The sequence below is a fragment of the Anaerotruncus rubiinfantis genome (assembly GCF_900078395.1).
GTDB classification, from domain to species: Bacteria; Bacillota; Clostridia; order Oscillospirales; family Ruminococcaceae; genus Anaerotruncus; species Anaerotruncus rubiinfantis.
In genome coordinates this window covers 222,911-684,283 of the sequence record NZ_FKLA01000009.1, presented here as the reverse complement: position 1 = coordinate 684,283, position 461,373 = coordinate 222,911, and the positions used below count along the sequence as shown (strand labels likewise).

The following is a 461,373-nucleotide window of genomic DNA, read 5'->3' as shown; positions in this document are numbered from 1 at the left end:
AGCCTTTCCGCAGCGGCAAACGCCGCGGTATAGTCCTCTCCGGCGGGAATGGCATAAATCTGTGAAGCGCCCGCTTCCAATAAGGCCTTAATCATTTCATAAAGCGCGCTGTCCGTTCCGAAAACAGCGGCCTGCGCGGGATCGCGCACCAGGGTCGCTTCCCCGGGTTCGCCGGACACGGTCCGCGCTACAGCGGCAATCCCGCGATACATGCCGCAGGCGGCAGCCGCATGCACCCGCAAGTCGGTAAAAACACCCGGCCGCATGGTGGTAGGAATATGGATCATATCGAAACTCCTTTCGTTTTGACCAGGATCGATTCAAGCGGCACGCCTTGCGCATCCTCCGGCGGGGTGAACAGTCCGCTCAACATTGCGTTCGCCGTAAGGGCAAAGGCGGGCAGGCCGCGTTCATAGGTAATCTCTCCACAGGAAATTCCTCCCACGCCAAACTGCCCGCGCACGCAAATCAACGCGCCACAAAGCTTTTCAAACACCTTGTGGCAGTCATTCGGAGCAGAAACCGGGCATAGGATATCAAACCGGAGGGTGAGTTTTGCCTGATTGATCCCATCCGGGGAACCCGGAAAGGCAACACCCGCAAATCCCACCGCGACACAGGCGCTTTCCGGAGGAACCTGCCGCCAGTTGGCCGGGTACTGCTCCATCACGCGGATATTATCTCCGGCGAGCCGCTCTGCGAGATATTCCGCAAGCGTCTTTCTGATCCGGCCCAATTCATCCATCCACACCACCTCCATACACCCGCCGCGCATCCGCCCGGCGGAAAATCTTTTCACCCTGAAAGATAAAATCATGACAGACTGAAAGCAGATAGCGTTCCCCGCCCCATAAAATGACGTCGCCATCTCCAGCCTGTTCCCCGCCATCGGCAACCGGTCCGTAATAGACAAACCGCCTGGGGTCCTCCCGGCCAAAATATGTTTCCTTCCGATGGATATGCGTTTCATTCGTATAGACCCGCGGCATCACGCAGGCTGTAAAACGATAGGTTTTTCCTTCCTTTTTCAGCACTGTCTCAGCCCCGCATTTTTGAATTGCGACGCGCACCGCTTTTGCCGCGTTCATCCATCCACCTTCCAAAGCCCGGCGAAGCTGCAGTCGAGAAGCCCTGCCGCATTCGCATAGAGTTCATCGCGCATGGCGCGCAGTTCATCCGCAAAGCTTACGCCGTTGCTCTCCGAAACTGAGATATCGCCCACTTTGAAGCTTTGCGCACCGTCCCCCGCACGCATAAGATGGTACTGGCAATACGCCTCTCCCGCTGCCGCAAGCACCAAACGCGGATCGTTCGGGTCCGCATCCGTGCGCATCGCGGCGGAAATCCTGGCCGTGGCCGCGTCACAAAGCGGTTTCCAGTTCTCCCCACTTTCCGGGCTCAACCCGGAAAAGAGCAGGAACTGGCAAAAAACCTGATCGGGATTCATCTGTTGACCTCCTTTTCACCGGCGCGGAAAACCAGTTCCCCGCGCCGGGATCTGGCGGGAGCCGTCCCGCGCAAAGCGCGGGCAACGCGGCCATGCCGCGTTGGGCCGCTATGCGGCCACGGCTCCCGCCGTGCCTTTGCCTTACGCGGATGCTTTCAATGTGAGTACCTTGGCGGCGTCCGGGAAGATCTTCGCAAAACCCGCGATTGAAGTAACTGCTGCCCGTTCCAGTTGGGAATTGATCAGCTTGTCATAATCGACGGTGATGTCCCCCGCGGTAACCATCTCCAGCGCAAAGTTCTTGTCAAGACCGACAATGGTTCCTTCCGGAACCGATTTGGACTTGATGACATTCGCGCCGAACGGGGTTCCGATCGTGCCGCTGCCCGAGAAGTTGAGCCCGGCGACCGGATCGCGCAGTTCCTCGATGGCAAGCATTTTCTGCATCATATCAGGTGAAACAAGCAGAGTATTCATCGTGAAGTCCTCGAACTGGCTCCACAGATTCACAAGGTCGCTGTACGCAAGGGTTCCGGCACCCGCGGTTTGGATCGCGGACGCGGCGTTTCCGTTGTCCGCTCCGTCACCATTGATGAGCACATCCACCGCGTCTGCGAATTGAGCGCGGGTAATGTACGCACCGATCTGTTTGAGGGTGATGGTGAACAGGTCGATCCGCTGGAACTTGACCGCTTCATATGAAGCGACCAGCATCCGGCCCCGCTTTTTGAGCTTGACAAGGTTGTCCTTCAGCTTGATCACCGTCTCTGGAATCTCCGCGCCTTCCGCGACGACCTTTGCGGCGATGTCGTGTCCTGTGGTGGTTGTGATGGTGCGGTAATCGAGCGAATTGATGACGGTTTTGGATGCGATAACCGCATTGATCAGTTCGGTCTCGTCCGCGCCCTGCATAACCGCGCGCATGACATACTCCGGGAAAAGCGCCGCCGAATCAGAGGTGGAAAAGAATTTGGAGAGGGGATCGCTTGCGCTTCCGCTCACCTTGATGTCAAAGCGCTTGAGCTGGCGCTGGAAAGCGTCGAGCCCGGCAAGCGCGCCGCCCGTATAGTTTACGGACGGATCGAGCCGTTCGAGCTGTGCCGAAAATGGCAGCTCCCCCTTGTACATCGCTTTGTCGAGTTTCAGATTCTGATAGTTCCCCATAAAATCATCCTTTCTATTTTTCCGGATACATCACCCGGATGGTCAAATCCGAAAGGCTCCGTTGTCCGGCTTTTCGGATTCCCCGACGCCCCCCAGTTGCAAAGCGGGCGGCGCATCCTTTGCAAAACCCTTACAAAAGGCGGTGAGCTGCCGCTCATCCATGTTTTTTGCAACTTCTTCGAGCACCCGCGCGTCGAGCTCGGGCATCGAGAACGCCGCGAGCTTCACCATCCGGCGGCGCAGCTCATTCAGCCGGGTACGGCCGCTTTCGGCAAGCTGCTCAAGTTCTCTGAGATGGTTGGTCAACGCCGCGGCCTGCGCTTTGTTCAGGGTCACGCTCCCGCCGCTCGCGAGCGATTTCAGCAGTTCCCCATCCACACCTGGAATACGGCCTTTTGTGACGCCCGCTTTCTTCTGGGCCGGGACTGCCACAAACGACCATTCGTATGCGTCGGTGGGGTTTATCAGGTCGCGCCAGCAAAGCACGCCGTTATATTCCTGTCCCGGTTCATGCGAGCAAGGCGCTTCCCGTACATTGGCGCCGCAGATCGAACATTCCACGCGTTCCACCGCGCAGCTGACGCTGACTTCCTTTTTAATGCCCGCGTCGATCTCCAGGATGAGGTCAGCATTCTTGTCACAGCGCACCATATAAGCCCAGGCGCGCAGTACGCAGTAGCCCTCCCCAGCCTGGGTCAGACGTTCCGGATCATGTTCGACCACGGTTTCAAAGATCCGGGAATTTTGATTTTCCCCTTTCGGGTTGTGGTCGAAGATCCCTGTCTTTCCGACGAAAAGTCCGGCCAGCACCTGCAGGCTCTCAACCGGGAACCGCTCGTAATCGCGGTCGATCTCGTTGTCGCAGAGGACGAGCGAAAAGACGTAAACCTCCTCAGCCGAAAGTTCCCGGCGGGAAAACGCGTTAATCTTGGCGAGCTGTTCGGGCGTAATCGGGACACTCTGCGCGGTTTTGAGAATCATCGCATGTTTCATTTTTTTCCCTCCAGTGTTTTGAGTTCAAACGCGAGCTTATCGGCTTCCAGACCGGTCAGACGCGCGTTCGCCAGTTCCAGTTCATCCTGCAGGTTGATATTGTCCCACACAATATCCGTATCGCAGCTGTACCCGCGCACCCGCAGGAAAATCCGGCAGATCTTCACGAGCACAGGCGTGAGCAGCCGACGGTAACTTTCCAGTTCGCTGGTGAGGATGTCAGCCTGCTGCGTACTCATGCGTTCGGTTGTCGACCAGCTGAGCCCCAGAAGGAACGGTGGGATGCCAAGCTTTGCAACGATCTGTTCAAGCATCTGCCGTACCGGGACTTCGGTGCCGATCATCTGGTTGTCCGCGCCGATCACCTTGATATCGACGTCGCCCACTGCGACAAAATCTTTGATTCGGCCCCGCTTGCTCTCATTCATCGCGTCGGCCCATTCAGTTGCGATGTTTTCCGCGATCTCCCGGGCATACGCCCGGTCAACACTGGAAGCGCCCGGCTTGTAGGTCACCGCATAACGCAGGTTGGCGATTCGTTCGAAATTCTGCCCCATTGAAGCATAGATCTTCATCAGAATGTCCGATACAAACGGCAGCCCATCCAGGATGGAAGTCCCAAGCACTTGCCCCGCGCGCGGCGAAAGCGCTGTGTGGACGATCAGTTCCGGATACGGGACCGGGACTGGCGTCAGGCTGTTTTTCATGGCGCAAAGCTTCAGATCAAACGGCGAGGCGGCATTCTGAAAACAGACATTCTCGATCGGAGCATTATAGAGTCCTGCGACGGATTCTCCATCGGCGGAAAGCACCACTTCTCCCACCGCATTCCCATAGGTGAGCAGGCTGTCGAGATAACAGCGCAGAAAGCTTTCCATCCCACGGGAGGAAGCGCCCACCTGTACCTCCCGGAAAAAGGTTTCGAGTTCCGCCTGTGCCTTTCGGTTTTCGCAGACAGGCGCGCAGCCGCCCACCAGCCGGCAAATTTTGTCGATGGCCGCGTCAATGATGGGAATCGAGCGGCGCAGTCCGTCGTAAACCGCACAGTCGCGGCCATAGAGCAAAAGTGTATCGTTCCACACGTTCACCCCTTCCCGTGCGGTCTGCACGCTCACCGCCGGTTCTCTGTGCCGCAATAGGTTCCAAATTTTCATAGGTTTCCTCCTTTATCACAACACGCGCCATTTGCCCCGCTGCGCGGCGGCCCACTTCCGCGGGCGGCCGCGTCCCTCCTGGACCACTTCCGCGGGCGGCCGCGTCCCTCCTGGACGCGGCCCAAATGGCGCGGCGGCTCCGCGCCGGGCGCCTCATCCAAAGAACCCATCGGAATGTCCGCGTAGCCCATCCGCCCGGCTGACCGAAGCGGCGAAAAACGGGCATGTGTCCTTTACGAGCGCGGTCATCACAAAATACCGGATATCATCCATCGCATGGTCGTGTTCTTTGAACGGCTGATCCTTTCCCGCCCTGTTGTCCCAGCGGTAGAGGGAAAATTCCCGGATTGTGTCCCGACACCCCGCGCAGAAAAGGAGCTTCTGTTCCTTCAGCAGGCTACTCACCATACGGATGCCGTCCGCCACCTCATTTTTCGCCGGGATTGCCCGAAAGACACCGTGCCGCCTGATACACGCGAGAAAACTCGCCGCCGACGGGTCAACGATCACCGCTTCGATCTTCCGGCCCCCCGCAAGTTCCATAAGCGCTTGATGGTATTCCTCATCGGTACGCAGTTCACCTGTCACGCGGGAGTCGTGGTAATATTCCGCGAGCCGGTACCAAACCCCCGCATGCTCCCCCCACAGTCCAAACGAAGCCGGATTGACCGTCCCGTAGTCGCAGGAGATGAAAAAACGTCCGCAGACGGGTGCTTTTTTTACCACATGCGCACTTTTGTCAAACATCGGGTAAACAGCGCCTTGGGCTGCCACCCATTTCCCCAATACGAACCGTTCGTAGAAGGCGCCCGCGTAAAGATTTTCGTACCGCTGCAGGACGGCAGGGGAAAGCGACGGATTGTCACGCATAGTGAAATGCAGGTAAAGGGCGTTCTTCTCCGCCGCCTTTTGAATCCACTCGCGATAGAACCAGTGCTGCGGATACTCCGGGTTGCAGGAAAACCAGAACCGCGCGCCTTCCGTCGAACAGCGGGCCAGCGCCTGCTCGACAAACGAGCGCGGCATGAGCGCCACCTCATCGAGCAGCACGCCCGCGAGGGTCACCCCCTGGATGAGCGCCGCGCTGCTTTCGTCGCGCCCGCCAAACAGGTAAAAGCGGTTCATGCGCCTGCCGTATGAGATTTCGAGATATCCGCGCGAACGCCGGTCGCTGCAGGCATAGCCAAGCGCAGGCAGGCAGGAAAGCAACGGCGTGATCAGATTTCTGCGCAGCCCGCCGGCCGTCTTGCCGCAGAGTGCGAAATCCTGTCCGGAAAAGCAGGACATCGCCCACACGGTAAACCCAATGGAAAGGCAGAGCGTCTTGCCCGAACGCACGGCGCCGTCGCAGATAATTGCGCCGCGGCCATGATGCGGGCTTTGGGGATGCCACCAGGTCATCGCGGCGAGCTGTTTTTTTGAGAAACGGGAAAACTCAGGCATCCTCTGCACTTCCCACGGCACGGGCTGATTTTTCCAAGGCGGAAAGGAGCGACCCAGCCGCGCCGTCCCCACCTGCCCCCATTTCTGCCAGCAGCGAAAGCGCCCGCAGCCGATCGTAAAATTTAAGCTCGATCCCACCGCCCTTGGGCCGCCTCAACTCTGCCACATGGAACAGATCCGCGTCCCGGATAAAGGTCTCCTCGTCTCCCAAAAGCGCGAGTACGCCTCCCACGTCCCCCAGCGCCAGCCGTTCGAGCCCGGCGCGCGCGGTCTGCTCAGGCGCGCGGCAACAGAGGTCCTTCATCAGCCTGGAGATCCGCCTGCGCACCTTTGCATCTCCCAGAAGCGCCGCTGACTGCCTGCCGCAGTCCCCGGCGCCATAACCCGCCCGGCGAACCGATTCCTCCGGAGAAAATCCCCGCGCCATAAAAATGCAGAACAGCTCGCGGCGTTTCGCTTCATCCGATTGTTTCATAAGTCACATCCTTTCACCCATACGGCAAAAACAGCGGAAAGTTGCGCGCAGGTGCAACTTTCCGCTGTTTTTGGAAAAAATCAAATCTGAAAGGCGCTTTCAACATCCGCATCAGCAAAATGTAACAATTGCTACTTGACGAACCGTGTAAAAGGATGGTAAATTATATGGTGTGGCGGACATGTCCTGCCCGCAAAAATTCATATTGGAGATGCCGCCCGGATGCCAACTTTAAACATTGTCCTCATTGAGCCCCAAATCCCGCAGAACACAGGGAATATCTCCCGCACCTGTGCCGCGACCGGCGCACGGCTGCATCTGGTGGGGCCGATGGGCTTTGCGATCACCGATGCGAAACTAAAACGCGCGGGGCTTGATTACTGGCATCTGCTGGACATCACCACCTATGCTTCAACCTCGGAATTTTTTGAAAAGAACCAGGGTGAATTCTTTTATTTCACCACCAAAGCGCCGCATATCTACACCGAAATCGCTTATCCGGACAATGCCTATATCGTTTTCGGCCGGGAGGACGCGGGTCTGCCGGAAGATCTGCTCTATCAAAACCCACAGCGCTGCGTGCGCCTGCCGATGATTGCCGGTGCGCGCAGCCTGAACCTTTCCAATACAGTGGCGGTCGCAACTTATGAAGCGCTGCGTCAATGGGGGTTCCCGGCGCTCAAAAATCACGGACAACTCACCCAATATCAGTGGTAGGAGATCATGTATGGCAAAAAAGAAACAGCACGACCAGAAAATCCTTTTAATGACCGATTCCGCCTGTGACATCCCGGACGCGGACCTGCTCACGGGCGGGATCGTCATGCTGCCGATCCCAATTGCAATCGACGGCAAGGGCTATCTCGAACGGGTGGATTTTACCATTCCGGAATTTTATGAGCGGCTGACAGCGGCCAGGGAGCTGCCAGTCACCAGCCACATCCTGTCGGTGACCTACGCCCAAGCGTACCAGGACGCTTATGAGCAGGGCTACACGGATGTGATCAACACGACCATCACCTCAAAGGGGTCCAATATGTTCCAGGCGGCGGTCTTTGCCAAGAAGCAGTTTTATGAGGACACCCCGGAGGCTGTGGACAAAATGAACATCACGGTGCTTGATTCAGGCTCCTATTCCATCGGTTACGGCTATCCGATCGTGGAAGCTGCCAAGCTCATCAAGGCGGGCAAAACCGCCGATGAGGTCACCGTATTCCTGGATGACTGGTTCTCCTGCGTGGAGATTTATTTCGCCCCCTATTCGCTCGAATATGTCCGCCGCTCGGGACGCGTCCCTGCCGCCGCTGCCTTTGTGGGCGACGTGCTCGGCCTGCGGCCGGTCATCTCGATCATCGACGGCGTGACCGCGGTGGTGGAAAAGGTGCGCGGTGACAAAAATGTGGTGGTCCGCGTCTGCGAACAGGGACTTGCGCATGCCAGCGACAAAAAAGCCCCCACGGTGGTGGCGTACGGCAGCATTGAACAGTACGGAGAAGATCTCTGGAAGGAGATTTCCAAGCGGTTCGGGCACGCGCCAAAGGCAAAATTCCAGCTTGGCGCCGCCATCACAATCAACGCGGGTCCCAAGGCGGTCGCCATGATCGTGCGCGGGGAGAAGCGGCTGAATACCCGCGCGCGCGAACAGGATTATCTGGCCTGAAAAATAAAAATCCCCCGGTGTCTGCCGGGGGATTTTTCTCAGACCGGTATCCTATGGAAAATAATCCCCAAAGAATTGCGCAAACTAACTTTGGAAGCTGTTGAAACCATGGAAAATCGCGCAAAACGCTTGCAAAAAAAAAGCCGATGCCGTAGAATAATCCATGGATTGTTGATTAATTAACAGAGTTGTTGAAAATCGGGGAAAACCCAAAAACAGAAAATCGAGAAAGGGTGGCAAACATGACTTCCTACAACAAAAAGTCGGTGGAAGACATCGACGTATCCGGCAAAAAAGTGCTGGTCCGCTGCGACTTCAACGTCCCGCTGAAGGATGGCGTGATCACATCGGACAAACGCATTGTGGCTGCGCTTCCGACCATCAAATACCTGCTTGAAAAGAATGCGGCGGTCATCCTCTGTTCGCACCTCGGCCGTCCGAAGGGCGAAGTGAAACCGGAGTTCTCGCTTGCTCCAGTCGCCAAACGCCTCGGTGAGCTGCTGGGCAAACCGGTCGAAATGGCCAAAGACGTTGTCGGCGAGGACGCCAAGGCGAAAGCCGCGGCCTTAAAACCCGGCGAGCTGCTGATGCTTGAGAACGTCCGCTTTGAAAAGGGCGAGACCAAGAACGATCCGGCGCTTTCGAAGGCGTTTGCTTCCCTCGCGGAAATCTATGTCAACGACGCGTTCGGCTCGGCCCATCGCGCCCACGCTTCCACCGCCGGCGTCGCGGAGTACCTCCCGGCGGTCTGCGGTTACCTCATCCAGAAGGAAATCACCATCATGGGCAAAGCCCTTTCCGACCCCAAACGCCCGTTCGTCGCGATCCTGGGCGGCGCGAAGGTTTCGGATAAGATCGGCGTCATCAATAACCTGCTTGAGAAGGTCGACACCCTGATCGTCGGCGGCGGTATGGCCTACACCTTCATCAAGGCAATGGGACACTCGATCGGCAATTCGCTCTGCGAAGAGGATAAGCTCGAACTGGCCAAGGAAATGCTCGCCAAGGCGAAAGCCAAGGGCGTGAGCCTGCTTTTGCCGGTCGATAACCTCGTCGGTGACAAATTCGATCCGAACTGCCAGAGCAGGCTGGTTGACAGCGACAAGATCCCGGACGGCTGGATGGGTATGGATATCGGCCCCAAAACTGAAAAACTCTTCTGCGACGCCATCAAAGGCGCGGGCACGGTTGTGTGGAACGGACCGATGGGCGTATTTGAATTCGAGGCCTTTGCGAAAGGCACCCTCGCGGTCGCGACCGCGGTGGCGGACAGCGGCGCAATCTCGATCATCGGCGGCGGGGACAGCGCGGCGGCGGTCACCAAGCTGGGCTTCGGCGACAGGATGACCCATATCTCCACCGGCGGCGGCGCTTCGCTCGAATTCCTCGAGGGACTGGAGCTGCCCGGCATCGCGGCCCTCAACGACAAGTAATCCGAAAGGGAGCGGGCAAATCCGCTCCCTTTTTTCGCTGTTCCAATGACAAGAATAAAGGAGAATGCAGTTATGAATAAAGCGGTTCGGAAAGCAGTTATCGCAGGCAACTGGAAAATGAACAAAACCCGCCCGGAAGCACAGGCGCTCATCAATGAGCTGAAACCCCTCGTCAAGGACGCGGATTGCGGCGTGATCATCTGCGTGCCCTACACCAACCTGGAAACCGCGCTTGAAGCCACCAAAGGCACCAACATCGAAGTCGGCGCGGAAAACTGCCATTGGGCGGCGTCCGGCGCCTTCACCGGCGAGATTTCCGCCGGCATGCTCACCGAGATGGGAGTCAAATACGTCATCATCGGCCACAGCGAACGCCGCCAATATTTCGGAGAGACCGACGCGACGGTAAACCTGCGGGTGCGTGCGGCGCTCGATGCGGGCCTCGATGTAATCCTCTGTGTGGGCGAGCTGCTTGAACAGCGGGAAGCGGACATCACCGAAGAGATCGTCGGCATGCAGACCAAGGTCGCGCTCGGCGGCGTTTCGGCGGAGGAACTCAGTCGCATTATCATCGCCTACGAGCCGGTCTGGGCAATTGGCACCGGCAAGACCGCAACCGCCGAACAGGCCAACGAGGTCAATCATTATATCCGCACCGTGGTCGCTAAGCTCTACGGCGACGCTGCTGCTGAAGCCATGACCATCCAGTACGGCGGCTCGATGAACGCGAAGAACGCGGCGGAGCTGCTCGCACAGCCGGATGTGGACGGCGGGCTCATCGGCGGCGCCGCGCTCAAGGCGGCCGATTTCAACACGATCATCGAGGCGGCCTCGAAATAAAAGCCGTGCACAGGAGGATAAACGAACTTATGAAAAAACCTTTGGCACTCATCATTCTGGATGGATTTGGATATAACCAGGCGGATTACGGCAACGCGATCGCCGCCGCAAAAAAGCCCAACATCGAAAAACTTTTCGCCACCTGCCCGCATACCCTGATCGGCGCTTCCGGCATGGATGTCGGCCTGCCGGACGGGCAGATGGGAAACAGCGAGGTCGGCCACACCAATATCGGCGCCGGACGGGTGGTTTATCAGGAGCTTACACGCATCACCAAATCGATCAAGGACGGCGATTTTTTCGATAACCCGGCGCTCACCGGTGCAATGGAAAACTGCAAAAAGTATGATTCCGCCCTGCACCTGATGGGCCTTGTTTCCGATGGCGGCGTGCACAGCCACAACACCCATCTGTACGGCCTGCTTGAGATGGCAAAACGGTTTGGCCTTCGCAAGGTCTATGTCCACTGCTTCATGGATGGACGCGATGTCCCGCCCACCAGCGGCCGGGATTTCATCGCGGAGCTGGAAGCCGAAATGAACCGGCTCGGCATCGGACGGATCGCCTCGGTCATGGGCCGTTATTACGCAATGGACCGTGACAACCGCTGGGAGCGGGTGGTGCGCGCTTACGATGCCATCGTCAACTCTGAGGGGAATGTAAACCCGTCCGCAGTCGATGCGATGGAAAAGTCCTATGGCGCGGAGATCACCGACGAATTCGTTGAACCGACTGTCTGCCTGAAAGACGCGGGCGTCCACGACAACGATTCGGTCATCTTTTTCAACTTCCGCCCCGACCGGGCGCGCGAACTGACCCGCACGCTGGTGGACCCGGACTTCTCCGGCTTCGAACGCAAAGGCGGCAGAAAACAGCTCTATTTCGTGACCATGACCCAGTACGACGCAACCATGCCGAACGTACATGTGGCGTTTGCACCGGAGGGGCTTTCCAATACCTTCGGAAAATACATCTCGGATAAAGGCCTCACCCAACTTCGTATCGCGGAAACCGAAAAGTACGCGCATGTCACCTTCTTCTTCAATGGAGGGGTGGAGGCGCCGTACCCCGGCGAAGACCGCGCTTTGATCCCCTCCCCAAAGGTGGCGACCTACGACCTGCAGCCGGAGATGAGCGCCTATCTCGTCACCGACGAAGTGGTAAAACGGATCGAAAGCGGCAAATACGACGTCATCATCTTAAATTACGCCAACTGCGATATGGTCGGCCACACCGGTGTGTTCGATGCCGCAAAGAAGGCGGTGGAGGCGGTTGACATCTGCCTTGGGCGTACCATTGACGCTATCCTGGGAATGGGCGGCGCGGCGCTGATCACCGCCGACCATGGCAATGCGGACCAGATGTTTGAACCGGACGGTTCGCCCTTCACCGCACATACCACCAATCCGGTCCCGCTAATCGCGGTCGGGCTTGGCGGCTGTAAGCTGCGCGAAGGTGGCCGGCTCGCAGATCTCGCACCCACCCTGCTTAAAATTCTGGGCCTGCCTCAGCCCAAAGAGATGACCGGTACTCCGATTATCGAATAAGTGCCCCCTTCAACAGCCCGCTGAGAGAATTCCCAGCGGGCTGTTTTATTTTGCATGAATGGATAAAAAACGTATAAAATAAAGATATATGGCTTGTCAACAACTTCCGAAAGGTTTATAATAAATGCAACTCGTTTGAAGCAACTTACTTTGATACAGGAGGAAAGATATATTATGGGAAAAGGAACATTTCTGGCAACGGTAGCGCTTTTGATTGCGATTGCCGGAGCGATCGTCGCATTTGCCGCATATTTTAAACGCCGTAGCTGCACGCTGTGTGATGATTTCGATGACGATATGATGGATGACGACATGTCCGACCTCGATTATTACGCGACCCAGGTTTCTGAGGATTCCGATGAACCACTCGAATCCGAGCCGGAAGCCGCCGCTCAGACTGCCGAAGTATCAGAGCCCGCCGTCGAAGAAGATCCGCAAGAAGAAAAACCAGAAGCATTCTAATGAAGTTTGCGTACCGGTGGACACTTCGTCCGCCGGTTTTTCTTCGAATACATTCTTTTCATCGATATTTTAGAAAAAAGATAAAAAAAGACTTGCGTTCCTTTATAGGATATGCTATAATAATCAAGCATTCAAAATTTGAATATCGCGGAGTGGAGCAGTCCGGTAGCTCGTCGGGCTCATAACCCGAAGGTCGTAGGTTCAAATCCTGCCTCCGCAACCACTGGAAAGTGGCTTGAACAGTTGGTTCAAGCCACTTTCTTTTTTTGTCCATGACTGTCAAATCAGGTTTGACAGTCATCTTTGACAGTCATTTCTGCCCCAAACCTCGAAAACGAGGGGCCAAATGGTCTTTTTTTGAGTTGTAAGCCAGAAACGCAGACTCGAAATAAAAATATTTTGACAGCCAAAACGACAGCTGTTTTTAATTTTGCCCAAGCAGTTTTCTTTTCTCAGGTATGAACTTCATTCTTATTAATTGCTCATGGACAAGGAGAGCGTTTCCATTTCGTCAATTTCGTTTCTGGTTTGTTGAGACTCCTTCTGTTTCGCTGGCAGCTCGACAAATGTGGAATAAATCGTTCCCACCCGCAGCATACTGTTCCGCTTGTGTTCGGAAAGAATGTGCCCATAGAGTTTCAGCGTCGTCTCTGGATTTGAGTGCCCCATGATCTTGGACAGCACCAGGATATCTATGCCGTTTTCGATACAGCGCGTGGCAAAGGTATGGCGCAGGGTATGGAATGTAGCACCTTTGATCTCCGCGGCTACTGAAATTTTATAAAAAAAGTCCTCATAGGTGCGTGGTTCGACCGGCTGTCCGTCCGGGGTCACGAAAACGAATCCCATTGGATTATAACCGGGCATCTTTCTGGCGATGTCATCCTGGGCCTTTTTATGGGCAAGGAGCAGGTCGTACATCGCGTCGAACATATCCAATGTCCGTTTTGAATTTCTGGATTTTAGCGTGCGCAGCTCCAAGGTGGTCTTTGAAGGGATATGGGGGTTCAAATTCTTCAGACGGCTAAGCGTATGTGTCAGCTTGAACTGCCGCTTTTCAAAGGATACATTTTTCCACTGCATGCCAAGCACCTCTCCAAGCCTGGGACCGAAAAAGAGAGCGACCATACTGGCCAGTGCGTTGGGTTCTTCCTGATGGAACCTCAGACAGGCGGCCACAAATCTTTTTTGCTCGTCAATGGACAGGACGCGCATTTCTTCACGTTCTACTTTGGGCGGTTTGACGCTTCTTGCCAGGTTTTCAGGAAGCAGGTTTTCGATCCGGGCTTGTTCCAGAGCGGGCAGGAGCATTTTATGAATGTTGCTTACGGTTTTAGGAGAAAGTCCACCCTTCCGTCCATCTGCCCGCCCTCCTGTCAATTTCTTTGTCAGAAAGTCCTGCAGGATGCCCACAGTCAGGTCTTTCATGAGGATCTGTCCCAAACTGGGTTTCAAGTGTCGGCGGATATAGGTTTCATAACTTACATAGGTCGCCAGCTTGACCGAAGGCTGCGCGTAGATTTCCAACCAGCGGTCGAGCCATTCACCAAGGGTTATTTCCTGAGAAGGTTTTACAGGTTCAAGGGCCTCTTTCTGTTTTTCTTTCTTTTCCGGTTTTTGGTAGATTCCAAGCGCAACTTCCGCCTTAATTTTGCTCAACCATATCTCGGCCTTTTCTTCTGTCGAAGTGAAAGTGCGTTTGTCACCGTCGATATAGATCTGGGCGGTGTACCGGCCATCCTTCCTTGGGTAGATCCCACCCTCGCTCATCTGATATTGCGGTTTGGTTTTCTTTGCCTGCCTTTTTGTCATTGCGGCCTACCTCCTGTCATCCTTTTGAGAAATACACGACCACCCATTCAAGAAACCTGTCCTTATGGATCACGACGCGCCGGCCAATCCGGGCGCTTGGGAACGTGTCCGACTCCGCCAATCTGTATGCGGTATCCTTGCTGATCCCCATCACCTTGGCAAGCTGCCGCGGGCCGAAAAAGGTAGGCAGGTCGTCAATGGTTAGCGTTTTTGGATTGTCTCGGATCATCTTATTACCTCCCTCTTGGCAATTTTTCATAGCTGGTCTTGATCAGCTTCACAAAGATGGGCGCCTCTCAATAGAGAGGCGCCCACGATTTCTAAAGCCAATACTGGCTCCAAACTCAAATTTCATTACCCATATTCGGACACTACCATCCCTGGGCCAGGGCAGCGATACAGGCCGTCCGCTGGTAGGGCGAACCGCATGGGAATTGCACCCCGGTCTGGATCTCAGACCGCTGCCCTCCTTGCTTTTTGGCTGGGACGGGACAGAAGTATCTCACCTGCTCCTGATCATCGCGCTCCAGTCCACCACAGACTGGTTATGGACGGATTGATCGCTCATGGCCTTTGATGCCATCGTTTTTACGGTATCTGTTAACCGCAGGCCGTCTTCGCGGATCCATCCTGGCGCTTGCCGACTTTTGGGCCGACAGAGCAGGGAATGTGCCTGTATTGCTGGATATCGGATTTTCAAAGAACGGGAGGGACGATCCGTTTCAGCCCCCCAAATGCCAGACAGGGAAAAGGGGCGAGGAATCCCTCACCCCTTATGACACATTACCCAGGGTTTTTTATAACCCTTTTAAAAAAATTTTTTAAGTTTTTTTGATACGGGAGTACCGCTTGTTAATAGCTGCTTGTGAAATCCCCATGAGATGGGAGAGTTCCTGCTGTGTATAGCCAAAAACGAATAATAGGAACAGCAGTTCCAGATCCTTTTTCTGGAGGGACGAGAGGGCTTTGTGCAGATCCGGGCATTCAATAAAGAGCAGCCAGTCCTCCGGGCTCTTGCAGGAAAGCAATTCTTCGAACTCATCGCAGGGATTGACCGGCGTTGCCCGCTCAGCGATCCGCAGGCCGACTGGGGTGATATGTTTCGCGGCGTTATCATTTTGCCTGTATTCGTTTTTTAAGCTGTTTCGCACGCACTGCCTGCAGTATGTATTCAGATTTTGTATTTTTGTCACTTATATTAACCTCCAAGCTTGAATTTTTTAGAAATTCAAGCTTGGAGGGGATCTGCAGCGTATGATAAAAAAAGAGCAAAGGCCCGGTTTGCCTAAACAGACAAACCGGGCCTTTACCTTGGGCAGAGCAAATCGGTAACGCAAATACCGAGCCCTTTTAATTGGCAAATCGGTTTGATTTGCAATAGATATAAACTTTATTGCTGCACACGCAGAACCTCCATCTTATACTTTTGTGGTTAAAAATAAATATATAGTTACAAATATTTTTTCACTCTTTATACTTTTATATCCAAATTTATATCTAGCCTATTTTGAAATAAAATTCGGCTGGGAGTATCATGGTTAAAAAGATTTGGGGTGAGCGTCCCTTTGCCAAATATTAAAGAAGAAGTCGGAAGCAGAATCCGTGACATTCGGACCCATAAAGGCATGAGCCTCGAGGAGCTCTCCGCACGAAGCGGGATATCCCCCACGCCCCTGAGCAAACTGGAACGTGGAAAATCGAACGCGACGATTATGACGCTTTTCAGAGTCGCGTGCGCCCTGGAAGTCCCTCTGGCGACCATCGTGGATGTAAATATGTCCTATATGAAAGACGCGACAGACGCGTTGCTCTCAAATGAACTCATGCGTTACATAAAAAGGCTCAATCCTCAACAGAAAATAGACGTTATTGCATTTTTAAGATCCATATCTGAGTGGGATCAAGGTGAGAAGCCATCCTGACAGTCGCTTCATATTTTTTTGTTTTCCAGGTTTACAGTTGGATATCAAAAAACCTCTATAGAGAACAGACCGCTTGGCAGCGGAATATTTCTGTGGAGGTTTATCATGGGGAAAATTTTAGAAAATGCGATCCTGTTTCAGCAAAGGGATTATCCAGGCCTGTCGAGGGATTTTGCGGACTGCGGATGCGCCGCCTGCTGCGCCGCTACTATTGCGTCCATCCTGGAAGAAACCGAGGTGACGCCAAAAGAGTTGCGGGATCGCGGCGTTTTTACAGAAAAGACCTGCTTTGTCTACTGGAGCAAGATCTCCAGCCGCTACGTCTTCCATCCAAGGGAACACCGCGGTAATGGGCTTTTGTCAAGGGCGCTGGAAACGATCAAAAAAGAAATTGATGCGGGTAGGCCGGTTCTACTCAACATAAGCGGCCATAACTGGCCGCATTATGCCGTTGCCTACGGCTATGAGAACCGGTGCGCAGTCGATTGGGATGTGCTGATCCGCGAGCCCTGGGATGGCCGCTCCCATCTGAACGAGGTTTGGAAGACGTGGCCCTATTTCGAGGGGATCAATCGGGTAATATGGGTGAAAAAGTGATTTACGGTTCAGCCAGTTTCTTTCTCAGCTTGTCCAGCGCCCGCAGCTTTGCCTGATTTACCGCCTGCCGCGAAATGCCTGTGTTTGCGGCGACTTCGCTTACAGAGAAGCCTTCTAAAAAAATTTTTTGCAATACGAAGGTTTCTTTATCAGTGAGTCCTGCATCCATTGCTGGAAATATATCTGTAAAATAGTTATCTTCCGCGGACAGCAGGGTTTCTGTTGTCCGCAAATCTTTTTCTGAAAGTGCGGTAAAAGCGAAATGTCTGTTTAAGTAAAACTGTGCGGATTTCTTCAGGCGGACGTACTCATGATATAAACTGCACTGTATATATCGAATGAGAACTGGATCTTCCAAGTCCTTCATCCGCACCAGTGAAATTTTGTGCAACGTATCCAGGAAGAAGACCCGCATTTGACTAGCTCCATCCTCATCCTTCAGCAGACGGTTATATTTCTGCAGCATGGGTGAAAACAGGATGAAAATTTCTTCGATGGCTTTTCCATCACATTTCTGTACTCTTGCAATCAGGGATGCAATTACCGTTTCACCGTTAATTCGCCTCATTCTTAGAAAGGAATAGTGGAAATCCGTTTCTAAAAATAAGACAATCAAGGGACAGCTTTGCAACAAAATCAGATTAATTTCGACAAATTCAGACTGGACGTAAGGCGGGGATCAACATATTACCGATATTTCTGTTGGCAATTGAAAATGACGAGGACCGAAATTTCCTCACGGAGCATTACATAAACCTGTATGCATTATTGTATAAACTGGTTTGGGAAATTACGCATGATCATGATTTCACGGAGGATATCATCCATGACGCTATGATCAGGCTTATAGATAAGCTGGATTTTCTGAAGCGCAAGGAAGCACCTGTTCAGGTTTCCTATATTGTCCGAACGGTAATCAACACGGCGAAGAACTACGTCACTTCCGATATCCGAAAAAGGAAGCATCACTGTGTTGGAACTCTGGATGACCTATCCGATACGATTCCCGATTTATCAGATCCTCCGGAAGAAAAGCTCTTTACATCGTGCGACTATGAAACCTTGGGTAATGCGATGAAGCGATTGCCGCAGCGTGACCAGGATCTTCTGTATCTTAAATATGTTATGGAGATGAGAGATGAAAAAATCGCAAATGAACTAGATATTGATGCGAAAAATATTCGATCATATTTATCCAGGGCAAGGAAACGTGCGCTTAAATTCGTCAGGGAGGAGGAAGCTAAATATGCCCAATGATAGAGATAAACTATCGCTGGAATACGAAGAAAGCCTTCTCCGTCTCGCCATGATCAGTTATGCCGAGCAGGAAGGCTTAAATTGGATGGAGGAAGCCCGTGAACTGCGGGAATCCCCAGATGCGCCCCGCCCGAACCCAGAAAAAATCGACACATTCCATAAACTGGTGTTAAAACAAGAGCGCAAGTCGTACAGACCGGCCCGCAAAGTTTTGTATAAAATCGCGCTGACCGCGGCTGTTCTGGCATTGCTTCTATCGGTTCCACTGGCGGTTTCATCGGACTTCCGCGGAGCTTTCTTTGATTGGTTATTTGTTCGACAAGATAAATATGCGTTAGTCACCCAAGATACCCCTTATGCACTCGTACCGGCACCACACAGCACTCTTGCATCCGGCGCAAAATTTGCTCCAACGCTATTGCCGAGCGGCTTTACAGAAACCAACGCAAGTGGAACCAGTTTAGAGTGGCTTAATTATTACAGCAATAAAAACGGAGACTATATCGAGTTTTACCAATCAAAATCCGCAAAATTAGCCTCCTATAAGGGCAACAGCGAAGATGCCGAGTTTTATGAAGAATTCTATCTGGAGAGCGGAGCGCGAGCTGTTTTATATATTAACGGCGGTATTGTGACCATGGCATGGGAGCGGGAAGGCTGCTTGCTCCGCTTAAAATCAAATCTGGATGAACAGGTTGTAAAACAAATAGCGCTCGGTATACAAAAATAATTTCTAAATTGGTGTTACAATTCGACACGGTGTTTGTCCTATTAATGTGGGAATTTGTGCATTAGCATTAATAGGAGGAAACCATGTCGAAAAAGAAATTTATAACTGCTCTCATATCCTGCTTTTTAGTAGTCTGCATATTGGCTATTCCAGCAGCTGCCCGTTATGTGGCAATCAACTCATTTACTGCCGCATATGGAAAAGATGGCACCACCGCCTATTGCGGCTCTACTGTAGATGTTGCGACCGGGTATGATTATGAACTGGTTTTGGTTCTTCAACGCTCTAGCAATGGTGGAATCAGCTACAGCAACTACTACACCTTCCCAACAATCTACGGAGTTGGCAACGACAGATCTAAAGCCTACGAGAAGAGTAGGACTGGTGTAAGCAATAACTATATCTATCGGACAAAGGCCATCTTAACAGTTTTAGATTCCAATGGTGACGAAGTGGAGTCTGACGACTGCTATTCCAACTATTAATTAATCCCTGAAAAATTTATACGTCTCCCCAAATTAAAACATTTTAGCAAATTCCCACACTGAAAACGCAGATCTCGCAAAACGAGATCTGCGTTTTTTTATTTTTTCTCCATTTTATGTTTACAAAACGCACCTCTTTTCCCTCTTTCTCTATCAAGGCAGGTGACCTTGATGGAGAAAATTCTCGATATGGTAATAAGGATACAGCGTGGCGAAAAACAGGCCATGGAGGAATTGCTGGTACAGTTCAGGCCCCTGATCCGGCGGCTCGCCTCCTGTCTGGATACGGAGGACACGTCGCAGGATCTTGGCCTTTTCCTGCTCTATACCGCAATGTGCCTGCGCACGGAAACTTTGCGCTCCGCACAGGACCCGGTATTGGTGGCATATTTCAAGCGCGCCCTTTTCCGGTGCTACATAAGGCTCGCCCAGCAGGAAAGGGACTATCAAAACCGGACCGTCCTTGTGCTGGACATGCCGGAACCCGTCCGGCCAAGGATAGAGGCGATCTCGGCCACGGTGGACCAATATTTCGAGGACGATCCGCTCCTTGTCAAAGGGTTTCTCACCGAACGGGAATATCTGGTGCTGCGGCGCGTCATCCTGCTGGGCGAAACCGTGGCGCGCGTGGCCGCCGACCTGAGGGTGTCCAGGCAGACAATCAACAAGACCAAGTTGCGGGCCTTGCAAAAAATAAAAGACGCAACAGATTGGAGGGGGTAACACAGATGGATATGGAATTCCTGAAGCTGTTTTCAGTCGACGGTGTATGGGCCCTGCTCAGCGTCGCACTGATTTTTTACATCCTGAAAGCGCAGGAAAAACGGGACGAACGCCAGGAGCAGCGGGAGCAGAATTATCAGCAGGTCATTCTGGAACTTACGGAATCGACTAAGGATATCCAGGAAATCAAGCTGATGATCCAGAAGCATCTTTCGAATGAGCAATTGTTAAAAAAATAAAATCATGGGTTTACATTTCGGAGGCTTCATCGCTCTTTAGAGTAATGAAGGAATTGATTAGCCCTCAAAACCTAAATTTATAAAAAGGAGAATGTCTCATGAGTGATCGCCTATATGCAAACAGCAATCCCACCGGGTTTGAACCCTTTCCCATGAATGGAACCCCGAATATTTACGAAGCCGCGGTTCCCGGCTCCCAGCTTCTGATGGAAAATGCTCCAGCCGGACATACTGCCGAATTCCCGCTGTTGGGGAGTGATCCCCAGCTTGCCTCACAGCAGGTGACGATGGCCCTGCCCGCTTCTATGGCCCGCGCAGTCGTGAATGCCACTGGCGGCATCGCACCTGAGAGCGGCGTGAACTACTGTCTGCGCAACGCCAAAAGCGGCCTGTACCTGACCGCCGCAAGTGCGGAGGAAGGCGCCAACTGTGTCCAGAATGCATTCACCGGCGAGGAGAGCCAGGTCTGGTTCCTGTACAAGGCGGCTGGTAGCAACTACTTTCAGCTGATCCCAAGGGTCGCCTCGGGTAAACGCTTGACCGTTATTCCGGGGGGAACCGCCTCCGGTGCCAATGTTGGTATTTCTGCAGGCAGCTCAACTCCGCCTACTTCCCAGGAGTGGACCGTAACACTAACCTCCCGCGGAAGCTATAAACTGCTTTCTCGATGCAGTAACAATGCTCAGGCACTCTGCGTAGATCCAAACAATATGGATCTTGATGGCGGAAATGTGGCGCAGTATGCTTACACCGACAACGCCACCACAAATGATGAATGGGTTTTTGAACCTTTCCTCTCTCCCTTTATGGAGTATGACCAGGGGTACTTTATGTATCATTCCGGTTATTCCAGCCTTGCAATCCAGCAGAGACTTAAGGTTTTCGCGGACGATATCGAGGACGTCCTCTATTCTGAATTTGGGCTGCGCTGCCGCCCGTTCAGGAATATCATGATCCCGTCCTTGGCGGATGACTGCACTTCTATCCTTTATACCTGTTCGCATGGAAGCCGCGAAGAATGTACCAATACATACGACTCAGAGGAGGATCACATCCATCACCTGAACTGGAGCAAACAGATTCATTGGTATGTGAACCGCGGCAGGCAGCCAAACGGCCTTCATATCCTCTGGCAAGGTCATCCGAAATGTATTCAACTCACGACCAGCAGCGGGCTCCAGCACACCTATTTCCAGCTGGCTGAGCGGTATTATTACGCAAGTTCAACAGAAAGCCCGTTCATGCTCATGAATCTGCCGTTGAATGTGAACGCCAAGCAGATGGTTGCTCTGCTTCTGTCCGGTATTTCCAATATTTTTGGCGCAAATACCAATTCACATAATGCAAACTGTATTGCCGATCCGAACTGTAATACACAGACCATCTATGACAGGGTGCTTGGTCCAAGTCCCACACTGTCCAGCTTCTGGTGTAATTCCTGTAGGCAGCATATCCTTGACAATATTGACCGGTTTTCGAAGTCTGCCCCATAATACGGGGCGCTTGGCTGAGCCGGCGGGCTTTCTCCACACAGCGCCAGAACGCGCGGGGAATACCTGTATGGGTAGCCGGGAAACACGCAGGGGGGGATCCCCCTGCGTGTTTCTGAAAAATATTTGGATTTCAGGTTTACAAAACTGTTAGAAATTCCTCTTTAAATATCACAGGGCTAAACAATTCCGAAATGAAAACTGACCAAGACAAACTGAAAAGGAGATTGCAGTATGAGTAAAATAATTGAAAAAGACGGCTGGGTCCTTTACCATCGCAGCAGCAAAGAGATGAAGCAGCTGCAAACTGCTTCAAATGAGCCTGCAACTTTCTCAGCAAGGGCATCCAACGCCACCAAACCGGATGCTCCGACCCCGCCGCCCGAGCCGGCTTGGAACGACCCCAAAAACTACAACGACGCACCGTTCAGCATTGAAACCGGTAATGAGGACGTCATCCTCAACAGCGGTGCCGTCCAGCTTACCTACGACGATCTGGTCCTGCCGGGCCGCAACGGGTTCGATCTGAAACTCACCCGGCAGTACGATTCTGCCAAAGCCAACACAGAGGATGTCAACCTCTATTATGACGACGAGGACGGGGACCGCTGGAACAGTATCGTTTATAGGGCCAGATGGCAGAGTTATCGCGCAGAGTTTTATGCCTGTATCGAGGACAGCTTCTATCGTTGGAAAAACAAGGGCAACATGCTTAGCGATATTGAAAAAAGCTATGGTCACGATCCCGATATTGTTGAGAACGATCCAGATATGTTCCCTGATCATCAGCCGTATTACGAAGGCTATATCTGGACTGTTCCCGCAAAGAGCACGGTCTTCCTGCGCACCTCCAAGCGTCCCAACGACCATTTCAAAAAGCTCTATGGCCTGGGCTACGGCTGGCGGTTCATGCTTCCTTCCATTGAGAAGGTACTGACCCAAGACTATCGCAGCCGTTATAAAACCTTCGTCCACTTTGAGAACGGGCTTTCCCTCGCGATCAACGAGGATGACAATGGTTTTGAAGAATATCCGCTCAAAGATTACACCATCTCCAAAGCCAACAACGCCTACACGGTCAGCTATAAGGATGGGCGCAAGGCATTCTTCAACTCCAGCAATCAGCTAACGCACATGACCGACCGCTTCGGTAACCAGATTTCTTTTGCCTATGATTCCACAGGTCGCATGAACCAGATCACCGATTCTTTTGGACGCATGATCCGGTTGGAACTGAGCGGAAGCACCCTCATGATCAAACGGCAGGATACCAGTGAAATCCTCTTCACTTACACCGTCTCCAGCACTGGCGAGCTGCTGTCTACAACCGATGCGGAAAACCGCACCACCGGCTATGTCTATAACCAGCAGGTTCTGCAGACCCAGATGAGCCGCGACGAAACCGGCGACCTGCCAGTGAATGTGACCTTTGTCAATCTGACAGCGGTCAACCATCCCACCGGTGCCCGTACCGAGTATACCTACAGCTCCCGTAATGACGTCTACCCCACCCCATATGAGGGCAAACATGGTATCTTTGTCCTGACAGGGCGCAAAGATCTGCCGGCTCCTACCGATACCACCAACATTGTAAACGAACGCACCTATAGCTATGAGGTATCGGAAGCGTCCAAGACCGAAAAGGATGAAGACGGCGAATATCTCTACGGCGCTCAGGACTGGGGAGCCCCGTATACCAGCAAAGCCACGATTCTGTCCCATAAGAATGCTTCCGGGACCTTCGAGGTCAAAGAGGTCACCACCTTCAAGGAGGATGGCTTCAAGGACGACGAAATGATTTATCATATCGTTGACGGCGTGGAAAAACGGGTGGAGCAGCACGAGTACGCTTTCACGGACCGGCTTCTGACCGTCCAACTTGATTCCTACCTCAACTACGATTATGCCGATATTTATGACAAGACAAATATCTGGCAGCGCATCACCCGGTATACCTATTCCACCGACAAGAAGGGCAACCCGACGCAGATCACCGAGGAGTACCCCGCGCGCACATCCTGCAATCAGGAGAAGAACTTTATCTACGATACAAACTTCAGTATCCCGGTGGAGCAGTCTGTCCTGACCGCGGAGGGCAAATACACCATTACGCGCGATACTCTGCGCACCGAGACGGATGGCAAGGGTAAGGTTCCTGAATTGCGCAGGATTCTGGAAAAGGTGGACGGCGTGGAATCCCTGAAGGAAAAAACACAGTTCACCTATGATTCCAATTTCCGCGTGGCCAGTGAAAAGCGTTTCTATGGGGATAATCTCGAGAATGCAGCAGCCTTCGTGGAAACCGTTTATACTTACGGCAGCTACACCGATGAACCTGCCACACAGCAGATCTCCGGTGTCACAGACATTCATGGCGACTTGATTTCCTCTACGAATGGAAATGGCATCGTGAAAACCTCTGTAGTTCACGACTGGTTTGGTCGGGCCACCAGCCAGACTGATCCCAATGGCAACACAACTGCAACTTCATACGACGGAATCGGGCGTGTAACGCTAGTGACTAATCCGGACGAAACCACAAAGGCGACCGTTTACGACGACGCGGCGAATAAGATTACCGTGACCGACGAGAACGGCGTGTCCCGCAGGTATGAATATACCCCGCTGGGCAAGATTTCCAAGGATTACATGCTGTCCCCGGAAACGCTGATGGTGGAATACCAGTACGACCATCTGGAGCGCCTTGTCTCCCAGATCAACTATGGTCCCAACAGCCAGGCGCTTGCAACTACTTCCTATACCTATGATCTGTTCGACCAGGTGCTCACCAAGCATACGGTCGGTACCGACGTGGATATGGAGGAAACACATACCTACAATCCGTCTGCGGGAAGGGCAACCAAGCTGGAGCGTATTCTTACGATCGGTGATACGAACGCTCCGACTGTCACCAAGTTTATTTTGAAAGACCCAATGGATCGGGTTGTAACCGAACAGCTGGGCGATCTGGTCACCTCCTATGAGTATGACCGGGCGGGCAATCAGATTCTGAAACTAGACCCGAGGGGCTACTATACCCAGTGGGAATACGACTATGCGGGCCGTGTGGTGCGGGAGCGCAATGCTGTGGGAAACAGCATCTACACCACCTACGACGCCCTGGGCCGCAAGGTGAAGGCGCGCGATTATATCGGCAGCGACAGTTTCTTTACCTATGACGCGGCCGGCCGCCTGATTCAGCAGGAAACCCCTTTCAACGATGAGGCCAACGCCATAACCCGGTATTTTTACGATGCCGCGGGCAATGTCGTAAAGCAAGCAGTGTTGATCAGCGAACCCTGGTATGAGATGGGCTACAACGACGAATGGCGGGAAACCCAATACATCTATGACAGCCGCGGCCGCGTCATCGATACCATCCAGTATGATGACCGGGCAGATCAGGAAATCCGGACCCGATTTGCCTATGACGGAGTGGGGAACAAAGTAAGCCAGTACACCGGCATGCTGGGCGACAGCATCACCGGTGCGGCGCTGACCTCCTACACCTATAACCGGTTCGGCGCGGTCCTCACCATGACCGACCCGATGAATCAGACCGAAACCTGCGCCTACGACAGCATCGGGCGGCTCACCAGCAAGACCGACCGAAACGGGAACGTCACCGTCTACACCTACGACGCGGCGGGCCGGCTCCTGACCGAAACGGTCACTGTCAACAATGTGGCCTCCACCATCACCCATGCCTACACCAAGACCGGGCAGAAACGCAGCGAGCAGAACGGCACGTTGACGATCACCTACCAGTATGACGCGATGGGGCGGATGGTGCAGCAGACCGAATCGGACGGGACGATCAAGGCGTACCAGTACGATGAAAACGGCAACCGCACCCAGTTCTTCCTGGTGCGGGGCGGCGTTGAAGAGCTCAACCAGACCTACATCTACGACCAACTCAACCGCCTGGTGGAGATGGGCAGCGACAACGTCACCGTCGTGAAGTATTCCTACGACGCCAACGGCAACCGCACCATGATGCAGTACCCGCAGACCAACATCTACACCGGCTACCGGTACAACAGGGCAAACCTGGTGGAAGAGGTGGATAACTATGTGGGGACGGAAAACACCAACAACACCAGCGATATGGTTTACTCCTACACCCTGGACGGAAACATCTCCGATATGCAGGATCTGGACGGGTCTGCGAATGTCCACCGGTATGACACAATGGGCAGGCTGTTCGAAGACGAGGACTATCGGCTGGGCGGCTATACCAAGGAATACACCTTCGACCGGTTCGGAAACCGCGCGACCATGATGGTGTACAACGAGGACTACGACGACCAGTACGAAATCACCTACACCTACGATCTGAACAACCATTTGGTGAGCGAGTCGAAGGAAAGCTTCGTGGCGCCGGTCGGCGTCACCGTCACCACCTACACCTACGACGCCAACGGGAACCAGCTTACGCAAACAACCGTTGACGGTACCGAAACCAGAAGTTATAATGGGTTTGGGCAGCTGGTATCGGTGAGTTCCACCGTGCCCGGCAGCGCCCCGGCCAGCTACGCATACCGTCCGGACGGCCTGCGCTACAGCAAGACGACCGGCGCCGGCAGCAGCGCGGTAACCCACAAGCACCTCTGGGACGGGCAGAACATTGTTGCGGAGATGGGCGCGACCAATACCATCAACACCCGGTATATCCGCGGGCTGAACCTGGTGGCGCGCAAGATCGATACCAACCTGCAGTACTACCAGTTCAACTACCATGGTGATGTGCAGCACCTGCTGAGCAGCACCGGGACCGTGCTGATCAACTACCGGTACGACGGCTTTGGGAACCAGCTGGACGCTGTGGCGACCGACACGAACCCCTTCCGCTACTGCGGGGAGTACTTTGACCGCGAGACCGGCACCTACTACCTCCGGGCCAGAAACTACGATCCTTTCATCGGACGGTTCATCACCGAAGACCCAGTGCGCAGTGGTCTAAACTGGTTTATATACTGTGACAATAATCCAATTTTGCTGACAGATCCTTCAGGGCTGTTACCGCTATTGGGGGCACCTAACAAAGGTAATCGAACCGCCGGCGACACGAAAAAGAATGGTATGCAATTTCTCTATGATGAAGGGATTGATAAATTATATCCCTCCAATCGTAGGGGGAAGAAAAACACAGAACCCCAATGGGGAATCTTTGGCGGCAATCGTAAAAACTTTTTTGATGCATTTGCTGATTATGAAGCATATCTAGAATCTGGTGCAACAATTCCTCCGTGGATGGCAGAAATCATCCAACAGAAAGCATTGATCAGCGCACATGGCCAGTTCCCTGGTCCTAATGAAAAGGTACGCATGTTTTATGGGGATCTGGATGTACTGAGCGCAAAAAACGGTTCCTTGGATTTTATAGACGCTGCTGCTGGCGTCGGAGAAGCACAAGTTCTTGGAGGTGATAAAGGTTTTTATCTCAAAGTGGGCGCAACCCAAGGCAATGCAAACGCAGGGGTCTCGATGAGAGGCTTTAAAGTTGGCGCTCAAGTGTCTCTTCAGAGGTTCACATTAGGATATAAAGGAGATGGGTTCGATTTGCATGGAAATCTAAATCTCGGTGCTATAGGAGCAAATATCAATGCGCAAAACAAAAATATCGGAGCCGAGTTCAGCTACGGGGTTGGTGTCGGAATTGAAATTTCATGGGATTAATTCACTAGAAAAGCTATAATTATAACGAGTCAGGCCAAGTATATACTTGGTCTGACTCGTTATAATTATAAATTCTTTGTTAGGAGGGCAACATGAAATTAGAGCCATTGGTAAAAGCATCAAAAAATATCGAAGCTTTAAAAAAGTTAGGGCAAATCGCAAAGATTCTTGTAATAGCTAGCATGGTTATGTTGTTTGGTTTTTTAGTGTATGTCGGATATTCATTCGTTAAGACTAATACTCTTGGCTTCAACTTAGAATGGGGGCCGGTCTTATTCATTTTTCTAATAGGACTTTTTGTATATGGTTTTTTGAGTTTTACTTTTAACCATAAATTGTACCCTGAGTCACAAATGATACTTTGGGCGGCTGGAATTGGGGATATGGTTTTTTTATTTGGTGCCTTTAATTCATATCAAGTACCCATTGTTTTTCTCGGAATGTTAATCTTTATTCTTGCATTAAGTGCATTTATTTTTAAGAACGTAAAGAAAGCGATAAATAGAATTCAAACGACCGAATGAGCGATGCTACAGCAAGACGACCGGCGCCGGCAGCAGCGCGGTAACCCACAAGCACCTCTGGGACGGGCAGAATGTGGTGGCGGAGATGGGCGCGACCAATACCATCAACACCCGGTACATCCGCGGGCTGAACCTGATGGCACGCAAACTCACATTGGGACTTCGCTACCGATATTCTCGTTTTGCAATATCGTCAAATATGCGATAAATATATCATACAAGGAAGCCACTGTGATAAACCGCAACTCGAATTCAATTTTAGCCGTCCCTTTCATTTTTTCAAAAATTTCTTCAGTCGACTGGTTCTCTCTGCTGCATCCGCTTCCACAAGGTGCCGCGGCTGATTCCAAGCCGTCTGGCTGCTTTGGACTGGTTCATCCCCTCTTGCTCGAGGACGGTGCGGAGCACCGAATTCATGATTTCATCAAGCGTACCACACAGGCTAATTTGGGATCCGTTCTGCACGCCGCTGGCAGGGGGAATCTCCCGCCGCAGCACTTCACAGACGGCTTCAGCGTTAATATAGGAGGAATCGGTGCGGATCATAAGCTCCTGAATCACCCGCTTGAACTGTGATAAATCACCGGTCCAGTGAAAATTCCGCAGCATATCCATGGCTTCGGGCCGCAGGCCAATCACCTGTTTTGCCATCTGTGTATTCAGTTCGTTGAGATACAACATTGCAATATTGGGAATATCTTCGGCATGCTCGTGCAACTCCGGAATCGAAAGCGTCAGTGCATTCAGATCATTGCGGATATAAAAATACAGCCCGCCCTGGTCGAAATCCGCAGAATAACCCGGCACACAGGAAAAAAGCAGACGGTTTCGTTTTTCCATGCGGGTATTCTGCAAAAATTGTTCCAATTCCTTTTGCTGCCGCGGGCCAAGCAGATGCAGGTTTTTAAAATAGATTGTACGTCCGGAGTCTCCAAGCGGGGTGTTCTCATTTTTCAGCAGCCAGTTCCACTGTTTGGCGGTTGCCCGCCCACAGTCAATGGTTATCAAAGGATTCCTTCCAAAGCTGCTGTCCCGATAAAGCAGAAAGGCATAGGACCCCTTTCCACTGCCGCGTGGCCCGCAAATCGCCACTGGGAAGCTCGTCCGGCTGTATTTTCCAACGACCTCCAGCAGGGATTGTATTGCGGGGCTGTCCGATGCCAGCGTTTCCGGATTGATTGCCGGCACGTCGTCCGGATTGCGGTAGGAGACGATTCCTTCGTCAGCTTTGGGCATTTCCGTAAGATGCGTACAATAAAACGCCGCAGCCTGCTCCGCTGTGTTCGCAATCCGTTTGCCCTGGATGAGACAGGTTTCATTGCCGATCCGTTTGACGAAGGTTTGATTCCCTTCCTGCAGCACCTTTTCCACATACTTCTTCAGATTCTGCTCCGCCCCTTCCTTTGCAGCGCGGGATTGTGAGCCGATAGAGCAGAGCGGCCGCTGTTTTTCGTCGTAAACCAGGACGTCCATGCCGCTGTTTTCAATGACGGCGCGATAAAAATCACACCGCGCCTGCAGCTGCGAATAGTTTCGATGCCAGCGGACACACTGATCGAATGCATTCTGAACGTTCTCCTTGCCGGACGTCACAAGGATGGTGTTGAACCCCATGCGCTTTGCATGGGTCGTGGTGACTACATCGCCCACAACCAGACGGTACCCCAGCCCTTTGACGCAGATGAGACAATCCGGAATATCCGCCGGGTCATTGACTGTGAAAACGTCGGCCTGGTACTGGAGCAGGTCGTTGATCATGACCGCGAAACCGGTGATCATCGGATAGCCGATCACTGCGAATTTTCCCTCATAATTCTGCGCGAGCCGGATGGCGCGCAGCATATCGTAGACGGAGATCCCAACGTCGACGACCGGTATCGGTGAGATCTGTTCGAGCAGTTCCGCCGTGCCCGCGCGGGAGATGACAGCGCTGTATTCCATAAGCGGCAGCGACGCGGCGATTTCAACGCCGCGCGTCATATCTCCCTCATATGCCGTAAGTTCAATGTCGTCCCGTTCCTTTGCTGTTTCCAGGAAAAGTTCCCGGAGCCCTTCGTACGGCGCAATTGCCAGCAGCCTGATCTTATCTATTTTTCTCGCCTCCGATTGTATATTTTTAAAACATATTATATCATATTTCTTCAAAATTCTTCTTTAAATAATAATATTTTTTAAAATTGTTTACATTTTGGACAGTTTTGGCGGTGAAATCCCTTGCCCCATGATCTGAGGACAGTTAAAATGGGGTTGATCCAAACAGGACGACTCAAACTGAGAGGTGTGATTGCAATGAACCTGAAAACAGGCGGTATTTCCCTCGGCTGTGTGGCCGATGACTTTACCGGGGCCAGCGACGCAGCATCCTTCCTTGCGCAGCAGGGAATCAAAACGGTGCTTTTCAACGGGATCCCGCATGATGAAACAGCAGCCGCGGACTGTACCGCAGCGGTCATCGCCCTGAAGACCCGCAGTATCGATCCGAAGGATGCGGTCGCCGATACGCGCGCCGCCTTCCGCTGGCTTGACACACACGGGGCCAGACAGCTTTACCTCAAATACTGCTCGACCTTTGATTCCACTCCAAAAGGGAATATCGGCCCCGCCATTGACAGCACACTGGAAGATTATCACATAAAGTATACCCTCCTCTGCCCATCGCTTCCCGTCAATAAACGCACGGTCCGGGACGGGTGCCTATATGTGGACGGCGTGCCGTTGAATCAAAGCCCGATGAAGGACCATCCGCTCAATCCGATGTGGGATTCGGACATCGGTCGGCTGATGCAGCCCCAGGGGAAATATCCCACCCTTGTGCTTGACGCGCGGACGCTTGCAAAAACCCCCGCCGAAATACGCGCATTTGTGGACGAATATGGTAGGGACAAAGAACATTTCTACCTCGTGCCCGATTATGAAACCGAGGAACAGGGCCGCAGGATCGCGGAGGTTTTCGGCGGTCTCAGACTGCTGACCGGCGGCTCGGGGCTGACGGCACACTTGGCCGCACTGTGCCGGGAGGGCTCCACCGCCGCATGTGACATCGTCTCATCCAAAACGCCCGGCCGCGGGATCGTCCTCTCGGGCAGCTGTTCAAAAGCCACTAGGGGACAGATCCTGACCTTTCAGCAGAGCGGCGGAAAATCGCTTGCAGTATCTCCCGCAAAACTGCTTTCCGGCGAACAGACCGTCGATGGGATCTGGCATTTCGTGCAGGAGCATCCGCAGGACGATGTGCTTCTTTACAGCGCCGGCGCGGTGCAAACCGAGGAGCGCCGGTTGGAAACGGAAGAGGCCCGGAAGCGGGCCTCCCGGATGCTGGAACAGACGATGGCTGAAGCAGGGAAGCGGGCTGTTGAAAACGGCTTCACCCGGATCATCGCCGCGGGCGGCGAAACCTCCGGAGCGATCACCCTCGCGCTGGGCTTCGACGCCTTCCTGATTGGGGAGAGCATCGCCCCCGGCGTCCCGGTCATGGTTCCGCTTCAAAAGCAGGAAATCCGTCTCGTGCTCAAATCCGGCAACTTTGGCCAGCCGGATTTCTTTGCACGCGCGCTTCATAGGACAAGGGGGTGAGGGAATGGACCGGCAATTGCAGCAAAAAATGGAGACCGCGATCTGGATCGGCAGAAGCCTTTTCGAACGGGGTAAGACGGCGGGCTCTTCGGCCAATATGAGCTTTCTGCACGAAGGAACCCTCTATATCACCGGCAGCGGCACCTGTTTCGGCACCCTTACGCCGGAGGATTTTTCCCGCGTCGGGCTTGCCGACGGCGAACACACCGGCGGGATCAAACCCAGCAAGGAGCTGCCGCTGCACCAGCATCTCTATCAAAAAAGCGATGCCGTCCAGGCGGTGATCCACACCCACAGCTTCTATGCGGCGCTGTGGTCCTGCCTGCCGCATCCGAATCCGCTGGACGTGATCCCAAGCCATACCCCTTACCTCAAGATGAAGCTTGGCACCGTCGGGCTGATCCCATATGCAAAACCTGGCTCGCAGGAGCTTTTCAGCCTGTTTGCCGAACGGGTGGGCCTCAGCGACGGGTACCTGCTCGCAAACCACGGGCCGGTCGTCGCAGGCAAAAACCTGATGGACGCCTTTTTTGCACTGGAGGAGCTTGAGGAAAGCGCGCATATCGCATGGGAACTGCGCGGCGAATCGCTCCCAACCATCTGAATCGGAACACCTTCACACAGGCAAAAAAGAGAGACTGCAACGAAGTCTCTCTTTTTTTCTGCCGGATCTTTTGCTGATGAGGGCCATTTCAACATAAATCAACAGTCATAAGTGTGGATTTTGTCCGAAAAACGGCCGATTATGTAAAACGTAAAATTTCACGGACAAAATTCAGTCAGAATTACATCAAAAATAAGGTTGATTTATGTTGAAAGTGGATTTATAATACAGTTAAACGGTCATCATTAAACATTAAAATAAAAAGATACAACATTAATTCGACTTTTAATTTCAGGAAATCCACAACATTAAAATCAAAGTTCAACACTATTTTTTGAAAAGCGGAGGTTTACTGTGGGAAAAATAGCAATTCTACATACCACGTCGGCGACGATCGCACCGCTGACCGCCATGCTGAAAGAGGCCTGCCCGGGCGCGCAGATCGAAAACTTTGCGGACGATTCGATCCTCCCGATGCTCATCCAGGACGAAAACACCCTGCCCTATGCGCTTGAGAAGCTGCTCTGTTATGCTCGGTTCGCCGAACGCCAGCAGGCGCAGGTCATCCTGAGCGCCTGTTCTTCGGTCGGAGAATTCAAGCAGTTCGCCGCCGGGAAAATCTCCGTCCCGATCGTGCGCATCGACGATCCGGTCAGCGACCTGGCGGCCACGCGGGGCGGCCGGATCCTTGTGCTCGCAACGCTGCCGTCTACGCTACGCCCATCCTGCGGGCTTTTGCGCGGCAAGGCGAAACCGGGCGCTTCGGTGGAGCCGCTCCTGGTGGAAGACGCTTATCAGGCGCTCATCTCCGGCGACAAACCCCTGCACGACCAGCTGATCGCAAAGGCCGCCGCCGACGCCTGCGAAAAAGGCGACGTGGTCTTTCTGGCACAGGCTTCCATGGCGGACGCCGCGCGGCAGCTTCCGAAAGCCGCGCAGGAAAAGATCCTGTTTTCCACCGGGCCGGCTGTGGAGGCGGTCGCCGCGCTTTACCAGCGGCTGAATGCAGAGATATGAGCAAAGCCTGTTATCTGGGCATCGATCTTGGGACAACGAACAGCAAGGTCGGCGTTCTGGATGAAAACTGGGAGCTTGTCCATCTGGCGCATGTGCCGACGCCCCAAAAGAAAGACCGCACCGGCGCGCAGGTCTATGACGGCGAGGGCATCTGGCTGGCGCTGCGGCCCCTGATCCAAAAGGCCGCGCAGGCATTCCCGCTGCGTGCGATCGGCATCACCAGCATGGCCGAACCCGGCGTGCTGGTCGAGCGGCACACCGGCAGGGTTTGCGGAGATATGCAGTCCTGGTCGGACCAGCGCTCCGCGGTATTTTCTCAAAGGGTTTCGGAAAATGAGACGGACGAAGCACTCTTTTACCGCGCCGGGATGCACAACAGCCACAAATATTCCGCATATAAAGCGCTCGCACAGCTGGCGGAACAGGGCCGCTCCCCCGAGGGCATGGTCTTTCTGCAGGCCGCGCCATATCTCGCCTGGCGGCTCACCGGCTGTTTTGGGATCGATCCGACGCTTGCGCTACGCACCTACGCCTATTCGATCACACAACAGTGCTACGATACAGATTTTCTTCATTCGCTTGGCCTGCCTGCCAGCCTGTTCCCGCCGGTTCTTCCCAGCGGAAAAGCCGTCGGCGTCCTGAATCCGGCGCTTCAAAAAGCCTTTGGCTGCGGGGCGATCCCAGTGGCGGTCTGCGGGCACGACCACATGTGCGCGGCCGCCTCGGTTGGCGCGGTGGACGACGGAAGCCTGTTCCTTTCGCTTGGGACCACCGGGGTGCTGCTGGGAAGTTTCCCGGCGCGCCCGCTGCAAAAGCCCGATTTTGAAAACGGCTATTCCTACGGTCTGCACGCTGTTCCCGGCCAGATGACCTGGCTGGGCGCCATCCAGGCAGCGGGCAGCGCGATCGACTGGGGGAAGCGGATCCTCGGCCTTCCCGAGGATGACTACCGCACGTTCGACGAGCTGCTCGCGCCGAAAATCGGGACGGTGGGCGAAATCCTCTTTTTCCCGTACCTTGCCGGAAGCGGAGCGCCGATGCTCGACAAGGACGTGCGCGGTGGATTCCTGGGGCTCGGCTTGCAGCACAACCGACAGGATCTCGCCTATGCGATCGTCGAAGGGCTGGGCTACGAAATCCGATTGATCCGGGAGCATTCACCGGCCGCCCGGCAGGTGCGGACCGTGCATGCGGTCGGCGGCGGGACCCGCAACCGGGCGCTCATGCAGGTGCTGGCAGATATGCTCGGCTGCGAAGTGATCCCGGCGGAATGCGGCGAAGCGGCGCTCGCCGGCGCGGCGATGCTTGCCTCCGGGATCCCGCTGGAAAAAATCCACAGCGAAAACCCTCCCAGCCTGCGCGGACGGGAATCGTTCCTGCCGGACGCAGAACGGCACAGCCGCTATCGAAAGACCTATGAGTCCCTTTACCTGCCGATGCAGCAGATAATCCGGCGATACCGGTGAAAACAGATCACTGAAATTGGATAAGAGAGATGATGAAATGAAACTGAATGAGATTTTGGAAAACACCATCCCGCAGGGCTATGCGGTCGGGTCCTTTTCCCCGCGCTACGTAGGAATGATCCGGCCGGTGCTCGAAGCGGCGCAGGAATGCGCTTCCCCCGCGATTGTACAAATCTCGCAAAAGGAACTTAATCTTTACGGAATAACGCCCAAACAATTCGCGGCGGAGTTTTTTCAGCAGAAAAAGGAGCTTAGGATCACCGTGCCCACCACGCTGCACCTCGATCATACAAAGGATTTTTCGGTGATTGAAGACGCCATTGCGGCGGGATTTGAATCGGTGATGATCGACGCCTCCGAAAAGCCGTTTGACGAGAACGCGGAGCTCAGCCGCAAGGTCGTGGAGTATGCGCATGCGCGCGGCGTCAGCGTCGAGGCGGAGCTTGGGCGGATCGGCGCGAACGACCGGGTGGAGACCGACACCGACAGCGAAAGCTACACCGATCCGGACGAAGCGCAGAGATTTACCGCATACACCGGCTGCGACGCGCTTGCCGTTTCGGTCGGCACCGCCCATGGGGTGTATACGGTCAAACAGCCCACCGTCGATCACAGGATCATCCAGGCCATTCGGAAGCGCACGCCGGTCTATCTCGTGTTGCACGGCGGTTCGGGGGTTCCCGCTGAAATGGTGATCGGGTCTTTCACCCTGCCGGGCGGCGGCATCAGCAAAGTGAATATCGCAACCGACCTGGAACTGTCCCTGCTCGCGGCGCTCGGAGTATCCGCGCGCCAAACCGACGCATGGTGCGGGTCTCTCAGCGAAGAGGCACTGCGCACGGGCCGCGAAGCGGTAAAGAATACCGTTCTGGACAAGATGGTCCATTATCTGCACAGCAACGGAAAAGCGTGGTAGGTTTTCCGCTCAGCATCGTTGGAATTGCAGTGTCCCTGCAAATAAAATATCCAATAGAGAAAAATGGAAAGAAGGTTCTGTTATGAAAAAAAGCATCACCGTTCTGTTGGCGTTTATCATGATCCTTTCCGTCTGCCTTTCCGGCTGCGGCGGAAACTCCCCCGCCAGTTCCGCAGCCCCGGCTTCCTCGGCCGCTGCGCAGCCGGCTGAAAGCCAGCCCGCTGCTGAACCCGCTGCTGATGCCGTCGTGATTTCTGTCGGTTACGACAACAACCCCGGCGAACCGCTCGACCTCGCCTGCCAAGAATGGAAACGTCTGGTCGAAGAAAAATCCAACGGTTCCATCGTTTTCGAACTCTATCCCTCCTCGCAGCTCGGCAGCATGACCGACCTGGTTGACCAGGCGCTTTCGGGCGACGCAGTCATCATGAACGTCAACGCGGGCCATTTCGCGGATCTCGGCGTTGTCGGATTCGACGTGGTGATGGCACCTTACCTGATCACCAGCTTTGAAGATTATGACAAGGTCCATGAGAGCGACTGGTGGAATGAAAAAGCCGCCGAACTCGAAGAGATCGGTCTTAAAATTGTCAGCGGCCGCTGGCATTACGGTGTGCGCCACCTGCTGAGCAAGCGCCCGATCGAGACGGTTGCGGATATGAAGGGTCTCAAGGTCCGCACTCCAACCAAAACCTGCCTCATCCGCGGTATGGAAGCGCTCGGCGCGACTGCAGTTCCGATGTCGCTCAACGAAGTTTATGTAGCGCTTCAGCAGGGAACCATTGACGCGGTTGAGAATCCGCTCGACGTGCTTTATAACGGCTCTTTCCAGGAGGTCGCAAAAGACCTGACCCTGACCGCGCATTCCTTCGACGTCTCCGAGTGGAGCATCGGAACCGACTTCTTCAATTCCCTCACCCCGGAACAGCAGCAGGCGATCCTGGAGTCCGGTGAGGAAGCCGCCCTGTACTTCAACGCAAACATCGGCTCGGTGGCCGACGAAGCGCTGGAAAAGCTCAAGGCGGACGGCGTGACCGTGCATGAACTTGCTGATCTACAGGAATTCCGCGACGCAAGTGAAAAATACTTTGAAGCGCCGGAATTCGCGGCCTGGCCGGACGACCTGCGCCAGACCATCCTCGACATTCTGGAAGCGTAAACGGCTTTTCAGTCCGAACCCGCGCGGTTTCCCGCGCGGGTTCGATGAAAGGAGAAAAGGAAATGGCTACGAATCCCTGGAAACGGACGCTGTGCAATCTGGATCTGCTGCTTGCAGTGGCCTGCCTCGCCTGTTTAATCACGCTCACTTTTGTGGGAGTATTTATGCGTTATCTTTTCAACAATCCCATTGCCTGGCAGGATGAGATCCAGATGACCCTGATTATTTGGGTGACCTGCTTTGCAGGAAGCGCGGCATTTCGCACAGGTGGACATATTGCGATTGATCTGGTGGTGGATCTTTTCCCCAAGGCTGTCCAGAGATGGACGGGCATCGTAATTTTCCTGATTTCCGCCTTTGTGTTAGGATTTCTGGCCTGGAATAGCATGGGCTTTGTGATGCAACAGATTGGGAATCACCGCGTTACCGACGTGCTCAAGTTTCCTCGCGCGCTTGTATATGCACCGGTGCCGCTGTGTTCGGTGCTGATGATCTTGTCCTTTGCCAAGACGACCTGGCGGGAGTTCCAGGAAAAGGAGGTGATTAAGGATGCAGGTTAGTACGGTTGGCCTAGCAGCAATCATTCTATTGATCCTGTTGTTCATGAAAATCCCGGTTTTTGTTTCCCTGCTTTCGGCATCCGTGACCTATTTTATGCTCACCCCCAATATTCCCCAGCTCATCATTGCGCAGCGGGTGTGCTCGGGCATCCAGAGCAACCCACTGCTTGCTATCCCATTTTTTGTCTGTTCCGGCGTCTTCATGAACTACACCGGCGTTACACAGCGGATCATGGATTTTTGCAGCGTCGTCACCCGGAGGATGGCAGGCGGGTTGGCGCAGGTGAACGTCCTGCTCTCAACGATTATGGGCGGACTCTCTGGGTCAAGTATGGCCGACGCAGCAATGCAGTCAAAAATCCTTGTTCCGCAGATGGAGAAAAAAGGCTACTCGAAGGAATTTTCCACTGTGGTAACTGCCACCTCATCTATGATTACACCGCTCATTCCTCCTGGGATCGGAATGATTGTCTACGGTTCGATTGCGGGCGTATCAATCGGCAAGCTTTTTGTCGCCGGAATTGGTCCAGGGTTGCTGCTCTGTGTGACACTGATGCTGCTCGTATCTTATATCTCTAAAAAACGCGGGTATGAGGTGCATCGAACAAAAGATGAAATTTCGATCACTTTCTGGCAAGCACTGAAAAACGCCTTTTTCCCCCTCTGTCTGCCGATCATCATCATCGGAGGCATTCGAATCGGCGTTTTTACACCGACTGAAGCGGGTTCAGTGGCAGTTTTCTATGCGCTGCTACTCGGCCTCTTCTATCACGAACTTCGTTGGGAGCACATCATAGAAGGGCTCAAGGAAACCGCGCTCACAACGGCGTCGATCATGCTAATTGTCGGTTCTGCGTCGGCATTTGCATGGGTACTCACTAAGGAAAAAATTCCACAGACAATCACCGCGTTTATTCTGCAGGTGATCTCGAACAAGTACGTCTTCCTCATTATTATCAATCTCATGCTGCTTTTTGTTGGCATGTTTATCGAGGGCAATGCGGCGACCATCATCCTTGTCCCAATTCTCGCACCGATCGCCGCAAGCTATGGTATCAATGAGATACAGTTCGCAATGGTTGTGATCTTCAATATGGCGCTGGGCGCACTGTCTCCGCCGGTCGGCGTTCTGATGTTCATCACCTGCGGCATCACCAAATGCAAAATTCAGAAGTTCATGCGGGAAGCGGTTCCGTTTTACATTCTCGGCGTGGTTTGCCTCTTCCTGCTGACTTTCATCCAGCCGTTCACTACCTTCTTCGTGGATTTGATCTATTAATTTTGGGGGAATTGTTATGTTGGAACGTTTTCAAAAGCGCTATCATATCCGCCTCGGACTGGCACCAACCCGCCGGGCAAATTTCAGCGAAACCGCATTCCGGCTCGACCGCGCGCAGCAGCATAAACAGGCGATCGAAGAAAAACTGCGCAGGATGGGCGTGGATTTTGTAAATCTCGATTTTCTCAATGAGGAAGGGCTGATCTACGCCGGCAGGGACGCCGAAGCGGCAGCGCGTTATTTCAAAGAGCAGCAGATCGACGCGCTGTTTATCCCGCACGTCAATTTTGGCTGCGAAGAGGCGGTCTGCCGTCTGGCCGACCTGGTCGACAAGCCGGTTCTGCTTTGGGCGCCGCGCGACGAAGCGCCGCAGCCGGATGGATACCGGTTCCGGGACGCGCAGTGCGGCCTTTTTGCCACCAGCAAGGTGCTCAGCCGCTTCGGGGTGAAGTTCACCTATATCACCAACTGCTGGATTGACGATCCCGCCTTCGAAAAAGGGATGCGCACCTTCCTGTCCGCCGCCGGCGTGGTCAAGGCCATGAACCGTCCGCGCATCGGCCAGATCAGCGTGCGTCCCAACGCTTTCTGGTCGGTAAAATGCAATGAAGGCGAACTGCTCGAGCGGTTCGGCGTGCAGGTGGTTCCCATCACCCTGGTCGAGCTGCAGGAGCGCTTCCAGAACCTGTTCTCCGCAAAAGGCCCGGAATTTGAAGAGGAGCTTGCGCGTATCCGCGGAAAGATCAACCGGATCGATGTGGAGAAGGAATATCTCGACAAGATGTGCTCGATGAAGCTTGCCATCTGGCAGTGGGCCGAAGAGGAGGGGCTTTCCGCCGCCGCAACCCAGTGCTGGGCCCCGTTTACCGCCATCTCGGACATCGCCCCCTGCTATATGATGGGCGACAGCACCGACGACGGCTTTCCCGTCATCTGTGAATGCGACCTGCACGGTGCGCTCACCGCTACCATGGCGCTCGGCGCAAACGGCGGCAGCGAACCGCCTTTCTTTGCGGATCTCACCATCCGGCATCCGGAAAACGACAATGCGGAACTGCTCTGGCACTGCGGCGTCTTCCCGCCCAGCCTGGTCGGCGAAAAGGGAGTCACGCTGGGCTGTCACCAGGGCAAGGGCTACAAGTGCGCCGGCCAGTTCGAACTCAAAAGCGGAGATCTCACCATCACCCGTTTTGATGCTGTGAACGGTGAATATAAGCTCCTGATGGGCGAAGGCAGAACGACCATCGGTCCATACAGCCGCGGGTCGTACGTCTGGGCGGAATTCGACGACTGGAAAAAGTGGGAGCACAAATTCATCTATGGACCGTACATCCACCATTGCACCGGACTTTACGGCAGTTATGCCGCCGCGCTTTATGAAGCCTGTAAATACTTCCCCGGCGGGATTACACCGGACCCGGTCACCCCTGATGAAGACACGATTCATCGGATCCTGCGGGGCTAAGGAGGAAAAAGGATGAAAAAGATCTCAGTGACCCCCCTCACGCGGGAAACCTTCCGCCCTTACGGCGACTTTCGGAGCTTGGACGACCTCACGGGGCATCTCAAGGGCGAACCGGGCGATTCGGAATTTTATCCCGATCTGCTTACACTAAACCTTTCCGGAACCACCCTTCCCTCGGTATGTTTGGCAAAAGTAAAAAAACGCAGAATGCTGATCCCCGCGCTTGAATACCACAAATATACCGCGGAGGGCCTGTTGCCGCTCGACGGGGACTGCATCATTTTTGTCGGTCCCTCCTGGAAGGGGTTCGATCACAACCGCCTGAAGGCCTTCCGGATTCCCCAAGGCACCTTTGTGCGGCTGAATCCCGGGACCATCCATGGCACGCAGTTCCCCGCCGGCGATTCCCAAGAGGTAAATGTGCTGATCCTGCTCCCAGAGCGCACCTTTGACAATGATATCTATAAAGAATTCCTGACCAGCCCGGAGGATGCCATTGAGATCGCCGAATGATTCTCCGGAAATCCTTGAAATTTCCATCAGGAACCGATATAATAAAACAATAGGTCATACCGGGGTGAACAGCATGGGAAAAGTCACGGGAAACAGCAGGAGATCAAGCATGATAGCAGCGCAGCGCAGAAATATAATTCGGGAGCAGATTCTCGAGAATGGCAGTGCAAAAGCGGAGGATCTCGCAAAACAGTTCGGGGTTTCGGAAGAAACCATCCGCCGGGATTTTGCCAAGCTTGAAAAAGAGGGCTTTATCGAAAAAAATTACGGCGGCGCCATTGCGACCCAGGAGCTGCAGCGGATGATGAAAAATATTTCGCCGGTGCAGCAACGCAAATTTTCAAATCTCAAGGAGAAAACCTGCATCGGCGCCGCGGCTGCAAAGCTCGTCACTGCGGGTATGCGCATTTTCCTTGATGCGGGATCGACCACCTGGTCGATCATCCGCTTCCTTGAGAAGGTGGAAGGCCTGACGATTATCACAAACTCCCTGGACATTGCGCGGGAGTGCGCCGAACGGGACAATTGGACCGTCATTGTGCTCGGTGGGCAGATCCTTCCAAAGTCCATGAGCATGATCGGCCCCACGGTGGAAGCGCAGCTGGATGACCTTAATGTGGATATTGCGTTTCTCGGCACCACTGGCCTTTCTGTGCGCGGGAACTGCACCAGCGCCAATCAGTTTGAAGCAAATATCAAAAAGAAGATCATCGCGATCTCCAATCACGCGGTGCTGGTCGCTGACTCTTCAAAGCTCTGTGTGAACGAGCTTTTCACTTTTGCGCGTTTCTCCCAGTTTAACGTCGTAATTATGGACGACGGCGCAACCCCGGAAATCCGCAGGGCTCTGGGTGAAGCGGGCGCCGATCTGATCATTGCTGAAAAACCGTATGATTAAGAATTCTGGTAGTATGTTAGCCGTTTAACGGGGAGCTGACCGCCTAAGGAATCATATATACTCGTTCGGTATACACGGATAATCCCTTGTTTATGCCGTTCCAGACCCGCAATAGCCTTTAAAGCTTTGTAATTCAGCCCTTTCCAGCTTTACGCTGGAAAGGGCTTCCTTTATTGTCAAAATTGGATTCGGACAAGTCGACTCCCCTATCCCAAATAACACAAGGAAAGCGATTAGCGATATTTCTCAATTTTTGCAAAATGACTTACAATATGGAGAAACGGCATCGTCAGCGAGTTACGCCGTTTCCTGGAAATAATTATGCAATCTGAGCCGCTCCTATATCTATCCGTTTTCCCAGTTCCAATCTCATATCTCTTCCAAGATGCTTACCGTCATCCACTTCTATTTGGACTCCTTTCATCTTACTATAGCCATGGTCAAATATAATCATATCCCACCGCGTCCAGAATCCCTTTGAGATAGCCGATGGCGAAAAGCCTTCCGGATAATTCGTAACCGGGCTTCTGATTTTCCTCTCCAGCCATCGTTGGGACATGGTCCACCCGAATTGGTCCACGATATCCCATCTGCTGGTACAGACGAATGATTGCAGACATATCGGTAGGGCCGTTATCATGGAACGTTTCATGGAAATGTTCCTTCTGACCCGCAACGTCCCGGAAGTGTACAAAAAAGATTTTCTGCTGTTTGCCGAAAGTACGAATCACCGATTCGAGATCTTCGCCCATTGCGCAATAGCAACCTTGACACAGGGCGATTCCCACATTCTCGCTCGGCACGAGGTTTACCGCACGCTGCAGAGCATCTTTGCTGGTTAGGATATGGGATACGTTGCGCAGCTTGGGGATCGGCGGGTCGTCCGGATGCAGCGCCAGCCGGATCCCATATTTTTCTGCAGCCGGAACTGCAGCCTGCAAAAAGCAGGTTAGGTTCTCCCACAGCTTTTCTTCGTTGATCTTAAGCGCGGGATCGATATTCATTTGATCGATATCAAATCCGGTCACACGGGCTCCTCCGCGCTCTTCAATTACGCTGCTGGTCCGATACCAGCCCACTTTCGCCATAAAATTGGCACAGATGGTCCTCACATCCAACCGATCCATGATCGGCAGCATTTTAAGGAATCGCTCGATGCAGATATCTCGCTGTTCGTCGCCGCTTTTGATATGGTCATGGATGCAGTTCGGTATCGGTTCGAGAACGACCGGCTTGATGCCGTATGCCTGGAACTGCGCATAGATCGCCTGCCAAGCGGAAAAATCGGTTACATCAAAATCCGGATCATCCGGCAGCCGCCACACGGCGTGGTTTACCCCCATCTGCTTGGCCAACCGCCATTGCAGGCTGGGTGTACTTTCAAAGTAATCTGTAAGGATCATTTCGCAGCCTCCTTTTGGGCCGATTCGTCTGGCCGGTTAATTTGGGGATTGTTCGCGGGCCAGCGCGGAGGCTTTCCGCGCAGCACATCGTCAATACAGAGTGCCGCGTGCATTCCCATCCGATACATCGCCTCATCTGTGACGGCCGCCATGTGGGGCGTCAGGATCAGGTTATCAAGTTTCAGCAGCGGATTATCAGGGATCGGCGGCTCGGTCTGTGATACATCCAGCCCAGCCGCACGCAGATGCCCCGAAACCAGAGCCTCATAGAGCGCCTGCTCATCCACCAATGCTCCGCGCGAGGAGTTCACCAGAATTGCGCCCGGTTTCATCTGAGCGATCGCTGTACGGTCGATCAACCCTTCGGTCTCCGCAGTCGCGGGACAGTGCAGAGAAACGAAATCCGACTGCTCCAGAAGCGCTTTTAGCGTGGGTAGCAACACGACGCCGTCTGGCGCCTCCGATGCGGGCAGGTAGACGTCGTATGCCACCACCCGCATGTCGAAGCCCCGCACCATTTTTGCCACCAGCCGTCCGATCTTCCCAAGCCCCACGAGGCCAATCGTCTTACCTTCGAGGTCGCAGCCCATCACCGTGTTGCGGTAAAGCCAGTTGTCCTGTTTTACCTGGTTTGCGGTTGGAACAATCAACTTGGCACAGGCAAGCAACAGTGCCATTGTATGTTCCGCAACACTTCTGGGGCTTGCGAGCGGTGTAACACCAACCCATACACCTCTTTCAGTGGCATAGGACATATCGATCATGTCGGTGCCGACCCCGAACCGCGCGATGATCTTGAGCTTTGGCGCGGCGTCGAGGATCCTGCGGGTCGTTTTCAGCTCGCGGGAGAGGATCGCGTCCACATCACTCACAATCGAACAGATGTGTTCCTCCGAAATATCGTTTGTATGGATCACCTCATATCCCTGCTCGCTTAAAAAATCCATGCAGGAACTGAGCACATGCCGGGTCACCAGGACCTTATACGGTTTCTTTCCCCGTTCCATCTTAAGCCACCCCGTAAATCAGATTCGGCAGCCAGACGATCATGTCCGGCATAAAGATAAAAATCAGAAAATCGACTGCAAATCCTAGATAAAAGGGAATGACATCCTTCATAAACTGACGACTTTTGACACCGGTGATATTGCAAACAGTGTACATGACTGTCCCAACCGGCGGAGTAATTGTTCCAAATACTATGGCTACAACATAGATGATGCCAAAATAGATCATATCGATGCCGAGTGCCTCAATGATCGGCACTAGTAGTGGAACCAGCATAATGGTTATCGCGCCGCCCTCCATGAACATTCCGATTATAATGAGCAAAAATACAATGATCATCATGAATTGCCACGGTTCACTCACAATCCCCAGCACAAATTGCGACATTGACGCCGCAACCCGTTCATTTGCAATCATCCAGGCGAATCCCTGTGCAGCACTGAAGATAAGCAGTACCGAAAGTGACAGCACCGCGGTTTCCTTGAGTGCCATCAGCAAGTGCTCCCAATGAAATTCCTTATAAGCAATCGCGCCGATCAGCACCGCGTATAGTACGCAGATCGCCCCTGTTTCCGCAGCAGTGAATATGCCGGAACGGATTCCTGCGATGATGATTACTGGCATAAGCAGCGCTAGGATCGCAGTCTTACCTGAGGCTGCGATTTCCCGCACAGTGGCCCGCTTTTCTAAAAAAGGCTTATAGCCTCGCTTTTTCGATACGAAATGTACTATCAACATTTGTGTCACACACATGATCGCGCCCGGAATGATCCCCGCCACAAACATACGACCAACTGAAACGTTCGCTACCAGGCTGAAAGTAATCAGCGAAAGACCGGGTGGGATAATCGGAGTGATCAGTGCTGACGCCGCAGTCACCGCGGCCGAAAAGCCCTCACCGTAATTGCGTTTGATCATCTCTGGATAAAGGATCTTTGACTGCATTGCCGCATCTGCGACGCATGAACCGGAAAGTCCACCCATCAGAGTGCTGAGGACGATGTTCACCTGCCCGAGTCCACCCGGCAGATGCCCTGTCAGTTTTTCCGCAAAGATCATCATCCTTCTGGTGATTCCAGTATAGTTCATGCAGACACCCGCCATGATGAAAAAGGGAATTGCCAAAAGGGAGGTGCGCTGTACCCCACTGAGCATCTTCTGCACCATGATAAGCATGTTGGCATCATTGATTGAAAAATAAAGGATGCTTGCACAAAGCATTGAGATATAAATGGGGACATTCAGAATAAAAAGCGCCACCATCAGCAGGATTACAACTGTCACCAGCATGCGCATTCCCTCCAATTCTGTGATTCTATTCGCATCAGTGTTACGTTCCTTTCCCAGCCGGTTTGTCCTCCACGACATCCCGGCCTGTCAATACGTCCATCAGGTTAGCCAGTAGCGCGAGGATTGAGAAAACCCCTCCAATTGGAATCGAAAGATAGATATAGAAATAGGAGACTTTCAAATATGGTGTAGTTGAGAGCATCCCTTTCAAGGACATTTGAAAACCGAGCCAGATTACCATTAGGTAAGCAGCAATACAGATGACTGTTGTGATAAGTTTGACGGTTTTTTTCAGCGGACGGTTGAACATGTCATAGAAAAAATCTAGGCTGACTACCGTTTTTTTACGGATTGCTGAGCCCGCACCCAAAAAAGTGAACCATGCAAAGCCAGCCAGGCTTAGTTCCTCCGACCAACCGATCGGTTGTTGGATCACATACCTAAAGAATACTGTCGCGATTGTCACCAGGATGATGGCGGCAACCAGCGCGGCTATGATGACATCAATGATCTCCATCATTACGTCAACGATCCTATAAAAGATACGCAATTTGATTCTCCTTCCACTAATGCCGGGCCCGGCCCAAAAGCCGGGGCTCGGTGGGATGTCAGACCATCGGCTCTGCTATTTCAAAGCTTCCAACTGGCTCTGGATCGTATCGTAAGCGCCCCAGGTATCAATTTGTTCATATACCTTGCGGGTTGCTTCCTGAAATGCGGCAATATCCACATCGTCCACGATGGTCACGCCCTCCGACGCAAACTGACTGAGAGCCTCTTCGGTATACCGGGGATTGATCTCGTTGTTGAAGGCATCCGCAGCCTGGTTGCCACAGTCAATGATCGCCTTCTGCTGCGCTTCGGTGAGCGAGTTGAAGAGATCATTATTCATCAGGAACATCGAAAGGGTAGACATATGGCCTGTCAACGAGACCACTTTTGCTGTCTCATGATGCTTATTGGTATAGATGGTGGCGAGCGGGTTTTCCTCACCATCGATCACACCGGATGCGAGCGCCTCATAGATTTCAGCGAACGGTAACGGGACCGCAGTTGCCCCCATTGCCTCCACAACCGCAATACTCACATCGCTGGGCTGGCTGCGAATCTTGACACCAGCAAGATCCTCCGGAGTACGTACCGGTTTGCGCGCGAGCATGTGCCGCTGCCCAAACAGAAATCGGGAATTGACACATTTGATCCCCTTGTCCTCAAGTTCTTTCAGCTGTTGCTGGAACCATTCGGTCTCGTTAACCAGTAGAAAGTCCTCCAGCTGTGCAACAAAATATGGGCCGTTGAGCAGTGCAAGCTGCGGTGCATAATTGGAAGCCAGCGTCGGGTCGGTATAGAGGATCAACGGTTCGCCCATGAGGATCTGTTCCACCATCTCCTGCTCTGTACCGAGCTGGGAATCCGGGAAGAATTGCATCTCGATATTGACGCCGGCTTCGTTCACAAGGTCGCACCAGATTTGGATCGCTTCGCCGTTCGCGCTTTTTGCGCTGCTCTTCTGCGCCATCTTGATGAGGACATACGGATTTTCTTCCCCGGCGGGAGCGGACTCTGACGCATCCGCCGCGCTTGCAAGGGATGCTGGAGCGGCGCTCTGTGCGGATTGGGATGCGGAACAGCCTGCCGCTGAGATCAGCAGTGCCCCGGAAAGGATACACGCGAACAATTTCTTTGTAAAGTTTGCTTTCATTACATAATTCCTCCTATCGTTTCATGTGATTTCCAGTATAAAGTTCCTCACCTCGTACAACTGGCGGCTTTCCCGCAGGCTCTTTGAAAGGTTGGAAGCATCTCATATTCGCAGTGGCCGAGAATCTCTGCCTTGACAGGTGCCCCAGCACAGATCTTCTGTAAATACAGATAGAGTTCTTGTGTAAGTCCCGTTTTGCTTTTTTCACCGCCTAGCAATCCGGAGGCGTCGAAATCCAGATCGTCCTCCATCCGGGCATAGGTTTCCTGATTCCCGGTCAGCTTAATGGTTGGTGCGACGGGCGTTCCTATCACATGTCCCCGGCCGGTGCTCAAAAAGCACACCTGACAGCCGAGCGTTGCAAGCTCCATGAGCGCTCCAGCATCCGCCGCAACCGTCGCGCCAAACGACATGTTCCAGTCCTGCAGACGGTCAAGGATCCAAAGCCCAGGATGTGGCGGGCGTTGTGCGATCTTCAGCACACCCTGGATGGGGGCTGTCCCGCTCTTGGCCACCGAACCGATGCTCTTCTCTTCGATGGTCGAAAGCCCACCCTGGAAATTTCCGGGGGAGATGTGATACATCCCGCTTGCCTTCCCGTATGCGAGGATCTTTTCATACAGCGCACCGATTTCTTGGGCTGCTGCCGGGGTCGCCGCACGGCCCACTAGGCAATCCCGCAGGCCGAGCATCTCCCCGGGCTCCTCAAAGACTGCCGTTCCACCCGCGGAGACGATCCTGTCCGCTAAATTTCCCAACACAGTATTTGCCGTGAGGCCGGAGGTGAAGTCCGACCCTCCACATTCGAGCCCCACCGTGAGGTCGGAAAGGTAAAAATCCACCCGTTCCTCATTGCTCCTCATCTCATCGATCAGCCGTGCGGCTGCCGCGATCCCATAACGGATTCCTTTACGGGTCCCTCCCTGCTCCTGCACAAGAAAATACGCGGCGGGCCTGCCGGTATCCAACGCAAAAGCATAGATGCGTTTTGCCTGGGTGAATTCACAGCCCATGCCCACAACCAGCACCGCCCCCACATTTGGGTGTGCTGTAAATGCAAGCAGGCGGTCAATCATTGTCTGGTTATCATAACAGATACGCGCTCCAACAAGGTCCACTTGCTCTCCAAGGGAACGAAAATGCTCCGCGACCCGCTGCGCCACAAAGGAGGCACAGTCCACCGTATATAGGACGAGCAGCCGATTACGGATTCCTTTGCTGTCGTCCGGGCGCAGATAGCCCTGACAAACGAAATTATCCATTCAACATATCCCCCGATCCGGCAGCGAGTAGTGCCGGTCGTGCGGCTCCGCGGTCTGCCGGTCATAGTTTTGCGCGCGCAGGTCGTTCATGCTTTTCACATTGTGCAGGTGTACGCACTCCCCGGCACGAATCGGTTTTACTGCGACTGCAATTTGGATGCCATGTTTGATGACTTTCCCCCCTGCAGGGATCTTCTGAAGTGCCAGTTTGAATCCACGTCCGACCGGTTCACGCGCGATGAGCGCTGTCCCCGCTGGAGCCTCCCCGCGCAAAGTGACCAGCCCCGCCTCTATTTCCTCCAGCGCGACCGCGACATTGTCAGAAGCGTCTACAACGAATGCCGTTTGCTTTGGAATGTATTTGCCTACATCCGAATTTTCCGTCATTAGAAATATCCTCCGCGTTCGACAATTTCGGTTGGGGTTACGCCGTCATCGATCCAGAGACTGATATCCTCCTCGTTGCGCTGGATTGCTTCGGCGCGCAGCAGCACATCATACGCCCGGTCGCGTGGAATGATGATGCAGCCGTCAATGTCCCCGAAAGCAAAATCTCCTGGGAAAATCTCCACGCCGTCGATCGTGACCGGAACCTGATAGGCGTTGATACGGGTACGGCCAAGCATACCGTTCGAGTTGCGGTAGCGGCAAAAAAGCGGGAAGTCCTGCTGCAATACCCGGTCGGTATCACGCACGCCGCCATCCACAATCGCGCCGCGGCAGCCATGCTTTTTTGTGGTCTTGGTCATCATCTCACCCCAATGAGCCGCAAAGTTTTCCTTTGCGGTGTCCCAGACGACCACCGACCCCGGAGTGATCGCTTCGAGCATCTCTGCGCGTGACTCCATTTCCATCGAAACTTCCATCGAAGGTGCGCTGCGGATCGTGAAAACCGGACCGCATACCTTCATATGCTCCCGCAGAGGCAAAATTTCATTTGAAAGGGTCTGCCGGAGCAATCCGTCCTCCCGCAGCACATCATTCACTGCCGATGTGAAGAGTTGTTCATACCGTTCGCACATTTCATCTTCACTGATGGGCAGCGGTTTGAGATCCCCGCGTGCTTCAAGCGAAGAAACATAGTTTTCCAGGTTCATCATGGGTGTAGGCATGTATTTGATCTCCTTTTTGTTATTTATTTGCTCAATTCAAGGCTGCCTGCCAATATAGGCAAGGATTCCGCCGTCCACATAAAGGATCTGCCCATTGACAAAATTTGAAGCCTCCGACGCGAGGAACACCGCCGGCCCGGTCAGGTCATCCACCGTGCCCCAGCGTTCGGCCGGCGTCTTCGCAATGATGAACGCGTCGAACGGATGGCGGCTGCCGTCCGGCTGCCGCTCGCGCAGCGGCGCGGTCTGGGTGGTTGCAATATATCCGGGGCCCAGGCCGTTGCACTGGATGTTCCGGTTCCCGTATTCCGCGCAGATGTTGCGGGTCAGCATTTTAAGGCCGCCCTTCGCCGCCGCATAGGCCGAANGGCTGCCTGCCAATATAGGCAAGGATTCCGCCGTCCACATAAAGGATCTGCCCATTGACAAAATTTGAAGCCTCCGACGCGAGGAACACCGCCGGCCCGGTCAGGTCATCCACCGTGCCCCAGCGTTCGGCCGGCGTCTTCGCAATGATGAACGCGTCGAACGGATGGCGGCTGCCGTCCGGCTGCCGCTCGCGCAGCGGCGCGGTCTGGGTGGTTGCAATATATCCGGGGCCCAGGCCGTTGCACTGGATGTTCCGGTTCCCGTATTCCGCGCAGATGTTGCGGGTCAGCATTTTAAGGCCGCCCTTCGCCGCCGCATAGGCCGAAACCGTTTCGCGTCCAAGCTCGCTCATCATCGAGCAGATGTTGATGATTTTTCCGTGCCCCTTTTTGATCATGCCGGGGATCACCGCCTTCGAGACGATAAACGGCGCGTTCAGGTCGAGGTCGACCACCTTGCGGAATTCCGACGCGTCCATTTCGCACATTGGCACCCGCCGGATCATCCCGGCGTTGTTCACGAGGATATCGACCGGCCCGAGATCCGTCCCGATCCGCGTGACCATCTCCCGCACTGCCGCTTCATCGGTCACATCACAGAGATAGCCCTTCGCGTCAATCCCGCGCGCATGCAGCTTACCGAGCGATTCTTCCATGTGCGCCGCGTTGTGCCCATTGAGTGCGACCCGCGCGCCCGCTTCGGAAAACGCCTGCGCAATCGCAAAGCCGATTCCGGTCGCGCCGCCAGTGACCAGCGCGACTTTTCCAGACAAAGAAAACGCTTTATTCCAGTCCATAATTTCTCCCTCTAAAATGTAATAATTGTTTTTACACAAGTTTCAGGATGCGCAAGCGTCGCTTCAAAGGCTTGCTCAATTTCTTCCAACGGATAGATGCCTGTGATCATTGCATGCGGGTCGATTTTTCCCTCGTCAAGCCAGCGAATGACTTTTGGGAATTGTCCGTTGTTCATTCGTGAACCCACGATGGTAAGCTCCCGTTTGGTGATCGATACCGGCGAAACCTGCATTGTTTTTTCGTCAAATCCAATCACTGCTACACGTGCCGCAGGGGCGGCCAGCGCCAAAGTAAGTTCCGTAAGCGGCGTGATTCCCACCGCGTCAACCAGGATATCTGCGCCGCCCGGTGTGAATAATTCCACAGCGGCGGCAAGATCCTCTTTTTTGCTGTTGACTGTCTGACAGGCACCAAAAGCTTTGGCCATTTGCAATTTTTCCTCCGCAATGTCAGAAACCAGCACTTTGGCGCCCATCCCCACAAGCGCCTGTGTCACGGCAAGGCCAATTGTTCCAGCCCCGATAACCACAGCGGTTTCTCCTGCGTCGGCAGCCATACGGGTTACGATGTTTGCTGCGACCGAAAACGGCTCGGCCAACGCGGCGTCCACCATGGAAATCTGATCCGGAATTTTGTAAAGTCTGTGGGCTGGGACGCTGATATAATCCTGAAATCCACCCTCCATCTGGACACCGAAGCAGCAAACCTTCGCACAGACATTCGGATGTCCTTTCCTGCACGCGCGACACTCCCCGCAGGCAAAAACCGGATCGAGCACCACCCGGTCGCCTTCCGAAAAATCGGTTACATCTTTTCCGACACAGGTTACAATCCCAGAAAGTTCATGACCCATTACACGCGGCAATTCTACATCCTTTCTCTCACCCTGAAAAACATGCAGATCCGTGCCGCATATGCCGACCGCCTTCACCTGAACGACAACCTCTCTGGGACTCGGATTGGGTTCAAACGGGATTTCCACCACTTCAATTTTTTTAGGCGCAACCAATTTGGCCGCTCTCATTCTCATACGATTTCCTCCTGTCATTGATCACCTGTTACAATTGCATCTTTTTTCACTGGTGAAGCACCTTGCAAACCCATTGTACGAATTCATTCTTTGGCTGTAAACGCAAAAAACTTGGCAAATCTTTTCAATTATTGTGAAAACCCCGAAGGCGTATAAAAAAACTGTGGATGCTTGTAGTAAATTAACAAACATCCACAGGCCTCTCAAATTTTTCGTGGGTACTGTCACCGGCTGGAAAACTCACGGGCTGAAATTCCGCTGAATTCTTTAAACGCTTTGCTAAAATAGCTGACGTCGGAATAGCCGACCATCTGCGCCACTTCCTTGATATTCCGGTTTCCTGCCGACAATAGCCGCTTTGCTTTCTCCATCCGGGTCTGAATCACATAGTTTTTAAAATTCACGCCGGTTATTTTTCGGAACAGCTTGCTCAGATAAAAGCTGGAGATCCCCACTGCTTGCGCCACCTGTTCCAACGATAAGTCTCCCTCCAGATTGGTATCAATATATTCCCGAACCCGTTCAATCACTTTCACTGGCACCGTTTCCTCGTCGAAACCCAGCGCGTCGATATATCTGCGCAGAAAGTCCATCACAGCATTCACCAGACCCTCCAGGTCAAAAGCATTGTTCAGTTCGGTATCGATGGATAATTTGACGTCGGTCGATTTTCGCCGTCCAGTCATCTGAAAGGCATACCGGTCCATCTGCCGCCAGATATATGAAAAATAAGCCCGGTTCTTTGCGAGGTCACCGTCATTCAGTTGATCCACCTTATCAGCCAATTCCCACAGCACCAACCGTACGGATTCCCATTTGCGGTGCAGTGCAAGCCGGAAAAGCTTTTCCTCCAGCTCATACATGATCAGCACCTGCTTACTGCGAAATTTCCGTTCTTGCGAATTCTTGGCTAAGCCCTCGCACAAGCGTGAGAAAACATCCGGAAGTTCTCTGAAATTTGATGTTTCGCCTTGCTGCAGATCCCATTCCACCTGCAGTTCAGCCTCCGCAAAAAACAGCCGTACCAGTTCCGAGAACTGCAGCAGGAAACGTTGTCTGTTCGGCTCGGGGAGCGGGAGAACACACAGCAAGCCCAAATGCGGGATCTGACAGGCAAAAAGACGAAAGGCTTTCTGCAGTTCCCGTTCAAGCCTATCCCATGTTTTAGGACCAACCGTGTCCTTTGTATGGATCAAAGCACAAAAAAGCGGTAGCCGGTCCAAGTGAAAGTATTCTCCAAAAAAATCAATTGACCATGAATCCTTTGTGCGGTTGGATGAAATGATAAAGTCGAATAGGGAACTTTTTAAATACTGTTCCACTTTGGCGTACATCTTGTCATTTTCAACATCCTGCCGGTGCTTTTCTTGAAGCGTGCGTATTTTTCTTTCCGCCAGCTTGATTGCATCCAAAAGCGCATTGTCGTCTTCGTCTATCGGCAAGTAATCAAAGATGCGTGCTCGCAGCCCTTGCAGCAGCCAGCCAAAATCCGCAGGCGCGTTGAATAAAATCACTTCCGCCTCCGTGTCGATCCGTTGGATGCACTGGATAGTTTCAAATACTTCCATCTGTCCAAGCTGTGCGTCGACCAGGAAAAGAGACGGCCGAAACAATCTGAACTGGCGGACCGCCTCTGCGCCGCCAAACGCCGAAAATACCAATTCCAAATGCAGAGGAGCCTGTAAAAGCATCTTTTTTAATGCTTGAAATTCCTGCTGATCATGCATTGCAATCCCAAACTTCATCGCTCCACTATGCCCCCGTCACCTAAATTGATAAAGCAAAATTTCCCCATAACAGGATGTTCCAACGGTCGTTCAATTTAGCTTCATTATAACTTCCAGCTCTGATATCGTCAATGATCCTTTTCGTATGCCGACTTTTGTTATCCCCATAGGCGCATGTAATAAAAGGCAACGAAAAGCGGTGGATCCTTGTGAAAATTCTTCCTGATAACGGTTTTGACATCTACGTCTTGAACCCTCTGTGCGCTAATCTTTCCCTCAAGTGATTCCTGTTGCGCCAATTAAAAATCTTTATGTTAAAAGAATCGATTTCATGGGAAGGCGCAGTGAGAAAAGCTTAGTTGCCAGAAGCAATGAACTTTAGTATACTGATTTTACAGAGGAGTCTATCAATCGTTCGGGAGGGACGGGAATGGCCACGATCTATGACATCGCAAAAGCCGCCGGCGTTTCCAGTGCGGCAGTTTCCATGGCACTAAATAATAAGAAAGGCGTTAGTGAGGAGACCCGAAGAAGAATTTTAACCATTGCGGAAAATATGAAATATGTCGCGAACGATACCGCAAAGCAGCTGAGTACCCAGCGTTCTAAGACAGTGGTTCTATTTGTCTCCGCCATGAGTTATGAGTATTTTAACAGCTCTTTTTATTTCGACATCATTAAATATATCTCTATGGGACTCGGCCAGAAACTGAACATTAACATTCAAATGAGCACGCTGGATCAAGATGCGGAGATGATTGAACAGTTGGCGACTGCAAATAAAGTGCTGGCATATGTTTTTATCGGCACTAGGCTTTCTCCTGCATTTATTGGTAAGCTTATTGGGGACACCCCGGCCATCTTTTTCAATAAACCCTACGCCTTGGGAAGAAACAGCTATTCGGTCAGCTTTGATAACCAGCGGGCAGCCTATCTGCTTACAAAGTATCTGATCAACCTTGGACATCGGGACATCGCTTACCTCGGCTATGTGCCAGGGGCAATTCCGGCAGAAAACCGCATGATTGGCTACAAAAGCGCTCTGGAGGAAGCTGGAATCCCGCTGAATACCGATCGTGTTTTTCAAACTGAATACCTTTCGGTTTTTGGTTATTCCACGATTAAAGATATGATTTTGCTGGACACCCCTCTGCCTTCTGCCATTATATGCGGAAACGATTTGATTGCTGTGGGCGCTATGAAAGCCCTGCTAGAATTCGGCTTCCAGGTGCCGGGGGACGTATCAGTGGTGGGTATTGACAACCTGCAATTCACCGATATGCTGCAGGTGCCGCTCACCACCATCAATGTCAATTGTGAGAAAATTGGGCTTGCAATCGCCACTTTGCTGCTGGGAATCTCAGAAAATAAGGAAATCGGACGCCATGTGATGGTGAATGTCTCCCTGACCGAGCGAAAAAGCGCAGGAAGATACAATCCCAACAGAAGAAGTTGTCGGAAGGAGCTTTCAAAAAGTTAAGTTATTAAGCATATTTTTAACTTAACCGAGTAAATATCAATACGTTTTTATAGGATTGTTTGGGTATTATACCAAATAATCCTTAATTTTTGTAACTCAATTGACTATATACAATATGCTTTCTATAATTTGATTAACCGGTTAATTCTTTCGAATGGGTGAAGCAAATGAAGATTCAGCAAATCAATGTATATCCTTTAAATGCGACTTGGGTAAAATACTACGGAGGAGAAGACAAGGTCCCCGAATTTTTGTTTCGTCCTTCATCGAATTTTGCCTACAATCCCAGAAAAGGTCAGCATACCACCCTGGTGGAAATCATCTCTGAAGATGGCGTCAAAGGATACGGCGAATGTTTTGGGATTCCTGACGCGGTATATTCCGCTAACTATGTAAAGGATATTATGGCTCCTATTCTGCTGGGGAGGGAGGCATCCAACATTGTTCAACTCTGGAACATCATGATGCATGTGGCGGCTGGTATTGGTAACTCTTCCGGCCCTATGATGGAGGCAATCAGCGGTATTGATACAGCATTGTGGGATTTGAAGGGGAAGTCTCTCGGTGTGCCGGTATATGACCTGTTGGGAGGGAAACTCCAAGAGAAAATCTACTGCTATTCCACACCTATCAGCCATTTCAAAACTGTTGAAGAGACTCGCGCCAAGACCAAAGAATTATTAGATATGGGCTTCACTGCGGTAAAATTGAAGGTGGGCAGAGGGATTGACACCGATCTTCGCCATGTTGCCGCAGTTCGGGATGAAGCAGGTCCCGATGTGAAGCTTCTGCTCGACAACAATTGTGGGTACGAGGGAAAAGTATGGCAGGCCATTGACTTTGCCAAACAGGCGGAAGCATATGGCATCTACTGGTTTGAGGAACCGGTATCCCCGGAGAATCTGGATGCCTACAAACTGATCAAAAGCCATATCAACCTACCGATGGCCACAGGGGAAAATAATTTCACATTTTCCTCTTTCAAACGGTTGATCGACAGCGGCACCATCGATATTATCATGCCCAATTTGGGACGCGCGGGAGGTATTTCCGGCGTGCATCAGATTAATAATTACGCACAGGCCCGCGGTGTCCAGCTCTCCCCGCACGGAGTGGGTTCCGGAGTCAGTATCCTGGCGGCGTTGCATCTTATGACACCGTTCCAGAACGCTCTGCTTTTTGAATATAATCAACTGCTCAATCCCCTGCGTCATGGGATTATGCACAACAAAATTCCTTACAGCCAGAGCTATATTCAACTGAACAGCGATCCTGGGCTTGGCGTCCAGATCAATTGGGAAACGGTGGACAAATATCTGGACGATCAGTGGAAGGCGGCTAATTGTTAAATGAAAGGAAGGATGATATGAAGAACAAAAAGCAACTGTTAACAGGGATCATTATGTTGGTGGTGCCGGCATTCTTCCTTGTGTCCACCAGCCTTAAAAAAGATGACCTGTTTTTGGTGCCCTACATTGCTATAACGATAATGGCTATATGCGGGCTGATTACGATTGTCAAATCCTTGGTCGCCACAAATATAGACAGTGCTGCGGCCACGGGTCAGAACACGAACACGATTCCGGTGAAAGAACTGCTTTTGGCAACGGCTTTCCTTGGGCTGTGTGTAGCAGGTATGCGCTATATCGGTTTCTATGTAACAATCCTGGTGATGCTCTTCCTCATCCATGCTTATATCCGAAAACGGAACAGTACCCCTTCCTATCTCCGCTCCCTGCTTTTTGCCTTAGGAGCATGGGTGGTGGTGTATCTGGTTTTTGGTTTGGCTCTACAGCTAAGAGTTCCCAGCGACGTGTTGTTGTTCTGAGAAACAAAATTCAATGGTTTTTTTGCGCAGTATATACCTGATAAATGGAAGAATGAAAAAACAATTACTTAAGGAGGAAATAGAATATGAATAAGTCATTCAAACAGATCCTAAGCGTGATAGTTATACTGGCCATGGTCGTTGCATTGTCTGCTTGCAACAATAGCCAGCCGCCTTCCAATAGCAATGCATCCCAAACACAAGAACCCGTGCCCGCCAAAAAGGCCGACTTCCCCAAGGGACAAATCGAGATGATCGTACCTTATAAGGCAGGTGGCGGCACCGATAACGCCGCCCGGATTATTGCCGACGCCCTCACCGAAAAACTGGGACAAAAAGTGGTTATTGTAAATAAAGCTGGCGCAGGCGGAGAGATTGGATTTGAAGCCATCGCCAACGCTGAGCCGGACGGCTACACGATCGGCGTCCTAGGATCTCCCGACCATATGTATCTGTCCGCAGTAAAGGAAACTGAATACACTCTGGATAATTTCGATAATCTGGCCGTCTACAACCTAAGCCTGCCGGTACTTGTCGCCCGTAAAGACAGCTTCAAGAGCATGGACGAGCTAATTGAGTACGGCAAGGCCAATCCCGGCAAAGTAACTTTCGGCGTATCCGGCGGCGGGCCAAAGACAGAGGCTGCCGTCGCCATGCATTACGGTGGCTTTGAGGGGACAATCGTGGACTTCCCTGGATCTGCTGACGTAACTACCGCACTATTGGGCGGACACGTGGATCTTGCGTGCCTAACCCCTTCCTACTTCCCAACATTGATACCCGAGGGCTGTGTGCCGCTGGCATATTTTTCTGAAGAGAAGATCGAAGAATATTCTGACATCCCCTCTTTTGTAGATATGGGACATCAGGTCAATATCGCCCATAATCCGATATTCGTCCTCCCTGCTGGTGTTCCGGAGGATATCAGAGCAGTTATTATGGACGCCATGGAAGAGATAGGCGCTGATCCCACCACCAAAGAAAAATTTGAGGCCCTTAATGTTGTGTACAGCTACATGAGCGGTGAGGAACTGGATCAGTATCTGGACGGATGCGAAGAGTTGATAACCACCATGGTGGGGCAGTACAGTGAGATATTCTCTGCCCAATAAGCCTCTTAAACCATGAAGAAAGGCGGTTGCAATCTTGTCAATCGAAATTATCAAAAGCCTATTGGCTCCAGATATGATCCTCATCACCGTCTTAGGCACAGTGATCGGAACCGTTTTCGGCGCGATCCCGGGACTGACAGGAACCATCGGTGTAAGCCTTTTGCTTCCGCTCTCCTTTGCGCTTGAACCGCAGGCAGGGTTGCTGTTGCTGGGTGGGATTTATATGGGCTCTATGTATGGAGGTTCTATCACAGCGGTACTCATCAATGTTCCAGGCGCGCCGGAAGCCACTTTCACCGCGGTAGAGGGTTTCAGGATGACGCTGAATGGGGAATCCCAAAGGGGTTTATACCATTCCATCTATGCCTGTGTTTTCGGCGGGTTGATCGGTGTAGTCACCCTGATTTTTTTCACCCCTGTCTTAGTGGATATCGCAGTAAAATTTGGCCCACCAGAAATGTTCCTTATGGGACTGGCCGGTCTCACTGTCATTGGTGCGCTGGCGGGTGGAAACGATCTTCCGAAATCCTTCTTTGCAACGGGATTGGGTGTGCTGATCAGCTGTATTGGCGCTGATTTCACCACTAATATTAACCGATTTACCTTTGGAATCTCTCCGTTAAAGGGCGGCGTTTCATTGATTGCGGTAGTTCTGGGTATGTTTGCCGTTTCGGAGATGCTGCTCAACATTGGCAATAAAACGGGTAGAATCACGCTTCAGGAACAGAAAAAGATTTCTCGCATCCAGGTACTCAAAGAATTTCTCAAATATAAATTCACCTTAATTCGATCAACTCTTTTGGGTGTACTGATTGGCGTCCTGCCGGGTGTAGGCGGTACGACTGCCTGCTTTGTAGCCTATGGAAATGCCAAGACAATGTCAAAAAGGCCCCAAGAATTTGGGAAAGGCAGCGCGGAGGGGATCATCGCCAACGAGAGCGCCAACAATGCCGTGGTGGGCAGCTGCCTGGTTCCCCTTCTTTCCTTGGGCATACCGGGTTCTGGGACAGCTGCTATTATGCTGGGCGCTCTGACCGTCCATGGGATCATTCCTGGACCGGAACTATTCACAAAGCATGCCGATGTGGCCTATACCTTTATGTACGGCATGGTTGGTACCGTCATTGTCATGGGGATTCTGGGACTCTTTGGCGTTAAGCTGTTTGCCAAGGTGGTCAGCATCAGTCTGGAGTATATTATTCCCATCACCATCGTCTTCTCCATGTTGGGCGCCTACGCGGATAAAAATAGTATTTTTGACATTTGTATGGTAGTGGTTCTGTCTGTTGTCGCAGTGCTGATGAAAAAGAACGGCTTCCCAGTGGCTCCTTTGGTGCTGGGTGTCGTATTGGGCCAGCTAATTGAAGCGCATCTAAGAACTTCTTTGGTCTTGGCCAAAGCGGCAGGTATCCACATTGTACCCTTCCTGCTTATGCGCCCCACTTGTGCAATCCTCATTGTTTTGGTAATTATCCTGCTAATCTTTATGTTCCGAATTAACCGAAAAGCGGCGGAAAAAACAGGATCCCAAGACTAGATCTTCTTAAACAGAGGGACATGTTATCAGCAATTTGCCGATAACACGTCCCTCTTTCTCTTAAGGATGGTATGCAATTTCTTTATGATGAAACGATTTGATATAATACATCCCTTCAATTGTATAAGAAAAAATACAAAGTCAAAATTGGGAATTTTCAAAAATTGTCTTCCACTTTTTCGAGGAGGTAGAGAAGTGAAATTTAAAACTGGAGAAGTACCAATTAGTAGTATTATCTCCTGAAATTTGACGGGGAATAGCCCTAGGAATGGATATTTGGAGCACGAAAAACAAGATGGGTTTAAAAGTATGGGCCGGAGGACAGGCGTCTTCCGGCCCATGTTTATTCTCAGCGGATCACAATTCTTTTTCTGAAACTGGCGTATTCCTTCAAGTGGGTACTTCACTGCATGGCTCACCATGAACCATGACATGGTCCAGCGACATAACGCTACGGTCCCCTGGTGGGCTGGTCGCGAATCAAAAACAACAGACTGCTGCGGGCTCCGTTTTGCCGCCATCGCTGTTCGGTCGTAATGAAGCCGGAACGAGTTAAGTCAGAGATCGCGCGTTTTACAGTGCTTCTCGACAGCCCCAGTTCTCTCGCTATCGTTCCAATGGCTGGCCAGCACTGTCCTTTTACATCCGCATGATCGTGAAGATACATATAGACCGTTACAGCCCGATGCGGCAAATCCGTTGAATAAATGGATCTAAAATACCCCAAGGACCAACCTCTCAATCTCAATCTATACGAACTGGGTTAGGTCTGCGTCTGGATGGAACAGCCGGTTCAGGAGCTTCCGGGGTTGGCACAGGAGATCCAAACTTTTCCCGGATGGATTGTTCCACCTCCTCCTTATCCGCATATTGGACCTTACGAGCCGCACGATCTGGGAGTACATAGTTTTTCTCGAATCGAATACCCCAGTCGAGGAAAAGCCGGAAGGTCGTTTTCATCGGATGCATCCCGGTACGCATGGTTATAAAACTGCCCTTTGGCATGGACTTCAGCTCGTCCGGGGTCATCAATCGTCTACCCATCATCTGCAGGCTGCGGGAACTGCTGTCTTTCCCGGTGCTCACCGATCCGGACAGAACGGTTTGCTCCCCCAGGTCACTCGAGAGGGATTCCGCCGCGGTACTGCCCGGCGCGAAACCGCCGAAGATGGTCAGCTGGCAGTTGTCCCGGATTACCTGCGCCCCTTCTTTTCCGTAGTTTTTATCGAGCTGTACCAGCCCTTGAATGAGCGCGACGATACTGAGCCTGCGTGATCTCGCGGCTGAAAAAATCATCTCCGCGCTTTCCAACTTGGGAAGCGTCCCGAATTCATCCGCGTAAAAAACCACCCGCTTGGGCAACGCGCCGCCGAATTCATCCGCAAGGGTCATAATCTCCCGGTAGAGCTGCTGGATCAGCAGGCTGATGAGAAAGTATGCGGTCGGATCTTCTTCCGGCATGACAAGAAATATGGCGGATTTCTCCTTGACAAAGGTTTCGGCATCCACCGCTGTTTCAAAACATAGGATTTGTTCGAGCTCAGAATCCAGAAACGCATTCAGCCTGCTCATGGCAGTTGAGATCACGCTGAGCATTGCCTGCTCTCCGGTATTCAGCGCAGCGCCGGCCATCCATTTCGCTTTGTGCTCCGAAGGAAGTAATTCCATGAGTGACTGGAATTGGTTTTTGCCCTTCGTTTTTCCTGGAGCGAGCAGATCCTGCATCAGCTTGAACACGGAAATAATGTGCCGCTTCTCCGGTGGGCAGAACTCCGCCACCAGCATGATGGTGGATGCGAGAAGTCCCTCGGCTGCATCGTAAAAATAGGCATTTTGTCCGTAGCTGCTGTCGCCGCCCGCCTGGATGATCGTTTTGGCCGTGATCTTGGCATGTTTCTCCGCTTTGGCCCGCGCCCGCAGATCGTCTTGGTTTGCCAGCGCCTGGTCCATATAACGGCTTACCAGGTGGAGCATGTTGGCGCCATCTGATCGGGTTGGATTGCGCAGATCGACAACCGCGACCCGATACCCATAAAACTCCCGCGCAACGGCGCCATAGTTTCGGTAGACGTCCCCCTTGGTATCTGTGCAGAGAAAGCTCATGCCGGTGGCACAGGTATATTCCAGCGCCGGATATAAAAAGTGCGCCGTTTTTCCAACTCCCGACGCGCCGATCATGAGGGAGTGAACATCGCTGTCGTCAATGAGAGCGGTTGTCTTTCTGCCATGTATCTGGGAGCCCACTAGTAGCCCCTGCTGATTGGGAAGGTTTTTCCCCTGTCTCCATAATGCGGGAGTGAAGGGGATTCTTTTGTAGGCACGGGCAATTTCCTGCGGCGTTGCGAAACGGGCTGTGCCGTGCTGCCCATCACCAGTGGGCCTGCTTTTAATTCCCTTGAGGTTCCCGTTATTGGAAAGCAGCTGGACGGTACCCAGGATTCCAAAGCACAGAATACCAAATAAGAGCATCATGACGGCAGGAGAAAACTCGGTCAATAAAACACCTCCATGCTTATTCCATTATCCTGTTCCGCTTTGGACTCCTCGTCCACGGCTTGCTGGACATCTTGAAATTTGACATATGCCCGGACACATTCGAACGCCAATTTTCCATACTGCTTCGCGCGGGCTTTCACCTGATCCGGCGTATGGCAGTCCGGAGAACTTTCGGCCCAGCAAACGCTGTAAACCGCCGCACGCAGCTCCTTCGAACGGCTTTCCAGACTCACCCGATTGTTGTGGGATACAAACCTGTCCTGAATCGCATCCGCAAGCTCCTGCTTTGAAACGGGACGGCCCGAATTTCGATGTTCCCGGATGGAAGCGGAAAAAGAAAGCGCGGCCATAGAACTAATGGCTTCCCGCGCCTGTTCCATTCGGCCTTGTTTCAGGGAAGTATCGTATTGCTCCAAGAGGGCCGGAAGGTTCTGCCGGAGCTGCATTCCCGGCAGGCTGGAAGGCACAAGCTGCTCGCAGATTCTTTTGCATTGCATCGCTTCCGGGTGTTCTTCAGCGGGAACCGCAGGCAGCCCATAACTTGCTTTGAGATCTTCGTTCCAGTCCTTCTGTTCTGGCTGCTCAACTTCGAACCTAATGCCGCGGAGCTTCAGACGTTCAGCCAGTCTTCCAGTAGCCTCTATGCCCGCCTGATCGTGGTCCAGGCACAGAGAGACCGTGTCTATCATCGGTTGTAGGTCAAGCTGCTTCAGGAGCGCCTTTTCCGATATGCCGCAGAGAGCAACATAGCCTTGTTTCTGCCAGTTTTCAGGATGAAGCGTGATATAGGAGAGAAGGTCGACCGGCGCCTCAAAGACAAACAAACGGGTGTCGCTTCCGTTCCAATGGAAACTGTAAGCGGGATCGCTTCCCCTAGCATTTCCCTTGAAGGTCTTTCCGAAGCAGCTCCGTTTGCTTGCATGTTTGGGGGTACTGTTCTCATCCAATCCCACAAATACGGCCTCATGGTAATCCGCGCTTTCATAGATTAAGCCTGCATGTACAAACTCAGTTAGTACTTCCTGATTGATTTTGCGTTCCCCGCAGAGATATCCGAACAGACTGCGCATATTTTGATTGGCTGGCGGCAGGGAGAAGGGCTGCTTTTCTTCCTGCGGTTTTATCTTCGTTTGTGGAAACAATACGACGCCATCCTCACCGATCAGGCTGCGGATGGCGTCGTCTTTTGAAAGGTTATAATATAGCTGCATGAAACGAACCGGATAACCGCCCGTTTCCGCCGCATGATCGTACCATTGATTTCCATGGACAGTAATACTGTGGTCGCTCTCCAGTCGTTTCTCACGCCCCGAACGGATCAGCTTCTCGCCGCGCATCCGCAGCAGTTCTTCCAGGTCGGTCTGATTTGCCCGAGCGATCTGTTCTTTCGTATATTTCATATCGTGGAAAAAGCCACCCATTCGCTGCCTCCTTTTTTCGTAGATTAAATCTTTAATCCCAGGGATTGTTTTTTGCGCGCCAGTTCCTGCCGCCGTTTTCGGTCGATAGAAATGTCCCATTGTGTTGCCGGCGGCAGCTGTGTTTCAAAAATGCGGGAGAGGTGATGCATCAGGCGGGTAACAGACAATAAAAAAGACGGGCCGCGAAAATCGTCCCAATGGTCAAGAAAAAATTGTGCATAGAGATTGCCCTGTTCTGCTGATGCGGACAAAAGCCGGAAGGCTCGTTCCCGATCACGCGGGATATCTTTCCCCAGCAGATAAAGTTTTCCGAGCAGGTATTGGGCATATTGGTTTCCTTGTTGTTCCGACAAGTTCAGCCAATGCATTGCCCGCTCGATGTCTTTTGTAACGACTTCCCCTGAAATCCAGGCTTTGCCCAATTGATATGCCGCAAACGCGCTCCCTTGGTTAGCGGAGCGTTCCAACAGGTCGAAGGCGACCGGGATATCTTCAGGCAGTTCATCCCCTTTGAGGTATAGCATCCCAAGGGTGTACTGCGCATATTGGTTTCCAAGATCCGCAGACTGTGCCAGCCATTTTGCCGCAGTTACAATGTCCTTGGGTATGACTTCGCCCTTTAAATAAACTTTGCCCAGCTGATATGCCGCATAAGAATGGCTTTGTTCTGCCGCCGACATGAACAGCCGGATTGCTTCCTCGGTATTCTGTTCTACCGCTTTGCTCTCCAAATATAGGTTTGCCAGTGCATACTGTGCCTGCGGATTCTTGGTTTCCGCTGCTTTTTTAAGAAGCTGAACAGCACGCACAAGGTCTTCCGATGACGCATCACGCTCTTTGAGGATCATCTTTGCCAGCTGATAGCCCGAGTGGATATTACCCAGCCGCAAGGACTTTTCAAAAAACTGACGCGCGGATGCTTCATCCTGTTTTGTTCCGATCCCATTGAGCAGCATCCAGCCAATACGGTACTGCAGCTTATCGTCATGACTCTTCCGCTCGAGAGAACAAAAACCATGGAATGCATTGCTGGACCATTGTTTTGCTTGGGTCCGATCCTGTTGCGTACCAACCCCATCCCGGTACATCTTGGCAACTTCAAAGGATGCATAAGGAAAGTCCTGCAGCGCGGCTTTGTGGTAAAGAGCGAACGCCTCAGTAAAGTTCTGTTCGACTCCTTCACCGCGGGCATAGAGCCCGGCCAACGAATACTGTGCGTACTTATAATTTTCAGCGGCAGCCTGCTTGAACCACGCGGCCGCTTCTGTCGGATTCTTTTCTGTCCCGCACCCCGCGGCATATAGCTTCCCGATCCGGTATTGAATATACGTTTGCGGGTTTGCCTGTACTATGGTAAGAAAAGCGGATAACGCACGCCTGTACCAAAGCTGCGCGGCGTTCGCATCGGGTTCCCGGCCAAGGCCATCCGCAAACATTCTTGCGAGATCGTGCATTGCTAGGGAATTCCCTTGTTCGGCTTCCGTCATCAAAATTTGAGATGCTTGATCAAAGTTCGGCGGATCGCTGAACAGATATCCTTTTGCGGTTTTATACTCCTTTGACCAAGCGGCAAAAACTTCGTGATCCTCTAAGCCATCGGCATCGTTTGTGCCAATATCGGTATCTGTCGAATTGTCGATATCATCTTCAGGCAAAAAGATTGCACTCGCCAGATCCGGTTCTTCCGCGGTTACTGTTTCACTGCCCAGCTGCAGGGCTTCCTGAATCACCATGTTGAGCACCTGCCGCAGCTCTTTTTGTTGGGAGAGAGGAACCGCTTCTGGAGGTCTATCGGAATATGTACGCAGTTTTTCTGTCTGCAGATTCAGCCAAATATCATACAGCTCTTTGATACGGGCATCTTTTGTCAGATCGTTCACGATGGCGTCCACCTGCGCTTTGATCGGAGCGGGGAGGTATTGATACATCTTTTTTCCCGGCGTGGAAAGCAGGGACTTTGAAAGGCTTCCTATCTTTTCCGCAAGTTCGGGGTCGCTGATGGTTTTGATCCGCAGATCCTTACAAAGCGCCTGCATTGTATTCCGGCTCTCCTGGACCAACTCATCCCGCGTTTCACTCTGCTGTTCATAGAGGGAAAGCAAATCCTGCCGAAAGATTCGGTTTGCAACCTGCGATTTGATTTTCCGGATCCCCTGCTTGGTCAGGAAGCCCTCTTTTGCGTCAATGGAGTAACAGAGCATATGCACATGTGGATGGTGCGACGCGTTATGGAAAGCCGCGTACCAACGGAAGTTTTCCGGGTTGATCTTCATCGCCTCCGCAATCTGCGGCGCCAGGGAACTGAGCAGGTTCTTCCATTCGCCGCCGCTGTCATACCCAAGGCGTTCGGCATCCTCCCGGCGCAGAGAGAAGATGGGTTTCCAAACATTGCCCTTATGGGAGGCGATTTCCCGTACAATCTGGTTCAGCACAAGATGGTTTTCCCCGGACGTAAAGAGGCCATGCGCCCCGCGTTTTTCAACATGCGGCCGCATGGCGATATAGCCGACGTAGTTTTCCAGTTTGGCGATTTGATCCAGGTTTTCTTCCAGTGCGCAGCTGATGAATTCAGAGGCGTTTTCCCTTGTGGGTGCGGCGAGGTAATCGTCATATTCATGCATTTCCTTGCTTTCCGGAAAGACAGCAAGGATTTCTGATACCACCTTCTGCTGGCTCTTTGTTGATGGCGGCAGGCCCCGGCCAGGATCAATTTTGTCCACTCCCTCCCTGGTGGAGATATAGGAGGCGTAGTTTGTCAGGTGCGCCGCATTTTTTTGCGTGCCGCCTTTGGTGTAGGGGCATTTGAGAATCAGACGTGGCATGGCTGCCTCCAAAAGAAAAAGGCGCAAAGGCGGCAGCCGGCCGTCTTTGCGTCCTGATATTGATCATAGTGGTTCCAAACAGAGACGGATGACTTCGATCAGTGAATCTGTATCATAGACTGAATCAATCATTGCGTGCAACAATCGCTCGGGGGAAACCATTCCCCAATCGACGAGATATCCTGCTTGTAAAAACAGCTGACGCACAAACTCCCGAATCGCCCGTCCATTTCCTTCCCGAAAGGGATGAATATAGTTGAGTTCCGCGAAGTACCATGCCCCGCGCTTAATGAAATCCTGCGCTTCCAATCCCTTTAAGCATTGCTCGTCGTGCAGTTGTTCAAGCAACCGGGAAAGTTTTTGCGCAATCTCCTCATGATGCAAGAAGCGAGTCGTCCCCTTGGCGATATCCTCACGTCGATAGTTCCCGGCGAAGGGATAGACATCCCCCAGAAGATAACGATGAATCCGTTTGAGATGATTCGGGGTGAAGCGTCCGAATATCGGGTTCAACAGCAAGTCGTTTTGCCGGATCACTGAGATGTCCGTTTCCACCTGCTTAAGTTCTTGAGCATCCCTGATTCCAAAGCGATTGCGGAGCACATTGGTATTGGGGTAGCAGTAGAACGAACCCGCAACCGCATAGACGTCATATTTTCCAAAAGTATCAGCCATTGTGTGCTCCTCTTGACAGGCCATACTTTTCCCGAATTGCGCGCACCGCGTCGTCCGCCGTCATTTTCCCGGACTCCGCCCGCTCGCAGAGACGGATCGCCTCCTTGCTGGGCGTCATCCTTTCCGCCGCATGGGTAGAAAGGGTGTATTTCAAATTGGTAGAATATTTTCTTTTGGCGCCGCGCCCCATGTCCATTCCTCCGCCCGTTTTTTTTATTATACCTTTTCCCAGTGTGAAAATCAATTAGCCTCCCTCTGATACTGCGCCGCCTTCCTCACAAACTCGCTTTGGATTCTCTCCTTTAAAAAAGACACAAAGACAGCGTCTGGCCGTCTTTGCGTCTTACTGGTTAGATTCCTTTACGATAGGGATTGTTCCACCACTGTGCTTGCCTATTTATGAGACGCACGGCAGAAAGTCCACCTCACGCGCCTCTGGCTGTTCATATACTGTAAGAGGGTCTATATCAATACAGTCGGCGGGATCATGCCTCCCTGTTAAATCCCAGGCAACTGTATCATTTAAAACCGTCAACGTGTTTTTGAATACCCCAATATCCCGAAGCGGAAGAAAGATTTCCTTGTCCAACCGCTCGGACATGTCAAGACACTTGATAGAACCGTCATCAAAATAGGCATAAACCTTATAGTCATCGGAGGCTACTGCTTGTATGACTACAGGTATATAATCAACTCTCGTCATTTAGAATCCCTCCTTATACCAGTGGGTTGATCCGGTTGAGCGGTTTCCCATCTTTGGATAATTCCCAGTTTTGCATAAGCTCATCCCGATGGATCTCACACCATGCCAGAATGAGACGTAACTGTTTTGATGAAAGAAAGCCGCGCATGACTTTTCCTTCTAAAATATCGACGATAGCTTTATTTTCAGCGTACTCCGCATGAAAATGCGGTGGATTGTGATCCTCGTAAAACATAGTGATACGGATACCATAAAACAGAGAAATTTCAGGCACGCTCTCATCACCTCGCTATAGACTTTTTTTATTATTATACCTTTTCCAAGTGTAAAAATCAATTGCCCCCTTTCTGGTACTGCGTCGCTTTATCCAAAGAGATCGAACCGTTGGAATGCTTGACCTCATCGACGCAACGGCCGCGCAGTGCCCGCAGGGTTGTCTCGTCGATCCCGTATTCCGCTGCCAGTACATGCATCATCATATCCGTTTCAACCGCCAGCTTGAAAAGCATCCGGGCCATCCGGTTTTCGCTGTCATCCAGCATCCCGCGAAGGACGTCGGTCAACACTTGAGACAAATATTGCGTGCTGGAATGAGAGCATATGTAACCAGCATAGAAAATTGCAGCGTTTTCTAAAAATTCACTTTGGGATCGGCAGTTTGCCATCTTCAGCGTTTGATCGATTTTTCGGATGGTGCTCGGGTAAAGCCATACCGGAATTCGTTCCTTGATTTCACTTTGTTTTTCCAAGGCTTTCATCCTTTCGGATTTGAAGTTTCATTGCGGTTTCTTGCTCAACGGTTCTGTGAGCTCGCTGTCTGAAGCAAACCTTTCTGGGATTGTTCCTGTGGCCCTGTTATCGCATCCACAAACGGTCTTCTAATCGGCTTTTACAGGATCGACAGCCACCCAGCTTTTGAAAATGTGAACATTCACAGCCACCTATGCAAGCGTACCTCAGCCCGCACTGCGGGCTGAGGTATCCCGGCGGGTGCGCCCATAGGTGCACCTGCCTTTATCCTGCACCAAAATCCATCGCGCGAAAGCGGGTTCCATTGCACGTCCGGCGGGAATGCGAAGGATCCCAGGACATGACGGACGAGGGGGAACGCCGGGGCTGCGCATTGAATTTGCGGATGGACATCCCACAAACAGCGATCGGCGGCGCCCCGGTGGGGCAGCTATCCCAATGCTACCGCTCCTTTTTCAAAATGCGGCGGGGCTTCCGGAAAAGGTGACCTTCAGGGGGCGCGCTTTGCCTGGTATCCGCTTTTCTTTGCGCGTTCCCTCCGGATCTGCCGTTCCTGCTCGCTCATCGGTTCCCGCAGGGAGATGGATACCAGTGATTTTGGGAAACGGCCTGTGACGGCCCCCGTCGAATCCGGCTTCACCTCGTACAGTTCCGGCCGTTTGCGGGACAGCTGCAGGAGCCGCTTCATTATTTTTCCGTTGTTCGTATAGAGTTCCGCGATGGAGGATTCTTCATCAAAGCGCAGGATCGTTTCCCGTTCAGCATTGCTCAATTTCATTCTATCCCGCCTTCATTTTCCGACATGGCCGTTTGCTTCCGTCTAACCCGGTCGCTGCGGGCGGGACGTTGATCATCCTCCTCAGCCCGTCCTTCTATATACTCCCGGACAGCCGCAGGCACATATTTTTCATAAAGCCTGTCCAGCGTTTCCTCCAGTTCAGCCATTAGATCCGCGTCTTTTTTTAACATGTACCGCTGTATGGCTGACAATTTTTCCGTGTCGAATTGGATCTGAAAGGTGGTTTTCTTCACAGGTATTCCTCCTTTTCTGATTCTCCAGGCAGCTAAAACTGCATTTTAGGAGGGCGGCCATCCTCCTGTTCTGGGGAAAGCGCCCCGGTATTGTGTAGATATTCGCCCGCTGTGTAAATATCCATGGCCTCCATCCCTCCGGTTTCGTAAACCTCCCGCGCCGCCGCCATCCCAAAATCAGTGCGTACATCTCCGATATTCCGGAGAATATCCGTTAAGTACAGCTTGATGGAATCTTTTTCAGCCCCATAAGTGAGGCAGGCGTTTGCCGCGAACCTGATCCATTGCGCGTTTTTTTCCATCGAAGGAAGTTCCACCAACATCTCCAGCTGTCGAGGGAATTTGAGCGCTGTTGCGATGGAAAAAGCTGCCTGCATTTGCTTTGCACGGTATTCGTTCAGTCCTACCCGCAAACGATCTGCCGCTGTATTCAGGATATTCCTGTCGAACCCGGCGCTTTTATAACCTTGCGCAATGATGTGATAATATCCAGACGCTGGTTCCTCAAATAAATACCCTGGGTTCATAATATAAGCCATTGCGCCCACAGCCTTTCCATCGATTACAGCCTTCAGTTCTTTTTTTCCGTACAATGTTGGATAACCTTCGTAATGATCCAGCGCCTTTTCGTCCGCCAACTGGATATCCCAAAGGAGTGCGGGCACTTGGTGATTGGCTTTTGGCTCGATGGTAGTGGCAGCGCTATGGGGCCTTCCGCGAAACAGAAGTTCGTATCCCTGCACCATACATGTTCCAACAACCGTTGCGTTGCCCTGGGGACCCTTTCAGCCGCATATCCCACTGTGGGCTTCACTTTTATGGTCGCAACTCTGGATTCACATCGCGCGTTCCGCTTTCTTCACATTGTGTTTCCGGGCCAGCGATTCGTTCCTCCTCAAAGCGGTGAATGAGATTAAAACCCAGCGACTCAATCTCCGCGTTGGTCAGGCCCAGTTTCCCATGGAGCATTTGATACAACTCCTCGCTGCCGTCATGTTCTGCCAGAAATGCGAGGCACTTGGCGCCGACCTGCTCTCGCGTCCAGGGCGGGCGCTTCGAACCGGTCTCTTGGCATGCGTCTTCCAGCGTTTCATGTTCTTTCAAAGATATCCTCTCCAATTTGTTACAGATAATTTCTTGGGTTTTGCGGCGTCCCGTCCTGGATTACCTCATAAAGTAAGTTCACCGCGCCTTTCCGGTTTAAGCCGGAAGGTTTCGGTTCCCTCCCTCCCGAACCGGACGTACACGTCTCCGCGTATCCGGCTCTCCATTCAACCAACTTAGAGGATTCCTTTAGACACTTGTTCAAAGCAGGAATCGCATAACGCCAGTGTTTTCCGGCGTTTCTGCATCATCAGCATTTCAGAAGGGGTATTGCCCTTCAGCGATTTCAGGCTTTTGACATGGTGCATTGTAATGCTGTCCGTGTTACAGCCGCAAAGCTCACAATTCTCCCTACGCAACCGGGCGGCAAGACTGTTTTGCATGTCATACCGGCGATATTGAGGAAGGATGTCTGAAAAATCCGGGGCCGGTTCGTTCATTTTAATCAACCTATCATGATGAAACTCGCATTGTTTTACGCCGGATTTCGTAGTGTATTCTACGGTAAATACGTTGTTTTTCACGCGTCCCATCTTGATTTTGTTAATGCTGGAATTGTATTTGGCCGCGAACGTTTTCAGCATGCTGGTCTCCATCCACCATCGGAATACACCTAGCACGGAGACATTGGAAGCGAGGCGATAATAATTATAGATGCCCCTGATTTCGCTGTTGTATTTGCTGACAATTTCAACTTCTGCTTTGTTCATCAGGAAGCCCCGATGTAGGGCTTTCCATGATTCTTCGCCATTGATATCCTTTTTGATTTTGATTGCCTTGTATTCCCTTAGCTTTCTGATCCATTTGTCTCTCGGAAGATAGAGCCGCACGCTACCGTAATGCATCCGGGCCAGATCACCGTTTTCTTTACGGGAAAAGGATTTGTCCCGCGATACGGTAAAATCGTAGCCAAGATAGCGGATAAGCTCCGCAGAATGTGTAACGGTGGTCTTTTCCTCTGATAAAACGAGATGGAGTTTCTCCTGCAAAAACCTGCCCAAATCCACCTTGACCTGCTCCGCGTCCTCCTTGGAACCGATAATGCCTACGACAAAATCATCGGCGTACCGATTGTACTTGAGCCGCTTGAAGTCCGGTTCGATGGCGGGGTAGTAGGGTATGTTCAGCTTTTGCAGCTGGATTTGCCGCAGCTTCTTTTTCAGCGCATCGCGTTCTTCCGGGGACATTTCCGCCCCTCGGGTTTTTAGCTTGCCGGAATTGTACATATACCGACTGTGCAGACGGGAGTATTCGCGATTGAGCGGCCTCCATTTGGAGTTGCCCTTGTCAAAATTCCGTTTGTATTCCGCCATAAAAGCATCCAATTCCGACAGATAGATATTCGCCAGAATCGGACTCATGCCGGAACCTTGGGGCGTGCCGGAATAGGTTTTGTTGAATTTCCATTGTTCCATGTATCCGGCTTTCAGGAATTTCCACATCAGGGAAATAAAATACTCATCGTGGATACGCCGCCGCAAAAGAGCAATCAGCACATGATGGTCAAAGCTGTCGAAGCAGGCGTGAATATCGCCCTCCACAATCCATTTTGCGCTGGTGAAGGTGTGTTGCACCTCCAGCAGTGCAGTATGGCAGCTGCGCTTTGGGCGAAATCCGTGGGAATTGCGAGAGAATACGGGTTCGTAGATAGATTCCAAAATCAATCGGACAATTTCCTGTACCAGCTTGTCATCGGTGGACGGTATTCCCAGCGGACGCTTTTTCTTGCTGTTTTTCTTGGAGATGTATACGCGCCGGGCAGGGTTTGGCTGGTAGGAATGGTCTCTGAGCATGGTGATGAGGGTATTGATACGCTCCATGCTCATGGCATCAAGTGTCTTTCCATCTGACCCGGCCGTCATGCTCCCCGGTGAGGAAGCAATGTTTTTGTATGCCAGCAGATAGAATTCAGGATTGTACAAATTGCGATATAACCGCTCATATTTGTACATTGGGTCTTTTGCGTGCTCCTCTAAGCTTTTCAATACATGAATTGGATTTCTCACAGTGCATCACGCACCTTTCTTTTTCTGTATTGAGAGTCGAACTGCCCCCCTTCGCCATGTGAACGGCGCTACCGTCTCGGACTACTATGGGGGCTGTGTTACCTTGGCAGATATTCAGAGCCGCGTTTCTCATGGCGCTCATAGCCGCAGATGAGCGGCGTTCCGCTGTAGGCAATCTCCGTTTAGGCTAAAAGTAACGTGAGTATATTGTGTTGTCGGATGCGACTTTCGTCATTTACCACTATCCTGTGGTTGGTCTGTTTTGGGTATCTCATGAAAACACCACATCGAAATGCTTTCACCAAAACAACGGCGGGTACAACTTCAATCTACGCCGTGGAGCACCTTATCCCCAACCTCTGACTATCGTGCAGGCAATCCAGCTTTCATCCTCATACACAAAATTTCATCTCTCCTCGCCTGTGATACCCGTGAAGCTCGGATACCACGCGACCTCCGGCATGCTACACTCCCCATCCGGTTTCCCTTTTGGATAAGCCGGGAGATGATAGGTTGCGGATTTTCTCCGCTTGGTACCTTGACCTACTGCTTACTCAAGACAGAATTAACTATTAGCCCGCGAGCGGCAAATGAGCCGCCCTTACGGACGCACTATGTGCAGGTGTGGGCCGGTGGAACGTCCGGTGTTACCGCTTTTGGCAACAACATCTCCAGCACGCACAGTCTGTCCTTCTGTCACCAGGATTTCAGAGCAGTGCGCGTAGAGTGTTACCAGACCACCGCCGTGATCTACTACGACATGGTAGCCGTAGCCGGTGAGCTTGTAGCGCACAAACAGTACCCGTCCATCTTTCACCGCCCATACATCTGTTCCAACCGGAACAGCCAAGTCGAGGCCGGTGTGACCTTCGCTCCCGGCGCCGGTGGGGTTATCCCTATATCCAAATTCAGAGGAGACTTTATCCCGCCATCCATCTTGCAGCGGGCTTACAAATCCTCCGGGGGAGGGGATGACATCAGAATCCTTTATCATTTCTCCGATCAGATCATGTGTCCCGTTCTCTCCTTCCAATGACATGTCAGCACCGATATCGAAGTTGTGGTAGACCACCCGCAGGTAGATCTCGGTGATGTTGGCGGAGTCCTCCGGCGTTACTGCGTGGCCTGTAAAAGAGGCAACGTTGCCGTAGACGGCAGGCAGGCTGTCGATGGGGTAGGCGCGGGTGTGGGTATAACTGTGTTCCTCGCCGTCCTCGTCGGTCCAGGTATGGGTGCAATCTGCATAATAAACCCAGCAATCTACGAATTCGCGTGCTTTGACTTTTCGCAGAGATAAGTTCTCCATTCCAAAATTCAGGGCATAAAAAACAGCCTTGCTCCGGATCGGATCGAGGCTGTCGCCGTCCTCCATCATGCTTTCCACCGAGGAAATTGCGCCATCCAAGGCGGAAAAACAGGCGCGCATCTCGGTGATATAATCCCGATAATCTGCGGGCATGGTAATTGGGATTGCTCCGCCGTTAAACGTCAGGTCGACCGCAGCGTTGTTGTGGCTGGCGGTCCCGTAGAGCATGGAGCAGACCGCAATCACGATCAAGATGAAGGGCGTCAGGATTGCGGCTGCCACAGCCGCCGCCGCTTTCCAGGCGCGCTTATCGGTCGCCAGCAGCGCGGCTTTCAATAAAAGCTGGTGCGCTATTTTTATCCACCTCCAAGAGAGGCCGTCCATTCACAGCCTTTGTTCATTTTGCTCATTGAAACCGATCCTTTCCTCGCTTTCGTATATCTCCTTTTCCCGTAGGGCATGCTTGAATATCTCTATCTGTTCAAAGACGGACATACGGTCGTCCAACGAAGGCTGGTATGCCGCGGCGGAAATATCGCGCAAAGAGTAGGTGTGCCAACCGCTGCCCCTATGCTGGAACACCTTGACGGTTTTCCCATCTAAGTCAAAATCAATGAGCGATGTAATCCGGCTGTCTTGCAAAATGGATCGCAAAACTCCTGATATTTGTCTTCTGAGATATTGGTTCGGTTGGCAATAAAGTATCCCGGCAAAGAATCTCCGCCCACATCGGGATCGTTGAGATTCCTGAAATAGACCCGGTATTGGTGCGCCGTGCTTAATAAATTTGTAAACATCCCACTGATAAAGTGCGTATCCAACCCGTATTGCCGGATATGGAAAACGGAGAAGCGCGGAGCCGCCAAGCTTCGGTCATCCGCTTTTTGCGCGGCCTTTATCATGGACGCTTCTGTCCGGGCGCGCTCATCTTCAGGCACAATCTGCATGTACATATCGTGGAGCACCTGTTGCGACTCGATTTCTACGGAACTTCCACATTCGGCAAGAATTTGATCCATTGCGCCATAACGCCGGGCGTTGTATAAAATGGTCATCCGATATCCTGCCATTCCTGGTGACGCCTCCTTTTATGACGAATGGGTACGGCGCGGCAAGCCGGAAGGATATGAAAAAGTACACCAGGAAAAATGCCATACAAACTTGGGCTAATCCCTTGACAAAACCCTACTCAGTAGGGTAGAATGATAATAGAAAATCAATCCATCCTATGAAGTGAGGAAGTGATACAATGCCTGAGATAAGCCGATTTTACGGTATCATCATCAAGATGTTTTTCAAGCCGAAAGAACACGAACCGAGCCACCTTCACGCGCTCTATGGAGAACATATCGGTATCTTCGATTTAAGAACAATGGAAATGACCGAAGGCGACCTTCCGAGGAAAGCCCAAGAGTTGGTGAAAGAGTGGATGGGAAAAAACCAGAGCGAGCTTTTGAAAATGTGGAACACTCAAAATCTCAAGAAGCTGCCCCCGTTGCAATAAGGAGGTGAACTGCATGATACCGCGCATCAGAGAGGTTAAGCCGTTACCGGACTACAACTTGAGCGTCGTGTTCGATGATGGAAAGGCGGTCATTTATGACATGATGGATGACATCAGACAAATCGAGAGTTACCGTGATTTGGTAGCTATTCACGGCTTGTTTAATCATGTGCAGCTCGACGCGAGCCGTACATGCGTTTTCTGGAACGACAGGATAGACCTTCCCAGCGATACAATCTATGAGTACGGGAGGCCGCAGGGAGGTTCGACCCGTGCGTAGCGAATGGGAATATAGAATTGTACCGATCAGGGAATACAATGGCGAAGAAGTAAAGGCCATCCGGAAAACGGCCAACATGACACAGACGACGCTTGCTGAGTTCTTGGGAGTATCTAAAAAGGCAGTCGAGGCGTGGGAGGGCGGTAGGAATATGCCAAGCGGTCCTGCCTGCCGCTTGCTTTCTATGATAGCGATTGACCCGACGCTTCCCGAACGCCTCCAGCCATCCGAATAGAAAGCCTCCCGCATGGAGGCTTTCATTTTACTCTTACACATAACGTCACAAGGCTCCGCCAAACCGATGTAAGACCATCAAATTGTGTTGTTTCTGGTGTTTGTTTTATGATCCATCGTACACCTGCCTTAAATAACAAGGAGCAGCCGGATTTGCGGCTGCTCCTTTACCAATCTCTTGGGGCGCGTTTATATCGTTTGGTTCCCATGACACGGCTTGCGGCAATCACGCCGCAGTTCCGGCAGATCAGATGGTGGATCTTGTTTCCGCAAAATCCCATTGTGACTGTCGCGGATTTCATCATGCCGTCGCCTTGTTGGTAGCCGACCACAAAGTCCTGCCCGCCACAGCAGGGGCAATGCAGGTTCCCCGGATCAAAACTCGGATGGTACATTTCTACGCCTCCTTAACCGCGTATTCTTTTCAAGGACACAATACCATATTGCTTTTCAGATATCCACTGTAAAAACGAAGAAACACGCGTCTTGCAGCCGTTTTACCGCAGACGCGTGTTTGTTCTTTTTTGCTGATTTTCAGCATATTCTTCCTGTTCCCGCGGCGTTGCTTCCCGGACGCAATGGCTGCCGCAGTCGGGGCACTCATCAACCGGGCCGCTCCTGGAAAACAAAAAACCGCAGTCCCGCCCCATACACTTATAGATCATCGAGGTCACCTCTGAAAATTATTTTCAGTATTAGAGAGATATTCCCTGTTCGGGCGCCGGCTGTAAAATCCCTTGCCCCAGCCGGAGATAGCGATCCCCCACCATCGCGGCCACATAGCCCCTGTCGACCTTTTCATCCGGAAGCGTCGCCGTCGTCAGCCTGTTAAGCAATTCCCCATCCAAGCGAGGCAGGGAATATGAGATCCGCTTTTCCCGCAGCAGGTCGAGGAACAGGTCGATCAGCAGTCCGCTGGTTGTAATGCGGAAAAGTTGCTTGTATCGGTGATGTTGTGCCGCTGATAGAGTTTGGCCAGCATGAGTTCAATCGTATCGATTTCTTCTCCCTCAAACTTTTTGTAACTACAAAAGAAATCACGGAGGAAGGAGATATGCTGAGATAATTGTGTCTTGCTTCGGAAAGCCATGGGTTCGTAATCGTTGCTTTCATCCTCCTGCCCGTTTACATTCCAGATGGACGGCTGGAGGACATTGATCAGATACTCTCCGGTTGACAGGTCGATATAATACCCGCCGAGTTTTTCTGTCAAGGACCGGTACTCTCCTTCGACATCCAGGCAAATCACATTTTTTCCACTCTCCAGAATGTTACATACAAGCTGTTTCAGAAAATAGGATTTCCCTTGTCCGCTGTTTCCAAGGATCAACGTATTGGCATTTGTCTTGTCCTCGTCGCGCTGCTCCAAATCGACAATGATGGAACTGCCATATTTATCGTATCCGACATAAAACCCATGCTCATCTGTTTTGCCGCTGTAAGAAAAGGGGAACAGGTTCGCGACACTGGACGCGGGCAGCATTCGTTCAAACTGCTCGCCCAGAATGTTGAAGCCGGAGGGCATGACGCAGAGGAACCCTTCACGTTGATGCAGGTTGAGGTAATCCACATTGATCTTTGAACGAGCGAGTTCCGCTTTTACGCTGTCACGCAACTCCAGAAATTTGTCTTCATCATCTGTGAGCAGTTCGATATAGACTGCGGTGTGATAAAATGGCTCCCGGTTCCGGTGCGATGACCGAAGTATTTCGACCGCATCTTCCCGGTCGCTCTCGGCCGCGACCGCCGCGTTGATATCGGTGGAGGCGCTTGTAAACCGCGTCGCCTTATCCGCATCCTGAAAAATCCGCTGCACTTCACCTTCCGGGACACGGCGGGTATAGATGTGCAGAGTGACTCCAGCCTGCTCGCCAAGATGTTGGAGCAGAGCATGATCTTCGGTTGCGGCGGCATAATTGCGAACCGCCCAAACGCAGCGCCAGGTGTTGCCGCAGATATAATGATCGGTTTCAAACTTGACGACACTCGGGGCAATCAGGTCGAGGAAGGTTTTCAGCACCTCCGCCTCCTCGATTTTGGACGGAGCCTTGTAATCGCTTTGATTCCCTACAAATAAAAACCGCTCCCCATCAAAGTTGTCATAATGTTCGCTTGTGACGTCCTGGGCGAAATAAACAGCCAGGATCCGTTTGATATCCTCCATATTGGCCCGCTTCACCTTGAACCCCTGTTCCCGGATGAGCCGTTCCATCCGCCCAAGATAGGGATAGATCTCTTTCTGCTTAATGTTCCGCAATCGGATGAGAATGAGGAATTCCCGCGCACTGGCCGTTTGGATCTGGATCTGGTTGAGGTGGTCCAGGTCTTTTGAAAGCAGTTCCCGGATTTGCACAACTTCCTCCTCATCAATCCGTTCCAGCAGGTATCGCTTGTTGGTTTCAAAGCTTTCGCGGGAGTTGAGACAGAGCAGTTCGATGGCCGGAAAGCCTTTCAGCACGTTCATGAGCGCATTGACCCTTGCCCGCATACCATCCCGCGAGAGCACCGACAGGTTGGAAGGGCGGATCAGGAACATGGCGATCTCATCACCGCGGCGGGTCTGCAGGCTGTATTCGGTAATACCCTGTATGTTTATCAGGCCACGGGTGGTCTTATCGAGCCGTTTTCCCCTTGGCTTTTTTACGCTTTTGCTTATGGCGTTGATCTATATTCACTCCTTTGCCTATATGAACCGGTTCCGGTATCGCCCATTCGTACTTTTGTTGCACCAGCAAAAAATAGCGAAAGGCGCTTTTCAGAAAATCAAGAATGTTTCGATCTTCAAATCGGATACTGAGAAATATGTACAGCACAGCGATGGCAAGCATGGGGTAAAAATCGAGTTTTATCAGCATCATGATTCCGATCAGCGACAGCGTACCGCCCATCGCAACGTCTTTGAGCTGCCAAAGCCAAAGCGTCGGTTTTTTCCTGAGATTTTCCGGGTAGATATAAATTGATGGTCATCCCTTCTGTTCATTTTGTAGACACGCAGCGATTCCGCGCATGATAAATTCCACGCAGGGGATCGCAACACTGTTCCCCAGCGCCTTGTAGCGGGCGCTGTCTGTGTTGCGCCGGGTATGTTTGTCCAGCCATCCGGGAACCCCTGCAAGCGCTCACACTCCAGCGGCGTCAGGCGCCGGATCAGTAGGCGGCGTCGAGGCAGGACGTTCTGGTTATCGGAATCGCAGACAAGATCCGTTGCGTCCTTATGCTGTCGGGCCGCCTGTGCCGCTGTCACAGAGTTCTGCAGAAATTCGTCGCTCCTTTGGCGGCTGAACACCGCATGCCGGTCGGTTGCTGTCAATGTGAAGCAGACATCCTCATTAAAACCGATCCCATTTCCGCCGTTTTGCACCTGGCGGTCAATGATATTTCCAGAGATGCATATGTCCCCAGTCGACAGCGGTTGGTTTACAAGCGGTAAATTGTTTCCACCTGTACCCGCACGGGCAGATAGGGTGGGGGCGCTGTTCAACGGTCCCTTTATCCGGGAATCTATCCCATAATTTTCATATAGCTGCGCGTCCCTTGGCAACACCAACGGCGGGTGTCCATCCATCTGAGCGCGGAGTGTTCCGCAGGTATCGGCGCTTACATCCATTCTTTGACCGCCTTGGTCGTTGAGGCATAAAATGGACGGCATCATACTCCCACCAGCTGAGCCTTTGAGCGTTGGTGCGGTTTCTTCTGAATAGCCTATGCTTCCTGCGGTAGAAGCCGCTCCAGCACTAAATCCTGCCGTTAAAATACAGGGATATCCCTGTCCGGCTTGACCACCACCTCTGGCCCACGAGGTATGCGTCTCAGAGGTTAGGAAGCAGTCACCATTGCCCTTGGTTACCACGCCCGCGGTGAAAAGCAGGTTACTGGAATTCAGGTGTCCTCCGTACTCTGCGTCTGCGAGTGTCGGAGATTTATCCCCCGTGGTGGAAGAATGGCATTGCCGTGTATCCCAGGAGGGCTGGAAACTCTCTGCAATGGAGGTCTGCCGTTTTATTCCTGTCTGTGTGCATAAAGCGCCGGCACAGTCCCGCACCTCATCCCGTTGGTTGGCAGCAAATGCCGTTATCGGTAGAGCTATATCATCTTCCGCCAATCCCGCCTGGATCAACAGCGCCTTGTGGAGCTGCGGCGGAAGCGGTTTTTCACGGCATTGTGCCCGCCGCAAAATCCCCATACAAGCGGTTTTGCTCAAATAATATTTGATGGGCGGATTGCCCTCCAAAATCAGCGATAAGGAAGATCCGACGGCGGCGTTGGGGGACTCCCCAGTATCGAGCGTCCAAGACGCGCCAAGCGACATCGAATTCATTTCCCATAACGGCCCCAGCAGTGAACCAAATCCCGCCCGCAGGTCGAGGTATTGATATGGTGCCGTCGACAATCCGGCAGATTTCTTCCAAGACGATTCGAAAGTCCTCGCCTTTCGGCTGCCCGGAACTGAATGCCCCTGGGACGTTCTCCCATATGAAGTATCTGGGGCTAAGAGGCTCAGTTGTTCTTCCTCGCCGTTCATCCGCTTCTCTCATCTCCTTTGCTATCCGTATTTGTTCCATGAAAAGGCCGGAGCGGGCGCCGTCCAAACCCGCGCGCCGTCCGGCCACGGATAAATCCTGGCAGGGAGATCCTCCGCATAGAATATCTACAGAGGGCAGGGCTGCGCCATGCAATTTTGTGATATCCCCCACATGCTGCATACAAGGAAAATGCTCTTTTGTAACCGCGATGGGGAACGGTTCGATTTCACTCGCCCAAAGGGTTTCGATGCCGGCACGCTGCGCTGCCAGCACAAATCCGCCAATCCCATCAAATAAGCTGCCAAGGGTCATAGGGCTAGGGTGATATCCTGTTCTGGCGCAACTGCTATGTGGTGCACCGGAATATCCAGCCCTTTTGCAATAGGAGTCACACCAGACTCTAAAGCAACCAGACAGTATACTCTGGATTTTTGAACATTTTCTTCCGCATCGCCTGCAAAGGGCGATGCAATATATACCAACTTCAATAAGACCCTCCTTACGAATAAATCATTATCCTGCAACAGTTCTGCCAACATTACGCGCAAGGTTGATGATTGTCTGGGTGGAATAGACCGCGGACATGATATTTGCGCGCGTTGTGGTATCCAGCCCAAACTGCTGTGCGATTCTTGGAATCTCGGATGACGCCAGCATGAGGCCACAGCCCAACAGTGCATGATCATTCCATACCATCAGACCGGCTATCAGGATACTTGATTGTAAAAAAGCCGTGAGGCATAACCCCACGACTTGTTTGCACCAGCTATAAAAACTATCGTTGTAACCACGGGGCACGCTGAACATGTAAAGCGATCCTACGGCTATTTGAATCAGTAAAATGCCTCCGCGTTTGATATTTGCAAAAAACACCTTTATAACCGCATAGCCCATTAAAATCAAGAGAAACAGTGCAAGAAAAGCTCCGTAACCGTTTATTGAGCCCATCGCTGCCCGTGTCATATTACCGATTCCGTCTGTGCCTGATATCCCGGCAATCCCATGGGAGAGGCTGCCCTGCAGATCGACGCAAAGCTTGTACAGTTCCACTGGGACCGAGGTAAAAAGGCTCACCGCGAGAAACCCCTTCAACGTCCCCATAGCAACATCCTTGATGCAACCGCCCCGTCCGGATTGATATTCGATTGCCGCTTCGAAGATAGCCACTACAAATCCCACGGCATAAAGCGCCCATCCGAAATAGGAAAAAAAGGTCACAATTGCTTCTACCCAAGGCATTTCAAAAAGTTCGGCGCCCATGCCGTTCATCATCGTCAAAAACTCTCCTAAAAATTCGACGATCTTGGAATAGATCCAATCGAACACTTGTCCTAAAACTGTGTCCGCGACAAAATCCCAAATAAATATTTTGTTCTCCTTCTTTCTTGCAACTGCATGAGCGGGAATTTCCTATACAAAATTACGAAATCTTCTGTCCTGCCTCGCTTCCTGATTCCGGGTTTAACCCAAGTCCACGAAGGATTTCTAAATCTTGAAAATAGATGGTAACGCCGGTGTTATGAATATCCGTATGATCTACGGCAGAATGTATATCAACAAATCCCAGCAAGATTTCGAGTGATAAATCTACTCCTGAAGGATCGGGAAGATCGTCATAGCTTATTTCGGTGTAGATCTTCTCGCCATCCAGATCAGCCCTTGGCGCCGCGTCTGAAACGATTTTGCTTACTTTGCAATAAATTGCTTGTTCTTGATCAGCAAGAAATGCTCTAATTGCTTCGATTAAAGGATCACTCCGCTCCAGCGCTGGTATGGATTGTGCATTTTCTGCGTTCTTCATTTGGTTCAAAGTTGAATCCCTCCAAATAAAATTTCCTCCTTTTCCTTCAACCGCTCAGAAAGAACCCCTGCGAGTAATTCGGGAATTGAAATAACACCGCAATAAACGATATATCCATTCGCGGTGAACCCGCCCATTTCATTTTGCGCCTTCCATTCCCCAAATCTCTTATAATCAAAAAAATCATCCAGTCCTGTAGCAGAATCGAAACTCCTTGATTCTGCGATTACGTGCCTCCCGTATTCCTCCGGTGTGGTGATATCCGGATAGAAGTCAAACAGATCAATTTGCAATGCCAGATTTTCAAGCTGGTTGGCGCCGTTTGGGGTTACAAATTCCGTGGCGGCTTTAAATTTTTCACGTTCTTTCGTATTAAGTTCACTGATCGCATATGCCATGCCATTGATGCCGTCCAGGGATTCCCTGGACGGATCGACATAATCCTCAATGTGGGGCAGAAGGCTATCGCTTAAAGAAGCAATGCGGATTTTTTCCGGATTGATGAATCCGGAGCGCTCTAGCATTCTTTCCATTCCAGTTTTCGACATGGGAAAATATAACCATGTCCGGTCTTCAGAACGTTCTGTCATGCCGGTATCATACACCCCAACCTCGACTGCAAAATCATCGTACTGGTAGGCGGGAAAATCTCGGCCCTTATAGACTTCATCTAACTCCATGCCATTCTGATAAACCACTCCGTATGGAGTAACTTTTCCGTCGCAATTAAGGATAAGTGCAAGGGCTTCCTTTCGGAAATCATAAGTTGCCAGCTTTTCATGGATAGAACAACCACCACTTATGGTTAGAACATGACGTTTCCCAATCTGTTCCAAATTTCGGAAGTCCTGTATAACCGTTACTTTTTGACAGCAGTATGTCAGATTGATCAGGTCAGTCATATCGCTGAGCCCATTTGAAACCGCGGAAGCCTGGTATTGGAGAAGTTCATATTGATCGAAACTCTCCAGCCGTTTTATCAGATAATCCATCTCGTCAACATTGATTTCAGTTGCTTCCAAACGCTTGAGTATCGGATAATCCCCACTGATTTCCTCCATCCAGCAATCCCGGTTCAGCGCATCACCGATCTCCAGGGCCTGCAGCATTTCGATGATCTGATCATACTGCTCTCGGGGAATGGGAAACGGTACGGTTACAACGCCATATTCAGAATGATTTCTCTTGCCCAAAACAACATTGACCATCCTTATACTTCACCTCTATTTCAGTTCTGCTCTGGTCAAGAGATATTGATAATCTGCCAAATGAAATTCGGCGCGACCAGTGAAAAAACCAGGCAGACAAACAAGATCGCCGGCCCCGGCCATTCCATCATACCGTGTTTACGGTAATCAAAATATGCCGCTCCGAGTTTGACAAAAAAGGCAATTGCAAGGATCAGCGACAAGGCGGGGAAGACCACATCGTTAACCACCGTTTTGATTTGTCCCGCGGCGTCGGTCCAGGTGTCTTTGATCACGCCGCTCACATCACCTGAACCCGCGGCATAGGCAGCCGGAGAAACCCGGAGCATCATCAGGCCGGTCAGCACGAAAGCAAAAAAGCGCTTTTTTCTCAATCGCATACCTCCAAATAAAAAATACCGCCTTATTTCAGGCGGCAGACTGGTTCCTTTTATTCCGAATAAAAATGGACGGGAACAAATTCGTCAGGATCCACGTAGTAGATTTCGGAACAGCCGGTATCGTACCGTTCTATCAGATCGGAAACTGATAGCGGATGTCCAGCAAACCCTTTGGGTGGACGGCCGTTAAAAAGATCATAGACTTCCGACAGATCGTCCGTGGAACACATGCCGTCGAAAGCCACCAGATAATCTTCCCGCAGAACACCTCCGAATTGTTGGTAAACCGCTTCATAACTTTGGAATTTCCGGACAGGATCAATTTCCGGACGCAGCTGATAGATACGAATTCGTTTCAGTTCTTTTCCGTGCTCCTTCTCCTGTTTGAGAAGTCTTTGCGTCACTCCATCCGACCAATGAATACGCAGTCCGGTCCGGATAAGTTTCCTCCCTGTTTCGGTTCCGAAGAACTCGTTATCGACCACCACGCTTTCCGGTGATTCAAAGTAGCCAATAGGAACTCCGCCCCGGCTGATCAACTGCTTTCTGTCAAACAAGGTCAATACCTCCCTTATATTCATAGTTTCCGGTCGCGGGATTATAGATGAGTCCGAACTCCGACGCTTTCGCACCCAAAATGTCCAACGATTTTTCTACTGCGGCTCTTGTCCCCGGTGCGGGTATAAATTCGATGAGAGGTTCGCCATCCCGATACTGTACGGCGCCCACATTGCTGCCGATATCCTCGCTTGCCCAAAGATAATCGATAAAGTTGTTCTTAAAAATGAGCGAGAGTTTTTCAATCAAATCCCGGACATCACGGTCTGCGGATTCAAATCGTATTGCCGAGCCACCATCATAGGATCCTGCGGATTGCTTGGGATTTAGTATATTTTGATCCACACCCCAGTTGCGCAGGCACCAGCCGCGGGAACAGTTTTCCTCACCATACCGCTCCAGCAGTGCGAGGTTCGTTGGCTTACGGTAAACCCACGGCGGCATAGGGGTGATTTTGTTCAGATCAATGCTCCCCCGGCCATACCGCCGATCTGATATGTAATCAAGAAGGGCGGCAGCTTGCGCGCTGCCGCCCTGGATGTTGAGTATGTTATGAACAATCGGCAAATAAACGCCTCCTTGAGCCTGTCTCATATTTGAAGAGATAGCGGGTTCTTCGTTTCTCTCTGCACGCAGTTCATGTGAGAACCAATCCAATCGATGAAGATATATGTCTGAAAAAATGGCGGTTCTTATTGCAGCGCCATGCAACCTGATTCAGGCTCCTCAATTTCCGGTTCGTCGCGGGAAGCGATCTTCTGATTAAGCGCCTGATTGTAGGCGTCTACTACGGCGTCGGTTATTCGTTGACGCAGCTGCGCGCTGGTAGGGGAGCAGATATCTTTATAGTCTCCGTTTCCCGTTCTGTAGCTTGGAAAATTCAAAAAAGGTCCGTTTTTCCCATTCATCAATCGGACGCCTCGTATAGCAAACGCGCCGCCAAGATTGATCGATGCATCGACCAAACGCGCGCCTGCATTATGTATCGAGTGGATGCGCACATCTAGTTCCAACGGGGCAACGGATTCGGCGGATAGGGGTTTCTGTTCATTCTTCGACAATTCAAATCCTCCTCATAGGTTGTATCTATCCTATATTCTGTCTACAATAAAATTGAGTTAAAAGCTATGATGATTAACTCCAAATCTTTGGTTGCAATGACTGAAGCAACCGGAATTTTTCCAAGGCCGCTCGGTTCGTGGATGAACAGGGTGCGGCTGTGATTTTGAAAAACAATAAGCCGCGGTATGCGGTAGTGGATTTTTTGGAATATGAAAGCTTCCATGAGTACAGGCGCGCTATGATCAACAAAACTACAGACAAATTGATGGAAGAGAATCTTGAAGTGTTCCGGGAGTTGGCCAAATAATATTTGCAAGAGGCCGTGTTTGAGCTATAATAAATAGTGAAAGAAGGTGTTTGCATGTGCAGTCCATCTCAACTCAATCAGCTGTTATCAGAGGTTTTTCTGTATGCACAGGAGTGCTTTGGCAGCAGCCTTGATGCGGTAATCCTTTATGGATCCTACGCCAGAGGTGACGCCGATGAGGAATCCGACATAGATATTATGTTACTGGTCAAACAGTCGAACGAACAGTTGGCTGAACAGCGAAAAACTTGGGATCGTTTCGGTACCGATTTGGATCTCAAATACAATGTTTTTACCTCCTTTAAACTTCAAGACGCAGAAACATTCTATTCATGGCTGGATGTCCTACCTTTCTTCCGTAACGTAGCTGACGAGGGGGTACGGATCAGTGCCTGATAACACCAAAAAATCATTATCCCAATACCGATTGGGCAAGGCGGAGGAGTGTTATCTTTCCGCCAAAGAACTATTGGCTGGCGGTCATTTTTCGGATAGCGCCAATCGTTCTTATTATGCTATTTTCCATGCGATCCGGGCAATCTTGGCACTGGAAGGCGCAGATTTTAAGAAGCACTCCGGCGTCATTTCCTATTTTCAGCAGCGATATATCAAAACAGGCGTTTTTGATAAGGAACTTTCTGTTATTGTGAAGCGGGCCTTTAGAATCCGTCAAGACAGTGACTATGAGGATTTTTTCTTGGTATCTAAAGAGGACGTGTCGGAACAGCTGGAAAATGCGCGGCTATTCCTTGATGTGATGAAAACGTACCTCCAAAAACAGTAGAGGTGGGAATAGCCCAACCTCTACTGTTTTCTTTGGTTCAGATTCCGGTTTTGGGAAGTCCGCCTCTGGGCTTTGCCCAGACTACCGTAATCCAAGTATCCTTGGCAACAACCCACTCGCCCTCGATTCTGCCGCCGACGTCTGTGCGGTTGATGATTCGATAGCCATCCGCGAGATCGGCCAACGTGGTGACATAGATGGACGGTCCCGTTTCCTCACAGAAATCCTGTCCCACAGCCCCAAACTCGAATCGGATCTCGGTGACATATTCGTTGGCTGCGAGGTTCAGCGTCTCCCGTGAGCAATCCAGCGTATGGCTGGTACGGGTGGAGAGATCGTCCTCCAACGTCCTCCAGCGGTTCTTTCTGTTGGTCTTGTACTCCACCGAATAATCCAGCCGTTCCGACCATGTGCCGGTGACAATTTTGTTCAGTCGAACTGATTCCACGGGTAATTTATCATGCCAATAAAATTCCTCCAACCCCACATTCGAGCAATTGTGGATCTCAGAAAAATCGTAGCGCATGACGTCGCCTGCCAGCACTTCCACATTGCCGCGTTTCTCGACCGTTACGTCAACATCCACGCTTTCATTGAGCACTTCGAAGCGGACAAGGTCATCCGCGATCTTTAACGTCGCGTAGAACACCTTGCCATCCGTCAGGTAATAATCCGGGCTGGAGGTTTCTTTGATTCCATAGGTTGCCAGAGGCAGGGGTTTACTGGTAGCGATTCCGTCCGGGCCAGTGGTGATGACGTCCACAACTTCCAGCTTATCGTTGTAAATGGTGAATTCCGCACCCTTCAACAGACCGCCTGCTTTGTCTTTGGTGACCGGATTATCGTCTGCCGCCTTTTTGACAATCTGGATGCGTCCCCGTTCCGGCTGATTTTTCAGGGTAAGTTCTGTGGTTTCGCCAGGTTTTAGTTCGACTACATGCTCGGTTTCATCCACGACGTAGCCCTCGGCGCGGATTTCGCGCAGCCTGTATTTGCCTGCGGGTAATTCCTGCCGGATTTCGATTAGGCCCCGCTCGTCTGTGTCAAATTCGTCAATCAGGTTTCTTCCCCAGTCGTAGAGGTTAAATCGCACATTATCAATCGGTTTTTCTGTTTCCGCGTCCAGCTTCAGCAGGCGCAGGGATGCTTTTGGCCTGTTAACAATCCGGATTGGTGTTTTCTGCCCCCACGCCATTGCTGCCTCATATTCGGCCTGATCGAGCTCATACCCTGGCAATGTTTCAACCTCCTGCACATATAGGATCTGATCACCATCCATACCGCTCAGAACAATTTTTCCCGCCGCCGAGGTAGTGAAAATTCCAATTTCTCTATGCAGGTAATCAGATACGCGGATTTTGACGCCGGGCATCGGCTGCCCCTTTTCATTGACCTTGGTGATTTCCAAAGTAGGATAGGGCTGGTTGCGGTACTCCTCGATGTGCAGCTTCCCACTCTCCAGTTGGACGAGCCGAGGCGCCGGATCGGGTTTGTACCCCTGTTTTGGAGCGACCTCCACGATCTGCACCCATTTTTCGTCCTGGCCGGGAAGGTTTATGAGCCCGGATTCGTCCGAGTAAAAAATGCCCAGGGACTCTCCATTGACCTCCAGAATTTCAAAGCCGACATTTTCAATCGGCTGCAAGGTTACGCCGTCCTTTTTCTGAATCTGCAGTCCGGTCCTGGGCTTGTTGTGGAAAAGCACGACGGCAGGTTCCCCATACTTTAATTCCACCAGCTTGGTTTCTTCTGCGGGGATGTAAGAGGGATTGCTCTTGACCTCCCGGATCTGATACCACCCTGGAACCACCCCTTCGCCGGCCACAGTTGCGAAACCGTTGCTGCCTGTGGTATATTCTCCCACGAGCTCACCCGTTGACCGAGTTACGAGAAACGTGGTATCCGGAATAGGTTCGCCGGTGACGGAATCCCTCTTTTCGATCAAGATCGGTTGCTCTGGAGTATTGCTCAAAGGAAGGGGAATGCTCTCGTTGGAATTCAGCTTTACCTCATGTACGGTTTCGTCCAAGAGGTACCCAGGCAAAGTTCGTATTTCTTTTACCAGATAAATGAGGCCTGGTTCAACATCCTCCAAGACAATTTTTCCTCCTGAAGTAGTGAATTGTCCGAGAGACTTCCCGTTTTTGATGCTCACCTCGAAGATCACCCCATCCATTGGCTGGAGTGTCATGCTGTCGATTTTTTCAATGGTCAAGGTAGGTTTTTTGTGATTTTTTACAACCAATTCCGAAGTTTTACCCGCTTCAAGCAAAATGTCATAATGCTCGGTATCAAGCGTGAATCCTGTCGGGCTTCGCAATTCAAAGATCGTATACCACGTTGCTTCGAGATTTTCGAGCAGTACGGTTCCGTCTGCTCCCGTCTCCACATCGATATATTCCTGAGAGCCTTTTTTGGCCACTCGGAACACAGCGCCGGGAAGCCGTTCTGTTTCGTCGGCTTCGTTGATCTTAATGATCTTGAGTTTTGGTTTGGGCATATTCCTGAAAATGACGGTAATATTTTCGTTGATCGCTTCGGGCTTGATCAGGATGGTCTGAACATTGTGTTCCTCATCCAAAAAGTAGCCATAGGGCGGTTGGGATTCCACAATGGTATAATATTTACTGCTTTCCAGGTCAGTGATCGTCACAATTCCATTTTCATTGCTTTGGAAATCACCCAGGAATTTGGTATTTTCCGCCGCGGCACCCTCATAGAGTTTAAAGATCGCACCTTCCAGCCCCTTGCCGTTGGTAGCGTCCACCTTTTTGATGGTAAGCCCTGTCCAGGGGTCGTTGCGAAATTCCAGTTCTACCGGCTCGTGGGAACCGTCGTATACATTGACCGTATGTACGATTTCAGTAGGCAGATAAAACTGGGGAGGGGAGGTTTCCTCGATCCGATACTCACCAGGGATCATGTTGTCAAATACCGCACGTCCATCTGGACCAGTGGTACGGGTATAAACCATACCGCTTTCGAAAGGTTCGGTGTGAGAACGCAGAAGCGTCGCCTTGATTACCGCCCCCTGTAAAAGCTGGCCGGTTTGGTTGTCTTTTTTATAGACGATGATATCTGCTTTCTTATCGTTTGGGACTTCAAGCAGCTTATCTTCGCCCTTGCTTACTGTGATGGTGTAAGATTCCTGCTGGCCGATCACATAACCCGCCGGAGCGGACAGTTCCGTACAAACAAGAGTTCCAGCCGAGGGGAGATCAACGTGGATACGGCCGTCGGTACCTGTTGTCAATGTCCAGACTTCAGCGCTAACATCCGGATCAGCATAGCGGATTTCAAACTGCGCGCCCTGCAGGGGTTTCCCTTTATTACCCTTTTCATATTTATAAATTGTCAGCGAGCATTCCAATGGATAGTTTGTAAAGCCGACCTCCGCTACATTGCTGATGTTGTTCGCGGTTACCGTAACGGTTTTCGTTTCGCTGGATTTTTGGTAGCCGTCCGGAGCGGTGACCTCCGTTACCTTCACATCGACTGAAGTTTTTCCTTTGGGAAGAGGAATTACAGCAGTCGCCCCACCGTAGGGAACTGGGAATGCATCATCCCGGAACCCCTCGCACTCCAGTTTGAAAACAGCGCCGCCAAGGGGAAGGTTTGTTTCGCCATCATATTTATAGATCGTGAGGTATCCGACCTGCTGCGGTTCATCCCCTTCATCCGGTACCTCCGGGGATACGGCCTCCGAACTAAAGGACATGTAGCCGTTTACAGGCGGATTTGTGGGTTCGGTGGCACTGGCTTTAGCCTGTTCCGAACTGTTCCAGAAGATAAGGCCGCTTTGTCCTGGTTGACTTTCCCATGTAACGAATGAATCGCTGCCCGGTTGATCGGCGGAGGTTACGGTAAGAGTACTTCCCGAAACAGCGAAATCCAATTGTGCTTGGGATTTGAACGCATTTTTTTGCAGAGTTACCTTGCTGTTTGCATTTTTAAGATCAATGGAATATCCGCCGCCATCCTCTGTCATCGTATGAACCGTGGGGTTGCTCTTGTCTTTACTCATAAAACTGGGGATCTCGCCAACATTCTGATATTTGCTGAGCAGGGAATCGTACTTGGGGGCCAGTGCGGAAGCGTGGGGGGCAATGACTCCCTGATAGACGCTTCCCGCCTTGTGCTTCTGTCCAATCGCGATCTCCCAGATCAATACCTGGGCGGCGGCATAGGAAGCGTAGTCTGAGTGCCCCGCGGTATTGGCAGCCATTACGCGGGCGATTGCCTGCTGCTTTTCCATCGACAGCCCGGACCAGGTCATAGACCCGGTAATAGGGGTTCCGTGGTTGCTGTCGAAGCGGGCGGGTTCGATACAGTAAGCCGTTTGTCCCTCCGATGTCCAATACACATAAAAGGCAAAGGTCGAAGTTCCTGATCCAAATGGATATCTAAAGGAGAACTCCGGAACCGTCTTCATATTGATGAAAAGCGCTTCCCTTGATGTTGCTGCGCGGGATCTCCGCATCAATCCTGATGTTATAAACGCCTCGAAAGACGCGCTGTCCGGCGGGTCAAGGCCAGAGTTCTCAACGGTTTCTTCTTCTGCCGGGAGTTGTTCATCCGGAAGAACGGCCTCCTCGCTGCTTGATATGGGAGAATCCTCCTCCGGATATTCCGGCAACGACGAAGCCGGATCTTCACTTTCAGACGAGGAGTTTTGCCCCTCATCCTGTTCCGGTGCCTGCTCATCTTCAGAGGATGAGGGCGGCTCATCGGAATTTTCAGAAGATGAGGAATCGGGAATAACGTTTTCCTCCTCGCCCGATACCACCGGCTGCAAATTGACCAGCGGTTCCAATGCCAAGGAGCTGGAGTCTGTGGTAACAAGCATCATTACTGCCAGCAGTGTTGCCAGAAAGCGCCGGGGCGCCATTTTACCGTGTTGTTTCATCATATCTTCCTTTCTGCGATCAAACTGCGGCGGCAGGATGACGTAAGCAGGCCCGAATGATGAAACCGGCAAAACCGAGCCTAATGCGTCAATTTTGCCGCCTTGGGAATCTCCGGGATGGAAAAGAGTAAAAGCCGCTGATTTCAACAACTTTTATCAGTAGTCTAACTTCAGATTGTTGTCATCCAATTCCGGCTCATCCTCAGAAACGATATTAACATATTCGCCAATGATATTAAGCGCCTCATTATAATTATGGCATTTCATAATAAGCCCACACATCTCTTTTGCCTGCGCTGATAAACCGTTTTCTTTCAAAGTTCGAGAAGCAATTCCCATTAAACCAAATATGTTCCCATTATTACCAATTAGTGCGCAATCTGGTTTTTGCACGATTGTCGTTTTTTCCTCCTCATGATCGTCGATAAAGCCGCCCAGTTTGTTAGCGACATAATCGCTCAACCAGGTCCCGCCAAACAGGTCATATGTTCGCAAACGCCACATTGCAAGACTCCCGCCATCAACCTCGACATCATCCATTAAAAACAGGAGATTTGTTAAACCATCATGTTTAAATACGTAAATATCCTTAAACCTGCTTTCGTTTTTGAGGATTCCTTCTTCAGCTAGGAGTTTATTGATCCCATCTACCCATTCTTGCAAATCACCTCCGCAGCCTTGAAAGATCATGCCTTCGCTGTTTTTCATACTTCGGAGCTCATCCTCGGTAACCCATTTCAGTTTATATCCCCCCTTTGCAAAGCAAAAGCCGCTGATCTCAGCGGCTTTTCATGATGTATTATGTTTTACTCTTTGCCGAAGACCTGTACCCAATAAAGGAGTCCTCTGCTATCCTGCCAGACTCCAATTCCTAGATACTCCGCTTTTTTTCTCAAGAGATTTTTCTGATGGCTTTGAGAATTCATCCATGCGGAAATCACCCGCTCGGGCGTTGGCTGTCCATATGCGATATTTTCCCCATACCAATTTAAGCTGGTTTCGTATTCATTGAATACTGTTGAACATTTACTTCCATCCGGACGGTCATGGGTAAAGGTTGCTTCAAGCTCCTTTGCGCGTTGCATTGCCATTTCGGAGAGCTGCCCATCCACCAGCAGGGCGGGCAGGCCAGCTTTTTCACGTTCAGCGTTGGTTAACTTGAATACTTCTTCCGCCAGCGCGTCCAGATCCACTTCCTCCTGTTCGGCCAGCGCCGATTCATCCCCAGGCAGTATGGATTCGGTGTCCTGGTATTTTGATGGTGAAGTTGGAGGCGTATGTCCTCCGGAAGTTCCACCGTCTACGAGGAACGCTTCGAATTGATATACTTCCGTATCCTCAGCATGTATCGTAGCTGGCATCCCTGCCAAGAGGAGCGCGGTGCAGAGCCATGCGGCAGCCTGCTTTTTCTTCATTGGTTGATACCTCCTTTACCATCAGAATAGCATCAATTGCGGAGAAAAGCCATCTGCTATATATTACTGATTTATGGCTTGTCCTTTGGTTGATATGTCGGTTTCGATATCAATGGGCGCTGATCAAAAAAGCGTCCGTCTTCTTTTTATGTCATCCATTATGGCAAAGACCTGCCAGCTTCCAGCGAGGAGCCGCCCCCCTCCATTGAAATTTTTGCTACACCAGACCCTTACTTCGTTCAGGTTATACAACCATTTGGTTTTGATTTGCTTGCGGCCTGGTGTAGCATACCTGATAAAATATGTAGGAATGTCTTCACCCCTAGCCGCGGCGATATTCCGCTGTAACGCCTGTTGGATGCTCACTTTATCAACTCCCAATTCACAATGCCAATTGGCTTATACAAAAGCGATTCATCAATTGCAGTAAAGCATCGGTCTTACACTTCAGTTGCTTGTACCATCAGCCGTTTATTGGGCTTTCCGGTAATGCAGGTGATCATCGTCACCCTGTTAATCCCGTCCTCGCAGCGCATCAGGTAAGACCAATCATCTTCCGAAATTTCCTTTATCTCGGTGACTTTGTACCGCCGTTCTCCTTGTGCCGTTTTATAGGTTAGTTCGTCACCAGGGCGGAGCAGATGGATATCCCGAAAAAATGCGGCCGCACCTTCCGGCGCTTCGTTGTGGCTGCACAATCCGATATTGCCGTCCCAGGCAGACGTGATTGCAAAGTGTGCGATTCCCTTGGTCATGGATTCCATTTCTTCACCATGCCGCACGGTTTCATATACACTTGCCGACAGATTGATCTTCGGAATTATAAGCGTACCAATTGAGCCGTCCACTAACCTGATCTCGTCCGGCAACGTATAATTTTCGGTAGACAGAGGAATGGACTGGTCCCATATCTGTTGTGTATCGGCAAAGACAGCGACTGTTTTTTGGCGCTCCGGCTTTTTTTCTGTTTCCCCGGCGCTGTCATTTCGTTCGTGGCTTTCCGGTGCGATAACTACAACGCCATCATCTGCGGTATAAGCACGATTGTTATCCAAATCGAATGTCACTTCTGTTTCGTGAAGAGAATCGGCTACTGTTCTGGGAGAGGTCACCAGTGCTGTGTTTACACGCCAGACCACACAACCAAGGATTAGAACAGCCAACGGAAGCCCGATCAAGAACCATTTGCCGGCTCCTTGCCACGTTCCTTTTAATCTGTTCATTTCTCATCGCCTCCATCAATTCCTCGGTCCATATCATCCAGCATCTGCGGCAAGTCCATCGCGGGCCGTCCAGCAAAGGGGTCCTGGCAGGCAGGATCGGTTACGCCAGACTCAACAGCCAGTTTTCCTCGGCGGATAAAATATAGGATTAATACTGCAACTATGGCAATCAGAAAAAGCGTACCGATACCAAAAAACAGCGGTGCGAAGTCAAAATTGCTTTTAACCTTAATTTTTGTGTTTGGAGCTGCTTCGTAGACAATGCTGAATAGAACGCTGCCCTCCGACATTGAGGTTACTTTGCCACTATACGTCGCGGTTGCGATGTATCCGCTTGCCTTGCTGCCGGCCGCACGTCCAGTATAGGTAACGACAGCTCTATAGAGGCCCGGATCGTCGCTGTTCTCTCCGCCTGTACCCATTGGAGTCCATTGAATATCGGCCAGGGACAGAGTAACGCCATTCTTTTCTGCCGTTTTGGGCACATAGTAAGGATCGTTTCGTTCAAGACTGTTATATTCCCGGATGTCTTTTAAAGTGTAAGTGTAGTTTTCGCTTCCGGACTCCCGGATGGAAATCGTGCTGCTGTCCAACAACAGTGTTCCTGTATAGCCATCCTTGTTAAAAGCAACTGAAGGGGTCAAGGCAGCGAGTGCCTCGGATTCATTGTTTTTTTCTACGGGTGCGGAAAGTGTTTGGGATATCGTTTTGCTTTCAGTGATTCCAGCGACCTCCCGGCGCAGGACATCCGACACTTCGTATTCCACACCGCGCCGTACCAGATTATCTTCTATGAGTGCCGAGGCCGGAACATCAGGCGGGACGAGGAATGTCTTGATGACGAGTTGGGCATTCCCGTCCATAGCGGTTCTTACCTCAATGGGGTAATAGTCGCCGACCATATAGTTTTTGTTTTTCGACGGCTCGGCTCCATCAGCGGGCGTGACATCTGTAATCGCTATCGTTTGATCCGATCCTTCCCCGGACACTACCAGGCGTGGTTCCTCAGCCAAAGCGGTTGTAGTCATCAGCGAAACCAAAAGGATCGTCATGGCCGGGATCATTCGTTTTAGCATGATTGTTTTCCACCTTTTATAAGTTGAGTCGGAAGCACTGTTCAGAGTCAGCACTCTCCAGTATTGCATCGATGTCTTCACTTTGGGATTTCGCCAGCGAAATGAAAGCGCCGATTGTTTCTACGGGACCGCGCACCAAATAAGTCCCGCGCCGGTTGAGCAATCCGGTTTCATCCGGAGGTAGCGCCAGTTCACGCGCCCACGCCAAGTGCGCTTGGAAGCCTTGCGCGTGATTAAAGTACAGGACAGTGTTTGCCAGCACATGGAATACGCGATCCTTACCATACCGCGACAGGATTTTAACGACAGAAATAGGCTCTGGAAGTATCCCGTTACTCCGGTCAGTTATTTTGTCGATGGCTTTTTACAGGCAACGTTCTCCCGCTTGCTCGTCCGGTACTCGTCCACTTCGCCCCGCTGATATGCCTCCCAAAAGGAGCGGGTATAAACAGGAATCATTGGAATCTCCTTTACAGTTTGATCTCCGGTTCGAATCCTTTTGCCTGCTTTTCCAGCTTTTCTTTCGCCCACTGGGGCAGGCTTTCCTCACGAATGACGCCAAAAAAGTCCGTGCGATTCCAGCGTGCCATTTCTCCATCGGACAGGCAAACGCATAAAATTGAGCGTCCTATTACATCGGGACGACATCCGAAGCCATTCAGCGCAAGCCAAAGCTGGCCTTCCTCTTGTCTGTAGTGCTCGTCCAATACTTGCGGAAGAAGCACCAATACTTTTCCGGTGTAATCCATATCACTGGAATCCGGTTAGCAATGGGCCTTGTCTAATAAGCTCATACCATTTCCCCGCTTTCCCGGCCAATCATCAGCGATGCCATTTCCAGCCGCTTGTTAAAAGGCATTTGATTGATTGCGGCTTTTACAAAGGCTTCCACAGCTTCCGGAGATTGATCCCCCACCTCAATCAGTGCAACCTTTCGAATCTGCAAACCTCCTTCAGCGGGTATCAGCCGGACGAAACCGCCGCACTCCAACTCCAGAGTGTCCCGGAAGGGCTTTGGAATATAGATCCGGCCTTTACAATCGATGAGACGATAAATCCCATTTTCACACGGCATCTTCGTCGGCTCCTTCCCTCAGAATTCTTCGGATCAAGCCCAAGGGCATTCCAAGTGTCCGGAGTAATGAAACACCCTGCAGCAGAGCGTCTTCTGGAAAAATCTCACTTTCCGGATTTTGAGCGGGGGAAATGATGAGGGAGCCGTCGTCGATGACGACATCCAGACTTTTGTTGGGGTCGATACCTGCTTCCCGCAGCAGATAGGAAGGAATGTGAAAGCCATCATCCGGATCATCTTCACAGGAATCTCCAGACTTAATCCTAAGAGAAAAGGCTGTTTTACGAAGCGCGATCATAACCTCACGCCGCTCCTCATCATCCTGGATGGGATTCATCAGGATAATCACGCCGGGAGCAATGGTCATCATTGTGCCGCCCGCAGAGGCGGAAAGCCCCGCCACATCAAGAAACTGGGCAGGAATGCAAAAATCCTTCTTCATCGTGTGGTTCTTCATGTGAGTTCCTCCTGTTCGTTGGCAATGACGTAATCATATTCATCCTCATCCTCCTGATCAGACTGAAAGAGGGTCATTTGGATGGGGTTTTCTTTTGCGTACTCTTTGGGGTCGTAGTTTAGAATAATGACCTCGGGGTATTCTTTCCCACTTTCGTATCGCTGCGCCATATTGTTCAGACGGCGGACAGGATAGATACGATATCCTGCGTAGAGATTTCGAATAAACGGGCAGTCGTTGTAGGAAAGTACCCACATCCCTTCGCACTTACTCAGCACCTGCATGAGACGGTAGTGATCGTTCAGAGAAAATTCCACTTCATAGCACTCCGCTTCAAAATAAGGCGGATCAATATAAAACAGCGTTTCGGAGCTGTCGTAGGTTTCAATCAACGCTTCAAAATCCTTATGTTCTATAACCACTTCAGCAAGGCGCCGGGAGCACTCCCAGATCAAATGGAATCCACGACGAATATCCAGCGGGCGCGCTCCATAGGAATTTCCACCGCCTCCATAGCTGTAACGGATCAGCTTGTAGTACGCTGCGGCGCGCCGGACGTCCCGCAGTGCAGCCTGCCCGGCTAGCAATATCCGGATCTCCTCAAAGTCAGGAGGGGGCAGAAAGTGTTCGGCCAGTTCCAGTTCTTCTTTGAGGTCGTCATCTGTGAATTCTTCCTTTTTCAGGAATTTCTTCAGAATTTTAAATTCATCCCTCGCATGGAGTGGCAAAAAGCCAAGTTCTGCGAGCAGGGCCAGCGGTTTATTTTTGACACAATAGAAAAGATTTACAAGATCACCGTTGGCGTCATTGTAAATCTCCATACATTTTTGAGGATGCTTGCGGCCAAAGAGTACCGATCCACCGCCGCCGAATACCTCGACATATTTCTTATAGCCGCTTGGAAATAGACGGTAGATGAGTTTTCTCAGCGCTCCTTTTCCGCCAACCCAGGGAATGAAACTTTTGAGGAGTTTTTCGAGGATATTGAAACCTCCTTCTGGACATCAGCAGAGAGATATTTTAAATGAATTTTGTCGCCTCCTGCATGATAAGCTCACGCAGTTCCGCCACGTCTTTATCTCGTTGCTGAACGGCTAAATTTGCGGCGTGTTTTCTCAACCTGGCGAGACAGATATGGATCGCTTTCACGTAAGGCTTGTAGTGAGTGGCAAGAAACTTTCCGAGTCGCTCCAAAGTGATTGGATATTCGTGTGCCGGGATTGACTCCCATGGGCTTTTCCATTTCAGCATATTATAGACCTCCCATCTGCACTTCCTGATCGGGCAATTCACTTTGATTCTGCTTCTTTTCCTGTACCCGCAGGTCGAAACAGACGAGATATGCTTGGTAATCTCCGGACACAGGGTTGCACCGCAGGCAATATTGATAGTTGCCGGTTTCTAAAATATAACCATAGTTCTGCGCCCAGCCGCCGCTGATCTCCCCGCCGTGTTCCTTACAGTAGCGATCCATGTCCGAAAGGCTTTTCAGGACATGTTTGCGCAGATCGTCCACCACCTCGGTGAGCTCCGTCTTGAATTCGGAAGAGTTTAGCGCCTCCGAACCTCTCGGCCACCAGGTGTGCCAGAACTCATCCCCTCTGTGGCCGAAATCAATACGGACGTGTCCGATGGCGCCCAGCGCCTCATCCTGCTCGGGCGGCAGGGCGTAAAAAAGCCCCGACTCCTCGGGAAGAGCGGGACGCAAAGTGAATATTCGCTCAAATTGCTTTTTATGGGCTTTGATACCCAATCATTGCAGCTCCTTTTTTCGTCCATAGATACTATGCATTTCCAACCGGAGGCATTTTCCGTTTTCGTCCCAGCAGATCATCCCATGCTGCGGATGAGGGCATCCCGCACATTTGGTATATCGATCACAAGCAACAGGCTGCGGAACGGGATTGTTAATGGGTTTAACCGAGGAGCGAATGATTCCATGTTTAACGCCTTTTTTCTGCATGGTATTTTTTGACGGCAGACAAGCCAGCTAGCACTGCGAATTGGATGTCTGTCGATGTCCTTTCACAATTTGTCAAAGAGGCGCCGGTCCCTTTTCCCTGCAAAGCTGCTGCAATTCCTTACACCACTCTTCCAGTTCATATTCACATACAGGCGCCTTTGCATTGAGTCGGGATTGAAGGATGCTGATTGTTTCTTCATCCATTTTGCTGATCAGCTTTGCGGATTCGTTCAGTGATTCGATGTCGTTTGCGATCATATCTCCGATTTTGAAAGGATACCGGAAAGCACGGATAGATCGATAGCTGGTGTGGTGTTTATCATGGAATTTCTTCACTTCCTGAAGCAGGCTATCTGCTGCTGGAAGATCAATTTCAAGGCAGATGGGCAGATTGCCTGCGCCCATTTTGGGCTGCAATTTGCCGCCGTAGGACTTTTGGGCGGTAAAGCACACGCGGAAGATGGGATTTTTTTCTTCCTGGGCATGCATGAGGGTCTGATAGGAGGCGAGAACCACATCTTCAATTTGCGCTCTGGCAGCACCAGTAATGGGGTGACAGATATCGTGCCATTGACCATTTCGTTCGCGTCTGGACGGCATAGCAACAAATAGCTTATCAGAACCCTGGACAACCTTGAGGTCATGAAGCACCAGATCAGAATCGACTGTTATGGATACCACTGCTCTAAGCCGTCCTTCTTTTTCGATCTTTCTAATTTTGACATCGGTAATATTCATTGCTGCATCCCTTTCTGTGTTTAAATAAAAAAGGTGACGCTTTGCATATGCATAGCGTCACCACATTGTTCCAGTCGCTCTTTATTTATGAGAGGGGCCGGGATTTATAGGCCCTTGTAATGCTGTTATATTCAGGTCGATCAAGAGCGTTATTTTCTCTATGATATCTCTCATCAGATTGTCGCCGTCGCTGCCTTCACCGCTTCCATGGCAGCATGAACGGCTTCGGTATCTCCTAAAATTGCCAGACAGGTAATATGCTGCGGGCAATTTCCATTTACTTCTCCCGCTGTGACTCCGGCTGCCTTCTCTGCTACGTCGCTGGCAACCAATACTTCCAAAACCGATCCCTGGCAAAGTCCGACCGCTTCTACCATACGACCGCCCAATTCTGCCTTAATACCTGCATCTGCAGTTTTTCTTTTCAGCATACTGATTGTTGCTGGCGACGGCCTTTGTATTAGGGCATACTTCATTTCTATTCTCCCGCCTTATAAATTTACCAGCGCGTTGAAAAACATTTTCGAAACCCATATATAACAGCATCGACGGTTTTACACAATACCACTTCAAAAAGAATGGAATATATAAAACCAACCATATCCCGCATCACAATTGTCCCTGCTGCAATAATCACGCCATCCATCATAATCAGCAGATTCCCAAGTTTCATTTTGGGAAACCGCAGTAGTAGCAGTCTCCCTAAGATCGTAGTCCCTCCCGTGGTTGCTCCGGCATAGAACATCATCCCGCAGCCTACCCCCATCATCAAAGCCCCCATTATAGTCGGAAGCAGCGAACCACCGGCAGAGCTATATGAAAGGATTGGAACCCACCAATCGATCAGCGCGGACGTTCCTAGGATGGCGACGACTGTATAGGCCAGCATCTTCTTCCCAATCACCAACGTTCCTATAACTATGGTCGGAATGCTGAGGATGAGATTCACCAGACCTGTCGGCCAATCGAATAATGTGTTGCAAACAACAGCAATCCCCATCAAGTTGCCTGGGATGATAGACGCCTGATCGATCACAGCCATTGACAAAGCGTATAGCGAACAGCCGACCAGAATCATCAAAGCTTCTTCTCGATACTTCGCCCAAGAAGCATGCTTTTCTTTTTTAATCATCATTTCTCAAAACGCTCCCACATATCACTAGAGCAGTTGCGTCAAAAGCGCAGAATCCGGACGGGGAATCACACAAGTATCCACCAACAATTCCGTCTCTGCCGCCGCAGCTTCTACCGCCGCGTTTACCGCGGACACATCGCCGCACAGCGTCACAAAGCCCTTACCGCCCACCGCATAGCCGACGCGGACTTCAATCAGTGTGATCTCCGCCGCTTTGACGGCAATATCCGCCGCCTGGATTGCCGAGGCAAGGGAATAGAACTCAATGACGCCCACCGCCCCCCGCGGATCCACATCCACTGCTCCATGTACCGCAGTCAGAACCTGTTCGTGTACATTGGGAATCAAGAGGCTGTCCACCAGATACCCGCCGCTGATCTCTTTGCCGATCTCCATTGCGGCGGACACCTCTGAAGTCTCACCGCCGACCAATACGATATATTTTCCGGGACAAACGGTGGTGGACCGAAGAAGTTCCACGCGAGCGGCCTTTATCATAAAATCACAGGCTTCGATCCCTCTGGCAATGCTGTTTGTCTCGATCATTCCAATTGCTTTTCCCATATGCTCACTCCTCCCTGCCCCGGATCAAGGCCCCATTTTCATTGATTTCATGGATCACGCCAGAAATGCTGCAATGGATATTGGCTGAGGGCCCGCCATCCGTCGCCATCGCCAGCAGTTCACCCTTTGTCACCACGTCTCCCCGCTGTTTTACAGGCACCGCGGATTTTCCGATATGCTGCAAAAAGGGGATGTACACACTCTGTGGAGCGATAGCACGGCATTCTGGGTTTATATGAAGGTCATATTTTGACAGCCCCAGTCTGGCAACCAGACGGTTTGTGGGAATCCGTCTGGAGTCTTTTTCCGTCTTTGCTGCCGGAGCACTGCCGCGTTCCGGCCTTAGCTGTTTTTCCCGGAGCTGTTGCTTCAGATAGGCGTTTACCTGTCTCGGAGAAAGACCCATGGGGCAGGAAAACATTTCACAGGCACCGCAGGACGAACAGTTCACTGCTTCTCCAAAGGCCTTCAAATAGGCCTCGTCCGTTTCCATCAGGCCTTCCTTCGCAAAATTCCGCATCAGGAAATGTGGACGGATTCGATGTCCCAGCAGATTGCGGGGGCATAGGTCCGTACAGGCACGGCACTGCATACAGGTGCTTTTCGCCCTTGTTCGGATTCGTTCGATAGGCAGGTCGGCTTTTTTCATCAGTTCATGATCCGCCGGCAGCACGATGATATTGCCGGTGGTCTTGGTCACCACCGCTTTTTCGACGGTCTCTTCAGATCGCAGCGCTTTACCCATCATCGGGCCGCCTAAAATGACGCTATACGATGAAACAGACGGTTTGGCTGCCTGGATACACTCCAGCACTGACGTACCGACAGGGACATGCAATATAACTGGTTTTTCCACCGCGCCCACGACTGAGAGATATTTGTCCGTGACCGGCTGCCCCTTCAATGCATGAAAAATGCTCATGATCGTTCCTACGTTATCGACCACGGCCCCGACCTGCAGCGGCAGCCCTCCCTCCGGGACAACGCGTTTGGTGACTTCCTCCACCAGAACGAATTCATCACCCGCAGGAAAATAGGGCCGCATACTGTGGAGACGCACAGCCGATTGCCGGTTGTTGATCGCGTTTTGCAGCGCGGAAATCTCCTCTTTGTATTTCTCTTTCAGTGCGATAACCACATGACTGGCTCCCAGCGCTTTTCCCACCGTTTCAGCCGTTTCGACGATCTCATGCGGATATGTACGGCAGAGGAATTTATCCGTCTCGATCAACGGCTCACATTCCGCCGCGTTGACGATAAACCACTCTGCGCAGGCGGCCAGCTTGATATGTGTGGGAAACCCAGCCCCGCCCGCGCCAACAACGCCCGCCGCTTTGGTCTGCTCTATCAAATCCATCTCTTTGTCACCTGCTCCTGCTTGTCACTGACTTCCATATCGTCCACAATGGCAACGACCGTGGCGTCCACCGGTACGCTCATGTCTGCGGCCGCGCTCCGGGCGGAGCTGCCGCCAACCCAAAGCACCGTTTCCCCCACACCCGCTCCGATTGTATCCGCCGCCACAAAGGGCTCCTGCTGCTTTTCCTGCCGCCGGATATCCACCGGTTCCAAGATCAGCAGCTTATAGCCTGTCAGTTTATCATCTTTCCTGGTGGCCCAAATACTTCCGATCACTCTTGCGATTTTCACAGTGCTCAACCCTTTCGCGGACTCATTGCCTGTATACCAGCTCCATACCGTGTTTATACGCGTACTCTTTTGCCAGATCTGTAACGATCGTGTTCCGGCCGATGACGATTTGGATCTGCCCGTGCTGCTCCGCCTCTTTGATCCTGCATTCTGTCAGCAACCGTTTCCTTTTATTTTTACCGGTTCTGTCCCCGGAAGGATCCGCAGGTTGTCCCTCTTCCTTCTTCCCATCTGCATTCAGACAAGCAAGGACTTCTTCCTCTGGGAGAAAACGGACTCCACACGCTTCCAAAAAGCTTCGTTTCTCCTCAAGCATCGCCCGGTATCGCTTGGCCGATGCCGATGCGCAGGAAGAAAACTCCGCATATTCCAACGGTACAAATATCGGAATCCCCTGCAGCAACCCGCTTACCAATATCTCCGTATAGGCGTCGCTTGCCACTCCCGCGGCGATTTTCAGCAAGTCCAGTTCTGTCAGGTGAAGCGCCACGATCGCTTTCGTATCCGCGTCGGGCAGTTTTTCAAAGCCGCTTTGCATACAAACGATCCGGGAACCCCACATGGCCCCTTTAGTCCTACAGCAAGCGCCGCAAGCCCCACAGCCCTTCCGATTTGCCACCAAAACCTGTTTTTCCGTCCGATGGCCGCACTCTGCCGGCGGTGCCTGTTCCACAAATTCGCAGTCCATCCGCTCTTTCACCCGGGCTGCGATCTCTTCCACCAGTTGCTGCATATCCATGACTGTCTTCCTCCATCAACCGCCGTTCGGCGCAAACGCGGCGGCAAACGCCTTTTCCCCCGAACCGGGATCAAATCTATAGAAGTATCGTTCCAATAGCCGTCCCGGAAATGTCGGCTGCATTGGCTTCGTCAGAGTCAATGTGCATCCGGTTTGCGAACTGCCCGCTGACGCGAATGATCACATCCTGAAACACCAGCGGCCGGCCGGAGTTTACTTTTACCTGAACGTGAGCCTTGTCTTTGAGCTGCAGGGCTTTTGCGGTTTCCGGCGTCAAATGGATATGGTTATGGGCAATGATTGCGCCCTGATCTATCCGTACAGTGCCGCGGGGGCCAACCAATTCAATACTGCCGGAACCCTGCACGTCACCGGACTCCCGAACGGGAGCGTCCACGCCCAACGCCAGGCAGTCGCCCTTGGACAATTCCACCTGTGTGTGGGGACGGACAGGACCTAAAACCGCAACGTTCTCTTTTTTTGACTTTTTTCCTGCCAAGGTGATCCGCTCTTCCGCCAGATACTGCCCCGGTTGGGAAAGGGGGCGTTTTTCCGTCAGTTTTGCTCCCTTTCCAAATAGGGTTTCCAAATCTTCCTGGCTCAGGTGCACATGCCTCGCAGAAACCTCGATCTGCACAATGCCATGCTTGGGAAGCTCCTCAATCACCAGATCGGCGATCCGCTTGATATCATTTTCCGTCATTGTAATCTCCCGCCAAATACTTGCACATCATGATGTGCACTGCGCTGGAAAGCCGGTTCAAGGCCTCCAAAATGTCTGTGTGTTCATATGTCCTGCCGGTCCAGAAGGCCTTTGTGCCTACCGTCTCCGCCTGACGCACCTTTGTTCGGATCAGATTCAACCGCGCATACGCTTCGCCCATGGAATAATCTGGCAGCAGCATCTGCTTGATGCGATAATACTTCTGTGGGTGATGGGAATGTTCGCGCAAGCCGTCGGCGTCCAAGCCAAGCAGCGTATAAGACGTCATCGGCTCTTCCATCACCTCGCACCGAACGATCTGCCGCACAACGTTCAAAAGCTCATCCAGGTCTTTCACCAGCGTCTTCGGATGATCCTTGCAGACCACCGTCTGCGCCAGGATAATCTCCGCCTGCAGATTGTCGATCCACCCCCGGAAGGCAATCCTGGGATGGGACTTTTCCACCAGATAATTGTCATGGAGCTGCGTCATATGCTCCGGTTTCTTCTCATAGGCGGCGCCCGTGCGGTAATCGATGTAACGCTGCGCGCTGCGCGCCGATGGGGTATCTGCCTTTTCCGGAAGCTTCAATTCTTTTGACTTCCGCTCAACCGTAAAAGCTGCTTCAGCTACGGTAATTTTCCTTTGCTGCAAGTATTCCCGCGCGGCCGGAGAAAGTATTTTTCCTTTTTCAACGCAATAGGTCTTGGGTTGTTCATGGCGCAGCTCTTCCCGGAGGAGCGCTTCTGTGATCACTTTCAAGGTTTACACGCCCTTAGCTTCGAATTGCGGCCCGACGCCGCATATGCTTCATTTTGCACTCTTCGAAAAAGCGTACCGGGCTGGCCGCTCGGTACGCTTTCCGCTCAAGCGATCAAACCGTCGCTACTGTTCCATTCAAATTATTCCTTGACCTGGGGCAGGATGCTTTCCACTTCACTGTGGGGCCTGGGGATCACGTGGACGGAAACCAACTCGCCAACGCGCTCGGCAGCGGCCGAGCCGGCGTCCACCGCGGCCTTGACAGCGCCCACATCACCGCGCACCATTACGGTCACCAGACCGCCTCCCACGTGCTCCTTGCCAATCAGCGTGACGTTTGCCGCCTTGACCATTGCATCGGCGGCCTCGATAGAACCGACCAGCCCCTTTGTTTCGATCATTCCCAGTGCCTGCATGTTTGCCATAATCATATTCCTCCTGATATATTATTTATTGGTATGTTTCAGCTGTTCAATGACTTTTATCACAATCTCCTCCAGCTGCTGCTGGCTGATGTTGCTTCCTTGAGATATCTGCGGCGGTTCACTTACGCCGCCCCGCAGATCACTGAGCTCTTTCAATCCATAGGCCACCCGGCGGATGTTGATGAGATTCAAGGGCCCCACATTATCGGAAGTGGCGCTTCCCCCCACAGATCCGCAGCCAAGGGTCAGCGCGGGCTGCAGGCCCGTGGTGGCGCCGACGCCGCCCAGTGCGCCGGGCGTGTTTACCAGAAGGCGGGAAACTGGCTTTTTCAATGCAAATTCCCGAATGATACCGTCGTCCTGTGTATGGATCGTCATGGTATGCCCCGCGCCCTCATTGTGGAGGATCTCCATACAGAGCTCACAGGCGCTTTCCCACCCGTCCGTTACATAGAATGCCAGAATCGGGCAGAGCTTTTCTCTGGAGTATGGATTATCCTTTCCCACCGTCGACTGGGGGGAAATCAGAACCCTTGTCCCGGCCGGAATCTGGACGCCCGCCATCTCGGCAATGGCCTGCGCGGACTTGCCCACAACTTTTGGGTTCATGGTCCCGTTGGCCCGCATAATGAATCGGCCAACCTTTTTACTCTCCTCCGGCGAGAGGAAGTAACCTCCCTGCCTCTTCGCTTCATCAATGACCTGATCCTGGATGCACGCTTCCGTCACAATGCTCTGTTCAGAAGCGCAAATTGTGCCGTTGTCAAACGTCTTACTGTCAAAGATCCGGCGGACTGCCAGCGGGATATCCGCAGACTTTTCAATGTAGGCGGGTCCGTTTCCCGGCCCCACCCCCAACGCAGGGTTGCCAGAACTGTAGGCCGCGCGAACCATAGCCTCACCGCCGGTGGCCAGGATCATGCCAATATCACGGTGCTTGAGCAGCGCGGCCGTACCATCCATCGTCGGCAGTGTTATACACTGTACGATGCCATCCGGAGCTCCGGCCCCCCTTGCCGCCTCTGCCACAACCTTATACGTTTCGGCAATGCAGTTCTTCGCATTTGGATGAGGGCTGATGATAATGGCATTGCCGGACTTCAAGCAAATCAGGCTTTTATACATTACCGTGGAAGTCGGATTCGTGGAGGGGATCAAGGCTGCCACGACACCCATGGGCACCCCCACTTCCATGATCCCCTTTTCCTTGTCATCCCGCAGGATTCCGACGGTCTTCATGTCCTTGATGCTCTCATAAGTCATGGCGCTGCCTAATTGGTTTTTCAGCACCTTGTCCTGCCAGATGCCAAAACCCGTCTCCTCCACGGCCATCTTGGCCAGACGTTCCGACTGTGCCGCGCAGGCCTTTGCCACCGCGCAAGCGACGGCATCCACCCGTTCCTGATCATATGCGGCATATTCTGCCTGTGCAGCCTTCGCTTTCGCCACCATGTCACGGACTTCCTGAACGGACAGCAAGTCCTTATCATATATTTTCATTGAAATCACCCCTTCATGAGCTGTTCGATCAATTCACTCTTTTTTCCATCCCGGATTCGCCTTCCCGTCATGCCTGCGTTTTTTTGCTTTCGGGCCAGTTTTCTCAGTTCGACAACCTTCAGGCTCTCCAGATAAGCCCTATCCCATCTGCGGGCGGTTTCATCCTGGGGCCGAGCCGGTCCCTTCACTGGTTTCGGCGGCTGGGCAGCCACACCTATGGCAGTTTTTTCTTCCGGAGACCCGGCACCTGCCGTCACCACCGGCTTCAGGACCTCGGCGGGCCGGGCGATCACATGGGAAGATACCAGGCAATGGAATGGCGCGATGGCGGTTTCGGCGGCTTCCACAGCCGCCTTTGCCGCTGCCACATCACCGGACACGATAATTGTCACCAGACCGCCTCCAGTTTTCTGCTTGACCGCAAAAGAAACCTGCGCGCTTTTCAGCATCGCATCCGCCGCCACGATACCCGCCAGCAGCCCAACTGTCTCAATCATGCCCAACGCCTGCATACCGTCCCGTCCTTTCGCATCTTTTAAATCTCCCTGGGCGCTTCGGCAACCGCCTCAACCGCGCTCGCAAACGCCTCGCACGCAGCCTTGCAGGCGGACTGGCTTCCCGTCAGCAGCGCGCCGCCAAAGTTGGTCTCAGTCGGGGGCTCATACAATACGCACAGCCTGACATCCGCCGCTTTCAAAGCGGCGTCCACGCCAAACATCGCTTCCAGCGGCGGCGCGATCAGATAGGCCAGCGAATCGCCTTCGGGGATATCCGCCAGCTTGGAAAGGTATTTTCCGGTTCTGGAGATACAGTGCGCCAGATAGATAATACTGTCCTCGTCGTTGGCGGAAATGAAGTGCACATCATTCTCAATCGCATCGATACAGCTTTTCAATCCGCTCCGCACCGTCTCCGGATCCGGCCCTGCCAAAATACCCAAAATTTCACCCGCCAGTTCGGTATTGGCATTATCGGCGCCGCCATAAAAGCTCTTTGCAAACGCCACTTCCGACGGCACCCGTTTTGTCGCCTCATCCAACGCCACATACGTCACATCATCACATGTAGTCGTCAAAAGCGCCGCGGAATGGAACTCCGGGGAAACGCCCAGCGCTTTGGCCATGGAAGGCTCCAGATTCGCGATCATTCTGGTTGCCAGAATAGTCGTTTTGATGACGTCCCCTTTCAACCGCTCCACCTCTCTTTGCCAAGGCTCAGGAATTCATGATCAGCGTTTTAATGATCACTGGAATCACTCTGCCGTTTGCCACTGGAACACCAATGTCGATATAATCGCCGCTCTTTGCCGCGATACTGTCCAGACAGATGATTTCCTTTTCGTTCCCAAGCCGGTATCGCAATGCATTTCCAAGGACTTTTCCAATATCTTGTTCTAATATGACGATCAACGGAAACTCGCTCTCCAACACCGCTTTTCCGCCCGCGCAGATACTCTCCGCCAGTTTTTGTATCTCCCGGAAAGAGGTCCAGCCATTCCCAGACAGTGCCAGAGCCAGTTGTTCCGGCTTCCCCTCCGCAAAATACATGGGGATCTGCCGCTGCAGTGACTCTATTACCCCTTCCGCTGTGGTTTCATTTTCGATTTCCACCCGTACAATGGGGATGTTTTTTATAGGAAACCGGGCTATATTATAAGAGATCGTGCTCCCGCTTACCTCGGTTGTATGGTTTCCCGCACCGATCACCGTCGCCCGGATCGTTTCTTTTGCTCGGAAAGTCCGGATGTTCCGGAAAGCCGGATGCATGGCGACAGCCCTTCCCAGCAAGATACCGATGTCGTTGAACCGAAACACATCTTCTGTCCCCGGCTCATAGACAAAATCCGCTACCCCGCCGCTGAAAGTGACGGCTTGCACTTCTGGCTCAGTCCCCAACGGTTTCCCTTTATTTGTATAATACTGTTGATGATCCGGCTCCATCCGCTTCAAATGCAGCGCCTGGGCCAACTGGTCCGCCATGAGCCCGCAAATCTTTTCCAGCGTCCCAATGTCCGCGCGATCGCCGGTTTTGACAGATATCCCATGCTCGTCCGCCAAAGCCGCAATTTTTTGATAGATGTATGTAATTTTGCCATCCTGCAGCTTGATAAGCCGTCCCCCGATATCCAGGCAGGAAACACCCGCAAGGGTTCCTTTATGAAAAAGCGCGATATTGGTGGTTCCTCCGCCGATGTCCAGATTGGCTACTGTACACCGCTCCTTGGCAGAGAGTGTGTCCGTCCCGGCGCCGCGGGCCGAAAGAACGGATTCCAGATCCGGTCCCGCCGTTGCCACCACAAACTCTCCGGCCATAGCGCTCAGCGCTTCCAGCATGGCGGAGGCATTTTTCTTCCGGGCCGTTTCGCCGGTGATGATCACCGCTCCCGTTTGGATGTCCTCCGGCCGCTTGCCGGCATGTTGGTATTCTGTGCGCACGATTTCAGAAACCCGTTTCGCGTCGATCTCCGTTTCGGAGCGCAGAGGGGTCGTATAGATGCTGCTTCGATAGGTAATTTCTTTATCAACAATTGTAATTTTCGGGACGGAATATCCACTGGTTAAATTTTCCATGACCAGCCTGCTGAAAATCAGCTGCGTAGTGGAGGTCCCGATGTCGATTCCGACACTTTCAATGATTTCCTGCATATGCTGCCTGCCTTATGTTATTCATCGTATCCCAAGTACGCCTTCAAGGGTTCAAACCCTTCCCCGCAGTAACTGCTGGTTACGAATATTTTTGAGACGCCTGCCATGCGCAGATAGCTTTCCGCCTGTACAATGGACGCGGTATCCGCCAGATCCGTCTTAGTGATGATCCCGATCACCGGCAGAGCAAACATACTGCTGAACGATGGTGGAAACATCGTCCCCTTTTCCGCTGCGTCCTGAACCAGGCCAATCACATCCGCCTGGGTGGACGTTACGGAAAGCGCTCCCCGGAAATGTCTTTGTTCCAAGTATTCGCCAGGCGTATCAATCATTCTCTTATCTACAATCTGGATCGTCTGCGTCTTGTGGTAACGTATGGCCTCATGGTTTAGAAATTGACACAGGGTAGTTTTTCCAGAGAAGGTGCGCCCAATCAGCATCAATCGTTTCATAAGCTTAAGTCTTTGTAATGCTTGTCGGCGTAAATCCCATCTTTGCGCACAGGATGTCCATGATGCCCTCCGCGGCCGAATGGATCGCGGCCACATCGCCAGTGATCACTAGGGACCCGTTGAACCGGTCAACAAATCCCACCTGCACCTCCGCGGACTTGGCAGCTACGTCTGCGGCAATGATCGCGCCTTCGCTGGGTGTGATGGTGAAAATCCCCAGAGCCCCCTTGCCGTCCACCAGCCCCATCTTCTGATACAGGCTCTCGTCCGGATTTGCGATGATGTGCGCCAGCGTGATCTGTTTGCCAGGGACAAATTCCTGGATAATCCGTTCTTTTCCTTTCAGTTCCATGGCTATGCTCCTTTTTGCGGAAATACGGTCAGATGACTAGATCCAGCCCGGAAACCTTCTCTTTCAGCATGCGCAGGCACAGCTCCGCAATATACGCCCCTGCTTCCGGAGCATTGGTGCCTGCCTTATGAATGTTGGACAGAACGGTTCTTCCAGCTTCCGGCATACCTACATAGCCGCCGTAAGTCATATATGCGCTCATCGAACCCCTTGTCGCCAGTCCCGGCCTTTCGCCCACCAATATGACCGTCACTTTTGCCCCCAGCAGTTCCGTGATGGGATCCATGGCCGGGACTCTGCCGTACTTCACAAAAAACGGGGTGCCCACGGTTATATTCTGATGCGCCAAGCCCTGCATGATGGCGGGCAGAATATCCTCCGCATTGTCTGCGATGGCTGTAGAAGACAGACCGTCCGCCAATATGATCTGCACATCAGGATTGGGGGTGCAATTTTTCTTTATGCGTTCCAGTGTCTCTTGGGAGAACATCCGTCCCTTGTCCGGGCGGGTCAAATAATCATCCTTATTCTCACAGAGCGTCTTTACCTGCAGCAGTCCCATCCGATCCAGCAGAGCCTGCGGAACATCCTGGAACACCGCGTCCATGGCAGCCGCATGGTCCGCCCGGAAGCGCAAATAGCTTTCCGTCCGGTACCGGGGGCCCGCCCGCCAGATACCGATGCGGCCGGCGGACTTCTCCCGCAGCTCCTGAAACTGTTCCGGATGCGCAGGATCTGGAACGGAGATCACCTTTCGAAAATCAACAGCCGAAAGATCTGCAACCTCTTCGTCACAGATCACGCAGGCTGGATTCATTTCTTCCGCTGCTCTGGGCGATGCAGTCTGCGGCTTCTGGATCTTTGTGATTTCTTCCGCACCACCATCCGTCACCACTTCCCGGATCGTATCCAGGATCAATTCGCGCAATGTTTTCTCGTTCAAAACGCCACCCCTTTCAATCCAGGAAAATGGAGGCGTCGCCTGCGCGCGGCAGCAGCCTGCCCTTTTCGTCGACGATCCCATATTTCATAAGCCACTTATGGAATTCCGGGGCCGGAAGCCTTCCGGTCATCTCCCGCAGTGTGGCATTGTCATGATAGCTGGTGTCCTGATAGGAGAGCATAATGTCATCCGCTCCGGAAATACCAATATAATAATTGGCACCCGCCAGATTCAGCAGCATTGTGGCAATTTCCTGGTCGTCCTGCGTGATGGATGTGTGGTTCGTATAGCAGGGTGCCACCCCCATGGGCAAGCCCATCAGCTTGCCCATGAAGTGATCCTCCAGGCTGGCGCGGATCATTTCCTTGCCGTCAAACAGCGTTTCCGGACCGATAAAGCCTGACACATTATTCACCATAAAGGGGCGGAAATACCGTCCGAATCCATATGTACGGGCTTCCAGCGTCATCTCGTCGACGCCGCAGTCCGCGCCGATAGACGCCTCGGAGCCCTGTCCCGTCTCAAAATACAACTGGTTGGGACCGCTGCTGACCGCGAATTCCCTCGCCAGTTCCCTGGCCTCCTCACACAGCGCCTTATCCACGCCAAAAGCCTGATTGCCCTCTTCGGTACCCGCGATAGACTGGAACACCATCGACAGAGGCACCCCCTTCCGCAGCGCCTCCATCTGCGTACGCATATGGGAGAGCACTACCAATTGGGTGGGAACCTCCTTTTTGCATAGGAAATCATATACAGCCTCCGCAATACGGCGGGTGCTTTCCACATTGTTTTCCACCGGATTGATTCCGATGCAGGCGTCGCCGCTGCCGTAGGACAACCCCTCCAGCATCTGGATCAGGACTTCCTGCGGATCGTCCGTTGGGCTGTTCGGCTGGTTGCGGAAAGTCAAAACCCCGGGCTGGCCAATGGCGGTGTTGCATCTCGTCACATGATGGATCTTTGCCGCTCCATAGACCAGATCCATCGTGGACATCAGCTTTGCAACGCCCGCTGCCACCTCTCCGGTAAAAGCGCGGGAGCTGCGTACCAAGTCGTCGCAGGTTGTCTTATGATCCAGGACCCATTCCCGCAGCTGTCCGATGGTCATATTCTTTTTCGCCTCATAGGCGCTGCGGTTCAGCCCGTCTATATTGACGCGGGTCACCTCGTCTTTTTCATAGGGGACTGTGGGGTTCTCCGTGAGATCCTGCACAGTCATCTCCGACAGCACGATTTTAGCCGCAACGCGTTCCGACATGGTCTCTGCCGCGATTTTTTGATAGCGGTCGCAGGACTTGGGCTCGTTCGCCTTTGCCAGAACGTCTTTGATATCTTTAAACTGATAGGTTTTCCCATTCAGTGTTGTTTTCAGTTTCATCTTTTTGCTGTCCTTTCCCATGAAATCATTGCTGTTTTGTTTTCACGGAAATTTTATCTTTTGTATTCCACAGGTGGGGGTTATCGAATCAAACACCTGTAAAGGCCCCCGCCGGCTGCCGCCTTGCCGCGGCAGCCGTTAGGGATACGCCTGATTCCATTAACGATAGGACTCCTCCAGCATATCCATAAAGTCCTGCTTGGTAAGCTGGTACCGATCCAACGCGATACCTACCTGATCCACCGTCATGTCGACGATCTTCTGGAAATCCTCTTTCTTTACGCCATACTCCGACATTTTCATAGATCGAGCGCCAGTCTCGTCCAGCAGGCGGATCAACGCCTTCACATAAGCATAACCGGGGTTGGCAGGATCGCGGGTTTCACCCATCAGCTCGCCCAACTCGTCAAACTCATCCGGCAGCAGGGAACAAACCCTCTTATAGTAAGCTTCGGCCACCACGATCAGGGTCGCGCCGTGGGGGAACCCTGGATAATAACCTCCCAGGGTCTGGGCTAAGATATGATGGGAGGTCACGCTGTCCAGCGCCATGCTGTAGCCGCCCAGGATGTCGGCCGCATAGGCCAGGTTGGTACGGGCTTGCGCATCGGTCGGATCGTTGACCACCTTGGTCAGGTTTTCAGCCACCACCTTCACCCCGTCGGCGGAATACAGATCCAGCAGGCGGTTGCGGTGGCCATTGGTCACATAGCATTCCGCATTGTGGAAAAGCGCGTCGAAGCCCTGCATGATAGTCAGGGACCGAGGGAGCGTCATCATCAGTTCCGGATCGATAATCGAGATGGTGGGGAAAATGGCCTCCGAAGTGAAGTCAAGCTTCTCACGGGTCTCGTCATGGGTGATCACACAATACTGGTCAGTTTCCGTCCCGGTACCGCAAGTCGTGGAAATCGTAACGATGGGCAGCGCTTTTTGCAGTTCCCTGCGTCCGCCGGTTCCGGTATAGCCATAATCCCACAGGTCGCCATCATTTACCATCATCGCCGCTGCCGCTTTAGCCACATCGATGCTGGCGCCGCCGCCAAGACCCAACATGAAGTCGCAGCCATTCTCCCGAGCGACCGCCACGGCAGCCTCCACGACAGACTTGGGGGGATTGACGCAGACCCTGTCAAACAAAACATACTCCGTGCCGTTTTCCCGGAGCAGCGATTCCACCCTCTGTTGGACGCCCAGCTGGGCCATCAGGCCATCTTCTGTCACGCAGATCAAGGCTTTCTTTCCGGGCAGCTCCATAGAAGCAAGCTCCTTCAGACGGCCATATCCGAACACGATTCGCGTGGGTAGGTAAGAATCAATTGTAAACATCGTCGTTTATCCTTTCCATTCAGGTTGTTGTAACTTTGAATCACAGCATGCCGAGTTTTTCCATCTCAACCTTCAGTTCCTCCTCCAGTTCGTTGGAAGCCGGCAGCAAAGGCAGTCTGGGCGCTCCGCATGGAATCCCCAGGATATTAAATGCCGCCTTGATCGGAGCAGGTACAGGTTCTCTCTCCATCAGCGTATACAGGGCACGCATTTTGTCATTCACTTCCATTGCGGTCTTGATATCATTTTCCTGAACCGCATTATAAATCGCCATCATCTGCTCAGGACATAGGCCATGGATAATGCCAACAGTGCCGGCCGCGCCGGTTACCATCGTACCGATCGCAAGATGCTCATAGCCGTTGACAATGCCGAACTCTTTACCCGCCATTGCCCCAATCAGCTTACTTGTGTGGTCAAGCGTGTCAGAATCCTTAATCCCAGCCACATGGGGAATCTCCGCCAGCTTCTGGATGAACTCCACAGACAGCTTTACCGTCGTCACCTCGGGATAGTTATAGAGCAGCAAACCCATATCGCCCTTTATCACATCACTGATGGCCTTGTAGTAGCGATAGATCCCTTCCTCCGTCGTGGTCAGATAGTAGGGCGTAACAACCAGCGCGAAATCAATGCCGATGGATTCCGCATATTTGACCATTTCAAGAGTCTCCTCCTGATTATGCCCGGCGCAGCTGGCCATGGTATTACAGCGTCCGCCAACAATATCCACCACCATCTTCATGGCCGTCTTTCTTTCTTCAGTCGTCAGGGCAGAATACTCTCCTGTGCTGCCACAAACAAGAATACCCTGCATACCTGCGGCAATGATCCGTTCGCAGATTTTTTCAAAAGATTCCCGGATGATGCTCCCATCTGCCGCAAAGGGGGTCGGAATCGCAGCATACATTCCACTGAACTTTTTCATATGGTTCTCTCCTTAATTATAATCCGTCTTATTGATAGACAATCAATTCTTCCTTATCTGCAAAGATTTCAATTTCTTTTGCTCTTTCCAGTTTCTTGAAATTTTCCTCGCTGAGATTGATGACTGGAAGAATCTGATTGTAAAAATGTTTACAAATCAGAGGACCTGTTAAAATAACAGGATCGGTATACACATTGATAATGGCCGCTGGAGCCGTCCCGATGCGCAGCATTTCCATCAGCACCAGCCCCGCGCCGCTACTGCCTCTTCCAAAGGGAAAGGCAAACGCTTTGCCCGCGATGTTCTGCTGATAGTTGGCGTGGCGATAATCCGCGATCTCACCGGTCTGTATGTTGACACCACCCACAAAACTAAAGGAATCGTTGGAGTGTACCAGTGAAATCCTCTTAGAAGCAGCAATTACGTTTTTGCATTTTAAGGTTATCTGTCCCATGCTGCACCTCCCCGGACAACCTTTCCCTGGACCGCGGTCTCTACGCAATCCTGCAGGTTGCCAAATACCGGATGAATCCCTACTTTGTTAAAGCAATAAGTGCCAAACTTACCTGAGTTGGTCATGATAGATCTTGTTCCCCATCTCTTTGTGGGATACTCCATCAGGCAGCCATCGACAAAAACCTGTACGCCCAGCCGCTGAATACGCGCCAGTAAACCACTTGATTCCACATTTGCGTAATTGGCACGGCTGGTAAAAATCCACATTGCAGTATCGGGATGGATGCGTCTGCCAGCCAGTTTGTCTTCCAAGTCTTGGAACTCTGCGCAGGAAAAATGAGGACAACCCAAAGATACCAGATCGATCGTCCCCGTCTCGTCATAGTTGCATAATTGAGATTCCGCCTCTTTCAGCTCCTTCAGGCCGATGATGACAACCTCTTTCGGTTCTTTTCCACCAAAAGCCATTTCCAAAGTCTGCGCTTCAGGAGTAATCCCAATCAGATGGAACAATGCAATTCCTCCGGAAGAAGCCACCGTCGCACTGAATTGTTTTAAATTATCCATCGTCAGATTCCGCTTGGGCATCCCCTGAAGCGCCCAGACACGGTTCCCGACGATTTTACCGTATGCATAAGCCACATAGTTGAACATACTGGGGTCATCAAACATCTCTTCTTTGATGTCGTCCCCCAGAATGACTAGTCCCTGTGCATATCGGTTTTCCGTTTTATGTAATCCAAAATTGGGCGCGCGGCCAGCTATACCACACAGCAACTCCAACGGCCCTGCATAGCGGTTTGTGCGGGCGCCAACGATCGAATTCATAAAGCTGATCACATTCGACTCCGCAAACGCCACCTGCGAACCAAAGACAGGAGAAAATCCCGTCTGGTAAGGCGCACAAGTCCAGGATGGTACTGCCCCCATTTTCAGGTGAGAAGCTTCAATGCGGCGGGTAGCTGCCATCCAACTTGCCTCATGCTTTTGAATGTCCCATCTCTCCATGTCCAATGCACAGGCGTTGGTGGAAGTCGGTACTGCAAATTTGGCACCCATGGCAGCAAGATATTCCGCAAAAGCGACCTGCGCTTCCCCGAAATAGACCGTGCTGTCATCATGGCATGCAGTAATCTCGACAAAGTCATCCGCGCCATAATATTCACCCAGATCATAAAGGACACGCATTGCCATCTGGACTGCTTCGCCGTGGTCGCCGTTTAAAAGTTCTTTCTCATAATCAGTCAGTTTCACTGAACAAATTCCTTTCGATTACAAGTTTAATGGATTTTATCGGGATCCCACCGGGCATATAATTTTTATGCCCGGTGGGATCCCCATTTCTGCAGCGCTGTTTTATACCTGATCCAATTGTGCCAGCGTATTTTTTTCCGCCTTGAAGGATTTGATCAGAGAGGCGATCAGCGCCCAGGCGGCAATGGTGATGGGAATCGCAATGATCAAGCTCAGCTGGCGGCAGACCTGAACGCCACCGATTGGCCAAAAGATAATCGCAATCACGGCAATCATGATACCCCAGTATAATTTGACCCAGACCTTGGGTTCACTGTCTGTACCACGGCTGCAGTATACGCTGGCAATGAACGTGGAGGAGTCTGCTGTGGTAATAAAGAAAGTGACAATCAGCACAATGGTTACAATCGACATGATGCTACCGCCAGGCATATAATCCAGCAGAAGGAACAGAGCCATCTGCGCACTCTTCAGAATGCTGGGAGACAGTTCAATGCCGCCGAACAGTTCCAGATAAATGGCGTTGCCGCCGAGTGCGACGAACCACAGATATGAAACCAATCCGGGGATAATCAGAACGCCCCAGACAACTTCACGGATCGTTCTGCCTCTGGAAACCTTAGCAACGAAAGCTCCGACAAAGCAGGTCCAGGCCAGGAACCATGCAACATACATCACAGGATATTCGCCAACCAGATCGTAGCCTGCATTGGCTTCAATCAGGCCAAAAGCGTCCAGATTGAAGGACATAGGAATGAACTCAAAGATATGCTCGCCCAGAGACTGCATGAAGAACTCCATCAGCCAGGCGGTGGGACCGACAAGCAGCAGGTAGAACATCAGTATGGTTGCCAGCACCACATTGGCATTGCTTAGGAACTTAATGCCTTTGTCTACGCCGGAAATCGCGGAGCAGAGGTACATCGCGCAAATCACTGCAATGGTGACATTGATCACCATGTTCGTTGCAGGTAAACCGAAGTTCATCTCAAAGCCTGCGCTCAGCTGCTGCGCACAGATCGACAGTGCCGCCGCAATACCGAAAACTGTGGATATGATGGCAGCGGAATCAACGACCTGGCCCAAGCGGCCTTCCACGCGCTTTCTGCCAATTAGAGGTTCCAGCATATAGCTCAACAGGGCGGGTCGGCCTTTTCTGAAATTGAAATATGCAAGCCCCAAACCGAACAGGCAATAACAGGACCACATGGACATACCGTTGTTAAAAAATGTCTGCTTCATGCCTTCCAATGCACCCAGAGCGGTTAATCCCTCGGTGGAGGGAGGATTCGCCCACATGGTAACCGGTTCGGAAACGCCATAGAAAATCAGCCCGACGCCCATTGCTGCGCTGAACATCATGGCCAGCCAGGAGACCGTACCGTATTTGGGCTTTTCATCATCCTTGCCCAGACGGATCTTGCCCCATTTGCTAAAACACAGGAACAGGCAAAATCCGAACATCAGCAACATCGTCAGCATATAAACCCAGCTGATATTAGCCATCGCATAATTCAGCATGACACTCAGCGCCGTCCCAGCGCTCTCAGTGAACCCGGCAATCCATATTACGAAAATCAGAACAACAATACTGCTGATCCCAAATACGAATTTATCAATGCCATCAAACATCTTTTTCACAATTACACCCCCACAAACCCTTCTCTATATTTGTCGTTCTTCGTGACAACCAGTTTTCCGAAACCAATGATCTCGGTATTCATGCTGCTGACACGGGGTAACACTGCATCGTAATCGCCCACCTTTGTGGTACCATAAAGAACGCCTTCAAACGTTTTTACTGTGGGATTGATGTTGTTATCGTGCAGGAAAGGCTCGTTGAGACCAAGCCTGCCTCTTGCGTACATTCTGGCCATCTTGGTGCATGTTCCGGTGCCGCAGGGAGAATCATCCAGTTTGCACGCAGAATAAACACACTGCCCGATAAAGTGCCCGCCTTCCTCCTTAGGCTCCTGGCACCACATCAGCTGATCCAGATAGTTAATGGCAGGATTCTCAGGATGCTGAACTTTGATCGTCCGATTGATCTCTGCAATAATTTTCATTGCAAGAGAGCCAAGAATCTCACGACTTTCTGGTTTAATCTCGATATTCAGCGGTTCTACATCCACCAGGGCGAAGAAGTTGCCGCCAAAGCCGATATCCAGTGTCACTTCTCCAACACCCTCAACCGGCACTTTTACATCTTTGGCATATAAGAAAGACGGTACGTTTTCAAGGGTTACCTTCTTTACCTCGGCGTTCTCAACAGTTGCATAGGTCTTGATGAGACCGGCAGGGGTATCAAATACGATTGAAGTCACAGGTTCCACAACAGGGACCATCCCCAACTGAACGACGGCATTGGTCACAGCCAGAGAGCCGGCGCCGCACATGGGTTGATAGGTCAGATCATCCATGTAGAAAACGCCGAAATCCGCCTCCTTGTGCACAGGCTCGGTCAGAACTGCTCCCACCATTGCACGCTTGCCGCCAGGTTCACCCATGATACGCTTGCGCATCCAATCGTAATGGTCAGCCATGTACTGCATTTTTTCAGCCATGGTTTCACCATACAAAGTTGGGATACCCGAAGTAATGATACGGAAAGGCGCAGATTCCAGATGGGTATCTACATAGTCAAAGGCGTTGATGATATTCAAGACATACTCCTCCTCTTTTCCTTTACCCTGTTGTTCAGAGTTCGATTTCTGATTGACACATACTTCATACAAAGCAGGATGATCAGTCAACTCGCGGAAGTTTCATTTTCAGCCTTGCGCAATATCTGATCGTCCCAAATAACCGCACTCTGGGTCCTGCTTTGGATGACGGCATCAACTACTTCTTTCTTTTTATATAAAATAATTCCTTTTGAAGCAAGAGGAATAATGACTACATTTCTCATCCGTTTTACCACATTTAAACAAAGATTCCTTGATAAGCAAACCAATATTAGAAATGGTCCCTTTTTATAAGGTACAAATTCGACTCGTCATTTTCTACAAATTTTCTTTAAAATTTTGACGAAACGCGAAAAGGTATCCTATTCCAGCAACCTTCTGCGCTTAAACAGCCTGTTTAAAACTTGACTTTCATCATCATTTCTTTTATGCTTTTCTTATCTAAGTTCACTCACCTCGAACCGAAACTATTGTATTTTTTAACGATACTGAGTTGGCAATCATTACAATAGGAAGGACGATTTACATGAAGTATGAGCAGTTGGAAGCCGAATTGATCTCTTTGATTAATTCTGGCGCCGAAACCGCCCAGGATGGACGGTTCATCACTGAACGGGAAATCTCCGAACGCTACAATATCAGCCGTAACACCGTTCGAAGGGCCATTGACGATCTCTGTAAGCAGGGCTATCTCCTGCGACTTCATGGTAAGGGTACTTATGTAAAGGGAACGTGGCGAACACACCCCATTTACTCCGTCACCCGCTGTGACCGAAATTACAGTGCAATGGGGTTTTCTTCCTCACGTTCCGTTTTACATCAAGAAAAAATCGTCGCTTCTAAGCCGATTGCTTCCCGCTTAAAAATCGATGAAGGAGATCCGGTCCTGTTTTTAAAAATGCTGTATCGGGGGAATCGAACGGTTTTTAACGTAACCAGTTCTTATATCCCCATCGCTCGTTTTCCTGGCATTGAGTTTATGGACTTTTCTGCCCTTTCTTTAGCGGATCTGATGCAGTCCAAATATGGTGCATATCGCAAAAAAACAGAAAACACAGTTGATGCCGTGTTGCCCTCTGTTGAAACAGCAGCATTGTTGGATATCTCGTCCGATACTCCAGTTATTCTATTTGAATCTGTTACTTCTGGTACCGTCAACAATACTGATTGCCCATTTGAATACTTCAAATGCTACTATCGCACCGATATCATGCGTTTTCATTTTACTCAGGAACATGACATTTATTAAAGTGAGCGCACTGTTCAGCGAATCTCCAACTATAGAATTCAGCAACAAAAATAGGGAATATTCAAGAAGTAACGTTCAAGTGTTCCCTACTTTTACTGAATTGCGAAAACAACAATATCTAGAAACGCATTCATCCGGATTCAATTTGTAGCCTCGAAGCTCAATAAGCGGCACATTCGACACATGTCATTTATTTCCCGTCACTGCTTAGCGGTAATAAATATCCCTCGGCATAGCCGGGGGTATTTCACATGCAGGCAAAGCCCTCAATTCCTCGCTTACACGTCAAACGCGTAATACGGTCTGCCAGCTGCGCAGAGATTGTTACTTGCCGTCCGTAAACGGGCCAACTTCACTCATCGTTAACTGCTCACCCAGCTGATCTTCTTTTAACTGGTTTTTGATATATTCCGCTATTCGGCTTGTGTTTTTCCCTGCCGTGTCTACATAGTATCCCTGACACCAAAATTCCCGACTTCTATACTTGTACTTCAACTCGCCGAATTGCTCATACAGCATTGTGCTGCTTTTCCCTTTGAGGTATCCCATGAAACTTGAAATTGCTATCTTGGGCGGTATTTCTAAAAGCATATGCACATGATCCGGGCATACTTCCGCTTCTATTATTTTTACCCCTTTCCATTCGCAGAGCTGCCTGAGTATTTTGCCTACGGCTGCACGTTTTTCTTCGTAAAATTCTTTCCTCCGATATTTGGGCGCAAATACTATGTGATATTTGCAATTCCACCTTGTATGCGATAAACTATTGATGTCGTTCAGTCCCATCTGAATGTCCTCCCTTTGTTATTTTTGGTGCAGTTGGCGACCGCACTTTTATTATAACAAAGGGCGTTTTTTTGCTTCCATTATCGGCAGTAGCCTTTTGGGGAACCACTGGCCTAGCCAGTGGTTTTACATGACAAAAGAGAGACTGCGTTTGCAGCCTCTCTTTACCAGAGCGTTGTCTGCGCCGAAACAGCCTCCCGCGCGAGCATGGGCGGCACTGTGTGCAGGATTTCCTCCGCGACCCTCCTGTTGCACAGCCATTCGTTAATTTCGCTCTTTGGGAGCACCACCGGCATCCGTGAATGGACGTCGGCAATCGATTCGTTTGCCTCCGTCGTGATGATGCAGAAGCGGCGCTCCCCGGCAAACTCGTTCCAGATGCCCGCCATGTAGAGCGCGTCCTCGCCCGGAAGCCTGAACAGGTACTTTTGCTTGGACAGCTTTTGCCATTCATAAAAACCGCTGGAGGGGATCACGCAGCGCCGCTCGTCCAGGCTCTTGCGGAACATCGGGCGCTCACCCGCCGTCTCCGCCCGGGCGTTGATAATCGTCCGGGCGCCGCTTTTGAAGCCGGGAAAACCCCAACCAAGCAAATCCGGCGAAGTCTGTTCCTGTTCCCAGAACAACACCGGGGCAGTGTTGGTGGGGAAAATCTCCCCGACATGCCACTCCGCCTGAGCGTTCTTAGCCTCGATCTGCCGCACGATCTCCTGCAGTTCGGCGCTCTCCTCCGCCGTAAAATTGTATCGCCCACACATGGGACATTCCCCCTCTCCAGCAATAGTATACCACATTTCCTGCCAACCATTACTTGTGGATTTGGACCGCGCCGCGGCGGTAAAATAGAGGTATGAAACCCTCTAATAGAACCATTCTGCACGTCGACTGCGATGCCTTTTACGCCTCGGTCGAGTGCCTGTTAAATCCAACCCTGCGCGGAAAACCCGTGGCTGTCATTGGCGACCCGGAACTGCGGCACGGCATCGTGTTAGCAAAATCCCAGGAGGCCAAACGCTTTGGCGTCCAGACCGGCGACGCGCTGTGGCAGGCGCGGCAGAAATGCAAAGACATCACCTTTGTGCCGGCGCAGTTCGATCAATATCTGAAATTTTCCCATAGGACCAAAGAGATCTTTGCGGATTATTCCGACCGCTGCGAGAGCTTTGGCTTGGATGAAAGCTGGATCGACCTCACTGGCTGTACCAGTCTGTTCGGAGACGGGCCGAAGGTGGCCAATGAAATCCGCGGCCGGGTGAAGGAGGAGCTGGGGATTACCGCCTCGGTGGGCGTAAGTTTCAACAAGGTCTTTGCCAAGCTGGGCAGCGACATGAACAAGCCGGACGGCACTACAATTATCCCCTATGACAGCTTTCGGGAGAAGGTTTGGCCGCTGCCGGTGAAGGATCTACTGTATGTGGGCCGCGCCACCACCCGCAAACTGCAATCCTACGGCATCCGAACCATCGGCGACCTTGCCAGGACACAAATCGAATTTTTGGAACGGCGGTTCGGCAAGGTGGGCCGGATGCTTTGGATGTTTGCCAACGGCCTGGACACCTCGCCGGTCAGCAACATCGGCGCGAAGTCGCTCATCAAGTCGGTGGGCAACTCCACCACCGTCCCCCGCGACCTGGTGACCAGCGAGGATATCCGCATCACTTTGTATGCCCTTTGCGAGAGCGTTGCCCAGCGCCTGCGGGAACATGGGTTCCGCTGCCGGACGGTGGTTATCACCATCCGGGACAACGAGCTTTTCTCCTATGAGCGGCAGATGAAGCTGGAACGTCCGAGCTGCACTGCCAGAGAGATTTTTGACGCGGCTTATGCGCTCTGCCAGAAGCACCACGCAGACGGCAAACCAGTGCGCAGCCTAGGGGTGCGGGCGTCAACCCTTTTGCTGATCGATTCAGTGCAGCTCTCCCTTTATCCTGACGTGGCGAAAGCCCAGGCGCGGGAGCGGCTGGAGGAGGCCATCGACGGCCTGCGGGGACGGTTCGGGCACTTCTGTGTCCAGTGGGGCATCATGCTCACCGATCCGCAACTCTCGGCGCTCAATCCGGTGGAGGATCACATCATCCATCCAATAGGCTTTCTGACTTAGAAAACGCCTCCCTGCGCATACTAACCGCACAGGGAGGTGTTTTTTTGGCAAGGAAGGTTTATGTGGAGGTCACCTCCCACTTTGATTTAGAGGGCAACATCTCGCCGCTCTCGATCATTTGGGAAGATGGATGGGTTTTTAAGATTGACCGGGTGCTCGAAACCCGTCGTGCGGCCAGCACGAAAGCCGGCGGGATCGGGATGCGTTACCGTTGCCGAATCTTGGGAAAAGAGACCTATCTGTTTTATGAAGGCCCTCGATGGTTTGTGGAAGGGAAATAAACAATAGGAGAATCCTACACAGCCATTGTTCCCTCACAACCTCCAAAGGATTTCAAACTTCATCACTATACCGTACTTACATCAGCCTGACAAACGGATTTTTGTATTAATCAATTCCAAATTCTTTCGCATATTTGACAGTCCCATGAATGCGTGGTCCATCTTCTTTTAATCTGCAAGCCATAAAATTTTCACTTGGTACGTTGAAAGGCGGTTTTATGCCAAACTCATCTGCCGGCAAATATCCTGTTTTGGGATAATATTTTTCACTTCCCAATACAATCGAATATCCATATCCCAATTCATGCGCTATTCTATGTCCTTCCCTTATCAAAGCTGTTCCTATTCCTTTTCTTTGATACTCAGGCAAAACAGCCAACGGAGCCAATGCCAATTCAACACGATTCCCAATCTCAACTTTAGTGAACATAATGTATCCCACAATTTTTCCGTTTATTTCGGCAACTAAAGATAGCTCGGGAACATAACCATCGCCTTTTCTCAATGCTTTTACTAAATTATGCTCATTGCCATCGCTGTGTTCAGCATCAGCAAATGCAGACTTTACTACCGAATATATAATTTCGATATCTTTCTCTTCCTCGCTTCTTATCACCATACAAAACACCTCATTTTTAAAGTCATTACCATAGCCACGCCCCAAATCGAGGACAGTTTTCCCTTTAAGCGAAGTAAAATGGGTTTTAGTTGGTGCAATTCTCCGGCGGCGTTCAGACCACCCTGCTGCGGGACATTTTTGCGTATTCTGCGAAAAATCGTACATTATCATATTCGTTATTCACGGCCAACTCTCCTTTTGCTCCAAATATCTATTGCTATTATAGCACAAATCCGTGCGCACAGAAATGATGGGTTATCTGTGTAGTCCCTTAAAAGCCGTATTTATAAAGAGACTCAATAACGTCCTCTGCTTATTCGTCACCTTCCGTAAAATGGATTTCTGCAATATCCAGCAGATCTTCAATCAGTTCAACTGCGAACTCTGAGAGATGATGCGATTCGACAATTGGGGGGAAATCGCTTGGGAGGTCAGCATCCAGAGACTCATAGAGGGTGGATAGGATTACCTTCAGCACAGCTTCGTTTTCGATGCCGCTCAATTCATCCACCATTCGGAGCAACCACATAAGGTGGAAAGGGTATGGTTCCTGGTCGTCGTTAACCATTGCGTTGTAGATCCGTTCCGATTCAATCCCCGCAAGGCAGTTGAGGTACCGTTCAGGGGTTTGATTTGCCAGTTCATTCATCTTTCTGATCCTTCTTTCCTTTTGATTTTAGAGGGTACCGCAAGCATATAAAAAAGAGGTTGCTAAATCTAGCACCTCTTTGAACGGAAATTTTTCTTTCTGTTTGACAGCACTCGTCGAATGAGCTATATTGTATCACAGTCAATACTCTTCGGGTTTGAAACCCGAAGAATTGCAAAGTTTCTGTGTACTGGCGTTATTTAAGGTTGGTTTTTCGACTTTTGAACGACAGTCATTTTTGACAGCTATTTGGGCTGTTTCTTTTGGACTGTTGGGTTTGCCGTCATTTTTGCCGTTCCTTTGAACCTTCGAAATTTGCTCATCCCCGACGAAAAATGTCTGTAGAGTCGCTAAAAATGCGACAGAATTGGGCTGGATAGACAGCCACGGACAACTTTCTACGAGCTCATAACCCGAAGGTCGTAGGTTCAAATCCTGCCTCCGCAACCACTGGAAAGTGGCTTGAACAGTTGGTTCAAGCCACTTTCTTCTTTTTCTATGACTGCCAAAATAAGTTTGACAGTCATTTTCGCCCGAAACCGCTAAAGGCAGTCCCAAACGGAAATTTCACGTTTGGGTATGCGGACACCTCTGCAAAGAGCTGACCAGATGTGATTTCGAGGTTCACGGATGAAAAAAACCTCATCAATGACCGGTTGCTGGAAGCGGCCATGCTTGATATCGATTTGTATATCGCAGTACATACCAACGGGCGTAATGGCTCCGCTCGCGGCATCCTCGTTCTGACGGAATTAACCGGAGCGAAATCATGGAAGGCAGCTGGGACCCTTTACAATAAGTTGGCGCGGATCTATCCGGATCAGAAGAACTTCTATAGCCCAGGCGTGGTCAGCGGTGGGGCGAAAGGCTGTATTTTCACAACGCCGCGCGAAGGAATTCACCCTCAAGAAGCCCATCGCGGCGGGAATAGGAATCACACCCGAAGTTGAAACGGCGGTCGAAGCTGCTATCATCAACGCGGTTGCCTTCCTTCCCCAAACGCACGACGGCCAAAGCGATATTATCCGGGATTAAAAGGAAGAATTTCCGTATTTCTAAGAAAAAATAAAACTCAGAGGTTGCCTTTGTCGGCCTCCTCTTTTTGCTTTATGTGTCCAAACGTTTCTAATCCTTCTTACTAACTCACAGCTTGTACCCGTATATAAAAAGCCTTGCGGCAGTAACGGGAAGCGGCGATCGCAATGCGATGCCGCTTCCCGTTTTAAGGAGATAGAAATAGGCAAAATGTTTAAGAGGTTCTTAAAAATTCAGTCACGGGCCACGATTTTTCCGCCGCGCAGGTAAAAGCGCGGAACCCGGGTGCCGATCACCGCACTCAGTTCAGGCGCGGAACCGGGATAGCTCGCGGTAATCTCGTACGGGGAGAGAAAGACGCCGCTGTCCTCACCGAAAATTGTGACCACATCGCCTATTTTTGCCTCGGGCACATCGGTGATGTCCAGAAAGCACAGGTCCATGCAGATCTTCCCGACGAGGGTGACCCGTTTGCCATGCAGCAGCATCTGCGCACGGTTCGAGGCGCTGCGATGAATCCCGTCGACAAATCCAAACGGGATGATTGCAACGATGGTTGGCCGCTCACAGGTGAATAGGCGGTTGTACCCGATCGTGTCGCCCGGATCGAGCTGCTTGATCGAAAGGATGCGGGCGCGCACCTGCATGACCGGTTTCAGCTCCACGCCGCAGCCGAACGGATTGAAGCCGCAGAGCAGGGTACCCACCCGGACCATGTCGTAGCGCGCCTCGGGGAAGCGTAAACTGACCGGGCTGTTTGCGCAGTGGCGCAGCAGCTTCAGCCCGCGGGCTTCGAGCGCTTCGGCATAGGCGCGATAGTTTGCGAGCTGCCCCATGGTGAAGGCGTCTTCCGCCGGATCGCCGCCGGATGCGAAGTGGGTGAATACGCCGGTCAGTTCGATACCGGGCAGGGCCGCGATCTGCATCGTCTCGTCGACGCATTGGGCAAGATTTTTCGAGACCATCATACCGTAACGGCACATCCCGGTGTCAACCTTCATATGTGCCCGTACCGTCTTCCCGACGCTGCGGGCCGCTTTGGAGATCTCCCGCGCGTAGGCGTAGTCGAGCATCGGGATGGTCAGATTGTTGTCGATTGCAATTTTGGTGTGTTCCGGGCAGATTGGCCCGAGCAACAGCATTTCCGCTGTTATACCCTTTTCCCGCAGTTCCATGGCCTCCTCGATGGTGGCAAGCCCCATCCAGCGGCATCCGGCTTCCTCCAGGGAACGGGCCGCGGTGATTGCGCCGTTCCCGTAGAAGTTGCCCTTGATCACCGCCATGACCGTACAGCCCGGACCCACCAGATCGCTCAGAGTCCGGTAGTTATAGTCGAGGTTATCGAGAGAGATTTCAGCCCAGGTACGGTCGTGCTCATATTTCATAGGCGTTACGCTCCTTACTGTATCCGCCCGCGGAACAAGCGCTTGTTCCGCGGGCGGTTTGGGGTCCGGATCAGACCAGCTTGAGGGCGCGCAGGATCTCTTTGAGTTCATCCCGCTCCTTGTCGTTGAGGCCGGTGAGCGGCAGTCGCATATGTCCGCCCGGCAGGCCCATCAGGCGCATGGCCTCCTTGAGCACGCCGAAACGCACATTACCTTCGCCGTAGATCGAGCCGCCCGGCTTGGTGGCAACGCCAGTGTCGCCGCGCGCGGCGGCGCAGCGGCCCACGAAGGAATAATACGGGTCCATCATATTAAGCAGCGAACGGATCTCGTCGAAATCGTAACGCTGTGCCGCTTCGTACATTTTGATCGGATATTCCGGGAAAAAGTTGCCGAACGGGGTGACCAGGCCGTCCGCGCCGTACGGGAACTGATAGGCGTACCACTGCTCGCCGAAGCCGCTGTGGATCGAAACGTCGGTGCCTTTGAGCGCCTTGACCATCGAGTTGAAGAGCATCAGGTGCGGGGTGTTCTCCTTGACGCCGCAGATCTTGCCGCCGAAATCATCAATCATCTTGCGCATCAGCTTGCCGTTGATCCAGGACTGGGAGAAGGCAGGATTGTTATAGACGATGATACCAATATCGACTGCCTCTGCAATATGTTTATAATGCTCGTACATGCCCTCCGGGGTCGGGACGAAATAATACGGATGAATGATCTGTACGCCGTCGGCGCCGACCTCCTGCGCAAATTTGCACATTTTAACCGTTTCATAGGTACTTGCACGGCCGGCGCCCGCGATGACCGGATGCGCGCCCGCAACCTCTTCGACACAGGTCTTGAGGACCGTCTTGTGCTCCTCTTCGCTCATCGAAGCGAATTCACCGTTGCTTCCGCACGGGGTGATCGTGCATTCGACATTCTTGACCTTATCGAGGGTGAACCGCAGGTTCTCGCGGTAGGAATCAATCCGGAGAGTACCGTCCTCATCGAATGGGGTCACATTTACAAAGCAAACGCCCTTCATATGTTTTTTCAGTTCAGCAGGTGTCATCATGACAAATTTTCCTCCTTGTTATTTTATTAAGCGTGTAAGCATATCTTCCAACCGGGCGATGAATTCCCGCAGGTTTTCCATGCTGCTTGCGTAAGAAATCCGGATATTCGTATCATAGAAGGAATCGAAAGCGGTTCCGGGGACGACCGCAACCCCGGCGTCGGCGAGCAGCCGTTCGGCAAATTCCCTGCCTCCCAACCCGCCGCGAACGACGTTGGGATAGATATAGAAGGTTCCCTTCGGCGCCGCACAGGGGATACCGAGTCGTTCGAAAGCGTCCAGCAGAAGCCTGCGGCGCTGGCTGTACTGCGCAAGCATCCGCGCGCAGGCTTCTGCGCCGTTTTTAAGCGCCTCGACGCCGGCATATTCCGCGATGATGTTCGAGCTGGACATCGAATACTGATGGATCTTCACCATGGGAAGGATGAACTCCTTTGGCGCGGCGATGTAAGCCAGCCGCCAGCCGGTCATCGCATAAGCCTTGGAGAAGCCGTTGATCGTGAGGGTGCGTTCGCGCATCCCATTGATCGAACCGATCGAGACATGCTCTGCGCCGTCATAAAGCAGCTTCTCATAAACTTCGTCCGAAAGGACTAGGAAATCCTTTTCGATTGCAAGCTGTGCGATCTGCTCAATCAGTTCGCGCGGATAAACCGCGCCGGTCGGGTTGCAGGGGCTGTTGAGGATGAGCAGCTTTGTCTTGTCGGTAACTGCCTTGCGCAGGTCGTCGATGTCCGGCAGCCAGCCGCCCGATTCCCCGGCATGCACCAGCACGCTTTTCGCGCCGACGATGCGGGCAAGCTGCAGATAGGCGATGTAAGCTGGCTCGACGATGATCACCTCGTCGCCCGGATCGAGCAGGGCACTGAAAACGAGGTAGAGTCCTTCGGCGCAGCCGGAGGTAACCAGCACCTCGGTTTCGGGATCGTAGGCGATCCCGTTTTCTGTTTGCAGCTTCTCAGCAATGGCGTTTCGCAGCGCGGGAATGCCGCGGTTCGGAGCGTAATGGGTTTGGCCGCGGTCGAGCGCGGCCTTTGCGCTGGCGATGATATTTTCAGGCGTGGTGAAATCGGGTTCTCCCAAATGCAGGCGGATCACATCGCGTCCCTGATCCTCCAGGACCTTGATCTTCTCACCGATCCCACGGATCCGTGAAAGCTCGACGTGGTCCAAATGACCGCTTACACGCATAAATTCCCTCCTCTGTAGTTGAATTGCACCAGACATGACACATGACATGTTTTGCCTTGATTATAGCATTGATAATCGAATTGTCAAGGTCAAATGGAAAAAAGATTTTGTCGACGATCCCCAAAATAAAATTTCAACACAAAATTTTGCAGGTAGACTTGCAAAATACAAAATCATCATGTATGATAAACATTGATATGACATGTCTAACGGCGAGCTGCGAGCTCCTGAAAAGACGAAAAATCAGTTATAAAGGAAGTATCTGGAGCTATGGCCAGACCGTTATTATCAGAAAAAGTAGCAGATAAAATCAAGCAGATGATCATTCATGGGGAACTTCCGACCGGGGAGCAGATCCCAAGCGAACAGGAGCTTTCCCAGCGGCTCAATGTTAGCGTGCGCACCGTTCGCGAGGCGGTGAAGGCGCTGGTGTCCTGTAATATCCTTGAGATCCAGCGCGGGATCGGCACCTTCACCTGTGCGGATCCCGGGCTCGGGGACGACCCGTTCGGTTTTGAATTCATGGATACGAACGCGCTGTATCCCGACCTGGTTGAAATCCGGCTGATCCTTGAGCCGGAAATCTTTGTGCTGGCCGCCCACCGCGGCACGCAGGCGGAATTCGAGGCTGCCGCCGCTGTCCTCGAACAGGTGCGCATCGCCAACGAAAAGCTCGGACAGGGCGACAATGCCGACGAACTGATCGAACGGTTCTGGACCTACGATATGCAGTTCCATCAGTTGATCTATCAGGCAAGCCACAACGCCGTTGCCAATCGGATGCTTCCGCTGATCACAAAAACGCTCTATCAGCTTTACCGCAGTGAGCTTTTCCGGAAATGGCGCAAATCGAAGAATTTTTACAGCCGTCACCAGATGATCTTTGAGGCGGTCCTGCGCAAAAACGACGAGGAGATCCGCAAGCTCTGTCGGGCGCATATCTCCTCCGGTACGACCGAAGGCGGCCTGCTTTAAGCGGCTTGATCCAGCCATCCCCCTGGCTAAGCCGGAGGTTTGCGTAAGCCCTAGAAGGGCTTACGACGGACAATCCCACTAAATTGTTGGTATACTTATGAGTATGTGGATGTGATCCGGACATGCAGTCGCCTCTATGATTCTCCCCTTTTCTGCCCACATAGTTTCCCGAGAATTTCTCCTATATTCGCTTTGATTTCTCGAAATATCACTTGACTGCGATATTTCAGAGCAAATACTATGTGGTCGTGACAGTTCTACTTCGTATGCTTTAAACTGTCTATGTCTTTCTCTGTTATAAAAAAGACCTCCCCGATGTTTTGTTAGGTTGGCAAACCTTAACTTTAATCCATCGGGGAGGTTTTTTTGTCCATAAATAAAGCCCTTCCTTTCCACTGGCGGAGCCGGTGGTTGCCGTATGAACAGGAAAACTGCGTGGATCTCTTTGCAGCCATGCGGTTTTTTGTTTTTTTATTTCTACGGAAATTTTCTGCAATTTGTCACAATATTTCGTGTTCCCTTTTAGGTATTAGTCATAATAAATAAAATTATCATTATAATTATAAAAAATTTATTGACTTCTTCAAATTCCGCGCTTATAATCTAGACATGACATATGACATGAGACGCAATAACCAACCCACACGCGCAATCCCATTGGCAAAGATGCCTTTTCGCACCGACCGGTGTCCTGCAAAAACCCGAACAAAAATAATCGGAGATGACGATGCAGAAAGGATCAAAATTTATGAAGATTACCAAGGTTGAAGTACTCCGCGTCAAAACCAATCGACCCAGCTGGCGGCCGATATTCTGCCGCATCCACACCGACGAGGGCATCTATGGCGACGGCGAGGCCGCAATGGCTTATGACACCGGCGCGCCGGCGGCCTACGCAATGATCAAGGATCTGGCCCCGATGATCATCGGCATGGACCCGATGCAGACCGAATGGATCTGGGAGCGGTTCTTCCGCACCACCTTCTGGGGCCTCAACGCCGGCCCGGTCATGTATTCGGCAATCGCCGCGATCGACATCGCCCTCTGGGACATCAAAGGCAAGGCCTACAACCGCCCGATCCATGAGCTTCTGGGCGGCAAACGCCGCGATTCGGTCCGCTGCTACGCCAGCCAGCTTCAGTTCGGCTGGAAATGGGGACAGATGCTCCATGAACGCCAGCTCAAACCGGAACAGTACGCCGACGTCGCCAAAGAGGCGGTCGCGGAAGGTTATGACGCGCTGAAATATGACTTCTTCTCGTTCGACGAAGAAGGCAACACCATCACGGTGGAGGAATACACCCGCCTGCTCCAGCCCAAATACCTTGCGATGATCGAGCGCCGCGTCGCGGCCGTGCGTGAAGCGGTCGGCCCGATGGTGGACCTCATCGCCGAATGCCACTGCCGGCTCGACGCACAGAGCGCTGTGCAGGTTGCAAACCTCATTGAAAAATACAACATCCTCTATTTCGAAGAGTGCACGATCCCTTCCCCCGAACTGACCAAATATGTGTCCGACCGCATCAATATCCCGCTGGCCGGCGGCGAGCGCATCTACACCCGCTGGCAGTTTCGGCCCTACTTCGAGAACGCTTCGCTGCAGGTTATCCAACCGGATATTGGAAACTGCGCGGGACTCACCGAAGTGCGCAAGATCTGCGACATGGCGCATGCCTACGACATTAGCGTCCAGCCGCATACCTGTGCCAGCCCGCTTTCCACCTCGCTGGCGCTGCACCTTGAGGCGGTCATCCCGAACTTCATCATCCATGAGCATCACTGCAACAACCGCATGAAGTTTAACCACGGACTGACCAAATATAACCCGCAGCCTGTCAACGGCCGTTTCGAGATCCCGAACGAACCGGGCATCGGCAACGAGATCTCCGAAGAGGCGTTCAGCCGTGCGGAGGAGTACGCGGTAATCGAATAAGCGTTTAGGACAAGGAGATAAAGTACACCCGAAACCCACATTTAAGGAGGATAAAAATGAAACGTATTATCGCGATTGCCCTGACTATCTGCATGATGCTGGCCATCTTCGCCGGTTGTTCCTCCGGGTCCGGAAACAATGCCACAGCGCCCGCGGGATCCACCGCAGCATCCGCGCAGAACGCGGCCGCGGACAACGCTGAAACCATCGTCATACGCGTCAACAGCGCCATCAAATCCTCAACCGTCGAAGAGACTGCGAACGGACTCGGAATCCTCCAGTTCGTCGATAAGGTTCGCGAGCGCACCGACGGCAAATATGAGATCAAACTCTTCATGGACAGCCAGCTCGGCGGTTCCTCCGAACAGGTCGTCGGCGGCCTGCAGAGCGGCGCGTTCGAGATGTGCACCCTGGCACTTGGAAGCTTCGGCGAATATACCAACGCCTTCATGCCGATGAACTTCCCCTACATGTTTTCCTCCGAAGAGGTCATCCACAAGGTGGTTGACGGCGAAGTCGGCCAGCGTATGCGCGACGACTGTATCGCCGACACAGGCATCCGCCCGCTCGCATTCACCGAGCTCGGCTTCCGCCATATGACCAACTCAAAACGCGTCATCAAATCCCCTGCGGACGTAAAGGGCCTGAAGATCCGCACAATGAACGACCCCTACCAGATTTCGGCGATGGAATCGCTGGGCGCAGCCGTCACCCCGACCGCCTATTCCGAACTGTTCACCGCGCTGCAGCAGGGCGTGGTCGACGGACAGGAAAACCCCTGCCAGAATATCTGGACCGAGAAATTCTATGAGGTTCAGGATTACATGACCCTGACAAAACATACATACACCCTGCAGATGCTCGGCATCGCGGAATCCTACTTCCAGTCGCTGCCCGTGGACGTGCAGGAAATCCTGCTCGAAGAGGGCCGCAACTGTGAAATCCGCAACCGTGAAGAGCTCGAAGCGATCGACAATGCACAACTCGAAGAGCTGCGGAAGGTGATGGAGGTCACCGAACTGACACAGGAGGAGTTTGACGCTTTCCGTGAGGCCGCTTCCACCTCCTGGGGGCCCGCGAAGGAGGCCATGGGCGAAGAATATTTTAACCTCCTGATGTCCGAAGTGGAAAAGTACGAGAAGGAATAATCCAGATTCAAAACGTACAGGCGGGAACAGGCCGCCCGACAGCGCGGCCTGTTCCCCAAAAGACAATCGAAAGGAGGTAGTCGTCCAACATGGAATCCAAAAAGAAAATCTTTTGGAATGAGTTCATCAACCGGTTTGAGCTTTATATCGGGGCGGTGCTGTTTCTGGCCATGATGGTGCTGCTCACATGGCAGGTCGTCACGCGCTATCTCGCCCGTGCCATTACCTGGACTGAAGAACTCTCCTGCATCATGCTGGTGTGGATGAGCTATCTGGGTTTTGCAGGCGCCATCACCACCAGAAAGCACCTGCGTATCGATGCCTTTGTAAACGCACTGCCTTTTAAGGTAAAAAAGATCGTCCTGATCCTCTCGAACCTCATCAACGCCGCGTTTGCGGCGATGCTGATCTCCCCGATGTACAATGTCATGATGAGCTTCCAGAAGATCGATGCGACCTCTCCCATCCTCAAGATTCCAAAAGTGTTCACTTTCAGCATTCTGCCGGTCAGTATGATCCTCATCCTGATCCGTACTCTTCAGGAATGTGCGCGGTTGGCCGGCGAGGAGGAAAAGACTCTGGGCGTTGGGAAACCGGCGCTTGATCTGGACGCCATCGCGCGGGAAGGTGAAATGGAACGAGAAGGGAGGGAGGCATAGCTTATGGCAATACTCTTTGGAACCATGGCTGTCTGTCTCCTGTTAGGCGTGCCGATCGGCGCGGCCATTGGAGCAGCCATCCTGATGCTCAATCTTCTGCAGCCGTTCACGACGATGGAATATATCACTCAGTACATGTATTCCGGCGTCAGTTCGTTCACGTTGCTTGCGCTGCCGTTTTTCATCATCTCGGGTAACCTGATGGATACCGGCGGCATCTCCAAACGGCTGATTAAAATTGCCAACAGCCTGATCGGAAACGTTGTCGGTGGACTGGGTACGGTCACCGTTCTGGCCTGTATGTTCTTCGGAGCGATCTCCGGTTCGGCAAACGCCACCGTCGCGGCGATCGGCATCATCATGATCCCGCAGATGGTCCGTGCGGGCTACAACAAATACTATGCGGTCGCCCTGGTCACCGTGGCCGGCGGTCTCGGCTGCGTCGTGCCGCCCAGCTATCCGCTGGTTATCTACGGCGTCACGAACAACCAGTCGATCAGCGACCTGTTCCTGGCCGGTATCGGTCCGGCGCTTCTGGTCGGCGGCATGCTGATACTCGTCAACTACTGCATCAGCCGCAAATACGGCTGGAAGGGTTCCGGCGAACCGGTCAGCATCAAACGGTTCTTTATTGCGCTCAAGGATGGTATCTGGGCAATCTTCATGCCGATCATCATCCTGGGCGGCATCTACGGCGGTATCTTCACTGCCACCGAAGCCGCGGTTGTCGCCACCGTCTACAGCATCCTGGTGGGCATCTTTATCTACCGCGAGCTGACTCTTAAAAAGATCTGGAAGATGTTCTTCGACACCACTGCGGCGATGGGCGGCATGAACTACACGATGGCCACCGCCGGAGCGCTCAGTTCGGTGTTCGTATATCTCGGATTTGGTGAAAAGGTGCAGAATTTCTTTTTCGGCATCTCGGACAGCACCTTTGTCATCATGCTGATTATCTTTGCGATCCTGTTTATTGTCGGTATGTTTGTCCAGACAACCCCAACTATCATCATTGTTTCCCCAATCCTTCTGCAGATTGTCACTCCGCTGGGGATCCACCCGATTCAGTTTGGTCTGGTCATGACCCTTTCGCTCTGCATCGCATTCGTCACGCCTCCGGTTGCGTCCAACCTCTTCGTTGCACAGTCGATGACCGGCCTTGACGTTGGAGGCATTACCAAATGGGCCCTCCCGTTCATCCTGGTGCTCTTTGTTGCAATGGCGCTGGTCGCATTCTTCCCAATGTTCAGCATGGGAATCCTGGCGCTCTTCCGATAATTTTATTTGATATCTCCCAAAACCATTTACCCTTGAATTACCCCCAAAAGGAAAAGAGTTGCTTTGGCTCTTTTCCTTTTGGAGCGGTTTTCTGCGGCTGTTTTGCCGCGGTGATACATCATTAATAGTAGTGAGGCGATAACAATGTCTGAAATAAAAACCCTGCGGCCCTACATCAACGGTCAGTATGTCCAGTCTAAAACGGAGAAATATACCGACGCGTTTAACCCAAGCACCGGAGAGGTGATCGCGAAGGTGCCCTGCTGTACCCCGGATGAGGTGGAATCGGCGGTGGCAAGCGCGAAGGCAGCCTTCCCGGGCTGGTCGGCGACGCCGGTCGCAAAGCGGGTACAGATCCTGTATAAACTGCGGGAGCTGATCGTGGAGCATATGGATGAGCTGACCTATCTGGTCGCGCTCGAGAACGGCAAGAACTGGTCGGAGGCGCAGGGGGACGTGCTGAAGGCCAAAGAGGGAACCGAACAGGCGATCGCGGCACCCAGCCTGATGATGGGTGAAAGCCTGATGGATGCCTCAAAGGGATACGACACGGTGCTCTATCGGGAACCGCTGGGTGTCTTTGCGGGAATCGTGCCGTTCAACTTCCCAGCGATGATCCCAATGGGCTGGATGACGCCGATCTGCATCGCCTGCGGCAACACGATCGTGCTGAAAGCGGCGACCTTTACGCCGCAGTCGGCGCTGCGGTTCGCGGAGCTTTATCAGGAAGCCGGGCTTCCGGACGGAGTCATCAACATCATAACCTGCTCGCGGCATGAGGCGGAGATCCTTCTGCGGCATCCGGACGTCAAGGGCATCACCTTCGTCGGATCGACATCGGTTGGCATGCACATCTATTCGACTGCGGCCGCGACCGGCAAGCGGGTACAGGCGCTCTGCGAGGCCAAAAACCACGCGCTGGTGCTGGACGACGCGCCGGTGGCGCGTGTGGCGGCGGGAATCATCAACTCGGCGTTCGGCTGCGCGGGCGAGCGATGCATGGCGCTGCCGGTCGTGGTGGTGCAGGAAAGGATTGCCGATAAGCTGGTGGCGGCGCTCGTGGAACAGGCAAAGAAGCTGAAGCTCGGCCCGGCATATGACAAGGAGACAAACCTGGGGCCCGTGATCAACGCGGAGCATAAGAAATCGGTGATCGAGTGGATCAATAAGGGGCTCGAAGAGGGCGCGCAGATGGTTCTGGACGGCCGGGAAGCGATCGTACCGGGTTTTGAGAACGGCTTCTACCTCGGACCAACCATCCTGGATCATGTGAAACCGGGCATGACGGTGGGCGACCGCGAGATCTTCGGACCGGTGCTCTGCATCAAGCGGGTCAAGACCTTCGAAGAAGGCCTGGAACTAATGAATGCGAACCCGTTTGCGAATGGATCGGTGATCTTCACACAGAACGGTCATTATGCACGGGAATTCGTGCGGCATACCGACGGCGGCATGGTCGGGGTAAACGTGGGGATCCCGGTGCCGATCGGGATGTTCCCGTTCACCGGGCACAAAAACTCGTTTATCGGGGACCTGCACTGCCTGGGCAAGGACGGCTATCGGTTCTACACCGAGACGAAGGCGGTCACGACCCGATGGTTCGACGAGGAAGAGAGCAAGAACACGGTGGTCTCCACCTGGGACGGTACCATCTGATTTTTACAGATAAGCAGTACAAAAATAAGTACCCCCGGCGTAGCTGGGGGTATTTTACATGCGGGCAAAGCCCTCGATTTCTCGCTTACACCTCAAACGTGTAATACGGTCTGCCAGCTTCGCAGAGATTGTTACTTTCCGCCTGTAAACGGGCTAACCTCACTCACCGTTAACTGCTCACCCAGATGATCTTCTTTTAACTGGTTTTTGATATATTCCGCTATTCGGCTTGTGTTTTTCCCGCCGTGTCTACATCGTATCCACGACACCAAAATCCCCGACTTCTATACTTGTATTTCAACTCGCCGAATTGCTCATATAGCATCGTGCTGCTTTTCCCTTTGTGGTATCCCATGAAACGATGTCCTTCAGACCCACCTGAATATCCTTCCTTTGTCATTTTCGCCTCCATTATTGGCAGTAGCCTCCTTTTGAACCACTCGCCTAGCGAGTGGTTTTCTTTATACAATAAAGAGAGGCTGCTTTGCAGCCTCTCTTTTACCAAAGTAAAGTTTGAGCCGATGCCGTCTGCCGCACAAGCATCGGTGGTACTGTATGCATCCGTATCGCGCCAGAGCACCAGAACGAACAGATTGCAGCTCTTAAGGAATTATGAGCGTATATATCTAGCCTTTTACCGAACCAAGGCGATGCGGCTTCCCGTTTTGTAGCGGGCTCAGCCGCCGCTGGCTGGGATGGAATCCCAGTGATAAAGGTGCAGATAGATATTCAGCACCATCAGGGTAAAATAATCGCTGTCGCGGTTGACCGGGTCAAGGCGCAGCGTTTTGCGGATTTGGCGAAGACGGAAAGCAAGGGTATTGCGGTGGATATACAGCGTGCAGGCGACCTTATCAAGCGCCATCTGATGGCGCACCAGGGCGTCGATTGTCTCAGCCATCCAAGAGGAACGTTCAATGACTTTGACCTGGCTGGCAAAAAAATGATCGAGCACCTTGGGCGGCAGCTGGGAAATCTCGGTTTCGAGCAGGTAATCGTCGTAAAAGTGAACCATCTGGTCACGGCCGAATCTTTTGGCAAACATCAGCGTCTTTTGGGCGATGGTCAAACAGGCGACGTAGCGCCGGATTTCCTGCACCGGGGGGCTGACGCTGACCTTTGCACAAATATGGTATTGGGTCTGTAACAGGGTGCACAGTTCCCCCAGAGATGGCGCGAAACGCTCACGCAGGGTGCCGTCCTGCGGGCGGCCGAGAGCCTTGCAGATTGCAATCTGGTGGTCGTTGCCCCAGCCGATGATATCCTGCTCCGAAAAGAACGGCAGTTGGCGGATTTCGGCGGGAAGGCCAAGCATCGCGCTGTCAAGCAGCCGGTCGCTGGCTTCGGCGGCACTCAGTTCGATTAGAAGGATCACCCGCGGCAATTCAAGATCATAGCCCTGTGCCTTGGCGCTGCGGGTAACATAGGAAACGTCCTCGTCGCTCGAGATACTGAACAGCGATTTGAGCAGTACCGAGCAGGGTGCGTTTTCGATGCCGAGTTTCCAGCGGATACTCTCCTGTTCCTGAAGGATTTTTATATAATTTTTGGCGAAGGCGTAGAGGGTATCCGGGTCCTGAATATCGGAAATTTTACCGTCAAAGGCTACCGCGCCGTGGCTGGGCACCGGGATGGCGGCGGTGAAATGGCTGCCGCGGAGAATTTTGGGCGGATGCGGGCTGGCCGAAAGCCGCCTGCTGGGCGACCCGGGATAGCTGCAAATGCGTTTGCCTGTGGTATCAAAGACAGCCACCTCCAGCTGCGGATAGGTTTCCAGCAGCTTTTGGGTGATCTCATACATCAAATGATCCATCCAGCAATTCCCCTCCTTCCTCGGTTTTCTGCAAAAAGTCCAGATAGAGCTGGCGATAGCTGGAGGACAGAATAAATTCTTTTGCCGCGCGCCGCCAGGGGAGGCTTTCCTTCTGGGAGGGGATGTGGATACCCACCCCTTTTTCCAGGATGGCCGGCTTGGCCGCCGCGGTGATATGATAAAACGAACTGCTGTTCCACGTAACCGTCTGCTGGATCGAGCGGGAAAGGGTCTGCTGCTCACTGACCGAAAAGCGGTTCCAAAAACGCGAGGAGGTCAGCAGGACGTTGCTGTCAAACAGCATATTTAACTCAAGCAGATTGCGATGGGATTCATACAGCCGCATATCATAAAAATTCTGGTAGGGATTTTCCTGCACATCGACCAGCGCGCTGTCAATTGCGTCGGTCAGCTTGTCGTAGCTGATGTAGCAGGGTTCCGCCCCCAGATAACGGATGAACGCATCCAGCAGCGGTTTTCGCATAATCCGCACGCTGCGCCCGTTGAGGTCTTGCGGCTGGCGGATGGGCAGCTCTGAGCGGGAGGTAAAATAACGCCAGCCCATGCTCCAGAAGGCCAGCCCATAAAAGCCGCTGTCCTGCAGCGGCGCTAGCAGCTGCTGCCCCACAGGGCCATTGAGGATTTGGATGGCCTGATGGGGCGAGGGAAACAGGAACGGCACGTCCACAATCGAAATGGCATCACCCAGCAGCGGCAGCAGCATCCCCGCCTGGCCAACGCAGAAGTCAATCTTGTCCTGCCGGAGCATCTCCAACAGCAGGGCGTTATTGCCGGAAAGCCCCACCGTCTGCACCTCGAGCTGGATGGCGCCGTCACTGTTGCGGGAGATACACTCGGCTAGCCAGTCATAAAGCTGCGTGAGGATGCTCTTGCCCCGGATGATTGAGCCGGCGCGGATGATCGTCCTGCGGCGGTGAAAGAGCGCATACTGCCGCGCCGTGACCCGGTCCTGCCGGTTTTTGGCCGGGTCCAATTTGGTTAAAGTATCCATCTTGCTGTACCGCTGCAACAGGGTGTTGCGGTGCAGGCACATCGCCCGGGCGGTCTCCTGAAAATTCATGTTGTAGCGCGAAAGGGCGCACAGCGTCTGCGGCAGGTTGGAACGGCTGCCTGTCAGTGGGGCGAGCGGGGCAAATTTTTCAGCAAAATAACTGTCTGGCAGCAGGCTGAACAGGTAATCGGCAATATGGTCGGTTACAAAAAGGATCCCGCGGTCCTCGATATCAAAAAAATCGAAGTGGTTTGCGATAAAACAGGCTTCCTCATAGCTGTTGCGGATCTCGGCAAGTTCGTTGTAGCAGCTGCCAATGCTGACCCGGAACTGCCCGCCGTCCATTCGCTGCATCATGGCGAGCACCGCCTGCGCAAAGGTGTACAGGTATTCCTCCGGGAAATCGCTCATTTCGGGCGGGATCATCTTGAGCAGCACGATCCGTTTGAGGTTGAGCAGGTCGAAGATGTCATCAAAATGGTAGCCGGGCGCCATCGCGATGGTTTTGGAAAAAAGGTCCTTGCGGCTGACAAGCGGCGTCTCGCGGCGCTCTCCCAGCTCCTGCAGGGAGTCGTCCAGCGGGTCGAAGAGCATGACCACCCGGTTGGCCGAGACGGGATACTGCCGGCGGATGGCCTGCTCGCGCAGCGCCACATTCTGATAAGCGTTCGAAAACAGGATCTCCCGCACAAACGAAAGGTGCTCATCCGACTCGAAAAACAGCTGGGCATGCAGGTTATGTTCCTGCAGCAGCAACAGCAGCAGGGTACGCACCGGCGCAAGCAGACCGTCTTGCCCGGCAGCCTCCATAAACAGCAGGATGCACAGCGGCTGCTGGTCCTCACCCTTGAGCACCGCGTATTGCGCGCCATACGAACCGGCAATCTGCCCGCTGCGCGCGGGGTCGTCCAAACATTGCCGCACCACCATCTGCGCGAAAGGAGCGCGAATCGGATGGGTGCAGGCCAGCGGCTGCCCTTGCGGGCTGAAGAGCGCCACCGGGCAGGGCATACATTCGGATAGATATTTTGCACAATTCAGATAAATCTGAGAATCCAGCTGCATAGAATCCCCTCCCCGTTTGCGCCATCTCCCGCCCTGGCAAATGTGTGCAATCTACATCAAATTTTTATTATTTACAAAAAAAATTTCTGCAATACTACTAAAATAGTGGGCATCTGTTTCTATTATACGGGCAATCCAGCCAAAAAACAAGCGGGGGAATGACTTTTATGGGCACTCAGCACAGGAATCAGACGAAAAAATAATGATTATTGACATTTTTACGAGAAATCGCTTGGAAATGGCCCGAAATACACAAAGAATCAGTGGGGGTTTTGTGAAAAATTCGCCGAATTTACAGGCTTATGGATGTTCAGCACAATTTTATGATGTGGTTAATTGACCCACTTGACCGTTTACTTTTACTTCCGGATCACGCTAGAATAAATTTGTTAAGGGGCGCAGAACCTCTGCGGCTCCAAAAAAGAAGGAGGAAATGAAAATGAAAAGAGGACTCTCTCTGATCCTTGCACTGATGGTTAGCTGTTCGATGCTCCTGTCGGGTTGCGGGGCCCCGGCCAGCAGCACGGCGGTTTCCGCCCCGGCGGACGCGGCCAGCGGCGAGGCCGACCACACCCAGGGTGATCCGGTCACCATCAAAATCGCGCATGTTTCGGCCGATGGAGTGCCCATCGACGAGTTTTGCGACAAACTGGTGGAGGACTTTGACAACCTGACCGGCGGACGGATCACCGTGCAGGTGTTCCCGGCATCCCAGATGGGCAACAACAGTGAACTGCTCGAACAGCTGCAGTTTGGCACGCTGGAGATGTGTATCTCCTCGGTCGCTTTCCTGGGCGCGTTCACCGACACCACCACCCTGCTCGACCTGCCCTACCTCTTTAAAAACGAGGCCGCAGCCGAGGAGGTTCTGGACGGCGAGGTCGGCCAGTCGATGTTCGCCGATCTGGAGAACTCCGGTTTCCACGGACTGGCGTGGCTCTCGACCGGCTGGCGCCACCTGACCGCCAACAAGGAGATCCACAAACCGGCTGATCTCGCGGGTCTGAAAATCCGTGTGATGGAAAACCAGATGCACATCGCCCATTTCAACGCGCTGGGCGCGTCGGCTGTCCCGATGGCCTTCTCTGAGCTGTACACCGCGCTGCAGAACGGCACGATGGACTGCCAGGAGAACCCGTGGGCCAATATTGACGGCAACCGCCTGTATGAGGTACAGAAGTATATCATTGAGACCGGACACATCTATGACACCTCCCCGCTGCTTGCCTCCAAGTCCTGGTGGGATACCCTGTCCGCAAGCGATCAGGAGCTGATCACCCAGGTGATCACCGAGGGGCTAGCCTGGGAGCGTGAGCTGAGCGCAAGCAACCAGGACGAACTGCGCGAGAAGATCGGCAGCAACGGCACCAACCAGGTCATCCAACTGACCGATGAGGAACGCCAGGCGTTCCGCGATGCGGCGCAGCCGGTCTACGACGAGTACGGCGCACCCATCCAGGATCTGATCGACACCGTTGAGGCGGTCAACGCGAAATACTAAGTTTTTTCGGTAACTCGCGGGTGGCTTTTCTCAAAAAAGCCACCCGATTTCTTCTCTATCATCTTTATCGCCACATGCGTCCCACGATCCGCGCCGCATGTGGCCCTTTTTCAAAAGAGGTGCATACGTTTGGATAAAAAAGAGCCGTTTTATAATCAGATCGAAAAATGGGTCATCATCATCCTGATGATTGTTATGCTGGTGCTTCTGACCATCACCATCGTCACCCGTTTCCTGTTCTCCTACACCACCTCCTGGACCGAGCAGATGACCCGCCTGATGCTGGTGTGGATTTCGTTTGCAGGCATCAGCTGGGCGGGGATGCTGGATGTACATATGAAGGTCACCGCCGTCTCGCTGCTGACCAAAAAGAACCCGCAGGTATTCGAGTACATCCTGATAATCGGCGACTTGGTCGCCACCATCTACTGTTTCTATCTTGCCTACCGCATCGGAATCACCATGCAGATGACCATCGAGCAGTACCAGGTATTCACCGCAATGCCCTGGTGCCCCAAATGGGTGATGTACCTAGCGGGCGTGCTGGGGATGGCGGGCTGCGGTCTGCGGATTGTCCAGCGGCGGGTTGGCTACTTTAAAAAGAGGAAAGGAGCGGCAAACGCATGATTATCCTGATTATGCTCGGCATCCTGTTCCTCTGTCTGATCTTCACCGTGCCGATTGCAGCGGCGCTTGGCATCAGCTGTATTTCGGTGTTCCAGATCTTCTACCCCGGGCGTGATATGGTTTCGATGCTTGCGCAGGCCACCGTCACCAGCATCGACTCCTTCTCACTGCTGGCCATCCCGTTTTTCATGCTGGTGGGCAGCCTGATGGAGGGCGGCGGGATCGCCCAGAAACTGGTGGACGTGTCCAACGTCGTCACCGGCAAACGCGCCGGCGGCCTGGCCAACGCGGCGGTGGTGGCCAGCTGTTTCTTTGCGGCGATTTCCGGCTCCGGCCCCGCGACCGCCGCTGCCATCGGCGGGGTTATGTGCGGCGCGATGCAGGCGCAGGGCTACTCGAAAGGCTACAGCGGCGCGATCATCGCGGCCGGCTCGACCATCGGCCCAGTCATCCCGCCTTCCATCCCGATGATTATGTACGGCATCACCGTGGGCGTGTCGGTCTCCTATATGTTTATGGGCGGTATCATCCCCGGCCTGCTGATGGGCGTAGTACTCATCATCTGGAACAAACATGTCTCTAAAAAGCGCGGTTATTACAATACCGATGCCAGCGAATCGACCACTATCCAGGAAAAATTGGGAGTGCTCTGGCGGGCCATCCCTGCGATCCTGATGCCGATCATCGTGCTGGGGGGGATCTACTCGGGCGTATTTACCCCAACCGAAAGCGCGATCATCGGCTGTGTCTACTCGCTGATCGTCAGCACATTTGTCTACCGTTCGCTGACCTGGAAGGCATTCAAAAAGGCGCTGGTGGACGCGGGCATCACCTCGGCAACCATCATGATCCTATTCGGCGCGGCCAACACCTTCGGCCGTCTGCTGACCATGTTCAATGTCCCCACCATGATGACCGATTTCATGTTCTCGGTTTCGCAGAATAAATATGTCATCATGCTGCTCATCAACCTCATGTTGCTGCTGATTGGCATGTTCCTGGATACCATCTCTTCCATTCTGCTCTTTTCCCCCATCTTTGCACCGATTGCCGCGGCCATTGGGTTTGACCCGCTGCACTTTGGTATCATCATGGTCATCAACCTGTGTATCGGTATGATTACCCCACCGATGGGTGGCAACCTGTTTGTAGCACAGCGGGTGTCGGGGTCCACCTTTGAGGAGATCTTTAAAGACACCCTGCCGATGATTATCGTGCTTTATCTATTGCTGCTCGTGCTCATCTTTGTGCCGGACATCACCATGTTCCTGCCGCGCGCGCTGGGTTATATTGGATAAAGAAAGGGAGTTTTCCGTTATGTTTACAAATGTTGAGGTGGTGGTTGCGGGCAGGACCATCCGCGGCACCGTGATGACCCCTGACGGGAATGGCCCGTTCCCAACCGTCTGTTTTTATCACGGCTTTTCAGTTGACCGGGTAGGGATGGACCGGCTACATTTCCTCTTCTCCAAACGCTGCGTGGAAGAAGGGTTTGCCTGCGTGCGGTTCGACTTTTACGGCTGCGGCGAGAGCGACGGGGATTTTCGGGAGAAACGGGTCAGCTTTGAGCTGGAGCAGACGCTTGCCATCTATGACTGGACAGCGGCTCAGCCGTTTGCCGACCCTGAACAGATGTTTATGGTCGGACACAGCCTGGGCGGCATCCTGTGCAGCATGGCGGCACCGCTGCGCCAGCCGAAGGCAATCTCTCTCTGGTCGCCCGGCCTGACCGCCTACTATGACATCAGCGCCCGCATCCATGCGGTGCCTACCCGCTATAAGCAGGCCTATTCGGTGGGTGGACTGCTGCTTTCGGCCGAGTTCCTCACCGAGCTGCGGGGGATGGACATCATTGGAAGATCTAAAGGCTACCGAAACAAGGTGCTGCTGGTACATGGCGAACTGGACGAGAAGGTTCCCGTCTATGTTGTGGGCCCTTACGCCGACCTGTACGGTGAACAGATGCAGGTGAAGATTGTGGAGGGAGCGAATCATCAGTTCAGCAATTGGAACTGGAAACAGCAGGTCTACGACACATCCATCGCCTTCTTAAAATCACAGCTTTAACCCACCCTTTGGAAACCGAAACGCCCATCGCTGGAAATTCCAGCGATGGGCGTTTCGGCCTGTCGAAAAAAGCACACAAGCGGGACCAATCCCCCAGATGTGAGGAATATCCCGAGCATCCCAGCAGTTCGCAAAAATCATCTGACTCCAAGAAAAATTTTTCTTGGAGTCAGATGATCGTTTGTTACAAGTGTTTTGTTTCCTGGTTCTTGAGGGACGCTAAAGATCGATCTCCTCCGATTTGGTCAGCTTAAAGAAAAGCAGAAGCGAGGTGATCATGGTGAGGGTAAGGATCGTGGAAAGCGCCGCGGCCGTACCGTAGCCGCCGCGGCTGATTTCCTGGAAGATCGTGACCGTCATCGTCTGGGTTTTGCCGGTATACAGCATTAACGTGGACGACAGTTCGTTGATAATCGTAATCCAGGAAAGGATTGCGCCGGAGACGATACCCGGCACCATCACCGGCATCGTCACATTGAAGAAGGTCTGCATCGATCCGTAGCCCAAGCTGGTGGAGGCTTCGTCGATGCTCGGACTGATCTGCCGCAGGATGGCAGCGCTCGAACGCACCGTGTAAGGCATCCTGCGCACCACATAGGAGATGATGATGATGGCAGCGGTGCCGGAGAGCACCAGCGGGCCCTGGTTATAGCTCATCAGCAGGATCAGGCCGAAGATGGTGCCCGGGATGACATATGGGAACATGATAAAGACGTCCAGCAGTTTGGAGAGCAGGTTCTTCCTACGCACGGTCAGGTAGGCGAAGAGCGTGCCCAGTATGATGACGATTACGATTGCCGTGACTGCAAATTTAAAGGTGTTGGCAATCGAGGTGGCGGATTTGCTGAACACGGTCAGATAGTTGCCGAGGCCGTACCCCTCTGTCCACATCATGCCGTTGGAATTCTTGAAGGAGATCCCGATGATATAGATCTGCGGCAGGGTGGCCAGAAAAACGATGAGATAGACGAATCCGTGGGCCAGAATGTTGGAAATTCCCTTGAGCTGCTTGGGCTGCGGAGGATTGAGCATGCTCATCGTATAGTTTTTGCGGTTGGAAATCCATTTCTGCACCAAAAAGACAATCGCGGCGACCAGCATCATGACCATGGCGACTGCCGAAGCAAAATAGGCGTTGGTGCCGGTCTCGCTGACCCACTCCTGGTAGACGATAACCGGTAGGGTGTTGAAGCCTTCGCCCAACAGCCGCGGGGTGCCGTAGTCGGCAAACGCACGCAGGAAAACGATCGTTCCGCCCGCAAGGATGGTGGGCAGGATGAGCGGGAGACTCACCTTGATCACCTTTTGCACGCCGTGGTAACCGAGGCTCTCGGCCGCTTCCCCAAGCGAGGCGTCCACCTTTTTGAGCGCGCCTTTTGTGTACATATAGATGTAGGGGAAGAGCTTGAGGACAAAGACGAGCAGAATCCCGCCGAAGCCGTAGATGTTTGGCACCTTGAGCCCCAAAAAGCGCTCGCAGATATTGGTGAGCAAGCCGTTGCGCCCGAACATCAGAATCCAGGAATACGCGCCCAGAAACGGCGGGGACAGCATCGAGATGACGATCAGGATGTCGATCAGACGCCGTGCGCGGATATGGAACGAGGTGGTTATATAGGCCAGCGGCACCCCGATCAGGATGACCAGGACGGTCGCGCACAAAACCACGCTCACACTGTTGGTGAGCGCCACGCGGTAATAGGGGCGGGCGAAAAAGGTCTTGAAGTTCCCCAGCGTAAACCCGATTGTGTCGGTCGACTGCAGAGAGAACAGGAGCATACGCCCAATCGGGATGATGAGGAACAGACCGAAAAAGACGATCGACAACAGCCCCACAAAGCCCCAGAAATCGAAGCGGACGCCCTTTTTAAACATGGCTTTCCACCCCTTCCACCAGGGTCAGCTGGGAGTCCTTGGAGAAGAAGTTGATCCGTCTGACGTTGACGGTGAGGGACACCTCCTCGCCCACCGCGTAGATGCGCTGAGCACTGCTGGTGTCCGCGGTGACCTCGACCGGAGCGCCGGTGCCAAGGTCGACATGGTAGTCTATGTATTTGCCCAAAAAGCGCTTGACCGTGACGGTGCCCTTCATCCCCTGGCCCGGCTCGGTGAAGATGAACTCCTCCGGCCGCACGTAGACGAGGATCTCCTCTCCCTTTTTCAGCGGAACAAGGCCGGCCGCCTGGATTTCCAGGCCGGTCTGCAGGCGGATGGCGGTCATGCCGTCCCGCTGGGAGAGGACCGTCCCGGCAAAGTGGTTCGAATGGCCGATGAAGTCCGCGACAAAGGTGTTGTAGGGCCGCGAGTAGATCTGCTCCGGGATGTCGATCTGCTGGATATCACCCTTATTCATAACCGCGATCCGGTCTGAAATGGCAAGCGCTTCCTCCTGGTCGTGGGTGACGTAGACGGTTGTGATCCCGATCTTCTTCTGGATTTCGCGGATCGCCTCCCGCATCTCGATACGCAGTTTCGCATCGAGGTTTGAGAGGGGTTCGTCCATCAAGAGCACCTGCGGGCGCACGACGATGGCGCGCGCGAGCGCCACGCGCTGCTGCTGGCCGCCGGAGAGCTTATCGGGATAGCGGTCACGGTAAGGGGTGATCTGCACGGTCTCCATGATCTCCTCAACCCGCTGTTGGATTTTGGCCTTCTCAAGCTTTTTATTTTTGAGTCCGTATTCGATGTTGCGGAAAACAGTCATGTTCGGAAAGATCGCATAGTTCTGGAACACCATGCCGAAGTTGCGCTTATGGACCGGGATGTCGTTGATGACCTGGTCGTCGAACGCAATCGTACCGGCCTCCACCGAGTTGAACCCCGCGATCATCCGCAGAAGGGTCGTCTTGCCGCATCCGGAAGGCCCGAGCAGTGTGAACAGCTCCCCGCCCGCAATCTCGGCCGAAAGGTCGTGGATCACGATGTTCTTCTCGTATTTTTTCATCACATTCTTGATTTTGATGGATACCGCCATTACACCACACTCCAAACTCATACGGGCCGCCTGCCGCACACCTATGGACAGCAGACGGCCCGCATATTCTAGTTCTTTTTAAAAATGCCGTTCACGATCAGCCCAGGGATGTCCAGACGTCCTGGAACTTGGTCTTGATGTCGGAGGCTTTCGCATCCTTCGGATATGGGATGGAAACCAGGTCCGCCGTCGCGACGCGGCCTTCGGTGGTCATCGGCACATCCTTGCGGATCGGGCGGACGTTGATCTCGGCCTCTGCCGCGGTCTGGAACTCCTTGGAAGCGACGAAGTCGATCAGCAGCCGCGCATTGTAGGGGTTCGGGCCTCCTTTGATGATGCCCATGCAGCTTGCGCGCAGCGCAATGCCTTCTTTGGCATAGACCGGGAATACATCCGCGCCGGCTTTCATGTAGGAGATGGTCTTGTCTTCGTTGCAGAGCCCGACCGGATACTCGCCTTCCACCACGTTCTTATAAGCGGCGGAGGAGCCGGACGCCAGCTTGCCGTCCAGGTTCGCAAGGAATTTTTCCGCGAACTCCCAGCCGTCCTCGAGGTTGCCGGACGGGGACATGGCCGCGAGCATGTTGATGAGGACCTCAAGCGCGGAGGAAGAATCCGCCGGGCTCGCGAAGGAAACCTGGCCTTTGAGTTTCGGGTCGGCCAGGGATTCCCAGCCTTCCACCGTCACACCCAGCTCCTCGATCATCGTTTTGTTGACGATGATGCTGTTGACGTTGATATACTCGGGGGTGAACAGGCCCTCAGGAGAGGTGAAGTCCTCGAAGAGCATATCCTTCTCGGTCGTGACATAGGGCTCGAGCATGTCTGCGATCCCCTCGTAGGTGGTGGCGCCGCCGCCGATGAGGACGTCGCCGTAAGGCGCGCTCTTCTCAGCGTTGATCCGGCTGGTCAACTCGCCCGTTCCGGCGCTGACGACCTCGACCTTAATGTCAGGATACTTTTCGTTGAACATTTTCACGATCAGCTCATACTCGGTCGCGCTGGCCGAAGTGTAGATGACCAGGCTATCGGTGGGCTGCAGTTCCCCTTCCGCGGGAGCGGCGGATTCGGCCGGGGCTGCGGAAGCGGCCGGAGCGGCCGTGCCGGGGCTGCGGAAGCGGCCGGAGCGGCCGTGGAAGGCGCCGCGGACGCGGACGGGGCGGCGTCGTTCGAACCGCAAGCCGCGAGGCCTGCGACCATGACGATTGCGAGCAGGATTCCCATTAATCTTTTCATAATATCCTCCTATTGTGTCTCAAAATTTGGATTTCTTCTCGAATAATCCGCGGCTCGCGCGGAGGACAAACGATTCTGTCAGGAATTCACCGCTTCCAGGGCGGGACATCGGAAAGCCCGCTTTGGAAGTTCTCAATCAGCTCTGCTTCATACGCGCCGGCATAGCTGCCTTCCAAAAAGCGCTGCATCGCTTCTTCGCGGAAGATTCGCCAGGAGTCGATCTCCCGATTCGGCCGGATCGGATAGAAGAGCGACCCGTTGGCCTTTGCCGCCTCCAGATCGCCGAGCGCGTCCCCGATCATCAGTACGTTTCCGGCCGGGTAGTAGCCCTTCAATGCTCCGATGCACTCCTTTTTGGAGCCATCCTCCTGCGCGCAGAGCTGATGGACGTGAGCGAGCAGCCCATGTTCCGACCATTCCCGCTCCAACGCCTCGCGCGGGGTTGCCGATACGATTGCGATGTCCGCCTCCCCAGAAAGGCGCTGCACGCTTTCCCGTGCGTTTGGGAAAGGGGGTATGCCGTGAACCATCTCTTCGATCCGGCGGTTGGATTCGAGCGACCACGCAAGCGCGCGCGCCAGCACCGGGTCGTCCGGATGTTCCTTGAGCCCTGCGTTATTGAGCACCGGGGCAGTCTTCACCCAATTGCGAAAAGATGTAATATCGGGCAGGGTAAAGCGGTACTGCTTCACTTCGTCCCGTTCGGCCAGCAGATCGAAGATCAGGATCAATTCGTGGAAGCGGGAGCGTCCGCGATCCTTTGAATAGAGGTTGCAGAACTCCCACGCCTCGCGCACATATTTTGCGATCGGCTGAAGGCCCCAGACCTGGATAGTCGCCGGGCAGAAGCACTCCTTGTGCTTGATTTCCATCGTGTCGAACATACAGCCGTCCGAATCGATGCAGACCAGCCGCTGATGGTTAGCCCGATAGCCGGGGAAAATTTCCCGATCCATCCTCTCACCCCTTCAAAGCAGGAATTTTTCGATCGCCTGCGCCACGCCGTCTTGGTCGCTGCTGGCGGTCACGTAGTCGGCGAGCTGCTTCACCCGGTCCGAAGCGTTGCCCATGGCCACGCCGATGCCGGATTTTTCGATGGCCGGCGCGTCAAGCGTGCTGTCGCCCAACGCCATCACGTTTTCATATCCGATGCCGAGGCGTCCGAAAAGGGTCTCCAGCGCCTCGACGCGGTTGAGCCGCTTCGGGAAGAACTGGATGTCCACGCCGGCTCCCTCGAACACGTCCACGACGCCGGTTTTCTCCAATGCGTCAAGGATCGGCTGCTGTTTTTCCTCCGGGACGCCGTAGATATTCACCTTTTCAATGCCGATCCTGTGTTCCAGGAAGTACTCCGACATGCAGTCCAGCTCGATCTGCCTGCCCAGTTCCAAAAACCAGACGTGGTGCGGGGGCACCGGATAGTTTTCCAGGTGCGCGCAGACCGCTTTCTCCATATAGATTTTGCCCGCGGCCGCGATTTCGGAATAGATCCCCTGGCCCTCAAAAATGCGCAGGATCTCGGCGGACTCCTCGGGAGTGAACAGCGATTGGTAAATTATCTCGCCTGTCTTTCGGTCCACGACCCGCGCGCCGTTGGAGGTCACCCAGTAGCGGACCCGTTCATCCGCAGCGATCTGCGGGGGGAACATGTCTTCGTTGCGACCGGTGGATGGGATCACCTCGATCCCCTTTTTCATTGCCGCATCCAGCGCGTGCTTGTTCCGGAACGATATGTAGGTCTGGTCCTTCTGCAGCGCCGTACCGTCAAAATCGAGCAGGATTGCCCGAATGTCCATAGCCACCACTCCTCTTATCTGCGAACGTTTTCCTGACTGTGTTTGACGCCCAGGGCACGCGTTTTCCCCAAAGCGCAGGCTCGTTTCGACATATTAAACAAAATTAATCAACAACGGTCCGTTTCTATTTGCACTATACCGCAATTTCAGTTACGTGTCAAGTATTTTTTGGAACGTGTCAAAATTTTTGATTATTTTTTTCCGATTGCTTGCAAAACCTCTCCTGTTTGTAGTATCGTATAAGCGTAGTATCATAAAAAGGGGCGTGCGCCCCACTTAAGAATTGATCGCGGGGTGCGTCCATGCCAACCATCAAAGATATCGCGAAAGCCGCCGGCGTGTCCCATGGGACGGTTTCCAACGTCCTAAACCGGCGGGGCGGGGTCAGCTATGAAAAAATCCGCCTGGTCGAGCAGACCGCCAAAGCCATGGGCTACGCGATCGATGAGAAGGCCAGCCAGCTTCGCCGGGGGGACACACGCACCCTCGCGGTGATCCTGCCGTCCCTTTCCGAACGCAGGTACGCCGACCTGTATACCGGGATCCTGCGCCATGCCCAGGAGCGCGGTTATTCGGTGCGGCTTTTTTTCACCGACGACCTGCCCTATCTGGAGCGGCGCATCATTACGGAAGCGTTGGCGCTCAAGGTGTGTGGAATACTGACCGTCTCCTGCCTGGACGACCACGGGAAGGATTACCATCCGGTGCTCTCACGCAAGGTCCCGCTGATCTTTCTCGAGCGGCCTGCGCTGGAGGAATGCCTCTGCTCCTATTCCTTCGACATGGAGCAGGCATCCAGGATGGCGCTTGGGGAATTGGACGGCGGCGACATCTGCCTGGTCACCGGCGAGGCGCATTTCCGCGACCAGGCGGCGCTGCGCGGGGCGCTCTGCGCGCAATTGGACGGCCTCGCGGGGGCGCTGTACGAAAACCAGCGCGGCGGGCAGTCCCCCGCCGTGCACCTGCTGCTGCAGCGGGAGACGCCGCCGCGCTGCGTGATCTGTTCCAACGAGGAGCTTGCCGAAAAGGTACTGCGCATCTATGCCGAGGGCGGGATACACCCTCCTGTCATTGTCACGCTCTCCTCCCTGCGGCCGGCCCCCAGCGCTCTGTACCACAACGTCACTCTCAATTACCGGATGCTCGGCCACGAGGCGGTGGGCGCGCTGGCCGCGCAAATTGAGCAGGGGCAGCCCCCCATCTCCCGGATCTTCCCGGTATCCGGCTGCACCAGGCCCTTTTCGGGCCCTGCTCTGCTGCGCACCCGAACGCTGCATGTGCTCACTCACCGCACCCCGGGAGCCGAGGCGCTGGAACGCCTGCTGCCGCGCTTCACCGGGCAGTGGGGCATCCCGGTAAAGCTGCATTTTCTCAGCCTTTCTGAAGTGATCGAGCATGTCACCCGGCCCAGCGGGCAGCCATGGGATGTGGTCCGGCTCGATCCCTCCAGCCTCTGCTATTTGGCTCCCCGCTATCTCTACCCTCTTGACCAGATTGACCGGAACGCGGCCGCCCTGCTGCGGCAGTTCCTCCCCAACCTGCAAAACGACTACTCGGTTATCAGCGGCAGGCTTTACGCACTGCCCTTTGATATCAGCGTACAGATGCTCTTCTATCAGCGCACCCTCTTTGAAGACGCCGGCGAGATGCGCGCTTTCTATGAAGCGACCGGCAGGACGCTGGGCATCCCTGCGTCCTATGAAGAGCTCGACCGGATCTGCCGCTTTTTCTCACGAAAACTGCGCCCGGAGTCCCGCGTGCAGTACGGTTCCAGCCTCGCGCCCAACAACCCGACCTCGACCGCGAGCGACTATCTGCCCCGCCTGCTGGCGGGAGGCGGGCTCTCCTACCGGAGCAACGGCTGTCTCGACCTCACCACGCCGGCTGCCCTCTCCGCGCTGCGCGACTATATTTCCTACACACAATGCGCCAATCCCGAGCCGGTGAGCAGCTGGAGCGAAATCGCGGAGAACTTCGTCGCTGGACAGGCCGCTACCGCGATCCTCTATGCCCACCACGCCTCCAATTTTGTACGCGCCCAGCGCGCGAATGTCGGCGTCGAGATCGGTTTCGCGCCCATCCCCGGCGGCTGCCCCCTGTTGGGCGGCGGCTCCTTTGGAATCAACACAAAAAGCGAACAGGCCGAGGAAGCGTACGCCTTTATCCGTTGGGCGACCGGAGAGGAAATCGCACCGGAAATGGCCATGTTAGGCGGCATCTCCGCCTGCCGGAGCGTCTACGAGCAGCGGGAAATCCTTGACACCTATCCCTGGATGGGCGCGCTTCCCGCCAGTATGCGTCTGGGCATCCGCAAGCCCATCCTCTCGTCAAACGAGGTGGACTACAACCAGCGTGATTTCGAATACACGCTGGGTGAGCATATTCTCAAGGCGATCGCCGGATTTGAAACGCCCGAGGAAGCCCTGCGCAACACACAGAAAACCCTGGACGCTATCCATTGACTGTGAAAATCGTTGGCTTCAAAACAGCCTATTCCTGAAATATCCGGTATATACTTCATTATTTTCCGAACAGGATGCCCGAGCATGTTAAAACAGAAAACACAAAACGCAGGGAGGTTGTTTTTTGCAACTTCCCTGCGTTTTGTGTATATGCGGCTTTTCAGCCGCCGTTTTATCCTGTTTCCCAGTTTTAATACAATTCCGCAAAAATCTCCTTCAGCGCCGGATGGAGCTTTTTCCATATTTTATATTGTTTGTTGTAAACAGCCACCTGTTCTTTACGAGGTTCAAAGGTGCGTTCCAGCTGTACAAACCGGTCAATTTCCTCCATTTTATATACGCCCATGCCGATGCAGACGATCGCGGCCGAACCAATGGCGCCGGAATGCCTGCAATTTTTGGTGCGCGTGACCGGAACGCCCAAAACGTCCGCCATCATTTGCAGCCAGGGGTCGGACTGCGCGCCTCCACCGATGGCATTGACCTTCGTCAGGCTCCTGCCGACGTCCTGTTTATAATCATCCATTTCCATCCGAAGGCTGTAACAGATCGATTCCATGACCGCCCGCAGGAAATGCCTCCGGGTATGGACAGTCGAGGCACCGATAAAGGTGGCTTTTGCCTTCTCATCGCTGATGGGACAGCCTTCGCCCATCAGCCAGGGGGTGGCGAGCAGGCCTTCCGACCCGGCGGGAACCTGGTCCACCTCGCGGTCAACCAGCGCAAAAATGTTCTGCCGGGTAAAATAATCCATCTTTTCCGTCTCGCAGAGAATCTTTTCCATATGATAGAACTGGTCAATCGCCCAGTTGAGCGCCATGCAGGCGGACTGGATGCAGCCGCCGTAAATCTGTTTGGTCGGGTCACAGCAATGCAGCTGCCATATTCCAGGCCCGGTGTTTTCCAGACGGTCATAGCCGATGATTGCGGTCAGCCAGCTGGAGGTCCCGAGATAGACGTGCGCGTCCCCTTCCTTACAGCAGCCGGCGCCCAGCGCGGCGCAGGTTACGTCTACGACGCCCATATAAACCTCGACCCTTGTCGTAACACCGAGTTCCCTTGCCGCTTTTTCAGTCAGATTCCCAACAAAGCCGGTGCAGGGAATCAGCGGAGGGCATTTTGCGGTGTCCAGGCCAGCGGCCTCATACTGCTTTAGGCGATGCGCGGCGACCTCCGGATGGGAATGATAGGGCGCTTTACCGGAATAATCGATGCAGATTACGCCAGTCGCCATAAAGTTCAGATATCCCGTGCAGTCCAGGAAATAGGCGGTTTTTTCATAGAGTTCGGGCATATTCTGTTTTATCCACAGATACTTCGGGATAACGTCGGTAGCTCCAAACTCTTGGGAGCCCATCTTTTCATTGATCTCATCCGCTTGCTTGCGCGCGCGGCTGTCGATCCAGGAGATATTGTTGTGCAGAATATTGCCCTGCGCGTCGATGGGGATGATGCCAAGCCCCTGCGTGCTGAAAGACATCCCGACAACGTCCTCTCCAGCAATTCCCACTTTTTTGACGACCGCTTTTGTCGCCGCGCAGACAGCCTTCCAGTAATCCGCCGGATCCTGCTCGGCAAAACCGTTGGGGCCGGTGAGCAGCGGGTATCCGCGTTCCGCGTCCCCGAGAAGGTTTCCATCAAAATCGACCAACGCAGCTTTTACGCCGCTGGTTCCGAAATCATATGCCAGAATATAATCCATGCAGATGCTCCTTTCATTTCATGATTCACCGCTTTTGCGGACGGGCGGCCCGTTTTTCCGAGCGGATATCAATCCTCCGGAAGATTGTATTTTTTCCGCATGGCCGCTTCCGCCTCGGGAGGAATTTCATAAACCGTCCCGTTTGCGCGGGCGATCGAATAGATTTTTGCGACATCCTCCGTGTAAACGGCCGAAATGTGCGCCCGTTCAAGGGTTTTTCCGATCGCGACTGTGCCATGGTTGGCCATCAGACAGGCGAAACGGTTCTTCAGGGCCGCGACAACCGCGTCGCCGAGTTCGTCCGAGCCGTTGAGCGCGAAATCTGAAACCGGCACATCCCCACCGAGGAAGAGCATCATTTCCACAAGTACCAATGGGATCCGTTCATGCGTGACGGCAAAGCTGGTGGCGTAGGGGGCGTGCGTGTGCACCACCGCATTGTATTCGGGTTTATGCTTATAGACGGCGGTATGTACCCGCCATTCAGAGGACGGCTTGCGAGTGCCCTCCACAACGTTACCTTCGAGGTCGATCACCACAATATCCGCAATGGTCATGGTCTCATACGCGATGCTGCTGGGAGTGATCACCACCAGTCCGGATTCCGGGTCATACGCGCTGAGGTTGCCGCTTGTTCCGGCGAAGAGCTGCTCCCGGTAGGAGAGCTGGGAATAGTAAAGGACCTCTTTTTTCAAGGCTTCTAACATAACGAATCTCCTTTGGACGATATGATTAAAAATATTATGTGGATACGGTTAGAACCGTTAAATCGCTTATTAAAACGCACAACATCACACTATCACAATTAATTCATCTGAAAATTCTTTGCATGAAGTATTAATTCGATAATTTTGTGGCTTTTACCTCAAAATACATCAAAATATTGACACAACCGGCAATCTATGATAGCTTAATAGCATTGCCGGGAATCCCGGCGTCCCGAAATGATAACAAGGGAGAGGTTTTCATGAGTCAATACGGCGAACTCTTTACTGCGCGCAAGCGGATCATGGACGGGATGGTACGCAAATCCATCCTCTGCTGCGTTGGAATCCCAGTGTCCTTTGTCCTTTCAATGGGGCTGATGATTGCATACGGTTTTGCACGATACTGGTATTTCGCGCTTGCCTGCACAGTACTGCTGACCGTCCTGTTCATACGCGGGAACCAGCGTTTCCGGGCGCGGGGCGGCAACGCTCCGGAGCTTGCCCCGTATGTCCTCCCCACCGCGGTCGCTTCCAAGGATGAGGCGCGCGGGATCCTCGCCCGTCATGCGGTGCTTTTTGAAACCGCCAACAACTGCACATATTGTTATATAAAGCGGGAACGTCCCATACGCTTCCTGCTTCTGTCCCCCGAAACGTTCGAGGAGGACGCCTATCGGGAAACCTATCAGGAAGCGATCTGTCAGATCCTTGAAGGGCCCAATCTTCCATCGGAGGTCCGCTCCGACAAGGGACATTCCGAGCTTCGCATCCATCTGATCCTGGCCGACCAGGACTCGCCCGCACTCGCCCACTGCATGAGCCGGAACGCCTATCACACAATGGCGGTCCGTGAAGGCGCCATGACGGCGGCTCTTATCCTATCCGAACAAAAGCTGGTTGTCTCCGCCTTTTTCGGCGATCACTACGGAGACGCGAAAAAATACGATTGCGGCTGCGCGCTGCTGTCCGAGCTGTTTGCCGGATAACCGCGCCCGCCTAATAATAAGAGCACCCAGCGGGGTGCTCTTATTATTTTGAGGCGGAAGAGAAAAGGGGTTATGCGTCGTGTTTGCGTTCAGCGATCTCCTTGACGCACTGGGCATGCTTTTTATCATTCAGGCCGGTAAGGCTCTGAACAAACGCCTGTACAAGGGTCAGGATCGACGGCAGCAGGACGCCGATCAACAGCAGTCCTTTGAGGACCGATTCCGCCATGTCCGCACCGGCGCTATAGCCGATTCCGTCGAGCATGAAGCCCAGCAGGCCGCCGCCAATCGCGCCGCCGATGGTCAGGCAGAAGCCATAGCTCGCGAAGATGAAGCCCGCCTGGTTGCGGTCATATTTCCACTGGCCGTAGTCAACCGCCTGCGGCAGCATGACATCCGGGAATACCAGGTGCGCGCCCTGCATAAAGCCGCACAGCGCATACAGGATGAACAGGGGCTGTCCAAGGCCCATCATCTGTCCGGCCTGCTCGCGTCCAACGGCGCAGATAATGCCGAACCACGCCAGGTACATACCGGCTCCGGTGACCATTGTGAAGATGTATGCGCGGTTGGAATCCTTAAACAGCCGGATGAAATACTGGATACAGAACGAACCGGCGATCGCGCAGCCCGCGTTGAAGAACAGGGCGATCGAGGCCAGTTCCGGACGCTCGAAGTAATTGTTGTAAAGATAAACGGTGGTGCCGGAACGGATACCGTCCAGAATGTAAAGCAGGAAGGTGGAGACAACGGTCACCATCGCGGGACGGTTGCGGACGAGGTCGCTGACCTGCTGGCCAAAGCTGACCGTTTCGCCTTTTTCCACTCTCAGGTCACGCAGGTGCTCACGGTAGGAGCCATCCGCGTTCAGCTCGTATTTTTCACTGGCAAAGAAGGTCCAGATGACGGGAGCCACATAGATGGCGGAGAACATAATTGCCGCAATGAAGAAACCACGGCTCAGGCTTCCGCCCCCAAAGAAATTGACCAGCGGGAGGAAGCAGGCCACAACGATCAGCTTGCCGGCGTTCTTGGTGAAGCCCTTGATCGCCGCGATCGAGGCGCGCTCGGTCTGGTTGCGGGCGGTGTTGGTGACCTGGCAGTTCATCGGTATGAAGCACAGGGTCGAACCGATCGCGCCGTAGCAGCCATAACCCACGCATGCAACCACCATCTGGAGCGTAGAACTCGTGTCAGGCAATGCGGTGAACACCATAATAAAGAGGATGAATTGGATCGGAATGGAGAAGAGAACCCAGGAGCGGTATTTGCCCCACTTCAGATTGAAGTGGTCGATGCACCAACCGATGATAAGGTCGGTGATTGCGTCGAATACGCGAGCAAACATCATAAGGGAACCTGCCAGAACGCCGGACATGCCCAGCACATCCGTATAAAAGTAGGTCAGGAAGTAACCAAAGATCACCCAAGGGCCGTTTGTGGCAAGGCCGGTCAGACCGAGGCACCACTTATCTCTGAGCGGAACCTTTGCATCCGGTTCAAAGCTAACGGCATCGAATTTCGCTTGTCTTTTTGCAGATATTGCTTCCATTGTTTCTCGTTGCCTCCTTTTGATTGATAGAAACACACCTTCCGCCAACCATTCCGGGCTCCGGCCCAACACATACAAATTCATTTGGCTTTTAGTGATGTTTTTCTGAGAACGCAAAATTATACCTCATAAAACATCATGATACCATTTGATTTTCTTTTAAAACGGCTGACTGTAGTTATAATATTTCAAAATACCTCAACTGTCAATATAAATCATCTTAGTTAAGACCGATTTTGTGGTTTAATCTATTTTTGCTCTCTGTTTTTTGTGAATGACGCACAGAAAATCCACATATCAAATTGTTATTCTGGGAATATCGGTTTTATATAGGCGCATATTCCGGGGTATTCGTTCTAAATACAACACAAAGCTTCACTTTTTTGCCTCAAAAAGGCAAAACAAAACCGCCGCGGGCATCATCGGTTACCCGCGGCGGCGCCGAACACGTATTTTATTTTTCCGGATCTTCTGCGCTTTCAAGAGGGTGCTCGCAGTCGTAATGCGCAATTTTCAAATCGTCCAGGAAAGAGGCCCACGGCTTGGAAAGCGTCTTATCCGTGATAACAGCGGTAATGCGTTCAAACCCACAAGTTTTCACAAAGGTCATCTTACCAAATTTGGAATTATCCGCCAGCAGATAAACCTCGTTGGAGGACTCGACAATCCTGCGGCGCATATCCGATTCCGCCTCGGTCTTGTCGCTGATCCCGTTCTCCATGCTCAGAGCCCGGCAGGAGATGAACGCCTTATCCAAATGAAACTGCGCCAGGTTGTCCACCGCGGTCCGCCCGGTGAAGGCGCAGTTACGGGCGTCCCAGGCCCCGCCCGTCGAAAACAGGGTGATATTTTTCTTCCCGGAAAGCTTGTTCATCACCTCCAGAGAACTTGTCAGGACGGTGATTGGGATGTTGTCCAGCAGTTCGGCAATCTGCACGCAGGTTGTGGCAAAACCGATATAGATGCAGTCGCCCGGCGAGATGAAGTTCAGCGCCATCGCAGCCATCCGCTGTTTGGCTTCCACCATGATATTGGAGAGCATTTGGAAATCGGCCGTGTTGTTAACCCGCTGCTTCAAAATCGCGCCGCCATAAGATTTTTCAACAAAGCCCTCTTTCTCCAGAACCTTCAGGTCCCTGCGGATCGTTTCAAAACTGACGTCAAAGCGGGCCGTCAAATCCGCCACCGAAACGCTTTTCTGTTCAAGGAGTATATTTTTGATCTGTTCCTGTCGTTCAATCGTTAGCATAATCATCCGATCCCTTACAATTGTTTTTGCTTGTGGGGCAATCCGTTGTTTTCATTATACAAGATCGGAAGCAAAAAATCCACCTCAAAAAATTCGTCGGTTTATAACTGGTCGCATGCCTCTTTTTATGCGTTCTCACAAAAGTTCGCGAATCCCATCATGAATTTCATTTTTGAATTGACAAGCGGCTTTTTTTCTGTTATATATGTTTTAGAGCTCTAAAAACAACTTAATACCAATTAAATTTCACAAAACATCAATACAAAACCACATTTTAAAGTAAACAAGGAAATGTATCTTTGGAGGCTATGGGAATGAAGAACTTTACCTTCAGCGTGCCGCAGGAGGTCGTCTTTGGCAACGGAAGCCTTGCACAGTTGCCGGAGCTGCTGCACAGGTGCCGTTCTGACCGCGTCCTGCTCATTTCGGACCGTATGCTGGAAAAGCTGGGGCTCGTAAAGCGGATCTCCGATCTCGCGGAGGCGGCTGGCGTCCAGCTCTCCGCATTCCTCGATGTGGAAGCGAACCCCTCGGTGCAGACGGTTGAAAAGGCCGCCGCCGCCTATCGTGGATTTGGGGCCACCAGCATCATCGCGCTCGGCGGCGGAAGCCCAATGGACGTTGCCAAGGCAGTCGGAATCCTTGTAAAGCACGGCGGAGAAATCACACAATATGAGGGCGCACACCTGGTGCCCGGGCCGATTGTCCCATTGGTTGCAATCCCCACGACCGCCGGCACCGGAAGCGAAGTAACTGCTTTTTCAGTTATCACCGACCATGCGCGCAACTATAAATTGTCCATCTTCAGTTATGAGATCGTCCCGCGCTACGCGCTGCTCGACCCCAGCCTGATCACATCGCTGCCCGCCCCGGTCGCGGCATCCACCGGAATAGACGCTTTCATCCACGCGCTGGAAGCATACCTCTCCCGCAGCGCGTCGCCCTTTTCCGACGCGATGGCCCAAAAGGCGATGGAACTCATCGGCGGCAGCATCCGCCGCTTTGTGGCCAACCGGCAGGATTCCGAAGCTGCCTGCGCCATGCTGTCCGGGAGCATGTTTGCGGGCATCGCGTTCGCATGGGCCAGGCTCGGCAATGTCCATGCCATGTCCCATCCGGTGAGCGCCTATTTCAATGTGCCGCACGGGATTGCAAACGCCATCCTGCTGCCGGTGATCCTCGAATACAACGCGATGGCCGACAACGGACGCTACCGCGATATCTACAATTTTATCAGCCGTAAAAAAGCGGGCGACGATTTTGCACCATCTGTGCTGGTGGACGAAATCCGCGCTCTGCTGCGGGATTTTGACATCCCGGGATCGCTGTCCGCGGCCGGGGTAACGGCGGAAAAAATCCCGCTGATGGCGGCGGACGCCATGAAAAGCGGAAATATCCTTGCCAACCCGCGTCAAAGCACCATTCAAGATGTGGAGCGGCTCTATCTGTCCGCTCTTTGACGGTGGAAAGGAGACCCCATGTTGCGGATACCCTGCCGATGCGGGGTATTGATCATATACCTGCACAAATTTGATTGGAGGATCTGAGAAATGTCAAAGTATCTGGATTGGTCCGATTACGCCGCAATCCATGCCCAGGCCGGCGAAATCATGAAACATCGCAAAAAGCTGAAAAGAAGCGCGATCGACCGCTATGAGAAATGGTTCGACACCAACTGCGCAACGTCCAAAAAGCAATATGAGGCCGCGCAGAAGGTCATTCCGGGCGGCATACAGCATAACCTTGCCAATAACCATCCCTTTCCGATTTCGATCGATAAAGCGGAAGGCCCATACCTTTACGATGTGGATGGAAACCGCTATTATGACCTTTTGATGGCCGGCGGTCCTGTCATCCTGGGTAACAATTACCTCCACAAGGAATGCACCGAATTTATCAATGAAAAAGGGCCGCTGAGCGGACTTTACAGCGATTATGAGCGCAAGCTCGCTGAACTGATCAACCAGTATTTCCCCTCCTGTGAAATGTTCCGCATGCTCGGTTCCGGCACCGAGGCCGACATCATCGGCATCCGTCTGGCGCGTGCCTTCACGGGAAAGCGGGAACTCATCCGTATCCGCGGCGGATATCACGGCTGGAGCGACCAGCTCATTTATAATGCGAGCGAAGCACCCGACGGACTGGACTGCATGAACGGCATCCCCGTCGACTGCTTCAAGAGCACCCACTGTGTGGAGCCCAACGATGTCGAGGCGCTTGAGGCTCAGTTCATCGCAAATGAAAAGCTGGGCGGTACGGCCGCGTTCATCATGGAACCACTCGGACAGGACAGCGGCGCTGTTCCGCTCACGCCCGCCTATCACAAGGCCGCAAAAGAGCTGTGCAAAAAATATAACGCGCTGCTCATTTATGACGAAGTCGTCACCGCTTTCCGCCTCGGCATGGGCGGCGCGCAGGCCCAGTTCGGAACCAAGCCGGATCTCACTATCTTTGGAAAAATTATCGGCGGCGGCTATCCGTGCGCAGGGGGCATCGGTGGACGCCGTGAAATTATGGAGATGCTTGCGGCGGGTATCAACAAGGATCGTTCAAAGAAAGTGCGCGTGGGCGGCACCCTGTCGGCGAACCCGTTAACCGCTTATGCCGGATGCTGCACCATCAACGAGCTTGCCCGGTTAAACGCACATCCGCAGATGGCCGCGGCTGCGGACAAATTCATGAAGGAAATAGCGCTGCTGACTGAAAAATATGATATTCCCGCGCTGATCTTCAACCATCAGACAATCCTGCATATCGATGTTGCTGCCAGCCAGCATATCCCCACCTTCTACAAGCCCGGCGACCCGGAGGCGGCGCGCCAGCAGAAGGAAGCTTCGCAGTGCGTCATGGAATTTGCAATGGCGCTGGCAGCGGAAGGGATCATTATCTCCGGCGGCGGCAAGACCTATATCTGCTACGAATCCATCCCGCTGATGGACGAGGTGCTTGAGCGCTACGACCGGGTTTTCCGGGAATTCGAGTAATCAGGTCTTTAATCTGAAAGATGAATTAGGAGAAAAGAAGTCATGGCAAAAGCATATAACCCATATGAAAACATGCTGGAGGTCCTGGACGAAGCGGCAAAAATGCTGGGACTGGAGGAAAATGACTACATCGCGCTCAAACATCCGGAACGGGAACTGAAGGTGTCGATCCCGGTCAAGATGGACGACGGATCGGTGGAGGTTTTCGACGGCTACCGTGTCCAGCACAGCAGTTCCCGCGGCCCGTGCAAGGGCGGCATCCGGTACCATCAGGAAGTGGACATGGACGAAGTCAAGGCGCTGGCGGCCTGGATGAGCTTCAAGTGCGCGGTGGTGAACATCCCCTACGGCGGCGCGAAGGGCGCGGTCAAGGTCGATCCCCGCAAACTCTCGAAGGCGGAGCTTGAGCGCCTGACCCGCCGCTACACCGCGATGATCCTGCCGATCATCGGACCGGAACGCGACATTCCCGCTCCGGACGTCAACACCAACGCCGAAATCATGGGCTGGATCATGGACACCTACAGCATGTTCAACGGCCGGGCGGTACCTGGCGTTGTCACGGGCAAGCCGATCGAGATCGGCGGCGCGCTGGGCAGAAGCGAAGCGACCGGCCGGGGCGTCATGATCATTGTAAACGAGGCGATCAAATACCTGGGCATGCACGACGGAGGCGACGTACGCGTGGCAGTACAGGGCATGGGCAACGTGGGCGGCGTGGCCGCGCAGCTGCTGCATGACTGCGGACGCAAGATCGTGGCGGTCAGCGATATCTCGGGCGGCTACTACAACCCCGAGGGGCTCGACATCACCGCGATGCGCAAATACATTGCCGAAAGCGATTCCCACACCCTCGAGGGATACACCGCTCCTGGCTGCAGGAAGATTTCGAACGCCGAGCTGATCGCCTGCGACTGCGACGTGCTGGTTCCCTGCGCGCTGCAGAACCAGATCACGGGCGACAACGCGGACACGGTCAAGGCGAAGCTTGTGGTCGAAGGCGCGAACGGCCCGACGACGGTTGAGGGCGACGAGATCCTGAACAAACGCGGCATTCCGGTTGTGCCGGACATCCTGGCGAACGCGGGCGGCGTGGTTGTTTCCTACTTCGAGTGGGTCCAGAACATCCAGCGGCTGATCTGGGACGAAAGCCAGACCAACGAGATGCTCGAGGGCATCATGCTCCGGGCCTTCAAGGAAGTTGCCGAAGCCAAGGAGAGCAAGAATACCACCTTTCGCATGGGCGCGCACATGGTTGCCATCAAGCGCCTGGTCGCCGCCAAGAAGATCCGCGGCATCTTCCCCAACTGATATAACCAATCCCTACATCTCTATAATCATACAGCAGATTCCTGTATCCCCTTGTGCGGGAACAGGCGGGGTCTTCCTGCCTGTTCCCGCACTGAAATGGCGGTGCGATCTCTCCCGAGTCGCATCGCCTTTTCATATGGTTCGGCGTCTATTGTCCGGCTGTGAACGCATTCCCTCTATGGGAATTGCAACCTTCGGCTGCGCTCCGACGCAGCATATCTGCAAGAACTCAAAATACCCACGCAGCACAACGGTTACCTGATGGCCGAGTGGCATTTCTACGCGCCCGATCCCAGCAAAAGAAACGAACGCAAACTCTGGACAAGCGGGACAATGCAGGAACGCGCATTGATCGACAAAAAAATAAAGCTGGCGCTGGATTGGCAGAAGCAGACCAACGTCCCAACATGGGTAGGCGCGTGGATGCCGGGCAATTATAACGACGGGGATGACTATACGATTGAGGAGCAGATCCAATTTGCCGGCTATATGACAGAACAGTTAACCGATGCCGGAATCCCCTTTGCGGTTAATTCCGACACCAAATTTTATAGCAGGGAAAAGAATCAGTGGATCGCCAAAATGCAGCCTGTTTTTAATGCAATCTACAATTAGTTTTATATAAATTTTTCCAGAAAACAGTAGACGATCCCGCCTGTTTCTGGTATGATAGGAGCGTTGCGCGCTTAAAAAACGCCGAACAAAAATTAGGAGGAACTTATGAAAAGAGTACTTGCAATGATTCTTGCGGCAGCCCTGTCCCTCTCGGTTGGCATCACCGCCTTCGCGGCGCCGGAGGAAGGCGACTACATGACCGAGAAGGAGATCGCAGAAACCGTCAAAAAGATTACCGGAGGCAGCGGAACGCTCGACCTGAACCACGCTTATCCGTTCGATGCGGATGGAAATCCGATTGATGCCGCTTCCGATTTCCGCTCGGACGAGGATTTCTATATCACTTCCCCCTATCTGGCAAAAAACCCGGTCTTCAACGACCGCGACCTCTTCAAGGTCAAATTCGATAAGGACGACAACGCCAACCGGTTCCGTTACGTCCTGATTGTTGAGAAGAAATTCCCGGAGCTTCAATATCCGCTCTCGACATCCGGTTATACAAACGAGCGCATCGTCGCCTTCCGCTTCATCCTGAACGAAACGCCGAGCGACGAGGAATTTAAGATCAGCGGCACCGCCATCTTCACCGCGAAGAAGGACATTGTCGCTTTTGACAGCCATAAACGATTTGAAGAAGCCACCGACGCGCTGCTCGCAGAGCTCAAAGCGGACGGGACTTCAGGCTATGTCGGCGTCATCAAGAAGGGCACCAAAATCGAAATCCCGGTCGAAGGCTTTGTGCAGAACACGAAATATGACGCCGATTACACCGCCACCGCGGGCGACGGCGGCATCGTGGTAAAGCCGCTCAAAAATGAAGACAGTGAAATCACCTGGGAAGATGCCAACGACACCCTTGCAAAGCTCTCGGTTTCCGGCGACAACGACACCTCCAAAATGGCGGTGAAGCTCTCCACCAAATGGTATCCCACCGCCCCTTATACCCCACTCTTCGCAAATCAGGACGCCTTCATCCGCAACTTCTGGCACAATCCGGAAATCCCCTCCACCTCCCGCGCAACGCTGGAACTGCCGGTCCCGTATGTGGATGAGGACGGCGAACTTACCGTCGAGGAGGATGACATCATCGTCTACGACGTTTCAAGCGGGCAGCTTGCCGACATCACCAGCAAAGGCAAGTTCGTTACAAACGATGACGACGAGCTTGTTTTTTTGCTGAAAACACGCCAGCTTGGAACCTACATCTTCGCATCTGAACCGATTGCCGTCCCAGCCAAGGCGGAATAAACAGCCAAAAGCCCCGCTGTATGGAATTTCCATACGCGGGGCTTTTATGGATCTATCCAGGAAGGCGAATGCCAATAAAACGGCATTCGCCTTTTTCGCAGTATGCCCGCTCCCCAAATTGGATCAAACCATGTACTTCTCGAAGAATGCCGCCATTTTTTCAAAGGGGATTACCTCCATTTTATCATAGAGGTCGGTATGAACGGCATCTGGAATGACCATCAGCTCCTTGTTGTCCCCTTTCAGCATTGCATAAGCATCTTTGCTGAAATAGAGGGAATGCGCTTTTTCGCCATGAATCAACAATACAGCGCTGCGTATCTCATCCGCATACTGCAAAATCGGCATGTTCAGAAAGGACAAGGAAGAGGTTACATTCCATCCGCCGTTAGAATTCAGAGAGCGTTTATGATAGCCCCGGCTAGTCTTATAATAGTCGTAATAGTCCTTTATAAAGAACGGGGCATCCTCCGGCACAGGATCGACTACGCCGCCAGCCCTCGCATATTCCCCGTTTTTATAGTCTACAGTTCTCTGCGCGTTCAGAGCCCTGCGTTTTTCATGGCGGACCTCTTCGCTGTCCTCCAAATCAAAATATCCCTTTGCATTGACCCGGCTCATATCGTACATAGTGGAAGTTACCGTCGCCTTGATCCTGGTATCCACCGCCGCCGCGTTCAAAGCCATTCCGCCCCAGCCGCAGATGCCAATGGTCCCGATTTTTTCCGGATCAGCATTGTCCTGCGCAGACAGAAAATCGACTGCGGCCTGGAAATCCTCTGTGTTGATGTCCGGGGAGGCCACGTATCTGGGCAACCCGCCGCTCTCGCCTGTAAAAGAGGGATCAAAAGCAATGGCCAAAAAGCCCTTTTCTGCCATTGCCTGCGCGTAAAGACCAGAGGACTGTTCCTTTACCGCGCCAAACGGACCGCTCACCGCAATGGCCGGAAGCTTCCCCTTTGCGTTTTTGGGAACATACAAATCCGCGGCCAGCGTAATGCCATAGCGGTTGCGAAATGTTACTTTCTGATGATCGACCTTTTCGCTTTTGGGAAAGGTCTTATCCCACTGCATCGATAGTTCAAGGTTCTCTTTCATGTCTAAAATACTCCTTTTTCCCATTTTAAAACCTCCCAAAGACAGATTTGACAAACCCGCCTCCAGTTGATATGATCAGTATAAGACATAAACCTGACTTTAGGTCAATATCCAATTTTAAAATCCAGGAGGACAGATGATGTATACGATCGGCCAGGTATCCGAGATGTTTGGATTGCCCATCTCCACGCTGCGGTATTATGACAAAGAAGGCCTGTTTCCTGACATACAGCGAATCTCCGGAATCCGCAAGTTTGGTGAAAAAGAGATGGAAGCCATTCGGGTCATTGAATGTCTGAAAAAATCCGGCATGGAGATCAAGGACATCAAACGGTTTATGCAGTGGTGTGTGCAGGGAAGCGAAACTTATCCGCAGCGCAGAGAGCTGTTCATCAAACAGAAAGCAACCGTAGAAATGGAAATTGAGCGGATGAACAGGGTGCTGGATATGCTGAAATTCAAGTGCTGGTATTACGGGGAGGCCATCAAGGACGGGAACGAGAAGCGGCTCAGCTGTATGAAACCAGAGGATATGCCGGAAGAAATCCGTCAGGCATATGAAAACGCCCATAAATAGGAAAATGAGCGTTCCGACGCAGAGCCGGAGCGCTCATTTTTCCAATTCAAGGATATCTCTGCACAAATCGATTTTCTCTGACATCGTGTCCGCCGTAATTCCAGCAGATCATTCAAACAGCATATTCTGCTGGATGCGGTACTGTTTGAGCTTGCGGTACAGCGTAGCGCTGCTGATGCCAAGTTCTTTGGCCACAAGCGATTTGGAGCGGGCGTTGTTGCCAAAGTCGTTAAGCGCTTTGATGATGAGTTCTTTTTCAGCGTTTTCCAAGTTGTAAGCGTTCTTCTTGTCGTCCCGCAGGCGCTCCAGAATCAGCTGCGGCAGGTTCTCCGGAGTGAGCACCTCCGCGTCGTCGTCGCTGTTCTCCACAATGTAGGAGATGACATTCTCAACTTCACGGATGTTGCCTTTCCAGGAATAATTGAGAAACATCTCCTTGAGCTGTTTTGAAATGGTCAAATTTTTTCCCGTCAGCTTATTGTAACGCTCCAAATGCCGCTCAACAAAGAGCAGTACGTCCTGCCCGCGTGCGCGCAGCGGAGGGATCTCAACAGTGTACATCTCCAGGATATAGAGCAGATCGTATCGGAAATCTCCCATCTGGGCCATCCGCCGCAGATTCGCACTGGTCGAACAGATCACCTTGGTATTGTTCAGCTGGCTGCTGCGGATGATCAGCAGCAGAATATCCTGGTTGCGCGGGGAAAGCGTCTCAACGCCATCCACAAAAAAAGTGCAGCCGTCGATCATCTCGTTGCGAATGATCAGCCCATCCCCGCTGACATTTTCCGTATCCGGGAACATTTTCTGGAACATCTCATCCACATCCGCGTCCCGGCCAAGCCGCAGGAATCGGTTGTTGCGGCGTACGCTCTCATTGTGGATTGCATGGGCGTAGAGCTCTTTTCCGGTTCCGGGCTCGCCGCTCAGGAGGATGCAGTTGGTGTTGTAGGCGGATTCCCGGCAGGCTTCGACCGCCTGTGCCCAGGGAGCGCTCGCGCCAAGCAGATAGTCAAAGGTGTATTTGTCCTGCGCCTGCGGCTGCTGGGCGGCCTCGTCGCGCGAACGGATATCGCTGAATACGAATACCCGCACAATCTCGTCATCTTCGACCCCTTTGATCTGGCGGCATTTCCCCGAAAGGTCGTGACGTTTGTCTCGGATTTTAATCTCAAATACAGTGGCGTTTTCATCTCCGCCCGTCTTTTCCTGAACAGAAAGCTGTCGTATTTTACGCAGGTATTGCAGCTGCGCCAGCGTGTTGCCCAGGATCTTTTCACTGCGCTGGTTCATATAGAGGATCTGATTATTTTCGTCCAGAAGCAGCACGCCGTCCATAAGCAGGTTGCCGAGCTGGTCCTGCACGCGGCGGTCATACGACCGGATCTTCTGATCCTGGACTTCACGCGCCTTGAGCGCTATCAGCGACGCCATATGGTTTGCAAAAACAAACATCTGCTCATAACGGCCGATGATTTCCGTATACTGTTCCGGGGAGGAGGATGCGATCCCCAGCGTACCAATCACTTCCATATCCAATTTGATTGGCACCCGCAGTTCGCACTGGTCTTTACAAACCGAAAGGTTCAGGCAGTTCTGGCAGAGCGGCTCCATTTCGGGATCTTTGATGAAGATGGGCCGGCCCGTTTCAAGCACCCGGGCGCTGACACGCCCGCTGTGCAGGGAACTGCCAATCCTGCGCGCAAACCGCCCCGTCCCGGCAACCCGTATGAGGTTCTGATCCGCGACGTCCACATCGGCAGGAAAGATCATCGACATCATCCCGACATATTGCGTGATATCCTTCTGGATGCTCATCAAAAGGGTTTCCATATTGCCCTCCTTTTCCCTGTCTGCACCATTTCCTAACATCATAGCATAATTGAAAAAATTTGAACAGGTTTCACGTCCCTCCCGAAATGGAACGAACCCACGGTTCTGACCGCAGGCTCGTTTCCACTTCCAGGGGTGTCTCATACGGAGACTGGGTATATGTAGATGGAAAAGGGACCTCTTTAATAAAGGCTGATCGCGCCCACCGGGCAGACCTGGGCGCACAGGCCGCAGCCGTCGCATTCACCGTCCAGCACACGGCGCACGCCGTCGCCTTCCCCAATCGCGCGGTAAAAGCAGCTTTTCTGGCATTTCCCGCAGTTGGTACAACGGTCCGCATCGATGTGAGAGAACTTCGGCTCCTCGGTCGCAAGCTGTTCGACTGTGGTGAGCCGCCCGAGCGCGATGCCGCGGATTTCATCGAAGGATCGATAGCCCTTCGCATCCATCCATCCGTCCAGATCCTTCAGAATCTTTGTGATCACACCATAGCCGTTTAACATAACCTCGGTGCAAATCTGGACGGTGGAAGCGCCGATCATGATATATTCGACGATATCTTTGTAGGAGGTCACTCCGCCAACCGCCGAAATCGGGACATCGACCGCTTTTGCAACCTCAATCAGATGGCGCATTACAATCGGTTTGATTGCCGCGCCCGAATAACCGCCAAACGCCCGCAGATACGGGATTCCCGTTTCGATATCCACACCCGCGAAAGATTTGATCGTGTTGCTGATGGTGATTCCGTCCGCGCCTTCGCCGACACATGCTTTGGCAATCGGCACCATATCAGCGACGTTCGGGGTGAGCTTGACGGTGAACGGCACCTTGGAAACCGCCTTGCAGGCTTTCACCTGCGCGGCAACCAGCTCCCAGTCCTTGCCGATGTGCATACCCGCCGAGGCGGACGGCATCGGGCAGGATGCGTTGAGCTCAAACAGGTCGACCATGCCACTGTCCTGCAGGGTTTTGACGATCTCGGCGGTTTCCTCCGGCTCCGGCATTGCCATGACACTGATATGCATGGTTGCTCCGCCGCTTTTGGCGATGGCAAACTCCTCCTGCGCCCACTGTTCACGGGTTTTATCGGTGAACAGTTCCAGGTTGATCATGCCGATGGGGCGGTTGTTGTAGCGATGCAGGACCATCCTGCCGTTGCGCGGCTGCGCGCTCCAATCGTCCTTCGGGCCGATTGTCTTTGGGATTACGCCGCCGATCCCCGCCTTTGCCGCAAGCAGCATCGCCTCGCCGTCCCAGCCGGGGCTCGCGGATGCCAGGACCAACGGATTCCGATATTTCACACCGCAATAGGATACTTCAAGATTTGCCATTTGTCTGTTCCACCTTTCCTCTTTCCGCGCGCTCATTGTCTATCTAAACGCCGATAAAATCCCAGTTTTTCCGTATTTATGATATCCTGTTTGAGGGGGCCAGGCAATCGAATTGGGGGCGCCATTGAGAATTTTCCGGCAAACTTTCATCTCTTTGTCATTTTGAGAAGAATTTGTTAAAATAAAAAACTTACTTTCTCAGTTTGAGCCCATCCGTCATCTTACGATACACAAAACCGCTCCGGCAGGACATTGCAGCCCTGCCGGGGCGGCCTGTTCCAGCCTGTGACGCGCGGGAAATCAGCCCTGCGGCTTGCCGCGCACAAGAAAACGTCCCGCGCCTTCTTCCCCTAAGAATTCCCGGCCGTCCACGATCACCTTCCCGTTTGCAACTGTCTGAGCCACCGCGGCATGCATCTGCATGCCCTCGAACGGTGTATAATCGCTGCGCTCATGCAAGTCCTTTGCTGTGAGCGCATAAGAAACACCGGTGTCGAGCACCACAATGTCCGCGTCGCTGCCTTCGGCAATGACCCCCTTTTGGGGATAGATCCCATAGAGCTTCGCAGGCTCGGTCGAAAGCATCTCAACCATCCGGCCGACACTGATGCGGCCCTGCGCCACGCCCATTTCATACAGTGTTACAAGTCTTGTCTCGATGCCCGGCAATCCTCCCGGCACACCGTAGAAGGTGTCGTTCATCCGTTTTTGGCTCAGGTAAAAGCCGCAGTCATCGGTTGCCATCGTACATTTTATATCGCTTTCAACAAGCTCTCCCCAAATGGCGTCCCGGTCTGCCGCACCGCGAATCGGCGGATGCAGAATGTAGTCCCGACCGTTTTCCTGCGTATAAACTTCGCGTGTGAAGGCAAGGTACTGCGGACAGGTCTCTCCATAGACCGGATACCCTGCTTTCTGCGCGGCCGCCACGCTTTTGGCGCCAGCCGCGCTCGAGATGTGCCGGATCAGCAGCTTGCAGCCAGTCTCTTTCGCGATTTCAATACAGCGGTCTACTGCTTCCGCTTCCGCCTCATCGGGCTTATATTGCGGAAAATAGACCGCGCCGGTCTTTCCTTCCGCGAGCAGGCGGTTTTTGGCGGCTTCGATCATATCATCGTTTTCGGCGTGCACCGTCACGATTCCACCCGCCTTTGCAATTGCGGCAAAAGTCCGCCGGAGCCCGGGGGTATCGATGTAAAGCCCGCCGTCCTTATAGGTCGTATGGACCTTGAAGGAGGTGAAACCCATCTCCATCAGCTTGGGAATCGCGTCGATCGTCTCGTCGTCCACCGTCGTGATGGTCGCGTGAAAACCGTAATCGACCACAGCGTGACCCTTCGCCTCCTTGACGCGGTCCTCGCAGGCCATGATGAGCGGCACGCCCTTGATCTGCTGGGCGAAGTCGACCAGCGTGGTCACGCCGCCAAACGCGCCCGACATGGTGCCGTCGTAAAAATCGTTCATCGTCTTGGTTCCGGCGAACGGCATGTTCATATGCGCATGGGTCTCGATTGCGCCGGGGATGACTGTTTTCCCAAAGGCATCTATGACCCTGACGGCCTCGACATCAAGGCCTTTTCCCACTTTGGCGATCTTCCCATCCGTCACCGCAATATCCACAACGCCAAGGTCCCGCGGCGCATAGACATGCCCGTTTTTAATCAGCAGTTCATATTTCATCTTTCACACCCGCTTTCTACTGAATGAATCTTCCTGCTGCGCAGCGCCAGCCGGCAGGATCGGCGCGTCCGGTCACCGGGAAGCATTCAGCTTCTCATTGACCTTCTGCACCGCATTGATGATTGGGATATAGCCGGTGCAGCGGCACAGATTACCCGAAAGCGCAAGCCGGACTTCGTCGCGCGTGGGGTTGGAGTTCCTGCGCAGCAGCGCATACGCGCTCATCAGCATGCCCGGCGTACAGTATCCGCACTGCACAGCTCCTTCCTCAAGGAAACAGCGCTGCAGGGTCTTCCCGATTTCTGTTTCGCTGAGGCCTTCCACCGTGAGGATATCCTTTCCGTCCATCTGGCCGGAAATCACCATACACGAATGCATGGCCTCGCCGTTTACAAGCACGGTGCAGGCCCCGCATTCGCCGATGCCGCATCCCTCCTTGGTACCGGTGAGGTTCAAATCGTCGCGCAGGACATCCAGCATACGGATATCCGGACGGGTTGCAACGGTATAGGGCTTTCCGTTCAAAGTGAAGGAAATTGTAATTTTATCCAATTTTTTCACCTCCCAGGAGTTCTCTCAGCACCCGTTCACAGAGCTTCTGACAGACGGGCTGTTTATACTTTGTGGTGGGCCGGATACCCGCGATTTCCGGGATCTTATCCGAGACCTGTTTCGCAAATGCCGAAAGTTCCGCTTCGGAAGGGATTTTCCCCACAAGCGTGCGGTTGATCTCTTCGAATACGACCGGCTGTGGGAAAACCGAACCGACTGCCAATTTGAGATCCTCCACGCGATTCTGTGCATCGGTTTTGAGGCACGCCGCAATCGTCATGCGGGAGATCGAAAGGGAATTGCGCCGTCCAAGTTTATAAAAATACGCACGATATCCGTCATATTTCGGGACAATCACGCTGGTGATCAGCTCGCCATTTGTCAGGCTGTTGCGGTAGGGCCGTGAAATAACCTCGGTGAGCGTCATCAGCTTTTCGGTGCCGTCCACACATTTCACCAGCACTTTTGCGCCAAGCGCCGCCAGTGCCGAAAGGTCATCCGCCGCCGGAGAGGCATTTGCGATATTGCCGCCGATGGTGCCGCGGTTGCGGATCTGCGGGGAGCCGACCGTCAGCGCCGCCTGCGAAAGCAGTTCGGCATATTTCTGCACCAGCGAGGACTCATGCACGGCGGCATGGGTTGCCAGCGCGCCAATTTGAAGGGTGTCAGCTGTTTGTGAAATCCCGGTCAGCTCCCGGATGCCCGTGATGTCCACAAGGTATTTCTGCGCGAAACGGTCGTCTTCACGCGCCTGAACCATCACATCGGTACCGCCCGCGAGATAGACGGTTTCGCCTGGATACTGCGCAGCATAGGCAAGCGCCTGCGTCACAGTGACCGCGCGCAGAAACCCTTTGATCTTGATGCTCATTGTTTCTCCTCCTCGCAGAAAAATACCGCTTCCAGGTTCGCCGGAAGGCTGCGGATATGTTTCCCGTTGCCCATGGCGTGGTTGACCGCGTTGACATAGGCCGCGCCGCAGGGATCGAACGCGGGTTCACCGAGCGAACGTGCGCCATATGGGCCGCGCGGATCGGGATTTTCCACGATGATCGGCACGACTTCTCGCACATCCATTGTGGTCGGGATGATGTAATTGTCGTAGTTGAGGTTCCTGATCACACCATCCTTGCAGCCGAGGTCCTCGGTAAGCGCCCAGCCCTGTGCGCCGACCAGCCCGCCGACAATCTGGCCCTTGGCCATCTGCGGGTTGATCGCGCGGCCCACATCATGCGCCGCGACAGACTTGAGCACTTCGGTCTTACCGGTGTCCATATCCACTTCCACTTCGACCATTGCGCAGGAGAAGGTAAACATATAAAAAGCGTCTCCGTGTCCGGTCTTGCCGTCCCAGGTGAGCGGCGGGGTCTTGTAGTTGCCGACGCTTGCGGCGGTGCGGCCGCTGTCGTAACAGAGTTTCACCGCCTTATCAAACGGCATTTCGGTCTCGCCGAAGGTCACCTTATCGTCGTAGTAATGGATTTCTTCCGGAGCAATCTCATATTTTTCGCACAGCGCCTCGGAGACGATTGCGTGAATTTTCGCAGCGGCGTCGTTGATCGCGTGGCCGCCGAGATAGGTGCCGCGGGAAGCGAGCGCCGCGCCGGTGAGCGGAGCCCGGCTGGTATCGGGATCGTTGATGGTGATGCGGTTGATGTCACAGCCGAGCGCTTCTGCCGTCATGATCTTCATGGTGGTGAGAAGCCCCTGTCCGATCTCCGCAAGGCCGATCGAAACCAGCACGCTGCCGTCCTCTTCGACTTCTATGTAGACGCGACCGTTATCCTGGATCACCGTTCCGACGCTGTTTCCGCGCAGGCTGCAGGAGATCCCGACGCCGCGGCGGACGCTGCCTTTGTTTTCTCGGGAATATTTCCAGTATTTATTTTCGAAGTCGATCTCTTTCGCGGCGGCGTCGAGCACATCGAGCGCGCCGATGCGGCACCAGTCCATCTTCTGGCCGGTTCCGTTGACATCGCCGGTTTTCATGATGTTGCGGCGGCGGAATTCATAAGGCGAAAGACCGAGTTTTTCAGCGACCTCGGTCATCGCGCACTCCCGCGCGAAGATTCCCTGCGGGTTGCCGAAGCCCTGGTAGGAGCCGGTGTGGATGTTGTTGGTCATTACCGCGCGTCCATAGAAGTAGGCGCTTGGGGAATTGTACGGTCCCGCGCCGAGGGTGATCGCCTTGCCCATGATGCCCTTGGCTTTGTTCACATAAGCGCCCGCGTCCGAGATGAAATCGCCGGAAATCGCGCGCAGCATGCCGTCCTTTGTGACGCCGATTTTCATGTGCATATAAAACGGATGCCGCTTGAAAGTCTCGCGCACCGACTCCTCACGCGTCAGCAAATATTTGATCGGCCGCTTGGTACGCACCGCGAGCAAAGCCGCGCGCACCGCGATGGAAACCGTGCTCTCCTGTTTGCCGCCAAAGCTGCCGCCAATGACCGTCTGCCGGATGGTTACGCGGGACATCGGGATATTCAGGCACTGGCAGACCGATTCGCGCGCCATATAGAGGTTTTGCAGGCAGCCATAAACGGTGACCGCGCCGTCGTGGATGCTCGGGATGCCGATGACGACCTCCGGTTCGGTGTAGACATGCTCCTGCCAGCTGGTCTCGTAGTCCTGCTCAAAGATGAGGTCAGATTCCGCGAAGCCTTTTTCGATGTCTCCGTTCGACGCGACATAATCGCAGTAAACGTTGGTCGGGAACAGGTCGGTAACCACGGTGGGATTGTTGATCGCCGTGCGCGGATCATGCAGCGCGGGCAGCGGCTCGTACTCCACTTTGACCAGTTTGACTGCCTCAGCGGCAATCTCCGGGGTTTCGGCCGCCACGACGGCGACCACGTCGCCGTACATGCGCACCTTGTCGTCCGCGAGGACATACTGGTCCGAAACGACCTCGCCGATCGTTTTTGAGCCGGGCAAATCCTTTGCAACCACCACATCCGCCACGCCTTCCAGCGCCAGCGCTTTGGACTTATCAATCGAAAGGATCTTTGCGTGCGCATATTCTGAATACACGCCTTTGGCGTACAGCATATTGAGCATCCGGACGTCGGAGCCGTAGATCGCCTTGCCGGTGACTTTCTCCATGCCGTCTATGCGCTCATGCGTCTTATTGACGTTCTTGAATTCCAAAATATCACTCTCCTATCTGCCTGGGGATAACTGTTTCTGTGCCGGTGTAACCAGGAACATTTCTTGCCTTAATCATACGGGCCCGCTTTTTCAATTTCAACAAATTGGACGCCGGATGTGAAATAGAATGTCCTCAAGGGGCGATTCGCAAAAATAAGAAAAATTTTTCTCGTATTGAGAAACGCGTGAAGGATGGAAAAGGGCCGCTGAAACACGGTTCGGCGGCCCTTCTGAAACGCTGCTATTTAATCGGCTTTCTGCGGGACCTTTGGAAGCAGGCTGTTGCAGAGAACACCCGCTACAACCGCGAGGAACAGTCCGGAAACCTTGACCGTGCCGACCATAACGCCGTCCGCCGCAAGACCGAGACCGATCACCAGGATCACCGCTACGATGATGATGTTGCGGGACTGGGCGAAATCGATCTTCGCTTCCGCTACTGTGCGTACGCCGATCGAGGCGATGGAACCAAACAGCAGGATCGAAACGCCGCCGATGACCGCGTTGGGGATCGACTGGAGCAGCCCGCCGAGTTTGCCAAACAGGCTCAGGCAGATCGCCATGACAGCCGCGGTGCGCAGGATCTTCGGATTGTAGGCGCCGGTGACGGCGAGCAGGCCGGTGTTCTGGCTGAAGGTGGTGTTCGCGTTGCCGCCGAAGAAACCGGAAGCCATGGTCGAAAGGCCGTCGCCGAGCAGGGTGCGGTGGATACCGGGGTCAGACAGGAAGTCTTTTCCCACAACCGCGCCGTTGGTGGTGATATCGCCGATATGCTCCATAAAGGTCACAAACGCGATCGGCGCAATCAGGAAGATGATACTCATGTCAAATTTGGGGAAGGAGAAGAACTGACCGGAAAAATCCCAGAAAGGCTGTATCCAGGAAGCTTCCGCAAGCGGGGTGAAATCAACCAGCGGGGTCGCCGGATGTGCAACCATGTCATAAATGATCGAGCAGACATAGCCGGAAGCAATGCCGATGAGAATCGGGATAATTTTGAGCAGTCCCTTTCCGTAGACATTGAAGTAAATTACGACCGCAAGCGTGATGATCGCGATCAGCCAGTTCTGCTGCGCCATGCCGATCGCTTTCGGCGCGAGCTTGGTACCGATGACCATGATAACCGGGCCGACGACAATCGGCGGGAACCAGCGTTTGATCCGCTCATGGCCGACGAAGTAAGCGACACACGCCAGGATGCAGTAGACAAGCCCAGCCGCCATAACGCCGCCCTGCACGTAGGGGATGTTCTCGATGTGGCGGACAGCATTTCCGGACGCGTCCGTGACGAAAACGACCGAGGCGATGGTGGCAACGTAAGCGGTAGATGCACCGACAAAGATCGGAACTTTGCCTTTGGTGACCAGATGAAAAATCAGGGTTCCGAGGCCCGCGGTAAACATGCAAACCGGGGTGTTCAGTCCGGCCATCCGCGAAGTGAGAACGATGGACCCAAACATTGCGAACAGATGCTGTAAGCCGAGCAGGATGTTTTTTGAACTCAGGTAACTCATTTCTTCTGTCGATGCCGCGGTGGTGTTACTCATTTCATACCCTCCATGTTTTATTTTTTACAAATTATTCCAGTCTATCTGTAAACCACGCCTCCTGTCCCATCTGCAATCCGCAATTTTATTTGTTTGCTTTGGATAGTTTTTTCGTTTCTGTATGTTCATTTTATTGCTTTTTGCACATTTTGCAATTACTTTGCAAGGTTCGGGAGAAATTTTTCTCACGAAAAACCGCATCCTTTTGTTATGTGAAATTTTTCTCAAAATAAGAGGAATGCAATTTTTCTAAAAAAACGCCTCAAAATGGGACGCAAACAAAAAAACAGCCGGATTCATACGAATCCGGCTGTTTTTCCGATCACCAAACAGGCAGGCGAACAAAAAACGCGATGGGATCAATCCCTTATTTGGCTGATATCAGGCATCAATTTCACAGACCGCACAGCTGATAGCAATATTGCCCAGCAGGCATTTTTCCATCTTTTCAATGCTGACGCGGTCGTTCGGACGGTGCGCATAGACCTCCTCGCAGCAGGAATACCCGATGGTCGGGATTCCAAGCTTGCGGTCAAGCCAGGCGCCGTCTGTCCCGAAGTCCCATCTGCTGAATTTGGGCTCCTGACCGAGCTGCTTGAGGCTGTCAACTGTTTTGACAACATATTCATTGTCCGTAGGGACGAGATATGCGGGCTTGTCCAGCGGGCACACCTCGTGGAATCCGGTGTAACTGGTATGGTCGAGATCCCGAATACGGATATCAAAATTCGATTCCGGGTCGGCCGCTTTCAGCTTATCGGCCACGGCGCGATACTGCGCAAGGATATCCTCCGATTTCTGCTCAGGCAGGAATCGGTAATCAACATTTACCTGGCAGACATCCGGAACTGTGCAGCCCCATCCAGGCTGGCAGCTGATATGAATCATGCTCTGGGTGCCCTGGCCAAGGAATTCATCGGTTGGCAGGTCTTTCGAGAGCTTGTCAATTTCGACAATGAATGGCGCCATCTTGGAGACGGCGTTGATGCCCAGGCGCGGAGCGCTCGAATGGCTCATAAGGCCGCGACTGATGACCTCAATTTCAATCTTGCCGCGATGGCCAAGATAGACATCGAGACCCGTCGCTTCACCAAGAACCGCAAACGCGATGGGTTGTTTGAGTGTGTCGGTAAGGTGCATGGCGCCCCACATATCGCCCGGCTCCTCATACACCACAAAGGTGAGGATGATGTCGCCCTTGAGCTTGACACCGCATGCTTTGATCAGATAGGCGGCATATACCTGAGGGGCCATGGCGCCTTTGGTATCCGAAGCGGCGCGTCCGTGAATCCAGCCGTCCGCGATTTCGGCGCTGTAAGGAGGATATTCCCAGTCATCGAGATTGCCGGGAGCGACATGGTCCATATGGCAGTTATAAAGGATGTTCGGGCCGTCTCCGGTTCCTTTGATAATTCCGATAACGTTACCAATCGGATCGACATACGCTTCATCAAAATCCAGCTTTTTAAGCTCGGCAAGGATCACCTGTGCGACGTCGCCTTCTTTCCCCGATTCACTCGGCGTGCGGATCAGGCGTTGCGCGAAGTCAATCATATCTTCTTTGACTTCTTTCGCTTTGGCATTGAACTGAGACAACAGTTCCTGGTTCATTGTCATTCCTCCCTCGGTTTGAATACAGCCGCAAACAGGCCGTAAGCTTTTATCTTATCTCCATTATAATTGTACAAATTATATAATTCAAGCGATGTCATATCGCGGCAATTTTATATTTCAGCTTTTCGTAACATCTATAAAATATTGAAAATATTGTTTCATTTTGAGAAATTTGAGTATAAATGAATGATATTTTCGGATTTCAGAGGTTTTATGAAATCCAATTTCCATTGCGGGGTTGCCATATGTCTTCCGCATCTTGTGCTTTTTGAAGCAAAAATGCTATACTAAAATCAAATTCCGGGCACCCGTCAGGGCTGCCCTTTCAAACCCCATCAGCTTTCCCCCCGCAAAAGCGGTTTTACCGCTCCAAAAGCAAAATTTGCGCCTGCCGAACAGGTGATAAAGGAGAACTGAAGTTATGTTGGGTCATGAACAGCTGGAAGCGCTGCGGTACTTTGACACCCCCACCGTCTGCAATGCAATCGAATTTTTCAAACTACGGCCGCGCACCTGCGGTTTCGGTCTGCCGGGGATGGTCTGGCGCGGCGGCGACAGCTCGAAAGCGATCGTCGGCTATGCCGTGACGGCGCGCGTCGGCGCCATTTTTCCGGAGACACCGGAGCAGAAAGAGCTAAAGATGCAGCTTTATGCAAACGCGCGGGCGGTTGAAGGGCCTTCGATCATCTGCATCCAGGACACGGATCCGCATCCAATCGGTTCCTTCTGGGGCGAAGTACAAGCCAGCATCTTTCGATCGCTCGGCAGCGTCGGGACTCTCACCGCGGGCGGCGTACGCGACATTCCCGCAAGCGATACGCTTGGATTCGCATTTCTCTCCACCCATGTACTTGTTTCCCATGCCAATATCCATGTGGAAGCAATCAACTGCCCGGTTCAGATCTGCGGGCTTGAAATCCGACCTGGAGACCTTCTCCACGCGGATATGCATGGCTTCACCGTGGTTCCCGGCGAGATTGTGGACCGGCTTGCGGCGGCCTGCGAAGCTGCCGCTGCAAGTGAGGAGCCTGTGATCGGCCCCTGCCGTGAAGCGATTGAACGCGGGGAGCGCCCGACGATTGAGGATCTTCGCGCCTGGAACGCAAAGATGGGCGCGGAGCGCCAGAAACTGAACTTCTGATTCCAGTCAGGCATAAAATGCACCCGCCGCAGGTTTAAAAAACCGCGGCGGGTGCATTTTGGCGTTCCGGAAAAGGACTGGCAAGCTGTTTAAGCTTGCTCATAATGCCGTTTTACGAACTGGGCGAACTCCAGGACATAACTCTTGGGAGCGCTGTTTTTCCGCAAAGCCAGATAGAGATCCCGTTTCCGGGAGTATTCCGGTAGCTCGAACATCAGCAGCCTTTTGGCTATGAGAAAATTGTGAGCGGCCTTTTCGGAAGTGATTGAGATTCCCAGTCCGCCGGCGACAAGGTTTTTAATCGCCTCCTGGTCGTTGACCCGGGCGGTGATCTGAAGATCCTCCTCGGAAACGCCTAGGCTCTCCAAAAAATAATCGATGCTTTTTTTGCTGCCGCTCCCTTTTTCCCGCAGGATGATGGGTTCCTTGAGCAGTATTTCAACTGGGGTCTGCGCCTGTTCTTTCAGCGCCAGAAAATGCTCGTTGACCGGTGTAATCACAACCATATGGTCCTGGCAAAACGGTGTGCAGTCAAGCCGTCTGTCCTCGCTCTTCATCCCCATAAGCCCGATGTCAAAGACTCCGTCCAGCAGCCCGTCCGCAACCGTCTGACTGTCGCTTTGGTGGATGATGAAATAGACCTCCGGATGGTCCTTTCCATATACGGGAAGAACCTCCGGCAGGATGTAAGCGGAGGGAATGGTTGACGCCCCCAGATGGATGATCTTTTTTTCCACCTCAGAGCAGTGCTTTATCATCCGGTCCCGCAGTTCCATAATATTGACGGCATAGTCATACAGCTCCTGCCCGTTGCAGGTCAGTTCAATGCTTTTCGTCGTTCGCAGGATCAGCCGGGTGCGCAGCTCCTCCTCCAATGCCCGGATATGGGCGCTGATGGTGGGCTGAGAGATGTATAACCGTTCCGCCGCCTTTGTAAAGCTGTTATACTTTGCCACCGCGATAAAGGACTGCAGCTGTTTAAATTCCATTCCCCGCCTCCAGGATCTTGTGCAGCGCATGAACCGCCGCATCCACCTCATCCCCGCTGTTCCACCATCCAAAGGAAAATCGGATGGTGCCCGTCGGATAGGTGCCCAGCGTTTTGTGGGCGGCAGGCGCGCAGTGCAGCCCCACCCGGGTCATGATCCCATAAGCGTCATCCAGCTGGCAGGCCACATGGGAAATATCCTGTCCCGGCGTTTGCAGGGAGACCACACCAGTTCTGCCCGCGGTATCTTTTTTCCCCACAACGCGGAGCAGGCCGCTGTTTTCCAAAGGTTCCAACCCTGCCAGGAAACGGCCTGTGAGCTGAAGTTCATGCTCACGGACAGCCGTGATCCCTGTTTTTTGCAGCCACAGCAGTCCAGCGTGAAGCCCGATGATTCCCGGCAGATTCATGGTGCCTGGCTCAAAGCGGTCCGGCATAAAATCCGGGATCTCCTCCGTGTGGCTGAGGCTTCCAGTCCCGCCGGAAATAAGCGGCTCCAACAAGGGGATCATCTCCTCCCGCAGCAGAAACCCGCCGATCCCCTGCGGCCCCAGCAATCCTTTGTGGCCGGTGAACGCCAGCGCGTCGATACACATTTCCTCCATGTCGATCGGCCACACCCCGGCGGTCTGTGCCGCGTCCACAAAGAATCGCAGGCCGTTGGCCCTGCAAAACCGCCCGACTTCCCGAACCGGCAGAAGCGTGCCGCATACATTGCTCGCATGGGTCATCACAACCGCTTTTGTATTTTCGCGCAGATATGCCTGCAGCATTTCCGGCGAAAGCTCTCCCTTTTCGCTGCAGGGTACGCGGGAAAAGCTTACGCCGCTTTGGGAGAGCTGCGTAAGCGGACGCATTACGGCGTTATGCTCCATGGAGGACACCAACACATGGTCGCCCGGCCTCAGATATCCCTTCATCAGCAGATTCAGGCTCTCGGTCACGTTTTTTGTAAACACGGCGTTCTTACAATCCTGCCCGCCAAACAGTTCACACAGAAGCCGGCGGGTTTCGTAAACCGTCTCCTCAACCTGATAAGCCTGCTCGTAGCACCCACGGTTGATATTGCTGCCCACCTGGGTCATGTAATGGAAGATGCTTTCCGAAACCTCCCGCGGTTTGGGAAAGGATGTGCTGGCATTGTCAAAATACAGTTTCCGCAAGATGAATCGCCCCTTAAATTGATCATTTTCCAACCCCATTTTAGCAGATATTTATTTGATTTACAAATAAATCTATTCGTATAATTAATAAATACAATTGGATTCCAAAATTTTACTGTGCTATAATAAGCGCAAAGCAAACGGTAAATACCGTTTGCGCCCGCCACAGGCGGGCTGGGGCGGCCAAACCGCGCCAAGCGCTTATTTCATCATAGCCAAAACCGGAAAATCCGGTTTTGACGCCGCCTTGCGGCGTGCAGGCACTTCGTGCCTGCGGCTGTGTTATATAAGCACAAAGCAAACGGCGGCCACCGTTTGCGGCCACCACAAGCGGGCCAAATTGAGGAGGATATCGGAATATGGACTTAAAAAGTGAAAAAAGCGGCATTATCCTGGCAGGGATCTTCATCGGGATCATCGCGTCGCTGTTGGTGCTCTTCGGGAATCCGGTGAATATGGGCTTTTGCATCGCCTGCTTCCTGCGGGACACCGCTGGGGCAGTGGGGCTCCATTCCGCCGCCGCGGTCCAATATATACGCCCTGAAATCATCGGGCTGGTATTGGGAAGTTTTCTGGTGGCGCTGGGGAAAAAGGAGTTTATCCCGCGGGGCGGGAGCGCTCCATTGACCCGTTTTGTACTGGGCTTTTTTGTGATGATTGGATGCCTCATGTTTTTGGGCTGCCCCTTCCGGATGATCCTCAGGCTTGCCGGCGGGGATTGGAACGCGCTTTTGGGGCTGGGCGGTTTTATCTGCGGCATTCTGGCTGGCGTATTTTTTCTGAACCGCGGTTACTCCCTCAAGCGCACTTATCCGTACGCAAAACTGGAGGGTTCCCTTTTCCTGGGCGGACAGGTCATACTGCTCGTTTTGCTGGTTGCCGCGCCGGCCTTTATCCACTTCACCGAGCCGGGGGACGGCCCGGGCGCCAAGCACGCCGCCATTCTCCTGAGCCTTGGAGCGGGCCTGATTGTAGGGGCACTGGCACAGCGGACGCGGTTGTGTATGGTTGGCGGAATCCGGGATATGGCGCTGTTCGGTGAATGGAAGCTGCTGGCGGGTTTCGTGGCCGTTTTTGCCAGCGCGCTGGTCTGCAACCTCATTTTGACAGCGGTCACCCCCGATACATACTTCCAAGCGGGCTTCGCGGGGCAGGCGGTCGCCCATACCGACGGTCTGTGGAACTTCCTGGGGATGCTGCTGGTGGGCTTCGGCTGTGTCCTTCTGGGCGGCTGCCCGCTGCGCCAGTTGGTGCTTTCCGGCGAGGGCAATACCGACAGCGCCATCACCGTTATCGGTCTGGTGGCGGGCGCGGCATTCGCACATAATTTCGGGCTGGCTTCCAGCGGTGAAGGCCCCACCGCCAACGGTATGATTGCCGTGGTGATCGGAATTGGCGTTGTCCTGTTGATCGCCTGTCTCAACACCTTCCATAAGCAAAAGCTGTAAAGGAGCATAAAGATGAACAAATTGGATGCAAGGGGATTGTCCTGTCCGGAACCTGTCATTATGATACAAAAGGCGATGCTCTCTAAAGAACCCGCCTATCAAATTGTGGTGGACAATCCCGCCGCCAGGGAGAATGTAACGCGATATGCGGAGCATCAGGGCTATCAGGTCGCCGTAACGGAAAAAGATGGGGAATACACCCTGTCCATTACCAGATAGATGATTTACATTGCCACTTTTTATTCCCACTTTGGCGCTATCCGCTTCAAAAAGCTTTGCGACGCCAGGAACTGGAAGTCCAAAATCATGCCCGTGCCCAGAAAACTGAGCAGCAGCTGCGGCTCGTGTGTGCGGTATGAGGGGGATTTTGCCTGTCCCACGGATTCTGTTCCCGAAGAAGTGGAACAGATTTTCCAGGTGACAGAGGACGGTTACCGCATATGCGGATAACACCCATGTTGGAAATCCATAAAAATATTCTCCGTTTGCGGCGAAATAGATTCCAATAAAAAACCGCCGGCCAAATTTTGGCCGGCGGTTTTTCTCTGTTCAAATGACGCCCAAAGCTTTGGCCTTGGCAATGATTTGGGCTTCCTCTTCAGGAAGCACCGAAACAAACGGGCTGCTCACAAGGTTGGTGGAATAAAGGCCCATCTCCCGCAGAACCGTCTTGCAGGCACTCTGATAAGCGCCCGTGTCGACCATGACCATTGCGGCGAAAATATCCATAATCCGCTCCTGGAGCGCCTGCGCGCGTTTCAGATCCCCCGCCCGGTACGCATCGAAAATCTCGACAAATTCCTTTGGCGTGACGTTCGCAAGCGAAGAAACCGATCCGTCCCCACCCATCACATAGGACGGCAGCGTGGCAAAATCCTCGCCCATCAGCACGCTGAAATCGTCGTTTGCGCGCAGCATCTGGCGCAGGCGGCAGAAATAGAAGAAATCGTCCCCCGCGGCGACCTTGATGCCCACGATGTTTGGATGCTTTGCAAGTTCCAGAACGGTTTCCGGTTCGATGGTCAGCTTGGTTTCTCCAGGCTGGTGATACAGCCAAAGCGGCAGATCGCACCGATCCGCAACCAATGTGAAAAATTCAAGCAGCGCACGCTGATCGACGTGGGAATAGTATGGCGGGGTGAGCATCAGCTCAGCTGCGCCGCATTTTTTTGCCAGCTCACACAGCTTAAGCACATTTTCGGTGGAACAGTCGCTCACCAGCGAAACAACAGGAACCTTCCCCGCAGCGGCCTTGACAGCAGTCCGGGTGACAAGCTCCTTCTGTTCAAAAGTGAGGTTTGCGAATTCACCGGTGCCGCTCGGAACGAGCAGGCTGTGCACGCCCGCATCCACAAGGAAACGGATGTGCCGGTCGAGCTCCGCCTCAGCGATCTTGCCCGACTGATCAAACGGGGTCATAACAGGGACCATAATCCCCGAAAAATATTTAGCCATAATTGCCTCCTGAATTCGGTTCAATTAATTTTGTGGGACGCGGCAGGCTGGAATTGGCCTGCACGACAATTTCAAATTTGTCGCTGCGGTAAAGCGACTCTTCGACCGCCACGAGGCGGTCATTCTGGTCGTAGACCCGGCCGCGCAGGAGCAGGGCGGCCGCGCCGCGTTCCTGGTGGAGCAGCTTTGCCTGTTTGGAATGCAGCGCGACAGCCGTATAAATCTCCTCTGAACGGGTCATGAAAATGCCATACTGCTTTTCGAGGAATTCATAGAGCGAGCCCCCCTGGTACCGGTCGCTGATATCCGGGCAGATCTCCTGCGGGATATAACTGGTTTCCAGGCTGTAGGGGACCGCGTCCAGCATACGGCGGCGGGTGAGAGTGTTAAAGAGCGCGCCCTCCGGCAGCCCAAACTGGGTCGCAGTCGGAAGGTTTGCTTTCACTTTGACCGCCTCGAGCAACTCGACATGGGAAATCATCCCGCTTTCCTGGAAGAGCTGGGTGCCGCTTTGCAAGCGGGTGATATTGGAAGAAATCTTCTTCTCGGACACAAAGGTGCCTTTTCCGCGTTTTCGGGTGACAATCCCCTCAATTACGAGGTTTTCCAACGCATTTCGGACAGTGATATTGCTCACATTAAATTCCTGCACCAATTCCTTTTCAGAAGGCAGCAGCGCACCGGGATCATAGAAATTCGCGATCCGCTCCCGCAGGATTTCGGTCAGTTGGTAGGTCAGGGTCAGCGGCCCTTCTCTGTCCAGTTTTTGCATGGCGACACCTCATCATGATTTCCGCATATTTTAATCAGTCAACCTGACAGATTTTATTGGTGATCTGGAATTCCCCCGCGGTGAGCCCGCGATTTTCCGCAATCCGCACCAGCAGCAGTTCCATCACCATGGCGGACGCCATGGCAAATTGTTCGGCGGTTGCGGCATGCAGCTGGATGCAGCCCGGAAGCTCGCATGGGAGGTTGGTCACCATCACCACATGGCTTCCATATCCGGCAATCTGTCTGGCCAGCTCCAGCATTTTGGGGAAGGTCTCCGGTTCGTTCGCATAGAAAACCGCCCGGTGGCCGGGCCCGCAGATTTCAATCGGTCCGTGATGGAAGCCGCCGGAGGTAAACGCACGCGCCGCGCAGTTCGCGCCCTCCATGAATATGAGCGCGCTCTGGTTGGCAACGGTCATCGCGGCGCCGCCGCGGCCGATGAAATGGACCATGTCGGCGGGTGCAAGCGTCTTGGCGGCTGCCGCGATTTCGGCGGGTAGCTCCCGCAGAACCCGCTCCATTTCAGGAACCGCAGCGTCCAGCTCCCCGCAGAGGGTTTCGGGCAAACCTTCGGCCACGCAGCATTCCAGCAGATATAAAAGCGCCATCGTGTTCGTAAAGGTTTTGTTGGTGATGCTTTTTTCGGGGCCCGCGTGCAGAAGCAGCAGGACGCTGCTCGCGCGGGCCAGGGTGGAATCCGGCTGGTTGGTGATGCCGATAATTTTGGCGGTTCCCCGGAGCTTTTCGGTGAGCCGGTCAATTTCGACGCTCTCACCGGATTGGGAAATCAACACGACGACATCTCCAGGATGGATGATTCCGAGACAGCTCTCCAGCAGCTCCCCCGCTTCCAGAATAACCGGACGAACCCTGGCGCAAAGCTTCCCATAGACGCACAGCGGCGCATGGAAAGAGGTGCCCATACCGCTGAAGACAACGGTCCCGCTGCTGCGGATCAATGCCGCCGCGGCCTTTATGGACGCAAAATCCTCCTGCCGGTAACGGGCAAGCATCCCGCGCAGCTTCTCCGGCTGGGTTTTTACCTCGTTGTAAAAATCTGACATAGTGTTCTCCTACTATCTTACCATAATTTGAAGGCTGTTTTCAATATCTGTCCACGTTATATCCCATTTACGCCGGATATGCCGGCGCAAAAGCGGAATGTTTCCGGTCATCCGGCCAGCGACGGCACAAACAGGACAAACGGCGGGAAATAGGTGATGAGCAACAGCACCACCACGTTGATCAGGAAAAACGGCATCATCGCCTTGGCGATCTTTTCAACCGGCAGCTGGCTGATTCCGGAAGCCAGGTACAGGCAGGAGCCGACCGGCGGGGTGATGAGGCCCTGCGCCAGGTTGAAGCACATGAATACGCCGATATGTACCGGGTCCATATTCATTTCCACCAGGATCGGCAGAAGGATCGGTGCCAGAATGATGCACGACGGGGTCGAATCCATAAAGGTGCCGACAAACAACAGGAACAGATTGATAATGAGCAGCAGGACAAACTTGTTGTTTGTGATTCCAAAGAGCAGCTCGACAACCATCTGCGGGACCCGTTCCTGAGTCAGGATATAGCCGAAAATGGAAGACGTGCAGAGAATTACCATGACCGAACCGACCATTTTCGCGGATTTAAAGAAGATCCCCGGCAGGTCGCTCCAGCTGATCTCGTGGGTGACCAGGCTCAGGAAAAGCGCATAGACAACCGCCAGCACCGCGGATTCGGTAGCGGTTGCGATACCGGTCACGATGCCGCCGATGATGATAACCGGAAGCAGAAGGGTCGGCAGGCCCTGCACGATGAAACGAAGGCATTCATGCAGGCTCAGGCGTTCACCCGCCGGAATGTTGACGCTGAGCTTTTTGTTGTGCGCATAGAAGAACACGAGCGCCATCTGCGCAAGCCCCAGCAGGATGCCCGGGACCATGCCGCCCAAAAAGAGCGACCCAATCGAAACGCCGGTGACCGATCCAAAGATGATAAAGAGCATGCCGGGCGGTATGATCGAGGAGATGGTGGAGGAAGCGACGGTGACGCCGGCGCTGAAATCCTTGCGGTATCCGGCTTTCTCCATTGCCGGGATCAGCACCGATCCGATCGCCACAGTGTCCGCTGTGGCCAGCCCCTGTACGCCGCCAAACAGCATGCTGACCAGCACGTTTACATAGGCGAGCCCCCCGCGGAAGCGCCCGACAATCGCGCGGGCCACGTTGACCAGCTTTTGGGTCAGGCCGCCGGTATTCATAATTTCCCCCGCCAGGATAAAGAGCGGCAGCGCGATAAAGATGAAGTTTTCGAGCGAAATGGTCATCTTTTGTGGTACCATGGAGATGGGCATTCCGTTTGCCATCAGGTAAAACAGCGAAGCCAGCCCCAGTCCAAATGCAATTGGCACCCCGATCGCGAGAAAGAGCAGAAGCAGGAGGAACATGATCCAGATACTCATTCGGCAGGCACCTCCTTCTGATTTTTCCCAAAGAGCCCCTTGACAGTGTCTCCGATGGCAAGCAGGCAGTTATAGGACATGATCACCGCGGAAACCGAAAAGGCGGCGGAGATATAGCCCATTTTGATCTTTAAGACCGGGCTGATCCGGTTCATCGCAAACTGAATGATTTCCACGTTTCCAATCGTGCAGACGACAAAGAAGAAGATCAGCAGCAGATTCACAACGATCTTCAAAAGTTCCTGCGCAATACGCGGAAGCTGATCGGTGACAAGCGTCAGCGAAACCACCTGGTTATCCCGCATTCCCATGCTGCATCCCATAAAGACCATCCAGATCAGTAGATAGACGGTGAGTTCCTGGGCCCAGTCGATCGAAAACTGAAAAACATAGCGGGAGATCACCTGCAGAAACACCAGAACGACGATTGCCATCAGCGCAAGCTCGACAAAGTAACCGCTGATTTTATAGATGATATCACTTATTTTTCTTAGCATATCCGAGTCCTCAATCCCTTTTGAATTGGAGCTGCTGTCAAAGTGGGGACGCTGCGATAATGCAGCGTCCCTCCGGGTCAGATTTAACGGACACTGTTAATGGCGTCAATGTATTTCTGGCATTCGGGATATTCCTTGACAAGGTTGTCGTAAACCGGCTGAACCAGTTCAAGATACGGCGCGGTGTCCTCCACCTTGGTCCAATCCTTGAAGTTGTTGTCCTTGAGTTCCTGCAGCTGCGCGGCGTTCTGATCCCAGGCCGCTTTGATGACGCCTGGCAGATCCTCTTCCACGACGCGTTTGACGATCTCCTTATTTTTGTCGGAGAGCGCGTCATAGGACTTCTTGCTGATGACGCAGGTCTGGGTGGATGCGAAGAGCGGGATATCGCAGTAATAGGGGGCGACTTCATAGGTGGCAAGGTTTTTGAAGGCGACGCCGTCGTTCATCCAGGCGTCGACGACGCCCATCTTGAGCGCGTTGTAAACGTCGTTATAGGGGACGGCGATCGGGACGGCGCCCAACGCGGTCATGGTGTCCATCTGCACGGCGACTTCCATGGTGCGCCATTTGACGCCTTTGAAATCTTCCGGCGAGTTGATGGTCTTTTTGACCAGGTTCGGCTGGCGGTAGCCCAGGATGCTCCAGTACCAGACCTCAAGGCCGCTGGCTTCGAGCTTGGCGTTCATTTCCTTGGCTTCGTCGGTCTTGGCAAACCGGTCGGCATGGTCGAAATCATCAAAGATGAAGGGCAGGTCCCCCACGTTAAAGCTGGATTCAAGGCCCGCGAGCAGCGCGCATCCCATCTGGGCCGCATCGAGCGAACCGGTCTGCAGGTTCTGAAGCAGATCGGCTTCGCCCCCGAGCTGTCCGAGCGGATAAAACTCGACCTTGAGCTCCCCGCCGGTTTCCTCCTCAATGCGTTTCCACATCGCTTTGTAAGCATTCGACTGGTTGGTGTCCTCCGCGTCGAAGGTGGAAAACTTCCAGGTGGTGACCTGCGCGGGAGCGGCTGGTTCGGACGCCGCTTCACTCTGGGCGGCGGCAGACGATGCGGGCGCGGCGGGCGCGGAGGACGCCGCCGGTTTGGACGACGTGCAGCCGCTCATCACAGTGAGCGCCATGGCCGATGCGAGCAGTAGTGCAAAGATTCTTTTCATTTTGTACCTCCTAAAGTTTTGTCCGGAGACATATTGCCTTTCGTGTAAATATATAATATTATAATATTATAATAAGATCAACCCCAAAATTAAAATTTTGGAATGACTGGAGAAAAGGATGAGTAAAATATGGTGAACTGCAACAAAGATTTCCTCAGGAACAGACGGGCGCTGGTCGGTTTCGACGGCTATATTGACCGCATCCTGCGCCCCATCGTGCAAACGACCGAAGAAACTGCCGCGTATTTTGACACGATTGGGGATTTCGGCAATTTCCTCGCGGGAAAAACCGGTAAGAGCTGCGCGATTCAGCTCGATTCACTTGAGGAGCGGCGCGGCGGGAACGCGCCCATCCTGGCCGGGACGCTGGCGGGGATCGGCGCGCAGGTAACGCTCTGCGGGATGCTCGGGCGCTCCGGTCCGCTCGCGGTGTTTGACGACCTTCCGGAAAACTGCGCCCGCCGCAGCTATGCCGCGCCGTGGGAAACGCTCGCGCTCGAATTCCTTGACGGAAAGGTGATGCTGGCGCCGCGGCAGCCGGCGCCTGAAAACCCGCTCGCGGCGGTCGAACAGGCGCTCGGCGGGGAAGCCGCCGCCGGCGAAGCGTTTGGAGCGGACCTTGTCGCGATGGTCAACTGGGGCGAGATCGACTTTATGCATTCCCTCTGGCGCGCCGCCGCGCAGAAATATATCTGTACCGTGCCACAGCGGGAGAAACAGCTCTTTTTCGATCTGGCTGACCCCGCGCGCCATCCCGCCGCCCGGGTAAACGAACTGATGGAGCTTATCGGCGCTTGCGGGCGGTACCGCACCACTGTCCTGAGCGTCAATCTGAACGAGGCGCAATTGATTGCCGAAAAGCTGGGAATCAGCTGTCCAGACCCACGGGAAGCGGGCGGCGTGCTGGCGGAACAGTTTGGAATCGACCAGGTAGCGGTGCACACCCTGCATGAAAGCCTTCTGTTCGAGAATGGCAGGCAATATGCCGCGCCTACTTCGTTTGTCCCAAAACCGAAAATTTCGACCGGCGCGGGCGACAATTTCAATGCCGGATACTGCGCCGCGCTGCTCTTGGGGCTCTCCCCTGACGAACGTCTGCGGGCCGCGAACGCCTCCGCCAACTACTATGTGCGCAATGCCCGGGGAATCCCCTTCGAAACGTTTTGTGCCGCGCTGAATCAGACCTGAAAGACGGCTTTCCAGGCGCCAATCTAAAAAAGCTCCGCAAACCAAAAGTTTGCGGAGCTTTTTCGTGTTGTCTGCATTCTGTCAGAGCATGATGTTGTCGATTCCCACAAAGTTTCAAAGGCAAAGCCCGGCCGGGGCATACGGGGCTACAGAGCGCCCTTCCTACGCCGGCTCAAACCGTACCGTCCAGCAGCGCGGCCCCTTTTGTCTTCCCTTTCTGTTTTTGGAATCTCAGCCGTAGTTTTCCTCATAGAGTTTCAAAATTTCCTGCCGATAAGGGGCCGAAGCGGCCGCGCCCTGTTTTGTCACAGAAAGCGTTCCACAGACGTTTCCATAGCGCGCGGCCTCAAAGATATCCGCGCCCTGTGCAAGCGCCATAACAAAACCGCCGTTGAAGGCGTCCCCCGCACCGGTCGTATCCACCGCTTTCATCGGTATACACGGCAGATACTCCCCACGGCCGCGGTCCGCCACATAAGCGCCCTGCTTCCCCAGGGTGATCACAACGCCCTGCATCCCTTTTTCAAAGAAAACGGCGGCGGCCTTTTTCGCATCTTCCGGCCCTTTCACCGGTATACCGGTGAACAGCGCGGCTTCGCTTTCATTCGGGGTGATGATGTCGACCAGGCTGAGCAGGCTGTCCGGCAGTTCCCTTGCCGGGGCGGGATTCAAAATGACCCGGGCGCCGCTTTGCTTTGCAAGCGCGGCGGCGCGTTTTACCGCGTCAAAATTCACTTCCAGCTGCAAAAGCAGCAGATCAGCCTGTTCCAAAACCGGTGTCACCGCAGCGATGTCGGCCTCGGAGATCCTTCCGCAGGCGCCGCTTGTAATAACGATCATGTTCTGGCCGCTCTCCTCCACGACAATCAGCGCCGTTCCGGTACTGGCCGTTTCATCGACAAGAATATAACGGGTGTCCATCCCTTCCCGGCTGTAGACTTCCCGCGCCATCCGGCCGAATTCGTCCGCGCCGACCTTGGTGATAAAAGTTACATCCGCGCCCGCGCGGTGGGCGGCAATCGCCTGATTGGAACCCTTACCGCCGGAACCGATCTGAAAAGAACTGCCATGCACCGTCTCTCCTGGGACAGGAAACTTCGGCGCGCGGGCGGCAAGGTCGACAAAGAAACTTCCGAACACCACAATTTTTTTCATATCGCACCCACCTTTACTCCGCTACCAGCCCGGTGACAAAGACCATCTCCGGACTGCATCCGCCCAAGAGCGCCGCCTCCCGAAGCTTTTCCGCCTGCGCGCTGCCGATCAGCTTCACATCCGAATAGGACCATTCCCCGCCGAGCTTTTCATATTTGTTGATACAGCTGTTGTTGAAAGCGCAGAGCTCCCACCGGGTCACCGCGGGCAGCAGATGACCGGCGATGAATCTGCCGATTTCGGACAGGTTTTCCTCCGTCGCGGTCGCGCCCGGGATCAGCGGGGTCCGGATCCACATCTGCGCATTCCAAACGCCGTCCGCAATCCCCTGTGCAATCCGCTTCGCATGTTCCAGTATAACCGCATTGTCCGCGCCTGTAAACTGTTTGTGCGCCGCGCCGTCAAGGATTTTCAAATCATACAGAACATAGTCCGTATGCGGCAGCACCTTTTCAAGCGCGTCCCATCCGGCAAGGCCGCAGGTGTCCAGCGCCGTCGTGACGCCCGCTTCATGCAGCCGGACGAACAGGGCGGCCACAAAGTCCGCCTGCATCAGCGCCTCGCCGCCGGAGGCGGTCACGCCGCCTCCGGTCTGGTCGTAGTAGGTTTTGTCCTTAAGCAGTTCCCTGACAAGTTTCTCAAGCTCCCAGTCTTCCCCGATGAAGGTCATCGCCTGTGCCGGACAGGCTTTTACGCAGGCGCCGCACGCCCGGCATTTTTCCCGGTCGATCACAATGCCCTGTTCCTTCATTTCGTTCGCGCCGTATGGACAGGCCTCGTGGCAGAGCCCACACCCGATACAGGTTCTGCCGTCCCACCAGACCGCCTGCTTGAAAGGGATTCCTTCGGGATTGTGACACCAGGCGCAGGAAAGCGGGCAGCCTTTGAAGAACACCGTCGAGCGCAGGCCCGGCCCGTCGTGGGTGGTGCCGCGGTAGAGATCGAAAATCAGCCCGCGGCTGTCCGTCGGTGGGCAAAGATCACATCTCTCCATAGTTGTTTCTCCCGCAGAACTCAACCTGGAAGGGTTTCGCAAGGCAGATGAACCGCGTGGTGTAGCCGGTGACCTTGATGACGATATTCTGATATTCCGGATTTTCGGGATGGTCGATCGCATCCTTCAGTTTCTCGAGGTCGATGATGTTCAAGTTGACCTGGAAGGTATTTTTGCTGAAATACGCCTCGATGAAATTCTTGATATATTCGGAAAGATTCTCCTTGCCATCGAAAAATTTCGGCTGAAGCTCGATCTGAAGGGTGCCGCCGAGGAATTTATAATTATGTACCTTCGCAAGCGAGTTCGCAGTGGCGAGCAGGCCCTTCGTGTTCCTGCCAGCGGTCGGGTTGATGCCGTGCGCAAGCGGCTCGTTGGCAAGGCGGCCGTCCGGAGTTGCGGGAAGCACATTGGTCGCGGTGTGTCCCTGGAACTGGTAGAGAGACGCACGGTACTGCTGGCCGCGGTTGTTATAGGTGTTGTCAAGCACATCGGCGATCATATCGGTGATCCGCACAAGCAGCTCATCCACCTCGTCGAGATCGTTACCAAATTTATCCTGGCGCAGGAAACGCTGACGCATGATCTCGTTGTCCTCCCAGTTTTCACTGGTCGCTTTGCGCACGTCCGCAAGGGTATAGGCCTTCTCGTCGAACACCAGCTTCTTGATCGCGTAAAGCGAATCCGCCACGTTCGGAATCCCCAGGACATTGGCCGAGGTATACTGATAATCCACCCCGCGGTGGCCGGTGATATCGATGCCGCGCTCAACCGGACCGTGGAAGCTCAGGGAGGTCGCCATCTCCGGCCAAACCTTGTCGATCACTTCGTATTGCGCGTCCTTAAAGACCCGCAGCGCTTCGGCAGTGCGCTTGAACTCCTCGGTAAACGACGCGAACAGCTCCTCGAAGTCCTTCGGCGGATTCTCGATGCCGCGGTCGATGGCGCGCCACATCGGGTCCAGTAGGACGAGGGAGTTGACGTCCTGGTCGCAGTATTCCTTGCCTGGGACACAGAACCACTGGCAGCCGCCGACCGCGACTGTCCACGCATCCTCCCACGGCACGCCCGAACGCATCTCGCAGTCGACGAGCAGGTCGTAGTTGCAGAAGGTCGGGACGCTCGCGCCGTGGCGCGCAAGCACATCGCAGGCATAAAGCAGAAGTTTCTGGTCCATATCTTTGTGCCACATCAGGAAGAGGTTGTTGTAGTCATCCACCATGTCATAGGCTTCGAGCGTGACCCAGCTCATATCGTTCGTCGCGTCCGAACCGTCCGCCAGCCGGCCGCAGATTGTGAAATGCTGGCCGCGAATCTTCAGGAAAAGCTCTGCCAGATATTCCCGCGCCTCCTGACGGGTGATCCGTCCGCTTTCGAGGTCCTTCACCAACAGGTCGTTCAGATAGAGGTCGATACGGCCATAGCCGTTGCCGTGGCCCACGATGCGGTCGGTCATGACGCCGAACTGAATCCACTGGACACCCTGGTGGTAGGTTTCAGGCGGCTTGCGGGAGATATGCGCGCAGTCGTCGGCCACCATTTTGTAAAGCGCCTTCTGCGCCGGATCGTCGGTGGCTTGCGCCAGTTCGTAAGCCTTATCGGCATATTTCTGGATGTAATCGATGATCGCCTGGCAGACATAGCGAAGCCCCTGCAGATAGTTGACCTTGCCCGGGTGATCAAGACGGGTGTACAGCGCGAGCGACTTGTCGATCCTTTCAAGGATGCCGCCCCAGCCTTCGGTCAGCCCAATTGAAAAGTCCAGGCAGGTGTGGCCGTGGCTGGTGCCGCCGGCGCCCAGCTTGCGTACCTCACGGCCGAGCTCGTGGACCTTGTCGCCAAAATAATACTGGCGGATTTCGTTCATCTCCCAGTGAAACTCTCCGACGATCGATTCAAACGGATGGATCTCCGCCGGGGAATTGTCGAGCAGGAAGGCGTAGTCCTTGCCCCAGCTCAGCGGCGTGGCCTCATACCCTTCCACGTGGGATGGGACCTCCTTGTAACGGGGAAATCCCTCACCGATATCCACGCGGCAGGCGTGGTCGCCGAGCGAAAAGCTGCTCTCTTTGGTGGCGGCCCACTCCCCCGACTGGGGGATGCAGCCGTTCGCCTTGTCGGTCCAGTGATAAACCAGCTGGTTTTCATCGGCGGTATAAAGGTTACGGCGGCCGGAAATAGCCAGCTCCTGATTATAGGCAATCACCTTCTGCAGGCGCTCCCCGGGAAGGAATTTGGATGGATATTTGGTTCTGACACTGCTCATATGGACGCATCCTTTCTCGTTTGACTTGCGGCAGAGGCGTTTCAGCGCGGACTCCCGGCGGTCCGCCGCACACAGCCGTGGCAGGTGGCTGCGCGGAGATTTGCATGGTGCGGGCCGGGGGGAATCTTCTGGTTTCATTATCCGTTGCGTCAAGTGTAAAACGCAATATGTAAATTATATTTTTACATAAGTAAATTTATAAATTTTCATCTTGAAAAAGTTGTGCGATTTTTCAGAAAGTGCTACAATATAAAAAAGGCTATGAGGGAAGGTGAAAACAGATGGCTGCAACATTATCGGATATTGCAAAAAAGGCCGGCGTTTCAACCGCAACCGTCTCCCGCGCGTTCAGCGGCAAGGATTTCATCAATGAGCAGACACGTGAAAAGGTCCTGAAAATTGCAAAGGAAATGGACTTCACACCCAAACAGTACAAGCGGCAGCTCGCCCGCGTCACCTGCCGGGACCGGATCGGGGTGGTGATCCCCGATATCCGCAACACCTATTACGCCGAGGTCATTCAGGGCATCGAATCGGTGATGGACCCGAAGGGGATCGAGGTTATCATCTGCAATACCGATGAGGACCCCGGCAAGGAAATCCGCTACCTCAATATGCTCCGGCAGATCCAGGTCGGCGGGATTATCACCGTTCCGGTTTCGGACACGGTGGAATACAACGCGGAATTCCTGATCGATATGAACAACACCGGCACGCCGGTCGTCATCCTCGACCGCGATCTGCGCGGCGGCAACATGGACGGCGTATTCATGAACAATTACGGCGGCGCTTACGAAAGTATCCAGGCTTTTATCGACAACGGGCACCGTGATATCGCCTTTATCTGCGGCCCAACAACCTCCACCAGCGGGCTCGACCGCCTCAACGGCTATCTCGGCGCGATGAAAGCGAATGGCCTGCCGATCCATGAGGAGTATATCCTCTACGGGGATTTCAAGTTTGACCTGGCCTACGATATGACCAAAAAACTCTTGGAAAAGCAAAACCGGGTCACCGCGATCTTCTCCTCAAACCGTCGGATGTCCTCCGGATGTATGCTGGCCCTTGCTGAGAAGGATTTGGTGATCGGTGCGGATATGGCGTTTATCTCCTGCGGAAAAATTGACATAAACTTCAATCGGATCAGCCACGTCAGTTACCCAACCGTAGATATTGGCGAAGAATGCGCAAAGATCCTCCTCGGAAAGATGGAAAAGCCGAAACGTATCCGCAGCGCTTCGAAAAAAAGGATTACCTTCGATATGAAGCTGGTGCTCCGCGGCTCGGAAAAATTCCCGCCGAACCGGAAAAGGCCGGATTGAATGTTTGTGGAAAGCTTATACCGAAACTGTACAATTCTCCCTGGGCATTCGCGTGATATACGCTTTTTTCCAGGGGGATTTCTTTTTGTCCACAGTGGCTCAATGAAACTTTATATATTTTCATATGTAAATCCATAAATTACATAGTGAAAGATTGAAAGAATTTGTATACTATTGTGGTAAGAGGATCCGTGTTTCAGTGCAAATTTGCAGAAGGGATTGAGAAAATGAAAAGAATCGGCACCTTATCCAAGCTTAAACCGGGCGCCGCGGACGCCTATATCAAGCTGCACGACGAAATCTGGCAGGGCGTTGTGGATGCTGGGCATGAAGCGAATATGCGCAACTTTTCCATCTTTCGCATAGGAGATTATCTTTTCTCTTATTACGAGTATATCGGCGACGACTTTGAGGCAGACATGGCCAAAAAAAGCGCGCTTCCCATCAGTATCGAATGGCAGAAAGCCACCGGTGAATTCCGGGAGATCATGGACGGCGAAAACCGTTTCATCGAGATAGAGGAAATCTGGCACCACGATTTTTAGACACCGACCCCCAAAAGCATTTGGAAGAAAAGAAGGATGTTCCCGCAAGGCGGGAAAATGGAAAGTGAATAAACCTGTAAAGTTACATGGAGGGTTATAAAATGAAAAAAATGCTGAAAGTCGTATCGATCGTTCTTTGTGCCGCAATGCTGCTGATGACCGGATGCTCCGGAAACAGTGGTACCGCCCCTGCATCCAATGCGGCCCCAGCCGCGGATGCCGCTCCCGCAGCCAGCGGCGACGCCCCGGCAGCGGAGGCCATCACCCTGAAGGTCGGCCATATTTACAGCGCCACGCATAACGAAGCCCTCTGGCTCGAAGAGCTTGGCAAGCGGCTTGAAGAAGCCTCCGGCGGACGTCTAAAGCTCTCGATCTTTGGCGGCGGACAGCTCGGCACCGAACGTGAGATGGCCGAACAGATCCTGCTCGGCACTTTGGATATGGGCGTTTCCGGCGGCAGCACCTGGGCAAACGCACTCAACGCGCCTTCGCTTTCCGCGCTCGAACTTCCCTTCCTTTATAAGGATATCGACGGACAGAAAAAGGTCATGGACGAGGTTGTTCTGGACTTTGCCGAACCGGTCATGGTGGAGTCCGGCGTGCGCCCGCTCTTCTGCTTCTCTGCTTCGATCCGCGGCGCGCTCACCACGACCAAACCGATCAAAAGCCTGGCGGATATCTCTGGAATCAAGATGCGCGTGCCGGAAAACAACGTCTATGTCCAGACCTGGACCCTGCTCGGCGCAAACGCAACCGCCCTCTCCTGGAGTGAAGCCTATACTTCCCTTTCCCAGAGCGTAGTCGACGGCGTCGAAGCCGACCCGTCCACCCTGGTGGATGCAAACCTGCAGGAAGTCGGCAAATACTATTCGCAGACCAACCACATGGGCACCATCCATATCGTCGGCATCAACGAAGCCAAATGGCAGTCGATCCCCGCAGATCTGCAGGAAATCTTCATCAAAACCACCCAGGAAGTCTCCAGCCTGCAAGTTGAGGACCGCAAGGTGACCGACCAGGCCGCGATGGACAAGATGGCTGAAGCCGGCGTTGAGATCGTTGATGTGAGCGTCGAAGAATACAACAAGATGGCGGCCGCTGTTCAGCCGTTGTATGACGAATTTGACGCGGAATACGGCGTGGGCGACGTCATCAGCAAAATCCGCGAACTGGGAACCGCAGCGTAAGCAAACTGAATGGGGAACAGACGGGGCGGCAGCCCCGCCTGTCCCCCGGACACCGCAAATAACAGGGAAAGAGGGTATTTGATGCGGGTATTTCTGAAAATTGACAAGTTTGTGGAAAAGCTGCAGACCTACGTTTGCTTCGCGCTTTTGTGCGCGATTGTGCTGCTCGGCAGCATCGCGGTTTTCAGCAGATTTGTCTTTAACCTTTCGATTCCATGGGCAGAAGAATTCCTGCGTTACAGCTGCGTGTGGCTTGTATTTATCGGTTCCTCCCTCACGGTGCGCAACGACGGGCACGTCTCGATCGATCTGCTGCAGGAATATCTGAAAAATCACAAGGTGCGCGCCGTGCTGTATGCCGCGTCCCGTCTGGTGGGGGTGGCGTTTCTGGCGGTTTTGTTCCCGGCGTCGATCACGCTTGTGCTGCGGTCGCAGAACTCGATGGCGGCATCTCTTCCGATCTCGTTTTCCTATGTATATGCCGCGGTTCCCGTGGGAATCGTTCTGATGCTGTGGTCATATCTTACCGCGCTCCCACGCCGCACCAAAGAAATTCTGGAGGAAGGGGACGGATGATATGATTCAAATTACAATTGTCCTTCTGCTCATTTTTATCGCACTCGGCGCGCCGGTTGTATATGCCATCGGTTTTTCCGGGGTTATCGCGCTTCTGATGTCCGGCGACGTACCGCTGTTCATGGCGGTTCAGCAGATTGTGCGCGGAATCAACTCCTGGTCGCTGATGGCCTGCCCGCTTTTCATCCTGGCCGGCGAAATCATGGCGGGCGCGAAGCTGTCCGACCGGATTCTCAATTTCTGCTCCCAGCTGTTGTCCTGGATGCGCGGCGGCGTTGGCTGCGTATGCGTTGCGGGCAATATGATTTTTTCCGCGATCACCGGCTCCGGTGCGGCCGCGATCAGCGCGGTCGGTTCGCTCACCACGCCGGAACTTGACAAGCAGGGGTACAAGCCCGGCTTCGTGGCCGCGCTGATCGCCGGCGCGGGCGCGCTCGGCCCGATCATCCCGCCGAGCCTCAATATGATCGTCTATGGCTCGGTTACCGGCGATTCGGTCGGGAAGCTGTTCGTGGGCGGCATCATTCCAGGCATCATCATCGGCCTGACACTGATGATCATGTGCTATTTCTATGCCCGCAAACACAACATCGACGGCGGTTCCGGCCAGTTCAGCCTTCGTTCGCTGTGGAAATCCTTTAAAGAAGCGTTCTTCGCGCTGATCACCCCGCTCATCATCATCGGCGGCGTAATCTTCGGCATCTTCACCGCGACCGAGGCGGGCGTCGTGGCCTGCGTCTACGGGCTGATCTGCGGGTTGTTCATCTACCGTTCGGTCAAGCTGAAGGACCTTGTCCCGATTTTCCGCAAGGCGACCGAAAGCAGCTGCATGGTCATGCTTATTATGGGCGTGGCGCAGATTTACGGCTACATATTCGCCATTGAAGGCGTAGGCGAAAAGGTTGGTAATTTCCTGCTTTCAATCACCACCAACCCGACCCTTATTATGTTGATCATCCTCGGCATGATGCTCATCATCGGTATGTTCATGGACTGCCTGGCGGCAACGGTCGTCATCATGCCGGTCATCTACCCGATCATCAAGAATCTTGGCATCGACCCAATCCAGTTCGGAGTCATGTTCTCGATTTCGACGGTCATCGGTGGGCTGACCCCTCCGGTTGGCGTTTACCTTTTCCTCTCCATGGGCATCACCAAAGCACGGTTCAGCGACACTGTACGCTACATCGTTCCGGTAATCGGAATCATCATCGCCGTCATGATACTGATCATCTTTGTCCCAGGCGTCGCAACCCTGCTGCCCGATCTGTTCATGAGCTGATTTTGGGGGTAAATTGATAATTTGCAAAGCAACTTTTGGATAAGGAGGCAACTAGCATGCTGAAAACAGGCTGTATCAACCCGTTGCTGATCGAGGCGCTCGCTTTCTGTGGGCACGGCGACAAGGTGCTGCTGGTCGACGGAAACTATCCGCTCGCCGCCCGCAGCGGTGAAGCAAAAAAGATTTTTCTCGGTGTAAAGCCCGGGCTGCCCACCGTCCCGCAGGTGCTTGAAGCGCTGTGCAGTATCGCAAACTTTGAGAAGGTGGAAGCCATGGTTCCGGATGACGGAAGCACTCCCGAAGCGCTCAAGGAAGTCCGCGCGGTCATGCAGGGCATGCCGCTGGACACGCTGGACAGGTTTGCGTTTTATGACGCCGCCTGCGAGCCGGACGTCTGTGTGGCAATCTCCACCGGCGAGGACCGAACCTACGCTTGCCTGCTTCTGACTGTAGGCGTCGTATAAAACTGTAAAAAGGCCGCCAATCAAATCGATTGGCGGCCTTTTTATATCTTAAAAAACAGTTCGCGCGGGATAGATTGCGGAGGACTCCGGTCATTCCGCCAGGCAGGGCAGGGTCGACCCTGCATAAGGCATCACAAGGACGCTGGCATCCGGGCCAAGCTTCCCCAGCGCATCGTCGAGCGCCTGCTGCACGCTGCGATAGGGCTGCAGATGGATCTTCCGGACAAAATCCGCTTCCATCTCCGAAACCAGATAGATATCGGCATTCTCCAGCACCAGAGCGATCGCCGCGGCCTTATGGCCGCCCAGCTGGAAGTCGGTCTGGATGCGTTCGATCATGGCCCGCGGGCTGGCCGAACCGGTCATCCACTCCTCGAAGGTCTTTTCCCCGAGACCCTCCTGGCAGGAACCGACCAGGATGATGATTCCGCCCGGCTTAACGGCATGTTTCGCGTTGTCCAGCGCTTTTTGCGTCTGATACAGGTTCAAATCTTTCGGCGCGCCTCCCTGTGACGCAATGACAATATCCGCCCGCGATGGGATCGCAATTTTATAGAGACGGTCCAGGAACCGGCATCCCTCCCTGTGCGCAAGGATAAAGTCGCCTGCCACTGCGTGAAGGATCTGTTTATGTTCGTCCAGCACCACATTCACAATAAAATGCAGAGGACAGAGCCGGACCGCATCCTCGATATCCATGCGGACGGGGTTGTCCTCCAGTCTTCCCGCAGCAGCTTCCGGCAGCACCATCCGGCTGTGATTTGCCTGAATGGCGGCACGGGTGGATACTCCCGGCATGATCGCTTTCGCCCCGCCGCTGTAACCCGCAAAATAGTGGAATTCGATATTGCCCAAACCAATCCGGAAATCCGCTTCAGCCACCACACGCGTAATATCCACCGGAGTGCCCAGCCGCGTACTGCCAAGGCGAACGAAATCGGTTGTATCGCTGTCCATGCAGCGAACCGTTTGATACACCTCATCCCCCACCAGCCTGCGCATCTCCGCCTCGGTCTGCCTGCGGTGGCTGCCCAATGCAAATACGATGGTGATATTCGCGGCATCCACCCCCGCCGCATAAAGCTCCTCCAATACCGCGGGGATCAATTGACCGCTGGGCAGCGGCCTGGTGATATCACTGGTGATGATCACAATCCGCATCCCCGGTTTCACAAGCTCTCTCAGGCGCGGCGAGCCCACAGGACACTGGAGTGCGCTGTCAACCGCCGCCCTCCCGGTACGCTCGACGGCAACCGCATTCGGTTTCAGAATTCCGAGCAAACGATGCTCCTCCACCGCTACCATCTGCGGCTTCATTCCATATCCAATTTCGATGTTCTGTTTCACCGGTTCACTACTGTAATCCATGCTCGTTTTCCATCCCTTTCTATCGTTACCACTATGATACAGGAAGATGATCGATTTGTAAATTGGATTGTGCTCCTTTTTATTAGAAGGGAGCCATAAAGAAAAGCCGCCGTTTCCGGCGGCTTTTTCCCCTGCGGGCACAGGGAAATATGGAGGTTGTTTCTGGCGGATAAAAGCAGGCCGTTCAGAAAAGCAGTCTTTCGGTCAGGCGTTCAAGGACATCCGTCGTCTGGAACACCTGCTCGCAGTCCGCCCATTCGTCCGCCTTATGGCAGACGCCGAGCGGCCCCGGCCCAAAGGGAACACAGTTTTCATTGGCCGCCATCTTTCAGCAAAACCGTTTCAAACGGGGTGTTGCAGGGGTGCTTAGGGCAGATGTGCAGCGTCAGATTGGTCAGATCCATCACAATGGCAAATACGGTGGACATCGAAAGGCCGCCCATTTCGTCCCCTTCGTGCCGGCAGATTGCAAACGGCGCCCCCGCATGGTCCGCGAACGCTGTTTTAAGGTCCTGTACGCCGATTGGCCCCTCGACGGCGCGAACCAGCTTATCAAGCCGCCCGAGCCGGTGGAAGCTGTTCGGCATGGAACGCTTGAGCGTGTCGTGATACGGTGCGCGCGGCAGACGCAGGCTGGTAAAATGATTGGTGTGAACCAGGATTCCATCCCTGGGATAGAGCACATCGAAATCGTCGTTCGCGACTTCCACATCGAGCGCCTCTCCATCCCTGTGCGCGATCAGGAAGTTGGCGCAGCAGCCGAGCTTCTCCCGCACAGCGGCCCGGACCGCGTCGTTGAGGTTTTGGGAATCCAGGATGCCGCGCAACGCGATGTGAAGCGGCACGCCGGAGGGCGCCGCGTCGACCGACAGCGCGTTCAGGCAGACGCCAAGCCCGGCGGAGTTGCATCCAATCTTTCCGATGATGCCCGCTTCGGTCATCATGCAGATGTCCGGCTTCCCATTTTCCTGATGGATCCGCAGCAGGATCAGCGCCTGCCGAATGGACATTTTCCAGTCCCAATTCTGCCCGATTAGCGTAACCCCACCCGCGGTGCGCTCCGGTGTGACCGCAACCGAGGTGCAGCCGTCTGATACAAGCGATCCGCCCTGCAGCACCAGCTCGCTGCGCACATTAAGCGCCAGAATTTCCCAAAACTGCACCCCCGCGCCGTCCGCGATCCCCTGCATCTCCGCAAGATAATCCGGATTGTAGTTTTCAATACAGGGGACAAAGCTTTCCGCAATCTTCTGGGTCTGTTCCCAGGAGATGCCGGAATAATCCCAGAACATCTCCCGATAGGTCGCCAAGCTCACCGCGATTCGCTCCTTCGCGCCGCTTCCGTGAGCATAGCCGATCTGATAAGGTGTTCCGGCTGCGGTAATACATGGGATTTCGCCAATCGTTTTCATGTTGTTGTCTCCTTTAACCGTATAATAGATTGGGTAAGAACATGACGATCTGTGGAAATACAATAAAGACCGTCAATGTCAGAATCAACGCAAGCAGGAATGGAATGGCATCCCGCATGATGGCGCCCAGCGGCGCGCCGCTGATCGTCTGGCCCACGAAAAGGTTTACGCCGACCGGCGGGGTAAGCATGCCGATACAGAGGTTGATGGTCATGATGATGCCGAAATAAACCGCATCATAACCGAGCATCTGAACCAGCGGCCAGAACAGCGGGGCAAACAGCAGGATGTTCGAGGTCGTATCGATGAACATACCGGTGATGAGCAAAAACACATTCACAAAGAGCATGATGATGACCGGGTTTTCGGTCGCGGACATGATGAACGCCGCGATCGTCTGCGGAATCTTGCCGAGCGTCAGGATACGGCCGAAGGTGTTCGCGCCGCCCAGCAGGATGACCGCAACAGCGGTCAGCTCGGTCGCGTTGAGCAGCGCGGTGCGCAGCTTCTTCCAGTCGAGCTCTTTATAAATGAACTTTCCGACAAAGACCGAGTACATGACGCCCACAGCAGCCGCCTCGGTCGGTGTGAACACGCCGCCGTAGATGCCGCCCAGGACGATAACCGGCATAATCAGCGCCCAGACCGAGTCATCGATCCTAAAGCCCTTTTTCCCGGAAGTCTCGCCGTATTTTTCGGCAAGCGCGGCCTTGCTGAGTCCAAGATAACCGCGCTTCTTGGCAAAGAAATAGTTAAGGACCATCAATACAATTGCAATGATGATGCCCGGTATGACGCCCGCGATAAACAGTTCGCCCACCGACGCGCCGATGGTCACGCCATAGACGATCATTGGGATACTCGGCGGTATGATCGGCCCGATAACCGCGGCGGCGGAGACAAGTGCCGCGCAGTATGCCGTATCATAGCCCTGTTTTTTCATTGCGGGCATCATGATTCCGCCGATCGCCGCGACCGTCGCCGGACCGGAGCCGCAAAGCGCCGCGAAAAACGATCGCCGCGACCGTCGCCGGACCGGAGCCGCAAAGCGCCGCGAAAAACGCCGACGCCGCGACCGCCGCCATGCCCAGGCCGCCCGGCATGCTGCCGGTCACCTTTTCGGCGCCCTTGACAATCCGCTTGGCAAGGCCGCAGCCCTCCATCAGCGAACCCATCAGGATAAAGAAGGGGATCGCCATCAGGGAGAAGGAATCCATTGCCGAAATCATCGACTGCGGAAGCAGGGTCGCCATCGGGGTATTGGGATAAAATGCCGCGAAGAACACCGTGCAGGTGACACAGAGCGAAACCGCGATCGGCACGGTCAGAAACAGGCATGCAAACAGCGTTCCCATCAGGACAGGAATCATGCCCGGTCACCTCCCTCGGCAGCTTTTACGGCTTCTTTTTCAGGCCCGGCGGGCGGCAGCCCCTTTCCAAAGGCCTGTTTGCAGTGCTTGATCAGCGTACCGATCATGCGGGTTGCAAAGCCAAACATGCCCAGCGCGCCAGGCAGATACATGATCCAGACCGGTACCGACGGCATGGCCGGGAAGGTCTGGTGGGTAGCAATCAGGTTGAGGGTCGTCTCAAAGATTTTCCAAGAGATATAATAGCCGAACAGGACCGAAACCAGGTCCCCGATCACGCGCACCGCAGCGCCGCCGCGCGGAGGCAGGAATGCGGGCAGCGCCTCCACCTTGAGGTGGCTGTCCCGGCGTACACAGATGCAGACGCCCGCGTAGCCGACCCAGATAAATAGCAGGCGGGTGGTCTGCTCCGCCCAGGAAGCGGTATAATTTAGGAAGAACCGGGTAAAGACGTTCATGCAGGTGATACAGGTCATGATGAAGAACAGGATGACCGCAAGGTTATCTTCAATCGCAATGAAGAACTTGTTGATCTTTGCAAGCACTGTTTTCCCTCCTTCGAATGGCCCTTGGGCATCGAAGGGACGCCCAAGGGCAAAGTCCCCATGAGCCAGCGGTCAGCTGTTCTGCGCGCGGAATTCTTCCGTCAGCGTGATGATCTTCTTGACATTCGGGTTCGACTCGGTGTATTTGTCGATCATCGGCTGCGCGGCCGCTTTGAAGGAGTCACGTTCCGCCTCGGTCAGTTCGATCACTTTGCAGTGCCCCGCATCGATCACATTCTGCTTGTTTGTAAGCTCGTCGTCAGTCGTGATCTGGCGCATATCCGCCTTTGCGGATTCAAACGCTTCATCCACCCAGCCGCGCTGCTCGTCTGTCAGGTTGTCATAGGTGGTTTTGGACATCATGATGTTTGTCGGGTCCATGATATGGCGGGTTTCCATCAGATAACCCTGCACCTCATGCAGCGCGCTGGTCCACATCTCGAGCCAGTGGTTATCCTGGCCGTCGACGACGCCCTGCTGCAGCGCGGTGTAAAGTTCGGAAAAAGCCATCGGGGTCGCGGAGCAGCCGATCAGGTTGAAGTGTTCCACATGCATCGGGCTTTCGATCACGCGCATTTTAAGCCCCTTCATGTCGGCCGGGCTGTGCGCCTCGACCTTGGTGGTGGACATATTGCGCCAGGAAGCGCCCACCCAGCCCAGGCAGTGCAGGCCCTGGTTTTCCAGGTCGCTGAGGATCTCGGTCCCGAACGGGTCGTCCAGGACGTACCAGCCTTCATCAAGCGAATCGAACAGGTACGGAACGTCAAAGCAGGTCAGCGCATCGGTGAATCCGCTGTACGGCGCATTCGCAAGGATCGCCATATCCAGCGCGCCCGCCTGCATCGATTCCACGATTTCGCGGGCGGTTCCCATGACGCTGTTGCCATAAACCTCAACCGTCATTTTGCCGCCGGAAACTTTTTCAATCTCCTCGCCCAGACGGACGAGCGTTTTGTGGGTGGAGGATTCCTCCGAAACAACATGGGCGGCCTTCAGCGCGAGTACAGTGCCATCGGCCGGGGCCGCAGACGCGGCCGGGCCGCGGCCGCAGACGCGGCCGGCGCGGCCGGCGTGCCGCTTGAAGCCGCTGGCGCGGCTGACGGAGCGGAACCGCTGCATCCGGCGAATAAAAAGAGAACCATGGTAAAGCACAGGGCGATCGTCAGCAGTTTTTTCATTATTTTCTCTCCTTTTTATCATAGTGTTCTTTGACTTCTTTGTCAAATAACGGTTGCACCTTCGGACTGAAAGTTTTCTTGCAGAAATACGGGAATCATGCTATACTAAGCACCGAAATGGGCGCCGCAGGTCGTTTTCCTGTCACATTCCGTACAATAGGAAGGCTTGCTCTTTTAAAAATATGTTCTGCAGAACGAAACGGAGACAAAAATGAAACCTGTTCTTAAAACAACGCTTGTGGACGAGATTGTCGCCAGCATCATGGAAGCGATTGAAAGCGGCGAGATGAAACCGGGCGAACGCTTCCCCAGCGAACGCGCGCTGGCCGAGCAGTGGAGCGTCAGCCGCACTGCCGTGCGGGAAGCGATGAAGGCACTTTCCTTTTCCGGCGTCCTCGAGATCCGCCCGGGCAGCGGCACCTACCTCAAAACGCAGCCGACGAAATCCACAAGCCCCAAATCTCCGCAAAGGACGTCCCCATCCTTCGACGGGCAGGACATGGAAGAGCGGGTGCAGGCCCGTATGATCCTCGAGCAGCAGATCACCCGGCTGGCCGCGCAGCATGCCACCCCGCAGGCAATCGCCGCAATTGAAAAGGCCTGTAAGCGGATCGAAAAATGCTGCGAGCAGAAAAATGTAAACGCCCTTTTAAAAGCTGATTACGCGTTCCATCAGGCGGTGGCCGCCGCCGCGCAAAACCATTACCTGCAGGAAGCCTATGAGCGTATCCTGCTGGCCGGCCCGGAATGGTTCGGCATCACCCGCCTGCCGTTCGAACAGCGCGCGGCGGATGCGCACAACCATTACGACATCTGCGACGCGATCAAAGCGAGGGACCCTGATCTGGCCTCCCAGATAGTGCTCCTGCACGAAGAATCGGTCTGGGAACGTTACAATTCCTACTATGAAAGTCCGCTTGAGACTTCCAAAATCTAATCTTCCCGCGATGGTTCCCGGTTTTCCGGGGATCATCGTTTTTTATGTTCAGAGCAAAATGCGCTGGGTCAGATCCTTGTATACTTCGAGGGACTGGATGACCGAGTCGCATTCAACATACTCATCCGCCTGGTGTTCATGCGCACCCGCCGCGCCGTAGGACATGCCGTTTTTGCATCCCGTGCTGCCGTCGATCACACCGCTGTCGGTATAACCGGTGAATACCAGCGGCTGCGGACGGGCGCCGGTGATTTTTTCACAGGAATCCTGCAGGCTTTTCAGCAGGAAGGAATCCTCGTTGATCTGCACATACGGGCGCTGCGCAATCACGCGATAGCTCCCGCTTGTGCCCGGAACACGCGCTGTCGCGGCTTCAATCGCATCCTCCACCAGCTTGATCGACCCTTCGTTTGTGAGCGGCGGAGCCAGGCGAACATCGATCTGGATGGCGCATCTGTCCGCGACGATGTTGGTGTTGAAACCGCCGTTGATTGTGCCGAAACAAACGGTATTGCGTCCCATGACCGGGTCCTCCGGATACGCGTCCAACCGGTTTTTGATCTCCAGGATCACTTCCGCCATCGCAACGATCGCATCGGCTCCCTTATAGGGCGTGCTGCCGTGGGCCGCCTTGCCTTTGGTGCTGATCTCAAACCAGGTTTTCCCCTTGTGCGCCATGTAAATCTCTCCGCTGGTTGGCTCGGTATCGAGCACCAGCGTCTGCCGGTCGGCCAGCCCAATCTCCACCAGGCGGTCCGCACCCTTCATTACATCCTCTTCATCCCCCGACCCGACAAAGGTAAAATCATATTTCGGCGTCAGGCCCTCTGCGCGGCATTTTTTCTCGAAATCACGGAAGGCGATCATCGCGCAGGCCAGCCCCGCTTTCATATCGAAGGCGCCGCGTCCATACATCTTTCCGTCGACGATCTCGGCGGCAAAGGGGTCTTTGGTCCAATCGCTTCCCACGGGCACTGTGTCCATATGGGCCACGTAAATCAGGTTGGGGTGCGCCTGTTTTCCCTTCAGGGTTGCCATCACATTAAAGCGGCCGGGTTCAAATTCATCGCGGACCACCTGCGCCTTGGTGTTTTGGGTGAGCCAATCGGCCACAAACCGGCTGATCTCGCCTTCAAAGGTCCCCACATTGGTGCTTTCAATCTGAACAAGCCGGCGGGTCAAGGCAATGACTTCCACATTTTCGTATCTCATACGTACCTCCTCTTCCGTTTTCGGGCAAATTTTATCAATTGATCTTATGGTAAGGTGGTTAGACCAATTGTTGCGATCAGTATATGGCTTTTCGAAGCATCCGTCAATACAATTTCATATGTTTTCTATAAATATGCTGAAATTTTTAAATTGTTTTTATGGATTTAGTCCAAATATTTCTCCTTTTTTCGAGCTTATTAATTTACTTCACAGAACATCTCTCTTGCGGTCTCATGCAAATAATGCTATACTAATTTAGAATATTTGCGCGATCTATCAAAGGAATGAGGATGTAACTATGCGGCCAGTGCTCAAAAAAACCATTGTAGATGAAATCGTCAACAGCGTGATGGATGCGATCCGTTCCGGCGAGATGAAACCGGGTGACCGTTTCCCGAGCGAACGTGCGCTGGCCGAGCAGTGGAGCGTCAGCCGCGCTTCCGTGCGTGAAGCAATGAAAGCTCTTTCCTATGCGAATATCATTGTTATAAAGCCCGGCGACGGCACCTATCTGACCCTCCACGACGCGGTCGGAAAAATGGGCTCGCCGCTGCTCTCTTCCACGCCTGATCCCAAGGATCTGACCGAGCGGGTCGAAGCCCGGATTATTCTGGAGCGCCACCTGGCGCGCCTGGCGACCGAACGCATTACGCCCAAAGCGCTCTCTGAGATGGAAAAGTCGCTGGATAAAATTGAAAAAGCGCGCCAGAAAAAAGATGTGGCTACGCTCATCGACGCGGATTACGAATTTCACCGCAAGATCGCTGAGGCTGCGCAGAGCCGCTATCTGCAGCAGGCGTACGACAACATCCTGCTAAGCGGCCCCGAATGGCTCGCGATCCGTGAGGAATCCTTTCAGCTGCGCGCCTCCACGGCGGACAACCATTGGGAAATTTTTGAGGCGATTAAAAGCGGCGATCCGGATGCAGCTGAGGAGAAGGTGTGTGAACACGGAAAAACCATTCTGTGGCGTTACCGGCGTTACATCAAACAGGATTCGGAATGACCGGATTTCCCCTGCCGAATACGGCGCTGGCCTTTCGGGCCGCCGCGTTGGCGGGATACTTGCCGCCGGTATTTGAATTTGATTGCAAAGGGGTCTTTGATCTGTTCTATTCCACAACATACCAATCTCCCGTGGGACTCCTTACCCTTGCGTGTGATGGGGAAAATTTGGCGGGCCTTTGGATGGAGGGCCAGAAGTACTTCGGAAATACCGTCCCGGAGCGCATGACAAAAAAGGCTGACCTGCCGGTATTGCGCGCCGCAAAAGACTGGCTGGACCGCTATTTTGCCGGGGAGAAGCCCGGGATTTCTGAACTCCCTCTGCGCCCTATCGGGGGAACCTTTCGTCAAGAGGTATGGAATATGCTGTGCGCAATCCCCTACGGAGAGGTGACCACCTACGGCGATATTGCCAAAAAAATGGCGGCTAAAATGGGCAGAAAAACGATGTCCAGCCAAGCGGTGGGCGGCGCTGTGGGACATAACCCCATCTCCATCATCATCCCCTGCCACCGGGTGGTAGGCGCCAGTGGAAGCCTGACCGGCTATGCTGGAGGCGTTGAAAAAAAGATCATGCTCCTGGAGCTGGAGGGCGTGGATATGTCCCGACTGTTTGCGCCTGTAAAAGGGAGCGCCTTATAATCCTTTCTCCAGGCATCACATCCAGGAAATGAAAAAGCGCGGGTGCGCCCCCATGCCTATAGAAAAACCCCGGTCACATGTGACCGGGGTTTTGTTTTATGCCTGCAGGCGAGGCAGCACCTCGTTGTCAAAGAAGCGCTTCACCTGCTTGGGATCCACGCTCAGCACCTGATCCTCGTCCTCAAACTTCGCGGATACGGCTCCCGCGCAGTTTCCAAAACAGAACGCGGCTTTGATCTCAATCTGTTCAGCCAGATCATGATCCGAAACCAGCTCCTGCAAGTCACTGATCACATTGTAAGAGCCTTTCAAGTAGCAGGCGCTTCCCACACACACTTCCAATACGCGCATTTGGCTTCCTCCTATTCTTCCGATCCACCCTGATAGTGGACGTGGAGCAGTTCGTGCCGGTTTTTGCGCAGCACCCCGTTATAGAGCGCCATGATCATCGGATTTTCCTCCGAACGCTTGATCTGGGACTGCTGGTCAACACTGTAAATGCCCTTCGCGCGCTCCTCGCGCTGTTTTGTAAAGCCAAGCGGCTGCCCGGCGCCGCCGATGCATCCGCCCGGACACGCCATAACTTCCACCAGGTGATAGGAGGCTTCCCCGCTTTCGATCTTCCCGATGAGTTCCTGTGCTTTTCCAAGCCCGTTTACAACGGCGATCTTAATCTCCTGGCCATCGACTGTAATTGCGGCCTCCTTGACAGCCTCCATGCCGCGCACGCCGCAAAATTCAATTTCCCGCAGGGTATTGGAATCCTTTTGTTCGGCGCAGCGGCGGATGACCGCCTCGGCCACGCCGCCGGTGGCGCCAAAGATAACGCCCGCTCCACTGCCAAGCCCGAACGGCATATCCGGGGACTCGCTTTCAATTTCGTCAAAGACGATGCCATTTTCTTTGATCATCGTGCTGACCTCCTGGGTGGTCAGCACATAGTCGACATCCACAAGGCCCGCCCGGACAAATTCGCTGCGGGCGGCTTCGGATTTTTTGGCGGTGCAGGGCATGATCGCAATGACCACCGTTTCCTTGCCGTCGACAGCCTGCATCGATTTATAGTGCTCTTTGAGCACCGCGCCGAACATCTCCATCGGGGATTTGCAGGAGGAGATGTTTGTGAGATATTCCGGTTTGCGTTTCTCGACGTAGCGCACCCACGCCGGGCAGCAGGAGGTGAACATTGGGAACGGGCCGCCCGTTTCGATCCGCTTGAGGAATTCGCTGGCCTCCTCCATGACTGTAAGGTCCGCGCCGAGGGTGGTATCAAAGACATAGTCCACACCCATCAGCTTGAGCGCCGCGACCAGTTTGCCCATGACATTTTCACCCGGCGCGAGGCCGAATTCTTCTCCGATTGCAACGCGCACCGCGGGCGCGATCTGCACGACGACCCGCTTCTCCGGGTCCTGGATCGCCTTCCAGGCGCGGCCAATGTCGCCCTTGATCGTGATGGCGCCGGTCGGACAAACCGCCGCGCACTGGCCGCAGCCCACACAGTCGGTTTCCCCAATTTCACGCCCGAACGCAGGCATGATCCGCAGATTGGAGCCGCGGTGGGCAAAATCTATGACGCCCATCCCCTGCACCTCGCTGCACATGCGCACACAGTCGCCGCAGAGGATGCATTTATTCGGATCGCGCAGGATGGATTTGCTCGAACGGTCGAGCTCCATTTTCTCACGGGTATCTTCAAAGCGGATGCGGCGGATACCGTACTGAAGCGAAAGCTCCTGCAGTTTGCATTTACCGTTCTTTTCGCAGACGGTGCAATCCCGGCAGTGGGCCGCGAGCAGCAGCTCGAGGATCATTTTACGGTGTTTTTGAAGCTTGGCGGTGTTGGTCCGGATTTTCATGCCGTCCCGCGGCTGCATCGAACAGGATGCCTCCACGCCGCCCCATTCGTTCTCCACAACACACATCCGGCAGGCGCCGTAAACCGAAAGTTCCGAATAATAGCAGAAGGTCGGGATTTCGATCCCCGCCTTGCGGATAACTGCCAATACGTTTTTCTCCCCGTCAAAGGCGACCCGCTTGCCGTCGATATACATGATTCCTTTGCTCATGGTTAAGCCTCCTTAATCGCCCCAAACGGGCAGGTATCCACGCAGGCGCCGCATTTGATGCATTTGTTCCGATCGATGACGAACGGTTCCTTGATCTTCCCGGTAATCGCGTTCACCGGGCAGCCGCGCGCGCATTTGCTGCAGCCTTTGCACTTTTCGGGATCGATCGTATAGACCTTCAGCGCCTGACAGTCGCCCGCGGGACAGCGCTTGTCGACGACATGGGCGAGATACTCGTCTTTGAAGTATTTGAGCGTAGACTGCACCGGGAACGCCGCGGTTTTTCCGAGCCCGCACAGTGCGGTCTTGGAGATGGTTTCGGCCAGCTCGTCAAGCAGGTCGAGATCCTCCGGCGTGCCGTTGCCGTGAACGATCCGTTCGAGGATTTCCAGCATCCGCTTGGTACCCTCGCGGCAGGGGACACATTTGCCGCAGGATTCGTTCTGGGTGAAATTCATGAAGAACCGGGAAACCTCGACCATGCAGGTCTTGTCATCCATGACGACCAGGCCGCCCGAGCCGACCATCGCGCCGACCTTTTTAAGCGAGTCGAAATCCATCGGCAGGTCGAGGTGTTCTTTCGTGAGACAGCCGCCGGACGGCCCGCCGATCTGCACCGCCTTGAAGTCGCGGCCATTTTTGACCCCGCCGCCGATATCAAAGATGACCTCGCGCAGGGTGGTGCCCATCGGCACCTCAATGAGCCCTGTGTTGTTGACATTGCCGGTGAGGGCGAACGCCTTGGTGCCCGGGCTGTTTTCGGGACCGATCGATTTGAACCAGTCCGCCCCGTTGAGGATAATCATCGGGACGTTGGCGAAGGTTTCCACATTGTTAAGGACGGTTGGCTTTCCAAAAAGCCCCTGTTCGACTGTGCGCGGGGGCTTGACGCGCGGCATGCCGCGGTTGCCCTCGATCGAAGCGGTCAGCGCGCTTCCTTCGCCGCAGACGAACGCGCCCGCGCCCTGGTTGATATGCAATTCGAAGCTGAAACCGGACCCCAGGATGTTTTCCCCGAGCAGGCCGAGTTCCTTGGCTTTTCGGATCGCGGTTTTGAGGCGGTTGACCGCCAACGGATATTCGGCGCGGACGTAGATGTAGCCTTCCTGTGCGCCGGTCGCGTAACCCGCGATCATCATGCCCTCAAGCATCTTGTGCGGGTCGCCCTCCATGATCGAACGGTCCATAAAAGCGCCCGGATCGCCTTCGTCGCCGTTGCAGACGACATATTTGACAGGCTCCTTCTGGCGGCGCACCTGTTCCCATTTGCGGCCGGTCGGGAACCCGCCGCCGCCGCGGCCGCGCAGATTCGATTCGGAGATCTGCTTGCAGATCTCCTCGCCGGTCATCGAGGAAAGCGCCTTTGCGAAAGCTTCATAGCCGCCTTTGGCGATGTATTCGAGCACGTCCTCCGCGTCGTTCTGTCCGCAGTTATGCAGCACGAGGCGGGTCTGTTTTTTATAAAACGGGATCTCATGCTGACTTGGATAGGTCCTGCCTTCCAGCTTATAAAGCAGGCGGTCGATCACCTCGTCGCCGATCACCGATTTTTCGATGATCTCTTCACAGTCGTCCGGTTTCACCTTGATGTAGAGCACGTCCAGCGGCTCGATCTTCAGCAGCGGGCCCATCTCGCAGAATCCATGGCAGCCGCTCTTTTTGAGCCCGATATTTTCGCCGTGGGGCTCGTGGCGCAGTTCGACACAGACGTCAAGCCCGCGCTCCTCACAGGCTTTTTTGATCCGGTCGTAAATGACCAGCGAACCGCCCGCGACGCAGCCGGTACCGGCACAGATGAGCACCTGTTTTTTCTGCATGCCGAGCGAACGCTGCGCAAACCCGCGCAGTTCAGAAAGCTCGGCGTATGTATTGACCTTAGGCATTTCCCGCGTCCTCCTCTTTGAGTTCTTTCAGCAGCTCCCGCGCTTTGTCCGGCGTCATGGCGGGATGAACTTTGTCGTTCACCGTCAAAACCGGCGCAAGCCCGCAGGCGCCCAGGCAGGAGACGGTTTCCACCGTAAAAACCTGGTCATCGGTGGTGTGTTTCTTATCCGAGAGGCCCAGTTCCTTGCGCAGCGCTTCCAGGATCGGAATCGACTTGCGCACATGGCAGGCGGTGCCGTCGCAGATGCGGATGACGTATTTGCCCTTTGGTTCAAGCGAAAAATTCTCGTAGAAGGTGGCGACGCTGTACACCTTCGCCACACCGATGCCCAGCCCCTTTGCAATGTACTCGAGAATATCGGGCGGCAGATAGCGGTATTCCGCCTGGATATCCTGCATGATCGCAATCAGGGCGGATTCCTTTTTTCCATGCGCCTGAAGAATTTCTTCAGCCTTGTCAAAATTGGTTGTGTTTCCCATATGGACCATCCTTCTTTACGTTTTCGTCGCACACGCCACGGTGCATCGGCAGAGGGGAGATTGATAAAATTGTAACAATCCAAAACAAGTTAAGTATACCATAGGCAACAACTTTTGGAAAGGCATTTTAGTTGGACTAATTGTAGAATTTTTCCCTTCTTTTTTGGGCAAAAAAACTGTTTTATCGGTCAATGGCTAATTCCCCCCGTTTTTGCAGATTTTCCTGGCCCGCAGAGATTGACAATTAATTAACACTCGTCGTATACTTAAAGCAATATTGACCAAATTTTGAATTGTCAGCCGGGAGGTTTACATTGTGAAAGTTCTAATCTGTATTGGCAGCGCCTGTCATGTCAACGGCTCCTACCGCGTCCGCGAACGTTTTGCCGAGCTGGTCCGGCAAAATCATCTCGAGGACCGCGTCCAGCTCGGGTCAAGCATCTGCCTGGGACATTGCGACCAGGGCGTCAGCATCCAGGTGGACGGCCGGCTCATCACCGGCGTCACGCCCGAAAACGCCGAAAGCGTCTTTGAAAATCACATTCTGAAGGAAGCGGGCTGAACCAGATGGAAATCCTGAAGCTGAAAAAAGCCAACTGCAAAAATTGCTATAAATGCGTCCGCGGCTGTCCAGTGAAGGCCATCGAAGTGAAAAACCACCAGGCACAGGTCATCCTGCAGGATTGTATCTACTGCGGCAATTGTATCCTGGTATGTCCACAGCAGGCCAAGGTGGTGCGCAGCGATATCCAAGCGGTCGAAAGCGCGATCGCAGGCGGCAAAACCGTCGTTGCAAGCGTAGCGCCCGCTTTTATCGCAAGCTATCCGGTCGACGGATTTGACGCCTTTGCGCAGGCGCTGCGCGCGCTGGGCTTTGCCGGCGCGCGGGAGACAGCCGAAGGGGCATATCTGGTGAAGTCCCGCTATGAACAGCTTGTGCGCGAACGCCGCGGTCAGCTGCTCATTTCTTCCTGCTGCCCGACGGTTGTAAAGCTCATCCAAACGCGTTTTCCCAAGGCTTTGCGGCATCTCGCGCCGGTTCTCTCTCCGATGCAGGCGCACGCCAAACTCCTGAAAACGCAGGACCCGGATGCGGTGGTCGTATTCATCGGGCCCTGCATCTCCAAGAAGGACGAATGCGAGCAATTCCCGGACGGAGCGGATTACGCGCTCACTTTTGATGAGCTGAACGACTGGATGCAGGCGCGCGGGATCTCCTTTCCATCCCTTTCCGCAGAAAGCGCCCCGCGCCGTTCCCGTTTCTTCCCGGAAAGCGGCGGCATTCTGAAGAGCATGGAACAGGAAAACGGCTGCCACTATCTTGCGGTGGACGGCCTGCAAAACTGCATGGAGGTGCTCGAAGAGATCGGAAAGGGCCGTCTTTCCGATTGTTTTGTCGAGATGAGCGCCTGCAGCGGCAGCTGTATCGGAGGGCCCTGCGCGGGCGGGAAAAAGGAGGCGCTCGCCTCGCGTATCCGGGTGGAGGCGTTTGCCGGCGGCGGACGGACAGATGATTTCGACCTGCCTGATTCCCCGGCGCTTGAAAAGAGCATCCCCGATCTGGAGGTGATCTGTATCCCGCCGAGCGAGCAGGAGATCACCGCGATCCTCCAGAAGATGGGCAAGCACCGTCCGGAGGACGAACTCAACTGCGGCACCTGCGGATATGCTACCTGCCGGGAAAAGGCGGCCGCGGTTCATTTTGGCCGGGCAGAGATCAGCATGTGCCTGCCCTATATGAAGGAACGCGCGGAGTCGGTCTCCCTCCAGGTGATTGACGCGGTTCCAAGCGCAATTGTCACGGTCAATACCGATCTCACCATACAGGAGCTCAACCGTGCGGCCGGAGCGGTTTTCGGCCTGCTTCGTCCACAGGAGCTGATCGGCGCGCCGGTTTCCCGCATTCTCAACGAGTTCGACTTTGTCAAGGCGATCACTTCGGAAAGCGGGCGCTTTTCCCAGAAAGTCTTCCTGCCCGAATATCAAAAATATCTGGAGCAGGAGTTCCTGTACGATAAGGGCATCGGAATCTGCATCTGTATCATGAAGGATGTCACCGAAGCCGAACTGGAAAACGAAAAAATCATGGACGTCAAGCTGAGCGCCGCGCGCATTACTGATGAGATCATTGAAAAGCAGCTGCGCACCGTTCATGAAATTGCTTCCCTGCTGGGTGAAACGGCCGCCGAGACCCAAGTGGCGCTGACCGACCTCAAGGAGGCAATTCTGCTGGAGGGGCACAGAAAATGAAGGATCTCTTCATGGAGGGCGGCTATGTCAGCATCAATAAACACGACCAGCCGGTCTGTGGCGATTTTTATACCACTGTCAAAACAGAAAACGGTACGACCATCGTACTTTCGGATGGGCTTGGCAGCGGAGTCAAAGCCAATATTCTCGCAACGCTGACCGCGAAAATCCTCAGTACGATGATGGCGCGCAAGCTGCCAATCTCCCAGTGTATCCGCACCATGGCCGACACCCTCCCGGTTTGCAAGGTGCGTAAAATGGCTTATTCGACCTTTACCATCCTGCAGCTGGATGACAACCGTACCGAAGCCTATCTCGCGCAGTTTGACAACCCGCCCGCAATCCTGCTGCGCGCGGGGAAAAACTTCGATTACGAGCGCAGCCGCCGGATTATCGGCGGCAAGGAGATTTCCGAAAGCGTCCTGCGGCTGGCAGCCGGAGACTTTCTTATCCTTTTTTCGGATGGGGTAACCAACGCGGGGCTCGGAAAAACGATGCTCGACGGCTGGCCGCGCGAAGATATTATCAAACATCTGGAGGACTGCTACGCGCCGGACCTCTCTCCACAGCGGATGGCCGCCACATTGGCCGAAGCCTGCATGGATCTCGATCTTGGCTCGCCGGACGACGACATCACCATCATCGTCTACAAGCTGCGGAAACGGCAGGCGGTCAACGTCCTCATCGGCCCGCCCGCGCATAGAGAGGATGACGAAAGCGTGATGCGCATGTTCTTTTCAAAGGAGGGACGGCATATTGTCTGCGGCGGCACCACCGCACAGGCGGCCAGCCGGTATCTGCGCGCGCCGGTTGTTCCGCTGCCGGATACCGGCACCGAGGAGATCCCCGCGGCCGCTTCGATCAAAGGCATCGACCTTGTGACCGAAGGGGTCATCACCCTTGGCAAAGTGCTCGAAATCGCACAGGAATACACCGCCGGAACCCGGGTGGCCTTTGAAATCAAGAACCGGACCGACGGCGCGTCGCTTCTCGCGCGGATGCTCTTCGAGGAGGCCACCGACATCAATCTTTTTGTGGGGCGCGCGGAAAACAAGGCCCACGAGCGGTTGGATGCAGAAATCGGTTTCCCCGCGAAAATGGGGATCATCAAACAGATTCAGGAGTGTCTGCTCCATATGGGTAAAAATGTTAAACTCAGCATGTGCTGAGCCGCTGCGCAGTCCGTGGGTTGAAAAATCGGTTTCAGGGCAAGCATCCACCCGAAATCTGTTCAGTGAGATGCGGATGGTCGTGTTTATTCATAAAATTTTAGAAGCTACAAAGGACCGGTCAGGGATCGTTCCCTGACCGGTCCTTTATCTGATTTCTCTAAAAGTCATCCCACCCCCGCGCCGGGGTCCAATAAACTGTATATCATACCATTGGCGCAGATTCAAGCAACCAACGAGGATTCATATGTTCCAGTGAGAGATTCGGCAAATGATAAATTAATCCATCTTTCATCACCCACATAACCCTGCGCAGGTTTTCGAGATTCTCGCTGGGGTCGGCCTCCAATACGACCAGATCGGCAAGCTTTCCTTCGGTGAGACTGCCAAGATACTGCTCCTGCCCGAGAATTTGTGCGCCATTCAGGGTTGCCGACCGCAGGCATTCCATTCGGCCCATGCCAAAACGGTGCATAAAAATCAGTTCGTCCACCAAATCCCCAAGAGAATCGGTGCCTGGGGCAATCAGCACATCCGCCTGCATCGCATTTTTCAATGCCGATTCAAAGCCTGGGCGTAAAATGAGATTTTCCCTTGCCCACTGTTCCCCTCGTTCAAAAGCGGGGCTCGATGTGTTTCGGTAGGCGCTGATGGTAGATACGAACGCTATGCCTTTTTCTTTCATCTGGCGAGCCTGTTTAAGTGTCAGAAAGGCCCCATGGTGGACGGCATCCACGCCGGCATTGATCACCCGTTGGAGTTCGAGCTCACCCATCACATGAACGGCAACTTTTTTCTGCCGCGCGTGTGCCTCGGTAACTGCTACAGAAATCAGTTCCTCGCTCATTTCCGCGCAGATGGGACCATCATTGCCGTCGACAACCGGTTCATGGGAACAGAGCAGCTTGATCCAGTCGACGCCCTGTTTAATCGTTCCGCGTACCGCCTTTACCATCTCTTCCGGAGTATCCACCTCTGCGGCCAGCTCATAGGCATGTCCGCCAGTCGTGGTAAAGTGCTGTCCTGAAATAAACATTCTGGGGCCAGGGATCACCCCGTTTTCAATCGCACTGCGCATCGAATAGCTCAGTCCGCAAAGGGAGCCCATCTCACAGATGGTTGTAATCCCACATTTGAGCGAGAAAAGTGCGGTACGCACACCGCGAATTCCAAGATCGGTGCCCTTCAGATTGGTGCAGGCGCCGCTCGGGCCGTAAAGCGGGCCGATCAGCCGTTTATAGGACTGATGCTCGTGCATATTGATTAGCCCCGGCATCACCCATCTGCCGTCCAGATCATAGGTTTCCTCCGCTTCGCAGCGAAGTTCACGGCCAATTTTACAAATCCTGTTCTTATCGATGAACAGGTCGAAACCCAGGAGTGTCTGCTTGTTGCAGACATCCACAAGATTGGCATTTTTCAAGAGGATTGACATGTTTGGAGCTCCTTTTTCATGATTTCGTTTCGGATGTGGAAGATCAGGCAACCAGTGCCGGCAACGCTGTAACCGTCCATGGGAAATAAGTGATAATCAGCAGCACGATCACCAATGCGGCCAGCTGTGGGATAAGATCCCGGAACATCCCTTTGAGCGGGAGCTGTGTGATTCCGCTGGTGACGAACAGACAGACCCCGAGTGGGGGGGTGCACATACCGATACTTAGATTTACTGCAATTACAACACCAAGATGGATTGGATCAATCCCGAAACTCTGCGCCATCGGCAAAAAGAGCGGCGAGAAGATCAGCACTGCACTGGTCGTATCGATGAAAGTGCCTGCAATCAGCAAGATCACATTGACCACCAGAAGGAACAGATATTTTGAATGGATGACTGAACTCATAAGTTCGGTGAGCCGGGCGGGAAGCATCTGCATGCTGATCACCCAAGTGAAGAGAGAGGCAAAGCCGACGACCAGCAGCACCATTCCGGTGGTTTTCGAGGCATCTATCAGCGACGCGAGAATCTCACGTAAAGGCAGGGTCTTGTAGATAAAGATGCCGATGAGCAGAGCATAAACCACTGCAATAGAAGCGGATTCGGTAGCAGTAAAAATACCGGACATAATTCCGCCCAGAATAATTACCGGAATGAGCAGCGCAAAAACAGCACTTTTAGCTGCTGTGAAAATCTCTTTTGCCGTCGCACGCTTCGGTCGTCCGATATAACCTCTTTTTTTTCCGACAAAGTAGCTAACAGCCATCAAGGAAACCCCCATCAGGATACCGGGGATGATCCCTCCAATGAAAAGCTTTGCCACCGAACAGCTTGCGATCACTCCGTAGATCAGTAGGGGAATGCTCGGCGGAATAATCGGACCAATCGAACTGGCCGTTGCCAGAAGCGAGGAGGTAAATCCCTTATCATAGCCTTTTTCTAACATGACCGGAATCATGATTCCGCCGATTGCTGCGGCAGCAGCCACCGCAGCGCCGGTCAGCGCCGCGAAAAACATACAGGCCAGCACGCTCACCATTGCCATACCGCTCGGCAAATGCCCCACAAGTGCGTCAGCAAAGCTGATCAGTCGGTCGGACATACCGCCCTTCATCATCAGAGACCCTGCCAGCGTAAAGAGCAGAACTGCAGTCAATGTGGTGCTATCGATCCCGGAAAAAAGCCGCTGGGTGACCATGTTCATCGATACGCCCATCTGAACGATCTGCACGGTGGATACAATTCCGAGCGCAAAGCCGATTGGCAGTCCGAGGAAAAAGACAATAAACAGAATGAGGATCATAAACATGCGCTTTCTCCTCCTTGCTTTTTACAAAGGTAGCAGAAGTTTTTGATGATCAATTGCAGATAGTAAAAGGTCATAATACCGGTACAAAGCGGAAGCGCCGCATAATAGACTGCCATTGAAATTGGCAGAAAAGGCGCGGACTGCCGAAGCCCCGATAGAGTATAGACGTAGCCAAATTTGGTAAGGACAGCGCAGAAAACCGTGACGACCGATAGGATCACTGTTTCACAGATCATGCGTTTGCGTACAGGCAGTAGCGAAAGGAGAATATCCAGATTGATGTGTTCGTTCTTTTTCGCGCAGTATGCTGCGCCGCTGAAAACTGCATAGATAAAGGACAAGCGCAAAACATCTGCGCTCCAGCCAATCGACATCTGCGCAACAAAGCGCGAAATAATCTGTATAAACGAAACGATCAGGACACTGGCGGTGCTGGCTGCCATAACCGCTTTCAAAAGGATATCCAATGCGAAATTCAGATATTTCATATTCTTACGCTCCTAAAAACAGCCGGGAAACAGAACGTCCTTCCAGCCTTGGAAGAGTGGAAGGACGAAACGCTCCTGTAATTTATGAATTTGCCGCAAGGAATTCCTGGACTTTCCCGATCAGCGAGGTGTCAAAAAGCGCCTTGACCGCTTCGGTTTCGCCGAAGTTCGCCGTCGCAGCCTTGAAGCTGTCGAGATCCGGATTTTCGACAATCTCCATACCGTTGTCCTTACAAATCTGCAAATATTCCGCGTCCTTCTGCTCAACGAGGCCGCGCTGCTCGGCGATTGCTTCATCAATACAGCTTGTAATCAGCTCTTTATCAGCATCTGAAAGCCCATTATAGAAATTGAGATTCATCAGAATCGCACCGGCGCAGTAGGTATGGCCGTCAAGAACGAGGTGCTTCTGAACCTCATAGAATTTCTGTGCGACGATCGTGCTCAGGGGATTTTCCTGTCCGTCCACAACGCCTTGCTGCAAAGCACCATACAGCTCATTGACTGCCAGCGGGGTCGGGGTGGAGCCAAGCCGTTCCATCAGCGTCTGCCAAGCGGGGGACTCCTGCACACGGATAACAAGGCCCTTCATATCCTCCGCTTTGGAGATGGCACGCTTGTTGTTGGTGAAATGCCGGAATCCCAGTTCAAAAAAGCCGAAATTGCGTAGCCCTTCCGATTCAAAGCCAGGCTCAAGGTAATCAAGCAGGAAGTTATCGGCGGCATTACGCGCCTCTTCGATCGATGTAAACAGGTAGGGCACCGTAAATATCTGGGTGTCCGGCACCCATGCCGGAGTCGCGCCGTCTGCTGCGACAACCGCCATCTCAATGCTGCCCATGATGGTTTGTTCGATCATTTCCCGCTCCGCGCCGAGTACGCTATTGGGAAAAACCTCCACTTGGATCCGACCATTGCTTTTTTCTTCAATTTTTTTCTCAATCATGCGCACACCCTGCACAAATACATGCTCCTCAGAACCGTTGAGGCCGATACGCAGGTTGAATTCCGCGCCTTTCGGCGCGTCGGACACAGACTCCGAAGCGCTAGAAGACGGGGCTGGGGAAGCTGGAAGCGTACTGGAGGAAGCGTTGCCACCGGAGCAGCCGGTCAAAACAAGAATCGCGATCAAAAGAACCGCGCAGGACATCTGAGTAAAATTCTTCATAAAAAGCTCCTTTCACTATCCGAAAGCGATTTGTCTTTTGCGTTGTTGGAAGGCTTTCACAGTGTCCCGCCGCAGGGAGCGGCGGCGGAAATCCACGCAGGGTGGGGGGCCCCTGGGCATCCGCTCCTTTCCATAAAATAATTGTTGTTAGGAATCTGTTTTCATCAGATGATAAATGTCAATTGTGCTTTCGCCCTTTTTCAGCCGTTCTTCAATGACGGCCTCCTTTTCTATACGGGCGGTGACAAGCGGCACGATTTCTTCCAAGCGGGCGCGCGGAACCACAACCACACCATCCCGGTCGCCAAAGATAAGATCGCCCGGTTCAACCCGGACACCGCCGACGACGATAGGAACACCGTAAGCCCCGGGATAGGACTTTTCGGTACATTTGATACAGGTGCCTTGACAAAAAACCGGGAAGCCTGACGAAATGATTTCAGCGGTGTCACGAACCGCTCCATCAAAAATCAGGCCGCGTAGGCCGCGGCAGCGCGCGGCACAGGTCATCACATCCCCCCAGTAACCGGATTCTGTATAGCCGCGCACCGATGCAACAATCACTTCGCAGCTCTGTGCTCGGTAGATGGCATGATGCAAGGCGAGATTATCCGCGGGTTTTCCCTGTACCGTATAGGCAAAACCACAAGCTTTAGAGGATGGATCGATCGGTTTGATCACACTGGAGAAGGCGCCGGTCTGGCCAAGCGCTTCGTAGATGGTTGCAGAAGTGAAACTGGACAGTATGTCGAGAAGTTTCAGATCCTTTTCCGTGTATCGGGATTCATTCATTTTTCTCCTCCCAGTTTTCTTTCAAACTGTGGAACCATGCGGCGATATGGCGCTCGCTAGCGGCTGCTGCCTCATCAGGTTTTTTATCCAGAATGGCCTGATAGATGGCAGCATGTTCCTCCATGGCCTCTTCAATCCGCAGGTTGTTTTTCTTATTTGTGATAAAGCTGATACGTACAAATTGCTCATAGATACCATGCAGGATCGAGTCCAGCCGTGAATTTCCACAGAACTCATCCAGGGTTTGGTGCCATAACTGATCTGCCTCTAGAAAGGTAATCCGATCCCGGTTTTCCTGAAACTCTGCCCTCATCCGCTCAAGCATCCGCAACAGATGCGCCGAACCTTCCGGGGTGAGATTCTGCACGACCTTGCGCACCGCATAGCATTCATTAAGCACGCGCAACTCATAAATTTCTTCTATGTCCCGCCAGGTCAGCACTGAAACGATACGGCTCTTTCCGCGTTTTTCGATCCAGCCTTCGTTTTCCAGAAGGTTAAGACCGTCGCGCAACGGTGTACGGCTGATATTGAGTTCTTCACTCAGATCGCGTTCATTCAGAACCTGTCCCTGTTTCAGTTCGTTCAAAACGATCGCACGTTTCAGCGTGCTGTAAACTTTCTGGATATACGGCACATTTGTTTCAAAATTCATAAGTCTGCTCCCACTTTATATTGATTACACGCCAAGCCCAAAGGACACAGCGCTGGATTTATATGGCCGGACGCAATGCGACCGGGCTTTTTTGCACAGCGTGGAATTTATGATAACAGCTCCCAACAACGGCATTCGGTATTTGGTATACCAAACTGCTTGCTTATAGAATAGCATACCCTATGAAAAATGCAAGCCTTTTTTGGCAAAATCTGAAGTTTCGTAAAAAAGAGCGATTTTTTGCCCCTTCGGCTGTCTATTTTTACAGTCCCTCCTCCCCCAAAATATAGGAGGCGGGTACTCATATTTAGGGTTTGAAAAAGGGAACAGGGCGCCCTCAGGTGCCCTGTTCCCTTACAAAATTTTCTATGCGATACGCATCTGTGCCGATTTTCCACGAAATGCCGGCTTGCTGTTCTGATTCCGGTGGGAGACCGGAGCCTTTGCAGCCGGTTGTGTCCATTCCCCGAGCATCAATTTGCGCATCTTTGCCTGGGTCAGATCCATAAAGCTCTTCAGCTTGCCATATTCCTGCCGGGATACGAACGTGTAGGCGCTGCCGGTTTGCCCTGCCCGCCCGGTCCGTCCGATGCGATGGACATAGCTGTCTGCATCTCCGGGAATGTCATAGTTGATAACAGCGTCAATATTCTGGACATCGATGCCTCTGGCAGCCACATCGGTGGCGACCAGCACACGGATCTGCCCACTGCGATACCGCTTCATAACCATATTCCGCTGGCTTTGGCGCAGATCCCCATGCAGGGCATCCGCTTTGATCCCCTTTTCATTGAGCTGCGCGGACAGCCTGTCAGCCATAGACTTTGTAGCCACAAACACCAGGGAAAGGCCAAACTTCTTCTCCTCCAGCAGGCCGAGCAACGCGGGGGTCTTTTCTTTTGACGGCATCTGGCTGTAATACTGTTCCACCCGGTCAACCGATTTCCCCGTTTCCTGAATTTCAATTTTCCGGGCGTCCCGCTGGTGCTGGGACGCGATCTGCCGGATGTCCGCGGAAAGTGTTGCGGAAAACAGAACTGTCTGCCGCTCTTCTGGGACATTTCGCAGAATTTCCTTGATATCGTCCCGGAAGCCCATATCCAGCATCCTGTCCGCCTCATCCAGCACGATCTGGGAAACCGTCTCCAATCGGACCGTGCGGCGGCTCATATGGTCCATGAGCCTTCCGGGCGTCGCCACGAGGATTTGCGGCTTGCGGCGCAAATCTGAAATCTGCCGTCCAATGGGCTCACCGCCATAAACCGCCTGGATCCTTACGCCCGGCTTATAGGCGGCAAGGGATTTCAGGACGGTCGCGGTCTGCACCGCCAGTTCCCGCGTAGGGCACAGGATCACGGTCTGCACATAGTGTACGCCCGGCTTAGCCATCTCCACAGCTGGGATGCCGAAAGCGCAGGTCTTGCCGGTGCCGGTGGGAGCCTGAACCAGCAGATCCTGGCCATCCAGCATTGGCAGTATAGCGGCCTCCTGGACCTGGGTAGGGGTCTGGAAGCCCATTTTGTCCAAGCCCTTATTCAATTCCGGGCTCAAGCCAAATTTGATAAATTGATCGTTCATTCACAATCCCTTTCTTGTGTTGATAAGCGCGAAAAAGCCGCCGGCCCTTTACGGGGCGGGCGGCTCCGGCATGTCTTAGGCCACCTTGACATTGACAGCGCGCAGCTTGCGGCTGTTCTTAGGGTCCTGCTCGGTGTCAAAAGTCACCTTATCGCCTTCATTGAGGGATTTGTAGCCGTCGCTCAGGATGGCGGAGAAGTGAACGAAGACATCCTCGCCACCATTGTCGTTGCTGATAAAGCCGAAACCCTTGTCAGCATTGAACCATTTTACTGTACCGTTATTCATAATTGGTACCTCCAAAAATTATTATTCGTACCCGCAAACTTACAAAAAAACACATGTTTTTGTAAACCTTCAAATAATTGAATGCTTACAAAAACATGTGAGACAATGCAAATATTTAGAATACATGTTTAGTATATCACACAACAGTTGTAATGTCAACTTGTGAAATATAAACAATTTTATCCGCGCACTTCCTTCCCCGATCCCATCCGCCGCCCGGAACCAAGCCACAGGCCGGCGGCGGATGGATCGGAAGCCGGAACAACCGTCAGAAACAGCTGCGGATCTGCCGCAGGACGCCCGGGACATCCAGCCCGTATTCCGCCAGGAGATCGGCAGGCTTTCCGGACTGCCCAAAGCGGTCCTGCACACCGATCTTCCGGAATTTGTAGTCCCCGGTACCGATCAGCACATCGGCAACCGCGTCACCAAGCCCGCCAATGACACTGTGCTCCTCAATGGTGACAACCCTTTTACAGGTTCCGGCATATTTGAGTACGCATTCACGGTCAATCGGCTTGATGGTATGCATGTTTATCACCGCTGCCGAAATATTTTCCTGCGCCAGCATCCGCGCGCAGTCGAGCGCGGTCTTTACCATGATTCCGCAGGCAAACAGGACCACATCGCTTCCCTCCCGCAGAACATTCGCCTTGCCGAGGGTAAAAGGCATCTCTTCTTCAAAAACGTGGCTTGGCGTGCGGGCAAGGCGCAGATAGACCGGCCCGTTCATTTGGGCGGCGGCAAAGGTGGCGCGGCGGGCTTCGCCGGCATCGCACGGGACCACAACCGTCATGCCGGGGATCACCCGCATAAGCGCGATATCCTCGATGGCCTGATGGCTGCCGCCGTCCTCCCCGAGCGTGATGCCCGCGTGGGTCATCGCAAGCTTGACGTTGAAATGCGGATAAGCGACGCTATTGCGGACCTGTTCATAGGCTCGGCCAGCTCCGAATACCGCAAAGGTGCTGCAAAAAGGGATATACCCCATTGCGGAAAGGCCGGCGCTCATCGAAACCATGTTGGCCTCGGCGATTCCCGCATTAAAAAAACGTTCCGGATATTTTTCAGCAAAATAACAGGTATAGGTGGCGTGCGCAAGATCTGCGTCGAGCGCGACCACCCGCTCGTCCCGGCCGCCCAGCTCGGCCAGCGCTTCGCCGTACGCGGCGCGGATTGCTTTCAATTCACTCATCTTCTTATCCCTCCAGTTCCCGGAGCGCCCGTTCGAGTTCTTCCAAATCAGGCGCTTTGCCATGCCAGCCGACACCGTTTTCCATAAAGGAAACCCCCTTGCCCTTGACCGTGTGGGCAAGGATACATTTCGGCCTGCCCGGCATTGCCGGCACTTCCAGCGCAGCGGCCACCTGGCGGATATCGTTGCCGTCCGGCAGTTCAATCACATCAAACCCGAAAGCGGTAAATTTTGCGTGCAGGTCGCCCAGCGACATGACTTCCTCGTTTCTGCCGTCGATCTGCAGGCCGTTGTTGTCGATTAGTATGGTCAGATTGTCCAGGCGGTAATTGGCGGCCGCCATGCAGGCCTCCCAGACCTGGCCTTCCTGCAGTTCGCCGTCGCCAAGCAGCGTATAGACTCTAACACCGTTCTTCTGCAGTTTCGCACCGAGCGCCATCCCCACCGCGATGGAAATTCCCTGGCCAAGCGAACCGGTCGAAGCGTCGACGCCCGGGACTTTTTTGGTATCCGGATGTCCCTGCAGGATACTGTGCAACTGGCGGAAATTTTGAAATTCTGCTTTATCAAAAAAGCCGAGATCCGCAAGAACCGCATAATAACAGGGGGCTGCATGTCCCTTGCTCAGAACGAAACGATCCCGGCAGGGATCCTTTGGATTTTTCGGATCAAACCGCATCTGGGTGTAATAAACGCCCGCCATCAATTCCACGGCGGAAAGCGAACCGCCCGGATGACCGCTGGCGGCATTGCCCACCATCGTCAGGATATCCCGGCGCAGAAGCCGGCATTTTTCCTCGAGCGCTTGTATATTCATCAGGTTTTCCTCCATTTTTTCAGAAAAAAGCAGCCGCGCGGAATCCGCGGCTGCTTTTCCCGTACTATGAAAAGATCATTCAGATTTCCGGCTGCCAGCCGCAAAGATCCTGGAACGCAGCAAGCATATGTTCCGTACTTGCCTTTGCTGCATCCTCCGGATGATTTCCCGCAATGGCCTCCAGGATCTGCTCATGCGGCATGAGCGCATGCTCCGCATGGGCTTCAAAGCGGAAACTGGTCTGGCGCAGAAGCTTGAAATAGTGGTTTGTGATGCGCACAAGCGACAGCAACAGGTCATTGTGGGTCACCCGCGCGATCCGTTCGTGAAATTTGGCATCCAGCAGTTCCAGCGTTTCGTTATCCCTGCGGTGGACTGCCTCCACGAACGCTTTATGAATTGCACATAGGTCGTCAATATCCTGTTCGGTCGCATTTTCTGCCGCCAGGCGGGCCGCCAGGGGATCGAGCGCCATGCGCACAAACAGATAGTCGCTCATCTGAACCTTGTGTGAGGAAATCCAGTTGGTCGCTTCCTGGACAAAATCCCGTTCCTTGCTTTTGACAAAAGCACCCTTCCCGGTTTGTATATCCAGGTATCCCTGTGACTGCAGGACACGGTAAGCTTCCCGCACAGTTGTGCGGCTGATATTCAGTTCTTTGCAGAGCGCCACCTCGGCCGGCAGCTTTTCCCCCACCTCGATATTGCCGCCCTGCACATATTCAATCAGCTTTTCCACCGCAAGGTCAACTGTGGATTTCTTTTGAATCGGTTCCATAAACTACCACCTAAAACGAATTGCCCAACAAGAGTTTCGGTACTGTGAGAATTATCTGTGGGAAAATATTGATCAGCGCAAGAACGGCCAGCAGCCCCACATAATATGGCGTGACCGCTTTGAAAGCCCGCTGGAACGAGATCCCTCCCAGCTTTGATGTGATGAACAGGCAGATCGCCATCGGCGGGGTCAGAAGCCCGATCATCAGGGCAAATATCATTATAACACCAAACTGGATCGGATGCATGCCAATTTGTTGGACAATCGGCATTAAAATTGGCGTTAAAATGAGGATGCTCGCATTGGTTTCCATAAAAGTCCCCATGAAGAGCAGCAGCAGGTTGATCAGCAGGATAATCACCGCCGGACTGCTGGTGATGCTGAAGAGCATCTCAGTCGCGCGTTCGGCGATTTTCTCCATGCCAAGCACCCATGCGAATACCTTGCCGGAGGACATCAGCAGCATGACCAGCCCGAGGTTCTCAATGCCGATGACCAGCACGCGCAGGATGTCGTCAAATTTGAGCTCCCGGTAGATGAACACGCCGACAAACAGGGAATAGAACACGGCCACAGCCGCCGCTTCGGTCGGTGTGAAGAAACCGGAAAGGATGCCGCCCACGAGGATGATCGGGGAAAGCAGCGCCGGCAGCGCCGAAAAGAACGCCTTGGAAATCTCCCCAAACTTTGCGCGCGGATGTTTCGGATATTTGCGTTTTTTGGAAATGATATATACGGTGATCATCATGAATAGCCCCATGATGACGCCAACCGTGATGCCTCCCATGAAAAGCGAGCCGATCGAGACACCCGCCGCGATGCCGAACATGACCATCGGGCTGCTGGGCGGGATGATTGGGCCGATGATCGACGAGGCCGCTGTGACGCCGACCGAAAAATCGACGTCAAAGCCTTCCTCGGTCATCGCCTTGATTTCAATCGCGCCCAGCCCCGCGCAGTCGGCAACCGCCGCGCCGGACATCCCCGCGAAGAGCATGCTCGAAAGGATGTTGACGTGGCCGAGGCCGCCGGTGATGTGGCCGACGCAGCAGTTTGCAAAATGGAAGATACGTTTTGTGATGCCGCTGCTGTTCATCAGCTCACCCACGAGCATGAAAAACGGAATCGCCAGCATCGTATAGGAGGAAACGCCGCTGATCATTGCCTGCGGGATAAAGGTGAGCGAAACCGATCCGGTGAGGACGACATAGAAAAAAGCCGAAAGAACCATCGAGAAACCGACCGGCACACCCAGAATAATCATCAGGATAAATCCCAGTACCACAACCATCTCTTACACCCCGCTTTCCTCCGGCGGCTGCAAATCTGCAGCCGCCGGTCCGTTTTTGAGCGTCGCGACCTCCTGGATCACATTGTCCAGCAGAAACACACAGGCAAACGCCATGCCGACCGGGAAGGAGAAATACCACCAGCCCGAATGGAGCGGCAGGACGGTCAGCGGGACCATCATCTTCTTCTGTCCGAGCATCCAGCCGTATTTGACCAGCAGGACGCTTGCCACAAATATCGTTGCCTGGATCACCAGCATCAAGCTGTGTTTCAGATGGAACGGGAGCTTATCAGTGAACACCTCGATGCGGACATGTACCTTTCTGCGCACCGCATAGGCAACTGTCATGAAGGCGCACCACGAAGCCATTATGATTGAGAATTCTTCAATTTCGATAAAGGATTTTCCGGTAAGTGTCCTTCTTGCCACCTGGAAGAATACCGTGCTGACCAGGACCACCAACAGTGCAATTGCAATCACTTTGACGACCTTTTCCAGCCAGCCGGTCAGCTTGGCCATTGCCGCTGCAATTTTGCCCACCTGGGAGCTCCCCTTTCAAATCAGTCTTTCAGAGCCTGGATTTTCTCGTAGGCGCCTTCCGGATAGAGGTCTTTATTTTCTTCCAGCAGCGCCGGGATGATCTTCTCTTTAAAGGAGTCGATGTCGATCTGGTCCTTTGTTACAAGGGTCATGCCCTTTTCCTGGAAGGATTTCAGGAACTGCTCATCCTCGGCGTTGACCTGCTCGTTGTGCCATTTGAAGCCCTCATCGATCGCCTCGCTGATGATTGCCTGCTGTTCGGCGGTCAGGGTCTGATACCAGGCGTCATTGAAGTACATGAAGTAGTTGGTGTACTGATGTTCGGTCTGCATCAGATAGCTCTGCACCTGATAAAGTCCGGCCTGGTCGATATTCGCAAGCGGGTTTTCCTGCGCGTTCACGATTCCGCTCTGCAGCGCGCCGAACAGCTCGCCCCAGGCAACCGGGGTGACGTTCGCTCCGGTTGCCTGCCAGGAAGCGATAACACCCGCGTTGTTCGGGGTGCGCAGCTTGACGCCGGCCATATCGGCAACCGATTTGATTTCTTTGTTCGCGGTCAGATAACGCGGTCCGCGCAGCGCGATGGTGTCGAGATAAGCGCGCACGCCGTACTTTTCAATCAGCATCTGGCCCAGGTCTTTGCCCATATCGCTCTCCCAGAACTTCTGCAGGTGCTGCTGATCCTCAAAGATGAACGCCATGTTGAACAGCTCCATCCACTCGGGAACCGCCCAGTTGAAGAGCATTTCCGCATTGAGCAGCATCTCATAGTTTCCTTCGGAAAGGCCGGTGCAAAGGTCCTCGTCATTGTCGCCGAGCTGGCCTTCGAGGTAGAGCTCCGGTTTGAGGGAGCCGCCGGACTTTTCTTCAATAATCGCCGCAATTTTTTTTGCCGCTTCGGTCGAAAGGGCGGAGGAGTTGTTGCCTACCATTTTGAAGGAAACGACCTCCTGAGGGGCTGCGGAATCGGCTGCCGCGGAGGAAGCCGGGGCGGAGGAAGCCGCTGGGGCCGCGGAGGAGGCGGAGGTTCCGCCGCCGCAGGCGGTCATAAGGCCGGTAGCCGCCACCATGAGACCAACGAGTAATGCCGCAAATCTTTTCTTCATATCAATTCTCCTTTTCATATCTGTCCGACCGCACTTCTTCAAGCAATATTGTATGATTGAATGTTAGTACGATTGTCTGACAATATTAAAGCATATGCGTCCTTTTATGTCAATAATCTATCCACTTTTCTCTGTTATGCTATATATTATTCATTTTGTTTGTTGCATTTGCACATACCAATTGATAAATCAGAACACTTACAGACAAATAAACGGAGCCCGAATCAGCATAACACTGATCCGGGCTCCGTTTATTTGTCATGCGCGGGATGTTCCGCACATTTTCCAAAAGGAACTTACGGCCGTTTTTGCATACGTTCCTGGCGGCGGATTATCCTTTTACAGTCTCTTTAATCTGATCCAGGATATCCTTTGCACCGATTTCCGTGGCAGAGGTATCCCACATCTCAGAGAAGGTATTAAAAATCTGATCCTTGTCGGAGAATTCGGTGATATTGCATCCCTCTTCCTTCAGCGCTTCCAGATATTTATTGTCATTTTCGATCGAGGTCTTGTTGAGATCCGCCTGGCACTGCGCCCATGCGTCGAGCAGGACCTTCTGGGTATTTTCGTTGAGGCTCTGCCACACATCCTCGTTGATGATCGGCCCGATGGTGGAAAGCATGTGGTGGGACAGGCAGATGTTATCGCCGAGTTTGTAGAAACCCTGGGTATAGAATGCTTCGAGCGAGCTTTCAACACCGTCGACAATACCGGTCTGCATCGCGGAATACGCCTCGGACCAGGAGATAACCTGCGGGGCCATTCCCAAGGTTTTGAAGGTATTGAGGTAGACGTCCGCGCCGGGGCTCCTCAGCTTCATCCCTTTGCAGTCCGCCATGGAGGTCAACGGCTTGTTGGAGCAGATATTGCGGTATCCGTTCCAGGTCCAGCCAAGCGGCCTGATCCCGTTGTCCGCGACAAATTTTTCATCGACGCTCCTGCCAATGTCGCCGAGAATGACTTTTTCCGCCGCTTCGTAGCTGTCCAGCAGGAATGGATAGGAAAAAAGTGCATACTCGGGCTGGATATTGGAAATTACGCTGGTATCTCCCAGCGCCATTTCAAGCGCGCCCGCTTTTACGGCATCCAGGGCGTCCTCCTGATTATAGAGCGAAGCCGCCGGAAAAACGCTGATCTTGACCGCGCCCCCGGTCTTTTCACTCACCAGGCTGACCCATTTTTCAAAGGCTTCATGAATCGGCTGATTCTGCGCATTGTGATGGGAAAGGCGCATTTCAATCTGTGTGAATTCTTCCTCCGGGGCGGCCGGCGCTGATCCAGACTCCGCGGACGCGGCCTGTGAAGGCTGTGCGGCCGGCGCTTCCTTCGATCCGCATCCGCCCAGAAGTGTTCCCACCGTCATACAGACCGCCAATAAAATTCCCAGTGCTCTTTTTTTCATAATCTTCTCCTTCTCTAACATAGATTGCAGTTTCTGCTTCCTACTCATACGATCCGTTTTCCGTTACCGCATTTTTAGTGCAAATCATCCCCTCTTTGCTTCCAAAGCCTGCCGCAGCTTTTTTACCGCCCTACATGAGAGCCGGAAGCCAGGTGACAATGATCGGACAGAATATCACCAAAATAACCACCGCATAGTTCACAACCAGGAACGGCCAGATATGCTTTACCACCTGATCAAGCGGAGTCTCCGTACAGCTTGACGCGATATAAAGCAGCATCGCCACCGGCGGGCTCATACCGCCCATAACCAGCGTCAGGATGCAAACCATCGCAAAATGGATCTCATCGTATCCGTATACACTGATGAGCGGGGCAAAGATGGGAACCAGCATCAGCAGCGCCGCGTTCGCGTCCAGCAGCATCCCCGCGATGAGCAGGATGATGCTGATGATGATCAGGATCATATATGGATTGGTGGTGATGCCGTTCATAATTCCCATCACCAGCTCAGAGAAATGGTTATAGGTGATCAGGAAGCCAAACAGGCCCGCAAACGAGATGATCAGCATCGGGTTGACCGTTGCGCTGACCGCGTCGTCAATACACTTTTTGAGCGTTTTCAGGGTGAGGTTTTTCGATGCGAACCCATAAATAAGCCCATACACGGTGGCGATCATTCCCGACTCGGTGGCGGTGACCATCCCGCTCATAATGCCGCCGATGATGATGAGCGGCATCATGAGCGCCCAGATCGCCTTTTTAAAGGTTTTCCATACCGCTGCCAGGCCAACGAAATGCGATTTGGGAATCCCGCGTTTTCTCGCGTAGAGATAGTTCACAATCAGGTAGCCGCCGCCGATGATCAGTCCCGGCACGATGCCCGCCATGAAAAGGCTTGCGATCGATATGGCTGTCACGCCGGAATAGACCACCATCATAATGCTCGGCGGGATAACCGGGGCAAGCGCGCCGCAGCCCGCGACCAGCGAACAGCTGAACCCCTTTTCATACCCCTCTTTTTCCAGCGCCGGGACCATGATCTTGGCGAGGATCGAGGTGTCCGCGTTGGCCGAACCGGATTTGCCCGCCAGCATGACGCCCGTCACAACCGTTGCCTGCGCAAGGCCGCCCCGGAAGTGGCCGACAATCGTTTTGGCAAATGCGATAATTTTTTCGGTGATGCCGGTCTCGTTCATCAGGGACCCGGCGAACATGAAGAACGGGATCGCCAGCATCGAAAAAGAGTCCATTGCGGTGAACATTTTCTGCGCCATGGTGAGGTTTGGCAGCTCCGGCGTCAAAAAGAAGCAGAGGCCGGAAGCGGTCGCCATTGCGTAAGCGAGCGGCATGCCAAGCATCATAAGTACAAAAAACACAATAAACAGCTGTGCAATCATTCTGTCTGTCCCCCTTCCGCCCGTTTTTTGCCAATCATTTCCATAAAGTGATAATACATAATCTCCAGCGTGAACAGCAGCAGCATCCCCGACCCGACAATCTGTGCGGAATAGATATAAACCGCTTTGATATTGATGCCGATCAGAATTTTCTCCTGAAATGCGGTGCAGAATTCAATTCCGCTGGTGAGATACATGATTGCAAACACTGCGATCATGAGTTCACAGAACAAAAAGAAGATTTCCTGGATGTTTTTGGGGAGGCGCTTAAGCAGAATATCGAAGGACATATTGACCTTCTGCCGCATCAGTACCGGCATATAGAGCATGATCATCCAGATAAACAAGTACCTCGCGAGCTGTTCGGTCCAGCTCAGCGGGAAATTGAGAAAGTATCTTGTAAATACCTGCAGGAATACAAGAAACGTGAAAACCACCATCAGGCAGGATGAAATCTGTTTTAACAGCCATTCCAGCTTGTCGAACAGCTTTGTGACAGCCCTCATAGCTTTCCCTCCTTAACTTATCGTTATCTCATATACATTCCGCCGTTTACATCGACGGTCAAACCCGTGATGTAGGAAGCCTCTTCCGAAGCGAGGAATACCGCCGCATAACCCACCTCCTCGCAGGTGCCAAGCCTTCCCATCGGAATCATCGGTATCGTCTTATCCATCCGGTGCGGATCCGATTCCACCAGAATCTCATGAAGCGTCTCGGTCATGTGGACCCCCGGCGCAATCGAATTGACGGTGATGTTCTCTTTGGCCACTGTACGTGCCAGCGTCTTCGCAAAGGACATCTGCGCCCCTTTGGTGGCCGCATAGTGAACCTGCCCAAAGAGAGCTCCCTGTTCGCCCACCATTGAACTGATCATGATGATCCTGCCGAATGCATGCTCGCGCATCACCGGCAGGGCGTATTTGCTGCAGAGAAATCCTCCGGTGATATTGACGTCCTGGATCTTCTGCCACGCCTCGAGCGTCATGTTGTCAATATTAAAATTGCTGTTGATGCCCGCATTGTTCACCAGGATATCCAGCCTTCCGAACTCCCGGCGGACCGTGTCAATCATCCGCCTGACATCCGCTTCACTGGCGACATCCGCTTGGATCACCGCCGCCCGGCGGCCTTTTGAACGGATATACTCCGCCTGCCGTTCAGCTTTTTCCGCAGAGGACGGCGACACGTAGTTTACCGCCACATCCGCGCCGGCGTCCGCCATGCAGCGCGCGATCGCCGCACCAAGCCCCGCCGATGACCCCGTTACCAATGCGACTTTCCCATTCAGATCAAACATCATTTACGCTCCTTTTTGGAGCGGGTCCTCCCAGCCGGATATTCTGTATGGACTGAGAAACCCGCCGCTTTCATTTTAAGAAAATGCTTTTGTTGGCACAAGTCAAATTATCTCGTAAAAAAGGAAAGCTTTTTTATACTTTTCGCTCGTAATTTTGCGACGTCCGCAATGCGGTTTTGTGTATTTTTCGCACTGCTAGATCCCTTCAAAATAATATTCCGCCGCGTCTCTGGGACGGATATCTGTCAGTGACCCTTTGTAATGCCGCAGGTCAACCGGTTGGAAAGGATGTGCGCCGCACTCCTCCCGGTTGAGGGAAAGCCCCAACCCCGGCCGGTCCGGAATCAAAATTGTCCCGTCCGCAAAAATCACCCGTTCATCCGTGAGCCGCTTCCGCCAGCTCATATCGGTCATCATAATTTCCAGTATCCGAAAGTTTGTCAGGCATCCCGCCAGTTGCAGCGTGGCCGCGTTCGCCACCGGGCCGCTCGGATTGTGGGGGGCAACCGCAACATAGTAATTCTCCGCCATAGAGGCGATCTTTTTGATCGCGGAGATGCCGCCGCAATGGCTGACATCCGGCTGGATGAAATCCGCACAGCCCTTCTCCAGAAAATCCCGGAAGGCGACCGGCGCATAAAGCCGTTCCCCGGCCGCAATGGGAACCGGCGATTTTCTGCGCACCTCGGCAAGCGCGTCGATCGAGTCCGGAGGCGTGGGTTCCTCGAAAAACATGGGTTCGAACGGCTTGAGCGCCTGGGCAACGCGCACCGAAGTTTCGATATCGAACCGGCCGTGCCCCTCGATGAGCAGATCCACCTCGCTGCCCACGCTGGCGCGTACCGCTTCCACTGTCTCGATCGACCGCGCCAGTTCGCCGCGATCCATATAGAGATACGCTTTTCCAAATGGGTCCCATTTGAGCGCTGTCACGCCTTTTTCTTTTGCCGCCTTTGCGGCCGAGGCAAACTCCTGCGGGGTATTCGCACCGGCAAACCAGCCGTTCGCATACATGCGGACCCTGTCCCGGACCTTCCCGCCAAGCAGCTCGTACACCGGAACCCCCAGCAGCTTGCCCTTGATGTCCCAAAGTGCCATATCCACAGCCGACACCGCGCTTTGCAGCGCCGCGCAGTTCCGCCAGTAGGAATCCCGGTAAAGTTCGGACGTGATCTTTTCAATCTGCCGGGGGTCCCTGCCGATCAGGACCCGCCGGATATCTTCAACCGCTCCCAGCAGAGCGTGTTCCTTATATTCGAGGGTACCCTCCCCAACGCCGGTGGTCCCTTCGTCGGTTTCAATTTCAATGAACACATAGTTGGTACGGTACATGAACACGGTATAGGTATGTATCTCTGTTATCCTCATTTCGACTCTCCAAACCATAAACAATATTCTTTGTAATGCTCCGGAACCAGGATCTTCTTCTGTTCGTCAGCGGTAAACTGCGCGTAAAAATCCCCGACGCCGCATCCGAACTTCCGGAACATGTCAAAATGCATTGGAAGCACCAGATCCGGCTGGATCCTTCTTGTAAAGCGGGCTGCATCCACGGCGTTCATATTGTTCCCCTGCCCGTTGATGGGGAGCAGCAGGGCGTTGACGCGGCGGTCGATCTCCTCGAATATCCTCCGGTGCCAGAGGGTGTCCCCGGTATGATAAAGAACGCAGTCCGGGCTTTGGAGGAGGATCCCAATCGCCCGCTCGTCGCTGTGCGCCGCGAACACCGAACAAAACAGCACGTCCCCGATGCTCACCTCGATCCCATGGTCAAACTGGATGTAATTATGCGCGCCTCCGTACCTCGCCCGCAGGATCTGCCAGACATTGAGCGGTGCCAGAACGCTGACGGGATGATCCCGCAGCAATAGGCAGTCAAGCGTTTCAAAGTCCATATGATCAGCATGGCAATGGGTGATGACCAGTACGTCGGTCTCCGCCTGACACCAGGCAGGGTCAATCGGAACTTCCCGCAGGAAATCCTCCCCCTGGGCCCTGCGCAGCGCGTCCGACAGGTATGGGTCTATCATGATCCGCAGCCCGCCCGGGCTTACCAGGTAATAACCGGCCTGCCCCAGCCAGGTCAGATTCATTTTTCTCCCCCCGTTTATGATATTTGATATTTGATATTTTAAATAAAAAAGGATGGGGACCCTCTTTTATTTTTCCACGGCCTACAACGGCGCATCGAACATGCGGCGCTTTCCCCATGCGGAACAGTCAGTTCTCCGAATTGTACTGCACACTGAAGTTTTTCTGGGCGTTCATAACATGTGTGTCGACGGCGGCCTTCAGCTTCAGGACGTCCTTTTCCCTCAGTGCACCGATAATGCTTTCGTGTTCCGGGATCACCTGTTTGATCCGCTCAAAGGAAGGGGTGTAGCTCTTTCTGATCTCCCTGATCAGACGGTTATAGTATGTGTAAAGCTCGATAGCTTTTTCATTTGTGCCCCGCGCAATGATAAGCTGATGAAAGCTTGTATTGAGATCCACATAGGCAGCAACCTGACGATCCTGGAGCGACCTGATCTTTTCATTGGTTTTTGTCAGCTGGTCCAGCAGCTCGTCATCCACAGCCGGCAGTGCGGTTTCATAGATCAGATCCTCCAAAGCCCGCAGAACCCCATAGATGTCCTTGATAAAGCTGATGTCAATTTTTAAAACCTCCGCGCCTTTATAGGCGCTGAACTTCAGAAGATTTTCGCCCTCAAGGATTCGAAAGGCTTCCCGCACCGGCATATTGCTGGTGCCATACCGCTCGGAGATCTCCTTAATCGTGATTCTGCTGCCCGCAGCGATTTTTTTGGTGATGATATCCGAACGCAGCTTTTCAGTCACGCGCGATGCAACGGTGGAGTTGGTTTCAATGAAATCCTGCATACCTCTATTCCCATCCCAAAATCATATATTTGACATTTGATATTTTAGATGTTATATTGTTTTCACACAAAAGTCAATATGCAATATGAACAATTTTTAAAGATTGAGGATGTGACGGCAATGATTCTGCATAACAATGCTCTGACTGTGGAGATCTCGGACATTGGGAGCGACTATCGCGGTTCCCGCTACGACTGGAGCGGAATCGTCAAGCAGGTGACGCTTTATGGGAAATCCACCTTCCTTTCCCGCGAGATTGCGTCCGACGGCGGCTGTGGACTCGGCGGGATTGGGCTGTGCAGCGTCTTCGAGTGGGCCGACACATCCATTTATGACAGTACCGCTTTCGCTGATTCCTTTCCAATGATCGGGGTCGGGCTTCTGAAAAAGAGCGACACCCTCCCATTTCAGTTCACCAAGGCATACGAAGTAACGCCGTTTGAGCGGGAAGTCCTCTGCCAAAACGATACGGAAGCCGCCTTCCATACCCTTCCCCATTTCTGCAACGGAATCGCGGTCGACCAGCGCAAGACAGTTTCCCTCCAGGGTACCGTTCTGACGGTTACACACACCCTGCACAACGTGGGCGAAAAGGAGATCCGCGCCACGGAATTCAGCCATAACTTTTTCCGCTTTGGCGCGGATGGGGTGAACCGCGGCTACCGGCTGCAGTTTCCCTATTCCATTGCGCCAACGCTGCGGCGCGGGAGCCTTTTGATCGAGCGTGACGCCTACCGGGTGGCCGCATTCGACCAGGCGACCGCATCCACCGCGTTCTGGGTGCATGGGTATGAAGGGATGAAAACCCACTGGATGAAGCTCACCCGCGACGATTCGCCGCTTTCGGTGCTTGTGGAGGATCTGTTCCCCGTCGTAAACTTTTACAGCTGGAACAACAAAGACGCCTTTTGTCCGGAAACCTTCTGCGGCATTGCGCTCAAACCCGGCGAATCAACCACTTACAGCAGACGTTACACTTTTTCCGGCCCGCGATAACCAGCCGTCCATTATTTGGAGCACCTTTTGAAAAAGCACCCTGACGGGTGCTTTTTGTTTTGGGCCCGTTCAGACACTGCCCAGGAGATATTTGCGCAGCAGCTCCACCAGCTGGCGTTTTCCGTTTACGCGGCAGAGGCTGCCCATTTTTTTGACATGGTACTTGATGGTTCCTTCCATCAAAAAGCACTCTTCCGCGATCTTTTCGTAAGAAGATCCCTCCATAATTTTTCGGAGGATCAGTCGTTCGACCTCGGTGCATTCGCAGAGCAGGCGCTCCACCAGCATCATTTCCCGCAGCTCGTCGTCATTGTAAAAGGTTTCGGTGCATTGCATCTCCACCGGCAGCGCAGGCTTTTTGATCTCCGTCTTTTCTGATTGGCCCGGCTGGAGCTTCTCAATCGCTGAGCAGTCCCATTTTATCATCATGACGATATTGGAAATGCAGGGTGTTTTCTGCAGGCTGCCAAGCGTGACCACCGCCGCTTTTCCATATTCCTCAAAATTCAGGCGCACCGAGTGTATCCGATCAGCATAGTGCCCGGTCAGGCGCGCTTCGGCGCAGCCAATGATCGTGAGGCGGTCCAGCAGCTCAGGCCGCTGTTCCTTCAGGTGCCGGACCAGTGAAATCGCAGCGAAATCATTCGTGCAGATTGCCGTGTCGTATTCCTGCGCCCGCAGCAAAAAACGCGCAAAACACTGCTGCAGCGAGCCGTTATTGATAAAGATATCCCCGCGGCCCCGACCGCCCATAGCCACGAGGAAACTATCCTTGCGTCCTTCGTCTGAAACCGACTGCGGATTTACCCCATACAGTGCGATTCTCTTGCGTTTCATGGAATCCAGAATCCCCACCAGATGCTTCATCGACCCCGCGACATCCGAACAGATCGCGCTGTAATCCGCATTGAACTTGTGGTAGGTCTGGTTGCAGAGCAAAATCGGATAGGTCCCAATTTCGTTGCACGCCCGCAGGACCGCCTTCACCCAGGTGTTGTTCGAACCGATTAAAAAAATATACCGGTTTTCTCTTATTTCCTTCAGGGAACCGATGATCCTGTATGGAATCCTTTTCAGCTTTAGCACGCCCAACAGCCCGTCAAGCAGGTTTTGGCACCACATGCTGCCGGAATATGCGGGTTCTAAAAATATCAGAACTTCACTCATGATGACTCCATTCCGTACGGTATTTCCTTTTTATTCTATTATACACAAATCCATTTAAAAGGAAAACCATTCTATCTGCAAGGTACAAGAATGTTGGGATTTTTTACAGCGTTCTTTATCTTGTCTCTTATTCTGCAATTCTCTAGAATAAAACCAAAAGAAACGCTATGCGTGGTTCCATCGCCATTTTTCAAGCGGCCCGCCCCAGGTTCCGAATACCAAACAAAGGAGATCGCTATGAGCAAAAAAGTGATAACTCGAAAACAGCGGCAGATCATTCCGACCTATGTGCCAAAAAAGCCGAATGATTTGCCCATGTTCTTCGAAAAGAAGCCCTATCAAGGGGCTTCCGGAAGATTATATCCGCTGCCCTATTCGGACGGTATCACCGACGAAAAACAGGACGTATCCTACGAGGTTTACACATTGGAAAATGAATATGTCAAAACGCAGGTACTGCCTGCCATTGGCGGAAAAATCCTGCGCGGATACGACAAAACCGGGGATTACGATTTTATTTATCATAACGAGGTCATCAAGCCCGCCCTGGTGGGGCTGGCCGGCGCCTGGATTTCGGGCGGCATAGAATTCAACTTCCCGCAGCACCACCGCCCGACCACCTTTATGCCTTTAGAGGCCACTCTGGAGGAAAGCCCGGATGGCGGGGCCACCGTCTGGACAGGAGAGGTGGAACCCTTTTACAGGATGCGCGGCGCCGCCGGAATCACCCTGGACCCGGGCCGCAGCTACATCAAGGCAAAAATCCGTGTTTACAACCGGACCGACCTCCCCCAGATTTTTATGTGGTGGGCAAACCTCGCGGTCCCGGTCAATGAAAACACCAGGACCATCTTCCCGCCGGATGTCGAATGGGTGAACGACCACGACCGGCGGGCGGTCATCGAATGGCCCATCGCAAAGGGAGTTTACAAAACTGCCCGGCCCTTCGATTACGGTGCAGGCACCGATTTGTCCCGTTACGATTCGGTAAAAGTGCCCTCCTCGTTCCTGGTTTCCCAGGGACAGTCGGACATGGATTTCGTGGCAGGTTACGACAGCGGCATCCAGAAGGGGATTGTCACCACCGCGGACCATCATATCGCCCCTGGTAAAAAAATGTGGACCTGGGGTCATGGGGATTTCGGGGAAATGTGGTGCTCGAACCTGACCGATCAGAACGGGCCCTATATCGAGCTGATGACCGGTGTTTATACTGATAACCAGCCGGATTTCACCTGGCTTCAGCCCTACGAGACCCGCGAATTCGAGCAGTACTGGTATGCGATTCACGACATCGGGGACGTGAAAAACGCCACCATGGACGCCGCGATGAATATGGAGCAGCGCGGCGGAGAGCTGTTCATCGGATTCAACGTCACGGGCGTGTTCCCCGGCTGCAAAGTTCTGGTCACGGCTGGAAACGGGACTGTTTTCTCCGAAACCGTCGACATGGCTCCCGAAACCGCCTATCTCAAAACCATTCCGCTCGCGGGACGCGATTTTTATTCCCTCACCGTTTCACTCATCTCGGCGGACGGCAGAACCCTGGTTTCCTACCAACCGTATGTCCGGGGGCAGAAAAAGCCGATCGAGGTGCGCAAGCCTGTGATCAGGCCGTCGGAAATGAAGACGGTTGAGGAACTCTATCTCAACGGCTACCATCTGGAACAGTATAAGCAGCATAACTTTGACCCACGGGATTACTACCGGGAAGGGCTCCGGCGGGACCCCGGCGATATTCGCTGCAATACCGCCATGGCCCGCCTGGCGCTGAAGGACGGCAAATTTGATGAATGCGTGAACCACTGCGACGTCGCAATTGCACGCCTGACCTCCCGCAACCAACATCCCACCGATACAGAATCCTTCTATCTCAAAGGGGTGGCGCTCTGCTATCTGGGCAAAACCGCCGAGGCCTGCGATGTTCTGCATCGCGCGGGATGGAACTATTCCCATAGAAGCGCCGCATATTATAAGCTGGCCGCCTTGGACTGCGCCGCTGGGCGCTATTGTGATGCGATTGAAAAGGCCGGCGTTTCTTATGGGCTGAACGCCGGGCACCTGCGCGCCCGGAATCTGGAAGCTGCCGCCCTGCGGCGGCTCGGACGCAAAGCCGAGGCCGAAGCAATCGCGCGGAACAATATGCGGGCGGATTCCCTGGATCTCTGGAGCAGATTTGAATATCTGTTCCTCACCGGAAAGGACACGGGCATCGCGGAGATTTTTGGCCAGAAACCGGAAAATTTTCTCGACGTGGTATGTGATTATCTGGAGGCCGGCCTTTTTGAGGACGCGCTGCGTGTGCTCAATCTCGCCGGAAATGATTATCCGCTGTTCTCCTATTACCGGGCCTACTGTCTCGGACAATGCGGCAGGGAGTTCACACAGGACCTGCTGCGCGCGGCGCATCTGGAAACCGGGACCTGTTTCCCGTCCCGGCTCCAGGATATCGAGATCCTGAACTTCGCCATCCGGCATAACCCGGACGACTCCAATGCCTGTTACTATCTGGGCAGCCTCTACTATGACCGCTTCCGGTACGAGGAAGCCATCCTCTGCTGGGAGGAGGCGGTTCGGCGGGAGCCAAAACACGCCAAAGCCCTGCGGAACCTCAGCCTCGCCTATTTCGACAAGCGCGGGGATTACGCTTCGGCGCGCGTCTGCATGGAAAAGGCGATGGAATATAAGCCGGATCCCAGGCTGCTGTTTGAATATCAGCAGCTGCTCAAAAACAGCAACGTCTCCCCACGGGAACGGCTCGCGGTCTATGAAAAGCATCCGGATCTTTTGGCCGAACGCGACGACTGCTATCTCGACCAGATCGTCCTGCTCTGCCTGCAGGGAGATTACAAGGAAGCCATCCGCCGGGCCGCTGTCAAGCATTTCCACATCTACGAGGGCGGAGAGGGAAACCTCACCAAACAGCATGCGTGGATGCATGTCCTCTATGGCAATGAGCTCGCCGCAAACGGACAGGCGGACGAAGCGGAAAAAATCTATCATGCCGGCGTGAATATGCCGAAATCCTATGGCGAAGCAAAGACCTTCTTCAACCAGGAAGCCCACATCTATTATTATCTCGGGCGTCTCCTGGAGACGAAAGGCCAGCAGGACGCCGCACAGAAAGCCTACTGGGAGGCTTCGGTCTATAAAGCCGCCGTTTCAGAGCTGTCCTTGTTCCGGGCCCTGGCGCTCAGAAAGCTCTCCCGTTTCTCCGAGGCAAACGCTGTGCTGGCGGAGATGCTTTCCTCCGGCGATTCTCTGATCGCTGACAAAGATCTGCGGACTTATTATGGCGTCGGTTCACCCTGCCCCATGCCTTTTGAGTACGATGTTGAAAAGCAGAATCTTGTCAATGGCCATATCCTGCGCGGTTATGCGCTCCTTGGTCTTGGCAAGCGGGAACAGGCGGAAACCGAAATTGCCGCCGCCGCGCGGCTCGATCCCTACAATTTCCGGATCTATTCCTATCATCAGATCAAAACTCGTGTCTGACGGATGCGAAGGCCCTTTGGGTGTCCCGCCGTCCCGCCGTCCTTTTCCGGCCGGCGGGGCGGTTTTTTGGCGTTTCATCGATTCCCGCCGTCAGCAGCCATTTTATCGGGCCCGGAAATACAAAAAATGAAGGAATACCGTTGTGCGGCATCAGCAGGTATGGTATCCTTATGGGGAAAGATACCGGCAATCACTACACAGAAAGCAGGGAAATTCCATGAAACCGAAAAAACTGGCCCTTGTGGGCTGCGGATATCTGGGAAACATTATCGCGAGGGCATATACAGACGGCCTTCTCGAAGGATATGAATTGGTCGGCGTGATGAGCCGCACACGGGAATCCGCTCAAAAAACTGCCGTCCTGGCCGGCTGCAAAGCATGCGATACCATCGAGGAGCTGCTAAAGCTGCGGCCGGATTATGTGGCGGAAGCCGCGAGCGTCCAAACCGTCCGGGATTTGGCGCTAAAAGTGCTGGGCGGCGGCGCGCATCTGGTGGTGCTCTCCATTGGCGCGTTCGCGGATGCGGAATTCTATGAGCAGGTCAAGGCCGCGGCCTTGGAAAACGGTACGCAGGTGCATCTTGCAAGCGGCGCCATCGGCGGTTTTGACGTCCTGCAGACCATATCCCTGATGGCACAGGCCGAAGGATATTCTGAACAGGCGGGCATCTCCACCCGGAAGGGACCCGAATCCCTGCGCAATACCCCCGTCTTTCAGGAGGAGCTGATAAAGGCGCGGCGGGAGAGCACCGTGTTCGATGGCTGCGCGAAAGATGCCATCGCCCTGTTCCCCACAAAGGTGAACGTCGCGGTGGCCACTGCACTTGCCACTACCGGGCCGCAGATTACCGGGGTAAAAATTACAAGTGTACCGGGCTTTTTGGGCGATGACCACCAGATCACCGCCGAAATTAAAGGGGTAAAGGCGGTTGTGGATATCTACTCCAGCACCAGTGCCATCGCGGGCTGGAGCGTGGTCGCGCTGCTGCGCAACCTGATCTCCCCCATCGCATTTCAATAAGGAGGAGTCTGCTGTGTTTGATAAATTAACCGCGATTGAGCCGGTGAGCCTGCTTCCCTGGGCCCAGCAGGAGCTTTTTGGCTATGCGAGGCAGGTTTGCGTGTTTTCCGATGTGCCGGCCAATGACGACGAGATCCTGCGGCGGATCGGCGATTCCGACGCCGTGCTGGTGAGCTACACCTCCCGGATCGGCGCTTCGGTGATCCGGCGCTGTCCCAACCTGAAATATATCGGGATGTGCTGTAGCCTGTATTCCGAGGAAAGCGCCAATGTGGATATTGCCTGTGCCCGGGAACTGGGCGTGAAAGTTCTGGGGATTCGGGATTACGGCGACCGGGGCGTGGTGGAGTATGTGCTGCACGAGCTGATCGACCTGCTTCACGGGTTCGACCGGCCCCGCCTGTATGAGCAGGCTGCGGAGATCACCGGCCTGAAGGTAGGCATCGTGGGATTGGGAACCTCCGGCCGGATGATTGCGGACGCGCTTCAGCTGCTCGGGGCAAATATCTCCTATTATTGCCGCTCCCCAAAGCCGGACGCGCAGGCGCAGGGGATGCGCTTCACGCCGCTGCACGAATTGCTGCGCGACAGCCAGGTGGTTTGCACCTGCCTGAATAAAAATGTGCTCTTATTGGGCGCGCCGGAGTTTGCGCAGCTGGGCAGCGGAAAAATCCTGTTCAACACCTCCATCGGCCCGGGGTTCGATCCGGCCGCGCTGGAGCAGTGGGTGCGCGGCGACAGCAGCAACTACTTTTTCTGTGACACGCGGGCCGCCGCGGGCAGTGTCAGCGACGGCTTTTTTGCACTGCCGAACGTGACCTGCAGGGACGTGTCTGCGGGCCGCACCGCGCAGGCGGCGGAGCTGCTCAGCAAAAAAGTGCTGGACAATCTGCGCTCAGCCGCACGGCAGGCCTGATTTTCCGCCCGGAGAGACATCCAATCGAAACGAAAAAGGGCCGGACCCCGGCATATGCCGGGGTCCGGCCCTTTTTATATTCCACAAGCCCGAACCACGCGGGCTGTTTTTCCGGAGAGGGCTTCTTTATCCGCCGAACCAACGCAAGGGGACCTCGACCAGGGGCGGCATCAGTGCAAGCAAAAAGCACAGCACCGTCTGCGCGATGAAATACGGCATGGTCGGCAGAATGATTTTGTCCATTTTCACCTTCCCAGTGGCGCAGGCCACATTCAATACGGGACCGACAGGCGGCGAGGTCAGGCCCAGCACATTCATGAGCACAAACACAATTCCAAAATACACAGGATCGATCCCCGCCGCTTTGACCAGCGGAAGCATAATCGGCGTAAGGATGAGAATGCTGGGCGTCACGTCCATGGCAAGGCCCACAACAACCACAATGAGCATCAGCACGAACATCAGGAGGGTTGGCCGTTCCACCAGCCCGCCAAGGCCGGCTGTCATCATCTGTGGGATCCGCGAGATCGTCATAAAATAGGCGGCGCAGTTCGCGGTTGCGGCAAGGAACATAATCACAGCCGACATTTTTGCCGACGCTACAAACGCTTTACGCAGATCCTTGATTTTCATCTCACGGTAGACAAACAGGCCGATCAGGATCGCGTAAACACAGGCGATAACGCCCGCTTCGGTTGCGGTGAAATAACCGGAACGCAAACCGACGAGGATGATCACCGGAAGCAGCAGCGCCCACAAGCCGGCAAGGATGATCCGCACCGCTTCTTTGGCGGTTGGCCGCGGCATGGTTTCCGTGTCCGGCACAACCCCTTTTTTCCGCGAAACAAAAAACCACACCACACAGGCGATGAGCGTAAGGTAGACCGCGGGCGCGATGCCGCCCAGGAACATCGACTTGATCGATACTCCGGCCGAAATTCCGTAGACGATCATCGGCACAGACGGCGGCATGATTGGCGCGACCAGGTTGGCGCTCGCGGTAAGCGCTGCGGCCTTTTCCCGGTTGTAACCGGAATTGGCCATCATCGGGATTAAAATGGCGCCCAGCGCGGCGCAGGCCGCGACGGCGGAACCGACCAGCGAGGCGAACATCAGGCAGGCGAAGATCGTAACGTAGCCCAGCCCCCCGCGCACCCGCCCGATAAAGACGTTGCAGAACGCTATAATGCGCTTGGTGAGCCCGCCGCGGTTCATGATTTCACCCGCCAGCACAAAGAACGGCAGCGCCATCATGCTGACCGAATCCGAACCCTGCATCAACGTGCGCGCGATAATCGTGGGATTCGCGTCACCGCCGCCGAGCGACAGCGCCGTGCAAACGGCGCAGAAGAGCAGCGCCACGGCAATGGGCAATCCAATCAGAATGCCTACGAGCATGGATGTGATAAAAATAGCGATAATCATTGCATACCCGCTCCTTCCCCCAGGATACCGTCCGAAGACGGTGTGTCGTCCTCTCCGTGATCCCCAAACAGCTCCAGTACGGATTCTTTCAGGACGAACACACGGTACAGGTTTACCAATGAAATGATAATCACCGATACGCCCAGCAGGACGCCGGCAAAATGCACCAGGAACACCGGGAAATGGGTCGCTACCCAAAAGTCATTGCGGTTCTTCCACGCGTTCTGGAACGCGCCTGTTGCCAATACGCCCATCATCCAGATGATGATCCCCTGAATGATCACGTAAAGGGCTTTCTGCCCGCCGGGAGCAAGTTTATTAATTAAGGTGTCGATCATCAGGTGGCGGTTTTCGCGCGCGGCAATGATCGACCCCAGGTACACCAGATAAATGAAGCAGATGCGTGCGATCTCTTCCGTCCAGGCAAAACCCAGACCGAACTGGCGCAGCACAACGTTTAGAAAGGTGAAAAAAATCATAACACCCAAAAAGATTGCAATCACAACCTCCAGGGCCTTGAAAAGCTTATCGATAAACGCATGAAAGCCATGCGGCTTCTGGATGGTTTCAGACATAAACGATCCTCCTCTTTGATATGCAAGACCGCACCCCGGGGGAAAGGGGCACGGTCTTGTGCTGATTCAATTACTCTACAGCATTGATTTTGGTGATCAGGTCTTCTGCCCAGTCGTTCTCAGCAAGGAGCTTGTCGAGCGTGGGCTGAATTTTTTCGATAATCTTTGCTTTGTCCTCGGCGGTGCAGGCGGTAACCGTCATGCCCGCCTCTTCAAGCGTTTTGCGATCCTTGTCGACCGAGGCGATGTAATCCACCCAGGCCTGCTCCGCAGTGGCTTTTCCCGCATCGACGATAATCTGGCGCTGGTTATCGGACATTTCCGCGAGTTTATCGGAATTCGCAACGATTTCAAGCGTCGCGACGATGTGGTTGGTCTCATAGAGATATTTCTGTACTTCCTGGAAATTCTGGGCAATGACAGTCACCATGCCGTTGTCCTGCCCGTCCACGGTTCCGGTTTCAAGCGCGGTGAACAGTTCTCCAAGCGGGATGACCGTTGGAGAAGCGCCGAGATTCTCGGTGATGCCGACATGGATCGGGTTATTGGGCATCCGGAATTTCTGGCCCGCAAAATCCTCGACGCTCGTCAGCGGCTTATTGGAAGTGAAGGTGCGCGCGGAGTTGGGACCCCAGCCGAGAATTTCCACTTCCGGGAATTTCTCGTGGAATTTCGCGTTGACTTCGTCCGCGATAGAACCGGTCCAAACTTTTTTCGCGTGATCGAGGTCACGGTACAAAAACGGCCAGTCGGAGATCAGCATCATGGTAAACTCCTGGTTCATGGGGGTGCCGACGACCGCAAAATCAATGGAACCGTCGCGCACGCCCTGCCAGAGGGCCGCTTCGTCGCCCAACAGGCCGTCATGATACACCTCGACCTTGATTTTGCCGCCGGATTTTTCTTCAATCTGCGTCTTAAATACGTTGTCGAGCGCCGCCGCCATCGGGTGGGTGACGCCCCAGTTGTCGCCAACTTTAAGGCTGAATTCCTTTTCATCCGTCGCAGCATCCCCGCCTTTTTCGCTCGGTGCCGCCGCGCTTGACGCCGGGGCGGCAGTCCCGCCCGAAGGGGCGCTCTCAGAGCAGGCTGTCGTAAACGCCGTGATCGTCACAATCGCAAGAATGGCTGAAAAGATTCTTTTCATTGTCTAAATTCCTCCTGCATTCACAAATTGCGGATTTCTCCTGTTGTTTTCCCTTTCTATCTTCAGCGGCTTTTCATAATTCCCCCGCCGCTAACTGTCCAATCGCTTATTCCTGTTCATCAAACAAAATGACCATCTTCTTCATATCCTTTACCGGATGCAGGATATTTTCAAAAACCTGGCCGACCTGTTCAAACGGAATGTAATGGCTGACCATACCCTCCAGCTGAAATTTCCCCTCCAGAAAGTTTTGGATCGTGGGCTGGAATTGGCCGGACGACATCCTGGTCCCGGCGATGGTGAGCTCCCGCACATTGATCATCGCTTGGGAAATTCCTTCCGTTTCCGTACAAAAGCCCAAGGGAACCACTGTGGCGCCATTTGCGGGAATCCCCTGCTCCAAAAGCGCGGTGAGCGAGCCGGGATAGCCCGCGGAATCAAAAATTGCGTCGACCCCGCCGCCGTCTGTAAACGCCTGTACGCATTCCCTAAGATTCTGCGTCCTGGTATTCACGACCGCATCGGCCCCATAATCCTTTGCGCGCGCAAGGCAGCTTTCGTTGATATCCGCGCAGATGACCCGGCAGCCTTTTTGCTTCAGGGTTTGCAGAATCACCGCGCCGATGGTTCCGCTGCCAAGCACCAGTACCGATTCTCCGCCCTGTATCCCAGCCCGGCTGGTGCAGTGGCCCCCAATAGCGAACGGCTCAATAAGCGCCGCGTCCCGGAAAGGGATTTGCCTCGGCAAAAGGTAGACCTCATGCGCGGGAACGGTGAAATATTCCCGCCAGCCGCCATCGGTCGCCGCACCGCGCGCTTTGACCGTGCGGCAGATATTTCGGCGCCCGCGCAGGCACTGCGGGCACCGGCCGCAGGCAACCACCAGATCGACCACCACAGCGTCGCCGGGTTTCACGGCGGTCACATTTTTGCCGGTTTCCACCACCACGCCGGCATTCTCATGGCCGGGAATGCGGGGATAGACCGCGTTGGGGTTTTCTCCCAGAAACAAATGGATATCCGACCCGCAGACGCCGGCGGCCTTCATTTGGATCAGGACCTCCCCGTCGCCGGGCTTTGGGATTGGGACCTCACGCACTTCATATTGCCTGGGTCCGGTGATGACTACTTCCTTCAATATCGCACCCCCTAAAGCTTCAACATAAATAATTATTTTAAATAAAAATATTAATATGATATATCATTATGATATAACTGTTTTGACAATATTAATATACCACTCAAAAATACATTCGTCCATAAGAATAACCAACAAAATTTCTTAGGATTATCCATCAGGTTATACAAAAACTGGAAGAATAATGCTAAATAAAATTTGCGATGCATATTATTTGAAAATCCCATTGTATAAAGAATCACAATGTACTACAATATATTAAGATTATATTCCAGTTGTTGGCGGCGCAGTCTATTTATTTGCGGAGGGACATTTATGACCAGTCAAAAAAAATCCAAAGAAGCGCAGACGGCGGGTGAAAATGTATATCAGTATCTGCATACCAACATCATCCAGCTTCAGATAAAGCCCGGTCAGACCATAAACATCAATGAACTGAGCGATTTTTTAAAGGTAAGCCGTTCTCCTATCCGGGATGCTCTCGTCCAGCTCGCCAGGGATGGGCTTGTGACAACCACACCGCAAAAGAGCACGATCGTTTCCAAAATCAATATCCCACGCGCCAAAGATGAACGCTTTATGCGGGCCTGCGTGGAGGAGCGGATTCTGGAGGAATTTTTAAAATGCTACGAGCAAACGCACATCGACGCTTTGAAGGATGTTTTGGAGCAGCAGAAACAGCGGATGGAAAATAAGGATATCCGAGGATTTTTGCGCACTGACGACGCGTTTCATTCGGTTTTCTTTCAGGTAACCAACCATCCGTTTTCATTGGAAAACATTCTGAACATGTCGAGCCATTATTTCCGCATGCGTCTGCTGTCGCTTTCGGCACTGGATATCTGTGAGCAGTCCTACCGGCAGCATCAGGAGATCTTGCAGTTGGTGCTGGCCAAGGACTACGCAAGCATCCGGGAGATGATCAACCGCCATATCGTGGATAAAAAAGATGAGGAAATCCGCATGGAGCGCAAGTTCCCCGATCTGTTTACCGGGATCGAGGGCGCCGATTACCTGAAAAGCAAAATCTGGGAAGATGATTTTCTCATGACAATTTAATCAGGCCGTTTTTGCGGCTGAAAAAATAAGCAGGGACAGCAACATTTCATCACTGAAATCACTGAATATCGCTTCGATGCTTTCCTATCAAGGCGGCATCCGAGTACCCTCCTACACCGCCAGCAAAAGCGGCGTAATGGGCCTTACCCGGCTGCTGGCCAACGAATGGGCGAAGTACGGCATCAATGTAAACGCCATCGCTCCCGGCTATATCGACACCAATAACACGGAAGCCCTGAAAAAGGACCCGGTGCGTTCCGCCGAGATTCTCGGCCGTATTCCCGCCGGCCGCTGGGGCACGCCCCGGGATATGGCCGGGACAGCAGTCTTTCTTGCCAGCGAGGCCTCCAGCTACATGCAGGGATTTACTGTCGCCCTGGACGGCGGCTGGCTGGCAAGGTAACATGCCTTCACCGAAAGAACCAAACTTTCTGCACATACAGCATAAAACAAAAAAGCGCGCAGGGCCCGACGGGACCCATGCGCGCTTTTATTTATGGGGCGCTGCTGAATCGAACTGGCCATTACACGCCAGCGCGGCCGGCCTTCCGGCAGTTCTCATCTTTTCATTGCGGTTCCTACGATATAATGTTAAAATAAGAAAGTATTATGGAAATCCAAAGCGACCTCTCCTGCCGCTTTATTTGGAGTGTGAATAAAGTTATGATCCGTCCGCTGATGAAAAGCCTTCGCCGCTGCTCCGCCATCGCGCTAGCCGTGATTATGCTCCTGCCGCTGTGTCCGCGCGCACTTGCTTCAGGGGAACGCCGCGTATTGCGTGTGGCGTTTCCACAGGTGGAAGGCCTCACCCAAACCGGTGCGGATGGAAGCCGGCATGGGTTGGTCGTGGATTATCTCAACGAAATTGCCAAGTATACCGGCTGGGAATACGAGTATGTGGACACCAGCGCCGAAACGATGCTGAACGAATTTAATGAAGGCGCATATGATCTGATGGGCGGGAATTACTATTCTCCCAGTCTTGAAGAATTGTACGCCTACCCGGATTACAACACCGGGTACAGCAAATCGGTGCTCCTCGCGCGCAAGGATGACCATCGGCTCGAAAGTTATAACCTGGAAAGCCTGAATGGAAAAACCATCGGGGTTTACGGCAACGCCAAAGAAAACATCCGCCGCTTGCAGGAGTTTCTGACGATCAATAACCTCGATTGCACTCTGAAAGAATATCACTTTGAACAGCTTTCTGAAAACGGTAATCTCTATCCCTATCTGGCAAGCGGTGAGGTGGACATGCTGCTCGGCAACAATTCCGAGACAGACGGCGATTTTCGGGTGGTCACCTCCTACGATTCGCAGCCCTATTATATCGTAACCACGATTGGCAATCAGGAGGTTCTTGACGGGCTGAACATGGCGCTCGAAAAAATCCTGGATTCCAACCCCAACTTTGGCACCGAGCGTTATGAAGCCAATTTCCCGGATAAGCTGTCCGCCGATATTCAACTCAATTCGGAAGAACGAACCTATATCAAGGAAAAAGGGACGGTAACCGTGGCGGTCCCGGCGGACTGGCATCCCCTCTTTTGCATAAATAATCCGGAGGACCTTCACGACGGTCTGGTACCGGCGATTCTGAAGGAAGTCTCCGATTTTTCAGGCCTGAAATTTTCTTATCTGCAGGCGGACAGCTATTTCGACGCGGTGGATCTGGTGCTGCGGGGCGAAGCCGATGTGCTTGCCTTCTTTCTTGGAAGCGAGGCGGATGCCGCGCAGCAGGGATTGGCGCTGACCGCGCCCTACGTAAACATGAACAGTATTGTTGTGCGCAACAAATCCTCCAGTTTCCCCTCCGAAGGGCTGGTCGGAGCCGTTATCAAAGGCCGCCGGATCCCCAGTGATATCCAGGTGACTCAGCTGCGCACCTACGCCAGTATCACCGAGGCGCTGTTCGCGGTGAACCGGGGCGAAGCCGATTTTATCTACGGCCTATCCGCCCGGATGGAGCAGGAAATCCAACGAAACCACCTCACTAACCTGGTTCCGGTGACGCTTGTCAACGATTCCAACGGCATCTGTTTCGCCCTCACCCGTCCCGCCAAAGCGGATCTGCTGACCGTGCTCAACAAAGCGGTCAACAATCTTTCCGCACGGGAAAAAAATATGATCTTAAACCAGAATCTGGTCTCCATCGGCGCAAACCAGTTTTCCCTGACCGAGCTCATCTACTCCAATCCGATCCTGTTCGTGTCCATCGTGGGCTTCGTCCTTTTGATTCTTGCGGCAGCGGTACTTCTGGTCACCCGGGCGCGGATGAAAGCGGCCGTCATTCAGAGCAACCTTGAAAAAGCGCAGGCGGAAAGCCGCGCCAAGGGAGAATTCCTCTCCCGCATGAGCCACGAAATCCGCACTCCCATGAACGCGGTGGTGGGCTTGGCCGATCTGACCAGCATGCTGGAAGGAGTCCCGGAAAACGTCCGAAAAAACCTTGTCAAAATTCGTTCCTCCTCCCAGTATCTGCTCAGCCTCATCAACGACATCCTGGACATGAGCCGCATCGGCAGCGGGATGCTTTCGATCGGCAGCGAACCGTTCTCGATCGACCAGATGCTGGAAGAACTGCAGGGAATGATGCAGGCCGAGGCGGGCAGGCACGGGCTTGCTTTCACTATGGAGACGCAGACTGAGCACAGCCATCTTGTTGGCGATGTCATCCGTCTGCGGCAGGTGCTCACCAACCTGCTTTCCAATGCTTTCAAGTTCACGCCGGAGGGCGGGGATGTGACCCTGCGGGTGACCGAAACCGATTCGGACGGCGCCCAGGCGGCTTTTATGTTCCAGGTGATTGACAATGGGATCGGTATCCGTCCGGAGGATCAGCAGCGGATTTTTGATTCCTTTGAACAGCTCGGTTCCAGTTCCTCCAAAAGCCAGGGCACCGGCCTGGGGCTGTCCATCAGCCGCAGCATCGTCCAGCTGATGGGCGGCGAACTCGGTCTCAGCAGCGAACCCGGCCGGGGAAGTGAATTTTATTTTTCGATCTCTCTGCCCTTGGGAACGCCGGACGAGGAAACCTTGCCCCTTACGGCAGATGGTTCACTGGCTGGCGTAAGGCTCCTTTTGGCGGAGGATAACGATCTGAATGCTGAAATCGCAGCCCAGCTGCTGGAAATGCGCGGGGCTGACACCGAGCGGTGCAAGGATGGCGAACAATGCGTTTCACGGTTTTCGAACAGCGCGCCCGGAGAATTCCAGGCGATCCTTATGGATATCCAGATGCCCGTTATGAACGGACTGGACGCCACCCGCGCGATCCGGGCGCTGTCCCGGCCGGACGCGGCCTGCATCCCCATCATCGCAATGACCGCCAATTCCTTCCAGGAGGACGTCGATGCGGCAAGAGCCGCGGGGATGAACGGATTTGTCTCCAAACCGCTGGATGTGAACTATCTTTACCGGCTGCTTTATGACCTTCTGAAATAGCCTGCCGCAGCAGGCTCACACGCCGCTGCGCCTTGCGCTTATTTTATCCCAGTCCAAACCGGCTGGACCGTATAAACGGCCAGCCGCCGAAATTCCATACAGAATCAAAGAGGAAGTTATGAACGAGAAAGAAATTGCGGAAATCCGCCGCCGGTTTCGTCCGGACAAAAGCAATATCTCCAGCATCCGCGGCTGTTATGTCAATGAAAAACGGGAAATCGTTTCCGAATTCAGCCAGCCGCTGAGCATCACGCCGCAGGAGGAAGCCGAACAGCTTCTGTCAATCCTCAAGCGGACCCTCTCCGGTACGCTTGGCAAAAATCTGATCGATATTACATTTGACACCCGGCAGGTGGTGGACAGCGCGGAACATAAGCTGCTCATGTCGCTCAAAAATTCGGCGCTCACAGACGACGAAGCTGTCCAGGCGCTGTTTTCCCGCATCATTCAGTCGCTGTCGATCGAAGGCAACTACCTCATCCTTCTGGCATGTGACAAGTATGACGTTCCATACCGCGCAAAAGACGGGGAACAGCAGGAGGACGCCTCCTCGGAGGTGTATACCTACATCCTCTGCAGCATCTGCCCCATCAAAATGACGAAACCCGCCCTGAGCTATTACATCTATGAAAATGCTTTCCACAACTGCAAATCCGACTGGATCGTCGGCGCTCCGGAACTCGGCTTTTTGTTCCCCGCCTTTGATGACCGCAGTTCCAACATCTATAACGCCCTTTACTATTCGCGGGACATCAAGGAAAACCATAAGGAACTCGTTGACGCCGTTTTCAACACCGAAATCCCCATGCCTGCCGCCGAGCAGAAAGAGGCTTTCCAGAACCTTCTGGAAGAGACGCTCGACAGCGACTGCAGTTACGAAATCGTACAGGCGGTCAACGAACAGCTCTGCGGGATGATCGAAGAACACAAGGCCAGCAAAGAACCGGAACCGCTTGTGGTTTCGAAAAAAACGGTCAGGCATGTGCTGGAATCCTGCGGGGTTGCCGAGGAGCGCGTGACCGCGTTCGATGAGAAATACGACGATACCTTCGGCGCAGACACCGATCTCAGCCCGCGCAACATCGTTGACACCAGGCAGTTTGAAGTCCGCACCCCGGATGTGACGATCCATGTGAACCCAGAACGCAGCGACCTGGTCGAGACCCGCATCATCAACGGCGCAAAATACATCCTCATCCGTGCAAACGAGGGTGTAGAAGTGAACGGAATCAATATCAGCATCCTGGAAAAGAATCCGCAATAAGCAAAGAGCCGCTAAAAATTTAGCGGCTCTTTTTTAAAAAGGAAAAACAGCGGGCCGTGGGACGATTTGCAAAGGTTTTCGCGGATAGATACGTCCCGCAGCAGCGGGATCATTCCGCGCAGGCTTTTCCGGGCCGGTCGGGCCAGTTAGCCACACAGACATATTCGAACGGCTCGTCCGCCGTATTGCGGGCCCGATGGGTATAGTTGCGCGGTACATAGATCACCTGACCGGGCCTGACCGGATAGGCAGTTCCATTCAGCTCCACGGCGCCCTTCCCCTGGGTGACGAGATAGATCTCTTCCTCATCCGGATGGCAGGCGAGCCCGGACTGTTCCCCTTTTTGCAGGCGGACCACGTTCACCGCCAGCGTTTCGCATTCTTCTTCATGGAAGATCAGGTTTTCACTGTCTGAAAACGCATCCGCAATGTTGCGTACCAGTTCCACAATACAAGCATCCTCTCAGGCCCACCCCACGGAGTGGACCGTTTGCATTATCTTACCTCTGTTTTCACAGCGGGGTTATCCAAAGATCAGGTTGGGCAGGAACAATACCACCTGCGGGAAGAAGATCAATACCGCAAACTCCAACAGAACCGCAAGGAAAAACGGCACCGATTCTTTGATATATTCTTCCAGCGGGCAGTCCAGGATTCCGCAGACGATATAGCAGGCTGTACCGATCGGCGGGGTCATGATGCCCACAGTGATAATCGTTGCCATCATAACGCCAAAGTGCACCGGATCGATTCCGACCGAGGTGACCATCGGCAGGAAAATCGGCGTCAGCAACAGGGTGTTCACATCGCTGTCCATAAACATGCCCAGCACAAACAGGAACAGCATAATAATGAGCTGCAGCAGGTAGACGTTTGTCGTGATGCCAAGGATGAATTCCGACAGGACCGCCGGCGCCTTGACATAGGTTATGGCATAGGAGAAAATACCGGACATGCAGATGATCAGCATGATTACGCCGGTGTCGACACAGGCGTTGCGCAGGCAGACCTTAAAGTTTTTCCAGTGCAGTTCCTTATAGACGAACTTGCCGATGAAGATCGCATAAACCACCGCGAACGCGCCCGCTTCGGAAGGGGTAAACAGTCCGAGCCGTATTCCGACGATCAGGATAATCGGGAAGAAAAGCGCCCAGAGGGATTCCCGGATGGCATGCAGGATTTCTTTGCCCGTCGCGCGCTTGGCATCTGGAATCGGCGGTTCGAAATGCCGCCGCTTGCTGGTGATGGCAACCGTTGTCATCAAGGTCACTGCCATCAGGATGCCCGGTATGATGCCGCCGACCAGCAGCCGGCCAATTGAAACGCCGCCCACAAATCCAAAGATGATCAGCCCCAAACTGGGCGGGATGGTGGCGGTGATCAGCGCGGAAAGGCAGGTGACAGCGGTCGTATACCCTTTGGTGTAGCCCGCTTTAATCATATCCTGACCGATGATGCGCGCCTCCATTGAGGCATCCGCGCAGGCGGAGCCGGAAATGCCGCCCATCAGCGTACTCATCAGGATATTGACCTGCGCGAGCCCGCCGTACATCCTGCGGGTCAGCAGCTTTGCAAGCGAAAGCAGCCGCTTGGTGATGCCGCTGTCGTTCATCAGGTTGCCTGCGAAGATGAAAAAGGGGATTGCCAGGAAGGTGTATGACTGGGTTTGGGCAACCACGCGCTGCACAGTGATCGAAAACGGGATCTCCGGATGGCTCAGGAAGAACCCCACGCCGGAAAGCGCCACGACAAAAGCGATTGGTACATTGAGCAAAAGCAGTATTACAAAAGAAACACCAAGTAACGCCATGTGTCAAGCCCTCCTATTCATAAGCTGGTCTTTCTTCCCGATGAGCACCAGGAAGGCATCCCACGCATCGGCCGCTACCGAAATCAACATCAGTGACGACATCACAGGAAGGCTGATGGTCACCCAGGAATAGCTCAGATGGATTGACTGGAACAGCCGCAGGCGGTTCTCATAACTCAATTTGATTCCGAAGTAGATAAATGAGATTAACAGGGCCCCTATGAGCAGGGTCCCCAACAATTTGACCAGCGCCTGCTGGCGGGTTGGAAATCTCCGCGTCAGAATGTCAACTCCCAGAACGCTGCCTGAGCGATAGCCAAGATCCGCACCCAAAAGGGCGGTCCACGCCAGCAAAAACTGGGAAATATCGATGGACCATTGCAGCGGATGGTTGATCACCCGGCCAACCGCCGAGAGAAAGACGAGCGCAACAATGGTGCACAGGAAAAACCCACAGATAGATTCTTCAATCTTACACAGGGTTTTGTAAAACTTTTTCATAGCTCCTCCTCATCAAGGGAAATCGTTCGCTCTGGCAGACCGGGGACGCCGGTTACGAATGCACCGGCATCCCCGCGGCAGTACCAAATATTACTTCATTTCATCCATCAGGTGGGCGCGCAGTTCTTCATAACCGAACTTTGCATAGAGCGGCTCGGTCCGTTCACGGAACGCGGTCTGATCGACTTCATGCAGGGTCACGCCTTCTTTTTCCATTTCGGCTTCGACGCGGGCTTCTTCCTGCAGGCCGATTTCCTGGTAGTCATGGCCAACGCCGGTGAAGGTGTCGACCATCAGCTTCTGGTATTCGGGGGAGAGAGAATCATAGAACGGGGTACCCACGACCGGTACGCCGATCAGGGTGAAGTGATTGGTCTTGTTGATGACCTTCAGCACTTCATAGTACCGCTGCGCGTAAGTGGAGGTGGACTGGTTCTCGCAGCCGTCCAGCGCCTTCTGTTCCACCGCGGAATAGACTTCCGACTGGGACATCGGGGTTGCGACAGCGCCCATCGCGTTGATGGAATCGGTGGCGATCGCATTCTTCATTGTGCGGACCTTGACACCGGCCAGATCTTCCGGCGTATTGATCTCTTTGTTCAGGACAAAGTGACGCGCGCCGCCATACCAGTTCGCCGCGAGCACTTTGACATTGTGGTTGAGGAACTCCTGATCCCACGCTTTGTAGGTTTCGGTTTCCATGACTTTGTCAAGATAGCTCAGATCCGGGAACAGGTAGGGCATCTGCAGGATGCCGAACTCCGGGATGTAGGCCGCAAGCCTCGCCGGGTCGGTGGGGACCATGACGGACATGCCCTGGGCGGCCTGTTCAACCAGGTCGTCGGTGTCGCCAAGTTCTGAGTTTGGATACACGGTGCAGGCAATGTCGCCATTGGTTTTTTCCTCGAGGATTTCCTTGCATTTGATCATGGCCTGGGTTTCTACGTCAGCTTCCGGCTGGGTGTTGGCCATGCTCAGTTCAAAAGATGCTTTGCCCGCGGGCGCATCGGCCGCGGGTTCGGGTGCAGGCGCCGATGCCGCGGGCGCCTTGGATGCCGCCGGGGCCGCCGAGGATGCAGGGGCGCTGCTGGAACCGCATGCAGCTATGGAGAGCATCATAGCCAGCGCCAGGATTGCACATAGGATCTTTTTCATTTTTCATTTCCTCCTTGTTTATATCGTAATACAGGCCCGTTTGGCCTGTCATTACCGGTCATTGCAGAGCGTGCCGCAGAGCCGACTCGATCTCCTCCAGCACAAGGGGATAGGTCGAAAAGTTTGCCTGGCCATTTATCACAACCGCAACTTCCTGCCCCAGTGCAAGCAGCCGGATGATATCCGAATGGCCATCCCGTCCGGTGACGCTCACCGAAATACCGCCTTCAGCCGGAAGGTTTGTGTCCGCGGGCAGTTCCCGCAGGATGGGATAAGCGGTCAGCCGGGAAAAGAGTTTCGTCATCTCCATCTGGGAAAAGGTCTTCTCACCGCATTGACCGCGCAGGCCTTCCCCTTCGCCATTCAGGTCAATGCTCAGGCGCAGGCCTGACGCTGTGACGGTGATATTCTGCGTCTCGGCCGCGCTCGCATGGTAGGCGGACGCGGCGAACAGTTCGGTATAGCCTGTTTCAAGGAACTGTACGCTTTGCGCGCCGCAGGAAAGCACCCGGGTGCCGCTCAGGTCGGCGCAGTAATATCTTCCATCCCCGGCCTTTGCAAACCCCACCGAAACGACCTTCCCGTCGTAGATGAGATGCAGCGCCAGCTCCGGCCGGTCGAGCCCGTAGGCCTCCAGCGGGATGTCTTGCGAAACAAACCCGTCCGCCTCGAGCGTCTGCAGCGGCGCGAGAATTTTTTCATCCACGGCACTCCACTCCAGGGTTGCCTCAAACGGGTCGCGCAGCATAAAAAGCGGCACCTGCGCATCGGGCAGCCGGTCGAGCAGATAGGTGCTGTCGGCGCGTTCGACCGCGATTGTTTCGAGGTTCGCGAGGGTATCCCGGTCGAGCCCGGGGAACAGGGTGAAATCGCGGAAATCGTCCATCGAGGCACACAGCCGGTCCGCCAGTTTTTCATCGATCAGATAGATCCCATCCTGTCCTTCCTGCATCAGATAACTGCCGCCCCCCATGGGGCAGCGATCCCCAAGCAAAAAGCGCAGAGTCGTCCCGTCACGCAGAAGGACCGAAAGGGTTGCCGAGGGTGTGTCCAGGCCATATTCCTCCGGGTCCAGCGGCTGGGTGACCCGACGGGCGGGAAGGGAGGAAAAATCCCGCAGAAACCGCATCAGCTTCTGCGCGGAAAAATCCCTGTCGGGAGCATCAAGCAGCGCGGGGACGCCATTTTCCAATGCGATCCCCATAGAGCCATTCCCGTTTTTGAGCGCCATCCCATAAAGCTCCTGCATGGGGATTTCGGCCACATAGACGTTCTCCCGCGCGGGAGCCGTTTTTTCGTCCGCCGGGGCGGCCATGGCCAGCACTGCCGTCAAAATCAGCAGCACCACCGCTGCCGCTGCCATCCCCCAAAGGGAACGCGCCCCGCGGATCACAGGTGCCTCCTGCGCAGGTAGACCACAACGCCGATGCAGACCACGGCAAGCGGCACCACGAGGATCAGAAGCAGCCCCAAAATGCCCACCTGGTAATCAAGAATGCCGATCGCGGAGAGGTTGAGGTTCTTAGCCGGGATATGGAACAGCGGCTCATCCTCTGCAAGCCATCCCGCGGCCTGAATCAGAAGATCCCGGTTGGCCAGGCTGCGCGCGGAAAGCAGGTCGTCCCCATAGACCCCGCTGCTTCCCATACAGAAGATTCGTGCAACCGGGTCGGTTCCATTGTCCCTTTCCGCCGTAACCGCCAGCAGGAACGGGCCTTCCGCATCGCCTTCCCGCTTTTCCGGGTCGCCGGTCTCAATTTCGGATTTCGCGTAGGATTTGCTGGAGGAGGTGAGCACCGGACGGGTGGCAATACTGCCCATCTGCATGAATTCCTGCGAAAGCGCCCGTGAGGAAGGCGAAACCACGTAATACCTGTTTTTGCTGAAAAATTCTGTGATCGGATGCGCGACATAGGTCGCGGCCACATTAACCGGATCGCTGTACATAAAGAGCTGCGGTTCGCGGACCACCCCATCCGAAACGCTGATCCCCCACTCCCGCAGAAGCTGCGTAAGGTTTGGAAAGGCGGTGGACGCGGGCGGCAGGAATACCATCAGCCTGCCGCCGCCGAGCAGATAATCCCCGATCATCTGCGTCTCGCGATCCTCAAAATCGCGGGTTGGCGCGGCGATGACCAGAAGATCGGTTCGGGAATCGATCCCGGTGATCGCCACGGCGGTGCGCTGGATTTCAAAGTTGTTGCTTTCAAAAATTTCCATGAGCCCGGCGGACGGGCGTTCGTCATGCCCGTCGGTGAACTGCACCAGCCTGGTGTGTCCCGCAGCCACGGCCGAAATTGCCGACGTGAGCACCTGTTCGGCAATGCAGGCATTCACCTGTTGGGTGGAGGGATCGATGTCGTAAAGATCGGTGATGGCGAACACTTTTTTCTGTCCGCCGCCAACGACTGCCACACTGTTGAGACCGATCTCATATCCTTCATCCTTGTAGCCTTGCACCAGCCGCGGGTTGGCATAAGGGTCCGCATACTGCACGGTGACCATGTTGCCCCCGCGCTGGTAGCGGTCAAGGATCTCCCGGATCAGAATTAAAAAATCCGTTCTGTTGTTGAAAACCTGGATGGTCACCGGAGTCTCCAGGTTCCCGATGATCTCTATGGTGGTGTCCGAAAGCGCATAAAGTTTATTTTCCGTAAGATCGAATTTTGCGCCCAAGCGGTCGGTCATCAGCGCGGCGCAGAGATTCGCCAGCACCATGAGCAGGACCGCCAGGGCCATCGAGGCGGCCCAGACACGCCGCGCACCGGACTTTTCCGGAGTTTTCTTTTTCATCTTTCCTCACCCGCCATCTTTACGACCATCTCTTTTTCTCCAGCACCTGTACCGTCAGATACTGGAACAGCAAGGTGATGCTCAGATAATAAACCACGCTTGACAGGCTGAAAATTCCCATCGAAAGCTCCCGGAAATGGTTCCGGAAGGAGCAGTACGCCACCAGTGCGCGCAGCCCGTCGCCCTTCACGTAGCCCCCCAGAAAATCGACCAGCCACAGCGACAGGCAGACACAGTAGGTCAGCACCGCGGCGACAATCTGATTTTCGGTCAGGCTCGAAAGGAAAATGCCGATCGCGATAACCGCTGCGGCCGCAAGCACCATCCCAAAGTAGTTTCCAAGGACCGCCAGCGGTTCAAACCGGCCAAAGCAAGCGAGGATTCCCACGTATGAAAGCGTCACGGCAAGCCCGATGCAGAAAAATGCAAGCGACGCAAGCAGCTTTCCCCAGACCACTCCGGAGATTCCCACCGGAGAAGTGAAAAGCAGCTGGTCGGTGCGCAGTTTGCGCTCCTCCGCAAAGGCCCGCATGGTGATGAGCGGGAGCAGGAACATCACCACCATCAGGATTGAAAGAAAAAAGGTACCGATGTCCCCGTTCTGGGAAAAGAGGTTCCCAAGCACAAAATAATAGCCGCAGAAAAACAGGAAAATCGCCAGAAACACATATCCGCTCACCGCGTGAAAATACTGTCTCAGTTCCTTTTGAAATACACTGCTCATGTCTGTGCTCCATCTTCATAACGTCTGTCCTGCGTGAGGACTAAGAATGCTTCCTCCAGGCTGCTCTTTACCGGAGCCAGCTGCCGGATCGGGCAATGCAGCCCAAAAAGCGCGTAAAACAGCGGTTCGGTGATATCCGTATCCGGTTCGGCCGTGATCAGGAACGCGGGGTCCCCGTCCTGGTCTGCCTGCCGCGCACAGCTCTTTACGCCCGGGAGCGCTTCAATGGCCCGCATGACAGCATGCGGTTCCCCCCGCGCGACGCAGTAAAACCTGCCGGGCGGCGTGACCCGTCCGGTGATTTCTTCCGGAGTCCCGTCCGCCACCAGCCTGCCGTTGCTGAGCACCAGCAGGCGGTCGGACACGGCGGTGATCTCCGAAAGAATATGGGATGAGAAGAGCACCGTGTGTTCCTTCCCCAGTTCCCGCACCACTTCACGCATTTCTAGGATCTGTTTGGGGTCAAGCCCGGAGGCGGGTTCATCCAGCACCAGAAGCTGCGGCTTTCCGAGCAGTGCCTGCGCAAGTCCAATCCGCTGTTTATATCCTTTGGAAAGGTTTTTGATGAGTCTGCCGCGCACCCCGGCGACATCCGCCTGTTTGCACGCCGCTTCCACCGCCCGCGCGCGTTCACCGCGCGAAATGCCTTTTAGCCCGCAGGCATAGGAAAGCTGCTCGTCCACCGTGAGATCCTGGTAGAGGGGCGCCACTTCAGGCAAAAAGCCGATCTGCGCTTTTGCACGAGACGGGTCCTGCACGATACTGCGGCCGCCGATCTCCACCGAACCTTCGGTCGGCGCAAGGTAACCTGTGATGATGTTCATGGTGGTGGATTTTCCCGACCCATTGTGGCCGATGAGCCCGATCACCTCGCCAAAGCCCGCCTGGAAGGAAACCTCCCGGATAGCAGCCCGGTCGCCGTACAGTTTGGTGAGACCCTCCACCTTCAATGCGGGCTCGCTGGCATGCACCGTATTCATAGACGGGAGGCGGAAGCTTCGTCGAGCACGAGATAGAAGTCCGGGTGCTCCTTGAGCAGCGTGGCCGGGATCATCGGGTCGGTCTGTTTGGCGCCAAGCACCCGCGCGACCGCTTCCGCCTTCACTTCGTGCGGCACCGGGGAAACGATGCATTTACAGGACATGATCTGGTTGGGGGTCATAGTGATCGCCACCTTGGGGACCGCGCCGATATCCGCAAACCAGCCTTCACTGACCTGCTGGCGCTTGCAGCGGTCATCGAGCGAGACCACAAAATAGGCCTCCTGGCTCTCAAAGTCCGCCGGCGGGTCGTTGAACGCGATATGGGCGTTCTGCCCAATGCCGATCACACCGATATCCACCGGCTCTTTGCGGATTTCCTCAGTGAGGCGCCGGATATTCTTTTCGGTGTCGTGCGAACCGTCATCCACAAAAACCACCTCTCCGACATTCACAAACGCCAGAAAGCGTTCCTTGAGGTATTTTTTGAAGCTGGCCGGATGGGTCTCATCGAGGTCGATATATTCATCCAGATGGAACATCGTCACTTTGGACCAGTCGACATCCTCCTTGATGAGCGCCTCGAAGGTGGTAAACTGCGACGCGCCTGTGGAAAGTACGATCCGGGCATGGCCGCGCTCCGCGATGGCCGCGTTGAGACGGTCTGCAATCAGCCTCGCAGCGGTTTTTCCCAGCTGCTCAGCGCTTTTCTCAATAATCGTTTCCATAATGTACGACCTCCTTAAATATTTCCTGGGGCTTGCACTCCTTCACAGAACCCCGGATGACCAATTCCGGTTCCATCGACAGGGAAAAACTGCATCCGTCTTTGCGGCTGATGCTGTCGCTCAGCAGCCGCACCGCCATCTGGCCGATTTCGATCGACGGGAGCGAGACGGTGGTGAGCGGCGGGTTCATCACTTTTGCCATCTCAATATTGTCAATGCCGATGATGGACATATCTTTCGGCACCCGCAGGGCCGCTTCGTTGACCAGGTACTGGATCGCGCCGATCGCGGTCATATCATTCACGGCAAGCAGCGCGGTCGGCCGGTCCGGAAGCTGCAGACACATCTGCGCCAGTTTGCGCCCGCTTTCGAATTCAAAGTTTTCATAGGAATCGGTTTCATCCTCCTGCAGGACGATGACATAATCGCCGCGCCACTCCAGCTCGTTATGCAGAATCCCCATCTTATAGCCATGGTAGACCTCTTTGCGGGTAAGCTTGGTAAGCGGCGTGGAAATCAGGGCAATCTTGCGATGGCCCATGTTCACGAGGTAATCCACCGCCATGATGGCGCTTTTGGTCTGGTCCACTGTCACCCGGCTGCATTTTGACACCTTGGAGTTCTGATCCACCAGCACCACCGGAACTCCTTTTTCCGCCAACGCTTCCCAGTAGGACAGATCCTTCATGCTGGTTGAAACGATCAGGCCCCGCACCTTTTTTTGCAGCAGGACTTTCACATATTCTTTTTCCTGTTCGGCATTGCGGGAAGAATAGCAGAAACAGGCGCGCATATTGTCGTTCTGGGCGGCGAGGACGATCCCCTGGGCGATCTGGGAGTACCACGGGTTGACACAGGTTGGAAGGATTACGCCAATCTCGATGGGCGTGGAGCGGGTGATCGCCTTGCGGCTGCGGTGCACATAATTGAAGGCATGCGCACAATCCAGAATCTGAGCCTTGGTCTGCGCGTTGACCGGGTAATCGCTTCCGCTGAGCACCCGAGAAACCGTTGCAACGGAATACCCGGTTTTTTCCGAAATATCATAGATAGAAACATTTCTTTTTTGCTGCTTGCTCATGTTCGTTTTATTTCCTCTTGACGCGCAGTTTCCTCTCTTGTTTCTTAAAAGTATATAATCTTTACATTTCATTTGCAATTGACGGAATTGCAAAAACTTTCATGTGACATTCATGGATAAATGGAATTTTATTGTGCATTTTATCCTATTATTCGTCAAAAAATACCACACTTTTCAATTGTTTCTATCTTTTGTTTCTTTTTTTAAATTTTTAATTTCATAAATACATTTATTTTTGTTTTCAAGTTTCTAAATTTACTCATCCTCTCACAGAAACGTTTTAAATGTTTCTGTTAATTTCTTTGTTCGTTTATATAATATTTCTGTCTTATTTTCTAAACGCCCCCTGGCGAAGCACTATTGCTTTTCAGATTTCCATGTGTTACCGTAAAATCACAAACGAAATAGCAGGAGGAGTTAAAATGTCATTATCTCAGCATTTTGTCAAAGACGGTGTGGATGTTTATGTTTACGACACCTTTGAAAAGATGGGCAAGGCTGCCGCGGATTTTGCCGCACAGATCATCCAAAAGCTCGCCGCCCAACAGGAGGAAATCAACCTCCTTCTGCCAATCGCTTCTTCGCAGTATAGTTTTCTGCCTGCGCTCTGCTCCATGGATCTCCCATGGGAAAAAATCAACTTCTTCCATGTAGATGAATACATCGGTCTCGCCGCCGATGACAAGCGCACTCTGCGCAACGAACTTTTGAACAACTTCATTGGAAAACTGCCTTATCGCGGCGCGTATTTCATGGACGGCCTGGCGAAAGACCCAAAGGCTGAATGCCGGCGCTACGCGGCGCTCCTAAAGGCGCACAAAACCGACCTGTCCGTCCTTGGTTTCGGGGATAACGGCCATCTGGCCTTCAACGAACCCCACTGCGCCAATTTCGACGACCCGGAACCGGTCAAAATCATCGATATAGATCCCGTTTCCAAAAAGCAGCAAATCGCCAGCGGCTACTTCAAGGACGAGGAAGATATGCCTGACCACGCTTTTACCCTGACCCTGCCCACCCTGGTTTCAGCGCGGTATAAAATCTGCGTGGTGCCGTTCCCCAACAAGGCGAAGTCCTCCCATGACGCGCTCTTCGGCCCAATTGGAGAAGTGTGCCCGGCGTCGATCATACGTACGGTTCCCAATGTGACCGCTTTCTTCGATAAGGACAGCGCGGGCCTTTTCCCAGGCTGAATATGCCGGCCGGCATACAGCGGCAAAAAATCCCCGGCAGCGGTTTTGCACCGCTGCCGGGGATTTTGTTGAAAACAGGCGCTTACAGGCCGTCCACGCCGCTCACGATCCTGAGCTCCATCTGCCGGACGGTTTCCAAAAGCGCCCGGTTGCGTTCATTCATTTCACCATAGTTTTTCAGACAGTTGAGAACCACACCGCAGGCCTGCGCGAGCCGCAAAGCGTCCGCGCAGGCGGCTTCGCCGATCGGAGTGAAGCTCTTCTCCGCAACCACTTCATTTGCCAGGTCGCGCGCGAGCTGGTAATCGACGTCGTTTTCATGCAGGACGCCGGTTGCAAACGGGATGCTTTTTTTTTGCAGCGCACGGTACACGGGAATTCCCGTCCCGCCGCCCGCAATCACAAAGACCCGCGGCGCGCCCGCTGTACGCGCCATCTCGAAGCTGCCGAAAAGCGGATTGTAACTCCCGTTTGAGAGTTCGTAAAGTTCATCGATTAGCTTCCTCCTGAAAATCTCCTGCGGCGGTCCAAAGCGGACGACCGAATCCCCCTTCACGCACATCACAAGATCCGACACCTTCTGTGCCAGATCCAGTTCGTGCAGCGACAGGATGACCGTGATTTTGCGCTCCTTTGCCATTGTTCGCAGGATCTCCAGAAGTTCCAGCTTATAGCGGATATCAAGAAAGGAAGTCGGTTCATCCAGCACGATGACCTGCGGCTGCTGACAGATCGCGCGCGCAAGCAGAATACGTTGTCGCTGCCCGTCGCTGATTTCGGTGAAATCCCGGTCCCGCAAATCCCAGGCATTCACCACTTCAAGCGCGCTTCGCACCTGCGCATGATCCGCGTCCGATAAAATACCCAGCATTCCGGTGTAGGGGTACCGTCCGGCCGCCACGACATCCTGGCAGGTCATAAGCTCGGTTTTCAGCTTCTCGGTCAGCACGACCGAAACCTTGCGGGAAAAACTGCGGCCGCTCATCCCGTTGATGGAACTGCCGCCGATATAGACTGTTCCGCAGATGGTTTCCAGATATTTCGTAAGGCTTTTGAGGATGGTGGATTTGCCCGAACCGTTCGGCCCGATGAGGGTCAGGATCTGCCCTTTGCCGAGCCGGATTTCAATGTCCCGGATGAGCGGCACGCCGTGGTATCCCACCGTCAGGCCCCGCGTTTCAAAAAAGCTGTCCATGTTTAGCCGCGCACCTTCTTTCGCAGCAGAATGCCAATCACGACAGGCGCTCCGATGACAGCTGTCACCGAACTGATGCTCAGTTCCATCGGCGCGAACGCCGTACGCGCGACCAAATCGCAGCCCAGGCAGAAGATCGCGCCGCCCAGAAAGCATACTGGAATCACAACCAGCGGCCTGGCGGTTTTCAGAAATGACTTGACCAGGTGCGGCACCGCAATCCCCACAAAAGACACCGGTCCGGCGAACGCGGTTACACAGGCGCTCAGCACGCTCGAAAGCAGCACCAGTGCGATCCGAAACAGCCGGATATTCACGCCCATGTTCTGCGCGTAGCTTTCGCCCAGCTGATACGCCCCAATCGGTTTGGACATCAAAAACACGACGGCTGAGGCAAGGAGCACCACCACCGCCATGATCCGCACATCCTCCCACGACGCGCCGGAAAAGCTTCCGCGGGACCAGTTGTGCAGGTTTACGATGCTGGCGTCATCCGCAAAGGCGATGATAAAATCGGTGATTGCCGAACAGATGTAGCCGATCATCACGCCGCTGACAATCAACATTGAGGCGCGCTGCACCGCCCGTGCCATAAGGATCACGAACCCCATTGAGAGCATCGCGCCCACAAACGCCGCTACGATCATTTCCGCCGAGCCGACCGTGCGGTACCGGCTGAGCGCCGCCACCATGAAGATGGCCACCGTGAGCTTTGCACCGGACGAGATGCCCAGCACATAAGGTCCGGCGATCGGGTTGTTGAAGAAGGTCTGCAGCAAAAAGCCGGAAAGCGCAAGCGCCCCGCCCAGAAGGATGCCTGCCATCGTCCGGGGCAGCCGCACCTTCCAGATGATTCCCTGTCCCGTCTCGCTGCCGCCCTGCGAAAGCAGGATTTTGACGATGTCCGCAGCCTTCACTTCAACGCTGCCCAGACCAATATTCAGCAGCACCAGCAGGACAAACAGGACTGTGCATATCGTCAGCACCACGCTGTAACGCAGGCTGCGCCCCGCGGTTTTATCCTTCATTCCCATCCCGTCTTCTCCATCGCATATGTTCTTTCGCGCCGTCATTGCAGCCGGTACATATAGTGCAGTTCGTCCGTATCCGCAACTTGTCCGGTCAGCATCCGGCGGATGTCCGAAATCATCAGCCCGAGCTGGGTCGTCTCCTGAAAGAGGTTTTTGTCGGTGCACCAGACGTTCCCATTCCGCACAGCTTTAAAATCCCGGAGCAGCCCATTTTTGGCAACCAGCTCCTCCACGGTGGCAAGCTCGCCGTCGATGGTGCTGTTATAGATGATATAATCCGCGTCCTTTGCCGTGGCGTAGAACTGTTCCATCTCCAGCGTCACCGTGCTGGTGGCGGTTTCGGGGTCGCCCAGATCCGCAAAGATGTAGTTGCCGCCGGCAAGCTCGATCATTTTTGTCACATAGTCGCCGGATTTGCGGGCCACAGCGTAGCCGGACGAGCTGATATAGAAAAACGCCACCGTCTTTCCGGTATTTTCCGCGCCGGCCGCTTCTTCCAGATAGGCGGCCTGCTCGTCAAAAAGCCGCTGCGCAAGCGCCTCCTTTCCCAAAAGCGCCCCGTACAGCTTGATCCACTCGGTACGGCCGAGCGGATGGGACTCGTAGCTGGACTGGTCGATCAGCACCGGGATGCCGAGTTCCTCGAGTTTTTCCCGCACCTCCGGGACATGGTTCACCATCGTGGACTCAACCGCCAGCCCGCATCCGCCCGACAGGATGAGCTCATAATCCGGCGCGCTGTATTTTCCCGCATAGAGGATTTCGCCGTTTTCCATCGCCTGTCTTGCGTTTTCAATGTACCAGTCTCCCGCCTTTGTCCCGGACAGCCGGATGCTGTCGAGCGCGCCGAGCGCATCAAACAGGCACATGGCGGAGGTAGCCACAAGATAGATATCCTGCACCGGCCGGTGCAGGACGTTGATGTCCCCGCCGATCCCTTCCGGGGCCTGTTTTCCTTCCGGGACTACCAAGAACCGGCTTCCGTCCGAAATCGAAAGCAGCGTATAGCCGCCGGGATAGTAGTCCACTTCGAAATTTTCCGCATATTGCAGCTGCAGGCTGCGTTCGGCCTGCCAACCGTTTCCAAGCCCGCCTGACAAATCGGCGGGCGCGCTGGCCCTGCAGCCGGGCAGCAGCAGAACGGCCAGCAGGATACAGATCATTTTCTGAATCGTACGTTCGATATTCATGTTCACTCCAAAGGTTTCAGCGTCGCGGAATCGAAACGCAGGATGTAATCAATCTCATGCGGCTGGCTCATCGCGACCGTCCGCGCGCTGACCGCAAGGTCCTGGTCGAGCATGACCGGGATCTCAAAGACGGAAGTTTCCCCCGCGGCCACCGGATCGTACACGGCCCCGTCCACCCGCATAGATTCGTAAAAAGGGCTGCTCCAGACAAGCGTGGCCGTCACCGTCCCGTCCTTCACCGACAGCTTCGCCGGGGATTGGACACTTACCCGGCCGGTACCGCCTGTCAGCACCACCTCGGCCGTATACTGCCCGTCGGCGGGCGGCTGGGCCATCCGCGCCGCAAAAATCGCCTCCGCCGGGATCAGCGCGGACTCGAACACCAGCGTCCGGTCATACCACTTTTGCTTTTTGAGGCTGAAGGCGGCGCAGCAGGTTTCCTGATCCAGCGCCTGCACCGGCACGGTATAGGTATACTTCCCGTCCGCATCCTTTGCAAAATAGATGTAATGCTCCTCCGTGTCCACGAGCGCCTCCTCACCGGTACCCATGTAAAGTTTCTCATAACCCTTCCCGCTCAGCGTCAGGACAGCGGACATTTTCCCGTCCGCAACAGTGAGCTGCGCGTCTACAATCCGAAACATGGAAGAGCTGGACGTCACCCCGATCGGGTAAGTCCCATCCTGAATCTGGTTCCCATAGATGGGCTGTGTTGTTTCTTCTCCCGCATTGGACGAAGCCGTCCCGTTTGCGGACGGTGCGCTCTCCACTTCTTCAGAAAGCGTACCCGTTTCGTCCGCCGGCGGTATGCTGGAGCCGCCCCCATCCAAAGGCGCAGGCCCGCATCCGGCAATCAAAACGCAGGCCAGCAGCGCCGTCCATAAAAGTTTTTTTCTTTTCATTGAGTTTCTCCTTACAGCGCGCCTGCCGCCCAGTCGCATGGACTGGGCGGCGCGTCTTTTATCCCGCAATCAGTTTTCCAACATGCGCAACGAACATCCGCTGGATACCCGGATACTGCCCCAGGCCTTTCAGGACACATTCGACCTCAAAGCCTTCCTTTTCAAACACACTTTTCCAGGAGTCCTCCTCATCGCCCGCCATATCATTGTTGGCGTGGTCGCCCGCCACGATCATCAGCGGCAGCAGCACCGCTTTGGTCGCGCCGGAGCCCTTCACCAGCCCGAGGACATCCTCCAGCGTGGGGGCTGCTTCTACCGTGCCGACAAAATAGTTGCCGTAATCCGCCTTGGCCAGATGTTCCTGGAGCTTTGCATAGGTTGCGTTCGCTTCATGTTCGGTTCCATGGCCCATAAATACGATTGCGGTCCCGTCGGCATTGTAATCCTTGGTTTCCTCCGTAATGACCGAAATAAGCTCGTCATAATCCGCATCATCAATCAGAAGTGCCTGTCCCAGCTTGAAGCTGTCAAACTTGTCCGCATAGGGCGTAACCTCCGCGACAACATCGTCATATTCATAACCGCTCATAACATGCGTGGGCTGGACGACAACCTCCCTGACTCCATCCGCCACCAGCCGGTCCATTGCCTGGGTCACATTGTCGATCTCCAGCCCGTCACGCTCCTTGAGCTTGTCGATGATAATCTGGCTGGTGAAGGCGCGCCGCACCTCGTAATCCGGATAGGCGGACTGCAGTGCGTTTTCAATGCTCCCGATTGACAGGTCGCGGTTATCGTTGTAGCTGGTACCGAAGCTGACCACCAGAAGGACCTTTTCCGGCGCGGCGTCCTCAGCGGCTTCGCTTTTTGCCGCGGAGCTCTCGGGCGGGGCGGACGCCTCGCTCTGGCTTTCAGAGCTCGCCGGGGTGTTTGTGGAACAGCCGGCAAACGCCAACAGGGATAAGGTCAAAGTCAGCAGCAGTGCGATCATTTTCCGGGCAGGTTTTTTCATTTTTCATTCTCCTTTGTTGTGATTTGTTTTCGGGAAAAAACTCCCCCGGACGCCTTCGGGCCCAAAACGAATCCAATGCAAATAAAAACGCCTGCAAAAGCTTGCAGACGTTCATTTTAATGCAGGAATAAACATACGCCATCATGCGATGGGTATGGCTTGCATTCCTTCATGTCCATGACCCCGGTGTCCGCAGGGATGTACGCGCCGCGCGGTTCACGCGGCAGGAAACAGGCAAGTATTCTGACTGATCGCCCATGCCCGCACGCGGGCACAATGTCTGGCGCCTTCCCGGAATGCTCTTCCAGTGGCATCCGCCAGCCTTATCGGCGAAATACAGCAACGGCCTTGTGTGGGATTCGCACCCAGCTTCCATGACCTGTTTCCATGATTCGGTTTGGGATCAGTATAGCACCGTGGAAATCGTTTTGTCAATCGGTTTCCGGTATTCCGGAAAGCTGAGCCGAAATCTTTTTCAGGAATACCGCGCCGAAGAAGAATTGCGCATCCCGGCCCAATATCCACGCGCTTGTATCTGCGGCAGATCTTTCATTTCCCCTGTCTCATCGGCTTGTTTCTTTTGCACAAATTCTGACAATTATTTTTAGTCTTAAAAATTTTCTTATTCTTAAAAAAAGTCATTGACTTATAACAAAAAATTATATATTATGAGGTTACCGGATAAACGTCGACAAAAAAAGACCGGAATTAAGGAGGAGCATTATGAAAACCATTGAATTTGACATCCCTGAAAAAATCAAAGCTTCTGTTGTGAAATCCCTTCCGCTGGTCAACGAAATCAAAGATCAGGACCTTCGCGAAAAGGTTATCGAAGGCTGGGCGCTTTCTCTGAACCTCAATGATTTCAGCTGCATGGAAGAAATCCCAGGTTCCGGCGTCCCAGGCGGCCCGGAAATTGGAAACCAGGTCCATCATATCATGGGGGTCGCCCGTCTGGCCATCGCAATGGTCGATATTCTGGAAGACACCCTGCAGTCCCCCCTGGGCATCGACCGCGATCTGCTCATCGCCTGCGCGCTCTGTCACGATCTTGGCAAACCGTATGAATACAACCCCAAAAAACGCGCCGAATGGGAAGCCGATCCCAGGGAAAAGGGACTGCCCTGCCTGCGTCACACAATGTACGGCGTCTACATCGCCATGACCGTCGGCCTGCCCGAGGTCGTCGCACACACCTGCGGCTGCCACTCGCCGGAAGGGCGCTTCGTCCGCCGCAGCCTGCCGACCACCGTTGTCCATTTCGCGGACGAGACTTTCTGGCAGGTGCTCGAAAGCGCGCACAACTGGACCCTTCCCAAAATGTAATTTTCCTGGCAGCCTGTCAACCTACTGTGTATATGAAAGAGGAGTTGCAAAGAAATGAAAAAGGCCCTTTGTCTTTTACTGGCGACCTGCATGATCTTTACAGCGGCCGGATGCGGCAAGAGCGAAGCTCCCGCGGCTTCGGGCGGTACAGCTTCCCAGCCGGCGGCGTCCGCTCCGGCTGCCCCGGGCGGCGACAAGGCGGTCATGCGGATTGGCATCGGACTCAATGACCAGCATCCGCAGTATCTCGGCCTGCTGAAATTTAAGGAAGAGGTTGAGAAGAACACGGGAGGCCGTTTTGAAGTCCAGGTCAACCACAGCGGCACCGTCGGCGACGACCGCGCCATGCTCGAAATGCTCCAGATGGGCACCCTCGACGGAACCTGCCCATCTTCGGCGGTTGTGGCAAACTTTGCCCCGGAGTTCACCCTTTATGACTTCCCCTTCCTTTTCACCACTCTGGAAGAGGTCGACGCCATCCTGGACGGTGAAAAAGGCCGGGAAATCCTCGACCTGCTCGAACCGGCCGGTATCATTGGCATGAACTACTGGGAGCTCGGCTTCCTCAACATCACCAACTCGAAACGCCCGGTCACCAAGGTGGAAGATTTAAACGGCCTGAAGATCCGCACGATGGAAAACCAGCTGCAGCTGGACACCCTGCGCGCGCTCGGAGCAAACCCGACTCCGATGGCTTTTTCCGAGCTCTTCACCGCCATGCAGCAGGGCACGGTCGACGGGCAGCAGAATCCGGAAGCGAGCATCTACAGCATGAAATTTTACGAAGTCCAGAAATATATGACCCTGACCCGCCACGTTTACCAGCCGTTCGTCTTCTGTATCAGCAAAAAGTTCTGGGACAAACTCTCGGACGAAGATAAAGCCATCTTCCAGGCAGCGGCTGACGCCGGACGCGATGAGGAGCGCCGCATCATCCGTGAAGAGAGCGTGGAACTGCAGCAGAAACTTGCTGAACTGGGCATGCAGGTCGACGAGATGGCCGAAGGCGAGGTGGAAAGGATGAAAGAGCTGGTCCAGCCGGTCATCGATACCCACGCTGAAAAAATCGGCAAAGAACTGGTCGACGAGATGTACGCGGCGGTCGCAGCCCTGCATTAAGGTTCCAACACCGGATGCGCCGGCCCGTTTGGGTCCGGCGCATCCTCCACCCGGCGTGCCGGTATCCATTTGGCGCGGCGGTACACTTGGAGGTGCACATGAAAACACTGAAAAAAATCCTCAATAACCTGGAGGAATATGTTGCAATCGTCCTGTTTGCGGCGATGGTCATCCTGATTTTCCTGCAGATCATTTTTCGGTTCGTCTTTAACTTTTCCCTGAGCTGGACCGAAGAGCTCGCACGGTACACCTTTGTTTTTCTGGTGTACATATCCGCGTCGATCGCGGTCAAACGCGGCCGGCATCTGAAGGTGGAAGCGCTGCAGGCGCTGCTGCCCGCGAAAATATCCTTCTGCCTGTGGGTTCTTGCAAACCTGATCTGGATTGTTTTCAATGCCATTATGGTGGTTGTAGGCTTCCAGATGGCTTCTGAAATCTTTACCACCGGCCAGAGCTCCCCAGTGCTCAGCCTCCCCATGGGAATGGTCTATATGATTATCCCGGTCTGCTATCTGCTCATCGAAATCCGGGTTTTGCAGTCCGTGGCCAAAGAATTTGTGCCGCGCGCGCTTGGCAAACCGCTTACAGAAGGACCCGCGCAGGCGTAAATCCCCTCAAAGCCCAAATGAGCATGCTTTCCTATAAAACAGCCGCCATCCCAAATGGAGACATGGCGGCAAAGGTGGGTGTTACATGTCAATCGTAGTCGCATTGTTTGTTATGCTGGGGATTTGCCTGCTGATCGGCGTTCCCATTTCCTTTGCCATCGGCGCTTCGGCGCTGGTCGGCCTGTTCGTGGGCGATGTCCCGCTTTCATTTTTGACCCAGAGCTCCTTCACGGCGCTCGACAGCTTTACCACCATGTCGGTCCCGTTCTTTATCCTGGCGGGCGCGGTCATGGAGACGGGCGGGCTCTCCAAACGCCTCATCAACGTCGCGCAAAGCGTGGTCGGGGGCGTCACCGGCGGATTCGGCATCGTGACGGTGCTGGCCTGCGCCTTTTTCGCGGCAATTTCAGGTTCCTCACCGGCCACGGTGGCGGCAATCGGCGCCATCATGATCCCCGCGATGGTGGAACGCGGCTATTCGGTGCCGGTGGCGGCCTCGATCACCGCCTGCTCCGGCGGTCTGGGAATCATCATCCCGCCGTCGATCAATATGATCATCTATGCGATCTCTGCAAATGTGTCGGTTGCAGATATGTTCTTGGCAGGATTCGGCCCTGGTGCTATAATTGTATTAGCGCTTTGTATCATGATTTTTATCATTGCCAAGCGGCGGGGCTATAAAGGTACCGGCGTCAAATTCTCAATGAAGTCGTTTCTCTCGACGGTGTGGGACGCAAAATGGGCGCTGCTGGCCCCGGTCATCATCCTGGGCGGAATCTACAGCGGCTGGTTTACACCGACCGAATCGGCAGCGATCGCGGTCGTCTACGGGCTGGTGGTCGGCCTGTTCGTCTACCGTGAGCTCAAATTCAAAGATCTGGGACGGATCTTTGTGGAATCCGCCACCACCACCGGCGCGGTCGTCATCATCCTGGCAACGGCCACCGCTTTTGGGCGGCTTGTTTCGATGTACCAGATCCCGCAGATGATCTCGTCGGTGCTGTTCGGCATTTCGCAGAACTGGATCGTCATCCTTCTGCTCATCTCGGTGCTGCTGCTCATTCTGGGCATGTTTATGGAGACCCTCTCGATCATGATTATCCTGACCCCGATCCTGCTGCCGCTCGTCAAATCGATGGGCGTGGACCCGATCCATTTCGGTATGATCATGGTGCTCGGCGCGCAGATCGGCATGATCACGCCGCCGGTAGGCGTCAACCTTTTCGTTGCAAGCGGCATTTCGGGACTCTCGCTTGAGAAGATGAGCAAAGGCATCATCCCATTCGTACTGCTCATGTGCGGATTGTTTGTGCTGATCATTCTGGTCCCCGAAATTTCCACCTTTATCCCCGCACTCTTCTGATCCGCGCAGGTGTTTCCGTTTCCGTCCGCGGCGGAGGCATCTGCCGCATCCCTGACACGCGGACAGAAATTGTGAGGACATGATTATGATGAATATTTATGATAGGTTGAAAGAACTGGGCATCACCCTTCCCCCCGCACCTGCGCCGGGCGGGCTTTACGCTCCGGTGCGGGTCGTGGGCAAGCTTGCGTTTGTCTCCGGCGCGGGTCCGGCGGTCATCAATGGGCGTACCTTCGCAGGCAAGGTCGGCGCGCAGGTTGGGCTGGAAGAAGCCTGTGAGGCCGCCCGCTTGTGCGCGGTCAACCTTTTAAGCATTTTGGAGGATCAAATTGGGCTGGACAAGGTAAAATCAGCGGCGAAGATCCTCGCATTCGTGCAGAGCGCTCCCGGATTTAACGACCAGCCGCAGGTGATCAACGCGGCTTCCCAGCTTCTGAACGATGTTTTCCCCGAATCCGGCGGTCACGCGCGCGCCGCGATCGGCGCGGCGGAGCTGCCGGGCAGCCTGCCGGTTGAAATTGAAGGTATTTTTGAGTTATATTAATTGTTACTCTGACAGAAAAGGATTGGTATTTACATGGATGAGTTCGCCTCTTACAAAGACATTCTGAGTTCGGTGATCCAGGTGCTCGCCTCCCATTTTGGGGAAACCAGTGAGTTTGTCCTGCACGACCTGACAAACGGATACGAAAGCACCATCTTTGCAATCGAGAATGGGCATGTCACCGGACGCAAGGTTGGGGACTGCGGCAGCAACCTCGGTTTGGAAGTCCTGCGCGGCACCGTCACCGAGGACAGGCGGCTCAACTATATCACCAAGACCAAAACCGGCCGCACGCTGCGTTCTTCCACCCTTTACCTGCACGACGAAAACGGCCGGATCAACGCGTCGCTCTGCGTCAACACCGATATCACCGACTATCTGTCTGTTGAAAACATGATGCAGTCGCTGATCAACATTGACAAGGACAGCTCGGTCAACGAGATGTTTGTGAGCGACGTGTCCGAGCTGCTCGAATTTTTCATGGGCGAATGCCAGAAAGAAATCGGCAAAGCAGCGGCGGACATGACCCGCGAAGAAAAGATCAAAGCGATCGAATATCTGGACAGCAAGGGCGTTTTCCTGATCAGCAAATCGGGCATCAAGGTCTGCGAGCTGTTCAACATCTCGAAATTCACCCTCTACAACTACCTCGAAATGATCCGGAACAAGCACGAAAGCGCTGAACGCAACGGGACTGGCGAGGACAATAAGGAGTGACCGTATGCTGGATCTCATGGATACCCCACGGGTCGTGATCGACCTTGATATTGTGGAACAAAATTGCAGGACGATGGCGGAATCGCTCGCACGGTATCATATCGCTTGGCGGCCGCATATCAAAACCCATAAAAGCGTCCTGCTGGCTAAAAAGCAGCAGGAATGCGGCGCCAAAGGGATCACCTGCGCAAAAATCGGCGAGGCCGAAATCATGGCGAACGCCGGTTTTGACGACATTTATCTGGCCTATCCGCTTATTGGGCAGGCAAAACTCACGCGGTACCTGGCCCTTTCCAGGCAGGTAAAACGGCTGCGCACCCTGGTGAACGACCTTTCCGCAGCAGAAGCGCTCGGCGCCGCTTTTGCTGCGGAGGGGCGCGAAGCACAGGTCCTGCTTGAAGTGGACGGACGTTTCGGACGCGGCGGCGTGCCGCTCGCAAGGTTTGAAGCGTTTGCGCGGGCGGCCGCCCGGATCAAAGGAATTCAGGTGGTGGGGGCGGCGAGCTTCTGCGGGAATTCCTCCCACATGGCCAATGAGGCAGACCGCCGCGCCGATGCGAAAATTGAAGCTGGCGACCTTTTGAAGGCGCGGGAGATTCTGCTCGCCTGCGGGCTCGAGGCATCTGTCCTCTCAAGCGGTTCCTCCGTCTCCTCGCGCTATCCGGAATGTCTCGCCGGGATCACCGAATCCCGCGCGGGCACCTGTATCTTCAACGACATGACCCATGTGTCCCTGGGGACGGTGCCGGTGTCCGCCTGCGCGGCCACCGTGGCAGCGACCGTCGTGACCCTGCCCGAAAAAGGCAAGGCGATCATCGACGCAGGCAGTAAAACGCTCTCGAGCGATCTGTGCGACCGTCCGGGTTATGGCTATGTGGTCGAGTATCCCGGCATCGAAATCCCCCGGCTCAGCGAAGAACATGGCTTCCTTGATCTGCCGGACGGGCTGGAGCTTCAGGTGGGGGAAGTCCTCCACATCATCCCGAACCACATCTGTCCGGTCGTCAACCTGACCGACAGCGCAATCTGTATCCAATCGGGCAGGGAGCCGTTTGTGCTTCCCATTGACGCACGCGGCAAAAATCGCTGATAACTTTCAAAATCCCGCATACACAAAATCAGGGAGTCGTCCTCTGCATGACGCGGAGGACGACTCCCTGATTTTTATTTGCACAGCTTTGCGAAATATCCAGCGCGGCATGGACGGCTGCGGCCGTTTTTTATCGTGCTGGTTTACTCCTGCTCCGTCGTATAAAGTTGTAACGGACAACAGATTTTCGGTTTTTCTTTTTGTAAATAGTTACATATATTTATTATTTTGCATTAAAATAATTACAAAAAGTTGTTCATCCTGTGGATTGACTTTCTATCCTTAACGAATTATCATGTAATTAGTTCAATAATTTATAAAATTGTAAGAAAAAAATTACAAACCATGCTTCTGTGTCACCGGCCGGACACAGCGCAATTAACAGGAGGAACAGACAATGTACGATGTGGTAAAAACCTATGAAAAAGTCAGCCCCGCGTGGCTCGAAAAGTATGCCGTGATTGAGGAAAGCGCCTCCATCAACGAGTGCATGGAGGTCAGCGGCGCGCTCAATCATGACTTTCGGCCGGTATGGCCGGGGCTGCGCGCCGTTGGCACCGCGCTCACCGTCCGTGCCCGCGCCGGAGACAACCTCATTATCCACAAAGCTATCACCATGATCAAACCCGGTGATATCCTGGTCATCGCCTGCGACGGTTTCCAGGAGTCCGGCGGCATGTTCGGCGGCATCATGAGCACCACTGCCAAAAAATTCGGCGCACAGGCGCTCATTATCGATGGCTGCGTACGCGATACCGTCATGATGAAAGAGGTTGGTTTCCCGGTCTGGTCCCGCGGCATCAGCATCAAGAGGAGCACCAAGCTCACAGGCGGGCAGATCAACGTCCCAATCGTCATCGGCGGTGTGCAGGTCAACCCCGGCGACCTCATCTTTGCCGACAACGACGCTGTCGTCTGCGTGCCGCGCGAACAGGTCCCCCAGGTCTATGAGGCGGCCATGGCACGGGAGGCTCACGAGGACAACATGCTCAAACGGGTGCTCAGCGAGCCTGAACTGTCCACGTTCAACGACACGTTCCGCGCCGCCTACACGGCGCTGGGCCTGCGGGAAGAACCGGACCCGGTTTAAATCATCCGGTACTGAGAAGGGAGTAGCACGATGGATCAAGACAAGAAAGCTTACCGTCAAAGCCTGTGTGTAGCTGGTGTGATCATGGCCTTTGCACTCGCGGCCTTTCTGCTGAGTCTGCCCATGCCCGACCATGCGCCGATTTTTCCCCGTATGGCGTCGGCGTTCCTGTTCGCCTGCGGCGCTGGCCTGATGGTAGGCGCCGTACGCCGTCACAGAAAGGGTCTGCCGCCGGAAACACCTGCCGTCGATTTTGGAGAAATGCAGAGCCCTCTGATTCTGCTGCTCTTGGTGGTGGTTTACGCGCTCGGCTTCAAGTATGTCGGTTTTTATGTAACAACACTTGTGATCGTGGTAGCCTCCATGCTGCACATGGGCATCCGTTCGGTCAAAACCATCGCTCTAGTCACAGTCATCCTGCTTGCGTTTCTGTTCTGGCTGTTCACCATACAGCTGGGCATTCACATGCCGCAGGGCATTTTGATTTAAGGAGGGCGCGTATATGCAAACAATTCTCGCTGAATTGTTCAGCCTGCAAACGATCCTAGCCCTCGTCGTGGGCACCTTCGGCGGCCTTGTGATCGGTGCGCTGCCCGGCCTGAGCGCCACCATGGGCATGTCGCTGCTTATCCCCATTACTTACAGCATGGACACCGTCCCGTCCATGGTCATGCTGGCCGCAATCTACTGCTCGGCCGTTTACGGCGGCAGCTTCTCTGCAATCCTCATCCACACGCCGGGCACACCCGCTTCGGCGGCAACCGCCATCGACGGCTATGAGCTCACCAAACAGGGGAAGGGCCTGCAGGCCCTTGGTGTATCCACCACCGCCTCGGTGATCGGCGGCGTCCTCAGCGTGCTCGCATTGCTCCTGATTGCCCCGCAGCTGGTCAAGGTGGCGCTCATGTTCAGTTCGCCGGAATATTTCCTCATCGCGATCTTCGGCCTCACCATCGTGGGCGGCCTGTCCGGAAAAAACCTGCTCAAAGGGCTTGTGTCCGCGGGATTCGGCCTTATCGTGGGCATGGTCGGCATGAACATCTTCCCCTATGCCCGCTACAGCTTCGGTAATCTAAACCTTTCCGGCGGCATCCAGCTGGTGCCCGCCATGATCGGCTTGTTTTCTCTGTCCCAGGTGCTCACCCTGTCCGAAAGCCGTCCGCGCGGCAAGGACCGGGAAACACACAAGCAGCAGCTCGACTCTGTGAAAGCACAGATTGCGGAAGTCTCCAAAATGAAAGGCCGCTTCTGGCCGACCTGGAAGATGCTCAAGCAGCTTCTACCCGCCATCCTGCGCGCTTCTATCGTGGGCATTGGCGTCGGCATCCTGCCCGGTGCGGGCGGGGACATTGGCTCCTGGGTCGGCTACAACAGCGCCAAGAACGCCTCCAAGGAAAAGGCACTGTTTGGCAAGGGCAGCCTCGAGGGAATCGCGGGAAGTGAAGCGGGCAACAATGCTGTCTGCGGCGGCGCGCTCATCCCGGCTTTGACGCTGGGTATCCCCGGCAGCGGCGCAGCGGCGGTATTTCTCGGCGCGCTGACCGTACAAGGTTTTTCCTCCGGCACGAATCTGTTCGGCAAGTATGCGGACATGACCTACTCCATCCTGTTGGGCTTTTTGGCCGCTAACCTGCTGATGGGGATCTTCGGCTGGCTGCTTTCCCGTTACGCAGTGCGTTTCGCGGCGCTGCCAAACGGCATCCTCATCCCGGTCATCACCGCCTTGTCGGTCATCGGCTCGTATGCCATCCGCAACAATATTTTTGATGTCTATGTCATGCTATTTTTCGGCATTGTCGGCTATCTGATGAAAAAGTTCGATTTCCCCGCGGCCCCCACCGTGCTGGCCCTCATCCTGGGGCCCATGGCGGAACGTAGCATGCTCACATCGATCCAGATGTGCAAGGGGAATATCCTCGTTTACTATTTCACCCGTCCAATTTGCGTGTTCTTTGTAATTCTCATCCTGTTTACGTTCCTTTCCCCGCTGCTTCAGAAAAGAAATCGGACAAAAAAGGAACGGCAGGCTGAACAAAGCGTTTAAATAAACAATACTAGGAGGTAACATTATGAAAAAGATCCTTGCGGCCGCGCTGAGCGTGGCAGTGCTGGCCATCTCCCTGACCGCCTGTTCCGGCGGCGCATCATCCTCCGCCGCGCCCGCGGCGTCAACCCCACCGGCAGCCTCCACGGCGGACAGCGCCGCCGATCCATCCGACGCTTACCCAGCCAAAAAAGTCACCCTGATCTGCCCGTCCGATGCTGGCGGCGCAATGGATCAGAACTGCCGGATGATGGCCCCTTATCTGGAGAAGCATCTGGGGGTTCCCGTTGAAGTCATCAATATGGGCGGCAGCGCCTGCTGGGTTGGCTGGAGCTATCTTTATAACGAAGCGCCCAAGGACGGTTCGTATATCTCCTACGCGAACTTCCCCAACATGATCACCGGTTACCTTGATCCGGCTAACACCACCGGGCTCAACAATACCAACTTTGACTTTCTTGAAATGTTCACCTCCGACATCAACGCCATCGTGGCCGCGCCGGGCGAGGACCGCTTCAGTGATCTCGAGAGCCTGCTCGAATACGCCAAGAACAACACCGTGACCATAGCGGATGCCGGCGCGCGCACCGATGACGCCGTCTGTGTGGCTCAGCTTGAGAAAGCCTCCGGCGTCACCTTCCAGCATGTGCATTTTGAAAACACCGCCGGTGGCATGGCGGCCATCCAAGGCGGCCAGGTCGACGTGCTCGTCTGTAACGTCAGCGAGGTCGGCGAGCCTATTGCAAGCGGTGCTGTCACCGGGTTAGGCGTTGTCGATACCCAGCGCAGCGATTTTCTGCCCGATCTGCAGTGCACCGGCGACCTCGGATATGACCTGTCCTGCTCGTCCAGCCGCGGCTTCATCGCCGCCAAAGGCATGGATGAAAGCGCCAAGGCTCTGATGAACAAGGCGCTGGCCGCAGCAATGGCAGATCCGGAACTGCTTGAAACCGCCACCACGGCGGGCGTGAATCTGGCCCCCATGGAGGAAACGGATTTCTCCGCCTGGGTAGAGCAGCAGAACGCGGCAATCGGCGCGATTTACGACATGCTGGACTGAAGGTTTCCGGCCTGGGCCTGCCTTTGAAACGGCAGGCCCATTTTTGTGTAACTAGTTTCAAAAAAAACAAGATTGTGCTATAATAGGCGCAGATCAGACGGCACATACCGTTTGCGCATGCCGCAAACGGCCCTTCACGTCATGGAAAAAGGCGCGCCATACCGCGCGCCGCATCAAAAAGGAGAGTCTGCCCATGGACGGCTCAGCTCAAACCCCCGAATACATCGCCCGGATTCATCTGCATTATAATAAGCTGCGCGGCACCGAGCAGAAACTTGCCGACTACCTGCTGGAACGCAACGTGGACGAAGCGCTCAACGACAGCGTCAAACAGCTTGCGCAGAACGCTCAGGTCAGCGTGGCCTCGGTGGTGCGTTTCTGCCAGGAGCTTGGTTACTCGGGCTACGCGGAATTCAAGCTGATGACCCGCCAGGTGGGCTTTCTGCCCACGGTGGGCAATATTGCGCTGGATGGAGACATGTCCGCCGCACAGCTCAAAAAAAACATCTGTGATTTTGCCAGTGTCAGCATTCAGAAATGCGACCAGAGCATCGACGACGCTCAGCTGGAGGCGGCCATCAATGTCATACGCAGCGCCAAGCGTCTGATGGTCTGCGGCATCGGCACCTCGGCAGGCATCGCAGTGGCCGCGGCCAACACCTTCATGAACCTGGATATCCCGAGTTTCCCGTTGTCGGAAGAGCTGCTCATGCTGCGCACCGTTTCGATGCTGAACAGCGGCGACGTGGTACTCGCGATCACCAACTGCGGATATGTAAAAGCGATTGTGGATGCCTTAAAGCTGGCCAAAGGCGCAGGCGCCACAACCATCCTTATCACTGGAGAGGAACAGTCCCTTGCGCAGAAATATACGGATTATGTGCTGCGCGCCAGCACATACGGCAATCCCAATGTCCTGGATATGCTGACGGTCACTTCCTGTCAGCTCATCACCATCCAGATTCTACAGGCGGGCTGTCTTGCGCGCAGCGATACAGCGGTGCTGGAGCGGGTGCGCAAAAATGCAAAGCTCGCGGAGATGACCCGTTACGCCACCTCTGTGCAGACGGTGAAAAAAGCCCGTGTGAAATACTGAAAATAAAAAGCAGGGGCCTGTGTAGTCTTACGCAGGCCCCTGCTTTTTCATCAGAGAATCACGCCGTCGCGGAAAAGGGAAATATCCTTGTATTCAAAGTCCTCATTTTTAGTGGTGCGGGCCCCGGACGCAACTTCCAGAAGGAAATCAAAAAGCTGCCGCGCGGCTGTGTCGAACGAAACCCCTTCCAGAACCTGCCCGGCATTGAAATCAATCCAGTGCTGTTTACGTGCATATAGGCGGCTGTTGGACGCGATTTTAATGGTCGGCACCGGGGAGCCAAACGGATTGCCGCGTCCGGTCGTGAAGAGCAGCAACTGTGCGCCGCTTGTCACCAGATTGGTGCAGGAAACGGCGTCGTTGCCCGGCCCGGTCAGCAGGTTAAGGCCATTTTTTTGAACCGGCTGTCCGTAATCGAGCACACCCACCACCGGCGCCCGGCCGCCTTTCTGAATGCAGCCGAGGGATTTTTCTTCCAGGGTTGAGATCCCCCCTTTTTTATTTCCGGGCGACGGGTTCTCGTAGATGGTTTGATGGTGGCGGGTAAAATAACCCTTGAAGCCGTTGATCAGTCCAACAGTCTCATCAAACGCCTCCCGGCTGGCTGCGCGCTCCATGAGCAGCGTTTCCGCGCCGAACATCTCCGGCACCTCGGTCAGGATGGTGCTGCCGCCGTGGCGGACGATGAGGTCGTTCACTCTGCCGCACAGGCCGTTCGCCGTAATGCCGGAAAACGCGTCCGAACCGCCGCATTTGAAGCCGACCACCAGCTTTTCCACCGGGATCGGTTCGCGCTTTGCCTGCGCTGCGTACCGAGTAAGTTGGTCGAGCAGCTCCATGCCAGCGGCATATTCATCCTCCGCCTCCTGGGCAACCAGGAATTTGACCCGTTCGGGGTCGTAATCCCCCAGCGCAGGAATAAATTCGTCCAGATTGTTGTTTTCACATCCCAGGCTCAGGACCAGCACGGCACCCGCGTTTGGATGGCTGACAAGCCCCTTGAGAAGGCGTTGCGTGCGCAGATGGTCCTCTCCAAGCTGGCTGCACCCCATGTTGTGTGGAAAAGCGTAGATCCCCTCCACACGGTCTCCGAACGATTCCCGCGCCCGCTTTTCCAGAATCTTCGCGGTACGGTTGACGCACCCAACCGTCGGGATGATCCACACCTCGTTGCGCACGCCGGCACGGCCGTCCTTGCGCGGATACCCCTGGAAGGCCGCCTCCAGGCGGGGGCCAAATTTCGCAGGCGCCGCCCCGTCCGGACGGTAGCTGTAGTCGACAACCCCTTCCAGATTGGTTTTGAGATTGTGCGTGTGAACATGCGCACCCTCGGGAATATCCACGGCGGCATGCCCGATCACATGTCCGTATTTGAAGACGTTTTCCCCAGCCGCGATGCGGCGTACCGCAGCCTTGTGGCCAAAGGGGATGTCGTCCCGCAGCAGGAGCGTCTTTCCCGCCACCATGTGGCTTTCCCCGGCCTTCAGTTCCCCAAGCGCGACCGCCACGCTGTCCTCGTCCGAAATGAGCAAAAGCCCTTTCTGTTCGTCCATGTCCGCCTCCTCCGAGAAATCCTTTCATGATTGTTTTTACAATGCAAGCTTTGGCTGATACTGTGTATGATGCGGAAAAGGGGCCGGGGACCCGCCAGACCGGCGGGTCCCCGGCCCCCAAAGAAAACGTGGATTAGAATTCCAGAATGACCTTGAGCATCGAATCCCCATGCTTGTCGAAATCTTCAAATGCTTTCACCGCGTCCGCGAACGGATAGCAATTGGTCACGATCCGGTCAAGGTCAACCCGACCGGATTTTACGATATCGATGAGCTCCATAAAGTCCTCTTTGACCGCGTTGCGGGAACCGTAAAGGTTGAGTTCCTTTTTCTGGATAAGCGAAAATTGGAATTCCAGCGGCTTTTTGCCAATGCCGATCACCACGACCTGTCCGCCGAACGCGGCCGCGTCAATGCAGTTCTGGAAGGTCGCCGGCAGCCCGACCGCCTCGACGGTCACATCAAAGCCGTTTGCGCCGGTGATTTCCTCGACCGCTTTGGCCAGCGCGTCCGGGCCATCGTTCAGGATGACTCCGTCGACACCGAAAGTTTTTGCGAATTCCAGCTTTTTCGGCGCCACATCGCAGATATAAACCTCACCGCCGAACAGCTTCGCGGAAAGCGCGGCCAGTACGCCAATCGTACCCGCACCGACCACCAGCACCTTCTTGCCTGGGCGCACCCGGGCGCGCTTGATGCCATGATAGCTGATGCAGAAAGGCTCGATCAGGGTCAGGGTTTTCGCGGGCAGCCCCTTGCCATCATAGATGCGCTCAACGGGCATGGTAATGTATTCGGCGAAAGCGCCTTCCCGCTGCACGCCCATCGTCTGGTTGTCGGTGCAGCAGTTGACCAGCCCGCGCTGGCAGGAATAGCAATGGCCGCAGTTGAAGTAGGGGTTCGCGGTGACGGTCATGCCTTTTTTTAGCCCATAAGCATTTTCCGCGACCTCCACGATCTCGGCGGAAAACTCATGGCCCGGAACGCGTGGATAGGAGGAATATGCCATCGTTCCGCGATAAGTCCCCAGATCGCTGCCGCAGATCCCGCCGTAAAGGAGCCTCAGGAGCGCTTCGCCCTCCCCCGGAACAGGGATTTCCCCCTCCCGCATCTGGGCCTTGAACGGCTCGTCAATTTTCAGGTATTTCATGTGTTAAGACTCCCAATCAATAAAATAGATCGACCATAAAGGTGGTAACAACCGGCACGAAGGTGATCAGCAGCAGACAGACGCCCATCTGTATGAAATAGGGAACCGCTTCCCGCAGAAAGTCCCGAATCTTACATCCGGTGACGCCGCAGCTGACGAACATGATGGTGCCCATCGGCGGCGTAATCGAGCCGATCGCCATGTTGAAGATGAATACAAACGCAAACTGGATATCGTGGATTCCAAATGCCCGCGCCATCGGTACCAGCAGCGGAACCAGAACGATGGTCGCCGCGTTGCCTTCGATGAACATGCCGACGATCAGCAGGAAGATGTTGATCAGGATCAGGAACAGGTACTTGTTATTGACGGTAGCGACAATCCATTCGGTGAGCATCTGCGGGATGCGCTCCTTGGTGAGCACCCATGCGAACGCAGAGGCCGCCCCAACGATCAGCATGATCGAAGCGGTGGTTACAATCGTTTCCTGCATGCCTTCCACCATATTTCTGGTGTTGAGACGGTGGTACATAAAGCCCAGCAGGATTGAATAGAGGATCGCAATCGCACCAGCCTCGGTCGGGGTGAAGATGCCCAGACGGATGCCGCCGATGATGATAACCGGCAGGCAGAGCGGCAGAGCCGCGTGCTTGAAGGCGCTGAGCTTTTCGGTGACCGGGATTTTATCGGTACGCATCGGCTTGTAACCGCGGCGGTGCGCGATAAAGGTGGTCAGGATCATCATGGTTACACACATGAGCAGCCCGACCGCGATGCCGGTCATAAATAGCTGCCCGATCGAGATATTCGCAATTGAGCCGTAGAGGATCATCGCGATTCCAGGGGGAATGAGCGGAGTGATCGTAGAGGAAAACGCGGTGACAACGGTGGAAAACGCTTTGCTCATGCCCTTTTTCTCCATCTCCGGGACGAGCATCTTCGCCTCCATCGCGGCGTCCGCCAAGCTTGATCCGGAAAGGCCTCCCATCAGGGTGGAAAGCAGGATATTCACCTGTGCCAGCCCGCCCCACATACGGCCGGTCAGCGCGCCGCAGAAGGCCATAATCCGTTCGGTGACGCCGGAATAATTCATAAAGACGCCAGCGCAGACGAAAAACGGTACCGCAAGCAGCGGGACGCTTTCCACGCCGGAAGCAAACCGCTGTGCAAGGATTTGGGAAGAAACGTTTGCCGACATCAAAAAATAGGTGCCGGAACCGGCAAGCACGGAAATGAATACCGGCACTTTCATAAAGAGGCAGAGCAGCAGAACGATCACGGATGCGGTAATCAGGGTATTCAAATCACTCCGCCTCCTTTTTTTCGGATTTTTTTTGCAGGAACAGTTCTTTTCCTTCGGTCAGGATAAAATTGATGCCCATCAGCACACACCCGATCGGCATGGCCGAATAGATGAGCGCATAAGGGATATGCAGCATGCTGGTGACGCGAGTGGTCCGGATCAGCTGATCCATCAGGTTGATCCCTTCCCGTGTAACCGCGGCAAGCACGATAAGGACAAAGAAAAATACGATGTAGCGCAGAACCTTCTGCACAGGTTTGGGGAACAGTTCAACCACAACTTCGATCGCCACATGTCCTTTGAGCCGGAAAGCGACGCTGCCGCCCATAAAGGTGGTCCAGACGATCAGCATCATCTGAACCTCCTCCAGCCAGGTGATCGGCTCATGCAGGAAATACCGCGCGACAACACCAACGCTTGTGAGGATAATCAGCGCGGTCAATGCCAGTCCGGATAGGGCAAAATCAAAATGCCACAAGGTGGACCGCAGGCTTTTCTCTTTCAAATCCATCTCCTCCTGATGTTGCCAGGCGGGGGAAACCCCCGCCTGGCAGCTCTTACATGGTGTGTCAGGCGTTCATGATCTCCTGGATCCGGTCGTAAAGGCCAGGGGTCCAATCGGCAAATTCCGGCATGTCATAGAAACTTTTTGCGGCTTCTTTCCATTCGTTATAATCGATCTCGGTGATGGTGCAGCCTTCCGCCTCGAACGCCGCAAGCAGTTCGGCATCCTTTGCGGCGGCCAGCTCGTTTTGGTATTCGCCCGCGTCCACAGCGGTTTCAACCAGCAGCGCCTGCTGTTCTGGGGAAAGGGTATTGAAGAAATCAATGCCGCAAACCTGGATGTTGATCGTCTTCATGTGGGCGTCGAGCAGAAGGTATTTCGCAACTTCCTGATATTTGTTGCCGTAGATGGTCGGCAGCGGATTCTCCAGGCCGTCGATGGTGCCCTGCTGCAGCGCGGTGTAAACGTCGCCCAGCGCCATAGGCGTGGGGGATGCGCCAATCGCTTCAAAGCCTTTGACGAATGCGGTGGCCTGCGGGACGCGGATCTTCATGCCTTTGATATCGGCGGGATGTTCGACCTTGTTCTTGGTGATGGTGTGGCGGTCGCCGTAACGCCAGTTTGCCGCCAATACCTTAATGCCTTTCTCTTCAAGCAGCGCTTCCTGCTCTTTGAACCAGTCGCTTGCAAAGATCTTGTCCATCTGTTCCCAGGTCTCGCAGAGATACGGCGCCTGGATGATCATCAGGTCCTTGACGCCCAGGTCCGCGAAATAGGAAACGTCGGTGGAGGTGACGACCGCGTCGCCAGTGAGGCACTGGTCAATGGTGTCCTTGGTGGAGCCGAGCTGGTCAGACGGGAAAACGTTCATGGTCATGTTGCCGCCGCTGCGCTCGGAAATGGTTTTTGCCCAGTATTCATGCGCGATGCCGTAGGGCATGTCGATGGTCGGGCCGAAGCCGACGTCAATGGTGACCGCAGGCGCGTCAATCTGCGCGGCTTCGCCGGCAGGCTCGGAGCCTGACGTTTGGGAAGCGGGCGCCGTGCTTGAAGCCGGGGCGGCGCTGCTGGCGGAATTCTCACCGCCGCAGGCGGCCAATGAAGTGACAAGCATTGCGGAGGCCAAGACTGCTGTAAGGATTCTTTTCATAATTCTCCTTCTTTCTGAAAACTTTACATTTTCCCTTTTTAAACGGATATTTATTTGCACGCTTCCTTTAATGTTTCAAAGGAACGCCTTGCAGACTCTTCGGAATTGGGGAATAGGAACGATTCGACCGAAAGCGCGCGGTCGTAGCCGATGTCGCGCAGGGCCCGCACCGTTTCTTTGAAATCATAGTGGGCGTGACCCGCATACCAGCGATCGCTATCCGCGATATGACAGTGACCGATGAGCCCCCTGGCGGCGCGGATATTTTCCCCTGGATGGGTTTCTTCAATGTTCATATGATAGGTATCGATGTGCAGTTTGAGGTAATCGGTATCGTAATCCTTGATAAATTCCACGCCTTCCGCAATCGTATTGAGAAAATCACTCTCGTAACGGTTGAGAATTTCCAGCACCAGCACAACTTTATGCGCCTTGGCAAAATCCACCAGCTCATGCAGGCTCTCGGAGAGATGCCGCATGCAGGCCTCTTTGCTGGAAGCGTCCCGGATCATTCCCTTGATAAGCCCGATGATCACGACCGCGTCGTAGTCCTGCGCGGTGACGATGTGATCCTTCATCCGTTCCACCGCCCCGCGGCGGCTGTCCGGGTCGTCGCTCGAAAGGCTCAGGTGGTCCTCGGCGTAGGCCGAACCGGTCCCGATCGAGGAAAGGGTGATTCCATTTTCGTCAAAAAGTTTTTTGAGCGCCGCACGGTCGAGCTCGGCCGAATTGTGGATATGCAGTTCCATGGCATCATAGCCGATTTGGGCCGCTGCCGGGATCATCTCGTCGTAGCTTCCGCGGAATACAAGCGGCGCAAACTTCCCGGCCTGGTTCTTTCCTGTGACTGCAAGTTTCATTTTGTTCTCCTCCTTAGAATCCGTAGGCGAGCGCGCCGCCGTCAACCGCAAAGTCCTGTCCGGTCAGATAGGTGGAAGCGCCGGAAAGCAAAAACAGCATCATATTTCCGATGTCCTCCGGCGTGCCAAAACGGTCCATCGGGAACTTGCGCCATGCGGCTTCCTTTCGGTCAGGGTTCTTTTCAAACATATCGGCATTGAGCTTGGTCAGCACCCAGCCTGGCGCTACGCTGTTGACGAGGATATTGTCATGGGCCCATTCCGTGGCCAGCCCGCGGGTAAGGCCCAGCACGCCGGATTTGGTGATGCAGTAAGGCACAACGCCGTTAAATCCCATATGCGCGCCCATAGAGGAGATGCTCAGAATCCGTCCGATGTATTTGGACTGTTTGAGGTAAGGATAACACATCCGGCAAAGCTCGAACAGGGTTTCCAGGTTGATGTCCTGGATTTTTTTATAGCGGTCCATGTCAAATTCCTCTGCGCGCTGCTTATGTGTGATGCCCGCATTGTTGATGAGAAAATCTAGCTGGCCTTCCTTTGCGACAATTTCCTCGATCACTTTTTTACAAGCTGCGCGGTCGGTGAGATCGACCTTCACAAAGCGGACCTTTTCATTGAATTGTTCTTCATCCGCGGGTTCTCCGACATCGAGATCATAGACGGTCGCGCCGGCCTGGCTGATGATGCGGGCAATCCCCGCGCCGATTCCGCGGGACGCGCCGGTCACAATTCCGACATGGCCTTCCAGGTTAAACAGGCTGTTGACAAATTCTGTGCTGTTCATGGGATACTCCTCCTTCAAAACGTAAGGACAACCTTACAGGCGCCGCTGTCCCTGTCGGCCAGCGTGTCAAACGCCTTTTGATATTCTGTGATCGGGAACACATGGGTGACCAGCCGGTCAATCCGATCGATTCTGCCCGGAAGCGATGCGACAATATCCGGAAATTTCCCATTCTGGTTACGAGTGCCCGCGATGGTGATCTCATTCTTGTTGACCGGCATGAAATTTACAGGAATTGGCTGCGCGCCAAAGGTCATCGGCACAAACCGCCCGCCGGGAGAAAGCAGCCCGATCGACTGTTCGGTAAGCTTGGGGACGCCGGAGGCCTCGAAGATGACGTTTGCGCCTTCTCCGCCGGAAATCTCCATGACGCGTGCGCCCAGGTCCTCTTTCATGGGGTTGACCGTATATTTTGCACCGAAACAGGGGGCCATCCCGAGCCGCTTCTCATTGACCTCTGAAACGATGACTGTCGCGCCGCGCGTATGTGCGATGTCGCAGACAATGAGCCCGATTGGGCCGGCTCCATGCACCAGTACGAGGTCACCCGGCAAGGTGTCCGCACGGTAGTTGGCCTGCGCGCCAACGGTATAGGGCTCGGCGACCGCCGCCTGCACCGGCGTTAGGCTGGGATCGTATTTGTGCAGCTGGCTGCGGTCAACCACCATATATTCCGCAAAGGTTCCGTCCTCATGCACGCCCGCGACCACGATGTCCGGGCAGATATTATATTTTCCGTGGCGGCAGGCATAACATCTGCCGCAGCCGCGGATCGGTTCGATGACCACCCCGTCACCCACTTTGAGATCGGCAACCGCCGCGCCGGTTTTCTCAACGATGCCGCAGCCCTCATGGCCAATGATGCGGGGATAGGTGACATAGGGATGCGAACCGTGCAGGATATGTACATCCGAACCGCAGATCCCGGCCGCTGTGATCCGGACCAGCACCTGGGTGTCGTGTTTGATCGCCGGGATTTCCGTTTCGACCAAACGCATCTCATTCGGTGCGAAAACCTGTAAAGCCTTCACGGTTATTTGACCTCCTTCAGGAACTCTTCCTTAAAGGTAAAGCCCCAGCCCGCGCCTTCGCGGGGATAAGCGTAACCGTTTTCGATCCGCATGGTATTGTCGATGATGCCGTCGATCCAGTCGAACGACTCAGCGCCGTAGACTTTCGGGACGGTGCAGAGCAGCGGCACGTCGTAATCCTTGTAGTAGTGCGGCAGCGCCGGGATGCCATAAGCGTTGGCCAGCGCGACCGAGTTGCGCCATTCTTCCACGCCGCCGATGCGGATCAGATCGGGCTGCCACATATCGAGGGCGTTGCGGGCAATCAGCGCCTTGAGCGCCTCGCAGTTATATTCGCGTTCGCCCATGGCAAGCGCAATGCCGCATTTGCTGCGCAGCAGCTCGTATCCGGCGAAGTCGTTGTGCACAACCGGCTCCTCGAACCACTGGATACCGATGCCGCGGGCTTTTTCCGCCAGTTCCAGCGCGGTCGGGACATCCATGCCCTGATTTGCGTCCATCATAATCTTCACACCGTCACCCAGCGCCTCACGGCACTTTTTGAGACGGTGCAGGTCGTGAGCAACGCCGTCCTTCGAGCCGACCTTGATCTTCACAGCGGTGAATCCGCGGGATTTATAATCAAGCACCTCTTCGAGCAGCTCCTCGTCCGAATAGGAGATCCAGCCGCCGCTGCCGTAAACCGGGATCTTCTGCACGCTGGCCCCGAGGATTTTATGAACCGGCGTGCCGAGCGTTTTGCCCCAGGCGTCCCACATGGCGACGTTCAATGTTGCGATCGCCCATTTTTGGATTCCTTCATGGCCGAAATATTCCGCTTCCTTGTCGTAGTCCATTTTGACCTTTACCGTCTCATAGGCCTGATAACCGTGCTCCAGCACAAATTTTTTAAGGTCTTTGAGCGCTCCCTCGATCGCACCGGGGGAATAGTGGAACGAAAGCAGATAACCCTGTCCTGTCACGCCGCTCTCGAGCTCGACTTCCAGCACATAGAATGCGATTTTGCTGATCGTATGGGTGGAATCTGCGATCGGCTTGGTGAGGGTGGAAACCGCGCTGTAGATCTTTACGTCTTTGATGCTGTGTTTCATTGTTTGCCTCCTAAAACTTTGCACAATTTTAACATTTATTGTTAATGTTTTATCATGCTAATTTTCTTGTGATATAAATTAAATATTCAACTGATATATCTGATTATTGCAGAGAATGGGTCTCTTAAAAAGTCTCCAGAATCTCCTGAAATTTATAGTACCCAATCGAAATCTTGCGGGAACTGCGGATATGTTCCAGCACAGCGTTGCGTACCCGCTCCTGATCCTGTGAAAGCAACGCGTCGATAATGTCGATATGTTCCTGAGTTGCATTATCCTGCTCTTTATGAGTCGGCCGGGATGTTTTGATACGCAGTCTCTGGCTGTGGTCATAAACGATCGTCATGATATTGCGCAGAAAACGGTTGTTGCAGTAATCCAGCAGGCTCATATGCAGTTCGCTGTCGTATTCAATGAAATACTGGATCAGCTCCTGTTCGGTCAGCCCTTCCGGCGGATTGGCGAAAGCATTGCGCCGGATCAGCAGCCAGTCGCGCTGAATCCGCTTGCAAGCTTCGCAGGCAATGGCCGGTTCATTCAGTTCACGCATCTGGTAGATTTCATGCACCAGATCCGGGGTAACCTCGCTGACGATCGTCCCCTTGCGCGGATAGATATAGACAAACCCTTCCTTCTGCAGGCGCTGAACCGCTTCCCGTATGGGGGTGCGGCTGATCTCCAGCTCCTTTTGCAGGGCATCTTCGGAAATGTCGCTCAAGGGCGGGAGAGCTCCGCTCAGTATTTTCTTTTTGATCTCCGCATAAGCCAAGTCTGTTTTGCCGCTCGTCATACTTCACCCTCATATATTTCAAGGTATTCATCTTATATATATCTGATATATCTATCGCTGATGTCTTAAGTATAGCCCTTAAAATTGAAAAAACAATTCGCAAAAGAAACAAAAAAACGTCAAATTTTTTTACAATTCAAATTTTTAAAGCCGCAGATCCATTTTTAAATGAAAAGCTGCCCGGCTAAGCCGGACAGCTTTTTTGGCTTTGTTGCAGTACCCTGCCCCTCAGTTCATCAGCAGCGACGGCAGGAAGGTCACCAGAGGCGGGAAAAACACACAGAGCAGTACGACCGTGGCCAGAAGGATGATAAACGGCCAGATATGGCGGCAGATCTCGCTGAATTTGCATTCCGCGATCCCCGATGTCACATACAGGAGAACCCCGACCGGCGGCGTCACCTGCCCAATCAGCAGCGCGATCACCACGATCACCCCAAAGTAAATCGGGTGGAAGGAATAGGTGGAGCACACCTGGACAAGCACCGGCGCCACCAGGATCATGGCTGCGAGTACCTCCACAAAGCAGGTCAGCACCAGCAAAAACAGGATGATCAGCAGCAGGATGATGATCGGATTATCGCTCAGCGTGGTCAGCATGGCCACCGTCTTCTGCGGGAACTGGACGATTCCCATCAGCCAGCCGAACGGGCCGGCCAGCCCGGCGATCAGCAGCACCGTGGAGGAGGTGAGCGCGGCGTTTACAAAGATCCTGCCCAGATCTTTCAGCCGAATTTCCTTATAGACAAACATGCCGACAAACAGGGCGTAGACCGTTGCCGCGATCCCGGCCTCGGTGGCGGTAAAGATGCCGGAGATGATCCCTCCAATGATGATCACCGGCATAAACAGCGCCAGGATCGCATGTCTAAAGCTGGTCCACAGCTTTTTAAAACCCACAAATTTTCCGGATGCCCGCAGGTATCCAAACTTCGGGCGGGTGCTCAGAAAGATCACCAGGCACATCATCGACACACCGATCAAAACACCCGGAATCACCCCGCCCATGAACAGCGCGCCGATCGACACGCCGGTGAGCGATCCGTAGATGATCATATTCATGCTCGGCGGGATAATCGGCCCCATCGTCGCGGCGGACGCCTGCAAGGCTGCCGTCCAGCCCTTATCATAACCCTTGCTGCGCATGGCGGGGATCAGGATCGATCCGCACGCCGCCGCATCCGCGACCGAGGAACCGGAAACGCCCGCGAATATCATGCTGGAAAGGATCGAAACCTGCGCCATATTTCCACGGAAGTGCCCCACCGCGTCCGAGGCAAACTGCACCAGACGCTTGGAAATCCCGCCGGAACTCATCAGCTCCCCGCTGACAATGAAAAAGGGGATTGCCAGCAGGGAGTAGCTGTCCAGCAGGTTATAGGTGCGCTGAACCACAACCTCCAGCGGAAAACCCGCGCCGCCGAACAGAAGCGCAAAGATGGAGGCGAGCCCCATACTGTATGCAATGGGGGCTCCGAGCAGCAGCAAAACCACAAAAGATACAAAAAGGATCGGAAGCAAAGTTATCCCTCCATTGCCGTCTTTTTCACATATTTCCCATACATATCCACCAGGGTATAAAACAGCATCAGCACCGCGCCCACCAGGACGCCCAGATAAACATAGCTCAATGGGATGCGCACCGTGCTGGAGATTTCCCCCGCAGCCAGCCGCATCATTTTCGGCGTGTAGGCGATAAACACCCCGAACAGAAATACCGAGAGCAGGTCGACGGCCAATCCTACCGCCTTTTTGAGCCCCGGGTTGAACTTTGTGATCAGAACATCCGCCACGACATGTTTTTTCAGGCGGACTCCGTACGCCGCCCCGATCATGACCATCCACAGGAACAAATATTTGGACAGCTCATCCGCCCAGACGATTGGCATGCTGAAAAAATACCGGGAGATGATCTGCGCCGTACCCACCAGCAGGATCAGTGCGAAGAAGATTACCAGCAGGGCGCAGACCACTTTGTCAACCACATTTGCAACCTTATTCATAAACATTTCCCTCTTTCGGCGCGGCGGCCCGTTTGTACAGGCCGCCGCAATGGCATGTCACGTGCCGCAGCGTCACTGAGCGATGATCTTTTCGTAATATTCGGTCAGGCCGTTTTCGGCACAGTAGGACTTGTTAAACTCGTTACAGGCGGCGGCGAAGCTTTCGGTATCCACCTCGACCACATTCATACCGGTGGATTTCAGTTCTTCCAGTTTCTCCTTTTCCTTAACCGGGGCGGTTTCACGATGCACGGCCGCGGCTTCCCGTCCCGCTTCCAGGATATCCTGCCGGACCTTTTCGTCCAGCTTCTCAAAGGATTTCTCGGACATATAAAGGGCGATCGGGCCGTTCATATGGTTGGTGAGCATGAAGTTCTTCGCGACTTCGTCGAAGCCGTTGGCCAGCGTGGTATCCGCATCATGCTCGTAGCCGTCGATGACATGGGTCTGCAGGGCGGTATAGATTTCGCTGAAGCCCATCGGCGTGGGGTTCATGCCCATCGCCTGCATCGAACCAATATAGACCGGGGATTCAATGGTGCGGACTTTGAGATTCAGTTTCTTAGCCTCGTCCAGATTGGTGAACACCTTATCGCCGACTGTGACAACGCACCGGGAGCCAAAGGACGCGCTGTAGCCAAGGATACGCACACCGGATTCATCCAACAGCTTTTGGGCCAGCGTCTGACCGATTTCACCGTCCAGCACGGCGAACATCTGGTCGTAATTCTTCCAGATATATGCCAGATCCAGTACGCCGAGGTCGGAGCAGAGTTTGGAATAGTCGGCGGTGCCGGTGACGTTCAGATCGATCGTGCCCATGCGCAGGCCTTCCATCAGGTCACGGCTGTTTCCGAGCTGCGAGCCCGGGAAGATGTCAACCTGGATGTTGCGTTTGGCACAGGCTTCTTTAAACGCTTCAGAGAAGATGGTCGCCACATTTTCCTCCGCGGACTGCACGTGGCCCAAAGTCAGGGTTACCACCGGGTCGGTCCCGCTGTCCGAAGCCGCATCCCCGGAGGGGGCTTCGCTTCCAGCCGAAGCGGCGGGCTGGGAGGCCGGCGCGTTCGCGGGCGCAGTGGAGGAGGAAACGGTGGCGCCGGAGACGCATCCGCTTACGGCAACAGCAAACATTACGATGATCGCCAGCAGAGAGGTCAGCCGTTTATACGATTTGTTCATAATCATTCTCCTTCATCAATCTCAGCAAATCAGTCCTGTTTTGAAGCGATGTAATCCCGGTAAGCCCTGATCATCTCCTCATATTCCTCATCAGTCAGGTAAACCTGGTTGGGATTCATCTGCGGGATGCCGTTCCAATCGAGTTTTCCCTCTTTTTTCGGCACCACATGTACATGCAGGTGCTTCACCGTGTCCCCATACATGCCGCAGTTGATTTTATCGGCCGCAAACAGGTTTGACGCGGCTTTCGTCACGAGGCACAGATCCGCGATAAAGTCCTCCTGTTCCTGCCTTGTCAGCTCAAATAGCTCCTCCGCATGGCGCTTTAGAACCAGCACCACCCGCCCGCGGTAGCTCTGTTCCTTGAACAGATAGAGGATAGTGGTCTTCAGTTCACAGATCTTCAGAGTAAAGCTTTCAAGCTTTTCCCCCTTTTCGCAGTAAAGGCAATTCAAAATAATCCCTCCTGTCATCTTGTGAGGTATCCGCCGTCCACCGGGATGACCGCGCCATGCACATAGTCGGACGCCGGGGAGGCCAGATACACCGCGGTTCCCATCAGATCGTCCGGATCCCCCCAATCCCCGGCAGGCAGCCGGGAAATGATCGAATCGTTGCGGCCCTTGTCGGCCATGATCGGCTTGGCAAGGTTGGTGCTGATCCAGCCGGGCGCGATCGCATTGACATTGATACCGTATTCACCCGCTTCGCTTGCCATCGCTTTGGTGATCCCCACCACCGCGTGCTTGGACGCGGTGTAGGCACTGGCACGCACACCGCCCACAAATGAAAGCATCGAGGCAATGTTGATGATCTTCCCCCGCGATCCCTGCTTACGGAACTGGTTGAGCGCCGCCTGGGAAAGGAAATAGACCACCTTTTGATTGAGCTGCGCGGTGCGGTCCCAATCCTCCTGAGAAAAATCAAAGATCGTGCCCCTGGGGCAGATGCCCGCGTCGTTGACCAGGATATCCAGCCGGCCGCAATGTTCCACCGCCCGCGGGATGATCCCGCTTACCTGGGACATATCGGTCAGGTCGGCCTGTATCCCATAAAACTGCCCGCCGATTTTCCGGATTCTGTTTTCCAGCTCATCGGGCTGATGGGAATGGTAAACGCCCACGATCGACGCGCCCGCCTGGGCCAATCCCCAGGCGATCCCGCGTCCGATCCCGGTGGCGGAGCCGGTGACCACCGCCACCTTTCCTTCCAATGAAAAACGGTCCATAAACATGGTTTTTCCCCCTAATAGAGCGGTTTTATTTGACCTGTGTCATTGGCACGACGTCCATGTCGGGGAATTCCTGATTTTCACCAGCCATGGCCCAGATGAAGTCGTAGCAGCAGGTCCCGACGCCAAAGTGCATCTGCCAGGCGGCCGAGACGATCGCCTGTTCGTTCCGGATGACAATGTGGCGGCTTTCCTCCGGTTCTCCGATCACTTCGATATAGAAATCGTTCTCCGGGATTTTATAGTACATGAAACATTCCACCCGGCGTTTATGGGTGTGGGTGGGCAGGGTATTCCATACGCTGCCCGGCTGGACCGAGTTGATCCCCATCATGAGCTGACAGCTTTTGACGCCGTCCTTGTGGATGTATTTTTTGACGATCCGTTCGCTGGCCCCTTCTTTCGAGCCGCAGGGATTGTTTGAAACCATGTCCGCGGTAATTTTGACGGTTGGATACTTTTTGAACGCCAGCGCGCTGGTGATGTAAAACTTGGCGGGATTTTCCGGGTCCGCGCTTTGGAAGGAGACCTCTTTGGTTTCGCAGCCGATATACATCCCTTCCTCAAAGCCGACCGCAAAACTTTCGCCGTCCGCCGTAACCGTCCCTGCTCCGCCGATGTTGATGAGACCCAGCTCGCGTGTCCTCAGGAAATATTCCTGCCGGATTTCATCCGCGGGCTCCAGTTTGATCTCCTTATGGACAGGCATGATCCCGCCCAGGATGAACCGTTCGTCAAAGGAATAGGTGAGCGCCGCCTCATCCGGGGCAAAAACCTTCTCGATCAGGATGCGGTCCCGCATTTCGCGGGTGTTCAGGGTTTTCAGTTCGAACGGGGAAATGCTGTACTTGATTTCCATACGGGTTCCTCCTCATTTTCCGATGTCTGGTCTTATGTGGCGTACAGATGATATTTACAGGAGCCCGAGCTGGGTCAGCCGGGCCTTGATTTTCCCTTTTTCCTCCGCGGTGGCCGGGATGAACGGGCTGCGCGGATAACAGGTGAGGATACCGCGGATCTCCAGCATGGCGTAGATAGCGAGCTGGGTGGATCGGGCCAGGTACATGATATCCCGCACCTCATTGATCATAAACTGGGTTTTGCGGCATTCTTCATAGCGTCCCTCCATCCCTTCGGTCCACATCTTTTTGCAGATTTCCGGGAAAGCGTTGCCCAGCCCCGGAATGAACGCCTCGGTACCCAGCACACGTGACTGCAGCCACATGGCCTCTGTGCCGGAGGCGACGTCAAACCGTTCGTCCTTGAGGGTACGGATATAATTCGCGTGCGCCATGATATCAAAGGTGGCGTCCTTGATGCCGCTGACCCCCGCCTCTTCTTTCAGACGGCGGATGAGCGGCAGCTCCATCAGGTAGCCCTGGAAACTCACATTGTTGTAGACATATACCGGCAGTTCCGGGCCTGCGGCCGCCACAATTTCTTTATAAAACTGGCAGATGCTGTCCGCGTTGTGTTTATAATAGAATGGTCCCACCGCGGACACTGCGGCAACGCCCAGGCTTTTGGCATGGGATGCCAGATCCGCCGCCGTTTTGGAGTCGGCGGTGCCCACATGGACAATGACCGGAATCCTGCCGTCCACCGTATCCATCACCACTTCGGCGATCTTTTTGCGTTCGTCCGGCTGGAGCAGCGCTGTGGAGCCGTACGAGCCGGTGATGAACAGGCCGTCGACCTGTTCTTTCAAAAAGCGCACCAGCGTGACGAGTCCTTCGTAATCCACCTCGCCATTTTCCAAAAACGGTGTGATCATTGGGGGGATGACCCCTTTCATACGATACATGCTAATTCCCTCTTTCTTCTTTATCATTCAGGATCCTGGCTGCCGCCGCGATGGCGCCCTTGACCGTCAGTTCCGCGATTGCCTTCTGGTCGTAGATGCTCTGCACCTGCACCTGTTGGCCAAAATATGTATGGATCAGATAGGTATACAGCCTGCAGCGGGATTCGTGCCCAAACAGGATATATCTTTTTGCGTCATAGCCCTGGTTTTTGAATTCCCGGAAGGCCTTCATATCGTCCACCGCGATAGCCGCGTCCACAAAAAGCCTGCGTTCGTCGCTGTCGGTTTTGAGCAGCACCTGCATGAACCGCGGCATGAGCATCGTGCGCACAAAGCCCGCGTTCTCCACACAGTCCCGCGCGATTTCCACCAGCTCTTCAAAGGAGTATCCTCCCGGCTCCTCCCCGCCGCAGGCGACGATGCTTTTTCCCACATTTGTGGAATTTTTGAGCGCTTCAAAAATCTGGCCGCTCATGCTGGTGAGGCTGCTGGCGATCCTTCCGCCGGCATCAATGTGGATCAGTTTGGTGTGGGAGGAAAGCACCACGATATTCACTGGGAGCTCGGGATTCATCTCCGTGAGGATTCCCATGCACTGGACCTCCTCCCCGCGCATGAAATCCACCCTCCGCAGGTCGGCGGCGGTGGCGTTATCCCCATAGTCGTTGCGCACTCCCCGGATGAAGCAGACCGGCACGCCGATATCCAGCACCGCCGGATCATTGACAACCTCAACCTGTCCGGACAGCTCCGCAAGTCCGCAGGGCGCCACCAGGTGCGGGATCTCCATGAGCCCAATCTCCGAGGTGATCATGCCGGAAGCAATGGCGAAACGCACCTGCTTCCCATCGATCCCATGCTCCTGCAAAACGGAGCGGTAAAGTTCCTCCACGCCGGTTTTCAGCGTTTCGCGGGAACCGGTGATGGAGGTGTCCCGCACCCCCACCTTTTTGGCCCCCTGGGCGATCATCTTCTGTCGGTCATCCAGCAGAAAGATCCGGGTATTCGTGGTTCCGCAGTCGATCACGGCAAACATACGCTAACCCTCTCCTTTTCATCTTTCCAAAAGTGTCTTGTTGACAAGGTTCTTTGGCGGGTTGCCGGAAAGCACCCGAACCACCTCTTCACCCACCATTCGTTGCAGGGTCAGCGTGGCGTCCTCACTGTACCAGGCGGCATGCGGCGTCACAATCACATTCGGCATCGAAAGCAGCGGGCTTTGCGGCGCAATCGGTTCGCGTTCCAGCACGTCCAGGCCGGCCGCCGCGATCTTCTTTTCCTGAAGCGCCCGGATGAGCGCCTGTTCATCCACCACCGCGCCGCGCGCGGTATTGACGAGGATGGCACCCGGCTTCATCCGGCCGAACTGCGCGTCGCCAAACATGTGCCGGGTTGTATCATTGAGCGGGCAATGGATAGAAATGTAGTCGGATTCTTCCAGCAGCGTATCCAGATCCACCGGGGTCACGCCCAGATCCCTGGCCGCCTGCGCGTTCACATAGGGGTCATAGCAGAGCATCTTCACGCCGAAGCCCCGCATTTTTTCCGCCACCATCACCGGGATGCGCCCGAATCCCACCAATCCCAGGGTCTTCCCACGCATTCGGAAAAGCGGTTTGACCGTGGTATAATCCCAGCGGCCGGCCTTCACCGCATCCGCCATGGGAATGAGCATCTTGCTCAGCGCGAGCAGCAGGGTGACCGCGTGGTTGGAAACCTCATCAATCCCATAGTCCGGCACATTCGCCACATAGATCCCCCTCGCGGTGGCCGCATCCACATCGATGTTGTCCACCCCGATGGCATACCGGACGATCAGCTTGCAGCGCTCCATGGCATCGATGACCCTTTTGGTGATCGGAGCGAACTGGACGACCACCGCATCCGCGTCCCGCACCAGATCCACCAGCGTTTCCTCATCCTTGCACTGGTACTCACACAGGGTGAGTCCGGGGAGTTTTGCAAACTCCGCCTTCTCCATACAGAGGGATTCGTACCAGTAATCAGTAATGACAACCTTCATCACGCACCTCCATTAGTTTCATTGTATAAAACTAAGTTTTATTATTATCCTAAAAATTAAATACATCATCAGCCGCGTGTTCTGTCAGCGGTATTCTCCTTCATAGCCGAAGTCCCTGGAAATTTTGCATCCCACACTTTTGACGAGTTCCACCGAATCCCGGATGACTTCATCTGTGAACATCTCCCGGAAGCCGCCGATGCTCACGCCCGCGATCATCTTGCCGCTGATATCGTAAATGGGGGCGCTGATGCTGTAAATATAGGCTTCATGCTCACAGTCACAGAAATCCACATTGTTTTCCCGCGCCGCCGCAATCAGGGCATCCAGTTCCTCACGCGCGGTGACGGTCGTCGGGGTAAAGCGTTTCAGCTCCACATGCTCAAAATAATATTCCAGCTTTTCCGGGCTCAGGTGCGCCAGGAAGAGCCGTCCGATCCCGGTGCAGTAAGCGGGCATAATCCCGCCCACATTAGAGCGAAACCGCGGCCAGACAATTTCCTTGTCCGGATAGACCTTCGCTATGATCACCACCGACTCCTGCTCCATCACGCCCAGATGGATGACCATATCGGTTTTGTTGGCAATGGCGTGCAGATAGGGTTTGGAAATTTTGCTGATATCCATCGAATAGTAGGCGCAGTTGCCCAGCTTGAAAACCGAGAGTCCGAGAGAATATTCCTTCGTGCGTTCGTCATATTTGATGAAATCGTTCTGCCGCAATGTATAAAGGATGCGCAGCACACTGCTCTTGTTGAGTCCCGAAAGGCTGCTGACCTCAATAAGGGTCATTTTGGAATGGTTTGCATCAAACAGCTTGAGGATTTTCAATGCCCGATCCACTGCGGCAATCGTATAATCGTTATCCATGATGTTTCCTCTATGTCGTTATTGTTAGTTTTATGTAATAAAATTATATTTCATTTTTCTTTAGCCCCATCTTAACATACCGAATTTTTCGGCGCAACCACATTTATCTGAAAAAAGGCCGGAAAGTAAAAAATTTGGCATTTCCGTCTTTTTTCCTGTTTTCATTAGACATTTATTATAAAATTCAGTTTTATTGTGCGCAACAAACTGGTTATAAGCACTTGATTGGCATTGTGAGGCCCGAAAGTCAACGCATTTGCGGAAAAGAAAAAAGGCTGCGCCGTTTTATGCGGCGCAGCCTTTTCCTTTTATACAATACATCAAAAATTCTCCGGCTCAGAGCAGTCCCACCTCGTGTTCCCGGTTCTTTTTGCAGTAAGCGCAGGACAGGTGATACCCGCATCCGGGGGAAGGGTGGCTGCATTCAGACAGGCTTTCCGGCTCGCCCGCGATCGGGCGCCCCCGGCACCATTTCACCGCGTCGGCCAGCTTTTGCAGCTCCCCCGCTTCGCCCCACGCCTGGAACAGGGTTCCGCCCTCCGCGCCAAAAATCCCTCCGCGCCCGATGACCTCCGCCTGCACGCCGGCCAGCATCCGGATCGCGGTGAGTTCGGTGACCAGTTCCCCATAGACCGGGAACAGTCCGCAGGCCATCCCCATCGCGGCATCAATCCCCTTGCGGCGGGCCGCCCGGATGGCATCCTGCACGCTGCCGGGGATCAGCTTTTCGAGCCCGGCCGCGATGATCACCCGAAATCCTTCCGCTGTCATCGCGGAAACTGCCTTCCCGCACCGGTTCCCACCTGGGCTCCCGGCCAGCATGGCGGCTCCGCCCGCGCTGTCGATCAGGTTCGCGCCGGTGACCAGAATGTCCTCCGGTCCCAATTCGAGAAGCGCGTCGTCCACTGTCCCGTCCAGATTGACCGCCCGCCCTTCCGACCAGAGCAGGGTATGCGGCGCGTTTGTGTCCTTTTTCGCGGAAACCGCGCCGCGCGGAGTCATCCGGCCGCAGATGCGCAGTTTCTGCTCTGGGTCAAGGATTTCAGAAAGGCAGGAGACCGTGGTCCCGCCTTTGAGGGCCAGTTTGCCGTATTGGAAGGCATGGCGCACCGCCTCCATCCGGCTGATCGCCTGCGCAATCAGCCATTTTCCATCGTTCACCGTGAGAAAAAACTGGATATAGGTCATTTTTTCGCCTGTCCTCCATTTACAATTGAAATTCTCCATTCCGCAGCACCGTCATTCCATCAAGCGACAGCGTGGGGCGCAGGATTACGCCGTCCAGATGGCATCCCGCCTTCACGGTGCCGCCGAACGAAAGATTGGTCCCGAACGCCAGATGCACGGTGCCATAAACCTTTTCGTCCTCCAGGACGATCCCACAGAGGGCCGCCTTTTCATTCGTGCCGATCCCAAGCTCGCAGAGGGTGCCGTTCTGTTCGTTCTCGAAAAGCACCGCAAGCTTCTCCGCGCCCTGACCGGAAATTTCACGAAGCCTGCCTTTTTCCACCGTGATGGTAAGCGGGCTGTCGAGCTTTCCGATTCCTACCATCGATCCGTCGATCTCCATTGTCCCGTCCGAACCGTCCTCAAGCGGCGCGATATACGCTTCGCCCGACGGCAGGTTCCCGCTTTCTCCCGCATTGCGGTAGATCCCGGTGCTGGGAATCCCGTTCCGGCCGCCGAGCGCCAAAGTCAAGGTGCGGCCGTTTTTCTCAAGCACCGCCCGCTCCGCGCGGGTCAGCAATTCGGTCAGCCGCACCGTGAGCTCCCGCACCCGCGCGTAATCGGCCGTGATCGCGCCCTCCCGGAACATCTTTTCGGTGATGCCGGGCATGGTCGCCACCCGCGCGCCGGACTTGACCGCTTCAATGCGGGCCGCCGTGTGGGTGATCGACTGGGCGGTCGGGCAGACCACCGGCGCGGGCGGCGTTACAGCAAGCGCGGCCTCGGCGCCCAGCGCGCACGCCGCCCGGTAGAGCGCCTGCCCGATTGGGAGTTTCTCGTCGTCGGTGACGATCAGCACCGGTTCCCCGGGCTTTACCCCCATGTTATTTTCCAACACCTTTTTTGCAGCATCAAATAGGTCCACGTTTTCCTTCCTTTCCAGAGAAAGCCGGAACGGGTCAATTCCCCGCCCCGGCTTTTTCAGTCTGTCATCTCAGCAAGCACCCGCGCGAGCAGCGTGCGCGGCAGAATCACCGGCAGCCCGGTCAACGCGCGCAGCCGCTCCTTCATCTCCCGGCTGTAGCCAATGCAGTCGAGCACACAGATCTGCGCACCCGCCTCCACAAGCCGCGCGGCGGCATCCTCCAACCCGGCGGCCCCTTCATACGGGTTTGCGCTGACCGCGGTCACCTTTTTGGCGACCGCGCCCCAGTTTTCCCGGCACTGTGCGAGCTGCCCCGCGTCGGGATTCACCACCCCGATATGCTCCGCCAGATGCGGCGCCACGCCGTAAAGCAGCCTCTGCGGGAAGATGAGCGGCACCTGTGAACAAAAGACGTCTGGAAACTTCCCGGTACAGAGCAGCACAATGAGCTCCACGCCCTGCTTTTGCAGCGCGTCAATCCTGTGCTGTACGATGGGGAGGATTTTTCCTTCCCCCATCCGGACCCAGCCTCCGTCCCGCAGGCGGGAAACCAGCAGCTCCTCTCCAGCCGTTGGGGCAAGCGCCGCGATTTCGTCCTTTGTCAGGCCGTCCAACACCCCCGACTGTAAAAAGGTCACGCCGTCCAGCAGCGCTTCCATCTCCGGAACCACATCGTCACGCGGGGACTGCCCGATAGTAATCGCCCCGATCAATTTCCGCATAGGTGTCTCACACTTCCCCCTGCGTCCTGAAATGGGACATTGGGCCATATTTTCTGACGATCCGGGCATATTCCGCCTCGTCATAGAACGCGCATTTTCCGCGGCCAAAGGCCTTTGCCACCTCCAGCGCGAAACGCGCCGCCGCTTCCACATCGGCGCAATGGGTCGCTCCGGTGGCGCAGCCTGGCACCATCATCTGAGTCGTAATCGCAACTCCCACCACCGGCGCGCTGGTCGCGGTGCAGGGCTGCATCACGCTGTTAAGATGATAAAGGCCATTCCCATAGGGGGTGATATCCTGCTGGGTGATTGCAAACACCTGCGGCGGCCTGCCGGTGACCGTTTGCATCACATCGAGCAGCGGCTCGCTCACCCGCAGGATATAGCCGTCCTTCACGGTCGGGGAAATCGCAAATCCATTATGGTTGATGATCCGGTTGCCCTTGGTGGTGTCGATCGAGAGGATCGCATCCATCCCATCCTCCACCTCCATGGCGTTCATATCCGCCATGTCCACCGGGGAACCCATAAACGGGACCGGCTCATGCGGCTGGGTGGGCGCGTCCGGACAGATATGCGTGCAGACGACGACATCCCCTTCGAGAAAGTCGCCCTTGTTCTGCATATCGAGAAGTTTCGATGCAACGGAAAGCGCTGCCAGCGCGCCGTCTCCGTCCGAAACAAAGCCGGTCATCTCCGGACGCGCGCCCAGTCCGCCGAGCCGGCCCAGAATTCCGATGGTTGGCGCGGGGCCGCCCTTCACCCTCCCATTGCTGCCGGGGATGCACACCCGAACAAAATCGGTCGCATGGTCTTCATGCGCCATCCGCTTGACCACAACCTGCTGTGCGCCCAGCCTTTCCAGATACGCTTTCGCACCTTCGCCCGACGCGTCCGCCCGGTCCAGCAGGTCAAATACTTCTATCACTTGCCTGGTTAGCATGGGGTTCCTCCCTTTCCGCCCGCGGGCGGCGCCGGTTATCCACCGGGCCGCGTGCGGATGTTCATTTTATCGGATGCCGCCGCCGGCATTCATAAAAGGCAAACAGCCCTTCCGCCATCACAGGGTCTATCACAGGGATGCCGCAGTGCCGTTCCAGCCGGGCTGACGCACCGATGGTGCTCAGCCCGGTACAGGCCAGCGCGATCGATCCGGCGCCCGCTTCCCGCAATTTCACAGCATGTGCAAAGACGCTTGCCTCGCCGTCTGGCGTCATCAGATCAAGGGTCGAGCTGACGCCCACGGGCCTGCCGAGATTCAAAAGCCCTTCTCCTAAAATCTCCACATACGGGTCCGGCACGTAGTCGGTGATCCCCAAAATCCCCGCGCGTCCACCGCAGCGCCGCGCGATTGCCGCCACCGAAGAGCCCGCGCCCACCACTGGGATATCCATCTCCGCGCGCAGCTCGGTGATGCCCGGGTCATCGGCACAGCTCACCACCAGCACATCGATCCCGGAAAACAGCTTCGCGGTCTCAAGGATCTTGGGGATGGCCACCGCCTTGCTTTCGGGATCATGGATACCCATCGGCTGATCCGGGATACAGCGGGACTCGGTCTCCAGCATGGGAAAGTACCGTTCGATCAGCTCCCCGTGCAGCTTCATCAACACAGGGTCATGCTGGGTCACCACGCGGATGACCCCGACTCTCCATCTTTTCTCCATACAGGCCTCCCTCAGCCGAGGTAGTCGGTGATCGCGCCGATATACACCTTCGCCGCGTTGATCACGTCCTGCACGTCAACCGTTTCGTTATAGGCGTGCACGCCTTCCAGATTGGCGGGGCCGTACTGCAGGGTCGGGATGCCCGCGTAGCGGAAGAAGCGCGCGTCGCTGCTGGCCCACTGATAGGTGCGGTTGAGCGGTTCTCCCCAAACCTCCTGCACGTTCTGCGCAACTGCCTCTACAATCTCCGCCTTCTGGTCGGTGCAGTTTGGCTCGCTCTTCCAGCCAAAGCTGTATTCGACCCCGTCCACACCCGCTTCCTTTATGATAAGCAGCAGCTTTTCCTCCACCATTTCACTGGTGACACCGAGCGGGATGCGCACATCCACCTCGGCGTATGCAGAATCCGGCACCATGTTCACTTTGGTGCCGCCGCTGATCTTTCCGATGTTGACCGAGCAGTGGTTGAGCACATGCTGCGCGCCGGGCGCGGTGAGCAGCCGCTTGGCCATTGCGCGGGACTCCTCCATCACCCGCGCGACCTCGTCGTCGTAGCGCGGCACGATCTCCCGGATCTGTTCAATGCGGTTTAAAATCCGCATCAGCTTCACAATCGCATTATCCCCGACAAAGGGGGAAAGGCTCCCATGCGCGGGCGTGCCCGAAACCGAAAGCTGAATCCAGCAGCTTCCTTTCTGCCCAATCTCGCAGTTGAAGTAACCGGTCGGCTCCGCGATCAGGCAGGCGTCTCCGGTGACTGCCCCGCTTTCCACCAGCCATTTGGTTCCCCACGCGCCGCTGACCTCCTCATCCGGGACGACGGTGAGCAGCAGTTCGCCGCCAAGGTCGGCCTTTTCTTCCGCGAGCAGCCCCATGACAAACAAAAGCCCCGCCAGGCCGCACTTCATGTCGGAAGTGCCCCGGCCCAGAATTTTGCCGTCGCGGATTTCGCCGCAGAAGGGATCAAAGTCCCATTTTTCCAGATTGCCCACCGGCACCACATCCGAGTGTCCGTTCAGCAGCAGGCGCCTTCCGCCCGGTCGTCCCATGCGCGCCACAATATTGGGCGTTTGAGGCGTTGGACGCAGAATTTCACAAGCGATCCCATGCGCCTTCAGGTAGTCGCAGATGAATGCGGTGACCGCTTCCATCTCCCCGGGCGGGTTCACGCTCGGAATCCGGATCAGCTGCTGGCAAAGCTCCAGAAGTTGATCTTTCTTGCTCTCCACAAGTTCCCGCAACTGTTTTTTCTCCATACCGCAAGCACCATTCCTTTCGCAAGGGCAGCTAAAATTTTTGCCCTGCGGGCCGAAACGCTTTCCGGCCCGCAGAGGCAGGTTTTCCATTTAGGGATGCGCGGGATTGATTACCCGCTATTTTGTCTTGTTGGTTTTCCAGTTGAAGAGCCCCGGGAACGCCTTGATCAGCGCCGCGAAGATGATAAACTGGAAGATCGAATAGAGGACCGCGTACCAGGCCAGGGTGAACGGCCAGGTCGGATAGAATGGATACAGCTTGAGCAGCGTCGCGTTGCCCCAGGTGAACATGACCTGTTCCACAAAGAACTGGAGCAGGAAGGTCAGGATGCCGAAAACAATCCAGCGTTTCTTGGTGTCCTCAATTTTCAAAATGACATGCGTCCAGATAAACGCCCAGTAAATACCCTTGATCGGCTGCGCCCAGAGGTCTACAATCGGCGTGCCGGAAGGGATGCCACGCGCGATGCCTACAATCGCGCCCACGACCGGCCCGCCTGCCATGCCTGCCAGGCAGGGCATCAGCGCGCCCGGATCCATGACCAGCGGGGGCACCAGGGGAACCGCGATCCCCAGCGCGCGGAATGCGAACGCCGCGCCACCAAAGGCCGCCGCAAGGCCGATTTGGTTCGAGGTTAAAAAGGGTTTCCTGGTCTTTACATCCAATTTGTTCTCTGCCATATACTACCATCCTTTCAGCGCTGTGCCGGCTCTGCCGTTTCCGGCCCGCCACAGCTTAAACTATTGGGCCTTGGATTTCCGTTTGGAAAGGATTATTCGCCGGGTTTCTCCTCAATTTCCTCTTTTTTACCGTCCTTCTTATGGGTCACCCGATAAGCGTACCATCCGAGCAGCACGAGGATCACCACCAGCGCAATCCAGTTCCACGGGAACAGGTCTGCCAGAAGTTTCGCGCCTTTCTGGTAAAACTGCCTGAACGCGACAAAGAACACAAATAATGCCGCAAGTCCTACCAAACCCAACTTTGCCTTTTTGTCCATGCTTTACACCTCACTTTAAGATTCAATGTCTTTAAGGGCAATCAGGCCAACAGGTCGTAGACAAACCTTGTGCCAAACCAGCCCTTACCAATACTGAAATAGGCGACCACTGCAAACGCCGCTAGCATAATCGCAATCACCGCGAAATCGCGGCCTTTAAACCGGATTTCATTGCGGTAGGTGCGGTTCACCGGGTCATAGGTAAATCCGCGCGCTTCGATCGCACGGGCGATTTCACGCCCCTTCATAATGGAAATGAACAGTCCTGGGACGATGACCGGGATATACGCCTTCACCTTTTTGTAGGGGTTTTTGCTTTCAAAATTCGCGCCGCGGGATTTCTGCGCCTCGATGACCGTGCTGATTTCTTTTTTCAGCACCGGGATATAGGAAAACGCAATCCCGATCGCGATCGACGCCTCCGGCGGGATGCGCGCCTTGTTGAGCGCGAGCACGATATCTCCGGTAGGGGTCACTGTTGTGATCAGGTCCGCGATCCAGATGAACAGGATGAACCGCAGCCCGTTTCCAAAGCCGGTCAGGATGCCGGTCATGGTGATCGGGATCGTCTGATTTGGGAGCAGGTAGAAAAAGACCTGTTCATTCGGGAGCGGCGTCGCAAACGGGAAGTTTAAAAGGAAAAAGAGGATAAACGCCAGCAGGAGCGGCTTTGTGATCCGTTTGACCTCCTTGTGGCTGATGCCGGAAACCCGGTACATGGCATAGGCGCCCGCCATCATAACGATGGTCAAAAACGGGTCCATCACCATAACCCCGACAAAAATCAGGATCAATAGCAGGAGCATCTTGGTCCGCGGGTCCAGGCTGTATAAAAAGGACTTTTCCACCGCTTTATTCATTACGCATGCACCCCCGCCGTTTCAAATGTAAGTTCTGAGAGCAGCTGCATCGCTTCCTCCACATTGATCGCCGTCGGGCTTGTGATCCCGGCCTGCTGCAAAAGGCGGGTCACCTGCGGGGATTCCAGATTGGACGAATTGAGCAGCTTTTCCTGTGCAAACACATCGCGCGGGGATCCCTGCGCAATAACGGTACCGTTATGCATCACGATGATCCGGTCGGAGTATTCCGCGGCGATGCTCATATCGTGGGTGATGACTACGATGGTCTTGTGCAGCTCCTTGTTGAGCCATTTCACCATGTCCATCATCTCATGGCTCTGGCGCGGGTCCTGCCCGGTCGTCGGCTCGTCGACTATCAGAACGTCCGGCTCCATCGCGAGGATCGCCGCCACCGCGATCTGCTGACGCTGGCCCTTGCTCAGGTTGTAGGGGTTCTGGTCAAACAGGTCGTCAATGTGCAGCATTTTCCCGACCTCGCCCACCGTCTTGTCAATCTTTTCCTGCGGCCAGCCAAGGTTCTTTGGCCCGTAACAGATCTCATCGCGCACCACCGACGAGAAGATCTGGTGGTCCGGGTTCTGGAAGCAGTAACCCACCTTCTGGGACAGCCCCGCCACCGTGGTGTCGCGCGTTTCGGTGCCGAAAACCTTCACGCTTCCGCCCGTCGGTTTGAGCAGTCCGTTGAAATGCTTGACAATGGTGGTCTTGCCGGAGCCGTTCTGCCCTACGATCGACAAAAACTCCCCTTCATAAATGTCCATATCAATGCCGTGCAGCACCTCCACCTCGGAATTGTAGCCGAAGCGCAGGCCGCGCACCTCAATGACCGGCTTTTCATACCGGGCTGGCTCGGGAAAGCCCTCGCCCACCGTGTCAAGCCGCTCCTGCGGAAGCTTTCCTGGAAGCGCTCCGGAAAGCTCCGCAACCGCTTTTGCAAGGTTGGTCGTAAGCGCCAGATCCGCCTTCCCGGCGTCTTTGAGCCGGTTAAAGACCTGGATGATCTGCGGAGCCGCCACTCCGATTTCCATCAATTCTCGGTAATGGGTCAGCACCTGTTCCGGTTTACCGTCAAAGACGATCCGCCCTTTATCCATGACGACCAGCCGGTCGACCATGTCGATAATCTTTTCAAGCTTGTGCTCCACGATGATGGCGGTCTTATTTTTATCACCAGTCACCTTCTTGATCAGGCTGAACACCAGGTCACTGCCGAGCGGGTCGAGGTTTGAAGTCGGTTCATCCAGTATGTAAATCTCCGGCTCCATCGCCAGCACAGCCGCGTATGCGACCGACTGCTGCTGCCCTCCGGAAAGTGCCTGGGGCGGCCGGTCGATCAGGTGCCGCATGTTGACGTATCCGATATACCGGTCGATCAGGGCGTTGATCTCCTCCACCGGAAGGCCCCGGTTTTCCGGACCGAAAGCGATCTCATCGCCCACCGTGGGGCAGGTGAGCTGCCCGCTCGGGTCCTGAAAGAGCATGCCGGAAATGAAGGCCATCTGCCCAACTGAATATTCCGAAAGGTCTGCCCCTTTGATGCTCACCGTCCCTTTCACCTCGCCGCCATAGGATTCGGGGATCATACGGTTGAGCATCGAGCAAAGGGTGGTTTTCCCCGCCCCGGACGGGCCGGTGATCAGCACGATTTCCCCTTCATTGATCGAAAGGGACACGTCCCTCACCGCCGGCGTGTCCACCCCCGGATAGGTGTAGGACACATGGTCAAAGCGTATCAGTTCGTTACCCATAGTCTCTATCTCCTCGCCTTTGTGGAGTAGGCGGAAAATCCCGCCTGAAAAAATAATGGCGCTGCCAGGGAATTTCCCTGCAGCGTCATTACTGCTTCCAGTATCAAAACGCCCAGGCCGTCATGCGGGAAATCATGCAGTATGCATAATCTTCTCCAAAAAAACCATACCGCGCATGGTTTTCCGTTTCCTAGAAAGCAACCGTCTTTGCCATGGATTCTCATCTTTCAAAAAGGACAAAAATACGTCTGTGGGCAAAACCAAATTGCAGGAAAATCGCCTAAAATCAAGAGTTTTCCATTAACTCACTTCCGATTTGGGCAGCCGCGTTTTCCTTGATACCATATTGTTTGGATTTATTATATCATTTTCCAAAATTCCTGTCCATGTTCAGGACGAACAGAAAGAGGCCGAAGCGGGTGTGCAACAAGCACACCCGCTTCGGCCTCTTGAACATTTGATAAACCCTATAAATACGGACGCATTCGCAGCGCCAGCCCCAAGTCCATCAGCTGTTCGCTGCGGGACAGGTCATATCCAGTCACCGCTTCTATCCGCCGGATGCGCGCGAGCAGCGTATTGCGATGCAAAAACAGCTCCTGCGCTGTCTGGGTTCGCACCCCCATATTGCGGACCAAAGCTTCCAGTGTCCGGACCAGCTCGGTCCCGTTCGCCCGATCGTACGCCACCAGCTTCTGGGCGGTGTTTCCCACGAACTTCTCAAAATAGTTCTTATCCGCACAATGCATCAGTGCCTGTTCAAGCCGCGCATGCTCGATATACACGGTCCGCAGCCCGCCTCTGCGGCCGATCCGGATCGCATCGGTTGCCTCCTCATACGCGGCCCAGAGGTCCATATAGCAGGACACCTGCGTCGAAATCCCGGCGGTCGTTTCGATACCGAGCTTCATCTGCACCTGTTGCACGGTCAGTTTTGTTGCCTCGATCAGTTGGACCGCCTGCGCCCCCGCGCACAGACAAGAGAAACTGTCGCTTTTGGAAATCACCATGCAGGGGGCCCCTGACGCGTTCATCACAGCCTGGATTTCATCCACCACCTGCTGTTTGAGAAGCAGGATGTCCAGCTCGGTCCGGTCCTGGGCCAATTTTTCAAATCCGTTGATATCAAAGACCGCCAGGGAAAACGGCGGGTTCGGCCAGCCGAGATACCGGGCGCGACAGCGGACTTCTTCCTCGCTTTTCACGTTGCGCATGATGATGTCGATAAAGCAGTTGTTATCCATCAGGCTCATGCGCTGATTGAGCGCTTCCAGCTTGGAAAATTCCAGCGCGGTGACCGTGACCGCGTGATCCAGTACCACCATATGCATCTCATCGAAAGTGTTCTTTGGGCAAAAGATAAAAATATAACTGCAGACATTATTTTTGAACCGGGCCTTGCGCGCGACGAGGCGCCCTTCGCCCAAAGGCTTTTCCACAACATCCTCGCTGAAATCCGTACACTCAGCCCAGGCGAGGATTTCCGGCAGAATCTGATGGAAATCACCCCGGAGCGCGGCGCCTTCCGGGGCAGCCGCGGATATTTTCAAATCCCGGTCGGTGATGACCACCGGCATTGAAAGCAGCCGGTGGAGCATATCCGCCACCGCGTCCAGCCCGCCGCCACTCAGCTCCAGCTCGGTAAACTGATCGTGGATCGTCTTTGAAAATTCCAACCGCACGTTCTGCGCGTCCATAATCGCGCGCATCAGCGGCATCATCAGCTCCACGAACGGCATCGCGTCCGGCACTTCGATGAGCGGCAGTCCATACCGGTCAGCCAGCGCGAGCGCCTCCTCCGGAAGCGCGCCGAAAAACCGCGTTTTGATCGCAATCCCCGCCGACTGCGCGTTGTGGAGAGCTTCAATCAGTTTGAGCAGCGCGCCGGTGTCCTGCCGGAGCACATACCCGGTGGTCAGCAGCAGCTCCTTTTTTTTGAGCCAGGTGGAGATGTCCGGAATCTCCATTGAGTCCACACAGGCAATCTCCCGGCACAGCCCCTTTTCGCCCGCTACCAGCCGGCATTCCCTCATCCGCTCCAACTGCAGCGCTTCCCGAACGGTAATCGCCATTTTCCATCCCTCCGCCTCTGCATTGGACGGCGCAAACCGACCGCCCAGCCTTTAAAAAAGCATAGCACAATCGAAACCGGCATGCAAGCGAATTCCCGCCTGCACGCCGGTTTTGCGTTTACTGCCTCTGCCCGGAGAAGATCTCCCCAAAGCGGTTGAGAGGGAAAGGGGTGCAGGCCAGCGGCCGCACCGCGATTGACATGAGCAGAGCGGGGTTATCGTCCGCCGCGATCCGGTTCGAGTGCAGCGCGCCGCAAAGGCGGCACCGGTGAATAACCGCCCATTCCCCATCCTTTCGCACCCAAACGCTCACAGGGTCCATGATTCCGCCGCACAGCGACGAGCGGTCTCCCGGCTCGTCGTCAACGTGGATGCTCGAAAGGCAGTGCGGGCAATGGTTGCGGTGCCTGCTTCCCGCGCCCTCCGGCGTGATAAGCTCCCCACAGACCTTGCAGGGGAAACTTTCGGTACATGCGGCCTTGCGGTAGTCCGGCCCCGCCGCCGGACGAGACGCATTGCCCCCCAGCTTCCGCCAGGCTTCATACCGTTCTCGGCAAACACGTTTTTCGCGAACCGCCGCGCGCACCGCGCATCCGTCCTCATGGGTGTGCGTACAGTTCCCAAAAGCACAGTCCGAAAGCAGACCGGCAATCTCCGGGAACACGGTATCCAGTTCCCGCCCAGCGACCCCCGTAAGCGCGAAATCCCGAAAGCCGGGCGTATCAATAAGCCGCGTCCCGTCCAAGCCCGGAATCAGAACGCTTGTACTGGTTCCCGCAGGCGCCGCGGAGGGAGGCTCTTGCCCGCTCAGGGCGGACAAAAGCAGCCTGACAAGGGTGGTTTTCCCACTGCCAGGGCCGCCGGCAAGAAGGACGGTTTTGCCGCGCACCGCCCGCAGCAGAGTATTCCGTTCATTCGCAAACGGACCCGCGCAGACAAAATCCGCTGCGGCCCGGTAAGGCTCCAGCCGTTCCTGCAAGAGAGCCTGCGCGCTTTCTCCAATACAGTCCCACTTGCTGACATAAAGCCCGAACCGCACGCCGGCCCGCCCGGCGGCAATGGCGGCGGCCTCTGGGAATCCGGCCTGTTTGAGCAGGCAGTCCGCTGGAATCACAGCCAGCAACAGCTGTACATTTGCCGCCATCAGGATTTCCTTTCCCTGCGCGCGCCGGTCTCCGCGGAATACCGCGCCCTGCCGCGCCAGAACCTGCGTCAGCCTATATTGGCCGCCTTCCACCGGCTCCAGCGCCACACGGTCGCCCACGGCCAGCGCGTTTCGATCCGCCGCCAGTATGCCGGGAAGCTGACAGGAAACCTGCCGCCCGTCCAGCAGGATCTGCGCCTGTTTATGTTGGATGGCCGCGGCAACGGCCTCTATCGGTTGAATGGTTGTTTGCTTCTTTTTCAATGTTTGGTTCCTCCCGGAATCTTTCAAGGGTTTCACCCGCCTGTTTTCATCCCCATTATAAGGCCGGTTTCCCACCGCAGGCAACCTCGAAAACAGTTCTGTAAAAAGAATGCGCCATGCGGCGGCTGCCGCATGGCGCATGGTTATTGGCCGGTTTTCTGGCTTGCAAGAATCCGCTGGATGCTCTTGGGCGACAGGTAGTAGGCCTCTGAAAGCTCCGCGACCGACATCCCGGCGCGGTAGCATCCGTATATTTCCCGGTTTCTGGAACGGGTCAGTTCCCGGCTTTTTGTCCTTTCGCCCCAGGGCTTGCGGTTTTCCTCTTTCCTTGGGACATAGAGATATCCGCCGTCGACATAGCTTTGGATCTTGTCGAGCAGCTCTTTTGGCAGCACGTCGGCTGCTTTAACATAGCGCATAATGCTCCTCCGAATTTTGAGATTCATGAATGAGCAAAGGCTATCGAATTTTCCGTTTTCAGACACATGCGATAGCCTTTGCTATGCGCAAACGACCGAATTACAGTTAACAAAATAAGATTTCATGAAAATAATACTCCTCTCAATATACAAAAAGCCCGTGGAAAACACGCCGCACCCCGAAACGTGCAGAATCCTTCCCACAGGCAGAAAATCCAAATAAAAACGCGCAGGAAAAACCTCCTGCGCAGCCGGATTTTACAAATTGAAGCAGTCTGTCAGGCGTGTTCCGAAAAAGGCAACAGAAACAAAGGGGCAATCCCCCTTTGGCGGCGCCTTTTCAACGATATTCAGTTGAACATCACGAAAACAGACAGGACAGACATCAAGACACTTCTTTCAAATATTTTTTTCATTTTAGCATCCCGGCCCGGATCTGTCAAGCGCGAAGGCAACCGTCCCGGGCGGGCCGCAGCGTAAAGGTCCCGCAGGCACAGCGGCATGGAACCGGATATCCGGCGGGAAACAGACAAGGCCTGATTCGCCAGAAAACCGCGCCAGGAGACTGCCTTATCTGCCGGGAAAATAAAGCCGTATGGAGAAAATCCCATCCGCATTCTCACTTTGAAACCATCCGCCATGGTCCCGGACAATTTTTTCACAGGTTCGCAGCCCCAGTCCGGTGCTTTGCGCGCGGCCCGCAGTTTTACGCGCGGCATTCTCCAGAAGGAGCAGCAGTCCCCCATCCTGTATCCTGCAGCGGATTTTCACCGGACGGGATGGGTCCGCATATTTCCGGATGTTGGAGAGCAGATTGTCAATCACCCGCCGGAACTGATCGACATTGACCAGAAGCGTGCAGTTTTCTTTTGGCAGCTCCCACTGCGGGGTGAATCCCTGACTTTCCAATTCAAACAGCCCCTCCCCGACCGTCTGCTGCAAAAGTTCGACCGCATCCGCCTGCTCAAGTTCCAGCGATTCGGGCGTTTTTCCATAGACCAGGAAGTATTCGAACAGCTTATCGGAAAGTTCTTTGATCTGGAGGGCCTTCTGACGGCTGCTGGAAAGGAACCGGCGGCATTCCTTTTCGTCTGTATATTTTCCATGCTCCAATATCTCCAGATACCCAATCAATGCGGTGAGCGGTGTGCGCAGGTCGTGCGACATGGCGGTAACCAGCTCGTGATTTGCCTGCCGGGCGGCTTCCTCACTCTCCCGCCGCTCGATCACAGCACGGCGCATATCATTGATCCCACAGGCCAGCTCGCGCAGTTCATCCCCGCCGCATTCGGTCACCTCGTAGCCGAGATCCCCGCCTTCAAGGATTTTGAGTTCCCGCGCCAGCAGCCCAATATAGGCTGTCTTTCGGCCAATCAGCACCGCCATCAGCAGGATAAATGCCAAAAATGCCAAAAGCCCCGAACCGACCGCAGCCAGGTTATAATACCGCAGCTCAAAAAAGCAGATAACCTGCGCCTGCGCGGCGCCATCCGCAAAGAAGATTGTGTGGTAATTGTACCATGGATAATAAGCGACATCCCAGCCGTACGCGTCGGACTCCATCTCCACGGGAACGGTGGAATCATAAACAAGCCGTCCATTTTGCGTGAGAATCAGGTTCACATAGCGTTCCCGGCCGGCCCATTTGTCAAGGCTCTCCCGGTCACCAAGCGAAATCTCCCCGCTGGAAACGAACGACTGCAACCGGGTGATGCAGGCTTCTTCCTGCCGCTCCTGGAAGGTTTCCGACAGGATAAAGGTTTCAATTGCCCGTTCAGCAACCCAGCGGCATCCAAAAAAGGCCCCAACAGCCACGGCAAGGGAAATCAGCACGCCTGCCAACAGTTCCCATCCCAGACGGCTTTTCCAGACTGGCTTATTCAATGCGGTACCCCTTTCCCCAGACGTTTTTGATATAACGGGGATTTTGCGGATCATCCTCCAGCTTTTTGCGCAGATTGCGGATATGCACCATGACCGTGTTGCTGCAGGTATAAAAATAAGGCTCTTCCCAGACGCTTTCATAGAGGTTCTGAGCGGTAAAGATCTTACGGCGGTTGCCCGCGAGCAGCAGCAGAATGCGATACTCCAAATCGGTAAGCTGGATTTCCGCGCCGTTCTTGATGACTTCATTATAGTCGGTGCGGATCAGAAGGCCGGGCAATTCGATCACCTTTCCGCCGGATACCGTCTCCTTACCGCGATAGACGCAGTAGCGCCGCAGCATCGCCTTGACACGGGCGGTCAATTCCGCATAGGAAAACGGCTTGACCAGATAATCATCCCCGCCGGCCGAAAAGCCCACCGTCTTATCCGAGTCCTTCCCCTTGGCCGTCAGAAACAGGATGGGCGCGGTGAATTTCTTGCGGATCTCCGCACAGGCAGAGATCCCTGACCGCTGCGGCATCATCACGTCAAGAATCACAAGGTCGACCGACGCATCCATCTTTTCCACCGCTTCATCTCCGTCCGCGGCCTCCTCCACCAGAAAGCCCTCGCTTTCCAGAAGAATGCGCACCACTTCACGGATTTCCGGATCGTCGTCCGCGAACAGGATCTTCTGCCTGTCCATACCGCCACCTCCTGTTTTACGCTTGTGAACCGGCTCTGCGCCGGATTTTCCAAATTCATCATAGCATGCCTTTCCTCGGTTTGCCAGCGGACGGGCCTGGATTTCAGAATTCTTAAGATTTTCCATAGGCATTTCTTAGGAATCACACGGTAGGATGAAAGGCATGACAAAGGAGGCGATCCCATGACGGATGATGTGGCCATCGAGGTGCGTGGCCTTCGCAAGGAATATCATGTGGGGGACGAGGTTGTTGTGGCGCTGCACCGCATCGACCTGCGAATCCTGCGGGGGGAAATCTGCTGTATCTTCGGCACCTCCGGCTCCGGCAAAAGTACCCTGCTGAATCAATTGGCGGGTATGGAAAAACCCACCCGCGGCGGCGTAAAAATCGGCGGCGTCTCGATTTCCGCACTGGATGAAGACCTGCTGGCTGCGTTTCGCCAACGAAATATTGGTTTTATCTTCCAGTCCTATAACCTGCTGCCCACCCTGACCGCCGCTGAAAACGTTGCGCTGCCGCTGGTATTCCGCGGCGTGGACCAGCGGGTGCGCGAGCAGGCTGCCGTGAGCATCCTCAAAAAAGTGGGGCTCGCCCACCGGCTGGACCATTATCCTGCCCAGATGTCCGGCGGACAGCAGCAGCGGGCGGGAATCGCCCGCGCATTCGTAGCAAAGCCAAAGATTGTCTTTGCGGATGAACCGACTGGGAACCTGGACACCAAAACCACGGCTGAGATCATGGGAATGATGACCGCGTTCGCCAAACGTTACCGGCAGACAATCGTGCTGGTCACCCACGATCCCGAAATGGCGCGGTATGCCGACCGCATTGTCACCCTGATTGACGGAAGAATCGTCAGCGACACGAAAGGAGAACGAAACACATGAATCTCAAACGATACGCCGCCGCGTTTCTTGCGGCAGCCTGTGTCCTCTTCGCGGGCTTTCCCGTGTGCGCGGCGGACAGCCGGCCGAACAGCGACTATCTGACCGTAACCGGTTATTCCTTTTATAAGTCAGCCACCGGCAAACCGATGGAGCGGGTCAAAAAAGACGACCGCATCACCGTGGAAGCAACCGTGAAGCAGTCGCAACTCACCACGGACCAGGCCGGGAAAATCCGAGTCTCGGCGTCATCGGAAAGTTTCCGCATCGGCAAGGACAGCAAAGTTTCCGCCGAGGTGACCTCTAACGGGCAGGAACCCCTTGCCCTGAAGCTTCTGTTCTCTGACATCATCTACAAGGGCACCGGCGACACGCTGCGGTTTAAGCTGAGCTACAGCGGCTCCACACAACCGGATTACGGGACCGTCCGCATCTTTGAATGCGTGGAGTACCAAAAGCCCCAGAAAGAAAATAACGGCAAGGACGAGGACGGCAAGCCCAAAAAGACCACCCACTACGGCGCACCGGTCATTCTCATCACCCGACAGGAATTTGACCGCCCTGTGCAGCCTGGCGAAACCTTTCAACTGACCGTCCGCTTACAGAACACCAGCACCCAGCTTTCCGCGGCGAATCTCATCGCGACATTTGAACCCTCGGAGGGGCTCACGCTGCTGGAAAGCGGGGCCTCCCAGTATCTGCGTACCCTGCGTCCGCGAAAAACCGAGGAGCTGACCGTGCGGCTGCGCGCAAATAAGGAACTCCAAAGCCCATCCCAACAGCTGGGCGTATCGCTCAAATACGACTATGTGGAAAATGATGAGCGGGCGTCTTCCACAGCAGCGGAAAGGCTGCCGATCCCATTTGATGAATCCGTGACCGGAAAAAGCGGCATGCCAACCCCAAACCTGATTGTCAGCCGCTATGACTACGGAAAAAAGGTGGCGGTGGGCGATTCCTTCGACCTGGCGCTGGAATTTCGCAACACCAGCCCGGATACGCCGGTTGAGAACATTGTCCTGTCGCTTGACACCAGTGACGGCCTTTCGATCTCGGACGGCTCAAACACCTTTTACTTCCCGGCGCTTGCGGCAGGCGGGACCCTTTCCCAGACCGTCCACGTCCAAGCCATCCCGCAGGAAAAGCAGGAATCCCCCAAGATCGACCTCGCATTTAAATACGAATATCTGGATGGGGCCAAACGGGTCCCTGCCACGGCCAGCGAAAAAATTGCCATCCCGGTCGTTCAGCCCGACCGTTTCCAGGTGGCTCAGCCGTCCCTTCCGGAAGCCGTGGTCCAGGGTGAGGAAGCAACCGTCTCGCTTCCCTATGTCAACAAAGGAAAAAGCCAGGTTTATAATGTGGAGGCCGAGATGGAAGGCACAAACATGAGCCTGCTCGAAGCTCACCAGAACCTGGGAAACTTTGAAGCGGGCAAGAGCGGAACGATTGATTTTATCATAACCCCACAGGAACCCGGCGAAGTAACCGGGAAGATCACTGTCAGCTATGAGGACGCCAACATGAAGGTGCAGAAGCTCACCTTCCCGCTGGCCCTGCAAGTTTCGGAGGCTTTGCCGCAGGAGGATATGACCGAACAGCCGGAGGATATTCCGGCGGGACCGCCAGCCGGCTGGATCTTTTGGACGCTGGGCGGGTTCGGCGTTTTGCTCTCAGCCGGGCTGCTGATCCGGCGCGCGCACCAGAAAAAACGACGGGCAGAAGCGCAGCTGGAAAGCTTCACATGGGAGCCGGAGGACGACACGCAGCTCACAGCTGGGGAAAGGGATGGCAAAGATGAAACGCAGTGACCTCATCCGCATGTGCGTGAAAAATCTCTTCCGGCACCGGGCGCGTACCATGCTGACCATCCTGGGCGTGGTGGTGGGCTGCTGCGCAATTGTCATCATGATCTCCATCGGTGTGGGGATGAAGGAATCCCAGGAAAAAATGCTCTCGGAGATGGGGGATCTTACCATCATCACCGTAACCCCTGCCGGGAAAGGGAAAAGCAGCCCGCGGCTTGACAGCCGCGCGGTACAAAAAATCAAGCAGCTTTCCCAGGTTGAGGTGGCCTCACCCAAGCTGACAGCGGAAAATGTGCCCCTCCAGCTCTATGCAGGCCAAAACCGTCGGTATATCAGCACCTGGCTGGAAGTGGTCGGCCTTGCCCCGGAGGCGCTGGAAGCGCTCGGCTACCAGCTCACCGAGGGGGAATACCTCGGCAAACAGGCGTTCGCCGTCCTGGTGGGGCAGGATTTTGAATACGGCTTTGCGGATACAAAGCGGCCGGAAGACCGCAACACGGTGGATCTTTATGGCGGCATGTTTCTGGCGGAAGATCCATCCGGCGCCGCGGAAAGCCCGCAAAAGCCCACCCCTTTTTTCAGTGCGGAAAAGACGCCGCTCGAGCTGGAAACCGGCGATGAGAAGAAATCCAACCAGAAGCTCACCTTTTCCGGCCGGATGAAGGAGGATTACGGAAAGGGCTTTGAGACTTCTCAGGGCGTGGTCATGCGCATTCAGGATCTGGAGCAGCTGCTGGATCAGGCCCGCAGGGCCGCCGGAAAGAAAGCGGATACAAAAAAAGGCTTCCAGACGGTGCTGGTAAAGGTGCGCTCTATTCAGGATGTGGAACCGGTGGAAAAAGCCATCAAGGAGATGGGCTTCCGCACCAGCTCGATGGAGAGCATCCGCAAACCGATGGAAAAGGAGGCCCGTCAGAAACAGATGATGCTGGGGGGGCTGGGCGCCATCTCATTATTGGTCGCGGCGCTCGGCATCACCAACACGATGATCATGTCCATCACCGAACGCACCCGCGAAATCGGCGTCATGAAGTCGCTGGGATGCTTTGTCCGGGATGTGCGCTCCGTTTTTCTTTTGGAGGCGGGCCTTATCGGGTTTTCGGGCGGGGTGATCGGTGTGATCCTGAGCCTGCTCATCTCGGCCGCCATGAACCTCTTGGCCAACCGGGCCGCTGTAACTTCCCTGTCCGCTGCGATATCCATCCTGAACGAACAGGGGACGCGCATGTCGGTGATACCGCCTTGGCTGGCGCTGTTTGCACTGCTGTTTTCCGCTCTCATCGGGTTGGGATCCGGCTATTACCCCGCTAACAAAGCGGTTCGCATCCCGGCGCTGGAGGCAATCAAACATGATTGACCACGGCTGTGATCCATCTCCGGTCCGCAGCCGTAAAATCCCAAGGCCGCTTTCAGTTCTCCCGTTCATCTGCATCCTGATCGTGGCGCCCTGTCCGGATGGCATCTGTTTGCGCCAAACCCGATGCTGTAAAATCCGGCGGCCGCGCGCTTGGACGCGAAAGGAGCAAAGCAGCAGGAGCGACCTTTCGGTCGCTCCTGCTACTTTGCTCTCGTTCCCTGTTGGAACATTTATGCGGCATTCGAAGAAAGCATTTTAACATCATCGCCGTGGATGGTGATGTGATCCGGCAGGCAAGCGCACGCGCCCTGCGGGTCGGAGATGCTGGTGAATACCAGCGGATCCATTTTCATGGTGTCGTTGTAGTTGATGACGCCATCGCGGCTGCGCCCACGCAGTCCCTTGGAGATCGGTCCAATGTACATGTTGTACTTGCCGGTGCTGAGCTTCTCAACGGTCACTTCGGTGAAATCGTCGAACTCACGGAACTGGAAGCGGGGGCTTTTGCTGTTCGGGGTATAGGCAATGAAACGTTCGGTGGTGATGCAGTATGCAACTTTGTTATGCATCTTGCGGATGGCCAGGAACGGGGAAACCGCGATGTAGGCGGCAAGCACAGTGCAGAAGATGCCCACATTACGCAGGAGGGTTGGCTCGAGTTCTTTGGCCGGGCCGTAGCTGAAGCTGTACCAGCCGGTGAATACCAGAAGCAGCACGCTGACTGCCCACATGGTGAAGATCCTTCCGGGGAACGGTTTTTCAAAAAGCTTGATGTCTTCCGGTTTTCCCTGCCAGACAACCTGCTCGTTTTCGCGAAGTCTTTCTTTCAAAATCTGATTCATAATGCTCTCCCTTTCTCAATTTTGGTGCAATCGCTCTGTGTGTTTGGTTTTCGGATAGATTTCCGGGCGTTTTCCCGTTCCGGATCCGGGAAGTCACCCTATGCTCATGCCTGCCGCCTCTTCTGCCGCTAGGGAAGAAGCGCGATTGGCAAAATCGCCTTAGGTATCAAATACTTCTGCCGCCCGACGGAATTTTTCCGCCGTCTGGGGGTCGCCAAGCTGTTCATAAGCATCCGCCAGCAGCTGATAGATCTGCGGGTCCGCCGGCGACTGCGCCAGCGCCGCCTTGAGCTTGCCGAGCGCTGTCTGCCCGTCGCCGTCCTTCAGCAACCGGCCGACCTCTTCCCGCAGCCCGCTTCTGCGCTGTGCGTCCAGCGAAAGCCCTTCAAGCACCGACCGCAGCCGGTCGGCGGTAAACGGTTTTTGCAGATAGGCCATTGTGCCCAGCTGAGTGCATTCCACTGCGTTTTTCACGGTCGGATAAGCCGTGATGATGATGACCGGGGTTCCAATACCGCGTGCGCGGATTTTGCGCAGCACCTCGGTTCCACTGAGCTCGGGCAGCTTGATATCGAGGAAAATCAGATCGAACTTTCCTGTGCAGATCGCTTCATAACCCTCGCGGCCATTCGCCGCTGTCTGCACCTGATAGCCGTCAATCTCTAAGCATTTCGTCAGCATCAGCCGGATATTCTTCGTGTCGTCCACGACCAGTACCTTTTTCATCGTCCCGTCCTCCTTTCGGTGAAACCGGCAGCGTGAAGATGAATTTGCTGCCGTGATCCATTTCGCTTTCGCACCAGATTCTGCCGCCGTGTGCGGCAATGATGCTGCGTGCGACCGCAAGGCCGAGTCCGCTTCCGCGCATCTCCAGATCATAGCTGGTGACCTGGACATATTTGTCAAAGATGCGCTCCAGGTATTCCTTTGGGATGCCGACGCCGGTATCTTCCACCTCCACTGTGATATGGTCCGCGTCCGCATAGGCGCGCACCGTGATGGAATCGCCTTCCTTGGTGTATTTCACCGCGTTGGAAAGCAGGTTGTTGATAACCCATGTGATTTTCGCGGGATCCGCCGAAATGGCTGGCAGTCCCTGCTCCAATTCACTTGCAAGGGCCACGCCGCCATTTTTGGCGAGCGGCCCGAATTGCCGAAGAGGTTCCTGTATGATCTCTTCAATCCTACAGGGTTCATAGTGGTAAATCGTACTGGAGGATTCGATTCGCGAGAGCTCCAGCAGGTCGCTGACCAGGTTGCAGAGCCGTTCGCTGTCCTCCCGCAGAGTCCCGACGATCTCCTGCTGGTCGCCGGTCAGTTTCCCGACCGCATCGCTCTCCAGAAGATCGATCCCCATGACGATCGATGTGAGCGGGGTTTTGAACTCGTGGGAAATGGTGGCGATAAAGTCGCTGCGTTTGCGGTCGAGGGCTTTGAGCGCCGTAATATCGTAAAGCACGATGATCGCCGCATCGGGACCCACCTTCCCGTCATAATCGAGCGGAGTCACCATGACGTTGAAAAATTTGGCATTTTCGCCGTTTCCCAACCGGACGACCTGCTCAGAATATGTATGGGATCTGTAATCCACTTTGGAAAATTCGTTGAGCCGGCTCTGCCAGACAACCTCCAGGAAATGGCGGCCAACCGCGTCTTCCATCGGGATGCCAAACAGCCGCTCAAACGACTGGTTTGTCAGGGTTACTTTCGATTCGCGGTCAAGGATGACCATCGGTTCGGTGATGCTGCGCACAATCGCGAAGGTCCGGTTGCGCTCGCCCAGCAGTTCGCCCATGGTGCTCTGTTCAAATTCCATCAGCCGCTGGGTCATGTTGTTGAATTCTGCGGCCAGCACCCCTAATTCATCCTCAGTCTTGACGTTCGATTTGCGGTTCATATTGCCCTGCCGGACCGCCCGCAGGTTTTGGGTGATCTCATAAAGCGGTTTAAAGAGCTTATCGGTATACATCCGCGAAGTGAAGAAGCTGATAGCCACCGCCAGCAGGAAAATGAGCGAAAGCATGAAGGTCGAATGCTGGACGACGTCTTTTGCTTCCTGTTTGCGGGCGAAGAGCGCTGTCTCATTGGAAGCGACCAGCTCGCCCATCGCGGCCTTCACTTCCGCAATCTTGGGGACTACCTTTTCGGTGTAATAACGGTATTCTTTCTCCTGCCCGCCCGCTTTGAGCATTTCTGGAAGCATGGCGGTAAAATCGTCGTAGGTGGTTTTGATGTTGGTGATCATCTCCATCTCACGCGGGATGATGATTGTGTTGTATTCCTTTTGGCAGTTGGTTTCAAAAATTTCCATCTGCTCCTGATATTTGGAGCGCGCCACCGCCTGATCCTGTGTATAAAAATAGTCTAAAAGGATGGCATTCTGCGTATTGAGCGCCTCTTTCATCTGGTCCAGACGCTGGATACTGTTGTAATTTGTGACAATCAGATTGTCGACCGCCTTGCTGATCTGATACATGCTCATCAGGGAGTAGATTCCCAACAGGACGATGATCACCACCAGGCTGATATAGACGAGCGACACCTTACTCTTGAGTGTTTTCAGCATATTCTTCCACCGTGCCGGACAGGGAAGGTGGAAGGGCTTCCCTGTCCGGATCTTTCTTGGTCGTTTTCCCTTTCTGTAGTCAGTATACTCCCGGGGCGCCTCCCCTTCAATTGGAGATATATTGACGTACGCCGAGTTATCGGGAGATTTCCGAAGAATAAAAGATTTAAGCCGGATAAACCCCTCGCAAACATACTGCAAATCCTCCTAAATCGCCGATTTTCATTCTTTCATTCTTTTTTATCAAATGTTTGTGAAACTTGCCTTCTTTTCAAAATTTCTCTTGTGTAAAATCGACAAAACAGGGGACAGGCGGTTGCCTGTCCCCTGTTTTTAATCGTGCGAAGCACTCCTTATCCCAAATCCGCCGCCAAGGGCGGCGGGCCATCGCAGATGGCTCCCCACGGGGGATGCGAAGGGGGTATGTAATCCCCTTCGAACGGCCGCCGCGCCATCAGCGCGCTCCTGAGAACGCCGCGCAGCGCAGGCTGGGCGGCGTTCCGGGAAGGCCGTCTTTAGCCGCCCAGCGTTACATCCTGCTTCTGATACCAATTGAGCGCATCATAAAAATCCTGCGCCGTGAAATCCGGCCAGAGGCTGTCCACCACATAAAAGTCCGCATAGACCGCCTGTACCGGCAAAAAGCCCGAAAGTCTGCGCATCCCGCCCCAGCGGATCACCAGGTCAATCCGGGATATGTCGCTGCTATGCAGGTTTTCGATGAGTTTCCCGTTCTTTTTCCCGTCATAAAGCGCTGAAAGATCCCATTCCCAGCCATAATTCACCAGGAAGTTCAGCTTGATCCCACCGCCGGCGATTTCGGTGCGGGTGGTATATTTACGCAGTATGGGTGGGAAGTTCTGAGATTCGGTGTTGCCGCAGACCAGCAGCGAAACGCCCTCCTGCGCAATTAGCTGCACCGCGTCCACACAGGCCTTGGAAAACGCGGCAAACTGTTTGGCCGGACGTTTGCAGTTGTCGGTGGTAAATCCATAATAGGTAATCTCTTCTACCCCGGCCTCCTTTGCAAGCCGCAGAAGCTCCAGGCCAGGCTTCAGCCCAAAGGCATACCCCTCGTCTTTTTCCCGGCCCTGTCCAGAAGCCCAGCGCCGGTTCCCATCCGGGATAATGCCGATATGTTTCGGAATTCTCAAACGATCACCCTCTTCATTCTATATGTAATGATTATACCATCTCTTTCGACAGATGAAAACAGGAAAACGTAAAAAAAGGCCGCCAGCCGGGAAGCGGGCAGCCTTTTGCGGCTTTTGGGGAGAAAATGCCGCAGAGCCATTGTCCCTCTGTGTACGATAAAATATAATTTATCATAATCTTAAATCTTCCTCCCATTTATATTATTTTTTCCTATATTTTTTATAAATTGTTGTTATTTTTTGGTAAATATTGTATAATAAAAATGAAATAAATACCTGGAGGTAAAATCGTGTTATTCATTGCTCACCGCACCAAGGATGGCCGCGAACAATCCCTCCATAGCCATCTGCGCGGCACAGCTGAGCGCGCCGCGGCTTTCGCCGCTCCTTTTGGCGCGGACAGACTGGCCTATCTGCTTGGCATGGCGCACGATATTGGGAAGTATTCGGACGCCTTCCAAAAGCGCATCCGAGGCTCCAATCTGACGACCGACCACGCGACCGCGGGCGCGCAGGAGGTGAACCGCCTATGCGGCGCGCTCCCGGCCTACTGCGCCGCCGGACATCACGGGGGCATGCCGGACGGCGGCGACCGGGGAGATACCGATGACCGGCCCACCCTGTCCGGCCGGCTCAAAAAGCATGTCGCGCCTTACGATGCGTTTGCCGCGGAGGTAACGCTGCAAAAGCCGGTATTCACAGCGCCGCGTATCCTCGGACAGGGGGGATTCACCGCGTCCTTCTGGGCGCGTATGCTCTTTTCCTGCCTGGTGGACGCCGACTTTCTCGACACCGAGGCGTTCATGCAGGGGGGGCGCGCCGCCGCGCGGCCAGCCGATGGACGCAGACCTGCTGCTGGACCGGCTGAATGTTTACATCACTCCCTGGTGGGATGCTAAAACGCCGCTTAACCACGCACGGTGCGAAATCCTGCGCGCATGCCTGGAGGCGGGCCGTTCCCAAGCCCCCGGCCTGTTCACTCTGACCGTCCCCACCGGCGGCGGCAAAACGGTCGCCACGCTGGCATTCGCGCTGGAGCACGCCAAAAAGTACGGGAAAAAACGCATCATTTATGTGATCCCCTTCACTTCTATCATAGAACAGACGGCGGGCAAGTTCCGCGAGATTCTCGGCAATGAAAATGTGCTTGAGCATCATTCCAATGTCGATTTCGGCGACGATGAAAACGACCCCTCCAGCACGCTTAAAAAGCTGGCGGCTGAAAACTGGGATATGGGGATCGTGGTGACCACTGTGGTGCAGTTCTTTGAGTCGCTGTTCTCCAACCGGTCGTCGCGCTGCCGCAAGCTGCATAACCTGGCCGACAGCGTCATCATCTTTGATGAGGCGCAGACCCTGCCGCTCCCATACCTGCATCCCTGCGTGCGCGCCATCTCCGAACTGACGGTCAACTACGGCGCGTCCTGTGTCCTCTGCACCGCGACCCAACCCGCGCTGGCCCCGCTGTTTGAGGCAGTCTCGCCCACGCTGCGGCCGCGCGAGATCGCGCCTCCTGTCGATCCCGCCGTTTTCCATCGCGTAACCTTTCAGCATCTGGGCCAGCTGTCCGACGACGCGCTGGCTGCGCGGCTGAACGGACACGAACAGGCGCTGTGCATTGTGGGCACCCGCAAACAGGCGCAGGCCGTGTTCCATCTGCTCGCGCCGGAAGGCAGTTTCCACCTCTCCACCCTGATGACCCCCAGCCACCGCCGCGCGGTACTGGAAAATATCCGCGCACGGCTCAAAGAAAGCCTGCCCTGCCGGGTCGTTTCCACCAGCCTGATTGAAGCAGGCGTGGACGTGGATTTCCCAGTGGTCTACCGTGCCGAAGCCGGATTGGACTCTGAAATTCAGGCTGCCGGCCGCTGCAACCGCGAAGGACGCCGGCCGGCCGAGGCAAGCATGGTCTACCTTTTCGCCCCTGACAGCGCCTATATCGCACACCTGTCGCACAGCCTCCAACGGTCGCTCCGGCTGGCGCAGGAAGCTACACACAGCGGGCACGCGTTGGACGCACCTGAAACCATCGAGCAGTATTTCACCGCGCTTTACCGGTACAGCGGCAGCGAACTCGACCAGAAAGAGATCGTACCCGCGCTGGAAGCGGGCGCACGCACCGCCAGCTTCCCGTTTCGCACTGTGGCGGATGCGTTTCATCTCATCGAAAACGACATGCGCGCGGTGCTCATCCCGCGCAGCAAAGAGGCAGCTGCGCTGGCCGCCCAGCTGCGCGCTGGACAGCGCAGCCGAGACCTGTTCCGCCAAGTCGGACAGGATTCGGTCAATATCTACCAGGAACATTTTGAGGCCCTGCTTAAACACAACGCACTCGAGGTGCCCGACGAAAGCGTCGCCATCCTGACCGACCTGTCATTATATGATGAAAATACCGGTCTAGCGCTGCTGGCAGATACGGGTATGGGGATCTTTCTGTAGCAAAACCGGGAGGGCGGATGTCCTCGCATCCGCCCTCCCGGTTTTGTCCAGTATAGAATACTCTCTCAATTTCAATCCCCATTTTTGATTTCCGCTACGAAATCGCAAATGACGTACTCAGTATACCCGTTTTTGTAGGAATAATCAAATAATTCTTTTAATATTTGTATTATATAATACTATCTCAGAATAAAACTTTATGATATCATTTAAGTAATCCACGGGAAAGGAGGAAAATTCTGTGGTGGAGTCATGGAAAATCGGTGGCCGGTTTCATCGGCTGCCGCCCCTTTTAAAAATTTTAACAGGCGAGGTGAGAATTTTATGAGTCAAGGTATCCAGGTGGAGGTCTGGGGGCCGTATGCGCTTTTCACCCGGCCGGAACTGAAGGTGGAGCGCGTCAGCTACGACGTGATGACCCCCTCGGCGGCGCGCGGGCTGATCGAATCCATATCCTGGCATCCCGGTCTGAATTGGGTGATTGACCGCATCCATGTGCTGAAACCCATTGCCTTCACCAACATCCGCCGCAACGAGGTCAAAGACAAGATCCTGGCCAGCAATGTGCGTTCGATCATGTCGGGCGCCGATAAGCCGCTGGCCATCTATACCGGCGAGAGCATTCAGCAGCGCGCATCCATGGTGCTGACGGATGTGCATTATGTAATTGACGCCCATTTCACAATGAGCGACAAGGCCAATCCTTCGGACAACGAAGGCAAGTTCATCGACATCGCCAGGAGGCGCCTGGCCCGTGGGCAGTGCTATCATCAGCCCTGCTTCGGCTGCCGCGAATTTCCCGCCAGCTTCCGCGCATGGGAAGGCGGCCCCATCCCGGCCATCCATGAAACGCGTGATCTGGGACTGATGCTCTACGATATGGACTACAGCAACCCGCGCGATATCCAGCCCATGTTCTTCCGTGCACGATTGGAAAACGGCGTGCTGGAGGTTGCCGGACAGGAGGTGCTGCGATGATTCTGCAAGCGCTTTGCCGTTATTATGACGCGCTGGCCGCGCGCGGCGCCATTTCACAGCCCGGCTGGTGCGGCGTAAAAGTCTCCTTCGCACTCTCCATTGATGAACAGGGCGCCCTGCGCGGCGTGATCCCCCTCAAGGTGTCCTCTTCGGACGGCAAGAAAGAACTTCCTCAAGTGATCGAAGTTCCCGCGCAGGCGAAAAGGGCTTCCGGCGTGTGCGCCAACTTTTTGTGCGACAACAGCTCTTACTTTTTCGGCGTGGACGGCAAGGGAAAGCCGGAACGTTCGATCCAGTGCTTTGCCGCCGCAAAAAAGCTGCATGAGGAGATCCTTTCAGAGACGGACAGTCCGGCTGCACGCGCGGTACTTGCCTTTTTTGCCCAGTGGCAGCCCGAAACCGCCCTCTCCCATCCCGCTCTCGCGTCCTGCCTTGACGAAATCATAAAGGGCGCAAATCTGGTCTTCTCGGTGAACGGCCTGTATCCACAGCAGGACCCTGCCATCCGCGCCGCCTGGCAGGCCCATTCCATGAACCGATCAGCGGGCGCGGCTGCGGGGCGCTGCCTGGTCACCGGCAGAACCGGCGCGATTGCCCGCCTGCACCCTTCGGTCAAGGGCGTGCAGGGTGCGCAGTCGAGCGGCGCGTCGCTGGTATCCTTCAACGCGCCCGCGTTTGAGTCCTACGGCCACGAAACTGTGGACAACACCGGTCAGGGGCTCAATTCACCGGTCTCAGAGGCGGCCGCCTCCGCCTACGGCGCCGCGCTCAACCAGCTGCTCAGCGACCGCAGACATGTGCAGTACCTGGGTGATACGGCAATCGTCTGCTGGGCGGAGGATGCCGAACCCCTCTACCAGGACATCTTCTGCGGGGCGCTGTTCGGCGGCGCGGAGGATCGCATCACACAGGAGGATCTGTGGGGCGTGGTGGCCGCGCTCGCGGACGGAGGACTGGTCGATGTGGACGGCATCCCCGTGCATCCGGAAAACCATTTTTTCGTGCTCGGGCTCGCGCCAAACGCCGCGCGGCTGTCGGTGCGATTCTTTCTGCAGGACACCTTCGGGAATCTGCTCATCCATGTGCAGGAGCATCACAAACGGCTGCGCATTGCCAAACCCGCTTACCTTGAAAACGGCGCGCTGCCAATGTGGAAACTGCAAACGGAGATCGCCAATCCCAACAGCCGTGACAAAAAGGCGGTCTCGCTGATGATGGGCGCGACCATCCGCGCTGTGCTGTCCGATGGGAATTATCCGGCCTCCCTGTTTGCGCAGACCATGCTGCGCATCCGCGCCGAACAGGCGGTCACCTATGGGCGCGCCGCTGTTTTGAAAGCCTTTTTCCTGCAAAACACCCACTTTCATATTCCAGAGGAGGTTTTGACCGTGGAACTGAACGAACAGAGCACCTATCTGCCCTATCTGCTCGGCAGGCTGTTCGCGGTGCTCGAACGGGTACAGGCGGACGCCAATCCGGGCATCAAATCGACCATCAAGGACAAGTACTTCAACAGTGCGTCCGCCACCCCCGCAACCATCTTCCCACTGCTGACCAAGCTCTCGCAAAGCCATCTGCGCAAATTGAGCACCGGCCTGCGCATTCACTATGAGAAGCAGATCTGTGATATCGAAGGCCGCATCCGCCAAACGCTGCCCGCGCGGATGTCCCTGCCCGAACAGGGCGCCTTCCATCTGGGCTATTACCACCAGGTACAAAAACAGTTTGCCGGCAAACCGAAGGAGGAAATGTGAAATGAGCGAACCCATCAAGAACCGTTATGAATTTGTCATCCTGTTCGATGTGGAAAACGGCAACCCCAACGGCGACCCTGACGCGGGCAACATGCCCCGGCTCGATCCGGAGACCGGCTACGGGCTGGTGACCGACGTCTGTCTCAAGCGCAAAATCCGCAACTACGTCGAAACGGTAAAGGAGGACGCCGCGGGGTACCGCATCTACATCAAGGACGGCGTTCCGCTCAACCGTTCGGACGCCGAAGCGTTCGCACATTGGGAAATCGATGAAAAGACCATCAAGGAAGTCAAAAAGAGGAACCCCCAGCTCGACGAGAAGATCCGGGACTTCATGTGCCAAAACTTTTACGATATCCGCACCTTCGGAGCGGTTATGACCACCTTCGTGAAAAACAATCTGAACTGCGGGCAGGTACGCGGACCGGTGCAATTGGGCTTCGCCCGTTCCATCGACCCAATTGTCCCGCAGGAGGTCACGATCACCCGTGTTGCCATCACCACCGAGACAGACGCCGAGAAAAAAGGCACCGAAATGGGGCGCAAGCACATTGTCCCCTATGCGCTCTACCGCTGCGAGGGTTATATTTCAGCCAACCTTGCCCGCAAGACCACCGGTTTTTCAGAGGAGGATCTTGCCCTTCTGTGGCAGGCGATCCTCAATATGTTCGAAGTTGACCATTCGGCCGCGCGCGGCAAGATGGCCGTCCGCCAGCTGATTGTATTCCGGCATGACAGCGAACTGGGAAACACGCCCGCCTACCGGCTGTTTGACACGGTCAGCGTTTCCCGAAAAGAAGATGTGGTCAGTCCGCGCGCTTACAGCGACTATACCGTGACGGTCGATACCGCCGCACTGCCCGAAGGCGTGTCCTGCACGCAGATGGTGTGACCAGCCGGCAGGAAGAAGATTATCTCCCGCTATCCGGCCTACAGCATTTCGCTTTCTGCCGCCGGCAGTGGGCGCTGATCCATATCGAACGGCAGTGGGCGGAAAATTTGCGCACGGTTGAGGGACAGCTCCTTCACCAACGCGCCCATGATGAAAAGCAGATGGAACGCCGCGGAAACCTGCTGACCGCGCGCAGCCTGCGGGTCGTATCCCACCGGCTGCGCGCGCAGGGAGTGTGCGACGTGGTCGAATTTCATCAGGACCCGGCAGGAATCACGCTGGCCGGACAAGACGGGACCTGGCAGCCTTATCCGGTGGAATATAAGAAAGGCCGGCCAAACGCTTACGGCGCGGATGAATTGCAGCTCTGCGCACAGGCGATCTGCCTGGAGGAGATGCTGCTGTGCAGTATTGCCGAGGGCAGTCTCTTTTATGGCGAGCCGCGGCGGCGCACCCGAGTCAATCTGGATGCGCCGCTGCGTCAGCGGGTGGAAGACATGCTTGGGGAAATGCATGCCCTGTATGCACGCGGGTATACCCCAAAAGCCACTCCATCCAAAGGGTGCAATGCCTGCTCGCTCAAAGAGGTCTGCCTGCCGAGGCTCGCGAAAGCACCCCCGGCATCCGCTTATCTGCGGATGCACCTGCCGAGGGAGGAGGAAAGCTTATGAGAAAATTCCTCAACACATTGTTCGTCCTGAGTGAGGACAGCTATCTCGCGCTTGAGGGCGAGACCGTATTGGTTGTGGCGGACGAGCAAAAACGCGGACAGTTCCCGCTGCACACACTGGAAAGCATCCTTTGCTTTTCCTACAAAGGCGCAAGCCCCGCCCTGATGGGAAAATGTGTGCGCGACGGGATAAATCTGGCTTTCCTCACACCACGCGGACGCTTCCTCGCGCGTGTCAGCGGAGAAAATCCCGGAAACGTGCTGCTGCGAAAGGCACAGTACCGTTTATCCGACGACGAAGGGCAAAGCTGCCACTACGCCCGCAGTTTTGTGTTCGGCAAGGTGTACAATGGACGATGGAGTATCGAGCGCACCCTGCGTGATCACTTGCTGCGTGTTGACAATGAAGCGCTTGGGCATGCTTCAGCGCTGTTGGCCGGCAGCCTGCCCGCCATTCTGCAGGAAACCAATCTTGACGCGTTGCGTGGCTTGGAAGGCCAGTCGGCGGCTATATATTTCGGCACATTTGACGCGCTGCTGCTCAATCAACGTGAAACCTTTTCTTTTACCGGACGTTCGCGCCGTCCGCCGCTTGACCCAACCAATGCCATGCTTTCATTTGCATACAGCCTGTTGGCAAATGCCTGCGCGGGTGCATTGGAGAGCGTCGGATTAGACGCTTATGTTGGCTTTTTGCATCGCGACCGCCCTGGCAGGTCGTCGCTTGCCCTCGATTTGATGGAGGAACTGCGGCCACTGCTCGCTGACCGGTTTGTCGCCACGCTGATTAACAATCGCGTCATGCGTGCTGAACACTTTGAGTGCCAGCCGAGTGGTGCAGTGCTGTTGACCGACGAGGGACGCAAAATCTTTCTGGCTGCCTGGCAGAAACGCCTGGCAGAGCCGCTCACCCACCCTTATTTAAAAGAAAAGCTGGTTTGGGGATTGGTGCCTTATGTACAGGCGCTTCTGCTTGCCCGTTGTCTGCGCGGCGATCTGGATGCTTATCCGCCGTTTTTATGGAAATGAGGGGATAAAATGCTGGTCTTAATCACTTATGATGTCAATACAGCCGATACCGCCGGACGCAAACGGCTCCGGCAGGTCGCTAAGCAATGCGTCAACTACGGGCAGCGTGTGCAGAACTCCGTATTCGAATGTTTGCTTGATCCCGCGCAATATCGTTTACTTCAGTCCCGATTAGTAGCTATCATAGACAAGGAAAAGGACAGTCTGCGTTTCTACCAACTGGGAAACCAATATCAGGACAAAATCGAACATTTTGGTTCAAAATTCACCTACGAACCAGAGGGCCTGCTAATGGTGTAGTGGTGCGAATAGCAAGCTGTCACCATACCCTCGATAGGTTCGCACCGTTTTTCTCTTTCAGATCCCTGTCGATTTGTCATAACTGCCGTCTCGTATCCAATTATGGATATGATTTTCTTTTGTTTTTTAGATGTATATCCCAAAAAAATTTTCTTAATTTATACAACTTTGCTGTCGCGCTCCATGCGGAGCGCGTGGATAGAAATCAGATCATCTTAGGCACCGTCAAATCCTCCGGAGTCGCGCTCCATGCGGAGCGCGTGGATAGAAATCATAACTTACGGCATAGGCCGAAACCAGATTGACAAGTCGCGCTCCATGCGGAGCGCGTGGATAGAAATTGTTTTTTTCGCCACGGGCGCATAGTTGCAATAAAGTCGCGCTCCATGCGGAGCGCGTGGATAGAAATAACGATTTGTCGGATCGTTACGAATTCGGCTTAGACGTCGCGCTCCATGCGGAGCGCGTGGATAGAAATCTCAAATATACAGTATCGCCATCGATCTGAATGGGTCGCGCTCCATGCGGAGCGCGTGGATAGAAATTGTTGCGATAAAATCTGAATCCCATAAAGTCCAGGTCGCGCTCCATGCGGAGCGCGTGGATAGAAATACTGAACCGGAGCAAAAGGAATATATCGCATATTTTGTCGCGCTCCATGCGGAGCGCGTGGATAGAAATCATTGCGCAAAGGTATGTGATTGGCATCCAACTGGTCGCGCTCCATGCGGAGCGCGTGGATAGAAATCTGAATCTTATCTTGTTTCCAGAGCAAGCACGCCTGTCGCGCTCCATGCGGAGCGCGTGGATAGAAATACCGCCCGGTGCGTTCGACGCTGCCGCCGTTTTGCGTCGCGCTCCATGCGGAGCGCGTGGATAGAAATTGGCCTACGGCGAGTTTGAGGAAGAAGGCGTGAAAGTCGCGCTCCATGCGGAGCGCGTGGATAGAAATCAGTCCTTCATGGGGTTTTTACCAACATGCCATCCGTCGCGCTCCATGCGGAGCGCGTGGATAGAAATAGCAAGCAGATTGTAAATACCTGCCAGAGCGTCACCAGGTCGCGCTCCATGCGGAGCGCGTGGATAGAAATCGATCAAGGTTATGCGTAACCTCCAAGCCGCGATAGTCGCGCTCCATGCGGAGCGCGTGGATAGAAATTTTTATTTATAGGTCTTATAAACCCGCATTATAAGGTCGCGCTCCATGCGGAGCGCGTGGATAGAAATCCTTAGTTTCTGGACAGCAGACGGCCCCAAAGATACGTCGCGCTCCATGCGGAGCGCGTGGATAGAAATAATGAACCTGCCTAATACGGATGATGTTCCTCATGTCGCGCTCCATGCGGAGCGCGTGGATAGAAATGGGAAATCGAGCGACGTCAGGGCGTAACTGGAATGGTCGCGCTCCATGCGGAGCGCGTGGATAGAAATCCTCCGTCCAATGTTATTGCTCACATTGATCCCATGTCGCGCTCCATGCGGAGCGCGTGGATAGAAATCAATCGCCTCAGAAAGCCCGTTATCATCTGCCTGCGTCGCGCTCCATGCGGAGCGCGTGGATAGAAATCGCAATATCTCTCTCAGGTCTACGCACTCGCCGGGTGTCGCGCTCCATGCGGAGCGCGTGGATAGAAATAAAGGACAGCGCGTGATTATCAATGCGCGGGCGGGTCGCGCTCCATGCGGAGCGCGTGGATAGAAATAACATCTATACAATCCATTGTGATATGAATAACCACGTCGCGCTCCATGCGAAGCGCGGGGATAGAAATCGCATGCCCGAGAATATAACGCCGCACAGCGCCTGGAACCTGCGCAAATGCAGTTTTATGCGTGTATTTATTTTAATACCAAAATGCACACCCCTTGGACTTTTCGCCTAAAGGGTGTGCATCTTTTGATTGTCCCTCGTAAACTGTAGCAATTTTGTTTTGGATGGTATTCCAACGATATTTTTACAATAGATAGTTCCCTGCGAACAGGTAATATCCGCTATCCACCAAAAGCATGACCGCAACGAGGATAAGAACTCCATAAAACAAATATGCGAAAACTTTCCCGTTCCTTTGCTTGAACTTTTCAACAAAATGAACCAGTTTTTCGAGCAGATTCATCTCGTTGGCGACATAAACGATCACAGCCATAAATTGGCTAACCAAAAACCACAGGGACAAAAGCGCCGCTGCCAAAAGCAAGCTTCCGGATTCACCGCCTATTAGAATCACAGCATAAAAAGTAGGGTCAGTAAAGCACGTCAGAGCAAATATAAACCCTGTAGCAATATATTTCAGCCAACTCCCATTGATGGATTGCTTTTCTTCCTTCTCTTTTCCCTTTGGTGCGGCAAAGCGTTTCCGAAGCACCCAAATCAGGATGAATATGGAAATAACAAAATTCAAAACAGCCCAGATTGGACTTTCGTCTCCAGGCATTATGCTTTTAAAAATATCTGCGGCAGCGGCTCCAAAAATCGCAGCTATAGATGCACCGATGCCAACGGAGAATCCCGCAAAAGATAAAAAGAATAGCGTGATTTTTGTTTTCTTCTCGCGCCGTAGGCCTATCGACAAAAGGTAGACCGCCGTAAATGGGTCTACCCCGAGAACCCCTAATCCAAAAGTACTGAGTAATTTATGTATCATGACGCCCCTTACAGTTTTTCGATTTTACACTTAAATGATTCCAGATAGCCAGAAATTAGACGGAGGATTTGTTTATGCTCCTCAGCAGTCATTTCCTCAAAAACCTCATTTTCGGCTTGTTCAATAGGAAGTATTTTTTCTCTCACAATCGCCTCCCCTTTGTTAGTAAGATAGATCCTCAGCTCTCTCCCACTGCCGGGCTGGAAATCAAGGAAGCCATCATACTGTAACTTTTTCACGGAGGAATTTACAGTCTGCTTATTCAAAAGTGTATATTTATAGATATCCGTTTGTGTGCAACCATTTCCCAACACAAGCAGCGCCTGTAAAATAGCATATGCACTATCAGACAAACCTTGCTTCATAGCAATTTCGTGGTAGAATTCAACAATCATATTGTTCAGCCGGTCAAATTCTTGTAAGACTGGATGCTTTTTGTATTTCATATTCGTCCATCCTCCAGTATGAAATCATATTGAAATTATAGTATGATTTCATACTTATGTCAATGTATAAATTGTAAATTTCCCCCTCTAACCTTTCATTAAAAAGGCCACACACAAAACACAAACAGGCTCCATGGTGACCAATTTTGGTACCGTAGGGCCTGTTTTCGTTATAAGGGAAATGAAAGCTCTTGCAAATAGGGCTTAAAAAACTGAACCCCCGCGTCAATACTCATTGTATCAAAACGGGGGTCCAGTTATGGTCGAGGTGACAGGATTCGAACCCGCGGCATCTTGGTCCCAAACCAAGCGCGCTACCAACTGCGCTACACCTCGATATTTCCAGCAGCTAAGGGAAATCCCTGCAGCTGCAACGTTTATGATAGCATATTGCCCGGGGACTGTCAAGCTTTTCCACCCTGCAGAACCTGGAAAGCCGCCCATAAGGGCGGCTTTCCGCTAAGAATTAAAATTCAAGTTTTGCTTTGATATAATCGCTGAGCGCTTCAATCTTGATGCGCTCTTGCTGCATGGTGTCACGGTCACGAACCGTCACACAGCCGTCGGTTTCGCTGTCAAAATCATAAGTGATACAGACCGGCGTACCGATCTCATCCTGACGGCGGTAACGCTTGCCGATCGAACCGGCGTCGTCGTAATCCACCATATAATCCTTTGCAAGCTGGGCATAGATCTTCCCGGCTCCCTCAGCCAGTTTTTTGGAAAGCGGCAGAACGCACGCTTTAAACGGCGCCAACGCAGGATGCAGACGCATGACAACGCGCACATCCTCCTTGCCCTTGTCGTCGGTGCCAACGACCTCCTCGTCATAGGCACTGCACAGAAAAGCCAGCGTAACGCGTTCGACCCCGAGCGACGGCTCGACCACATAGGGGATGTACCGCTCGTTCGCTTCCTGGTCGAAGTAATCGAGCGTCTTGCCGGAAACCTCGCTGTGACGGCCAAGGTCATAGTTGGTACGGTCCGCGATGCCCCACAGTTCTCCCCAGCCGAACGGGAACAGGAACTCAATGTCGGTGGTCGCTTTGGAGTAGAAGGACAGCTCCTCGGGCGAATGGTCGCGCAGGCGCATGCCCTCTTTGTCCAGTCCAAGATTCAGCAGCCAGTTCTCGCAGTAACTGCGCCAGTACTGGAACCACTCAAGATCGGTGTCCGGCTTGCAGAAGAATTCGAGCTCCATCTGTTCGAATTCACGTACGCGGAAGATAAAGTTCTTTGGGGTGATCTCGTTGCGGAAGGACTTTCCGACCTGCGCGATTCCAAACGGAACCTTTTTACGGCTGGTTCGCTGAACATTCTGGAAGTTTACAAAGATGCCCTGCGCGGTTTCCGGGCGCAGATAGATCTCACTTTTGCTGTCCTCGGTGACACCCACAAAGGTCTTGAACATCAGGTTGAATTTTCGGATATCTGTAAAGTTTCCGCTGCCGCACTCGGGGCATTTGATGCCCTTCTCATGAATAAAATCCATGATCTGCTCATTCGTCCAGCCGTCGGCCAATTCGCCGGTCGCGTCCTCGATAAGCTTATCCGCGCGGTGGCGGGTCTTGCAGTCCTTACAGTCGATCAGCGGGTCGGAAAAGCCGCCCACATGGCCGGACGCGACCCACACCTGCGGATTCATCAGGATGGCGGAATCGAGGCCCACATTGTAGGGCGATTCCTGCACAAATTTTTTCCACCAAGCCTTTTTGACATTGTTTTTGAGCTCAACGCCGAGCGGGCCGAAATCCCACGCGTTGGCAAGCCCGCCGTAAATCTCCGAACCGGGATAGGTAAAGCCGCGGCTCTTACAGAGATTTACGATTTTTTCCATCGTCTTTTCACTGTTATTCATATCGGAAACATCCTCTCATCATTAAGGTATCCTAAGACCCTATTATATCGGCTCAAAGCCCCCTGGTCAAGGCATCCGCGGGAACTTTCCCGAAAGATTTCCCCTTTCCCCATAAAAAGCGGCCCGCCCAAAAATCGGCGGGCCGGCTGCACATCATGAACCTTCTTCCGGCGCGGACGGGGCTTCGCCGTGTGCCCGCTGCGCTTCGCGTTTGCGGGTGGCGCGGCCAATGAGGATATAAACGATGGCAAAGACCGGCGTGCCAAGCACCATGCCCGGGACCCCAAAGAGCCCGCCGCCGACCGTCACCGCGAACAGTACCCAGATGGGGGACAATCCCACCGAATTGCCAATAATCCGCGGCGCGAGAATGTTCCCGTCGATCTGCTGGACAACCACCACAAACAGGATGTACCAGAGCGCCCGCACCGGGCTGACCATGAAGATGATGATCACGCCGGGCACCGCGCCGATGAACGGCCCGAAAAAGGGGATCACATTCGTGATTCCCATGACCACACCGATCAGCATTGCGTACGGAAAACGGAAGATGGTCAGGCCGATGACGCTCACCACACCGACAATCAGCGCGTCAAGCAGCTGGCCGGTGACATAATTTGAAAAGGTCTGCGAAGCGATCTTAGCAGTCTCCGCGACCGTACCGGACGCTTTTTCCGGCAGGAAGGCGCGGTTCAGGCGGGAAAGCTGGGAGAGCAGCTTTTCCTTGCTGAGCAGCAGGTAGATCGAAACGATCAGCCCGATGACGAAATTGAAGACGCCCCCGCCCACCGAGGCGAGCAGATCAAGCATTTGCGGGACCATCTTGAGCAGCTGCGGAATGAAAGCCAGCATCTGGCCAACCAGGGTATTGAACCACTGGGAAATTTCATCCCAGACCGCCTGGTCAAGGTTCAACTCAAGCGACAGCCGCTCCGCAATCTGCTGCAGTGAAATGAGGTACCCCGGAATGCTGTTGCCCAGCTGGGTGAGGCTCGTTGCCAGCTGCGGCACCACAACGGTGACAAGCACCGAAATGCCTGCTGCCATCAGGAGGTAGGTACAGAGGATCGAAAGCGGGCGCGCAAGCCCGCGCAGCTTTTTATTTTGATGATGGGCAAAACCCTTAAAGAGCTTTTCAAAGGTCATCACCACGCCGTCCAGAATGAAGGCAATCACCAGCCCAATGATAAACGGCGTAAGCAGCCCGATCACTGTGCTGAGCAGGCCGGAAAGCCGGTGCAGGTTGCTCAGCCCCAGGTAAAGCACCACCGTGAATGCCGATACCATGCAATAGCCCTTGATTTTCTGGGAGTCCAAATTCGTTTCACTCCTGTCCATGTTCATTTTCTTCCAACTGCGGCCCAGGCCGGACAGTGCCGTCCGCGATCATGACGCCCGCCAGAATCAATGCCGCGCCAAGCAGCATCAGAATGGTAATCCGTTCCCGCAGAACAATGACCGAAGCGATCATCGTGACCATCGGGTTAAGATAGACAAAATTGTTGGCCCTGACCGCTCCAAGGCCGCGTACCACATGGTACCACAACACATAGCAGAGCGACGACGCCACCAGTCCCAGGAACAACAGGTTTCCCCAGACCACCGGTTCGCGCAGCACCGTGGGTTCAAACGGCCGCGGGTCGGCGGCTAGACAGGGGAGCATCGTAAGGATCGAATAAAAAAAGATCCTGCGGGTGAGGTGGACCGGCGGATACCGGGTATGTATCTTCCGAAGCAGCACTGTGTAAAACGCCCAGGAAAGCGCGGCCCCAACCGCCAGCAGATCACCGGCGGGGGAGAGCTTCAGAATGAAATGGCCATTGCCTACCACCAGGAAAATTCCACACATGGCGCAAAGAAATCCCAGAAGCTGGCTGCGGGAAAATTTTTCATCCCGGGTAAAAAGATGCGCCACCAGCGCCGTGAGGATTGGCGCGGCCGAAACAAGCAGGCTGACGTTTGAAGCCTGGGTGAAGGAAAGCGCAAAATTTTCTGCTAAAAAATAGAGGGTGCTCCCGCAAAGCGCCGCACCCAAGCAAAGAAGTTCCATCCGCCAGCCCTCTGACGGATGGATACGCGGGTAGATAAGCAAAAGCCCCGCGTATGCAATCAGATATCGCAGCACCATGATCTGAACCGGGGACAGGCTTTCCAAAAGCACCTTGGTAGAGACAAAGGTCGTTCCCCAAAAGAAGATGGTGATCAGCGCCAGCAGGATATAGAACTGTTGTTTCTTCATGAAGGATCTAATCCCATTCCGCCTGAAAATTTACAGCCATCATGCCTGGCTGGAGGAAAAATTGTTCCAGAAATCCTTCTGATCGAGGATCTCACCCAACTGGGTGAACAGCACAAGCCCCGCCAGCACAAGCGCTGCCGCGGCCGCCGCCAGGATGGTCCGTCTTGTCCTGCGCCTATGCTGGCGCGCTTTGTCACGCGCCTTATGAAAATCAATGATGTTGGGGTCACGGTCACGATCGGCGCCGCTGCGCTCAGTCCTCATCGCAGAAAACCATCCGCCAAATGAGATAAACATAAGACGCCACGGCGGCGGCCCAGATGAAAGGCGCCAGCTTTCTGCAGGCTTTCGCCCAGTACATGCCGATCAGAGCACCGATTGAAAGCAGGCAAATCTTGAATACAGCCACATCCGATACGGTGAAGCGTTTCCAGCGGTCCATTCCCCAGCCAACAAAACTTTTGATTGCCAACATTGAAAACACCTCCGTCAATGCCGCGATGAACAAGCTTCTTACAATTTGAGTTTATCATAAAGAGACAGGCATATCAAATATAATTTGTAAATATCCGCATTCCCGGGTATAATTTTTCTATAAAGGGGGCTTTTGCGCGCTGCCGGCGCAAAAGCGGCTGCCCGACTGGCCGCCCCATAATTACGTTCAGACATTTGGAGGACAGGAACATGGAAAAAAACACCCTGCGCGTCGGGATGCGTAACGTCAAAACCGCGCTGGCGATTTTTGTCTGCCTGCTGCTTTATCAGTTTGTCCCGGGCAATGCGTCCTATGCATGTATCGCCGCGCTCATCGCCATGCAGTCAACGCTTGAAGAATCCTGGTCCCAGGGGCGCAACCGCCTGCTCGGGACGTTTATCGGCGGAATCTTTGGCGCGGCCTTCGCTTCGCTGCAGATTGCCGCCCGACTGCCGTTTTGGCGGATTGTGGCCATTTCGGCCGGTGTCACCGTCCTCATCTTCCTTTTGAACCTGATCGGCAAGCGCGGGGCAATTGTCATGGGCTGCGTCACCTACCTGGTGATTGTGCTTTCCCCGGCAGAAGGCAGCGTCTGGCTCTATTCGCTGTCGCGCGCGGTGGATAACGCCATCGGAATCCTGGTCGCGATCGGGATCAACCTTTCGATCCGGCCGCCCAAAAATCCGGACAGCTCCGAATCGGATGAAACGGCACAGGAACCACCCGAAACTCCGGACGCGGACAGCCGGGAGTCCGACCCAAAGGCTTGACGCAATAAAAAAAGCAGGATGCTTTCCCATCCTGCCCGGCATATCGTTTTTTCATTCCCGCGACGCGTTTTCCAACAGGTGACGAACAATGGCCTCCTTGGCCAGCGCCGCTGTTAAAAAGTCCTCTTTGCTTCGGGTGATATACTGAGCCGCTTCCCGGAAGTCCTGCACAGTAAACTGTTCTTCGGAAAGCGACAGAATCTGATCCGCCTGTTTCGGGGTGATGGCCGCCATTGGAAGATCCGACAGATACTGGCATCCCAGCAGGTTTGTCAGGTGCTCAAGGAGCCCCATACCGGTTCACCTCACATTTTCATCACTACTGTAGAAAGTGTATCATATATTTCGCCAAAAATCAACAATAATAACTATAAATAAATCTATAAGTATCTGTATATATTTAGTTATCGCTCTTAAAATAAAGCCGGGTGATAGTTATGGGTGTTGATTATTCCGCCATCGGCCGACGGATGAAACAAAAGCGCAAACAGGCGGGAATGACACAGGATAACCTTGCGGAGAAGCTTTCCGTTTCAGTGGGGTATATCAGCCAGATGGAGCGCGGCGTCACCAAAATCAGCTTGGAAACGCTGTCGCGGATTGCCGTAGCGCTGGATTGTGATATCACTGAGCTCATCAGCGGGGTTTCCCTGCGGGAAGATAACTATCTGCACGAAGAGATCGAAAATGCTTGTCACAGGCTGGGCCCTCACCAGCGCCAGCTTCTTTTGGAAATCGCGGACGTCATCGCAAAATATTAAAAAAGGCGGGCGGCTTGAAGCCGCCCGCCTTTTTTACGTTTCAGCCAGAAAAGACGCGCTCCCAGTCAAAATCACCGGAAACGTCCCGGCTCACCGGCCAGTCAGCGCACCAAGCGGGGACGCGCGGGCATTCCACCCGGTCAATGCTGGGCGTATAGGGTTTCAGATCCAGCACCGGGCTGCCATCCTGCGCATCGATATAGTCCAGCCCAATCCTGCCTGCCTTCAGATCCAGACAGGTAATTGCGGCGCAGGACAAGGCCACCGGATTCGGCCGGCGTGGGGAACGGGTGGCAAATACGCCCAGCCGGTCCGGACCAGCCCGGTATGGGGCGCGTTCCAAAAGGGTCGCGCGCGCGTCCGGACCTTCGCACTGGTCGAACCACCAGAGCACCTGGATATGGCTGAAGCCCTCCAGTCCCTCCATCGCCGGACGATACATTTCATCCAGCAAAACTTCCATTCCGTCCGCATGGGTCACAACCCTGCCAATGGGATACAGTTCTTTTGTTTCCATAAATAAAGCCTTCTTTCCGGTTTATTTACGGCGCCGTAATTCCATTATAGCAGGCGTTTTGGATACTAAAAGCCCTTTTTACAAAAAAACAGCGGCGCCCGCATGTTTGCGGACGCCGTTTTGTTTTTAGAATCTGTCCTTCGGGACATAGGAGGTATGCAGCACTTCGTGCGCGGTATGCGAACCGAACTCCCCAAAATATTCCTCGTAGATCTTGAGCAGCGAGGGGTTCTCGTGGGATTTGCGCATCGGCATATTCTCATCCGCATCGTAGAGCGCTTTGGCGCGCAGCGCCTTCAGGTCCACGAAGTTGCGCACGCTCGCCGGCTGTACCGGCTGGCCGCCGCCGTTGACGCAGCCGCCCGGGCAGGCCATAATTTCAACGAAATGCCACGGGGCTTCGCCGGAGCGAATCTTTTCCATGATGACCTTTGCGTTCGCAAGACCGGACGCAACCGCAACCTTGACTTCGAGGTCGCCCACCTGATAGGTGGCTTCCTTGATACCGTCGGTGCCGCGGACTTCCTGGAACTTGACATCGCCGAGCGGTTTGCCGCCAACCCATTCTGCCGCGGTGCGCAGCGCCGCTTCCATAACGCCGCCGGTCGCGCCGAAGATGACCGCCGCGCCGGTCGATTCGCCCAGCGGGCTGTCAAACTGCTCATCCGGCAGATCATTGAACTGAATGCCCGCACGATTGATCATCCGCGCAAGTTCGCGGGTGGTCAGGGAAACGTCCACATCGGGCACGCCCGCGGCGTCCTCGTCCGGACGTTTGACCTCGGACTTTTTCGCGGTGCAGGGCATGATACCCACTACATAGATATCCTTCGGGTCCCAACCCATCTTTTTCGCGTACCAGGTCTTGACCGTGGCGCCGAACATCTGCTGCGGCGATTTGCAGGTCGACAGGTGCGCCAGCTGGTCGGGGAAGTAGTGCTCGCAGTAGTTGACCCAGCCCGGCGAGCAGGAGGTGATCATCGGCAGCACGCCGCCGCCCGTCACGCGCTCAACAAACTCATGGGCTTCTTCGACGATGGTCATGTCGGCCGCGAGGTCGGTGTCGAACACCTTCTCGAATCCGAGTCGGCGCAGGGCTGCGACCATCTTGCCTTCAACATTGGTGCCAACCGGATTGCCGAACGCTTCGCCCAGAGTGGCGCGGATCGAAGGCGCGGTCTGCACAATGACATGTTTTTGGGGATCGCCCAGCGCATCCCAGACCTCCTGGGTCTGATCCTTCTCCGCGATGGCGCCGGTCGGGCAGACGACGATACACTGTCCGCAGGAAACGCAGGCCACCTCATCGAGGTTCTGCTCGAACGCGCAGCCGATATGGGTGTTGAAACCGCGCTCGTTCGGGCCGATGACCCCGATGCCCTGCCATTTGGCGCAGGCAGCCACGCAGCGGCGGCAGAGAATGCATTTGTTGTCATCGCGGAACATATGCACCGCGGAATCGTCCACCGGATAGGTGGGGTTGATGCCGGCGTATTTATCCTGGTCGTCAACCTTGAAGTCGTGGCAGAGCTTCTGCAGTTCGCAGTTGTCCGCGCGCACGCAGGTCAGGCACTCCTTCTTGTGGGTCGAGAGGATCAGCTCCAGGGTGGTTTTGCGGGCTTCAAACACCTTCTGGGAGTTGGTGGTGATCTCCATGCCCTCCGAAACCGGGTACACGCAGGCGGTCACAAGGGTCCTTGCGCCCTTGACTTCGACAACACAGATCCGGCAGGCGCCGATCTCGTTGATCTCCTTGAGGTAGCACAGGGTGGGAATCTGAATGCCGGCACTTCTTGCGGCTTCGAGAATTGTACTATTCTTCGGCACGGACAAGGGCATACCGTTAATTTTGATATTTACCATTTCCATCTTTAGGTACACTCCTTTCTTATTTCTTCACAATCGCGCCGAATTTACATTTCTCAATGCAGGCGCCGCATTTGATGCACTTCTGCTGGTCGATGACGTGCGCTTCCTTGACCTTGCCGGAAATCGCGCCCACCGGGCACTGGCGCGCGCAGAGCGTGCAACCTTTGCACTTATCCGCGTCGATCGAGTAGCTCAGCAGATGTTTGCACACATGCGCGGGGCAGACTTTGTCCACGACATGCGCTTCGTATTCGTCGCGGAAATAGCGCAGGGTGGAAAGCACCGGGTTCGGAGCGGTCTGGCCGAGTCCGCACAGGGCGTTTTCCTTGATGTAGTAGCAGAGTTTTTCCATCTTGTCGAGATCCTCCAGGGTACCCTGTCCCTTGGTGATCTTATCAAGCATCTCATAAAGGCGCTTGGTGCCGATGCGGCACGGCGCGCACTTGCCGCAGCTCTCGTCGACGGTGAACTCGAGGAAAAACTTGGCGATATCGACCATACAGTTGTCCTCGTCCATGACGATGAGTCCGCCCGAACCCATCATTGAACCGATGGCGATCAGGTTGTCATAGTCGATCTCAACGTCCATCTTGGAGGCCGGGATACATCCGCCGGAAGGCCCGCCGGTCTGCGCCGCTTTGAACTTTTTGCCATTGGGAATGCCGCCGCCGATTTCCTCGATGATCTCCCGCAGGGTGGTGCCCATCGGGATTTCAACAAGACCGGTGTTGTGAATCTTTCCGCCGAGCGCGAAAACCTTGGTGCCCTTCGATTTTTCAGTACCCATCGAGGCGAACCAATCGGCGCCCTTCAGGATGATCTGCGGGATGTTCGCGTAGGTCTCAACGTTGTTGAGGACCGACGGTTTCGCGAACAGGCCCTTGACCGCCGGGAACGGCGGACGCGGACGCGGTTCGCCGCGGTGGCCCTCGATCGAGGTCATCAGCGCGGTTTCCTCGCCGCAGACGAACGCACCCGCGCCAAGGCGGATGTCGATGTCGAAATCAAATCCGGAGTCGAAGATGTTTTTGCCGAGCAGTCCCATCTCGCGCGACTGGCCGATGGCGATTTCCAGCCGCTTGACCGCGATCGGATACTCCGCGCGGACATATATGTAACCCTGGTTTGCGCCGATCGCGTAACCGGCAATCGTCATCGCCTCAAGCAGCGCGTGCGGGTCGCCTTCGAGCACCGAACGGTCCATGAACGCGCCCGGGTCGCCTTCGTCGGCATTGCAGCAGACATATTTCTGGTCGTTGACCGAAGCCTTTGCGAACGCCCATTTGCGTCCGGTCGGGAAGCCCGCGCCGCCGCGGCCGCGCAGCCCGGATTTGGTGATGACGTCGATGACGTCGTCCGGGGTCATCTCAGTGAGCACTTTGCCCAGCGCCTGATAGCCGTCATATGCGATGTATTCGTTGATGTCCTCGGGGTCGATCACGCCGCAGTTTCTGAGCGCGACGCGTTTCTGCTTTTTATAAAAGTCGGTGTCACTCAGCGACTTGATGGTGTCCTCCTGGACGGTCTCGGTGTAGAGCAGACGCTTGACGATACGTCCTTTGAGCAGGTGCTCCTCGACGATCTCGCGCACGTCCTCCGCGTTGACCCGGGAATAGAACGAGCCCTCCGGATAGACGATGACGACCGGGCCGAGCGCGCACAGGCCGAAGCAGCCGGTTTTGACAACCTTGACTTCGTTTTCAAGGCCTTTTTCTTTCAGTTCGTCCTCAAAGGCACGGATGACCTTTGCGGAGCCGGAGGAAGTGCAACCTGTACCTCCGCAAACCAGAACATGGGAACGATACATGATGTGTCTCCTCCTTCATTTATGCTTTCTGCGCGACAGCGCCGATGGTGTATTCGGTCATGACGTTGCCGTTTACCAGATGGTTCGCAACCACCTGCGCAGCTTTTTCCGCAGTCATTTTTACATAGGTGACCTTTTCCTTGCCGGGTTCCATGATCTCCACAACCGGCTCATACTGACAGATGCCGATACAGCCGGTCTGTGCGATGGTGACGTTCTGGAGATTGCGTTTGGCGACCTCCTCGGTGAACGCCTGCAACACAGGGCGTGCGCCCGCGGCGATTCCGCAGGTTGCCATGCCGACCACGACACGGGTGTTGCCTGTGTCATCCTCCCGGATGCCCATATTGCTTTTCACTTTGTCCCTGAGAGCTTGAAGCTCCGCTAAACTTTTCATAATCTGTTATCCTCCATCCACAAATACGCTTATTGCCTGGTTATCCATTCCCCTGGATTTCCGTCATGTTCTCCCGGATGAACGAACTGATGAATCCCACCACTTCCGGATTGGAAAGCGGCACGCCCGCGAGCACCTGCCGGAACTCCCGTGTATCCGCCGCAAATGCCTGTTCCCCGCGGCGGTAGGTATAGACGAAATCAATATCCGGATTGCACTGAACCAGCGAGCTGATTGTCCCCGCCATGTCCCCCAAGGGCATCCGGTCGATGTGGGTCAGCCCAAATGTGGCTGTTACCGTCGTCCCCACATTCACTTTGGAGTCGATTGCAAGCGTCCCGCCCGTCATCTCCGCCGCCATTTTGAGAAACGGCACGCCCAGCCCGACCTTTCTGGTCGTGCGGGTGGTAAAAAACGGGTCGATCACTTTATGTACCTGTTCGGCGCTCATCCCACAGCCGTTGTCCGCGATCGTGATGGTGAGAAGGTCTTTCCCTGGCTGTTCATCCACCGTGATTTCAATGAGATCCGCCTTTGCGCGCACCGAATTCTGCGCGATATCCAGCACATTCAGCGACAGTTCCTGCATCACGCTCAGGCGCCGTATTTCGCCAGGATCGAATCGATCTCATCAACCGTCAGCCGGCCATAGACCTCATCGTCGATCATCATGACCGGAGCAAGCCCGCATGCGCCGACACAGCGGCAGGCGTCCAAACTGAATTTTCCGTCCGGAGTGCATCCGCCGCTCGAAATCCCGAGCTTCTCTGAGAGCTTGTTGAAGATATCGCCCGCGCCCTTGACATAGCAGGCCGTTCCCAGGCAGACCGAAATCTTGTGCTCGCCCTTCGGGTTGAGGGTGAACTGCGCGTAGAATGTGGCCACGCCGTAGATCTCTTCCAGCGGAATATCCATGCCTTCGGAAATCATCTTCTGCACTTCGATTGGCAGATAGCCATAGATCTCCTGCGCACCCTGCATCACCGGCATGAGCGCTCCCTTTTCTCCCCTGTGCTGTGCCATGAGCGCCTTGAGCTTCTCTTCCTGTTCCGGCGTCCCTTTGAAAGGTACGACCGTTTTGGTGTTCGCCATCTAGTCTTTACCTCCTTGAATAATTGGCGGTGCGCGCACCGGATATCATATAAAAACTCCTCCGGAAACCGCGGCCGGGAATTGGCCGAATCACAGGTGTCCGCGGGAACGACATCAGGATATCCATACAGGCAAACATTGCCTACGCGCACGCATCCAGCTTAATTGTTACAATTATAACAGATATTGATATGGCCGTCCAGATCTTTTACATGTTTTTCTGTTGGAAAAATACAAAATATTTGTGGTGTTTTTTCTTTATTCGGCGTTAATGCCAAAATATTTTTGAGCAGCCATGTATATTTTTTATTGCTCCGCAATCCAAAATGGCCGTGCGGCTCTGCCGCGGCCGTTTTGATTTTCATGCGCCGGCTTTTTCACCCGCTTTCCCACAAAATACATCGTGGGCGCGTGCAGATTATACAGCTTTTGAAAACCCGATTGGTGCCGTTTATCCATTGCACAAAATTAAACAAAATGTTATAATGCAGGGGTAAATATTTGTCGGAAAGGACAAACAGCCAGCCCCATGCAACATCTTGAAAGGAGTATCCTCTATGACAGTTCAGGATATCAAGGAAATTTTAAAGGCGGACGTCCTCTGTGAGGGCGACGGCCTCGGCGCCGAAGTGCACACCGCCTGCGGCAGCGATATGATGAGCGACGTACTGGCTTTTGTCAAGGACCAGAGCGTGCTGCTCACCGGGCTTGTGAATTCCCAGGTGGTGCGCACCGCCGAAATGATGGACATGGTCTGCATCGTCTTTGTGCGCGGAAAGCAGCCCGACCAGGCGATCATCGACCTCGCGCAGGAACGCGGTATCGCGGTGATGACCACCCCATACCGGATGTTCGCGGCCTGCGGGCTGCTTTACAGCAATGGATTGAGAGGCGGTTGTGAAAGCGATGTCTGAGGTAATCAAGCTCGAATACGACGTGCCCGGCGATGACTTCACCCGTGCGGGCGAGGCCTCCAGCGACGTCAAGGCGGTGCTCAAAAAGCTGGGCCTGCATTCGAACGTGGTGCGCAAGGTAGCCATTGCGATGTATGAAGGGGAAATCAACATGGTCATCCATGGCGGCGGCGGGCATATCACGGTGGAGATTTCCCCCGAATGCATCACCATGTCTCTGGTCGACCACGGCCCCGGCATCAAGGACATCAGCCTTGCCATGCAGGAAGGCTGGTCCACCGCGCCCGAAAGCGTGCGCAACCTTGGGTTCGGCGCAGGTATGGGACTGCCCAATATGAAAAAATACAGCGATGAGATGGAGATACAAAGCGTAGTGGGAGAAGGCACCACCGTGGACATGAAGGTTCACGTGGCCTAGACCCCGGCGCCATCCCAACGCTCCTGTGAAGGAGATTGCGATGAACAAGGCAAATTTTTTCCATTCGGTGACGCTCGACCGTGACAAATGCCACGGCTGCATCAACTGTGTCAAACGCTGCCCGACCGAAGCGATCCGGGTGCGGGAAGGTAAGGCGCGCATCATCAAGGAGCGCTGCATCGACTGCGGCGAGTGCATCCGCGTCTGCCCGCACCACGCGAAACAGGCCATCTTTGACCCGCTTTCGGTCATGGATACCTATAAATACAAGGTGGCGCTCCCCGCGCCCGCCCTCTATGGGCAGTTCAACAACCTTGACGACATCGACATCATCCTCGGCGCTTTGCAGATGATGGGGTTCGACGAGGTGTTTGAGGTCGCGCGGGCGGCCGAGCTCGTTTCGGACGCAACCCGCAAATATATGGCCCGGCCCGATGTCAAGCGGCCGGTCATTTCCTCCGCCTGTCCGGCTGTCCTGCGGCTCATCCGGGTGCGCTTCCCGGAACTCATTGACAACGTCCTGCCGCTGCACGCGCCCATCGAGGTTGCCGCGCGGCTCGCGCGCAAAGCGGCGATGGAAAAGACCGGCTTCGCGCCGGAGGAGATCGGCGTCATCTTCATCAGCCCCTGCCCGGCCAAGGTGACGGCTGTCAAGATGCCGCTCGGAGCGGAAAAAAGCGCGGTCGACGCGGTGATCGCCATCCGCGAGGTCTACCCGAAGCTCATCTCGCTGATGAAAAACGTCCCGCAGACGGTCGATCTGACCCAGGCTGGCCGGATGGGCATCGGCTGGGGCAGCAGCGGGGGAGAGGCGGCAGCCGCTCTCAAGGAGCGGTATCTGGCCGCCGACGGGATCGAAAACGTCATCCGCGTCCTCGAGGATCTCGAGGACGAGAAGTTCTACGACCTCGATTTCGTCGAGCTCAACGCCTGTTCCGGCGGCTGCGTCGGCGGCGTGCTGACCGTCGAGAACCCGTATGTCGCCAAAGCCAAGCTCAAACGTATCCGCAAATACCGTCCGGTTTCCTGCAACCATCTGCCGGACGACGAAATCTCCCCTTATCAGTGGGACGCGCCGGTCGAATACGAGCCGGTGCTCGAGCTCGATGAGAACTTCAAGGTCGCGATGGAAAAGATGAACAAGATGCGCGAGATCGAAGGCCGGCTCTACGGCATGGACTGCGGCTCTTGCGGCGCGCCGTCCTGCAAGGCGCTGGCCGAGGATATCGTGCGCGGGTTTTCCACTGAGGAGGCCTGCATCTTCAAGCTGCGCGACGAAATGCGTGCCATGGCGGAGGGCCTCTCCCGGCTCTCGAAATTCATGCCGCGTCCCTCCGAGGCGGTGGATGACGAACAGAACGACAAATGAGGTGATCGGATGACGGTACAACAGGCGGCGCAGAAGCTGGGGCTTTCGGTCCTGTCCGGAGGCGAGGCGCTCGGACGGGAAATCGAATGCGTCTACTGCTGCGATTTATTGAGTTTTGTGATGGGACGCGCCCCGGCGGACAGCGCTTGGGTGACGGTGATGGGGAATGTCAACGCGATGGCTGTGGCGCTTTTGGCCGATGTGGCCTGTGTGGTGCTGGCCGAAGGCGCGCAGTTCGACGACGAAGCGAAACAGAAAGCCGAACAGAACGACATCGCGGTGCTTGCCTCACCGCGGCCGGTTTACGATACGGCAAGGGAGATCGACCGGGAGCTCCATCCGTGAAGCCGGTTTTCTACGATCTGCACATCCATTCCTGTCTGTCGCCCTGCGGCGACAACGACATGACCCCCAACAACATCCTGAACATGTCGCTTTTGAAGGAACTGGACCTGATCGCGCTGACCGACCACAACTCCTGCAAAAACTGCCCGGCGATCCTGAAGGCTGCCGAGGGCAGCGGCCTTCAGGTGCTGCCCGGCATGGAGCTGACCACAGCGGAGGAAATCCATGTGGTCTGTCTGTTTCCCACGCTCGAAAACGCCATGGCGTTCGATTCCTATGTGTACGAACGGCTCGCGGACATCGACAATGAGCCGTCCATTTTCGGCGACCAGTTCATCCTGGATGAAAACGATGCGGTCGCGGGCAGTGTAAAAAAGCTCCTGGTCAATGCGACCACGATCGAAATTTCCGACGTGCCCGCGCTGGTGCAGTCCTACGGCGGGCTTTGTTACCCGGCGCATGTCGACCGCAATTCCTACAGCGTGCTCTCGAACCTGGGTTTCATCCCGCCGGAATGCGGCTTTCGCACGCTTGAGGTTGCCAAGCCGGACATTTTTTTCGGGGACGGCGCACATGCCGATCTCAAGGAAGGGTATTATATTGTCACAAGCTCTGACGCGCATTATTTGGAGGATATCGCCGAACGCGAGCGCTGCATCCATCTGGAGACGGTTGACTTCGCGGGACTGGCGGCAAGGCTTTTATGAAAATACGTAAATTTGAAATCGTCCTCATCGCCGCACTGCTCGTTGCCTGCGCGGCGTGGGGATTTTATCTGTACCGGCCGCGCGGCGGCGACACGATCGCGGTGATTACAGCGGATTCCCAGGAAGTCCGGCGGATCGATCTCGCACACGCAAAGGATGAGGTTTTCACACTGAAAGGAAAGCCGGTCAGTTTTGAGGTGCTGGACGGGAAGATCCGTTTTGTGAACGTGACCTGCCCGGACCACATCTGTGAGAAGGCGGGCTGGTGCGAAAGCCCGGGCGACCGGGCGGTCTGCATGCCCAACCGGGTGACGCTCGTCTGTTACCCGCGCGACGAATTGAATTGATCGGCGAGCCGGTCCCGGACAAAAGTTTCGATCAAACCTTTTCAAAGGTTTGCCGGGGGCGCGGGGGACGGCGTCCCCCGCAGCCTGGCGCCGCGGCGCCCACTGCAAGCGAGAGAGGGGTTTGGGGAGCCGGGGCACGCGGCTCCCCATTCCCGATCCGGTTCCGATTGATACGAAACGTAAAAAGCGGCCGGACGGCATACGCCGTCCGGCCGCTGGTTTTTGCCTGTGGAATCGGAAAGGTCCGGGGGGATTTTTCTTGTAAATCCCCCCGGACCCCCAAATACGCTTACAGCAGGGCCGCGGGCCCAAACAGGATTCCGCGCTTTGCGAAGCGCGGCGCGGGGACGCCGTCCCCGCGACCCCCGCAACCTTTGAAAAGGTTGACGAAACATTTGATTTGGTTTACTTCTTTTTGGCGATCGCTTCTTTCGCCTTCGCGGCGATCTTCTCCGGCGTGAGGCCGTAGGCCTGCATCACCAGCGGCGCTTTGCCCGAACGGCCGAACTGATCCTCCACACCGTGCTTGACCACCGGAACCGGGCAGTTCTCCGAAAGGAATTCGCTCACCGCGCTGCCAAGCCCACCAATCACATTGTGCTCTTCACTCGTCACAATGCAGCCGGTCTCCCGGGCCGCCTTGAGCAGCATTTCGGTATCAAGGGGCTTTATCGTGTGCATGTCGATCACGCGCGCCGAAACGCCTTCCGCCTTGAGCAGGTCTGCGGCTTTGAGCGCCTCCTGCACCATCATGCCAATGGCGATAATCGTGACATCCGACCCATCCACCAGCTGTACGCCCTTGCCGATTTCAAAGTGATAGCCTGGGATTGTGTCGGTCACCGTTTCGACCGCCAGTCGCCCAAGGCGCATATAGACCGGCCCTTCATAGCTCATGAGCGCCTCCACAGCGGCGGTCATTTCGTTGCCGTCGCAGGGGCAGAGCACCGTCATACCAGGGATTACCCGCATCAGTGCGAAATCCTCGCAGCACTGGTGGGTAGCGCCGTCCTCACCGACCGAAAGGCCGCCGTGTGAACCGACCACCTTGACGTTCAGGCGCGGATAGCAGACCGAATTGCGCACCTGTTCCCAAGCGCGGCCAGCCGAAAACATCGCGAACGAGTTGACGAACGGGATCTTCCCGCAGGTCGCAAGGCCCGCGGCGATGCCGACCATATCCGCCTCGGCAATGCCGATATTAAAAAATTTATCCGGATATTCCTTGGCGAAGCCATTGGTCATGGTGGCGGCGGAAAGGTCCGCGTCAAGCACCACCAGGTTCGGGTTGAGCCCGCCGAATTTCACAAGCGCCTTTCCGTAGGCCGCGCGCGTTGCAATTACTTCTCCCATCGTTTAACCCTCCAGACCTTTCAAAAATGCTTCAAGTTCCGCCCGCCCCTGTTCATAGAGTTCCTTGCCGGGCGCTTTGCCGTGCCAGCCCGCGTTGTTCTCCATGTAGGAGACGCCCTTGCCCTTGACCGTCCTGGCAAGGATCATGGTCGGCTTGCCTTTTACAGTTTCGGCCTTGTCGAGCGCGCCGGAAATCTCCGCGTAATCGTGGCCGTCGATCTTCAGAACATTCCAGCCGAACGCCTCCCACTTCTTGTCGAGCGGCTCGGAAGGCATGACATCGGCAGTCGCGCCGTCAATCTGCAGGCCGTTCACATCGAGAAATACGCACAGGTTGTCCAGATGGTATTTCGTGGCGGCCATCCCGGCTTCCCAGATCTGGCCTTCTTCCGCCTCGCCGTCGCCCACGGCAGCATACACCCGGTAGGATTTCCCGTCAATCTTTCCGGCCAACGCCATGCCGACCGCCGCGGAAAGGCCCTGTCCCAGCGAGCCGGTGGACATATCCACCCCTTTGACATGCACCATATCCGGATGGCCGGACATATGCCCTTCGATCGAACGGAAGAGCTTCAGATCCTCCGCCGGGAAGTAGCCGCGCAGCGCGAGCGTGGGATAAAGCGCGGGCGTGCAATGCCCTTTGGAGAGCACAAAGCGGTCCCGCTCCGGGTCTCTGGGGTTTTGGGGGTCAATATGCATTTTTTCAAAATAAAGCACCGTCAGAATATCCGCAACCGACAAAGATCCTCCTATGTGCCCGGAAGCAGCGGTATAAACCGCATCCAATGCAGCAAGGCGGATCTTCGTAGCGATAATCTCCAGTTCTTTTGCGCGTTTTTGATCCATAGTGTTCTTCCTTTCCCCTTTCAAACTTCCGTAAACTGGCCGCCGCCTTCCGGCGCCCGTCCCAAATTTCCGTTCTTATCATAATACACATCCCCAAAATAATCAAGAAGGTTCCCATACCGAAAAAACTTCATTCCGGGAATGATTTTCACAAAGATCATTGACTTTTCATGCCAGTCCTGATATAATAATGATCCGTAACTGGGTGTTCCAGTTCTGATAAGGAAGCGTATCGAAGTGGTCATAACGGCCTCGACTCGAAATCGAGTAATCCTGTAAAAGGGACCGTGGGTTCGAATCCCACCGCTTCCGCCAGCAAAGCCTCCGCACAAAAAACTGTGCGGAGGCTTTTTCTCGTTCCGCCTTGGGAAAGGATTCCCCCGTTCCTGCATACACTGTGGTATCCGCGCTTTTCCCGGCGCGGATCGAAAAATATCCCCAAGCGTCGCGGGGCCTGCGCGGATTTAGCCGGGTCCTGCCGCATTTTGACAATTTGGGGAAGGAGGAGGGATATCCATGTATGAAGGCGTGGACACCAGTTCCAACAATAACGGCGGAACCGGCTTGGTCAACTTCGACGCCGTCAGAATCTCCGGGCGCGCGTTCGCCATGGTGCGGGTTGGCTACGGCCTGCGCAGTACCAGTGGCTTTTCGGGTTATATCAGCAAATCTTTTGTGCAGCAGCTCAAGAACGCGCAGGCGGCCGGACTTGATACCGGCGTTTACTGGTACAGCCGCGCGGTAAATGAAGAACAGGCGCGTATCGAGGCAGACGCCTGCCTCAAAGCCATCGCACCATACCAGCTCACCTATCCGGTGGCGTTTGACCAGGAATATGACGGCCAGATCATGGCGCTGACCCGTCAGAAGCGCACCAACATCTGCATCGCATTTCTGGAGGAGGTACGCCGTCAGGGCTACTACCCCATGATGTACGCCTCCAAGGACTGGTATGAAAACTGGATCTATGACAGCCAGCTTCAGAAATACGACCACTGGGTGGCGCAATATGCCGACCGGCTCACCTATCAGGGCGAGACTTCCATCTGGCAGTACAGCGGTTCCGGTTCGATCCCCGGTGTGACCGGCGCGATCGACCTGGATGTGAGCTATAAAGATTACCCCACGATCATCCGGGAAGGCGGTTACAACCATCTCACTCCCGTGGGCACTGACTATAAAGCGCTCTACGAAGCGGAACGCGCGCGCAACCGCGCGCTCATCAGCGGGATGCAGTCACTTATCGACCAGTATCAGGGCTGAAGGAATACAAACGCGGCTTTCGCCTTTTGACGAAAGCCGCGTTTTCTTTTTATGGGGTTCGGGCCAGATAACGGTCACAGAGCCAACGGGCAAAAAAGGCGCTCGCCACCCCCAAAAGAATCCCCGCCGTTATATCGGTGACAAAATGCACCGAAAGATAGACCCGTGAAAACGCGATCAGGCCCGCAAGCGGGTACGCCCACCAGCCGTTTCTGTGGTTCATAAAAAAAAGAGAGGTCGCGCCCGCAAAAGAGGAGGCCGAATGCCCAGAGGGAAACGAAAAACCCGCGGGTTCGGGGATCAGCAGCTGAAAGCCCTCAAGATGGGTAAACGGCCGCGCACGGGCCACCAGATTTTTTAGGAACACCTCGCCGGTGAGATAGCCGGTCAGCAGAGCGATCCCGCAGACCATCCCCCAGCGGCGGGTCCTTTTAAACAGCAGCAAGCAGACGGTAAAAAGAATCCAGATAAAGCCGTTGTCGCCGAGCGTAGTGACAAACGGCAGCACCGCATCCAGAAGCGCCGTGTGCAGATGTGTGTTGATCCAGCCTGTAACGGCCAGATCCGCCTGTAAAAGCCACTCCATCGGTTCTCCTCCTTTCTGTGGAACATTCTAGCACGAAACTTGGAAATTTTGCAACAAACCATGTCGGAAATGTGCTATAATAAGCGCGGGCAATTGGCTTTCTGCCAATTGCCGCCCGCACTAGGCGGGCCCAGTGCAGCTTTGCTGCGCGCCGCGCTTATTGCATCACAGCGGATCCCGGCACAAGCTGGGATCACGCCGCAAAGCGGCGCACAAGCCTGAAAGGCTTGCCGCTGTGCTATAATAAACGCGGATTTGCCGCCAAAGGCGGTATGCGCTTATTTTTGTGGGCTGTATTTATTTTCGTCTGAGGAGGGCTTATCGTATGTCTATTTCCCGGGAAAATATCCTGAAGCTGCAAAATGGCAGCGATGTGCGCGGCGTTGCCGTCGGCGGCGTCGAAGGACAGCCGGTCACGTTGACCGGAGAGGCCGCGAACCGGATTGCGGCGGCGTTCGCACGCTGGCTTTCTGAAAAATCCGGCAAACCCATTCATGAGCTGAAAATCGGCGTTGGACACGATTCCCGTATTTCCGCGCCCGCGCTGGGGCGCGAGGTGCTCGCGGGATTGCTCGCGCAAGGCGTCGGGGCCTATGACTGCGGGCTCGCTTCCACGCCTTCGATGTTCATGTCAATCGTATTTCCAGAGACCGCCTTTGATGGCTCCATTATGATCACCGCGTCCCACCTGCCGTATAACCGGAACGGCCTTAAATTTTTCACCCCGGACGGCGGGCTTGAAAAGGCCGATATCACCGCATTGCTCGAAACCGCGGCGCTGCTTTCGGCCCAGGATGCGGATCTTTCCGCCGCAGGCAAGGCCGACCTCATTCCGCTTTATGCCAAAAGCCTCTGCGAAAAAATCCGCCTCGGCGTGAATGCGCAGGACTATGACCACCCGCTCGCCGGGCTCAAAATCGTGGTCGACGCTGGCAACGGAGCGGGCGGGTTCTTTGTTGAGCAGGTCCTGGCTCCGCTCGGCGCGGACACCACCGGCAGCCAGTTTTTGGAGCCGGACGGCATGTTCCCCAACCACATCCCAAATCCGGAAAACAAAGCGGCAATGGACGCCATACGCCACGCGACCGTGTCGAATCATGCCGATTTGGGGATTATTTTTGATACTGACGTCGACCGGATGTCCGCTGTGCTGCACGACGGCACCGAGGTCTGCCGCGATGCGATTATTGCGATGATGGCCGCCATTCTTGCAAAGGACTACCCCGGCTCGACCATTGTGACCGACTCGGTCACCTCCGACAAGCTCACCGATTTTCTTGAAAATACGCTGCACCTTCGGCATCACCGCTTCAAACGTGGCTATAAAAATGTCATCAACGAGTCCAAACGCCTCAATGACGCAGGCACCGTTTCGCCGCTCGCCATTGAAACCTCCGGCCACGGCGCTCTTTCCGAAAATTATTTTCTCGACGATGGCGCCTATCTGGCTGTCAAGCTGCTGATCGCCGCCGCAAACGCCCGCAGGCAGGGAAAGCAGGTGGATTCGCTTATCGAGAAGCTCCCCCGGCAGTTCGAATGCCGCGAATACCGCATGAACCTTCTGGGCGAAAACTTCAAAGCCTACGGGCAGGAGGTCCTCAAGGTATTTGAGGGCCGTGCGAAGGCCGCCGGCTACACGGTCGCGCCGAATTCCTACGAGGGGGTCCGGCTTTCGTTCACCGGGACCGAAACGCAGGGCTGGATGCTGCTGCGGCTTTCGCTGCACGACCCGCTCATGCCGCTCAACCTCGAGGGCAACCGTCCCGGCGACTGCGACCGGATCGTCACCATCGCAAAGGAGCTGCTCACTGGGTTTGACCGGCTTGATCTGTCGCCGCTTGAAAAATAGCCGATCCCATAAACGAAAAAAGGCCCCGGCAAATCCTTTGATTTGCCGGGGCCTTCTTGCACATGTTGTGCTCGGTTTAAAGGGTGACGCCGTCCTTAAAGATCGCAAGGTCGCGCACGCCGTGATTTTCGCCGGTGGTGTGCTCGCCGGATGCGACCGACAGGATATAATCATAGAAGGTGCGGGAGAGCTCTTCCATCGGCGTGCCGTCTACGAAGGCGCCCGCGTTGAAATCGATCCAGCCGCGTTTGCGCTCATAGAGCGGGGTGTTGCTGGAAATCTTTACAGTCGGTACCGGGCAGCCGAACGGTGTGCCGCGGCCGGTTGTGAACAGTACGATCTGCGCGCCCGAAACCGCCAGCGCGGTCGACGCAACCAGGTCGTTGCCCGGCGCCTGCAGAAGGTTGAGGCCATGCGCCTTGACCGGGTCGCCGTAAGCGAGCACGTCCATGACAGTGGCACTGCCACCCTTCTGGGTGCAGCCGAGGGATTTGTCCTCAAGCGTTGAAATGCCGCCCGCTTTGTTGCCCGGGGATGGGTTCTCATAGATCTCCTGCCCATAGCGGATGAAATAATCTTTGAAGTTATTGATGAGCGCGACTGTCTTTTCAAAAGTCGCCTCGTCCTTGCAGCGGTTCATCAGGATGGTTTCCGCGCCGAACATCTCCGGCACCTCGGTCAAGATACTGGTACCGCCCTGCGCGACCAAGATATCCGAAAACGCGCCGACCAGCGGGTTCGCGGAGATGCCGGACAGTCCGTCCGAGCCGCCGCATTTGAGTCCGATGACCAGTTTGTCGGCCGGGCAGGCCTCCCGCTGGAAACCGCCCGCATATTCAGCCAGCTCACGCAGCAGTCCGACTGCCGCCGCCACTTCGTCATCCGCGTCCTGGCAGTTGAGGAACTTGACCCGGCGCGGGTCGGTCTCTCCCAGCACCTTCTGGAATTCACCGATGTTGTTGTTTTCACAGCCGAGCCCCAGCACCAGCACGCCGCCCGCGTTCGGATGGTTTACAAGCCCTGCCAGGGCTTTCTGGGTCATCTTATGGTCCTCCGAAAGCTGGGAGCAGCCATATGGATGCGCAAAGGCATAAAGCCCGTCAATGGAACCTTTTACCAGCTCCTGCGCCTCGCGCGCGATGATTTGCGCGATCCCGTTGACGCATCCGACCGTCGGGATAATCCAGAGTTCGTTGCGAACGCCAACCTTGCCGTCCGGACGGACATAGCCCTGGAAAGTCTGAGGCTTTTCCGGGGAAATATTCCGCAGGGCGGGGGAATAGGTGTATTCCAGCTTGTCGTTCAGATTGGTCCGCAGGTTCTGGACATGCACCCATTCGCCAGCTGCGATGTCCGCCTGCGCGGACCCGATGGCGTGGCCATATTTGATGACGTTTTCGCCTTTTTTGATCGGGGCCAGCGCCATCTTATGCCCGGCTTTGATCTCCTCAAGCGCCGTGACCTGCACGCCGCCCGCGTCGACCGTCTCGCCTTTGGCAATCGGGCGGATCGCGACGCCAACATTGTCATCGGGATGGATTTTAATGAAATTTACCATGGAGATCCTCCTGTATCTTTACTCTGACGGCAGGACGGCTCCGCGTTTATCTGCGAAGCCGTCCGCGAAAAGGTCTTTATTTTACCAGTTCATGCACAACGGCTTTCATGCCGTCTTTGTGAATGGCATCAAGGTATGCAGCGACAGTATCGACAAACCCCTCGTATTTGGTGAGGTCCTCGCCCCAGAAACGGGTTTCCGAAGCTGCCGCCTGTACAAATTCTTTGGACGAAAGCGCTTTCGAATTCTTCGCGAAGAACGCAAGCACCGCAGCGTCGTCCTTGATGTCGTAGCTCTCGCCGCCGCGGCTGCCTTTGAGGACGCCGTCGACAAGCGTATCGGAGGTATAGAAGGCGAGCAGCGCCGCGAACGAGAAGGTCAGGAATTTCGGCAGCTTGCCGTTTTTGGCGACATTGTCGCGGAAGGAGGGCAGCACGCGGGCTTTCCATTTGGAAACCGAGTTGAGCGAAATGTCGAGCAGGCGGTGACGGATGAATGGGTTCTCGAAACGCTCGAATACCGAGTTGGCAAACGCGACAACCTCGTCGTGCGGCAGACGGACGGTCGGGACAATCTCCTCAAAAACCGCAGTCTCCATATATTTGCGGACATCCGGGTCCTTCATGATCTCGCCCACAATCTCAAAGCCCGCCAGGTAGCCGGCCAGGACAGTGGAGGTGTGCGCGCCGTTGAGGATGCGGACCTTGCGCTCGCGGTACGGGGTCTGGTCGTCGGTAAAGACAACCGGCAGGCCGGCCTTATCGATCGGGAAGATGCCGGAGATGTCGCGTTTCTTGCTCTCGATGACCCAGAGCCCGAAGGGCTCGGCGGTGTCGACCAGCTGGTCGTTGTAGCCCAGCTGCGCGGTGATCTCCTCGATGCTGTCACGCGGATAGCCGGTGACAATGCGGTCGACCAGGGTGCAGCAGAAGGTGCAGTTTTCATTGACCCAGGCTTTGAAGTCCTCGCCGAGCTTCCACAGGTCGATAAACTTGTTGACACAGTCGCTCAGTTTATCTCCGTTGTGCTCGATGAGCTCGCAGGGGATGATGATAACGCCCTTGTCAGCGGCGCCGTTAAATTTCTTGAAGCGCTCATAGAGAACCTTGGTCAGTTTGCCGGGATAGGTAGTGGGCGGTGTGCTTTCAAATTTATCGGTCTCGTCAAAAACGATGCCAGCTTCAGTGGTGTTGGAAACAATGATCTTCAGGGTGTCGAGGCACCCGATTTCCATATAGCGGTCGTACTGGGTGTAGGCGTCGACCGCTTCCTCGACGCTGGTGACGATGCGTGCGTCGTTGACGGTTTTGCCGTCCTGACGGCCGCGCAGAACCACGGTGTAGAGGTTGTCCTGGGCGTCAAAACGCTCAAGGGAACCAAAGGTGATGGGCTTGACGATTGCAATGCCCATATCGGTCACCCCTTTTTCATTTGCAATATCGATCATATAATCCACGAAAGCACGCAGGAAATTGCCTTCGCCGTACTGCATGACGGCGATGGGGCGGGAAACTTTTTTGGCCATGTCTTTGTTCAGGTTTTTCATATTCAGATCGTCTCCTCCATCTTTTTCGCTTCGACGTAAGCGTTTACGTTTTCATCATAAATGCAGCTCTGAAAAAAGTCAATAGTCATCCATAAATTTTAATCTCCTTTTTTCAAAACTTGTGGTTTCCTTCTAAATCTTCGTCCGCATTTGTTGCTTTTGACGAATTTCTCTCTCAAAATGTGAAAGCACTTGTAAAGCGCTTACGTTTCGCTTATAATGCAATTGCAGGGGTGATTTTGCAATGACTATTTATGATATTTCGCGAAAATCCGGCGTATCCATCGCCACCGTTTCCCGCGTCATCAACGGAAAAAAGGGCGTGAGCGAAGCCACCCGCCAGCGGGTGCTCAGCGTCATGGCGGAAAAAGGCTATACGCCGAACGCCTTTGCACGCGGGCTTGGGCTGAACTCAATCAAAACGGTTGGCGTCATGTGCATGGACGTCTCGGATATCTATCTCGCCTCCGCCGTTTCCGCACTGGAGCGGGAACTGCGCGCACGCGGCTATGACGCGCTGCTCTGCTGCACCGGCAGCGAACAGGAGGACCGCAAAAGCTATCTTGGCGTGCTGCTTTCCAAGCGGGTTGACGCGGTGATCCTGGTCGGCTCCCATTTTGTCAGCGGCGACGTCTCCTATATCATTTCCGCCGCGCAGGAGGTCCCGGTGATCCTTATCAACGGATACCTCAAGGCGGACAATGTCTACTGTGTCCTCTGCGACGATTTCGGCTCGGTCTCCGATGCCGTCAAATGCCTGCTCAGCGCGGGCCGCCGCCGGGTGGTTTATCTCTATGACACCGATACCTACAGCGGCAAACAGAAGCTCGAAGGATACCGCTGGGCGCTCACCCAGGCCGGGATGCCGGTGGATGAACGGCTCATCGTCTACTGCGAACACGGGATCGCGGGCGGCATCGAAGCGGTGGGCAAGCTTTTTGACAGCGGCGTCCTGTTCGACGCGGTGGTCGCTTCCGAGGACGAGCTTGCCGTCGCCGCGATCAAGGCTTCTCTTTCCCACGGCCTGCAGGTCCCGCGTGATGTGTCGATCATTGGGTATAATAACTCCATCCTGTCCCGCTGCTGTGAGCCGGAACTCACCACGGTCGACAGCCGGGTGGAGGCGCTCTGCATGACCGCCATTTCCACTCTGTTCGGCGTTTTCGGCGGCAAGGATTTCCCTTCCAAAACCCTGCTCTCCGGGGAGCTTATCCAGCGGCGCACCACACGGTTCTAACCTTTGCGTTTTATTCACCCCAATTTTAAAATACAGTAAAGGATGATTGAGATGGCTAAAAAATTCATGGACGCGGATTTCCTGCTTCAAAACGAAACCGCCAAGTACCTCTATCACAACCACGCGGCAAAGATGCCGATCATCGACTATCATTGCCACATCAACCCGGCTGAAATCGCCGAGGACCGCCGTTTCGAAAATATCGCGCAGCCCTGGCTGCTGGGCGACCATTACAAATGGCGCCAGATGCGCACCAACGGCACCCCGGAGGAGAATGTGACCGGCTCCGGCAGCGACCGCGACAAGTTCGAAGCCTGGGCCGAGACGCTCGACAAGGCGATTGGAAACCCGCTCTACCACTGGACCCATCTCGAGCTGCAGCGCTACTTCGATTACGATGGCGTGCTCGGCAAAGCGACTGCCCAGCAGGTCTGGGATACCTGCAACAAAAAACTGGCTGATCCCAGCATGAGCGTGCGGGGCCTCATCCGCAAATCGAACGTCAAGCTCATCTGCACCACCGACGATCCGATTGACGACCTGCGCTGGCACAAAAAGCTCGCGGAAGATCCCGATTGGGAGGTAAAAGTCCTGCCCGCATGGCGCCCCGACAAGGCCATGAATATCGAGCAGGCCCCGTATACTGGTTACATCAAGACCCTTTCCGAAGTCTCCGGCGTCGCGGTCTCCGATTTTGATTCGGTCTGTGCCGCGCTTGAAAGCCGTCTCGACTTCTTCGCTTCGATGGGCTGCTGCGCCTCCGACCACGCGCTGGATTTCGCTTTCTACGCACCCGCTTCCAAAGAGGAGCTCAACCGCATCGTGAAGGACGCGCTCGCCGGCAAAACCCTTTCGGCGGAGGATGTGCTCAAATATAAGACCGGCATCCTTGTTTTCCTTGCGCGCCAGTATGCGCGCCGCGGCTGGGTCATGCAGCTGCATTACGGCGCGGTACGCAACACCAACTCCCGCATGTTCGAAAAACTCGGTGCGGACACCGGATTTGACTGCATGGGCAACACCCTCGATGCGTTTGCGCTGACCCGTTTCTTCGACGCGCTCGACGCCACCGACGAACTTCCCAAGACCGTCCTCTACTCCCTCAACGGCGCGGATAATGCGATGCTTGGCACCGTGCTCGGCTGTTTCCAAGGCGCCGGTTATCACAATAAGATCCAGCACGGTTCTGCCTGGTGGTTCAACGACACCAAAGCCGGCATGGAGCAGCAGCTCGTGAGCCTTGCAAATCTCTCGCTACTTGGCAACTTCATCGGCATGCTTACCGACAGCCGCAGCTTCCTTTCCTACACCCGCCACGAGTATTTCCGCCGCATCCTTTGCAACCTGATTGGCAGCTGGGTCGAAGACGGCGAATATCCTGACAACCGCGAGCTGCTCGGCAAGATGGTGGAGGATATCTGCTATAACAATACCAAAAATTTCTTTGGGTTTGACATCTGATCCGGTATCGGGCAAATCCCCCGCGCGGGATCACCTCTGATCCCGCCAAACCCTGGGGCCGGGAAATCCCGGCCCCATTTTTACGATCATGACAGCAAGGAGGCTATCCCATGGCGGACATCCTCACCAAAGCATGCGGTTTTTTGTTTCTGATCGCGCTGGCCTACTTCCTCAAGCGGGTTGGTCTGTTTCGCAAGGAGGACGGCATCGTCCTTTCCAAGGTGCTGGTCAACGTGACCGTGCCGGCCGCCGTCCTGGTGAACTTCCAGGGCGTTTCAATCGATCATGACCTCTTTTTGGTATTGCTTGTGAGCTTTGCCATCAATTTCTCGATGCTCGGCGCCGGCTGGCTGCTGGGCAGGAGACGGCCTGGCCCGGAGGCGGCCTACAGTGTCCTGAACACCTGCACCTACAACCTTGGCACCTTTGCGCTGCCGTTTTTGCAGGCCTTCTTTTCCGGCGCCGCCATCGTGGTCGTCTGCGTCTTTGACATCGCCTGTTCGATCATGTGTTATGGGGTCAGCTATTCGGTTGCCTGTGCGGTGCTTGGCCGCGGCGGCGCCAAATTTTCCATGCGTGCGCTGCTGCGTTCACTTTTTTCGATGCCGCCGTTCGTTTTATACGTCGTGCTCCTGGCGCTTTCCCCGCTGCATGTGGGGCTGCCCGAGCCAATCATCTCGGTGGCTTCCATGATCAGTTCCGCGAGCGCGCCGCTGGCCATGCTGATGCTCGGTATGCTGTTTGAAGTTGGCCGCGGCACCGGCGCCGCGCGCGTCATCGTCCGGGTGCTCGCTGGCCGTTACCTGCTTTCGGCCGTTTTTGCCTGTGCCGTTTATTTTCTGCTGCCGCTGCCGCAGCTCTACCGCCAGATCATCGCGCTCCTGGTCTTTTCCCCGATCTCCTGCCTCGCGCCGGTCTTTACCGACCGCTGCGGCATCGATCCGGCCCCTTCGGCTGTTATGAATTCGATCAGCATCCCGATCAGCATCCTGTGTATGACCGCGGTTTTGATGCTCACCTCTGTATAACCTGAAACAAAAAACGAACGGATACGGCAATGCCGTATCCGTTCGTTTTTTCTGTTTTCTGATTTTGTCAGCTCACTCCTGGAAGCTCGACGCGCCAACCACGTCATCCACCGGCAGCGAGAAGGAAATCCCGTGCGCCTCTGTGGAAAGGCCGGCCTTTTCACAGACCGCCTGCATGATCGCCCGCTTGCATTCCTTCTTCGCAAGGATCATAACCACTTCCTTTTCGGGCGTGATTGGGATGCCGAAAAATTTCTCCGCCTCGTGGATACCGGTGCCGCGCGCATGCAGGATGGTGCCGCCGGTCGCGCCATGCTCTTTGGCCGCCTCCATCACAAGGTCTGCCAATCCACGGGAAACGACGGTCAGGATCAGTTCGCATTTCTTCTCGTTCATGATTTCCTCCTCTTCACAGGCCTCCGTATCCCGGCCCGCCAGAAAATGCATCGTTTTCGGTCCGCCCACGCTGCTGGCCGGGATGGTGAAGGCGATTCCATTCCCATTTCGTGCAAGTTCCAGCCCGGCGGAGAGCTCAGACAGCAGCAGCGGCGCTTTGGCCGATGCCAGCGCGCTGAGCATCACATCCTTTTCAGTTTCCCCCAGACCCAGGTAATCGAGCAGGACGCTGTCCGCAGTGCCCCGTCCAAGCATGCACAGGTTAAAAAGCCCGCCGTAACGGCCCGCGATCTCGGCCGCTTTTTCCCCGCGGCCGCGGTTGACGATGGTTATGATCAGGGATATCTTTACAGGTTCATTCGACATATCTCGCAAACCCTCCTTAAAGCTCGATGATATCGACGGTTTCCGCGTCCCCGGTTTCTTCAGCCGGTGCCTGCAGCGTTCCGCCACGGGTTTTCAGCCGGTAGATGAGTCCGAGAATCTGGATGGTCACAAGCGGCGTCATCGCAACCATCGCTACAATGCCGAACGCGTCGGTCAGGATATTGCCGCCCACAGCGCCGCACGCGCCCATTGCAAACGGAAGCAGGAACGTCGCGGTCATCGGCCCGGAAGCCACACCGCCCGAGTCGAACGCCACGGCGGTGAACACGCCGGGCACAAAAAAGGTGAGTGCCAACGCCAGCAGATATCCGGGCAGCAGGAACCAGAAGATATGGATTCCCGTCAGTACCCGCGTCATCGCAAACCCAAGTGACAGCGACATGCCAATCGAGAGCCCCGCCATCATTGTGCGGCGGGAGATCGCCCCGCCCGAAAGCTCTTCCACCTGCTTATTGAGCACATGGACGGCCGGTTCGGCGGCGACCACAAAGAATCCGATCACCATGCCGATCGGGATGATCACCCAATTGTACGGCAGGTTCGCAATGGTTGCACCCAGAAGGTTGCCGGCGGGCATGAAGCCTACATTGACCCCTGTGAGGAAAAGTACCAGCCCCAGAAAGGTATAGACCATGCCGACCGCGATCTTGATGAGCTGGCTGCGAGGCAATTTCAGGCTGCACATCTGGAACACGATAAAAAACAGGATGATCGGTGCAAGCGCGAGTCCAACCTCCCGCAGGTAATGCGGGAACCCGTACAGGAACAGCCCGGCCAGCTCTGCCGCGTTCGCGGGATTTGAGACAACCGCCGCGGCATCCCCGCCCGGCGCGGCCTGATAGGTTGAGCCCAACAGCATGACCGCGATGATCGGTCCAACCGAACAGATCCCAACCAGCCCAAAGCTGTCCTCATAGGCGGTCTTGCCCCCGCGCACCGCCGCCACGCCGATGCCGAGCGCCAGGATGAACGGAACCGTGATCGGGCCGGTGGTCACGCCGCCCGAATCGAACGCCACCGCCAGAAAGCCCGGCGGCGTGGAGGTTGCAAAAAGGAATACAATGGCATAAAAGACGAGCAGCATGTGCGCCAGTTTAAACTGAAACACAATACGCAGCAGGGCAAACACCAGCATGACCCCCACGCCGAATGCAACCGCCAGGATGAGGGTCATATTGGGCACTGACGGCACCTGTGTGGCCAGCACCTGCAGGTCCGGTTCCGCGATGGTGATGAACATCCCCATGGCAAAGGATACCGCGACCAAAAGCAGCAGGTTGCGGCTTTCGCTCAGGCGCGCGCCGATGCGTTCGCCCATCGCCATCATGGAGAGATCCGCTCCCAGCATAAACAGGCCCATACCGAGGATCAGCAGCAGCATCCCAACGCCGAAAAGCGCCATTGTCCCGCCCGGTAACGGGGCGATGGTCAGATGCAAAAGCAATACGATCCCGCAGATTGGCACAACCGCGGCCAACGCCTCCTTGATCTTGTTTCTCAAATTTTTATTCATGTGTAACCTCCCTTTATCTAGTCACATCGGTCTGCCCCCGTTCCACCCCCTTTGATCTTTATGAAATCTTTATATAATCTTAATATTCTTAATACTATCATTATACCCGAAAAGGTTCCAGCGGTCAATTTTCCGTACAGAAAAACCCCCGGCACGGTTAGGCCGGGGGTTTTGGCTTTTGTATATCAGGCATTACGGTTATTCCACCGTGACGCTTTTTGCAAGGTTGCGGGGTTTATCCACATCGCAGCCGCGCAGCACCGCCGTATGGTAGGCGAGCAGCTGCAGCACAACCACGCCCGGGATCGGCATAAACAGATCGTCCAGCGCGGGCAGATCGAAGCGCCTTCCGTAAATTTCCGGGTCGATCTCAAGCCCCTTCTTGCCGATGAGCAGGACATCCGCGCCGCGGGAATGAACCTCTTTGATGTTGCTGACCATTTTGGGCAGCAGCGCCTCCTGTGTGGCCATCGCCACCACAGGAACGCCGGGCGTGATGAGCGAGATGGTCCCGTGCTTGAGTTCACCCGCCGCGTAGGCTTCACAGTGGATATAGCTGACCTCCTTGAGCTTGAGCGAGCCTTCCATCGAAAGCGCGTAATCGAGCCCGCGCCCGAGGAAAAAGAGGTCTTTAAGCGCCTCGTAGCGCTGGACATAGGCTTTGATTTCATCGTCGAGCGCAAGCGCCTCTTTTGCCGCGCCGACCGCTTCGAGCAGGCCGTCGGTCAAATCGCGCGCCGTGTCCGCGCTGATTTTTCCGCCGCACAGCGCCAGCTTAACCGCGATCATGTACATCACCGAAAGCTGGACCGAATATGCCTTCGTCGAGGCGACAGCAATCTCCGGACCCGCGAAGGTATGGATGACATAATCCGCTTCCCGTGCGATCGATGAACCGGTCACGTTCACCACCGCCAACGTGGTTGTACCTTTCTGCTGCGCGAGCCGCAGGGCGGCGAGCGTATCGGCTGTTTCGCCCGACTGGGAAATCACAATTACCAGCGTGCGCTTTGAAAGGATCGGGTCGCAGTACCGAAATTCGGACGCGACGCTGCATTCCACCGGGATGCGCGCCAACCGTTCAATCAGATATTTCCCAACCATGCCCGCGTGCCACGCGGTGCCGCACGCCACAATCGATACCCGGTCAAACTGCTTCCAGAAACCTTCCGGAATGTCGTCCTGCCCCTCAAAGGAGGGCAGCCCGTCGAGGATGCGGGGATGCACCGTGTCCGCGAGCGCGCGGGGCTGCTCGTAGATTTCCTTAAGCATGAAGTGTTCATATCCGCCCTTCTGGGCCTGTTCCACCGTCCAGGAGGCGCGCAGCATCTCCACCGGAGCGGGGGAGCCGTCCGCCTGATAAAGCGCGATCCCGTCCTGAGTGACTTTCACAATCTGGCCTTCTGCGATGAGGCAGTAATCCCGCGTATACTGCAAAATCGCCGGGACATCCGAGGCGAGAAAGTTTTCCCCGTCGCCTTTGGCCGCGATCAGCGGACTGCCGAGCCGTGTGGCGTAGACCTCTCCCGGGCGGTCGGCAAAGACGATTGCGAAGGCATAGGAGCCTTCGAGAAGCGCGCACGCGCGCCGGATGGTATCAACCGGATCTCCGTCGTAGAGCGAATCGATCAGCTTGGCGGCGACCTCAGTGTCGGTGCGGGAAAGAAACTCATAACCCTTCGCGGCAAGCTGGCTGCGAAGCTGCTGATAGTTCTCGATGATCCCATTATGTACCAGTGAAAGCTTTTCGGTGGCGTGAGGGTGGGCGTTCACATCGGACGGCTCGCCGTGGGTGGCCCAGCGGGTGTGTCCAATCCCGCAGACAGCCCTTTCAACCGCAGGATTATCCTTCAGCCGGTCGGCAAGGCATTGCAGCCGGCCTTTCGCTTTGACAGTCAGGATGCTTTCCCCGGAAAAAACCGAGATGCCCGCCGAATCATACCCGCGGTATTCAAGCCCTGAAAGGGCATTCAAAAGGACGCTGGCAGCATGTTTCCTGCCGGCGTAACCAACAATTCCACACATAGAAACCTCTGATTTCTCCGCGCGGCTCAAATTGATGTATCAAAAGCCACCTGCCCGTGCCGCGCGGAATGCGGCGCAGGTGTAATCGAATGCAATTTCAACTTCCCGCTGTCCCCTTTGTCGATCCGGTTGCCCGGAAGTTTTCAGCAGACAGCTTCGCCTGGAAGCGTGACGGAGAGGCATCCGCCGAATTTTCGATCGCCTCCCACCTCGTCAACCGCAGAATGCGGTTCTGGCGCTTAAGGGTTCCTTCTTTTTCGTTACCCACCTCCCTAAATTTTTTTGGCAAACGGTCCCCCTTTCCATTTCTTTTGTGGATTCATTATAACAAACTCCGCCGTATTCGGCAAGTAATCCATTCTATGCGAAAAACACCCGAAATGCCACTCCCACGCATGGAATTTTCCCCTGGAACATGGTAAAATGGAAAAAACAGCTTTGGAAGTGATCCGCTATGGTTTATTTGCTGCGGGACGGCAACCTCCTGCCCGACGACCCGGCCGCCGCCGGGCCACGGCTGTGCATCGCGCCGCCCACAAAGCTCGCAGAGGCAAAAACACTGCTCGGCAAAAACGCGCCGCTGCTCGAACGGCTGCTTGAAAGCGGCGTTGCGCGGCATGAAAGCCGAGATCAGTTCGACTATATCTCGTTCGCCCTGCCCGATCTTGGCAATCTGCTTGCGCCGGCCGAACAATTCAGCGTCTGCCTGACCCATGATCTGCTGATCTTCATCACCGACGGCAGCCCCGAGGTCGACGCGGTCTTTGAGACGATCCGCTCGGAGGAATACCGCGTCACCGGCCTGGGGCAGGTGCTCTATCTGTTTCTCGACCGTCTCACCTCAAACGATTACCTCACGCTTGAAGCGATCGAGCAGGAGATTTCCGAACTCGAAGAAGCGCTCATCACCGACGAAAAAAGCTCCTGCATCCGGGAGATCGTCTCGCTGCGCCGCAGGCTGATGGCCCTCAAGCGGTATTACGAACAGCTCTTCACCATCTGTGAAGGGATTGAACAGAATGAAAACGGGCTGTGTGAAAAGGGCATGCTGCGCTATTTCCGGCTGCTCTCCCAGCGGATCAACCGGCTGGAAAATCATGTTCTGAACCTGCGGGACTACGTCACCCAGGTGCGGGAAGCCTATCAGGCGCAGGTTGATATCAACCTCAACCAGATCATGAAGGTGTTCACTGTGATCACTGCGATCTTCCTGCCGCTGACCCTGATCGCGGGCTGGTACGGGATGAACCTTGCCATGCCGGAATACCACTGGCCATATGCCTATCCGGTGGTCATCTGCGTAAGCGCCGCGGTTGTCGGGCTGTTCATCCTCTTCTTTAAGAAAAAACACTGGTTTTAAAAAAGGAGGAATCCAATTTGAAACGTTTTCTGACCGGCCTTCTGATTCTGTCGCTTGCCTTCTGCTGCGCCTGCTCGCGCGGCCCGGCGCCGTCCGCATCCCCATCCGCGCCGGACCGGGAAAGCGCCCCCGCCCAAGCGGAGTCCGCCGTTCCTCAGGCCGATCTTTCCGCCGTTGCCGGAAAATACGTCAGCGAACCGGAAGGGGTGGATGAACAATACTGGCCAACCCTCACCCTGCGGGAGGACGGAACCTTCCTCTTCCGGGTAAACCTCTTCGCGGGAATGGGCCGGATCGAAGGGAGTTATCTCTTTCACGAGGCTGACAAAACCATCACTTTGCAAGTGGAGTCCCGTAATTTTGAAGGCGGGGTGATGGGGGAGACGATGAATGAATTCTATTTTGACGTTGCGTCAGACGAGAGCCTCATGTACCGCGGCAATGATGACCCGGAGCTCGAGCCCATCGGCGTGACCAATCCTTACGATCTCTTCAAACGCACGACGGAGAGCTCCTCCGCCGGGTAATCCCACATAGAAAGCGAAGCGGTCCGCCTTCCGGCGGACCGCTTTTTAATGCCAGGTTCCGTTCAATCCTTCACCCAGGCAATATCATTCCCTTTCAGGTAGACCATATAGCCGTTCGCGAGCAGGATGGGGGTGCCGCTGTCCGCGAGCTTCTCTTTGTTTTTGCCATTCCAGCCGCAGCGGTAGAGCCCTTTCTTGTCGCCGGACTGGTAATAGTACAGATGTTCCTTCGAGCCAAGCAGGGAATAGCGCGATACATTCTCGAGTGCAAAAGATTTCCGGGTGGCCGCGGTGACAATTGACACGCGGCTGGGGGTGGCCCCGAACGGGTCAAAGCTGGGCAGGCCGGAAATATAGTATTCGTTGGGGATTTTGGACGGCGTATTGCTCTGTTTAATCTGGTTGTTTTTGTTCACATAGTACCATTTCCCAGCGTCCGGATAATAGACCGTGCCGTTGTAGACCTCCGGCAGCCACTCATCCCCCTCGAGCCGCGCTGCCTGCGCAATATCCCCGCCGTCGAGCCCGCACCGGTAAAGCGTCTCATCCCCCTCCGGAAGGTAGTAGAGGAAATCTCCATCCACTTCGAACCGGCTGACCGGTTCGATCTCCAGCTTCACGCGGCCGGCCCCATCGAGCTTCATCCGATAGACCGCGCGCCCGCCTGTTTTTCCGCCGAGGCAGTAGAAGATTCCCTTCGGTGTGACCCGCAGATTCGATACCGCCGCGTCTCCACTGCCGCCAGCCGCAAGCTTTACAAGGCCGGACCCGTCCGTTTTCGCCTTGTAGACAGCGTTTTTGCCGTACCAGTAGACCCAATTGTCCAAAACTGAAAAGTCCGCGACGCTGTAGGCGTCCTTTTGGGCCGCCACGGTAATCCGCTCGTTTGTCGCCGGATTAATCCGCTCGATAAAGCCTTTGACCGCGGTATAGATATAGCCGCCCTGGGTCACCGTGGATTCGTTGATTTCCGCATTTGCAAGCTGAGAATAGGCGGCCTGCTCCGCAAACGCCGGAACCGCCGTCCCCAGCATAAGCAGCACCGAAAGAGCCGCTGCCAACCGTCTTTTCATACAGATCGCACATCCTTTCCTTCTGTCCATATCAAAAAGCAATCCCGCCTCGTATCAGGCGTTCTTTGCCTTCTTTGCTTTTCGAGCCGCCTTCGCGTCGCGATATTCCCGGCGCGCCTTTGCGATCGCGGCGCGCAGCTCGTCAAGCGACGCTTTATTGTGCCTTGGTTTCATGGTTGGGAATGCGTCCAGCATACGCCGGTGCAGCATATTGTGACTGTGGGTCAGTTCATGCAGCCGGTCGTGCAGAGAAAGGCTCTCTCCCCGCTCCAGCAGTGCGTCGACCCGTTCGGACAGGGACATCCCGCCAAATTGTTCGGCCGCGAGCTTCTTTTCGGCGATGACCGCCTCGGTGCGTTCACGAGCCTCCGCCAGCGCCGCCTGCAATGCATCCAGTTTGCCGGAAAGCTGCATCGCGGTGCGCACCGACAGGAAAAGATCCACCGCGAAAAGGGTGGTACAGGAGGAGGCCCACCAAACCAGCGCCACCAGCGAAAGCGACCCGACCAGATGCAGCACAAGCGGATGCAGCAGCTTGAGCGCGAGAACCGCCATCAGGCCGAAGATCAGACAGTTGGCCAAGCAGATACGGCCATGCAGATTAAATTTATGGCTGGAATAATCCCACCATCTGGTGTGGAACAGGGTTTCAAGCAGCCAGCCGGTAAAATATTCAATCGCGCTCATGAGCACCACGCTGCAAAGGTAAAGCAGCGGCAGATTATCCTGCACAGGGGACAGGCAGTAAACCACCGCCAGCGCGCCGCAGGCATAAACCGGAACCACCGGTCCGCTCAGAAAGCCGCGGTTGACCAGCTTATGCTGGCTGACCGAGCAGACAGTGCTCTCAAAGCACCAGCCGAGGAAGGCGTAGATGAAAAAGAGCAGGAGTATCCCGCAAAGCTCCACTGCCGTCATGTTTTGCCCCCAATTTTACCGTTTTATGAGGCGCGGCCGCAGGGCCGCGCCTCAGATAGTTGGTCTTTTTCCGTATCCTTTCCCGGAAAAATGAAAATTGTCCCGCCGTTTACATCTTGGTGCCGACCGCCAATTCGGGCAGGGAACCCGGCTCCGGCGCGATTTCCTTTTCCCGTTCAAGTACCAGCTTAAGCGCTTCGCGCAGCTTTTCCTCTTCCTCTTCGATGGCGGTGGCGTTCGCAAGCATCAGCTTGATACGGTTTTCCTGGTTGATCTTGGTGGCGCCGGGGTCGTAATCGACCGCCACGATATTCGATTTGGGATTTCGTTCCTTGATGACGCGCATCATGCCCTTGCCCACGATGTGGTTGGGCAGGCAGCCAAACGGCTGCGTACAGACGATATTGGAAACGCCCGATTCAATCAGTTCAAGCATTTCGGCGGTGAGCAGCCAGCCTTCGCCCATCTTGACGCCGTGGCCAATATATCCGCGCACAAGATTGATGGTATGGGGGAAGTACCCGCCCGGTGAAAATTCGCCGTTCTGTTCGATTGCTACAATCACGTCCTCCTGCTTTTTGGTGAGCATCCGGAACACCTTTTCAAAAACCCACGCTTTGACCGCCCCCGGGCGGCCATAGAGCTTGTGATCCATGAGCTGATTGTAGATGCAGTAGAGGCAAAAATCCAAAAGCCCGGGGACAACCACCTCGGCGCCCTCCGAAAGCAGAAACTCCTCAAGGTTGTTGTTTCCGAGCGGCGAAAACTTGACATAGATTTCGCCCACGACCCCAACCCGCACTTTTTTCTGGCTGTAGCGCGGCATCGCCGCAAAATCTGCAATGATCTTTTTGTAATTGGCGCGCACCTGTTTATAGCTCAGGAGTCCGCGCCCTTTCATCTCATTGGTCAAATGCCAGGCCCAGTGATCGACCAGCGCGTCGGTCGCGCCCGCTACCATCTCGTAGGGCTTGCACTGGTTTGCCAGCAGCATCAAAAGATCGCCGTAGCTGACCGCATAAAAAATCCGGTCAAGCATCATCGGAGAAAGGGTAAAGCCCGGATTTTTCTCCATCCCCATACTGAGTGAGATGACCGGGATAAAGCCGTAACCGCTCTTTTGCAGCGCTTTGCGCAGCAGGTGGATATAGTTCGAAGCGCGGCAGCCGCCGCCTGTCTGGGTCATCAGCAGGGCGACCTTGTGGATATCGTATTTGCCGGATTCCAATGCGTTGATGAGCTGGCCGATGACCAGCAGCGCAGGGTAGCAGGTGTCGTTGTGGACATTCCGAAGGCCGCAGTCCACAACCTCTTTGCCGCTCGTTTCCAAAAGCTCGACCTTGTAGCCGTACTCCCGCAGGATGTTGAGCATCAATTTAAAGTGGATCGGCAGCATGGTCGGGACCAGGATGGTGTAATCCTTTTTCATCTCTTTTGTAAAGACTACGCGCTCTTCCTCAGCCATGGACGCCCACCTCCTTTGCCATGCGTTCCCGTTCGGCAACCGCCTCCAGGAGACTGCGGATGCGGATCTTTACCGCACCCAGGTTCGAGATCTCATCGATCTTGAGCTGCGTGTAGAGTTTGCCGCCGTCCTCCAAAATCACGCGCACCTCGTCGGTGGTGATCGCATCGATGCCGCAGCCGAATGACACGAGCTGCACCAGCTCCATGTCAGGCTGGGTGGTGACGTATTTGGCGGCGTTATAGAGCCGGGAATGGTAGGTCCACTGGTTGAGGACATGCACCTTGACCGGTTCAACCAGATCAGCCACACAGTCCTCCGAAACCACTACGATCCCAAACGAGGAGATCAGCCGGTCGATACCGTGGTTGATCTCCGGATCGATGTGATAGGGCCGTCCGGAAAGCACGATGATCTTTTTGCCGTGCCCGCGTGCGTAATCGATCGCGCGCCGCCCTTCGGCCTTCACATCCCGCATCCAGGCATCATAGGCCTCATATGCTGTTTTGGCAGCGTGCCGGACCTCATGGAGCGTGAGCGTTGGGAACGACTTCCACAGTTCTCCATAAAGCTTTTCTCCCATTTTGCGGGGGATGTGGATGCCCACATGCGGATAGATGAAATTGACCGGCTCCTGCGAGAGTTCCGCGACATTCGCGCGCAGCAGCTCCGGATAGTAGGCGACAACCGGGCAATTATAATGGTTGTCTCCCTTTTCCTCGTCAAAATTGTAGGTGAGACAGGGATAAAAGATGTCGGTCACACCTTTTTCGAGCAGGTTCTCAATATGCCCGTGCAGAAGCTTGGCCGGGTAGCAGACGGTGTCCGACGGGATCGAAAACTGCCCTTTGGTGTAGGTTTCGCGGGTGGAGATGTCTGAGAGCACGACTTCAAAGCCCAGATCACTGAAAAAAGCATGCCAGAACGGCACGTTCTCCAGCATATTGAGTCCCAGCGGCAGACCGATCTTCCCACGCCGCCCGCGCACCGGCGCGAGCTCTTTGATTTTCTGGAGCTTGTAGCGGTAAAGGTTCGGCAGGGTATCCACCGTGAAGTTGCCAAGGGGGCGCTCGCAGCGGTTTCCGCTGATAAACTTTTTGCCTTTTCCGAATGAATTGACCGTCAGGTTGCAGTGGTTGGTGCAATGCTGACAGATTGCCGATTTGGAAGTATGTACGAATTCCCTGAGGTCTGCCGCTGAAATCAGCGTGGACTCTGCGAGTCCCAGCTCCTTTGCGTAGAGCGCGGCGCCGTAAGCGCCCATCAGTCCGGCAATCTCCGGACGGACCACATTGCGCCCAAGCTCCATCTCAAACGCACGCAGCACCGCGTCGTTCAGAAAGGTGCCTCCCTGCACCACAATGTGTTCGCCGAGTTCGGCGGCAGACGAGGCTCGGATGACCTTGTAAATCGCGTTTTTGACCACCGAGATCGAAATGCCGGCGGAGATGTCCTCCACCGAAGCGCCTTCCTTCTGCGCCTGTTTAACCGACGAATTCATAAAAACGGTGCAACGGGAACCAAGGTCGACCGGATATTTTGCCAGCAGTCCGAGCTTGGCAAAATCCGCAACCGTATAGCCCATCGATTGGGCGAAGGTGCCGATGAACGAACCGCAGCCAGACGAGCAGGCTTCATTTAACATGATCGAATCGATCGAATTATTGCGGACCTTGAAGCATTTGATGTCCTGGCCGCCGATATCGAGGATGAAGTCGACCAGCGGGTTAAAATGCCGGGCGGCTCTCAGGTGGGCCATCGTTTCGACCAGCCCCGCGTCGACCGAAAAGGCGTTTTTGATGAGATCCTCACCATAGCCGGTCGCGGCCGAGCCCTTGATTTCGATGCGGCCCTCGCACCTCGGCAGCAGGTATTCGAGCTGCTCCTTCACAATCTGGACAGGATTTCCCCGGTTGGCGCTGTAATATTCGTAGAGGATTTCCTCCTGTTCGCTCATGAGCACCAGTTTTGTGGTGGTGCTGCCGCAGTCGATGCCGAGATAAGCTTCCCCCTCGTATTCCATAAGGTCCCGTTTCTCGACTGTGTCGCGCGCGTGCCGCGCGCAAAACGCCTCATATTCCGCTTTCTCCCTGAAAAGCGGGTCGAGCAGCCGGGAGGCGCGCACCTCATTGGTGGTGTCCTCAATCTTTGCAACCAATGTTTCGTAATCGATCGGCTGGCTGGTTTTTTCCGCATAAAGCGCTGTCCCCAGCGCAACCGCGAACCGCCCCATCTCCGGGAATACGGCGTTTTCGGGCGAGAGGTGCAGCGACCGGACAAATTCCCGGCGCAGGCCTTTGAAGAAGTAGAGCGGGCCGCCCAGGAACAGCACCTTGCCGGTGATCCGCCGTCCCTGCGCAAGGCCGGTGATCGTCTGGTCGACAACCGCCTTGAAGATTGAGGCGGCGATATCTTCCTTGCGCGCGCCCTGATTCAGGAGCGGCTGGATGTCGCTCTTGGCGAACACGCCGCAGCGGGACGCGATCGTATAAAGTTTTTCGCTCCTGAGCGAAAGTTCATCAAGCTCGGTAGGCGTCACGTCGAGCAGCGTCGCCATCTGGTCGATGAACGCGCCGGTGCCGCCCGCGCAGGAGCCGTTCATCCGCTCCTCGAGCCCGCCGGTGAAGAAGATGATCTTCGCGTCCTCTCCGCCCAGCTCAATCACCGCGTCGGTGCCGGGCTCCATCGTCTTGACCACCTCGCCGGTGGCAAAGACCTCCTGGATGAAGGGCATGCCCGCGGATTTCGCGACGCCAAGCCCCGCCGAGCCGGAAAACGCAATCGTGAACGGCTCGTCACCGATCGCTTCACGCGCGTCGCGCACGAGTTCCAGAGTCTTCTGGCGCACCTGGGACATATGGCGCTCATACCGCTGGTACACCATGTTGTTATTCTGTACCACGACAATCTTGACCGTGGTGGAACCGATGTCGATTCCAATTGTCATTCCCATTCAATTCTCCCTTTCTATTCCGCCGTTTTGGGCGGCAAAAGCGCGGCGGGCCGGATATCCCGCAACGCTATAATATCAGCTATTTTATCTTATCACGAATCATTTTTCCGGTCAATTTGTTTTCCGCCTAAAAAACAAGAAAATTCTACGAATTTCGTATGCTTTTGGCAATTTTCCGGCAAACCCTGGGACCGCTTCCATACAATATATCCGCACGGCTTCCTGAAAATACCGTCCCACAGGCATAACCGGCTGAAAAACCGACCATACTTTTAGAACGTAAGACCTTCCAGATTTTGATTCCAAAGGAGAAAGCATATGAAAAACGCACATCGACTGTTATCTGTTTTACTTTCCGTCATCCTCCTGTCCGCCGCATGCGCGGGCTGCACCAAAAAGGAATCAGGCGGTTCGTCCTCCGGCACCGCGTCCGGTGGGACAGGAACCCCCACCGGGACGCCGGAACTGTATATCTATTCTTCCAAAGGCGAGACCGCAACCCAATTTGAAGCAATGTGTAAAGCTTACGAGCAGGAAACCGGCGTGAAGGTGCGTTCCTTCTCGATCGGTTCCGGCCAGGATCATATGGAAACCCTGCGCGCAGAAATGCAGGGCAAAGCCGCCGACCAGCCCGCCATTTTCACCATCCAGGGCTATAAGGAGCTGATCGAATGGCGCGATTCAGGCGCGGCCTATAATTTCGAGAAGGCCCCCGCCGGCGCTTTCAAGGACATGGTGGATGCAATCCCGGAAAATATGCGTCTGACCACCGACGGCGCGGACAGCTATGGGGTGCCTTATAACGTGGAGGGCTATGGCTACATCCTCGACCACCGGATGCTCGCAGACCTGATGGACGCGGATGAAACCGCTGTCTTCAACGACCTGGTCGCTTCTTCGTATGACGAGTTCGCAGCTTTTGTACAGGCGGTTGACGCCTATATCAAGGCACCGTCCGCTGCCAGCGTTACCCTCAACGGCAACAGCTATGCCTTCAAAGCGGAAAAATCGAATCTCGCCAATAATCTGACCGGCGTGTTCGCGGTCGCGGCCAGCGAAAAGTGGACCTATGGCGATCACATGGTCAACGTCGCGCTGAACGCGGTCTTCCCGAACGTGGCGTCCGCCGCCAACGCAACCGATGAACAGCTTGAACAGCTGCGCGGGCCGATCCGCGATTTCGCAAAGGCGCTTGACCTCAAGACCACCTATCTCGCCGGAAGCGACGGCCCGGCCGCACGCGGGCAGGATTTCATCGTTGCGACCAACTACGGATATGACCCGACCCTGCAGCGGTTTGTCGACGGCAAGGCGCTCTTCATGAAAAACGGAAACTGGGTCGCACCCGCGATTGCGAATCTGGATGCGGACATGGCAGCCCACCTGACCTTCGTGCCGGTCAAACTGCCGATCACCCAGGAGGAAATCCAGGTGGAGGGGCTCACGGTCGAAAAATTCAACTCTTCGATTCCGGTTTTTGTCCCAATGTATTATGCGATCAACGCGAACAAGGACATGGCGACCATTGAGGCGGCCGAAGCATTCCTTGTCTGGCTGAATACCTCTGAAACCGGCAAACGCTATGTGACCGATGAGTTCGACTTCATCCCCTACAATGCCGATCCGTCAACCACCGAGCTGAACAATGCGCTTGGCAACAGCATTCTTGCCTATATGGAAACCGGCCACACGCTGGCCGCGCCCTATCACGGCGCGCCCGCCTCCTGGGGCGGCGACACGGTTGGGCTGGAGTTGATGGAGAACTATCTCACCAAGCCCGCCTGGACCGATGAGGATTACGATGCGATCGCGGACTTCGCCATCACCAAGTGGCGCGACATGCGCGGCTGATTTTCGCGCCCTTCGCGCGCCCGGGGAGTTGCCTCCGGCGGTCCTCTTTCTTGCCCGTGCAAGAAAGAGGAGAAAGAACACGCGCGGGGAGTTCCCCGCGGTCCCCGCCGCCGCTGGTTGCTTCGCAAAGGCGGCGGCTCCCTTAGGCTTCGCAACCTGCGCCGCGGCCGCTCCCAATAAAACGGCCAGCTCAGGACTGAACGCAGCGCTTTGCGCTCCCAGCGCGCGGCCGCAGGGGGGATTCCTTCCAAAAGGGAACGAACGATGTTTCGGGAGGGCCTGCAAACACTTTGCAGGCGAGCCGTATCGGCTCCAAAGAGACGGTCCGCCCGCCGTGCGCCGGAGCCCCGGCGCATGTACATAACCTCATCATCCAAGGAGGCCAAAGAAATGGAAGGCTACTATAAAAAATGGTTTTTTCCGCTGGTGCTTCCGGCAATTATATTATTCGTTTTGGTGATTTTGATTCCGTTTATACTGGGGGTAATTTATTCGTTCACCGGATGGCGCGGAACCTATTTTTCAGGCGGCGGCGCCTGGTATGAATCTTTCGTCGGGATCAAAAACTATCTGCGTGCGTTCCAGAACGAGCGATTTATGCAGAGCCTCTGGTACACCTTCCGCTATACGGTTGTGGCGGTCGTCGCCATCAATCTGACTGGGCTTGTCTTTGCGCTTCTGGTCAATGGCGTGCGGCGCGGCGCGGGCGCTTACCGGACCGTCTTTTTCCTGCCGAACCTGCTGGGCGGCTTGGCGCTCGGCTACATCTGGCAGATCATCTTCAACACCATTTATACCGATCTCCTGTTTGGGCCGAACGGGATCATCCCGGTGGATTTTCTCGCATATATGTTACAGGACCAGACCAAAGCGCTTTTCGCGCTTGCGATTATGATGGTCTGGCAGACTGCCGGGTATATGATGATTATTTACGTGACCGGGCTCAACAACATCCCGGGCGACCTCTACGAGGCGGCGGAGATCGACGGAACCACCTGGTGGCAGCAATTTTGGCATGTGACCGTTCCAATGCTGATGCCATCGATCACCATCTGTGTATTCCTCACGCTCGCCAACTCCTTCAAACTGCTCGATCAGAACATCGCCCTCACCGATGGCAATTTCGGCACCCGTATGCTGGCCATGCAGATCCTGCGCACCACCAAGGACACCACGCCGCCGGATTATGGGCTTGCGCAGGCGCAGGCGGTCATCTTCTTTGTGATGATCGCTGTTATCACGCTGGCACAGGTCTCCTTGACCAAAAAGCAGGAGGTGGAGCTCTGATGGAGGACAAAAAATATCATCACCGGGTCACGGCTGGGGATGCCGTCCGGTATCTCATCCTGACCCTGTTCGCAGTCTATACTCTGATGCCGCTTTATTTTCTGTTGGTGAACGCCTTCAAGAGCCAGTCGGAAATTGTTCGCAATCCGCTCGCGCTCCCGCAGAGCTGGGATTTTTCCTATCTGCAAAACGCGGCGGACAAAATCCACTTCCTCAAATCGCTCGGGCTCACTTTCGTGATTACCGCGGCTTCGATCGCGTTGATCGTTGTCGTGTCGTCGCTCGCGGCCTGGATGATGGTGCGCAACAAAACCAAAATCAGCGGGCTGATCTTTTTCCTGTTCGTTTCAGCCATGCTGATCCCATTCCAGTCGATTATGTATCCGCTGCTCTCCTTCATGGATACGCTCGGGCTGAAAAATACGCCCGGCCTCATCGTGATGTACGGCGGCTTTGGACTTTCAATGAGCGTATTCCTCTATCACGGCTTTATCAAAAGCGTACCGCAGGGGATTGAGGAGGCAGCCGTCATCGACGGGGCAAATATCCTGCAGGTGTTCTTCCTGGTGGTATTCCCGCTGCTCAAATCGACCACCGTGACGGTGATTATCCTAAACGGCATGTGGATCTGGAACGATTATCTGCTGCCATTTTTGGTGATCGGCAACGCCGAAGGCATCAAGACCTTGACGCTGGAGCTTTATTTTGCGAAAATACTGTCAGGGCAGTACGGAAGCCCCTGGGAACTCATCTTCCCGGCGGTGCTTGTTTCGGTGCTGCCGATCATCCTGGTTTTCCTCAGCTTACAGAAATATTTCATCAAGGGCATTTCGGACGGTGCGGTGAAAACCTGACGCGAATTTTTCAATCGGTTTGTCCTTATCCGGCGCAGCCGGTTTTCGCAAGATTGGGAAAACCGGTCCCGCGCTCCTTATCCCGAATCCGCCGCCAAAGGCGGCGGGTCGTCGCAGACGACTCTTTGCCGGGGGACACGGGGGTGGAAAGCCCCCGTGAGCAGCCGTCGCGCGTAAGCGCGCTTCGCCGTCAGGCGAGCAGGCTGCCAAGCGCGGCGTCCCTCGTTTTGCCAAAGCAGATTGCGCGCCATTTCTGCCGCAGGCAGCTTTCATGGAGCGCATTACGAGCCGCAGCGAGTATTTCGGAGGCCAACCGCCGCAGAGCGGCGGCTCTTAGGCCGTAGATCGGGGCCGCGGGGACACCCCGCGTGTGTTCTTTGGGTACTTTCTTGCACAAGCAAGAAAGTACTTTCGGGCGCCTGAAAGGCGCAAAAAAACGTTAGGAGGAACGATATGCAGCGTGCATGGTGGAAAGAGGCGGTGGTCTACCAGGTTTATCCCCGGTCTTTCTGTGATTCGGACGGCGACGGGATGGGGGACCTTGGCGGCATCCGCGCAAAGCTCGATTATCTCGAAGAATTGGGGGTCGACGTGATCTGGCTTTCGCCAGTCTATCAGTCCCCGGGCAAGGATAACGGTTACGACATCAGCGATTATCGGGACATTCTCCCGGAGTTCGGTACGCTCGCGGATTGGGACGCCCTTCTGGCCGACGTGCATGCGCGCGGCATGCGGCTCATTATGGATCTGGTCGTGAACCATACCTCCAACCAACACCCGTGGTTTCTGGAAAGCCGCAAATCGAAAGAAAACCCCTACCGGGATTATTACATCTGGCGGGATGGGAAAGGCGGGGAGGAGCCCAACAACTGGGAATCAATTTTTTCCGGATCGGTCTGGCAGTATGACGAACCAACCGGACAGTATTATATGCATCTGTTCACAAGGGAACAGCCCGACCTCAACTGGGAAAACCCCAAAGTGCGCCGCGAAATCAAGGACATTGCCCGATTCTGGCTCGACCGGGGGATCGACGGGTTCCGCATCGATACCGCGAACCTCTACGCCAAACAGCCTGGCCTGCCCGACGCGCCGGTCACAAAGGCCGGAAAGTACCAGGATGCGTTCAAGCTGCATTCCAACCTGCCGGCCAATCACGAATGGCTGCGCGAGCTGCATGATGAAGTCTTTGCTCCGGCGGGCTGCATGACCGTGGGGGAAACCTCCGGCGTGACGCCGCAGGACGGGCGCGATTACACCGATCCAAAACGCCGCGAACTGAATATGATCATCCAGTTCGGGCATATGACCATCGACGTTGGCAAAAACAAATGGGAAAAAGCCGAATACCGCCCCATTGAGCTGAAAAAGGTGCTGACCGCCTGGCAGGAAGGCCTGAACGGTATCGGGTGGAACTGCAACTACCTTTCCAACCATGACCAGCCGCGGCAGGTTTCCCGTTTCGGCAACGACACCCGCTATCGGTACGAAAGCGCCACCATGCTTGCCACCCTCATCCACACGCTGCAGGGCACTCCGTTTATCTACCAGGGGGAGGAGCTGGGGATGACCAATGTGCGGTTTGACCGGTTCGAGGACTTTCAGGATGTGGAAATCCATAATTGGATTGCCGCCGAACGCCAAAAACCGGATTTTAACCCTGTGGCCGCGCTCGCGCAGATCAACCGCATCGGGCGCGACAACGCCCGCACCCCTATGCAGTGGGACGACAGCGAGAACGCCGGCTTCACCTCCGGCACGCCCTGGCTGCGGGTGAACCCCAATTACCCCAAAATTAACGCAAAGGAGCAGCTTGCGAATCCACATTCGGTTTTTCAATACTACAAAAAGTTAATTCAATTAAGAAAACAACATGATGTATTTGTATATGGAACCTTTCAGGATCTTCTGCCGGACGATCCGGCGATCTATTCCTATGTCCGCACACTGGAGAGCGATCAGCTCTTCGTCCTGCTCAACCTGACCGGTGAGGATCTCCGGCTCGATGCAAAACCGCCTGCCGGAAAAATCCTGCTCTCGAACTACACAGGCAGGCCAGTCTGGGAGTCCGGGGTGCTTCTGCCCTATGAAGCGCAGGTCATCCTCTGCTGAATAAACCCCCGGGCCCTTCCCCAAAGGCCCGGGGGTTCTTTTTTCTTCACTTTCCAGCCGTGGAAAAATTCCGGTTCCAGTAGATCCGTTCAAAGGCGTTCACCGGCATCGGCCGGGCAAAAAAGTAACCCTGAACCACATCGCACCCAATCTCTGTGAGAAAATCGACCTGTTCAGCGGTTTCCACCCCTTCTGCCACCACCTGCATCTCCAGATGTTTGGCAAGCGCAACCACATCGGCCACCACCGAGCGCCCGCGGCCGCCGTCCGATTTCTCCCCGAAAAACGCCTTGTCAAGTTTCACCACATCGACCGGCAGGCTGCGCAGCAGGTTCAGGGAGGAATATCCGGTTCCAAAGTCGTCCATGGCAAAGGTGAATCCCTGCTTCTTCATTTGGATCATCAATTCCGCCGTGCGGTCGATGTTTTCAAAATCAAGCACGATGTTTTCGGTCAGCTCCAGCTGCAGATACCGGCAAGGCACCTCATACTGTTCCACAATCTGCCGCACCCGTTTTGCAAAGCAGCTGTCATGCAGGTGCAGGCGGGAGATGTTCACCGCGACCGGCACGGGTTCAATTCCCTCCAGCAGCCAGCCGCGCAGCGTTTCGCACACCCGTTCCAGCACAAATTCATCCAAGCTCACGATAAAGCCGTTCTTTTCAAACACCGGGATGAACGCGCCCGGCTGAATGATCCCCTTGGTGGGATGGTTCCAGCGCACAAGCGCCTCGGCGCCTTCCAGCGACCGGTTTGAAAGTTTGTACTTGGGCTGCAGATAAACCTCAAACTGTCCCTGTACAAGCGCCTCCACCATTTCATTTTCGATATTTTTCTCCGCGACGATGCGGTCCCGCACCGTGTGATCGTAAAAAGCGATCAGCTGGTCGTGAATCCCCTTGACCTCTTTGCGGGCAATGCCCGCCCGGTCGCTCATTACACTGAGGGAAAGGGTCTTGTCTTCGATGGGATAAACCCCGAAGGAAAACTCCAGCGTATACTGCACGCGGAAGCCCTCGTGCACCTGCCGGATTTTGGCATCAATCCGGGAGATCCGTGCAGCGGCCTCTTCCCGACCGTCATAATGCATCAGGAAATTGAAATTGTCCGCTGAGGACCGCGCAAACGGTTCATCCGGACCCAACTCCTTCCCAAGGATGCGCCAGACGTTGCACATCGTGCGGTTGCCTTCCTCATGGCCGAACAGATCGTTCAGAACCTTGAATTTATCGATATCAAAGCTTACCATGGCATATGGCGCGTCGCCAGAGGCGGCAAGCGCGGCGGTTGCGGCGCGCAAAAAACCATTCCAGTTCATTCCGCCGGTCACCGGGTCGGTATAGGCAAGCCGCTCCAGCTCATGCCGGTTGCGGTTCTTGCTGTGGACAATATACCAGCACATCCCGATCATAACCGTCAGCACCGAGACGCACGCAAACAGCGTCAGGCCACTGAGATAACCGAACCGGGTGGACACAACACTTGCAGAAACCGCGGAAACCATATACCAGTCGTTGACCCGGATATTCATGTAAGACATGTACCGCCGCTGGCCGGCGCGCCGGTATTCGATCACCCCGTCCCGGTCATGGGCCATATCATCCCGCATTTTTTCGAGCTGTGCGCTCTGCAGCTCGGTCCCATGGTCAAAGCCCCGAAAAACATTCCCCAAGCCGGGCATGCTGTCCGGATGCTCCGGATAGATCAGGATTTCCCCTTTCCGGTCGGTGATATAGGAATATCCCGCGCCGCCGAACAGACGCACATTCAGCGTGGACGCATAGACCGAGGCGTCGTTGGTGGCGTAGATCACACAGAGAATCTCGTCCTCATTATAGACCGGGGCAGCATAGACATAGATGGTTTTGCTGTCCACATAATCCTGCAACGCGTTTGAAACGACGGATTCTCCTTCCAGCGCGCGCTGGAAATATTCCCGCTCGCTCAGATCCATGGTGCTCTCTCCGTCGGTACGGTAGGCAGTGCCGTCCTTCAACACGAGACCCATCCGCTTGAAGCTGGTGGTCCGAACTTCTTTTTTCAGCATCTCAAGGCCCTTTTCGACCGTAAACTCCTCCAGCGAACCTATTGCGCCGGCAATGGTGCGAAGCATCCGCATATCGCCTTCCATCTGCTGCTCGACCACATTCGCCCCTTGCCGCGACACCTCCGAAAGATATTGCAGCGCTTCCTCTTTGAGCGAAGCGTTCACCGAGCGGATATAAAACAGAGCGCAGCAGACCAGAACCAGCACTGCCAGCGTCAGCAGGGCGGCCGTTTGCAGAATATTTTTTTTGTCCTTGGCATTTTGCATACAGTCTCCTATTTTTGCGGCCCCTGCTTTTCCCAGCCAGACTTATGGTAGCATATCTGCAGCAATTTGTCACACTTATTTTTACATCGGGCCCTCTTTTTTGCCGCGGAATACCTTCTCCCGGAGCCACTGCCGAAACGCTTCGAGCTGCCCGGCGGTGTGGAAAAAGTGCTCCCCGCCGGCCATCACTGTATGGCCGCAGCAAAACCGCCGTGCAAAATCGGCCGTAACCGCCGCTGGGCACAGGCTGTCAAGGCTGCCGGAAAGGATCTCGGTCGGGGCCTCCCAGCGTTTGACCGGATGCTCCCGGACGTAGCAGAAATAGTCCCAGTAGAGCGTCTGTCCAAACGGCGTGTCAATCTCCTGTTCCGCCTGAAGGCGCGCTTCGCTCACGCTGGCCGCCTGCATCATCCCGCGGATGAGCGCCTCCATGTCGGTCACCGGGGAGAGAAACGCCGCCTGCCGGATGGGCGCGTCCTCGAGGGCGATCAAGCTGAAATACGCCCCCATGCTACAGGCGAACAGGCCCAAATCGTCCGATTTTTCCAATGCAAAGTCCAGGACTGTCCGCAAATCCCGCACGCAGTCCTGTACCTTGCAGGCCGTGCCGCCGGCTTTGCGGGCGCCATGGCCGGGCAGATCAAAACTCAATGTGCGGCTGCCCGCCAAATCAGCTTCTTTGGCAAACAGGGCGATCACTTCGTCCTCCTTGTGGGAGAGGTTTCCATGCACCGCCAAAAACAGCCTGCCACCCGGTTGTTCTCCCCACAGGACGGCGGGGATGCCTGCGATCTCGATATGTGTCCGTTTCATAGAACCCCTTCTTTTCACATTTCATACAGCCGCCTTTCCCAGTTTACCGTCCAAAAGGCTCCCTGTCAATGAAAAGAAAAGCGCCTGCGATCATGCAGGCGCTTTGTTCTTTTTCAGTTTTACCGCTTTGATGACCTTCAGCCGGGAAAATTCCTCGCGGTCTTTTTCCTCCAGCGCGTCGGTGATAAATTTGATCGTCTCCTGATAGCGCGGGATCACGATATTCTCCAGCGCGTTGGCGCGCCGCTGGGTTTTGCGGATTGCATTTGCCAGGCGGTAAACGCTGTTCTCCACCTCGGCCAGCAGGGCGGTGATCTGTTTTACCTTTTCAAAGCAGACGACCGCGTAGTCAAAGCGGGAATTGGTCTGGTCGATGCCATAGCACATCTCGATCTTCCGCTCGGCCAGATGCACATTGGGGATTTCCACCCCCATCACACTGCGGTAGGTGATGGACAACCCATCGTCAATCGGAACCGCCAGCGCGGTCTCCCGGACCACACCGAGGGTGATATTCGCATCCTGCAGCGCCTCATAAGCCTGGGCATAGGTACTGCTGATCTCGCCGCGCAGGGTCTTTGCCTTGTCGATGAGCAGCATCATTTCCCGGATGAGGATATTGCGCTTGCGGTCGAGCAGGTCGAACCCCAGCGTCGAAAGCGACAGGGATTTCTGCAGCGCCATCAGGCTGCCCTTGGTTGGGGTCACATTCAGTTCATTTGCCATCTTGCTCCCTCCCGGCGCGCCCGGTTACGACGCCGACGGCGCGCTGCCGAACTTTTCAAGCGCGGCCTCGGGACGGTAGTACTGGGCGAGCACTTTTTCACTGACGCGGTCGAGCTCCTCACGCGGCAGCAGCGAAAGCAGCATCCATCCAAGGTCGAGCGTCTCTTCGATCGAACGATTTTCCCGCGCGCCCTGGTTGACAAAGTGCTGCTCAAACATCCTGCCGAAATACATATACTTTTTATCCACCTCGGACAGCTCCTCCTCACCAATGACCGATGCGAGCGCCCGCGCGTCCTGTACCTTGGCGTAGGCGGCGAACAGCTGATTCGAGCAGTCGGAATGGTCGGCGCGGGTATAGCCTTCGCCAATGCCGTCCTTCATGAGGCGGGAAAGGGAAGGCAGAACCGCGATCGGCGGATAGACGCCGGTCTGGTCGAGCTGCCGGTCGAGCACGATCTGGCCTTCGGTGATATAGCCGGTGAGGTCCGGAACCGGGTGGGTGATGTCGTCATTGGGCATCGTGAGGATTGGTACCTGGGTGACCGAACCGGAACTGCCCTCGATGATCCCGGCGCGCTCATAAAGGGACGCCAGGTCGGAATAAAGATAGCCGGGGAAGCCCTTCCTGCCCGGGATTTCGCCCTTGGAGGAAGAGAACTCGCGCAGCGCCTCGCAGTAGGCGGTGATGTCGGTCATGACAACCAGCACATGCATGCCGTGCTCAAACGCAAGGTATTCCGCGACGGTCAGCGCACAGCGCGGCGTCAGGATGCGTTCGATGATCGGGTCGTTCGAAAGGTTCAGGAACATGACGACCTTTTCCATGACACCGGCCTCTTCAAACGAGCGGCGGAAGTAGTCGGCCACGTCGTTCTTGGCTCCCATGGCGGCGAAAACGATGACAAAGTTCTGTTCATCGGTGCCGGAAAGGCGCGCCTGACGCACCATCTGAACCGCGACCTTGTTGTGACCCATGCCGGAGCCGGAAAAAATCGGCAGCTTCTGGCCGCGGATCAGAGTCGCAAGCGCGTCGATGGTGGAGATGCCGGTGTTGATATAGTTGCGGGGATATTCGCGGGTGACCGGGTTCATCGGCTTGCCGTTGATGTCGGCGCTCTTTTCACAGAAAATCTCCCCCAGCCCATCGATCGGGCGTCCGGAACCGTTGAAAATACGGCCGAGCACCTCGGTGGAAAGCGGCATCTCCATCGGGTGCCCGAGCAGGGTGGTCCGCACGTTGGTGAGCGACATGCCGCGGGTGCCTTCAAACACCTGGATCACCGCGCGGTCCCCCTCAATCTGCACCACACGGCCGAACCGCTGTTCGCCGCTTTCCATCTTGAGCGCAACCATTTCGTCGAACGAAACACCCGCCACATGGTCCAACGCGATCAGTGGGCCGTTGATTTCATTGAGTCCTACAAATTGCAGCATTCCTGACCGCCCCCTTAAAACGCACGATCAAGCTTGCCCAGCTTGTCGTCGATTTCTTTATAATAGTCGTCAAACAGCGCGAGCTGATCGTTCGGGATATCATATTTGATCTTGGTGATCTTTTCAAAAAGGCCGGTATCGACAATTTCGGAAATCGGCACGCCGCGCGCCACGACTTCCTGGCATTTTCGGTAGAAATAGAGCACCACCTGCATCATCTTGAGCTGTTTTGGGAGGGGGACGTAGGTGTCGTCGCGGTGGTAGGCGTTCTGCTGCAAAATGCCGACGCGCACCACCTTCGCGATTTCGAGCACCAGCTTCTGGTCGTCCGGCAGCACGTCGGAGCCGATCAGCTTTACGATCTCCATCAGCTTGTTTTCCTCGAGCAGCAGGGTGGAAATCTCCTGCCGCCGTTCGAGAAAGTCAGGGGAGATGTTCTTTTCGTACCAGTCCGCCAGATCGTCTAGATATTCGCTGTAACTGGTGTTCCAGTTGATCGCCGGATAGTGGCGGGCATAGGCCAGGTTCTTGTCGAGCGCCCAGAAGCAGCGCACAAACCGCTTGGTGTTCTGGGTGACCGGTTCGGAGAAGTCCGCGCCCTGCGGCGAGACCGCGCCGATGATCGAGACCGAACCTTCCGTGCCGTTTAAATTCTTCATATAGCCGGCGCGCTCATAGAATTGGGAGATCCGGCTCGGCAGATAGGCGGGGAAGCCCTCCTCGGCGGGCATCTCCTCCAGGCGGCCGGAGATCTCCCTGAGCGCCTCGGCCCAACGGGAGGTCGAATCAGCCATGACGGCGACGTGGTAGCCCATGTCGCGGTAATATTCCGCCAGCGTGATGCCGGTGTAGATCGACGCCTCGCGCGCCGCGACCGGCATGTTGGAGGTGTTTGCGATCAGCACGGTGCGCGCGGTCAGAGGCTTTTGGGACTTGGGGTCGATCAGGTCGCCGAACTCCTTGAGCACCTGGGTCATCTCGTTGCCGCGTTCGCCGCAGCCGATGTAGACGATGATGTCCGCGTCCGACCATTTGGCAAGCTGATGCTGGGTCATCGTCTTTCCGGTGCCAAAGCCCCCCGGCACGGCGGCGGTGCCGCCCTTGGCAATGGGGAAGAGGGTGTCGATAACCCGCTGTCCGGTGATGAGCGGGCGGTCGATCGGCAGGCGCTCTGAGACCGGCCGCGAAACGCGGATGGGCCACTTCTGCGCCAATGCGAGATCGTGGGTTCTGCCCTTCTGGTCGCGGACGGTAATGAGCGTGTCAAAGACCCGGTAATCCCCGTCCGGCCGGACCGAAACCACCTCTCCGGAAAGATCCGGCGGGCACATGGCCCGGTTTTCGATGATGGCGGTCTCCTGGGTGACGGCGTAAACGTCCCCAGGCGCGAGCATATCGCCCGCCTTCACGCGAATCTGGACAGGCCACTTCTTTTCGGTGTCGAGCGACGGGATGTCCGCGCCCTCCGGGATGAACGGGCCGGACTGTTTTGCAATCTCGCCGAGCGGCCGCTCGATGCCGTCAAAGATGTTCGAGAGGATGCCCGGGCCCAAGGTCGCGCAGAGCGGCCCGCCGGTGCCCTGCACCGGTTCGCCGGGCTTTAGCCCGGTGGTGACCTCATAGACTTGGATAGTGGTCACCTCGGAAGAGATGTTGATGACCTCTCCGATCAGGCGTTTGTGCCCGACGTAGACCATCTCCATCATTTGAAAATCAACAGCGTTTTTTACGGTGACAACCGGGCCGTTGATTGAGTAAACTACATTTTCATTCAATCTTTATCCCTCCGTCGTCACGCAAAATTAAAGTTGGAATGGCTGTAGAACCAATCCTTCTGTTCGGCAAGCGCCGCGTCGAGGCTCAAATCCGCCTCGATCCCACGCGCAAGGTTATACAGGATCGGACCGCCGAGCGTGATATTCTCGTCGTCCGCCGTGATGGTGCAATCGCCGTAAATCTCCTTGATCAGATTGGAAAACCGCAGGTCCGCCGTACGGACCCGGATCTCGCTTCCCGGATAGAAAAAGTCCTGGGCAAGCATTTTGACCCGTTTTTCAAAAAACGCGTCGTAGGAGCCGCTTGCCGCGAAGTCCGCAAGCCTTTTGCGGGCCGCTTCGAGCACCTCGCCGAGGTACTGTTCGCGCCGCTGATAAAGCTGCTTTTTGAGCGCGAGGGTTTCCCGGGAAATTTCCTTGATATTTGCTGTCTGGATTGCGGAAATCTGTTTTTGGATTTTATGGTAAAGCTCCTCGAGGAGGCGGTTTTCCTCCTTTTCGAGCTCATTGTGTTTGAGCTGTTCGGTATCAGCTAAAATCTGTTCGCGCTCGGCGTTCGCTTTTGCCAGGATCGCCTGTTCAAACGACTCCAGCTTGGTTTCAATCGTCTGTTGCTGTGTCATATCATTTCACCTCATTCTCATGCAAAGTCTGCCGAATGAGCCGGCCTTGCTATAACTTCACGCCGATGGCCTCGCTGACATATCCTTCGATCATCTTCGAGACGTCCCCCGAACCGTGCCGGTCCGGGACCTCCACGATGAGCGGACGTTTTTGGGTCAGCTTGTATCGGTAGATGGCCTGCGGGCAGGCATTGATGAGCTTTTCGGTCATCAGCACGACGCCGATTTCCGGGTCCGCCATCACCCGCCGGAGTGACTGCAGGACTTCTTCATGCGAGTGGATAACCTCGCCTTCGATGCCTGCAAGGCGCATGCCAACCATCGTATCGGCATTGTCGCTGAGCGTATAAAATTTCATGGTATCAACCCCTTTTCAGGTGTCGTTGCGATCGTTTCCCTCATATTGTCACAAACTTTGCGCAGGCGCTGTCAAACCCGGCATCAAAGCTTGTTGATCAGCAGAATTGAAATCAGCAGGCCGTAAAGCGCGACGCCTTCGCCCAGAACCACGAAGATCAGCGTCTTACCGAAGGCTTTCGGGTCCTCGGAGAACGCGCCGATCGCGGCGGGGGCGGTGGAGCCGATTGCGATGCCGGCGCCCAGGCAGCTAAGCCCGGTTGCAAGCGCGGCGGCCAGATAGCCCAACCCCGCGTTATTGTCCGCCGCGGCGGCAGCGGCAACGGTCGCGGTCGCCGGATCAGCCGCAGCCGAAACCCCGACCGACAGGGTCACAAGCAGCACCGCAGCTGTGAGGAACACGCCCGCGTTGGCGATGACGCGACGCCTGGATTTCGGGGTGGAACCGGATTTCAGGACAGGGACAAGCAGGATCGCCGCGAGGAGCACTGCGGCGGTTGGAATCAAAAATAACATCATCTTTCTTAACCTCCAATGAATTCATATTTATCAGGTTTCTTCTGTGGGGGAAACGGTAATCGGTGTAAAAGGTTTGCCGTCGCCGTCGAAATAACGGCTGAACATTTCATAAAATTCCAGGCGCAGTACCTGGATTCCCACGATGAGCCCTTCCATGCCGATGACAAACAGGTTGCCGATCACCACCACAAACGGGCTGCCGGTCGAGCCGACCATTTCGGACAGCGCGAACACCACCGCCATCATGCCGGCATGGCTCAATACAAAGCCGCCGACACGCAAAAAGGACATCGTGTTGGAAAAGAAGCTCAGCACCACCTCGAACAGCTCGAAAACGCCTTCGGTCAAATAGGCGCCCAGGCCGTCGTGGGGTTTTGCTTCGGAAAACGGGACGCCGTACGCAAGCTTGCCGATCGGCTCCTTGAACAGGATGACCACAAGCGGCAGCACGATCAGCCCCAGGACATAGCTCATGCTGAACAGGTTTTTGCCGGTGAGAAAAATTGCCACCGCGCCGACCAGGATGGAGCCGTAGAAGACAAGCCCCGCCACGCCGTTCGCGGAAAAGAATGCGCGTTCAAAGTCGTGCCGCCGAAATCCGATATAGACGTCCAGCAGGATCGAAATGATAATGAGCGCCACGCCCAGCCCGACCGCGCCGAGCAGGATGATATTGGTCATATCGGGCGCCATGACTTCGATCGGCTTGCCGGGCAGCCCCATCATTCGGAACACCGGGTCAAGCAGGTGCTCAAAACCGAACACTGAACCGTACAGGGTCCCGAAGATACACGAAAAGATACCGACCCGGTTGATCACCCTGCCGATGTTCATCTTTTTAAACTTCCACAGCAGCGCGCCGGCAATCACGAGCAGGAGCCCCTGCCCCAAATCGCCGAACATGATGCCGAAAAGCAGACTGTAGGTGAAGGCCACGAACGGCGTCGGATCAAAGTCGTCATAGGACGGCAGGCCGTACATCTCGACGAACATCTCAAACGGTTTTGCAAACCAGCCGTTTTTGAGCTTGGTCGGCGCGGTGACGCGCTTATCCGAATCGTGCGGCTTGAGCTCCACCGAAACGCCGCTGAGATCCTGCAAGCTCTTTGCGAACGCCTGTGCGCGGTCCTCCTCAATAAAGCCGGTGATATAGAATACATCCAGGAACTGCCGTTTCAGAACCGAAACATATTTTCGCATCTCAAACGAATCGGAAAGGAATTTGAGGCGGGTATAGACCTCGTAAAAGGCATCCTTCTTTTCTTCCACCAGTTCGGCAATTTTGCGTTCCACCCGCCCGAGCTCCAGCCGGTTCTCCTTGAGGGTATGCTCCAGCTGCTCAAACGCCTCCTCTGGGGTACCGTGCACGAAATCGGGCACCCGCAGCCGCTCAAAGTAAAGCGAGGAGAAGATGTCGTCCACCACCGGAGCGTTCTCGATCAGCGTGAGGTAAAGCCCCCACCGGTAATCCTGCTCCACGTCGAATGGGATGAAGATGAACGGCTTATCCGCGTAAAGGGACAGCTTCTGATAGCTGTCCAGCGGGATGCGGCCGAACCGCGGCCGGATATATTTGCAGGAAAACAGGTCGTCGAGGTCGACGTCCAGCTCGTTGATGTGCTTTAAGTGCACCAGCACGCTGTTGTCCTGTTCAATCTCGCTTTTGAGGAAGTTGCGCCGCTCATTGAGCAGGTCAAACCGCTCTTTAAACTCGTTGTAAAAATCGATGTAGTACTGGTTTGAGCGTTTCAGCGACTCTCCGGGCCGCGTTTTGTCCTGCGGCATCAGCTTCGGGTTGAGCCCCGCCGCGACCCCCAGGTTGGTGAGCCTCCCAAGCGGGTCGAGATACGGGTTTTCATCGGAAAGCGGCACAAATCCATGGATTCCCTCAACCGACTGCATCGACTTTTCGGGATGAAAATCGCCCCTGTCCAAACATCGGATGATCACATCATCCAGGCGGCTCATATCGCCAATGATGTTGACCAGCGACAATTTGGCTATCGCCATATTACTCCCATCCTTTCTCCGGCAACCATTTACACCCCACGGAATCCCCAAAAGCCCTGCGCGCCTGTTGCCGGCTTCCGGCGGGGCCTGTAATACCCAAGTATCTGAAAACCGCCCTCATGCGGAATAGAGCAGTTTTTCAATTTTTTCCGGAGGCAGATGGTACCGCACGCCTTCAATAATGCGTATGATATTTTCCACTTCCATTGTGCGCAGAAGCATCAGCGCGGTAAAGACCACCTGCGGGTCTGTCGAGAAGCGCAGCCGTTTGAGATCCAGCCGGTACCGGATGTTGCCGGTCGCGCCTTCGATATAGGTGGTATCGGGGGTGATCACCTTCCCGTAGATGGTCCGCGAGAGCCGCTGCAGAAACTCCTGCGCATCCCGCGCCGCAATCAGTTCGTCGAGCGTCCTGCGGCTGAGGCGGCAGGTAAACGGAAGCAGCATCGCGCGCACCTGGTCGGGCGACGCATGAAAATACGCTTTCAGGCGGTACATCATGTTGATATTCATCAGTTCCGCCCGGATCGTGACCAGCTCGGTGAGTTCCTTGCGCGCGGTCCCGCGCGCGGATCTGCATACCTGTCCGAGCAGCGTTTCAAAGTAATAGGTGCGCAGCGCCAGCTCATAAGCGGTGTAATCCACCTGGTTTTCCACCTGGGGATGCGCTTCCATGCACTTTCGGAAGACCGGCCCAAATTCGGTGTTTTCAATGATCTTCATCACCTGGCCGACATTCTTCACACCGACCAGATCGAGGACATGAAAGCTGATATACGGCTGAATAAAGGTCGGCAGGCTGGCGATATATTCGTCGTCCGGCCGCGCGGAAATGATGTCGCGCAGGCAGGCGAGAATCAGCTCGATCTCGATGTCCATTACAACATAGTTATAGATGCCCTCGTTTTTCGGCGCATACCGGATCAGCCGGACATAATGGTAAAAGGCGTCCTTGTGCAGCAGGCTTTCCAGCTGCCCGCGGTGGACAGTCGATTCCTGCACGCCCGCGAGCGCCGGGGCATAGGAGGTCTTTTCCTTTAAAAAGGCGGCGATCTCCTGCACCGACTGCTTGCGCAGCAGTTCATCATACTGCGCCGGGGAAAGCATGTTCCCGTAAATGGCGCGGCATTTTGTCATGATCGCGTTTGCATATTGCGGCATTGGATCACCCGCCTATACAATGCGAAACGATCTGCTCCACCCATTCGCCGCTTTTCCGCTGGAACTGTTCCTGCAACCGCTGTTCCTGCTCCGCGTAGCTCCTGCGAATTTCAAGGAGCTTCTCATTTTTTTCCGCTTCGGCCTGTGCCTTGTAATAGTCGATGCGGTGGTCACAGCGAGCCCGGTACTGCTGTGACATTTCCTGTTTGTAATCGCTCATATGGTCTAGGATTTCCCGGCGTTGATCCTGGGCCTCCCGCACAATCTGCTGTCCTTTCTGATCGTACTCGACCAGGAGCCGTATAAACCTTTCCACCATACCATCCCTTTCTTGCGCGGGTGCAATCAACCCGTTTTATCATCTATCTAGTTTATTCCCCTTGCATTCAATTTGCAAGGTTAAAATTAGACGAAACCGCGAATTCTATTTTTTCCTGTGTTTCGTAACCAAAAATGAGAAAACGCTCGCAGCTTTTTAGAACTCCTGCCCAAATTTTATCTGCTCTAATAACAGGACGTGCACATATTATCCCTGTATTTTGTAAAATTCCCGAAATATTTTCTGTAAATCCACACTGTCCAGGAATACCTTTCCAATTACTTTTTGTATAATTTTCTACCATTCCCGGTTGATTTTTCCGTTCGACACCGCTATACTTAAAATACGTATAGATATCGTCCGCATACGGACAAATTCAGAGGGAGGTTACACGCAATGAAAAAAAGTTTAGGCCTGATCAGCCTGACGCTTGCCCTTGTTTTTGTACTGTCCGTCCCCGCGTCGGCAGCTGCAATTATCTCGGGCGACAGTTTCACCACCGGTAAGGACAAATACGGCAAGAGCAAAAATGAATGGGTCACCGACCGCTACGAGCCGGAGGAATTCGACATCTATGACGGGACCCTCTATCTTTCGGTCGGCAAGAGCGGATACTACCAGTACCGGCCCGATGACCAGAAAGATAAGTTTTACGCCCTCCAGGGCCGCAAAATGAAGGTCGAAAAAACTTCTTCAAACACCTGGACCGCGACCGTCAAAATCAACATCGACAACAACTGGACCACCAGTGACAGCTTTACCAAAAAAGCGCAGTTCAGCCTGGAGCTGGTGGACAGCAACGGCAAGGCGCTCAAGCACCAGCCAGCCATCGCCCTGCTCAAATCCAATTCCAAATCCCCGGTCCTCCAGTATTATAACCCAAAAACCAAAACGGGCTGGGGTACCGCCTATACCTATCTCAACGGCGACGATGAAAAAGAGGATCTTATCCTCGAAGACGGCTGGCACACACTGCTCATCAAGGCCAACAAAGGCGTCATCACCTATTACTTCGACGAAAAGAAGCTCGGCAACTGCACCCTCTCCCAGACCGACGTCTATCCGTCCTATATGAAGCTCAACGTCTATAACTATAACCGCCCGGCCATGGCGCAGTTCGATAACTGCTACCTCTATGACGGCTCGTACATCATCCGCCAGCTTTCCTCCGACGCGCAGGACAAAAAAGAGGAGCGGCTGGAGATCTCCTACGAGAAGAAGCGCAACAAATGGGAGGACAGCCACACCATCTATACTTTTGAGAAAGATTGTGAGATCAAAGGCGTAAAATTCGAAAAGGGCAAATCCTATAAGCAGAGCCAGCTGAAATCTAAGCTGAAACTTAGTTGCAAAAACTACGCCGACGACGATTATGATGAATATGTCGATGAATTGGAAGATCTTGTTGGAAGTTACACCAGAACTCGTACTGATAAAGAGATGCCCGACAGCTATTGGGACTACTAGGGATGCGAGCTGTTTTGGGCTCCCGGCCAAAACAGCCTCATTCCTCGCTGCCCGGCCCGCGGCCGGAGCACGGCAGAGCCGCGATACTCGTCATCGCATCTCATGGGGACGGGTGAGCCACCCTTCCCCATGTGCCCCATCCTTCCGGGGCTTCTGCTTCTAAAGCTGAAAACGGAACCGCAGTGCGGTTCCGTTTTTTTGTGCGCCGCGCTTTGCCTGCCCGCGGCGCAGCCGCATGAAAAGTTCTTGAAAGGGGGGTAGGGGGAACCTTCTTTCAAGAAGGTTCCCCCACAGCATCCTTCGCCGCGAAAAGCGGCGTCCATAGAAAAAGCCCGCCATCGGCGGGCCTTTTTTATGGATCGTTATCCCTTTTTCGACATCTGCTCGCGCATGCGCAGGGCATGGTCGAGAATCCGCTTGCGGATACGGATCGATTTTGGCGTGACCTCAAGCAGCTCGTCATCGCCAAGGAACTCGAGCGATTCCTCCAGCGAGAAGCGGCGCGGCGGAATCAGCCGCAGCGCATCGTCCGAACCGGAGGCGCGGGTATTGGTCAAATGCTTGGTTTTGCAGACGTTTACGGCAATATCCTCGCTCTTCGGGGACATCCCGACCACCTGTCCGGCATAGACCTTTTCTCCCGCGCCCAAAAAGAGCGTGCCGCGTTCCTGCGCGTTGTAAAGCCCATAGGTGACCGCCTCGCCGGTTTCAAACGCGATCAGCGAACCGTTGCTGCGGCGCGGGATCTCCCCCTTAAACGGCGCGTAACCGTGGAAGAGTGTGTTCATGATGCCCTCGCCTTTGGTGTCAGTCAAAAATTCGCTCTTGTAGCCGAACAGCCCGCGTTCCGGGATAAGGAACACCATCTTCATGCGGGAACCGACCGGCTCCATCGACTGAAGCTCGCCTTTGCGCACGCCCATCTTCTCCATAACCGCGCCGGAGGATTCCGCTGGAACGTCAATGGTCAGCTCATCGAACGGCTCGCAGAGCTGGCCGTCAATGGTGCGCATCAGCACTTTTGGGGTGCTGACCTGGAATTCGTAGCCCTCCCGGCGCATGTTTTCAATCAGGATCGAAAGATGCATCTCGCCGCGCCCGCAGACCACAAAACTGTCAGCGGTGTCGCCATCCGAAACGCGCAGGGAAACGTCGCGCAGAAGTTCACGCTGCAGCCGGTCGCGGATCTGACGGGTGGTGACAAATTTACCCTCCCGTCCCGCGAAGGGGCTGGTGTTGACCGAGAAGGTCATCTCGACGGTTGGCTCGGAAATCTTGACGAACGGGATCGGCTGAAGGGTTCCCGACGCGCAGACGGTGTTGCCAATGTTGATGTCCTCGATGCCGGAAAACATCACAATATCCCCAACCGTCGCGGAATCGGCCGGCGTGCGGCCCACGCCGGTAAACTGATAAATCGCGGTAATTTTTCCAGACCGGTTGAGCTCCTTGTCATGGTAATCGCAGACATTGACCTGCTGGTTCACCTTCAGGGTGCCCTGTTCAATACGTCCGACCGCGATCCGGCCAACATACTCATTATAGTCTATCGAGGAAACCAGAACCGCGGTGGGCGCTTCGGGATCGCCCTCGGGCGGCTGGATGTAGTCGACGATCGTGTCCATCAGCGGGCGCAGATCGGTGCCGGCCACCTCCGGGGAGATGGAAGCGGTGCCGTCGCGGCCGGAACAGAAAACCATCGGACTGTCGAGCTGCGCGTCCGAAGCGCCCAAATCCATCAGCAGTTCGAGCACTTCGTCAACCACTTCATAGACGCGCGCATCCGGCCGGTCGATCTTATTGATCACGACGATGACCGCAAGATCCAGATCAAGCGCTTTACTCAGCACAAAGCGGGTCTGGGGCATGGGGCCTTCCGCCGCGTCCACCAGCAGCAGCACGCCATTGACCATTTTAAGCACGCGTTCGACCTCGCCGCCGAAATCAGCATGTCCGGGGGTGTCGACGATATTGATCTTCACACCGTTATATTCGGCGGAAGCGTTTTTGGCCAGGATGGTGATACCGCGTTCCCGCTCAATATCGTTCGAGTCCATGACGCGTTCCTGTACGGCCTGGTTTTCCCGGAAGGTGCCGCTCTGCCGGAGCATACCGTCAACCAGAGTGGTCTTGCCATGGTCGACGTGGGCAATGATCGCAATGTTTCTGAGGTCGTCGCGTTTGATATTCATAGAGGATCTTCCAATCTGCCATTTTTGGCGCATTTATTCGACATTTGTACTTTGGTATCATACCGCCAAATGCGCATGTTGTCAAGAAAAATGAAATAATTTTGGCGAACTTGCCTAATGCAAGTTCGCCAAATCCGTTTCTTTCTCTATTCTTCTTTTAAATTTTCCAATGCAACCCGAACCGCTTCAATCACAAACGCGGAGAACGTGCAATTCGTCCCTTGAATCGCATTTTCCACTTCCTCCAAAATATCATTTGGAAAACGGATGCATTTGTTTGTGGTGGGCGGCACAGAGGGAATTTTAAACTTTCTCATATTTACACCACGCAATACAATTGTATAGCAAAATAATGTGCCAAATTTTATTGTTTGTATGCATTACGTTTGTATTGCAAAATTATGGTTTATTTGCTATACTTCATTGCAGAGGTGATATTATGAAATCAGAAAACCATGAACCCTATTTCCTGCTTTTTAGCCGTGTCACCGATTCAATCAACGTTCTCAACGCGCTTCTGGACATGCCCGATATCCCATCAGAAGCGCTGCGCGTCCTTGGCGTTGAAGTCGAAAACCTGAAAAAGGCGCAGGCAGACGCGGAAGAATGCTTTATCGCGCAGTAAACGAAAAACGGCCCCGCGAAAGCGGGGCCGTTTCTTTTACATTTGTGCAGGATCGCCGCCCTTCGGCGGCGATTGCGCTCTCGCGCACTGCTGGACAAGGAAGATTCTTTGCGGCATCAATTTTTGAACGCGCAGCGTTCTTTCGATCCGTTTGTCCGCTTTCGGCGCCAGCCGGTTTTCGCAAGGTTGCGAAAACCCGTCCCGCGTGCTTTTTATCACGCGGGAGACATCGTTTTGTCTAAGCAGATTGCGGGCTGTCTTTGCCGCAGGCAACCAAACGGCCCGCATGGGGGTCGCGGGGTCTCCCCGCGTGTCCTTCTTTGGTGACTTTCTTGGACAAGCAAGAAAGTCACCCTGCGGAGCAATTCCGGGCGCGCGAAGGGCGCAAATCGCGGCGCGCATTCTTTGGATACTTTCTTATGCGGGAAAGAAAGTATCATCGGTTAAGCATCCCGCCCACAGCACTTTTTATACTTTTTGCCGCTGCCGCAGGGGCAGGGATCGTTGCGGCCCACCTTTTTCACATGGCGGGGTTTGTTCTCCAAGCTGCCATCGCTGGTGCCGTGCGCTTCCTCGGTCGGTTTCGCAACCTGTTCGCGCTTGGGCTCCTCGTTGGTGCGAAGCTGAATGGTGAACATCAGCTTGACCGTGTCCTCGCGGATCGATTCGATCATCGCGTCGAACATATCGAAACCTTCGATGCGGTACTCAACAACCGGGTCCTTCTGGGCGTAAGACCGCAGATACATGCCCCGTTTGAGCTCCTCCATGTCGTCGATGTGCTGCATCCACTTGGTGTCGACGTTGCGGAGCAGTACGACCCGTTCGACCTCACGCATGATCGGGGAGGTGAACTTCTGCTCACGGGCGGCATAGATCTTTTCCGCGCGTTCCTTGAGCATCTTCTTGATATCTTCATCAGTGACTTCGGAAAGCTGCTCGGTGTTGTAACGCATATCCTCCGGCACAGTGAGCCATCCCAGGAAATAATCACGCAGGCCTTCGAGGTTCCAGTTGTCGTGGACTTCCTTATCGACCAGATAACGGTCAACCGTTTCATCGATGGTTTCGGAAACCATCTTCTTAACGATATCGCTGATATCCTCGCCTTCGAGCACCTTATTTCGCTGGGAATAGATGATCTCGCGCTGACGGTTCATGACGTCGTCGAACTGCAGGACGTTTTTGCGGATCGAGAAGTTGCGTGCCTCCACCTTCATCTGCGCGGACTCGATCGAGTTCGAGAGGATTTTGGCTTCAATCGGCAGATCGTCCTCGGCGCCGATCATGTTCATCATATTCTGGATGCGCTCGCCGCCGAAGAGCCGCATGAGGTCGTCCTCCAGCGACATGAAGAACCGGGTTTCACCGGGGTCGCCCTGACGGCCGGCACGTCCGCGCAGCTGGTTGTCGATGCGGCGGGACTCATGCCGTTCGGTGCCGATGATCATGAGGCCGCCGGCCTCCTTGACCTTTTCAGCTTCGGTGGAAATCTCAGCGCGGTACTGATCCATCTTTTCCCGGAACATTTTGCGCGCTTCGAGGATCTCCGCATTGTCGGTGTCGGCAAATCCGGTGGCCTCGCTGATGATCTCGTCGTCGTAACCGGCGGCGCGCAGATCGGCTTTGGCCATATATTCGGCGTTGCCCCCGAGCATGATATCGGTTCCGCGTCCAGCCATGTTGGTCGCAATGGTCACCGCGCCGTATTTACCGGCCTGCGCGACGATCTCCGCTTCCTTCTCATGGTACTTCGCGTTCAATACTTCATGTTTAATTCCATGTCGTTTCAACATGGAGGATAATAGTTCCGACTTTTCGATGGAGATGGTGCCCACCAGAACCGGCTGGCCCTTCTTGTGGCAGTCGATGATATTTTCGATGACCGCATTGAATTTTGCCTGTTCGGTCTTATAGACCACATCCGGATTATCCACACGGGCGATGGGCTTGTTGGTCGGGATCTCGACGACGTCGAGCTTATAGATCTGCATGAACTCATCCGCTTCGGTGAGCGCGGTACCGGTCATACCGGCGAGTTTATCATACATGCGGAAGAAATTCTGGAAGGTGATGGTGGCGAGCGTCTTGCTTTCGCGCTCAACCTTCACGCCTTCCTTCGCTTCGATCGCCTGGTGCAGGCCCTCGTTGTAGCGCCGCCCAAGCATGAGGCGCCCGGTGAACTCGTCGACGATGATGACTTCGCCGTCCTTGACCACATAGTCGACGTCGCGCTGCATGATGCCGTGTGCGCGGATCGCCTGGTTGATGTGGTGCTGGATCTCCATGTTATCGCCGTCGGTGAGGTTTTCAATGCCGAAGAATTCCTCGGCCTTCTTGACGCCGGCCGCGGTCAGGGTGGCGGTGCGCGCCTTCTCGTCGACGATGTAGTCGCCATCGACGTCGTCGTGCTCCTCCTTGTTGTCCTGTTCGGTGACACGAACCACCTTCAGGCGTTTGGCGAACTGGTCGGCCTTCTGGTAGAGGTCGGTGGATTTATCGCCCTGTCCCGAGATGATGAGCGGCGTGCGCGCTTCATCGATGAGGATCGAGTCCACCTCGTCGACGATGGCGAAATAATGTTCCCGCTGCACCTTGTCGGTCTTATAGATGACCATGTTGTCGCGCAGGTAATCGAATCCAAACTCGTTGTTGGTTCCGTAGGTGATGTCGCAGGCGTAGGCGGCGCGGCGCTCGGCGTTGTCGAGCCCGTGCACGATCAGCCCGACCGAGAGGCCGAGGAAGCGGTAGACCTTGCCCATCCATTCGCTGTCACGCTTGGCCAGATAATCGTTGACCGTGACAATATGCACGCCTTTTCCGGTGAGCGCGTTGAGGTAAGCCGGCAGGGTCGCCACAAGGGTCTTTCCTTCACCGGTGCGCATCTCAGCGATCCGGCCCTGATGCAGTACAATTCCGCCGAGGATCTGCACCGGGAAGTGGCGCATCCCAAGCACGCGGTCAGCGGCCTCACGGCAACAGGCGAACGCGTCCGGAAGGACGGAATTGAGGTCTTCTCCGCCCGCAATGCGTTCCTTGAGCGCCGGGGTGGTGGCCTTGAGTTCCTCATCGGTCATGGCGCGGTATTTTTCTTCGAGATCGAGCACCTTTTTCTGCATGGGGAGGATGCGTTTGATCTCCCGGTCGGAATAGGTACCGAAGATTTTTTGGATCAGTCCCATTTTGTCACCTCATCTATCTTTTTGGGGCACTGTCAGTCGTTCCTCAAGAATATCCGCCTGAAAATGCAGATACTTTAACTTGTACATTTTACTCTGGATTATTGGCAATGTCAAATGAAAGAAGCTTTTCCAGCTATTTTTACACAGATAATATTATAATGCGCAATGCCGCTTCCAAAAAACACCGAAACCATGAACAAATCAAAAATAATTCGAGAAGAATTGGCACAGGATAATATTATACACAAAAAAGAGGGGAAAAATAGCTGGAATTTGTTGTCCAAACTTTAACAAAAGCGGGACAAGCCCCTTGATTCAGGCTTTCCCAGATAATATAATAAAGAATAGACAACCCTGTCTAACAAACCGAAAGGAGTACCGATATGAACTATTCCCATGAAGTGGAGAGAATGTGTGTTCTCACCAAAGGTCCCAACCATGGTCCGGCTCCCATTCCTGAAGAGGGAAAATGGGTAAAAGCCTATGAAATCAAGGATATTTCCGGCCTGACCCACGGCGTCGGCTGGTGCGCGCCGCAGCAGGGCGCCTGCAAGCTCACCCTGAACGTCAAAGAAGGCATCATCCAGGAGGCGCTTGTCGAAACGCTTGGCTGCTCCGGCATGACCCATTCTGCCGCGATGGCCGGCGAAATCCTCCCCGGCAAGACCATCCTCGAGGCGCTCAACACCGACCTGGTGTGCGACGCGATCAATGTCGCGATGCGCGAATTGTTCCTGCAGATTGTTTACGGCCGCAGCCAGACCGCGTTCTCCGAGGGCGGACTTCCGATCGGCGCGGGGCTTGAGGACCTGGGCAAAGGCCTGCGTTCGCAGGTGGGCACCATCTTCTCCACCAACGCCAAAGGCGTGCGTTACCTCGAACTGGCCGAAGGATACATTCTTTCGGTCGCGCTCGACGCGAACAACGAAGCCATCGGCTACAAATTCGTAAAGGTCGGCAAGATGCTGGAGGACATCCGCCACGGCGTGGACCCGAAAGAGGCGTTTGAAAAGAACATCGGCACCTACGGCCGCTATGCCGACGCCCCCAAATACATCGACCCGCGTGAAGAATAAGAGGAGAGGGAGGTAACAACATGGTAAAGTTTGAAGGACAGGAAAGAAGAATGCCCAAAATTGAGGCCTGCCTCAAAGAGTATGGCATGTCTTCTCTTGAAGAAGCCCGTGAAAACTGCCTTGCAAAAGGCATTGACGTGGAAAAGATCGTCAAAGGCGTCCAGCCGATCGCGTTTGAGAACGCGGTCTGGGCCTATACCCTTGGCGTTGCGATCGCCCTGAAGAAAGACTGTAAAAAAGCCGCGGACGCGGCCGAAGCCCTCGGCATCGGCCTGCAGGCGTTCTGTGTGCCCGGATCGGTCGCGGAAACCCGCGCTGTTGGCCTCGGCCACGGCAATTTGGGCGCAATGCTCCTGCGCGACGAGACCAAATGCTTCTGCTTCCTCGCCGGACATGAGTCCTTCGCGGCCGCGGAAGGCGCCATCGGCATCGCCCGCAACGCGAACAAGGCCCGCAAGGAACCGCTGCGCGTCATCCTCAACGGCCTGGGCAAGGATGCGGCCTATATCATCTCCCGCATCAACGGCTTCACCTATGTCAAAACCGATTACGATTTTGCCACCGGCGAGCTGAAGGTTCTGGGCGAGACCGCCTATTCGGACGGCGAGCGCGCGAAGGTCAAATGCTATGGCGCCAATGACGTGCTTGAAGGCGTCGCGGTCATGAAGCATGAGAAGGTCGATGTTTCGATCACCGGCAACTCCACCAACCCCACCCGTTTCCAGCACCTGGTCGCGGGCACTTATAAGAAATGGTCCTACGAGAACGACGTCAAGTACTTCTCGGTCGCTTCGGGCGGCGGCACCGGCCGCACCCTGCACCCGGACAACATGGCGGCCGGCCCGGCTTCCTACGGACTGACCGACTCGATGGGCCGCATGCACGGCGACGCGCAGTTCGCGGGTTCCTCTTCGGTCCCGGCGCACGTCGAAATGATGGGCCTCATCGGCATGGGCAACAACCCCATGGTCGGCGCGACGGTCGCCTGCGCGGTGGCTGTCGAAGAAGCGCTCAGATAAAATAAGCCGTTCCGACGGAAAAACGCCCCCGGCCGCGGCCGGGGGCGTTTGCTTCCTAAAAAGAGGGAGGGATATTCCATTGTGATCATCCGAAAGGCATCCCAAGCTGATATTCCGGACATCAGCCGCATCTATGCGCGCAGCTGGAAGGCGGCCTATCGCGGTATGGTGCCGCAGCCGTACCTGGACCGGCTGCCGGACGGCCACTGGGTGGAGGCTTTCACCGGCTGGTTTTCCGAGGGACTCTATGAGGCGCTGCTCATCTGCGACGGGCAAATCCCGGTCGGCTGCGCCGCATTCGGCCCCTCCAGAGATGAAAAATGTCCCGGTCCGCAGTGGGCGGAGATCCAGTCGCTCTACCTGCTGCCCGAATATATTGGCAGGGGTTATGGGAAAGCCCTGTTTGGGGCAGTGCTTTCCGCCCTGGAAACAGCAGGTTTTGAGGCCGCCTATCTCTGGGTGCTGCGCGAAAACGAACGTGCAAGGCGATTCTATGCGGCTGCGGGTTTCTCTGGAAATGGCGATCTTTACACGGTGGAAATCGAAGGGAAGCTTTTGACCGACGACCGCTTCATTCGGCGGCTGCGGGATATAACGTAAATTTTTCCAGTGAAATTCACGAATAACTTCTTTTCATTTTGGATGGAAAAGAATATAATATTCTATAGGATTTATAGGAGGATCGAGATAAGCAGCATTTCCAGAAGCCGGGCGTAAATCGGCTCGAGCTCCTCCACCGGAAGCGGATTGCAGCCGCGGCCAATTTCCACAGTGAACGCGGGGCGGTGCAGTTTTTCAATAAACCAATCCTTGAATCCTCCGTGCGACGCCATCGCTTCCGGCGCGGCAAGCCGGTAACCCGATGCGGCGGACAGCACCTGTGCCATTAGCTGGGAGCGGGCTGGGGTGCATTCGCCGTAACGGTAATAGATTTCTTCGCCCTGTGAATGATATGCATATGCCTGGCGCACATTCATCGCCCGGCAAAAGTTCACCAGCGCCAGGCTTTCCGGTTCGCTATGCGGTATGGTGCCGCCATACCGGGTCGGCGCCGGACAGCAGATTCCCGCCGCGTGTTCCATCTCCTTGACCTTGGCAAATCCCGCGTCAAAGTTGTGGTTAAGATCAATCCCGCGCGCGTTTGCCTGCCAGCGGGATGTGTCGCCGCCGCTTACCTTTTCCACGAATTCGCACAGATGTTTGGCGCTTCCCGCGCCGTTCACGGAAATTTCCACCCCGTCCGGATTGAGGCAGGGGATAATCACAATCGAACGGTTTTCCAATGCGCGCGCAACGTCGATCTCCGCGAGCGGCTCTCCGGTTGTCATCGCGCGCAGCAGATCCTCTGCAAACCGGAAGAGCAGCAGCGTGGTCAGCCATTCCATTCCATGCACGCCGCCCACGAACAGGCTGCCCCGGTAAAGCTCCCCAAACCCAAGCGCGTAAATGCTCCGGCCGAGCACCGATTTCCCAATTGGGAAGGCGCGCAGGAAGGGATAGGTTTCTCCCAGTTCACAGACCGCCCGGTGGATGCGGTCATAACTGGGCGGTGCTTTATAAAATCCGTCGAACATTCGCTTCACCTCACAATAGCAATCTATGTGGCGCACGGCTCGTATTATGCAGGGGCCTTCCCGGCGCAGCAGCGCTGAAAAACACGCGCCATTTGCCGGATGCGGGACAGGGTGTGCCTCCGGCACCAGAACAGGAAAAGAGAGGGGTTCTTTATGACACATTTTGAAAAGACGATCGACTCTACCCGGATTTATGAAGGCCGCATCCTGAATCTGCGGCGGGACACGGTGGAATTGGAAAACGGGAAGACTTCCACCCGCGAAGTGGTGGAACACAACGGCGGGGTCGCGGTGATCGCTTTGGATGAGGATGGAACGATCTTCTTTGTGTCACAGTACCGTTATCCGTTTGCAGATGTATTGTTGGAGCTGCCTGCGGGCAAGCTCGAAAAGGGCGAGGACCCAGCCGCGGCCGGACGGCGCGAGCTGGAGGAGGAGTGCGGCTGCACGGCACAAACTTTCGAGCCGCTCGGCAAGCTTTACCCGACCTGTGCCTATGACACCGAAATCATCCATCTTTTCTACGCAAAAAATCTCCATGCATCACAGCAGCGCCTTGATGAGAACGAGTTTTTAACCGTTCAGAAAATTCCTGTGGAAAAAGCGGTTGCCATGGTATTGGATGGGGAAATTCCCGATGCCAAAACCCAACTTGGCATCCTGAAATTCGCGGCGCTGCAAAACGCCGGCCGGATCTGATCCGGCGATTCCGTATTCTTCTTGCGAAAGGACGCTTCCAAAATGGATAAATCTGCACAGATTGCATATTTTGATGAACGCGCTGAAACATGGGACGAAATCTGCTCCCACAATCCGGACAAGCTGCGTACACTGGTCACCCTATGCGGGATTGCCCCAGGGGCACGGGTACTCGATGTGGGATGCGGCACAGGCGTGCTGACGCCCTATCTGCTCGAACGGCAGCCGAAACAGGTGGTCGGCGTGGATTTTTCCCCTCGGATGATCGCACTTGCAAAGCAAAAATGCGATGATGCACGCGTGGAATACCGCTGTCAGGATGTGATGGAGCTTTCCGACGGCGAATTTGACCTTGCCGTGGTTTACAGCGCTTTCCCGCACTTTGAAAACCGCGGGAGCCTGATCCGACAGCTTCATCATCTTCTTTTGCCGGGCGGCCGGGTGATGATCTGTCATTCGCAGGGCAGATCCGAGATCAACGCCCTGCACCAGGGCAGCGCTCCCGGGCTTTCGATGCCGCTTCCAGCCGCGCAGACGCTTGCGCACACGCTGGCGCCCTGTTTCGACGTGGACCTTGCGGTGGACACTCCGGCGCTTTATGCGGTTTCCGGCGTGTCATGCATGCTTTAAAACTGGAAAATCATTCCTGCCGGGTGGCTTGTTATTTCGGGTTTTGCTGCACACAATAAATCCGAAATAGCGTTGTTATTTCATCATCCCTGGCACTTTTTCAGTTTATTTTGAAAGGAAGTATCCAATGAAAGCGTTTGTTTCTACCGCTTTAGCGCTTGCTTTGATCGTTTCCATGGCTGCGTGTACCTCGCGCAAAAATGAATCGCCTTCGTCGAGTGTCGCTCCGTCTTCTTCGGCGGCTCCGTCCTCCTCGATCGCATCTTCGCTGCCGTCCTCTTCCCATGCGGAATCGGGCCTTGCGTCCGATCTTGAGAGCGGCGTCGACGAGATCATTTCCGGCGCGGAAAGCCTTGTGACTCCGACCATGAGCACCGATTTTGATAAAATCGGTGCTCTGGACCCGGCCGCAGTTACCTGGGGCCCGGGCGTCCAGGTGGATCCCGAAACCAATCGCACTACCGCATGTGAACAACTTCAAGAAAAATACGGAAAGTATAACGCTTATTTCATCGCACCAGCAGGCAGCAACAAATTCTACTTAACCTTTGACGAGGGTTATGAGAACGGTTACACCCCCGCCATCCTGGATGTACTTAAAGAAAAAGGCGTGAGCGCGGTCTTTTTTGTCACCGGCGATTTTGTCCGCTCGAATCCGGAGCTCGTCCAGCGGATGATCGATGAGGGGCATGTGGTCGGCAACCACACCAACCACCACAAGGTCCCGGTTGAACAGGCGGATGTGGAAACCTGTTACCAGGACATCAAGGAGCTGCATGATCTGGTCGCGGAGCAATTCGGTTACGACATGTACCTCTACCGTCCGCCGCAGGGACTTTTCAGTGAACAGACCCTGGCCATGGTGCAGGACCTTGGTTACACAACTGTGCTTTGGAGCTTCGCCTATGCGGACTGGGACCCGGATAAGCAGATGGGTTCCGAAGCGGCGCTGCAAAAGACCACCAAAATGCTGCACGACGGCGGTATCTACCTGCTGCATGCGGTCAGCAAGGACAACGCGGCAATCCTGGGAGAGCTGATCGACGAGGCGGAATCGCGGGGTATGAAGATCTGTAAATGGGACCTGCCGGTAATCGAACCAGACGAATAGAAGAAATAAAAGCGCCTCCCCGGTGTCGGGGAGGCGCTTTTAGGTGGCATTTCACTTTTTAATTTTGTTGAAATACTTCGTGCTGTAGACGATATATTTATCCTGGAACTGCTCCGCATGTTCCTTGCGCGTCTTCTGGACATATTCATGGCGGTCGATCGCTCCATGCGCGCCGTCATAGGTCAGAACCGAAACACCGACATTCGAGCAATGGTCGGCGATGCGCTCGAGATTTGAGAGCGCCTCCACAAACGGGAAGGCTGCATCGACGGTACATTTGCCTTTGCGCAAGCGTTCAATATGCTTGTCCTTGAGCGTTTCCTCCATCTCGTCAATGATCTCCTCCAACGGTTCCACACTTCCGGCAGCGGTCAGGTTGACCCGCTGGAAAGAATCGAGCGCGAGATCCACAATTTCACCGACCGCATCGCAGATGATGCCCATCTCCTCGGTGGCACGCTTGGAGAACTTGCTGCCGGAATCATACATCCGCTGCGCGCACTCGCAAATATTCTGCGAATGATCCGCAATGCGTTCAAATTCCCCGCAGGTGTGCAGCAATTCCGAAATGCTCCTGCTCTCGTTATCGGTCAATTTCTTTTCCGAAAGTTTGAGCAGGTAGGTCTCAACCCGGTCCTCCATTTTATCGACTACATCTTCGGTTTCATTGAGCCGTTCGACTGTTTTCAGGTCGAAGGTACCCAGCAGCAATCCAACCGCCGTGTGATAATTATTCCGGGCAAGCATCCCCATCTGTGCGACCGCTTCACGGGCATGGTTCACAGCAAGGCCAGGGGAGACCATGAGACGTTCATCCAACGTGATGGCGGTAATATCGATCTCGCCGTCGCCTTTTTTATCGCGGACAATGGTACATGCGAGCTTCTCCAGCACGCCTGCCAGCGGGATAAACAGGAGGGTGGTGCAGACGTTGAAGATGGTATGGAAGTTTGCGATTCCGCCTTTATCGATCGGCAGCTCCCAGAAGGAGAAACCGACCAGCGACTGATAGGTATAACAGAACGCGATAAAAATGAGGGTACCCAGGATATTGAAACAGACATGCACAGCCGCAGTCCGTTTTGCATTTTTGGAAGCGCCGATCGAAGCGAGAATGGGGGTGATGCAGGTACCGATATTCTGGCCCATGATAATGGGAAAGGCCATGGAATAGGTGACGAACCCGGTGGAGGACAGCGCCTGCAAAATACCGATGGACGCCGCGGAGGACTGGATGGCAGCGGTGACAAAAGTACCGACGAGCACACCGATAATCGGGTTGGCAAAGGTTGCGAAGAGGTTGCGGAAAGCGGGCTGTTCGCTCAGAGGCATAACCGCGGCTTCCATGGCGAACATACCGGTAAAGAGGATTCCGAACCCAATCATGGTTTGTCCAATATCTTTGATCTTGCTGCGTTTTGCCGCCATAAAGAGCACCACGCCGATGATGGAGGCAAGCGGGGCAAGGGTTGCGGGTTTGAGGAGCAGGAGAAAGAAATTATCCGACTGCAAATCTGAAAGCCGCAGGATATGCGCTGTGATGGTGGTACCAATATTTGCGCCCATAATCACGCCGATGGCGTTACGCAGTTTCAGGACGCGGGCATTGACAAGGCCGACGACGATGACAGTGGTTGCGGAAGAGGACTGGATGGCGGCGGTGACGACAGCACCGAGCAAGACGCCTTTGACAACGGTACTGGTCAGACTTTCGAGGGTTTTTTCGAGGCGGCCGCCGGAAACACGTTCGAGACCGGTTCCGAGCAGGGACATGCCATAGAGGAACATTGCCAAGCCGCCGAGCAGCTTAATAAAACCGAAAAGGTCCACAGAAAACTCCTCACTTCTTTACATTCTTTTTTCTTTCCTTTTACATACATGAATATTATATCGAAGAAAAAAGTGTTTGTACACCCTTTCCAACCGAAAGGGGAGGGGCAAAGGATGAGAAGTTTGTGCAGGAAAACCGTCAAAAACCGTTTGAAATGCACAAAAGCTGTCTAATCTAAAAGCTTTAAACAAACTTTCATTCGCGAAACTTTTTCTGAAAAAACAGGCGGGCTGCGTTTGCAGCCCGCCTGTTTTTTTATTCTTCGGTTGACGCGCCGTTCTCTTCCGGCCCGTCTTCGCTGTCGCCCTCTTCAACGTCAGCTTCTTCCTCTTCTTTTGGCGCGCGCGCCAGCGTCACAACGCGCCCTTCCTCCGAAACGCGCATCACCCGTACGCCGCCGCCGTACCGCGACTGAACCGTAATGTCGCTCGCCGGTATCCGGATGATTACCCCGTCGTCCGTGATCAGGATGATGTCGTCTTCTTCACTCACCGATTTGACCCCCGCAACCGGCCCGTTCTTATCCACATAGTAATTGCGGATTCCCTTGCCGCCGCGCGTCTGTAAACGGTACTGCTCAATCTCTGAGCGCCGCCCAAGGCCGCTTTCCGAAACCGTCAGCAGCGTCGCGCCTTCCCGTACCCGGCTCATGCCGACCACTTCGTCGCCTTCATCCAGCGTGATCGCTTTCACGCCGCGCGCCGTCCGTGACAGCGGCCGCGCATCCTGTTCGTTAAAACGGATCGCCATGCCGTTTTTCGTCGCTACAATCAGCTCGCTGTTGCCGTCGGTCAGCCGCGTCCAGGCGAGCTCGTCATCTTCGTTGAGCCCAATCGCAATCAGACCCATCCGGCGCACATTCCGGTATGCGGACAGTTCCGTCCGCTTGATGAGACCTTTGCGGGTCACCATCGTCAAATACATGTCGTCGCTGAATTCGCTCACCTTGATCATCGAGGTGACCTTTTCATCCGGGTCCATCTGCAAAAGATTCACAATGTTTGTGCCGCGCGATGTCCGGCTGCATTCCCCGATCTCATACCCCTTCAGCCTGAAGCAGCGGCCTTTCGAGGTAAAGAACATGATATAATCATGCGTCGAGCAAACAAACAGCTCTTCCACAAAATCCTCTTCCCGGCGCGTCATGCCCGAAACACCGCGTCCGCCGCGCCGCTGGGTCTTATAAACATCCATCACCTGGCGCTTGATATAGCCGAAATGAGTCAGCGTGATGACGCAGTCCTCCACCGGGATCAGATCCTCAATATCCACTTCGCCGCTCACCGCTTTGATTTCTGTACGGCGTTCATCGGCATATTTTTCCTTCATGACGGTCAGTTCGTCTTTGACAATCTGCATGACCTTCCCATAATCCGCCAGGATCGATTCGTATTCAGCCACTTTTTCCAAGATTGCGGCCAACTCTTCCTCAATTTTGATGCGTTCCATGCCGGACAGCTGTCCAATGCGCATTGCCACAATCGCGGAGGCCTGGATATCGGTGATGCCGAACCGGTCGATCAGGTTCTTTTTGGAATCCGGCACGTCCTTGGAATGCCGGATGATCGAGATCACTTCGTCGGTGTTGTCGCAGACAAGCTTGAGTCCTTCCAGGATGTGTTCGCGTTCTTTTGCCTTGCGCAGATCGTATTTCGTGCGCCGGGTGATGATCTCGCCCTGGAAGTCGACATAATGGCCAAGCATCTCCTTGAGGCCCATCACCTTCGGCACACCGCCCGAAAGCGCCAGCATGATGACGCCACAGGTGTCCTGCATCTGGCTGTAGGAGTAGAGCTGGTTCAGGACCACCTGCGCGTTTGCGTCACGCTTGAGCTCAATCACAATGCGCATGCCGTCGCGGTCGGATTCGTCGCGCAGGTCGGAAATCTGGTCGATGCGTTTATCCTTGACAAGGTCAGCGATCGATTCGATCAGCCGCGCCTTGTTGACCATATAGGGGATTTCGGTGACGACAATCCGTTCGCGGCCGTTTGCCATTTCTTCAATTTCGCTGCGCGCGCGCAGAATGACCTTGCCGCGGCCAGTCGCATAAGCCGCGCGGATACCGCTGCGGCCCATGATGATGCCGCCGGTTGGGAAGTCCGGACCTTTGATATGCTGCATCAGATCCTCGAGCGTGGCGTCCGGGTTATCGATCAGCAGCTGCGCCGCGTCAATGACCTCGCCGAGATTGTGCGGCGGGATATTGGTCGCCATGCCGACCGCGATGCCGGTCGACCCGTTCACCAGCAGGTTCGGGAACCGGCTCGGCAGCACGACCGGCTCCTGCAGGCGGTCGTCGTAGTTCGGCATGAAATCGACCGTTTCCTTGTCGATATCGGTGAGCAGTGAAAGTGAAATCTTGCTCATGCGGCTCTCGGTATAACGGTAGGCGGCCGGCGGATCGCCGTCGACCGATCCGAAGTTCCCATGCCCGTCCACCAGCGGGTAACGCATTGAAAAATCCTGCGCCAGGCGCACCATCGCATCATAAACCGACGCATCGCCGTGCGGATGATACCGGCCAAGCACGGTGCCGACCGTATCCGCGCACTTGCGGTAAGCCTTATCCGGGGTGAGCCCGTTTTCATGCAGGGTATAGAGGATACGCCGGTGCACCGGCTTTAAGCCGTCGCGCACATCCGGCAGCGCGCGGCTGACAATGACCGACATCGAATAGTCGAGGAAGGATTTCTTCATCTCGCTTTCAATGTCGATTGAATGGATTCGGGTTTCGATTATTTCGGGATCGAAGGCGGCGTCTTTGTCCTGCTGCCCCTTCTTGCTGTGATCCTTGCTCATTCGGTTCTCTCTCCTTTGCCTGCGGTCTCAATCGTTCCAGGCGTCTCTCCCCAAGAAGGAGATCCGCCGGTGCCGGGGCGGGAATCGTATCCCGCGCCGCGCGCAGCAGCGCGCGTAATTTCCGGCCTATTTTTCTTTGCTGTACACATTTTCATACCGGTCGCCAAGCCCCTGCGAAAACAGGCCGCGCAGCTGCCCGCAGACCTCCTCGCCAAGCTGATCCTTCGGGATGGCAAGCAGACGGTTCTTCTCATGGCAAATTGCGAATACATTGCGGTATTCCCACACAGCGGGATGATCGCTGTAAGCGATATGATAGCTTGCCGGGCCTTCCAGCACATCGATCCCATCCGCTGTGACAGTCATCGTATATTCTGGGCAGTCCATCGCCCGCCGCCGGGCAAACTGCCGGTTTGCGTAAGCCGGGTATTTCCATACCAACAGTCCCAGAATGACTCCCGCGATCGTCATCACCCAATTTGCCAGGCTGTCAGGCTGTTTCAGCAGCGCCGGGACAAACATCAAAAGCAGCACCATGACGCCCAGCAGTTCCAGCGAACGGCGGGAATTGACCCGGTTTTTGAGGTCAAAAACCGCCGCCGCCTGCAAAAAGTCCTCCACGCGCGCCTCGAAGGTAACTGTGGTCTGCCGCGCACCGGCGGCCGGTATTTCGTTCATATCAGGATCCTCTTCTTTTCATAATTCGCACAGACCTGGCCGAGCAGTTTATCGAGCTTGGCGATCTCTTTTTCAGAGAGCTGCGATTTCGGGATCAGCAGGCAGCGTTTCTCCCCCAGCATGATCAAATAGAGGTTCCTGTTCTCCCGAACCTCCAGGATCGAATGCCAGAAGGTATCGGCCTGCTTATCCTGAATATATTCCGTGCATTTGTTGGAATAAAAATCCACTGTGATTTCACTTTGCAGATAAGGGGTGCCGGCGTGCTGTTTTTCGACCACCCGGCGCAGTATCCGCGGGTAGAAAAAACGGTAGTAACTGACGCTGTAAAGCCCCATCAGGATCATTCCAACCACCAAAACATAGTAGAAAGCGCCGATCTCCTTACCCATTGCAAGCATCGCCGCCAGCAATCCCAAGCCGACCACCACTTCAACAATGCCGATCTTGTTATTGCGTCCGCTGTTCTTTCTCACATGGTCGGCGCTCATGATGACATGAAATTCGTGATATTCCTCCAGCGGGATTTTATATTTCAGTGTGAACAGCTTCTTGAGCTGTTCCTGCTCATCCTGGCGGACCGCCGGCTGTGTTTCAGCAGTGGCATTCCCAGCCGGCACAGCTTCATCCGGCGCCTGTGCTTCACTGCCGGGCGCTTCCGCTTGGTCGAATTCCTGCTGCATTTCGTTTTCCTGCATGAAGAATCTCCTTTCGCTGGAAGGTTAAATATCCAGATTGGTCACATATTTTGCGTTCTGTTCGATGAATTCCTTGCGCGGCGCAACCTTGTCGCCCATCAGGATGGTGAAGATCTCATCCGCCTTGACCGCATCCTCCATCGAGACGCGCAGCATGGTGCGGTTTTCCGGGTTCATGGTTGTTTCCCAAAGCTGTTCCGGGTCCATTTCACCAAGGCCCTTATAACGCTGTACATCACATTTTCCGTTTCCGTCCGGGCAGAGTTCGCGGATATACTGATCGCGTTCCTCATCCGAAAACGCATATCGGACCTGTTTGCCCCGGCTGACCTTGAAGAGCGGCGGCTGCGCGATGCAGATGTGCCCCTCCTCGATAAGCGGACGCATATAGCGGAAAAAGAAGGTGAGCAGCAGGGTGCGGATATGACTGCCGTCGACATCCGCATCGGCCATGATGATAACCTTGCCGTACCGCAGCTTTGAAAGATCGAATTCGTCCCCGATGCCGGTGCCGAGCGCCGTGACGACCGGCATCAGCTTGTCGTTTCCGTAAACCCGGTCGAGCCGCGCTTTTTCGACGTTGAGCATCTTGCCCCAGAGCGGCAGGATCGCCTGGAACCGCCGGTCGCGTCCCATTTTGGCCGAACCGCCCGCCGAATCTCCCTCGACGATGTAGATTTCGGTGCCGTCCGCGCCATGCTGCGAACAATCGGCAAGCTTGCCGGGAAGCGACGCGGTCTCAAGCGCGGATTTTCGCCGCGCAACCTCGCGCGCTTTGCGCGCCGCTTCGCGGGCGCGGGAGGCGTTGAGGGATTTATCCATAATCGACCGCGCCACCGCCGGGTTTTCCTCAAAATAGGTGGTGAGTTTCTCGTAGACAAGCCCATCGACCAGCGCGCGCATCGACGTGTTGCCAAGCTTCGCCTTGGTCTGGCCTTCAAACTGCGCGTCGGTCAGCTTAACCGAAATGACTGCCGTCAGACCTTCACGCACATCTTCACCGCTCAGGTTTTTATCGTTGTCCTTGAGGATGTTATACCGCCGCGCGTAATCGTTCATCGCGCGGGTCAGGGCGTTTTTGAACCCCACCTCGTGGGTGCCTCCGTCAGTCGTGTGGATATTGTTCGCAAACGAAAGAAGTAATTCGTTGTAGCTGTCATTCCACTGCATAGCGACTTCAGCGGTGTTGTCCCCGTCACGCGCCGCAAGGTAGATCACGTCGTCATGCAGCGTTTCCACACCTTTGCGCTGGTGGATATGCTCGACAAACGAACGGATGCCGCCTTCATACTGCAGGTCAGTCTCAACCGGTTCCGGCTGACGCAGATCCTTTAGCACGATATAGACACCAGCGTTCAAAAATGCCTGTTCGCGCAGGCGGGTCAGCAGGACTTCATAATCGTAGACTGTCTCTTCAAAGATATCCGAATCGGCCTTGAACGCAACCTGCGTGCCGCGCCGGTCGGTTTCCCCGACGATTTCGAGCGGCGCGCATTCCTTGCCACGTTCAAACCGCTGGTAATATCGATGTTTGCCGTCGCAGACCTCCACCTCGAGCCATTCCGAAAGAGCGTTTACAACCGAAGCGCCGACGCCATGCAGGCCGCCGGAAACCTTATAGCCGCTGCCGCCGAATTTGCCGCCCGCGTGCAGGATGGTAAAGACAACCGTTACCGCCGGCAGGCCGGTCTGCTGCTGGATTCCAACCGGGATGCCGCGGCCGTCGTCGCACACGCGTACGATCTCGCCCGGCAAAAGCTCCACCGTGATCTTGTCGCAGTATCCTGCGAGCGCCTCGTCGATCGAGTTATCCACGATTTCATACACCAGATGATGCAGGCCCCGGGTCCCGGTCGAGCCAATATACATGCCCGGCCGCTTGCGGACTGCCTCCAGCCCTTCCAACACCTGTATTTGTGTGGAATCGTAGTTTTCATTCTGCGGTGTGTTCGCCACAATATCTACTCCTTTCGGCCTTCACCAAAGGCCATTGACTAAATCGGTTCTATTTCCGCCCATTCTTGGGCGGCTTTCACGGTCAGCGTTCGATATTGGCGATCCCGTCAATAAAGCCGGCCCGTTTTTTCAGCGTTGTGGAAGAGATCTGCGTGATATAAACCGTTGGATCCCTGCGGCCCTGCGCGCAGATCACAAAGGATTTTGGAAGCTCGTACGATACGTTCACCACCTGGCCCGATTTTTCCGCCCGGCTCAGGAAATCTTTGGTGTTGCGGGAAATCGTGGTATTTTCCAGATCGAAAATTCCAACAATATCATCGGTGCGTATCACCGTGTCCTGTCCCAGATGCAGGTACATGTCCCGTCCTCCTCTCAATATTTTCGCATACTGACGGCTCTGCCGTCCTGGATTTTGATGCCTGCTCCCCTGCCAAGCGTTTTAAAATACGCTTTGTCACAGCAGGTCATGATAAGCTGGCGGTCCCGCAGGTTATTGAGCAGATAATCCCGCCGGGAAACGTCCAATTCGCTCATCACATCATCGAGCAGCACCACCGGGTATTCCCCGATTGTCTCACGGATGAGCTCGCATTCGGCCATCTTGAGCGACAGCACGCAGCTGCGCTGCTGCCCCTGCGAACCATAAGCCCGCGCGGATTTTCCATCCAGCATAATTTCGATGTCGTCCCGGTGCGGGCCAAGGTTGGTAATCCTTGCTTTGATGTCCTCTCCCCGGTTTGCCTGCAGCCGCCCAAGCAGCTCCTTTTCAATTTCCGGGATCTCCGCGTGCGGATCGCCCCCGAGCGTCGATACATAGGAAAAATCAAGCTCTTCCTTTTCCCGGGAAATGCCCGCGTAAATCTCACGGGCATACGGTTTCAGCCGCTCAAGAAAACTCGCCCGTGTCTTGATGAGAACCGCTGCAAATGAGCAGAGCCGCATATCCCAAATATCGAGCGTATCGAAAAGGCTCGCTTCATAGGAAATATCTTTTAAAAGCCGGTTGCGCTGATCGACCACACGGGTGTACTGATTCAGGATATGGATGTATTTCGGTTTGATCTGACAGATTGAAGTGTCAATAAATTTGCGTTTCTCCTGCGGACCATTCTTGATCAGCGAAAGATGGGTAGGGGAAAAGACTACCGCGCAGAAATGTCCGGCGAGCTCGGTTGCGGAACGCAGCGGAATTTCATTGAGTGACGCGGCGCGCTTGGAATCGATGGTCATCATGGCCTTTTGTTCCCGGCCTTCCCCAAAGAAATCCAATTCCAGGCCCGCCTGCGGGCAGTCAAACCGCACAAGCTGGCTGTCCTTTGCGCCGCGAAAGCTTTTTGCGCCGGTGAACAGCCAGATGGCTTCGACAAAATTTGTTTTTCCCTGGCCGTTATCGCCATAGATAATATTGGCATTTTCACAGAGTTTTAGCTCCATTGCGGCGATATTTCTAAAATCGTTGATTTTGATGCGGTCTATCCTCAATCCGACACAACCTCAATTTCGATCTCATCGGTGGCGACACGATCCCCAGCGCGGATTTTCTTTCCGCGCATGACACAGGGTTCCCCATTGACACGCACAGCGCCGGCAGCGACCATTTCCTTGGCCTGGCCCCCGGTCTCTGCCGCGCCTGCAAATTTGAGAAGGGAATCCAGCTTGATAAATTCAGTATGGATGCTGACTTTCTGCTGCTTCATAAACTTCTCCAAAAAATCAAAAGTTTCGTCATCCTTTTTCAATGACCTTCCTTATTCCGCTTTCAGGCGGACCGGAAGAACCAGGAAGGTGAATGCGTCGCCCTCAAGCGGGACGATTTTAATAGGGGAAAGCGGCCCATTGATAACCATCTGAATCTCGTCACATTCGCTCGCTTTGAGCGCGTCAAGCATATACCGGCTGTTGAAGCCGATTTCCACACCGTCGCCCGTCTGATTGCAGGTGATCTCGTCATACGCCTTTCCGATGGCAGTCGAACAGGAAATTTTAATCAGCCCATCGCTGAAGTTTAAACGAAGCGGGCTTTTAATATTGTCTGAAATAAGCAGTGATGCGCGGTCGATCGCGTTGATAAGGTCGCGCGCGCCAATCTTTACCGTGGTTGCGGCGCCTGACGGAATCGCGGCCTTATAATCGAGGAACTCTCCCTCCAGCAAACGGGAGATGATCTGGTATTCTCCAACCTGGAAGATGATATGGCGCTTTGAAACACTGATTTCAATCGGGCTGTCCTCATCCTTAAGAAGTTTTGACACCTCCGACAGCGATTTACCCGGGACAATGAACATCATATCCTGTTCAAAGGAAACCTTTTCCCGCCGCAGGGCCAGCCGGTAGCCGTCGACCGAGACAACGTTCAGCTCGCCGCCTTTTACATCGAAAAGCGATCCGGTGTGCACCGGCTTGGCATCGCTGACCGCCACCGCGAACAGGGTCTGATTGATCATATTTTTCAGCGTCGATTGATTCAGCGCGATATTCGTGGTCTGGGAAACGGAAGGCAGTTCCGGGTATTCCGCGGCCGGAATCCCCAGGATGGTATATTCGGTCATGGAGCCTTTGATGACAGTCAGGTATTTTTCATCGGTTGTGATGCTGATTTCTTCGCTTGGCATCCGGCGGATCATATCCAGGAAGAGTTTTGCCGAAAGGACAATTTCACCTTCCTGCTGCACGCGCGCTTCTATGGATGTGCTGATCGCAAGTTCCAGATCGTAGCCGGTGAGATAGAGCCTGCCTTCTTTTGCTTTCATGAGAACTCCTTCGAGCGCGGCAAGCGTATTTTTGGAAGAAACCGCGCGGGAGACATTACCGACGGCTTCAACTAGCATCTGCTTATTGACGATAATATTCATAAGTAACCTCCTGATCTTTCGGAAAATGGATCGCTTGCGGATTTTTGTTTCCACAGGCGGGGAAACAGGTTCTTTTGATTGAGTGAGTATAAAAGAAAATAGCCGTAGTAGTAGGGGCTCCGGAAAAGTGGATAAGTCACGAAAATAGCTTTTTAAGCGGTTTTGCTGGATTTCTATGGGCAAAGTTGCTTGTCCATAGAATGTTGGAACCGTGAAGAAATTTTGATTTTTACACGGTTAAGTGGAAAAGAAAAGCGGAAAGTAGAAAAAATGTGGAAAACTTTGTGGAAATTGTTAATTTCTAATTTTGGGTTCCACCGGATAAACAATCGGTGGAATGTGGAACTGTTGGAAAATGGGATCAGCTGTCCCGAATATTTTTGATGATATCCTCGATGGTTTCTTTATACCGCAGGTCGTTTTGCATATTCTTTTCTACCTGCTGAATGGCGTAAACAATTGTGCTGTGGTCGCGTCCGCCGAATTCCTCTCCGATGGTCGACATTGACATCTGGGTGATTTCACGCACGATATAGATGGAGATCTGACGTGCCGAGGAAATCTGCGCGCTGCGTTTGTTTGAGCGGATATCCTGCGGGGTGATGCCGTAGGTGCGCCCAACCTCAGCGATGATCCGTTCAACTGTGACAGGCACCGGCTGGTTGTCATTGAGAATGTCGCGGATGGCATTCTGCGCAATGATGATCGAGGGGTTGTTCCCCTGCAAAAGCTTATAGGCTTTTAATTTTTTGACCGCGCCTTCGAGCTGGCGGATGTTGGTCTTTAGCCGGTTGGCGATATATTCGGCCACATCGTCCGGAACCTGGATGTCCAGAAGCTGGGCCTTGCGGCGGATGATTGCAATGCGGGTTTCAAAGTCCGGCGCCTGGATATCCGCGAGAAGGCCCCATTCAAAACGGGTGCGAAGCCTGTCTTCAAGGGTTTTAATCTCTTTGGGAGGACGGTCGGACGCGAGCACGATCTGCTTGCCGGATTCATAAAGAGTATTAAAGGTGTGGAAGAATTCTTCCTGGGTGCTTTCCTTCCCTCCGATGAACTGGATGTCGTCGACCAGCAGAACGTCTGACTGACGGTATTTTTCGCGGAAGGCGGGAGTCGTATGGTCCTGAATCGAGGTGATCAGCTCGTTTGCAAATTCATCGCCCTTGACATAGATGATGTTGTAGCCGGGGCGGTTTTTTTTGATCTCAGCGCAGATGGCGTAAAGCAGATGGGTTTTGCCAAGCCCGGAGGCCCCGTAAATGAAGAGGGGGTTGTAGGCGTTTGCGGGATTTGCCGCTACCGCGAGTGAAGCGGCGTGTGCGAATTTGTTGGAGGAACCCACAATGAAGGTGTCGAAGGTGTAGTCGTATTCGCCGGTTTTGGACGGCGGATCAAGCGGGGAAGGGGCAGCGGGCGCGGGAGGGGATTCCGCCGGGGTTTCACAGGTGATGTCCACCTCGACCGGAAAGCCGAGCACCCCCTCGAAGGCGGATTTGAGCATCGCGGTATATTTTTCCCGTATGATGTTCATTTTAAATTCAGAGTTGACCCTGAGGTAGGCGGTGGATTCATCCATCTTGAGCGGGACAATATCTTTCAGCCAGAGGCTGAAAGCAACTTCAGACATTTTACCCTGGCAATTTTCGAGGACGAGGTCAAAAAGTTCGGCGAACGATTCCATGTGAGCAGCTCCTTTGGTGAATAAGAAGTGGAATTTTGAGAGGAATTCTGTGGAAAGAGGAGTTTTTCACCCATTTTCCACAAACAATATAACTGATTCATTTTATCACGAAATACGCATTTTTTCAAGTATTCAACAGATGACAAAGGATATATATTTATATAGTAGGGTCCCGCGCGGCCTGCCGCGAATTTTTGAGGATGTCCCCCGGAATACTTGACAAAGTGCCCCAAACTGCGGTATAATGCTACTCTGCAAGGGATTACTCTGTCCTTTTTCAAGACAGTGTTATTTTCATCCCTTTCGGGATGTTTACCGAACGCGACGAGAGGAGGGTTAAGGATGTTAAGAACCTATCAGCCGAAAAAGCTCCAGAGAAAGAAAGAGCATGGCTTCCGCAAAAGAATGGCCACCAAAAACGGCCGCAAGGTACTCGCTCGCAGAAGAGCGAAAGGTAGAGCGCGTCTGACTCACTAAGCCTAAAAATATGCGACCACAGCTTTCGTTGTGGTCTTTATTTTTAGGTTTAGGAGGGAAGGCGCCGATGCTTCATACCACTGCGCTGAAACTGAACAAGGAGTTCCGGAGAGCCTATTATCGGGGCCGTGCCTTTACCACTCCTGTAGTTGTGGTCTACACACTCAAAAACCACAAAGGCATCAACCGGATTGGCCTGACCGCAAGCAAAAAGGTCGGCAACGCGGTACAGCGCAACCGCGCGCGGCGTATCGTTAAGGAGGCTTACCGCCTTCTGGAAACAGAATTTCCCGTTGGGTGGGATTTTGTTTTTGTCGCGCGCGCCAAAACCGTCTACGCCTCAACAAATGATGTGATCAGGGCCATGCGTTTTGCCCTGAAAAAGCTGTTCCCTACGACATGAAGAAATTTGTTTTGGGGTTGATCCGCCTTTATCAGCGGATCTTTTCCCCGCTCAAAGGCCAACCGACCTGCAGGTTCTATCCGACCTGTTCGGTCTATGCCTACACCGCGGTTTCCCGATTCGGCGTCCTGCGCGGCGGCTGGCTCGCGCTGCGGCGCATCCTGTGCTGCCATCCTTTCAATCCGGGCGGGATCGATCCCGTGCCGGACAAGTTCACACTTCGAAAAATCAAAAATGAGAGGAAACAAAAATAGATGCAGATCATTAATACCATTTTTGGTTATCCGCTCGGCTGGATCATGTGGCTTTGTTATAAAGTCATTCCGATCTATGGCGTCGCGCTGATCGTATTCACCATCATCATGCGCGCGATCCTGATCCCGTTTTCGATCAAACAGCAAAAGTCGATGGTGAAAATGCAGATCTTCCAGCCCAAAATGCAGGAGATCCAAAAGAAATATGCCAATAACCGCGAAAAAATGAACGAAGAGATGATGAAGCTCTATCAGGAGGAGAACTATAACCCGATGTCGGGCTGTCTCCCCATGGTGATCCAGTTTCCGGTTCTCTTCGGTCTCATCGATGTCATCTACCGCCCGATGACCCATATCCTGCGTTTCGGCAGCGAAATTGTCAATCAGGCGGCGACGATTGCCGCGCCACTGCTCAATGTCGCGGCGGACACCTTTACCAAGGACTATTCCTCCCAGCTGAAGATCATTGGCGCGGTTCAGCAGAACCCGGACGCCTTTTCCGGCATCCCGGGTTTTGTTGAGGCGGTCAACACCCTGAACCTCAATTTCCTGGGCATTGACCTGACCCAGACCCCGTCGGTCGGCCAGTTCAATATCCTGTGGATTATTCCGATCCTGTCAGGACTGACATCGGTCCTGATGACCATCTTTACCATGAAGCAGACCGCTGCCGCTTCGGCGGGCAACAGCTCTGCGGCCGGAATGAGCAAGGGCATGATGCTGATGATGCCCCTTATGTCGGTGTGGTTTGCGTTTATCCTGCCTGCTGGCGTGGGCATCTACTGGATCATCTCGAACGTCCTGATGGCGATACAGACCTTCCTGCTCAATAAATTCATGAACCCTGTCAAGTTGGCGGAGCAGGCCCGTGAGGAAATGGAAATCAAGCGGGAAGAGGCGCGGCAGGCAAAGATTGAGGCCAAAAAACAGGCCCGCGAGGAAGCCAAGGCGCGTGGTGAAAATCCGGAAGACATTGAAAAAGCGCTTTCCCAGAAGGAGATCAATCGTATCAAGCTTGCGGAAGCGCGCAGGCGGATGGCGGAAAAATACGGCGATTCTTACACAGACGTCACAGACGAGGATTTGAAGTAGGAGGCGCATCATGAAAGAAATCATTCAGGAAGCCAGAAATGTCGAAGAAGCGATCGACCTTGCCTGTAAAGCGCTTGACGTCGACCGCGATCTGATAGAATTTGAAATTATCACACTGCCGAAACGTGGATTTTTGGGTCTTAAAAATACCCCGGCAAAGGTCCGTGTCTATGTGGAGGAGCCGGAAGAGCCGGTAAAACCGGTCGTTCAGGAAAAACCGGAGCGCAAATCCGCGCAGCCGGCTGAGAGACCCGTGCAGCCCAAAACTGAACGCAGGGAGCGTCCCAAGCAGGAGCCGAAAAAGGAACAGCCCAAACAGGCTGCTGAAAAACCGGCCGAGAAACCTGCGCAGCCGGCGCCGGAAGTGAAGTTCGTGGATGCGGATGAAGTGGACGGTAAGGCGAGGACTGCCGCCGATTATGTCAAGTCTGTGCTCAGTGAGATGGGTGTGGACGCGAAAATTGCGGTTGGATTTACAGAAAATGGAATAATCTTGCGCCTGTCAGGTGAAGGCCTGGGCGTAATCATTGGCCGCAGGGGTGAAACCCTCGACGCGTTGCAGTATCTTTCCGGCTTGGTGGCTAACCGGCAGGAAGGTGACTACATCCGCGTGACCATCGATTCGGGAAACTACCGTGAAAAACGGGAGCGCACTCTGGAACAGCTTGCGAAGAAGCTCTCCAATTCCGCGATCCGCCGCGGCCGCGCCACGACGCTCGAGCCGATGAATCCTTATGAACGTCGTATCATTCATGCGACTGTTTCAAAGATAGACGGGGTATCCTCCACCTCGATCGGTGAAGAGCCGAACCGCAGGGTTGTGATCACTCCGGACAATGTGAAAACGCAGGCGCCGCGCGGCGGTAAAAATCAGGGGCGGGGCGGAAACCGCCCGCCGCGCCGTGACGGCGAACGCCGTGATGGCAGCCGCGGTGGAAGGGATAATCGCGACAATCGTTCACGTGATGGTGGAAACCGTCCTGGCGGACGTTACAACGGCGGCCCTCGCCGTGACCGCAAGGAGAATTCTTTCGGCGAAACGGTAAAACCGACTCCAACCGATGTCGATCGCGAATACGCGAAGGAAATCGAACGGGAGGCGCCTGTCTTTGTGAAGCCGGATCAGGCGGAAAAACCCGCCGCGCCGCAGGCCCCGGTTCGGGAAACCGCCCGCAAGGAAGGCGACGATCTTCCGCTTTACGGGAAAATCGAGCTGTAAAGAAAATAAATGGGAGGAGGTTTCACGTGAAACCTCCTTTCTTTCTATTCCATCAGAATTGCGTTGGGAGGATATCATGGACGGGAATGCCGTAATTGCTGCAATTTCCACACCGCTTGGTGTGGGAGGAATCGGGGTGGTCCGGATTTCTGGGGACGGCGCCTTTGCGGTGGCGGACCGTATGGTGCGTACAGCAAAGAAAATTCCGGTTTCGCAGATGCCGGGTTATACCTGCGCCTACGGGCGTGCATGTGACCGGCTTGGTGAAATCGATGAGGTAATTGTCACGGTCTTTCACGCGCCGCACAGCTTTACCGGCGAGGATGTGGTCGAAATTGCTTCGCATGGCGGTGTTTATCTGGTGAACCGGATTTTGCGCGCCGCTTATGAATGCGGGGCGCGTCCGGCCGAAGCCGGGGAGTTCACCCGGCGGGCATTTCTAAACGGCAAGCTCGATTTGACCCGGGCCGAAGCGGTTGGGGATCTGATCGCGGCGCAGGGCAGGCAGGCGGCACGCGCTGCGCTGACCGCGCGGGACGGCGCGCTTTATCAGAGAATTGAGAAAATCACCGGAAAGCTGGTCGCACAGGCGGGACATCTGGCCGCGTGGATCGACTATCCTGAGGAGGAGATTGTCGAGGTTGACGCTGCGGATCTTGCAGAAACCCTGCGGGAATGTGAGCGGGATCTGCGCAAACTGCTGGCAACCTATGATGCGGGAAAGGTCATCCGGGAAGGAATCGAAGTGGCGATTGTCGGGCGTCCGAATGTCGGGAAGTCCACCCTGATGAACCTACTGGCCGGCTATCAGCGGAGCATTGTCTCCGAACAGGCGGGGACCACCCGCGACGTTGTGAGTGATTCGGTGCGGCTGGGAGAAATTGTGCTGCATCTTTCCGATACAGCTGGAATTCGCGCCTCGGATGATCCAATCGAACAGGCGGGTGTTGAACTTGCGGTTGACCGTCTGCAAAGGGCGCAGCTTGTATTGGCGGTTTTTGATGGTTCCGAGGCGCTCAGCGATGATGACCGGCGGGTGATCGCCGCCTGCAAAGGCATCCCTGCAATTGCGCTGGTGAATAAAAACGATCTCGAACAGCGGCTGGATCTTGGCGTGATTCAGGATGGCTTTGCCCATGTGCTGCAAATTTCCGCGAGGCAGGCTGATGGGGCACAGCAGTTGGAAGAACGGATTACGGAACTCTTTGCGCTTGGCAAATTTGATCCTTCCGCAGCGATATTGGCAAATGAACGTCAGCGCGCCGGTGCGCTTGCGGCTGTTGAGGAGCTAGCGGAAGCAATTTGCGCGCTGGAGAGCGGGGTTTCCTATGATGCGGTTTGCGTCTGCATTGAGAATTCGATTGACGCGTTGCTCACGCTGACCGGTAAGCGCGCCTCGCAGGAAGTCGTCGACCAGGTCTTTTCAAAATTCTGTGTCGGTAAATAGTGGGAAGAGTATAATGCTTTTTGAATGCAAAAGATTTAGAAGGATAAAAGTTTCGGTCAAGCCTGTTCAAAGGCTTGCGGATTTCCAGGGCAGCGCCTTGGTTCTTTTTCAAGAAAAAGAGGGCGATGAGGTGATACAATGACTTATCAAGCGGAAAATTATGATGTGGCGGTGATCGGCGCGGGGCATGCGGGGATCGAAGCGGCGCTCGCGGCGGCGCGGCTTGGCGCATCGACGATCCTTTTCACCATCTCGCTTGACGCGATTGGAAATCTGCCCTGCAACCCTTCGATCGGCGGGACAGCGAAGGGGCACCTTGTGCGGGAGATCGATGCGCTTGGCGGCGAGATGGGGAAGGCGGCGGATGCGACCTTTATCCAGAGCCGGATGCTGAACCGCGGAAAGGGACCCGCTGTTCACAGTCTGCGGGTGCAGGCCGACCGGAAAAGCTATCACCGCTATATGAAGCAGATCTTGGAGAATCAGGATCTCCTCGATCTCAAACAGGCTGAAATCGTGGAGATCCGGACAGAAAATGGCCGTGTCAGTGGTGTAGTGACAGAACTGGGCGCGATTTATGGTGCAAAAACGGTGATTCTTGCGACCGGCACCTACCTGCATGGAAAGATTTATGTCGGTGAATATACAGCGGAAAGCGGTCCGGATGGAATGCATCCGGCGCGCGGCCTGTCCGATTCGCTGCGGTTGCTTGGAATCCCGCTGCGCCGCTTTAAGACCGGGACACCTGCCCGCGTCGACCGCCGGTCGATCGATTTTTCCAAGATGGAAGTGCAGCCGGGCGATGAACCGATCACGCCCTTTTCCTTTGAAACCGATCCGGCCGGCCTCAAAAATCAGTCGGTCTGTTATATGACCTATACCAATGAAAAAACCCATCAGGTAATCCGCGAAAACCTCGGCCGGTCCCCGCTTTACGGCGGCAAGATCGAAGGGGTCGGCCCACGCTACTGCCCAAGCATCGAGGATAAAGTAGTGCGTTTTTCAGACAAGCCCCGGCATCAGCTTTTTATCGAACCCATGGGACTGGATACCAATGAAATGTATCTGCAGGGGATGTCCTCCTCGTTGCCGGAGGAGGTGCAGATCAAGTTCTACCGTACAATTGAGGGCTTTGAAAATCTGCGGGTCATGCGCAACGCCTATGCCATTGAATATGACTGCGTCGACCCGACCTGTCTCACGGCGTCACTCGAATTCAAATCAGTGAAGGGCCTTTTTGGGGCGGGGCAGTTCAATGGGACGAGCGGTTATGAGGAAGCTGCCGCGCAGGGACTCATAGCAGGGGTAAACGCGGCGCGTCAGGTACAGGGGAAAGAACCGGTTGTCCTTGACCGGGCGAGCTCCTACATTGGCACGCTGATCGATGATCTGGTGATCAAGGGCTGCAATGATCCCTATCGGATGATGACCTCCCGGTCAGAATACCGGCTGCTGCTGCGGCAGGACAATGCCGACGCGCGTCTCACCCCGCTTGGCTATGAAATCGGGCTTATCAGTGAGACTCGTTACCAGCGGTTTTTGAATAAACAGCGGATGATTAAAACCGAGCTTGCACGCCTTGAAAAAACGGTCGTTCCACCGTCGGAGGAGCTCAATGGACTGCTTGTTTCACGTGAAACAGCACCGCTTACGACCGGGTCAAAGCTGGCCGATCTGATCCGGCGGCCGCAGCTTAGCTATGCAGAGCTCGCGCCATTCGACCCGCAGAGGCCAAATCTGCCGGCAGAAGTGCGCGAACAGGCCGAAATCGTAATCAAATACGAGGGATATATCAAAAAGCAGATGGCGCAGATTGCTCAGATGCGAAAGCTCGAAAGCCGGCTGCTGCCGCCGAAGCTCGATTATGCCGCAATCGGCGGCCTTCGGCTGGAAGCGGTCGAGAAACTGACAAAGATGCGACCGGCGAATATCGGGCAGGCATCGCGGATCAGCGGTGTGAGCCCGGCCGACATTTCAGTGCTGCTCATCTGGCTGGGACAAAACCGGCCGGGCAGGGAAGGGGAGAATCCATGATCGATCGGAAAATGCTGCTGGAATATGCGGCGGGGATTGGCGTGCAGCTTGGTGAAAATCAGCTTGACCAGTTTGACCTTTATGCGCAAACGCTGGTAGAATGGAATGAGAAGATCAACCTTACAGCAATTGTGAAACCGGAAGAGATTGTGGTGAAGCATTTTGTGGACAGCCTTTGTCTGCTGCATGAGGTCCAGGTCCCACAAAATGCCAGGCTGATCGATGTGGGGACTGGAGCGGGTTTCCCATCGGTGCCGCTAAAGATTGCGCGGCCTGATCTGCGGGTGACCCTGCTCGACAGCCTCAACAAGCGGGTGATTTTTCTGGAGGAACTTTCCCGGCGATTGGGACAGCGGAATGAATGCCTGCATTCCCGCGCGGAGGACGCGGGAAAAGGGCAGGAGCGCCGTGAGCGCTACGATGTAGCCACCGCGCGCGCGGTGGCGCATCTGCGGGAGCTTTCGGAGTACTGCATCCCGTTTGTAAAGTTGGGCGGGCTCTTTGCGGCCCTTAAAAGCGGGGAGATCGAACAGGAAATCAGCGAATCCGGTAAGGCAATCCAGGCAATGGGGGGGCGGCTGGAGGAGGTAAGGCGCTTCAAATTGCCTGATGGAAGTCACAGAACCATCGTATTGGTGAGAAAAATATCGCAGACGTCGACAAAATATCCACGGCCTCACGCAAAAATGGCCAAAAATCCGCTAATCTGAGTCACAGATTGGCGGATTTTGTTATTTTGCGCGACCAAAAGTGCTGGAAATTAGGCATATTTCATGATAGGATGTCTACAGAACAGGAAGGACGTGAAAAGCATGGGGATCTTTGCGAAACAGAAAGTTGTAAACCGTGTCGTGCTTCTCGACGTGGATGAGATCGCATCCAACCCCTATCAGCCGCGGCGGCAGTTCGACCCGAAAGCAATGCGGGAGCTCGCCGACAGCATCCGTCAGAACGGCCTGCTCCAACCGGTGACCGTCCGGCAGAACCCTATGGGAGGATTTGAACTGATTGCGGGAGAACGCAGGCTGATGGCCTGCAAAATGATTGGGAAGGAAAAAATTCCGGCAATCGTTGAAAGTTTCGACGACGAAAAATCCGCGGTATTCGCGCTGATCGAAAATTTGCAGCGCAAAGATCTGAACTACTTTGAAGAAGCGGCCGGCATCCAACAGCTGATGCAGCATGGCGGTATGACCCAGCAGCAGGTGGCGGAACGGCTTGGAAAAGCCCAGTCCACAGTGGCGAACAAACTGCGCCTGCTCACCTTCAGTGAGGAGCTGCGGCGCAAGATGCTTGATTCGGGCCTGACAGAACGGCATGCGCGTGCACTTTTAAAATTGCCGGACGAGCAGAGTGTGGAACTTGCGATGATGCATATCATCAGCCAGCGGCTGAACGTGGGGGAGAGCGAACGGTATATCGATTCGCTGCTTGAACCGGACGAGCCACAGGAACAGCACCCCAAATCCACCAGGCTTTTTGTCGTAAAGGATCTGCGGATCTTTATGAATACCATTTCAAAGGCAGTGACAACCATGAAGCTTGCGGGCATCGAGATTGACACCTGCAAGGAGGAGGATGAGAATTACATCAATTACACCATGCGCATTCCCAAGAAAAGCGCATATCGGACACACAGCGCATAATCCCCAGTCGCCAACCTCTGGCCGCGGCGGTGGATACAGCACATCGTGGCGCCGGATTGGTAAAAAATAAATACACGTTTCCCTGCAGCAAAGCCGCCCGAAAGGGCGGCTTTGCTGCGTCTCTGGAATAAGTCTTTCAAAAAAGGGTTTTCAGCCGGTCTTTTTGCTTCTTAATGCGCCACCAGGAATTCAATGTTTCATGTGAAACATCAATTTTACTTGAATATCGCTTAACAAATTCGAAGGGATATGCTATAATCAATAACAGACCCCAAAAGGGATTCATTTTCAGCGGCTGGAGGTTAAAATGGGAAAAATCATAGCGATTGCAAACCAGAAAGGCGGCGTCGGAAAAACGACCACGGCGGTCAACCTTACGGCGGCGCTCGGCGCCAAAGGCCACAAAGTCTTGCTGGTGGACGTTGACCCGCAGGGGAATTCAACCTCCGGACTTGGCATCAATAAGCGGGATTTGCAGAATTCCACCTACGACCTGCTGGTTTCCGCGGCTGGTGTGGAAGAGGTCCTGGTGCATACGCCGTTTGAAAATGTGGACATCCTCCCGTCGAACATTGCGCTCGCGGGCGCGGAGATCGAACTGGTCGAACTGCAAAACCGCGCGATGCGCCTTAAAAACGCGCTTTTAAAGATCAAAGCGGATTATGATTTCATCCTGATTGACTGCCCGCCGTCGCTGGGGATCATCACGCTCAATGCCTTTACCGCGAGCGACACGCTGCTCATCCCGATCCAATGCGAATATTACGCGCTGGAAGGGCTCTCCCAGTTGATGAGTACCCTGCGGCAGGTCAAACGCCTCTACAACCCCAATATTGATATTGAAGGCGTGCTGCTCACCATGTACGACGCCAGGCTTAATCTGACCGTACAGGTGGTGGCGGAGCTCAAAAAATACTTCCCGCAGAAGATATACCGCACGGTTGTGCCCCGCAATGTACGGCTTTCGGAGGCGCCGAGCTTCGGCCAGCCGGTCATGTATTACGACCGGGCGTCCAAGGGCTGCGCGGCATACGACCAGCTGGCGGATGAATTCCTGCAAAAGAACAAGATAAGGGGGAAATGATTTGGCAAAAGCAAAAGGCGGCCTCGGCAAAGGGTTAGAGGCGCTGTTTGTTGACAATAATACCGATACAGGGGCCGTTTCGACCCTGCCGGTCAGCGAAATCGAACCCAACCGCGACCAGCCCCGCAAGCAGTTTGACGCGGCGGCGCTGGCTGACCTGGCTGATTCGATCCGCGAGTACGGCGTGCTCCAGCCTTTGGTGGTGCGTCCCATGCCGGACGGGAGCTACCAGCTTGTGGCGGGCGAACGCCGTTGGCGCGCTTCCCGGATGGCGGGGCTTTCCGAGGTCCCTGTCGTCATTAAGGAGCTGACCGATGCGCAGACGATGGAACTCGCGCTCATCGAAAACCTGCAGCGCGAGGATCTCAACCCAATTGAGGAGGCGAACGGTTACCGCGAGCTGATGGATAAATTCGGGCTCACCCAGGAGCAGGTATCCGGCCGCGTGGGAAAATCCCGGCCGGTCGTCACCAACGCGATGCGGCTTTTAAATCTGCCGCCGGAGGTGCAGACGATGGTTTCCTCTGGGCAGATTTCATCGGGACACGCGCGGTCGCTCCTTTCGCTTGAGGATGCGGAAAGCATCCGCCAAACGGCGTTCGAAATCATCCGAAAAGGGCTCTCGGTCCGGCAGGTCGAAGCGATCGCCAAAAAGGCGAAAGCGGAAAAGAAGGGCCAAAAGGCTGCGAAACCGCAGACCGCCTGGGATCAGAGCTTTTTTACCGAGATGCAGCTCGCGCTGTCCCAGACCCTTTCCCGCAAGGTGAAGGTGGAAGGGGAAAATGGCAAAGGCCGGCTGATCATCGAATTTTATGACGAGGACGACCTCAAACGGCTTGCCGCCTCGCTTGAAAAGACACAGGAATAATACAGAAGATTATTGGAGGAAACTGGAATGTTAGACATCAAATTTTTGCGGACGAATCCGGAAGTCGTAAAGGAGAACATCCGCAAGAAATTTCAGGACGAAAAGCTCCCGCTGGTGGATGAAGTCATCGAAATGGATCAGCAGTTCCGGGATGCCAAGACCCGCTGCGATTATCTGCGCAGCCAGCGCAACACGATCAGCAAACAGATTGGCGGCCTGATGGCGAAAGGGCAGAAGGAAGAGGCCGAAGCCGCCAAGGCGCAGGTCACTGCGATGGCGGATGAGCTGGCCGCGCTGGAAGTGAAGGAGGATGAGCTTGCTGCTGAGATCCGCAAACGCATGCTGGTGATTCCGAATATCATCGATCCCACGGTCCCGATTGGGAAAGACGACAGCGAGAACGTTGAACTGGAGAAATTTGGCGAACCGGTTGTTCCGGATTTCGAGGTGCCGTATCATGTGGATATCATGGAGCGGCTGCACGGCATCGACCTTGATTCCGCCCGTAAGACAAGCGGAAACGGCTTCTATTACCTCTGCGGCGACATCGCCCGCCTGCATTCCGCGATCCTCTCGTATGCCCGCGATTTCATGATCGACCGGGGCTTCACCTATTATATTCCGCCGTTCATGATTCGCTCGAACGTTGTCACCGGCGTTATGAGCTTTGCCGAGATGGAAAACATGATGTACAAGATCGAGGGCGAGGATCTTTACCTGATCGGTACCAGTGAGCATTCGATGATCGGCAAATTCATCGACACCATCCTCGATGAGGATAAGCTCCCACAGACACTCACCAGCTATTCGCCGTGCTTCCGCAAAGAAGTCGGCGCGCACGGCATTGAGGAGCGCGGCGTTTACCGCATCCATCAGTTCGAAAAGCAGGAGATGATCGTCGTCTGTAAACCGGAGGAGAGCCCAATGTGGTACGAGAAGCTCTGGAACAACACGGTTGACTTCTTCCGTTCGTTGGATATCCCTGTGCGCACGCTCGAATGCTGCTCGGGCGACCTGGCGGATCTGAAGGTCAAATCGCTCGACGTGGAGGCCTGGAGCCCGCGCCAGAAGAAATACTTTGAGGTCGGCAGCTGCTCGAACCTCGGTGACGCGCAGGCGCGCCGCCTGGGCATCCGTATCCGGAGCAAGGAGAAGGGGAATTATTTTGCCCACACCCTCAACAATACCGTTGTGGCTCCGCCGCGGATGCTGATCGCCTTCCTGGAGAATAATCTGCAGGCGGATGGCTCGGTCAGAATTCCACAGCCGCTGCAGATGTATATGGGCGGCAAAACTGCGATCACTGAATAAAGCGAAAAACAGTGGAGTCTCCTTTTGCCGGACAGGCAAAAGGAGACAGCTGTTTTTCAACCGTTTCCGTATAAACAGTTGAAAAACAGAGAAGCTAACGAAGGAGGAATCCGGGCCGATGGCAGAAACATTTGCGAAGGAAATTACCGTGCTCGAACCGGAATGCGATGTCAACAAAAAGATGAGCGTCTCCAACATCATGCGGCATGCGCAGCAGATGGGAAGCGACCATATTTGTAAAAAAGGAATAAATTACAACAGAATGTATAAAGATGGCATGGCTTTTGTCGTTTCAAAGATGCTGATCACCATTGCCCGCCGCCCAACTTTTGGTGAGCGGCTGCTGCTGACCACCATCCCTAAACAACCCAAAGGCGTACAATTTGTGCGTGATACCATCTTTGAGACGCTTGAAGGGGAGAAGTTGGTCGAGGTGAGCATCTCTTGGGTGCTGGTTGACCCGACCACCCACAGAATCCTGCGGCCGAATGCCTTTGAAATTTACGGATTTGACATGTTCCCCAACGACGGGGAATCGATCATCTCCTACAAGATCAAAAAACCGGAACAGAGCGGCATTCTGCATATGCGGCAGGTGAAATACAGCGACATCGATTATAACCGTCATGTCAATAATGCCATCTATGCGGACATCGTCTGTGACCTGGTCCCGCAGGAAACCATGCTTTATAAAGAGCCGGAAAGCTTTGGGATCATCTATCACAAGGAGGCGGTTCTCAACCAGATCATTGAGCTGGAGGTCACCCCATCCTGGAGCGGACTCAGTTTTTATGTGGGTGGTTTGGTTGCTGGAAACCGCTGCTTTGAGGCTGAAATCCGATTCCGCTGAGAGCGAGATTTTTTATTTCAGGATGGAGAAAAACTATTGACAAATATAGGTCCATCAGTTATAATATAACTCGCCTGCTTGTACAGAATGTGCGGGCAGCGGCATGGCGGTATAGCTCAGTTGGCTAGAGCATTCGGTTCATACCCGAAGTGTCACCGGTTCGAATCCAGTTACCGCTACCAATTGGGCCTCACCAATTTTGATGAGGCCCAGATAATATGGCCTGTTCGTCAAGTGGTTAAGACACCGCCCTTTCACGGCGGGTTCACGGGTTCGAATCCCGTACAGGTCACCAAAAGAAAAACCCCGTAGATAGGCTTAGAAAGCCGGTCTATGGGGTTTCTTGTTTTATCCGAAATGCGATTTTACGCTTATGCCTTCTCTTTTTTGAGTTTTAGGGCGCTCGAAACCGCATCCGTTGCCGCCGCCTGTGCCGCTGCAAAAGTGTGGGCGTAGATGTTCAAAGTGGTGGAGGTTTGTGAGTGGCCGAGCGCCGCCGAGACTGTGCGGATATCCGTGCCGCCATTTATCAACAATGTGGCATTCAGATGTCGAAAACTATGAATGTTAATCTGGCGCATTCCCACGCGGTTAAGGAATTCATGCAGCCACCCTTGCGGGCTATTGGGGTTCATGGGTTTTCCGTTCCACCCAGTAAAAAGCCGGTCACTGTTGACCCATTGAGAGCCTAGCCGGAGTTGTTCGGCTGCTTGTACGGCCTTGTACTGACGGAGCAGGGCAATGACATCATCAGGCAGTTTCAAACTGCGCATAGAACCTTTTGTTTTGGGCGTGTCGGTGAACACGCCTTTTTCTTTTGTGTAAAGACTGGTTCGCTGGATCGTGACAACGCCCGTGTCGAAATCAATGTCTTTCCATTCCAGGCCGAGAAGTTCCCCGCGACGAAACCCGCCGTAGATAGCAAGGGTAAAGAACACCCGCCACTGGATCGGCTCTTTCTCCAGGTACTCTAAGAACTGCTGTGCCTCCTCCAACGAGTAGCAGGGCCGTTCTTTCTGTGGGATCGTTGGCAAGGTCACACCCCGGCAGGGGTTGGAGTGTTTTATCCCCAATTAGGTGTAAAATTCTGCTCGATGGCGGGCGGCGGCGTACAAAAATCTATATGGTGTTTTTAAGAGAACCATCCAGGCGGGACAGGTCAGGCAGTGACCTGTTCCACCTCCGGGATGGGTTTGAGATTAAAATGAATTTCGATAGAAATGTGTCTTGTTTTATCTTCGTCAATGCGCTCATGCACGACGATTTCTTTGATTAAGCGGTTAAGGGTGGCTGCATCCAGCTCTGTGATGTTGGCGTATTCCTGAATGGCTTCCACCCATTGTTTTGCATCATTGGCAAGCTGGACTTCATCGGACAGCCGCTTTCTGCCCTCGGACACTTTTGTTTTAAGCTCCGTCTGCTCGGTCTGCGTCTTTTCCAGCATGGTGTTGAAGTTCTGCTCACTGATACGCCCTGCAATCATATCCTCATAAAGCCGCATTACCATTTTGTCCAGAACCTCAATCCGTTCCTCGTCCCTTGTAAGGGAGCGTTCCATTGCTTCCCGCTGTTCCCGCTGCTCGGCTTCACAGGTATTGGTCAGGCGGTCGGCAACCGCTTCTCCGTCCATCAGGGCAGCTCTGGCACATTCCCGGATTTTCCGCAGCACATGACTGTAAAGGGTGTCATAATCAATCCGGTGCTGGGTGCAGTGGTTCTTTCCAAAGGCATTGTAGGTCTTGCAGGAGTAAATCCGCTGGGGATGTTTTGCGTTTGTGTAGCGTATCGTCAGCGACTTCCCACACTCGCCGCATTTTATCAGTCCGGCAAACAGGCTGATTTCATTGGTCTGCCCCGGACGCTGGCGGGATTTCAGCTTGTTCTGCACAATATCAAAGCTCATGCGGTCAATCAGCGGTTCGTGCTGTCCCTCAACCACAACCCAGTCCTCCGGTTTCTTTTCCCCAATCGTGCCGATTTTGAAGCGGTAGTCTTTTTTCTGGGAAGCAATCGCCCCGGTGTAGACGGGATTCATCAAAAGGTCTTTGATAACGGAGAAGTCCCACATATACCGCCCGTTTTCCGGGTCTTTCTTTTCCCATTTGGTGCGGGTATTGCGAAGCCCCCGTTCCCGGTTCCACCATGTGGGGCAGGGGATTTTTTCTTCCTCCAGCCGTCTGCGGATATAGTTCGGACCATGACCGTTTAGGGCATATCCGAAAATCAGCCGCACAATCGGGGCGGTTTCCTCGTCAATGAGCAGATGGTTTTTGTCCTCCGGGTCTTTCCGATACCCAAACGGGGCAAGACACCCGGTAAACTGTCCTTTCTGCGCTTTCAGAAGATAAGAGGAATGGACTTTCTTGGAAATATCCTTGCTGTACATCTCGTTCAGGATATTCTTGAACGGGGCAATGTCGTTGTTATCCCGTAAGGTGTCGATACCGTCATTCATGGCGATATAGCGCACCCCGTTTCTTGGGAAAAAGTCCTCAATCAAATGCCCGGTTTGCAGATAGTTACGCCCCAGTCGGCTGAGGTCTTTCGTGATAACAAGGTTGATTTGCCTGCGCTCAATGGATCTCAACATTCTCTGTAAATCAGGACGCTCCATATTAAGACCTGTGAAGCCATCGTCCTGATAGACTGCCACAACCTCCCATCCCTGCTTTTCGCAGTATTTTTCCAGCATATCACGCTGGTTTGCGATACTGGCACTTTCGCCTTGCAGGTCATCGTCCTTTGACAGTCTGCAATAGACCGCTGCACGATAGCCCCCGGCAAGTGCCGAACCGATTGTTCTGTATTCCATTTCGTTCATCATAGCCATTTACCCACACAATCCAGACGGTATCCGGCTCTTTTGAACCTCATCTTCATTATACTTCAATTCTTTCTTTTTAGCAAGATATTCTTTTGTATTTGTCTTGCCGTATTTCTGGGAAATCAGGCTGACGAACACATCGGTGGCGTCCAGCTCCCCGTCAAATACAGTGGTCACATGAATCTCTGTTTTGTTTTTTGCCATAGGCAGTTATCCTCCATACATGAAAATAGCCAGACAGAGGGTGTCGGCAACGAAGTCCGGCAACGGGCTTCAAAAGACCTTGCAAACAATCTCAATCTGGCGGTGGTTACTATTTATACTTTTCTTTTATTTTTCTGTTGTTTTGGTTGTCATAGGGGAGAAAAGCCCGCAGTTATGGGTTTTTCCCCGGCAACCGGCTCGGCAACGGGATAGCAACGAAGTCGGCAACGGGCTGTCATTTTCAGAATGGAAGCTCCATCTGCTCCGTGACCTCCACAAAACCGTCCATAGATTTTTCGGGCGGGTTGTCGGTGTCCGTTGCCGGGATTTCACGCTCCCAGCCCTTTTGTCTGCCATATTCCGCAAACATTCTTGGATTGGAAAAGTAGTTCCACCCGGTAATGCACTGGTTCATTATCTCGTTGATTTCCCGGATTTCCCATTGCTTCGGCTCGTCAAAGGTGTGATTTAAGGCTTCCTTGTAGAGCTGCTTGGAACAGACCGTTTCCCCGGTGTACTTATCAAGGTAAGCCTGTATCATCCCGGCTTTGGTGTCCTCCGGCATAAAATCCCGCTGGTGTTCTTTGAGATACCGCTGCATGGCTGGGCTGAATGACAGCTTGTACCTGCCGCTTCGGTAAATCTCCATTGCTTCCGCCCACATCTGGCTGATATAGGCTCTGGAAGCGGCTTCGTCCTCCAAAATGTGAACCTCGGCTTGCTCCGGGTACACCATGACCGGGATAAATCGGCGGTTGCCGGAACGGTCAAGGGGGAGAAAGTCAAGGGCGTTGGAAGTACCGCCGAACACGCACTGACGGGGACGGTCTGCCGGGTGGGTTTCATAGGGTATCTTATAAACCTCTTTCTGTCGGCTTAGAAAAGACTTGATTTCCTCAATGCTCTTGGCATTGGCGGTTGCCATCATTTCCGACATTTCAATTATCCAGTGACCTTGCAGCTTGCGGTACACGTTATCATCGTCCAGCTTCCGCAAATCATCGGAAAACCACTCGTCCCGGACTGCCAGCAGACGGAAGAAGGTGGACTTGCCAGCCCCCTGACCGCCTACCAGACACAGCATGATTTCAAACTTGCTTCCGGGCTTAAATGCCCTTGTAATCGCCCCCAAAAGAAACAGCTTTAGGGCTTCATAGGTGTAATCGTCCACATCCGCCCCCAGAAAGTGCCGCAGACAGAAGCGGATGCGCTCCGTCCCGTCCCATGCAAGGCTGTTCAGAAAATCCCGGATGGGGTGGTACTTATTCTCATTCGCCACAATCCCGATGGCGGTTTCAATCTTTTTCTCACTGGTCAGCCCGTAGGTTTCCTCCAGATAGAGAAGCAGATACTTCATGTCTGTATCGGTCAGGGCTGTGCTTTCTCTGTGAAAACCGATGGGCTTTATGATGTCCTTTCGGTCGGTCAGGATGTTATAGGCGATTGCCCCGGCAAGCACCGGGTCACGCTGGAATACGGTCAGGCAGTTCCGTATGCTCTGGCGGACACCGCCTTTCTCGGTGGTTTCCAGAGTTGCCTTTACTTCCTCAATGCTCTGGGGCGGCTGCATGGCGTTCATGGTGTTTTTTAGTTCTTGCTGCGTCTGCGGCGGCAAGCTCTGCCATTCGCTGTTCAAGCTGTATCACATCCTTTCCATGTTCCGTAATCAGTGAAGCGATTTCCTCCGTATCCCCAAACAGCAGCACATCCAGCAGATATTCCACATGGGCTTGCTTCTGCAAGGCTTCCACGAACCGGGGATGAAACGCTTCCTCCGGGGAGTGCGGGGCATAGTCGGTTTTCCATACCCGTAAGAGGTGTAGATAATCGGCAAGGACACGGAAGCAATGTGCCTTTGCTTCCCGGAACTGTTCTTCCGGGGATTTCTGCCGGGGCTTGGGCTTCCTTGCCCTGCCCGGTGGCTTCCAGTCCTCATAGGCAAGCCCGAAGTCACTCGCCAACTGTGCGGCGGCTTCCTTTTTCCCCAGCCCGTACAGGGCAGCTACAAAATCAATCACATCCCCATCTGCACCACATCCGAAGCAGTGGAAACGCTTGTCCAGCTTCATGCTGGGGGTCTTATCGTTGTGGAACGGGCAGCAAGCCATCCCGTTTCTGTTTACCCGGATTCCGTAATGCTCCGCAGCCTGTCTTGTCGTAACGGACTGCTTCACAGCTTCAAATACATTCAAATCAATTCCTCCTTGTAAAAAAGAAAAGGCACTTATCATTCTCAATCTGAAAATGGCAAGTGCCTGTTAAAGTTCCATATCCTGTTGTTTGTGTTTCGTCTGCGCCGGGGCGTTTTTCTGTGCTCTCTTCTCGTCAGCCTTATCCTGCAAGACTTCTTTGAGGGGCTGCTTCTTGGGCGGCTCTTTGCTTTCCTCTGTGCCGGGTGTGGCTTTCCGTACCCAGTAGCGGATGTCCCACAGCTTCTTCAAATCTTCCTGCACCTCGGTCAACGGTACTTTCAAGTCTGCGATTTCGTCCACAAGCTTCGCCTGTTCCTGCAAAAGCTCCTTTTTCGTGCTGTCCTTATCGTCCGGGTGCTTGGCAAGGTAGGCACTGGCTTTCTCAAACCGGGCAACCTCCGGGTGTTCCAGCTTGAATTTTTCCTTAGTTTTCTTGAAAAATATCTTCTGGTATTTCTCATAAACGGGCTTACATTCCTTACAGTCCGTCCGGGCGGCAAGGATAGCGTCAATCACGTTGCTGCGGGTTTCCTTTGGCTTCATCTGCTTTCGGTAGTCGGCGGCAGATTTCCCGGACGTTTCTATAAAGTTTTCCAAATCCTCCACGGTGGAAAGTCCCTTTCTCTGGAGATAGGACAGGGCTTCGCTGACTGCCTTTAAGTCTTTGGAAGTCCCCCGGCTTTGTCCCGCCCGTGTCCAGCTGCTCCGTTCTGCCTTTCGTATCTCCATATACTTCATCAGCAGATTGGGAAGAAAGACCGCTTCCTCCGCAGCTTTTTGGGCAAGCAGTTCATTCCGCTTTTCGCTAAGCTCCGCAATCCAGCCTTTGAGATTTTTAATAAGCTGCCGGATGGACTTCATCAAACTATTGGCGGCTTTGATTTCTCGGTTCAGGTTGCCGATGTTCGTCTGAATCCCACGCTTTTCCATCTGCCGGACAGCAGCCCCTTCATGGACGGTAGGGATAATATCAAGCCCCTGTCTTTCGTAAGAACGGAGATCTACTCGTTCCGGGCGGTTGTTGGCTTCCAGATAGCGGTTTTGGATGACCTCCCATTCATGCCGCCAGATTTCGCCATATTTGCGGTCGTTCCAGTCAACCGTATCTTCCTTGTGGCTTTTCCACCTGCCGGACGGGAGCTTGATTCGTTCCCCGTTCTTATCAAGTTCATAGACCTTGCGGCTCTTGGGAAGCCATTTCCCACGCTCATCCATTGCCCGCATGGTCAGCATGACATGGGCGTGTGGGTTTCCGTCCCCTTTGTCATGGATGGCAAAATCCACGCACATTCCTTTGGAAACAAACTGCTGGCGGCAGAAATCCCGTACAAGGGCGGCGTACTGGTCGGGCGGTATCTCTCTGGGAATGGAAAGCACCCACCGCCTTGCAAGCTGGGAGTTCCATTGCTTCTCAACAGCTTCGGCAGCGTTCCAGAGGGTGTTGCGGTCTGTGTACTCCAGGGGAGCGTTTGCCGGGAGCAGGATTTCATTGTGGACGATACCACGCTTTTCCGGGTAGTGTTTTACTTCCTGGTCATATTCACAGAACAGCTTTTCGCCGCTCTGGTAAGCAGCGGCGGCAACCGCAGACTGGCGGTGGCTGCGCTGCACAATAGAGATTTCGTTGTGTGGACAGGGCATTTTGTGTTCCTCCTTTCCGTTTTTGGACATAGAAAAAGCAGGATACCTTTTCAGATTTCCTGCTTGTTGTGCCGCTGGGGGCGGCGGGTATTTAGTAATACATTTACATAGTTTTGTGCAAGTACAAAAGTCGCACAATAAATACAATTTGTCCAATAGCATAAGCCCCAATAATAGTGAAACATGGGACTACTGTCATATATCCGGTGAAAATCAAAGCAAAAATAGAAACAGCAATCGTAACATTCATTACCTTGAAGCCACTTGCCATAGCAGCATTACTAAGCGAAATATTTCTCTCGTCATTTTCCTCTATTTCCATTTCTTTGGTTTTCTTAACGAACAAGTCGCACACACCAGATACAATCAGCAAAATTCCAATGAGAGATGTACCTACTACTATTAAGTCGGGACGTGGCACAGGTATTATTTCATGTACTCCCAAACCGTATGTTAGCAATCCTCCCAGTAGAATAATCATTCCTGTAACTGTCATTAAAATCAACAACCTTTTTTTCATAATCAATCCTCCTCGTAAATAAAAATTTCTTCAATACTCATGTTGAAATATCTGGCAATCTTAAATGCCAACTGAATAGATGGGTTATAGCGTCCGTTTTCCAAAGAGCCGATGGTCTGTCGTGATACTTCCAATGCATTTGCTAAATCTTCTTGCTTTATGCCTCGTTGCTTTCGTAATTCTTCCAGGCGATTTTTCATGTCATCCTCCTCTCTTATGGAAAGTTAACTTTCCATGCTTCCATTATATCACATAGTTCTTTTATGTCAAGTTAGCTTTCCATTTGCATTATATTTTATGAAACTTATCGGCTGGGAACAGCTTGCAACGCAAGGTGTCCCCAGATGGCAAGTCCACAAAAGGGTAGCTGGCGGCAGCCAGCGCAGGGGAAGCGTAGCGTCCCCTGTATGATTTGGAGCAGACCTTGACTGCGGAAAATCACAGCCCTCCGGCAAGGAGCCTTCGGAGAACGCAATGCACCAACCTCTGGGTGGTGTATAATTGCGCCCTTAGTAAACTAAGGGGTTTCCGGCTTCTCCCGTTCCAGCAGTTTTTTCAATAGTTCCTGCGTGTCCTGCCTGTGAAAAATGAGTTTCAACAACAGCATGACATCATCATCTGTCAGGCGTTCCGGCTCTTGCAGAAAACTTTCCAGCATACCGCCACGGGTACAGAGCCGGTGCGTTCGTTCCTTTCGGGTAAGCTGCTTTAACTGGTACTGCAATGCCTTTTCATCATTGATGGCTTTCCGCAGTTTCTTTTCGCTTTTCTCCAGCTCCCAGTTGAGTTTTTCCAGCTTTGAGGTCTCAGGCAAGGGCAGCGTCCTCCTTTCCCGGTATCAGCACATAAATCCGGTTTGGTTCTCCCACGCCCTGACGCACCCGCATGATAAGCCCAGCGGTTTCCAGTTCATTCAGAGAACGCTTGACCGTCATGGAGTTGCGGGACAGGACTGTAGCAATGGCTGTGACAGGGAAGCAGACAAACAGGATTCCGTTTTCGTCCTCCTGCCCTTTGGATAGCATAGCGTCCAGCATCCGGCAGTACATGACCTTTGCGGTGCTGCTGACTGGAAATCCTGTCAACGCTATGGGAAATGGCATACACGGCGGCAATGGTGTGTCTATCGTCATAAATTCAAAATTCATTCGGTGTGTTCCTCCTTTTTCTTTGCTCGTTTGGATAAATAACGGGGGCAGTCAACCACAACCGCCCGGAAGCTCTGCCTGCACCCATGCTGGCATTTCCGGCATAATTCGTTGTAAGTGACACGCCCCCGGTCATTGAGGTAAAAGGAAAGCTCATGCTTCCTCTTTTTGCTCATTCTCGGCATATTGCGCTTCCTCCCGTTTTTGTGTATGGTTTCGGGGCGATTTTCGGCAAAATTACGGTCATAGAGCCGCTTAAAATCTCCCGAAGTATCAGCGATAGGGTAGACTATCCCCCTATCAGATTGTCGTGTTTCGGTATCATTTCGGTGTCAGTTCGCCAGTTCTCCCCGGTGTCGTTCCTCCCCTGAATCTCACAGCGGCGTATCGCTCCCTTTGGTACGCTCGTTTCGGTCAGGGTTCCTCCATATCCCTGCCAAAAGTCATGGCGCTACATCGCCGGGGAAGCATATCCCACACAGGCTGGTCATTCGATTGGAATAATCCATCGATGAACTACCTGTATCATAGAACATTTTTGTGCCCTGTGCCGTATATCCACAAAGTAGGAATCAGGGGGAAAATCAGAAATTTCCACGATTGCGGAAAGTGTGATATAATCCAGTTAAACGGCAGAAATAAAACCACCGGAAAGGAGCGTGCGCCCATGAAAGTTGCAACAAGCATACAGGAACGCCTTTGGGAACTCCGCAAAGACAAAGGCTTAAATCTGGAAGAACTATCAAAGCTGACGGGCATTTCTAAATCAGCCCTTGGCAGTTATGAAAAAGAGGATTATAAGGAAATCAATCATGGCAACCTTATCACGCTGGCAGACTTCTATGGGGTTTCCGTCGATTATCTGCTGTGCCGGACAGAGAACAGGGAGCAGATCAACACGCCACTGACGGAGCTGCATTTGAACGATGAGATGGTGGCACTGCTGAAAAGCGGTCGGATTAACAACCGTCTGCTCTGCGAACTTGCCACCCATAAGGACTTTATCAAGTTTCTTGCGGACATTGAGATTTATGTGGACGGGATTGCCACCATGCAAATCCAAAATCTCAACTCCCTTGTTGATACCGTCCGGCATGAAATTATTGAACGGTATCGCCCCGGCGAAGATGACCCGCATTTGAAGGTGCTGCAAGCCGCACATATCAGTGATGATGAGTATTTCAGTCACATGGTTCTGGATGACCTCAACCTGATTATCCGGGATATTCGGGAATTCCACAAAAAGGACAGCGAGAGTGCGCCCCAAACTACCGTTGCCGATGAACTGAAAGAAAATCTGGAAGCGGTCGAAAATTTCAAGGGCAGTCGAGATGAAAAACTGGTTATCCTTTACTGCAAGCAGCTTGGTATCAACTATAAAAACCTGTCAGAAGAAGAATTTCGCTGGTTCATTCGTATTCTCAAAAAATCAAAGAAAATGGGAACGCCTATCAGCCAGAGGAAAAAACGGTAAAGGAAAACCGCTGTTGCATGGTTTGTTGGATTCCATGTAGCAGCGGTTTGTGCTGTGGTTATTATTTCATTCGTTTTCTTAATATTCGGCGATAATTTGTTTCTCCCTTTGGTGCGTCCTGTATAATTTCCAACACACCATCTTCAAGCATTTTATCAATGCGATTGGAAATCCATACATCACTAATTCCAAGTTGATATTTTCCTAAAACATTACCTATGACAATAGCCATTTTGAATTGCTCTGGCTGTTCCGCAATTTCACGAAGAATGAAACTATCATATATATCTTCTGAAACGCTTTGCAATTTACCATTTAACATTGCACGCAAAGGTGCATTTTCATTTTGAAGTTGATTCCATTTCATAGTACAAGCTGAAAGAAATACAGGATTAGCTTTCTCTTGTAGAGTTATATAGTTTCCCCATTCGCCAGGAGAGACCTCGCCCCATGCTATTTTGGATGTCATAGTATTTTCTTTTCCATATTCCCATGTAGGTAACTTAACCAAATAAATTGTTGTCTGGCAGTTTAATGGTTGAAGTTGTTTCATAAGCCAATACATACCACAAAGCTCATCTGGATTATAGCTATACCAAATGCGAATTTCTTCCCCAGCTACATATCGTTCAATCACTGAGGTCAATGTAGTTTTAATTTTCTGTATTTTTTCTTCAACCTGATAATCTAAATCCTCTACAAAGCAGACAGACAGCATTTTCTTGAAAATATTTTTCCGCTGTTCGCCAATTCCATTATCAGAAATATCTCCCACACTAAGAACCATATCAAAACAATAAACATCACTGCTCTTGCCTCCCAATGGAATAGCATTCTCCCAAGCAATGCGTTCTTGTTCCTGTGCTTGAAGCTGTGCCTTTTTCATTTCATCTGAAGATGGAACACTCCCGTCTTCGTGCCTCATAAATATTGAAACAGCACTTCCTCTATACTTTCCCTTGCCGTAAGTTTGGGCAATTTTCAAACTTCCACAGGCACTTTCACCAAATACAATTTCAATCATCTTATATACCTCCGATTTAATTGCTCCCGTTATGAATAAATCATCTCATACAAAACAATTTCTTCTGCCCTGTTGTGAATGTTATTGCAACGCTGCACCCATTCCATTTGTCGGGTACACTTCAATTCCTCTGTCACGCCCTCGGTAGCTTTCATCTGCTCCATGATAGTGTCTAACCGTTTTTGTGCCTGTTCATTCAGGTCTGCAAGATATGTCAACAATTCTCCGGTCAGTATCAATGTATTCAATCTGGCTGGGTGGACTTCTCTTAAATATTCCCGGTGCATTCGTCCGTACTTTCCGATAGGGCGGTGTTCCTCCGGCAGTTTCAAGCCTGGAATGTAGTAATCTCCGACAAGGATATAATCAATTCCGTTTTCCGTTATTCTTGGTTTCAATTCGCTCATGTTCCTTACCTCCTGTGGAAGCAGGCTCGTCTGGTACTAACTCAATCACATCAGTAATCTCACAATTCAGAGTTTCACAGATACGGGCTAATGTATCCATGCTGATGTGCTTTCCCTCTTTGCTCATGTTGGCAATCATATTTGTTGTCATACCAGCAGCAAGCCTTAAATCCTCTTTTCTCATATCACGCTCTAACAGTGTGTGCCAGAGTGGTTTATAGCTGATGTGCATATTGTTTTCCTGCCTTTCTATCCATACCACCGGGGCGGTTGCCCCGGCAGGAACTTTTCTCTTATTATAACACCAATCTTGTGAAATCACAATTTATTCTAGTAGCCTGCCGCTGATACCGTCTGGATTGTGCATTCCCTTTCTTTTTGTTCCCTTTAATTAGCCATGAACTGGATCATGCCTTGTGATACTGCATAATTAAAAACACTGGACACAAAGGACAGGATGTTCTTGATCGTCTTAGGGGAGAGTGCGCCGCCTGTGCGCTCGTTGATTCCATCCTCACCAAGGTTCAAAATGAACTTTTGTATCATCCGGGTGGTGATGTCGCCAATTTTCAAGTGACCAAGGGCGGTATAAACGCGCTGTTCTTGCTTGTGGTAGCCGTCTACAGTGCGCGCTTTCAATTTGGCCTCCGCGTACTCTTTGAACCACTGTTCCGCAAAGGCTTTAAACTTGATGTTACTGTCGGCTACGGCCCCAGTGCGGCATTCTTCCTCAAAGAGAACGGCTTGCCTCTGCAATTCCTTCTCGATCTGACGGTCGGTCATGCCGGCAGCGGGCGACCATGTTTTATAATAACGCTTTTGCTTGCCTTTGGACAGATAGCCGGTCGACACGGTGATCTGATAAGAAACGCCGGTCTTGCCTTCAATCTTTCGGATGTTCGCCATTTGATGCACCTTCTTTATTTATCAAAGCGTTTATAAAGTCCCCGAAGTCATTTTTCATCTCACCAAACAGATAGCGAGCCGTTTCACGCGGAGGCAGGCTGATCCTTCCATCTTCCAGATGGCTGAAAGAATAAGCGTAATCCGCCGCTTCGTCAAATGCGACATTGGGCACGATAGACCGTTTTGCCTCCAAATAAAGTTCCAGCCTTGCAGCGATAGACCAGGGCATGCCACTGGCGATAAACTGATTGATGACCTTTAAGGCCGTCTCCTTCTCGTCTGATACACAGAACGCGAGCATTTGGATGGCCGCATCGGTTAAACCGGTCGCTTTACTGATTTCGATATTGTCCGTTTTGCGGGTGTCCGTAACACCTAACAGCCAATCCGTGCTCACTTCACAGCGCTGTGCGATATCTCGCAGAGTGAGCGCGTCCGGGATACGTTCCCCATTTTCATAAAACCCAATGGTAGCACGGGCGATCCCCAAATGCTTGGCATATTCTACTTGCGTCATGTGTAGCTCTTTTCGCAACAGCTTGAAGCGTTCCTGAAATTCTGGAAGCCTGCTTTTGTTTTCCGATTCGGTCATGGTTACTACCTCAATTCTCGTTTTTGTAGAATGTTGTTTTTGAATCCTTCAAATATTGATATAATCTGCTGTTGTAGTATATAATGATTATAGCATCCTACAAATGAAGATTCAACAACAAATTTATTAGGAGGGTAAAATAATGACGAATCGTGAAATCAGGTTGGCTGCGGCAGACGCGGGCGTGAAGCTCTGGCAGATCGCGGACAAGCTCGGAATCACAGACAGTAGCTTTTCCCGAAAGCTCCGCAAGGAGTTCACCACGGAGGAAAAGGAGCGCATCTGGCAGATTATCGCGGAGCTGAAAGGCGGTGCGGCGAATGGCTGAAATCCCGCGCATGGTTACGATCAAGGAAGCCGCCAAAGCAACCGGCCTCGCGGAACACCATGTCCGGCAGCTCGTTCTGTCGGGCCGGGTGGTGGCAGTGAAAGCAGGGAAAAAGTATCTGGTCAATCTGGACAGGCTGATTGAATACCTCAACACTGCGCATGTTGGGGACGATATGGGCGAGCAGTACGGAAAGATCAGGCCGGTTGACAGGAGGGCAGTATGAATTTAATGGATTTGATCCCGGTCGGCGCGGAACACGCTGTCCCGGCGAAGCGCTTAGCAAACCTAGCGGGCTGTAAAAGCGTTCGGGAGCTGCAACATGAATTACATAACCTCCGGTGCCGGGGCGCGGTCATTTGCAGCACCACGGAGAACGGCGGCGGGTACTATCAGCCCGCCAACGAGCAGGAACTTCGGCAGTTTGTCCGCTCCATGCGAAGCCGGGCCAAGAAGATCAAGCAGGCGATCCGGGCGGCGGAGAAGATGCTGGCCGACTACAATATGTAGGCGAGGTGAACGTTACGGCCAGACCAAAAAAATCAGGGTTAGATTATTTTCCACATGATGTGGATGCGACAACCGACCCGAAATTAGAACCGGCGATCATGCGCTATGGCGCGGCGGCTTATGCCTTCTATTTTATCCACCTGGAATACTGCTACCGATCGGAAGATTTGAGCATTGATGTTTCTGCGACAGAAACAGGGGAAGAAATGAGGCAGGTAATATGCAGAAAGTTGCAGATATCCGAAAATGACTATGCATGCATACTGCAATCACTACTTCGACATGGTGCATTTGATGCGAAAATCTATGCAGAGAGCGGAAAATTGACAAGTGCCGGGATTCAAAAGAGGGCCGCAAAGGTGCTTGAAAAGCGGGCTCGTGAGAATGAGCGATATAAAAACATTTCTGTCGCAGAAACCGACCAAGAAACTATGGCAGAAACGCCACAAAGCAAAGCAAATAAAAGAAAAGAAGATATATATTGTGCATTCTTCGAAAAGGTGTGGCAGCTCTACCCCAATAAGCGCGGAAAAGGGCAGGTAAAGGAAGCGCAGAAGCGGCGGCTATATGAGATCGGCTATGAACAGATGGAACGGTGCATTCAACGGTATAAGGCGGCGTTGGAAGCGGAGGAATGGCGGCAGGCACAAAACAGGAGCACATTTTTCAATTCCGGTTATGTGGATTATCTGGATGAAAATTACACCGAGCCGGAAGCCGGGAAAGGGATCTGCGGCATGAGGTTTGCGAACTAGGAGGGCAGCGGCATGAACGAATTCGATTTTGCGCGGTCGTTTTTACGGCCCTATAAGACCAAGGGGGATGAGATCATTCCGCAATATTGCCCGATCTGTCACGGCGGCGACCACCGCGACAAAGAAACCTTTGCGCTTAATTACCGTGAGCATGTTTATAACTGTCGGCGTGGTTCCTGCGACGCGCACGGCCACTTCACGCAATTATGCAAGGCGTTCGGGGTTGAAGCGGATCGGGAGGAGTTCAGCACTCCGCCGGTCAGGAGGACATACAGGCGGCCAACGGTGAAAGCTGCGCCGCCTACTGACCAAGTGGCGGAGTATCTCCATCTGCGGGGCCTCACAGATACAACCGTAAGGGCGTTTGATATATCGTCAAGCGATGGCTCCATTCTGTTCCCGTTTTACCGGAACGCAGAGGATGCGGAGAATAAAGCGCCCACCTTCATCAAGTACCGTAAGCCTCAAAAGATTGAGAAGGGCGAACGGAAGATGTGGAGGGAGAAGGACACGGAGCCGATTTTATTTGGCATGCACCTGTGCGATTCGAATGATCCGACGCTTTATATTTTTGAGGGAGAATTTGACGCAATGTGCGGCTATCAGGCATCGGGGTTAAACTGCGTGTCGGTTCCGAGCGGGTGCGAAGATTTTACCTGGCTGGAGACCTGCGAAGAATGGCTGCGGCGGTTTGAGGTGGTCGCGGTGTTTGCCGACAACGACGAAGCGGGCAGGAAAATGCTTTCAGAGCTTTCCCGGAAACTTGATATAAAAGTGCTTCAACCAGAATTTTCACTTTACTGTGGCTGCAAGGATGCAAACGAAATCCTTGTGAAGATGGGCGCGGCCGCGATAAAGACAATCATGGAGACGATGAAGCCTGTGGCGGTGCAGGGCCTTTTAAATCTGGCTGATGTGCAGAATGTAGATATGGCGGATATGCCCCGCGCGTTAACCGGAATCAAGGCGTTAGACCGGATGACGGGAGGCATGTTCTACGGCGACTTGTCTGTCTGGACAGGAAAGCGTGGCGAAGGAAAGAGCACCCTTCTGACGCAGTTGTTATTAAATTCAGTCAACTCCGGTATAAACGTTTGTATCTACTCTGGGGAAATCCCCGCAGACCGGTTAAAATATGGAATCAATCTGCAAGCCGCAGGGAGCCAGTACATCCAAACCCGTAAAGATTTGGTGGTCGACAGGACAATTAGCTATGTACCGGGAGAATATTTGAAAAAAATTCAGCAGTGGTACAATGGGAAAATATGGGTATACGACAATAAGATCATCAAGACCGACGAGACGACAGAAATCCTTAAAATCTTCGAGTTGGCATATAAACGCTATGACTGCAAGGTGTTCCTGGTGGACAATCTCATGACGGTAAACAGCACGGCCAAAGACCGGGATATCATGCAAATGCAGGCTGACTTTACAGTCAGGCTCCGAAAGCTGGCAGATAAGCTGGGCGTACATATTCATTTGGTGGTGCATCCGCGAAAGACAGATGGTGTAATAAAAGACAGTGACAGCGTGTCGGGGCTGGGGACGATCACGAACATAGCGTGCAACGTGTTCAACGTCCACCGCTGTACAGAGGAAGAACAGCAAAAGCTGCAATGCGGCACTGTGGTTATGTGCCTCAAGAACCGGGCTTACGGTGAGCTGGAAAATGTCCGTCTGGACTACAACCCATATTCCAAGCGTTTTGTAGAGCTGGGAGAAGCCGAAACTTTATATGCATGGATGAATGAGCAGATTTATGAGACCGAGCGGGAAGCACCGCCGTTTTGACAGGAGGATTAATATGGAACGTCAAGTAAATTTTATTTGTCCGCTGCTTGCGATTGGGACGATCCGGAGAAATGATAAGCCTTTCTGCATGGGTGAGCGCTGCGCATGGTGGGACGGCGAACAGTGCGCGGTTGTGGGGATCAGCAGGGCGACCTTTGAGGCCGGGATATCATACAGGCGGTGATCGATGCACCCGGGGCGACTAGAAAAGTACAGGGATAGCAGGCGACACCGAGAGTCTCAGTTCTTCACAGTAAAATTTCCCCACGGGAATTTAAAATCTCATTTTGGGGCTTTCCCATAAATGGCAGGGGCCTTGTGGTGTTGGTGATTATGGTTAGCCGCTTGCCCGCTACCGGGGGGATGCCCCCCATTGTGGGTACTATTTGGCTATCTTGTCCCCTACATTCGGTCATTTCGGACACCCTAAAAAAAGGGCATTCGGAGATTTCGAGACCCTAAAAAGAAAGTTGGCAAAGGACCGGCAATGAAAAGACCTTCTATGGTAGCGGGTGCAGCGCGAGGCCGCAACGGGGATCATTGCAAAGAGGTTACCAAGTTGGGTATACCTTCGCAGGTGTCCACAATGAGAGTCCCCGCGCCTGGTAACAGTGGGAGAACAGGAACAAAACAGGCGTTTTTTGAAGCTGGTACACGCGTGATCGTAGGTTAAGGTGAGTTTATTAACACGATACGCGCGCGAGTATTTCCCCACTGTAAAAAGTTGATGAATACTTTCTCATTGTAAAAAGGGACAAGGTTTACGCAAGGTATCCAAAAGATGTTATTCCTATCACCGACTAAACGGAAAAATGGCGCAAAGGCCTTCTCTCTCAGCTTCTTTTAAGTATTCCGATGTCTCCATAAAAGACATTTCTAAGTCTCTTTTCGGTTCGAGTTAGGAATAATTAAAAAGTCACCATGTATTAGGTTGCCTACTTATCGTATAGGAGAGAAACCGGTGAAATGAAAACAGTCCGCAGATGCCGAGACGTGGATTCTGTGGGCTTAGATGCCATACGATTATAGGTGTATTTCACAACTATTGTTGTTAACATGAAGAAAATTATAACAATAGTTCTAGGCTGATAGTCCGGACTTGTATCTGTCTTGTATTTTCTTGCGCTTTCCCTAATCCTTGCAAATTTACGAAAAAGGTATGCCTTTCGTTCATGAAAAGCATACCTTTTTCAGTACCTTTATAAAATCAGACTTTCTGACATAGGACAACCTCAAAATGTTGGACAGCCTACAAAGACTGCTCAATGCGCGGAGATGGTCAGAGTCCTCAGGGCGATTGTAGAGAACCATCCGGGCTCCTGGTCTGGGTCCAAACCGTCACCGATGTATTGCAGGGAAACTTTGCAGCAGCAGCTTCGTCTATATCTACACCTAGTCCTGGCACTTCATTGGGATACACATACCCCTTTTCCTGGCGAAGCATACCCGGAAATACCTCCAGCAACGCCTTTCCGCTTCCATTGAGTTCATGAAGAATAAAGTTAGGGGCATGGATACCCGACCACTCTTGAATGCCGAAGTTCTCCGCAGATAGATCGAGGTGAATGTTGACAGCATGGCCAATGGGACTCATGTCCCCAGGGCCGTGCCAAGCTGTTTTGACACCGTACATTGAGGCAAAATTCTGCACCTTCAGCGCCGGGGTGATGCCACCAATCTGGCTAGGGTGGATGCGGATATAGTCAACCAATTGCCCTTCGATCACTTTTTTCCATTCCGCAGGATGACTAAACAGCTCGCCCTGAGCGACAGGTGTGATGGTATGTTTTCGCCACATTTGCAGCCATTCGATTCGCTCAGAACAGAAGGGGTCTTCCAAAAACAGCATATGGCAGTGTTCGAGACTTCGCGCCAAACGGATTGCATCCATCGGCTGCAACCGGCTGTGTATATCGTGGCAAAGACCGATGTTGTCTCCCAGCCTGCTCCGTAACTCATCAAAGAGCGCCACTGTGTCCGGGATATATCGTTCTGGATCAAGATAGACGCCAGGGTATGAATTTTTAGGTGCGCTCAGCGGAGCCGCGGCGAACCCGTCTCCGCCATAACCACCACATTGGCACCGAACATTATGTACACCCTGCTCTTGGAACGCGAGGATGCGGTCGCATAACTCTTCAATGTTACGCCCCTCGGCATGGCGATAAATCTGTACGCCCTCCCGCTGCTTACCACCGAACAGTTGATACAAAGGCAACCCTGCCATTTTAGCCTTAATATCCCATAGTGCCATATCCACACCAGAAATCGCGTTGTTCTGAATGGGTCCACCGCGCCAATAGGCATTGTAATTCATCAGCTGCCATAGTTGGGTTACATCGGCCACATTTCGACCTATAAGTAAAGGGGCCAGATAATCGTCGACGACACTCTTGACAGCTAGATGTCTGTAAGCGAAGGTGGCGCACCCTAGACCGTACAGTTCTGGCTCTGAAGTTTCGACCTTGACAACCACAAGATTAATCCCTTCAGGCGCTGTTAGAATCGTTCTGATATTGCGAATTGTAACAGACATATTTGTTCCTTTTCCGGGAAACTGAAAATCAGGGCTCACTGTGCAAAAAAGCCTTTTCGTCATCTCCTACACTGCTTTCATATTGCAGGTCATCGATTGCCTTTTGCAGGTGGTTATACATCATACGCTTTGCCTGCACATTGTCTCGCGCCTCAATGGCCCGCAAAATCAGTGTGTGGTAGTAGATGCCATCCTTATATCCAAACAGCTCGTTAAAGTATTGAGCACTTTCCTGCTTTTGCTGGAAAGCAGTATGGAGAGCATCGGCTAGCATGGGGTTGCCGGTAGCACGCGCAATTTCCTCGTGAAACAGCAGGTCATAGCGAACAAAATCCTCAGGGACTCCGACCGCTTCCTTCATTTCACCGAAATAAAACCGCATGCGCTCCCGCTGATCTTCGTTGGCACGCTCAGCGGCCAATCCACAGCATTCCGGCTCTAGGACGATCCGAAATTCCAGTATCTGTTGCAGCGTAAAAAAGTCGTATGTTTTTCCTGCTTTTCGCACAGTAACAAAATTACTTAGATCGTCCGAGATTAAAAACGTCCCCTTACCGTGGCGGCTTTCCATCACACCCAACCCAACAAACTGTTGGATTGCTGCCCGTATACTGGAGCGGCTAACCTCTAGTTCCTTGGTCAAGGCTGGCTCAGAGGGAATCTTATTACCAATTTTCCAGTTTCCGCTTTGAATATTATTTATAAAATACTCCACAACCTGTTTTGTTACGTTTTGGCCTGTGCTCACTGGTTTATGCTCCTTTTGCGTTATTAATCTCCTATACTATCAGTATCATACTGCCTGCGCAAACAAATTACAAGTTACTACGTGGAATCGATAATTTTATTTTGCGAGCTCCAATATTTCCATCAATTCTTTTTTATGTAGCGGGATATAGGAACTCAGGGTTATGGTATCATCACGGGTCGTCATACTGGCCAGCATTTCAATGTTCTCCGCTCCAATCCTTAACTCGCTAAGACGAGTGGGCATCCCCAAACTATGAAAGAATGCTTCGCAGGCATCAATGCCTAGTTTTGCGGTCTTTTCGGGGTGTTCGAAGTCGGTTTCGATACCCCACAGGCGGGTGGCAATGCGGGCAAATCTCTGAATATCATACTGCATCACATAACGGCAGTAGGATGGGAAGATAACTGATAATGCTGCGCCATGTGCCACATGGTCGAACGCGCCACCGATATCCAGACTGAGCTTGTGAGGTGCCCATCCACCAGCGCGGCCAAGGCCTGTTAGCGCATTATGTGAAAGACTTCCAGACCACATCAGTGTCGCGCGCGCCTCGTAGTTATCAGGTTGTTCAAGCGCGTCATGGGCGACCTCTTTCACTGCAATTAACACTGCTTCGGCAATACGATCGGTTGGCTCACAGTTCTTTTCGGGGGTGAAATAGCGCTCGAAGGTGTGCATCATAATGTCGACGATGCCACAGGCAGTCTGATAACGATCCACAGAATAGGTGTTTTCCGGATTAAGGAACGAGACTAGTGGGCGCAGTAGGTCATGGTTAAATCCGCGCTTAGAATTAACGGCGGGATTTGAGATGACGTGGCTGTTGCTGGTTTCACTACCAGCCGCTGCAATGGTGAGGACAGTCCCCACTGGCATGGCCTTTTCCGGCATGATGTTTTTCTCAATCATCACCCAGGGATCTATATTGTTGGCGATACCGATAGAAATGCTCTTGCAGGTATCGATGACACTGCCGCCACCGACCGCTAGTAGAAAATCGATCTTCTTTTCGCGGACAATCTCCATCCCCTCGTAAACCTTATCAATCTTAGGGTTAGGCTCCACACCGCCGAGCTCAGTGTAGGATAGGCCGCTTTTCTTCAGGCTATCCTCCACCTTGCCTAGTAGGCCGTTGCGTTTGATACTGCCACCGCCGTAGACAATTAGTACATTGCCATAGCCGTAGTCCTGAATCACGGGACCTATTTTTTCTTCGAGTTCTTTTCCGAAGTATATTTTTGTGGGTGAGTAAAATTCGAAATTTAGCATTGTGTAACCTTCCTTAATATAAACTTATGCAGTTCCCATTACCAAATTAGGCAGTGTCATGGATATTGCCGGAATATATGTTACTAATAACAGGACAAGAATCATAGCAGCATAGAACGGCAGGATGCCTCTTATAGCCTGCTCGATTTTGATCTTACCTACAGCACATCCGGCAAAAAGGACACTGCCAACAGGTGGAGTACAGGCGCCTATAGCCAGATTCACCAGCATGATAATACCAAACTGAATAGGATCCATTCTAAGTTCCAGCACCACCGGCAGCAAGATAGGCGTTGTAATCACAATCAGTGGTGCGACATCCATGATACAGCCGAGGAAAAGCAGCAACAGGTTGATTAGGATAAGTAGCACGATCGGATTACTGGATACAGTCAATAGCGCTTCGGTAACCATGGCAGGAATCCGCAGATAGCTCATCAACCAGCAGAAGCCGTTGGCCGCTGCGATAATGGCCAGTATCATTGCTAATGTACGGATCGTACGGCCTAGAATACGCCACATTTCTGAAAGGGGAATTTCTCGGTAGACGAAGAAAGTGACAATGAAAGCATATAGGCACGCAATTGCTGCGGACTCTGTTGCGGTGAACAGGCCAGTGGAAACGCCCAGCATGATGATAATAATCGTAAAAATGCCTAGTATGCCATCCCGGATGATTTTGACAGATTCCCGAAGGCCATATTTCCGCCCCTTGGGGTAGCCGCGCTTGATAGTGATTATGTATGTAATAATCATCAGCGCGACCATAAGCAGTAATCCTGGAACCACGCCGGCCAAGAACATTTTGCCTGTGGAAACGCCACCTGCCGCCAGCGCATAAATAACCATGTTGTGGCTAGGTGGGATGATCATGCTTTGGGTAGCACTGGTGACCGTGACATTGACGGCGAAATCTCGGTCATATCCTTGTTTTTCCATCATGGGAATCATCAGCGCTCCAATAGATGAAACATCTGCAGAAGGGGAGCCGGAAATACCACCCAAAAAGGTAGATGAGACCACATTAACCTGCGCAAGGCCGCCTCGGAAACGCCCTACCATGATATCTGCGACCGCTACAAGGCGGTTAGCGATTCCTCCGGCACCCATGATCTCACCGGCTAGTATGAAAAATGGAATAGCTAAGAACGAAAAGGACTGAACACCTTGGGCCATACGCTGAAAGATAGTGAGGACCGGAGCACCAATATATAGAGTGGTGCAAATAGAGGATGCAATTAGGCAATAGGTAATAGGTACTCTCAGCAAAATGAGCCCTAGGAAGATTCCAAATAGGATGATTATTGCAATGGTTGTGTTCATTTTGCCCCACCTTCCTTCTGCTTGCCTTCAATGAATTCTCGAGTTTGACTCGTCTCATGCCTTCCTAACAGCTTACCAATCAGCACGAAACAGCTTAGCGCACCGCCCACGCCGATCATCAGGTAGGTGACTGAGGTGGGAAGCTGTGTGACCGGCAGCTTAGAGATACTGGTAAATTTCATAAGTTGGAAACCACTGTTGAACATGAAAAAGCTGATAAACAAAAGTGTCAGGTCATCTAAGATATTTAGAAGGCGCCGACCGGTTTTTGGTAGCCAAGCGCAGAATACCTCAATGCGAATATGCAGATCATCTTTGATACCGATGGCCATGGAAAGGAAAGTGATGTAGATCATCAGGATGAGGACAACCTCTTCGCACCATCTGATATTGTAGTTGAAAATTGCTCGCAGGAATACCTGTGACGTAACCACGACTACCATAAAAAACAACATGATCCGGCAGAGATATTCGGCGATTTGAAAAAGGGTTTCCACCGCTTTTTCAAAATATAATAATATCTTCAAGATTTCACTCCTTATACGTGTCCCACCACAACAAGGATTTTGTGGAAGACGGTTGTCGCTGGCTATAATGCGGCCGCAGCTTCAATCGCTGCAATCAATTCGGAAAGGTTCGCACCATATTGGTCGTAAACCGGCTGGACAGCTGTCCGGAAGGCTTCCCGGGTCGTATCGTCTGGATCATATATAGTGACTCCGCCTTCAATAAGCTTCTTCATTGATTCCTCCACGCCGTTGTTCCAAAGCTCACGTTGTTTGATGGTGCAGGTTGCCATTGCGTCGCGGATAATCTGTTGATCCGCTGCGTCGATGGAATCCCATACAGTGGCGCTGGCAACGACCATTTCCGGCATAGTGTTGTGGTTGTCGAGAATCAGATAGGG

Annotated in this window: 446 protein-coding genes, 5 tRNA genes, 6 pseudogenes, 1 CRISPR repeat array and 1 riboswitch (2 of these 459 only partly in view); of the genes and pseudogenes, 159 read left to right on the top strand and 298 right to left on the bottom strand. The window is 54.2% G+C overall.

From position 1 onward, the window contains the following. The 9 genes from BN4275_RS08740 to BN4275_RS08700 form a co-directional block, all read right to left on the bottom strand. A protein-coding gene (locus BN4275_RS08740) for a phage tail sheath C-terminal domain-containing protein (protein ID WP_066456888.1) crosses the window boundary here: on the bottom strand, positions 1-287 show its start. The gene continues 712 nt to the left of window position 1, outside the view; only the first 287 of its 999 coding nucleotides appear in the window; it begins with the start codon at positions 285-287; the stop codon falls past the left edge of the window. Then, entirely contained in the window at positions 284-745 is a 462-nt protein-coding gene (locus BN4275_RS08735) for a hypothetical protein (protein ID WP_066456886.1), read from the bottom strand. The genes BN4275_RS08740 and BN4275_RS08735 overlap by 4 nt, the downstream gene beginning before the upstream one ends. Then, positions 738-1,088, bottom strand: a complete 351-nt coding sequence (locus BN4275_RS08730; protein WP_066456883.1) for a hypothetical protein — start codon at positions 1,086-1,088, stop codon at positions 738-740. Before BN4275_RS08730 ends, BN4275_RS08735 begins: the two co-directional genes overlap by 8 nt. Further along, positions 1,085-1,447: a hypothetical protein gene (locus tag BN4275_RS08725; RefSeq protein WP_066456881.1), complete on the bottom strand. Its 363-nt coding sequence runs from the start codon at positions 1,445-1,447 to the stop codon at positions 1,085-1,087. Before BN4275_RS08725 ends, BN4275_RS08730 begins: the two co-directional genes overlap by 4 nt. A 141-nt stretch (positions 1,448-1,588) precedes the next feature. Next, a complete protein-coding gene (locus BN4275_RS08720) occupies positions 1,589-2,611 on the bottom strand; it encodes a phage major capsid protein (RefSeq protein WP_066456879.1) in 1,023 nt (340 codons plus the stop codon). A gap of 42 nt (positions 2,612-2,653) precedes the next feature. Then, positions 2,654-3,604: a hypothetical protein gene (locus tag BN4275_RS08715; protein WP_066456876.1), complete on the bottom strand. Its 951-nt coding sequence runs from the start codon at positions 3,602-3,604 to the stop codon at positions 2,654-2,656. Next, entirely contained in the window at positions 3,601-4,758 is a 1,158-nt protein-coding gene (locus BN4275_RS08710) for a serine/threonine protein phosphatase (protein WP_066456873.1), read from the bottom strand. The genes BN4275_RS08715 and BN4275_RS08710 overlap by 4 nt, the downstream gene beginning before the upstream one ends. A gap of 153 nt (positions 4,759-4,911) precedes the next feature. Then, entirely contained in the window at positions 4,912-6,201 is a 1,290-nt protein-coding gene (locus BN4275_RS08705) for a PBSX family phage terminase large subunit (protein ID WP_066456871.1), read from the bottom strand. After that, positions 6,194-6,676: a terminase small subunit gene (locus BN4275_RS08700; RefSeq protein ID WP_066456869.1), complete on the bottom strand. Its 483-nt coding sequence runs from the start codon at positions 6,674-6,676 to the stop codon at positions 6,194-6,196. Before BN4275_RS08700 ends, BN4275_RS08705 begins: the two co-directional genes overlap by 8 nt. A gap of 222 nt (positions 6,677-6,898) precedes the next feature. Here BN4275_RS08700 and BN4275_RS08695 point away from each other — a divergent pair, with 222 nt between their 5' ends. The 7 genes from BN4275_RS08695 (at position 6,899) to BN4275_RS08665 (ending at position 12,841) form a co-directional block, all read left to right on the top strand. Then, positions 6,899-7,393 (top strand): tRNA (cytidine(34)-2'-O)-methyltransferase, encoded by a 495-nt coding sequence (locus tag BN4275_RS08695; protein ID WP_066456866.1) that lies wholly within the window; start codon positions 6,899-6,901, stop codon positions 7,391-7,393. 10 nt (positions 7,394-7,403) lie between these two features. After that, positions 7,404-8,336: a DegV family protein gene (locus BN4275_RS08690; protein WP_066456863.1), complete on the top strand. Its 933-nt coding sequence runs from the start codon at positions 7,404-7,406 to the stop codon at positions 8,334-8,336. A gap of 242 nt (positions 8,337-8,578) precedes the next feature. Then, entirely contained in the window at positions 8,579-9,769 is a 1,191-nt protein-coding gene (locus BN4275_RS08685) for a phosphoglycerate kinase (RefSeq protein WP_066456862.1), read from the top strand. A 72-nt stretch (positions 9,770-9,841) separates the two neighbouring features. Next, entirely contained in the window at positions 9,842-10,609 is a 768-nt protein-coding gene (tpiA, locus tag BN4275_RS08680) for a triose-phosphate isomerase (RefSeq protein ID WP_066456860.1), read from the top strand. A 29-nt stretch (positions 10,610-10,638) separates the two neighbouring features. After that, on the top strand, positions 10,639-12,156 hold the full coding sequence (gpmI, locus tag BN4275_RS08675) for a 2,3-bisphosphoglycerate-independent phosphoglycerate mutase (RefSeq protein ID WP_066456855.1): 1,518 nt from the start codon (positions 10,639-10,641) through the stop codon (positions 12,154-12,156). A gap of 174 nt (positions 12,157-12,330) precedes the next feature. Next, positions 12,331-12,618: a hypothetical protein gene (locus BN4275_RS08670; RefSeq protein WP_066456853.1), complete on the top strand. Its 288-nt coding sequence runs from the start codon at positions 12,331-12,333 to the stop codon at positions 12,616-12,618. 146 nt (positions 12,619-12,764) lie between these two features. Beyond that, positions 12,765-12,841, top strand: a tRNA-Met gene (locus BN4275_RS08665). A gap of 251 nt (positions 12,842-13,092) precedes the next feature. Here BN4275_RS08665 and BN4275_RS08660 read toward each other — a convergent pair. From BN4275_RS08660 to BN4275_RS08650, 3 genes are all read right to left on the bottom strand, one after another. Beyond that, positions 13,093-14,430 carry a tyrosine-type recombinase/integrase gene (locus tag BN4275_RS08660; protein WP_066456850.1) on the bottom strand — a complete coding sequence of 446 codons (1,338 nt, stop codon included), beginning with the start codon at positions 14,428-14,430 and terminating at the stop codon, positions 13,093-13,095. Positions 14,431-14,446: 16 nt separating this feature from the next. After that, on the bottom strand, positions 14,447-14,659 hold the full coding sequence (locus tag BN4275_RS08655; RefSeq protein WP_066456847.1) for a helix-turn-helix domain-containing protein: 213 nt from the start codon (positions 14,657-14,659) through the stop codon (positions 14,447-14,449). A gap of 592 nt (positions 14,660-15,251) precedes the next feature. Continuing rightward, a complete protein-coding gene (locus BN4275_RS08650; protein WP_066456842.1) occupies positions 15,252-15,623 on the bottom strand; it encodes a sigma-70 family RNA polymerase sigma factor in 372 nt (123 codons plus the stop codon). 372 nt (positions 15,624-15,995) lie between these two features. On the opposite strand from BN4275_RS08650, the gene BN4275_RS08645 reads away from it, so the two are divergent. Both BN4275_RS08645 and BN4275_RS08640 read left to right on the top strand, forming a co-directional pair. Then, positions 15,996-16,352 carry a helix-turn-helix domain-containing protein gene (locus BN4275_RS08645; RefSeq protein ID WP_154018864.1) on the top strand — a complete coding sequence of 119 codons (357 nt, stop codon included), beginning with the start codon at positions 15,996-15,998 and terminating at the stop codon, positions 16,350-16,352. Between the two features lie 105 nt (positions 16,353-16,457). Then, complete coding sequence (locus BN4275_RS08640) at positions 16,458-16,949, top strand: C39 family peptidase (RefSeq protein ID WP_066456840.1); 492 nt, start codon at positions 16,458-16,460, stop codon at positions 16,947-16,949. Between the two features lies 1 nt (position 16,950). Here BN4275_RS08640 and BN4275_RS08635 read toward each other — a convergent pair whose 3' ends face one another. After that, entirely contained in the window at positions 16,951-17,565 is a 615-nt protein-coding gene (locus BN4275_RS08635; protein ID WP_066456837.1) for an RNA polymerase sigma factor, read from the bottom strand. Between the two features lie 86 nt (positions 17,566-17,651). Between BN4275_RS08635 and BN4275_RS08630 the strand changes: the two genes are divergently transcribed. The 8 genes from BN4275_RS08630 to BN4275_RS08595 all read left to right on the top strand — a co-directional run bounded on the left by BN4275_RS08630 (position 17,652) and on the right by BN4275_RS08595 (position 28,076). After that, entirely contained in the window at positions 17,652-18,206 is a 555-nt protein-coding gene (locus BN4275_RS08630; RefSeq protein WP_066456836.1) for an RNA polymerase sigma factor, read from the top strand. Continuing rightward, complete coding sequence (locus BN4275_RS08625) at positions 18,196-18,936, top strand: DUF4367 domain-containing protein (RefSeq protein WP_066456833.1); 741 nt, start codon at positions 18,196-18,198, stop codon at positions 18,934-18,936. Before BN4275_RS08630 ends, BN4275_RS08625 begins: the two co-directional genes overlap by 11 nt. 83 nt (positions 18,937-19,019) lie before the next feature. Continuing rightward, positions 19,020-19,421 (top strand): hypothetical protein, encoded by a 402-nt coding sequence (locus BN4275_RS08620; RefSeq protein ID WP_066456831.1) that lies wholly within the window; start codon positions 19,020-19,022, stop codon positions 19,419-19,421. Between the two features lie 189 nt (positions 19,422-19,610). Next, positions 19,611-20,144: a sigma-70 RNA polymerase sigma factor region 4 domain-containing protein gene (locus tag BN4275_RS08615; protein ID WP_154018862.1), complete on the top strand. Its 534-nt coding sequence runs from the start codon at positions 19,611-19,613 to the stop codon at positions 20,142-20,144. A gap of 5 nt (positions 20,145-20,149) precedes the next feature. Further along, positions 20,150-20,383, top strand: a complete 234-nt coding sequence (locus tag BN4275_RS08610; protein ID WP_066456827.1) for a BhlA/UviB family holin-like peptide — start codon at positions 20,150-20,152, stop codon at positions 20,381-20,383. A gap of 98 nt (positions 20,384-20,481) precedes the next feature. Further along, positions 20,482-21,876 carry an RICIN domain-containing protein gene (locus BN4275_RS08605; RefSeq protein WP_066456823.1) on the top strand — a complete coding sequence of 465 codons (1,395 nt, stop codon included), beginning with the start codon at positions 20,482-20,484 and terminating at the stop codon, positions 21,874-21,876. Positions 21,877-22,107: 231 nt separating this feature from the next. After that, a complete protein-coding gene (locus BN4275_RS08600; RefSeq protein WP_066456821.1) occupies positions 22,108-27,552 on the top strand; it encodes an RHS repeat-associated core domain-containing protein in 5,445 nt (1,814 codons plus the stop codon). Positions 27,553-27,644: 92 nt separating this feature from the next. Then, a complete protein-coding gene (locus tag BN4275_RS08595; RefSeq protein ID WP_066456818.1) occupies positions 27,645-28,076 on the top strand; it encodes a hypothetical protein in 432 nt (143 codons plus the stop codon). 291 nt (positions 28,077-28,367) lie between these two features. Here the strand turns inward: BN4275_RS08595 and BN4275_RS08590 are convergent, their stop codons facing one another. Beyond that, on the bottom strand, positions 28,368-30,221 hold the full coding sequence (locus tag BN4275_RS08590; protein ID WP_066456815.1) for a sigma-54-dependent transcriptional regulator: 1,854 nt from the start codon (positions 30,219-30,221) through the stop codon (positions 28,368-28,370). Between the two features lie 144 nt (positions 30,222-30,365). Between BN4275_RS08590 and otnK the strand changes: the two genes are divergently transcribed. From otnK to BN4275_RS08535, 11 genes are all read left to right on the top strand, one after another. Next, positions 30,366-31,649, top strand: coding sequence for a 3-oxo-tetronate kinase (gene otnK, locus BN4275_RS08585; protein ID WP_066456812.1), 1,284 nt, complete (start codon positions 30,366-30,368; stop codon positions 31,647-31,649). 4 nt (positions 31,650-31,653) lie between these two features. Then, on the top strand, positions 31,654-32,253 hold the full coding sequence (locus BN4275_RS08580) for a class II aldolase/adducin family protein (RefSeq protein ID WP_066456807.1): 600 nt from the start codon (positions 31,654-31,656) through the stop codon (positions 32,251-32,253). A 354-nt stretch (positions 32,254-32,607) separates the two neighbouring features. Beyond that, positions 32,608-33,270 (top strand): aspartate/glutamate racemase family protein, encoded by a 663-nt coding sequence (locus BN4275_RS08575; RefSeq protein ID WP_066456805.1) that lies wholly within the window; start codon positions 32,608-32,610, stop codon positions 33,268-33,270. Further along, entirely contained in the window at positions 33,267-34,736 is a 1,470-nt protein-coding gene (locus BN4275_RS08570) for an FGGY-family carbohydrate kinase (RefSeq protein ID WP_066456803.1), read from the top strand. Before BN4275_RS08575 ends, BN4275_RS08570 begins: the two co-directional genes overlap by 4 nt. Before the next feature lie 37 nt (positions 34,737-34,773). Then, the gene (locus BN4275_RS08565; protein ID WP_066456801.1) at positions 34,774-35,652 is read left to right on the top strand and encodes a class II fructose-bisphosphate aldolase; all 879 of its coding nucleotides are present in this window, start codon (positions 34,774-34,776) and stop codon (positions 35,650-35,652) included. Positions 35,653-35,734: 82 nt separating this feature from the next. After that, on the top strand, positions 35,735-36,811 hold the full coding sequence (locus tag BN4275_RS08560; RefSeq protein WP_066456798.1) for a C4-dicarboxylate TRAP transporter substrate-binding protein: 1,077 nt from the start codon (positions 35,735-35,737) through the stop codon (positions 36,809-36,811). A 44-nt stretch (positions 36,812-36,855) separates the two neighbouring features. After that, positions 36,856-37,371 carry a TRAP transporter small permease gene (locus BN4275_RS08555; RefSeq protein WP_066456795.1) on the top strand — a complete coding sequence of 172 codons (516 nt, stop codon included), beginning with the start codon at positions 36,856-36,858 and terminating at the stop codon, positions 37,369-37,371. Beyond that, the gene (locus BN4275_RS08550) at positions 37,361-38,650 is read left to right on the top strand and encodes a TRAP transporter large permease (RefSeq protein ID WP_066456790.1); all 1,290 of its coding nucleotides are present in this window, start codon (positions 37,361-37,363) and stop codon (positions 38,648-38,650) included. The genes BN4275_RS08555 and BN4275_RS08550 overlap by 11 nt, the downstream gene beginning before the upstream one ends. Positions 38,651-38,666: 16 nt before the next feature. Next, positions 38,667-40,115 (top strand): L-fucose/L-arabinose isomerase family protein, encoded by a 1,449-nt coding sequence (locus BN4275_RS08545; protein ID WP_066456787.1) that lies wholly within the window; start codon positions 38,667-38,669, stop codon positions 40,113-40,115. Between the two features lie 12 nt (positions 40,116-40,127). Further along, positions 40,128-40,628 (top strand): ureidoglycolate lyase, encoded by a 501-nt coding sequence (locus BN4275_RS08540; RefSeq protein ID WP_066456784.1) that lies wholly within the window; start codon positions 40,128-40,130, stop codon positions 40,626-40,628. A 109-nt stretch (positions 40,629-40,737) separates the two neighbouring features. After that, positions 40,738-41,526 (top strand): DeoR/GlpR family DNA-binding transcription regulator, encoded by a 789-nt coding sequence (locus tag BN4275_RS08535; protein WP_066456781.1) that lies wholly within the window; start codon positions 40,738-40,740, stop codon positions 41,524-41,526. A 440-nt stretch (positions 41,527-41,966) separates the two neighbouring features. On the opposite strand, the gene BN4275_RS08530 is transcribed toward BN4275_RS08535, so the two are convergent. The 12 genes and pseudogenes from BN4275_RS08530 to BN4275_RS08475 all read right to left on the bottom strand — a co-directional run bounded on the left by BN4275_RS08530 (position 41,967) and on the right by BN4275_RS08475 (position 53,244). Then, positions 41,967-42,929, bottom strand: a complete 963-nt coding sequence (locus BN4275_RS08530; RefSeq protein WP_066456774.1) for a mannonate dehydratase — start codon at positions 42,927-42,929, stop codon at positions 41,967-41,969. Then, on the bottom strand, positions 42,926-43,936 hold the full coding sequence (locus tag BN4275_RS08525; protein WP_066456770.1) for a hydroxyacid dehydrogenase: 1,011 nt from the start codon (positions 43,934-43,936) through the stop codon (positions 42,926-42,928). Before BN4275_RS08525 ends, BN4275_RS08530 begins: the two co-directional genes overlap by 4 nt. A 1-nt stretch (position 43,937) precedes the next feature. Continuing rightward, complete coding sequence (locus tag BN4275_RS08520; protein WP_066456767.1) at positions 43,938-45,227, bottom strand: TRAP transporter large permease; 1,290 nt, start codon at positions 45,225-45,227, stop codon at positions 43,938-43,940. Between the two features lie 40 nt (positions 45,228-45,267). Further along, positions 45,268-45,747, bottom strand: coding sequence for a TRAP transporter small permease (locus BN4275_RS08515; RefSeq protein ID WP_154018861.1), 480 nt, complete (start codon positions 45,745-45,747; stop codon positions 45,268-45,270). Between the two features lie 105 nt (positions 45,748-45,852). Continuing rightward, complete coding sequence (gene dctP, locus BN4275_RS08510; protein WP_066456763.1) at positions 45,853-46,929, bottom strand: TRAP transporter substrate-binding protein DctP; 1,077 nt, start codon at positions 46,927-46,929, stop codon at positions 45,853-45,855. A gap of 47 nt (positions 46,930-46,976) precedes the next feature. Continuing rightward, positions 46,977-48,191, bottom strand: a complete 1,215-nt coding sequence (locus BN4275_RS08505; RefSeq protein WP_066456762.1) for a UxaA family hydrolase — start codon at positions 48,189-48,191, stop codon at positions 46,977-46,979. Next, the gene (locus tag BN4275_RS08500; protein WP_066456761.1) at positions 48,192-48,578 is read right to left on the bottom strand and encodes a UxaA family hydrolase; all 387 of its coding nucleotides are present in this window, start codon (positions 48,576-48,578) and stop codon (positions 48,192-48,194) included. Continuing rightward, entirely contained in the window at positions 48,578-49,303 is a 726-nt protein-coding gene (locus BN4275_RS08495) for an RraA family protein (RefSeq protein ID WP_066456759.1), read from the bottom strand. The genes BN4275_RS08500 and BN4275_RS08495 overlap by 1 nt, the downstream gene beginning before the upstream one ends. A gap of 36 nt (positions 49,304-49,339) precedes the next feature. Next, positions 49,340-49,669 (bottom strand): annotated as a pseudogene (locus tag BN4275_RS08490) (SDR family oxidoreductase); the annotation flags it as partial. Beyond that, positions 49,638-50,468, bottom strand: a complete 831-nt coding sequence (locus tag BN4275_RS08485; RefSeq protein WP_066456757.1) for a gluconate 5-dehydrogenase — start codon at positions 50,466-50,468, stop codon at positions 49,638-49,640. The gene BN4275_RS08485 and the pseudogene BN4275_RS08490, both read right to left, overlap by 32 nt. An 11-nt stretch (positions 50,469-50,479) precedes the next feature. Continuing rightward, on the bottom strand, positions 50,480-51,499 hold the full coding sequence (locus tag BN4275_RS08480) for an alcohol dehydrogenase catalytic domain-containing protein (RefSeq protein WP_242863618.1): 1,020 nt from the start codon (positions 51,497-51,499) through the stop codon (positions 50,480-50,482). A gap of 224 nt (positions 51,500-51,723) precedes the next feature. Beyond that, positions 51,724-53,244: a helix-turn-helix domain-containing protein gene (locus BN4275_RS08475; RefSeq protein WP_066456753.1), complete on the bottom strand. Its 1,521-nt coding sequence runs from the start codon at positions 53,242-53,244 to the stop codon at positions 51,724-51,726. A gap of 412 nt (positions 53,245-53,656) precedes the next feature. Here BN4275_RS08475 and BN4275_RS08470 point away from each other — a divergent pair, with 412 nt between their 5' ends. From BN4275_RS08470 to BN4275_RS08450, 5 genes are all read left to right on the top strand, one after another. Beyond that, positions 53,657-54,706 carry a LacI family DNA-binding transcriptional regulator gene (locus BN4275_RS08470; RefSeq protein ID WP_066456750.1) on the top strand — a complete coding sequence of 350 codons (1,050 nt, stop codon included), beginning with the start codon at positions 53,657-53,659 and terminating at the stop codon, positions 54,704-54,706. A 167-nt stretch (positions 54,707-54,873) separates the two neighbouring features. Continuing rightward, positions 54,874-56,055, top strand: a complete 1,182-nt coding sequence (locus BN4275_RS08465) for a mandelate racemase/muconate lactonizing enzyme family protein (RefSeq protein ID WP_066456747.1) — start codon at positions 54,874-54,876, stop codon at positions 56,053-56,055. A gap of 17 nt (positions 56,056-56,072) precedes the next feature. Next, positions 56,073-56,534, top strand: a complete 462-nt coding sequence (locus BN4275_RS08460; RefSeq protein ID WP_066456744.1) for a tripartite tricarboxylate transporter TctB family protein — start codon at positions 56,073-56,075, stop codon at positions 56,532-56,534. 86 nt (positions 56,535-56,620) lie between these two features. Next, entirely contained in the window at positions 56,621-57,646 is a 1,026-nt protein-coding gene (locus tag BN4275_RS08455; RefSeq protein WP_066456739.1) for a tripartite tricarboxylate transporter substrate binding protein, read from the top strand. 34 nt (positions 57,647-57,680) lie between these two features. After that, the gene (locus BN4275_RS08450) at positions 57,681-59,183 is read left to right on the top strand and encodes a tripartite tricarboxylate transporter permease (RefSeq protein ID WP_079988172.1); all 1,503 of its coding nucleotides are present in this window, start codon (positions 57,681-57,683) and stop codon (positions 59,181-59,183) included. A gap of 451 nt (positions 59,184-59,634) precedes the next feature. Here BN4275_RS08450 and BN4275_RS17040 read toward each other — a convergent pair whose 3' ends face one another. The 15 genes and pseudogenes from BN4275_RS17040 to BN4275_RS08370 all read right to left on the bottom strand — a co-directional run bounded on the left by BN4275_RS17040 (position 59,635) and on the right by BN4275_RS08370 (position 74,568). Further along, entirely contained in the window at positions 59,635-59,910 is a 276-nt protein-coding gene (locus tag BN4275_RS17040) for a helix-turn-helix domain-containing protein (protein ID WP_079988171.1), read from the bottom strand. Positions 59,911-59,927: 17 nt separating this feature from the next. Then, the gene (locus BN4275_RS08445) at positions 59,928-61,655 is read right to left on the bottom strand and encodes a VirD4-like conjugal transfer protein, CD1115 family (protein ID WP_079988349.1); all 1,728 of its coding nucleotides are present in this window, start codon (positions 61,653-61,655) and stop codon (positions 59,928-59,930) included. Positions 61,656-61,675: 20 nt separating this feature from the next. Then, on the bottom strand, positions 61,676-63,199 hold the full coding sequence (locus tag BN4275_RS08440) for a DUF3991 and toprim domain-containing protein (protein WP_154018859.1): 1,524 nt from the start codon (positions 63,197-63,199) through the stop codon (positions 61,676-61,678). After that, a complete protein-coding gene (gene mobP3, locus BN4275_RS08435) occupies positions 63,124-65,922 on the bottom strand; it encodes a MobP3 family relaxase (protein WP_066456732.1) in 2,799 nt (932 codons plus the stop codon). The genes BN4275_RS08440 and mobP3 overlap by 76 nt, the downstream gene beginning before the upstream one ends. A 63-nt stretch (positions 65,923-65,985) precedes the next feature. Further along, positions 65,986-66,597 carry a Fic/DOC family protein gene (locus BN4275_RS08430; protein ID WP_066456730.1) on the bottom strand — a complete coding sequence of 204 codons (612 nt, stop codon included), beginning with the start codon at positions 66,595-66,597 and terminating at the stop codon, positions 65,986-65,988. A gap of 397 nt (positions 66,598-66,994) precedes the next feature. After that, positions 66,995-67,300 carry a DUF2442 domain-containing protein gene (locus BN4275_RS08420; protein WP_066456723.1) on the bottom strand — a complete coding sequence of 102 codons (306 nt, stop codon included), beginning with the start codon at positions 67,298-67,300 and terminating at the stop codon, positions 66,995-66,997. A 13-nt stretch (positions 67,301-67,313) separates the two neighbouring features. Further along, complete coding sequence (locus BN4275_RS08415; protein WP_066456722.1) at positions 67,314-67,574, bottom strand: DUF4160 domain-containing protein; 261 nt, start codon at positions 67,572-67,574, stop codon at positions 67,314-67,316. Between the two features lie 58 nt (positions 67,575-67,632). After that, positions 67,633-68,049, bottom strand: a complete 417-nt coding sequence (locus tag BN4275_RS08410; RefSeq protein ID WP_423230142.1) for a hypothetical protein — start codon at positions 68,047-68,049, stop codon at positions 67,633-67,635. 491 nt (positions 68,050-68,540) lie between these two features. Then, positions 68,541-68,828 (bottom strand): hypothetical protein, encoded by a 288-nt coding sequence (locus BN4275_RS08405; RefSeq protein WP_066456710.1) that lies wholly within the window; start codon positions 68,826-68,828, stop codon positions 68,541-68,543. Next, entirely contained in the window at positions 68,825-69,082 is a 258-nt protein-coding gene (locus BN4275_RS08400) for a DUF6103 family protein (RefSeq protein ID WP_066456699.1), read from the bottom strand. Before BN4275_RS08400 ends, BN4275_RS08405 begins: the two co-directional genes overlap by 4 nt. A gap of 32 nt (positions 69,083-69,114) precedes the next feature. After that, a pseudogene (locus BN4275_RS08395) lies at positions 69,115-69,831 on the bottom strand (gamma-glutamylcyclotransferase family protein); the annotation flags it as partial. A 67-nt stretch (positions 69,832-69,898) separates the two neighbouring features. Continuing rightward, positions 69,899-70,186 (bottom strand): hypothetical protein, encoded by a 288-nt coding sequence (locus BN4275_RS08390; RefSeq protein WP_066456686.1) that lies wholly within the window; start codon positions 70,184-70,186, stop codon positions 69,899-69,901. 176 nt (positions 70,187-70,362) lie between these two features. Further along, the gene (locus BN4275_RS08385; protein WP_066456684.1) at positions 70,363-72,192 is read right to left on the bottom strand and encodes a reverse transcriptase domain-containing protein; all 1,830 of its coding nucleotides are present in this window, start codon (positions 72,190-72,192) and stop codon (positions 70,363-70,365) included. Positions 72,193-72,793: 601 nt separating this feature from the next. Then, positions 72,794-73,780: a M23 family metallopeptidase gene (locus BN4275_RS08380; RefSeq protein WP_242863616.1), complete on the bottom strand. Its 987-nt coding sequence runs from the start codon at positions 73,778-73,780 to the stop codon at positions 72,794-72,796. Positions 73,781-74,097: 317 nt separating this feature from the next. Then, positions 74,098-74,568 carry a hypothetical protein gene (locus BN4275_RS08370; protein ID WP_066456668.1) on the bottom strand — a complete coding sequence of 157 codons (471 nt, stop codon included), beginning with the start codon at positions 74,566-74,568 and terminating at the stop codon, positions 74,098-74,100. Positions 74,569-74,747: 179 nt separating this feature from the next. Here BN4275_RS08370 and BN4275_RS08365 point away from each other — a divergent pair, with 179 nt between their 5' ends. From BN4275_RS08365 to BN4275_RS17825, 3 genes are read left to right on the top strand one after another with little or no spacing between them, the layout of a single operon-like run. After that, positions 74,748-75,002, top strand: a complete 255-nt coding sequence (locus BN4275_RS08365; RefSeq protein WP_066456666.1) for a DUF4160 domain-containing protein — start codon at positions 74,748-74,750, stop codon at positions 75,000-75,002. A gap of 13 nt (positions 75,003-75,015) precedes the next feature. Then, positions 75,016-75,282, top strand: a complete 267-nt coding sequence (locus BN4275_RS08360) for a DUF2442 domain-containing protein (protein WP_066456665.1) — start codon at positions 75,016-75,018, stop codon at positions 75,280-75,282. After that, on the top strand, positions 75,242-75,517 hold the full coding sequence (locus BN4275_RS17825; RefSeq protein ID WP_066456658.1) for a helix-turn-helix domain-containing protein: 276 nt from the start codon (positions 75,242-75,244) through the stop codon (positions 75,515-75,517). Before BN4275_RS08360 ends, BN4275_RS17825 begins: the two co-directional genes overlap by 41 nt. A gap of 166 nt (positions 75,518-75,683) precedes the next feature. On the opposite strand, the gene BN4275_RS08350 is transcribed toward BN4275_RS17825, so the two are convergent. From BN4275_RS08350 to BN4275_RS08295, 13 genes and pseudogenes are all read right to left on the bottom strand, one after another. After that, on the bottom strand, positions 75,684-75,911 hold the full coding sequence (locus BN4275_RS08350) for a hypothetical protein (protein ID WP_066456657.1): 228 nt from the start codon (positions 75,909-75,911) through the stop codon (positions 75,684-75,686). Between the two features lie 300 nt (positions 75,912-76,211). Then, positions 76,212-76,352, bottom strand: coding sequence for a hypothetical protein (locus BN4275_RS17295; protein ID WP_154018858.1), 141 nt, complete (start codon positions 76,350-76,352; stop codon positions 76,212-76,214). Between the two features lie 68 nt (positions 76,353-76,420). Further along, complete coding sequence (locus BN4275_RS17700; RefSeq protein WP_066456655.1) at positions 76,421-78,052, bottom strand: TraG/VirB4 family ATPase; 1,632 nt, start codon at positions 78,050-78,052, stop codon at positions 76,421-76,423. Between the two features lie 76 nt (positions 78,053-78,128). Further along, positions 78,129-78,404, bottom strand: a complete 276-nt coding sequence (locus tag BN4275_RS17025; protein ID WP_242863615.1) for a hypothetical protein — start codon at positions 78,402-78,404, stop codon at positions 78,129-78,131. Positions 78,405-78,479: 75 nt separating this feature from the next. Then, positions 78,480-80,351 (bottom strand): annotated as a pseudogene (locus BN4275_RS17695) (DNA cytosine methyltransferase). Continuing rightward, positions 80,348-80,527 carry a DUF7768 domain-containing protein gene (locus tag BN4275_RS17540; RefSeq protein ID WP_066456651.1) on the bottom strand — a complete coding sequence of 60 codons (180 nt, stop codon included), beginning with the start codon at positions 80,525-80,527 and terminating at the stop codon, positions 80,348-80,350. Before BN4275_RS17540 ends, BN4275_RS17695 begins: the two are co-directional and overlap by 4 nt. Before the next feature lie 25 nt (positions 80,528-80,552). Continuing rightward, on the bottom strand, positions 80,553-81,407 hold the full coding sequence (locus BN4275_RS08325; protein ID WP_066456648.1) for a conjugal transfer protein TrbL family protein: 855 nt from the start codon (positions 81,405-81,407) through the stop codon (positions 80,553-80,555). Between the two features lie 52 nt (positions 81,408-81,459). After that, a complete protein-coding gene (locus BN4275_RS08320; RefSeq protein ID WP_066456644.1) occupies positions 81,460-81,849 on the bottom strand; it encodes a hypothetical protein in 390 nt (129 codons plus the stop codon). Continuing rightward, complete coding sequence (locus tag BN4275_RS08315) at positions 81,846-83,048, bottom strand: hypothetical protein (protein WP_066456637.1); 1,203 nt, start codon at positions 83,046-83,048, stop codon at positions 81,846-81,848. Before BN4275_RS08315 ends, BN4275_RS08320 begins: the two co-directional genes overlap by 4 nt. Before the next feature lie 35 nt (positions 83,049-83,083). Next, entirely contained in the window at positions 83,084-83,428 is a 345-nt protein-coding gene (locus BN4275_RS08310) for a DUF3852 domain-containing protein (RefSeq protein WP_154018856.1), read from the bottom strand. A gap of 50 nt (positions 83,429-83,478) precedes the next feature. Further along, positions 83,479-83,985: a YodL domain-containing protein gene (locus BN4275_RS08305; protein ID WP_161940191.1), complete on the bottom strand. Its 507-nt coding sequence runs from the start codon at positions 83,983-83,985 to the stop codon at positions 83,479-83,481. After that, complete coding sequence (locus BN4275_RS08300; RefSeq protein WP_066456631.1) at positions 83,978-84,553, bottom strand: hypothetical protein; 576 nt, start codon at positions 84,551-84,553, stop codon at positions 83,978-83,980. Before BN4275_RS08300 ends, BN4275_RS08305 begins: the two co-directional genes overlap by 8 nt. Positions 84,554-84,678: 125 nt before the next feature. Further along, a complete protein-coding gene (locus BN4275_RS08295; RefSeq protein ID WP_066456627.1) occupies positions 84,679-85,047 on the bottom strand; it encodes a SpoVG family protein in 369 nt (122 codons plus the stop codon). A 362-nt stretch (positions 85,048-85,409) separates the two neighbouring features. Here BN4275_RS08295 and BN4275_RS08285 point away from each other — a divergent pair, with 362 nt between their 5' ends. Together BN4275_RS08285 and BN4275_RS08280 are read left to right on the top strand one after the other, a co-directional pair. After that, entirely contained in the window at positions 85,410-85,751 is a 342-nt protein-coding gene (locus BN4275_RS08285) for a nucleotidyltransferase domain-containing protein (protein ID WP_079988166.1), read from the top strand. After that, a complete protein-coding gene (locus tag BN4275_RS08280) occupies positions 85,744-86,139 on the top strand; it encodes a HEPN domain-containing protein (protein WP_066456625.1) in 396 nt (131 codons plus the stop codon). The genes BN4275_RS08285 and BN4275_RS08280 overlap by 8 nt, the downstream gene beginning before the upstream one ends. A 37-nt stretch (positions 86,140-86,176) precedes the next feature. On the opposite strand, the gene BN4275_RS08275 is transcribed toward BN4275_RS08280, so the two are convergent. The 37 genes from BN4275_RS08275 to BN4275_RS17280 all read right to left on the bottom strand — a co-directional run bounded on the left by BN4275_RS08275 (position 86,177) and on the right by BN4275_RS17280 (position 119,122). After that, positions 86,177-91,192 carry a SpaA isopeptide-forming pilin-related protein gene (locus tag BN4275_RS08275; RefSeq protein ID WP_154018855.1) on the bottom strand — a complete coding sequence of 1,672 codons (5,016 nt, stop codon included), beginning with the start codon at positions 91,190-91,192 and terminating at the stop codon, positions 86,177-86,179. 9 nt (positions 91,193-91,201) lie between these two features. Continuing rightward, positions 91,202-91,753 carry a hypothetical protein gene (locus BN4275_RS08270; RefSeq protein ID WP_066456614.1) on the bottom strand — a complete coding sequence of 184 codons (552 nt, stop codon included), beginning with the start codon at positions 91,751-91,753 and terminating at the stop codon, positions 91,202-91,204. 98 nt (positions 91,754-91,851) lie between these two features. Then, complete coding sequence (locus tag BN4275_RS08265; protein ID WP_066456612.1) at positions 91,852-92,460, bottom strand: CAP domain-containing protein; 609 nt, start codon at positions 92,458-92,460, stop codon at positions 91,852-91,854. A 440-nt stretch (positions 92,461-92,900) separates the two neighbouring features. Continuing rightward, entirely contained in the window at positions 92,901-93,683 is a 783-nt protein-coding gene (locus BN4275_RS08255; RefSeq protein WP_066456607.1) for a class D sortase, read from the bottom strand. Next, complete coding sequence (locus BN4275_RS08250) at positions 93,680-94,759, bottom strand: hypothetical protein (protein ID WP_066456605.1); 1,080 nt, start codon at positions 94,757-94,759, stop codon at positions 93,680-93,682. Before BN4275_RS08250 ends, BN4275_RS08255 begins: the two co-directional genes overlap by 4 nt. 16 nt (positions 94,760-94,775) lie before the next feature. After that, a complete protein-coding gene (locus BN4275_RS17905) occupies positions 94,776-95,054 on the bottom strand; it encodes a hypothetical protein (protein ID WP_479722611.1) in 279 nt (92 codons plus the stop codon). A gap of 175 nt (positions 95,055-95,229) precedes the next feature. Next, positions 95,230-95,508: a hypothetical protein gene (locus tag BN4275_RS17285; protein WP_154018853.1), complete on the bottom strand. Its 279-nt coding sequence runs from the start codon at positions 95,506-95,508 to the stop codon at positions 95,230-95,232. A 41-nt stretch (positions 95,509-95,549) separates the two neighbouring features. After that, positions 95,550-95,834: an AbrB/MazE/SpoVT family DNA-binding domain-containing protein gene (locus tag BN4275_RS08240; RefSeq protein ID WP_066456603.1), complete on the bottom strand. Its 285-nt coding sequence runs from the start codon at positions 95,832-95,834 to the stop codon at positions 95,550-95,552. Next, positions 95,824-96,291, bottom strand: a complete 468-nt coding sequence (locus tag BN4275_RS08235; protein WP_066456600.1) for an AbrB/MazE/SpoVT family DNA-binding domain-containing protein — start codon at positions 96,289-96,291, stop codon at positions 95,824-95,826. The genes BN4275_RS08240 and BN4275_RS08235 overlap by 11 nt, the downstream gene beginning before the upstream one ends. Continuing rightward, positions 96,288-97,274: a DNA adenine methylase gene (locus BN4275_RS08230; RefSeq protein ID WP_066456598.1), complete on the bottom strand. Its 987-nt coding sequence runs from the start codon at positions 97,272-97,274 to the stop codon at positions 96,288-96,290. The genes BN4275_RS08235 and BN4275_RS08230 overlap by 4 nt, the downstream gene beginning before the upstream one ends. Positions 97,275-97,311: 37 nt before the next feature. Next, a complete protein-coding gene (locus BN4275_RS08225; RefSeq protein WP_066456595.1) occupies positions 97,312-97,542 on the bottom strand; it encodes a hypothetical protein in 231 nt (76 codons plus the stop codon). A gap of 1 nt (position 97,543) precedes the next feature. Beyond that, entirely contained in the window at positions 97,544-98,044 is a 501-nt protein-coding gene (locus BN4275_RS08220) for a hypothetical protein (RefSeq protein WP_066456593.1), read from the bottom strand. Between the two features lie 282 nt (positions 98,045-98,326). Next, entirely contained in the window at positions 98,327-98,992 is a 666-nt protein-coding gene (gene spoVG / locus BN4275_RS08215; protein ID WP_066456590.1) for a septation regulator SpoVG, read from the bottom strand. Between the two features lie 173 nt (positions 98,993-99,165). Further along, the gene (locus BN4275_RS08210; protein WP_066456587.1) at positions 99,166-99,468 is read right to left on the bottom strand and encodes a BMC domain-containing protein; all 303 of its coding nucleotides are present in this window, start codon (positions 99,466-99,468) and stop codon (positions 99,166-99,168) included. A 23-nt stretch (positions 99,469-99,491) separates the two neighbouring features. Continuing rightward, on the bottom strand, positions 99,492-100,127 hold the full coding sequence (locus BN4275_RS08205; protein ID WP_066456585.1) for a YitT family protein: 636 nt from the start codon (positions 100,125-100,127) through the stop codon (positions 99,492-99,494). A gap of 24 nt (positions 100,128-100,151) precedes the next feature. Then, entirely contained in the window at positions 100,152-100,691 is a 540-nt protein-coding gene (locus BN4275_RS08200; protein WP_066456582.1) for a BMC domain-containing protein, read from the bottom strand. A 4-nt stretch (positions 100,692-100,695) separates the two neighbouring features. Then, complete coding sequence (locus tag BN4275_RS08195) at positions 100,696-102,048, bottom strand: 4Fe-4S dicluster domain-containing protein (protein WP_066456580.1); 1,353 nt, start codon at positions 102,046-102,048, stop codon at positions 100,696-100,698. After that, positions 102,039-102,341 (bottom strand): EutN/CcmL family microcompartment protein, encoded by a 303-nt coding sequence (locus tag BN4275_RS08190; protein WP_066460295.1) that lies wholly within the window; start codon positions 102,339-102,341, stop codon positions 102,039-102,041. Before BN4275_RS08190 ends, BN4275_RS08195 begins: the two co-directional genes overlap by 10 nt. Positions 102,342-102,363: 22 nt before the next feature. Next, positions 102,364-103,080 (bottom strand): hypothetical protein, encoded by a 717-nt coding sequence (locus tag BN4275_RS08185; RefSeq protein ID WP_066456578.1) that lies wholly within the window; start codon positions 103,078-103,080, stop codon positions 102,364-102,366. Positions 103,081-103,156: 76 nt separating this feature from the next. Beyond that, the gene (pduL, locus tag BN4275_RS08180; protein ID WP_066456573.1) at positions 103,157-103,783 is read right to left on the bottom strand and encodes a phosphate propanoyltransferase; all 627 of its coding nucleotides are present in this window, start codon (positions 103,781-103,783) and stop codon (positions 103,157-103,159) included. Then, positions 103,770-104,540: a cobalamin adenosyltransferase family protein gene (locus tag BN4275_RS08175; RefSeq protein ID WP_242863708.1), complete on the bottom strand. Its 771-nt coding sequence runs from the start codon at positions 104,538-104,540 to the stop codon at positions 103,770-103,772. Before BN4275_RS08175 ends, pduL begins: the two co-directional genes overlap by 14 nt. 146 nt (positions 104,541-104,686) lie before the next feature. After that, positions 104,687-104,971 carry a BMC domain-containing protein gene (locus tag BN4275_RS08170; protein WP_066456565.1) on the bottom strand — a complete coding sequence of 95 codons (285 nt, stop codon included), beginning with the start codon at positions 104,969-104,971 and terminating at the stop codon, positions 104,687-104,689. Between the two features lie 21 nt (positions 104,972-104,992). After that, positions 104,993-106,471, bottom strand: a complete 1,479-nt coding sequence (locus BN4275_RS08165; protein WP_066456555.1) for an acetaldehyde dehydrogenase (acetylating) — start codon at positions 106,469-106,471, stop codon at positions 104,993-104,995. Positions 106,472-106,476: 5 nt separating this feature from the next. Then, positions 106,477-106,968 (bottom strand): BMC domain-containing protein, encoded by a 492-nt coding sequence (locus BN4275_RS17820; protein ID WP_278276522.1) that lies wholly within the window; start codon positions 106,966-106,968, stop codon positions 106,477-106,479. Positions 106,969-107,006: 38 nt separating this feature from the next. Then, positions 107,007-107,660 carry an ethanolamine utilization microcompartment protein EutL gene (gene eutL, locus BN4275_RS08155; RefSeq protein WP_066456546.1) on the bottom strand — a complete coding sequence of 218 codons (654 nt, stop codon included), beginning with the start codon at positions 107,658-107,660 and terminating at the stop codon, positions 107,007-107,009. Between the two features lie 25 nt (positions 107,661-107,685). Beyond that, the gene (eutA, locus tag BN4275_RS08150) at positions 107,686-109,116 is read right to left on the bottom strand and encodes an ethanolamine ammonia-lyase reactivating factor EutA (protein ID WP_066456545.1); all 1,431 of its coding nucleotides are present in this window, start codon (positions 109,114-109,116) and stop codon (positions 107,686-107,688) included. Between the two features lie 17 nt (positions 109,117-109,133). Continuing rightward, complete coding sequence (locus BN4275_RS08145) at positions 109,134-109,571, bottom strand: EutP/PduV family microcompartment system protein (protein ID WP_066456543.1); 438 nt, start codon at positions 109,569-109,571, stop codon at positions 109,134-109,136. Between the two features lie 4 nt (positions 109,572-109,575). Next, complete coding sequence (locus tag BN4275_RS08140; protein WP_066456534.1) at positions 109,576-109,923, bottom strand: BMC domain-containing protein; 348 nt, start codon at positions 109,921-109,923, stop codon at positions 109,576-109,578. A 28-nt stretch (positions 109,924-109,951) separates the two neighbouring features. Next, entirely contained in the window at positions 109,952-110,866 is a 915-nt protein-coding gene (gene eutC / locus BN4275_RS08135; RefSeq protein WP_066456528.1) for an ethanolamine ammonia-lyase subunit EutC, read from the bottom strand. 13 nt (positions 110,867-110,879) lie between these two features. Next, a complete protein-coding gene (gene eutB, locus BN4275_RS08130) occupies positions 110,880-112,247 on the bottom strand; it encodes an ethanolamine ammonia-lyase subunit EutB (protein WP_066460293.1) in 1,368 nt (455 codons plus the stop codon). A gap of 159 nt (positions 112,248-112,406) precedes the next feature. Further along, positions 112,407-113,576 carry an iron-containing alcohol dehydrogenase gene (locus BN4275_RS08125; RefSeq protein ID WP_066456527.1) on the bottom strand — a complete coding sequence of 390 codons (1,170 nt, stop codon included), beginning with the start codon at positions 113,574-113,576 and terminating at the stop codon, positions 112,407-112,409. 40 nt (positions 113,577-113,616) lie between these two features. After that, on the bottom strand, positions 113,617-114,504 hold the full coding sequence (gene dapA, locus BN4275_RS08120; RefSeq protein WP_066456526.1) for a 4-hydroxy-tetrahydrodipicolinate synthase: 888 nt from the start codon (positions 114,502-114,504) through the stop codon (positions 113,617-113,619). 28 nt (positions 114,505-114,532) lie between these two features. Next, positions 114,533-114,958 (bottom strand): aconitase X swivel domain-containing protein, encoded by a 426-nt coding sequence (locus BN4275_RS08115; protein ID WP_066456524.1) that lies wholly within the window; start codon positions 114,956-114,958, stop codon positions 114,533-114,535. Continuing rightward, a complete protein-coding gene (locus tag BN4275_RS08110; RefSeq protein ID WP_066456521.1) occupies positions 114,946-116,214 on the bottom strand; it encodes an aconitase X in 1,269 nt (422 codons plus the stop codon). The genes BN4275_RS08115 and BN4275_RS08110 overlap by 13 nt, the downstream gene beginning before the upstream one ends. A gap of 102 nt (positions 116,215-116,316) precedes the next feature. Further along, entirely contained in the window at positions 116,317-117,846 is a 1,530-nt protein-coding gene (locus BN4275_RS08105) for a BCCT family transporter (protein ID WP_242863706.1), read from the bottom strand. Between the two features lie 11 nt (positions 117,847-117,857). Further along, positions 117,858-118,877: a proline racemase family protein gene (locus BN4275_RS08100; RefSeq protein ID WP_066456517.1), complete on the bottom strand. Its 1,020-nt coding sequence runs from the start codon at positions 118,875-118,877 to the stop codon at positions 117,858-117,860. An 86-nt stretch (positions 118,878-118,963) separates the two neighbouring features. After that, the gene (locus BN4275_RS17280; RefSeq protein ID WP_154018851.1) at positions 118,964-119,122 is read right to left on the bottom strand and encodes a hypothetical protein; all 159 of its coding nucleotides are present in this window, start codon (positions 119,120-119,122) and stop codon (positions 118,964-118,966) included. A gap of 302 nt (positions 119,123-119,424) precedes the next feature. Here BN4275_RS17280 and BN4275_RS08095 point away from each other — a divergent pair, with 302 nt between their 5' ends. Continuing rightward, positions 119,425-120,147 (top strand): GntR family transcriptional regulator, encoded by a 723-nt coding sequence (locus BN4275_RS08095; protein ID WP_066456515.1) that lies wholly within the window; start codon positions 119,425-119,427, stop codon positions 120,145-120,147. A 324-nt stretch (positions 120,148-120,471) separates the two neighbouring features. On the opposite strand, the gene tnpA is transcribed toward BN4275_RS08095, so the two are convergent. Both tnpA and BN4275_RS08085 read right to left on the bottom strand, forming a co-directional pair. After that, on the bottom strand, positions 120,472-120,933 hold the full coding sequence (gene tnpA, locus BN4275_RS08090) for an IS200/IS605 family transposase (protein WP_066456513.1): 462 nt from the start codon (positions 120,931-120,933) through the stop codon (positions 120,472-120,474). Between the two features lie 164 nt (positions 120,934-121,097). Then, positions 121,098-121,691: an SOS response-associated peptidase gene (locus BN4275_RS08085; protein WP_066456511.1), complete on the bottom strand. Its 594-nt coding sequence runs from the start codon at positions 121,689-121,691 to the stop codon at positions 121,098-121,100. 92 nt (positions 121,692-121,783) lie between these two features. On the opposite strand from BN4275_RS08085, the gene dinB reads away from it, so the two are divergent. Continuing rightward, the gene (dinB, locus tag BN4275_RS08080; protein WP_066456509.1) at positions 121,784-123,034 is read left to right on the top strand and encodes a DNA polymerase IV; all 1,251 of its coding nucleotides are present in this window, start codon (positions 121,784-121,786) and stop codon (positions 123,032-123,034) included. A 44-nt stretch (positions 123,035-123,078) separates the two neighbouring features. Further along, on the top strand, positions 123,079-123,315 hold the full coding sequence (locus BN4275_RS08075) for a hypothetical protein (RefSeq protein WP_079988164.1): 237 nt from the start codon (positions 123,079-123,081) through the stop codon (positions 123,313-123,315). Between the two features lie 106 nt (positions 123,316-123,421). Here BN4275_RS08075 and BN4275_RS08070 read toward each other — a convergent pair whose 3' ends face one another. Further along, positions 123,422-123,934, bottom strand: coding sequence for a GNAT family N-acetyltransferase (locus BN4275_RS08070; protein ID WP_066456508.1), 513 nt, complete (start codon positions 123,932-123,934; stop codon positions 123,422-123,424). 313 nt (positions 123,935-124,247) lie between these two features. Further along, positions 124,248-124,583 (bottom strand): hypothetical protein, encoded by a 336-nt coding sequence (locus BN4275_RS08065; protein ID WP_066456506.1) that lies wholly within the window; start codon positions 124,581-124,583, stop codon positions 124,248-124,250. Between the two features lie 855 nt (positions 124,584-125,438). On the opposite strand from BN4275_RS08065, the gene BN4275_RS17475 reads away from it, so the two are divergent. Next, positions 125,439-125,618 carry a hypothetical protein gene (locus BN4275_RS17475; protein ID WP_118479083.1) on the top strand — a complete coding sequence of 60 codons (180 nt, stop codon included), beginning with the start codon at positions 125,439-125,441 and terminating at the stop codon, positions 125,616-125,618. 233 nt (positions 125,619-125,851) lie between these two features. On the opposite strand, the gene alr is transcribed toward BN4275_RS17475, so the two are convergent. The 3 genes from alr to BN4275_RS08045 all read right to left on the bottom strand — a co-directional run bounded on the left by alr (position 125,852) and on the right by BN4275_RS08045 (position 129,254). Continuing rightward, complete coding sequence (gene alr, locus BN4275_RS08055) at positions 125,852-127,003, bottom strand: alanine racemase (protein WP_066456502.1); 1,152 nt, start codon at positions 127,001-127,003, stop codon at positions 125,852-125,854. 70 nt (positions 127,004-127,073) lie between these two features. Continuing rightward, positions 127,074-128,063 carry a dihydrodipicolinate synthase family protein gene (locus BN4275_RS08050; RefSeq protein WP_066456500.1) on the bottom strand — a complete coding sequence of 330 codons (990 nt, stop codon included), beginning with the start codon at positions 128,061-128,063 and terminating at the stop codon, positions 127,074-127,076. Between the two features lie 18 nt (positions 128,064-128,081). Continuing rightward, positions 128,082-129,254, bottom strand: coding sequence for a pyridoxal phosphate-dependent aminotransferase (locus BN4275_RS08045; protein WP_066456498.1), 1,173 nt, complete (start codon positions 129,252-129,254; stop codon positions 128,082-128,084). Between the two features lie 270 nt (positions 129,255-129,524). On the opposite strand from BN4275_RS08045, the gene BN4275_RS08040 reads away from it, so the two are divergent. Further along, entirely contained in the window at positions 129,525-130,229 is a 705-nt protein-coding gene (locus BN4275_RS08040) for a FadR/GntR family transcriptional regulator (protein ID WP_066456496.1), read from the top strand. An 87-nt stretch (positions 130,230-130,316) separates the two neighbouring features. On the opposite strand, the pseudogene BN4275_RS17685 reads toward BN4275_RS08040, so the two are convergent. Next, a pseudogene (locus BN4275_RS17685) lies at positions 130,317-130,471 on the bottom strand (transposase); the annotation flags it as partial. A 506-nt stretch (positions 130,472-130,977) separates the two neighbouring features. On the opposite strand from BN4275_RS17685, the gene BN4275_RS08035 reads away from it, so the two are divergent. The 5 genes from BN4275_RS08035 (at position 130,978) to BN4275_RS08015 (ending at position 136,903) form a co-directional block, all read left to right on the top strand. Further along, positions 130,978-132,162 (top strand): mandelate racemase/muconate lactonizing enzyme family protein, encoded by a 1,185-nt coding sequence (locus tag BN4275_RS08035; protein WP_066460288.1) that lies wholly within the window; start codon positions 130,978-130,980, stop codon positions 132,160-132,162. 56 nt (positions 132,163-132,218) lie between these two features. After that, a complete protein-coding gene (locus BN4275_RS08030; protein WP_066456488.1) occupies positions 132,219-133,310 on the top strand; it encodes a TRAP transporter substrate-binding protein in 1,092 nt (363 codons plus the stop codon). Between the two features lie 89 nt (positions 133,311-133,399). Further along, positions 133,400-133,969, top strand: coding sequence for a TRAP transporter small permease (locus tag BN4275_RS08025; RefSeq protein WP_066456477.1), 570 nt, complete (start codon positions 133,400-133,402; stop codon positions 133,967-133,969). A 3-nt stretch (positions 133,970-133,972) separates the two neighbouring features. Further along, the gene (locus tag BN4275_RS08020) at positions 133,973-135,247 is read left to right on the top strand and encodes a TRAP transporter large permease (RefSeq protein ID WP_066456474.1); all 1,275 of its coding nucleotides are present in this window, start codon (positions 133,973-133,975) and stop codon (positions 135,245-135,247) included. 144 nt (positions 135,248-135,391) lie between these two features. Then, positions 135,392-136,903 carry a CoA-acylating methylmalonate-semialdehyde dehydrogenase gene (locus tag BN4275_RS08015; RefSeq protein WP_066456471.1) on the top strand — a complete coding sequence of 504 codons (1,512 nt, stop codon included), beginning with the start codon at positions 135,392-135,394 and terminating at the stop codon, positions 136,901-136,903. Between the two features lie 131 nt (positions 136,904-137,034). Here BN4275_RS08015 and BN4275_RS08010 read toward each other — a convergent pair. From BN4275_RS08010 to dctP (BN4275_RS08000), 3 genes and pseudogenes are all read right to left on the bottom strand, one after another. Then, a pseudogene (locus tag BN4275_RS08010) lies at positions 137,035-137,261 on the bottom strand (transposase); the annotation flags it as partial. A gap of 318 nt (positions 137,262-137,579) precedes the next feature. Further along, complete coding sequence (locus tag BN4275_RS08005; protein WP_154018850.1) at positions 137,580-138,716, bottom strand: PucR family transcriptional regulator; 1,137 nt, start codon at positions 138,714-138,716, stop codon at positions 137,580-137,582. After that, positions 138,697-140,793 carry a TRAP transporter substrate-binding protein DctP gene (gene dctP / locus BN4275_RS08000; RefSeq protein ID WP_066456462.1) on the bottom strand — a complete coding sequence of 699 codons (2,097 nt, stop codon included), beginning with the start codon at positions 140,791-140,793 and terminating at the stop codon, positions 138,697-138,699. Before dctP (BN4275_RS08000) ends, BN4275_RS08005 begins: the two co-directional genes overlap by 20 nt. A 439-nt stretch (positions 140,794-141,232) precedes the next feature. Here dctP (BN4275_RS08000) and BN4275_RS07995 point away from each other — a divergent pair, with 439 nt between their 5' ends. The 4 genes from BN4275_RS07995 to BN4275_RS07980 all read left to right on the top strand — a co-directional run bounded on the left by BN4275_RS07995 (position 141,233) and on the right by BN4275_RS07980 (position 144,988). Next, entirely contained in the window at positions 141,233-142,294 is a 1,062-nt protein-coding gene (locus BN4275_RS07995; protein WP_066456459.1) for a TRAP transporter substrate-binding protein, read from the top strand. Positions 142,295-142,423: 129 nt separating this feature from the next. Further along, positions 142,424-142,921, top strand: a complete 498-nt coding sequence (locus BN4275_RS07990) for a TRAP transporter small permease (RefSeq protein ID WP_242863613.1) — start codon at positions 142,424-142,426, stop codon at positions 142,919-142,921. After that, a complete protein-coding gene (locus tag BN4275_RS07985) occupies positions 142,918-144,219 on the top strand; it encodes a TRAP transporter large permease (RefSeq protein WP_066456456.1) in 1,302 nt (433 codons plus the stop codon). Before BN4275_RS07990 ends, BN4275_RS07985 begins: the two co-directional genes overlap by 4 nt. 19 nt (positions 144,220-144,238) lie before the next feature. After that, positions 144,239-144,988: an alpha/beta hydrolase family protein gene (locus BN4275_RS07980; RefSeq protein ID WP_079988160.1), complete on the top strand. Its 750-nt coding sequence runs from the start codon at positions 144,239-144,241 to the stop codon at positions 144,986-144,988. A 219-nt stretch (positions 144,989-145,207) separates the two neighbouring features. Here the strand turns inward: BN4275_RS07980 and BN4275_RS07975 are convergent, their stop codons facing one another. The 5 genes from BN4275_RS07975 to BN4275_RS07955 all read right to left on the bottom strand — a co-directional run bounded on the left by BN4275_RS07975 (position 145,208) and on the right by BN4275_RS07955 (position 150,994). Further along, positions 145,208-146,863: an ABC transporter permease gene (locus BN4275_RS07975; protein ID WP_066456453.1), complete on the bottom strand. Its 1,656-nt coding sequence runs from the start codon at positions 146,861-146,863 to the stop codon at positions 145,208-145,210. After that, complete coding sequence (locus tag BN4275_RS07970; protein WP_066456451.1) at positions 146,856-147,962, bottom strand: ABC transporter ATP-binding protein; 1,107 nt, start codon at positions 147,960-147,962, stop codon at positions 146,856-146,858. Before BN4275_RS07970 ends, BN4275_RS07975 begins: the two co-directional genes overlap by 8 nt. Before the next feature lie 97 nt (positions 147,963-148,059). Then, on the bottom strand, positions 148,060-149,142 hold the full coding sequence (locus BN4275_RS07965; protein WP_242863612.1) for an extracellular solute-binding protein: 1,083 nt from the start codon (positions 149,140-149,142) through the stop codon (positions 148,060-148,062). Positions 149,143-149,284: 142 nt separating this feature from the next. Then, on the bottom strand, positions 149,285-150,154 hold the full coding sequence (locus BN4275_RS07960; RefSeq protein WP_066456448.1) for an HAD family hydrolase: 870 nt from the start codon (positions 150,152-150,154) through the stop codon (positions 149,285-149,287). Between the two features lie 12 nt (positions 150,155-150,166). Next, positions 150,167-150,994, bottom strand: a complete 828-nt coding sequence (locus BN4275_RS07955) for an HAD hydrolase family protein (RefSeq protein WP_066456446.1) — start codon at positions 150,992-150,994, stop codon at positions 150,167-150,169. A 302-nt stretch (positions 150,995-151,296) separates the two neighbouring features. Here BN4275_RS07955 and BN4275_RS07950 point away from each other — a divergent pair, with 302 nt between their 5' ends. Next, positions 151,297-153,456: an extracellular solute-binding protein gene (locus BN4275_RS07950; RefSeq protein ID WP_066456443.1), complete on the top strand. Its 2,160-nt coding sequence runs from the start codon at positions 151,297-151,299 to the stop codon at positions 153,454-153,456. Between the two features lie 190 nt (positions 153,457-153,646). Here the strand turns inward: BN4275_RS07950 and BN4275_RS07945 are convergent, their stop codons facing one another. Together BN4275_RS07945 and BN4275_RS07940 are read right to left on the bottom strand one after the other, a co-directional pair. Then, positions 153,647-155,158, bottom strand: a complete 1,512-nt coding sequence (locus tag BN4275_RS07945) for a xylulokinase (RefSeq protein ID WP_066456440.1) — start codon at positions 155,156-155,158, stop codon at positions 153,647-153,649. 68 nt (positions 155,159-155,226) lie between these two features. Then, entirely contained in the window at positions 155,227-155,865 is a 639-nt protein-coding gene (locus tag BN4275_RS07940) for a class II aldolase/adducin family protein (protein WP_066456438.1), read from the bottom strand. Between the two features lie 260 nt (positions 155,866-156,125). Between BN4275_RS07940 and BN4275_RS07935 the strand changes: the two genes are divergently transcribed. Beyond that, positions 156,126-156,851 (top strand): hypothetical protein, encoded by a 726-nt coding sequence (locus BN4275_RS07935; RefSeq protein ID WP_066456436.1) that lies wholly within the window; start codon positions 156,126-156,128, stop codon positions 156,849-156,851. 70 nt (positions 156,852-156,921) lie between these two features. Here the strand turns inward: BN4275_RS07935 and BN4275_RS07930 are convergent, their stop codons facing one another. After that, positions 156,922-158,403, bottom strand: a complete 1,482-nt coding sequence (locus tag BN4275_RS07930) for an MFS transporter (RefSeq protein WP_066456430.1) — start codon at positions 158,401-158,403, stop codon at positions 156,922-156,924. A 454-nt stretch (positions 158,404-158,857) separates the two neighbouring features. After that, positions 158,858-159,652, bottom strand: a complete 795-nt coding sequence (locus tag BN4275_RS07925) for a DeoR/GlpR family DNA-binding transcription regulator (RefSeq protein ID WP_066456426.1) — start codon at positions 159,650-159,652, stop codon at positions 158,858-158,860. Between the two features lie 314 nt (positions 159,653-159,966). Between BN4275_RS07925 and BN4275_RS07920 the strand changes: the two genes are divergently transcribed. From BN4275_RS07920 to BN4275_RS07900, 5 genes are all read left to right on the top strand, one after another. Then, on the top strand, positions 159,967-161,112 hold the full coding sequence (locus BN4275_RS07920; RefSeq protein WP_066456423.1) for an iron-containing alcohol dehydrogenase: 1,146 nt from the start codon (positions 159,967-159,969) through the stop codon (positions 161,110-161,112). Positions 161,113-161,202: 90 nt separating this feature from the next. After that, on the top strand, positions 161,203-162,636 hold the full coding sequence (locus BN4275_RS07915) for an aspartate aminotransferase family protein (protein WP_066456421.1): 1,434 nt from the start codon (positions 161,203-161,205) through the stop codon (positions 162,634-162,636). Positions 162,637-162,678: 42 nt separating this feature from the next. Continuing rightward, entirely contained in the window at positions 162,679-163,947 is a 1,269-nt protein-coding gene (locus tag BN4275_RS07910) for a Glu/Leu/Phe/Val family dehydrogenase (protein WP_066456418.1), read from the top strand. Positions 163,948-164,295: 348 nt separating this feature from the next. Next, positions 164,296-164,562 carry a hypothetical protein gene (locus tag BN4275_RS07905; protein WP_161940190.1) on the top strand — a complete coding sequence of 89 codons (267 nt, stop codon included), beginning with the start codon at positions 164,296-164,298 and terminating at the stop codon, positions 164,560-164,562. 105 nt (positions 164,563-164,667) lie between these two features. Continuing rightward, the gene (locus BN4275_RS07900) at positions 164,668-165,810 is read left to right on the top strand and encodes a hypothetical protein (protein WP_066456412.1); all 1,143 of its coding nucleotides are present in this window, start codon (positions 164,668-164,670) and stop codon (positions 165,808-165,810) included. Between the two features lie 123 nt (positions 165,811-165,933). Here the strand turns inward: BN4275_RS07900 and BN4275_RS07895 are convergent, their stop codons facing one another. Next, positions 165,934-166,908, bottom strand: a complete 975-nt coding sequence (locus tag BN4275_RS07895; protein ID WP_066456410.1) for an alpha/beta hydrolase — start codon at positions 166,906-166,908, stop codon at positions 165,934-165,936. 139 nt (positions 166,909-167,047) lie between these two features. Between BN4275_RS07895 and BN4275_RS07890 the strand changes: the two genes are divergently transcribed. Then, complete coding sequence (locus BN4275_RS07890) at positions 167,048-167,485, top strand: MerR family transcriptional regulator (RefSeq protein ID WP_066456407.1); 438 nt, start codon at positions 167,048-167,050, stop codon at positions 167,483-167,485. Positions 167,486-167,593: 108 nt separating this feature from the next. Here the strand turns inward: BN4275_RS07890 and BN4275_RS07885 are convergent, their stop codons facing one another. From BN4275_RS07885 to BN4275_RS07850, 8 genes are all read right to left on the bottom strand, one after another. Then, positions 167,594-169,318: a sigma 54-interacting transcriptional regulator gene (locus BN4275_RS07885; RefSeq protein ID WP_066456405.1), complete on the bottom strand. Its 1,725-nt coding sequence runs from the start codon at positions 169,316-169,318 to the stop codon at positions 167,594-167,596. A 182-nt stretch (positions 169,319-169,500) separates the two neighbouring features. Continuing rightward, positions 169,501-170,652 carry a 4Fe-4S binding protein gene (locus BN4275_RS07880; protein WP_066456403.1) on the bottom strand — a complete coding sequence of 384 codons (1,152 nt, stop codon included), beginning with the start codon at positions 170,650-170,652 and terminating at the stop codon, positions 169,501-169,503. Positions 170,653-170,952: 300 nt separating this feature from the next. Beyond that, positions 170,953-172,332, bottom strand: coding sequence for a dihydropyrimidinase (gene hydA, locus BN4275_RS07875; RefSeq protein ID WP_066456400.1), 1,380 nt, complete (start codon positions 172,330-172,332; stop codon positions 170,953-170,955). Between the two features lie 72 nt (positions 172,333-172,404). After that, complete coding sequence (locus BN4275_RS07870) at positions 172,405-172,884, bottom strand: (2Fe-2S)-binding protein (RefSeq protein WP_202614987.1); 480 nt, start codon at positions 172,882-172,884, stop codon at positions 172,405-172,407. Further along, positions 172,877-173,755: an FAD binding domain-containing protein gene (locus tag BN4275_RS07865; RefSeq protein ID WP_066456397.1), complete on the bottom strand. Its 879-nt coding sequence runs from the start codon at positions 173,753-173,755 to the stop codon at positions 172,877-172,879. Before BN4275_RS07865 ends, BN4275_RS07870 begins: the two co-directional genes overlap by 8 nt. Then, entirely contained in the window at positions 173,752-176,034 is a 2,283-nt protein-coding gene (locus tag BN4275_RS07860) for a xanthine dehydrogenase family protein molybdopterin-binding subunit (protein ID WP_066456392.1), read from the bottom strand. The genes BN4275_RS07865 and BN4275_RS07860 overlap by 4 nt, the downstream gene beginning before the upstream one ends. Before the next feature lie 245 nt (positions 176,035-176,279). Next, the gene (locus BN4275_RS07855) at positions 176,280-177,581 is read right to left on the bottom strand and encodes a uracil-xanthine permease family protein (RefSeq protein WP_066456391.1); all 1,302 of its coding nucleotides are present in this window, start codon (positions 177,579-177,581) and stop codon (positions 176,280-176,282) included. A gap of 381 nt (positions 177,582-177,962) precedes the next feature. Further along, positions 177,963-179,192, bottom strand: a complete 1,230-nt coding sequence (locus tag BN4275_RS07850; protein ID WP_161940189.1) for a M20/M25/M40 family metallo-hydrolase — start codon at positions 179,190-179,192, stop codon at positions 177,963-177,965. Positions 179,193-179,616: 424 nt separating this feature from the next. On the opposite strand from BN4275_RS07850, the gene BN4275_RS07845 reads away from it, so the two are divergent. Continuing rightward, the gene (locus tag BN4275_RS07845; protein ID WP_066456388.1) at positions 179,617-180,336 is read left to right on the top strand and encodes an RraA family protein; all 720 of its coding nucleotides are present in this window, start codon (positions 179,617-179,619) and stop codon (positions 180,334-180,336) included. A gap of 89 nt (positions 180,337-180,425) precedes the next feature. On the opposite strand, the gene BN4275_RS07840 is transcribed toward BN4275_RS07845, so the two are convergent. Both BN4275_RS07840 and BN4275_RS07835 read right to left on the bottom strand, forming a co-directional pair. Further along, positions 180,426-181,325: a selenium metabolism-associated LysR family transcriptional regulator gene (locus tag BN4275_RS07840; RefSeq protein WP_066456385.1), complete on the bottom strand. Its 900-nt coding sequence runs from the start codon at positions 181,323-181,325 to the stop codon at positions 180,426-180,428. Beyond that, positions 181,315-182,487, bottom strand: a complete 1,173-nt coding sequence (locus tag BN4275_RS07835; RefSeq protein WP_066456384.1) for an aminotransferase class V-fold PLP-dependent enzyme — start codon at positions 182,485-182,487, stop codon at positions 181,315-181,317. Before BN4275_RS07835 ends, BN4275_RS07840 begins: the two co-directional genes overlap by 11 nt. A 359-nt stretch (positions 182,488-182,846) precedes the next feature. Here BN4275_RS07835 and yedE point away from each other — a divergent pair, with 359 nt between their 5' ends. The 3 genes from yedE to BN4275_RS07820 are packed head-to-tail and all read left to right on the top strand — an operon-like array spanning position 182,847 to position 184,385. Further along, complete coding sequence (gene yedE, locus BN4275_RS07830; RefSeq protein WP_066456379.1) at positions 182,847-183,935, top strand: YedE family putative selenium transporter; 1,089 nt, start codon at positions 182,847-182,849, stop codon at positions 183,933-183,935. Positions 183,936-183,947: 12 nt separating this feature from the next. Next, positions 183,948-184,154 (top strand): sulfurtransferase TusA family protein, encoded by a 207-nt coding sequence (locus BN4275_RS07825; RefSeq protein WP_066456377.1) that lies wholly within the window; start codon positions 183,948-183,950, stop codon positions 184,152-184,154. After that, positions 184,155-184,385 (top strand): putative Se/S carrier protein, encoded by a 231-nt coding sequence (locus tag BN4275_RS07820; protein WP_066456376.1) that lies wholly within the window; start codon positions 184,155-184,157, stop codon positions 184,383-184,385. 99 nt (positions 184,386-184,484) lie between these two features. On the opposite strand, the gene BN4275_RS07815 is transcribed toward BN4275_RS07820, so the two are convergent. From BN4275_RS07815 to BN4275_RS07790, 6 genes are all read right to left on the bottom strand, one after another. Continuing rightward, positions 184,485-185,390, bottom strand: coding sequence for a dihydrodipicolinate synthase family protein (locus tag BN4275_RS07815; protein ID WP_066456374.1), 906 nt, complete (start codon positions 185,388-185,390; stop codon positions 184,485-184,487). Then, positions 185,383-186,162 (bottom strand): GntR family transcriptional regulator, encoded by a 780-nt coding sequence (locus BN4275_RS07810; protein WP_066456371.1) that lies wholly within the window; start codon positions 186,160-186,162, stop codon positions 185,383-185,385. The genes BN4275_RS07815 and BN4275_RS07810 overlap by 8 nt, the downstream gene beginning before the upstream one ends. 34 nt (positions 186,163-186,196) lie before the next feature. Then, positions 186,197-187,228: an SIS domain-containing protein gene (locus BN4275_RS07805; RefSeq protein ID WP_066456369.1), complete on the bottom strand. Its 1,032-nt coding sequence runs from the start codon at positions 187,226-187,228 to the stop codon at positions 186,197-186,199. Between the two features lie 107 nt (positions 187,229-187,335). Beyond that, the gene (locus tag BN4275_RS07800; RefSeq protein ID WP_066456367.1) at positions 187,336-188,619 is read right to left on the bottom strand and encodes a TRAP transporter large permease; all 1,284 of its coding nucleotides are present in this window, start codon (positions 188,617-188,619) and stop codon (positions 187,336-187,338) included. Beyond that, positions 188,616-189,116 carry a TRAP transporter small permease gene (locus tag BN4275_RS07795; protein WP_066456365.1) on the bottom strand — a complete coding sequence of 167 codons (501 nt, stop codon included), beginning with the start codon at positions 189,114-189,116 and terminating at the stop codon, positions 188,616-188,618. Before BN4275_RS07795 ends, BN4275_RS07800 begins: the two co-directional genes overlap by 4 nt. An 83-nt stretch (positions 189,117-189,199) precedes the next feature. Next, on the bottom strand, positions 189,200-190,276 hold the full coding sequence (locus tag BN4275_RS07790) for a TRAP transporter substrate-binding protein (protein ID WP_066456359.1): 1,077 nt from the start codon (positions 190,274-190,276) through the stop codon (positions 189,200-189,202). Positions 190,277-190,405: 129 nt separating this feature from the next. On the opposite strand from BN4275_RS07790, the gene BN4275_RS07785 reads away from it, so the two are divergent. After that, on the top strand, positions 190,406-191,464 hold the full coding sequence (locus tag BN4275_RS07785; protein ID WP_066456356.1) for a carbohydrate kinase family protein: 1,059 nt from the start codon (positions 190,406-190,408) through the stop codon (positions 191,462-191,464). Between the two features lie 231 nt (positions 191,465-191,695). Here the strand turns inward: BN4275_RS07785 and rbsK are convergent, their stop codons facing one another. From rbsK to BN4275_RS07770, 3 genes are read right to left on the bottom strand one after another with little or no spacing between them, the layout of a single operon-like run. Then, complete coding sequence (rbsK, locus tag BN4275_RS07780; protein ID WP_066456353.1) at positions 191,696-192,619, bottom strand: ribokinase; 924 nt, start codon at positions 192,617-192,619, stop codon at positions 191,696-191,698. 13 nt (positions 192,620-192,632) lie between these two features. Continuing rightward, positions 192,633-193,613, bottom strand: coding sequence for a glycyl-radical enzyme activating protein (locus BN4275_RS07775; RefSeq protein WP_066456350.1), 981 nt, complete (start codon positions 193,611-193,613; stop codon positions 192,633-192,635). Continuing rightward, complete coding sequence (locus tag BN4275_RS07770) at positions 193,600-195,879, bottom strand: pyruvate formate lyase family protein (protein ID WP_066456349.1); 2,280 nt, start codon at positions 195,877-195,879, stop codon at positions 193,600-193,602. The genes BN4275_RS07775 and BN4275_RS07770 overlap by 14 nt, the downstream gene beginning before the upstream one ends. Before the next feature lie 281 nt (positions 195,880-196,160). Between BN4275_RS07770 and BN4275_RS07765 the strand changes: the two genes are divergently transcribed. From BN4275_RS07765 to BN4275_RS07740, 6 genes are all read left to right on the top strand, one after another. After that, entirely contained in the window at positions 196,161-197,201 is a 1,041-nt protein-coding gene (locus BN4275_RS07765) for a LacI family DNA-binding transcriptional regulator (RefSeq protein ID WP_066456348.1), read from the top strand. Positions 197,202-197,428: 227 nt separating this feature from the next. Beyond that, complete coding sequence (locus BN4275_RS07760) at positions 197,429-197,746, top strand: L-rhamnose mutarotase (protein WP_066460281.1); 318 nt, start codon at positions 197,429-197,431, stop codon at positions 197,744-197,746. A 101-nt stretch (positions 197,747-197,847) separates the two neighbouring features. Next, the gene (locus BN4275_RS07755; RefSeq protein ID WP_066456347.1) at positions 197,848-198,933 is read left to right on the top strand and encodes a TRAP transporter substrate-binding protein; all 1,086 of its coding nucleotides are present in this window, start codon (positions 197,848-197,850) and stop codon (positions 198,931-198,933) included. Positions 198,934-199,014: 81 nt separating this feature from the next. Next, positions 199,015-199,509 carry a TRAP transporter small permease gene (locus tag BN4275_RS07750; RefSeq protein ID WP_066456344.1) on the top strand — a complete coding sequence of 165 codons (495 nt, stop codon included), beginning with the start codon at positions 199,015-199,017 and terminating at the stop codon, positions 199,507-199,509. A 1-nt stretch (position 199,510) separates the two neighbouring features. Beyond that, entirely contained in the window at positions 199,511-200,791 is a 1,281-nt protein-coding gene (locus tag BN4275_RS07745; protein ID WP_066456341.1) for a TRAP transporter large permease, read from the top strand. A gap of 56 nt (positions 200,792-200,847) precedes the next feature. Further along, positions 200,848-201,255: an RbsD/FucU family protein gene (locus BN4275_RS07740; protein WP_066456338.1), complete on the top strand. Its 408-nt coding sequence runs from the start codon at positions 200,848-200,850 to the stop codon at positions 201,253-201,255. Between the two features lie 90 nt (positions 201,256-201,345). Here the strand turns inward: BN4275_RS07740 and larAH6 are convergent, their stop codons facing one another. The 7 genes from larAH6 to BN4275_RS07715 all read right to left on the bottom strand — a co-directional run bounded on the left by larAH6 (position 201,346) and on the right by BN4275_RS07715 (position 207,150). After that, positions 201,346-202,623, bottom strand: coding sequence for a nickel-dependent malate racemase, LarAH6 family (gene larAH6 / locus BN4275_RS07735; RefSeq protein ID WP_066456336.1), 1,278 nt, complete (start codon positions 202,621-202,623; stop codon positions 201,346-201,348). Positions 202,624-202,807: 184 nt separating this feature from the next. Then, the gene (locus BN4275_RS17265) at positions 202,808-202,948 is read right to left on the bottom strand and encodes a hypothetical protein (RefSeq protein WP_154018848.1); all 141 of its coding nucleotides are present in this window, start codon (positions 202,946-202,948) and stop codon (positions 202,808-202,810) included. Beyond that, entirely contained in the window at positions 202,935-204,035 is a 1,101-nt protein-coding gene (locus tag BN4275_RS07730; protein WP_066456332.1) for a C45 family autoproteolytic acyltransferase/hydrolase, read from the bottom strand. Before BN4275_RS07730 ends, BN4275_RS17265 begins: the two co-directional genes overlap by 14 nt. A gap of 13 nt (positions 204,036-204,048) precedes the next feature. Next, on the bottom strand, positions 204,049-204,987 hold the full coding sequence (locus tag BN4275_RS07725) for a TRAP transporter large permease (RefSeq protein ID WP_278276521.1): 939 nt from the start codon (positions 204,985-204,987) through the stop codon (positions 204,049-204,051). After that, the gene (locus BN4275_RS17815; RefSeq protein ID WP_278276520.1) at positions 204,959-205,405 is read right to left on the bottom strand and encodes a TRAP transporter large permease subunit; all 447 of its coding nucleotides are present in this window, start codon (positions 205,403-205,405) and stop codon (positions 204,959-204,961) included. Before BN4275_RS17815 ends, BN4275_RS07725 begins: the two co-directional genes overlap by 29 nt. After that, positions 205,402-205,950, bottom strand: a complete 549-nt coding sequence (locus tag BN4275_RS07720; RefSeq protein WP_066456324.1) for a TRAP transporter small permease — start codon at positions 205,948-205,950, stop codon at positions 205,402-205,404. Before BN4275_RS07720 ends, BN4275_RS17815 begins: the two co-directional genes overlap by 4 nt. Before the next feature lie 72 nt (positions 205,951-206,022). Continuing rightward, entirely contained in the window at positions 206,023-207,150 is a 1,128-nt protein-coding gene (locus BN4275_RS07715; RefSeq protein ID WP_079988149.1) for a TRAP transporter substrate-binding protein, read from the bottom strand. Positions 207,151-207,339: 189 nt separating this feature from the next. On the opposite strand from BN4275_RS07715, the gene BN4275_RS07710 reads away from it, so the two are divergent. After that, positions 207,340-208,065 carry a FadR/GntR family transcriptional regulator gene (locus BN4275_RS07710; RefSeq protein WP_066456320.1) on the top strand — a complete coding sequence of 242 codons (726 nt, stop codon included), beginning with the start codon at positions 207,340-207,342 and terminating at the stop codon, positions 208,063-208,065. A 48-nt stretch (positions 208,066-208,113) separates the two neighbouring features. On the opposite strand, the gene BN4275_RS07705 is transcribed toward BN4275_RS07710, so the two are convergent. Continuing rightward, positions 208,114-209,277 carry a M20 family metallopeptidase gene (locus tag BN4275_RS07705; protein ID WP_066456312.1) on the bottom strand — a complete coding sequence of 388 codons (1,164 nt, stop codon included), beginning with the start codon at positions 209,275-209,277 and terminating at the stop codon, positions 208,114-208,116. 298 nt (positions 209,278-209,575) lie between these two features. Here BN4275_RS07705 and BN4275_RS07700 point away from each other — a divergent pair, with 298 nt between their 5' ends. Both BN4275_RS07700 and BN4275_RS07695 read left to right on the top strand, forming a co-directional pair. Continuing rightward, the gene (locus BN4275_RS07700) at positions 209,576-210,283 is read left to right on the top strand and encodes a FadR/GntR family transcriptional regulator (protein WP_066456310.1); all 708 of its coding nucleotides are present in this window, start codon (positions 209,576-209,578) and stop codon (positions 210,281-210,283) included. A 101-nt stretch (positions 210,284-210,384) separates the two neighbouring features. Next, complete coding sequence (locus BN4275_RS07695) at positions 210,385-210,924, top strand: methylated-DNA--[protein]-cysteine S-methyltransferase (RefSeq protein ID WP_066460278.1); 540 nt, start codon at positions 210,385-210,387, stop codon at positions 210,922-210,924. A 96-nt stretch (positions 210,925-211,020) separates the two neighbouring features. Here BN4275_RS07695 and BN4275_RS07690 read toward each other — a convergent pair whose 3' ends face one another. Genes BN4275_RS07690 through BN4275_RS07675 form a run of 4 tightly spaced genes read right to left on the bottom strand, consistent with a single transcriptional unit; the run spans position 211,021 to position 215,357 of the window. Beyond that, entirely contained in the window at positions 211,021-211,275 is a 255-nt protein-coding gene (locus BN4275_RS07690; protein WP_066456308.1) for a (2Fe-2S) ferredoxin domain-containing protein, read from the bottom strand. Positions 211,276-211,286: 11 nt separating this feature from the next. Then, complete coding sequence (locus BN4275_RS07685) at positions 211,287-212,993, bottom strand: [FeFe] hydrogenase, group A (RefSeq protein ID WP_066456306.1); 1,707 nt, start codon at positions 212,991-212,993, stop codon at positions 211,287-211,289. Between the two features lie 2 nt (positions 212,994-212,995). Beyond that, the gene (nuoF, locus tag BN4275_RS07680) at positions 212,996-214,876 is read right to left on the bottom strand and encodes an NADH-quinone oxidoreductase subunit NuoF (RefSeq protein ID WP_066456303.1); all 1,881 of its coding nucleotides are present in this window, start codon (positions 214,874-214,876) and stop codon (positions 212,996-212,998) included. Further along, the gene (locus BN4275_RS07675) at positions 214,869-215,357 is read right to left on the bottom strand and encodes an NADH-quinone oxidoreductase subunit NuoE family protein (protein ID WP_066456301.1); all 489 of its coding nucleotides are present in this window, start codon (positions 215,355-215,357) and stop codon (positions 214,869-214,871) included. The genes nuoF (BN4275_RS07680) and BN4275_RS07675 overlap by 8 nt, the downstream gene beginning before the upstream one ends. 316 nt (positions 215,358-215,673) lie before the next feature. Here BN4275_RS07675 and BN4275_RS07670 point away from each other — a divergent pair, with 316 nt between their 5' ends. From BN4275_RS07670 to BN4275_RS07660, 3 genes are read left to right on the top strand one after another with little or no spacing between them, the layout of a single operon-like run. Next, entirely contained in the window at positions 215,674-215,919 is a 246-nt protein-coding gene (locus BN4275_RS07670) for a (2Fe-2S) ferredoxin domain-containing protein (protein WP_066456298.1), read from the top strand. A 5-nt stretch (positions 215,920-215,924) separates the two neighbouring features. Then, on the top strand, positions 215,925-217,607 hold the full coding sequence (locus tag BN4275_RS07665; RefSeq protein WP_066456295.1) for a [Fe-Fe] hydrogenase large subunit C-terminal domain-containing protein: 1,683 nt from the start codon (positions 215,925-215,927) through the stop codon (positions 217,605-217,607). Next, a complete protein-coding gene (locus tag BN4275_RS07660) occupies positions 217,604-218,776 on the top strand; it encodes a PP2C family protein-serine/threonine phosphatase (RefSeq protein ID WP_066456293.1) in 1,173 nt (390 codons plus the stop codon). Before BN4275_RS07665 ends, BN4275_RS07660 begins: the two co-directional genes overlap by 4 nt. Before the next feature lie 205 nt (positions 218,777-218,981). Here BN4275_RS07660 and BN4275_RS07655 read toward each other — a convergent pair whose 3' ends face one another. From BN4275_RS07655 to BN4275_RS07555, 21 genes are all read right to left on the bottom strand, one after another. Continuing rightward, complete coding sequence (locus tag BN4275_RS07655) at positions 218,982-220,211, bottom strand: amidohydrolase family protein (protein WP_066456291.1); 1,230 nt, start codon at positions 220,209-220,211, stop codon at positions 218,982-218,984. Between the two features lie 43 nt (positions 220,212-220,254). After that, complete coding sequence (locus BN4275_RS07650; protein ID WP_066456289.1) at positions 220,255-221,523, bottom strand: TRAP transporter large permease; 1,269 nt, start codon at positions 221,521-221,523, stop codon at positions 220,255-220,257. Continuing rightward, positions 221,514-222,011 carry a TRAP transporter small permease gene (locus BN4275_RS07645; protein WP_066456286.1) on the bottom strand — a complete coding sequence of 166 codons (498 nt, stop codon included), beginning with the start codon at positions 222,009-222,011 and terminating at the stop codon, positions 221,514-221,516. Before BN4275_RS07645 ends, BN4275_RS07650 begins: the two co-directional genes overlap by 10 nt. An 82-nt stretch (positions 222,012-222,093) precedes the next feature. Next, complete coding sequence (gene dctP / locus BN4275_RS07640; RefSeq protein ID WP_079988148.1) at positions 222,094-223,179, bottom strand: TRAP transporter substrate-binding protein DctP; 1,086 nt, start codon at positions 223,177-223,179, stop codon at positions 222,094-222,096. Positions 223,180-223,326: 147 nt separating this feature from the next. Beyond that, entirely contained in the window at positions 223,327-223,971 is a 645-nt protein-coding gene (locus tag BN4275_RS07635) for an RraA family protein (RefSeq protein WP_066456284.1), read from the bottom strand. Next, positions 223,964-224,626, bottom strand: a complete 663-nt coding sequence (locus BN4275_RS07630) for a GntR family transcriptional regulator (protein ID WP_066456281.1) — start codon at positions 224,624-224,626, stop codon at positions 223,964-223,966. The genes BN4275_RS07635 and BN4275_RS07630 overlap by 8 nt, the downstream gene beginning before the upstream one ends. A 366-nt stretch (positions 224,627-224,992) precedes the next feature. Beyond that, the gene (locus BN4275_RS07625; RefSeq protein ID WP_066456278.1) at positions 224,993-226,204 is read right to left on the bottom strand and encodes a DEAD/DEAH box helicase; all 1,212 of its coding nucleotides are present in this window, start codon (positions 226,202-226,204) and stop codon (positions 224,993-224,995) included. 75 nt (positions 226,205-226,279) lie between these two features. Then, entirely contained in the window at positions 226,280-226,492 is a 213-nt protein-coding gene (locus BN4275_RS07620; RefSeq protein WP_066456275.1) for a cold-shock protein, read from the bottom strand. A gap of 268 nt (positions 226,493-226,760) precedes the next feature. Beyond that, the gene (locus BN4275_RS07615) at positions 226,761-227,687 is read right to left on the bottom strand and encodes a transketolase family protein (protein ID WP_066456272.1); all 927 of its coding nucleotides are present in this window, start codon (positions 227,685-227,687) and stop codon (positions 226,761-226,763) included. Between the two features lie 4 nt (positions 227,688-227,691). Beyond that, positions 227,692-228,504, bottom strand: a complete 813-nt coding sequence (locus BN4275_RS07610) for a transketolase (protein WP_066456269.1) — start codon at positions 228,502-228,504, stop codon at positions 227,692-227,694. Positions 228,505-228,583: 79 nt separating this feature from the next. After that, a complete protein-coding gene (locus tag BN4275_RS07605; RefSeq protein ID WP_066456266.1) occupies positions 228,584-229,282 on the bottom strand; it encodes a FadR/GntR family transcriptional regulator in 699 nt (232 codons plus the stop codon). Between the two features lie 10 nt (positions 229,283-229,292). After that, positions 229,293-230,573, bottom strand: a complete 1,281-nt coding sequence (locus BN4275_RS07600) for a TRAP transporter large permease (protein ID WP_066456263.1) — start codon at positions 230,571-230,573, stop codon at positions 229,293-229,295. A gap of 3 nt (positions 230,574-230,576) precedes the next feature. Continuing rightward, positions 230,577-231,113: a TRAP transporter small permease gene (locus BN4275_RS07595; protein WP_066456261.1), complete on the bottom strand. Its 537-nt coding sequence runs from the start codon at positions 231,111-231,113 to the stop codon at positions 230,577-230,579. A gap of 20 nt (positions 231,114-231,133) precedes the next feature. Then, entirely contained in the window at positions 231,134-232,219 is a 1,086-nt protein-coding gene (locus tag BN4275_RS07590; RefSeq protein ID WP_118479502.1) for a TRAP transporter substrate-binding protein, read from the bottom strand. Between the two features lie 331 nt (positions 232,220-232,550). Next, positions 232,551-233,624: a TRAP transporter substrate-binding protein gene (locus BN4275_RS07585; protein ID WP_066456254.1), complete on the bottom strand. Its 1,074-nt coding sequence runs from the start codon at positions 233,622-233,624 to the stop codon at positions 232,551-232,553. A 130-nt stretch (positions 233,625-233,754) separates the two neighbouring features. Then, a complete protein-coding gene (locus BN4275_RS07580) occupies positions 233,755-235,023 on the bottom strand; it encodes a TRAP transporter large permease (RefSeq protein WP_066456252.1) in 1,269 nt (422 codons plus the stop codon). After that, positions 235,020-235,529 carry a TRAP transporter small permease gene (locus tag BN4275_RS07575; protein ID WP_066456246.1) on the bottom strand — a complete coding sequence of 170 codons (510 nt, stop codon included), beginning with the start codon at positions 235,527-235,529 and terminating at the stop codon, positions 235,020-235,022. Before BN4275_RS07575 ends, BN4275_RS07580 begins: the two co-directional genes overlap by 4 nt. A 23-nt stretch (positions 235,530-235,552) precedes the next feature. Further along, on the bottom strand, positions 235,553-236,323 hold the full coding sequence (locus BN4275_RS07570) for an SDR family NAD(P)-dependent oxidoreductase (RefSeq protein WP_066456244.1): 771 nt from the start codon (positions 236,321-236,323) through the stop codon (positions 235,553-235,555). Between the two features lie 195 nt (positions 236,324-236,518). Further along, complete coding sequence (gene dgoD / locus BN4275_RS07565) at positions 236,519-237,691, bottom strand: galactonate dehydratase (protein ID WP_066456240.1); 1,173 nt, start codon at positions 237,689-237,691, stop codon at positions 236,519-236,521. Next, positions 237,688-238,416, bottom strand: coding sequence for an MBL fold metallo-hydrolase (locus BN4275_RS07560; RefSeq protein WP_066456237.1), 729 nt, complete (start codon positions 238,414-238,416; stop codon positions 237,688-237,690). Before BN4275_RS07560 ends, dgoD begins: the two co-directional genes overlap by 4 nt. A gap of 127 nt (positions 238,417-238,543) precedes the next feature. Next, a complete protein-coding gene (locus BN4275_RS07555) occupies positions 238,544-239,203 on the bottom strand; it encodes a GntR family transcriptional regulator (RefSeq protein WP_066456234.1) in 660 nt (219 codons plus the stop codon). 120 nt (positions 239,204-239,323) lie between these two features. Between BN4275_RS07555 and BN4275_RS07550 the strand changes: the two genes are divergently transcribed. After that, positions 239,324-240,199 (top strand): aldose 1-epimerase, encoded by an 876-nt coding sequence (locus BN4275_RS07550; protein ID WP_066456227.1) that lies wholly within the window; start codon positions 239,324-239,326, stop codon positions 240,197-240,199. A gap of 69 nt (positions 240,200-240,268) precedes the next feature. Here the strand turns inward: BN4275_RS07550 and BN4275_RS07545 are convergent, their stop codons facing one another. Then, a complete protein-coding gene (locus tag BN4275_RS07545) occupies positions 240,269-241,366 on the bottom strand; it encodes a LuxR C-terminal-related transcriptional regulator (protein ID WP_066456224.1) in 1,098 nt (365 codons plus the stop codon). 237 nt (positions 241,367-241,603) lie between these two features. On the opposite strand from BN4275_RS07545, the gene BN4275_RS07540 reads away from it, so the two are divergent. From BN4275_RS07540 to BN4275_RS07530, 3 genes are all read left to right on the top strand, one after another. Beyond that, positions 241,604-244,861, top strand: a complete 3,258-nt coding sequence (locus BN4275_RS07540; RefSeq protein WP_066456221.1) for a DUF5107 domain-containing protein — start codon at positions 241,604-241,606, stop codon at positions 244,859-244,861. Between the two features lie 217 nt (positions 244,862-245,078). Further along, complete coding sequence (locus tag BN4275_RS07535; RefSeq protein ID WP_066456218.1) at positions 245,079-245,882, top strand: aspartate dehydrogenase domain-containing protein; 804 nt, start codon at positions 245,079-245,081, stop codon at positions 245,880-245,882. A 13-nt stretch (positions 245,883-245,895) separates the two neighbouring features. Beyond that, complete coding sequence (locus BN4275_RS07530; RefSeq protein ID WP_066456215.1) at positions 245,896-246,798, top strand: NAD(P)-dependent oxidoreductase; 903 nt, start codon at positions 245,896-245,898, stop codon at positions 246,796-246,798. Positions 246,799-246,924: 126 nt separating this feature from the next. Here the strand turns inward: BN4275_RS07530 and BN4275_RS07525 are convergent, their stop codons facing one another. The 4 genes from BN4275_RS07525 to BN4275_RS07510 form a co-directional block, all read right to left on the bottom strand. Then, complete coding sequence (locus BN4275_RS07525) at positions 246,925-248,223, bottom strand: TRAP transporter large permease (RefSeq protein WP_066456212.1); 1,299 nt, start codon at positions 248,221-248,223, stop codon at positions 246,925-246,927. After that, positions 248,220-248,798: a TRAP transporter small permease gene (locus BN4275_RS07520; RefSeq protein ID WP_066456206.1), complete on the bottom strand. Its 579-nt coding sequence runs from the start codon at positions 248,796-248,798 to the stop codon at positions 248,220-248,222. The genes BN4275_RS07525 and BN4275_RS07520 overlap by 4 nt, the downstream gene beginning before the upstream one ends. A gap of 70 nt (positions 248,799-248,868) precedes the next feature. After that, the gene (locus BN4275_RS07515; protein ID WP_066456204.1) at positions 248,869-249,945 is read right to left on the bottom strand and encodes a TRAP transporter substrate-binding protein; all 1,077 of its coding nucleotides are present in this window, start codon (positions 249,943-249,945) and stop codon (positions 248,869-248,871) included. Between the two features lie 106 nt (positions 249,946-250,051). After that, positions 250,052-251,083: a zinc-dependent alcohol dehydrogenase gene (locus tag BN4275_RS07510; protein WP_079988146.1), complete on the bottom strand. Its 1,032-nt coding sequence runs from the start codon at positions 251,081-251,083 to the stop codon at positions 250,052-250,054. 315 nt (positions 251,084-251,398) lie between these two features. On the opposite strand from BN4275_RS07510, the gene BN4275_RS07505 reads away from it, so the two are divergent. The 4 genes and pseudogenes from BN4275_RS07505 to BN4275_RS07490 all read left to right on the top strand — a co-directional run bounded on the left by BN4275_RS07505 (position 251,399) and on the right by BN4275_RS07490 (position 256,850). Beyond that, positions 251,399-252,142 carry a GntR family transcriptional regulator gene (locus BN4275_RS07505; RefSeq protein WP_066456197.1) on the top strand — a complete coding sequence of 248 codons (744 nt, stop codon included), beginning with the start codon at positions 251,399-251,401 and terminating at the stop codon, positions 252,140-252,142. 55 nt (positions 252,143-252,197) lie between these two features. Continuing rightward, positions 252,198-252,545: pseudogene (locus BN4275_RS07500) on the top strand (SDR family oxidoreductase); the annotation flags it as partial. 260 nt (positions 252,546-252,805) lie between these two features. Further along, complete coding sequence (locus tag BN4275_RS07495) at positions 252,806-255,586, top strand: ATP-binding protein (RefSeq protein WP_066456193.1); 2,781 nt, start codon at positions 252,806-252,808, stop codon at positions 255,584-255,586. 118 nt (positions 255,587-255,704) lie between these two features. Next, the gene (locus BN4275_RS07490) at positions 255,705-256,850 is read left to right on the top strand and encodes a DUF4317 domain-containing protein (RefSeq protein ID WP_066456190.1); all 1,146 of its coding nucleotides are present in this window, start codon (positions 255,705-255,707) and stop codon (positions 256,848-256,850) included. 109 nt (positions 256,851-256,959) lie between these two features. Here BN4275_RS07490 and BN4275_RS07485 read toward each other — a convergent pair whose 3' ends face one another. The 10 genes from BN4275_RS07485 to BN4275_RS07440 all read right to left on the bottom strand — a co-directional run bounded on the left by BN4275_RS07485 (position 256,960) and on the right by BN4275_RS07440 (position 266,622). Further along, positions 256,960-257,298 (bottom strand): cupin domain-containing protein, encoded by a 339-nt coding sequence (locus BN4275_RS07485; protein WP_066456188.1) that lies wholly within the window; start codon positions 257,296-257,298, stop codon positions 256,960-256,962. Positions 257,299-257,373: 75 nt separating this feature from the next. Next, a complete protein-coding gene (locus tag BN4275_RS07480; RefSeq protein ID WP_066456186.1) occupies positions 257,374-258,660 on the bottom strand; it encodes a TRAP transporter large permease in 1,287 nt (428 codons plus the stop codon). A 3-nt stretch (positions 258,661-258,663) separates the two neighbouring features. Then, positions 258,664-259,161 (bottom strand): TRAP transporter small permease, encoded by a 498-nt coding sequence (locus tag BN4275_RS07475; protein ID WP_066456183.1) that lies wholly within the window; start codon positions 259,159-259,161, stop codon positions 258,664-258,666. Positions 259,162-259,251: 90 nt separating this feature from the next. After that, positions 259,252-260,316 carry a C4-dicarboxylate TRAP transporter substrate-binding protein gene (locus BN4275_RS07470; protein WP_066456180.1) on the bottom strand — a complete coding sequence of 355 codons (1,065 nt, stop codon included), beginning with the start codon at positions 260,314-260,316 and terminating at the stop codon, positions 259,252-259,254. Between the two features lie 58 nt (positions 260,317-260,374). Continuing rightward, positions 260,375-261,709: a DUF4340 domain-containing protein gene (locus BN4275_RS07465; RefSeq protein ID WP_066456177.1), complete on the bottom strand. Its 1,335-nt coding sequence runs from the start codon at positions 261,707-261,709 to the stop codon at positions 260,375-260,377. Then, positions 261,706-263,109 (bottom strand): GldG family protein, encoded by a 1,404-nt coding sequence (locus BN4275_RS07460; protein ID WP_066456175.1) that lies wholly within the window; start codon positions 263,107-263,109, stop codon positions 261,706-261,708. Before BN4275_RS07460 ends, BN4275_RS07465 begins: the two co-directional genes overlap by 4 nt. Positions 263,110-263,128: 19 nt before the next feature. Further along, positions 263,129-263,833: an ABC transporter permease gene (locus BN4275_RS07455; RefSeq protein WP_066456172.1), complete on the bottom strand. Its 705-nt coding sequence runs from the start codon at positions 263,831-263,833 to the stop codon at positions 263,129-263,131. Then, positions 263,830-264,813: an ABC transporter ATP-binding protein gene (locus BN4275_RS07450; RefSeq protein WP_066456169.1), complete on the bottom strand. Its 984-nt coding sequence runs from the start codon at positions 264,811-264,813 to the stop codon at positions 263,830-263,832. Before BN4275_RS07450 ends, BN4275_RS07455 begins: the two co-directional genes overlap by 4 nt. Then, entirely contained in the window at positions 264,810-265,541 is a 732-nt protein-coding gene (locus BN4275_RS07445; RefSeq protein ID WP_066456166.1) for a 6-phosphogluconolactonase, read from the bottom strand. Before BN4275_RS07445 ends, BN4275_RS07450 begins: the two co-directional genes overlap by 4 nt. Then, positions 265,525-266,622, bottom strand: a complete 1,098-nt coding sequence (locus tag BN4275_RS07440; RefSeq protein WP_066456163.1) for a LacI family DNA-binding transcriptional regulator — start codon at positions 266,620-266,622, stop codon at positions 265,525-265,527. Before BN4275_RS07440 ends, BN4275_RS07445 begins: the two co-directional genes overlap by 17 nt. A gap of 422 nt (positions 266,623-267,044) precedes the next feature. Between BN4275_RS07440 and BN4275_RS07435 the strand changes: the two genes are divergently transcribed. Then, positions 267,045-267,815: a 6-phosphogluconolactonase gene (locus BN4275_RS07435; RefSeq protein WP_066456161.1), complete on the top strand. Its 771-nt coding sequence runs from the start codon at positions 267,045-267,047 to the stop codon at positions 267,813-267,815. A gap of 82 nt (positions 267,816-267,897) precedes the next feature. Here BN4275_RS07435 and BN4275_RS07430 read toward each other — a convergent pair whose 3' ends face one another. From BN4275_RS07430 to BN4275_RS07410, 5 genes are read right to left on the bottom strand one after another with little or no spacing between them, the layout of a single operon-like run. After that, entirely contained in the window at positions 267,898-269,010 is a 1,113-nt protein-coding gene (locus tag BN4275_RS07430; RefSeq protein WP_066456159.1) for an ABC transporter ATP-binding protein, read from the bottom strand. A gap of 2 nt (positions 269,011-269,012) precedes the next feature. Further along, a complete protein-coding gene (locus BN4275_RS07425) occupies positions 269,013-270,044 on the bottom strand; it encodes an iron chelate uptake ABC transporter family permease subunit (RefSeq protein WP_079988141.1) in 1,032 nt (343 codons plus the stop codon). 35 nt (positions 270,045-270,079) lie between these two features. After that, positions 270,080-271,231 carry an ABC transporter substrate-binding protein gene (locus BN4275_RS07420; protein WP_079988140.1) on the bottom strand — a complete coding sequence of 384 codons (1,152 nt, stop codon included), beginning with the start codon at positions 271,229-271,231 and terminating at the stop codon, positions 270,080-270,082. Positions 271,232-271,233: 2 nt separating this feature from the next. Then, on the bottom strand, positions 271,234-272,133 hold the full coding sequence (locus BN4275_RS07415; protein WP_066456156.1) for a hypothetical protein: 900 nt from the start codon (positions 272,131-272,133) through the stop codon (positions 271,234-271,236). Between the two features lie 58 nt (positions 272,134-272,191). Further along, on the bottom strand, positions 272,192-273,145 hold the full coding sequence (locus BN4275_RS07410; protein ID WP_066456153.1) for a sirohydrochlorin cobaltochelatase: 954 nt from the start codon (positions 273,143-273,145) through the stop codon (positions 272,192-272,194). Positions 273,146-273,361: 216 nt separating this feature from the next. Continuing rightward, a riboswitch (cobalamin riboswitch) is annotated at positions 273,362-273,543 on the bottom strand. Positions 273,544-273,868: 325 nt separating this feature from the next. Between BN4275_RS07410 and BN4275_RS07400 the strand changes: the two genes are divergently transcribed. The 12 genes from BN4275_RS07400 (at position 273,869) to BN4275_RS07345 (ending at position 285,202) form a co-directional block, all read left to right on the top strand. After that, on the top strand, positions 273,869-274,471 hold the full coding sequence (locus BN4275_RS07400) for an HD domain-containing protein (RefSeq protein ID WP_066456137.1): 603 nt from the start codon (positions 273,869-273,871) through the stop codon (positions 274,469-274,471). 54 nt (positions 274,472-274,525) lie between these two features. Then, a complete protein-coding gene (locus tag BN4275_RS07395) occupies positions 274,526-275,590 on the top strand; it encodes a TRAP transporter substrate-binding protein (RefSeq protein WP_066456135.1) in 1,065 nt (354 codons plus the stop codon). 98 nt (positions 275,591-275,688) lie between these two features. Then, on the top strand, positions 275,689-276,198 hold the full coding sequence (locus tag BN4275_RS07390; protein ID WP_066456134.1) for a TRAP transporter small permease: 510 nt from the start codon (positions 275,689-275,691) through the stop codon (positions 276,196-276,198). Between the two features lie 85 nt (positions 276,199-276,283). Then, positions 276,284-277,561 carry a TRAP transporter large permease gene (locus tag BN4275_RS07385; RefSeq protein ID WP_066456133.1) on the top strand — a complete coding sequence of 426 codons (1,278 nt, stop codon included), beginning with the start codon at positions 276,284-276,286 and terminating at the stop codon, positions 277,559-277,561. Between the two features lie 85 nt (positions 277,562-277,646). Beyond that, complete coding sequence (locus BN4275_RS07380; protein ID WP_242863609.1) at positions 277,647-278,105, top strand: RidA family protein; 459 nt, start codon at positions 277,647-277,649, stop codon at positions 278,103-278,105. A 33-nt stretch (positions 278,106-278,138) separates the two neighbouring features. Next, positions 278,139-278,822, top strand: a complete 684-nt coding sequence (locus BN4275_RS07375) for a helix-turn-helix transcriptional regulator (RefSeq protein ID WP_066456132.1) — start codon at positions 278,139-278,141, stop codon at positions 278,820-278,822. A 4-nt stretch (positions 278,823-278,826) separates the two neighbouring features. After that, positions 278,827-279,912, top strand: coding sequence for an alanine racemase (locus BN4275_RS07370; RefSeq protein ID WP_066456131.1), 1,086 nt, complete (start codon positions 278,827-278,829; stop codon positions 279,910-279,912). A 397-nt stretch (positions 279,913-280,309) separates the two neighbouring features. Further along, entirely contained in the window at positions 280,310-281,002 is a 693-nt protein-coding gene (locus BN4275_RS07365) for a 4-carboxy-4-hydroxy-2-oxoadipate aldolase/oxaloacetate decarboxylase (protein WP_066456128.1), read from the top strand. A gap of 30 nt (positions 281,003-281,032) precedes the next feature. After that, positions 281,033-281,491, top strand: a complete 459-nt coding sequence (locus tag BN4275_RS07360; RefSeq protein WP_066456126.1) for a tripartite tricarboxylate transporter TctB family protein — start codon at positions 281,033-281,035, stop codon at positions 281,489-281,491. A 13-nt stretch (positions 281,492-281,504) separates the two neighbouring features. Next, a complete protein-coding gene (locus BN4275_RS07355; protein WP_066456119.1) occupies positions 281,505-283,046 on the top strand; it encodes a tripartite tricarboxylate transporter permease in 1,542 nt (513 codons plus the stop codon). A 25-nt stretch (positions 283,047-283,071) separates the two neighbouring features. Continuing rightward, positions 283,072-284,106: a tripartite tricarboxylate transporter substrate binding protein gene (locus tag BN4275_RS07350; protein WP_066456117.1), complete on the top strand. Its 1,035-nt coding sequence runs from the start codon at positions 283,072-283,074 to the stop codon at positions 284,104-284,106. A 193-nt stretch (positions 284,107-284,299) separates the two neighbouring features. Next, on the top strand, positions 284,300-285,202 hold the full coding sequence (locus BN4275_RS07345; RefSeq protein ID WP_066456114.1) for a MurR/RpiR family transcriptional regulator: 903 nt from the start codon (positions 284,300-284,302) through the stop codon (positions 285,200-285,202). A 50-nt stretch (positions 285,203-285,252) separates the two neighbouring features. Here BN4275_RS07345 and BN4275_RS07340 read toward each other — a convergent pair whose 3' ends face one another. The 35 genes from BN4275_RS07340 to BN4275_RS07170 form a co-directional block, all read right to left on the bottom strand. Next, positions 285,253-286,755, bottom strand: coding sequence for a UxaA family hydrolase (locus BN4275_RS07340; protein WP_066456111.1), 1,503 nt, complete (start codon positions 286,753-286,755; stop codon positions 285,253-285,255). Between the two features lie 133 nt (positions 286,756-286,888). Next, positions 286,889-287,905 carry a zinc-binding alcohol dehydrogenase family protein gene (locus tag BN4275_RS07335; RefSeq protein ID WP_066456109.1) on the bottom strand — a complete coding sequence of 339 codons (1,017 nt, stop codon included), beginning with the start codon at positions 287,903-287,905 and terminating at the stop codon, positions 286,889-286,891. A gap of 16 nt (positions 287,906-287,921) precedes the next feature. Next, complete coding sequence (locus tag BN4275_RS07330; RefSeq protein WP_066456106.1) at positions 287,922-289,208, bottom strand: TRAP transporter large permease; 1,287 nt, start codon at positions 289,206-289,208, stop codon at positions 287,922-287,924. Position 289,209: 1 nt separating this feature from the next. Then, positions 289,210-289,713 (bottom strand): TRAP transporter small permease, encoded by a 504-nt coding sequence (locus BN4275_RS07325; protein ID WP_158572954.1) that lies wholly within the window; start codon positions 289,711-289,713, stop codon positions 289,210-289,212. Between the two features lie 64 nt (positions 289,714-289,777). Continuing rightward, positions 289,778-290,863: a C4-dicarboxylate TRAP transporter substrate-binding protein gene (locus BN4275_RS07320; protein WP_066456100.1), complete on the bottom strand. Its 1,086-nt coding sequence runs from the start codon at positions 290,861-290,863 to the stop codon at positions 289,778-289,780. Positions 290,864-290,913: 50 nt separating this feature from the next. Then, positions 290,914-291,723, bottom strand: coding sequence for a sugar phosphate isomerase/epimerase family protein (locus tag BN4275_RS07315; protein ID WP_066456099.1), 810 nt, complete (start codon positions 291,721-291,723; stop codon positions 290,914-290,916). A gap of 13 nt (positions 291,724-291,736) precedes the next feature. Next, positions 291,737-292,510, bottom strand: a complete 774-nt coding sequence (locus BN4275_RS07310; protein WP_066456098.1) for an SDR family NAD(P)-dependent oxidoreductase — start codon at positions 292,508-292,510, stop codon at positions 291,737-291,739. A gap of 14 nt (positions 292,511-292,524) precedes the next feature. Continuing rightward, the gene (locus BN4275_RS07305) at positions 292,525-293,541 is read right to left on the bottom strand and encodes a zinc-dependent alcohol dehydrogenase (protein ID WP_066456096.1); all 1,017 of its coding nucleotides are present in this window, start codon (positions 293,539-293,541) and stop codon (positions 292,525-292,527) included. A 2-nt stretch (positions 293,542-293,543) separates the two neighbouring features. Continuing rightward, positions 293,544-294,632 (bottom strand): mandelate racemase/muconate lactonizing enzyme family protein, encoded by a 1,089-nt coding sequence (locus BN4275_RS07300; protein ID WP_066456094.1) that lies wholly within the window; start codon positions 294,630-294,632, stop codon positions 293,544-293,546. 124 nt (positions 294,633-294,756) lie between these two features. Next, positions 294,757-295,422 (bottom strand): GntR family transcriptional regulator, encoded by a 666-nt coding sequence (locus BN4275_RS07295; protein WP_066456091.1) that lies wholly within the window; start codon positions 295,420-295,422, stop codon positions 294,757-294,759. Between the two features lie 228 nt (positions 295,423-295,650). Next, positions 295,651-296,943, bottom strand: a complete 1,293-nt coding sequence (locus BN4275_RS07290; protein WP_066456089.1) for a TRAP transporter large permease — start codon at positions 296,941-296,943, stop codon at positions 295,651-295,653. A 2-nt stretch (positions 296,944-296,945) separates the two neighbouring features. Further along, a complete protein-coding gene (locus BN4275_RS07285) occupies positions 296,946-297,425 on the bottom strand; it encodes a TRAP transporter small permease (RefSeq protein WP_066456087.1) in 480 nt (159 codons plus the stop codon). 72 nt (positions 297,426-297,497) lie between these two features. Beyond that, positions 297,498-298,607 (bottom strand): TRAP transporter substrate-binding protein, encoded by a 1,110-nt coding sequence (locus BN4275_RS07280; RefSeq protein WP_066456084.1) that lies wholly within the window; start codon positions 298,605-298,607, stop codon positions 297,498-297,500. A 29-nt stretch (positions 298,608-298,636) separates the two neighbouring features. Then, complete coding sequence (locus tag BN4275_RS07275) at positions 298,637-299,062, bottom strand: HIT family protein (RefSeq protein ID WP_242863607.1); 426 nt, start codon at positions 299,060-299,062, stop codon at positions 298,637-298,639. Between the two features lie 14 nt (positions 299,063-299,076). Then, complete coding sequence (locus BN4275_RS07270; RefSeq protein ID WP_066456074.1) at positions 299,077-299,841, bottom strand: SDR family oxidoreductase; 765 nt, start codon at positions 299,839-299,841, stop codon at positions 299,077-299,079. A gap of 25 nt (positions 299,842-299,866) precedes the next feature. Continuing rightward, positions 299,867-300,697: a 5-dehydro-4-deoxy-D-glucuronate isomerase gene (kduI, locus tag BN4275_RS07265; protein WP_066456072.1), complete on the bottom strand. Its 831-nt coding sequence runs from the start codon at positions 300,695-300,697 to the stop codon at positions 299,867-299,869. Between the two features lie 54 nt (positions 300,698-300,751). Then, complete coding sequence (locus BN4275_RS07260; RefSeq protein WP_066456071.1) at positions 300,752-301,642, bottom strand: dihydrodipicolinate synthase family protein; 891 nt, start codon at positions 301,640-301,642, stop codon at positions 300,752-300,754. A gap of 1 nt (position 301,643) precedes the next feature. Continuing rightward, a complete protein-coding gene (locus BN4275_RS07255) occupies positions 301,644-302,678 on the bottom strand; it encodes a 2-dehydro-3-deoxygalactonokinase (protein WP_066456065.1) in 1,035 nt (344 codons plus the stop codon). An 18-nt stretch (positions 302,679-302,696) separates the two neighbouring features. Continuing rightward, complete coding sequence (locus tag BN4275_RS07250; RefSeq protein ID WP_066456063.1) at positions 302,697-303,665, bottom strand: C-terminal binding protein; 969 nt, start codon at positions 303,663-303,665, stop codon at positions 302,697-302,699. Between the two features lie 84 nt (positions 303,666-303,749). Beyond that, on the bottom strand, positions 303,750-304,535 hold the full coding sequence (locus BN4275_RS07245) for an IclR family transcriptional regulator (RefSeq protein WP_066456061.1): 786 nt from the start codon (positions 304,533-304,535) through the stop codon (positions 303,750-303,752). 336 nt (positions 304,536-304,871) lie between these two features. Beyond that, complete coding sequence (locus BN4275_RS07240; RefSeq protein WP_066456059.1) at positions 304,872-305,723, bottom strand: hypothetical protein; 852 nt, start codon at positions 305,721-305,723, stop codon at positions 304,872-304,874. A gap of 19 nt (positions 305,724-305,742) precedes the next feature. Further along, positions 305,743-306,627, bottom strand: a complete 885-nt coding sequence (locus tag BN4275_RS07235) for an aminopeptidase (RefSeq protein ID WP_242863606.1) — start codon at positions 306,625-306,627, stop codon at positions 305,743-305,745. Between the two features lie 56 nt (positions 306,628-306,683). After that, complete coding sequence (locus tag BN4275_RS07230; RefSeq protein WP_066456056.1) at positions 306,684-307,349, bottom strand: AroM family protein; 666 nt, start codon at positions 307,347-307,349, stop codon at positions 306,684-306,686. 7 nt (positions 307,350-307,356) lie between these two features. Continuing rightward, positions 307,357-308,292: a DUF1177 domain-containing protein gene (locus BN4275_RS07225; RefSeq protein WP_066456054.1), complete on the bottom strand. Its 936-nt coding sequence runs from the start codon at positions 308,290-308,292 to the stop codon at positions 307,357-307,359. A 61-nt stretch (positions 308,293-308,353) separates the two neighbouring features. After that, positions 308,354-309,016 (bottom strand): aspartate/glutamate racemase family protein, encoded by a 663-nt coding sequence (locus BN4275_RS07220; RefSeq protein ID WP_066456052.1) that lies wholly within the window; start codon positions 309,014-309,016, stop codon positions 308,354-308,356. An 11-nt stretch (positions 309,017-309,027) separates the two neighbouring features. Next, positions 309,028-310,272: a M20 family metallopeptidase gene (locus BN4275_RS07215; RefSeq protein WP_066456046.1), complete on the bottom strand. Its 1,245-nt coding sequence runs from the start codon at positions 310,270-310,272 to the stop codon at positions 309,028-309,030. 117 nt (positions 310,273-310,389) lie between these two features. Beyond that, positions 310,390-310,953 carry a hypothetical protein gene (locus tag BN4275_RS07210; RefSeq protein ID WP_066456043.1) on the bottom strand — a complete coding sequence of 188 codons (564 nt, stop codon included), beginning with the start codon at positions 310,951-310,953 and terminating at the stop codon, positions 310,390-310,392. A gap of 92 nt (positions 310,954-311,045) precedes the next feature. Continuing rightward, on the bottom strand, positions 311,046-311,273 hold the full coding sequence (locus BN4275_RS07205; RefSeq protein WP_066456041.1) for a hypothetical protein: 228 nt from the start codon (positions 311,271-311,273) through the stop codon (positions 311,046-311,048). A gap of 41 nt (positions 311,274-311,314) precedes the next feature. Further along, positions 311,315-312,133 carry an energy-coupling factor transporter transmembrane component T family protein gene (locus BN4275_RS07200; RefSeq protein ID WP_066456039.1) on the bottom strand — a complete coding sequence of 273 codons (819 nt, stop codon included), beginning with the start codon at positions 312,131-312,133 and terminating at the stop codon, positions 311,315-311,317. Further along, entirely contained in the window at positions 312,133-313,884 is a 1,752-nt protein-coding gene (locus BN4275_RS07195; protein ID WP_066456037.1) for an ABC transporter ATP-binding protein, read from the bottom strand. Before BN4275_RS07195 ends, BN4275_RS07200 begins: the two co-directional genes overlap by 1 nt. A gap of 467 nt (positions 313,885-314,351) precedes the next feature. Continuing rightward, positions 314,352-315,956, bottom strand: a complete 1,605-nt coding sequence (locus BN4275_RS07190; protein ID WP_066456035.1) for a PucR family transcriptional regulator — start codon at positions 315,954-315,956, stop codon at positions 314,352-314,354. 118 nt (positions 315,957-316,074) lie between these two features. Further along, the gene (locus tag BN4275_RS07185; protein WP_242863604.1) at positions 316,075-317,364 is read right to left on the bottom strand and encodes an RNHCP domain-containing protein; all 1,290 of its coding nucleotides are present in this window, start codon (positions 317,362-317,364) and stop codon (positions 316,075-316,077) included. A gap of 143 nt (positions 317,365-317,507) precedes the next feature. Next, positions 317,508-317,783, bottom strand: coding sequence for a CD3324 family protein (locus BN4275_RS07180; protein WP_066456033.1), 276 nt, complete (start codon positions 317,781-317,783; stop codon positions 317,508-317,510). 570 nt (positions 317,784-318,353) lie between these two features. Continuing rightward, positions 318,354-319,667 (bottom strand): HAMP domain-containing sensor histidine kinase, encoded by a 1,314-nt coding sequence (locus tag BN4275_RS07175; protein WP_066456031.1) that lies wholly within the window; start codon positions 319,665-319,667, stop codon positions 318,354-318,356. Beyond that, positions 319,660-320,355 carry a response regulator transcription factor gene (locus BN4275_RS07170; RefSeq protein WP_066460266.1) on the bottom strand — a complete coding sequence of 232 codons (696 nt, stop codon included), beginning with the start codon at positions 320,353-320,355 and terminating at the stop codon, positions 319,660-319,662. The genes BN4275_RS07175 and BN4275_RS07170 overlap by 8 nt, the downstream gene beginning before the upstream one ends. A gap of 183 nt (positions 320,356-320,538) precedes the next feature. On the opposite strand from BN4275_RS07170, the gene BN4275_RS07165 reads away from it, so the two are divergent. From BN4275_RS07165 to BN4275_RS07155, 3 genes are read left to right on the top strand one after another with little or no spacing between them, the layout of a single operon-like run. Continuing rightward, complete coding sequence (locus tag BN4275_RS07165; protein WP_066456029.1) at positions 320,539-321,243, top strand: ABC transporter ATP-binding protein; 705 nt, start codon at positions 320,539-320,541, stop codon at positions 321,241-321,243. Then, positions 321,240-323,051 (top strand): COG1361 S-layer family protein, encoded by a 1,812-nt coding sequence (locus BN4275_RS07160; protein WP_066456027.1) that lies wholly within the window; start codon positions 321,240-321,242, stop codon positions 323,049-323,051. Before BN4275_RS07165 ends, BN4275_RS07160 begins: the two co-directional genes overlap by 4 nt. Next, complete coding sequence (locus BN4275_RS07155; protein ID WP_066460264.1) at positions 323,038-324,405, top strand: ABC transporter permease; 1,368 nt, start codon at positions 323,038-323,040, stop codon at positions 324,403-324,405. Before BN4275_RS07160 ends, BN4275_RS07155 begins: the two co-directional genes overlap by 14 nt. Positions 324,406-324,635: 230 nt before the next feature. On the opposite strand, the gene BN4275_RS07150 is transcribed toward BN4275_RS07155, so the two are convergent. The 4 genes from BN4275_RS07150 to uppS all read right to left on the bottom strand — a co-directional run bounded on the left by BN4275_RS07150 (position 324,636) and on the right by uppS (position 328,967). Continuing rightward, positions 324,636-325,247: a hypothetical protein gene (locus BN4275_RS07150; protein ID WP_066456026.1), complete on the bottom strand. Its 612-nt coding sequence runs from the start codon at positions 325,245-325,247 to the stop codon at positions 324,636-324,638. A 159-nt stretch (positions 325,248-325,406) separates the two neighbouring features. Continuing rightward, the gene (locus BN4275_RS07145; protein WP_066456025.1) at positions 325,407-325,973 is read right to left on the bottom strand and encodes a response regulator; all 567 of its coding nucleotides are present in this window, start codon (positions 325,971-325,973) and stop codon (positions 325,407-325,409) included. Then, complete coding sequence (locus BN4275_RS07140; protein ID WP_066456023.1) at positions 325,903-327,813, bottom strand: HAMP domain-containing histidine kinase; 1,911 nt, start codon at positions 327,811-327,813, stop codon at positions 325,903-325,905. The genes BN4275_RS07145 and BN4275_RS07140 overlap by 71 nt, the downstream gene beginning before the upstream one ends. Before the next feature lie 515 nt (positions 327,814-328,328). Beyond that, entirely contained in the window at positions 328,329-328,967 is a 639-nt protein-coding gene (gene uppS, locus BN4275_RS07135; RefSeq protein ID WP_066456021.1) for a polyprenyl diphosphate synthase, read from the bottom strand. Between the two features lie 290 nt (positions 328,968-329,257). Between uppS and BN4275_RS17680 the strand changes: the two genes are divergently transcribed. From BN4275_RS17680 to cas2, 8 genes are all read left to right on the top strand, one after another. After that, a complete protein-coding gene (locus tag BN4275_RS17680) occupies positions 329,258-329,866 on the top strand; it encodes a CRISPR-associated endonuclease Cas3'' (RefSeq protein WP_242863602.1) in 609 nt (202 codons plus the stop codon). Next, positions 329,805-331,406, top strand: a complete 1,602-nt coding sequence (gene cas3, locus BN4275_RS07130; protein WP_242863600.1) for a CRISPR-associated helicase Cas3' — start codon at positions 329,805-329,807, stop codon at positions 331,404-331,406. The genes BN4275_RS17680 and cas3 overlap by 62 nt, the downstream gene beginning before the upstream one ends. A gap of 324 nt (positions 331,407-331,730) precedes the next feature. Continuing rightward, positions 331,731-332,384: a type I-C CRISPR-associated protein Cas5c gene (gene cas5c / locus BN4275_RS07125; protein WP_066456018.1), complete on the top strand. Its 654-nt coding sequence runs from the start codon at positions 331,731-331,733 to the stop codon at positions 332,382-332,384. Beyond that, positions 332,381-334,138 (top strand): type I-C CRISPR-associated protein Cas8c/Csd1, encoded by a 1,758-nt coding sequence (cas8c, locus tag BN4275_RS07120; protein ID WP_066456014.1) that lies wholly within the window; start codon positions 332,381-332,383, stop codon positions 334,136-334,138. Before cas5c ends, cas8c begins: the two co-directional genes overlap by 4 nt. A gap of 1 nt (position 334,139) precedes the next feature. After that, entirely contained in the window at positions 334,140-335,030 is an 891-nt protein-coding gene (gene cas7c, locus BN4275_RS07115; RefSeq protein WP_066456012.1) for a type I-C CRISPR-associated protein Cas7/Csd2, read from the top strand. Beyond that, a complete protein-coding gene (cas4, locus tag BN4275_RS07110) occupies positions 335,027-335,701 on the top strand; it encodes a CRISPR-associated protein Cas4 (RefSeq protein ID WP_066456010.1) in 675 nt (224 codons plus the stop codon). The genes cas7c and cas4 overlap by 4 nt, the downstream gene beginning before the upstream one ends. Further along, positions 335,698-336,729: a type I-C CRISPR-associated endonuclease Cas1c gene (gene cas1c / locus BN4275_RS07105; RefSeq protein WP_066456008.1), complete on the top strand. Its 1,032-nt coding sequence runs from the start codon at positions 335,698-335,700 to the stop codon at positions 336,727-336,729. The genes cas4 and cas1c overlap by 4 nt, the downstream gene beginning before the upstream one ends. 9 nt (positions 336,730-336,738) lie before the next feature. Continuing rightward, positions 336,739-337,029: a CRISPR-associated endonuclease Cas2 gene (cas2, locus tag BN4275_RS07100; protein ID WP_066456005.1), complete on the top strand. Its 291-nt coding sequence runs from the start codon at positions 336,739-336,741 to the stop codon at positions 337,027-337,029. Positions 337,030-337,202: 173 nt separating this feature from the next. Continuing rightward, a CRISPR array of direct repeats spans positions 337,203-338,801; the repeat unit is 33 nt; unit sequence GTCGCGCTCCATGCGGAGCGCGTGGATAGAAAT. 183 nt (positions 338,802-338,984) lie between these two features. Here the strand turns inward: cas2 and BN4275_RS07095 are convergent. From BN4275_RS07095 to BN4275_RS07060, 8 genes are all read right to left on the bottom strand, one after another. After that, complete coding sequence (locus BN4275_RS07095) at positions 338,985-339,671, bottom strand: hypothetical protein (RefSeq protein ID WP_066456004.1); 687 nt, start codon at positions 339,669-339,671, stop codon at positions 338,985-338,987. A gap of 8 nt (positions 339,672-339,679) precedes the next feature. Beyond that, the gene (locus BN4275_RS07090) at positions 339,680-340,117 is read right to left on the bottom strand and encodes a MarR family winged helix-turn-helix transcriptional regulator (RefSeq protein ID WP_066456002.1); all 438 of its coding nucleotides are present in this window, start codon (positions 340,115-340,117) and stop codon (positions 339,680-339,682) included. A gap of 260 nt (positions 340,118-340,377) precedes the next feature. Beyond that, positions 340,378-340,453, bottom strand: a tRNA-Pro gene (locus BN4275_RS07085). 130 nt (positions 340,454-340,583) lie between these two features. Then, on the bottom strand, positions 340,584-341,975 hold the full coding sequence (locus BN4275_RS07080; RefSeq protein ID WP_066455999.1) for a glycine--tRNA ligase: 1,392 nt from the start codon (positions 341,973-341,975) through the stop codon (positions 340,584-340,586). A gap of 153 nt (positions 341,976-342,128) precedes the next feature. Beyond that, positions 342,129-343,313: an AI-2E family transporter gene (locus BN4275_RS07075; RefSeq protein WP_161940188.1), complete on the bottom strand. Its 1,185-nt coding sequence runs from the start codon at positions 343,311-343,313 to the stop codon at positions 342,129-342,131. Then, positions 343,300-344,214: a DMT family transporter gene (locus BN4275_RS07070; RefSeq protein WP_066455991.1), complete on the bottom strand. Its 915-nt coding sequence runs from the start codon at positions 344,212-344,214 to the stop codon at positions 343,300-343,302. Before BN4275_RS07070 ends, BN4275_RS07075 begins: the two co-directional genes overlap by 14 nt. A 39-nt stretch (positions 344,215-344,253) precedes the next feature. Further along, positions 344,254-344,478 carry a hypothetical protein gene (locus BN4275_RS07065; protein ID WP_066455988.1) on the bottom strand — a complete coding sequence of 75 codons (225 nt, stop codon included), beginning with the start codon at positions 344,476-344,478 and terminating at the stop codon, positions 344,254-344,256. Further along, positions 344,468-344,689, bottom strand: coding sequence for a hypothetical protein (locus BN4275_RS07060; RefSeq protein ID WP_066455985.1), 222 nt, complete (start codon positions 344,687-344,689; stop codon positions 344,468-344,470). The genes BN4275_RS07065 and BN4275_RS07060 overlap by 11 nt, the downstream gene beginning before the upstream one ends. A 209-nt stretch (positions 344,690-344,898) precedes the next feature. Here BN4275_RS07060 and BN4275_RS07055 point away from each other — a divergent pair, with 209 nt between their 5' ends. Further along, positions 344,899-345,459, top strand: coding sequence for an FUSC family protein (locus tag BN4275_RS07055; protein ID WP_066455982.1), 561 nt, complete (start codon positions 344,899-344,901; stop codon positions 345,457-345,459). Between the two features lie 51 nt (positions 345,460-345,510). On the opposite strand, the gene BN4275_RS07050 is transcribed toward BN4275_RS07055, so the two are convergent. Next, positions 345,511-345,753 (bottom strand): hypothetical protein, encoded by a 243-nt coding sequence (locus BN4275_RS07050; RefSeq protein WP_066455976.1) that lies wholly within the window; start codon positions 345,751-345,753, stop codon positions 345,511-345,513. Between the two features lie 143 nt (positions 345,754-345,896). Here BN4275_RS07050 and BN4275_RS07045 point away from each other — a divergent pair, with 143 nt between their 5' ends. After that, positions 345,897-346,220, top strand: a complete 324-nt coding sequence (locus BN4275_RS07045) for a helix-turn-helix domain-containing protein (RefSeq protein WP_066455973.1) — start codon at positions 345,897-345,899, stop codon at positions 346,218-346,220. 40 nt (positions 346,221-346,260) lie between these two features. On the opposite strand, the gene BN4275_RS07040 is transcribed toward BN4275_RS07045, so the two are convergent. From BN4275_RS07040 to BN4275_RS07015, 6 genes are all read right to left on the bottom strand, one after another. After that, entirely contained in the window at positions 346,261-346,737 is a 477-nt protein-coding gene (locus BN4275_RS07040) for an SAM-dependent methyltransferase (RefSeq protein ID WP_066455970.1), read from the bottom strand. Positions 346,738-346,863: 126 nt separating this feature from the next. Next, positions 346,864-348,606 (bottom strand): NADH-dependent [FeFe] hydrogenase, group A6, encoded by a 1,743-nt coding sequence (locus BN4275_RS07035; RefSeq protein ID WP_066455964.1) that lies wholly within the window; start codon positions 348,604-348,606, stop codon positions 346,864-346,866. Positions 348,607-348,625: 19 nt separating this feature from the next. Continuing rightward, entirely contained in the window at positions 348,626-350,413 is a 1,788-nt protein-coding gene (gene nuoF / locus BN4275_RS07030; RefSeq protein ID WP_066455961.1) for an NADH-quinone oxidoreductase subunit NuoF, read from the bottom strand. 19 nt (positions 350,414-350,432) lie between these two features. Further along, positions 350,433-350,810, bottom strand: coding sequence for a (2Fe-2S) ferredoxin domain-containing protein (locus tag BN4275_RS07025; protein WP_066455959.1), 378 nt, complete (start codon positions 350,808-350,810; stop codon positions 350,433-350,435). Between the two features lie 40 nt (positions 350,811-350,850). Then, positions 350,851-351,399 (bottom strand): ATP-binding protein, encoded by a 549-nt coding sequence (locus BN4275_RS07020; RefSeq protein WP_207734330.1) that lies wholly within the window; start codon positions 351,397-351,399, stop codon positions 350,851-350,853. Between the two features lie 5 nt (positions 351,400-351,404). Next, positions 351,405-351,902: an NADH-quinone oxidoreductase subunit NuoE family protein gene (locus BN4275_RS07015; protein WP_066455956.1), complete on the bottom strand. Its 498-nt coding sequence runs from the start codon at positions 351,900-351,902 to the stop codon at positions 351,405-351,407. A 557-nt stretch (positions 351,903-352,459) separates the two neighbouring features. Here BN4275_RS07015 and BN4275_RS07005 point away from each other — a divergent pair. Genes BN4275_RS07005 through BN4275_RS06980 form a run of 6 tightly spaced genes read left to right on the top strand, consistent with a single transcriptional unit; the run spans position 352,460 to position 356,002 of the window. Further along, on the top strand, positions 352,460-352,816 hold the full coding sequence (locus BN4275_RS07005; RefSeq protein WP_066455951.1) for a DRTGG domain-containing protein: 357 nt from the start codon (positions 352,460-352,462) through the stop codon (positions 352,814-352,816). Next, a complete protein-coding gene (locus tag BN4275_RS07000) occupies positions 352,809-353,234 on the top strand; it encodes an ATP-binding protein (RefSeq protein WP_066455949.1) in 426 nt (141 codons plus the stop codon). Before BN4275_RS07005 ends, BN4275_RS07000 begins: the two co-directional genes overlap by 8 nt. A 40-nt stretch (positions 353,235-353,274) precedes the next feature. Beyond that, positions 353,275-354,603 (top strand): [Fe-Fe] hydrogenase large subunit C-terminal domain-containing protein, encoded by a 1,329-nt coding sequence (locus BN4275_RS06995; RefSeq protein WP_066455948.1) that lies wholly within the window; start codon positions 353,275-353,277, stop codon positions 354,601-354,603. A gap of 9 nt (positions 354,604-354,612) precedes the next feature. Further along, positions 354,613-354,948: a DRTGG domain-containing protein gene (locus tag BN4275_RS06990; RefSeq protein ID WP_066455945.1), complete on the top strand. Its 336-nt coding sequence runs from the start codon at positions 354,613-354,615 to the stop codon at positions 354,946-354,948. After that, positions 354,945-355,655 carry a PHP domain-containing protein gene (locus tag BN4275_RS06985; protein WP_066455943.1) on the top strand — a complete coding sequence of 237 codons (711 nt, stop codon included), beginning with the start codon at positions 354,945-354,947 and terminating at the stop codon, positions 355,653-355,655. Before BN4275_RS06990 ends, BN4275_RS06985 begins: the two co-directional genes overlap by 4 nt. Then, a complete protein-coding gene (locus BN4275_RS06980) occupies positions 355,652-356,002 on the top strand; it encodes a NusG domain II-containing protein (RefSeq protein WP_066455940.1) in 351 nt (116 codons plus the stop codon). Before BN4275_RS06985 ends, BN4275_RS06980 begins: the two co-directional genes overlap by 4 nt. Before the next feature lie 405 nt (positions 356,003-356,407). Here BN4275_RS06980 and BN4275_RS06975 read toward each other — a convergent pair whose 3' ends face one another. Both BN4275_RS06975 and BN4275_RS06970 read right to left on the bottom strand, forming a co-directional pair. Beyond that, on the bottom strand, positions 356,408-357,355 hold the full coding sequence (locus tag BN4275_RS06975) for a transketolase family protein (RefSeq protein WP_066455937.1): 948 nt from the start codon (positions 357,353-357,355) through the stop codon (positions 356,408-356,410). A 3-nt stretch (positions 357,356-357,358) separates the two neighbouring features. Beyond that, positions 357,359-358,201, bottom strand: coding sequence for a transketolase (locus BN4275_RS06970; protein WP_066455935.1), 843 nt, complete (start codon positions 358,199-358,201; stop codon positions 357,359-357,361). Positions 358,202-358,424: 223 nt separating this feature from the next. On the opposite strand from BN4275_RS06970, the gene BN4275_RS06965 reads away from it, so the two are divergent. Next, positions 358,425-358,516, top strand: a tRNA-Ser gene (locus tag BN4275_RS06965). A 201-nt stretch (positions 358,517-358,717) separates the two neighbouring features. Continuing rightward, positions 358,718-359,464: a glycoside hydrolase family 25 protein gene (locus BN4275_RS06960; RefSeq protein WP_066455932.1), complete on the top strand. Its 747-nt coding sequence runs from the start codon at positions 358,718-358,720 to the stop codon at positions 359,462-359,464. A 49-nt stretch (positions 359,465-359,513) separates the two neighbouring features. On the opposite strand, the gene BN4275_RS06955 is transcribed toward BN4275_RS06960, so the two are convergent. Continuing rightward, positions 359,514-360,050, bottom strand: coding sequence for a phosphatase PAP2 family protein (locus BN4275_RS06955; RefSeq protein ID WP_066455927.1), 537 nt, complete (start codon positions 360,048-360,050; stop codon positions 359,514-359,516). A gap of 325 nt (positions 360,051-360,375) precedes the next feature. Here BN4275_RS06955 and BN4275_RS06950 point away from each other — a divergent pair, with 325 nt between their 5' ends. Further along, positions 360,376-361,899 carry a phosphohexomutase domain-containing protein gene (locus tag BN4275_RS06950; RefSeq protein ID WP_066455924.1) on the top strand — a complete coding sequence of 508 codons (1,524 nt, stop codon included), beginning with the start codon at positions 360,376-360,378 and terminating at the stop codon, positions 361,897-361,899. Between the two features lie 76 nt (positions 361,900-361,975). Here BN4275_RS06950 and BN4275_RS06945 read toward each other — a convergent pair whose 3' ends face one another. Together BN4275_RS06945 and BN4275_RS06940 are read right to left on the bottom strand one after the other, a co-directional pair. Further along, positions 361,976-363,457, bottom strand: coding sequence for a UxaA family hydrolase (locus BN4275_RS06945; RefSeq protein WP_066455921.1), 1,482 nt, complete (start codon positions 363,455-363,457; stop codon positions 361,976-361,978). Positions 363,458-363,533: 76 nt separating this feature from the next. Then, positions 363,534-365,003, bottom strand: a complete 1,470-nt coding sequence (locus BN4275_RS06940; RefSeq protein ID WP_066455918.1) for a tagaturonate reductase — start codon at positions 365,001-365,003, stop codon at positions 363,534-363,536. Between the two features lie 244 nt (positions 365,004-365,247). Between BN4275_RS06940 and BN4275_RS06935 the strand changes: the two genes are divergently transcribed. From BN4275_RS06935 to BN4275_RS06925, 3 genes are all read left to right on the top strand, one after another. After that, on the top strand, positions 365,248-366,240 hold the full coding sequence (locus tag BN4275_RS06935; RefSeq protein ID WP_066455910.1) for a LacI family DNA-binding transcriptional regulator: 993 nt from the start codon (positions 365,248-365,250) through the stop codon (positions 366,238-366,240). A gap of 51 nt (positions 366,241-366,291) precedes the next feature. After that, on the top strand, positions 366,292-367,701 hold the full coding sequence (uxaC, locus tag BN4275_RS06930; protein WP_066455907.1) for a glucuronate isomerase: 1,410 nt from the start codon (positions 366,292-366,294) through the stop codon (positions 367,699-367,701). 110 nt (positions 367,702-367,811) lie between these two features. Then, positions 367,812-368,729: an AEC family transporter gene (locus BN4275_RS06925; RefSeq protein WP_066455906.1), complete on the top strand. Its 918-nt coding sequence runs from the start codon at positions 367,812-367,814 to the stop codon at positions 368,727-368,729. Between the two features lie 72 nt (positions 368,730-368,801). Here the strand turns inward: BN4275_RS06925 and BN4275_RS06920 are convergent, their stop codons facing one another. The 3 genes from BN4275_RS06920 to glmS all read right to left on the bottom strand — a co-directional run bounded on the left by BN4275_RS06920 (position 368,802) and on the right by glmS (position 373,050). Continuing rightward, positions 368,802-369,491: a P-II family nitrogen regulator gene (locus tag BN4275_RS06920; protein WP_066455897.1), complete on the bottom strand. Its 690-nt coding sequence runs from the start codon at positions 369,489-369,491 to the stop codon at positions 368,802-368,804. Between the two features lie 16 nt (positions 369,492-369,507). Continuing rightward, positions 369,508-371,025 (bottom strand): DUF1538 domain-containing protein, encoded by a 1,518-nt coding sequence (locus tag BN4275_RS06915; RefSeq protein WP_066455894.1) that lies wholly within the window; start codon positions 371,023-371,025, stop codon positions 369,508-369,510. Positions 371,026-371,223: 198 nt separating this feature from the next. After that, positions 371,224-373,050 (bottom strand): glutamine--fructose-6-phosphate transaminase (isomerizing), encoded by a 1,827-nt coding sequence (glmS, locus tag BN4275_RS06910; RefSeq protein WP_066455891.1) that lies wholly within the window; start codon positions 373,048-373,050, stop codon positions 371,224-371,226. Between the two features lie 454 nt (positions 373,051-373,504). On the opposite strand from glmS, the gene BN4275_RS06900 reads away from it, so the two are divergent. Next, positions 373,505-374,410 (top strand): magnesium transporter CorA family protein, encoded by a 906-nt coding sequence (locus BN4275_RS06900; RefSeq protein WP_066455881.1) that lies wholly within the window; start codon positions 373,505-373,507, stop codon positions 374,408-374,410. A 17-nt stretch (positions 374,411-374,427) separates the two neighbouring features. Next, positions 374,428-374,937, top strand: a complete 510-nt coding sequence (locus BN4275_RS06895; RefSeq protein WP_066455880.1) for a hypothetical protein — start codon at positions 374,428-374,430, stop codon at positions 374,935-374,937. A 62-nt stretch (positions 374,938-374,999) separates the two neighbouring features. On the opposite strand, the gene BN4275_RS06890 is transcribed toward BN4275_RS06895, so the two are convergent. The 4 genes from BN4275_RS06890 to BN4275_RS06875 all read right to left on the bottom strand — a co-directional run bounded on the left by BN4275_RS06890 (position 375,000) and on the right by BN4275_RS06875 (position 381,346). Further along, complete coding sequence (locus BN4275_RS06890) at positions 375,000-376,010, bottom strand: DUF5050 domain-containing protein (protein ID WP_066455878.1); 1,011 nt, start codon at positions 376,008-376,010, stop codon at positions 375,000-375,002. A 54-nt stretch (positions 376,011-376,064) separates the two neighbouring features. After that, entirely contained in the window at positions 376,065-376,928 is an 864-nt protein-coding gene (locus BN4275_RS06885) for a putative ABC transporter permease (protein WP_066455876.1), read from the bottom strand. Between the two features lie 109 nt (positions 376,929-377,037). Next, positions 377,038-378,393, bottom strand: coding sequence for a 2-hydroxyacyl-CoA dehydratase (locus BN4275_RS06880; RefSeq protein WP_066455873.1), 1,356 nt, complete (start codon positions 378,391-378,393; stop codon positions 377,038-377,040). Continuing rightward, positions 378,386-381,346 carry an acyl-CoA dehydratase activase gene (locus tag BN4275_RS06875; RefSeq protein ID WP_066455871.1) on the bottom strand — a complete coding sequence of 987 codons (2,961 nt, stop codon included), beginning with the start codon at positions 381,344-381,346 and terminating at the stop codon, positions 378,386-378,388. The genes BN4275_RS06880 and BN4275_RS06875 overlap by 8 nt, the downstream gene beginning before the upstream one ends. Before the next feature lie 318 nt (positions 381,347-381,664). Here BN4275_RS06875 and BN4275_RS06870 point away from each other — a divergent pair, with 318 nt between their 5' ends. The 4 genes from BN4275_RS06870 (at position 381,665) to BN4275_RS06855 (ending at position 387,450) form a co-directional block, all read left to right on the top strand. Then, positions 381,665-383,197 carry an extracellular solute-binding protein gene (locus BN4275_RS06870; RefSeq protein ID WP_066455868.1) on the top strand — a complete coding sequence of 511 codons (1,533 nt, stop codon included), beginning with the start codon at positions 381,665-381,667 and terminating at the stop codon, positions 383,195-383,197. A 390-nt stretch (positions 383,198-383,587) separates the two neighbouring features. After that, positions 383,588-384,484: a carbohydrate ABC transporter permease gene (locus BN4275_RS06865; protein ID WP_066455866.1), complete on the top strand. Its 897-nt coding sequence runs from the start codon at positions 383,588-383,590 to the stop codon at positions 384,482-384,484. Continuing rightward, positions 384,484-385,338 (top strand): carbohydrate ABC transporter permease, encoded by an 855-nt coding sequence (locus tag BN4275_RS06860; protein WP_066455864.1) that lies wholly within the window; start codon positions 384,484-384,486, stop codon positions 385,336-385,338. Before BN4275_RS06865 ends, BN4275_RS06860 begins: the two co-directional genes overlap by 1 nt. A 453-nt stretch (positions 385,339-385,791) precedes the next feature. Continuing rightward, positions 385,792-387,450 carry a glycoside hydrolase family 13 protein gene (locus BN4275_RS06855; protein WP_066455861.1) on the top strand — a complete coding sequence of 553 codons (1,659 nt, stop codon included), beginning with the start codon at positions 385,792-385,794 and terminating at the stop codon, positions 387,448-387,450. Between the two features lie 46 nt (positions 387,451-387,496). Here the strand turns inward: BN4275_RS06855 and BN4275_RS06850 are convergent, their stop codons facing one another. The 12 genes from BN4275_RS06850 to BN4275_RS17255 all read right to left on the bottom strand — a co-directional run bounded on the left by BN4275_RS06850 (position 387,497) and on the right by BN4275_RS17255 (position 399,808). After that, the gene (locus BN4275_RS06850) at positions 387,497-389,764 is read right to left on the bottom strand and encodes a bifunctional diguanylate cyclase/phosphodiesterase (RefSeq protein WP_066455859.1); all 2,268 of its coding nucleotides are present in this window, start codon (positions 389,762-389,764) and stop codon (positions 387,497-387,499) included. A gap of 81 nt (positions 389,765-389,845) precedes the next feature. Then, positions 389,846-390,577: an alpha/beta hydrolase gene (locus tag BN4275_RS06845; RefSeq protein WP_066455850.1), complete on the bottom strand. Its 732-nt coding sequence runs from the start codon at positions 390,575-390,577 to the stop codon at positions 389,846-389,848. Positions 390,578-390,667: 90 nt separating this feature from the next. Beyond that, positions 390,668-391,303, bottom strand: a complete 636-nt coding sequence (locus BN4275_RS06840; RefSeq protein WP_066455848.1) for a V-type ATP synthase subunit D — start codon at positions 391,301-391,303, stop codon at positions 390,668-390,670. A gap of 24 nt (positions 391,304-391,327) precedes the next feature. Further along, positions 391,328-392,740: a V-type ATP synthase subunit B gene (locus tag BN4275_RS06835; protein ID WP_066455842.1), complete on the bottom strand. Its 1,413-nt coding sequence runs from the start codon at positions 392,738-392,740 to the stop codon at positions 391,328-391,330. A 14-nt stretch (positions 392,741-392,754) separates the two neighbouring features. Then, positions 392,755-394,515, bottom strand: a complete 1,761-nt coding sequence (locus BN4275_RS06830) for a V-type ATP synthase subunit A (protein ID WP_066455840.1) — start codon at positions 394,513-394,515, stop codon at positions 392,755-392,757. Between the two features lie 17 nt (positions 394,516-394,532). After that, entirely contained in the window at positions 394,533-395,138 is a 606-nt protein-coding gene (locus tag BN4275_RS06825) for a V-type ATP synthase subunit E (protein ID WP_066455838.1), read from the bottom strand. 49 nt (positions 395,139-395,187) lie between these two features. Beyond that, positions 395,188-395,496, bottom strand: coding sequence for a V-type ATP synthase subunit F (locus tag BN4275_RS06820; protein WP_066455836.1), 309 nt, complete (start codon positions 395,494-395,496; stop codon positions 395,188-395,190). A gap of 83 nt (positions 395,497-395,579) precedes the next feature. Beyond that, a complete protein-coding gene (locus BN4275_RS06815; RefSeq protein ID WP_066455833.1) occupies positions 395,580-396,014 on the bottom strand; it encodes an ATP synthase subunit C in 435 nt (144 codons plus the stop codon). A gap of 30 nt (positions 396,015-396,044) precedes the next feature. After that, positions 396,045-398,024 carry a V-type ATP synthase subunit I gene (locus BN4275_RS06810; RefSeq protein ID WP_066455831.1) on the bottom strand — a complete coding sequence of 660 codons (1,980 nt, stop codon included), beginning with the start codon at positions 398,022-398,024 and terminating at the stop codon, positions 396,045-396,047. 117 nt (positions 398,025-398,141) lie between these two features. After that, on the bottom strand, positions 398,142-399,185 hold the full coding sequence (locus tag BN4275_RS06805; protein ID WP_066455829.1) for a V0D/AC39 family V-type ATPase subunit: 1,044 nt from the start codon (positions 399,183-399,185) through the stop codon (positions 398,142-398,144). A gap of 4 nt (positions 399,186-399,189) precedes the next feature. Then, positions 399,190-399,504, bottom strand: coding sequence for a hypothetical protein (locus BN4275_RS06800; protein ID WP_066455827.1), 315 nt, complete (start codon positions 399,502-399,504; stop codon positions 399,190-399,192). Between the two features lie 67 nt (positions 399,505-399,571). Continuing rightward, on the bottom strand, positions 399,572-399,808 hold the full coding sequence (locus BN4275_RS17255; protein WP_147349444.1) for a hypothetical protein: 237 nt from the start codon (positions 399,806-399,808) through the stop codon (positions 399,572-399,574). Between the two features lie 92 nt (positions 399,809-399,900). Here BN4275_RS17255 and BN4275_RS06795 point away from each other — a divergent pair, with 92 nt between their 5' ends. Next, a complete protein-coding gene (locus BN4275_RS06795) occupies positions 399,901-400,971 on the top strand; it encodes a hypothetical protein (RefSeq protein WP_066455824.1) in 1,071 nt (356 codons plus the stop codon). Between the two features lie 362 nt (positions 400,972-401,333). Here BN4275_RS06795 and typA read toward each other — a convergent pair whose 3' ends face one another. Together typA and BN4275_RS17810 are read right to left on the bottom strand one after the other, a co-directional pair. Then, positions 401,334-403,163 (bottom strand): translational GTPase TypA, encoded by a 1,830-nt coding sequence (typA, locus tag BN4275_RS06790; RefSeq protein WP_079988129.1) that lies wholly within the window; start codon positions 403,161-403,163, stop codon positions 401,334-401,336. Positions 403,164-403,309: 146 nt separating this feature from the next. Continuing rightward, complete coding sequence (locus BN4275_RS17810) at positions 403,310-403,480, bottom strand: YlcI/YnfO family protein (RefSeq protein ID WP_195376887.1); 171 nt, start codon at positions 403,478-403,480, stop codon at positions 403,310-403,312. A gap of 122 nt (positions 403,481-403,602) precedes the next feature. On the opposite strand from BN4275_RS17810, the gene BN4275_RS06785 reads away from it, so the two are divergent. After that, on the top strand, positions 403,603-403,788 hold the full coding sequence (locus BN4275_RS06785; protein WP_066455823.1) for a hypothetical protein: 186 nt from the start codon (positions 403,603-403,605) through the stop codon (positions 403,786-403,788). A 443-nt stretch (positions 403,789-404,231) separates the two neighbouring features. Here BN4275_RS06785 and secA read toward each other — a convergent pair whose 3' ends face one another. After that, entirely contained in the window at positions 404,232-406,970 is a 2,739-nt protein-coding gene (gene secA / locus BN4275_RS06775; RefSeq protein WP_066455816.1) for a preprotein translocase subunit SecA, read from the bottom strand. Positions 406,971-407,353: 383 nt separating this feature from the next. Between secA and BN4275_RS06770 the strand changes: the two genes are divergently transcribed. The 3 genes from BN4275_RS06770 to BN4275_RS06760 all read left to right on the top strand — a co-directional run bounded on the left by BN4275_RS06770 (position 407,354) and on the right by BN4275_RS06760 (position 409,665). Continuing rightward, positions 407,354-408,046: an iron-sulfur cluster assembly scaffold protein gene (locus tag BN4275_RS06770; RefSeq protein ID WP_066455813.1), complete on the top strand. Its 693-nt coding sequence runs from the start codon at positions 407,354-407,356 to the stop codon at positions 408,044-408,046. A 20-nt stretch (positions 408,047-408,066) separates the two neighbouring features. Continuing rightward, positions 408,067-409,065: a GGGtGRT protein gene (locus tag BN4275_RS06765; protein WP_066455804.1), complete on the top strand. Its 999-nt coding sequence runs from the start codon at positions 408,067-408,069 to the stop codon at positions 409,063-409,065. Positions 409,066-409,146: 81 nt separating this feature from the next. After that, on the top strand, positions 409,147-409,665 hold the full coding sequence (locus tag BN4275_RS06760) for a GNAT family N-acetyltransferase (RefSeq protein ID WP_066455802.1): 519 nt from the start codon (positions 409,147-409,149) through the stop codon (positions 409,663-409,665). Between the two features lie 71 nt (positions 409,666-409,736). On the opposite strand, the gene BN4275_RS06755 is transcribed toward BN4275_RS06760, so the two are convergent. Further along, complete coding sequence (locus BN4275_RS06755; protein WP_066455799.1) at positions 409,737-410,639, bottom strand: M14 family metallopeptidase; 903 nt, start codon at positions 410,637-410,639, stop codon at positions 409,737-409,739. Between the two features lie 153 nt (positions 410,640-410,792). Between BN4275_RS06755 and BN4275_RS06750 the strand changes: the two genes are divergently transcribed. The 3 genes from BN4275_RS06750 to BN4275_RS06740 all read left to right on the top strand — a co-directional run bounded on the left by BN4275_RS06750 (position 410,793) and on the right by BN4275_RS06740 (position 413,079). Then, a complete protein-coding gene (locus BN4275_RS06750; RefSeq protein WP_066455791.1) occupies positions 410,793-411,338 on the top strand; it encodes an NUDIX domain-containing protein in 546 nt (181 codons plus the stop codon). Positions 411,339-411,380: 42 nt separating this feature from the next. Then, entirely contained in the window at positions 411,381-411,968 is a 588-nt protein-coding gene (locus tag BN4275_RS06745; RefSeq protein WP_066455789.1) for a class I SAM-dependent methyltransferase, read from the top strand. 127 nt (positions 411,969-412,095) lie between these two features. After that, positions 412,096-413,079 carry a polysaccharide deacetylase family protein gene (locus BN4275_RS06740; RefSeq protein WP_066455787.1) on the top strand — a complete coding sequence of 328 codons (984 nt, stop codon included), beginning with the start codon at positions 412,096-412,098 and terminating at the stop codon, positions 413,077-413,079. 51 nt (positions 413,080-413,130) lie between these two features. Here BN4275_RS06740 and BN4275_RS06735 read toward each other — a convergent pair whose 3' ends face one another. The 10 genes from BN4275_RS06735 to dnaA form a co-directional block, all read right to left on the bottom strand. After that, on the bottom strand, positions 413,131-414,909 hold the full coding sequence (locus BN4275_RS06735) for a Na/Pi cotransporter family protein (RefSeq protein ID WP_066455784.1): 1,779 nt from the start codon (positions 414,907-414,909) through the stop codon (positions 413,131-413,133). Positions 414,910-415,165: 256 nt separating this feature from the next. Beyond that, positions 415,166-417,712 carry a DNA gyrase subunit A gene (gene gyrA / locus BN4275_RS06730; RefSeq protein WP_079988128.1) on the bottom strand — a complete coding sequence of 849 codons (2,547 nt, stop codon included), beginning with the start codon at positions 417,710-417,712 and terminating at the stop codon, positions 415,166-415,168. 126 nt (positions 417,713-417,838) lie between these two features. Further along, on the bottom strand, positions 417,839-418,390 hold the full coding sequence (locus BN4275_RS06725) for a YcxB family protein (protein ID WP_066455781.1): 552 nt from the start codon (positions 418,388-418,390) through the stop codon (positions 417,839-417,841). Then, on the bottom strand, positions 418,387-419,088 hold the full coding sequence (locus tag BN4275_RS06720; protein WP_066455778.1) for a YcxB family protein: 702 nt from the start codon (positions 419,086-419,088) through the stop codon (positions 418,387-418,389). The genes BN4275_RS06725 and BN4275_RS06720 overlap by 4 nt, the downstream gene beginning before the upstream one ends. A 24-nt stretch (positions 419,089-419,112) precedes the next feature. After that, a complete protein-coding gene (gene gyrB, locus BN4275_RS06715; RefSeq protein WP_202614986.1) occupies positions 419,113-421,044 on the bottom strand; it encodes a DNA topoisomerase (ATP-hydrolyzing) subunit B in 1,932 nt (643 codons plus the stop codon). Positions 421,045-421,126: 82 nt separating this feature from the next. Further along, on the bottom strand, positions 421,127-421,405 hold the full coding sequence (gene remB / locus BN4275_RS06710) for an extracellular matrix regulator RemB (RefSeq protein WP_066455772.1): 279 nt from the start codon (positions 421,403-421,405) through the stop codon (positions 421,127-421,129). Between the two features lie 14 nt (positions 421,406-421,419). Further along, positions 421,420-422,529, bottom strand: a complete 1,110-nt coding sequence (gene recF / locus BN4275_RS06705) for a DNA replication/repair protein RecF (protein WP_066455769.1) — start codon at positions 422,527-422,529, stop codon at positions 421,420-421,422. Beyond that, positions 422,526-422,744: an RNA-binding S4 domain-containing protein gene (locus BN4275_RS06700; protein WP_066460258.1), complete on the bottom strand. Its 219-nt coding sequence runs from the start codon at positions 422,742-422,744 to the stop codon at positions 422,526-422,528. Before BN4275_RS06700 ends, recF begins: the two co-directional genes overlap by 4 nt. A gap of 51 nt (positions 422,745-422,795) precedes the next feature. Continuing rightward, positions 422,796-423,899: a DNA polymerase III subunit beta gene (gene dnaN / locus BN4275_RS06695; protein ID WP_066455766.1), complete on the bottom strand. Its 1,104-nt coding sequence runs from the start codon at positions 423,897-423,899 to the stop codon at positions 422,796-422,798. A gap of 361 nt (positions 423,900-424,260) precedes the next feature. Beyond that, positions 424,261-425,583 (bottom strand): chromosomal replication initiator protein DnaA, encoded by a 1,323-nt coding sequence (gene dnaA, locus BN4275_RS06690; RefSeq protein WP_066455763.1) that lies wholly within the window; start codon positions 425,581-425,583, stop codon positions 424,261-424,263. 342 nt (positions 425,584-425,925) lie between these two features. Here dnaA and rpmH point away from each other — a divergent pair, with 342 nt between their 5' ends. From rpmH to BN4275_RS06615, 15 genes are all read left to right on the top strand, one after another. Continuing rightward, on the top strand, positions 425,926-426,060 hold the full coding sequence (rpmH, locus tag BN4275_RS06685) for a 50S ribosomal protein L34 (protein WP_066455760.1): 135 nt from the start codon (positions 425,926-425,928) through the stop codon (positions 426,058-426,060). A 67-nt stretch (positions 426,061-426,127) separates the two neighbouring features. After that, the gene (gene rnpA, locus BN4275_RS06680) at positions 426,128-426,463 is read left to right on the top strand and encodes a ribonuclease P protein component (protein ID WP_066455757.1); all 336 of its coding nucleotides are present in this window, start codon (positions 426,128-426,130) and stop codon (positions 426,461-426,463) included. After that, positions 426,460-426,717, top strand: a complete 258-nt coding sequence (yidD, locus tag BN4275_RS06675) for a membrane protein insertion efficiency factor YidD (protein WP_066455754.1) — start codon at positions 426,460-426,462, stop codon at positions 426,715-426,717. The genes rnpA and yidD overlap by 4 nt, the downstream gene beginning before the upstream one ends. Next, on the top strand, positions 426,718-427,809 hold the full coding sequence (yidC, locus tag BN4275_RS06670; protein WP_066455751.1) for a membrane protein insertase YidC: 1,092 nt from the start codon (positions 426,718-426,720) through the stop codon (positions 427,807-427,809). 10 nt (positions 427,810-427,819) lie between these two features. Then, positions 427,820-429,028: an RNA-binding cell elongation regulator Jag/EloR gene (gene jag / locus BN4275_RS06665; protein WP_066455748.1), complete on the top strand. Its 1,209-nt coding sequence runs from the start codon at positions 427,820-427,822 to the stop codon at positions 429,026-429,028. 76 nt (positions 429,029-429,104) lie between these two features. Beyond that, the gene (mnmE, locus tag BN4275_RS06660) at positions 429,105-430,475 is read left to right on the top strand and encodes a tRNA uridine-5-carboxymethylaminomethyl(34) synthesis GTPase MnmE (protein ID WP_066455745.1); all 1,371 of its coding nucleotides are present in this window, start codon (positions 429,105-429,107) and stop codon (positions 430,473-430,475) included. A 138-nt stretch (positions 430,476-430,613) separates the two neighbouring features. Beyond that, the gene (mnmG, locus tag BN4275_RS06655) at positions 430,614-432,509 is read left to right on the top strand and encodes a tRNA uridine-5-carboxymethylaminomethyl(34) synthesis enzyme MnmG (protein WP_066455742.1); all 1,896 of its coding nucleotides are present in this window, start codon (positions 430,614-430,616) and stop codon (positions 432,507-432,509) included. Continuing rightward, positions 432,506-433,219 carry a 16S rRNA (guanine(527)-N(7))-methyltransferase RsmG gene (rsmG, locus tag BN4275_RS06650; RefSeq protein ID WP_066455738.1) on the top strand — a complete coding sequence of 238 codons (714 nt, stop codon included), beginning with the start codon at positions 432,506-432,508 and terminating at the stop codon, positions 433,217-433,219. The genes mnmG and rsmG overlap by 4 nt, the downstream gene beginning before the upstream one ends. A 102-nt stretch (positions 433,220-433,321) precedes the next feature. Further along, positions 433,322-434,155: a ParB/RepB/Spo0J family partition protein gene (locus BN4275_RS06645; protein WP_066455729.1), complete on the top strand. Its 834-nt coding sequence runs from the start codon at positions 433,322-433,324 to the stop codon at positions 434,153-434,155. Between the two features lie 307 nt (positions 434,156-434,462). Continuing rightward, positions 434,463-435,239, top strand: coding sequence for a ParA family protein (locus BN4275_RS06640; RefSeq protein ID WP_066455727.1), 777 nt, complete (start codon positions 434,463-434,465; stop codon positions 435,237-435,239). Position 435,240: 1 nt separating this feature from the next. Continuing rightward, on the top strand, positions 435,241-436,107 hold the full coding sequence (locus BN4275_RS06635) for a ParB/RepB/Spo0J family partition protein (RefSeq protein WP_066455725.1): 867 nt from the start codon (positions 435,241-435,243) through the stop codon (positions 436,105-436,107). A 27-nt stretch (positions 436,108-436,134) separates the two neighbouring features. After that, positions 436,135-437,418, top strand: coding sequence for a serine--tRNA ligase (gene serS / locus BN4275_RS06630; protein WP_066455723.1), 1,284 nt, complete (start codon positions 436,135-436,137; stop codon positions 437,416-437,418). Positions 437,419-437,536: 118 nt separating this feature from the next. Then, the gene (locus tag BN4275_RS06625) at positions 437,537-438,268 is read left to right on the top strand and encodes an acyl-[acyl-carrier-protein] thioesterase (protein WP_066455720.1); all 732 of its coding nucleotides are present in this window, start codon (positions 437,537-437,539) and stop codon (positions 438,266-438,268) included. Between the two features lie 105 nt (positions 438,269-438,373). Next, positions 438,374-438,450, top strand: a tRNA-Met gene (locus BN4275_RS06620). Positions 438,451-438,488: 38 nt separating this feature from the next. Continuing rightward, a tRNA-Glu gene (locus tag BN4275_RS06615) sits at positions 438,489-438,563 on the top strand. Positions 438,564-438,639: 76 nt separating this feature from the next. Here BN4275_RS06615 and BN4275_RS06610 read toward each other — a convergent pair. The 11 genes from BN4275_RS06610 to BN4275_RS06560 form a co-directional block, all read right to left on the bottom strand. Continuing rightward, positions 438,640-439,302 (bottom strand): site-specific integrase, encoded by a 663-nt coding sequence (locus BN4275_RS06610; RefSeq protein WP_066455718.1) that lies wholly within the window; start codon positions 439,300-439,302, stop codon positions 438,640-438,642. Between the two features lie 125 nt (positions 439,303-439,427). Next, positions 439,428-441,098: a recombinase family protein gene (locus BN4275_RS06605; protein WP_005335872.1), complete on the bottom strand. Its 1,671-nt coding sequence runs from the start codon at positions 441,096-441,098 to the stop codon at positions 439,428-439,430. After that, positions 441,099-441,296, bottom strand: coding sequence for a hypothetical protein (locus tag BN4275_RS06600; RefSeq protein WP_002595102.1), 198 nt, complete (start codon positions 441,294-441,296; stop codon positions 441,099-441,101). It abuts the gene before it with no gap. Positions 441,297-441,537: 241 nt separating this feature from the next. Beyond that, on the bottom strand, positions 441,538-442,875 hold the full coding sequence (locus BN4275_RS06595) for a virulence-associated E family protein (RefSeq protein WP_066455715.1): 1,338 nt from the start codon (positions 442,873-442,875) through the stop codon (positions 441,538-441,540). Continuing rightward, entirely contained in the window at positions 442,844-443,488 is a 645-nt protein-coding gene (locus tag BN4275_RS06590) for a CHC2 zinc finger domain-containing protein (RefSeq protein WP_066455714.1), read from the bottom strand. The genes BN4275_RS06595 and BN4275_RS06590 overlap by 32 nt, the downstream gene beginning before the upstream one ends. A 66-nt stretch (positions 443,489-443,554) precedes the next feature. After that, positions 443,555-445,129: a MobQ family relaxase gene (mobQ, locus tag BN4275_RS06585; protein ID WP_002595105.1), complete on the bottom strand. Its 1,575-nt coding sequence runs from the start codon at positions 445,127-445,129 to the stop codon at positions 443,555-443,557. Between the two features lie 103 nt (positions 445,130-445,232). Then, positions 445,233-445,649, bottom strand: a complete 417-nt coding sequence (locus BN4275_RS06580; protein ID WP_066455713.1) for a hypothetical protein — start codon at positions 445,647-445,649, stop codon at positions 445,233-445,235. Positions 445,650-445,651: 2 nt separating this feature from the next. Beyond that, positions 445,652-445,849 (bottom strand): helix-turn-helix transcriptional regulator, encoded by a 198-nt coding sequence (locus BN4275_RS06575; RefSeq protein WP_002595107.1) that lies wholly within the window; start codon positions 445,847-445,849, stop codon positions 445,652-445,654. A 317-nt stretch (positions 445,850-446,166) separates the two neighbouring features. Continuing rightward, complete coding sequence (locus BN4275_RS06570; RefSeq protein WP_002592121.1) at positions 446,167-446,463, bottom strand: DUF3847 domain-containing protein; 297 nt, start codon at positions 446,461-446,463, stop codon at positions 446,167-446,169. Beyond that, complete coding sequence (locus BN4275_RS06565; protein WP_002595108.1) at positions 446,456-446,797, bottom strand: replication initiator protein A; 342 nt, start codon at positions 446,795-446,797, stop codon at positions 446,456-446,458. The genes BN4275_RS06570 and BN4275_RS06565 overlap by 8 nt, the downstream gene beginning before the upstream one ends. Continuing rightward, positions 446,794-446,982 carry a hypothetical protein gene (locus BN4275_RS06560; protein WP_002592123.1) on the bottom strand — a complete coding sequence of 63 codons (189 nt, stop codon included), beginning with the start codon at positions 446,980-446,982 and terminating at the stop codon, positions 446,794-446,796. Before BN4275_RS06560 ends, BN4275_RS06565 begins: the two co-directional genes overlap by 4 nt. A gap of 482 nt (positions 446,983-447,464) precedes the next feature. Between BN4275_RS06560 and BN4275_RS06555 the strand changes: the two genes are divergently transcribed. Beyond that, a complete protein-coding gene (locus tag BN4275_RS06555; protein WP_008372835.1) occupies positions 447,465-448,271 on the top strand; it encodes a helix-turn-helix domain-containing protein in 807 nt (268 codons plus the stop codon). A 61-nt stretch (positions 448,272-448,332) separates the two neighbouring features. On the opposite strand, the gene BN4275_RS06550 is transcribed toward BN4275_RS06555, so the two are convergent. The 5 genes from BN4275_RS06550 to BN4275_RS06530 form a co-directional block, all read right to left on the bottom strand. Next, positions 448,333-449,295, bottom strand: a complete 963-nt coding sequence (locus BN4275_RS06550; RefSeq protein ID WP_005601707.1) for a DUF3658 domain-containing protein — start codon at positions 449,293-449,295, stop codon at positions 448,333-448,335. 29 nt (positions 449,296-449,324) lie between these two features. After that, positions 449,325-449,702 carry a TnpV protein gene (locus BN4275_RS06545; RefSeq protein WP_005335912.1) on the bottom strand — a complete coding sequence of 126 codons (378 nt, stop codon included), beginning with the start codon at positions 449,700-449,702 and terminating at the stop codon, positions 449,325-449,327. After that, positions 449,662-450,024, bottom strand: coding sequence for a helix-turn-helix domain-containing protein (locus tag BN4275_RS06540; RefSeq protein ID WP_005335920.1), 363 nt, complete (start codon positions 450,022-450,024; stop codon positions 449,662-449,664). The genes BN4275_RS06545 and BN4275_RS06540 overlap by 41 nt, the downstream gene beginning before the upstream one ends. Positions 450,025-450,089: 65 nt before the next feature. After that, positions 450,090-450,608, bottom strand: coding sequence for a phage integrase central domain-containing protein (locus BN4275_RS06535; RefSeq protein ID WP_066455712.1), 519 nt, complete (start codon positions 450,606-450,608; stop codon positions 450,090-450,092). Then, positions 450,586-451,200 carry a helix-turn-helix domain-containing protein gene (locus BN4275_RS06530; protein WP_066455709.1) on the bottom strand — a complete coding sequence of 205 codons (615 nt, stop codon included), beginning with the start codon at positions 451,198-451,200 and terminating at the stop codon, positions 450,586-450,588. Before BN4275_RS06530 ends, BN4275_RS06535 begins: the two co-directional genes overlap by 23 nt. 142 nt (positions 451,201-451,342) lie before the next feature. On the opposite strand from BN4275_RS06530, the gene BN4275_RS06525 reads away from it, so the two are divergent. Genes BN4275_RS06525 through BN4275_RS17250 form a run of 6 tightly spaced genes read left to right on the top strand, consistent with a single transcriptional unit; the run spans position 451,343 to position 454,771 of the window. Continuing rightward, on the top strand, positions 451,343-451,528 hold the full coding sequence (locus BN4275_RS06525; RefSeq protein ID WP_066455706.1) for a hypothetical protein: 186 nt from the start codon (positions 451,343-451,345) through the stop codon (positions 451,526-451,528). Continuing rightward, on the top strand, positions 451,521-451,754 hold the full coding sequence (locus BN4275_RS06520) for a helix-turn-helix domain-containing protein (protein WP_079988125.1): 234 nt from the start codon (positions 451,521-451,523) through the stop codon (positions 451,752-451,754). The genes BN4275_RS06525 and BN4275_RS06520 overlap by 8 nt, the downstream gene beginning before the upstream one ends. Beyond that, the gene (locus tag BN4275_RS17470) at positions 451,751-452,038 is read left to right on the top strand and encodes a hypothetical protein (protein ID WP_066455703.1); all 288 of its coding nucleotides are present in this window, start codon (positions 451,751-451,753) and stop codon (positions 452,036-452,038) included. The genes BN4275_RS06520 and BN4275_RS17470 overlap by 4 nt, the downstream gene beginning before the upstream one ends. A 5-nt stretch (positions 452,039-452,043) precedes the next feature. After that, entirely contained in the window at positions 452,044-452,793 is a 750-nt protein-coding gene (locus BN4275_RS06510; RefSeq protein ID WP_079988124.1) for a DUF4373 domain-containing protein, read from the top strand. 12 nt (positions 452,794-452,805) lie between these two features. Then, positions 452,806-454,587: a bifunctional DNA primase/helicase gene (locus tag BN4275_RS06505; RefSeq protein ID WP_066455699.1), complete on the top strand. Its 1,782-nt coding sequence runs from the start codon at positions 452,806-452,808 to the stop codon at positions 454,585-454,587. A gap of 13 nt (positions 454,588-454,600) precedes the next feature. Next, entirely contained in the window at positions 454,601-454,771 is a 171-nt protein-coding gene (locus BN4275_RS17250) for a hypothetical protein (protein ID WP_154018844.1), read from the top strand. Positions 454,772-455,875: 1,104 nt separating this feature from the next. On the opposite strand, the gene BN4275_RS06500 is transcribed toward BN4275_RS17250, so the two are convergent. The 6 genes from BN4275_RS06500 to BN4275_RS06475 all read right to left on the bottom strand — a co-directional run. Then, positions 455,876-457,123 carry an enolase C-terminal domain-like protein gene (locus BN4275_RS06500; protein WP_066460252.1) on the bottom strand — a complete coding sequence of 416 codons (1,248 nt, stop codon included), beginning with the start codon at positions 457,121-457,123 and terminating at the stop codon, positions 455,876-455,878. A 28-nt stretch (positions 457,124-457,151) separates the two neighbouring features. Further along, the gene (locus BN4275_RS06495) at positions 457,152-457,871 is read right to left on the bottom strand and encodes a FadR/GntR family transcriptional regulator (RefSeq protein WP_066455697.1); all 720 of its coding nucleotides are present in this window, start codon (positions 457,869-457,871) and stop codon (positions 457,152-457,154) included. Positions 457,872-457,967: 96 nt separating this feature from the next. Next, positions 457,968-459,143, bottom strand: a complete 1,176-nt coding sequence (locus BN4275_RS06490; RefSeq protein ID WP_066455694.1) for an iron-containing alcohol dehydrogenase — start codon at positions 459,141-459,143, stop codon at positions 457,968-457,970. 24 nt (positions 459,144-459,167) lie between these two features. Further along, entirely contained in the window at positions 459,168-460,466 is a 1,299-nt protein-coding gene (locus tag BN4275_RS06485; RefSeq protein ID WP_066455692.1) for a TRAP transporter large permease, read from the bottom strand. Then, positions 460,463-460,993 (bottom strand): TRAP transporter small permease, encoded by a 531-nt coding sequence (locus BN4275_RS06480; protein WP_066455691.1) that lies wholly within the window; start codon positions 460,991-460,993, stop codon positions 460,463-460,465. The genes BN4275_RS06485 and BN4275_RS06480 overlap by 4 nt, the downstream gene beginning before the upstream one ends. 62 nt (positions 460,994-461,055) lie before the next feature. Further along, positions 461,056-461,373 carry the 3' end of a TRAP transporter substrate-binding protein gene (locus BN4275_RS06475; protein WP_066455687.1) on the bottom strand. 747 nt of this gene lie beyond the right edge of the window, so 318 of the gene's 1,065 nt are visible here — the last part of the coding sequence; its start codon lies beyond the right edge, outside the window — the gene reads right to left on this strand; the stop codon is at positions 461,056-461,058.

What these genes read in the sequence shown, in the direction of transcription:
- BN4275_RS08470 (WP_066456750.1), top strand. Translation starts at nt 53,657, where the DNA reads ATGGCCACGATCTATGACATCGCAAAAGCCGCCGGCGTTTCCAGTGCG.
- BN4275_RS08005 (WP_154018850.1), bottom strand. Translation starts at nt 138,716, where the DNA reads ATGGATCATTTGATGTATGAGATCACCCAAAAGCTGCTGGAAACCTAT.
- BN4275_RS06825 (WP_066455838.1), bottom strand. Translation starts at nt 395,138, where the DNA reads ATGACACAGCAACAGACGATTGAAACCAAGCTGGAGTCGTTTGAACAG.
- BN4275_RS08185 (WP_066456578.1), bottom strand. Translation starts at nt 103,080, where the DNA reads ATGGATATGCAGCAACTGGTGGAAGAGATCGCAGCCCGGGTGAAAGAG.
- BN4275_RS06870 (WP_066455868.1), top strand. Translation starts at nt 381,665, where the DNA reads ATGAAAAACGCACATCGACTGTTATCTGTTTTACTTTCCGTCATCCTC.
- BN4275_RS08265 (WP_066456612.1), bottom strand. Translation starts at nt 92,460, where the DNA reads ATGAAGAAAAAGCAGGCTGCCGCATGGCTCTGCACCGCGCTCCTCTTG.
- BN4275_RS07540 (WP_066456221.1), top strand. Translation starts at nt 241,604, where the DNA reads ATGAGCAAAAAAGTGATAACTCGAAAACAGCGGCAGATCATTCCGACC.
- BN4275_RS07675 (WP_066456301.1), bottom strand. Translation starts at nt 215,357, where the DNA reads ATGGGAAACACAACCAATTTTGACAAGGCTGAAGAAATTCTTCAGGCG.
- BN4275_RS17255 (WP_147349444.1), bottom strand. Translation starts at nt 399,808, where the DNA reads ATGGTAGAAAATTATACAAAAAGTAATTGGAAAGGTATTCCTGGACAG.
- BN4275_RS08495 (WP_066456759.1), bottom strand. Translation starts at nt 49,303, where the DNA reads ATGCCTACACCCATGATGAACCTGGAAAACTATGTTTCTTCGCTTGAA.
- BN4275_RS07300 (WP_066456094.1), bottom strand. Translation starts at nt 294,632, where the DNA reads ATGAAACACAGCATCAAAGACGTAAAGATCTACAGCGCGGTTTCCACC.
- BN4275_RS17470 (WP_066455703.1), top strand. Translation starts at nt 451,751, where the DNA reads ATGAATTTAATGGATTTGATCCCGGTCGGCGCGGAACACGCTGTCCCG.
- BN4275_RS06560 (WP_002592123.1), bottom strand. Translation starts at nt 446,982, where the DNA reads ATGCCGAGAATGAGCAAAAAGAGGAAGCATGAGCTTTCCTTTTACCTC.
- BN4275_RS08530 (WP_066456774.1), bottom strand. Translation starts at nt 42,929, where the DNA reads ATGATCCTTACAGATTACTTTGAAAGTACACCCAGCCTGCAATGGCGG.
- BN4275_RS07580 (WP_066456252.1), bottom strand. Translation starts at nt 235,023, where the DNA reads ATGATTGCACAGCTGTTTATTGTGTTTTTTGTACTTATGATGCTTGGC.
- BN4275_RS07560 (WP_066456237.1), bottom strand. Translation starts at nt 238,416, where the DNA reads ATGAATCTGACCTGGCTGGGGCAGGCCGGTTATTACCTGGTAAGCCCG.
- BN4275_RS08255 (WP_066456607.1), bottom strand. Translation starts at nt 93,683, where the DNA reads ATGAACAGATTAAAAGGAACGTGGCAAGGAGCCGGCAAATGGTTCTTG.
- dnaA (WP_066455763.1), bottom strand. Translation starts at nt 425,583, where the DNA reads ATGGAATCGTTCGCCGAACTTTTTGACCTCGTCCTCGAAAATTGCCAG.
- mnmG (WP_066455742.1), top strand. Translation starts at nt 430,614, where the DNA reads ATGACTTATCAAGCGGAAAATTATGATGTGGCGGTGATCGGCGCGGGG.
- BN4275_RS08235 (WP_066456600.1), bottom strand. Translation starts at nt 96,291, where the DNA reads ATGAAGAACCACACGATGAAGAAGGATTTTTGCATTCCTGCCCAGTTT.
- BN4275_RS06865 (WP_066455866.1), top strand. Translation starts at nt 383,588, where the DNA reads ATGGAAGGCTACTATAAAAAATGGTTTTTTCCGCTGGTGCTTCCGGCA.
- BN4275_RS07885 (WP_066456405.1), bottom strand. Translation starts at nt 169,318, where the DNA reads ATGGAAACCCTTTTGATGAGCATCCAGAAGGATATCACGCAATATGTC.
- cas7c (WP_066456012.1), top strand. Translation starts at nt 334,140, where the DNA reads ATGAGCGAACCCATCAAGAACCGTTATGAATTTGTCATCCTGTTCGAT.
- BN4275_RS08310 (WP_154018856.1), bottom strand. Translation starts at nt 83,428, where the DNA reads ATGCGATTGAGAAAAAAGCGCTTTTTTGCTTTCGTGCTGACCGGCCTG.
- BN4275_RS07490 (WP_066456190.1), top strand. Translation starts at nt 255,705, where the DNA reads ATGAACGAGAAAGAAATTGCGGAAATCCGCCGCCGGTTTCGTCCGGAC.
- BN4275_RS07840 (WP_066456385.1), bottom strand. Translation starts at nt 181,325, where the DNA reads ATGGAATTTAAACAGCTGCAGTCCTTTATCGCGGTGGCAAAGTATAAC.
- BN4275_RS07215 (WP_066456046.1), bottom strand. Translation starts at nt 310,272, where the DNA reads ATGGAGAAAAAACAGTTGCGGGAACTTGTGGAGAGCAAGAAAGATCAA.
- BN4275_RS06625 (WP_066455720.1), top strand. Translation starts at nt 437,537, where the DNA reads ATGGCAGAAACATTTGCGAAGGAAATTACCGTGCTCGAACCGGAATGC.
- BN4275_RS08460 (WP_066456744.1), top strand. Translation starts at nt 56,073, where the DNA reads ATGAAGAACAAAAAGCAACTGTTAACAGGGATCATTATGTTGGTGGTG.
- BN4275_RS08640 (WP_066456840.1), top strand. Translation starts at nt 16,458, where the DNA reads ATGGGGAAAATTTTAGAAAATGCGATCCTGTTTCAGCAAAGGGATTAT.
- BN4275_RS07055 (WP_066455982.1), top strand. Translation starts at nt 344,899, where the DNA reads ATGGAAAAAAACACCCTGCGCGTCGGGATGCGTAACGTCAAAACCGCG.
- glmS (WP_066455891.1), bottom strand. Translation starts at nt 373,050, where the DNA reads ATGTGTGGAATTGTTGGTTACGCCGGCAGGAAACATGCTGCCAGCGTC.
- BN4275_RS07000 (WP_066455949.1), top strand. Translation starts at nt 352,809, where the DNA reads ATGTCTGAGGTAATCAAGCTCGAATACGACGTGCCCGGCGATGACTTC.
- BN4275_RS08170 (WP_066456565.1), bottom strand. Translation starts at nt 104,971, where the DNA reads ATGGCAAACATGCAGGCACTGGGAATGATCGAAACAAAGGGGCTGGTC.
- tpiA (WP_066456860.1), top strand. Translation starts at nt 9,842, where the DNA reads ATGAATAAAGCGGTTCGGAAAGCAGTTATCGCAGGCAACTGGAAAATG.
- BN4275_RS07750 (WP_066456344.1), top strand. Translation starts at nt 199,015, where the DNA reads ATGCGGGTATTTCTGAAAATTGACAAGTTTGTGGAAAAGCTGCAGACC.
- BN4275_RS07710 (WP_066456320.1), top strand. Translation starts at nt 207,340, where the DNA reads ATGAAACCTGTTCTTAAAACAACGCTTGTGGACGAGATTGTCGCCAGC.
- cas8c (WP_066456014.1), top strand. Translation starts at nt 332,381, where the DNA reads ATGATTCTGCAAGCGCTTTGCCGTTATTATGACGCGCTGGCCGCGCGC.
- BN4275_RS08205 (WP_066456585.1), bottom strand. Translation starts at nt 100,127, where the DNA reads ATGATGATTAAAAAAGAAAAGCATGCTTCTTGGGCGAAGTATCGAGAA.
- BN4275_RS07890 (WP_066456407.1), top strand. Translation starts at nt 167,048, where the DNA reads ATGTATACGATCGGCCAGGTATCCGAGATGTTTGGATTGCCCATCTCC.
- BN4275_RS08040 (WP_066456496.1), top strand. Translation starts at nt 129,525, where the DNA reads ATGGCCAGACCGTTATTATCAGAAAAAGTAGCAGATAAAATCAAGCAG.
- BN4275_RS08250 (WP_066456605.1), bottom strand. Translation starts at nt 94,759, where the DNA reads ATGCTAAAACGAATGATCCCGGCCATGACGATCCTTTTGGTTTCGCTG.
- BN4275_RS07555 (WP_066456234.1), bottom strand. Translation starts at nt 239,203, where the DNA reads ATGCAGGATTTCATTGAAACCAACTCCACCGTTGCATCGCGCGTGACT.
- BN4275_RS06575 (WP_002595107.1), bottom strand. Translation starts at nt 445,849, where the DNA reads ATGAAAAATCGCCTGGAAGAATTACGAAAGCAACGAGGCATAAAGCAA.
- BN4275_RS07370 (WP_066456131.1), top strand. Translation starts at nt 278,827, where the DNA reads ATGCTGGATCTCATGGATACCCCACGGGTCGTGATCGACCTTGATATT.
- BN4275_RS07815 (WP_066456374.1), bottom strand. Translation starts at nt 185,390, where the DNA reads ATGGCTAAATATTTTTCGGGGATTATGGTCCCTGTTATGACCCCGTTT.
- secA (WP_066455816.1), bottom strand. Translation starts at nt 406,970, where the DNA reads ATGGGACTGATCCAAAAAATCTTCGGTACCTATTCCGACCGGGAGATC.
- BN4275_RS06745 (WP_066455789.1), top strand. Translation starts at nt 411,381, where the DNA reads ATGGATAAATCTGCACAGATTGCATATTTTGATGAACGCGCTGAAACA.
- BN4275_RS07850 (WP_161940189.1), bottom strand. Translation starts at nt 179,192, where the DNA reads ATGAACCAGGAACTGTTGTCTCAGTTCAATGCCAAAGCGAAAGAAGTC.
- BN4275_RS07620 (WP_066456275.1), bottom strand. Translation starts at nt 226,492, where the DNA reads ATGAATAACGGTACAGTAAAATGGTTCAATGCTGACAAGGGTTTCGGC.
- BN4275_RS06820 (WP_066455836.1), bottom strand. Translation starts at nt 395,496, where the DNA reads ATGAAATTTTATACGCTCAGCGACAATGCCGATACGATGGTTGGCATG.
- alr (WP_066456502.1), bottom strand. Translation starts at nt 127,003, where the DNA reads ATGAAATATGAGCACGACCGTACCTGGGCTGAAATCTCTCTCGATAAC.
- BN4275_RS06485 (WP_066455692.1), bottom strand. Translation starts at nt 460,466, where the DNA reads ATGAACACAACCATTGCAATAATCATCCTATTTGGAATCTTCCTAGGG.
- cas5c (WP_066456018.1), top strand. Translation starts at nt 331,731, where the DNA reads ATGAGTCAAGGTATCCAGGTGGAGGTCTGGGGGCCGTATGCGCTTTTC.
- kduI (WP_066456072.1), bottom strand. Translation starts at nt 300,697, where the DNA reads ATGGAAATCAAGTACAGCATTTCCCCGTTCGAACTGAAAACCCTGAAC.
- dctP (WP_066456763.1), bottom strand. Translation starts at nt 46,929, where the DNA reads ATGAAAGCAAACTTTACAAAGAAATTGTTCGCGTGTATCCTTTCCGGG.
- BN4275_RS07575 (WP_066456246.1), bottom strand. Translation starts at nt 235,529, where the DNA reads ATGAGGGCTGTCACAAAGCTGTTCGACAAGCTGGAATGGCTGTTAAAA.
- dinB (WP_066456509.1), top strand. Translation starts at nt 121,784, where the DNA reads ATGAAACCCTCTAATAGAACCATTCTGCACGTCGACTGCGATGCCTTT.
- BN4275_RS06855 (WP_066455861.1), top strand. Translation starts at nt 385,792, where the DNA reads ATGCAGCGTGCATGGTGGAAAGAGGCGGTGGTCTACCAGGTTTATCCC.
- BN4275_RS08715 (WP_066456876.1), bottom strand. Translation starts at nt 3,604, where the DNA reads ATGAAACATGCGATGATTCTCAAAACCGCGCAGAGTGTCCCGATTACG.
- BN4275_RS08210 (WP_066456587.1), bottom strand. Translation starts at nt 99,468, where the DNA reads ATGAAGTATGCCCTAATACAAAGGCCGTCGCCAGCAACAATCAGTATG.
- BN4275_RS08360 (WP_066456665.1), top strand. Translation starts at nt 75,016, where the DNA reads ATGATACCGCGCATCAGAGAGGTTAAGCCGTTACCGGACTACAACTTG.
- BN4275_RS07880 (WP_066456403.1), bottom strand. Translation starts at nt 170,652, where the DNA reads ATGGCAAATCTTGAAGTATCCTATTGCGGTGTGAAATATCGGAATCCG.
- BN4275_RS08270 (WP_066456614.1), bottom strand. Translation starts at nt 91,753, where the DNA reads ATGAAAAACAGCGAAGGCATGATCTTTCAAGGCTGCGGAGGTGATTTG.
- BN4275_RS17025 (WP_242863615.1), bottom strand. Translation starts at nt 78,404, where the DNA reads ATGGGCGGTACGCTGTCGCTGATCGGAATCATGATGCTGATAAAACTC.
- BN4275_RS07310 (WP_066456098.1), bottom strand. Translation starts at nt 292,510, where the DNA reads ATGAACAGCACAGAATTTGTCAACAGCCTGTTTAACCTGGAAGGCCAT.
- BN4275_RS08125 (WP_066456527.1), bottom strand. Translation starts at nt 113,576, where the DNA reads ATGTTTACAATTGATTCTTACCTACCCACGCGAATCGTGTTCGGATAT.
- BN4275_RS07075 (WP_161940188.1), bottom strand. Translation starts at nt 343,313, where the DNA reads ATGGACAGGAGTGAAACGAATTTGGACTCCCAGAAAATCAAGGGCTAT.
- BN4275_RS07280 (WP_066456084.1), bottom strand. Translation starts at nt 298,607, where the DNA reads ATGAACAAATCGTATAAACGGCTGACCTCTCTGCTGGCGATCATCGTA.
- BN4275_RS07845 (WP_066456388.1), top strand. Translation starts at nt 179,617, where the DNA reads ATGTTGGGTCATGAACAGCTGGAAGCGCTGCGGTACTTTGACACCCCC.
- BN4275_RS08550 (WP_066456790.1), top strand. Translation starts at nt 37,361, where the DNA reads ATGCAGGTTAGTACGGTTGGCCTAGCAGCAATCATTCTATTGATCCTG.
- BN4275_RS07200 (WP_066456039.1), bottom strand. Translation starts at nt 312,133, where the DNA reads ATGAATAAAGCGGTGGAAAAGTCCTTTTTATACAGCCTGGACCCGCGG.
- BN4275_RS07470 (WP_066456180.1), bottom strand. Translation starts at nt 260,316, where the DNA reads ATGAAAAAGATCCTATGTGCAATCCTGGCGCTGGCTATGATGCTCTCC.
- BN4275_RS07285 (WP_066456087.1), bottom strand. Translation starts at nt 297,425, where the DNA reads ATGAATAAGGTTGCAAATGTGGTTGACAAAGTGGTCTGCGCCCTGCTG.
- BN4275_RS06805 (WP_066455829.1), bottom strand. Translation starts at nt 399,185, where the DNA reads ATGCCGCAATATGCAAACGCGATCATGACAAAATGCCGCGCCATTTAC.
- BN4275_RS07250 (WP_066456063.1), bottom strand. Translation starts at nt 303,665, where the DNA reads ATGAAGGTTGTCATTACTGATTACTGGTACGAATCCCTCTGTATGGAG.
- hydA (WP_066456400.1), bottom strand. Translation starts at nt 172,332, where the DNA reads ATGAAATATGAACTGCTGATTAAAAACGGGCATGTCTATGCGCCGCGG.
- BN4275_RS07420 (WP_079988140.1), bottom strand. Translation starts at nt 271,231, where the DNA reads ATGAATATCGAACGTACGATTCAGAAAATGATCTGTATCCTGCTGGCC.
- BN4275_RS07340 (WP_066456111.1), bottom strand. Translation starts at nt 286,755, where the DNA reads ATGGACGAACAGAAAGGGCTTTTGCTCATTTCGGACGAGGACAGCGTG.
- BN4275_RS08570 (WP_066456803.1), top strand. Translation starts at nt 33,267, where the DNA reads ATGAGCAAAGCCTGTTATCTGGGCATCGATCTTGGGACAACGAACAGC.
- BN4275_RS08685 (WP_066456862.1), top strand. Translation starts at nt 8,579, where the DNA reads ATGACTTCCTACAACAAAAAGTCGGTGGAAGACATCGACGTATCCGGC.
- larAH6 (WP_066456336.1), bottom strand. Translation starts at nt 202,623, where the DNA reads ATGGATTACAGTAGTGAACCGGTGAAACAGAACATCGAAATTGGATAT.
- dapA (WP_066456526.1), bottom strand. Translation starts at nt 114,504, where the DNA reads ATGAAAAAGTTCAGTGGAATGTATGCTGCGATTCCGACCCCCTTTGCG.
- BN4275_RS06740 (WP_066455787.1), top strand. Translation starts at nt 412,096, where the DNA reads ATGAAAGCGTTTGTTTCTACCGCTTTAGCGCTTGCTTTGATCGTTTCC.
- BN4275_RS07760 (WP_066460281.1), top strand. Translation starts at nt 197,429, where the DNA reads ATGAAAAGAATCGGCACCTTATCCAAGCTTAAACCGGGCGCCGCGGAC.
- BN4275_RS08025 (WP_066456477.1), top strand. Translation starts at nt 133,400, where the DNA reads ATGGAATCCAAAAAGAAAATCTTTTGGAATGAGTTCATCAACCGGTTT.
- BN4275_RS07005 (WP_066455951.1), top strand. Translation starts at nt 352,460, where the DNA reads ATGACAGTTCAGGATATCAAGGAAATTTTAAAGGCGGACGTCCTCTGT.
- BN4275_RS07025 (WP_066455959.1), bottom strand. Translation starts at nt 350,810, where the DNA reads ATGAAAAGTTTAGCGGAGCTTCAAGCTCTCAGGGACAAAGTGAAAAGC.
- BN4275_RS07440 (WP_066456163.1), bottom strand. Translation starts at nt 266,622, where the DNA reads ATGAGCAAGCAGCAAAAAAGAAATGTTTCTATCTATGATATTTCGGAA.
- BN4275_RS08540 (WP_066456784.1), top strand. Translation starts at nt 40,128, where the DNA reads ATGAAAAAGATCTCAGTGACCCCCCTCACGCGGGAAACCTTCCGCCCT.
- BN4275_RS07345 (WP_066456114.1), top strand. Translation starts at nt 284,300, where the DNA reads ATGGACGGCTCAGCTCAAACCCCCGAATACATCGCCCGGATTCATCTG.
- BN4275_RS07220 (WP_066456052.1), bottom strand. Translation starts at nt 309,016, where the DNA reads ATGGAGAAAAGATGGAGAGTCGGGGTCATCCGCGTGGTGACCCAGCAT.
- BN4275_RS08365 (WP_066456666.1), top strand. Translation starts at nt 74,748, where the DNA reads ATGCCTGAGATAAGCCGATTTTACGGTATCATCATCAAGATGTTTTTC.
- BN4275_RS07535 (WP_066456218.1), top strand. Translation starts at nt 245,079, where the DNA reads ATGAAACCGAAAAAACTGGCCCTTGTGGGCTGCGGATATCTGGGAAAC.
- BN4275_RS07800 (WP_066456367.1), bottom strand. Translation starts at nt 188,619, where the DNA reads ATGAGTATCTGGATCATGTTCCTCCTGCTTCTGCTCTTTCTCGCGATC.
- BN4275_RS06550 (WP_005601707.1), bottom strand. Translation starts at nt 449,295, where the DNA reads ATGATTGAAATTGTATTTGGTGAAAGTGCCTGTGGAAGTTTGAAAATT.
- BN4275_RS08200 (WP_066456582.1), bottom strand. Translation starts at nt 100,691, where the DNA reads ATGGGAAAAGCAATTGGAATGATCGAGACAAACAGCATTGCCAGAGGG.
- BN4275_RS07080 (WP_066455999.1), bottom strand. Translation starts at nt 341,975, where the DNA reads ATGAATAACAGTGAAAAGACGATGGAAAAAATCGTAAATCTCTGTAAG.
- BN4275_RS08515 (WP_154018861.1), bottom strand. Translation starts at nt 45,747, where the DNA reads ATGATGGAGATCATTGATGTCATCATAGCCGCGCTGGTTGCCGCCATC.
- dgoD (WP_066456240.1), bottom strand. Translation starts at nt 237,691, where the DNA reads ATGAGGATAACAGAGATACATACCTATACCGTGTTCATGTACCGTACC.
- BN4275_RS07700 (WP_066456310.1), top strand. Translation starts at nt 209,576, where the DNA reads ATGCGGCCAGTGCTCAAAAAAACCATTGTAGATGAAATCGTCAACAGC.
- BN4275_RS08615 (WP_154018862.1), top strand. Translation starts at nt 19,611, where the DNA reads ATGGTAATAAGGATACAGCGTGGCGAAAAACAGGCCATGGAGGAATTG.
- BN4275_RS07295 (WP_066456091.1), bottom strand. Translation starts at nt 295,422, where the DNA reads ATGACGAGCGGCAAAACAGACTTGGCTTATGCGGAGATCAAAAAGAAA.
- BN4275_RS07435 (WP_066456161.1), top strand. Translation starts at nt 267,045, where the DNA reads ATGTCATTATCTCAGCATTTTGTCAAAGACGGTGTGGATGTTTATGTT.
- BN4275_RS08440 (WP_154018859.1), bottom strand. Translation starts at nt 63,199, where the DNA reads ATGGGACATTTCTATCGACCGAAAACGGCGGCAGGAACTGGCGCGCAA.
- BN4275_RS08405 (WP_066456710.1), bottom strand. Translation starts at nt 68,828, where the DNA reads ATGAAATTGAGCAATGCTGAACGGGAAACGATCCTGCGCTTTGATGAA.
- BN4275_RS07140 (WP_066456023.1), bottom strand. Translation starts at nt 327,813, where the DNA reads ATGCTGAAAACACTCAAGAGTAAGGTGTCGCTCGTCTATATCAGCCTG.
- BN4275_RS08520 (WP_066456767.1), bottom strand. Translation starts at nt 45,227, where the DNA reads ATGCTGGTGACAGTTGTAATCCTGCTGATGGTGGCGCTTTTTATTCTG.
- BN4275_RS07925 (WP_066456426.1), bottom strand. Translation starts at nt 159,652, where the DNA reads ATGCTAACGATTGAACGACAGGAACAGATCAAAAATATACTCCTTGAA.
- BN4275_RS06545 (WP_005335912.1), bottom strand. Translation starts at nt 449,702, where the DNA reads ATGAGCGAATTGAAACCAAGAATAACGGAAAACGGAATTGATTATATC.
- BN4275_RS06580 (WP_066455713.1), bottom strand. Translation starts at nt 445,649, where the DNA reads ATGAAAAAAAGGTTGTTGATTTTAATGACAGTTACAGGAATGATTATT.
- BN4275_RS08480 (WP_242863618.1), bottom strand. Translation starts at nt 51,499, where the DNA reads ATGAGAATGAGAGCGGCCAAATTGGTTGCGCCTAAAAAAATTGAAGTG.
- BN4275_RS07770 (WP_066456349.1), bottom strand. Translation starts at nt 195,879, where the DNA reads ATGAGCAGTGTCAGAACCAAATATCCATCCAAATTCCTTCCCGGGGAG.
- BN4275_RS07195 (WP_066456037.1), bottom strand. Translation starts at nt 313,884, where the DNA reads ATGGGTAACGAACTGATACGCTTTGACCATGTGTCCTACACCTATCCG.
- BN4275_RS08610 (WP_066456827.1), top strand. Translation starts at nt 20,150, where the DNA reads ATGGATATGGAATTCCTGAAGCTGTTTTCAGTCGACGGTGTATGGGCC.
- BN4275_RS06725 (WP_066455781.1), bottom strand. Translation starts at nt 418,390, where the DNA reads ATGAACGAAATACCGGCCGCCGGTGCGCGGCAGACCACAGTTACCTTC.
- BN4275_RS07445 (WP_066456166.1), bottom strand. Translation starts at nt 265,541, where the DNA reads ATGGAAACGATTATTGAGAAAAGCGCTGAGCAGCTGGGAAAAACCGCT.
- BN4275_RS08695 (WP_066456866.1), top strand. Translation starts at nt 6,899, where the DNA reads ATGCCAACTTTAAACATTGTCCTCATTGAGCCCCAAATCCCGCAGAAC.
- rbsK (WP_066456353.1), bottom strand. Translation starts at nt 192,619, where the DNA reads ATGAAAAAAATTGTGGTGTTCGGAAGTTTCTTTGTCGACCTTGCCGCC.
- BN4275_RS07360 (WP_066456126.1), top strand. Translation starts at nt 281,033, where the DNA reads ATGGATCAAGACAAGAAAGCTTACCGTCAAAGCCTGTGTGTAGCTGGT.
- BN4275_RS17820 (WP_278276522.1), bottom strand. Translation starts at nt 106,968, where the DNA reads ATGATTGAGACAGTTGGGCTGCTGGCGGGTATCGTGGCGGCGGATGCG.
- BN4275_RS06530 (WP_066455709.1), bottom strand. Translation starts at nt 451,200, where the DNA reads ATGACCGAATCGGAAAACAAAAGCAGGCTTCCAGAATTTCAGGAACGC.
- BN4275_RS07255 (WP_066456065.1), bottom strand. Translation starts at nt 302,678, where the DNA reads ATGTTTGCCGTGATCGACTGCGGAACCACGAATACCCGGATCTTTCTG.
- BN4275_RS07855 (WP_066456391.1), bottom strand. Translation starts at nt 177,581, where the DNA reads ATGAGTAACACCACCGCGGCATCGACAGAAGAAATGAGTTACCTGAGT.
- BN4275_RS07450 (WP_066456169.1), bottom strand. Translation starts at nt 264,813, where the DNA reads ATGAATACGGTGCATGCCAGCGAGCCCGCATTGAAGGTGGAGGGTCTC.
- BN4275_RS08725 (WP_066456881.1), bottom strand. Translation starts at nt 1,447, where the DNA reads ATGAATCCCGATCAGGTTTTTTGCCAGTTCCTGCTCTTTTCCGGGTTG.
- BN4275_RS07400 (WP_066456137.1), top strand. Translation starts at nt 273,869, where the DNA reads ATGAAAACCATTGAATTTGACATCCCTGAAAAAATCAAAGCTTCTGTT.
- BN4275_RS08050 (WP_066456500.1), bottom strand. Translation starts at nt 128,063, where the DNA reads ATGATGACACCTGCTGAACTGAAAAAACATATGAAGGGCGTTTGCTTT.
- BN4275_RS07240 (WP_066456059.1), bottom strand. Translation starts at nt 305,723, where the DNA reads ATGACCTATATCCAGTTTTTTCTCACGGTGAACGATGGAAAATGGCTG.
- BN4275_RS06600 (WP_002595102.1), bottom strand. Translation starts at nt 441,296, where the DNA reads ATGGCAAAAAACAAAACAGAGATTCATGTGACCACTGTATTTGACGGG.
- yedE (WP_066456379.1), top strand. Translation starts at nt 182,847, where the DNA reads ATGGACTTAAAAAGTGAAAAAAGCGGCATTATCCTGGCAGGGATCTTC.
- nuoF (WP_066456303.1), bottom strand. Translation starts at nt 214,876, where the DNA reads ATGCCTAAGGTCAATACATACGCCGAGCTTTCTGAACTGCGCGGGTTT.
- BN4275_RS17815 (WP_278276520.1), bottom strand. Translation starts at nt 205,405, where the DNA reads ATGATTCCTGTCCTGATGGGAACGCTGTTTGCATGCCTGTTTCTGACC.
- BN4275_RS06920 (WP_066455897.1), bottom strand. Translation starts at nt 369,491, where the DNA reads ATGTCGAATGAACCTGTAAAGATATCCCTGATCATAACCATCGTCAAC.
- BN4275_RS08105 (WP_242863706.1), bottom strand. Translation starts at nt 117,846, where the DNA reads ATGTTTGATGGCATTGATAAATTCGTATTTGGGATCAGCAGTATTGTT.
- BN4275_RS07375 (WP_066456132.1), top strand. Translation starts at nt 278,139, where the DNA reads ATGGATGAGTTCGCCTCTTACAAAGACATTCTGAGTTCGGTGATCCAG.
- BN4275_RS07385 (WP_066456133.1), top strand. Translation starts at nt 276,284, where the DNA reads ATGTCAATCGTAGTCGCATTGTTTGTTATGCTGGGGATTTGCCTGCTG.
- pduL (WP_066456573.1), bottom strand. Translation starts at nt 103,783, where the DNA reads ATGACGGAAAATGATATCAAGCGGATCGCCGATCTGGTGATTGAGGAG.
- BN4275_RS07910 (WP_066456418.1), top strand. Translation starts at nt 162,679, where the DNA reads ATGGCAAAAGCATATAACCCATATGAAAACATGCTGGAGGTCCTGGAC.
- BN4275_RS07820 (WP_066456376.1), top strand. Translation starts at nt 184,155, where the DNA reads ATGATTTACATTGCCACTTTTTATTCCCACTTTGGCGCTATCCGCTTC.
- BN4275_RS07980 (WP_079988160.1), top strand. Translation starts at nt 144,239, where the DNA reads ATGTTTACAAATGTTGAGGTGGTGGTTGCGGGCAGGACCATCCGCGGC.
- BN4275_RS08070 (WP_066456508.1), bottom strand. Translation starts at nt 123,934, where the DNA reads ATGGTGATAAGAAGCGAGGAAGAGAAAGATATCGAAATTATATATTCG.
- BN4275_RS06770 (WP_066455813.1), top strand. Translation starts at nt 407,354, where the DNA reads ATGAACTATTCCCATGAAGTGGAGAGAATGTGTGTTCTCACCAAAGGT.
- BN4275_RS07455 (WP_066456172.1), bottom strand. Translation starts at nt 263,833, where the DNA reads ATGAGCAGTGTATTTCAAAAGGAACTGAGACAGTATTTTCACGCGGTG.
- BN4275_RS08420 (WP_066456723.1), bottom strand. Translation starts at nt 67,300, where the DNA reads ATGACGAGAGTTGATTATATACCTGTAGTCATACAAGCAGTAGCCTCC.
- yidD (WP_066455754.1), top strand. Translation starts at nt 426,460, where the DNA reads ATGAAGAAATTTGTTTTGGGGTTGATCCGCCTTTATCAGCGGATCTTT.
- BN4275_RS07335 (WP_066456109.1), bottom strand. Translation starts at nt 287,905, where the DNA reads ATGAAATACCTGAAAATTGACGAGCCGTTCAAGGCCCAGATGCGGGAG.
- BN4275_RS08095 (WP_066456515.1), top strand. Translation starts at nt 119,425, where the DNA reads ATGAAGTATGAGCAGTTGGAAGCCGAATTGATCTCTTTGATTAATTCT.
- BN4275_RS06935 (WP_066455910.1), top strand. Translation starts at nt 365,248, where the DNA reads ATGACTATTTATGATATTTCGCGAAAATCCGGCGTATCCATCGCCACC.
- BN4275_RS06860 (WP_066455864.1), top strand. Translation starts at nt 384,484, where the DNA reads ATGGAGGACAAAAAATATCATCACCGGGTCACGGCTGGGGATGCCGTC.
- BN4275_RS07320 (WP_066456100.1), bottom strand. Translation starts at nt 290,863, where the DNA reads ATGAAAAGAATCCTTACAGCAGTCTTGGCCTCCGCAATGCTTGTCACT.
- BN4275_RS08045 (WP_066456498.1), bottom strand. Translation starts at nt 129,254, where the DNA reads ATGCGTGTAAGCGGTCATTTGGACCACGTCGAGCTTTCACGGATCCGT.
- BN4275_RS06800 (WP_066455827.1), bottom strand. Translation starts at nt 399,504, where the DNA reads ATGGTGGAAAGGTTTATACGGCTCCTGGTCGAGTACGATCAGAAAGGA.
- BN4275_RS07950 (WP_066456443.1), top strand. Translation starts at nt 151,297, where the DNA reads ATGCCAACCATCAAAGATATCGCGAAAGCCGCCGGCGTGTCCCATGGG.
- BN4275_RS07650 (WP_066456289.1), bottom strand. Translation starts at nt 221,523, where the DNA reads ATGTTTATGATCCTCATTCTGTTTATTGTCTTTTTCCTCGGACTGCCA.
- BN4275_RS07495 (WP_066456193.1), top strand. Translation starts at nt 252,806, where the DNA reads ATGATCCGTCCGCTGATGAAAAGCCTTCGCCGCTGCTCCGCCATCGCG.
- BN4275_RS06840 (WP_066455848.1), bottom strand. Translation starts at nt 391,303, where the DNA reads ATGGCAAATGAACTGAATGTGACCCCAACCAAGGGCAGCCTGATGGCG.
- BN4275_RS07630 (WP_066456281.1), bottom strand. Translation starts at nt 224,626, where the DNA reads ATGAATTTTGAAACAAATGTGCCGTATATCCAGAAAGTTTACAGCACG.
- BN4275_RS08565 (WP_066456801.1), top strand. Translation starts at nt 34,774, where the DNA reads ATGAAACTGAATGAGATTTTGGAAAACACCATCCCGCAGGGCTATGCG.
- BN4275_RS06955 (WP_066455927.1), bottom strand. Translation starts at nt 360,050, where the DNA reads ATGGAGTGGCTTTTACAGGCGGATCTGGCCGTTACAGGCTGGATCAAC.
- BN4275_RS07165 (WP_066456029.1), top strand. Translation starts at nt 320,539, where the DNA reads ATGACGGATGATGTGGCCATCGAGGTGCGTGGCCTTCGCAAGGAATAT.
- mobQ (WP_002595105.1), bottom strand. Translation starts at nt 445,129, where the DNA reads ATGCCCTGTCCACACAACGAAATCTCTATTGTGCAGCGCAGCCACCGC.
- BN4275_RS06890 (WP_066455878.1), bottom strand. Translation starts at nt 376,010, where the DNA reads ATGAAAAGACGGTTGGCAGCGGCTCTTTCGGTGCTGCTTATGCTGGGG.
- BN4275_RS07960 (WP_066456448.1), bottom strand. Translation starts at nt 150,154, where the DNA reads ATGGATCGGGAAATTTTCCCCGGCTATCGGGCTAACCATCAGCGGCTG.
- BN4275_RS07775 (WP_066456350.1), bottom strand. Translation starts at nt 193,613, where the DNA reads ATGGAGAGATGTGATCTTTGCCCACCGACGGACAGCCGCGGGCTGATT.
- BN4275_RS17280 (WP_154018851.1), bottom strand. Translation starts at nt 119,122, where the DNA reads ATGAGAAATGTAGTCATTATTCCTCTTGCTTCAAAAGGAATTATTTTA.
- BN4275_RS07040 (WP_066455970.1), bottom strand. Translation starts at nt 346,737, where the DNA reads ATGGAAACAAAAGAACTGTATCCCATTGGCAGGGTTGTGACCCATGCG.
- BN4275_RS07395 (WP_066456135.1), top strand. Translation starts at nt 274,526, where the DNA reads ATGAAAAAGGCCCTTTGTCTTTTACTGGCGACCTGCATGATCTTTACA.
- BN4275_RS08595 (WP_066456818.1), top strand. Translation starts at nt 27,645, where the DNA reads ATGAAATTAGAGCCATTGGTAAAAGCATCAAAAAATATCGAAGCTTTA.
- BN4275_RS07615 (WP_066456272.1), bottom strand. Translation starts at nt 227,687, where the DNA reads ATGAGTGAATTGAAAGCAATCCGCGCCGCGTACGGCGAAGCGCTGGCC.
- BN4275_RS07210 (WP_066456043.1), bottom strand. Translation starts at nt 310,953, where the DNA reads ATGGCAGAGAACAAATTGGATGTAAAGACCAGGAAACCCTTTTTAACC.
- BN4275_RS07070 (WP_066455991.1), bottom strand. Translation starts at nt 344,214, where the DNA reads ATGAAGAAACAACAGTTCTATATCCTGCTGGCGCTGATCACCATCTTC.
- BN4275_RS07410 (WP_066456153.1), bottom strand. Translation starts at nt 273,145, where the DNA reads ATGAAAAAACCTGCCCGGAAAATGATCGCACTGCTGCTGACTTTGACC.
- BN4275_RS06755 (WP_066455799.1), bottom strand. Translation starts at nt 410,639, where the DNA reads ATGTTCGACGGATTTTATAAAGCACCGCCCAGTTATGACCGCATCCAC.
- mnmE (WP_066455745.1), top strand. Translation starts at nt 429,105, where the DNA reads ATGGACGGGAATGCCGTAATTGCTGCAATTTCCACACCGCTTGGTGTG.
- BN4275_RS07975 (WP_066456453.1), bottom strand. Translation starts at nt 146,863, where the DNA reads ATGTTTAAAAAGGGCGTCCGCTTCGATTTCTGGGGCTTTGTGGGGCTG.
- BN4275_RS07745 (WP_066456341.1), top strand. Translation starts at nt 199,511, where the DNA reads ATGATTCAAATTACAATTGTCCTTCTGCTCATTTTTATCGCACTCGGC.
- BN4275_RS06765 (WP_066455804.1), top strand. Translation starts at nt 408,067, where the DNA reads ATGGTAAAGTTTGAAGGACAGGAAAGAAGAATGCCCAAAATTGAGGCC.
- BN4275_RS07660 (WP_066456293.1), top strand. Translation starts at nt 217,604, where the DNA reads ATGAAGGATCTCTTCATGGAGGGCGGCTATGTCAGCATCAATAAACAC.
- BN4275_RS07430 (WP_066456159.1), bottom strand. Translation starts at nt 269,010, where the DNA reads ATGGACAGCTTTTTTGAAACGCGGGGCCTGACGGTGGGATACCACGGC.
- BN4275_RS07050 (WP_066455976.1), bottom strand. Translation starts at nt 345,753, where the DNA reads ATGGGGCTCCTTGAGCACCTGACAAACCTGCTGGGATGCCAGTATCTG.
- BN4275_RS17265 (WP_154018848.1), bottom strand. Translation starts at nt 202,948, where the DNA reads ATGGCGGCCAATGAAAACTGTGTTCCCTTTGGGCCGGGGCCGCTCGGC.
- BN4275_RS08315 (WP_066456637.1), bottom strand. Translation starts at nt 83,048, where the DNA reads ATGGTCAATGTTGTTTTGGGCAAGAGAAATCATTCTGAATATGGCGTT.
- BN4275_RS08710 (WP_066456873.1), bottom strand. Translation starts at nt 4,758, where the DNA reads ATGAAAATTTGGAACCTATTGCGGCACAGAGAACCGGCGGTGAGCGTG.
- BN4275_RS07350 (WP_066456117.1), top strand. Translation starts at nt 283,072, where the DNA reads ATGAAAAAGATCCTTGCGGCCGCGCTGAGCGTGGCAGTGCTGGCCATC.
- BN4275_RS06785 (WP_066455823.1), top strand. Translation starts at nt 403,603, where the DNA reads ATGAAATCAGAAAACCATGAACCCTATTTCCTGCTTTTTAGCCGTGTC.
- BN4275_RS06535 (WP_066455712.1), bottom strand. Translation starts at nt 450,608, where the DNA reads ATGGCGAACATCCGAAAGATTGAAGGCAAGACCGGCGTTTCTTATCAG.
- BN4275_RS06885 (WP_066455876.1), bottom strand. Translation starts at nt 376,928, where the DNA reads ATGACGGCAGTGGAGCTTTGCGGGATACTCCTGCTCTTTTTCATCTAC.
- BN4275_RS07805 (WP_066456369.1), bottom strand. Translation starts at nt 187,228, where the DNA reads ATGTCAGATTTTTACAACGAGGTAAAAACCCAGCCGGAGAAGCTGCGC.
- BN4275_RS07515 (WP_066456204.1), bottom strand. Translation starts at nt 249,945, where the DNA reads ATGAAAAGAATCTTTTCAGCCATTCTTGCGATTGTGACGATCACGGCG.
- BN4275_RS08085 (WP_066456511.1), bottom strand. Translation starts at nt 121,691, where the DNA reads ATGTGTGGGCGATACAATTTTACGGCGGAGGAGAGCGCCGAACTGCAG.
- BN4275_RS06720 (WP_066455778.1), bottom strand. Translation starts at nt 419,088, where the DNA reads ATGCAGGAAAACGAAATGCAGCAGGAATTCGACCAAGCGGAAGCGCCC.
- gyrA (WP_079988128.1), bottom strand. Translation starts at nt 417,712, where the DNA reads ATGAGCAAGGATCACAGCAAGAAGGGGCAGCAGGACAAAGACGCCGCC.
- BN4275_RS08620 (WP_066456831.1), top strand. Translation starts at nt 19,020, where the DNA reads ATGTCGAAAAAGAAATTTATAACTGCTCTCATATCCTGCTTTTTAGTA.
- BN4275_RS07625 (WP_066456278.1), bottom strand. Translation starts at nt 226,204, where the DNA reads ATGAACGATCAATTTATCAAATTTGGCTTGAGCCCGGAATTGAATAAG.
- BN4275_RS06980 (WP_066455940.1), top strand. Translation starts at nt 355,652, where the DNA reads ATGAAAATACGTAAATTTGAAATCGTCCTCATCGCCGCACTGCTCGTT.
- BN4275_RS07170 (WP_066460266.1), bottom strand. Translation starts at nt 320,355, where the DNA reads ATGGACAGGCAGAAGATCCTGTTCGCGGACGACGATCCGGAAATCCGT.
- jag (WP_066455748.1), top strand. Translation starts at nt 427,820, where the DNA reads ATGAAAGAAATCATTCAGGAAGCCAGAAATGTCGAAGAAGCGATCGAC.
- BN4275_RS06700 (WP_066460258.1), bottom strand. Translation starts at nt 422,744, where the DNA reads ATGAAGCAGCAGAAAGTCAGCATCCATACTGAATTTATCAAGCTGGAT.
- dctP (WP_079988148.1), bottom strand. Translation starts at nt 223,179, where the DNA reads ATGAAGAATTTTACTCAGATGTCCTGCGCGGTTCTTTTGATCGCGATT.
- BN4275_RS07095 (WP_066456004.1), bottom strand. Translation starts at nt 339,671, where the DNA reads ATGATACATAAATTACTCAGTACTTTTGGATTAGGGGTTCTCGGGGTA.
- cas3 (WP_242863600.1), top strand. Translation starts at nt 329,805, where the DNA reads ATGGACGCAGACCTGCTGCTGGACCGGCTGAATGTTTACATCACTCCC.
- spoVG (WP_066456590.1), bottom strand. Translation starts at nt 98,992, where the DNA reads ATGAATATTACCGATGTCAAAATTAGAAAGATCGAAAAAGAAGGACGG.
- BN4275_RS06505 (WP_066455699.1), top strand. Translation starts at nt 452,806, where the DNA reads ATGAACGAATTCGATTTTGCGCGGTCGTTTTTACGGCCCTATAAGACC.
- BN4275_RS06490 (WP_066455694.1), bottom strand. Translation starts at nt 459,143, where the DNA reads ATGCTAAATTTCGAATTTTACTCACCCACAAAAATATACTTCGGAAAA.
- BN4275_RS07230 (WP_066456056.1), bottom strand. Translation starts at nt 307,349, where the DNA reads ATGCGGAAATTGATCGGGGCGATTACTATCGGGCAGTCCCCGCGTGAC.
- BN4275_RS07545 (WP_066456224.1), bottom strand. Translation starts at nt 241,366, where the DNA reads ATGAGTGAAGTTCTGATATTTTTAGAACCCGCATATTCCGGCAGCATG.
- BN4275_RS08455 (WP_066456739.1), top strand. Translation starts at nt 56,621, where the DNA reads ATGAATAAGTCATTCAAACAGATCCTAAGCGTGATAGTTATACTGGCC.
- BN4275_RS08145 (WP_066456543.1), bottom strand. Translation starts at nt 109,571, where the DNA reads ATGAAACGATTGATGCTGATTGGGCGCACCTTCTCTGGAAAAACTACC.
- BN4275_RS07020 (WP_207734330.1), bottom strand. Translation starts at nt 351,399, where the DNA reads ATGCAGGAACTGTCGCTGAATGTGCTGGATATCGCGCAGAATTCGGTG.
- BN4275_RS08535 (WP_066456781.1), top strand. Translation starts at nt 40,738, where the DNA reads ATGATAGCAGCGCAGCGCAGAAATATAATTCGGGAGCAGATTCTCGAG.
- BN4275_RS08500 (WP_066456761.1), bottom strand. Translation starts at nt 48,578, where the DNA reads ATGACGGAAAATTCGGATGTAGGCAAATACATTCCAAAGCAAACGGCA.
- BN4275_RS07090 (WP_066456002.1), bottom strand. Translation starts at nt 340,117, where the DNA reads ATGAAATACAAAAAGCATCCAGTCTTACAAGAATTTGACCGGCTGAAC.
- BN4275_RS07970 (WP_066456451.1), bottom strand. Translation starts at nt 147,962, where the DNA reads ATGGCGGTATCCATCAAAATCAAGAATGTGATGAAAAAATACGAGAAG.
- BN4275_RS07390 (WP_066456134.1), top strand. Translation starts at nt 275,689, where the DNA reads ATGAAAACACTGAAAAAAATCCTCAATAACCTGGAGGAATATGTTGCA.
- BN4275_RS07145 (WP_066456025.1), bottom strand. Translation starts at nt 325,973, where the DNA reads ATGAAAAAGGTACTGGTCGTGGACGACACGAAGAATATCCGGCTGATG.
- BN4275_RS07605 (WP_066456266.1), bottom strand. Translation starts at nt 229,282, where the DNA reads ATGGAACCGATTCAAAAGAAATCCACAGTTGACCTTGCGGTGGAAAAG.
- BN4275_RS07940 (WP_066456438.1), bottom strand. Translation starts at nt 155,865, where the DNA reads ATGTTAGAAGCCTTGAAAAAAGAGGTCCTTTACTATTCCCAGCTCTCC.
- BN4275_RS06915 (WP_066455894.1), bottom strand. Translation starts at nt 371,025, where the DNA reads ATGAATAAAAATTTGAGAAACAAGATCAAGGAGGCGTTGGCCGCGGTT.
- BN4275_RS06950 (WP_066455924.1), top strand. Translation starts at nt 360,376, where the DNA reads ATGTCTATTTCCCGGGAAAATATCCTGAAGCTGCAAAATGGCAGCGAT.
- BN4275_RS07655 (WP_066456291.1), bottom strand. Translation starts at nt 220,211, where the DNA reads ATGTCAATCCTCTTGAAAAATGCCAATCTTGTGGATGTCTGCAACAAG.
- yidC (WP_066455751.1), top strand. Translation starts at nt 426,718, where the DNA reads ATGCAGATCATTAATACCATTTTTGGTTATCCGCTCGGCTGGATCATG.
- BN4275_RS07585 (WP_066456254.1), bottom strand. Translation starts at nt 233,624, where the DNA reads ATGAAAAAAAGAGCACTGGGAATTTTATTGGCGGTCTGTATGACGGTG.
- BN4275_RS08660 (WP_066456850.1), bottom strand. Translation starts at nt 14,430, where the DNA reads ATGACAAAAAGGCAGGCAAAGAAAACCAAACCGCAATATCAGATGAGC.
- BN4275_RS08505 (WP_066456762.1), bottom strand. Translation starts at nt 48,191, where the DNA reads ATGGATAATTTCGTTTGTCAGGGCTATCTGCGCCCGGACGACAGCAAA.
- BN4275_RS07570 (WP_066456244.1), bottom strand. Translation starts at nt 236,323, where the DNA reads ATGTTTGATCTGAATGGGAAAGTCGCATTGGTAACGGGGTCATCGGCG.
- BN4275_RS07180 (WP_066456033.1), bottom strand. Translation starts at nt 317,783, where the DNA reads ATGCGCTATGTTAAAGCAGCCGACGTGCTGCCAAAAGAGCTGCTCGAC.
- BN4275_RS17250 (WP_154018844.1), top strand. Translation starts at nt 454,601, where the DNA reads ATGGAACGTCAAGTAAATTTTATTTGTCCGCTGCTTGCGATTGGGACG.
- BN4275_RS07015 (WP_066455956.1), bottom strand. Translation starts at nt 351,902, where the DNA reads ATGGCGAACACCAAAACGGTCGTACCTTTCAAAGGGACGCCGGAACAG.
- BN4275_RS07730 (WP_066456332.1), bottom strand. Translation starts at nt 204,035, where the DNA reads ATGAAAACGATTGGCGAAATCCCATGTATTACCGCAGCCGGAACACCT.
- BN4275_RS07225 (WP_066456054.1), bottom strand. Translation starts at nt 308,292, where the DNA reads ATGCTAACCAGGCAAGTGATAGAAGTATTTGACCTGCTGGACCGGGCG.
- BN4275_RS08445 (WP_079988349.1), bottom strand. Translation starts at nt 61,655, where the DNA reads ATGATGCTCTTATTTGGTATTCTGTGCTTTGGAATCCTGGGTACCGTC.
- BN4275_RS07035 (WP_066455964.1), bottom strand. Translation starts at nt 348,606, where the DNA reads ATGGAAATGGTAAATATCAAAATTAACGGTATGCCCTTGTCCGTGCCG.
- BN4275_RS08350 (WP_066456657.1), bottom strand. Translation starts at nt 75,911, where the DNA reads ATGTACCATCCGAGTTTTGATCCGGGGAACCTGCATTGCCCCTGCTGT.
- BN4275_RS08560 (WP_066456798.1), top strand. Translation starts at nt 35,735, where the DNA reads ATGAAAAAAAGCATCACCGTTCTGTTGGCGTTTATCATGATCCTTTCC.
- BN4275_RS08735 (WP_066456886.1), bottom strand. Translation starts at nt 745, where the DNA reads ATGGATGAATTGGGCCGGATCAGAAAGACGCTTGCGGAATATCTCGCA.
- BN4275_RS06500 (WP_066460252.1), bottom strand. Translation starts at nt 457,123, where the DNA reads ATGTCTGTTACAATTCGCAATATCAGAACGATTCTAACAGCGCCTGAA.
- BN4275_RS06835 (WP_066455842.1), bottom strand. Translation starts at nt 392,740, where the DNA reads ATGCTGCAATTTGTAGGACTCAATGAAATCAACGGCCCACTGATCGCG.
- BN4275_RS06750 (WP_066455791.1), top strand. Translation starts at nt 410,793, where the DNA reads ATGACACATTTTGAAAAGACGATCGACTCTACCCGGATTTATGAAGGC.
- BN4275_RS07060 (WP_066455985.1), bottom strand. Translation starts at nt 344,689, where the DNA reads ATGTTGGCAATCAAAAGTTTTGTTGGCTGGGGAATGGACCGCTGGAAA.
- BN4275_RS07380 (WP_242863609.1), top strand. Translation starts at nt 277,647, where the DNA reads ATGATGAATATTTATGATAGGTTGAAAGAACTGGGCATCACCCTTCCC.
- BN4275_RS06525 (WP_066455706.1), top strand. Translation starts at nt 451,343, where the DNA reads ATGACGAATCGTGAAATCAGGTTGGCTGCGGCAGACGCGGGCGTGAAG.
- BN4275_RS08720 (WP_066456879.1), bottom strand. Translation starts at nt 2,611, where the DNA reads ATGGGGAACTATCAGAATCTGAAACTCGACAAAGCGATGTACAAGGGG.
- BN4275_RS07600 (WP_066456263.1), bottom strand. Translation starts at nt 230,573, where the DNA reads ATGGTTGTGGTACTGGGATTTATCCTGATGATTATTCTGGGTGTGCCG.
- BN4275_RS07985 (WP_066456456.1), top strand. Translation starts at nt 142,918, where the DNA reads ATGATTATCCTGATTATGCTCGGCATCCTGTTCCTCTGTCTGATCTTC.
- BN4275_RS07900 (WP_066456412.1), top strand. Translation starts at nt 164,668, where the DNA reads ATGAAAAGAGTACTTGCAATGATTCTTGCGGCAGCCCTGTCCCTCTCG.
- BN4275_RS08370 (WP_066456668.1), bottom strand. Translation starts at nt 74,568, where the DNA reads ATGGCAGGATATCGGATGACCATTTTATACAACGCCCGGCGTTATGGC.
- BN4275_RS07685 (WP_066456306.1), bottom strand. Translation starts at nt 212,993, where the DNA reads ATGAGCAAAGGAATCATGTATATCGACGGCAAGCGGGTCGCCTTTGAC.
- BN4275_RS07915 (WP_066456421.1), top strand. Translation starts at nt 161,203, where the DNA reads ATGTCAAAGTATCTGGATTGGTCCGATTACGCCGCAATCCATGCCCAG.
- BN4275_RS07365 (WP_066456128.1), top strand. Translation starts at nt 280,310, where the DNA reads ATGTACGATGTGGTAAAAACCTATGAAAAAGTCAGCCCCGCGTGGCTC.
- BN4275_RS07460 (WP_066456175.1), bottom strand. Translation starts at nt 263,109, where the DNA reads ATGAAAAAGAAAACTCCGGAAAAGTCCGGTGCGCGGCGTGTCTGGGCC.
- BN4275_RS08240 (WP_066456603.1), bottom strand. Translation starts at nt 95,834, where the DNA reads ATGCCGTGTGAAAATGGGATTTATCGTCTCATCGATTGTAAAGGCCGG.
- BN4275_RS06940 (WP_066455918.1), bottom strand. Translation starts at nt 365,003, where the DNA reads ATGAAAAACCTGAACAAAGACATGGCCAAAAAAGTTTCCCGCCCCATC.
- BN4275_RS17825 (WP_066456658.1), top strand. Translation starts at nt 75,242, where the DNA reads ATGAGTACGGGAGGCCGCAGGGAGGTTCGACCCGTGCGTAGCGAATGG.
- BN4275_RS07930 (WP_066456430.1), bottom strand. Translation starts at nt 158,403, where the DNA reads ATGGAAGCAATATCTGCAAAAAGACAAGCGAAATTCGATGCCGTTAGC.
- BN4275_RS06795 (WP_066455824.1), top strand. Translation starts at nt 399,901, where the DNA reads ATGAAAAAAAGTTTAGGCCTGATCAGCCTGACGCTTGCCCTTGTTTTT.
- BN4275_RS17285 (WP_154018853.1), bottom strand. Translation starts at nt 95,508, where the DNA reads ATGGATTACACCGGAAAAGTATTGGTGCTTCTTCCGCAAGTATTGGAC.
- BN4275_RS07525 (WP_066456212.1), bottom strand. Translation starts at nt 248,223, where the DNA reads ATGATTATCGCTATTTTTATCACATCCATGCTCGTAGGCATTCTGATT.
- BN4275_RS06945 (WP_066455921.1), bottom strand. Translation starts at nt 363,457, where the DNA reads ATGGTAAATTTCATTAAAATCCATCCCGATGACAATGTTGGCGTCGCG.
- BN4275_RS07245 (WP_066456061.1), bottom strand. Translation starts at nt 304,535, where the DNA reads ATGGATAACGATTATACGATTGCCGCAGTGGATCGGGCATTGAAAATC.
- BN4275_RS07315 (WP_066456099.1), bottom strand. Translation starts at nt 291,723, where the DNA reads ATGAAACTTGCAGTCACAGGAAAGAACCAGGCCGGGAAGTTTGCGCCG.
- gpmI (WP_066456855.1), top strand. Translation starts at nt 10,639, where the DNA reads ATGAAAAAACCTTTGGCACTCATCATTCTGGATGGATTTGGATATAAC.
- BN4275_RS07270 (WP_066456074.1), bottom strand. Translation starts at nt 299,841, where the DNA reads ATGTTTATGGACCGTTTTTCATTGGAAGGAAAGGTGGCGGTGGTCACC.
- BN4275_RS07160 (WP_066456027.1), top strand. Translation starts at nt 321,240, where the DNA reads ATGAATCTCAAACGATACGCCGCCGCGTTTCTTGCGGCAGCCTGTGTC.
- BN4275_RS06520 (WP_079988125.1), top strand. Translation starts at nt 451,521, where the DNA reads ATGGCTGAAATCCCGCGCATGGTTACGATCAAGGAAGCCGCCAAAGCA.
- BN4275_RS07945 (WP_066456440.1), bottom strand. Translation starts at nt 155,158, where the DNA reads ATGGATTATATTCTGGCATATGATTTCGGAACCAGCGGCGTAAAAGCT.
- BN4275_RS06995 (WP_066455948.1), top strand. Translation starts at nt 353,275, where the DNA reads ATGAACAAGGCAAATTTTTTCCATTCGGTGACGCTCGACCGTGACAAA.
- BN4275_RS07790 (WP_066456359.1), bottom strand. Translation starts at nt 190,276, where the DNA reads ATGAAAAGAATCTTTGCACTACTGCTCGCATCGGCCATGGCGCTCACT.
- BN4275_RS07190 (WP_066456035.1), bottom strand. Translation starts at nt 315,956, where the DNA reads ATGGCGATTACCGTTCGGGAAGCGCTGCAGTTGGAGCGGATGAGGGAA.
- BN4275_RS08115 (WP_066456524.1), bottom strand. Translation starts at nt 114,958, where the DNA reads ATGGGACAGATAACCTTAAAATGCAAAAACGTAATTGCTGCTTCTAAG.
- BN4275_RS08670 (WP_066456853.1), top strand. Translation starts at nt 12,331, where the DNA reads ATGGGAAAAGGAACATTTCTGGCAACGGTAGCGCTTTTGATTGCGATT.
- BN4275_RS08285 (WP_079988166.1), top strand. Translation starts at nt 85,410, where the DNA reads ATGTGCAGTCCATCTCAACTCAATCAGCTGTTATCAGAGGTTTTTCTG.
- nuoF (WP_066455961.1), bottom strand. Translation starts at nt 350,413, where the DNA reads ATGTATCGTTCCCATGTTCTGGTTTGCGGAGGTACAGGTTGCACTTCC.
- BN4275_RS07865 (WP_066456397.1), bottom strand. Translation starts at nt 173,755, where the DNA reads ATGAGCATCAAGATCAAAGGGTTTCTGCGCGCGGTCACTGTGACGCAG.
- BN4275_RS08705 (WP_066456871.1), bottom strand. Translation starts at nt 6,201, where the DNA reads ATGCCTGAGTTTTCCCGTTTCTCAAAAAAACAGCTCGCCGCGATGACC.
- BN4275_RS07260 (WP_066456071.1), bottom strand. Translation starts at nt 301,642, where the DNA reads ATGTATCGTATGAAAGGGGTCATCCCCCCAATGATCACACCGTTTTTG.
- BN4275_RS08065 (WP_066456506.1), bottom strand. Translation starts at nt 124,583, where the DNA reads ATGAATGAACTGGCAAATCAAACCCCTGAACGGTACCTCAACTGCCTT.
- BN4275_RS08555 (WP_066456795.1), top strand. Translation starts at nt 36,856, where the DNA reads ATGAAAGGAGAAAAGGAAATGGCTACGAATCCCTGGAAACGGACGCTG.
- dctP (WP_066456462.1), bottom strand. Translation starts at nt 140,793, where the DNA reads ATGCAGCTGGATTCTCAGATTTATCTGAATTGTGCAAAATATCTATCC.
- BN4275_RS07665 (WP_066456295.1), top strand. Translation starts at nt 215,925, where the DNA reads ATGGAAATCCTGAAGCTGAAAAAAGCCAACTGCAAAAATTGCTATAAA.
- BN4275_RS06645 (WP_066455729.1), top strand. Translation starts at nt 433,322, where the DNA reads ATGGGGATCTTTGCGAAACAGAAAGTTGTAAACCGTGTCGTGCTTCTC.
- mobP3 (WP_066456732.1), bottom strand. Translation starts at nt 65,922, where the DNA reads ATGCCACGTCTGATTCTCAAATGCCCCTACACCAAAGGCGGCACGCAA.
- BN4275_RS17810 (WP_195376887.1), bottom strand. Translation starts at nt 403,480, where the DNA reads ATGAGAAAGTTTAAAATTCCCTCTGTGCCGCCCACCACAAACAAATGC.
- BN4275_RS07935 (WP_066456436.1), top strand. Translation starts at nt 156,126, where the DNA reads ATGAGTCAATACGGCGAACTCTTTACTGCGCGCAAGCGGATCATGGAC.
- BN4275_RS08140 (WP_066456534.1), bottom strand. Translation starts at nt 109,923, where the DNA reads ATGGAACTGAAAGGAAAAGAACGGATTATCCAGGAATTTGTCCCTGGC.
- BN4275_RS17700 (WP_066456655.1), bottom strand. Translation starts at nt 78,052, where the DNA reads ATGTTCCTGATCCGCCCTTCCAACCTGTCGGTGCTCTCGCGGGATGGT.
- uxaC (WP_066455907.1), top strand. Translation starts at nt 366,292, where the DNA reads ATGGCTAAAAAATTCATGGACGCGGATTTCCTGCTTCAAAACGAAACC.
- BN4275_RS07715 (WP_079988149.1), bottom strand. Translation starts at nt 207,150, where the DNA reads ATGATAAAAAGGAGAGAAAATAATGAAAAAACTGCTGACGATCGCCCT.
- BN4275_RS07690 (WP_066456308.1), bottom strand. Translation starts at nt 211,275, where the DNA reads ATGCGCGTATTGGAAGTGTGTGTGGGAAGCGCCTGCTACTTGAAAGGC.
- BN4275_RS07920 (WP_066456423.1), top strand. Translation starts at nt 159,967, where the DNA reads ATGAAGAACTTTACCTTCAGCGTGCCGCAGGAGGTCGTCTTTGGCAAC.
- BN4275_RS08545 (WP_066456787.1), top strand. Translation starts at nt 38,667, where the DNA reads ATGTTGGAACGTTTTCAAAAGCGCTATCATATCCGCCTCGGACTGGCA.
- eutA (WP_066456545.1), bottom strand. Translation starts at nt 109,116, where the DNA reads ATGCAGGAAATCATTGAAAGTGTCGGAATCGACATCGGGACCTCCACT.
- BN4275_RS06880 (WP_066455873.1), bottom strand. Translation starts at nt 378,393, where the DNA reads ATGGCTGAGGAAGAGCGCGTAGTCTTTACAAAAGAGATGAAAAAGGAT.
- dnaN (WP_066455766.1), bottom strand. Translation starts at nt 423,899, where the DNA reads ATGAATATTATCGTCAATAAGCAGATGCTAGTTGAAGCCGTCGGTAAT.
- BN4275_RS07635 (WP_066456284.1), bottom strand. Translation starts at nt 223,971, where the DNA reads ATGAATGAATCCCGATACACGGAAAAGGATCTGAAACTTCTCGACATA.
- BN4275_RS08700 (WP_066456869.1), bottom strand. Translation starts at nt 6,676, where the DNA reads ATGAAACAATCGGATGAAGCGAAACGCCGCGAGCTGTTCTGCATTTTT.
- rsmG (WP_066455738.1), top strand. Translation starts at nt 432,506, where the DNA reads ATGATCGATCGGAAAATGCTGCTGGAATATGCGGCGGGGATTGGCGTG.
- BN4275_RS07150 (WP_066456026.1), bottom strand. Translation starts at nt 325,247, where the DNA reads ATGAATCAGATTTTGAAAGAAAGACTTCGCGAAAACGAGCAGGTTGTC.
- BN4275_RS07740 (WP_066456338.1), top strand. Translation starts at nt 200,848, where the DNA reads ATGCTGAAAACAGGCTGTATCAACCCGTTGCTGATCGAGGCGCTCGCT.
- BN4275_RS08730 (WP_066456883.1), bottom strand. Translation starts at nt 1,088, where the DNA reads ATGAACGCGGCAAAAGCGGTGCGCGTCGCAATTCAAAAATGCGGGGCT.
- rpmH (WP_066455760.1), top strand. Translation starts at nt 425,926, where the DNA reads ATGTTAAGAACCTATCAGCCGAAAAAGCTCCAGAGAAAGAAAGAGCAT.
- BN4275_RS07590 (WP_118479502.1), bottom strand. Translation starts at nt 232,219, where the DNA reads ATGAAGAAAAGATTTGCGGCATTACTCGTTGGTCTCATGGTGGCGGCT.
- BN4275_RS08580 (WP_066456807.1), top strand. Translation starts at nt 31,654, where the DNA reads ATGGACCGGCAATTGCAGCAAAAAATGGAGACCGCGATCTGGATCGGC.
- BN4275_RS07955 (WP_066456446.1), bottom strand. Translation starts at nt 150,994, where the DNA reads ATGGACATTCGGGCAATCCTGCTCGATTTTGACGGTACGGCGCTGCAG.
- BN4275_RS08605 (WP_066456823.1), top strand. Translation starts at nt 20,482, where the DNA reads ATGAGTGATCGCCTATATGCAAACAGCAATCCCACCGGGTTTGAACCC.
- eutB (WP_066460293.1), bottom strand. Translation starts at nt 112,247, where the DNA reads ATGAAACTGAAAACAACACTGAATGGGAAAACCTATCAGTTTAAAGAT.
- BN4275_RS07755 (WP_066456347.1), top strand. Translation starts at nt 197,848, where the DNA reads ATGAAAAAAATGCTGAAAGTCGTATCGATCGTTCTTTGTGCCGCAATG.
- BN4275_RS06605 (WP_005335872.1), bottom strand. Translation starts at nt 441,098, where the DNA reads ATGGCTATGATGAACGAAATGGAATACAGAACAATCGGTTCGGCACTT.
- BN4275_RS07785 (WP_066456356.1), top strand. Translation starts at nt 190,406, where the DNA reads ATGGTGAACTGCAACAAAGATTTCCTCAGGAACAGACGGGCGCTGGTC.
- BN4275_RS07725 (WP_278276521.1), bottom strand. Translation starts at nt 204,987, where the DNA reads ATGCCCGCAATGAAAAAACAGGGCTATGATACGGCATACTGCGCGGCA.
- cas1c (WP_066456008.1), top strand. Translation starts at nt 335,698, where the DNA reads ATGAGAAAATTCCTCAACACATTGTTCGTCCTGAGTGAGGACAGCTAT.
- BN4275_RS07550 (WP_066456227.1), top strand. Translation starts at nt 239,324, where the DNA reads ATGATTCTGCATAACAATGCTCTGACTGTGGAGATCTCGGACATTGGG.
- BN4275_RS07475 (WP_066456183.1), bottom strand. Translation starts at nt 259,161, where the DNA reads ATGAAAAAGTTTTACAAAACCCTGTGTAAGATTGAAGAATCTATCTGT.
- serS (WP_066455723.1), top strand. Translation starts at nt 436,135, where the DNA reads ATGTTAGACATCAAATTTTTGCGGACGAATCCGGAAGTCGTAAAGGAG.
- BN4275_RS07505 (WP_066456197.1), top strand. Translation starts at nt 251,399, where the DNA reads ATGACCAGTCAAAAAAAATCCAAAGAAGCGCAGACGGCGGGTGAAAAT.
- BN4275_RS06925 (WP_066455906.1), top strand. Translation starts at nt 367,812, where the DNA reads ATGGCGGACATCCTCACCAAAGCATGCGGTTTTTTGTTTCTGATCGCG.
- BN4275_RS06565 (WP_002595108.1), bottom strand. Translation starts at nt 446,797, where the DNA reads ATGAATTTTGAATTTATGACGATAGACACACCATTGCCGCCGTGTATG.
- remB (WP_066455772.1), bottom strand. Translation starts at nt 421,405, where the DNA reads ATGTACCTGCATCTGGGACAGGACACGGTGATACGCACCGATGATATT.
- BN4275_RS07895 (WP_066456410.1), bottom strand. Translation starts at nt 166,908, where the DNA reads ATGAAAGAGAACCTTGAACTATCGATGCAGTGGGATAAGACCTTTCCC.
- BN4275_RS07425 (WP_079988141.1), bottom strand. Translation starts at nt 270,044, where the DNA reads ATGGGAATGAAGGATAAAACCGCGGGGCGCAGCCTGCGTTACAGCGTG.
- BN4275_RS06815 (WP_066455833.1), bottom strand. Translation starts at nt 396,014, where the DNA reads ATGATGTTATTTTTGATTCCAACCGCCGCAGTGCTCCTCGCGGCGATC.
- BN4275_RS06875 (WP_066455871.1), bottom strand. Translation starts at nt 381,346, where the DNA reads ATGGGAATGACAATTGGAATCGACATCGGTTCCACCACGGTCAAGATT.
- rnpA (WP_066455757.1), top strand. Translation starts at nt 426,128, where the DNA reads ATGCTTCATACCACTGCGCTGAAACTGAACAAGGAGTTCCGGAGAGCC.
- BN4275_RS06555 (WP_008372835.1), top strand. Translation starts at nt 447,465, where the DNA reads ATGAAAGTTGCAACAAGCATACAGGAACGCCTTTGGGAACTCCGCAAA.
- BN4275_RS07705 (WP_066456312.1), bottom strand. Translation starts at nt 209,277, where the DNA reads ATGAGATACGAAAATGTGGAAGTCATTGCCTTGACCCGCCGGCTTGTT.
- BN4275_RS07645 (WP_066456286.1), bottom strand. Translation starts at nt 222,011, where the DNA reads ATGAAATATCTGAATTTCGCATTGGATATCCTTTTGAAAGCGGTTATG.
- typA (WP_079988129.1), bottom strand. Translation starts at nt 403,163, where the DNA reads ATGAATATCAAACGCGACGACCTCAGAAACATTGCGATCATTGCCCAC.
- BN4275_RS07610 (WP_066456269.1), bottom strand. Translation starts at nt 228,504, where the DNA reads ATGAATATACAAGCGCTCGAGGAAAAATGCCGGCTTCTGCGCCGGGAT.
- BN4275_RS08035 (WP_066460288.1), top strand. Translation starts at nt 130,978, where the DNA reads ATGAAGATTACCAAGGTTGAAGTACTCCGCGTCAAAACCAATCGACCC.
- BN4275_RS08525 (WP_066456770.1), bottom strand. Translation starts at nt 43,936, where the DNA reads ATGGAACGGGGAAAGAAACCGTATAAGGTCCTGGTGACCCGGCATGTG.
- BN4275_RS07155 (WP_066460264.1), top strand. Translation starts at nt 323,038, where the DNA reads ATGAAACGCAGTGACCTCATCCGCATGTGCGTGAAAAATCTCTTCCGG.
- BN4275_RS07065 (WP_066455988.1), bottom strand. Translation starts at nt 344,478, where the DNA reads ATGAGGACTGAGCGCAGCGGCGCCGATCGTGACCGTGACCCCAACATC.
- BN4275_RS08030 (WP_066456488.1), top strand. Translation starts at nt 132,219, where the DNA reads ATGAAACGTATTATCGCGATTGCCCTGACTATCTGCATGATGCTGGCC.
- BN4275_RS06970 (WP_066455935.1), bottom strand. Translation starts at nt 358,201, where the DNA reads ATGGATCAAAAACGCGCAAAAGAACTGGAGATTATCGCTACGAAGATC.
- BN4275_RS06990 (WP_066455945.1), top strand. Translation starts at nt 354,613, where the DNA reads ATGACGGTACAACAGGCGGCGCAGAAGCTGGGGCTTTCGGTCCTGTCC.
- BN4275_RS08475 (WP_066456753.1), bottom strand. Translation starts at nt 53,244, where the DNA reads ATGAAGTTTGGGATTGCAATGCATGATCAGCAGGAATTTCAAGCATTA.
- BN4275_RS07825 (WP_066456377.1), top strand. Translation starts at nt 183,948, where the DNA reads ATGAACAAATTGGATGCAAGGGGATTGTCCTGTCCGGAACCTGTCATT.
- BN4275_RS06960 (WP_066455932.1), top strand. Translation starts at nt 358,718, where the DNA reads ATGTATGAAGGCGTGGACACCAGTTCCAACAATAACGGCGGAACCGGC.
- BN4275_RS08465 (WP_066456747.1), top strand. Translation starts at nt 54,874, where the DNA reads ATGAAGATTCAGCAAATCAATGTATATCCTTTAAATGCGACTTGGGTA.
- BN4275_RS07520 (WP_066456206.1), bottom strand. Translation starts at nt 248,798, where the DNA reads ATGTCTGAAACCATCCAGAAGCCGCATGGCTTTCATGCGTTTATCGAT.
- BN4275_RS07415 (WP_066456156.1), bottom strand. Translation starts at nt 272,133, where the DNA reads ATGAAAAGAAAAAAACTTTTATGGACGGCGCTGCTGGCCTGCGTTTTG.
- BN4275_RS08430 (WP_066456730.1), bottom strand. Translation starts at nt 66,597, where the DNA reads ATGGCTGATACTTTTGGAAAATATGACGTCTATGCGGTTGCGGGTTCG.
- BN4275_RS06850 (WP_066455859.1), bottom strand. Translation starts at nt 389,764, where the DNA reads ATGCAAAATGCCAAGGACAAAAAAAATATTCTGCAAACGGCCGCCCTG.
- BN4275_RS07355 (WP_066456119.1), top strand. Translation starts at nt 281,505, where the DNA reads ATGCAAACAATTCTCGCTGAATTGTTCAGCCTGCAAACGATCCTAGCC.
- BN4275_RS07480 (WP_066456186.1), bottom strand. Translation starts at nt 258,660, where the DNA reads ATGGCGTTACTTGGTGTTTCTTTTGTAATACTGCTTTTGCTCAATGTA.
- BN4275_RS08020 (WP_066456474.1), top strand. Translation starts at nt 133,973, where the DNA reads ATGGCAATACTCTTTGGAACCATGGCTGTCTGTCTCCTGTTAGGCGTG.
- BN4275_RS08165 (WP_066456555.1), bottom strand. Translation starts at nt 106,471, where the DNA reads ATGAAAATATATGATAAGGACTTGCTGTCCGTTCAGGAAGTCCGTGAC.
- BN4275_RS06595 (WP_066455715.1), bottom strand. Translation starts at nt 442,875, where the DNA reads ATGAACGCCATGCAGCCGCCCCAGAGCATTGAGGAAGTAAAGGCAACT.
- BN4275_RS06810 (WP_066455831.1), bottom strand. Translation starts at nt 398,024, where the DNA reads ATGGCGATAGCCAAATTGTCGCTGGTCAACATCATTGGCGATATGAGC.
- BN4275_RS08225 (WP_066456595.1), bottom strand. Translation starts at nt 97,542, where the DNA reads ATGCTGAAATGGAAAAGCCCATGGGAGTCAATCCCGGCACACGAATAT.
- BN4275_RS06900 (WP_066455881.1), top strand. Translation starts at nt 373,505, where the DNA reads ATGGTTTATTTGCTGCGGGACGGCAACCTCCTGCCCGACGACCCGGCC.
- BN4275_RS07995 (WP_066456459.1), top strand. Translation starts at nt 141,233, where the DNA reads ATGAAAAGAGGACTCTCTCTGATCCTTGCACTGATGGTTAGCTGTTCG.
- BN4275_RS08655 (WP_066456847.1), bottom strand. Translation starts at nt 14,659, where the DNA reads ATGATCCGAGACAATCCAAAAACGCTAACCATTGACGACCTGCCTACC.
- BN4275_RS08690 (WP_066456863.1), top strand. Translation starts at nt 7,404, where the DNA reads ATGGCAAAAAAGAAACAGCACGACCAGAAAATCCTTTTAATGACCGAT.
- BN4275_RS06845 (WP_066455850.1), bottom strand. Translation starts at nt 390,577, where the DNA reads ATGAAACGGACACATATCGAGATCGCAGGCATCCCCGCCGTCCTGTGG.
- BN4275_RS07205 (WP_066456041.1), bottom strand. Translation starts at nt 311,273, where the DNA reads ATGGACAAAAAGGCAAAGTTGGGTTTGGTAGGACTTGCGGCATTATTT.
- BN4275_RS08625 (WP_066456833.1), top strand. Translation starts at nt 18,196, where the DNA reads ATGCCCAATGATAGAGATAAACTATCGCTGGAATACGAAGAAAGCCTT.
- BN4275_RS07765 (WP_066456348.1), top strand. Translation starts at nt 196,161, where the DNA reads ATGGCTGCAACATTATCGGATATTGCAAAAAAGGCCGGCGTTTCAACC.
- BN4275_RS06640 (WP_066455727.1), top strand. Translation starts at nt 434,463, where the DNA reads ATGGGAAAAATCATAGCGATTGCAAACCAGAAAGGCGGCGTCGGAAAA.
- BN4275_RS08600 (WP_066456821.1), top strand. Translation starts at nt 22,108, where the DNA reads ATGAGTAAAATAATTGAAAAAGACGGCTGGGTCCTTTACCATCGCAGC.
- BN4275_RS06975 (WP_066455937.1), bottom strand. Translation starts at nt 357,355, where the DNA reads ATGGGAGAAGTAATTGCAACGCGCGCGGCCTACGGAAAGGCGCTTGTG.
- BN4275_RS07795 (WP_066456365.1), bottom strand. Translation starts at nt 189,116, where the DNA reads ATGCTAAGAAAAATAAGTGATATCATCTATAAAATCAGCGGTTACTTT.
- cas2 (WP_066456005.1), top strand. Translation starts at nt 336,739, where the DNA reads ATGCTGGTCTTAATCACTTATGATGTCAATACAGCCGATACCGCCGGA.
- otnK (WP_066456812.1), top strand. Translation starts at nt 30,366, where the DNA reads ATGAACCTGAAAACAGGCGGTATTTCCCTCGGCTGTGTGGCCGATGAC.
- BN4275_RS07810 (WP_066456371.1), bottom strand. Translation starts at nt 186,162, where the DNA reads ATGCAAAAACTGGACAGAGAAGGGCCGCTGACCCTGACCTACCAACTG.
- BN4275_RS08015 (WP_066456471.1), top strand. Translation starts at nt 135,392, where the DNA reads ATGTCTGAAATAAAAACCCTGCGGCCCTACATCAACGGTCAGTATGTC.
- BN4275_RS07045 (WP_066455973.1), top strand. Translation starts at nt 345,897, where the DNA reads ATGGGTGTTGATTATTCCGCCATCGGCCGACGGATGAAACAAAAGCGC.
- tnpA (WP_066456513.1), bottom strand. Translation starts at nt 120,933, where the DNA reads ATGGGACTGAACGACATCAATAGTTTATCGCATACAAGGTGGAATTGC.
- BN4275_RS08195 (WP_066456580.1), bottom strand. Translation starts at nt 102,048, where the DNA reads ATGGATTTGATAGAGCAGACCAAAGCGGCGGGCGTTGTTGGCGCGGGC.